Origin of the sequence: Nocardia sp. NPDC005746, from assembly GCF_040630785.1 — a bacterium.
Lineage (GTDB): Bacteria > Actinomycetota > Actinomycetes > Mycobacteriales > Mycobacteriaceae > Nocardia.
Genome location: NZ_JBEXYE010000002.1, coordinates 115344 through 570286 on the forward strand (window position 1 = coordinate 115344; position 454943 = coordinate 570286).

Annotated in this window: 424 protein-coding genes, 2 tRNA genes, 12 pseudogenes and 2 riboswitches (2 of these 440 cut by a window edge); of the genes and pseudogenes, 217 read left to right on the forward strand and 221 right to left on the reverse strand. The window is 68.6% G+C overall.

Going from position 1 to position 454943, the window contains the following annotated elements; translation table 11 throughout:
* Window positions 1-310, forward strand: partial view of a peptidylprolyl isomerase gene (locus tag ABZ412_RS04320; protein ID WP_357085817.1) — the 3' portion only. Its footprint begins 182 nt before the window's first position; only the last 310 of its 492 coding nucleotides appear in the window; its start codon lies off the left edge, out of view; it ends in the stop codon at window positions 308-310.
* 78 nt (window positions 311-388) lie between these two features.
* Here ABZ412_RS04320 and ABZ412_RS04325 read toward each other — a convergent pair whose 3' ends face one another.
* Entirely contained in the window at window positions 389-883 is a 495-nt protein-coding gene (locus ABZ412_RS04325; protein WP_357276190.1) for a phosphoribosyltransferase, read from the reverse strand.
* A gap of 53 nt (window positions 884-936) precedes the next feature.
* Window positions 937-1647 carry a metal-dependent hydrolase gene (locus ABZ412_RS04330; RefSeq protein ID WP_357276193.1) on the reverse strand — a complete coding sequence of 237 codons (711 nt, stop codon included), beginning with the start codon at window positions 1645-1647 and terminating at the stop codon, window positions 937-939.
* Window positions 1648-1806: 159 nt separating this feature from the next.
* On the opposite strand from ABZ412_RS04330, the gene ABZ412_RS04335 reads away from it, so the two are divergent.
* Entirely contained in the window at window positions 1807-2553 is a 747-nt protein-coding gene (locus ABZ412_RS04335; protein ID WP_357276195.1) for a hypothetical protein, read from the forward strand.
* Window positions 2554-2597: 44 nt separating this feature from the next.
* Here ABZ412_RS04335 and ABZ412_RS04340 read toward each other — a convergent pair whose 3' ends face one another.
* Complete coding sequence (locus ABZ412_RS04340) at window positions 2598-3449, reverse strand: alpha/beta hydrolase (protein ID WP_357276197.1); 852 nt, start codon at window positions 3447-3449, stop codon at window positions 2598-2600.
* Window positions 3450-3626: 177 nt separating this feature from the next.
* Here ABZ412_RS04340 and ABZ412_RS04345 point away from each other — a divergent pair, with 177 nt between their 5' ends.
* Window positions 3627-4106 (forward strand): hypothetical protein, encoded by a 480-nt coding sequence (locus tag ABZ412_RS04345; protein ID WP_357276200.1) that lies wholly within the window; start codon window positions 3627-3629, stop codon window positions 4104-4106.
* Between the two features lie 81 nt (window positions 4107-4187).
* On the opposite strand, the gene katG is transcribed toward ABZ412_RS04345, so the two are convergent.
* Window positions 4188-6395, reverse strand: a complete 2208-nt coding sequence (gene katG, locus ABZ412_RS04350) for a catalase/peroxidase HPI (RefSeq protein WP_357276202.1) — start codon at window positions 6393-6395, stop codon at window positions 4188-4190.
* 53 nt (window positions 6396-6448) lie between these two features.
* Window positions 6449-6889 (reverse strand): Fur family transcriptional regulator, encoded by a 441-nt coding sequence (locus ABZ412_RS04355; RefSeq protein ID WP_357085830.1) that lies wholly within the window; start codon window positions 6887-6889, stop codon window positions 6449-6451.
* Between the two features lie 443 nt (window positions 6890-7332).
* On the opposite strand from ABZ412_RS04355, the gene ABZ412_RS04360 reads away from it, so the two are divergent.
* Together ABZ412_RS04360 and ABZ412_RS04365 are read left to right on the forward strand one after the other, a co-directional pair.
* Entirely contained in the window at window positions 7333-8019 is a 687-nt protein-coding gene (locus tag ABZ412_RS04360) for a DUF4232 domain-containing protein (protein ID WP_357276205.1), read from the forward strand.
* A gap of 87 nt (window positions 8020-8106) precedes the next feature.
* Window positions 8107-9078, forward strand: a complete 972-nt coding sequence (locus tag ABZ412_RS04365; protein WP_357276207.1) for a DUF1353 domain-containing protein — start codon at window positions 8107-8109, stop codon at window positions 9076-9078.
* A 412-nt stretch (window positions 9079-9490) separates the two neighbouring features.
* Here ABZ412_RS04365 and ABZ412_RS04370 read toward each other — a convergent pair whose 3' ends face one another.
* From ABZ412_RS04370 to ABZ412_RS04380, 3 genes are all read right to left on the reverse strand, one after another.
* Window positions 9491-11584 (reverse strand): acyltransferase family protein, encoded by a 2094-nt coding sequence (locus tag ABZ412_RS04370; RefSeq protein ID WP_357276209.1) that lies wholly within the window; start codon window positions 11582-11584, stop codon window positions 9491-9493.
* 248 nt (window positions 11585-11832) lie between these two features.
* Entirely contained in the window at window positions 11833-12186 is a 354-nt protein-coding gene (locus ABZ412_RS04375; RefSeq protein ID WP_357277165.1) for a hypothetical protein, read from the reverse strand.
* A gap of 118 nt (window positions 12187-12304) precedes the next feature.
* Window positions 12305-13090: an FkbM family methyltransferase gene (locus ABZ412_RS04380; protein ID WP_357276211.1), complete on the reverse strand. Its 786-nt coding sequence runs from the start codon at window positions 13088-13090 to the stop codon at window positions 12305-12307.
* A gap of 907 nt (window positions 13091-13997) precedes the next feature.
* On the opposite strand from ABZ412_RS04380, the gene ABZ412_RS04385 reads away from it, so the two are divergent.
* Window positions 13998-14408, forward strand: a complete 411-nt coding sequence (locus tag ABZ412_RS04385; RefSeq protein ID WP_357276213.1) for a hypothetical protein — start codon at window positions 13998-14000, stop codon at window positions 14406-14408.
* Between the two features lie 1166 nt (window positions 14409-15574).
* On the opposite strand, the gene ABZ412_RS04390 is transcribed toward ABZ412_RS04385, so the two are convergent.
* The 3 genes from ABZ412_RS04390 to ABZ412_RS04400 form a co-directional block, all read right to left on the reverse strand.
* Window positions 15575-16465, reverse strand: coding sequence for a pentapeptide repeat-containing protein (locus tag ABZ412_RS04390; RefSeq protein WP_357276216.1), 891 nt, complete (start codon window positions 16463-16465; stop codon window positions 15575-15577).
* Window positions 16466-16710: 245 nt separating this feature from the next.
* Window positions 16711-17784, reverse strand: coding sequence for a dihydrodipicolinate reductase (locus ABZ412_RS04395; protein WP_357276218.1), 1074 nt, complete (start codon window positions 17782-17784; stop codon window positions 16711-16713).
* 14 nt (window positions 17785-17798) lie between these two features.
* The gene (locus tag ABZ412_RS04400; protein WP_357276221.1) at window positions 17799-18617 is read right to left on the reverse strand and encodes an SDR family oxidoreductase; all 819 of its coding nucleotides are present in this window, start codon (window positions 18615-18617) and stop codon (window positions 17799-17801) included.
* 94 nt (window positions 18618-18711) lie between these two features.
* Here ABZ412_RS04400 and ABZ412_RS04405 point away from each other — a divergent pair, with 94 nt between their 5' ends.
* The 5 genes from ABZ412_RS04405 to ABZ412_RS04425 all read left to right on the forward strand — a co-directional run bounded on the left by ABZ412_RS04405 (window position 18712) and on the right by ABZ412_RS04425 (window position 24229).
* Window positions 18712-19290: a TetR/AcrR family transcriptional regulator gene (locus tag ABZ412_RS04405; protein ID WP_357276223.1), complete on the forward strand. Its 579-nt coding sequence runs from the start codon at window positions 18712-18714 to the stop codon at window positions 19288-19290.
* A 307-nt stretch (window positions 19291-19597) separates the two neighbouring features.
* Window positions 19598-20974, forward strand: coding sequence for an SPFH domain-containing protein (locus ABZ412_RS04410; RefSeq protein WP_357276226.1), 1377 nt, complete (start codon window positions 19598-19600; stop codon window positions 20972-20974).
* Between the two features lie 86 nt (window positions 20975-21060).
* Complete coding sequence (gene fadD11, locus ABZ412_RS04415) at window positions 21061-22866, forward strand: fatty acid--CoA ligase FadD11 (protein WP_357276228.1); 1806 nt, start codon at window positions 21061-21063, stop codon at window positions 22864-22866.
* Between the two features lie 91 nt (window positions 22867-22957).
* Window positions 22958-23554, forward strand: coding sequence for a helix-turn-helix domain-containing protein (locus tag ABZ412_RS04420; RefSeq protein ID WP_357276231.1), 597 nt, complete (start codon window positions 22958-22960; stop codon window positions 23552-23554).
* Between the two features lie 21 nt (window positions 23555-23575).
* Entirely contained in the window at window positions 23576-24229 is a 654-nt protein-coding gene (locus ABZ412_RS04425; protein ID WP_357276233.1) for an enoyl-CoA hydratase-related protein, read from the forward strand.
* A 7-nt stretch (window positions 24230-24236) separates the two neighbouring features.
* Here ABZ412_RS04425 and ABZ412_RS04430 read toward each other — a convergent pair whose 3' ends face one another.
* The 11 genes from ABZ412_RS04430 to ABZ412_RS04480 form a co-directional block, all read right to left on the reverse strand.
* A complete protein-coding gene (locus tag ABZ412_RS04430) occupies window positions 24237-24401 on the reverse strand; it encodes a LuxR C-terminal-related transcriptional regulator (protein ID WP_357276236.1) in 165 nt (54 codons plus the stop codon).
* A complete protein-coding gene (locus tag ABZ412_RS04435; protein WP_357276239.1) occupies window positions 24379-24540 on the reverse strand; it encodes a hypothetical protein in 162 nt (53 codons plus the stop codon). The genes ABZ412_RS04430 and ABZ412_RS04435 overlap by 23 nt, the downstream gene beginning before the upstream one ends.
* 79 nt (window positions 24541-24619) lie before the next feature.
* Window positions 24620-27709, reverse strand: coding sequence for a crotonase/enoyl-CoA hydratase family protein (locus tag ABZ412_RS04440; RefSeq protein ID WP_357276241.1), 3090 nt, complete (start codon window positions 27707-27709; stop codon window positions 24620-24622).
* Between the two features lie 200 nt (window positions 27710-27909).
* Window positions 27910-28581, reverse strand: a complete 672-nt coding sequence (locus tag ABZ412_RS04445) for a sterol desaturase family protein (RefSeq protein WP_357276244.1) — start codon at window positions 28579-28581, stop codon at window positions 27910-27912.
* A 20-nt stretch (window positions 28582-28601) separates the two neighbouring features.
* Window positions 28602-29336: a GntR family transcriptional regulator gene (locus ABZ412_RS04450; RefSeq protein ID WP_357276246.1), complete on the reverse strand. Its 735-nt coding sequence runs from the start codon at window positions 29334-29336 to the stop codon at window positions 28602-28604.
* 84 nt (window positions 29337-29420) lie between these two features.
* Window positions 29421-30308 carry a GNAT family N-acetyltransferase gene (locus tag ABZ412_RS04455; protein WP_357276248.1) on the reverse strand — a complete coding sequence of 296 codons (888 nt, stop codon included), beginning with the start codon at window positions 30306-30308 and terminating at the stop codon, window positions 29421-29423.
* Between the two features lie 150 nt (window positions 30309-30458).
* Window positions 30459-31697, reverse strand: coding sequence for a cysteine--1-D-myo-inosityl 2-amino-2-deoxy-alpha-D-glucopyranoside ligase (gene mshC, locus ABZ412_RS04460; RefSeq protein WP_357276251.1), 1239 nt, complete (start codon window positions 31695-31697; stop codon window positions 30459-30461).
* A 166-nt stretch (window positions 31698-31863) separates the two neighbouring features.
* Window positions 31864-32691: an SCO1664 family protein gene (locus ABZ412_RS04465; RefSeq protein ID WP_357276253.1), complete on the reverse strand. Its 828-nt coding sequence runs from the start codon at window positions 32689-32691 to the stop codon at window positions 31864-31866.
* Window positions 32666-33268: a DUF3090 domain-containing protein gene (locus ABZ412_RS04470; protein WP_357276256.1), complete on the reverse strand. Its 603-nt coding sequence runs from the start codon at window positions 33266-33268 to the stop codon at window positions 32666-32668. Before ABZ412_RS04470 ends, ABZ412_RS04465 begins: the two co-directional genes overlap by 26 nt.
* Before the next feature lie 20 nt (window positions 33269-33288).
* Complete coding sequence (locus ABZ412_RS04475) at window positions 33289-34029, reverse strand: histidine phosphatase family protein (RefSeq protein ID WP_357276258.1); 741 nt, start codon at window positions 34027-34029, stop codon at window positions 33289-33291.
* Window positions 34030-34045: 16 nt separating this feature from the next.
* Window positions 34046-34996 (reverse strand): undecaprenyl-diphosphate phosphatase, encoded by a 951-nt coding sequence (locus ABZ412_RS04480; protein WP_357276260.1) that lies wholly within the window; start codon window positions 34994-34996, stop codon window positions 34046-34048.
* A 263-nt stretch (window positions 34997-35259) separates the two neighbouring features.
* Between ABZ412_RS04480 and ABZ412_RS04485 the strand changes: the two genes are divergently transcribed.
* From ABZ412_RS04485 to ABZ412_RS04500, 4 genes are all read left to right on the forward strand, one after another.
* Window positions 35260-36219 (forward strand): aldo/keto reductase, encoded by a 960-nt coding sequence (locus tag ABZ412_RS04485; protein ID WP_357277124.1) that lies wholly within the window; start codon window positions 35260-35262, stop codon window positions 36217-36219.
* Window positions 36220-36239: 20 nt separating this feature from the next.
* Window positions 36240-37274, forward strand: coding sequence for an ABC transporter substrate-binding protein (locus ABZ412_RS04490; protein WP_357276262.1), 1035 nt, complete (start codon window positions 36240-36242; stop codon window positions 37272-37274).
* 401 nt (window positions 37275-37675) lie between these two features.
* Window positions 37676-38692: an iron ABC transporter permease gene (locus ABZ412_RS04495; protein WP_357277126.1), complete on the forward strand. Its 1017-nt coding sequence runs from the start codon at window positions 37676-37678 to the stop codon at window positions 38690-38692.
* Window positions 38689-39531 carry a heme ABC transporter ATP-binding protein gene (locus ABZ412_RS04500; RefSeq protein ID WP_357276264.1) on the forward strand — a complete coding sequence of 281 codons (843 nt, stop codon included), beginning with the start codon at window positions 38689-38691 and terminating at the stop codon, window positions 39529-39531. The genes ABZ412_RS04495 and ABZ412_RS04500 overlap by 4 nt, the downstream gene beginning before the upstream one ends.
* A gap of 16 nt (window positions 39532-39547) precedes the next feature.
* On the opposite strand, the gene ABZ412_RS04505 is transcribed toward ABZ412_RS04500, so the two are convergent.
* The 4 genes from ABZ412_RS04505 to ABZ412_RS04520 all read right to left on the reverse strand — a co-directional run bounded on the left by ABZ412_RS04505 (window position 39548) and on the right by ABZ412_RS04520 (window position 42991).
* Window positions 39548-39898: a YrdB family protein gene (locus ABZ412_RS04505; RefSeq protein ID WP_357276266.1), complete on the reverse strand. Its 351-nt coding sequence runs from the start codon at window positions 39896-39898 to the stop codon at window positions 39548-39550.
* Window positions 39895-42045, reverse strand: coding sequence for an MMPL family transporter (locus ABZ412_RS04510; protein WP_357276269.1), 2151 nt, complete (start codon window positions 42043-42045; stop codon window positions 39895-39897). Before ABZ412_RS04510 ends, ABZ412_RS04505 begins: the two co-directional genes overlap by 4 nt.
* Window positions 41997-42533, reverse strand: coding sequence for a hypothetical protein (locus ABZ412_RS04515; RefSeq protein ID WP_357276271.1), 537 nt, complete (start codon window positions 42531-42533; stop codon window positions 41997-41999). Before ABZ412_RS04515 ends, ABZ412_RS04510 begins: the two co-directional genes overlap by 49 nt.
* Before the next feature lie 101 nt (window positions 42534-42634).
* Window positions 42635-42991, reverse strand: a complete 357-nt coding sequence (locus ABZ412_RS04520) for a hypothetical protein (RefSeq protein WP_357098536.1) — start codon at window positions 42989-42991, stop codon at window positions 42635-42637.
* A 217-nt stretch (window positions 42992-43208) separates the two neighbouring features.
* Here ABZ412_RS04520 and ABZ412_RS04525 point away from each other — a divergent pair, with 217 nt between their 5' ends.
* The 3 genes from ABZ412_RS04525 to ABZ412_RS04535 are packed head-to-tail and all read left to right on the forward strand — an operon-like array spanning window position 43209 to window position 45580.
* Window positions 43209-44216, forward strand: coding sequence for a hypothetical protein (locus tag ABZ412_RS04525; protein WP_357276274.1), 1008 nt, complete (start codon window positions 43209-43211; stop codon window positions 44214-44216).
* Window positions 44216-44482 (forward strand): DUF5703 family protein, encoded by a 267-nt coding sequence (locus ABZ412_RS04530; protein ID WP_357276276.1) that lies wholly within the window; start codon window positions 44216-44218, stop codon window positions 44480-44482. The genes ABZ412_RS04525 and ABZ412_RS04530 overlap by 1 nt, the downstream gene beginning before the upstream one ends.
* An 18-nt stretch (window positions 44483-44500) precedes the next feature.
* Window positions 44501-45580, forward strand: a complete 1080-nt coding sequence (locus ABZ412_RS04535; RefSeq protein ID WP_357277128.1) for a quinone-dependent dihydroorotate dehydrogenase — start codon at window positions 44501-44503, stop codon at window positions 45578-45580.
* A gap of 62 nt (window positions 45581-45642) precedes the next feature.
* Here ABZ412_RS04535 and ABZ412_RS04540 read toward each other — a convergent pair whose 3' ends face one another.
* The 3 genes from ABZ412_RS04540 to ABZ412_RS04550 all read right to left on the reverse strand — a co-directional run bounded on the left by ABZ412_RS04540 (window position 45643) and on the right by ABZ412_RS04550 (window position 46764).
* Entirely contained in the window at window positions 45643-46047 is a 405-nt protein-coding gene (locus ABZ412_RS04540) for a hypothetical protein (RefSeq protein WP_357276278.1), read from the reverse strand.
* 142 nt (window positions 46048-46189) lie between these two features.
* The gene (locus ABZ412_RS04545) at window positions 46190-46477 is read right to left on the reverse strand and encodes a hypothetical protein (RefSeq protein ID WP_357276281.1); all 288 of its coding nucleotides are present in this window, start codon (window positions 46475-46477) and stop codon (window positions 46190-46192) included.
* Complete coding sequence (locus ABZ412_RS04550; RefSeq protein WP_357276283.1) at window positions 46474-46764, reverse strand: hypothetical protein; 291 nt, start codon at window positions 46762-46764, stop codon at window positions 46474-46476. Before ABZ412_RS04550 ends, ABZ412_RS04545 begins: the two co-directional genes overlap by 4 nt.
* Window positions 46765-47101: 337 nt before the next feature.
* On the opposite strand from ABZ412_RS04550, the gene ABZ412_RS04555 reads away from it, so the two are divergent.
* Entirely contained in the window at window positions 47102-48598 is a 1497-nt protein-coding gene (locus ABZ412_RS04555) for a PfkB family carbohydrate kinase (RefSeq protein ID WP_357276284.1), read from the forward strand.
* Here the strand turns inward: ABZ412_RS04555 and ribA are convergent.
* Window positions 48595-49248: a GTP cyclohydrolase II RibA gene (ribA, locus tag ABZ412_RS04560; protein WP_357276287.1), complete on the reverse strand. Its 654-nt coding sequence runs from the start codon at window positions 49246-49248 to the stop codon at window positions 48595-48597. The two genes, ABZ412_RS04555 and ribA, sit on opposite strands and share 4 nt — an antisense overlap.
* A gap of 276 nt (window positions 49249-49524) precedes the next feature.
* Here ribA and ABZ412_RS04565 point away from each other — a divergent pair, with 276 nt between their 5' ends.
* Window positions 49525-50397, forward strand: coding sequence for a GTP cyclohydrolase II (locus ABZ412_RS04565; protein WP_357276289.1), 873 nt, complete (start codon window positions 49525-49527; stop codon window positions 50395-50397).
* Window positions 50398-50611: 214 nt separating this feature from the next.
* Complete coding sequence (locus ABZ412_RS04570; RefSeq protein ID WP_357276291.1) at window positions 50612-52441, forward strand: long-chain fatty acid--CoA ligase; 1830 nt, start codon at window positions 50612-50614, stop codon at window positions 52439-52441.
* Window positions 52442-52527: 86 nt separating this feature from the next.
* On the opposite strand, the gene ABZ412_RS04575 is transcribed toward ABZ412_RS04570, so the two are convergent.
* The gene (locus ABZ412_RS04575; RefSeq protein ID WP_357276292.1) at window positions 52528-53829 is read right to left on the reverse strand and encodes a hypothetical protein; all 1302 of its coding nucleotides are present in this window, start codon (window positions 53827-53829) and stop codon (window positions 52528-52530) included.
* A 131-nt stretch (window positions 53830-53960) separates the two neighbouring features.
* Here ABZ412_RS04575 and ABZ412_RS04580 point away from each other — a divergent pair, with 131 nt between their 5' ends.
* Window positions 53961-54512, forward strand: a complete 552-nt coding sequence (locus ABZ412_RS04580) for a TetR/AcrR family transcriptional regulator (RefSeq protein WP_357276294.1) — start codon at window positions 53961-53963, stop codon at window positions 54510-54512.
* 153 nt (window positions 54513-54665) lie between these two features.
* Here the strand turns inward: ABZ412_RS04580 and ABZ412_RS04585 are convergent, their stop codons facing one another.
* The 3 genes from ABZ412_RS04585 to ABZ412_RS04595 form a co-directional block, all read right to left on the reverse strand.
* The gene (locus ABZ412_RS04585; protein WP_357276296.1) at window positions 54666-55202 is read right to left on the reverse strand and encodes a YbhB/YbcL family Raf kinase inhibitor-like protein; all 537 of its coding nucleotides are present in this window, start codon (window positions 55200-55202) and stop codon (window positions 54666-54668) included.
* A 19-nt stretch (window positions 55203-55221) separates the two neighbouring features.
* Complete coding sequence (locus ABZ412_RS04590; RefSeq protein ID WP_357276299.1) at window positions 55222-56571, reverse strand: M20/M25/M40 family metallo-hydrolase; 1350 nt, start codon at window positions 56569-56571, stop codon at window positions 55222-55224.
* 120 nt (window positions 56572-56691) lie between these two features.
* Window positions 56692-57909 (reverse strand): hypothetical protein, encoded by a 1218-nt coding sequence (locus ABZ412_RS04595; RefSeq protein ID WP_357276301.1) that lies wholly within the window; start codon window positions 57907-57909, stop codon window positions 56692-56694.
* Window positions 57910-58089: 180 nt separating this feature from the next.
* On the opposite strand from ABZ412_RS04595, the gene ABZ412_RS04600 reads away from it, so the two are divergent.
* The 4 genes from ABZ412_RS04600 to ABZ412_RS04615 all read left to right on the forward strand — a co-directional run bounded on the left by ABZ412_RS04600 (window position 58090) and on the right by ABZ412_RS04615 (window position 63725).
* Window positions 58090-59160, forward strand: a complete 1071-nt coding sequence (locus ABZ412_RS04600; protein WP_357276303.1) for a phospholipid scramblase-related protein — start codon at window positions 58090-58092, stop codon at window positions 59158-59160.
* A gap of 84 nt (window positions 59161-59244) precedes the next feature.
* Window positions 59245-60765 (forward strand): FAD-dependent monooxygenase, encoded by a 1521-nt coding sequence (locus ABZ412_RS04605; RefSeq protein WP_357276306.1) that lies wholly within the window; start codon window positions 59245-59247, stop codon window positions 60763-60765.
* Window positions 60766-61155: 390 nt separating this feature from the next.
* Entirely contained in the window at window positions 61156-62610 is a 1455-nt protein-coding gene (locus ABZ412_RS04610) for an FAD-dependent oxidoreductase (protein WP_357276308.1), read from the forward strand.
* 224 nt (window positions 62611-62834) lie between these two features.
* Window positions 62835-63725 carry an NAD(P)-binding domain-containing protein gene (locus tag ABZ412_RS04615; RefSeq protein WP_357276311.1) on the forward strand — a complete coding sequence of 297 codons (891 nt, stop codon included), beginning with the start codon at window positions 62835-62837 and terminating at the stop codon, window positions 63723-63725.
* A 44-nt stretch (window positions 63726-63769) separates the two neighbouring features.
* On the opposite strand, the gene ABZ412_RS04620 is transcribed toward ABZ412_RS04615, so the two are convergent.
* Both ABZ412_RS04620 and ABZ412_RS04625 read right to left on the reverse strand, forming a co-directional pair.
* The gene (locus ABZ412_RS04620) at window positions 63770-64846 is read right to left on the reverse strand and encodes a hypothetical protein (protein ID WP_357276313.1); all 1077 of its coding nucleotides are present in this window, start codon (window positions 64844-64846) and stop codon (window positions 63770-63772) included.
* Window positions 64847-64850: 4 nt separating this feature from the next.
* Entirely contained in the window at window positions 64851-65072 is a 222-nt protein-coding gene (locus ABZ412_RS04625) for a hypothetical protein (RefSeq protein WP_357276316.1), read from the reverse strand.
* 301 nt (window positions 65073-65373) lie between these two features.
* On the opposite strand from ABZ412_RS04625, the gene ABZ412_RS04630 reads away from it, so the two are divergent.
* Complete coding sequence (locus ABZ412_RS04630) at window positions 65374-66504, forward strand: glycosyltransferase (protein WP_357276318.1); 1131 nt, start codon at window positions 65374-65376, stop codon at window positions 66502-66504.
* Window positions 66505-66628: 124 nt separating this feature from the next.
* Here ABZ412_RS04630 and ABZ412_RS04635 read toward each other — a convergent pair whose 3' ends face one another.
* Window positions 66629-67765, reverse strand: a complete 1137-nt coding sequence (locus ABZ412_RS04635; protein WP_357276321.1) for a hypothetical protein — start codon at window positions 67763-67765, stop codon at window positions 66629-66631.
* Between the two features lie 217 nt (window positions 67766-67982).
* On the opposite strand from ABZ412_RS04635, the gene ABZ412_RS04640 reads away from it, so the two are divergent.
* Complete coding sequence (locus ABZ412_RS04640; RefSeq protein ID WP_357276323.1) at window positions 67983-69014, forward strand: zinc-binding dehydrogenase; 1032 nt, start codon at window positions 67983-67985, stop codon at window positions 69012-69014.
* A 107-nt stretch (window positions 69015-69121) separates the two neighbouring features.
* On the forward strand, window positions 69122-70117 hold the full coding sequence (locus ABZ412_RS04645) for an RNA polymerase subunit sigma-70 (protein ID WP_357276325.1): 996 nt from the start codon (window positions 69122-69124) through the stop codon (window positions 70115-70117).
* Between the two features lie 10 nt (window positions 70118-70127).
* On the opposite strand, the gene ABZ412_RS04650 is transcribed toward ABZ412_RS04645, so the two are convergent.
* Both ABZ412_RS04650 and ABZ412_RS04655 read right to left on the reverse strand, forming a co-directional pair.
* A complete protein-coding gene (locus tag ABZ412_RS04650; protein ID WP_357276327.1) occupies window positions 70128-71102 on the reverse strand; it encodes an alpha/beta hydrolase family protein in 975 nt (324 codons plus the stop codon).
* 166 nt (window positions 71103-71268) lie between these two features.
* Window positions 71269-72465 carry a lipase family protein gene (locus ABZ412_RS04655; protein WP_357276332.1) on the reverse strand — a complete coding sequence of 399 codons (1197 nt, stop codon included), beginning with the start codon at window positions 72463-72465 and terminating at the stop codon, window positions 71269-71271.
* Between the two features lie 157 nt (window positions 72466-72622).
* Between ABZ412_RS04655 and ABZ412_RS04660 the strand changes: the two genes are divergently transcribed.
* From ABZ412_RS04660 to ABZ412_RS04670, 3 genes are all read left to right on the forward strand, one after another.
* Complete coding sequence (locus tag ABZ412_RS04660; protein ID WP_357276335.1) at window positions 72623-73699, forward strand: hypothetical protein; 1077 nt, start codon at window positions 72623-72625, stop codon at window positions 73697-73699.
* Between the two features lie 347 nt (window positions 73700-74046).
* Window positions 74047-75165 carry a glycosyltransferase family 4 protein gene (locus ABZ412_RS04665; RefSeq protein WP_357276337.1) on the forward strand — a complete coding sequence of 373 codons (1119 nt, stop codon included), beginning with the start codon at window positions 74047-74049 and terminating at the stop codon, window positions 75163-75165.
* Entirely contained in the window at window positions 75162-77261 is a 2100-nt protein-coding gene (locus ABZ412_RS04670; protein ID WP_357276339.1) for a glycogen debranching N-terminal domain-containing protein, read from the forward strand. Before ABZ412_RS04665 ends, ABZ412_RS04670 begins: the two co-directional genes overlap by 4 nt.
* A 58-nt stretch (window positions 77262-77319) precedes the next feature.
* Here ABZ412_RS04670 and ABZ412_RS04675 read toward each other — a convergent pair.
* Window positions 77320-77404: transfer RNA gene (locus ABZ412_RS04675), tRNA-Leu, on the reverse strand.
* 140 nt (window positions 77405-77544) lie between these two features.
* Entirely contained in the window at window positions 77545-77859 is a 315-nt protein-coding gene (gene mihF / locus ABZ412_RS04680; protein ID WP_357081650.1) for an integration host factor, actinobacterial type, read from the reverse strand.
* Window positions 77860-78133: 274 nt separating this feature from the next.
* Here mihF and ABZ412_RS04685 point away from each other — a divergent pair, with 274 nt between their 5' ends.
* The 3 genes from ABZ412_RS04685 (at window position 78134) to ABZ412_RS04695 (ending at window position 79602) form a co-directional block, all read left to right on the forward strand.
* A complete protein-coding gene (locus ABZ412_RS04685) occupies window positions 78134-78961 on the forward strand; it encodes a hypothetical protein (protein WP_357276342.1) in 828 nt (275 codons plus the stop codon).
* Window positions 78962-79111: 150 nt separating this feature from the next.
* The gene (locus ABZ412_RS04690; RefSeq protein WP_357276344.1) at window positions 79112-79420 is read left to right on the forward strand and encodes a hypothetical protein; all 309 of its coding nucleotides are present in this window, start codon (window positions 79112-79114) and stop codon (window positions 79418-79420) included.
* 94 nt (window positions 79421-79514) lie between these two features.
* Window positions 79515-79602 (forward strand) — tRNA-Leu (locus tag ABZ412_RS04695).
* A 219-nt stretch (window positions 79603-79821) separates the two neighbouring features.
* On the opposite strand, the gene ABZ412_RS04700 is transcribed toward ABZ412_RS04695, so the two are convergent.
* Window positions 79822-80487 (reverse strand): hypothetical protein, encoded by a 666-nt coding sequence (locus tag ABZ412_RS04700; RefSeq protein WP_357276346.1) that lies wholly within the window; start codon window positions 80485-80487, stop codon window positions 79822-79824.
* 258 nt (window positions 80488-80745) lie between these two features.
* Here ABZ412_RS04700 and ABZ412_RS04705 point away from each other — a divergent pair, with 258 nt between their 5' ends.
* From ABZ412_RS04705 to ABZ412_RS04725, 5 genes are all read left to right on the forward strand, one after another.
* Complete coding sequence (locus ABZ412_RS04705; protein WP_357276349.1) at window positions 80746-81156, forward strand: hypothetical protein; 411 nt, start codon at window positions 80746-80748, stop codon at window positions 81154-81156.
* A 658-nt stretch (window positions 81157-81814) separates the two neighbouring features.
* Window positions 81815-82864 carry a DUF2235 domain-containing protein gene (locus tag ABZ412_RS04710; RefSeq protein ID WP_357276352.1) on the forward strand — a complete coding sequence of 350 codons (1050 nt, stop codon included), beginning with the start codon at window positions 81815-81817 and terminating at the stop codon, window positions 82862-82864.
* Window positions 82843-84723: a hypothetical protein gene (locus ABZ412_RS04715; protein ID WP_357276354.1), complete on the forward strand. Its 1881-nt coding sequence runs from the start codon at window positions 82843-82845 to the stop codon at window positions 84721-84723. Before ABZ412_RS04710 ends, ABZ412_RS04715 begins: the two co-directional genes overlap by 22 nt.
* Window positions 84724-84730: 7 nt before the next feature.
* Complete coding sequence (locus tag ABZ412_RS04720) at window positions 84731-86002, forward strand: hypothetical protein (RefSeq protein WP_357276356.1); 1272 nt, start codon at window positions 84731-84733, stop codon at window positions 86000-86002.
* 5 nt (window positions 86003-86007) lie between these two features.
* Window positions 86008-86838 (forward strand): M12 family metallopeptidase, encoded by an 831-nt coding sequence (locus tag ABZ412_RS04725; protein ID WP_357276358.1) that lies wholly within the window; start codon window positions 86008-86010, stop codon window positions 86836-86838.
* A gap of 79 nt (window positions 86839-86917) precedes the next feature.
* Here ABZ412_RS04725 and ABZ412_RS04730 read toward each other — a convergent pair whose 3' ends face one another.
* The 4 genes from ABZ412_RS04730 to ABZ412_RS04745 are packed head-to-tail and all read right to left on the reverse strand — an operon-like array spanning window position 86918 to window position 91208.
* A complete protein-coding gene (locus ABZ412_RS04730; RefSeq protein ID WP_357276361.1) occupies window positions 86918-87364 on the reverse strand; it encodes an SRPBCC family protein in 447 nt (148 codons plus the stop codon).
* Between the two features lie 34 nt (window positions 87365-87398).
* Entirely contained in the window at window positions 87399-90242 is a 2844-nt protein-coding gene (locus ABZ412_RS04735; RefSeq protein WP_357276363.1) for a BTAD domain-containing putative transcriptional regulator, read from the reverse strand.
* Between the two features lie 32 nt (window positions 90243-90274).
* Entirely contained in the window at window positions 90275-90631 is a 357-nt protein-coding gene (locus ABZ412_RS04740) for a DUF1330 domain-containing protein (RefSeq protein WP_357276365.1), read from the reverse strand.
* A gap of 22 nt (window positions 90632-90653) precedes the next feature.
* Complete coding sequence (locus tag ABZ412_RS04745; RefSeq protein WP_357276368.1) at window positions 90654-91208, reverse strand: helix-turn-helix domain-containing protein; 555 nt, start codon at window positions 91206-91208, stop codon at window positions 90654-90656.
* A gap of 68 nt (window positions 91209-91276) precedes the next feature.
* On the opposite strand from ABZ412_RS04745, the gene ABZ412_RS04750 reads away from it, so the two are divergent.
* Genes ABZ412_RS04750 through ABZ412_RS04765 form a run of 4 tightly spaced genes read left to right on the forward strand, consistent with a single transcriptional unit; the run spans window position 91277 to window position 96680 of the window.
* Window positions 91277-92215, forward strand: coding sequence for a haloalkane dehalogenase (locus ABZ412_RS04750; RefSeq protein WP_357276370.1), 939 nt, complete (start codon window positions 91277-91279; stop codon window positions 92213-92215).
* A complete protein-coding gene (locus ABZ412_RS04755; protein WP_357276373.1) occupies window positions 92212-93858 on the forward strand; it encodes a sulfatase-like hydrolase/transferase in 1647 nt (548 codons plus the stop codon). The genes ABZ412_RS04750 and ABZ412_RS04755 overlap by 4 nt, the downstream gene beginning before the upstream one ends.
* On the forward strand, window positions 93848-95329 hold the full coding sequence (locus tag ABZ412_RS04760) for a hypothetical protein (RefSeq protein WP_357276375.1): 1482 nt from the start codon (window positions 93848-93850) through the stop codon (window positions 95327-95329). The genes ABZ412_RS04755 and ABZ412_RS04760 overlap by 11 nt, the downstream gene beginning before the upstream one ends.
* A 55-nt stretch (window positions 95330-95384) precedes the next feature.
* Entirely contained in the window at window positions 95385-96680 is a 1296-nt protein-coding gene (locus tag ABZ412_RS04765) for a glycosyltransferase 87 family protein (RefSeq protein ID WP_357276377.1), read from the forward strand.
* On the opposite strand, the gene ABZ412_RS04770 is transcribed toward ABZ412_RS04765, so the two are convergent.
* From ABZ412_RS04770 to ABZ412_RS04785, 4 genes are all read right to left on the reverse strand, one after another.
* Window positions 96668-97402 carry a glutamine amidotransferase gene (locus ABZ412_RS04770; RefSeq protein ID WP_357276380.1) on the reverse strand — a complete coding sequence of 245 codons (735 nt, stop codon included), beginning with the start codon at window positions 97400-97402 and terminating at the stop codon, window positions 96668-96670. The genes ABZ412_RS04765 and ABZ412_RS04770 overlap by 13 nt on opposite strands.
* Window positions 97403-97534: 132 nt before the next feature.
* On the reverse strand, window positions 97535-98518 hold the full coding sequence (locus ABZ412_RS04775; protein ID WP_357276382.1) for a polyprenyl synthetase family protein: 984 nt from the start codon (window positions 98516-98518) through the stop codon (window positions 97535-97537).
* 331 nt (window positions 98519-98849) lie between these two features.
* The gene (locus ABZ412_RS04780) at window positions 98850-99830 is read right to left on the reverse strand and encodes a terpene synthase family protein (RefSeq protein ID WP_357276384.1); all 981 of its coding nucleotides are present in this window, start codon (window positions 99828-99830) and stop codon (window positions 98850-98852) included.
* 145 nt (window positions 99831-99975) lie between these two features.
* Window positions 99976-100104, reverse strand: a complete 129-nt coding sequence (locus ABZ412_RS04785) for a hypothetical protein (RefSeq protein ID WP_357276387.1) — start codon at window positions 100102-100104, stop codon at window positions 99976-99978.
* Between the two features lie 629 nt (window positions 100105-100733).
* Between ABZ412_RS04785 and ABZ412_RS04790 the strand changes: the two genes are divergently transcribed.
* Window positions 100734-101183 carry a nuclear transport factor 2 family protein gene (locus ABZ412_RS04790; protein ID WP_357276389.1) on the forward strand — a complete coding sequence of 150 codons (450 nt, stop codon included), beginning with the start codon at window positions 100734-100736 and terminating at the stop codon, window positions 101181-101183.
* Here the strand turns inward: ABZ412_RS04790 and ABZ412_RS04795 are convergent.
* Both ABZ412_RS04795 and ABZ412_RS04800 read right to left on the reverse strand, forming a co-directional pair.
* Window positions 101141-101482, reverse strand: coding sequence for a hypothetical protein (locus ABZ412_RS04795; RefSeq protein WP_357276392.1), 342 nt, complete (start codon window positions 101480-101482; stop codon window positions 101141-101143). The genes ABZ412_RS04790 and ABZ412_RS04795 overlap by 43 nt on opposite strands.
* 15 nt (window positions 101483-101497) lie before the next feature.
* Window positions 101498-102070: a hypothetical protein gene (locus ABZ412_RS04800; protein WP_357276394.1), complete on the reverse strand. Its 573-nt coding sequence runs from the start codon at window positions 102068-102070 to the stop codon at window positions 101498-101500.
* 206 nt (window positions 102071-102276) lie between these two features.
* Between ABZ412_RS04800 and ABZ412_RS04805 the strand changes: the two genes are divergently transcribed.
* The 3 genes from ABZ412_RS04805 (at window position 102277) to ABZ412_RS04815 (ending at window position 105612) form a co-directional block, all read left to right on the forward strand.
* The gene (locus ABZ412_RS04805; RefSeq protein ID WP_357276396.1) at window positions 102277-103494 is read left to right on the forward strand and encodes a transcriptional regulator; all 1218 of its coding nucleotides are present in this window, start codon (window positions 102277-102279) and stop codon (window positions 103492-103494) included.
* A 179-nt stretch (window positions 103495-103673) separates the two neighbouring features.
* Entirely contained in the window at window positions 103674-105191 is a 1518-nt protein-coding gene (locus ABZ412_RS04810) for an aldehyde dehydrogenase family protein (RefSeq protein ID WP_357276398.1), read from the forward strand.
* 13 nt (window positions 105192-105204) lie between these two features.
* Window positions 105205-105612: a DUF779 domain-containing protein gene (locus tag ABZ412_RS04815; RefSeq protein WP_357276401.1), complete on the forward strand. Its 408-nt coding sequence runs from the start codon at window positions 105205-105207 to the stop codon at window positions 105610-105612.
* Between the two features lie 76 nt (window positions 105613-105688).
* Here the strand turns inward: ABZ412_RS04815 and ABZ412_RS04820 are convergent, their stop codons facing one another.
* Window positions 105689-107242, reverse strand: a complete 1554-nt coding sequence (locus ABZ412_RS04820; RefSeq protein ID WP_357276403.1) for a succinic semialdehyde dehydrogenase — start codon at window positions 107240-107242, stop codon at window positions 105689-105691.
* A 167-nt stretch (window positions 107243-107409) separates the two neighbouring features.
* On the opposite strand from ABZ412_RS04820, the gene ABZ412_RS04825 reads away from it, so the two are divergent.
* Window positions 107410-108084: a cupin domain-containing protein gene (locus tag ABZ412_RS04825; RefSeq protein WP_357276406.1), complete on the forward strand. Its 675-nt coding sequence runs from the start codon at window positions 107410-107412 to the stop codon at window positions 108082-108084.
* Window positions 108085-108354: 270 nt separating this feature from the next.
* Here ABZ412_RS04825 and ABZ412_RS04830 read toward each other — a convergent pair whose 3' ends face one another.
* Both ABZ412_RS04830 and ABZ412_RS04835 read right to left on the reverse strand, forming a co-directional pair.
* Window positions 108355-108843, reverse strand: a complete 489-nt coding sequence (locus ABZ412_RS04830) for a hypothetical protein (RefSeq protein WP_357276408.1) — start codon at window positions 108841-108843, stop codon at window positions 108355-108357.
* Window positions 108840-110339, reverse strand: coding sequence for an alkaline phosphatase (locus ABZ412_RS04835; RefSeq protein WP_357276410.1), 1500 nt, complete (start codon window positions 110337-110339; stop codon window positions 108840-108842). The genes ABZ412_RS04830 and ABZ412_RS04835 overlap by 4 nt, the downstream gene beginning before the upstream one ends.
* A 240-nt stretch (window positions 110340-110579) precedes the next feature.
* Between ABZ412_RS04835 and ABZ412_RS04840 the strand changes: the two genes are divergently transcribed.
* From ABZ412_RS04840 to ABZ412_RS04860, 5 genes are all read left to right on the forward strand, one after another.
* The gene (locus ABZ412_RS04840; RefSeq protein WP_357276413.1) at window positions 110580-112559 is read left to right on the forward strand and encodes a nitrate- and nitrite sensing domain-containing protein; all 1980 of its coding nucleotides are present in this window, start codon (window positions 110580-110582) and stop codon (window positions 112557-112559) included.
* A gap of 166 nt (window positions 112560-112725) precedes the next feature.
* Window positions 112726-115428: a nitrate- and nitrite sensing domain-containing protein gene (locus tag ABZ412_RS04845; protein WP_357276415.1), complete on the forward strand. Its 2703-nt coding sequence runs from the start codon at window positions 112726-112728 to the stop codon at window positions 115426-115428.
* Window positions 115406-115831: a roadblock/LC7 domain-containing protein gene (locus ABZ412_RS04850; protein WP_040857697.1), complete on the forward strand. Its 426-nt coding sequence runs from the start codon at window positions 115406-115408 to the stop codon at window positions 115829-115831. Before ABZ412_RS04845 ends, ABZ412_RS04850 begins: the two co-directional genes overlap by 23 nt.
* Window positions 115828-116205 carry a DUF742 domain-containing protein gene (locus ABZ412_RS04855; protein ID WP_357081734.1) on the forward strand — a complete coding sequence of 126 codons (378 nt, stop codon included), beginning with the start codon at window positions 115828-115830 and terminating at the stop codon, window positions 116203-116205. The genes ABZ412_RS04850 and ABZ412_RS04855 overlap by 4 nt, the downstream gene beginning before the upstream one ends.
* The gene (locus ABZ412_RS04860) at window positions 116186-116776 is read left to right on the forward strand and encodes an ATP/GTP-binding protein (protein WP_357081736.1); all 591 of its coding nucleotides are present in this window, start codon (window positions 116186-116188) and stop codon (window positions 116774-116776) included. Before ABZ412_RS04855 ends, ABZ412_RS04860 begins: the two co-directional genes overlap by 20 nt.
* Before the next feature lie 95 nt (window positions 116777-116871).
* On the opposite strand, the gene mtnC is transcribed toward ABZ412_RS04860, so the two are convergent.
* The 3 genes from mtnC to mtnA are packed head-to-tail and all read right to left on the reverse strand — an operon-like array spanning window position 116872 to window position 119831.
* Window positions 116872-117555 (reverse strand): acireductone synthase, encoded by a 684-nt coding sequence (gene mtnC, locus ABZ412_RS04865; protein WP_357276418.1) that lies wholly within the window; start codon window positions 117553-117555, stop codon window positions 116872-116874.
* Window positions 117552-118130: a cupin gene (locus ABZ412_RS04870; protein ID WP_357276421.1), complete on the reverse strand. Its 579-nt coding sequence runs from the start codon at window positions 118128-118130 to the stop codon at window positions 117552-117554. Before ABZ412_RS04870 ends, mtnC begins: the two co-directional genes overlap by 4 nt.
* Before the next feature lie 33 nt (window positions 118131-118163).
* Window positions 118164-119831, reverse strand: coding sequence for an S-methyl-5-thioribose-1-phosphate isomerase (gene mtnA, locus ABZ412_RS04875; protein WP_357276423.1), 1668 nt, complete (start codon window positions 119829-119831; stop codon window positions 118164-118166).
* Between the two features lie 213 nt (window positions 119832-120044).
* On the opposite strand from mtnA, the gene ABZ412_RS04880 reads away from it, so the two are divergent.
* Complete coding sequence (locus ABZ412_RS04880; RefSeq protein ID WP_357276426.1) at window positions 120045-120329, forward strand: hypothetical protein; 285 nt, start codon at window positions 120045-120047, stop codon at window positions 120327-120329.
* A complete protein-coding gene (locus ABZ412_RS04885) occupies window positions 120326-120739 on the forward strand; it encodes a hypothetical protein (protein ID WP_357081746.1) in 414 nt (137 codons plus the stop codon). The genes ABZ412_RS04880 and ABZ412_RS04885 overlap by 4 nt, the downstream gene beginning before the upstream one ends.
* A gap of 36 nt (window positions 120740-120775) precedes the next feature.
* Here the strand turns inward: ABZ412_RS04885 and ABZ412_RS04890 are convergent, their stop codons facing one another.
* Window positions 120776-122020, reverse strand: coding sequence for a KasA/KasB family beta-ketoacyl-ACP synthase (locus ABZ412_RS04890; RefSeq protein ID WP_357276428.1), 1245 nt, complete (start codon window positions 122018-122020; stop codon window positions 120776-120778).
* Between the two features lie 39 nt (window positions 122021-122059).
* Between ABZ412_RS04890 and ABZ412_RS04895 the strand changes: the two genes are divergently transcribed.
* Complete coding sequence (locus ABZ412_RS04895; protein WP_357276431.1) at window positions 122060-122629, forward strand: TetR/AcrR family transcriptional regulator; 570 nt, start codon at window positions 122060-122062, stop codon at window positions 122627-122629.
* A 24-nt stretch (window positions 122630-122653) separates the two neighbouring features.
* On the opposite strand, the gene ABZ412_RS04900 is transcribed toward ABZ412_RS04895, so the two are convergent.
* From ABZ412_RS04900 to ABZ412_RS04920, 5 genes and pseudogenes are all read right to left on the reverse strand, one after another.
* Complete coding sequence (locus ABZ412_RS04900; RefSeq protein ID WP_357276433.1) at window positions 122654-123880, reverse strand: sigma-70 family RNA polymerase sigma factor; 1227 nt, start codon at window positions 123878-123880, stop codon at window positions 122654-122656.
* A pseudogene (locus tag ABZ412_RS04905) lies at window positions 123877-124217 on the reverse strand (YciI family protein). Before ABZ412_RS04905 ends, ABZ412_RS04900 begins: the two are co-directional and overlap by 4 nt.
* An 11-nt stretch (window positions 124218-124228) precedes the next feature.
* A complete protein-coding gene (locus ABZ412_RS04910; protein ID WP_357276435.1) occupies window positions 124229-124813 on the reverse strand; it encodes a dihydrofolate reductase family protein in 585 nt (194 codons plus the stop codon).
* A gap of 126 nt (window positions 124814-124939) precedes the next feature.
* Window positions 124940-125473 carry an NUDIX domain-containing protein gene (locus ABZ412_RS04915; protein WP_357276437.1) on the reverse strand — a complete coding sequence of 178 codons (534 nt, stop codon included), beginning with the start codon at window positions 125471-125473 and terminating at the stop codon, window positions 124940-124942.
* Window positions 125470-126600 carry a DUF418 domain-containing protein gene (locus ABZ412_RS04920; protein ID WP_357276440.1) on the reverse strand — a complete coding sequence of 377 codons (1131 nt, stop codon included), beginning with the start codon at window positions 126598-126600 and terminating at the stop codon, window positions 125470-125472. Before ABZ412_RS04920 ends, ABZ412_RS04915 begins: the two co-directional genes overlap by 4 nt.
* 118 nt (window positions 126601-126718) lie before the next feature.
* Between ABZ412_RS04920 and ABZ412_RS04925 the strand changes: the two genes are divergently transcribed.
* Entirely contained in the window at window positions 126719-127168 is a 450-nt protein-coding gene (locus ABZ412_RS04925; protein WP_357276443.1) for an SRPBCC domain-containing protein, read from the forward strand.
* 3 nt (window positions 127169-127171) lie between these two features.
* On the opposite strand, the gene ABZ412_RS04930 is transcribed toward ABZ412_RS04925, so the two are convergent.
* The 6 genes and pseudogenes from ABZ412_RS04930 to ABZ412_RS04955 form a co-directional block, all read right to left on the reverse strand.
* Window positions 127172-127396: a hypothetical protein gene (locus tag ABZ412_RS04930; RefSeq protein WP_357276444.1), complete on the reverse strand. Its 225-nt coding sequence runs from the start codon at window positions 127394-127396 to the stop codon at window positions 127172-127174.
* A gap of 35 nt (window positions 127397-127431) precedes the next feature.
* The gene (locus ABZ412_RS04935) at window positions 127432-128253 is read right to left on the reverse strand and encodes an HNH endonuclease family protein (RefSeq protein WP_357276446.1); all 822 of its coding nucleotides are present in this window, start codon (window positions 128251-128253) and stop codon (window positions 127432-127434) included.
* Between the two features lie 147 nt (window positions 128254-128400).
* A pseudogene (locus ABZ412_RS04940) lies at window positions 128401-129533 on the reverse strand (RNA-guided endonuclease TnpB family protein).
* Between the two features lie 264 nt (window positions 129534-129797).
* A complete protein-coding gene (locus ABZ412_RS04945; RefSeq protein ID WP_357276449.1) occupies window positions 129798-130919 on the reverse strand; it encodes a nitronate monooxygenase family protein in 1122 nt (373 codons plus the stop codon).
* A 139-nt stretch (window positions 130920-131058) separates the two neighbouring features.
* Window positions 131059-131469: an NUDIX domain-containing protein gene (locus tag ABZ412_RS04950; protein WP_357276451.1), complete on the reverse strand. Its 411-nt coding sequence runs from the start codon at window positions 131467-131469 to the stop codon at window positions 131059-131061.
* A 19-nt stretch (window positions 131470-131488) separates the two neighbouring features.
* Window positions 131489-132439 (reverse strand): LysR family transcriptional regulator, encoded by a 951-nt coding sequence (locus ABZ412_RS04955; protein WP_357276453.1) that lies wholly within the window; start codon window positions 132437-132439, stop codon window positions 131489-131491.
* A 126-nt stretch (window positions 132440-132565) separates the two neighbouring features.
* On the opposite strand from ABZ412_RS04955, the gene ABZ412_RS04960 reads away from it, so the two are divergent.
* The gene (locus ABZ412_RS04960) at window positions 132566-133819 is read left to right on the forward strand and encodes an MFS transporter (protein ID WP_357277131.1); all 1254 of its coding nucleotides are present in this window, start codon (window positions 132566-132568) and stop codon (window positions 133817-133819) included.
* On the opposite strand, the gene ABZ412_RS04965 is transcribed toward ABZ412_RS04960, so the two are convergent.
* The gene (locus ABZ412_RS04965; RefSeq protein ID WP_357276456.1) at window positions 133816-135219 is read right to left on the reverse strand and encodes an MFS transporter; all 1404 of its coding nucleotides are present in this window, start codon (window positions 135217-135219) and stop codon (window positions 133816-133818) included. The two genes, ABZ412_RS04960 and ABZ412_RS04965, sit on opposite strands and share 4 nt — an antisense overlap.
* A 100-nt stretch (window positions 135220-135319) precedes the next feature.
* Between ABZ412_RS04965 and ABZ412_RS04970 the strand changes: the two genes are divergently transcribed.
* The gene (locus ABZ412_RS04970; RefSeq protein WP_357276458.1) at window positions 135320-135793 is read left to right on the forward strand and encodes a helix-turn-helix domain-containing protein; all 474 of its coding nucleotides are present in this window, start codon (window positions 135320-135322) and stop codon (window positions 135791-135793) included.
* A 327-nt stretch (window positions 135794-136120) separates the two neighbouring features.
* The gene (locus ABZ412_RS04975; protein WP_357276461.1) at window positions 136121-136540 is read left to right on the forward strand and encodes a hypothetical protein; all 420 of its coding nucleotides are present in this window, start codon (window positions 136121-136123) and stop codon (window positions 136538-136540) included.
* Window positions 136541-136558: 18 nt separating this feature from the next.
* On the opposite strand, the gene ABZ412_RS04980 is transcribed toward ABZ412_RS04975, so the two are convergent.
* Together ABZ412_RS04980 and ABZ412_RS04985 are read right to left on the reverse strand one after the other, a co-directional pair.
* Window positions 136559-137671, reverse strand: coding sequence for a crosslink repair DNA glycosylase YcaQ family protein (locus tag ABZ412_RS04980; protein ID WP_357276463.1), 1113 nt, complete (start codon window positions 137669-137671; stop codon window positions 136559-136561).
* A 363-nt stretch (window positions 137672-138034) separates the two neighbouring features.
* On the reverse strand, window positions 138035-139201 hold the full coding sequence (locus tag ABZ412_RS04985; RefSeq protein WP_357276465.1) for a thiolase family protein: 1167 nt from the start codon (window positions 139199-139201) through the stop codon (window positions 138035-138037).
* 139 nt (window positions 139202-139340) lie between these two features.
* Between ABZ412_RS04985 and ABZ412_RS04990 the strand changes: the two genes are divergently transcribed.
* Window positions 139341-140060 carry a YoaK family protein gene (locus tag ABZ412_RS04990; protein ID WP_357276468.1) on the forward strand — a complete coding sequence of 240 codons (720 nt, stop codon included), beginning with the start codon at window positions 139341-139343 and terminating at the stop codon, window positions 140058-140060.
* Window positions 140061-140144: 84 nt separating this feature from the next.
* Window positions 140145-140732 carry an HdeD family acid-resistance protein gene (locus ABZ412_RS04995; protein WP_357276470.1) on the forward strand — a complete coding sequence of 196 codons (588 nt, stop codon included), beginning with the start codon at window positions 140145-140147 and terminating at the stop codon, window positions 140730-140732.
* Between the two features lie 72 nt (window positions 140733-140804).
* Here ABZ412_RS04995 and ABZ412_RS05000 read toward each other — a convergent pair whose 3' ends face one another.
* From ABZ412_RS05000 to ABZ412_RS05020, 5 genes are read right to left on the reverse strand one after another with little or no spacing between them, the layout of a single operon-like run.
* Window positions 140805-141686: a phosphoribulokinase gene (locus tag ABZ412_RS05000; protein WP_357276472.1), complete on the reverse strand. Its 882-nt coding sequence runs from the start codon at window positions 141684-141686 to the stop codon at window positions 140805-140807.
* Between the two features lie 46 nt (window positions 141687-141732).
* Window positions 141733-142809, reverse strand: a complete 1077-nt coding sequence (locus ABZ412_RS05005; protein WP_357276474.1) for a class 1 fructose-bisphosphatase — start codon at window positions 142807-142809, stop codon at window positions 141733-141735.
* A gap of 16 nt (window positions 142810-142825) precedes the next feature.
* The gene (locus tag ABZ412_RS05010) at window positions 142826-143902 is read right to left on the reverse strand and encodes an AAA family ATPase (protein WP_357276476.1); all 1077 of its coding nucleotides are present in this window, start codon (window positions 143900-143902) and stop codon (window positions 142826-142828) included.
* A gap of 25 nt (window positions 143903-143927) precedes the next feature.
* Window positions 143928-144350 carry a ribulose bisphosphate carboxylase small subunit gene (locus ABZ412_RS05015; protein WP_357081801.1) on the reverse strand — a complete coding sequence of 141 codons (423 nt, stop codon included), beginning with the start codon at window positions 144348-144350 and terminating at the stop codon, window positions 143928-143930.
* 14 nt (window positions 144351-144364) lie between these two features.
* Window positions 144365-145813 (reverse strand): form I ribulose bisphosphate carboxylase large subunit, encoded by a 1449-nt coding sequence (locus tag ABZ412_RS05020; RefSeq protein WP_357276479.1) that lies wholly within the window; start codon window positions 145811-145813, stop codon window positions 144365-144367.
* A 123-nt stretch (window positions 145814-145936) separates the two neighbouring features.
* Here ABZ412_RS05020 and ABZ412_RS05025 point away from each other — a divergent pair, with 123 nt between their 5' ends.
* The gene (locus tag ABZ412_RS05025; RefSeq protein ID WP_357276481.1) at window positions 145937-146812 is read left to right on the forward strand and encodes a LysR substrate-binding domain-containing protein; all 876 of its coding nucleotides are present in this window, start codon (window positions 145937-145939) and stop codon (window positions 146810-146812) included.
* Between the two features lie 116 nt (window positions 146813-146928).
* On the opposite strand, the gene ABZ412_RS05030 is transcribed toward ABZ412_RS05025, so the two are convergent.
* Window positions 146929-148065 (reverse strand): phosphoribosylaminoimidazolecarboxamide formyltransferase, encoded by a 1137-nt coding sequence (locus tag ABZ412_RS05030; protein WP_357276484.1) that lies wholly within the window; start codon window positions 148063-148065, stop codon window positions 146929-146931.
* A 28-nt stretch (window positions 148066-148093) separates the two neighbouring features.
* A riboswitch (ZMP/ZTP riboswitch) is annotated at window positions 148094-148173 on the reverse strand.
* 78 nt (window positions 148174-148251) lie between these two features.
* On the opposite strand from ABZ412_RS05030, the gene ABZ412_RS05035 reads away from it, so the two are divergent.
* Window positions 148252-148737, forward strand: coding sequence for a polyketide cyclase (locus ABZ412_RS05035; protein ID WP_357276486.1), 486 nt, complete (start codon window positions 148252-148254; stop codon window positions 148735-148737).
* A gap of 24 nt (window positions 148738-148761) precedes the next feature.
* On the opposite strand, the gene ABZ412_RS05040 is transcribed toward ABZ412_RS05035, so the two are convergent.
* A complete protein-coding gene (locus ABZ412_RS05040) occupies window positions 148762-149532 on the reverse strand; it encodes an MspA family porin (protein ID WP_357276489.1) in 771 nt (256 codons plus the stop codon).
* Between the two features lie 554 nt (window positions 149533-150086).
* Between ABZ412_RS05040 and ABZ412_RS05045 the strand changes: the two genes are divergently transcribed.
* Window positions 150087-151853, forward strand: coding sequence for an MFS transporter (locus ABZ412_RS05045; protein WP_357276491.1), 1767 nt, complete (start codon window positions 150087-150089; stop codon window positions 151851-151853).
* Window positions 151854-151879: 26 nt separating this feature from the next.
* Window positions 151880-152314 (forward strand): MarR family transcriptional regulator, encoded by a 435-nt coding sequence (locus ABZ412_RS05050; RefSeq protein WP_357276494.1) that lies wholly within the window; start codon window positions 151880-151882, stop codon window positions 152312-152314.
* A gap of 30 nt (window positions 152315-152344) precedes the next feature.
* Here ABZ412_RS05050 and ABZ412_RS05055 read toward each other — a convergent pair whose 3' ends face one another.
* The 3 genes from ABZ412_RS05055 to ABZ412_RS05065 all read right to left on the reverse strand — a co-directional run bounded on the left by ABZ412_RS05055 (window position 152345) and on the right by ABZ412_RS05065 (window position 155637).
* Window positions 152345-153850: an FAD-binding oxidoreductase gene (locus tag ABZ412_RS05055; protein ID WP_357276496.1), complete on the reverse strand. Its 1506-nt coding sequence runs from the start codon at window positions 153848-153850 to the stop codon at window positions 152345-152347.
* A gap of 166 nt (window positions 153851-154016) precedes the next feature.
* Entirely contained in the window at window positions 154017-154166 is a 150-nt protein-coding gene (locus ABZ412_RS05060) for a hypothetical protein (RefSeq protein WP_357276498.1), read from the reverse strand.
* A 310-nt stretch (window positions 154167-154476) separates the two neighbouring features.
* A complete protein-coding gene (locus tag ABZ412_RS05065) occupies window positions 154477-155637 on the reverse strand; it encodes a helix-turn-helix transcriptional regulator (RefSeq protein WP_357276501.1) in 1161 nt (386 codons plus the stop codon).
* A 180-nt stretch (window positions 155638-155817) separates the two neighbouring features.
* Here ABZ412_RS05065 and ABZ412_RS05070 point away from each other — a divergent pair, with 180 nt between their 5' ends.
* Both ABZ412_RS05070 and ABZ412_RS05075 read left to right on the forward strand, forming a co-directional pair.
* On the forward strand, window positions 155818-156066 hold the full coding sequence (locus ABZ412_RS05070) for a hypothetical protein (RefSeq protein ID WP_357276503.1): 249 nt from the start codon (window positions 155818-155820) through the stop codon (window positions 156064-156066).
* Window positions 156067-156169: 103 nt separating this feature from the next.
* The gene (locus ABZ412_RS05075; protein WP_357276505.1) at window positions 156170-156571 is read left to right on the forward strand and encodes a nuclear transport factor 2 family protein; all 402 of its coding nucleotides are present in this window, start codon (window positions 156170-156172) and stop codon (window positions 156569-156571) included.
* Window positions 156572-156618: 47 nt separating this feature from the next.
* Here the strand turns inward: ABZ412_RS05075 and ABZ412_RS05080 are convergent, their stop codons facing one another.
* The 6 genes from ABZ412_RS05080 to ABZ412_RS05105 form a co-directional block, all read right to left on the reverse strand.
* Window positions 156619-157530 carry an LLM class flavin-dependent oxidoreductase gene (locus ABZ412_RS05080; protein WP_357276508.1) on the reverse strand — a complete coding sequence of 304 codons (912 nt, stop codon included), beginning with the start codon at window positions 157528-157530 and terminating at the stop codon, window positions 156619-156621.
* A gap of 70 nt (window positions 157531-157600) precedes the next feature.
* A complete protein-coding gene (locus ABZ412_RS05085; RefSeq protein ID WP_357276510.1) occupies window positions 157601-158029 on the reverse strand; it encodes a CBS domain-containing protein in 429 nt (142 codons plus the stop codon).
* Between the two features lie 90 nt (window positions 158030-158119).
* Window positions 158120-159496, reverse strand: coding sequence for an NAD(P)/FAD-dependent oxidoreductase (locus ABZ412_RS05090; RefSeq protein WP_357276511.1), 1377 nt, complete (start codon window positions 159494-159496; stop codon window positions 158120-158122).
* Between the two features lie 72 nt (window positions 159497-159568).
* Window positions 159569-160678, reverse strand: coding sequence for an FHA domain-containing protein (locus ABZ412_RS05095; RefSeq protein WP_357276512.1), 1110 nt, complete (start codon window positions 160676-160678; stop codon window positions 159569-159571).
* A complete protein-coding gene (locus ABZ412_RS05100) occupies window positions 160675-161118 on the reverse strand; it encodes a hypothetical protein (protein WP_357276515.1) in 444 nt (147 codons plus the stop codon). The genes ABZ412_RS05095 and ABZ412_RS05100 overlap by 4 nt, the downstream gene beginning before the upstream one ends.
* Entirely contained in the window at window positions 161115-162662 is a 1548-nt protein-coding gene (locus ABZ412_RS05105) for a hypothetical protein (RefSeq protein ID WP_357276517.1), read from the reverse strand. Before ABZ412_RS05105 ends, ABZ412_RS05100 begins: the two co-directional genes overlap by 4 nt.
* Window positions 162663-162789: 127 nt before the next feature.
* Here ABZ412_RS05105 and ABZ412_RS05110 point away from each other — a divergent pair, with 127 nt between their 5' ends.
* The 16 genes and pseudogenes from ABZ412_RS05110 to ABZ412_RS05185 all read left to right on the forward strand — a co-directional run bounded on the left by ABZ412_RS05110 (window position 162790) and on the right by ABZ412_RS05185 (window position 179985).
* The gene (locus ABZ412_RS05110; protein ID WP_357276520.1) at window positions 162790-163209 is read left to right on the forward strand and encodes a hypothetical protein; all 420 of its coding nucleotides are present in this window, start codon (window positions 162790-162792) and stop codon (window positions 163207-163209) included.
* 261 nt (window positions 163210-163470) lie between these two features.
* Window positions 163471-163851, forward strand: a complete 381-nt coding sequence (locus ABZ412_RS05115) for an NADH-quinone oxidoreductase subunit A (RefSeq protein WP_357276523.1) — start codon at window positions 163471-163473, stop codon at window positions 163849-163851.
* Between the two features lie 74 nt (window positions 163852-163925).
* The gene (locus tag ABZ412_RS05120) at window positions 163926-164480 is read left to right on the forward strand and encodes an NADH-quinone oxidoreductase subunit B (protein WP_040808330.1); all 555 of its coding nucleotides are present in this window, start codon (window positions 163926-163928) and stop codon (window positions 164478-164480) included.
* Window positions 164477-165256 (forward strand): NADH-quinone oxidoreductase subunit C, encoded by a 780-nt coding sequence (locus ABZ412_RS05125; RefSeq protein WP_357276525.1) that lies wholly within the window; start codon window positions 164477-164479, stop codon window positions 165254-165256. The genes ABZ412_RS05120 and ABZ412_RS05125 overlap by 4 nt, the downstream gene beginning before the upstream one ends.
* A complete protein-coding gene (gene nuoD, locus ABZ412_RS05130) occupies window positions 165256-166587 on the forward strand; it encodes an NADH dehydrogenase (quinone) subunit D (protein WP_357276528.1) in 1332 nt (443 codons plus the stop codon). Before ABZ412_RS05125 ends, nuoD begins: the two co-directional genes overlap by 1 nt.
* A complete protein-coding gene (gene nuoE, locus ABZ412_RS05135) occupies window positions 166584-167279 on the forward strand; it encodes an NADH-quinone oxidoreductase subunit NuoE (protein ID WP_357276530.1) in 696 nt (231 codons plus the stop codon). Before nuoD ends, nuoE begins: the two co-directional genes overlap by 4 nt.
* On the forward strand, window positions 167276-168598 hold the full coding sequence (gene nuoF, locus ABZ412_RS05140) for an NADH-quinone oxidoreductase subunit NuoF (RefSeq protein ID WP_357276533.1): 1323 nt from the start codon (window positions 167276-167278) through the stop codon (window positions 168596-168598). Before nuoE ends, nuoF begins: the two co-directional genes overlap by 4 nt.
* The gene (locus ABZ412_RS05145; RefSeq protein WP_357276534.1) at window positions 168595-171063 is read left to right on the forward strand and encodes an NADH-quinone oxidoreductase subunit G; all 2469 of its coding nucleotides are present in this window, start codon (window positions 168595-168597) and stop codon (window positions 171061-171063) included. Before nuoF ends, ABZ412_RS05145 begins: the two co-directional genes overlap by 4 nt.
* 82 nt (window positions 171064-171145) lie before the next feature.
* Window positions 171146-172345, forward strand: a pseudogene (gene nuoH / locus ABZ412_RS05150) (NADH-quinone oxidoreductase subunit NuoH); the annotation flags it as partial.
* Window positions 172346-172909 carry an NADH-quinone oxidoreductase subunit NuoI gene (gene nuoI / locus ABZ412_RS05155; RefSeq protein WP_357277133.1) on the forward strand — a complete coding sequence of 188 codons (564 nt, stop codon included), beginning with the start codon at window positions 172346-172348 and terminating at the stop codon, window positions 172907-172909.
* Window positions 172906-173736 carry an NADH-quinone oxidoreductase subunit J gene (locus ABZ412_RS05160; RefSeq protein WP_357276537.1) on the forward strand — a complete coding sequence of 277 codons (831 nt, stop codon included), beginning with the start codon at window positions 172906-172908 and terminating at the stop codon, window positions 173734-173736. The genes nuoI and ABZ412_RS05160 overlap by 4 nt, the downstream gene beginning before the upstream one ends.
* Window positions 173733-174032, forward strand: a complete 300-nt coding sequence (gene nuoK / locus ABZ412_RS05165; RefSeq protein ID WP_357010729.1) for an NADH-quinone oxidoreductase subunit NuoK — start codon at window positions 173733-173735, stop codon at window positions 174030-174032. The genes ABZ412_RS05160 and nuoK overlap by 4 nt, the downstream gene beginning before the upstream one ends.
* A 16-nt stretch (window positions 174033-174048) precedes the next feature.
* On the forward strand, window positions 174049-175920 hold the full coding sequence (gene nuoL, locus ABZ412_RS05170) for an NADH-quinone oxidoreductase subunit L (RefSeq protein ID WP_357277136.1): 1872 nt from the start codon (window positions 174049-174051) through the stop codon (window positions 175918-175920).
* Window positions 175921-175940: 20 nt separating this feature from the next.
* Window positions 175941-177566, forward strand: a complete 1626-nt coding sequence (locus ABZ412_RS05175) for an NADH-quinone oxidoreductase subunit M (protein WP_357276539.1) — start codon at window positions 175941-175943, stop codon at window positions 177564-177566.
* On the forward strand, window positions 177563-179179 hold the full coding sequence (gene nuoN, locus ABZ412_RS05180) for an NADH-quinone oxidoreductase subunit NuoN (protein ID WP_357276541.1): 1617 nt from the start codon (window positions 177563-177565) through the stop codon (window positions 179177-179179). Before ABZ412_RS05175 ends, nuoN begins: the two co-directional genes overlap by 4 nt.
* 95 nt (window positions 179180-179274) lie before the next feature.
* On the forward strand, window positions 179275-179985 hold the full coding sequence (locus ABZ412_RS05185; RefSeq protein WP_357276544.1) for an SDR family NAD(P)-dependent oxidoreductase: 711 nt from the start codon (window positions 179275-179277) through the stop codon (window positions 179983-179985).
* Between the two features lie 9 nt (window positions 179986-179994).
* Here ABZ412_RS05185 and ABZ412_RS05190 read toward each other — a convergent pair.
* Window positions 179995-180710 (reverse strand): annotated as a pseudogene (locus tag ABZ412_RS05190) (VIT family protein).
* A 249-nt stretch (window positions 180711-180959) separates the two neighbouring features.
* Between ABZ412_RS05190 and ABZ412_RS05195 the strand changes: the two are divergent.
* Window positions 180960-181283: a hypothetical protein gene (locus ABZ412_RS05195; RefSeq protein ID WP_357276546.1), complete on the forward strand. Its 324-nt coding sequence runs from the start codon at window positions 180960-180962 to the stop codon at window positions 181281-181283.
* A gap of 35 nt (window positions 181284-181318) precedes the next feature.
* Here the strand turns inward: ABZ412_RS05195 and ABZ412_RS05200 are convergent, their stop codons facing one another.
* From ABZ412_RS05200 to ABZ412_RS05215, 4 genes are all read right to left on the reverse strand, one after another.
* On the reverse strand, window positions 181319-182161 hold the full coding sequence (locus tag ABZ412_RS05200; protein ID WP_357276548.1) for an SDR family NAD(P)-dependent oxidoreductase: 843 nt from the start codon (window positions 182159-182161) through the stop codon (window positions 181319-181321).
* Between the two features lie 162 nt (window positions 182162-182323).
* Window positions 182324-183151 carry an alpha/beta hydrolase gene (locus tag ABZ412_RS05205; RefSeq protein WP_357276551.1) on the reverse strand — a complete coding sequence of 276 codons (828 nt, stop codon included), beginning with the start codon at window positions 183149-183151 and terminating at the stop codon, window positions 182324-182326.
* A gap of 85 nt (window positions 183152-183236) precedes the next feature.
* Window positions 183237-183791: a carboxymuconolactone decarboxylase family protein gene (locus ABZ412_RS05210; RefSeq protein ID WP_357276553.1), complete on the reverse strand. Its 555-nt coding sequence runs from the start codon at window positions 183789-183791 to the stop codon at window positions 183237-183239.
* Window positions 183792-183894: 103 nt separating this feature from the next.
* The gene (locus ABZ412_RS05215) at window positions 183895-184122 is read right to left on the reverse strand and encodes a hypothetical protein (protein WP_357276556.1); all 228 of its coding nucleotides are present in this window, start codon (window positions 184120-184122) and stop codon (window positions 183895-183897) included.
* 115 nt (window positions 184123-184237) lie between these two features.
* Between ABZ412_RS05215 and ABZ412_RS05220 the strand changes: the two genes are divergently transcribed.
* Both ABZ412_RS05220 and ABZ412_RS05225 read left to right on the forward strand, forming a co-directional pair.
* Window positions 184238-184882, forward strand: a complete 645-nt coding sequence (locus tag ABZ412_RS05220) for a hypothetical protein (protein WP_357276558.1) — start codon at window positions 184238-184240, stop codon at window positions 184880-184882.
* A gap of 95 nt (window positions 184883-184977) precedes the next feature.
* A complete protein-coding gene (locus ABZ412_RS05225; protein ID WP_357276561.1) occupies window positions 184978-186012 on the forward strand; it encodes a fused (3R)-hydroxyacyl-ACP dehydratase subunits HadA/HadB in 1035 nt (344 codons plus the stop codon).
* Between the two features lie 131 nt (window positions 186013-186143).
* Here ABZ412_RS05225 and ABZ412_RS05230 read toward each other — a convergent pair whose 3' ends face one another.
* Genes ABZ412_RS05230 through ABZ412_RS05245 form a run of 4 tightly spaced genes read right to left on the reverse strand, consistent with a single transcriptional unit; the run spans window position 186144 to window position 190097 of the window.
* Window positions 186144-187106: an ABC transporter substrate-binding protein gene (locus tag ABZ412_RS05230; RefSeq protein WP_357276563.1), complete on the reverse strand. Its 963-nt coding sequence runs from the start codon at window positions 187104-187106 to the stop codon at window positions 186144-186146.
* 19 nt (window positions 187107-187125) lie between these two features.
* The gene (locus tag ABZ412_RS05235) at window positions 187126-187881 is read right to left on the reverse strand and encodes an ABC transporter ATP-binding protein (protein WP_357276566.1); all 756 of its coding nucleotides are present in this window, start codon (window positions 187879-187881) and stop codon (window positions 187126-187128) included.
* Window positions 187882-187883: 2 nt separating this feature from the next.
* The gene (locus tag ABZ412_RS05240) at window positions 187884-188747 is read right to left on the reverse strand and encodes an ABC transporter permease (protein ID WP_357276568.1); all 864 of its coding nucleotides are present in this window, start codon (window positions 188745-188747) and stop codon (window positions 187884-187886) included.
* 24 nt (window positions 188748-188771) lie between these two features.
* Window positions 188772-190097, reverse strand: coding sequence for an aryl-sulfate sulfotransferase (locus tag ABZ412_RS05245; protein ID WP_357276571.1), 1326 nt, complete (start codon window positions 190095-190097; stop codon window positions 188772-188774).
* A gap of 155 nt (window positions 190098-190252) precedes the next feature.
* Between ABZ412_RS05245 and ABZ412_RS05250 the strand changes: the two genes are divergently transcribed.
* Complete coding sequence (locus tag ABZ412_RS05250) at window positions 190253-191305, forward strand: LacI family DNA-binding transcriptional regulator (RefSeq protein ID WP_357276574.1); 1053 nt, start codon at window positions 190253-190255, stop codon at window positions 191303-191305.
* A 131-nt stretch (window positions 191306-191436) separates the two neighbouring features.
* On the opposite strand, the gene ABZ412_RS05255 is transcribed toward ABZ412_RS05250, so the two are convergent.
* Together ABZ412_RS05255 and ABZ412_RS05260 are read right to left on the reverse strand one after the other, a co-directional pair.
* Complete coding sequence (locus tag ABZ412_RS05255; protein ID WP_357276576.1) at window positions 191437-191670, reverse strand: hypothetical protein; 234 nt, start codon at window positions 191668-191670, stop codon at window positions 191437-191439.
* Between the two features lie 95 nt (window positions 191671-191765).
* Window positions 191766-192128 (reverse strand): annotated as a pseudogene (locus tag ABZ412_RS05260) (fumarylacetoacetate hydrolase family protein); the annotation flags it as partial.
* A gap of 71 nt (window positions 192129-192199) precedes the next feature.
* Here ABZ412_RS05260 and ABZ412_RS05265 point away from each other — a divergent pair.
* Genes ABZ412_RS05265 through ABZ412_RS05275 form a run of 3 tightly spaced genes read left to right on the forward strand, consistent with a single transcriptional unit; the run spans window position 192200 to window position 194004 of the window.
* Window positions 192200-192790, forward strand: a complete 591-nt coding sequence (locus ABZ412_RS05265) for a WHG domain-containing protein (protein ID WP_357276579.1) — start codon at window positions 192200-192202, stop codon at window positions 192788-192790.
* Window positions 192787-193635 (forward strand): alpha/beta hydrolase, encoded by an 849-nt coding sequence (locus tag ABZ412_RS05270; RefSeq protein WP_357276581.1) that lies wholly within the window; start codon window positions 192787-192789, stop codon window positions 193633-193635. The genes ABZ412_RS05265 and ABZ412_RS05270 overlap by 4 nt, the downstream gene beginning before the upstream one ends.
* Window positions 193636-193644: 9 nt before the next feature.
* Window positions 193645-194004: a VOC family protein gene (locus ABZ412_RS05275; protein ID WP_357276583.1), complete on the forward strand. Its 360-nt coding sequence runs from the start codon at window positions 193645-193647 to the stop codon at window positions 194002-194004.
* A 9-nt stretch (window positions 194005-194013) separates the two neighbouring features.
* On the opposite strand, the gene ABZ412_RS05280 is transcribed toward ABZ412_RS05275, so the two are convergent.
* The 3 genes from ABZ412_RS05280 to ABZ412_RS05290 form a co-directional block, all read right to left on the reverse strand.
* Window positions 194014-195210, reverse strand: coding sequence for a DUF418 domain-containing protein (locus ABZ412_RS05280; protein ID WP_357276585.1), 1197 nt, complete (start codon window positions 195208-195210; stop codon window positions 194014-194016).
* A 91-nt stretch (window positions 195211-195301) separates the two neighbouring features.
* The gene (locus ABZ412_RS05285; protein ID WP_357276588.1) at window positions 195302-196186 is read right to left on the reverse strand and encodes an NAD(P)-dependent oxidoreductase; all 885 of its coding nucleotides are present in this window, start codon (window positions 196184-196186) and stop codon (window positions 195302-195304) included.
* Between the two features lie 10 nt (window positions 196187-196196).
* The gene (locus ABZ412_RS05290) at window positions 196197-197816 is read right to left on the reverse strand and encodes an FAD-dependent monooxygenase (protein ID WP_357276590.1); all 1620 of its coding nucleotides are present in this window, start codon (window positions 197814-197816) and stop codon (window positions 196197-196199) included.
* 109 nt (window positions 197817-197925) lie between these two features.
* Here ABZ412_RS05290 and ABZ412_RS05295 point away from each other — a divergent pair, with 109 nt between their 5' ends.
* On the forward strand, window positions 197926-198639 hold the full coding sequence (locus tag ABZ412_RS05295) for a TetR/AcrR family transcriptional regulator (protein WP_357276593.1): 714 nt from the start codon (window positions 197926-197928) through the stop codon (window positions 198637-198639).
* On the opposite strand, the pseudogene ABZ412_RS05300 reads toward ABZ412_RS05295, so the two are convergent.
* The 4 genes and pseudogenes from ABZ412_RS05300 to ABZ412_RS05315 form a co-directional block, all read right to left on the reverse strand.
* A pseudogene (locus ABZ412_RS05300) lies at window positions 198636-198959 on the reverse strand (respiratory nitrate reductase subunit gamma); the annotation flags it as partial. The gene ABZ412_RS05295 and the pseudogene ABZ412_RS05300 overlap by 4 nt on opposite strands.
* 68 nt (window positions 198960-199027) lie before the next feature.
* The gene (locus ABZ412_RS05305; protein WP_357276595.1) at window positions 199028-199594 is read right to left on the reverse strand and encodes a DUF308 domain-containing protein; all 567 of its coding nucleotides are present in this window, start codon (window positions 199592-199594) and stop codon (window positions 199028-199030) included.
* A gap of 76 nt (window positions 199595-199670) precedes the next feature.
* On the reverse strand, window positions 199671-200324 hold the full coding sequence (locus ABZ412_RS05310; protein ID WP_357276597.1) for a 1,4-alpha-glucan branching protein: 654 nt from the start codon (window positions 200322-200324) through the stop codon (window positions 199671-199673).
* Window positions 200325-200393: 69 nt separating this feature from the next.
* Window positions 200394-201530 carry an epoxide hydrolase family protein gene (locus ABZ412_RS05315; RefSeq protein WP_357276599.1) on the reverse strand — a complete coding sequence of 379 codons (1137 nt, stop codon included), beginning with the start codon at window positions 201528-201530 and terminating at the stop codon, window positions 200394-200396.
* A 137-nt stretch (window positions 201531-201667) separates the two neighbouring features.
* Between ABZ412_RS05315 and ABZ412_RS05320 the strand changes: the two genes are divergently transcribed.
* On the forward strand, window positions 201668-202984 hold the full coding sequence (locus tag ABZ412_RS05320; protein WP_357276601.1) for a cytochrome P450: 1317 nt from the start codon (window positions 201668-201670) through the stop codon (window positions 202982-202984).
* Here ABZ412_RS05320 and ABZ412_RS05325 read toward each other — a convergent pair.
* Complete coding sequence (locus ABZ412_RS05325; RefSeq protein WP_357276603.1) at window positions 202981-203403, reverse strand: MerR family transcriptional regulator; 423 nt, start codon at window positions 203401-203403, stop codon at window positions 202981-202983. The genes ABZ412_RS05320 and ABZ412_RS05325 overlap by 4 nt on opposite strands.
* Before the next feature lie 47 nt (window positions 203404-203450).
* On the opposite strand from ABZ412_RS05325, the gene ABZ412_RS05330 reads away from it, so the two are divergent.
* Window positions 203451-204407: an MBL fold metallo-hydrolase gene (locus ABZ412_RS05330; RefSeq protein WP_357276605.1), complete on the forward strand. Its 957-nt coding sequence runs from the start codon at window positions 203451-203453 to the stop codon at window positions 204405-204407.
* A gap of 4 nt (window positions 204408-204411) precedes the next feature.
* Window positions 204412-205020 (forward strand): GNAT family N-acetyltransferase, encoded by a 609-nt coding sequence (locus ABZ412_RS05335; protein ID WP_357276608.1) that lies wholly within the window; start codon window positions 204412-204414, stop codon window positions 205018-205020.
* 89 nt (window positions 205021-205109) lie between these two features.
* On the opposite strand, the gene ABZ412_RS05340 is transcribed toward ABZ412_RS05335, so the two are convergent.
* The 3 genes from ABZ412_RS05340 to ABZ412_RS05350 form a co-directional block, all read right to left on the reverse strand.
* Window positions 205110-205895, reverse strand: coding sequence for an SAM-dependent methyltransferase (locus tag ABZ412_RS05340; RefSeq protein ID WP_357276610.1), 786 nt, complete (start codon window positions 205893-205895; stop codon window positions 205110-205112).
* A gap of 116 nt (window positions 205896-206011) precedes the next feature.
* Window positions 206012-206497 (reverse strand): hypothetical protein, encoded by a 486-nt coding sequence (locus ABZ412_RS05345; RefSeq protein WP_357276612.1) that lies wholly within the window; start codon window positions 206495-206497, stop codon window positions 206012-206014.
* Between the two features lie 332 nt (window positions 206498-206829).
* On the reverse strand, window positions 206830-207657 hold the full coding sequence (locus ABZ412_RS05350; RefSeq protein WP_357276615.1) for a hypothetical protein: 828 nt from the start codon (window positions 207655-207657) through the stop codon (window positions 206830-206832).
* A gap of 622 nt (window positions 207658-208279) precedes the next feature.
* On the opposite strand from ABZ412_RS05350, the gene ABZ412_RS05355 reads away from it, so the two are divergent.
* Window positions 208280-208666, forward strand: coding sequence for a hypothetical protein (locus ABZ412_RS05355; protein WP_357276617.1), 387 nt, complete (start codon window positions 208280-208282; stop codon window positions 208664-208666).
* An 18-nt stretch (window positions 208667-208684) separates the two neighbouring features.
* Here the strand turns inward: ABZ412_RS05355 and ABZ412_RS05360 are convergent, their stop codons facing one another.
* The 3 genes from ABZ412_RS05360 to ABZ412_RS05370 all read right to left on the reverse strand — a co-directional run bounded on the left by ABZ412_RS05360 (window position 208685) and on the right by ABZ412_RS05370 (window position 211717).
* On the reverse strand, window positions 208685-209962 hold the full coding sequence (locus tag ABZ412_RS05360) for a VWA domain-containing protein (RefSeq protein ID WP_357276620.1): 1278 nt from the start codon (window positions 209960-209962) through the stop codon (window positions 208685-208687).
* Between the two features lie 139 nt (window positions 209963-210101).
* Window positions 210102-210626 (reverse strand): HAD domain-containing protein, encoded by a 525-nt coding sequence (locus ABZ412_RS05365; protein ID WP_357276623.1) that lies wholly within the window; start codon window positions 210624-210626, stop codon window positions 210102-210104.
* A gap of 68 nt (window positions 210627-210694) precedes the next feature.
* Window positions 210695-211717: a hypothetical protein gene (locus ABZ412_RS05370; RefSeq protein WP_357276625.1), complete on the reverse strand. Its 1023-nt coding sequence runs from the start codon at window positions 211715-211717 to the stop codon at window positions 210695-210697.
* A 108-nt stretch (window positions 211718-211825) separates the two neighbouring features.
* On the opposite strand from ABZ412_RS05370, the gene ABZ412_RS05375 reads away from it, so the two are divergent.
* Window positions 211826-212509 carry a TetR/AcrR family transcriptional regulator gene (locus ABZ412_RS05375; RefSeq protein WP_357276627.1) on the forward strand — a complete coding sequence of 228 codons (684 nt, stop codon included), beginning with the start codon at window positions 211826-211828 and terminating at the stop codon, window positions 212507-212509.
* 246 nt (window positions 212510-212755) lie between these two features.
* On the opposite strand, the gene ABZ412_RS05380 is transcribed toward ABZ412_RS05375, so the two are convergent.
* Together ABZ412_RS05380 and ABZ412_RS05385 are read right to left on the reverse strand one after the other, a co-directional pair.
* Window positions 212756-214225, reverse strand: a complete 1470-nt coding sequence (locus ABZ412_RS05380) for a potassium transporter (RefSeq protein ID WP_357276630.1) — start codon at window positions 214223-214225, stop codon at window positions 212756-212758.
* A 69-nt stretch (window positions 214226-214294) separates the two neighbouring features.
* The gene (locus ABZ412_RS05385) at window positions 214295-214735 is read right to left on the reverse strand and encodes a DUF6194 family protein (protein ID WP_357276633.1); all 441 of its coding nucleotides are present in this window, start codon (window positions 214733-214735) and stop codon (window positions 214295-214297) included.
* A gap of 59 nt (window positions 214736-214794) precedes the next feature.
* On the opposite strand from ABZ412_RS05385, the gene ABZ412_RS05390 reads away from it, so the two are divergent.
* The gene (locus ABZ412_RS05390) at window positions 214795-215511 is read left to right on the forward strand and encodes a MerR family transcriptional regulator (protein WP_357276635.1); all 717 of its coding nucleotides are present in this window, start codon (window positions 214795-214797) and stop codon (window positions 215509-215511) included.
* On the opposite strand, the gene ABZ412_RS05395 is transcribed toward ABZ412_RS05390, so the two are convergent.
* Both ABZ412_RS05395 and ABZ412_RS05400 read right to left on the reverse strand, forming a co-directional pair.
* Window positions 215508-215837, reverse strand: a complete 330-nt coding sequence (locus tag ABZ412_RS05395; protein WP_357276638.1) for a thioredoxin domain-containing protein — start codon at window positions 215835-215837, stop codon at window positions 215508-215510. The two genes, ABZ412_RS05390 and ABZ412_RS05395, sit on opposite strands and share 4 nt — an antisense overlap.
* 2 nt (window positions 215838-215839) lie before the next feature.
* Entirely contained in the window at window positions 215840-216784 is a 945-nt protein-coding gene (locus ABZ412_RS05400) for a MerR family transcriptional regulator (protein ID WP_357276640.1), read from the reverse strand.
* A 113-nt stretch (window positions 216785-216897) separates the two neighbouring features.
* Between ABZ412_RS05400 and ABZ412_RS05405 the strand changes: the two genes are divergently transcribed.
* The 3 genes and pseudogenes from ABZ412_RS05405 to ABZ412_RS05415 all read left to right on the forward strand — a co-directional run.
* The gene (locus ABZ412_RS05405) at window positions 216898-217410 is read left to right on the forward strand and encodes a dethiobiotin synthetase (RefSeq protein ID WP_357276642.1); all 513 of its coding nucleotides are present in this window, start codon (window positions 216898-216900) and stop codon (window positions 217408-217410) included.
* A 70-nt stretch (window positions 217411-217480) separates the two neighbouring features.
* The gene (locus ABZ412_RS05410) at window positions 217481-217831 is read left to right on the forward strand and encodes a hypothetical protein (RefSeq protein WP_357276644.1); all 351 of its coding nucleotides are present in this window, start codon (window positions 217481-217483) and stop codon (window positions 217829-217831) included.
* A 43-nt stretch (window positions 217832-217874) separates the two neighbouring features.
* Window positions 217875-218201, forward strand: a pseudogene (locus ABZ412_RS05415) (PaaX family transcriptional regulator C-terminal domain-containing protein); the annotation flags it as partial.
* A gap of 2 nt (window positions 218202-218203) precedes the next feature.
* On the opposite strand, the gene ABZ412_RS05420 reads toward ABZ412_RS05415, so the two are convergent.
* Together ABZ412_RS05420 and ABZ412_RS05425 are read right to left on the reverse strand one after the other, a co-directional pair.
* A complete protein-coding gene (locus tag ABZ412_RS05420) occupies window positions 218204-218686 on the reverse strand; it encodes a hypothetical protein (RefSeq protein ID WP_357276646.1) in 483 nt (160 codons plus the stop codon).
* A gap of 15 nt (window positions 218687-218701) precedes the next feature.
* Window positions 218702-219886 (reverse strand): FAD-binding oxidoreductase, encoded by a 1185-nt coding sequence (locus tag ABZ412_RS05425; RefSeq protein ID WP_357276648.1) that lies wholly within the window; start codon window positions 219884-219886, stop codon window positions 218702-218704.
* A 442-nt stretch (window positions 219887-220328) separates the two neighbouring features.
* Between ABZ412_RS05425 and ABZ412_RS05430 the strand changes: the two genes are divergently transcribed.
* Complete coding sequence (locus ABZ412_RS05430) at window positions 220329-221558, forward strand: saccharopine dehydrogenase NADP-binding domain-containing protein (RefSeq protein WP_357276650.1); 1230 nt, start codon at window positions 220329-220331, stop codon at window positions 221556-221558.
* Between the two features lie 83 nt (window positions 221559-221641).
* A pseudogene (locus tag ABZ412_RS05435) lies at window positions 221642-221784 on the forward strand (XRE family transcriptional regulator); the annotation flags it as partial.
* A 25-nt stretch (window positions 221785-221809) separates the two neighbouring features.
* Here the strand turns inward: ABZ412_RS05435 and ABZ412_RS05440 are convergent.
* Both ABZ412_RS05440 and ABZ412_RS05445 read right to left on the reverse strand, forming a co-directional pair.
* Window positions 221810-222451 carry a GNAT family N-acetyltransferase gene (locus ABZ412_RS05440; RefSeq protein WP_357276652.1) on the reverse strand — a complete coding sequence of 214 codons (642 nt, stop codon included), beginning with the start codon at window positions 222449-222451 and terminating at the stop codon, window positions 221810-221812.
* An 8-nt stretch (window positions 222452-222459) separates the two neighbouring features.
* On the reverse strand, window positions 222460-223689 hold the full coding sequence (locus ABZ412_RS05445) for a serine hydrolase domain-containing protein (RefSeq protein ID WP_357276654.1): 1230 nt from the start codon (window positions 223687-223689) through the stop codon (window positions 222460-222462).
* Window positions 223690-223775: 86 nt separating this feature from the next.
* Here ABZ412_RS05445 and ABZ412_RS05450 point away from each other — a divergent pair, with 86 nt between their 5' ends.
* The 6 genes from ABZ412_RS05450 (at window position 223776) to ABZ412_RS05475 (ending at window position 229585) form a co-directional block, all read left to right on the forward strand.
* Window positions 223776-225803 carry a glycosyltransferase family 39 protein gene (locus ABZ412_RS05450; RefSeq protein ID WP_357276657.1) on the forward strand — a complete coding sequence of 676 codons (2028 nt, stop codon included), beginning with the start codon at window positions 223776-223778 and terminating at the stop codon, window positions 225801-225803.
* Between the two features lie 61 nt (window positions 225804-225864).
* Window positions 225865-227076 carry a DNA polymerase IV gene (gene dinB, locus ABZ412_RS05455; RefSeq protein ID WP_357276659.1) on the forward strand — a complete coding sequence of 404 codons (1212 nt, stop codon included), beginning with the start codon at window positions 225865-225867 and terminating at the stop codon, window positions 227074-227076.
* 36 nt (window positions 227077-227112) lie between these two features.
* Window positions 227113-227913 (forward strand): DUF2470 domain-containing protein, encoded by an 801-nt coding sequence (locus ABZ412_RS05460; protein WP_357276662.1) that lies wholly within the window; start codon window positions 227113-227115, stop codon window positions 227911-227913.
* On the forward strand, window positions 227910-228050 hold the full coding sequence (locus tag ABZ412_RS05465) for a hypothetical protein (protein WP_357276664.1): 141 nt from the start codon (window positions 227910-227912) through the stop codon (window positions 228048-228050). Before ABZ412_RS05460 ends, ABZ412_RS05465 begins: the two co-directional genes overlap by 4 nt.
* Before the next feature lie 43 nt (window positions 228051-228093).
* A complete protein-coding gene (locus tag ABZ412_RS05470) occupies window positions 228094-228288 on the forward strand; it encodes a hypothetical protein (RefSeq protein ID WP_357276666.1) in 195 nt (64 codons plus the stop codon).
* Between the two features lie 67 nt (window positions 228289-228355).
* Window positions 228356-229585, forward strand: coding sequence for a site-specific integrase (locus ABZ412_RS05475; protein ID WP_357276668.1), 1230 nt, complete (start codon window positions 228356-228358; stop codon window positions 229583-229585).
* A gap of 16 nt (window positions 229586-229601) precedes the next feature.
* Here the strand turns inward: ABZ412_RS05475 and ABZ412_RS05480 are convergent, their stop codons facing one another.
* On the reverse strand, window positions 229602-229994 hold the full coding sequence (locus ABZ412_RS05480) for a nuclear transport factor 2 family protein (RefSeq protein WP_357276671.1): 393 nt from the start codon (window positions 229992-229994) through the stop codon (window positions 229602-229604).
* A 170-nt stretch (window positions 229995-230164) separates the two neighbouring features.
* On the opposite strand from ABZ412_RS05480, the gene ABZ412_RS05485 reads away from it, so the two are divergent.
* The 6 genes from ABZ412_RS05485 (at window position 230165) to ABZ412_RS05510 (ending at window position 236206) form a co-directional block, all read left to right on the forward strand.
* Window positions 230165-232627 carry a patatin-like protein gene (locus ABZ412_RS05485; RefSeq protein ID WP_357276672.1) on the forward strand — a complete coding sequence of 821 codons (2463 nt, stop codon included), beginning with the start codon at window positions 230165-230167 and terminating at the stop codon, window positions 232625-232627.
* Window positions 232628-232870: 243 nt separating this feature from the next.
* A complete protein-coding gene (locus tag ABZ412_RS05490; protein WP_357276675.1) occupies window positions 232871-233821 on the forward strand; it encodes a hypothetical protein in 951 nt (316 codons plus the stop codon).
* 107 nt (window positions 233822-233928) lie between these two features.
* Window positions 233929-234540, forward strand: a complete 612-nt coding sequence (locus ABZ412_RS05495; RefSeq protein ID WP_357276677.1) for a helix-turn-helix domain-containing protein — start codon at window positions 233929-233931, stop codon at window positions 234538-234540.
* A 2-nt stretch (window positions 234541-234542) separates the two neighbouring features.
* Entirely contained in the window at window positions 234543-235277 is a 735-nt protein-coding gene (locus ABZ412_RS05500; protein ID WP_357276679.1) for an SRPBCC domain-containing protein, read from the forward strand.
* A gap of 47 nt (window positions 235278-235324) precedes the next feature.
* Window positions 235325-235897 (forward strand): dihydrofolate reductase family protein, encoded by a 573-nt coding sequence (locus tag ABZ412_RS05505; protein WP_357276682.1) that lies wholly within the window; start codon window positions 235325-235327, stop codon window positions 235895-235897.
* Between the two features lie 99 nt (window positions 235898-235996).
* Complete coding sequence (locus ABZ412_RS05510) at window positions 235997-236206, forward strand: hypothetical protein (protein ID WP_357276684.1); 210 nt, start codon at window positions 235997-235999, stop codon at window positions 236204-236206.
* A gap of 51 nt (window positions 236207-236257) precedes the next feature.
* On the opposite strand, the gene ABZ412_RS05515 is transcribed toward ABZ412_RS05510, so the two are convergent.
* Window positions 236258-237421 carry an ROK family transcriptional regulator gene (locus ABZ412_RS05515; RefSeq protein ID WP_357276686.1) on the reverse strand — a complete coding sequence of 388 codons (1164 nt, stop codon included), beginning with the start codon at window positions 237419-237421 and terminating at the stop codon, window positions 236258-236260.
* 175 nt (window positions 237422-237596) lie between these two features.
* On the opposite strand from ABZ412_RS05515, the gene glk reads away from it, so the two are divergent.
* Entirely contained in the window at window positions 237597-238628 is a 1032-nt protein-coding gene (gene glk / locus ABZ412_RS05520) for a glucokinase (protein ID WP_357276688.1), read from the forward strand.
* A 7-nt stretch (window positions 238629-238635) separates the two neighbouring features.
* On the opposite strand, the gene ABZ412_RS05525 is transcribed toward glk, so the two are convergent.
* Window positions 238636-239178, reverse strand: a complete 543-nt coding sequence (locus tag ABZ412_RS05525; RefSeq protein ID WP_357276691.1) for a hypothetical protein — start codon at window positions 239176-239178, stop codon at window positions 238636-238638.
* 98 nt (window positions 239179-239276) lie between these two features.
* Here ABZ412_RS05525 and ABZ412_RS05530 point away from each other — a divergent pair, with 98 nt between their 5' ends.
* Together ABZ412_RS05530 and ABZ412_RS05535 are read left to right on the forward strand one after the other, a co-directional pair.
* Window positions 239277-240572: a family 1 glycosylhydrolase gene (locus ABZ412_RS05530; protein ID WP_357276692.1), complete on the forward strand. Its 1296-nt coding sequence runs from the start codon at window positions 239277-239279 to the stop codon at window positions 240570-240572.
* A gap of 152 nt (window positions 240573-240724) precedes the next feature.
* Window positions 240725-241333, forward strand: coding sequence for a helix-turn-helix domain-containing protein (locus ABZ412_RS05535; RefSeq protein WP_357276694.1), 609 nt, complete (start codon window positions 240725-240727; stop codon window positions 241331-241333).
* Window positions 241334-241348: 15 nt separating this feature from the next.
* Here the strand turns inward: ABZ412_RS05535 and ABZ412_RS05540 are convergent, their stop codons facing one another.
* The 3 genes from ABZ412_RS05540 to ABZ412_RS05550 form a co-directional block, all read right to left on the reverse strand.
* Window positions 241349-242563: a lipase family protein gene (locus ABZ412_RS05540; RefSeq protein ID WP_357276697.1), complete on the reverse strand. Its 1215-nt coding sequence runs from the start codon at window positions 242561-242563 to the stop codon at window positions 241349-241351.
* A 65-nt stretch (window positions 242564-242628) separates the two neighbouring features.
* Window positions 242629-243357: a hypothetical protein gene (locus ABZ412_RS05545; protein WP_357276699.1), complete on the reverse strand. Its 729-nt coding sequence runs from the start codon at window positions 243355-243357 to the stop codon at window positions 242629-242631.
* A 26-nt stretch (window positions 243358-243383) separates the two neighbouring features.
* Window positions 243384-244121 (reverse strand): hypothetical protein, encoded by a 738-nt coding sequence (locus ABZ412_RS05550; RefSeq protein WP_357276702.1) that lies wholly within the window; start codon window positions 244119-244121, stop codon window positions 243384-243386.
* Window positions 244122-244268: 147 nt separating this feature from the next.
* On the opposite strand from ABZ412_RS05550, the gene ABZ412_RS05555 reads away from it, so the two are divergent.
* Both ABZ412_RS05555 and ABZ412_RS05560 read left to right on the forward strand, forming a co-directional pair.
* Window positions 244269-245483, forward strand: a complete 1215-nt coding sequence (locus ABZ412_RS05555; protein ID WP_357276705.1) for a family 1 glycosylhydrolase — start codon at window positions 244269-244271, stop codon at window positions 245481-245483.
* A complete protein-coding gene (locus ABZ412_RS05560; RefSeq protein ID WP_357276707.1) occupies window positions 245483-246088 on the forward strand; it encodes a GDSL-type esterase/lipase family protein in 606 nt (201 codons plus the stop codon). Before ABZ412_RS05555 ends, ABZ412_RS05560 begins: the two co-directional genes overlap by 1 nt.
* Window positions 246089-246157: 69 nt before the next feature.
* Here the strand turns inward: ABZ412_RS05560 and ABZ412_RS05565 are convergent, their stop codons facing one another.
* Genes ABZ412_RS05565 through ABZ412_RS05575 form a run of 3 tightly spaced genes read right to left on the reverse strand, consistent with a single transcriptional unit; the run spans window position 246158 to window position 249881 of the window.
* A complete protein-coding gene (locus ABZ412_RS05565) occupies window positions 246158-247696 on the reverse strand; it encodes an MFS transporter (protein ID WP_357276710.1) in 1539 nt (512 codons plus the stop codon).
* 52 nt (window positions 247697-247748) lie between these two features.
* Window positions 247749-249017: an MFS transporter gene (locus tag ABZ412_RS05570; protein ID WP_357276712.1), complete on the reverse strand. Its 1269-nt coding sequence runs from the start codon at window positions 249015-249017 to the stop codon at window positions 247749-247751.
* A gap of 12 nt (window positions 249018-249029) precedes the next feature.
* The gene (locus ABZ412_RS05575) at window positions 249030-249881 is read right to left on the reverse strand and encodes an SDR family NAD(P)-dependent oxidoreductase (RefSeq protein WP_357276715.1); all 852 of its coding nucleotides are present in this window, start codon (window positions 249879-249881) and stop codon (window positions 249030-249032) included.
* Window positions 249882-250091: 210 nt separating this feature from the next.
* Here ABZ412_RS05575 and ABZ412_RS05580 point away from each other — a divergent pair, with 210 nt between their 5' ends.
* Both ABZ412_RS05580 and ABZ412_RS05585 read left to right on the forward strand, forming a co-directional pair.
* On the forward strand, window positions 250092-250961 hold the full coding sequence (locus tag ABZ412_RS05580) for a TIGR03619 family F420-dependent LLM class oxidoreductase (RefSeq protein WP_357277138.1): 870 nt from the start codon (window positions 250092-250094) through the stop codon (window positions 250959-250961).
* Window positions 250962-250978: 17 nt separating this feature from the next.
* Window positions 250979-251419 carry a nuclear transport factor 2 family protein gene (locus tag ABZ412_RS05585; protein WP_357276717.1) on the forward strand — a complete coding sequence of 147 codons (441 nt, stop codon included), beginning with the start codon at window positions 250979-250981 and terminating at the stop codon, window positions 251417-251419.
* A 27-nt stretch (window positions 251420-251446) separates the two neighbouring features.
* Here the strand turns inward: ABZ412_RS05585 and ABZ412_RS05590 are convergent, their stop codons facing one another.
* Window positions 251447-252364 (reverse strand): LysR family transcriptional regulator, encoded by a 918-nt coding sequence (locus tag ABZ412_RS05590; RefSeq protein WP_357276720.1) that lies wholly within the window; start codon window positions 252362-252364, stop codon window positions 251447-251449.
* Between the two features lie 27 nt (window positions 252365-252391).
* On the opposite strand from ABZ412_RS05590, the gene ABZ412_RS05595 reads away from it, so the two are divergent.
* Window positions 252392-253117, forward strand: coding sequence for an SDR family oxidoreductase (locus tag ABZ412_RS05595; protein WP_357276722.1), 726 nt, complete (start codon window positions 252392-252394; stop codon window positions 253115-253117).
* Window positions 253118-253357: 240 nt separating this feature from the next.
* Here ABZ412_RS05595 and ABZ412_RS05600 read toward each other — a convergent pair whose 3' ends face one another.
* The 5 genes from ABZ412_RS05600 to ABZ412_RS05620 all read right to left on the reverse strand — a co-directional run bounded on the left by ABZ412_RS05600 (window position 253358) and on the right by ABZ412_RS05620 (window position 260306).
* On the reverse strand, window positions 253358-254665 hold the full coding sequence (locus ABZ412_RS05600; RefSeq protein WP_357276725.1) for an FAD-binding oxidoreductase: 1308 nt from the start codon (window positions 254663-254665) through the stop codon (window positions 253358-253360).
* A gap of 24 nt (window positions 254666-254689) precedes the next feature.
* Window positions 254690-256150, reverse strand: coding sequence for an amidase family protein (locus tag ABZ412_RS05605; protein ID WP_357276727.1), 1461 nt, complete (start codon window positions 256148-256150; stop codon window positions 254690-254692).
* Window positions 256147-256599, reverse strand: coding sequence for a DUF2871 domain-containing protein (locus ABZ412_RS05610; protein ID WP_357276728.1), 453 nt, complete (start codon window positions 256597-256599; stop codon window positions 256147-256149). Before ABZ412_RS05610 ends, ABZ412_RS05605 begins: the two co-directional genes overlap by 4 nt.
* Before the next feature lie 7 nt (window positions 256600-256606).
* Window positions 256607-257044, reverse strand: coding sequence for a DUF4267 domain-containing protein (locus tag ABZ412_RS05615; RefSeq protein WP_357276731.1), 438 nt, complete (start codon window positions 257042-257044; stop codon window positions 256607-256609).
* A gap of 73 nt (window positions 257045-257117) precedes the next feature.
* Window positions 257118-260306, reverse strand: a complete 3189-nt coding sequence (locus tag ABZ412_RS05620) for a BTAD domain-containing putative transcriptional regulator (protein WP_357276734.1) — start codon at window positions 260304-260306, stop codon at window positions 257118-257120.
* 382 nt (window positions 260307-260688) lie between these two features.
* Between ABZ412_RS05620 and ABZ412_RS05625 the strand changes: the two genes are divergently transcribed.
* Entirely contained in the window at window positions 260689-261222 is a 534-nt protein-coding gene (locus ABZ412_RS05625; protein WP_357276736.1) for a class I SAM-dependent methyltransferase, read from the forward strand.
* Window positions 261223-261374: 152 nt separating this feature from the next.
* Here the strand turns inward: ABZ412_RS05625 and ABZ412_RS05630 are convergent, their stop codons facing one another.
* Window positions 261375-262100 carry a TetR/AcrR family transcriptional regulator gene (locus ABZ412_RS05630; protein WP_357276738.1) on the reverse strand — a complete coding sequence of 242 codons (726 nt, stop codon included), beginning with the start codon at window positions 262098-262100 and terminating at the stop codon, window positions 261375-261377.
* Window positions 262101-262207: 107 nt separating this feature from the next.
* On the opposite strand from ABZ412_RS05630, the gene ABZ412_RS05635 reads away from it, so the two are divergent.
* Window positions 262208-263332 carry an FAD-dependent monooxygenase gene (locus ABZ412_RS05635; RefSeq protein ID WP_357276741.1) on the forward strand — a complete coding sequence of 375 codons (1125 nt, stop codon included), beginning with the start codon at window positions 262208-262210 and terminating at the stop codon, window positions 263330-263332.
* Window positions 263333-263373: 41 nt separating this feature from the next.
* On the opposite strand, the gene ABZ412_RS05640 is transcribed toward ABZ412_RS05635, so the two are convergent.
* On the reverse strand, window positions 263374-264186 hold the full coding sequence (locus ABZ412_RS05640; RefSeq protein WP_357276744.1) for a dienelactone hydrolase family protein: 813 nt from the start codon (window positions 264184-264186) through the stop codon (window positions 263374-263376).
* A 91-nt stretch (window positions 264187-264277) separates the two neighbouring features.
* On the opposite strand from ABZ412_RS05640, the gene ABZ412_RS05645 reads away from it, so the two are divergent.
* A complete protein-coding gene (locus ABZ412_RS05645; protein WP_357276746.1) occupies window positions 264278-265270 on the forward strand; it encodes a helix-turn-helix domain-containing protein in 993 nt (330 codons plus the stop codon).
* Here the strand turns inward: ABZ412_RS05645 and ABZ412_RS05650 are convergent.
* The 4 genes from ABZ412_RS05650 to ABZ412_RS05665 are packed head-to-tail and all read right to left on the reverse strand — an operon-like array spanning window position 265245 to window position 270119.
* Window positions 265245-266423, reverse strand: a complete 1179-nt coding sequence (locus tag ABZ412_RS05650; RefSeq protein ID WP_357276749.1) for a cytochrome P450 — start codon at window positions 266421-266423, stop codon at window positions 265245-265247. The genes ABZ412_RS05645 and ABZ412_RS05650 overlap by 26 nt on opposite strands.
* Window positions 266424-266444: 21 nt before the next feature.
* On the reverse strand, window positions 266445-267650 hold the full coding sequence (locus ABZ412_RS05655; RefSeq protein ID WP_357276751.1) for a GNAT family N-acetyltransferase: 1206 nt from the start codon (window positions 267648-267650) through the stop codon (window positions 266445-266447).
* Window positions 267647-268930 carry a DegT/DnrJ/EryC1/StrS family aminotransferase gene (locus tag ABZ412_RS05660; protein WP_357276753.1) on the reverse strand — a complete coding sequence of 428 codons (1284 nt, stop codon included), beginning with the start codon at window positions 268928-268930 and terminating at the stop codon, window positions 267647-267649. The genes ABZ412_RS05655 and ABZ412_RS05660 overlap by 4 nt, the downstream gene beginning before the upstream one ends.
* Before the next feature lie 7 nt (window positions 268931-268937).
* On the reverse strand, window positions 268938-270119 hold the full coding sequence (locus ABZ412_RS05665; RefSeq protein ID WP_357276754.1) for a 2-deoxy-scyllo-inosose synthase: 1182 nt from the start codon (window positions 270117-270119) through the stop codon (window positions 268938-268940).
* Between the two features lie 268 nt (window positions 270120-270387).
* Here ABZ412_RS05665 and ABZ412_RS05670 point away from each other — a divergent pair, with 268 nt between their 5' ends.
* Complete coding sequence (locus tag ABZ412_RS05670; RefSeq protein WP_357276757.1) at window positions 270388-271200, forward strand: helix-turn-helix transcriptional regulator; 813 nt, start codon at window positions 270388-270390, stop codon at window positions 271198-271200.
* Here the strand turns inward: ABZ412_RS05670 and ABZ412_RS05675 are convergent, their stop codons facing one another.
* The 8 genes from ABZ412_RS05675 to ABZ412_RS05710 form a co-directional block, all read right to left on the reverse strand.
* Window positions 271201-271992 carry an alpha/beta hydrolase gene (locus ABZ412_RS05675; protein WP_357276759.1) on the reverse strand — a complete coding sequence of 264 codons (792 nt, stop codon included), beginning with the start codon at window positions 271990-271992 and terminating at the stop codon, window positions 271201-271203.
* 145 nt (window positions 271993-272137) lie between these two features.
* A complete protein-coding gene (locus ABZ412_RS05680) occupies window positions 272138-272734 on the reverse strand; it encodes an ATP/GTP-binding protein (protein ID WP_357276762.1) in 597 nt (198 codons plus the stop codon).
* Window positions 272709-273056 (reverse strand): DUF742 domain-containing protein, encoded by a 348-nt coding sequence (locus ABZ412_RS05685; protein WP_357082077.1) that lies wholly within the window; start codon window positions 273054-273056, stop codon window positions 272709-272711. The genes ABZ412_RS05680 and ABZ412_RS05685 overlap by 26 nt, the downstream gene beginning before the upstream one ends.
* Entirely contained in the window at window positions 273053-273487 is a 435-nt protein-coding gene (locus ABZ412_RS05690; RefSeq protein ID WP_357276764.1) for a roadblock/LC7 domain-containing protein, read from the reverse strand. Before ABZ412_RS05690 ends, ABZ412_RS05685 begins: the two co-directional genes overlap by 4 nt.
* Complete coding sequence (locus ABZ412_RS05695) at window positions 273484-275058, reverse strand: sensor histidine kinase (protein WP_357276766.1); 1575 nt, start codon at window positions 275056-275058, stop codon at window positions 273484-273486. The genes ABZ412_RS05690 and ABZ412_RS05695 overlap by 4 nt, the downstream gene beginning before the upstream one ends.
* A 438-nt stretch (window positions 275059-275496) precedes the next feature.
* Entirely contained in the window at window positions 275497-276240 is a 744-nt protein-coding gene (locus ABZ412_RS05700) for an aquaporin (protein WP_357276768.1), read from the reverse strand.
* A gap of 74 nt (window positions 276241-276314) precedes the next feature.
* Entirely contained in the window at window positions 276315-276689 is a 375-nt protein-coding gene (locus ABZ412_RS05705; RefSeq protein WP_357277141.1) for a helix-turn-helix transcriptional regulator, read from the reverse strand.
* A 191-nt stretch (window positions 276690-276880) separates the two neighbouring features.
* On the reverse strand, window positions 276881-277594 hold the full coding sequence (locus ABZ412_RS05710) for a hypothetical protein (RefSeq protein WP_357276771.1): 714 nt from the start codon (window positions 277592-277594) through the stop codon (window positions 276881-276883).
* Between the two features lie 153 nt (window positions 277595-277747).
* On the opposite strand from ABZ412_RS05710, the gene ABZ412_RS05715 reads away from it, so the two are divergent.
* From ABZ412_RS05715 to ABZ412_RS05725, 3 genes are all read left to right on the forward strand, one after another.
* Complete coding sequence (locus ABZ412_RS05715) at window positions 277748-278314, forward strand: hypothetical protein (protein ID WP_357276773.1); 567 nt, start codon at window positions 277748-277750, stop codon at window positions 278312-278314.
* Window positions 278311-278943, forward strand: a complete 633-nt coding sequence (locus tag ABZ412_RS05720; RefSeq protein WP_357276776.1) for a class I SAM-dependent methyltransferase — start codon at window positions 278311-278313, stop codon at window positions 278941-278943. Before ABZ412_RS05715 ends, ABZ412_RS05720 begins: the two co-directional genes overlap by 4 nt.
* Before the next feature lie 359 nt (window positions 278944-279302).
* A complete protein-coding gene (locus ABZ412_RS05725) occupies window positions 279303-280661 on the forward strand; it encodes a family 1 glycosylhydrolase (protein ID WP_357276778.1) in 1359 nt (452 codons plus the stop codon).
* Window positions 280662-280678: 17 nt separating this feature from the next.
* On the opposite strand, the gene ABZ412_RS05730 is transcribed toward ABZ412_RS05725, so the two are convergent.
* Window positions 280679-281350, reverse strand: coding sequence for a MerR family transcriptional regulator (locus tag ABZ412_RS05730; RefSeq protein ID WP_357276781.1), 672 nt, complete (start codon window positions 281348-281350; stop codon window positions 280679-280681).
* A 102-nt stretch (window positions 281351-281452) separates the two neighbouring features.
* Between ABZ412_RS05730 and ABZ412_RS05735 the strand changes: the two genes are divergently transcribed.
* Window positions 281453-283183 (forward strand): GMC family oxidoreductase, encoded by a 1731-nt coding sequence (locus ABZ412_RS05735; protein ID WP_357276784.1) that lies wholly within the window; start codon window positions 281453-281455, stop codon window positions 283181-283183.
* Window positions 283184-283243: 60 nt separating this feature from the next.
* Here ABZ412_RS05735 and ABZ412_RS05740 read toward each other — a convergent pair whose 3' ends face one another.
* Together ABZ412_RS05740 and ABZ412_RS05745 are read right to left on the reverse strand one after the other, a co-directional pair.
* Window positions 283244-283555 carry an EthD family reductase gene (locus ABZ412_RS05740; protein ID WP_357276786.1) on the reverse strand — a complete coding sequence of 104 codons (312 nt, stop codon included), beginning with the start codon at window positions 283553-283555 and terminating at the stop codon, window positions 283244-283246.
* A 27-nt stretch (window positions 283556-283582) separates the two neighbouring features.
* The gene (locus ABZ412_RS05745; protein WP_357276788.1) at window positions 283583-284047 is read right to left on the reverse strand and encodes a hypothetical protein; all 465 of its coding nucleotides are present in this window, start codon (window positions 284045-284047) and stop codon (window positions 283583-283585) included.
* A gap of 238 nt (window positions 284048-284285) precedes the next feature.
* Between ABZ412_RS05745 and ABZ412_RS05750 the strand changes: the two genes are divergently transcribed.
* From ABZ412_RS05750 to ABZ412_RS05795, 10 genes are all read left to right on the forward strand, one after another.
* A complete protein-coding gene (locus ABZ412_RS05750; RefSeq protein ID WP_357276790.1) occupies window positions 284286-284828 on the forward strand; it encodes a DUF2599 domain-containing protein in 543 nt (180 codons plus the stop codon).
* A gap of 111 nt (window positions 284829-284939) precedes the next feature.
* A complete protein-coding gene (locus ABZ412_RS05755; protein ID WP_357276792.1) occupies window positions 284940-286223 on the forward strand; it encodes an aminotransferase class V-fold PLP-dependent enzyme in 1284 nt (427 codons plus the stop codon).
* Window positions 286220-287476 (forward strand): heavy-metal-associated domain-containing protein, encoded by a 1257-nt coding sequence (locus ABZ412_RS05760; protein ID WP_357276794.1) that lies wholly within the window; start codon window positions 286220-286222, stop codon window positions 287474-287476. Before ABZ412_RS05755 ends, ABZ412_RS05760 begins: the two co-directional genes overlap by 4 nt.
* Before the next feature lie 32 nt (window positions 287477-287508).
* On the forward strand, window positions 287509-288918 hold the full coding sequence (locus tag ABZ412_RS05765) for a decarboxylase (RefSeq protein WP_357276796.1): 1410 nt from the start codon (window positions 287509-287511) through the stop codon (window positions 288916-288918).
* On the forward strand, window positions 288918-290252 hold the full coding sequence (locus ABZ412_RS05770) for a pyridoxal-phosphate dependent enzyme (protein ID WP_357276798.1): 1335 nt from the start codon (window positions 288918-288920) through the stop codon (window positions 290250-290252). The genes ABZ412_RS05765 and ABZ412_RS05770 overlap by 1 nt, the downstream gene beginning before the upstream one ends.
* 100 nt (window positions 290253-290352) lie before the next feature.
* Window positions 290353-290961: a hypothetical protein gene (locus tag ABZ412_RS05775; protein WP_357276800.1), complete on the forward strand. Its 609-nt coding sequence runs from the start codon at window positions 290353-290355 to the stop codon at window positions 290959-290961.
* A gap of 107 nt (window positions 290962-291068) precedes the next feature.
* Window positions 291069-291344 (forward strand): hypothetical protein, encoded by a 276-nt coding sequence (locus ABZ412_RS05780; protein ID WP_357276802.1) that lies wholly within the window; start codon window positions 291069-291071, stop codon window positions 291342-291344.
* A 54-nt stretch (window positions 291345-291398) separates the two neighbouring features.
* Window positions 291399-293267, forward strand: coding sequence for a Na+/H+ antiporter (locus ABZ412_RS05785; protein WP_357276803.1), 1869 nt, complete (start codon window positions 291399-291401; stop codon window positions 293265-293267).
* Between the two features lie 66 nt (window positions 293268-293333).
* Window positions 293334-293798 carry a hypothetical protein gene (locus tag ABZ412_RS05790; protein ID WP_357276805.1) on the forward strand — a complete coding sequence of 155 codons (465 nt, stop codon included), beginning with the start codon at window positions 293334-293336 and terminating at the stop codon, window positions 293796-293798.
* A complete protein-coding gene (locus tag ABZ412_RS05795; RefSeq protein ID WP_357276806.1) occupies window positions 293795-294109 on the forward strand; it encodes a transcriptional regulator in 315 nt (104 codons plus the stop codon). The genes ABZ412_RS05790 and ABZ412_RS05795 overlap by 4 nt, the downstream gene beginning before the upstream one ends.
* Window positions 294110-294137: 28 nt before the next feature.
* Here ABZ412_RS05795 and ABZ412_RS05800 read toward each other — a convergent pair whose 3' ends face one another.
* The gene (locus ABZ412_RS05800; RefSeq protein ID WP_357276808.1) at window positions 294138-294767 is read right to left on the reverse strand and encodes a hypothetical protein; all 630 of its coding nucleotides are present in this window, start codon (window positions 294765-294767) and stop codon (window positions 294138-294140) included.
* 568 nt (window positions 294768-295335) lie between these two features.
* On the opposite strand from ABZ412_RS05800, the gene ABZ412_RS05805 reads away from it, so the two are divergent.
* From ABZ412_RS05805 to ABZ412_RS05815, 3 genes are all read left to right on the forward strand, one after another.
* Window positions 295336-295734 (forward strand): hypothetical protein, encoded by a 399-nt coding sequence (locus tag ABZ412_RS05805; protein ID WP_357276810.1) that lies wholly within the window; start codon window positions 295336-295338, stop codon window positions 295732-295734.
* Window positions 295735-295791: 57 nt separating this feature from the next.
* On the forward strand, window positions 295792-296412 hold the full coding sequence (locus ABZ412_RS05810) for a TetR/AcrR family transcriptional regulator (RefSeq protein WP_357276812.1): 621 nt from the start codon (window positions 295792-295794) through the stop codon (window positions 296410-296412).
* Window positions 296413-296505: 93 nt separating this feature from the next.
* Window positions 296506-296679, forward strand: a riboswitch (M-box (ykoK) riboswitch).
* A gap of 221 nt (window positions 296680-296900) precedes the next feature.
* A complete protein-coding gene (locus ABZ412_RS05815; RefSeq protein ID WP_357276814.1) occupies window positions 296901-297614 on the forward strand; it encodes an MgtC/SapB family protein in 714 nt (237 codons plus the stop codon).
* 6 nt (window positions 297615-297620) lie between these two features.
* On the opposite strand, the gene ABZ412_RS05820 is transcribed toward ABZ412_RS05815, so the two are convergent.
* Together ABZ412_RS05820 and ABZ412_RS05825 are read right to left on the reverse strand one after the other, a co-directional pair.
* Complete coding sequence (locus ABZ412_RS05820; RefSeq protein ID WP_357276816.1) at window positions 297621-298385, reverse strand: glucose 1-dehydrogenase; 765 nt, start codon at window positions 298383-298385, stop codon at window positions 297621-297623.
* Between the two features lie 87 nt (window positions 298386-298472).
* Window positions 298473-299312: a helix-turn-helix transcriptional regulator gene (locus ABZ412_RS05825; protein ID WP_357276818.1), complete on the reverse strand. Its 840-nt coding sequence runs from the start codon at window positions 299310-299312 to the stop codon at window positions 298473-298475.
* 83 nt (window positions 299313-299395) lie between these two features.
* Between ABZ412_RS05825 and mraY the strand changes: the two genes are divergently transcribed.
* Window positions 299396-300481: a phospho-N-acetylmuramoyl-pentapeptide-transferase gene (mraY, locus tag ABZ412_RS05830; protein ID WP_357276820.1), complete on the forward strand. Its 1086-nt coding sequence runs from the start codon at window positions 299396-299398 to the stop codon at window positions 300479-300481.
* A 58-nt stretch (window positions 300482-300539) separates the two neighbouring features.
* Here the strand turns inward: mraY and ABZ412_RS05835 are convergent, their stop codons facing one another.
* Window positions 300540-302069 (reverse strand): DHA2 family efflux MFS transporter permease subunit, encoded by a 1530-nt coding sequence (locus tag ABZ412_RS05835; protein WP_357277143.1) that lies wholly within the window; start codon window positions 302067-302069, stop codon window positions 300540-300542.
* Window positions 302070-302301: 232 nt separating this feature from the next.
* Here ABZ412_RS05835 and ABZ412_RS05840 point away from each other — a divergent pair, with 232 nt between their 5' ends.
* From ABZ412_RS05840 to ABZ412_RS05860, 5 genes are read left to right on the forward strand one after another with little or no spacing between them, the layout of a single operon-like run.
* The gene (locus ABZ412_RS05840; RefSeq protein ID WP_357276822.1) at window positions 302302-302520 is read left to right on the forward strand and encodes a hypothetical protein; all 219 of its coding nucleotides are present in this window, start codon (window positions 302302-302304) and stop codon (window positions 302518-302520) included.
* 44 nt (window positions 302521-302564) lie between these two features.
* Complete coding sequence (locus tag ABZ412_RS05845; protein WP_357276824.1) at window positions 302565-303671, forward strand: SPFH domain-containing protein; 1107 nt, start codon at window positions 302565-302567, stop codon at window positions 303669-303671.
* Between the two features lie 43 nt (window positions 303672-303714).
* Window positions 303715-304110: a cold shock domain-containing protein gene (locus ABZ412_RS05850; RefSeq protein WP_357276826.1), complete on the forward strand. Its 396-nt coding sequence runs from the start codon at window positions 303715-303717 to the stop codon at window positions 304108-304110.
* A gap of 51 nt (window positions 304111-304161) precedes the next feature.
* Window positions 304162-305262 carry an ATP-dependent DNA ligase gene (locus tag ABZ412_RS05855; protein WP_357276828.1) on the forward strand — a complete coding sequence of 367 codons (1101 nt, stop codon included), beginning with the start codon at window positions 304162-304164 and terminating at the stop codon, window positions 305260-305262.
* Window positions 305259-306320, forward strand: a complete 1062-nt coding sequence (locus tag ABZ412_RS05860; RefSeq protein WP_357276830.1) for an ATP-dependent DNA ligase — start codon at window positions 305259-305261, stop codon at window positions 306318-306320. The genes ABZ412_RS05855 and ABZ412_RS05860 overlap by 4 nt, the downstream gene beginning before the upstream one ends.
* Before the next feature lie 218 nt (window positions 306321-306538).
* Here the strand turns inward: ABZ412_RS05860 and ABZ412_RS05865 are convergent, their stop codons facing one another.
* Together ABZ412_RS05865 and ABZ412_RS05870 are read right to left on the reverse strand one after the other, a co-directional pair.
* Window positions 306539-307084, reverse strand: coding sequence for a hypothetical protein (locus ABZ412_RS05865; RefSeq protein WP_357276832.1), 546 nt, complete (start codon window positions 307082-307084; stop codon window positions 306539-306541).
* A 190-nt stretch (window positions 307085-307274) separates the two neighbouring features.
* Window positions 307275-308234 carry an AraC family transcriptional regulator gene (locus ABZ412_RS05870; RefSeq protein WP_357276834.1) on the reverse strand — a complete coding sequence of 320 codons (960 nt, stop codon included), beginning with the start codon at window positions 308232-308234 and terminating at the stop codon, window positions 307275-307277.
* A 346-nt stretch (window positions 308235-308580) separates the two neighbouring features.
* Between ABZ412_RS05870 and ABZ412_RS05875 the strand changes: the two genes are divergently transcribed.
* From ABZ412_RS05875 to ABZ412_RS05885, 3 genes are all read left to right on the forward strand, one after another.
* Window positions 308581-308781 (forward strand): hypothetical protein, encoded by a 201-nt coding sequence (locus ABZ412_RS05875; RefSeq protein ID WP_357276836.1) that lies wholly within the window; start codon window positions 308581-308583, stop codon window positions 308779-308781.
* Window positions 308782-308942: 161 nt separating this feature from the next.
* Complete coding sequence (locus tag ABZ412_RS05880; protein ID WP_357276838.1) at window positions 308943-310145, forward strand: cytochrome P450; 1203 nt, start codon at window positions 308943-308945, stop codon at window positions 310143-310145.
* A 145-nt stretch (window positions 310146-310290) separates the two neighbouring features.
* On the forward strand, window positions 310291-311514 hold the full coding sequence (locus tag ABZ412_RS05885; protein ID WP_357276840.1) for a cytochrome P450: 1224 nt from the start codon (window positions 310291-310293) through the stop codon (window positions 311512-311514).
* A 98-nt stretch (window positions 311515-311612) separates the two neighbouring features.
* Here ABZ412_RS05885 and ABZ412_RS05890 read toward each other — a convergent pair whose 3' ends face one another.
* From ABZ412_RS05890 to ABZ412_RS05905, 4 genes are all read right to left on the reverse strand, one after another.
* Window positions 311613-312860, reverse strand: a complete 1248-nt coding sequence (locus ABZ412_RS05890) for a cytochrome P450 (protein ID WP_357276842.1) — start codon at window positions 312858-312860, stop codon at window positions 311613-311615.
* 379 nt (window positions 312861-313239) lie between these two features.
* Window positions 313240-314328 (reverse strand): amidohydrolase family protein, encoded by a 1089-nt coding sequence (locus ABZ412_RS05895; protein WP_357276844.1) that lies wholly within the window; start codon window positions 314326-314328, stop codon window positions 313240-313242.
* A 43-nt stretch (window positions 314329-314371) separates the two neighbouring features.
* Entirely contained in the window at window positions 314372-315610 is a 1239-nt protein-coding gene (locus tag ABZ412_RS05900) for a serine hydrolase domain-containing protein (RefSeq protein ID WP_357276846.1), read from the reverse strand.
* Between the two features lie 110 nt (window positions 315611-315720).
* Window positions 315721-316617, reverse strand: a complete 897-nt coding sequence (locus tag ABZ412_RS05905) for a LysR family transcriptional regulator (protein WP_357276848.1) — start codon at window positions 316615-316617, stop codon at window positions 315721-315723.
* Between the two features lie 159 nt (window positions 316618-316776).
* On the opposite strand from ABZ412_RS05905, the gene ABZ412_RS05910 reads away from it, so the two are divergent.
* Complete coding sequence (locus ABZ412_RS05910; protein WP_357276850.1) at window positions 316777-318183, forward strand: MFS transporter; 1407 nt, start codon at window positions 316777-316779, stop codon at window positions 318181-318183.
* A gap of 45 nt (window positions 318184-318228) precedes the next feature.
* Window positions 318229-318777, forward strand: coding sequence for a YdeI/OmpD-associated family protein (locus ABZ412_RS05915; protein WP_357276851.1), 549 nt, complete (start codon window positions 318229-318231; stop codon window positions 318775-318777).
* Between the two features lie 51 nt (window positions 318778-318828).
* Here the strand turns inward: ABZ412_RS05915 and ABZ412_RS05920 are convergent, their stop codons facing one another.
* Window positions 318829-319665, reverse strand: a complete 837-nt coding sequence (locus ABZ412_RS05920; protein ID WP_357276853.1) for an LLM class F420-dependent oxidoreductase — start codon at window positions 319663-319665, stop codon at window positions 318829-318831.
* A gap of 57 nt (window positions 319666-319722) precedes the next feature.
* Entirely contained in the window at window positions 319723-320592 is an 870-nt protein-coding gene (locus ABZ412_RS05925) for an AraC family transcriptional regulator (RefSeq protein WP_357276855.1), read from the reverse strand.
* 150 nt (window positions 320593-320742) lie between these two features.
* Here ABZ412_RS05925 and ABZ412_RS05930 point away from each other — a divergent pair, with 150 nt between their 5' ends.
* Window positions 320743-321780: a saccharopine dehydrogenase NADP-binding domain-containing protein gene (locus tag ABZ412_RS05930; RefSeq protein ID WP_357276857.1), complete on the forward strand. Its 1038-nt coding sequence runs from the start codon at window positions 320743-320745 to the stop codon at window positions 321778-321780.
* Here ABZ412_RS05930 and ABZ412_RS05935 read toward each other — a convergent pair.
* The 3 genes from ABZ412_RS05935 to ABZ412_RS05945 all read right to left on the reverse strand — a co-directional run bounded on the left by ABZ412_RS05935 (window position 321777) and on the right by ABZ412_RS05945 (window position 324438).
* Window positions 321777-322337: a helix-turn-helix domain-containing protein gene (locus ABZ412_RS05935; RefSeq protein ID WP_357277145.1), complete on the reverse strand. Its 561-nt coding sequence runs from the start codon at window positions 322335-322337 to the stop codon at window positions 321777-321779. The two genes, ABZ412_RS05930 and ABZ412_RS05935, sit on opposite strands and share 4 nt — an antisense overlap.
* 172 nt (window positions 322338-322509) lie before the next feature.
* Entirely contained in the window at window positions 322510-323655 is a 1146-nt protein-coding gene (locus ABZ412_RS05940; protein ID WP_357276859.1) for an acyl-CoA dehydrogenase family protein, read from the reverse strand.
* Window positions 323656-323742: 87 nt separating this feature from the next.
* Window positions 323743-324438 (reverse strand): TetR/AcrR family transcriptional regulator, encoded by a 696-nt coding sequence (locus tag ABZ412_RS05945; RefSeq protein WP_357276861.1) that lies wholly within the window; start codon window positions 324436-324438, stop codon window positions 323743-323745.
* Between the two features lie 123 nt (window positions 324439-324561).
* Between ABZ412_RS05945 and ABZ412_RS05950 the strand changes: the two genes are divergently transcribed.
* The 6 genes from ABZ412_RS05950 to ABZ412_RS05975 all read left to right on the forward strand — a co-directional run bounded on the left by ABZ412_RS05950 (window position 324562) and on the right by ABZ412_RS05975 (window position 329752).
* Window positions 324562-324777: a hypothetical protein gene (locus ABZ412_RS05950; RefSeq protein WP_357276863.1), complete on the forward strand. Its 216-nt coding sequence runs from the start codon at window positions 324562-324564 to the stop codon at window positions 324775-324777.
* The gene (locus tag ABZ412_RS05955; RefSeq protein WP_357276865.1) at window positions 324774-325847 is read left to right on the forward strand and encodes a hypothetical protein; all 1074 of its coding nucleotides are present in this window, start codon (window positions 324774-324776) and stop codon (window positions 325845-325847) included. The genes ABZ412_RS05950 and ABZ412_RS05955 overlap by 4 nt, the downstream gene beginning before the upstream one ends.
* A gap of 117 nt (window positions 325848-325964) precedes the next feature.
* Window positions 325965-327416, forward strand: a complete 1452-nt coding sequence (locus tag ABZ412_RS05960; RefSeq protein ID WP_357276867.1) for an SDR family NAD(P)-dependent oxidoreductase — start codon at window positions 325965-325967, stop codon at window positions 327414-327416.
* A 305-nt stretch (window positions 327417-327721) separates the two neighbouring features.
* Window positions 327722-328498, forward strand: a complete 777-nt coding sequence (locus ABZ412_RS05965; RefSeq protein ID WP_357276869.1) for an O-methyltransferase — start codon at window positions 327722-327724, stop codon at window positions 328496-328498.
* Between the two features lie 20 nt (window positions 328499-328518).
* Window positions 328519-328890, forward strand: coding sequence for a DUF2784 domain-containing protein (locus ABZ412_RS05970; RefSeq protein ID WP_357276871.1), 372 nt, complete (start codon window positions 328519-328521; stop codon window positions 328888-328890).
* Between the two features lie 85 nt (window positions 328891-328975).
* Complete coding sequence (locus tag ABZ412_RS05975) at window positions 328976-329752, forward strand: O-methyltransferase (protein WP_357276873.1); 777 nt, start codon at window positions 328976-328978, stop codon at window positions 329750-329752.
* Between the two features lie 51 nt (window positions 329753-329803).
* On the opposite strand, the gene ABZ412_RS05980 is transcribed toward ABZ412_RS05975, so the two are convergent.
* Window positions 329804-330592, reverse strand: coding sequence for an alpha/beta fold hydrolase (locus ABZ412_RS05980; protein WP_357276875.1), 789 nt, complete (start codon window positions 330590-330592; stop codon window positions 329804-329806).
* Between the two features lie 65 nt (window positions 330593-330657).
* On the opposite strand from ABZ412_RS05980, the gene ABZ412_RS05985 reads away from it, so the two are divergent.
* Entirely contained in the window at window positions 330658-332028 is a 1371-nt protein-coding gene (locus ABZ412_RS05985; RefSeq protein ID WP_357276877.1) for a CoA transferase, read from the forward strand.
* Window positions 332029-332218: 190 nt separating this feature from the next.
* Window positions 332219-333766 (forward strand): MFS transporter, encoded by a 1548-nt coding sequence (locus ABZ412_RS05990; RefSeq protein ID WP_357276879.1) that lies wholly within the window; start codon window positions 332219-332221, stop codon window positions 333764-333766.
* Between the two features lie 2 nt (window positions 333767-333768).
* Here ABZ412_RS05990 and ABZ412_RS05995 read toward each other — a convergent pair whose 3' ends face one another.
* Window positions 333769-334341, reverse strand: coding sequence for a helix-turn-helix domain-containing protein (locus ABZ412_RS05995; RefSeq protein WP_357276881.1), 573 nt, complete (start codon window positions 334339-334341; stop codon window positions 333769-333771).
* A 122-nt stretch (window positions 334342-334463) separates the two neighbouring features.
* Here ABZ412_RS05995 and ABZ412_RS06000 point away from each other — a divergent pair, with 122 nt between their 5' ends.
* The 3 genes from ABZ412_RS06000 to ABZ412_RS06010 are packed head-to-tail and all read left to right on the forward strand — an operon-like array spanning window position 334464 to window position 336782.
* Complete coding sequence (locus tag ABZ412_RS06000; RefSeq protein WP_357277148.1) at window positions 334464-335495, forward strand: nucleoside hydrolase; 1032 nt, start codon at window positions 334464-334466, stop codon at window positions 335493-335495.
* Window positions 335492-336379: an amidohydrolase family protein gene (locus ABZ412_RS06005; protein ID WP_357276883.1), complete on the forward strand. Its 888-nt coding sequence runs from the start codon at window positions 335492-335494 to the stop codon at window positions 336377-336379. Before ABZ412_RS06000 ends, ABZ412_RS06005 begins: the two co-directional genes overlap by 4 nt.
* Before the next feature lie 40 nt (window positions 336380-336419).
* Window positions 336420-336782, forward strand: a complete 363-nt coding sequence (locus tag ABZ412_RS06010) for a DUF1304 domain-containing protein (protein WP_357276885.1) — start codon at window positions 336420-336422, stop codon at window positions 336780-336782.
* A 3-nt stretch (window positions 336783-336785) separates the two neighbouring features.
* On the opposite strand, the gene ABZ412_RS06015 is transcribed toward ABZ412_RS06010, so the two are convergent.
* Entirely contained in the window at window positions 336786-337784 is a 999-nt protein-coding gene (locus tag ABZ412_RS06015; RefSeq protein ID WP_357276887.1) for a zinc-binding dehydrogenase, read from the reverse strand.
* Window positions 337781-338236, reverse strand: a complete 456-nt coding sequence (locus ABZ412_RS06020) for a MarR family transcriptional regulator (protein WP_357276889.1) — start codon at window positions 338234-338236, stop codon at window positions 337781-337783. The genes ABZ412_RS06015 and ABZ412_RS06020 overlap by 4 nt, the downstream gene beginning before the upstream one ends.
* Window positions 338237-338421: 185 nt before the next feature.
* On the opposite strand from ABZ412_RS06020, the gene ABZ412_RS06025 reads away from it, so the two are divergent.
* Both ABZ412_RS06025 and ABZ412_RS06030 read left to right on the forward strand, forming a co-directional pair.
* Window positions 338422-339606 carry an acyl-CoA dehydrogenase family protein gene (locus tag ABZ412_RS06025; protein WP_357276891.1) on the forward strand — a complete coding sequence of 395 codons (1185 nt, stop codon included), beginning with the start codon at window positions 338422-338424 and terminating at the stop codon, window positions 339604-339606.
* A gap of 146 nt (window positions 339607-339752) precedes the next feature.
* Entirely contained in the window at window positions 339753-340730 is a 978-nt protein-coding gene (locus ABZ412_RS06030) for an alpha/beta hydrolase family protein (protein ID WP_357276893.1), read from the forward strand.
* Here the strand turns inward: ABZ412_RS06030 and ABZ412_RS06035 are convergent.
* The 4 genes from ABZ412_RS06035 to ABZ412_RS06050 all read right to left on the reverse strand — a co-directional run bounded on the left by ABZ412_RS06035 (window position 340727) and on the right by ABZ412_RS06050 (window position 346447).
* On the reverse strand, window positions 340727-341242 hold the full coding sequence (locus ABZ412_RS06035) for a GNAT family N-acetyltransferase (protein ID WP_357276895.1): 516 nt from the start codon (window positions 341240-341242) through the stop codon (window positions 340727-340729). The genes ABZ412_RS06030 and ABZ412_RS06035 overlap by 4 nt on opposite strands.
* A gap of 5 nt (window positions 341243-341247) precedes the next feature.
* Window positions 341248-342246 carry a methylmalonyl Co-A mutase-associated GTPase MeaB gene (gene meaB, locus ABZ412_RS06040; protein ID WP_357277150.1) on the reverse strand — a complete coding sequence of 333 codons (999 nt, stop codon included), beginning with the start codon at window positions 342244-342246 and terminating at the stop codon, window positions 341248-341250.
* 107 nt (window positions 342247-342353) lie between these two features.
* The gene (scpA, locus tag ABZ412_RS06045; RefSeq protein ID WP_357276897.1) at window positions 342354-344612 is read right to left on the reverse strand and encodes a methylmalonyl-CoA mutase; all 2259 of its coding nucleotides are present in this window, start codon (window positions 344610-344612) and stop codon (window positions 342354-342356) included.
* A gap of 2 nt (window positions 344613-344614) precedes the next feature.
* Window positions 344615-346447: a methylmalonyl-CoA mutase family protein gene (locus tag ABZ412_RS06050; protein ID WP_357276899.1), complete on the reverse strand. Its 1833-nt coding sequence runs from the start codon at window positions 346445-346447 to the stop codon at window positions 344615-344617.
* Between the two features lie 211 nt (window positions 346448-346658).
* On the opposite strand from ABZ412_RS06050, the gene ABZ412_RS06055 reads away from it, so the two are divergent.
* On the forward strand, window positions 346659-347327 hold the full coding sequence (locus tag ABZ412_RS06055; RefSeq protein WP_357277153.1) for a TVP38/TMEM64 family protein: 669 nt from the start codon (window positions 346659-346661) through the stop codon (window positions 347325-347327).
* Between the two features lie 12 nt (window positions 347328-347339).
* Here the strand turns inward: ABZ412_RS06055 and ABZ412_RS06060 are convergent, their stop codons facing one another.
* Window positions 347340-347969 carry a TetR/AcrR family transcriptional regulator gene (locus ABZ412_RS06060; RefSeq protein WP_357276901.1) on the reverse strand — a complete coding sequence of 210 codons (630 nt, stop codon included), beginning with the start codon at window positions 347967-347969 and terminating at the stop codon, window positions 347340-347342.
* Between the two features lie 406 nt (window positions 347970-348375).
* On the opposite strand from ABZ412_RS06060, the gene ABZ412_RS06065 reads away from it, so the two are divergent.
* From ABZ412_RS06065 to ABZ412_RS06075, 3 genes and pseudogenes are all read left to right on the forward strand, one after another.
* Entirely contained in the window at window positions 348376-349140 is a 765-nt protein-coding gene (locus ABZ412_RS06065; RefSeq protein WP_357276902.1) for an ABC transporter permease, read from the forward strand.
* Window positions 349137-349259, forward strand: coding sequence for a hypothetical protein (locus ABZ412_RS06070; RefSeq protein ID WP_357276904.1), 123 nt, complete (start codon window positions 349137-349139; stop codon window positions 349257-349259). Before ABZ412_RS06065 ends, ABZ412_RS06070 begins: the two co-directional genes overlap by 4 nt.
* A pseudogene (locus ABZ412_RS06075) lies at window positions 349256-349927 on the forward strand (ABC transporter ATP-binding protein). The gene ABZ412_RS06070 and the pseudogene ABZ412_RS06075 overlap by 4 nt, the downstream one beginning before the upstream one ends.
* Before the next feature lie 79 nt (window positions 349928-350006).
* On the opposite strand, the gene ABZ412_RS06080 reads toward ABZ412_RS06075, so the two are convergent.
* Entirely contained in the window at window positions 350007-350348 is a 342-nt protein-coding gene (locus ABZ412_RS06080; RefSeq protein ID WP_357276906.1) for a transglycosylase family protein, read from the reverse strand.
* Between the two features lie 468 nt (window positions 350349-350816).
* On the opposite strand from ABZ412_RS06080, the gene ABZ412_RS06085 reads away from it, so the two are divergent.
* From ABZ412_RS06085 to ABZ412_RS06110, 6 genes are all read left to right on the forward strand, one after another.
* Complete coding sequence (locus ABZ412_RS06085) at window positions 350817-351563, forward strand: helix-turn-helix domain-containing protein (protein WP_357276908.1); 747 nt, start codon at window positions 350817-350819, stop codon at window positions 351561-351563.
* A gap of 166 nt (window positions 351564-351729) precedes the next feature.
* Window positions 351730-352809 (forward strand): ABC transporter substrate-binding protein, encoded by a 1080-nt coding sequence (locus ABZ412_RS06090; protein ID WP_357276910.1) that lies wholly within the window; start codon window positions 351730-351732, stop codon window positions 352807-352809.
* Complete coding sequence (locus ABZ412_RS06095; protein WP_357276911.1) at window positions 352806-353642, forward strand: ABC transporter ATP-binding protein; 837 nt, start codon at window positions 352806-352808, stop codon at window positions 353640-353642. The genes ABZ412_RS06090 and ABZ412_RS06095 overlap by 4 nt, the downstream gene beginning before the upstream one ends.
* Window positions 353635-354504 (forward strand): ABC transporter permease, encoded by an 870-nt coding sequence (locus tag ABZ412_RS06100; RefSeq protein ID WP_357276913.1) that lies wholly within the window; start codon window positions 353635-353637, stop codon window positions 354502-354504. Before ABZ412_RS06095 ends, ABZ412_RS06100 begins: the two co-directional genes overlap by 8 nt.
* Before the next feature lie 39 nt (window positions 354505-354543).
* A complete protein-coding gene (locus ABZ412_RS06105) occupies window positions 354544-355890 on the forward strand; it encodes an LLM class flavin-dependent oxidoreductase (RefSeq protein ID WP_357276915.1) in 1347 nt (448 codons plus the stop codon).
* A 33-nt stretch (window positions 355891-355923) separates the two neighbouring features.
* Window positions 355924-356862, forward strand: a complete 939-nt coding sequence (locus ABZ412_RS06110) for a TauD/TfdA family dioxygenase (RefSeq protein WP_357276917.1) — start codon at window positions 355924-355926, stop codon at window positions 356860-356862.
* A 70-nt stretch (window positions 356863-356932) separates the two neighbouring features.
* Here the strand turns inward: ABZ412_RS06110 and ABZ412_RS06115 are convergent, their stop codons facing one another.
* Together ABZ412_RS06115 and ABZ412_RS06120 are read right to left on the reverse strand one after the other, a co-directional pair.
* A complete protein-coding gene (locus ABZ412_RS06115; RefSeq protein ID WP_357276919.1) occupies window positions 356933-358171 on the reverse strand; it encodes an SPFH domain-containing protein in 1239 nt (412 codons plus the stop codon).
* The gene (locus tag ABZ412_RS06120) at window positions 358171-358602 is read right to left on the reverse strand and encodes an NfeD family protein (RefSeq protein ID WP_357276921.1); all 432 of its coding nucleotides are present in this window, start codon (window positions 358600-358602) and stop codon (window positions 358171-358173) included. The genes ABZ412_RS06115 and ABZ412_RS06120 overlap by 1 nt, the downstream gene beginning before the upstream one ends.
* Before the next feature lie 182 nt (window positions 358603-358784).
* Between ABZ412_RS06120 and ABZ412_RS06125 the strand changes: the two genes are divergently transcribed.
* Genes ABZ412_RS06125 through ABZ412_RS06135 form a run of 3 tightly spaced genes read left to right on the forward strand, consistent with a single transcriptional unit; the run spans window position 358785 to window position 360885 of the window.
* Entirely contained in the window at window positions 358785-359609 is an 825-nt protein-coding gene (locus ABZ412_RS06125; protein ID WP_357277156.1) for a DUF3097 domain-containing protein, read from the forward strand.
* A gap of 22 nt (window positions 359610-359631) precedes the next feature.
* Window positions 359632-360441: a hypothetical protein gene (locus tag ABZ412_RS06130; RefSeq protein WP_357276923.1), complete on the forward strand. Its 810-nt coding sequence runs from the start codon at window positions 359632-359634 to the stop codon at window positions 360439-360441.
* Between the two features lie 51 nt (window positions 360442-360492).
* A complete protein-coding gene (locus ABZ412_RS06135) occupies window positions 360493-360885 on the forward strand; it encodes a VOC family protein (RefSeq protein WP_357276924.1) in 393 nt (130 codons plus the stop codon).
* A gap of 310 nt (window positions 360886-361195) precedes the next feature.
* Here the strand turns inward: ABZ412_RS06135 and ABZ412_RS06140 are convergent, their stop codons facing one another.
* From ABZ412_RS06140 to ABZ412_RS06155, 4 genes are all read right to left on the reverse strand, one after another.
* A complete protein-coding gene (locus tag ABZ412_RS06140; protein ID WP_357276926.1) occupies window positions 361196-361486 on the reverse strand; it encodes an HNH endonuclease signature motif containing protein in 291 nt (96 codons plus the stop codon).
* Entirely contained in the window at window positions 361423-362646 is a 1224-nt protein-coding gene (locus ABZ412_RS06145; protein ID WP_357276928.1) for a DUF222 domain-containing protein, read from the reverse strand. The genes ABZ412_RS06140 and ABZ412_RS06145 overlap by 64 nt, the downstream gene beginning before the upstream one ends.
* Window positions 362647-362708: 62 nt before the next feature.
* The gene (locus ABZ412_RS06150) at window positions 362709-363440 is read right to left on the reverse strand and encodes a helix-turn-helix transcriptional regulator (protein WP_357276930.1); all 732 of its coding nucleotides are present in this window, start codon (window positions 363438-363440) and stop codon (window positions 362709-362711) included.
* 114 nt (window positions 363441-363554) lie between these two features.
* A complete protein-coding gene (locus ABZ412_RS06155; protein WP_357276932.1) occupies window positions 363555-364070 on the reverse strand; it encodes a pyridoxamine 5'-phosphate oxidase family protein in 516 nt (171 codons plus the stop codon).
* Between the two features lie 72 nt (window positions 364071-364142).
* On the opposite strand from ABZ412_RS06155, the gene ABZ412_RS06160 reads away from it, so the two are divergent.
* The 3 genes from ABZ412_RS06160 to ABZ412_RS06170 all read left to right on the forward strand — a co-directional run bounded on the left by ABZ412_RS06160 (window position 364143) and on the right by ABZ412_RS06170 (window position 368618).
* A complete protein-coding gene (locus ABZ412_RS06160) occupies window positions 364143-364883 on the forward strand; it encodes a serine protease (RefSeq protein WP_357276934.1) in 741 nt (246 codons plus the stop codon).
* A gap of 91 nt (window positions 364884-364974) precedes the next feature.
* Window positions 364975-367164 carry a hypothetical protein gene (locus ABZ412_RS06165; RefSeq protein ID WP_357276936.1) on the forward strand — a complete coding sequence of 730 codons (2190 nt, stop codon included), beginning with the start codon at window positions 364975-364977 and terminating at the stop codon, window positions 367162-367164.
* A 191-nt stretch (window positions 367165-367355) separates the two neighbouring features.
* A complete protein-coding gene (locus ABZ412_RS06170; RefSeq protein ID WP_357276938.1) occupies window positions 367356-368618 on the forward strand; it encodes an alpha/beta hydrolase in 1263 nt (420 codons plus the stop codon).
* A gap of 3 nt (window positions 368619-368621) precedes the next feature.
* On the opposite strand, the gene ABZ412_RS06175 is transcribed toward ABZ412_RS06170, so the two are convergent.
* Both ABZ412_RS06175 and ABZ412_RS06180 read right to left on the reverse strand, forming a co-directional pair.
* Window positions 368622-370112, reverse strand: a complete 1491-nt coding sequence (locus ABZ412_RS06175) for an FAD-dependent oxidoreductase (RefSeq protein ID WP_357276940.1) — start codon at window positions 370110-370112, stop codon at window positions 368622-368624.
* Between the two features lie 92 nt (window positions 370113-370204).
* Window positions 370205-370801 (reverse strand): TetR family transcriptional regulator, encoded by a 597-nt coding sequence (locus ABZ412_RS06180; RefSeq protein WP_357276942.1) that lies wholly within the window; start codon window positions 370799-370801, stop codon window positions 370205-370207.
* A gap of 74 nt (window positions 370802-370875) precedes the next feature.
* Here ABZ412_RS06180 and ABZ412_RS06185 point away from each other — a divergent pair, with 74 nt between their 5' ends.
* Window positions 370876-372018: an acyl-CoA dehydrogenase family protein gene (locus ABZ412_RS06185; RefSeq protein WP_357276944.1), complete on the forward strand. Its 1143-nt coding sequence runs from the start codon at window positions 370876-370878 to the stop codon at window positions 372016-372018.
* Between the two features lie 295 nt (window positions 372019-372313).
* Here the strand turns inward: ABZ412_RS06185 and msrA are convergent, their stop codons facing one another.
* Together msrA and msrB are read right to left on the reverse strand one after the other, a co-directional pair.
* Window positions 372314-372826, reverse strand: coding sequence for a peptide-methionine (S)-S-oxide reductase MsrA (gene msrA / locus ABZ412_RS06190; RefSeq protein WP_357276946.1), 513 nt, complete (start codon window positions 372824-372826; stop codon window positions 372314-372316).
* Entirely contained in the window at window positions 372823-373278 is a 456-nt protein-coding gene (msrB, locus tag ABZ412_RS06195) for a peptide-methionine (R)-S-oxide reductase MsrB (protein WP_357276948.1), read from the reverse strand. The genes msrA and msrB overlap by 4 nt, the downstream gene beginning before the upstream one ends.
* Window positions 373279-373388: 110 nt before the next feature.
* Here msrB and ABZ412_RS06200 point away from each other — a divergent pair, with 110 nt between their 5' ends.
* On the forward strand, window positions 373389-374081 hold the full coding sequence (locus ABZ412_RS06200; RefSeq protein ID WP_357276949.1) for a hypothetical protein: 693 nt from the start codon (window positions 373389-373391) through the stop codon (window positions 374079-374081).
* Between the two features lie 12 nt (window positions 374082-374093).
* Here the strand turns inward: ABZ412_RS06200 and ABZ412_RS06205 are convergent, their stop codons facing one another.
* From ABZ412_RS06205 to ABZ412_RS06240, 8 genes are all read right to left on the reverse strand, one after another.
* Window positions 374094-374330, reverse strand: coding sequence for a hypothetical protein (locus tag ABZ412_RS06205; protein WP_357276951.1), 237 nt, complete (start codon window positions 374328-374330; stop codon window positions 374094-374096).
* Between the two features lie 10 nt (window positions 374331-374340).
* Window positions 374341-375429, reverse strand: a complete 1089-nt coding sequence (locus ABZ412_RS06210; RefSeq protein ID WP_357276953.1) for a ferrochelatase — start codon at window positions 375427-375429, stop codon at window positions 374341-374343.
* Between the two features lie 34 nt (window positions 375430-375463).
* Window positions 375464-376303: an NADH-dependent enoyl-ACP reductase InhA gene (gene inhA / locus ABZ412_RS06215; RefSeq protein WP_357276955.1), complete on the reverse strand. Its 840-nt coding sequence runs from the start codon at window positions 376301-376303 to the stop codon at window positions 375464-375466.
* Window positions 376304-376370: 67 nt separating this feature from the next.
* Window positions 376371-377087 carry a 3-oxoacyl-ACP reductase FabG1 gene (gene fabG1 / locus ABZ412_RS06220; RefSeq protein WP_357276957.1) on the reverse strand — a complete coding sequence of 239 codons (717 nt, stop codon included), beginning with the start codon at window positions 377085-377087 and terminating at the stop codon, window positions 376371-376373.
* A gap of 49 nt (window positions 377088-377136) precedes the next feature.
* Window positions 377137-378162, reverse strand: a complete 1026-nt coding sequence (locus ABZ412_RS06225) for a VWA domain-containing protein (RefSeq protein ID WP_357276959.1) — start codon at window positions 378160-378162, stop codon at window positions 377137-377139.
* Window positions 378159-379127, reverse strand: coding sequence for a DUF58 domain-containing protein (locus tag ABZ412_RS06230; RefSeq protein WP_357277158.1), 969 nt, complete (start codon window positions 379125-379127; stop codon window positions 378159-378161). The genes ABZ412_RS06225 and ABZ412_RS06230 overlap by 4 nt, the downstream gene beginning before the upstream one ends.
* Window positions 379128-379157: 30 nt before the next feature.
* Complete coding sequence (locus tag ABZ412_RS06235) at window positions 379158-380369, reverse strand: MoxR family ATPase (protein ID WP_357082395.1); 1212 nt, start codon at window positions 380367-380369, stop codon at window positions 379158-379160.
* A gap of 116 nt (window positions 380370-380485) precedes the next feature.
* The gene (locus ABZ412_RS06240; RefSeq protein ID WP_357276961.1) at window positions 380486-381157 is read right to left on the reverse strand and encodes an NAD(P)H-binding protein; all 672 of its coding nucleotides are present in this window, start codon (window positions 381155-381157) and stop codon (window positions 380486-380488) included.
* A gap of 220 nt (window positions 381158-381377) precedes the next feature.
* Between ABZ412_RS06240 and ABZ412_RS06245 the strand changes: the two genes are divergently transcribed.
* Window positions 381378-381842: an NUDIX hydrolase gene (locus ABZ412_RS06245; RefSeq protein ID WP_357276963.1), complete on the forward strand. Its 465-nt coding sequence runs from the start codon at window positions 381378-381380 to the stop codon at window positions 381840-381842.
* Here ABZ412_RS06245 and ABZ412_RS06250 read toward each other — a convergent pair.
* On the reverse strand, window positions 381823-382758 hold the full coding sequence (locus tag ABZ412_RS06250; protein WP_357276965.1) for a LysR family transcriptional regulator: 936 nt from the start codon (window positions 382756-382758) through the stop codon (window positions 381823-381825). The two genes, ABZ412_RS06245 and ABZ412_RS06250, sit on opposite strands and share 20 nt — an antisense overlap.
* A 93-nt stretch (window positions 382759-382851) precedes the next feature.
* On the opposite strand from ABZ412_RS06250, the gene mqo reads away from it, so the two are divergent.
* Window positions 382852-384324, forward strand: coding sequence for a malate dehydrogenase (quinone) (mqo, locus tag ABZ412_RS06255; protein ID WP_357276967.1), 1473 nt, complete (start codon window positions 382852-382854; stop codon window positions 384322-384324).
* Here the strand turns inward: mqo and ABZ412_RS06260 are convergent.
* On the reverse strand, window positions 384261-385265 hold the full coding sequence (locus tag ABZ412_RS06260) for a YncE family protein (protein WP_357276969.1): 1005 nt from the start codon (window positions 385263-385265) through the stop codon (window positions 384261-384263). The genes mqo and ABZ412_RS06260 overlap by 64 nt on opposite strands.
* 19 nt (window positions 385266-385284) lie before the next feature.
* Window positions 385285-386154 carry an alpha/beta fold hydrolase gene (locus ABZ412_RS06265; protein WP_357276971.1) on the reverse strand — a complete coding sequence of 290 codons (870 nt, stop codon included), beginning with the start codon at window positions 386152-386154 and terminating at the stop codon, window positions 385285-385287.
* Between the two features lie 110 nt (window positions 386155-386264).
* On the opposite strand from ABZ412_RS06265, the gene ABZ412_RS06270 reads away from it, so the two are divergent.
* Window positions 386265-386591, forward strand: coding sequence for a helix-turn-helix domain-containing protein (locus ABZ412_RS06270; protein WP_357276973.1), 327 nt, complete (start codon window positions 386265-386267; stop codon window positions 386589-386591).
* Window positions 386592-386624: 33 nt separating this feature from the next.
* On the opposite strand, the gene ABZ412_RS06275 is transcribed toward ABZ412_RS06270, so the two are convergent.
* Window positions 386625-387779, reverse strand: coding sequence for a hemerythrin domain-containing protein (locus ABZ412_RS06275; protein WP_357276975.1), 1155 nt, complete (start codon window positions 387777-387779; stop codon window positions 386625-386627).
* Between the two features lie 7 nt (window positions 387780-387786).
* Window positions 387787-388413 (reverse strand): TetR/AcrR family transcriptional regulator, encoded by a 627-nt coding sequence (locus ABZ412_RS06280; RefSeq protein ID WP_357276977.1) that lies wholly within the window; start codon window positions 388411-388413, stop codon window positions 387787-387789.
* 667 nt (window positions 388414-389080) lie between these two features.
* Here ABZ412_RS06280 and ABZ412_RS06285 point away from each other — a divergent pair.
* Window positions 389081-407200, forward strand: a complete 18120-nt coding sequence (locus ABZ412_RS06285; protein ID WP_357276979.1) for an amino acid adenylation domain-containing protein — start codon at window positions 389081-389083, stop codon at window positions 407198-407200.
* Window positions 407201-407221: 21 nt separating this feature from the next.
* On the opposite strand, the gene ABZ412_RS06290 is transcribed toward ABZ412_RS06285, so the two are convergent.
* From ABZ412_RS06290 to ABZ412_RS06315, 6 genes are all read right to left on the reverse strand, one after another.
* Window positions 407222-408115 carry a PaaX family transcriptional regulator C-terminal domain-containing protein gene (locus ABZ412_RS06290; protein ID WP_357276981.1) on the reverse strand — a complete coding sequence of 298 codons (894 nt, stop codon included), beginning with the start codon at window positions 408113-408115 and terminating at the stop codon, window positions 407222-407224.
* A 23-nt stretch (window positions 408116-408138) separates the two neighbouring features.
* Window positions 408139-409044, reverse strand: a complete 906-nt coding sequence (locus tag ABZ412_RS06295) for an acyl-CoA thioesterase domain-containing protein (RefSeq protein WP_357276983.1) — start codon at window positions 409042-409044, stop codon at window positions 408139-408141.
* A 74-nt stretch (window positions 409045-409118) separates the two neighbouring features.
* Window positions 409119-410363 (reverse strand): dienelactone hydrolase family protein, encoded by a 1245-nt coding sequence (locus ABZ412_RS06300; RefSeq protein ID WP_357276985.1) that lies wholly within the window; start codon window positions 410361-410363, stop codon window positions 409119-409121.
* Between the two features lie 44 nt (window positions 410364-410407).
* Window positions 410408-412126, reverse strand: a complete 1719-nt coding sequence (locus ABZ412_RS06305; RefSeq protein WP_357276987.1) for a flavin reductase — start codon at window positions 412124-412126, stop codon at window positions 410408-410410.
* Window positions 412123-413352, reverse strand: a complete 1230-nt coding sequence (locus tag ABZ412_RS06310; protein ID WP_357276989.1) for a styrene monooxygenase/indole monooxygenase family protein — start codon at window positions 413350-413352, stop codon at window positions 412123-412125. Before ABZ412_RS06310 ends, ABZ412_RS06305 begins: the two co-directional genes overlap by 4 nt.
* A 27-nt stretch (window positions 413353-413379) precedes the next feature.
* Complete coding sequence (locus ABZ412_RS06315) at window positions 413380-414186, reverse strand: SDR family oxidoreductase (protein WP_357276991.1); 807 nt, start codon at window positions 414184-414186, stop codon at window positions 413380-413382.
* A gap of 211 nt (window positions 414187-414397) precedes the next feature.
* Here ABZ412_RS06315 and ABZ412_RS06320 point away from each other — a divergent pair, with 211 nt between their 5' ends.
* Window positions 414398-415396: an AraC family transcriptional regulator gene (locus ABZ412_RS06320; RefSeq protein ID WP_357276993.1), complete on the forward strand. Its 999-nt coding sequence runs from the start codon at window positions 414398-414400 to the stop codon at window positions 415394-415396.
* Between the two features lie 102 nt (window positions 415397-415498).
* Here the strand turns inward: ABZ412_RS06320 and ABZ412_RS06325 are convergent, their stop codons facing one another.
* Genes ABZ412_RS06325 through ABZ412_RS06340 form a run of 4 tightly spaced genes read right to left on the reverse strand, consistent with a single transcriptional unit; the run spans window position 415499 to window position 420395 of the window.
* Entirely contained in the window at window positions 415499-417886 is a 2388-nt protein-coding gene (locus ABZ412_RS06325) for a bifunctional salicylyl-CoA 5-hydroxylase/oxidoreductase (protein WP_357276995.1), read from the reverse strand.
* Window positions 417887-417893: 7 nt separating this feature from the next.
* A complete protein-coding gene (locus ABZ412_RS06330) occupies window positions 417894-418349 on the reverse strand; it encodes a thioesterase family protein (protein ID WP_357276997.1) in 456 nt (151 codons plus the stop codon).
* A complete protein-coding gene (locus ABZ412_RS06335) occupies window positions 418346-419956 on the reverse strand; it encodes an AMP-binding protein (protein ID WP_357276999.1) in 1611 nt (536 codons plus the stop codon). The genes ABZ412_RS06330 and ABZ412_RS06335 overlap by 4 nt, the downstream gene beginning before the upstream one ends.
* A 34-nt stretch (window positions 419957-419990) precedes the next feature.
* Window positions 419991-420395, reverse strand: a complete 405-nt coding sequence (locus ABZ412_RS06340) for a RidA family protein (RefSeq protein WP_357277001.1) — start codon at window positions 420393-420395, stop codon at window positions 419991-419993.
* 175 nt (window positions 420396-420570) lie between these two features.
* Between ABZ412_RS06340 and ABZ412_RS06345 the strand changes: the two genes are divergently transcribed.
* The 6 genes from ABZ412_RS06345 to ABZ412_RS06370 all read left to right on the forward strand — a co-directional run bounded on the left by ABZ412_RS06345 (window position 420571) and on the right by ABZ412_RS06370 (window position 428273).
* Entirely contained in the window at window positions 420571-421440 is an 870-nt protein-coding gene (locus ABZ412_RS06345; RefSeq protein WP_357277003.1) for a fumarylacetoacetate hydrolase family protein, read from the forward strand.
* Complete coding sequence (locus ABZ412_RS06350) at window positions 421437-421874, forward strand: cupin domain-containing protein (protein WP_357277005.1); 438 nt, start codon at window positions 421437-421439, stop codon at window positions 421872-421874. Before ABZ412_RS06345 ends, ABZ412_RS06350 begins: the two co-directional genes overlap by 4 nt.
* A 133-nt stretch (window positions 421875-422007) precedes the next feature.
* On the forward strand, window positions 422008-423621 hold the full coding sequence (locus ABZ412_RS06355; protein WP_357277007.1) for an NAD(P)/FAD-dependent oxidoreductase: 1614 nt from the start codon (window positions 422008-422010) through the stop codon (window positions 423619-423621).
* A 93-nt stretch (window positions 423622-423714) separates the two neighbouring features.
* Window positions 423715-424482: a cyclase family protein gene (locus ABZ412_RS06360; protein ID WP_357277009.1), complete on the forward strand. Its 768-nt coding sequence runs from the start codon at window positions 423715-423717 to the stop codon at window positions 424480-424482.
* Between the two features lie 12 nt (window positions 424483-424494).
* Window positions 424495-426660: an indolepyruvate ferredoxin oxidoreductase subunit alpha gene (locus tag ABZ412_RS06365; protein WP_357277011.1), complete on the forward strand. Its 2166-nt coding sequence runs from the start codon at window positions 424495-424497 to the stop codon at window positions 426658-426660.
* A complete protein-coding gene (locus ABZ412_RS06370; protein ID WP_357277012.1) occupies window positions 426657-428273 on the forward strand; it encodes an indolepyruvate oxidoreductase subunit beta family protein in 1617 nt (538 codons plus the stop codon). Before ABZ412_RS06365 ends, ABZ412_RS06370 begins: the two co-directional genes overlap by 4 nt.
* Window positions 428274-428281: 8 nt before the next feature.
* Here ABZ412_RS06370 and ABZ412_RS06375 read toward each other — a convergent pair whose 3' ends face one another.
* Window positions 428282-428860 (reverse strand): hypothetical protein, encoded by a 579-nt coding sequence (locus ABZ412_RS06375; protein WP_357277014.1) that lies wholly within the window; start codon window positions 428858-428860, stop codon window positions 428282-428284.
* Between the two features lie 293 nt (window positions 428861-429153).
* Here ABZ412_RS06375 and ABZ412_RS06380 point away from each other — a divergent pair, with 293 nt between their 5' ends.
* From ABZ412_RS06380 to ABZ412_RS06390, 3 genes and pseudogenes are all read left to right on the forward strand, one after another.
* The gene (locus ABZ412_RS06380; protein ID WP_357277016.1) at window positions 429154-429933 is read left to right on the forward strand and encodes an alpha/beta fold hydrolase; all 780 of its coding nucleotides are present in this window, start codon (window positions 429154-429156) and stop codon (window positions 429931-429933) included.
* A gap of 79 nt (window positions 429934-430012) precedes the next feature.
* Window positions 430013-430937: pseudogene (locus ABZ412_RS06385) on the forward strand (acetoacetate decarboxylase family protein).
* Window positions 430934-432541, forward strand: coding sequence for a succinic semialdehyde dehydrogenase (locus ABZ412_RS06390; protein WP_357277018.1), 1608 nt, complete (start codon window positions 430934-430936; stop codon window positions 432539-432541). Before ABZ412_RS06385 ends, ABZ412_RS06390 begins: the two are co-directional and overlap by 4 nt.
* A gap of 18 nt (window positions 432542-432559) precedes the next feature.
* Here the strand turns inward: ABZ412_RS06390 and ABZ412_RS06395 are convergent, their stop codons facing one another.
* Window positions 432560-433000, reverse strand: coding sequence for a nitroreductase family deazaflavin-dependent oxidoreductase (locus ABZ412_RS06395; RefSeq protein ID WP_357277019.1), 441 nt, complete (start codon window positions 432998-433000; stop codon window positions 432560-432562).
* A 102-nt stretch (window positions 433001-433102) separates the two neighbouring features.
* Complete coding sequence (locus ABZ412_RS06400; protein WP_357277021.1) at window positions 433103-433711, reverse strand: TetR/AcrR family transcriptional regulator; 609 nt, start codon at window positions 433709-433711, stop codon at window positions 433103-433105.
* 218 nt (window positions 433712-433929) lie between these two features.
* On the opposite strand from ABZ412_RS06400, the gene ABZ412_RS06405 reads away from it, so the two are divergent.
* The 5 genes from ABZ412_RS06405 (at window position 433930) to ABZ412_RS06425 (ending at window position 439076) form a co-directional block, all read left to right on the forward strand.
* On the forward strand, window positions 433930-434937 hold the full coding sequence (locus ABZ412_RS06405) for an AraC family transcriptional regulator ligand-binding domain-containing protein (RefSeq protein ID WP_357277023.1): 1008 nt from the start codon (window positions 433930-433932) through the stop codon (window positions 434935-434937).
* A 57-nt stretch (window positions 434938-434994) separates the two neighbouring features.
* Window positions 434995-438123 carry a LuxR C-terminal-related transcriptional regulator gene (locus ABZ412_RS06410; RefSeq protein ID WP_357277025.1) on the forward strand — a complete coding sequence of 1043 codons (3129 nt, stop codon included), beginning with the start codon at window positions 434995-434997 and terminating at the stop codon, window positions 438121-438123.
* 97 nt (window positions 438124-438220) lie between these two features.
* Entirely contained in the window at window positions 438221-438619 is a 399-nt protein-coding gene (locus ABZ412_RS06415; RefSeq protein WP_357277027.1) for an OB-fold domain-containing protein, read from the forward strand.
* Window positions 438616-438939 (forward strand): hypothetical protein, encoded by a 324-nt coding sequence (locus ABZ412_RS06420; RefSeq protein ID WP_357277029.1) that lies wholly within the window; start codon window positions 438616-438618, stop codon window positions 438937-438939. The genes ABZ412_RS06415 and ABZ412_RS06420 overlap by 4 nt, the downstream gene beginning before the upstream one ends.
* The gene (locus ABZ412_RS06425) at window positions 438936-439076 is read left to right on the forward strand and encodes a hypothetical protein (RefSeq protein WP_357277031.1); all 141 of its coding nucleotides are present in this window, start codon (window positions 438936-438938) and stop codon (window positions 439074-439076) included. Before ABZ412_RS06420 ends, ABZ412_RS06425 begins: the two co-directional genes overlap by 4 nt.
* Here ABZ412_RS06425 and ABZ412_RS06430 read toward each other — a convergent pair.
* Together ABZ412_RS06430 and ABZ412_RS06435 are read right to left on the reverse strand one after the other, a co-directional pair.
* Complete coding sequence (locus ABZ412_RS06430; protein ID WP_357277033.1) at window positions 439050-439574, reverse strand: Gfo/Idh/MocA family oxidoreductase; 525 nt, start codon at window positions 439572-439574, stop codon at window positions 439050-439052. The two genes, ABZ412_RS06425 and ABZ412_RS06430, sit on opposite strands and share 27 nt — an antisense overlap.
* Window positions 439575-439601: 27 nt before the next feature.
* On the reverse strand, window positions 439602-440030 hold the full coding sequence (locus tag ABZ412_RS06435; RefSeq protein WP_357277035.1) for a response regulator: 429 nt from the start codon (window positions 440028-440030) through the stop codon (window positions 439602-439604).
* A gap of 340 nt (window positions 440031-440370) precedes the next feature.
* Between ABZ412_RS06435 and ABZ412_RS06440 the strand changes: the two genes are divergently transcribed.
* From ABZ412_RS06440 to ABZ412_RS06450, 3 genes are all read left to right on the forward strand, one after another.
* Window positions 440371-441015, forward strand: a complete 645-nt coding sequence (locus ABZ412_RS06440) for a VOC family protein (protein ID WP_357277037.1) — start codon at window positions 440371-440373, stop codon at window positions 441013-441015.
* Between the two features lie 14 nt (window positions 441016-441029).
* Window positions 441030-441482 carry a hypothetical protein gene (locus tag ABZ412_RS06445; RefSeq protein ID WP_357277039.1) on the forward strand — a complete coding sequence of 151 codons (453 nt, stop codon included), beginning with the start codon at window positions 441030-441032 and terminating at the stop codon, window positions 441480-441482.
* Between the two features lie 274 nt (window positions 441483-441756).
* Window positions 441757-441957 carry a three-helix bundle dimerization domain-containing protein gene (locus ABZ412_RS06450; RefSeq protein ID WP_357277040.1) on the forward strand — a complete coding sequence of 67 codons (201 nt, stop codon included), beginning with the start codon at window positions 441757-441759 and terminating at the stop codon, window positions 441955-441957.
* A 153-nt stretch (window positions 441958-442110) separates the two neighbouring features.
* Here ABZ412_RS06450 and ABZ412_RS06455 read toward each other — a convergent pair whose 3' ends face one another.
* The gene (locus tag ABZ412_RS06455; protein WP_357277042.1) at window positions 442111-442629 is read right to left on the reverse strand and encodes a hypothetical protein; all 519 of its coding nucleotides are present in this window, start codon (window positions 442627-442629) and stop codon (window positions 442111-442113) included.
* Window positions 442630-442894: 265 nt separating this feature from the next.
* Here ABZ412_RS06455 and ABZ412_RS06460 point away from each other — a divergent pair, with 265 nt between their 5' ends.
* The 4 genes from ABZ412_RS06460 (at window position 442895) to ABZ412_RS06475 (ending at window position 448689) form a co-directional block, all read left to right on the forward strand.
* Window positions 442895-443557 (forward strand): TetR/AcrR family transcriptional regulator, encoded by a 663-nt coding sequence (locus tag ABZ412_RS06460; RefSeq protein WP_357277044.1) that lies wholly within the window; start codon window positions 442895-442897, stop codon window positions 443555-443557.
* A 443-nt stretch (window positions 443558-444000) separates the two neighbouring features.
* On the forward strand, window positions 444001-446277 hold the full coding sequence (locus ABZ412_RS06465) for a LuxR C-terminal-related transcriptional regulator (RefSeq protein ID WP_357277046.1): 2277 nt from the start codon (window positions 444001-444003) through the stop codon (window positions 446275-446277).
* Window positions 446278-447225: 948 nt separating this feature from the next.
* Window positions 447226-447669, forward strand: coding sequence for an OB-fold domain-containing protein (locus ABZ412_RS06470; RefSeq protein WP_357277048.1), 444 nt, complete (start codon window positions 447226-447228; stop codon window positions 447667-447669).
* Between the two features lie 9 nt (window positions 447670-447678).
* Complete coding sequence (locus ABZ412_RS06475; RefSeq protein ID WP_357277050.1) at window positions 447679-448689, forward strand: LysR substrate-binding domain-containing protein; 1011 nt, start codon at window positions 447679-447681, stop codon at window positions 448687-448689.
* A 6-nt stretch (window positions 448690-448695) separates the two neighbouring features.
* Here the strand turns inward: ABZ412_RS06475 and ABZ412_RS06480 are convergent, their stop codons facing one another.
* Window positions 448696-449178 carry an adenosine-specific kinase gene (locus tag ABZ412_RS06480; protein WP_357277052.1) on the reverse strand — a complete coding sequence of 161 codons (483 nt, stop codon included), beginning with the start codon at window positions 449176-449178 and terminating at the stop codon, window positions 448696-448698.
* Window positions 449179-449429: 251 nt separating this feature from the next.
* Here ABZ412_RS06480 and ABZ412_RS06485 point away from each other — a divergent pair, with 251 nt between their 5' ends.
* The 3 genes and pseudogenes from ABZ412_RS06485 to ABZ412_RS06495 all read left to right on the forward strand — a co-directional run.
* Window positions 449430-449837 carry a hypothetical protein gene (locus tag ABZ412_RS06485; protein ID WP_357277054.1) on the forward strand — a complete coding sequence of 136 codons (408 nt, stop codon included), beginning with the start codon at window positions 449430-449432 and terminating at the stop codon, window positions 449835-449837.
* A 263-nt stretch (window positions 449838-450100) separates the two neighbouring features.
* Window positions 450101-450610, forward strand: a pseudogene (locus tag ABZ412_RS06490) (transposase family protein); the annotation flags it as partial.
* A 71-nt stretch (window positions 450611-450681) separates the two neighbouring features.
* Window positions 450682-452909, forward strand: a pseudogene (locus tag ABZ412_RS06495) (type I polyketide synthase); the annotation flags it as partial.
* Between the two features lie 442 nt (window positions 452910-453351).
* On the opposite strand, the gene ABZ412_RS06500 reads toward ABZ412_RS06495, so the two are convergent.
* Window positions 453352-454263 (reverse strand): Rieske 2Fe-2S domain-containing protein, encoded by a 912-nt coding sequence (locus ABZ412_RS06500; RefSeq protein ID WP_357277056.1) that lies wholly within the window; start codon window positions 454261-454263, stop codon window positions 453352-453354.
* A gap of 100 nt (window positions 454264-454363) precedes the next feature.
* Window positions 454364-454943: the 3' portion of a hypothetical protein gene (locus ABZ412_RS06505; RefSeq protein WP_357277058.1), read on the reverse strand. Its footprint extends 374 nt past the window's final position; only the last 580 of its 954 coding nucleotides appear in the window; the start codon falls outside the window, past its right edge — the gene reads right to left on this strand; it ends in the stop codon at window positions 454364-454366.

Consider the following 454943-nt stretch of genomic DNA (forward strand, 5'->3'; position numbering starts at 1 on the left):
GCAGCAGAAGCCGGCCCCGCAGACGGTCGAGAACGAGGCCGCGAACGGTCTCAAGAACGACAAGTACACCGTCGCCATGGCGCGCACCTCGGCCCCGCATTCGGCCAGCGCGCAGTTCTTCATCAACACCAGCAACAACGGTTTCCTGAACTACCCGGGCCAGGACGGCTTCGGGTACGCGGTGTTCGGCAAGGTCGTCGACGGCGAGGCTGTCGTGGACGCCATCGAGGGTGTGCAGACCGGCAACAAGTCCGGCCACCAGGATGTGCCGGTCGAGGCCATCACCATCCTGTCCGCCGAGCTGGTCTGACCTACTCGCGACAATTGAACGAACGGCCCGGAACCGTCTGGTTCCGGGCCGTTGTCATTGCCGCGTACAAGTTTTGGCTCAGGCGTCCAGGACGCGCGGTTTGCGTTCCACCACCGGCGGCTGCACCGACCAGGGGAAGTTGATCCATTTGTCGGTGCGTTTCCACACGTATTCGCAGTCCACCTCGGAATGCGGCTTCTGGTAGATGACCGCGCAGCGGACCTCGGCGACGTGGTCGGAGCAGAAGTCGCGCACCAGTTTCAGCGTCTTGCCGGTGTCGGCGACGTCGTCGGCGACGAGCACGGTGGCGCCGGTCAGGTCGACGGCGCTGGGCACGGGCGGCAGCATGACCGGCAGGTCGAGGCGCTGGTCGACGCCGGTGTAGAACTCGACGTTCATGACGTGCAGGTTCTTGACGTCGAGGGCGTAGCCGAGGGAGCCGGCGACGAAGAGTCCGCCGCGGGCGATGGACAGGATGAGGTCGGGTTCGAAGCCGTCGTCGGCGATGATCTGGGCCAGTTCCCGGCCGGCGTTTCCGAACAGTTCCCAGCTCAGTTCTTCGCGGTCGCTCATGCCCGACTCCGTTCTGGCCGCTGCGGTGGTCTTCGTGATCATACGAGCCGGGGTCAGGGCTGGTGGGTGATCGTGTACCAGAGCAGGGCGAGGGTGGCCAGGGCGAACAGCGGCACCAGCACCATGGTTTCGACCTTGTTGCCGGTGCGGTCGATGATCGGGACGCGGGTGCGGAGTTTGAGCGGCCACAGCAGTCGGCAGCCTCGGTCGGTGAGGCAGTCGCCGATGAGGTGGGCGAGGGCCCCGAGGCCGACGGAGAACGGCAGCCAGGCCGGTTTGTCGCTGATCCAGTGGTCGATGGCGAAGGTGCCGCAGACGGCGAGGATGATGACGGTGCCCCAGGATTTGAGGCCGTCGCCGCTGGGGGCCAGGCCCAGCGCCTTGACCGCGAGGGCGAGCAGGAAGAACACGAGGGCGAGGGTGAAGTTGCGGCCGAGCAGGTGTTCCCCGGCCCAGGTGCCGTAGGTGACGGCGGCGACGAAGGCGAAGGAGTGGGTGCCGTGGCGGTGGCCGCCGGAGATCCACGAGATGAACTTGCACGCGTAGTGCGAGATCGGCCCGAGCACATGGGAAATGGTTCCCGAGGGGTGGTCGGCGTCGGGGAGCAGGGCGGCGCCCGCGGTGAGGAAGGTGCCCATCACCAGATCGACGGAGCCGATGGCCCCGGATTGCACTGCGGGATAGGTCAAGACGGTGAGCGGCAGCGCCGCGGCAGCCGCCGACCAGGCAAGCGCGCCGCTGGTCGCATGTGAATGTCCTAGCACCACTTGAAGGTTAACGTACGGGTTCGAAACCCTTTTGAGGGCAGCCGGTTTGGTTTTCGGGGTGTGTTCCGGATCGCTTTCGGGTGACCCGGGTGCATGGGGTGGAGGGCCTCCAATAGTCTCGGATCGATTGCGCTTTCCGTTCAGAGAGGATCGGACATGTCGGTAGCGTCCGCGGTGAAGGATCAGATTCAGCAGATCGGCGGGGGATTCATGTTCTCCCGGGAGGCCCGATCCTTCGCCGAGAGCACCGGTGTCCCCGGTTTCCTGCCGGGCTATACGCGTGGCCGTGGCGGCGTGCTGGGTGACGTGGACGCGGATGTGGTGACCGCGGCGTTCGGGTTCTTCCGTCCCGAGGCCATCCGGCAGGCGTGGGAGTCGACCGCGGCGATGTCGGCGGAGGCAGGCGCCGCGGGCTATCTGAAGGCCTGCCAGGACTTCGGCCGCCGCAAGCTGGCGGACTTCGATGATTCGGGCCGGTTGGCGGAGCTGCTGCTGCCGGTGGTGGCCGCGGCGAATCCGGTCGGTGTGCCGTTGTTCGCGGGGTGGCGGGCGCTGCCGCTGGCGGAGGACGCGCCGGGCCTGGTGCTGCAGCTGATCCACATTCTGCGGGAGCTGCGCGGCGGGCTGCATCTGATCGGTGTGCTGGGCAGCGGTCTGACGCCGTTGCAGGCGGTGCTGATCGCGGGGTCGCCGTTGAAGCCGGGTCCGGATCAGGCGCGTAATTTCGGCTGGCCGGAGCCGTTCGACGAGATCACCGCGGAGTTGAAGGGCCGCTGGATGCAGGCCGAGCAGATCACCGAGGATCTGATCGCGCCCGCGTTCGCGGTGCTGGACGACAAGCAGGGCGATGAGCTGGTGGCGCTGCTCACCTCGTGTCACGCGACGGTGTTCGGCGGTCGCTGAGCGTGATCCGGGTGGGCTGGTCGCGGCCCACCCGGTGGTCCTGTTCAGCGATGCAGGAATTCGAGGGTGACGCGTTCGAAGGCTTCCTTGGCCTCGTACATCACCCAGTGCCCGCATTTGGGGAAGACGTGCAGTTCGGCGTTGGGGATCTGCCGTAGCGGGATGAGGGCCATGTCGGTGGGACATTGGCGGTCGTCGCCGCCCCAGGTCATGAGCACCGGGCTCTTGATCGTGTGCAGCATGGACCAGTAGGGCGGGGTGGGGGAGTTCTCCAGGAACTGCTGTTGCAGCGCAAGCGCTTCCGACCCGTACATGGCTTTGAGGCTGGCCTGCGCGGCGGGATCGGTGGCGGCGGCCCAGCGTTCCTCGACGAGGTCGTCGGTGATCATCGTGGGGTCGTAGATCATGCAGCGCAGCCACCGCATGAGGCCTTCGTGCGAGGGCGCGTCGGCGAATTCGGACAGCAGTCGGGTGCCTTCGCTGGGGGTCATGGCGAGCAGGCTCTGCCCGACGCCGCCGATGGCGATGATCTTCTCGACCCGCTGCGGGTGTGCCATGGCGACATTGAAGGCGACGACGCCGCCCATGGAGTTGCCGATCATGGCCGCGGAGTCGAGGTCGAGGGCGTCCATGAACCGGATGACGGAGTCGACGGCGGTGAGCACGGGGTGTCCGGGAACCGGGTCGCTGACGCCGAATCCGGGGAATTCCAGGACGTAGCAATGGAAGTGGTCGGCGTAGAAGCCCAGGTTGTTGCGGAAGTTCCGCCACCCGTTGACGCCGATCCCGGATCCGTGGAGCAGCAGTAGGGGAGGGCCGTCCCCGGCTTCGTGGTAGCGCAGAACGCCTTTGTCCGTGGCGATTTCGCGTCGGGTGTTCTCGTATGTGACATCCACTCCACCACGATAGAACAGGTTTCACTTTTATGTCACCGATATGTCGGCGAAAGATCTATAGTCGCATGCAGACATGCGTATGCATCACTTTCCGCTCAAAAGGTCGTAGCCGGCAACCCCGGCCACGACAGGACAGGGCGCTGGCATGATCGAGGTGCCACGGCGGAAGGGGAAGGCATGCCCACGGGAACGATCGGCCGAATCCAGCGGCTGCGCAGTCTGATCGAGCATCCGCGCACCGGGGTCGCGGAACGCGCGGCCGCGCAACGCATGCTGGATCGGATACTGGCCAAGACCAGTCGGCCCGCCGCGCGCCCGGGGGAGCGCAGTTACGGTGCGCGCCACGCGCGTCCGGGTCGGCACGCGAGCCTGTCGCGCATCGCGGAGATGATCACCGAGGACATCGCCGTGCTGAGTGCGGTGCATGATGCACCGGACCTGCTCACCTACTCGGTGGAAGCCCCTGCCGAGGCGGGCATTCTGATCACGGTCGGCGCCGTTCCCCGCGAGTGGGCCACCGACGCCGACGGTGTCGACTCCCCGGCCTTGCGGGCACTGGTCGATGAACTCACCGATCTGATGAACGCCTACAACCACGAGGGCGCGGACATCGCGCGCCGGTTCATCGGCCGTGTCCGCACCCAGATCGTCGACTGACCGATCCCCGGGACGCGCGATGCCCCCGAACCCTTCGGTTCGGGGGCATCGTGTCAACCGGTCACACCGGCCGGATCAACCTCAGGCGAGGTCGAAGCGGTCCAGTTCCATGACCTTCGTCCAGGCCGCGACGAAGTCCTTGACGAACTTCTCCTTGGAGTCGTCCTCGGCGTACACCTCGGCCAGGGCCCGCAGCTGCGAGTTGGAGCCGAAGGCGAGGTCGACGCGGGAGGCGGTCCACACGGCCTTGCCGGTGGCGCGGTCGGTGCCGACGTAGCTGCTGTCCTCGGAGTCGGCCGGAGCCCACTTGGTGGACATGTCGAGCAGGTTCACGAAGAAGTCGGTGCTCAGCACACCGGGCTTGTCGGTGAACACACCCAGCTGCGAACCCTGGTAGTTGGCGCCGAGCACGCGCAGGCCGCCGACGAGGACGGTCATCTCGGGCGCGGACAGGGTCAGCAGGTTGGCCTTGTCGAGCAGCAGGTACTCCGCGGGGACGCGGGTGCCCTTGCCGACGTAGTTGCGGAAGCCGTCGGCGGCGGTCTCGAGCATCGCGAACGACTCCACGTCGGTCTGCTCCTGGGTGGCGTCGGTGCGGCCCGCGTGGAACGGCACCTCGACGGCGAAACCGCCTGCCTCGGCGGCCTTCTCGACGCCGGCGTTACCGGCCAGCACGACCAGGTCGGCGAAGGAGACCGGCTTGCCGAAGTCGGCCTGGATGCCTTCGAGGACCCGGATCACCTGGGCGAGCTCGTCGGGCTGGTTGACCTCCCAGCCGGCCTGCGGCTGCAGGCGGATGCGGCCGCCGTTGACGCCACCGCGCATGTCCGAGCCGCGGTAGGACGAGGCCGCGGCCCACGCGGTGGAGACCAGCTGCGCCACGGTCAGACCCGAGTCGAGGATCTTGGCCTTGAGGGCCTTGGCGTCGGCGTCGGAGATGAGCTCGTGGTCGACGGCCGGGATCGGGTCCTGCCACAGCAGGGTCTCCGCGGGCACCTCGGGTCCGAGGTAGCGGACCTTGGGGCCCATGTCGCGGTGGGTGAGCTTGTACCAGGCCTTGGCGAAGGCTTCGGCCAGCTCTTCGGGGTGGTCGAGCCAGCGGCGGGTGATCCGCTCGTAGATCGGGTCCAGCCGCATGGACAGGTCGGTGGTCAGCATGGTGGGCAGCCACCGCTTGGTGTTGTCGAACGCGTCGGGGATGATCGCCTGACCGTCCTTGGCGACCCACTGGTGGGCGCCGGCGGGGGACTTGGTGAGTTCCCACTCGTTGCCGTAGAGGGTCTCGAGGAAGGTGTTGTCCCACTTGGTCGGGGTGGGGGTCCAGGTGACCTCGAGGCCGGAGGTGATGGCGTAGCGGCCGACGCCGGTGCCGAAGTCGGAGCGCCAGCCCAGGCCCTGCTCCTCGAGCGGGGCGGCTTCGGGCTCGGGACCGACGTGATCGGCCGGGCCCGCGCCGTGGGTCTTGCCGAAGGTGTGGCCGCCGACGATCAGGGCGGCGGTCTCCTCGTCGTTCATCGCCATGCGCGCGAAGGTCTCACGGATGTCGATGGCGGCGAGGACCGGGTCGGGGTTGGCGTTGGGGCCTTCGGGGTTGACGTAGATCAGACCCATCTGGACCGCGGCCAGCGGGTTGTCGAGGTCGCGCTTGCCGGTGTAGCGGGCGTCGCCGAGCCATTCGGTCTCGGGACCCCAGTACACGTCCTCCTCGGGCTCCCACTGGTCGACGCGGCCGCCGCCGAAGCCGAAGGTGTCGAAGCCCATGTCCTCGAGGGCGACGTTGCCGGCGTAGACGATGAGGTCGGCCCACGACAGCTTCTTGCCGTACTTCTTCTTGACCGGCCACAGCAGGCGGCGGGCCTTGTCGAGGGAGGCGTTGTCGGGCCAGGAGTTCAGGGGCGCGAAGCGCTGCATGCCGGCTCCGGCGCCGCCGCGGCCGTCCTGGACGCGGTAGGTGCCGGCGGCATGCCAGGACATGCGGATGAAGAAGGGGCCGTAGTGACCGAAGTCGGCGGGCCACCAGTCCTGGGAGGTGTGCATGACCTCGACGATGTCGGCCTTGACGGCGGCCAGGTCGAGGGTCTTGAACTCGGCGGCGTAGTCGAAGCCCTCGTCCATGGGGTTGGCGACGGCCGGGTTCTTCTGCAGGATCTTCAGGTTGAGCTGGTTGGGCCACCACTGACGGTTGGCGTTACCGCCCTCGGCCGGGTCGGAATTCCGGTCGTGCAAGACGGGGCAGCCACCGGCGGCGGGTTCGGTATTGGCTTCACCGATGGGCGGGTGTTCAGGCACGGTGTGTCGTCCTTCCATGGATGTGATCTTGTTGTCGACCACGAGTGTGGCCGCTACTTGTTTTGTGTGGCAGCGGTTTTGGAGCATTCGGGGCACAAACCCCAATAGATGACCTCGGCTTCGTCGAGGGCGAAGCCGTTGGTGTCGGAGGCGGTGAGGCAGGGGGCCTCACCGACGGCGCAGTCCACGTCGGCGATGACGCCGCAGGTGCGGCACACGACGTGGTGGTGGTTGTCACCGACGCGTGTTTCGTAGAGCGCGACCGATCCCATGGGTTGGATTCGGCGGATCAGCCCCGCGGTGGTCAGGGCTTTGAGTACGTCGTACACGGCCTGGTGGGACACGCCGCCCAGGGTTTCGCGGACGAAGCCGAGGATCGTGTCGGTGTCGGAGTGGGGGTGGTCGTGCACAGCGGTCAGTACCGCGAGCCGCGGTGCGGTCACGCGCAGAGCGGCCCCGCGCAACATGCGCTCGAAATCGGTAGGCGTGGGCACAGCACGAAGTCTGCCCCTTTTTCTGGAATCAATCAAGTATTGGTTCGGCGTGTGGGGAGAATTCCCGGGGGAGAGGCCGGCCAGGCGACCTGCTCCCGACAGTAGGCGATGTTCTCGCCCGGGAGGGTGAACGACGTCCACGCGTCGCTCGGGCCAGGGCGGTCCATCGGGCCCGCCGATCGGTGATCCGGGCGCTGACCTTGCGGCGGGGGAGCAGCGCCTCGTTCGGCCCCATCTTTTGGGGGCACAAAAAGATCGGGTACCTGTTAACGGTTTCGCCAAGCGCACCCGGATCAGGGGTTTTCGCGGCAGTCTACGACGAACTGCATTGACCCACAGGCGATTCCACGGATTTCTCGCCTGCAGCGCCGTAACAGCCGCTTCGACCCCACTGATGTGCACCATGCATGTCTTTGGTCGGGTTTCGCATCTGGAGGTTTCTCATGGGAATCAAGTCACTGGTTGTCGCCGCACTCGCCGCGGGGGTCGTTCTCGGCACCACCGCCTGCGACCCGTCCGACACACCCAAGCCACTGCCCACCACGGCCCCCGCCGGCCAGACAACCCAGCCCACTCAACCGGGCGAGCCCACCCAGCCGGGGCAGCCCACCCAGCCTGGCGGCGGCACCCCCGGAACCCCCGGAACCACCGACGCCCCGGTCCCGACGACCGGAGCCCCGGCGGGCGACCCCACCACCAAGGCTCCCGCCGGCACCGCGAAATGCACCACGTCCCAACTGATCCTGGACAAGGGCCACGGCGGCCAGATCGGCGGAACCTGGTTCCTGAAGTTCATCAACAAGAGCTCCACCGCCTGCACCCTCGAAGGCTTCCCGGGCGTCTCCCAAACCAACGGCCCCCAGGGCGACCCGGTCGGCGAGCCCGCCGAACGAGACAAGGGTCCCCAAGCCCCGCAGGCCACCACGGTCACCCTGTCCGCCAACGGCGGCGCCGCCCAATTCGAATTCATCAGCTACCCCAAGCAGGTGAACGACTGCGCCGCCCTGCGCACCAGCACCCTGCGCGTCTACCCGCCCGACAACACCGAATCCCTGTCCCTGCCCTGGGACAACCTGATCTGCCCGAGCCCCCAGCGCATGCTGGTCGTCCGCGCCATCACGTCTATGTAGAGCGGCGTCGGCACCCCGAGGGCTCGGTTCGGTCGCGGGCTGCGGTGTCTTGGATCGTATTCGGGCCGTGAGTGCCACGCTGATGGCATGAATTTCGACGTGGAGCAGGCGGGCGCACCGTTCTACGACGCGGGCAAGGCGCCGGCCGAGGTCGCCGCCGCGGATCTGGGGCCGGGGGCGGTGGTGGTCAGCAATACCGCCGCCCCGGCAACGGCCGCTACCGAAGCCCTGCCCGACCTGACCATCTCCCTCGACCGAGTCGTCGACCCGCGCAGCGGCCGTGAGGAGTTCCGGCTACTGCACCGGATCGGATACGACGATGATGTACCCGGTGGCGTCGGCCCTATCCGCGTCCCCGCCGATCTGGAGCGCTGGACCACCGACCTCACTTCGGTGCCGTCGTTCCTGACCTGGCTGGTTCCGAAGACCGGCGCGCACCTGCCCGCGGCGATCCTGCACGACGGGCTGGTGCTCGACAAGGACGAGACGGTCAGCTATATCGCCGGCCGGACGGTCCACCGTGACGAGGCCGACCGCATCTTCCGGGACGCCATGGCCAGAACCGGCACCGGGGTGGTCCGCCGCTGGATGATCTGGGCCGCGGTCACCTGTGCCACCATGCATCACTGCCGTCAGGTCGATTGGAGCCCGATCCGCAAGTGGCACTATCGCTCAGCGTTGTGGGGGACCGGCCTGGTCATCGTCCTGATCGGTCTGTGGTGCACTCTCGACCTGATCGGCATTCCCGGTGTCCCGGGCGTGCCGTGGATCGGGGAGGGGCCGTGGTGGGCGCTGGCCGGTGGGGTCGCCGGAGCGGTCGTGATCCCGCTCGCGTTGGGCGTCACGTGGGGCAAGTTCCGGATGGCGGGCTGGATCGTGGGCCCGTTGGTCGCGCTGATCGTGCCCGCCGTCGTGCCGATCGTGTTGGTCGGTGCACTGTTCGTCGGTATCGATACCGTCCAGAGGTGGCGGCCCGATATCGCGAAGGCGATGGCGATCACCGGCGTCGCCGTGGCATGCGGCGTGTTCGTCGCGGCGCTGTGGCACACATTGCGGTAGGGGGCACGACCTCAGCGCAACTTGACATAATGTTGATTATCGGCGCGCTTACGGCAACGGTGTTGATCTTGAAAGATGTTGTGTGCGTTGCGTGTTCGTGTGCATGTGGCGCTGCCTGCTCGGCTGGCGGCGCCTGGTGTGCGTGTACTTCCCTGCATGAAAACGCTGGCGCGCGCAGGGCGCAAATCGGCTCGGATGAATATTTCTGGCCTACATGCCATTTGGTGGAAAATTTCCTGTTCGGCATGGATTGGCTGGATGTGGCCCCGGGTTTGGCATCGGTGACCTCCCTTGGGTCGCTCCCCTAGGCTCGCGGGATCACCTCAATACGTCACTGTGACGTATTGAGGTGGGCTGGCTGGGTGGTGGAAGTTGTTGGTGTTCGGGCGAATTGGAGCCACCGGTAGGCCGGTCACCACCATCCCAGGATCGGCTGGAGTTCTCGGCCGAGCGCGGGGGCCAGAGACCTGGAATAGCTGGCGGTGAAGTGATGCTCGTCGTGGTAGATGAGGATGTTGCCCTCGACCACGGGGCAGATATCAGGTTCGCAGACAGCATCGGTGAGGTCGATCGGGAATACGTTGGGGTAGGCCGCCGCGGGCTCGAGAGCCGGGTCGACGGGATTGAGGGCATCGTCGCGTTTCATGCCGCAGCTGAGCCGGTCGCCACCTTTGCTCAAACAGTCGATCCCGCTGTAGCGAATACCATTGCGCCGCAACCACGGGGTGTCGCGGACGGCGATGACATTGAGATTGCGGGCGGACAGTTGGGACCACACATCCAGGTAGTCCTGGGGCGTTTCGTCACCACCGTCGTCCACGGGCCGGGTGCCAGTGGTGAACACCCAGTCTGGGCGGTCGGCACCGAGACGGTCGATCACCTCACGGGACCAGTCTCGGCAGTCCGGATTGGGCTGGCCTTTGTACATGGGGTCCGCGGCGACGGTGAGCGGACAGCCCATCTTCAAGTAGACGACAATCCGGAAGTCGTTCTCGGCGGCGAGAATCTGCAGAGCGGGCAGCCAGTGCTCGGCGTGTGAACTACCCACCACCGCCAGCGTGCGCTCCGCGGTGGTGTCTCCGTAGACACAAGTCACAACGTCACGGGTGTTCCAGTCGGCGATACAGCCATCGAGGGTGGGCGGCGGCAATTCCGAGGGCGCTTCCAACACCGTGGGCCGCATCTTGGCGAGGGGTGCGGATGCACCGCTGACCAATGCCTCAGCGCCGGGGTAGATCGCAGGATCCAAGGCAAATGCACTGACGGCCGATGTGGATTGGGTGCGTATGACGAAATGCCAGGCCGAGGTCACGCCGATCACCGATACGCCGAGCACCGCGATCATCGACCACGCGGCCCGCCGATATCCGGTGGGCAGGGCCGGGGTCCGTGTCCCCGAACGCAGCGGCTGCTCGATCCATCGGTGGGTCATCCAGGCGAGTACGAGCGAAGCGCCGATGATCAACACACCGTCGGTGAATCCCGCCCGCGGGCGGCCGGTTTCGACGAGAAGGAAGATCAGGAGCGGCCAATGCCACAGATACAGCGCGTAGGCCAGTTCTCCCAGCCGAACCGCCGGCGGAGTGCCGAGCAGTCTGTTGGGCAGGGGCCGCGACGCGGGATCGGTGTTGGCGCCGCTGGCGATCAACGCGATGGTCGCTCCGACCGGAAGCAAGGCGGCCGGGCCCGGGAACAGATCGGCGCCGTCGAGGACCACTCCACATGCCAGCACCCCGGCCACACCGGCTATCGCCAGTAGCCACCGCATCGGCCGCGGCGGCGAGATCATCGGGGCCACGATCACGCATGCCGCACCGGCCAGCAGCTCCCACAATCGCGCGAAACTGTCGTAGTAGTTCCAGCCCTGATGCGTGGCCGCGCCGTGCGTGGCATACGCGAAAGATGCCACACCAACAGAGCTGATGACAGTCAGCAGCACGGGGCGCAGCAAACGGGCGGTGCCCGCGCGACGGGACAGCACCCAGGCGACGCCGGCCACGACGGTGATGGCGAGCAGGTAGTACTGGCCTTGCACCGACATCGACCACAAATGTTGCAGTGGACTCACACTCGGGTCTGCGGCCAGGTAGTTCGACCACGACAGCGCTAACTGCCAATTCTGGTAGTAGAACATCGAAGCCACCGTCTGGGTGGCGATGTCGGACCACCGCGTGTACGGGCTGATGTAGAACGCCGCGACAACCACCGCGGCCAGCACCGCGACTATTGCCGGGACCAGTCGCGCGAGCGTACGTCGCACCATGGCGACCACGTCGACCGACCCGGTCGACTCGGCTCGGCGTATCAGCATCCCGGTGAAGAAGAAGCCCGACAGCGCCAGGAAGACATCGACGCCGCCGGACACGCGGCCCATCCAGATGTGGAACATCACGACCAGCGCGACAGCCAGTCCACGTAATCCGTCCAGGTCCAGCCGGTATTCCGAGCCCACCGTTCGACGTGGCGCATCCTGGTTCTCCTCGCGGACGCGAGTCGACAACCTCATCGGCTACCCCTGACAGCAAAGATCCTGCACTGCGCCGAACGCGTCGGCTGATGCAGGGCGGGCGGAAAGTGGACAGCGGACTGTTTACCACGATCGGTAGCAGTGCAAACGAACGCACCCGTCACTCACACCACACTCACAGCTCCCGCCTCGGGCGTATTCCGGCGAACGGGTGGACCGTGCCACCAGGTCGCGGCGACGGGTGGGCCGAGCTCGCCACCCCCCCGTGGGCTGAGCTCGACCCACCCTCACGCTCGCGGATCTGCGGGAAACACTCCAGCGGTGATCGCCGGTGCGAGCCCGTTGTCAGGCCGCGCGTGCCCGTAGCCGATCGACGCTATGGAGAATTCACCGCGGGCACGAGCGCGGATCCAGCGCGAGCACGTCTGTAGCGGGACGCCCCGGCCCGCCCGGCAGCCCCGCCAGCCGGCGATCTTGGTGGACGCCGTGACCACCGCCAGCAGCACTGCCCAGCCCAGCACCGGCGGAATGCTCGCCGGATCGGTACTCGGCCCGAACAGCAGGATGACACCGATCTCGCTGGCGAGTTCGATGAATTCGTCGACATGATGAAGTTCGATGAGACCGCCGGTGCCGAACACCAGGTGGAGCGGGAATCGACAGTGGTCAGGACTCGTCGATGCTCAGGAAGATCCATTGCAGAGCAAAGGGTTCCGAGTATGCGCGGCCAACGGCAGACCCGGACAGCTCGTCACTCCGTCACCAGGTTGGTGGCCGAAAGGCGAAGACCTCGTAGAGCGCCGTTCCGCGCAGGAACGCGTCCTGACGCACCTCCGTAGCCAAACCATGGGAGCGCAACAGCGCGCAGAACTGTGCCAGGCGATCGCCACAGTCGTGGACTTCGGCGACGACGGTTCGCATCCGAGCCCAGTCCGATTCGGCTATGCCGCGGACGACATCCAGTTCCGCTCGCTCGACATCGATCTTGACCAAACCAATTTCGCCTGCCGGTGCCTGGTTCGCCAGTAATTCCGACACCGTGGTGACCTCCACGTCGATCTGTTCGCCGTCCTGGAGGTCGTTCGTGACGAGAGCGATCGCCTCCTGATCGAGGCCGCAGTTCTGCAGGAAGATCGTCGTCGTCTGGTTGTCACGCTGACGGTCCGCGTACAGGCTGTAGTTCGCTGACGCTCGTGGGTACCAAGTGAACTGTGCGGTGCCCTTCGCTGCGCCTACCCCGATTTCGAGCGCGATGCCGTCGGGGACGTGCGCAACCATGTTGCGGCGCAAGCACTCGAATGTCAGCGGAGCGGGCTCGACGGCGATGACGCGCACGCCGGGACAGGCATCTGCGAAGGCTATTGCGCTGAGACCGATGTTCGCACCGATATCGAGCACGATGTCGTCCGGGCGCAGTTGGGCGGCCGCCCGTCGGTAGTACCCTTGCGTCGACATCTCGTCCCAGAGCATCCGGGCCTCGGCGGGGCTCGTGCAGGACAGCGATCTGCCGTCCTCGAGAGTGAGTCGTTTGACGGAAGTCAGCATTCGTCAAGCACCTTTCCGGAACAGGGCCAATCGCGGCCGGCATTGTGGGGTGTATCAATTCGGGTGACGCGTATCGACGATGGTGTGGCAGATGGCCGCTGATGAAGAGCCGCCACGCGTTCACGACTGCTGCGTCGAAAACCCATCAACGTGATGAACCGGGCCAACAGGGCTGTGTCAGCCATGCGAAAACTGTTGAGCCCATGGAAGAGTCGGTCGCCGCCCCACCGCAGCGAGTTACCCGGCGGTCGCCACCCCGACCCCGGACCTTCGTCGTATCGAAGCTCGATGAGCCCGCTCGAACGGTGCCGCGCCGGGACCGCCTTCGGTCCCGTGCGCGATGGCACGTATCGGATCCACCGCGCCGATACACCTAACCACAACCAGATTTCGAATCGCCGGAACCCCGCAGCCCGGCGTCGACGGTCGTCGTACACCTAGCGGGTCACTCTAGCCCTCACGACGACTCGCGTCCTGTATTTACCGGAAGGGGTCGCATTAAATCTGAGCAAGTATGTCCGTTTGGTCTGGACTTCAGTCGCTCTGAACGGCACCGCCAGGCGGCCTGTGACGCCGCGATAGCCTTGTTAGCGAACACTTTGCCGCCGAATCGGTCTCGCTTGACTGTCGAGAGGATGTCGCGCTGACGCTCCGTGGATTCGCATCTGAGGCGGTGCGAACAGCGTGTGTGTCCCGTGAGATTTGGAGGATCCAGATCATGTCAAATTGCGAGACAGTTGCCACACACTGTGCCTATCATCTATCGGCGGCTGCTGGCCCGCCGCGTCGTGCCGCTGTACCGATCGAGTGTCTCGAGACTCTGCGGGCGCCTGTGAAGCCGGCGGCAGCCGCGCGAGGAGCCTCACGAGAATTCCGAGAAACATGTGAGCAGATTTGGGACGGATTGATGACTTCACCGGAAGTGGCCGAGCACCTCGCAACCCTGGTATCCCCCACAGGGATAGACGTGGAGTTGGGCGGAGTCGCCCGTATTCTCTCGTCGGCCCCTGCTGGTCGGACGACGACGCTGTCCGGCGACGAGCGCGAACAGCTTCTGATGGAGTGCCTCGGGAGTCTGACTCGGAGCAGTCCCGCCGCTGTTGTGTTGCGCGGCACCACAACAGCGTTCGTCGCGATTCCATCGAAGCGACCGTTCCGCCTGATCGGCCGCCGGGCGACGAACGACGTCGGCGGGTCCTCGCCGACGTTCGCCGCGCCCGCCCGTCAGTTGATCAAGGTCAAAGTCGGCGCTCTGGGCGAGGTCACTGCCCGCCTGGTCGACCCCGACAAGCCGAACAGGCCGAAACTGTTGCACTGATGTAGCACTCGGTCAGCGCCTGCCTGAGCCCCGGGCCGCAGGACCAATTCCATCGCCGTGCAGGGGATTTGGGTCCCTGCCGAACGGAGTACTTTCGGCGGCCTACCGCGGAGAATGAAGACCTTCTCGAGTTCGGCGAAGGGCTGGTCGCCTCTTGCTCGGAGCTTCCCTGGGTGATCTCACGCAGTGCGTCATTCTCAGAATTGTCGATACCACTGCCCGGTCGTGATGATCTCTCTTCCCTCCAGGATCTGATCGCGGCCGACGGGACGCCGATGCCGTTCGGTCCCACTCGCTGGACACCACTACCACGAATGTGGCTATTTTGTGGCAATAGAATCGAACCGCTGACCCTGCGCCGTACGCGATGCCGGCCCTCGGGTTCAACTGCGGAAATATAGCTCCAAAGCATCCATTTTGTCCGTTATGGGCCGGTCATTAAATGGACAAATCGGAATTTCTTTCGGTTAATGTTTAAAGATGAGCTCTCTAGCGGTAATCTGGCGAATGATCCGCAATCCCTCAATACGGATCCCGATTGGGACGTGCCCACCCACGTCCCCAATGTTGCACGGTGGTGCCGCCGAGCCCAGCGGCACCACCGTCCGGGTTTCCGCACCGTGCGATACGAAGCGAACAGGAAGAGGAAATGGTCGTTACGCCATCGACGGCGCCGTCCTCCGCGGGCGCCGCCCGGCAAGCCTTGCGTCGCCATCCACGAGTTTTATTTCGGCAAGTCCCCTTCCGTCGCTCTTCCGCAACATCGAATCGCGAGTCAAGTAAGACAACACGATGACGTCGGGGAGCGTAACGTTCGGCAATGTCCGGGTCGTATGGAGCAGCGAGAGATCTCTCTTCATAGCCTTCAGTGCGGACTTCCCGGGGCTGTACGCCAAAGACCGGTGGTCCGCCGTGCGTGCTCGCCGGCTCATGGAAGAGCGTGTACGAAGTCTTTTGATCGCCAACGAGCTGTGAGGTTCGAATGGCAACACGCAAAGTAATTGTTCCCTTGGCGGAGGTCAGTGGTTGGCAACTGCAGCACTTGTCGTCCTTTTTGTTGTCATTTGGACGATCCTGTCATTCATTATCGGGTGGGCCTTGATGGGGCGCCGGCGCTGACTTCGACCCGAGGAGGAAAACCTGTGTGTCCGCGCAAGTCAGCGGAATCAGCACTGTTGGCTGGACTGGAAATTGGGCGCGGAGTCACTGGGCGGGGGTGTGTACCCCTCGGGCCACACCGTCTTGTCGTCGTAGGCCAGATGGTCGGTGCTCCGGAGCTGGTGGAGATCGGCATCCGCAAGGTTCGCTCCTTCCAGATGAGCGTAACTGAGGTCCGCCATGAAGAAATTGGCGCGCGAGAGGTTCGCGCCCCGCAACGACGTCGCGTGCAGATCTGCGTGCGCCAAGTCCGCACCTCTGCCGTCCAACGCCGATAAGTTCACACGGTCCAACCTCGAGTAGGACAGATTCGCAAATTCGAGGTTGGCGCCGGACAGATCTGCACCCTCCAGGTTTGCGAAGTCCACTCGCCCGCCCTGCAAGTTGGCGCCATCCAGTTTGGTCGCGCAGAGCTTGGACCATGTCAACCACGCATGCATGAAGACCGTATGGCTGAAACGCTTGCCGGACAGATCGATCATGACCAGGCAGGTCTTCCGGAGATCGAGCTGGTGGTCCCGGAACGGCGTGTACATGTGACTGATGGCCGCCGCGGCGGCCCACAGGTCTGCCGGTGCCGGCTCCGCAACCGGAGAAGTGTCCACCGGCAGCTCGACATTCGGGCAATTGGTCAATTCTCGCGACCGCAGAAACGCACTGAGTACCTCGACCACCGTTTGCGAGTCGGCCGCGGAATCTCGCGCAATGCGCTCCAACGCGTAGACCCCGCCTACTCGTACAGTCTGCTGGTCGGAACCCAGATGCTCGACGGACTTACCGAAACGATCAGTGACTTCCACTTGCTGAGACAGACCGTACTGGTGCCGCGTCTCGCGCAGATTCAGACCCGTGAAGACCAGCGCCCCGACCGCCGCCGACGCGGTGGTGATGGCTGCCATTGCGGTCCACAAGTCCTTGTTGGCCCAGCCGCGCACAGCACCCGCCGCAGTCCGCGGCGGCCGCTGTCCTCCCGGTGCTTTCGGCGCTTCTGACGACGTCGGCTCACTCGAGGTCACCACGGCATCATGACGCTGGACCTGAGCTAGCGAAGGGCACCACGCCGTAGGTGACCAGCATCGACGCATTGTGCTGCTGCTGGGACGAAGTGAGAGATTTCGCCCCGGCAGCAGCAGTGTTCGTCAGTTCAGCGGATAGTGCCGAAGCCGGGGATCAGTGGGAGGTCCAGGGGGGTGACCCAGCCCGGCGGGAGGGCGTTGACGGCGGGGACGGCGTTGAGGGCGCGCATGCCGGTGGACAAGCAGCCCGCTACCGCCGGGGTGCGGCCGGAGCCGTCGGTGAAGCGGAACGAGGTTTCCTGGGCGATGGAAGGGCTGCCGAGGATGTCGACGCGGTAGACGTCGTCCTTGGTGCCGGCGGGCCAATCGGGGGCGGCGTCGAGGCCGATGCGGTTGACGTGTTCGAGGGTGATGACCTCGCGGCCGTTGTAGACGCCATTGATGGTGAAGCGGATGGCGGCGACGGTGCCTGCTTTGACGCCGCCCTTGGCGGAAGGACGGTCGGTCGGGGTGACCCACTTGTCCCAGGTGGTGGTGATGGCGTCGAGTTCGATGCCCGCGGCCGCGGCGATCATGGGAACGGTTGCGCCCCACGCCATGATGAGCATGTCGGGGTGTTCGAGCAGGGCTTTGAATTCGGGCGGGTGGCCGATGCCCATCTCGAATTCGTAGTCGCCCTCGTAATCGGTGTAGTCGAGCAGTTCGGAGGCGCGCACCGACTGCACCTCACCGCACAGGCCCATGAGGGTCAGCGGGAACAGGTCGTTGGCGAAGCCGGGGTCGATGCCGGTGGTGAAGCACGACGCTCCCCCGGCCTGGCAGGCTTCGGTGATCGGGTCGCGCCACACCGCGGGCAGCTGCTTCATCTGCGGCCACACCCACGGGGTCATGGCGGTCGAGCAGACGTCGATGCCGGCGCGCAGGAATGCGCCGATGACGCGCATGTTCTCGTCGGCGAAGGCGGCGGTGGGCCCGTAGTGGACGACGGCGTCGGGGCGCAGCGCGATGAGTTCGTCGACCGAATCGGTGGCCAGGACACCGGTTTTCGCGGCCCCGCACAGGTCTCCGGCGTCGCGGCCGACCTTGTCGGGGTTGCTGACGCCGACGCCGACGAGCTCGAAGGCGGGGTGGCGCAGGATTTCGGCCAGCACCATGGAGCCGACGACGCCGGTCCCCCACAGCACGATGCGTTTGGTGGTCATGCTGACTCCTGGATTCATCGGTGGAATTCGCCGCAGTCGACGGTGAGCATCTGGCCGGTGACGGCGGTGGCGAGGTCGCTGGCCAGGAACAGGGCGGCGCGGGCGACCTCTTCGGGTCCGGCGAGGCGGCCCAGGTCGGTGGGTGCGGCCTTCTGCCGGTAGATGTCGTCGTGGGTGACCCCGGCTTGGCTTGCCAGCCAGTCGAAGTAGGCCTTGTTGATGTCCTCGTACACATACGAGGGGGCGACGGAGTTGACGCGGATGCCGCGCGGACCCAGTTCGGTGGCCAGTGAGGACGCCAGGTGGGCGAGGGCGCCCTTGGACAGTTTGTAGCCGGAGTATTCGGGCTGCGAGCTGTAGGACACGCACGAGTTGAGCATGATGATCGACCCGCGGGACGCGGCGAGCGCGTCGGCGAACAGGGCCGAGAGCCGCAGCGGCGCGAACACATTGGTTTCGTTGGCGTCGCGCAGCGCTTCGACGTCGATCTGGGTGATCGGGTACATGGGCGGGATGGCGAAGGCGTTGTTGATCAGGCAGTCGACGCGCCCGGCCGCGGCGACCGCGCGTTCGGCGAGTGCGCGGCGCTGATCTTCCTCGGTGATGTCGGCGCGCACGACGTGGGCGGTGGCGCCGAGGGTGCGGGCTTCGTCGGCGTATTCGTGCAGGCGTTTCTCGGTGCGTCCGGCCAGTACGAGGGTGGCGCCCATGTGGGCGGCTTCGATGGCCAGGGAGTGGCCCAGTCCGGGGCCGACGCCGGAGATGACGACGACCTTGCCGGCCAGCAGCGGTACCGGGCGATAGGTGTCGGGGATGTGCGGGGCGGCTGACACGACTCCTCCTCGAGTCCTCAGCCGTTACAGAGCGTAACGACTTAGTTGTGACAGACTGTAACGACTCGTGCCCGCAGCGACAAGGACGAAATCCGTGACCACACGCCACCGGCTCGGCCCGCACCGCGATCCGGCGGTGGACACCGCGGTCCTCGACGCCGCCCGCGCCCTGGTCGTCGAACAGGGTTATGCCGCAACATCGATCGACGCCATCGCCGCCCGCGCCGGAGTGTCCCGCCCGGCCATCTACCGCCGCTGGCCGTCCAAAGCGCACCTGATCGCGCAGGCGGTGTTCCCCGACGTCGGGTCCGCGGTGGTGGCGCCGGATCTGCTCGGGGAGATCCGCAAGGTCATCCGCGGCACCATCCAGCTGTTCGGGTCCGCCGAGACCCGCGCCGCCATGCCCGGTCTCATGGCCGAGATGCGGGAGGACTCCGGGCTCTACGAGAAGCTGTCCGCCCGCCTGGACTCCCCCACCCGCGACGAGCTCGGCGACTACCTGCCCGGCCGGGACACCCGCCCGGGACTGGACCCGAACACGGTGCTCGACACCATCGCCGGGGCGGCGTTGTTCGCCATGTGCATTCGCGATATCGACGACCTCGACGGCTTCGCCGCCTCTCTCGAGGACCTGCTCCTCTACGGCATTCTCGGCCGCCCGGCCGCCGGGTAGCCCCAGAAGCGTGTTCAGGTATCGGCGGGCCCGACGCCCGGACCGAGGGTGAGCGCATCGAACAGCGGCCGGAATTCGACGACCACTCTCAGCGACCCGCTGCATTTCCGTCTCGGACAGTTCGATCATGGGGCCGGTTGGCGGTGCGCACCGGGATTCACCGATGTGCATCCCGCGCAGGCGCGATCACGCCCACCCCGGCGACTCGGATCCTGCGCCACTCCCCCACGCCCGGACGTCGATCGCTGGTGGTTCGCTGCGCGAATATCTGTGGGCCGAACGGTCTTTCGCCGGTAGCCTGCCCGCCATGGCGGCGAAGAACAACAGCTATCTCGATCAGGTCGTGGCACAACAGGCCGAACTGGAGGAGGACCTGCGGCCCGCGTTCGCGCGGTCCGCGCCCGCCCCCGCGGCGATGCCGATCCCGCCGGGCGCCCCGGGTCCGCGTGGCGCGCTGGCCAAACGGGCCGGGCGCGTGGGGTCGGTGCGCGAGAGCACCCCGCAGGGTCCGGTGGAGGTGCGGGTCAGCGGCTGGTGGCGGTGGCGCACGGTGCTGGTGCCGCCCAACGCGTTCGTGGTGCACACCCGCCGCGGCGCGGCCGAGCCCCTGCACATCGGTCTGGGTGTGTCGTTCCGGTTCGATCCGACCAAGGACTCCTACCTGGTGGTGCCCGGCGCGATCCAGACGATCCTGATCAACGCCTACTGCATCTGCAGTGAACTGCAGGGCGTGCTGGTGCAGGGGTATGTGCAGTGGATCATCGACGATTTCGCCACCGCCTACCGCAAACTCGACTTCTCCGATCCGGAGGATCCGATGCGGCTGGTCAACGTGCAGCTGCGGGAGCAGGCCGAGGCCGCGATCAAGGACAAGGTGTCCACGATGGCGGTCCGTGATGTGCTCTCGGACAAGCAGCCCATCATCGAGGAGCTCACCGCGCGGCTGCGCACGGTCGCCGAGGGCGCGGGTGACGGTGCGCGCGGGCTGGGCTTGTCGATCGTGACCGTGCAGATCAAGGAGGCCGTCGTCTCCTCGAACACGTTGTGGGAGAACCTGCAGAAGCCCTACCGCAGCGAACAGAACCGGGTCGCGCGCCTGGCCGAACTCGACGCGCAGGAAGCGGTGTCGGTGCGGGAGGCCGCCGCGGGGCGGGCCGCCGAGCAGCGGCGCATCGAGAACGAGCGGGAGCTGGCCGAACTGCGCGCCCGCAACGATGCCGCGTCCTTCGATCGCGAATCCGCCGAACGACTGCGCCGCACCGAACGCGAGCACGAGGTGAACCGGGAGGTAGCCGACCTGGCGCAGCAGTCGGCGTTGCACGCGCTGCGGCTGGAACGCGAACAGCACGCCGAGAAGCTCGACAATGCCCGCCGCGAGGCCGAGCGGGTCGCGCAGCGTCAGGAAGCCGATCTGGCGTTGGCGCAGGCCAAAACCCGGGTCGCGCACGAGGCCGCGTTGCTGGAGCTGGATCGGCAGCGGGTCGGTATCGATATTGCCAACAGTCGCAATGCCGCCACCATGCAGGCGGAGCTGATCGAGGCGCTGCCCGCGATCGTGGACAACCTGCCCACTCCGACGGAGTTGCGGACGGTGCAGATCGGCGGTGACACCACCGGTTTGGCGAGCGTGGTGGCGCAGTTGTCGGACATCATCACCGCCATCCGCAAAACCGGGCAATCCTGACGCGTCGGGTGTCGTCATTCGGCCCCGCCACGCCCACGCGCCGTCTTACCGTCTGAGAAGGCTTCGACGGTGGGAGTGGATCGAGAATGGTGATGAGCGAACCGAATACGACACCCGCAGTGTTCCAGGCGACCGCCGCGATCGACCCCGACGCGATCGCGGTCCGTTCGATCGGCGGCGCCGTGACCCTCACCTGGCGCGACTACGCCGCCCAGGTTCGCGAGATCGCCGCGGGCCTGGCCGCTTTGGGCGTGGGCCGTGGGGACACGGTGGCGTTCATGATGGCCAACCGCGTCGAGTTCTACCCCCTCGAGGTCGGCGCCCAGCACACCGGCGCCACCTCGTTCTCGGTGTACAACACCCTGTCCGCCGAGCAACTGCACTACGTGTTCAGCAATGCCGGCAACCGGGTCGTGGTGTGCGAGGCGCAGTACGTGGACCGGATCCGCGCGTGCGGGGTGCCCATGCAGACCATCGTGTGCGTGGACACCCCCGCGCCCGGCACCCTGAGCGTGGCGCAGCTCAAACAGCTGGGGCGCAGCGACTTCGACTTCGACGCCACCTGGCAGGCGGTGACCGGCGAGGACATCGTGACCCTCTGCTACACCTCCGGCACCACCGGCAATCCGAAAGGCGTGGAGATCTCCCACGCTGCTCTGGCGTTCGAATGCCGCGCCTACGCCTCGGTCATGCCGGTGGAGTTCGGTGACCGCATCACCTCGTTCCTGCCGACCGCGCACATGGCCGACCGTGTCACCGGCCTGTACCTGCACGAGTATTTCGGCACCCAGATCACCGTCGTCCCCGACCGCACCCAGCTCGGTGCCGCGCTGGCCGACGTGCACCCCACGATCTGGGGGGCGGTGCCGCGGGTGTGGGAGAAACTCAAAGCGGCCGTGGAGTATTCGGTCGCCGCAGAAACCGATCCCACCCGGAAGGCGGCGCTGGTGTGGGCGCTGGAGGTGGCCGCGCGCAAGGCCGCGGCCCACCTGGCCGGGCAGCCGCTCGCTGACGGGGCGGCGCAGGAATGGGCGCGCGCCGACGCCGCCGTGCTGGGGGCGTTGCGCGCCAAACTGGGCCTGGATCAACTCAAATGGGCGCTCTCGGGTGCCGCGCCGATCCCGGCGGAAACCCTCGGCTTCTTCTTCGGGCTCGGCATTCCGATCTCGGAGGTGTGGGGCATGTCGGAGTTGACCTGCATCGTCAGTGTCGCGCCACCGGCGCAGGCGCGGCTGGGCACCGTGGGGCGGCTGCTACCCGGCCTGGAATCCAGGATCGCCGAGGACGGTGAGTTCCTGGTGCGGGGGCCGCTGGTCATGCGCGAATACCGCAAGGAGCCGCAGAAGACCGCCGACACCCTCGACGCGGACGGGTGGCTGGCCACCGGTGACATCATCACCTGCGACGCCGACGGGTATCTGCGGGTGGTGGACCGCAAGAAGGAACTCATCATCAACTCCGCGGGAAAGAACATGTCCCCGGCCAATATCGAGAACACCATCAAAGCCGCCGCCCCGCTCATCGGGGCGCTGGCCACCATCGGCGACAACCGCGCCTACAACACCGCCCTCATCGTCCTCGACGCCGAATCCGCGCCCCCCTACGCCGCCCAGCGCGACCTACCCGACGCCTCGGCGGCGGCACTGGCGACCGACAAGACGGTGATCGCCGAGATCGCGCGCGGCATCGCCGCGGGGAACGCGAAACTCTCGCGCGTGGAACAGATCAAGCGATTCACGATCCTGCCCACCTTCTGGGAGCCCGGCGGCGACGAGATCACCCTCACCATGAAGCTGCGGCGCAGACCGATCGCCGAGAAGTACGCCGCTGATATCGACCGCATGTACGCACCCGACCTGGCCGAAGGCGTCCACGAACCCGGTCCCGCCTGACCTCTTGCCGTGACACCGGGACCCCGGCGACAGCGCTGGGGTCCGAATTCACCCCTTCATAACAGAGCAAGTGCTCTGTTATGGTCGGTGCATGCCCCGCCCCCGCACCCACGACCCCGACCGGGTGCTCGACGCCGCCGAAGCGCTCGCCGTGCGCTCCGGACCCGCCGCGGTCACCATCCGCGCCGTGGCCACCGCCACCGGCGTCTCCAACGGTGCGCTCTACCACACCTTCGGTTCCCGCGCGGAACTGCTGGGCCGCACCTGGATTCGCGCCGCCCACCGCTTCCTCGCCCTGCAAGCCGACCTGGTCGCCGCCGCCGGCGACGGCATCGACGCGGTCATCGCCGCCGCCGAAGCCCCCGCCGAATTCGCCGCCCGCCACCCGATGTCGACCCAGCTGTTCTTCACCGTCCGCCGCGACGACCTGCTCGGCGACGACCTGCCCGACACCGTCCGCACCGAACTCGCGGCCACCCAGAAAACCCTGGTCGAGCTGATGAAAACCCTCGCCCACCGGCTCTGGCGGCGCCGCGACGCCCACGCCGTGGACACCCTCACCATCTGCCTGGTCGACCTGCCGACAGCGATCCTGCTCGACCGCGACCGGCTCGATAATCCCGTGGCCCGACAGCAGTTGCGGGCCGCCGTCCGCGCGGTCCTCGACATCGGGCCCGCACCCGCCTGACCCACATCGCGAAGGAACCCCATGCCCACTGTGAGCTACCGCGACAAGATCGCCGTCCTCGACCTCGACGGCGACGAGAACCGCTTCTCACCCGAATTCCTGACCTCCGTCGGCGAACACCTCGACACCGTCCTCGCCGACGGCGCCCACGCGCTGGTCACCACCGCGTCGGGCAAGTTCTACTCCAACGGCCTCGACCTGGACTGGCTGTCCAGCAATGGCGAGCGGGCCGAATGGTATGTCGCGCAAGTCCAGTCGCTGCTGGCGCGCGTGCTCACCTTCCCGCTGCCCACCGCCGCCGCCCTGCCCGGACACGCCTTCGGGGCCGGCGCCATGCTCGCTCTGGCCCACGACTACCGGGTGATGCGCGAGGACCGCGGCTACTTCTGCTTCCCCGAAGCCGACATCCGCATCCCGTTCACCCGCGGCATGTCCGCGCTCATCCAAGCCAAACTCACGCCCAAATCGGCGATCGCGTCCATGACGACCGGCCGCCGTTTCGGTGGACCCGACGCCCTGGCCTACGACCTCGTCGACGCTATCGGCGACCTCGACACCCTCACCGACACCGCACTGGCCATGCTCGGCCCGATCGGCGCCAAAGACCACGACACCCTCGGCGCGATCAAGGCCACCATGTTCGCCGACGCCGTCTGCGCCCTCCACAACGCCTGACCCCGGGTCACCGGGTGCGGCGCACCGCGAACACCGCCAGCCGCACCCGGTTGTCACACCCGGTCCTGTCCATCAACCGCACCAGGTGCTTCTTCACCGTCGTCACCCCCAGATGCAGACGCGCCGCGATCTCGTCATTGCTGACACCCTCACCGACCAAAGCCCAGCACATCCCGCTTGCGTGGCGTCAGATCCACGGGGGCAGAGACGGTTTCGGCGGGCGTGTCGAGGGCGCGCCGGATCAGGCGCTGCAACAGGGACGGGGAGAACAGCAGTTCCGCGTCCATCACCCCGCCACCGATGAGCGACATGCCCAGAGCGACAGGCGAATCCGGCTCCCACGGCGGTCACCGACCGCCGGTCGCCGAACCGCCCACGTCGGGCTCGAAGTCAGCGGCCCTGCCAGACCGGGGGACGCTTCTCGACGAACGCGCGCATCCCCTCACCCGCGTCCATCGACGACAGCGCCGCCGCGGCCACCTGACCCTGCTTGCCGAACGCCTCGGCGACCGACCAATCCGGGGCCTGCTCGATGATCTGCTTGCTCGCATCGATACTCAACGGCGCGTTCACCGCCACCCGCGCCGCCAACTCCAGCGCGGCATCGAGAGCCTTGCCCGGTTCGGCGACCTGATTGATCAACCCGATCTCCGCCGCCCGCGCCGCCGAGATCGGATCACCGGTCAACGACAGCTCCATCGCGATCGCGCGGGGCAGGCGCTGCGACAGGCGCAGGACCCCACCGCCGACCGCGACCAGACCACGCTTGACCTCCGGGATGCCGAAGGTCGAATCACTCGCGGCGACAATGAGATCCGCGGCCAACGCCAGTTCGCAGCCGCCCGCCAGCGCCGGGCCCTCCACCGCGGCGATGAGCGGTTTGCGTGGCGGCTGGGACACGATGCCCAGGATGCCGCGCTTCTCGGTCACCGGCACCTCACCGCGCGCGGCCGCCTTGAGATCCATGCCGGCACTGAAATAGCCGCCCGCACCGGTCAGAATCGCGATCCGGGCGTTCGGATCGGCCTCGTAGGCGTCGATCGCCCGCTCCAAACCCAGCGCCGCCGCCAGATTGATCGCGTTGCGGACGTGGGGGCGATTGATCGTGATGATCATGATGTGGCCGCGGCGCTCGATCAGCACCGGCGCGGGCGGCGGAGGCGGCAACGGCACCCGCGCCACCCCCGCGGTACTCGACACCGGCTCCGCGCCCGATTCCCCCGTGCCCGATTCCTCAGCGCCCGATTCCTCAGCGCCCGAACCCGACTCGGGACGCTGCGCGGCCACCGGGGTGATCGTGTCACCGGCCACGGTCACCGGCAGACCCAGCCAGTCGTCCTCGGCCAACGCGGTCACCAGCGTGGAATCGGTGGAACGCAACAGCACTCGATCACCGGTGGGGGTCAGCAGGCTCACGATCGCGGCCTCGGGCAGACCGTCACGACCGTAGGGCAGGGTGTAGGCCTCCACCACGGCCTCGCCGTCGTAGCCGGTGCGCGCCGGGCGGGCCGGGGGATGCTCGATCACCGGAGTCAGATGCCGGTAGGGCTGTGCGGGCGGGGTCGCCGAATACACGCCCATCGCGTGCTTGGTCAGATACCAGCCCAGAGACGTGGCCAGACCGAAGGATTCGGGTTCGGCGCGCAACCGGCCCACCAGCGACGCCACCGCGTGCCCGCCGTAATTGTTGCCCGGACCGCCGCCGAAGGTCAGCCCACCGGTCACCGACAGCGGCCGCTTCGGGTCGTCGACCGGCAAACCCAGCTCGCGCGCCGCGATCTGCACCGCCACCGGGAAACACGCGTACAGGTCCACCGGGCCCAGATCCTCGGCCGTGATCCCGGCATGCTCGAATACCGCCGCACCCAGCGCCCCGATCGCCGGAGACGCCGCCAATTCGGCACGCTCGCTGACGAACCACTCATCGGTGCCCGACGCGCCCGCGTGCAGGAACACCCACTTGTCCTGCGGGATACCCGCCGCCTCGGCCGCGGAGGCGGAGGCCACGATGATGCCCGAGGCCATATCCACCGTCAGATTCGCGCACTCGAGCTTCGTGTACGGGGCCGAGATCATCCGATTGGTCTCGGTCACCGCCGCGATCTGGGTCGCGGTGAACTCCTGCGGCTGCCAGGCCTGCGGATTGGCCGCCGCCACCGCCGAGAACCGCGACCACAACTCCGCCACCGCGGCCGCGTGCTCGGCCGGCGTGCGACCCAACCGGTGCCGGAGGGCCGACTCGAGCAGCGCGTACATATTGATCGGGGCCTGCAACCCGGCCGCGGACTCCGCGGCATTGTTGGCCGCCTTGTCGATCCCCACCGTCCGCGTCGGCGACACCGAGACGTCCTGCACCGGCCACGCCACCTCGACCCCGGCCCGCTGTGCCGCCGCCTGCGTCGCCCCGGCCTCCGCGCCGGTCACCAACACCAGGTCGTAGTCGCCCGCCGCGATCGCCGCGGCCGCCTCGTTGATCACCAACTGGCCGCCGTCACCACCGAACGGACTCGACTGCACCGTGTCCACCCCGTCCGCGCCGACCGCGGCCGCCACCAGCGCCCCCAGATCCCGGTACTGCCACGACGTCGGCGACACCGCGAACACCGCGTCCGCGCGCGCCAGCAACCCGTCCCCGAGCCCGGTGTCGGCGGCCGCGGCCCGCAACGCCCGCACCGCCAACCGCGACGGATCGGCCCAGGACGCGTCGGGGGTGCGCTGCACGATCTGGCCCACCCCCACCAGCACCGGCGTCGTCGGCGCCAACACCACCCCGGAAGCCCGGTGCCGCACCGCCTTCCGCTCCGCCCGCCCCGACCCCGGCGCGGCCGCCGCCAGCACCGCCGGCAATCCCGCCAGGGACTCGGTCAACGCGTCACCGAGCGCGCGGGCCACCGTGCCGCCGAGCGGGCCCTCGATCGGCTGCCCCGACAACCCCGCGTCGATGTACACGCTCGACCCGGAACCGTTGGGCACCACCGTGATCCACAACCCCAGGCCCAAACCCTGCGGGCCGTGCCCGCGCAACCCGACCCGCGAGTCGCTCACCTCGGTCACCAGCCACTGCACATCGGCGGGAATGCCCATGAACTTGGCCACCTGCGTGTACTCCACGCCCATGGCCGCCGGCCCCGGCGCCTGCCCACGCCAGCCCGCGTGGAAACTCACCCACTCCGGAAGCCGCTGCAACTGCGCCAGATACGCCAGCGTCGCCGCCGCGCCGGTCTCGAGATCGTGATGCGCGTGCGCGGTGCGCAGATAGTCCGACAGGCCCTCGGGCAGGGTGTGCTCGACCGGCGCGGCCTCCACGGGCACCCCTTGGCCGGTCACGCCCGCGATGAACTCCGCCACGATCCGCGGATCGCGGCGCACCGTGTCCAGTAACCGGCCCCCGGCACGCACCTGTTCGCGCAGCGACGCGCCCTTACCCAGTCCCTGCTCCAGCACCGCACGCACACGATCGAAACCCGGCACCGTACTCACGGCCCACCTCCTCGCTGAGGGTCCACACCATCCGGCCCTCACGGTATCGGCCGTTCACCTGCCACGGGAAGAGTCGGCGCAACTTCGCACCCCACCAGATTTCGGGCGCGAATGTCGGTTCACAATTCGGGCGCGGTCACGGCCCGGCCACCACGGGTGGCGCCACGACCGATGCTCGTGGTTCGCCGCCCGTGAGCGGGTCAGTAGCCGTGCAGATGGCGGGCGGTGGGTGAGGTCGCGACGGTGGCCGGGTCGGGGGCGGTGCCGAACAGGCGGTCGGCGGTGTTGGCGGTGGTCACGGTGAACCAGTAGTGCTCGTTCTTGTAGTGGTGGTGGCGGTGGTGACGCCAGACCGACCGGTAGGCGGCGTGTTTGGGCTTGTAGTCGGTGTGGATGAGGTAATGGGTCCACTCATAGATCAGTCCGACGATGGTGATGGTGAGCACGAACGTCAGACCCGCCTCGATCCGGGGGAACACCAGCAGGGCCACCGCGACCACAGCGGCGATGACCACCGCGAGCGACCGGGTCGGGATGAAGATGAGCGGGATCGCGCGAGGATCGGCGTGATGCTTGCGGTGTTCGCGGGCCAGTTCGCTGTCGAGGGTGAACCGGCCCAGCGCGCGCGGCCGCCAGTGCAGGATCGTCACGTGGATCACCCACTCGTACACCGGGAACAGCGCCACGATCGCCAGCGGGATGATCGCGTCGACGAGGTGCCAGTCGCCCAGCAGAATTCGTGTCGTGAGGGCGGCCACCAGGGTGACCCCGATCATCCACGGCGAGGGGTGCCGGGCGAATTCGCGGGCCGCCGCCGCCACGGTGAGGTCGCGGCGCAGTGCGCGTCCGGCAGTGGTCTTGGGATCGGTCATGGTCGTACCTCGTGGTCGGGTCACGCCTGGTCGAGAGCGTGGAGCAGGGTGGTGGTCGCGGGGGTGAGCAGGGCGCGCGCCCGGTCCGCGGCCCGCTCCGGCTCGCCCGCGCCGATGGCGGCGGCCAGATCGCGGTAGGCGTCGATATTGCCCACCTCGGCCGACATCACCGGAGCCAGCGCCCCCAGCGCGGGCTCGTAGGCCGCGCGCAGCATGGAATACATGAGCCGGAAGGCGATCGAATCCGCCAGATCCAGGATGTGATCCCAGAACTCCAGCGCGATGAGCTGCTGGTCCAGCGGATCAGCGGACGCGGCCAGCCGCTCGGTCGTCGCGTCCAGCGCCCGCAACGCCTCGGTGACGTCGCGGCGGTCCGGTCGCGCGCCCACACGCGCGGCCGCCAGCTCGGCGATCTTGGGCCCATTGTGCAGGCGCGCCTCGAGCACGCTGCGAGCCACGGCCACATCGATGGTCGCGCCCCGCAGCAGCAGCCGCGGCAGCACCTCGAGTCCAGCGCTGCGACGGTAGTCCAGGACCGTAGTCGCCTCGCCCTGGCGCACCGAGACCAGTCCGGCCGCCGAGAGTCGTTGCAGCGCTTCCCGCACCGCCGGTCGTGACACGCCCAGCGCTTCGGCCAGTTGCCGTTCGCTGGGCAGGGTGCTGCCGGCCGCCAGTTCGCCGCTGAGCACCTCCGCGGTGATCTGTTCGAACACATCACCGGCGACGGAGCGTTTCACCACGGGGGTCCATGCCATGCCGATCAGTGTGCGCCGCCACGGACTGGTGGTCAAGTGGTAAGACCAGTTGGCCGGTGAGGGGGCCGGAGACCCCAATACGACTCACAACTCGCGGGCGAACCAGACCTGATCCAACATCCGGATCCCATCGACCATCGCCAGCTCCGAATACCCGGCCGCCGCGGTGAACACATCCGGCACGATCCGCGTCATCCGGAACCCACACCGCTGGTAGAAGCGCAGATTCCCGGCATCGGCGGTCGCGGTCGCCACCTCCAGCCGCCGCACTCCCGCCGCCGTCGCGGCCGCCACCACCGTGTCGATCATCCGCCGCCCCACCCCGGCCCCGCGCAACGGGCGCACCACCGCGGTATTGACGATCTCCCACGTCGACTCATCCGCCTCCGGCGCCGCCTGGATATGGCCGACCGCCTCCCCGCGCGCGTTGCGCGCCACCCACACCCGCCCGCGCCCGATATACCCGGCCAGCAGCGGCTCGGAGTCCTCGGCCATCCGGAACGACCACGCGATCTCGTCGCGATCACCGGTGAACTCCTCGATCCGCACCGCGTCCGCATCGTCCTCGGGCGGCACCACGATCAGCATCCAGCCCTCGGGGTCCAGCACCGCGAACGCGCCCGCCGCCACCCAATACGGATTGTCCGGAATCACCTCGGCCACACCATGATCGGCCAGCCGTTCACGCAACGCCTCGAACCCGCCGCGCAGATACAGCACCACCGCGTCCTCGGGATCCACCGGCGGCGGGGCGGGCGCGTCGTCACGGCGCACCAGCTCGAGCTGCGCGCGCGACCCCGGCAACCCGAACACGAACCCGCTGTAGCCCGCGTGATCGGAGAACGCGAAAAGCTGTGTCAGACTGACGATCTCCCGATAGAACGCCGCGCACTCGTCGAGCCGGGCCGTCGCTCGCGCGAACCGCGCCGCGCCCACCGCCAACCCGTCCACACCGGACTCCGCCGCACCCACCGAACAGCCCTCCTCACGACCGACGACACACCGCTCCCCAGGATGCGCCGTCCGCCACCGCCCGGTCGACTCATTAACACGCCCACCGCAGACAAGAACGCGCGAGCCCGGACATCCGGGCTCGCGTGTCGGTTCGTCGCGGCAGTGCGGCTACAGGGCGATGCCCAGCAGCGCGTCGACGGTGTCGGTGATCAACGCCGGAGCCGTCGTGTCGGGGCCGCCGTAGGCCAGCGCCTGCTGTGCCCACGCGTCCAGCGCCGCCAGCGCCTTGGGGGTGTCCAGGTCATCGGCCAGGTGCCGACGCACCCGCGCCACCGTGTCGGTCGCATCGGGAGCCGAGTCCAGCGCCACCGCCGAACGCCACCGCGCGAGCCGCGAAACCGCTTCGGCCAGTACCGCATCCGACCACTCGCGGTCACTGCGGTAGTGCCCGGAGAACACGCCCAGCCGGATCGCGCCCGGATCGGTGCCCGCCGCGCGCAGCTTGGACACGAACACCAGATTGCCGCGCGACTTCGACATCTTCTCGCCGTCGAGCCCGATCAGGCCCGCGTGCACGTAATGCCGGGCGAAGCGGCGGCCCTTCACCAGCGCCTCGGCGTGCGCGGCGGAGTACTCGTGGTGGGGGTAGATCAGGTCGCTGCCCCCGCCCTGCACATCGAACTCGCTGCCCAGACGGTTGAGCGCGATCGCCGCACACTCGATGTGCCAGCCCGGGCGGCCCGCCCCGAACGGCGCCGGCCACGACGGCTCACCCGGCCGTTCGGCCCGCCACAACAGCGCGTCGATCGGATCGCGCTTGCCCGGCCGCTGCGGATCCCCGCCGCGCTCGGCGAACAACCGGTCCATCGTGTCGCGGTCATAGCCCGACTCGTAGCCGAACTGCTCGGTCGCGTCGTGGCGGAAGTAGATGTCGGGATACTGCGGGTCCTCGACCACGTACGCCGCGCCCGAGGCCAGCAGCTTGTCGACCAGGTCCACGACCTCCTGCACCGACTCGATCGCGCCGATGTAGTCGCGCGGCGGGATCACCCGCAACGCCGCCATGTCCTCGCGGAACAGGTTGATCTCGCGGGTGCCCAGCTCGCGCCAGTCGATGCCGTCGCGTTCGGCCCGCTCGAACAGCGGATCATCCACATCGGTGGTGTTCTGCACGTAGTGCACCGCGTGGCCGGCGTCGCGCCACAACCGGTTGACCAGGTCGAAGGTCAGGTAGGTGGCGGCGTGGCCGAGGTGGGTGGCGTCATAGGGGGTGATGCCGCAGACGTACATCGTCGCGGTCGCGCCGGGGGTCACCGGGCGCACCTGCTTGTCGGCGGTGTCGAACAAACGCAACGCTGGTCCGGATCCGGGGACGGTCGGGACAGCGGTATCGGACCAGGACTGCATGATTCGAGGTTATCCCTGGGATCGGGCCGCGACGTCGCCGCCCCCGCACCGGTGTGCCCCACGACACGCGCCCGACCGGGCCGACCTGCACCCTAGTCGCCGACCCGGCGGTGTCAATGATTGCAATCAGCGCGACGAGAACGCCGGGGTGTCCGCGACGCAGGGGTCAGAACGCGGGCCAGGGAATCGGCCGCTGACTGGCGGGCAGCGGCATCACCGGCTCGTCGAGCAACGCCCGCCCCCGCGCCTCGAGCGCGTCGATCTCGGCGTCGGTGATCAACGCCGCCAGCCGCTCACCCAGCTCCCCGGGCAGCGCCTTCACCAAAACCGTGATGTCGGTGAGCAATTCGTCCGCCACCGGCTCACCGGCCCACCCCCACAACACCGTGCGCAGCTTCGGCTCGGTATGCAGGCAGATCCCGTGATCCACCCCGTACACGCGCCCGTCCAGACCCAGCAGGGCGTGCCCGCCCTTGCGGTCGGCATTGTTGATCAGCACATCGAGCACCGCCATACGCTGCAGCCGCTCGTCGTCGGCGTGCACCAGCGACACCGGATGCCCGCCCGGATCCAACGCCCGCAACACCTCCCGATACCCGTCGGGGATCGCGCCCACCGGGCACAGATCCACCAGACCCGGACTCGGTTCGTCCTCGGCGGTGTCGATCCAGCGCTGCACCATGCCGGGCCCGAAAGGGCCCTCCCGCAACACCGTTTCCGGGATCACGCCCCATCCCAGCGCCTGCGACACCAGATACGAGGCCACCTCCCGCCCGGCCAGGGTGCCGTCGGGGAAGTCCCACAACGGCCGCTCCCCACGCTCGGGCTTGTACACCACCCGCTGCCCGCCCGCACCCGCCTCGCACACCAGGGTGACGTTGCTGGCGGTGGTGACCTGGCCGATCACCGTCAACTCGGCGGTCTGCCACGGCCGGTCTACCGCGGGGCTGTCAGAGGCCGACACCGGATCAGTCCTCGTCGTCGGAGTCGTCATCGGATTCGGTGGCGCCGAAGATGTCGCCGCGCTTGTAGCCGTTGGTGCGCACACACATGTGCCCGGCCGTGGACAGCGGCTCCCCGCACAGCGGGCACGGCGGGCGGCCCGCCGCGATCACCCGCGCCGACCGCAACGCGAACTCCCGCGCCTGCACCGGGGTCAGGAACACCCGCACCGCGTCGGGACCCTCCTCGGTGTCGTCGAGAACCACCGATTCGTCGACCTCGGTCTCGGTGATCGCCAACAGCTCCACCACCACCGCGCCCGCGTCGGCGTCCCAGCCCAAACCCATGGTGCCGACCCGGAATTCGGCGTCGATCGGCGTCACCAGCGGCGCGGTGTCGGCCACGTCGGCGGCCTGCGGGGGCACCGAGGTCCCGAAGCGCCGTTGCACCTCGTCGAGCAGCAGACCCATCCGATCGGCCAGCACCTTCACCTGCTGCTTCTCGAGCAGCACGCTGATCACCCGCGGCTCCTGCACCGCCTGCAGGTAGAACGCGCGGTCGCCCGGCTCGCCGACGGTGCCGGCGACGAAACGATCGGGGGTGCGGAAGATATGGATTGCCCGGCCCATTGCACCTCCATTCGGTTCACTCACACTGATGAATCGGGGCGTTCGCCAGCCCCATTATCCGTACTGTCGGTGGTACCCGTTTCTCCGCCGGGAACCGGCCCCGAGCGCGATTCGCCGCCTGTTCGCGGTGAAATCGCCGCCAACCCGGACAGATCGGTACCCGTGTCATTGAGCCGCCACACATAGGGGGCGTTCGGGGTGTAGCGGACGACGCTGATCGACGCCGGTTCCACCACGATCCGCTGGAAGCCGTCGAGGTGAAGGCCGAACGCGTCGGCCAGCACCGACTTGATGACATCGCCGTGCGTGCACGCAATCCACAACACATCGCTACCATGCCGCTCGGCGAACTGCCGATCCCGTTCGCGCACAGCGGACACGGCACGGAACTGCACCTCCGCCAGCGACTCACCCGAGGGGAAGCGCGCCGCCGACGCCTGCCGCTGCACCACCTTCCACAACGGCTCGGCGACCAGGTCGGCCAGGGCCTTGCCCGTCCAGTCGCCGTAGTCGACCTCGAGCAGCCGCTCATCCGGGTCGGCCTCGAGGCCCAGCTTGTCGGCGAGGGGGGCGACGGTGCGCTGGCAGCGCAGCAGCGGCGAGCACACGATGTGCTCGATCGGCAGCGATCCCAGCCGCTCGACCAGGCTCGCGGCCTGCTCACGGCCACGGTCGGTCAGATCGACGCCGGCGCTGCGCCCGGCCAGGGTGCGGGCAATGTTCGACGTGGACACGCCGTGCCGCAACAGGATCACCGTCACCGGGACAGCCTACCGACTAGGTCGCCGACACGACGCCGGTCGCCAGCAGCGCGATCACCGTCAACCCCAGCACGATGCGGTAGCCCACGAACCAGTCCAGGGAATGGCGCGCCACGAACTTCAACAGCCACGCCACCGACGCGTAACCGACCGCGAACGACAGCACGGTGGCCACCAGCAGCTGCGGGCCCGACGCGTTGAGGCCCTCACCAGCGGGTTCGAAGGCATCGGGGAGGCTGAACAGGCCCGAGGCCAGCACCGCGGGGATGGCCAGCAGGAACGAGAACCGCACCGCCGCCTCACGAGTCAGACCGCAGAACAGGCCCGCCGAGCTCGTCGCGCCCGAACGCGACACGCCCGGGATGAGGGCCAGGCACTGGGCCAGGCCCATGATCAGGCCGTCGCGGGTGGTGAGCAGTTCGATCGGTCGGCGCGCCCGCCCGTAGGTCTTGCCCGAGTAGTACTCCGCCGCCGCGATCACCAGCGCGAACACGATCAGCATGATCGAGATCAGCCACAGATTCCGTGCGCCGGTACGGATCTGGTCCTTGAAGAGCAGACCCAGCACCCCGATCGGGATGGTGGCGATGATCACATACCAGCCGATGCGGTAGTCCAGTTCGCGCTGGGTGTCGGGATCGGGGCCGTAGGTGAAGGAGCCGTCCTCGGTCAGCACCGGCAGCTGGGTGGTGGCGCGCTCGTGCAGCGGCACCGAATCGCGTTGGCGCCCAGCGACCTTCATCCACACCGTGGTGCACCAGGCCACCAGGATCCGCCAGATGTCCTTGGCGAAGTACACCAGCACCGCCGCCTCGGTGCCCAGCTGGGTGACCGCGGTGAACGACGCGCCCGCGTCATCGCCGAAGAACACCGCCGAGACGATCCGCAGATGCGCCGAGGAAGAGATCGGCAGAAATTCCGTCAGACCCTGCACCAGGCCCAGCACCAGTGCCTGCACCCACGTCATCGACTCGCCCACGCAGCCTCCAGTCCCGAATCATCAGCTCCCGGTGAGCATTTCGATGCCCCGGGCCGCCGGCGGCGCGGCGTTCGCGCCCCGCCGCAACGCTGCGACCCTACCGGGCGGCGATGGCGGGCCCGATACCCCCGGGTGAAATCGGGTTCCGGCTCGCACGCGCCGGAATTCGCCGCGCTCGGCGCGGGCCGTAGCCGGGCGCGGGACGCCGGTGCGCCTAGGCTGACGCGTGTGACGAAAGGGCAAGCGCGGTGATGCAACAACGGACGGTCGGCCGCAGCGGACTGCGGGTGTCGAGGCTCGGGCTGGCCACCCACACCTGGGGCAGGGAGACCGACGCCGAGGACGCCGCGGCCCAGCTGCTGGCCTTCGTCGAAGCCGGCGGCAACCTCGTCGACACCTCCCCGGCCTACGGTGACGGCGCCGCCCAGCACATCCTCGGCGAGCTGATCGCCGAAGTCGGCCGCGAGGACCTGGTGCTGTCCGGAAGTGCCGGATACACACCGATACTCAGCGACGCCGCCGCCGACGCGCCCGCCGCGGTGCGCTGGACCGTGGACGCCTCCCGGCGCACCATGCGCCGCCAGCTCGATCACACCCTGACCCAGCTCGGCACCGACCACCTCGACCTGTGGACCGTCGCCGCCTGGGACCCGCACACCCCGCTCGAGGAGATCGCCGACACCCTGTCGTGGGCGGTGCGCTCGGGACGCGTGCGCTACGCCGGAGCGCGCGGCTACGACGGCTGGCAGCTGGCCACCCTCGCCGCCGCCGCGCCGCTGACCGCCGCGAAGACCCCCTACTCGCTGCTGGCGCGCGGCGTGGAACACGAATTCGTGCCCGCCGCACAGCATCACGGCATCGGTGTCATCGCCACCGCGCCGCTGGCCGGGGGAATCCTCACCGGCAAATACCGCGACGGGGTGCCCGCCGATTCGCGCGGCGCCGACGAGTCGACCGCCGCCGAGATCACCGCGCATCTCGACGACCGGGCGGTGCGGGTGGTCGACGCGGTCGTCACCGCCGCCGACGGGCTGGGGACCTCGCCGCTGGCGGTGGCGCTGGCCTGGATCCGCGATCAGCCCGCGGTCGCCTCGATGCTGGTCGGAGCCCGCGATATCGGGCAGCTCACCGGCATCCTGGCCGCCGAGACCCTCGAACTTCCCCGCGCCATCGCCGCGGCCCTCGGAGACGTGAGCGCACGCACAGAATGAGCCAGGCTAGCCTTGCCTGCATGAGGTGTCTCGTGAATGCCCACACCGCCGCCCGCACGCTGGTGATCCTGCTGCTCGGTGTCGGTCTCGTCGCCGGGGTCACCGCCTGCGGCTCGGGCACCACGAGCACCGGCGGCCGCGGACCGGTCACCGCCGAGATCGGCGACCTCGACCCCGTCACGCTGGGTCCCGAACCGGTTGCCACGCTGCCGGTCACCGTCACCTCCTTCGACGGCACCCCGGTCACCGTCACCGACACCTCCCGCATCATCGCCGCCGACCGCTACGGCACCCTCGCCCAGACCGTCGTCGCCCTCGGACTGCGCTCGAAACTGATCGGGCGCTCCAACTCCGCGGCGTTCCCCGCCGTGCGCGAGCTGCCCACCGTGTCCTCGGGCAGCGGCACCCTGAGCGTGGAAGCCGTTGCGGCACTGCGGCCCACGGTGTTCCTCACCGACACCACCACCGTCACCCCCGCCCTGCGCGACCAGCTGCGCGCCCTGGGCATCACCGTCGTCTACTTCGACACCGAACGCACCATCGCCGGAGTCGTCCCGCAGATCGAGGCCGTCGGCGCCGCGCTCGGCGTGCCCGACGCGGGCAAGGCGCTGGGGCAGCGCACCCGCGCCGAGATCGACGCCGCCATCGCCTCGGTGCCGCATCAGGACGCCAAACCCAAGATCGCGTTCCTGTACCTGCGCAGCGCCGCCATCACCATGATCGCCGGACCCGGCTCGGGCGCCGACTCGCTGATCACCGCCATCGGCGGTATCGACGCCGGAACCGCGTCGGGCATCACCAAGGACTTCCTGCCCATCACCAGCGAGGCCATGATCGCCGCCGCCCCCGACGCGCTGCTGCTGATGAGCGACGGTCTGGCGTCGGTTGGTGGGGTCGACGGCCTCGAGAAGGTCCCCGGCATCGCCCAGACCCCCGCCGGACGGGACCGGCGCGTCATCGACATGTCCGATGCCGTCCTGCTGTCCTTCGGCCCCAACACCGGCCGCGTGCTGTCGGCCCTCGTGAAGGCCGTCTACGGCCCCGCCGCCGCATGAGCGAGCGCCCCGGAGCGGCCGACAACCAAGGCCCCCACATGGATTCACCGAACAACACACCCGACGACCGCACCGCGGCGCGCAACGGCGCTGCCACCGCGCTCGGCCCCGGCGATTCACACGATGGTGCGGCCGACTCGGCACACCATGTGTCCGCCGACGCGGGCCATGACGGTCCCGCCGATGCGGAGCCCGACGGCCCGGCGCCCCGCGCCCAGGACGGCCCGGCCGAGCGCTCGACCGGCGGGACTGGCGAGCAGACACCGGCGGGTGCGGCGAAGACGCAGGCCGGGTCCGGCCACGAGGCAGCTCCCCCCGGTGAGGAGCCGGTGACCGCGGAGGAGCCGGCGACCACGGTCGCGGTGGTCCCGAGCGCTCGCCGCACGTGGTCGCGCAACACGGTGATCTTCGCCGGTGCGCTGGCCGCGCTGGTGGCGCTGGCGCTGATCTCGGCGGCCATCGGCCAGGTGCCGACCAGCCCCGCCGAGGTCGCGGGCGCGTTCCTGCACCGCATCGGCCTGGACTGGGGTCCCATGCCCGCCCACCCGGCCGGGTACGTGACCCTGTGGGAGGTGCGGTTCCCGCGCGTCGTGCTCGGCATGCTCGTCGGCGCGGCCCTGGCCACCGCGGGCGCCCTGTTGCAGGGTGTGTTCGCCAATCCGCTCGCCGAACCCGGCGTGATCGGCGTGTCCGCGGGCGCTGCGGTCGGTGCGGGCACCGTCATCGTGGCCGGGGGCGCGTTCGTGGCCGCTTGGTCGGTCGCGGCGGGCGCGTTCGCCGCCGGACTGGCCACGACACTGCTGGTGTATCTGCTGGCCCGCTCCAACGGCCGCACCGAAGTGGTGACCCTGGTGCTGACCGGTGTCGCCATCAACGCCTTCGCCGGCGGCCTGATCTCGTTCCTGCTGTTCTCCGCGTCGCCCGCGGCGCGCGACCAGATCGTGTTCTGGCAGATGGGCAGCCTCAACGGCGCCACCTGGCAGTCGGTGAACGTGGTGTGGCCGCTGACGCTGCTCGGGCTGGCCGCCGCGATCTGGATGGCCCCACGCCTGGACCTGCTCGCCCTGGGCGAGTCCGCGGCCCGGCATCTGGGCGTGGACGTGGAACGGCTGCGGCGCAACGTGATCGTCGTGGTCGCGGTGCTGGCCACCGCCGGTGTCGCGTTCACCGGCATCATCTTGTTCGTCGGGTTGATCGTGCCGCACCTGGTGCGCATGCTGGTCGGGCCCGGCCACCGGGTGCTGATCCCGCTGTCGGCCATCGTCGGCGCGGTCGTGCTGGTGGCCGCCGACATCGGCGCGCGCGCCCTGGTCCACAACGCGGACCTGCCGCTGGGCATGATCACCTCACTGGTCGGCGGGCCGTTCTTCTTCTGGCTGCTGCGCCGCACCCGCTCACGATCGGGAGGCTGGGCATGAGCGGCCTACGCGAGCTCACAACGATCTTCGGGCGCACCCCCGCCCTGCCGGAGACACCCGAACCGGGTGCGGCGACCCTGCGCGCCCGCAAGGTCAGCGCCAAACGCGGCGACCGGACCGTGCTCGACGGCATCGACTTCGATGTCGTCGCCGGGCAGATCGTGGCTTTGGTCGGTCCGAACGGTGCGGGCAAGTCGACGCTGCTGGCCGCGCTGGCCGGGGAGCTCGAATTGAGTGGCGGCAGCGTCGAACTCGACGGGCACGCCCTCACGCACTGGACGCATCTGGACATGGCCCGCCGCCGCGCGGTGCTGCCCCAGTCGCACACCGTCGGGTTCCCGTTCAGCGCCCGCGACGTCGTCGCTATGGGTCGTTCCCCGTGGGCGCGGACCGCGCGTCAGGAGGACGACCAGCGGGCCATCGCCGCGGCCATGGCGGCCACCGACGTCGAACGTTTCGCCGCGCGCCCGTTCCCGGCGCTGTCCGGCGGTGAACGCGCCCGCGTCGCCCTGGCCCGCGTGCTGGCCCAGGACACCGCGACGCTGCTGCTCGACGAACCCACCGCCGCGCTCGATCTCGGTCATCAGGAACAGGTCCTGCGCCTGGCCCGCGACCGCGCCAGCGCGGGCGCGGCGGTCGTGGTCGTGCTGCACGACCTCGGTGTCGCCGCGGCCTACGCCGACCGCGTCGCCGTGCTCGATGCCGGCCGCATCGCCGCCGACGGCCCGCCACGGCAGATCCTCACCGCCGAACTGCTCACCCGCGTCTACCAGCATCCGGTCGACGTGTTCGACCACCCGGTCACCGGCGCGCAGTTGGTGCTGCCCGTCCGGGGCTGAGCGCCCGAGGGCGGGGTCAGAGCTGCTGCTGACCCCACACCAGCCGCAGGACGCCGTTGGCCACCCAGATCGCGAAGAACACGATCCCGGCCACCGGGGTCCACGCCAGGCCCAGCAGCACCGCCGCCGCGCCGAACCACACGACTTCCAGGGCGATCCGCCGCCACCCGGTCTGCGGGAACCGTGCGTCCTTGGCCGCGCCGAACAGCGCCCACACCACGATGAACACCGCCGGGACCGCCAGCCCCGCCACGACGCGCACCGCCGGTGGCGCGGACACGGTGAACCCCCACCACGCGCCCGCGGCCAGCACCCCCAGTTCCAGCAGGAACATCAACAGCAGGTTCGCGCCCTTGAGCACGCTCATCGCCAGACCAACCTCAACACCGCAGGAGTCAACAGCATGCGAATCACGGTGGCGTCCAACACCAATGCCGCGATCATGCCGTAGGCAATGTATTTCATCAGCACCAGATCCGAGAACCCGAACGCACCGGTCACCACGATCAGGATCGCGGCCGCCGAGGTGATCACGCCACCGGTGTGGGCGATGCCGTAGCGGATCGCCTCGGGCGCATCCGCGCCGGAGGCGCGTGCCTCGGCCATGCGGGATTGCAGGAACACCTCGTAGTCGGTCGACAGGCCGAACAGCACCGTCACGATCAGCACCAGTACCGCGAACATCAGGGGGCCGGGGGTGAAGTCGAACAGTCGCGCCCCGTGCCCCTCGACGAAGATCCAGGTCAGCACGCCCAGTGTCGCGCCCAGGCTGAGCGCGCTCATCACCACCGCCTTGATCGCCAGCACCAGCGACCGGAACGCCGCGTACATCAACGCGATCGCCGCGGCGACCAGGATCAGCACCAGCAGCGGCAGGCCCTTGATCAACCCCTGGATGCTGTCGCGTTCCAGCGCGGGCACGCCCGCCACCATCACCACGACCCCGTCCGGTGCCGGGATCGAGCGCAGTGCCGCGATCACCGAGTCGGCGTCGCGTTTGTCGGACAGGCCGCTGGCCAGCACCGTCACCTGATCCTTGGTCGGCGCGGCCGGATCGAACGGACCCGTCATCCGCGGACCGACCAGCTGGTTGGCCTCATAGCGGAGATCGGAGAGCTGCTGCGCATTCGCGCCCACCACCACCAGTTTCAGCGGCTCGGTGCGGAAATGCGGGAACAGCCGGTCGAAGTCCTGCTGCGCCACCCGCGCCGGATTGTCCGCGGCCAGATACCGCTCACTCAACCCACCGAACTCGATACTGCGGAACGGCAGGATCAACGCCAGCAGCATCAACACCACCGGCACGATCACCAGCCACGGCTTGCGCATCGCGAAAACCGCCAGCCGCGAGAAGAATCCGCGATCGATCTGCTCGGCGGTGCGGATACTGGCCAGCCGATGCCAGCCCCACAGATCGATGCGCGGCCCCACGATCGACAACACCGCCGGCAACGCCGTCACCGACAGCACCGCCGCCAGGAGCACCGAGGAGATACCGCCCAACGGCACCGACCGCAGCACCCCGTTCGGGTAGATGAACAACGCCCCCAGGCTCACCGCGATGATCGCCGCCGAGAACAACACCGTGCGCCCGGCCGTGGCGATGGTCCGCGCGGTGGCCTCCTCCACGCTGCGTCCCGCCGCCAGCTCCTCGCGGAACCGGGTCACCGCGAACAGCCCGTAGTCGATGGCCAGGCCCAGGCTCACCAGCGTCACCACCGCCGAGGCGAACACATTGACCTGCAGATGGTTGGTGAGCAGCCGCATGATGCCCTGGCTGCCCAGGATCGTCATGCCGCCGATCAGCACCGGCAGCAGCGCCCCCACCACGCCGCCGAACACGAAATACAGCAGGATCGCCACCAGTGGCAGCGCGATCAGCTCCGCACGCTCGATATCGCGCTGCATGCCGGTGTTGATGCCCTCCACCACCGGCTGCAGCCCGGCCAGTTGCACCGTGGTGCCGCCCGGCCCGGAACCGGTTGTCCCGGCCTGGAATTCGTTCTTGATGGCCAGATAGTTGTCGACGGTGTCGGTGCCGCCGTCACCGCGCAGCCCGATACTGGCGAAGGCGTGGGTGCGGGAGGCGTCGGCGAACTGTCCCATCAGCGCGCCGTCCCAATACGAATCGATCTTGAGGATGCGGTCGGCGTGCTCGGTGCGCAACCGCGTCAACTCCGCCGCCACCGCCGACCGCACCGGCTCGTCGTCGACGGTCATCCCCGCCGGGGCGGTGTAGATCGCGATCAGGTCGGCGTCGGTGTCGCGGCCGAAGGTGGAGTCGGCCAGCTTCGACGCCGCCACCGACTGACTGGATTCGTCGAACCAGCCCTCCTGGGTCAGATGATCGCCCAGGTCGCGCCCATAGAACCCGGACACCAGCACGGCCAGGCCGAACACGGCGAACACCAGGAACCGGAAGCGGTGGATCAGACGCCCCCACCGCAGGGATCCGGCCTCGAGCATCAGCCGCAGGCCGCGGTCTTGTAGTCGGCCGACCGCAGGATCCCGCACAGATCCGTGCGCGAGATCTTCCAGTGCCCGTCCTTGGCCACGAAATGCACGACCGTGGTGCGCACGTTCGTGCCGGTGCCGTCCTTGTCCAGGCTCAGCGTCGCGGTCAGGGTGCCGTCATGGTTGTCGAACACCGGGTCCTTGACCCCGTACACCGCGCGCGGATTGTCGGCCAGCGCCTTGTACATGTCGGGGATCGCGTCCTTGAACGCCTCGCCGTCCTCGATCAGCGCGGTGCGCTCGCTGTCGGGCAGGTTCGGGTCCAGCGCCCGCTTGATCTGCGAGTCCAGCTCCGCGGCGCTCGGGATCCCGGGCCGGTTGGAGCTGCTCTGCGCGGCGGCGGCCTGCGAGGACGAACTCAACGCCGCATACGCCGAAGAGCGTGCCTGGGCGACCTTCGATTCGTCGTCGGAGCCGCCGCACGCGGCGAGCGATGCGCCCAGCACGGTCAGCAGCAGCGCGGTGGCGGCCGGTCGTCGAAGTCGCATCAACATCCTCGGGAGTTCGAACTGCGGTTGTGTGCCGCTAGTTTGGCACGCCCCGCGCCCGGAAGTGCTCTCTGTGTCACAGACAGCGCCGCCCGTGGGCGTCAGCGTCCCTCGATCACCGCGCCCAACCGGCCCAGCAGTGCGCGCACCGTGGTCGCCTCGCGCGGCTGGGCCGCCGGGACCGGTACGGCCTGCGGGATCAGGTCGCGCACCAGGGCCACCACGCTGCGTTCGTCGTCGAGATCGATGTCGGTGACCGGGGCCACCGCGATCGCCTCGACGTCCTCCGGGGCCGGGACCGCGGTGGTCACGCCGGGGCGGTAGATCTCCACGGTGAGGGTGGATCGATGGGTTCGGAAGGCGAAGGACCGCCCGTCCCCGGTGACGCCGAAGCCGTGCGCGTAGCGCCCGACGGTCACGTCCTCGACGGTGAACCCCGCGCTCTGGTCGGCAACCAACAGATCTCCCTGATACAGACCGCTTTTGCACTCCACGGTAACCGCATGCCCCGACACCGCCACCGAAACCCCATGTCACATCATGCAAGTCGGCGCCGGATGCGTGCGCGAGATCGGCACGCGGACCCCCGGTCACACGGCTGGAACCCGGGACATGGTCAGATTGGAGAGCACGCATGATTTCGTCGGTCAGTTCGGTCAGTAAGGAGTTCGCTGCATGCGCCGTCGCGGCTGGATCGGTTCAGTCCTCGCGGGTGTGACCGTGGTGACCCTGCTGACCGGATGTTCGGACCAGCCGGACAACGCGAACAACGCCACCCGCGACCCGGCCACCCCGGCCGCCGCGCCCACCGCCACCCCGGCCCCCGTCGGGCAGGTGACCGCGAGCGCGCCCATCGCGCTGCTGCTCGACGAACCGGCCACCGGCATCCTGGCCGCGGTGGTGGACTCCGGCACCACCGTGAACCTGATCGACAAGGGCGTCACCCGCCCGGTCACCCTGCCCGGCAAGGCCGCCGCCCTCGTCGCGGGCAAGCCCGGCGAGGTGCTGATCGCGGTGCCCAACAAGATCGTTCGCGTCGACGTCGCCAGCGGCGCGCTCACCACCGTCGCCGTCGACGGCGACCTGCACTCGGTGGGCCTGCGCGCCGACGGGTCGCTGGTGGCGGGGCTGGCCGACGGCCGGGTGCTGCTGCTCGACGCGGACGGCACTGTGCGCCACACCATTACGGGCCTGTCGGCCGCCGACGCGATCGACACCGGCGACGGCTCGGTGGTCGTGGTGGACCGCCGCCAGTCCGCGATCGTGGAGCTCGACCTCGACGCCCACAAGCTCGGCCTGGCGCTGCGCGCCGGTGACGGGGTGACCAACATGATCGGCGACCACTTCGGCCGACGCCTGGTCACCGATACCGCCGGAGCCGAACTGCTGGTCTACACCACCGATCCTTTGGTCCTGCACCAGCGTTTCCCGGTAGGCTCTTCGCCCTACGCGCTCGCCTACGATCAGCGGTCGGAGACCGTGTGGGTGACGCTGACAGGCAGCAACGAAGTCGTCGGCTACGAGCTGTCGACGGGTATACCGGTAGAGGTGGGGCGTTACCCGACGGTGCGCCAGCCCAACTCGGTGACCGTCGATGCCCGCACCGGTGACCTGTTCGTGGGATCCGCGACCGGCGACGGTCTGCAGCGGATCGGCGCGGACCAGCGGAAGAGAGGGCAGTGATGGCTCGGGCCTCACGATCGGCGCACCAATCGCGCACATTACCCGAAGGCTGGGAGGAATCCAGCGACGAATGGGAGTACGTGCCCCTGCGGCTGCCACCCGGCGTCACCAGGGTCACCGCCACCATGCGACTGTCCATTCACGCCGAATTCGGTGGCTGGGAACTCTCGCGGGTGCGCGCCTACACCGACGGCAGCCGCCGCGTGTTACTGCGCCGCCGCAAGACCACTCCCCTGCTATCCCCGACACCCGAGGCGGTGATGTAACCCCCTATGTATGAGCGCCTGTACGCCCTGCTGCTGAAGCTGATGTTCCTGCTTCCGCCGGAACGCATCCACCATCTGGCCTTCGCCGCGATGAAGCTGGCGACCCGGTTCACCCCGGGCCGCGCCCTCACCGGCAAGGTCCTGGTGGCCGACGATCCGATCCTGCGCACCCGCGTGTTCGGCGTGGACTTCCCCGCGCCGCTGGGTCTGGCCGCCGGCTTCGACAAGAACGCCGACGGCGTCGACGCGTGGGGCCCGCTCGGTTTCGGCTACGCCGAGATCGGCACCGTCACCGCTCAGGCTCAGCCCGGCAATCCCGCGCCGCGGCTGTTCCGCCTGCCCGCGGACCGGGCGCTCATCAACCGCATGGGGTTCAACAACTTCGGCGCCGCCGCCGCGGCCGAGCATCTCGCGCACCGGCTGCCCGGCGGCGTCCCCATCGGCGCCAATATCGGCAAGACCAAGGTCGTCGAACCCGAGGACGCCGCCACCGATTACGCGATCTCGGCGAAACTGCTGGGCCCGCTGGCCGACTTCATGGTCGTCAACGTCAGCTCCCCCAACACCCCCGGCCTGCGTGACCTGCAGGCCGTCGCCTCGCTGCGCCCGATCCTGCAGGCCGTGCTCGACTCGGTGTCGGTCCCGGTGCTGGTCAAGATCGCCCCCGACCTGTCCGACGACGACATCGACGCCGTCGCCGACCTCGCCGTCGAACTCGGTCTGGCGGGCATCGTGGCCACCAACACCACCATCCGCCGCGACGGCCTGGCCACCCCCGCCGCCACCGTCGAACCCATCGGTGCCGGCGGCCTGTCCGGCCCCCCGGTCGCCGACCGCTCCCTCGAGGTGCTGCGCCGCCTCTACACCCGCGTCGGCGACAAACTGGTCCTCATCTCCGTCGGCGGCATCGAAACCCCCGACCAGGCCTGGGCCCGCATCCTCGCCGGCGCCTCGCTGCTGCAGGGCTACACCGGCTTCATCTACGGCGGACCGCTGTGGGCCAAGCACATTCACCGCGGCCTGGCCGCCAAGCTCCGCGAACACGGCTACGCCAACCTCTCCGAAGCCGTCGGCGCCGAACACCGCGCCCGGGCCTGACCCGTTCGCGGGCAACACCTTTCGATTCGCCCGGAAGACCGCACGGCCGGTTGGTCGTGCGGTCAGCCCCACAGATGCCGGGACCGGGCCCCCGTCGACGCCGCCCCGTGCGCGGCGGTGCCCCAGCCCCACAGCATCGCCGCCGGCGACTCGGGCTCCTCGTCGAGCAGCTCGCGGTGCAGACGTTCGGCCAATCGCTGTGCCAGCAGAATCACCGCGCGCTCGACCCCGATCCCCAGCCGGGTGGCCAGATCGGCGGCCCACCGGTGCGCGGCCTCGTCGTAGACGACCTCCGGATCGGAGAGCACCTCGTCGAGTTCCATCCCCGCCCGGGCCTGATCGTGGGTGAGGTGCTGTGCCGGAAGCCAACTCAACCGCCACACCACCTCACCGCGGCGGTACTCGCGCAGCGCGTACTCGGGGCTGATGTCACTGGTCATCGCCCGCGTCGTGATATCGATCGTCATCAGGACCTCCCAAGGCCATCGGCGCACGCCACGGGATCTCCGTGCGTCCACCGTCTTCGGCCCGCCGCGACCGGTCGCCGCGCGGGCCCTGCCATCCCCTCATCGACTCTGCCCCACCCCTCGGATCGGATCGGTCGGTAGGTCAAGCCGTCCGGCGCCGCAGCAGCAGAAACACCGCCTGCTCCAACGGAATCCCCACTTCGCCCGCCGCGGCGACAATCCGCCCCTGCGCGGCCTCCGCGCGCGGAGACGGGTCGACGGCCACCGCCTCGGCCGGCACCATCGCCGCCAGCGCCTGCGCACAGGTCAGCAATCGATCCGGCATCCAGCTGCACCGCCACGCCAGCGTCCAGCGGCCGGCCACCCGCACCGCGCTCTCATCGGTCAGATCGCTGGTCATCGTCCAGTCGTCGGTGGTGTAGATGGTCATGACTCTCCCCGTTCCCTGCGACGCTCGCGCAAGACGATGCGGGCATCCTCGACATCGATGCCCAGCGCGGCGCCGAGGGCGCACGCGCGTGTCCAGGCCGGGCCGCTGCCACTGGGTTCGCGCCGCAGGAGCTCGGTCAGCTCCATGGCCGCCAGCGCTTCCTCCCGCGTCAGCAGCGGCGACTGCCGCCAGCTGAGCCGCCAGACCGGTTCGGGGTGGCGGGGCAGCCGTTCGGCGCACTCGCCGGTGACGCTGCTGGTGATCGAGCTGGCGCTCGGGTAGATCATGATGGCCTCCGATGAGACGAGGAGGCGTCACCGCCGGATCGAATGTGACGCGGAGCTGGGCCGAGGCGACGTGGACGGGCGAATTCGCCTATCGCAGCGCGATGTTCGCCCCGAGATCGGTATCCGCCGCACCACACGCGCGGGGCGCGCGCCGCTGGATCCGCCGGATCGTGAGTAGTCCGGTCATCGGGAACCTCCCGGTACATCTGGTCGGGCGGCGCTCATTTGCCAATTCCAGGATGGCATTTGGCACTTCCGAATCGCAGTTTGACGCTGTCACAATTGGATTGCCGTTTCCGCCGACGTTCAAACGTGGACGGTCTTATGGTTGGGGCGAATGATGATGCAGCCGAACCTGGGAAGCAGTGGCGCCGACACGGCCGCGCAGGACAACGACGTGCGCGCCGTGCGTGACACCCTGCTGCAACTGCGCAAGCGCTGGGCCATGGGCGGCGACCGCGACCGCTCGGTCGACCTCGGCGCGTTGCTCGGCCTGGTCATCGTCCGCAGGGTCGCTCACCTCACCGGCCGCGACCCGAAAGCGGCGCTCCCCGAAGCGTTGCGCTACATCGCGGGCACCCTCGACCCGGCCGACCGCTTGATCGTCGACGCGGAACTGAACCTGTCCATGCTGGCCGATCAGCTGCCGGCATCGATCGCCGAAGAGCTCTACGGCCCCGAGCTGGGGCAGCGACGAGACAGTCTCGCGCTGCACTGGGTGACGCTGCACGAACATCTGGGCGTGCCGGTCGCTCAGGTGCCGCGCAATAATCGCGCCTTGCGTGGCCGGCGGGAGGAGGACGCGTTCACCGCGCTGGCACGGGTGCTCACCCTCGAGTCCGTTGCCGCCGACGGCCTTCCCGGTGCGACTACACGGCCGAGCGCCGTGGTGATCGGCGACGCCGCGTGGGACCGCATCTGTACCGTCGATGTCCTGCCGCGGGCCGGGGACTCGCTGTACGGGGAATTCTCCGAGCACGCCGGAGGTAAAGGACTGAACCGGGCAGTCGCTCTGGCCAGGCTCGGAGTGGACGCGCGTCTGTTCGCGGCCGTCGGCGACGACGACAAGGCCGGGCTGATCGTCGACTATCTCCGCGCGCGCGGTGTGGACACCAGTCTGCTGCGTGCGCGGCGCGGGCCCACCCCGACCGCGGCGGTGACCGTTGCCCGCGACGGCGGGAACTACTCGGTGGCGGGCAAGGACGACCGGATCCGCTTCGACGCCAGGGATATCGCCGACATCCCGATCACGCGTGCGCTCGTCCACGCCGATGCCGTGCTGCTGACCTTCGAGCAGAACGTCGAGGTGCTCGCGGCGGTAGCGGACGCGATCGCCGACCGGGAGTCGCGGCCGTGGCTGTTCGTCAGCGCCACGCCGCCGCCGAAACGATTCCCCGCTCAGTTGCCCGGCTATCTCCGGACGGTCGACTACCTGATCGCCTCGGTCGGTGAACTGGCCGCGCTGCGTCCAGGGGCCGAAACCGCCGATATCGCAGCGCAATTGGTGACGCACGGGGTCGGGTCGGTCGTGGTCCTGCACGGCGACAGCTGCGCGATGTACTCGGCCGGGGACCCGGCCGCGGAGCCGGTGTGGGCCGACATCCAAACCGACCGGCCGGGAGCGCCCGGAGCCTCGTCGGCGTTCGCTTCCGCGTTCATCGCCCGATTGATGACCCAACCCCGGTCCCCCGACCCCGACCACCGCCGACAGGCCGGGCACGCCAACCTGGTGTGGGCCGCCGCGGCGATTCCCGCGCGTGCCAGCAAGGAGACGAGCATCCCCGACTCCATGCCCACCCGCGAGGCGATCGACGCGACCCTGGACGCGTTCTAGAGGTCGGGCGACCACGGTGGGTCGGCGGTCGGAATCCAGTGCCCGTGGCGGCGTTTGGCCTGCTGGTAGTCGGCTTCCCGGCGAGTCCGCGGCGCGGTGCGCAGCGGGATGACGGTGGCGTGGATCTCGGCGTCGCGCACGGCCTGCAGTTTGTGCGGATTATTGGTCATCAACCGCACCCGGGTCAGCCCGAGAGCGACCAGCGCCTGTGCGGCGTGGGTGTAGTCGCGCTTGTCCTCGCTGTACCCCAACGTCCGATAGCTGTCGTAGGTGTCGAGGCGGTTGCGCTCGCTGATCTCGTAGCCGCGAGCCTTCGCCAGCAGCCCGTACCCGCGGCCCTCCTGTTCGAGGTAGACCAGGATGCCCGATCCGGCGGCCTGGATCAGGTCGAGGGAGCGTTCGAGTTGGGGTCCGCAGTCGCAGTCCTGGAACGACAGCGATTCACCGTAGAGGCACTGCGAGTGGATGCGGACCAGGCAGTTGTCGTCGATGGATCCGAAGGCCAGAATGTGCCCGGTCTCCGCGTCGGTGGGCAGGTCGGTGACCCGGACGCGGAGCTCTTGGCCCTTGCGGGAGATCCAGTGGCTGGCGTGGTCGAGGCTGGCCCATATCGCTTGTCGGCTAACGTCTTTCGCCGGCCGAGAACCCATCAGTGAATGGTATGTCCCGATGCCGTCCTGATTGTCCGGATCGCTGAACAGGGCGTAACGGCGCGCGCCGGAATCGGTGGCCGATGATTCTCTCCGGATACGCTCGGTGATCGCCGGGAAAGGGTAGGCTTCGGCACCGTCTGCGTGTGCCGCCTGGCAACTCCGCAGCAACGGTCGGATCGCTGCCGCTGCGCACCTTCCTGACCGGCGGTTACCACACACCAACGGACACTGTCGGGCGGCGGATCGCGGCTCGCGGGGATACGAGGCGGTCACGTGAGCGTTGCGGACGAGTCGATTGCTGTTGCGGATCTGGTGAATTCACAGAAACTCGCCTGCACCAGTCATCTTCTCACCCGCAAGGGTGCCGAGATCCGCGTGCGGGTCCACTCGATACCGGGACGCGACGGCGGCCAGGCCCTCATCTTCGGCGATATCGACCGCCTCCGGGCCCCGCTGGTGCGCATTCACTCCCGTTGCCTCTACGGCGACGCCCTGCACTCCGACGACTGCGACTGCGGCCCCGAACTCGACCAGGCCATGGACATGATCCAGCGCGCCGACGCCGGCGTGCTGCTCTACCTCGAACAGGAAGGCCGCGGCGCGGGCCTCGAAGTGAAAGCGAAAGGCCTGCGCGTCACACAAACCGAGGGACGCAACACCTTCGACGCCTATCGGGCCCTCGGCTTCGAGCCCGACTCTCGCGAGTTCGACACCGCCGCCCGCTTCCTCACCGAACAGCTCGGCCTGCACGCGGTCAGCCTGCTGACCAACAACCCCGACAAGGTGCACGCCCTGCAACGAGGCGACATCACCGTCACCCCGGTGCCCCTGATCACCGAACCCCGCAGCCACTGGGCGCGGGAGTACATGGAAGCCAAGCGAATCCACCGCGGGCATCGCCTGCCGCCCTACTCGTTCCGCCGAATCGGCCGGAGGATCGAACAAACCTGCTTCGCCCTCGGCGTGGTGGCCACCACCGCCGCGATCTACTGGGCCCCACGCGAACTCGCGGTCCTCGCCTTCATGGCATTGGCCGCGACCGCCGTAACCTGGCACCCCGCCCGCACCTCGGTGCGCCTCCGTCTGCGGGCCTGGCGTCGTCAACTCGCCCAACGCCCGCGGCACCACCCCACCCCCGCCGGCTGAACCGTCGCCGAGGCTCAATTGACAATTCCGGCCACCCCGCTGACCGCTGTTGCACGCGACACAGTCGCGAAAGTCTGGTTACGATGAGTGAGCCGCGCCACAGGTGACGCGTGGCCATCGCGTGACGGGTTGGTCGTGGTCTCGGACTTCGAAGGTTCGCGCTGGTGGACGCGCGGGTGGACGGCGAAGCGAGAGGCTATCGGGAAAAGGGCTTATGACGACTGACATCGGGTACGCGCACGCATCGGGCAAGACCGTCCACACGATTCCGGAGGCGTTCCAGGAAACCTTGACGCTGCGGCCGGGGCAGGTGGCATTGCGGACCGTGGGGGGCACACGGCAATTCACCTGGCGCGAGTACGGCGAGCGGGTGCGCGCGATCGCCGCCGGGCTGGCGGCGCTCGGGGTGGGGCGCGGGGACGCGGTGGGCATCATGCTCACCAACCGGCCCGAGTTCAATCTGGTCGACACCGCGGCGCTGCACCTGGGTGCGACGCCGTTCTCGATCTACAACACCAGCTCCCCCGAACAGATCGCGCACCTGTTCACCAATGCCGAGAACCGCGTGGTCATCACCGAACCCGCGTTCCTGGACGTGGTCCGCGGCGCCGGCGTGGAGATGGAACACATTGTGCTGGTCGAGGGTTCGGCCGCGGGCACACTGACGCTGGCCGAGGTGGAGGCCGCCCCGCAACCCGACTTCGACTTCGACGCCGCCTGGCGGGCCGTGCAGCCCGACGACGTGGCGACGCTGATCTACACCTCCGGCACCACCGGCCCGTCCAAGGGCGTGGAGCTGACCCACCGCAATGTGGTCGCCCAGATCGTGGGCCTGGTCGATGGCCCGCTGACCGTCGGCCTCGACGACCGCTCGGTGTCCTACCTGCCCGCCGCCCATGTGGCCGACCGGATCTCGGGACACTGCGCCAACCTGTTCACCGGCGTCCAGATGACGTGCGTGCCCGACCCGCGCGAAATCGCCGCCGCCCTGCCCGACGCCCGCCCGACCGCGTTCTTCGGCGTGCCGCGCGTGTGGCAGAAGATCAAGGCCGGTATCGACGCCAAGCTGGCCACCGAGGCCAGCCCGGTGAAGAAAGCCCTCGCGAACTGGGCGCTGGGCGTCGGCGCACAGGCCGCGCGCGCCGATCTGGCCGGCACCGGCCGCGGCGCCCTGCTGGATGTGCAGCACAAGCTGGCCGACGCGCTGGTGCTGTCGAAGCTGCGCCACGCCCTGGGCTTCGACGAGCTGCGCGTGGCCGCCTCCGGCGCGGCCGCCATCCCGCCGGAGACCCTGGAATACCTGCTGGGCCTGGGCTTCACGGTGACCGAGGTGTGGGGCATGTCCGAGACCAGCGGTGTCGGCACCTACACCCCGCTGGCCAAGCCGAAGCCGGGCACCGTCGGCATCCCGCTGCGCGGGGTCGAGGTGCGCCTGGCCGAGGACGGGGAGCTGCTGCTGCGCGGCGGCATCGTCACCCACGGCTACCGCAAGATGCCCGACAAGACCGCCGAGGCCATCGACGCCGACGGCTGGCTGCACACCGGCGACGTAGCCACCATCGACGGCGAGGGCTACATCTCCATCGTCGACCGCAAGAAGGAACTCATCATCACCGAGGCGGGTAAGAACCTGTCTCCCACCAATATCGAGAACACCGTGAAGGCGGCGTCCTCGCTGGTCGGTCAGGTGGTGGCGATCGGCGACGCCAAGCCCTACATCTCCGCGCTGATCGTGCTCGACCCCGATATCGCGGTGGTGCGGGCCAAGGCGCTGGGCATGCCCGACGCCGACCTGAAAACCCTTGCCGCGCACCCGGAGATCATCACCGAGATCAAGGCCGCCATCTCGGCCGCCAACGCCAAGCTGAACCGGGTCGAGTCGATCAAGCGGTTCACCATCCTGGATCTGGGCTGGGAGCCCGGTGGTGACGAACTCACCCCGACCCTCAAGCTCAAGCGCAACCCGATCGCGGCCAAGTACGCCACCGAGATCGCCGCGCTGTACCTGACCCCCGCACCCGAGGGCGTCATCAACCTGAGCTGATCCCGGGGCGCTGCACCCCCGGAATCGATGTGGGCCCGGACGTGATGTCCGGGCCCACAGCCGTTCTCAGCCCCGCACCGCCACTGTCAACCGCGCACGGCCACCCGGGTGACGCGTGCGAGCCGATCGCTCATCGCCTCGGCCACCCGGCCCATGCGGGTATGACTGTGCTCGGCGGTGTCGTACTCCACCTGCACCGTCAACCGCCCGCCGACGGTGAAGATCGTCATCTTCGGCGGCATGCCCGCCGCCATCGCGAACACCTCGTCGCGCACGAACTCCAGCCCGGCGGGCATCGGATGGGCGGGCAGCCGGCCCATATTCGACAAGGCGATCGCCGGCGGCTGCGACAGCATCGCGGCCACGTGCGGCGCGAGCGGGCGCTGCGCGGCGCGCAGGAACAACGCCGGGAACCGGCTCTCGCGCAGGACCCGCATGCCGGCGTCGACGACCGCGCCCACCGCCAGCGGATCGGCGTCGCGATCCACCAGCGCCGGTGTCCCCGCGCCCGAGGCGCAGTTGAGGACCGTCGACACCGGCACCTGTGGCGACAGATCGGGCCGCAGATCCGCGGCATGCCCGCACATCAACGGAATCGGCCCGGCCCCCGCGAGTTCCCCGCGCACCGCCGCCAGCGCCGCCCCGGCCAGCACACTGTTGACCGAGATCCCCCGCCCCCGAGCCACGTCGACCAGTTCCGCGGTCTGGCCCGGCGACAACTCGATGCGCCGCAACGCCAATCGCCCACCGGCATCCCCGACCCCGTCCCCGTCGTGCGGCATCGTGCGCGGCGCATCCGCCGGTGCGGCCGCGGCGATCTCCTGCCCGAGGTGCGCCAGGAACCCGTCCACCTCCGCCTCGCCGACCACCGCGGCCAGCAGGTCGTCGACCCCGCCGATCAGCGCGTCGTCCGAATCATGCAGCGGCAGTTCGACACCCGCCGCGTGCGCGGCATAGCGCCGCCACATCTCCTCGAGCAGCGCGAATGCCGAACGCCCGTCACTGATCCCGTGATGGATGACCAGTACGATCCGGCTCTCGCGGACCCCGCGCAGCAGCACCGCCCGGAACAGTCCCGCCTCCCAGTCCTGCGGACTGTTCACCAGCTCCCAGTACTCGTCCACGCCGCCCTCACGCACGGTCAGCGTCGGTGTGACCGGATCCCCGGCCACGAACCGCGCGACCCCGTCGACGGTGACCACGCGACTGCGCAGCAGCACATGCCCGGCGGCGAGCTCGCCCAGCACCCGTCTGAGGATGCGTTCGTCGACCCCGCCGCGTACGGCCGAGCCGATGAACAGCGGCATCCCGCCGACGGGCACGCTGCCCAGCCGGGCGTCCGCGGCGAAATATCCGGATTCGAAGGGAGACAACGGTCGTGCGGTCATATCGGACTCGTCTTCCGTGCGATGGGTTCGTGCCACCACCGACCATACACATGTTTCATACAAACGTTCAAAACAAATGTTTGAAACACGCGTTACAAACAACCGTTCACCCCGCTGTTAGGCTGACCCGCGTGGGAACCCGAGAAGACCTGCTGGCCGCTGCCAAGCACTGCCTGGCCGAACGCGGCTACGCCCGCACCACCGTGCGCGACATCGTCGCCGCGTCCGGGGCCAACCTGGCCGCCATCAACTACCACTTCGGCACCCGCGACCGGCTGCTCAACCAGGCCATGCTCGAGGCGACCGCGGCGGCGGTATCGCACATCCTCGACTCCCTGCCCGCCGACGACGCCGGAGATCCCACCGCGCGCCTGAACACCTTCTGGCAGCGGCTGATCGACTCCTTCACCAGCGACCGGGTGATCTGGGCCGCCAATGTCGAATCCATGGCCCAGGCCATGCACTCCCCCGGCCTGCGCGCGGAAATCGGTGCCGCGCAGGAACAAGCGCGCGCGGGCCTGTCACAGGACCTGGGCGGCGGCGACCCCGCGGTCGGCGCGGTGCTGCAAACCCTCATCGCGGGCCTGCTGGTCCAGTACCTCATCGACCCCGAGCACGCGCCCGCGGCGCAGGACCTCGCGGCGGGACTGCGCGGTCTGGCCGAGCAGTCGGCCGCCGATTAGCGCTCGATCACGACCCGGTCGTCGATCGTCCGTCCTCGGCCGGGGTCCTCGATCGCGGCGCGGCCGACTCGGCCCGCCGGCCGGGACGCCCCCGGGACATGACTGTGGCCCCGAGCGAATCGCCCAGGGCCACAGTCGGTTCGGCGTGAACGACTACTTCTGCTCGTGCGTTCCGATCAGGGTGGCGCGCCCGATCGCGTTCATGAACAAGTTGAACCCCAGGTAGGCGGGCGAGGCGTTCTCATCGACCTCGAGCCGCTCCACCCCGACCGCGTGCACCACGACGAAATAGCGGTGCGGACCGTGTCCGGCGGGCGGGAACGCACCCGTGTACTCGTGCAGGCCCGCGTCGTTGCGCAGGTGCAGAGCCCCGGCGGGCAGCGAGCCACCCTTGCTCGCCTGCCCCGTCTCGAGGCTGGTGGTGGTGACCGGCACATTGGCCAGCACCCAGTGCCAGAATCCGGAGGCCGTCGGCGCGTCCGGGTCGTACATGGTGACGGCGAAACTCTTGGTCTCGGCGGGGAATCCGGACCAGCTCAGCTGCGGGGAGATGTCGGATCCACCCGCACCGGCCAGCGCGCTGACCTGATCCAGCGCCAGTGGCTTGCCCTCACTGATATCGGTGGAGGTCAGGGTGAATTCCGGCAGCTGCGGCAGCGCGGCGTACGGGTCGTACGAATAGTCGGGCACGAGCAGTCCTTTCGAATCGTCAGCTGTGCAACAGGAAGTGTTCCAGCACGCGGGCGCCGAATTCGAGCGACTCCACCGGAACCCGCTCGTCGACCCCGTGGAACAGCGCCGAGAAATCCAGTTCGGGCGGCAGCCGCAGCGGCGCGAACCCGAAGCAGCGAATCCCGAGCTTGGCGAACGCTTTCGCGTCGGTGCCGCCCGAGAGCATGTAGGGCACGGTGCGCCCGGCCGGATCGTGGGCCAGGATGGCGTCGTTCATGGCGTCGACCAGATGCCCGTCGAAGGTGGTCTCGTAGGAGTCGAGCTTGGTGATCCACTCCCGTTCCACATCCGGGCCGATGAGCGCGTCCACCTCCCGCTCGAACTCGGCCTGACGCCCCGGCACCACCCGGCAGTCGACGACGGCCTCGGCGGTCTGGGGAATCACATTGGCCTTGTACCCGGCGCGCAGCATGGTCGGATTGGCGGTGTCGCGCAGCGTCGCGCCGATGATCCGCGAGATGGTGCCCAGCTTGGCCAGCTGATCCTCGATACCCGGTGCGGCGGGATCGAATTCGAGCCCCGACTCCTCCGACACCGCGGCCAGGAACTCGGCCACCGAATCCGACACCACCAGCGGGAAGGTGTGGGTGCCCAACCGGGCCACCGCCTGCGCCAGGATCGTCACCGCGTTGTCGTCGTGCAGGAACGAGCCGTGCCCGGCGCGCGCCTTGGCGCGCAGCCGCATCCAGCCCAGCCCCTTCTCCGCGGTCTCGACCAGGTACAACCGCCGCTCACCGCCGTCGGGCCGCGGCACGGTCAGCGAGAACCCGCCGACCTCCCCGACCGCCTCGGTGACGCCCTCGAACAGGTCGGGCCGGTTCTCGACCAGCCACTGGCAGCCCCAGCGGCCGCCGTTCTCCTCGTCGGCCACGAACGCCCACACGATGTCGCGCGGCGGTACCGTGCCCTCGATCTTGAACTGGCGGGCCACGGCCAGCATCATGCCGACCATGTCCTTCATGTCGATGGCCCCGCGCCCCCACACGTAGCCGTCGCGGACCGCGCCGGAGAACGGGTGCACACTCCAGTCGGCGGCCTCGGCGGGCACCACGTCCAGGTGCCCGTGCATCATCAGCGCACCGCGCGAGGAGTCCGCGCCCTTCAGGCGTGCGAACACATTGCCGCGCCCCGGCGCGCCGGACTCGACGTACTCGGTCTCGTACCCGGCGGCCTCGAGTTGCTCGGCCACCCACTGCGCGCATTCACGCTCGCCCTTGGTGGTCTCCAGTTCGCCGGTATTGGAGGTATCGAACTGGATCAGCCTGCTGACCAGGTTCACCACTTCCGACACGGCACGGGGGGTGTGGGTTTCGGCGGTTTCGGGCACGTCACTTTCCTACCACCTTCGCGCGCCCGGGTGTCGGCCCGCCGCCCTCGGCACCGCGGCGCGCCGCAGGTCGGGCCGCCACGGACGGTTGAAATCAGTGATCGCGCAAGGATTCCCGGGTCAGCGCAACACCCGGATGGTGGTGGTGAGGGTGGCGAGCGTCGACTCCAGGCGCTGGTCTGCGATGCGGCGTTCGAGAACGTCGAGGTCCAGCCGGGTCGCGGTGGCCCACAGTTCCCCGATGCGCGACTGCACATCGACATCGGTGGCGGCCAGCACCCACAGCAGCGGCGGCCACAACCGTGCGGCCTGGGCCAGGGCGGGCAGGGTGAGCAGGGTGGCCGCGTCGAGGCGGGCCAGCCGCATCCCGGCGCGGCGGCGCACCTCGTCGGGGGTGCGCGCCAGCGGTTCCAGCAGCCCGCGCCACACCCCGACATCGCTGCTGCCGTCGACGGCGTCGACGAGCGCGTCGGCGATCTCGGGCAGCACCGGATTCAGCGCCAGCCGGGTCAGCGCATGCGGGCTGAGCCTGCCCACGAAACGCAGCATGTCCTCGGTGGCGTCGGCGGCGATGAAGGTGGTCAGCAGATCGGCCACCGCGGAGGGCGGGGCCACCTCGAAGAGGATGTCGCCGACCGCGCCGATCACATCGGGCGCACAACGCGCGAACACCGACAGCGCCTCGAGTCGTAACTCCTTGGAGCCGTTGATGACCGTGCCCAGCATCCGCGGCAGCCGCCGGCCCTCGCCGGTGAGCAGCCGGCGCATCACCGCGCTGATCGCTTCGGAGGAGTAGGCGTAGGCGGCCGAGCGGATCAGGCCCTCGTCATCGGGCACGCCCTGCTCGACCGCGCTGATCAATTCCGGTGTCGCGTAGGCCAGGAACGGTCCGGCGGTGATGTAGTCGCGGCGCGCGAGCAGTTCGTTGAGAATCGCCACCACCGGGGCGGGCGGGGCGTCGTCGGTGAGCTGGCCGACAGTCCGTGGATCCAGGTACGGGCCGCAGTCCGCGGCATAGCCGACATCCAGGCGCAGCAGGGCCTCGACCGCCTTGGCCGGATACTTCACGCCGATCGCCCCGGCGGCGCGGCCGGTCATCGACGGCGGCACCAGCCGCTGCACGATGGGCAGCGAGATCGCCAGCGGAATGATCGGGACCAGCGTGGCCATGCGCTCGAAGACCGGGGTGTGCTGGTCGAAAAGGTTGGCCGCCATGCGCTGCTGGAGTTCGTGCAGCCGGTGCGGGCCGAGGTGTTCGAGGTGGGCGAGCCGTTCTACCGGCACGTGCAGGGTCCGGGCCAGCAGGACGAGCTGGGCTCGCGTCACCAGGTCGGTCATAATCGCGGCCGCTCCGTGTCCGCCTGGCAACCCGCGAATTCGACTGTGGCGGACATGTTTTCCCCGTTTCCTCGAGCGCGTGGACCCGGCTTCCCGATGTCGAGGGCCCATCATAGAGGTGACTACCCGGCAAAAAGTGCAAAAAGTGCAGAGTCCCTGTACGACGTTAGGATTCGGGCCATGAGTCAACCCGCGGGGTGGTACCCCGAGCGTCCCGGATCCCCAGTTCTGCGCTGGTGGGACGGCAGCCAATGGACCAATCACACGCAGCCCCAACAGCAACCCGCCCCGGCCCAGCAACCCGGCCTGCCGCAGCAGCCGCAGCAGCACGCCCAGCAGCAGCACGCTCCCCAGCATCACCAGCAGGGCTCCGGCCAGCAGCAATACGCGCAACAGGGCACGGGCCCGCAGCATTTCGCGCAGCAGAGCGCACCGCAACAGCAGTACGCGCCTCACCAGCAGTTCGCGCAGCAAGGCGCGCCCCAGCAGCCCCACGCCCAGCAGGGGTACGCCCCGCAGCAGCCCCAGCAGTTCGCACCCCGCAGTGAGGCCAGCCCCTGGGAGATCGAGGTCGGCAGCGCGAACAACCCCGGCGACATCCAGCGTCAGGTACAGCAGCAGGCCGGAGTCGCGCCGACCCAGAACGGCGGCGGGACCGTGTTCACCGAGCCCGTGCTGGTGGTGAACCAGAAGGTCAAGTTGATCGAAATGGTCAACGAGTACAGCGTCTTCGACCAGCACGGCCGCCAGATCGGAGCGGTCGCCGAGGTCGGGCAGTCGGCGCTGAAGAAGGCCGTGCGCTTCCTGTCCAGCTACGACCAGTTCATGACCCACAAGCTGGAGATCCGCGACGCCCACGGCCAGTGCCTGATGCGGATCACCCGGCCCGCCAAGGTATTCAAGTCGAGGTTCCTGCTCGAGCACGGCAATGGCGCGCCGATCGGTGAGATCATCCAGGAGAACATGATCGGCAAGATCAACTTCGCCTTCATGGTCAACGGCCAGCAGATCGGCGGCATTCGCGCCGAGAACTGGCGGGCCTGGAACTTCGCCATCCACGACCACACCGGTCAGGAGGTCGCCCGCATCACCAAGACGTGGGAGGGCCTGCTCAAGACCATGTTCACCTCCGCCGACAACTACGTCGTGCAGATCCACCACCGGCTGCCCCAGCCGCTGGTGTCGATGGTGGTCGCGTCCGGACTGGCCATCGACACCGCCCTCAAGCAGGACCAGCGCGGCTGGAACTGACGGGATGAACCGCGCCTCGCGCGTGTAAGCCGCACGCAAGCCGACGCAAGACTCCGGCAATCGGCCACCACCACAGTGATTCCCATGAACGAGACACGAGATGTGGTGGTGGTCGGGGCCGGACCGGTCGGACTCATGCTGGCGTGCGAACTGCGGCTGGCGGGCGTGGACGTCCTGGTCGTCGAACGGCTGGCCGCACCGGATATGACCATCAAGGCGGGCGGGATCAACGTGCCCACCGCCCAAGCCCTGGACCGGCGGGGCCTGCTGCCACGGATGCGCGAGGTCCAGGAGGCGGCCCTGGCGCGCATGGGCCAGATCTTCGGTGGCCGCGACCAGAGCCACATCGCACCGGTGCGGCGGCCCGCGGGCGCGCACTTCGCCGGAATCATGCTCTGGCAGGACAATATCGACGGCGAGGACCCGGCCTTCGCCGATGTCGGCCCGGCCGGAGAGTTCCGCTTCATCGCCCAGCAGTCCATCGAGGCCATGCTCGCCGAGCGGGCCGCCGAACTCGGTGTGCCGGTGCGCCGCGGCGTCGAGGTGACCGGTGTCGCCGACGACGGGATCGGCGTCACCGTCGTCTGCGGCGGTCACGCCATCCGCGCGGGCTGGCTGGTCGGCTGCGACGGCGGCCGCAGCACGGTGCGCAAGCTCACCGGATTCGAATTCCCCGGTCTCGACCCGGAAATCACCGGCCGCCAGGCCATGGTCGAGATGACCGGCGCGGAGGACGTGCCGCTGGGCTGGCACACCACCCCCACCGGCATCTTCGTCAACGGCCCGGTACCCGGACGCTTCCTCACCGTCGAACTGGACGGCCCGCCCGCCGACCGCGACGCCCCGATCACCGCCCGCGAACTCGAGGACAGCTTCGAACGCGTCACCGGCGTGACAGTGTCCATCGCGAAAGTCATCTCGGCGACCCGCTTCACCGACAACACCCGCCAGGTCCCCGACTACCGCCAGGGCCGGGTGCTGCTCGCCGGCGACGCCGCCCACGTGCACTCCCCTTTCGGCGGCCAAGGCCTCAACCTGGGAGTGGGCGACGCGGTCAACCTCGGCTGGAAACTGGCCGCCGTCATCCGCGGCCGCTCCCCGGAATCATTGCTGGACACCTACTCTCGCGAACGCCACCCGATCGGCGCCTGGGTGCTGGACTGGACCCGCGCGCAGATCGCGCTCATGCGCACCGATCCGCGCAGCCGCGCTCTGCGCGCGGTCACCGCCGAACTGCTCGACACCCGCGCCGCCACCACCCAGGTCCTGGCCAAGATCGCTGGCGTCCTGCACCGCTACGACCTGGGCAGCGCCGATCCCCTCGTTGGTAGAGCCACCCCCGATTTCGAGCTGGCCGACGGCACCCGGGTCGCCGACCACTTCGCCGACGGCCGCGGCGTTCTCCTGGACCTGACCGACTCCACGACCCTGCGAGACGAGCTGGCGCCCTGGTCGGATCGCGTCACCATCGTCACCGCCAAACCGGCCCAGCCGCGCGATACCACAGCTCTGCTGATTCGCCCCGACGGCATCGTGTGCTGGACCGCGGCCGAACCCCACGACCTGGTCGAGGCGCTCACCACCTGGTTCGGCGCACCCGCCTGACCGGTCGGGTACGTCGGACCGACACGCCTTCCAGTCCGACAAGACGATGCGCGTCATCCCGTACGGCGACGACGAGGTCACCCCGCTCGAGGCACTCGCCTCGAGCGGGTCAAGGCCACCCGTCGGGATCTCGCCAACGGCCTCGGCCTGCTAGGTGTCAGTGCTCCGGAGCGTCTGTAGATGCGATCGGGCTGCGCGGAGAGCGATCGGGTTGCGCGGTGGGAGGAGGATCGGGGTGCGACTGTGTCGGTGGGCGTCCGGTTCGCCGACCGCACCTGGGGCGCGGCATCCGGTCCCCGCGTCGGCACCCGGTGAGTGGGACAGGCGTTTTTGGTCCGCGCGCGGTGCTGGGACCGTTCGCGATGGACGAGACGAGAGGACGGTGCGGTCGTGGTCGACGCGGGAATGTCGTGGGATGTCGAGACCGATGTGGTGGTCGTGGGCTTCGGCGGGGCCGGTTGTGCGGCCGCCATCAGCGCCCACGACGCCGGGGCCCGAGTGCTGGTGCTGGACAAGGAGTCCGGCGCCCGCGCCGGCGGCAGCACCCGGGTCTCGGGCGCGGTGTGGTTCGACAACCAGGACCCCGAGCGGGCCGCGGTCTACCTGCGCAGTCTCAGCGCCGGACGGCCGATCCCCGAACCGGTGATCGAGGTGTGGGCGCGCGAGACCGCCCGTAACAGCGCCTGGATGGAAAGCCTCGGTATCCCGATCGGTCTGGCGGTCGCGCCGCCCGCGGAGTTCCCCGATCTCGAGGGCAGCGACGTCATGCGCGGCTGGATCGGCGTCGAAGGCCGCATGGGCGACGGGCTGCTGTGGGCGGCCCTGTCCGACGCGGTCCGCGCCCGCGATATCGAGGTCCGTCTGGGCGCTGCGGCCCGCGAGCTCGTCACCGACGACGGGACGGTCCTCGGCGTGCTCGCCGAAACCGCCGACGGCAGCCCGCTGCGGATCCGTGCCAGGCGCGGAGTCGTCCTGGCCACCGGTGGTTTCGAGGCCGACCCCGATCTGGTCCGTGACCACCTGCGCCTGACCGACCCGGTCGTGTGGGGCACCCCCGCCGCCACCGGCGACGGCCTGCGCATGGCCGTCAAGGCCGGAGCCGACCTGTGGCACATGTCCAACATGATGACCCTGCCCGGCCTGCGCGCCCCCGGCTACGAAGCCGGCTTCTACACCGCCTTCCCCGCCACCAACGCCTTCGTCTACCTCGGCTTCGACGGCCGCCGCCTCTGCAACGAGCGCGTCGCCCTGGGCCACGGCCACGCCCGCATCAACGGCAGCTACCAGCTGTTCCCCACCACCCCCATGCACATCGTCTTCGACGAGTCCGCCCGTCGCGCAGGCCCGATCGTTCCCGGGCGCGAACGCCTCGCCGTCGGCTGGGCCAGCCTCATCGAAGGCTACGAGTGGAGCTCCGACAACAGCGCCGAGATCGGCAAGGGCTGGATCCACCGCGCCGACACCGTCGAGGAACTGGCCGAGCTGATCGACGTCGACCCGGAGGTCCTGCGCGCCACCCTGGACCGCTACAACGCGGCCTGCGCGGCCGGATCCGACGACCAGTTCGGCCGCCCCGCAAAGACCCTGGCCCCGATCACGGAGCCGCCCTACTACGCCTTCACCAGCGCCCCCATTCTGGCCTGGAGCAATGGCGGACCCCGCCGCAACGAGCACGCCGAAGTCCTCGACCCGTTCGGTGCGACCATTCGCGGCCTCTACGCCGCCGGCAATGTCAGCTCCACCTACTCCTGGTGCAAGGACGGCGGCTTCCACATCGCCGACGCTCTCGCCTTCGGCCGTGTCGCCGGATCCCAGGCCGCCGCTCGCACCACCGACGGGCAGTAGCCCACGCCGCGATCGCCTCGCCCGCACAGGATTCGGCGACCGAACCGAATTCTGCACTCGGTGCACACCTGCGTGTGGTGCCGTTCGTGCCCGAGAGCTGGACACATACCTTCCGGTCAGTGTCTGAGGAATTAGTGCGTACTTGTCGCCCGGCCCGGAGCCCGGCAACCTCGGTACAGCGCGCGCCGAAAGTCCTCGACCCTGCCAGAAGGAGTTGTCCCGCAATGACGAACACCCAGCACAGCCCGGTCACCGTACTCGGGCTCGGGGCGATGGGCCGCGCGCTGGCCACCCGCTTCGTGGGCACCGGAATCCCGGCCACGGTGTGGAACCGCACACCGGGCCGGCACACCGACGTGGTCGCCGCGGGTGCGGTGGCGGCCGCGACCGCCGGTGCCGCTGTGCGCGGCGGCGAACTGATCATCACGGTCCTGCTCGACCACGCCTCGGTGCACGAGATCCTCGACCCGATCGCCGCCGACCTGACCGGCAAGCAGTGGCTCAATCTGACCAGCACCACACCCGAGCAGTCCCGCGAGCTGGCTGCGTGGGCGGCCGTGCACGGGATCGACTTCCTCGACGGCGGCATCATGGCGGTACCCGACATGATCGGCGGCCCCGGCGCGAGCATCCTCTACAGCGGCTCGGCCACGGTCTTCCAGGCGTGGCGCCCGACCCTCGAATCGCTGGGCGCCGCCGACTATCTCGGAGCCGAACCGGGCGTGGCCGCGTTGTGGGACTTCGCGCTGCTGTCCGCCATGTACGCCATGTTCGGCGGCTTCTTCCAGGGTGCGGCGCTGATGGGTTCGGCCGGAGTGACGGCCTCGGAGTTCGCGACCCGCGCCGCCGGATGGTTGACCGCCATGACCAACACCCTGCCCGCCTACGCGAAGATCATCGACGGCGGCGACTACACCGCCGACGTCTTCCAGGACCTGCTGTTCACCAAATCGGCTCTCGACGCCCTGCGTGGCGCGGCGGCCGATGCCGGAATCACCGACGAACCCCTCAGTGGTCTGGCCACTCTCGTGGACCGGCAGATCGACGCCGGCCACGGCACGGCGGCGTTCGAGCGGACCATCGAGGAGCTGCGAGGCGCGCCCACCCGGCGATAACCGTTGGTGCGGGCCGGAATCCCGGCCCGCACCGCCGCGGTGCGCTACTTCGTCGACTGCGCGGTGAGCGCGGTCAACTCCTCGCCCAATCCCAGCTCGGCGACCCGCTCCAGCGTGGCCGCATCGAATCGCGCGATCGCCGCGGCGAATTCGCCGGCCACGGCCGGTTCAGTGCGGTTGGCCAGGGTCAGCAGGCCCCGCCACGCCGTGGGATCGGTGGAACCGTCCACCGCGTCGGTGAGCGCGGCGAGGGTGGTGGGATCGGCCACAACGGGATTGGCGGCCAGCCGGTTCAAGGCCTCGGGGCTCAGTCCGGCGACGAACCGCAGCGTCTCCGGGATGGCTCCCGCGTCGCGGAAAGTGCGGATCAGATCGGCGATCTGCTCGGGCGAACCCTGATCGAACAGGATGTCGCCGATCGCCGGGATCACATCGTCGTCGCAGCGCGCGAAGACCGACAGCGCGGCCAGCCGCAGCTCCTCGGAGCCGGTGAGGATGGTGTCCACCAGTTTCGGGATGCGCTTGCCCTCGCCGACGAGCAGGTGGCGCAGGATGACGCTGATGTTCTCCCCGGAGTACGCGAACGACGCCGACCGGATCATGCCTTCGTCGTCGTGCACGTCCTCCTCGACCGCGCGCACCAATGTCGGTGTGGCATAGGCCAGGAACGGTCCCGCGGTGATGTAGTCCCCGCGCCGCAGCAGCTCGTTGATGATTCGCATGACCGGCTTGACCGGGGCGATATCGGCGAGTTGGCCCACGCTGTGCGGATCCATGTACGGCGCGGCCTGCGCGGCGTAGGACGGATCCAGCAGCGCCACCGCCTCGGCGGCCTTCTTCGGATGGTCGACCCCGATCGCGCCCGCCGCGCGCCCGGCCATCACCGGCGGCACCATGCGCTGGATCAGCGGGATCGAGATGGACAGCGGGATGACGGGCACCAGCAGCGACAGCCGCGAGAACGTCGCGTTGTGCTCCGCGAACATCACCTTCGCCATGCGTTCCTGCAGTTCGTGCAAGTGGGCGGCGCCCAGCTTCTCGAGGTGGGCCAGCGTCGCCTCGGGCACGTGCAGGGTCCGCGACAGCAGGGCGATCTGCGCGCGGGTGATCAGATCACTCATCGCGTCATCCGAGCCGGTTGCCGAACATGATCTTCTTGGCGGCCGTGCGCAGCGGCCACGGCAGCGCGCCGACGGTCTTGTCGACGGCCTCCACCATGGCGAGGTTCTCGGTGCGCTGCGCCTGCTGGAAGACCGCCAGCAGGTCGGCTGTCTCGGCCTCGTTCAGCAGATCGAGCGCGGGCAGCGGCCCGCCCAGTTCGCGCTCCAGTTCGTCTCTGGCACCCATTGATTCATCCCCATCCCCCGGAATGATCCGGATCACCCCGTGTGTACGTGTACCAATCTCTACCAAGATCGTCGGCGGTGCGCCAGACCGGTGTGGCGACGAATTCGGCCAATTGAGGTCGGCCGCATGCAGTTCGACGCCCGCTGAGCGGCCGCGATGCGGTTCCTCGGCCCGCGAGACCCGGTCCGGGGCGGACGCACGATGCCGACCACACCCGGTTGGCCGGGTCTTTCGCGGGTGTTCACGTGATGTTGGCGCCGGAGGTGCCGAAGGTAACCCGGTACCCTGCACGATCGGCCTCGTGCGCATCGTTCAGCTGGCGAACTTCTACGGTCCGCGCTCGGGTGGGTTGCGAACCGCACTGCATCACCTCGGCGCGGGCTACGCCGCCGCCGGACACGAGGTGGCGCTGGTGGTGCCCGGCACCCGGCGCGCCGAGGAGGTGCTCGCCACCGGAGTCCTGCGAATCACCCTGCCCGCACCGGAGATTCCGTGGACCGGCGGCTACCGCGCGGCAGATCCCCGCCGCGTCGCCGACACCCTCACCGGATTGCGGCCCGACGTGCTGGAAGTGTCGGACCGGTTGACGCTGCGCGGCTTCGGCCGCTGGGCGCGCCGCCGCGATATCGCGGGCGTCATGATCTCCCATGAGCGCCTCGACCGTCTGCTGGGTCAGGTGCTGCCCGGCCCGCTGGCGCGCCGCGCCGCCGACGCCGCCAACCGGCGCACCGCGCAGACCTACGACGTCGTCGTCTGCACGACCGAGTTCGCACGCGAGGAGTTCCAGCGCATCGACGCCGCCAATGTCGAACTGGTCCCGCTCGGCGTGGATCTGGACATGTTCCGGCCCGATCGCCACGACCACCGCCTGCGCACCGACCTCGGCGCGGACGGCTACCCGCTGCTGGTCCACTGCGGTCGTCTCTCGGTCGAGAAGCGCGTCGACCGCAGCATCGCCGCGGTCGGGGCCCTGCGCCGCGGCGGCCTGGACGCGCGCCTGGTGGTGGCCGGCGACGGACCGCGCCGCGACGCCCTGGAACGCCGCGCCCGCATGATCCCGCCGCTGCCCGACGGCCGGCCCACCGTCCACTTCACCGGATTCATCGACGACCGAACCACTCTGGCGACCCTGCTGGCCACCGCGGACGTCTCCCTGGCCCCGGGCCCGCACGAGACCTTCGGCCTGGCCGCGCTCGAGGCCCTGGCCGCGGGCACCCCGGTGGTGGCGAGCCGCTCCTCGGCCCTGGCCGACATCGTGACCGCCGAGGCGGGCGCGGTGGCCGCCGATCACCCGCGCGCCTTCGCCACCGCCGTCACCGACGTCCTGGCCCGTCCCCGCGCCGAGCGTCGCCGCGCCGCCCGCAGCCGCGCCGAGCAATTCACCTGGCCCGCAGCGGTTTCGGGAATGCTCGACCTGCTGGGCCCGAGCTGACCGCGTCCTACGGACAGCCGGCGCGACGGACCGATCCGAACCCGACCTGATCCGTCGGCTCAGCGGACCGATCCGTACTGCCTGTCGGGCAGGTCGAGCGGCCCGAAGCGCGGCGTCGGACCAGTCAGTCGCGGGTCGGATCCGGTTGCCAGGGCAGGTACTCCCGCCCGTCCGCCGCGGCCGCGTTCTTCGACGAATTCAGCTGATACGGCGTGATTCCGCCGGGCTGCCACGGCCCCGCCGAGCCCGCCGCCACCGCCGACCCGTCCTTGGCGACCAGGCCGATCTCCTCGCGCACCACCGTGATCGGGCGGTCGGCGAGGCCGAACCAGTCCAGGTCGAGGAAGTCGTGGCTGCCGCGGGTGAGCGCGCCCCGGCGCATGGCGTCACCGAGCCGGGTGGCCATGCCCGAGGTGCTCAGGTGCCCGGCGTCGGCCTCGAACAGGCCCGCGCCCGCCCGCAGGTAACCCGTCTCGAACAGCGAGATCACCATGGCCAGCAGGCTGAAAGCGCGCGGATCGTCATTGGCGCGGGCCATGAACGCGAACACCTCGATCTCGTTCTCGAGGGTGGTGCCGTACCCGGCGAGCACGTGCACCCAATCGTGCTGGGCCAGCAGCGGCGGCGCGGACCCGGGCAGTCCCGGGGTGACGAAGCCGCGGTCCCGGTAGAAGTCGGCGACACCGCGCCCCAGGGTCCCGATCGGCAGCTCCCACAACTCGGCCCAGCGCCCGGCCAGTCCCGCGTCATCGGTGACCGCGCTCCACGAACTGTCCAGTCCCGCGGTGTGCAGGGCATCCAGCCGCAGCGTGTCCGTATTGCCCAGATATCCATTGCGGGTGAAATCGACCGCGGCCAGATCCACCGCGCCGTCGGCATAGCGCTGGGCCACCGCGATCATGTCGTCGTCGACGCCGAGCGCGTCGGCGAACTCCCGCAACCGGTTTCCGGTCGCCGCGGGCAGCGGCCGCACCACCAGCGCAGACAGCAGCATCGTCTGCACGATCCGCTCCCGGAAGATCCGATTGCGCCGCGCCATCCCCGCCGCGAACTCCGCGGCCCCGATCGGCGTCACCTCGGCCAACTCCACCGGATGCCCCGTCATCGACAGGAACAGCGCCGGAATCAGCAACTCCTGCAAGGGCGTGAGCCCTCGATCGCAGGTCGCCGCACTCACCACACCCCGCGCCAGGAACCGCACCTCGGCGGCATCCGGCGGCGTGAGCAGCACCTCTTCCATCTCCCACAGCCTCCACAGCATCAGGGGACCGAACGGCCCGCGACCCATTGTCATCGCGAAAAACGGGGTTGTCATCGCGAAAAACCGCGCGTGCGTGCTCATTTCACTCTCGGCGTAGCCCTCGGCGGGAGGGCTCGGCCGCACCCGACCGATTCCTTTGCTCCGTGCCCGAGGTCTACCCGAACAACCGGATGCTCCCCATGCGGGAGCCGTCGAGAACCGCGGAAGGACCCCAGCGATGACCATTCCCGCCACGATGCGCGCGTTGCGCCAGCGCTCCCTGCACGGCCCGCAGGACATGTTCCTGATCACCGACGCGCCGGTGCCGCGACCGGGCCCGGGTCAGGTACTCATCCGCGTGGCGGCCGCCGGAATCAACTTCGCGGATCTGTCGAAATCGCACGGAACGTTCCGCGACGGTCCGCAGCCGCCCTACATCGCAGGCTTCGAAGCAGCCGGAGAGATCGTCGCACTGGGCGATTCGGTGACCGGTCCCGCACTGGGCGCACCGGTGGTCGGGGTCGGCGACGGCGCGTTCGCCGACTACATGCTGCTACCCGCTGCCGCGGCGGTGCCGGTCCCCGACGGCTGGACCTGCCAACACGCACTGGGTCTCCTGGTGAACCTGCCAACCGCGCTCGCCGCGCTGAAACTCGGCGGCCTCGACGCCGGACAGACCGTGCTGATCCACGCCGCCGCGGGCGCGACCGGGCAGGCCGCGACGATCCTGGCCAAGCATCACGGCGCGACGGTCATCGGCACGGCCTCACCGGGCAAGCACGAGACCGTGCTCGGGTTGGGCGCGGACCACGTACTCGATTCGCGCGCAACCGATCTAGCCGTCCGAGTCAAGCAGCTGACCGGGGATACGGGTGTGGATCTGGTGCTGGAGTCTGCGGGCGGATCCACCTTCGAGCACAGCCTGGCCGCAGCCAAGCGGGTCACCGGCCGCGTGGTGGTCTTCGGCCTGGCAGGCGGGCAAGCGCCGGTCACCAACTGGGACTTGGTCTACAAGCATCAGATCCAGCTGATCGGACTCAATATCGGCGTTCTCATCCACGCGGCCCCGCAGCTGTTCGGCGAGATCATGGGCGAACTGCTCGCGCTCATCGCCGCCGGGGTGCTGAAGCCGGGCGTGAGCACCGCCTACGACCTGGCCGACGGCTCCGCGGCGCTCGCCGAACTGGAAGCCCGGGCCACCGTCGGCAAGCTGGCCCTGCTCCCCCGGGTCGGATGTCCTCTGACCAGGCATTCGATTCCTTTGCCATAGCCCGGCGGTCGTCAATGGGTGAGGGTCCCGACACGCGGGACCGGCCCGTGTGAGGAGCAGCCCATGACCGATCGATCGACGACACGCCCGCGCCCTACACTCACGGCATGACGGCGCAGCTGCGGAAGGCGGCCGACCGGGACCGCTTCGCCGCCGATACCGAGCGGTTCCGCCGCGAGCTGCTCGCGCACTGCTACCGGCTGGTCGGTTCCTCGCACGATGCCGAGGACCTGGTGCAGGACACCTACCTGCGAGCCTGGCGCGCCTACCCGTCCTTCGAGGGCCGCTCCTCCATCCGCTCCTGGCTCTACACCATCGCCACCAACGTCTGCCTGACCACCTTGCGGCAACGCAGGATCCGGGTCCTACCCTCAGGACTGGACGGTCCAGCGCCCGGTCCCGGGCATGGGTCGAATCCGGTTGCTCCGGGTGAGGCCTCGTGGCTGGAGCCGTTCCCCGACGAATGGATCGCCCCGGACGCCGACGACCCGGCGACGGTGGTGGTGGCCCGAGAATCCCTCCGGCTGGCGCTCATCGCGAGCCTTCAGCACCTGCCCGCCCGCCAGCGCGCGATCCTGCTACTGCGTGACGTGCTGGCCTTCTCCGCACCGGAGACCGCCGCCATCCTCGGCACCACGACGGCCGCGGTCAAGAGCGGCCTGCAACGAGCCCGCGCTCGCCTGCACGAACTCGAACCCGAACCCGCGCAACTGCTCGAACCCGCCGATCCACGGGCTCGCGCGCTGCTCGACGGCTACATCGCGGCCTTCGAACGCGCCGATGCGAGCCTGCTCGAACAGGTGCTGCGCACCGACGCCACATTGGAGGCGACCCCGTTCCGCGACTGGCAGTCGGGGCTGGCGAACTGTCTTCGAATGCTCGACGCGCAGGTTCTGGACGCGCCCGGCGAGTGGCGCCTCACCGCCACCACCGCCAACGGACAACCCGCCGCGGTCCTCTACCGACGCGATGCGGACGGAGTCCTCCGGGCGGGCGGGGTGGTCGTGTTGTCACCCACCGCTTCCGGCGTCTCGCGCGTGGTCGCGTTCCACGACCCGACGCTGGTAGCCCTGTTCGGCTGCGCGGACCGTCTCCCCGACTGACCACACCGCCCTACTCCGCGAGCGCCGCCTCCAGCAGCGGCCACGAATCGTGCAGATCCTGCTGCCAATACGGCCAGGAATGCGTGCCGCGCGGATGGAAGACGAAGGTCGCCGGAATATCGATCTCGGCGAGCCGCCGCTGGAACGACTCGGTGCACCCGCGCACCAGATACTCCAGCACCGCACCGAAAGTCACCGCCTGCGGCATCAGCGGATCGGTCAGCGATTCCGGTCCCGGCGTCCCGCTACCGGTCGACACATACACCGCTTTACCGCGCAACGCGGCAGCGTTGGTGAGCGGATCGTGGGCCGCCCAGTCGGGGTCGCCGTCGGGCCCCCACATGTTCTCCGGATTGCCGCCGACCCAGCTCACCGAATTCCGGATGGCAAGTTTGGCATTGGTGCTCATGGTGTCCAGACAGCCGCTGAACGCCGCGAATCCGCGATACAGCGCCGGATAGCGGGTGGTGAGCGCCGCCGCCGAGAGCGCGCCCATCGACAGCCCCGCGATCGCGTTGCTCCCGCTGCCGTGGAACCGTTGGTCGATCAATGGCGGTAGTTCCTGGGTCAGGAACGTCTCCCACATCTGCACCCCGCCGAGTACGGGATCGGGCCGCTCCCAGTCGGAATAGAAACTCCCCTTACCGCCCACCGGGAGCACCACATTGACCCGTTTGTCGGCGAAGAACGACACGACATCGGTCTTCTGCGTCCAATTCGTCTCCATCGCACCGGAATCGACACCGTCGAGCAGGTAGTACGAGGGTCGCGGCTGGTCATCGGCGGGATGCAGCACGTCGACGGTCACCGCGCGGTCCATGGCCGCGGAGTACACCGAGATCCTGGTGCGCGAGGGGTCGGAGCCGGTGGCGCTCAGAATGGTCGATTCCCCGGACGGTTCGGCGTGGGCCGCACCGGTCCCGGAGATCAGAATCGCGACGAGGGTGATGATCGCGGCCGCGGCGGCACGAAAATCGGCATTCATCGATGTCCATTCATCAGGCGCGGCATTGAATCGGAAACGATGGGAGCTCTCGGGGCGGGCTACTCAAATGCTAAGTGAAACGTAGGTGATCCCGCGGTAGCGACGCCGCACCGATCTCGCCGGCTGTCGGACAGACCACGAAATCACCGCTGCCCCGCATCGTTTCTCAGTAGCCCGGCCCGGTGCATCCCTGCGGCACCAGCTCTCCGGTGAGCAACTCGTCGACCCATTTCGTGGTCAACGGAATCGAGAGCGCGCCCGCGACGAAGTGCTCACCGGGAAACGGTTGCAACCGAACCCGCGCGCCGAGCCCGCACCAATCGTCGAAAAGCTTCTTCGCGCCCGCGTACGGCACGAAGATCTCGTTGACGCCGTGGAACAGGTAGACCGGCGCGGCAGGCGCTATTCTCCCGGGCCGGTTCTCATTCAGAATCTGCTGCACCATGGGCAGTTTCAGCGGATCCGGGACCACGGTCAGGTCCTCGACCCGCAGCGGCGCGATGACCCCGAGCATGGTCTCCTGCGAAATGCAGATGTCGCGGAACGTGTGGGCGATCCGCCAGCCGTTGTCGTTCAGAATGCTCAGTAGTTCGGGGTATTCCCGGGCCAGCCCGAGCGCGGCCGCCAGCATCACCCCCGAACCCCAGTTGCCGTTCATGACCGGCATCAGCATTTCGTAATCCGCGGGTTCGCCCCCGATGATGATGCCCGCCAATCGAATCTCGGGCGCGTAGCTCGACGCGAGCTGCGCGGCCCAGCTGGTCGCGATGGAACCGCCGGAGTAGCCCGTCATCACCACCGGCGTGTCCGGGCCGAGCTCCAGCGACGTCGAGTGGGTCACCGCGCGAATGGAATCGAGCACCGCGTGCCCACCCATCAGCCCGGCCGCATACGCCTGCTTCGGCCCCTGATGATCGGGAACGACCACCGCGAAATTCTTGGCCAGCAGCAGCGAGATGGCGACGATGTCGGCGGAAACCCCCTTCTTCAGCTCCGTCGAGGGCGCGCACGAATACCCCATCGACGAGATCGGAATGTTGTAGGAGACCAGCGGCCTGGGCCCCGGCCCGGGCCATGGGTTGCGCGGCATCAGCAGGGTCGTGGTGATGGCGACCGGACCATTGTGGGAGTCGGTGGACCGCACGAGCAGCTCGGAGGCGTCGGCGGGGAAGAGCATGCCGCCGGTCGGGCGCGCGCTCAGCACGGTGCCCGGCGGCGTGTTCTCGAAGCCGGGTCGGGGCGTGAAGAACGGGTCGGCGGGCGGGGTCGGCAGCACGCTCGCGAGGTCATGGCTCGGGGTGATCAACTCCGAGAACGGATCGGCGTGCGCGTGTAGCGGCAGCAGGGTCGTAACCAGCGCCACCAGTGTCAGGATCTGTGTTGACCGGCGAGTTGCCACGGCCAGGAATCCTCACACGGGAACGGCCCGGACCACCGGATTTGGCTCGGTGCGGCGGGTCCCGCGTGGGCCGTAATCCCGGAACCGCACCGCGACCGGCGGGTTCTGGCACCCTGTCCCCATGAGGTGGTCAATCGTCCTGGTGGCGGTGCTGACCCTCGTGATCGGCTGCGTCGACCAAACCCCGGACTCACCGTGGCGGGAACTGCCGCTCCCGCAGCCCGGCGCGCGGATCCTCGCCTTCGCTCCCACGCCCGGCGGTGTGCTGGCCCTCGGCTCGATCCCCGCCGCCGACGTCCGAGCCCCCGCGGCCTGGTCGACCACCGACGGCACCCACTGGACCACGGTCCCCGTCCACCCGGAAACCCCGTACGGCGCACGGGCGGAGTTGATTTCGGCGGGCACGGGCGATCGCACCGTCGTTCTCGGAAGGGCTTTCGGTGGCGCGCACAGCAATCCGCGGATGAGCATCTGGAGCGGCGACGCCCACGGCCTGACCGAACACGAGCAGGCCTTCGAGATGTTCGGCGGCCCGCACGCCATCGCCGTCAGCGCCGCGGCCGCACTCGGCGGCGCCGACCTGCTGGTGGGCGACTGGGACGGCCCGACCGGCCGGTACGGTGCCGCCTATTGGGCATCGGCCGACGGCGCGAACTGGCAGCGTCACGCCGACGACCCCGCGCTGTCGTCCGCACCCGGCGAACAAACCGGCGCGGCCGCCGTCGGCACCGGTCCCCGAGGCTTCGCGATCGCCGGTGAAACGCTGCGGGACAGCATCATTCGTCCACTGGAATGGACCTCTCCCGATGGCGGCCGATGGCAGCGCCTCGAACTGCCCGGCGCGAATGCCCTCGCCAGTGGTATCGGCTGCGCGACCACCTGCACGGTCTTCGGGCAATCCGTCGGTGCCGACCCGCACGTCCTGTGCTGGCCCACGCCTGATACCGGGGCCCTACCGGGGCCTGCCGCGCGGAACGTCGATGTCCAGCAGGTGGTTCCGACGCCTTCGCGAATGCTGGCCCTCATCGCGTTGGACCACCGCGTCAGCCTGATCTCGGTCTCCTCGAATTGCACCGACTGGCAACAGTTCTCGCTCCCCGCGCCCGCCGATGCCGCGCGCATGACCACCCTGCCGGCGGGCCTGCTGGTGGCCGGAACCGACGCCCAACACACCAGGCTATGGCTGCGCACCCGATGAAAACGCCTCCGACCTGGGCGAATAATTGCCGACCTGGGCGAATAAGTAAAGATTCGAATATGTTTCATTGACGGCGGACCGCTCGGAATACTCGTAAGTCCGGTTGACAGAACATTGCCGTAACTTTTGAATTGCGACACCCTGAACTTCTTGCCGACCAGCGGAGTTCGTGGCACCGTATACGACGGTTTGACTCAGTTCAACTCACAACGAGGAGTTTGGAAATGAGGAACAACCTTTCTTACGATGCGCCGCTCGGGAACGCTTTCGACTTTCTGCAGGTTCAGACCGACAATTCCGCCGTACACGGTGCGAAGAATTCGCGGAACCGATCGCTGCATATCGTTATGGTCGCTCCCCCCTATTTCGACATTCCGCCGGTCGGCTACGGCGGCATCGAGGCGGTCGTCGCGAGCCTGGCCGACGAGCTGGTCGATCAGGGCCACCGCGTCACCCTGCTCGGCGCGGGCCGGGCCGGGACGAAGGCGGACTTCGTGCGGGTCTGGGACGAGGTCCAGACCAAGCGCTTGGGTGAGCCGTACCCCGAGATCGTCAACGCCATGAAGGCCTGGCAGATCATCGAGTCGCTGCACGCATCGGACCCGATCGACATCATTCACGACCACACCTTCGCCGGTCCGGGGAACGCGCCCGCGTACAAGATGCTCGGGATCCCCACCGTCGTCACCGTGCACGGCCCGGTCGACGCCCAGATGGACGAGTACTACCGATCCCTGGACCGCTGTGTGAAGCTGGTGGCGATCAGCGACCGGCAACGTGAGCTGGCGCCGGACCTGAACTGGATCGGGCGTGTGCACAATGCGATTCGCCCCTCGGAGTGGCCGTTCCGCACCGAGAAGCTCGACTACGCGCTGTTCCTGGGCCGCTATGCCCCGTACAAGGGGCCGCAACTCGCGCTCGACGCCGCGCACGCCGCGGGCGTGCGGCTGGTGCTGGCGGGCAAGTTGAACGAGCCGCCCGAGCACGAGTTCTTCGCCGAGTACATCACGCCGCGGCTCACCGAGTCCGACGATGTCTTCGGCGAGGCGGACGCCACCGCGAAACGCCAGCTGCTGGCCGGGGCGCGCTGCCTTTTGTTCCCGATTCGGTGGGAAGAACCCTTCGGGATTGTCATGATCGAAGCCATGGTCTGTGGCACCCCGGTGATCGCACTGCGCGGCGGCGCGGTGGAAGAGGTCGTCGAACACGGCGTGACCGGATTCGTCCTCGACGATCCGGACGAACTGCCCGGCGCGATCGCACGCGCCCACGAGATCGATCCGTACGCCTGCCGGGAACGGGTCGAGAGACTGTTCTCCACCGGGCTGTTCGCGCAAGGCTACGAAGCGGCCTACCGCAAGGCGATCGAACTGGCGAAGTCCCGCACGATCGCCGGCTCGGTCCGGGTGCGGCTGCCCGGTGACTCGCGGATCCTCAGCACCCAGGTGCCGGGTGGTCGCGCGTGAGTGTTTTCAATGCCGGTCCGCCGGTGCTCATCGAGGGTGGCGCGGGCGTCGTCACCCTCGTCGAGGCCGGCACCTTCAGCCTGTCCGACCAGCTCGGCGATATCCACCCGGGCACCGCGCACGGCTTGTACTACCGGGACACGCGCATCCTCACCCGCTGGGAGCTGCGCGTGGACGGTCTTCCACCGGAACAGCTTTCGGTGGTCGTGCGCGAGCCGTTCCAGGCCCGATTCGTGGCGCGCAAACCGCCACCGCACGGGGTGGCCGATGCGACGGTGCTGATCCAGCGCCGTCGCATCGTCGGCGAGGGCATGCAGGAGATCATCAGCGTGCTCAACCTCGGCGACGAGGACACCGCGCTGACGATCGTCCTCGACGCCGAGGCCGATTTCGCCGACCTGTTCGCGGTCAAGGAGGGCCGCGTCGGCGGTGGCGGCGGTGAAACCACAGCCACCGACCACGCCCTGCGCATCACCGACCGCGGTCAGCAGGGCCGCGGCGTGGTCATCACCGCGACCGAGGAGCCCGAGATCCAATCCGGGTCGATGACCTGGCGGATCCTGATCCCCGCGCACAGCAACTGGCAGACGGTGGTGCACTGCCAGCCCATCGATGACCATCGAGCCGTCCCGATGAACTTCGACGACGGCGACGAGGACGGTCCCGAACACAAGATCCGACGCTGGCGCGCCAGCACCACCACGCTCACCGCCAGCGGCGCGGGCCTCAACACCATCCTGCAGCGCACCGAGACCGACCTGGGCGCGCTGCGCCTGGACGACCCCGCCGACGGCACCTCCTATGTGGCCGCCGGCGCGCCCTGGTTCATGGCGTTGTTCGGCCGCGACAGCCTGCTCACCTCTTGGATGGCGCTGCTGCTGGATTCGGACCTGGCCGTGGGCACGCTGCGCCAGCTGGCGAAACTGCAAGGCACCGAGACCAATCCGATCACCGAGGAGGAACCCGGCCGCATCATGCACGAGCGGCGGTACGGGCCCGGCAGTGATCGGGTGCTCGGCGGAACCGTCTACTACGGCACCGCCGACGCCAGCCCGCTGTTCGTGATGCTGCTGGCCGAATGCCATCGCTGGGGCGTCGGTGACGCGGCCGTGCGCGAACTGATCCCGGCCGCCGACGCGGCGCTGGGGTGGATCGACACCGACGCCGACCTCGACGGCGACGGATTCGTCGAGTACCGGCGCAAGACCGACCGCGGTCTGGCCAATCAGGGGTGGAAGGACAGCTGGGACGCCATCAGCTTCGCCGACGGCCGCCTCGCCGACCCGCCCATCGCGCTGTGCGAGGTGCAGGGCTACGTCTACGCCGCCCGCATCGGCCGCGCGGAACTGGCCGACGAGTCCGGCGACCACCCCCTCGCCGAACGACTGCGCGCGCAGGCCGCCGACCTGAAAGCCCGGTTCGACGAAGCCTTCTGGATGCCGAAGAGCGGCTGCTACGCGATGGCCCTCGACGGCGCGAAGCAGCCGGTCGACGTCGGATCCAGCAACCCCGGTCACTGCCTGTGGACCGGCATCGTGCCCGACGAGCGCGCCGCCGAACTGATCGAGCGGCTCGGCGCGGCCGACCTGAACAGCGGATTCGGTTTGCGCACACTGTCTTCCACCGCGCGCCGGTTCAACCCCATGGGCTACCACACCGGTTCGGTGTGGCCGCACGATACGGCCATCGCGGTGGCCGGTCTCATGCGCTACGGCCACATCCCCGGCGCGGTCGACCTGAGCGTGAAACTGGCGAGCGGGCTGCTCGAGGCCATCCAGGAGTTCGGCGCCCGCCCGCCGGAGCTGTTCTGCGGCTTCGCGCGCGACGAATTCCGTTCCCCGGTGCCCTATCCCACCTCCTGCTCGCCGCAGGCGTGGGCGAGCGCGGCGCCGCTGCTGCTCATGCGCTCGTTCCTGGGCCTCGCGCCCGACGTCCCGAACCGCAGCCTGACCATCGCGCCCCGCCTGCCCGATCGAGCGGGCACGGTCCGGCTGACGGATCTGCGGCTGGGACCGGCCACGATCACCATCGAGGCCTGCGGCATGGACGCGCGCGTCGAGGGCCTGCCGGCGGACTGGCAGCTGAACCGGAAGTAGCACTGGCAAATAGCAGAAGGCGGTCCCGGCTCAGAGCCGGGACCGCCTTCTCGTGCTGTGTCCGGAGGGGGACTTGAACCCCCACGCCCTAATACGGGCACTAGCACCTCAAGCTAGCGCGTCTGCCATTCCGCCACCCGGACCGGTGGTGCTCAGCAAGGTTATCGGATCGGGCCGCGCGGACCAAATCGGTCGATGTAGTGCGTGTTTGCCGAGCGAGCGGAGGCGGTGGGAGTGGTTGCCGCCGGGCCGGATGCCGGCCCGGCAGGCCACCCCCCCGATCTCAAGCCTTCAGCGCCTCCAGCAGCGCGGCGCGCTGCCGGGAGCCCAGGCCGCCGATGCGGCGGTCGGCGGGGATCTCGGCCTCGTCCATGAGCTTGGCCGCCTTGACGGGGCCGATACCCGGCAGCGCCTTGATGACAGCCGCCACCTTCGTCTTCTTGACCAAGTCCTCCGCGTCGGCGCGCTTGAGCACCTCGGCGAGACTGACAGACCCCTTCTTGACCTGCGCGATGAGTTCCGAGCGGGCCTTACGAACCGCCGCGGCCTTCGCCAGCGCCTCGGAGCGTTGTTCGGGGGTCATGGTGGGCAGAGCCATATGTCCTTACCTTTCACTCGTTCGCTGGTATTTCGCCGACGATTCAACAGGACAGTGGGCCCTCCGCAAGTACGACACACCGCGTGGACGTGGCCGACACGTCGACCGACCGGCGAAATTTCGACACGGGAGGCCCGTCTCGAGCCTCCCACGACACCGGTCGACTGACCAGAAGTTTGCTGGCAGACGTAGCTGGCAAATACCCGACCCCACGCTGGGCATCGGTACTACGGTGGGCGCGAACATCACCGGGCACCGGCGAAGGGCGGGGCAGATGCAGGGGTCGTATCCGTACGCCGAACCGGCCACGACCGTGTCGTCCCTGGCCGATCGATACGCCAGCGCGGACCCCGTGACCTGGAACGGAGCACAGGTCTACCCGCTGCACTCGGAGGCTCTCGGGGACTCCTCCGCCACCGTCCGGCTGACCCTGCGCACGGCTGTCGCGCGGGCAGGGGTGCGCAGCCTCGGCATCGGGCTGGCCGTGGACCGGGGGAATGTGTTGCTGGGCGGCCGCCAGATCAGGGGGGTTGACGTCTGGAGCGACGCGATGGACGGCGGGATCGACCTCGAGGTGTGCCCCACCGGCATCGACGCCGCGATCACCGTGACCCCCGTCTGGGTCGACGACACCGGCGCGACCGTCTCCTGGGTCGGCAATTACGGGATGCTCATCACCCGCGAACGAACCGTGACCGTCCTGCACTGCTCGACCGGCGTCGGACCGCCCGATTTCGGAGAACTCGTCGTCGAGCTCACCACTGCCAGGAATCCGCCGCGTCCCGACCTGCCCGCGGAGGCCGGCCGTTACCAGAACGCGCTCTACGAGCTGGGTGTCGCGATGCAGAGCCGCGGCGATGAGGAGCAGGCCTGCCAACTATGGGCGCAGGCAGCCGAATTCGGGCACGTGGGCGCGGCCTATGACCTGGGCGTGTTCCGCTACCGGCGCGGCGACTATCCCGCGGCCGAACATTGGTGGCGCATGGCCGCCACCCACGGCGACACGCGTGCGATGGCGGGCCTGGCCGAGTTGCTCGGTCGCCGCGCCAGCCCCGGTGAGGCGCAGGTCTGGCGCACGGCCGGCGCCACCGAGTCCCGCTGACGACCTCCGACGCGTGCTGTGACGCGATTCACGCGACCCGGAGTTGAATCTCCGGGTCCGCCCCCGATTGCGGGGCGGTCGCGCCCATCTACAGTGGCGGTCGATCGCGCGGCCGCCTCGGCCCCGCGCACGACCCACGAGGAACGCATGATGAACACCGCGCGATGGACGGCCGTGGCGGCCGCCGCACTGGCCGTAACCCTGCTCTCGGGTTGCTCGGATGTCGAGAAGGCGCTCAACCAGGGTGGCGACACCAAGTGCAGCGACTACCTGATCCAGAACGTCGACACCCAGCGCATCACCATCACCAAGTTCATCAAGCAGCAGGGCAGCACCCAGAACGAACCCTCCGGCACCCAGGTCGACCTCTCCATGGCGGCAGTCCAGAGCCTCTGCCAGATCCAGGCCAACAAGGACACCCCCATCAAGAACGCCAACCTCCTCGGCATCCTCCACTAGCCCCAATCCCTCCCCCGCGCACCCCATTTCGCCTGGCCCAGCCCCGATTTCCGTTTCCGCCAACCCCTCCGCTAATCTTGTCCCGCACCACCGAGTCCGGGTGGCGGAATGGCAGACGCGCTAGCTTGAGGTGCTAGTGCCCGTATTAGGGCGTGGGGGTTCAAGTCCCCCTCCGGACACCACGAACACCCGAATGCTGTGCACCACACAGCATTCGGGTGTTCCTTGTTTCAGCCGCCGCGCTTGCCGGGAGTCGGGTCGCGCGCAGGGCGGTGGCGATCCGAGGCGGCGAGTCCGGTGGACGGGCAACCACACCGGCGAAACCCCCAGGCGTTCACCGATATTGGCCGACATCGCGTCGAACAGCAGCGCGGCCGACACGATCCCGCATCGACCGGGCGCTACGCCTCGATCGGGGCGTACCAGTCGGCGTTCTCGAGCAGCACCCTCGTGCCCAGGTCGCGGTCCCATTCCGGCGCGATGCCGTGGCGCCGGAAGATCGGAAACACCACGTCGTCGAGCAGCCGGGTCACATCGGCCGTGTAGAGGTCTGCCTTCGCGTCATCGCTGAGCGCGTCGTAGGCGGCCTCGTCGAAGTCCTCGGGCGGGAACGCGCCGTAGCCGATGTACGTCGCGCCGTCCTCGACGAGACGGCCGGTGTCCTGCTGATGGAAGTAGACGTAGCCCTTCCAGTGCCGGCTGTCGTCGCGTTCGTCCCAGATCTCGCCGGACGCGCAGGTGCCGCAGCAGGAGAAGTCCGCTCGCGCGACCACGCCGTTGGCATTGAGCTCCTCGAACGCGGCGATCGTGCGAGAGGTGTACGCGCCGATCTCGGCCTGCTGGAGCAGCCGCGCGGCACGGAGCGCGGCGAAAGCCGCCTCGAGCTGCTCGTCGGTGAGGTCGTAGTCCTCGCCGTAGCTGTCCACGAAATCGTCGGCGTCGCCTCGGCCGGTGATCAGCTGATCCCAGATCTGCCGGGCCAGCTCTTCGCGATCGGCCGCATCGAGAGGCAGATCGGGCAGTGTGGCATAGGGCGGCAACGTGTTCGGGTTCGACAACGCGCTCACGGCGTAACCTCCAGACGACGAGCGAAACCGTGCGAATCACCCGCGCTGGCGATGCTAGCCTCCGTCGATCCGTCTCACCCATGGACGTCGGACTGTCCGGTGTCGGCATCGCCTGCGAACTGCGCCCCCCGGTGAAGCCGCTTGCATGGTCGAGGATTTCGACCAGCCCCTTCACTCCCGCACCGCCACGAAGGGCTGGACACAACACCCTCCGCCTAGGTTATGGTTAGCCTAACCTAGCCTGAAGGAGATCTGCTCATGATTCGCAAGTTCGTCGTCGCCTCGATGCTGTCCGCCAGCTTGTTGGCGCCGGCCGTCGCCGTCGTCGCGACCGCCCCGGCCGCGGTGGCCACGCCGGCCACGCCGTCTACGGGTGAGCTGCAGGGCAAGCTGCAGGCGGCGCTGAACGGGTCCGCCGCCGAGCTGGAGTCCGGCGATGCGAGCCAGATCGTCAACGTGGCTCAGGTGATTCAGCGGATTCCGGGGTACAGCTGGGACGTGTCGGGGCCGGTCTCGGTCGACGGCGACGTCCTGTCGGCCACGCTGAACAGCCGGCTGGGATCCTATGCCTTCCCGTTCTCGGTGACCTGGAAGAACGTCGGCGAAACCTGGAAGCTCTCGCGCGAGAGCCAGGACATGCTCGTCAGCTACGCGAACATGGCCTGGTGATAGCGCACAGCCTCTACTGAGGAAAGACGGGAACTAGTACGCGCGTAGCGGCGTTCGGGTTTCCGATCTGCCGAGACCATCGACCTGGTCGAGCGCGCCGAGCCCGGCCCGCCGCGCTCGAAGAAGCACCCGATTTGCTGGACATCGTCGGCGTTCGGGCAGTGCACGCCTCACGCACGAGCGCGCATGTGGTGCCGCCGCCCCGGCGGCGGCACCGGTGTAGCGCATGGCGGGCAACTCGATCGTGGGTTCGCCGACCGCGCGATGCACTCGCGCGAGAAATTCGTCCAACTTCTCCGCGAGTGATGCCGACGTCGCGGCCACGAGGAAAGCCGCTGCGGCGCAGCGGCTTTCTCGGCCGGGGGCGGGCGGTCAGGCGGGTGGGGTGGTGGTGTTGCGGGCGCAGCGAAACCGGTTGGCTTGCAACGGAACTCGCGATCGAGAACGGAGCGGCCTCGTCGCTTTCGGGCGCCTGATCCCGGACGCCGGGAAATTAGGCAAGCGTACGATCGAAGCCGATGTCGGCGCAGGATTTGTCCAGCCGGTAAGAAATCGCTGACCTGGGGTACCAGAATTCGGTAGTCGACGCCTCCGTTTACCGAAATTCGAGTACAGCACTACTCGATACCTGACGATTGTCCGGCGCGACACTCGATGGGTGTTTACAGGATCAGCGGCGAAGAACATCGTCATCTGTCTCGACGGGACCGGCAATCAACTCCGAGCCACCGGCAGCACCAATGTCGTCCGCCTTTTCGAGATGCTCGATCTGATCGATTCCACCGAACAGATCGCGTTCTACGATCCGGGCGTCGGCACCTTCAGCGCCCGGGGCGCGTGGTCGCCGCCGGCGCGCTGGGTGTCGCGCATGCTCGGGCTGGCGGTGGGCAGCGGTCTGCGCTCCAATCTCGCGGAGGCCTATACCTATCTGATCGAACATTGGCGGCCGGGCGACCGGGTGTTCGTCTTCGGTTTCAGCCGCGGCGCCTACACCGCGCGCGCCCTGGCGGGGCTGCTGCACGAGCCCGGGCTGCTGCGGCCGGGCAGCGAGAATCTCGTCCAATATGTCGTCAGCGCCTACACCCGCAAGACGACGGATTGGCCGGAACTGCGCCGCTATGCCCGCGCGTTCTGTTCCAAGACCCCGGAGGGTGAATTCTCGATTCCCATCGAGTATCTGGGGGTCTGGGACACGGTGAAGGCGGCCGGGTTGTTCCGCTGGAATCTGAAATGGCCGTTCACCCGTCAGATCCCGAATGTCGAACGCGTCCGGCACGCCGTTTCCATCGACGAGAAGCGACGCCCGTACGAGCAATACCTGGTCGTCCCGAAGGGCGAGCGGCCCGTACTCACCGAGGCGTGGTTCGCCGGTGTCCATTCCGATGTCGGCGGCACCTTCGAGGACGATCCGCGCCTGGCCGAAGTCGCGCTGAAATGGATAGTCGACGGCGCGATCGAGGCCGGACTGAACGTGAAGCCCAGGGCCTACCGCGATGTCTGCGCCCTGACCGAGAACCACGCGAGCGGCCGGGTGCACCGCATGGGCTGGATCTGGGCGCTGCTCACCTACCGGCACCGCCGCGTCCCCGCGGATGCCCTGCTGCACGCGAGCGTGCGGACCCGGTGCCAGACGGATACGAACTACGGCAAGCGAATCCCGCGAGCGGTCCGGTGGGAGGACGAGCAATGGACCAAACCACACCTGTAGTCGCCTACAGCATGGGCGGCATCTGCCCGCCCGCCCGCCGCCGGCTGCGGACCTTCGCCTTCGACCCCATGTCGACGCGCCTGACCGGACGCTTCCTCACCCTCGACATCCCGTTCGAGAAGTTCAAGGGTCCCGGCCCGGACGGCGGACTCGTGCAGGTCGTCGACTACGACGCCAGCCGCGAGAAGTGGTACGCCCCGATCGACCTCGACGACCCGTATCTGCTGGCGCAAGACGGAATTCGCCCGACCGAGAGCGATCCCCGCGCCCACCAGCAGGTCGTCTACGCCGTCGCGATGAGCGTCCTGGAACGCTTCGAACGTTTCATGGGCCGCCGTTTCCGCTGGCATCGTGAGCAGGTTCTGCGCCTGGTTCCGCACGCCTTCGAGGGCCAGAACGCCTACTTCGATCCGAAGCGCCGCGCGGTCCTGTTCGGCTACTACCGGGCCGACGCCGAGAATCCGGGCGCGAATCTGCCCAGCCAGATCATCTTCACCTGCCTGTCGAGCGATATCGTCGCCCATGAGGTGACCCATGCGATCGTGCACCGAATCCGCCGCCTCTACAGCGAATCCACGCACCGGGACGTCTTCGCCTGGCACGAGGCCGTCGCCGATCTGATGGCGCTGTTCCAGCATTTCACCCACCGCGACGTCGTGGTCGACGCGATCACGAAGACCTCGGGCGAGCTCGGCAAGAGCGGCGGACTCCTGGACCTGGCACGCGAATTCGGCGAATCCACCGGCCGCGGCGCGGCTCTGCGCTCGGCGATCCGCAGCCCGGACCGCACCCCGAATCAGTTTCTGGCCGCGCAGGAGCCGCACGAACTGGGCGCGTGCTTCGTGGCCGCGGTCTTCGACGCGTACCTCGACTCCTATCAGAGCGCCATCGCGGACCTGATGCGTATCGCGACCGGCGGCACCGGCGTGCTGCCCCCCGGCCACCTGCACCCGGATCTGGTGTCCCGCATCGCCGACGAGGCGGTCAAGACCGCGGACCGCTTGCTTGGAATGGTGGTGCGCGCCTTCGACTATCTGCCGGTGGTGGATGTCCGCTTCGGTGATGTGGTGCGCGCGATCGTCACCGCCGACCGCGGCCTCTACCCCGAGGACCGCCGGCATCTGCGCGCCACCCTGGTGGAGGCGCTGCGCCGGCGCGGCATCTGGCCGACCAGCGTCACCTCCTTGACCGATGAGGCGCTGGTCTGGCATCAGCCCGATACCGGCCTGAACCTGAGCCGGGGCAAGCACGCGGTCGACCTGTCCAAGGTGATCCTGTCGGCCTCGCGGGATCTCGATCCGGTCGGCGCCGCAGGCGATTTGCGCACACCGCCGGTCCCCGACGGCAATGGCAGTCCCCGCGCCCTGGAGCTCCCGACGACGAGTACGGTCTTCCGCGAGGTCGCCGTCGGCATCACCGCCTGGGCCCGCGTGAACGCCCTGCAAATCGGGCTCGATCCGAAGCTGCCGATCAGCTGCGACGGCATCCACGTGTCCTACCGGCAGGCGGGCGATCGGCTGCCGCGCCCGGAACTGGCCATCCAGCTGCTGCAGCGGCGCACCGACCTCGAGGACCCGAAGCAGTACAAGCCCCCGGCGATCCGCGCGGGCACCGCCCTGGTCGTCCGGGCGGACGGCAGCGTCGAATACATCATCGCGAAGCCACTGCCCCTGAGCGATCTGGCGGTGGCGACCGACGACAGCGCCAGACAGTTCCATGAAGCCGGTCAGCAGCGGCTCGCCGAAATGACCCAATGGTTCGAGGACCTGGAGGCCGCGGACCCGTTGAGCGCCTTCACGGCCGAGCACGCGATCCACCGTCTCGGCTTCGCCACGATCCATTCCGACACCGGGGAGTAGGTGCGAGATGGCCACCCGGACAACGATTTCGGTCCGCATGTACAACGTGGGCTTCGGCGACGCGTTCACGGTGACCGTCCGCCGCGGCGAGGACACCTGGCGGATGCTGGTCGACTGCGGTGTCCACAGTCAGGGCCGGGCCCGCCCGATCCGCGAGTCGGTGCGCGCCATCATCGCCGATCTCACCGAGTCCGCGCCCGATCACCGTCCGCACCTCGATGTCGTGGTCGCCACCCACCACCACGCCGACCACATCACCGGATTCGCCTGCGAGGAATGGGAACAGGTGCTGGTGGACGAGGTGTGGGTGCCGTTCGTCGAGGACCCCGACGACGCGGACGCGCGCCGCATCCGCGGCGGTCAGGCCGAGGCCGCGAACGGCCTGCTGGCGCTGAGCGAGCGGCGGGTCGCCGAACTCGACGGCCGCCTGCCCGCCGGTGTCGCACAGGCCCGGATGTTCGCGCTCAACGCGCAGGGCAATGCCGCCGCGACCGATCGTCTGCTGGGCCGCAATCAGCGCGGGTTCGCCGCCCCGCACCGGGTTCGGTTCCTGCCCAGCCGGGCCGAGGCCGAGAACCGGATCGCCGTGGACCGCGTCGGCGTTGTCGCCCACATTCTCGGGCCCTCCCGCGACATCAAGTTCCTCAAACGCATGGATCCGCCCGCCCAGCAGTCGTGGCCGCTGGTCCGGGCGGGCGCCGGCGCCGACTCCGCCGCGCCGCTCACGCCGCTGTTCCACGCGCGGTACATCACCTCCGGTCAGCTGCCGGGCCGGCTTCCGGAGGCGAAAACGGATCTGGCGCTGGAGAATCTGGTGCACGATGACGACCGATTGCTGCGCGCCGCGGCGATTCTGGAGAACGCCGTGAACAACACCAGTGTCTTCTTCGTCCTCGATGTGTCCGGAACGCGGCTGCTGTTCCCCGGGGACGCGCAGCAGGGTGCGTGGGAGTACGTGTTCTCCGACGCCCGCAATATCGACCTGCTGACCGACCTGGCGCTGTACAAGGTCGGCCATCACGGATCGCACAATGCCACTCCTCGCCGATTCGTCGAAAAGGACTGGCAGACATCGGGATACGCGATGGTTCCATTCGGGCCGGTGCAGCGATGGGTGAAGACCATACCCAAGAAGTCGCTGGTCGAGTCGCTCGAACAGCACCATCACACGGTGGTCCGAGCGGACCAGCCGCCCGCAGCCGTACCCGGTCACCTGGCCGTGCACGGCGACCTCTGGACCGAGGTCACCCTCACCGCAACGAATCACCATCAGGAGTGAAAGACATGTCCACCGGAGACGCCATCATCGTGTGCACGCCGCGCAGCCTGCCCGGCGACACCCTGTTCGCGGCCGCCAAGACGGCCGTGGAGATCAATCCCGCGAACCGCCCGTACCTGCGTCCGGTCACCGGATTGGTCGCCCCGGGCACGGTGAACAAGGAGTTCATCTCCGCCCTCACCACCAAATACTGGCGCAGCGGCGGCGTCCACCTGGCCGTCCGGTTCCTCGATACCGACGACTCCGACCTCAAGAAGCGCATCGTCAGCCACATGAACGCGTGGTCGCCGGGCGCGAACATCAAGTTCTCCGAAAGCCGCGGCAAGGACGCGGAAGTGCGGATCGCCCGCACTCCCGGCGACGGCTACTGGTCGTATCTGGGCACCGACATCCTGCACATCGCCGCCGACCAGCCGACCATGAACCTGGACTCCTTCTCCATGGACACCCCCGAGAGCGAGTACAAGCGGGTCGTGCGCCACGAAACCGGCCACACCCTGGGCTTCCCGCACGAGCACATGCGCCGCGAAGTCGTCGAGAACATCGACCCCAAGAAGGCGATCCGGTACTTCCAGGAGACCGACGGCTGGAGCCCGGACACCACCCGCGCCCAGGTGCTGACCCCGCTCGAGGACGTCAGCCTCATCGCCACGCCGGCCGACACCGTGTCGATCATGTGCTACCAGCTGCCGGGCTCGATCATGCGCGACGGCAAGCCCGTCCCCGGCGGGCTGGACATCGACGCCCAGGACCGCAAGTTCGCTCAGACGCTCTACCCGGCGGCCCTGGTGGGCACACCCCACCCGGCCGCGAAGGCCACCGCGCACGCCCGGTGACCGCTTCGATACGAGGGGACGGCCGAAGCCGCTGCATCGCAACGGCTTCGGCCGATCGAAGTTGGTGAGTATCGGCGCGTCACGCGCCCGTGCGCTCGATCAGCGTCCGCAGTGCGGCGATATCGCGGTCGAGATTGCGCTGCAGCATGCGGGCCAGCAGCGCGCCGAACGGTCGCTGCATGCCGTGCGGAGTGACCCGCAGTTCCAAGCGAATCCGGGATCGATCGGTGCCGATCGGGGTCACGGTGCGGGCGCCCTCGGCATCGGCTCCCGAGGTGGTGCGCCAGGTCATCCGGGTGCCGGGGTCGACCGTGCGGACTTCGCCGCCATTGCGCCAGGTGCGTCCGGCGAATCGGAGTTCCTCGGCGGTGCGGGTACCGGGTGAGGCGAGGCCGGGCGGGTGCGCGGCCATGGCGACGACGCCGGTGCGCCAGGCGGTGTCGTTGGCGTAGTCGGCCAGGATCGCCCAGACTTTCGAGGCCGGGCAATCGACGGTGGTCTCGGTGGACAAGTCGAAGGTGGTCACCGGTTCACCGTCGCCGAAGGGTGTTTCAAATCCGCTACAACGGCTTGCCGGCGGCGTCGTGGACGAGATCGACCATGTCCGTCCAGCTCATCCGCTTCCCGGCCTGTTCGGCGGCCGCCGCGTCCGCATCGGGCAGCAGCCGATTCATCCGCTCGATCAACGCCGGATGCGCGAACTGCGCGTAGCGGCGCGGGTCGGCTCCGACACGCTCGGAGTGGTGTAGCGCGGCCGCCCGCAGCTGAAGTGCCGTCCGGGGTTCGGAGGTGAGCATGAGCGCGTGCGCCGCCGCGTAGATCGCGCCGAGGGCGTCGGAGATGTTCGACTGTTCGGCGAACACGCCCAAGGCCCGGTCGAGCGCGGTCAGTGCCTCCGCGGCGGCGTTCCTGTCGTCACCCGGGGAGAGCACCGACCAGGCGACCACCACATCGGCCATGCCCTGGCACCAGAGGTGACCGCAGTCGGCGCTGAGCTCCCGCGCACTGCGCAGCCATCGGAGGGCCTCGATCCCGTCGCCCTCCAGCAGCAAGGTGATGCCGTGACCGAACTGCGCGCAGCCGCGGATCCAATCGGGTGTGGGCAGGCGGTCGACCTCCACGATCAGGCGGTCGACGGCCTCCCGGGTGGACTTCGCGTCACCGAGGGCGGTCAGCGCCAATGCGCGAAACATCAACGCGTGCAACACTGGATCGCGCTCGGACTCCGGGGCGGTCAGGAGATCCAGGGCGGTGTCCGCGTGCGCGAGTGCTTCGGCGGGATCCCCGGCGTGGAAGGAGACGATGGACAGGGCGGCCAGCCCGCGCGCCCGATCCGTGCTGTCCGCCGGTGCGGCGCGGTCCAATGCGGTCCGCAGTAGACGGCGACCGTCCGCCAGCACCCCGAGTGTCGTCCACGCGAATTGCAGAGCGGCCGCCGTCCTCAGCGCGCGCACGGGATCGTGATCGAGGTCGTGGTCGATGCCGGTGCGAATGTTGGGCAGCTCCCCCGCCAGGGCGCGGTAGGCGGGCCCGGCCCCATGCCCGGTCAGCAGAGCGGTCTGCGCCGTCACGAAATCGTGCACCCACGCGGCGTGCGCGGTGCGACTGGCCTGCGGATCGGGATCGATGTCGCGACAGTAGCGGCGAATGGTCTCGAGCATCCGATAGCTGGTCGGTGCGGTCGTGGTGTCCGCGCTGATGACCGACCGATCCAGCAGCGCCGCCAAGGTGGCGAGCACCGCGGTTCCGGCGGCCGCGGGCCGGACCGCCTCGGCGGCCTGCCAGGTGAATCCGCCCTCGAACGGCCACAACCGCAACAGCATCGCGCGATCGGCGTCCGTCAGATGCTCGACGCTCCATCCGATGGCGGCATCGAGTCCCGCGTGCGGTGACAGCGATCCCCGTGGCGTCGGTCCGAGCACGTCGAGCCGATCGCGAATGTGGGAGGCGATGTCGCGCAGCCCGAACGCCCGCTCCCGGGCCGCCGCCAATTCGATCGCCAGCGGCAGGCCGTCCAGGGTGGCGCAGATGTCCCGCGCGAACGCCCGATCGTCCTCGGCCGGTTGCCAATTCGATCGGCCGGCCCGCACCCGATCGATCAGCAGCCGCACCGCGCTGCCATCGGTGCCGTCCGGGCCGGTCACGGGCAGGGGTTCGACCGCCAGCACATGCTCGCCGTCGATACCCAGAGGCTGGCGGCTGGTCGCGAGAATCCGCAAACCAGGACAGCCGGCGAGCAGCAGCACGCTCAGCTCGGCGACGGGCTCGATCAGATGCTCGCAGTTGTCGAGTACCAGCAGCCCCGGCCGTACCGCGAGCGCGCGCCGCACCACGGCGGCGGGGTCGCCGCTGTGGTGGATGAGCCCGAGCGCGGACGCGACCGCCATCGCGACCGCGTCGCCGCGGCGGACTTCACCCAGCCGCACAACCCAGCGGTCGACCGTATCCTCCTGCGTCGCACAGTATTCGACCGCCAGCCTGGTCTTGCCGACCCCGGCGGGCCCTACGAGACCGACCATTCGCTGCTCGGTCAGCAGCTCGGTCAGCAGTCGTAGTTCCCGGTCGCGACCGACAAAGGAGGTGAGCAGCCTCGAAACGGGCTGCGGCACAGCGCGAACCGCGCCGTCGGCCGGTGGCCGAGGACGGGCCGTGGTCAGCAGCCCGGGATCGTGTTCGAGCATCCGCTGCTCGAGCAGGCGCAGCGCGGGTCCGGGCTCGACGCCGAGCTCCTCGACCAGCAGCTCCCGCACCCGCCGCAGCTCGGCCAGCGCCTGCGCCTGCCGCCCGCCGCGATACAGCCCCAGTGCCAGCAGCTCCCAGCGCCGCTCCCGGAACGGGGCCTGCGCCACCGCCTCGCTCAATGCCGCGACCGCCGCTGCGGTCTGCCCGCAGGCCAGTCGCGCCGCCTGCAACTCTTCGACCGCGACATCGCGCAGCTCGGCCAGCCGCGTCCGTTCGGCGGGCAACGCGGGCGCGTGATCCAGCTCCGGCCACGGTTCCCCGCGCCACAGCGCCAGCCCATCCGCCAGGAGCCGCTCCGCGCGCGCCGCCTCCCCGGCCGCCAGCGCCCGAATTCCTTCGGTGACCGATGCCGCGAAGCGCCCACTGTCGGACCACTCCGGCGGCACCTCCAGCCGATATCCGGATACGCCGCGCTGCAAGAGGTCCCGGGCTGCGGGGCCGAACGCCGACCGCAGCCGCGAAGCCACCACCCGCAGCGTGCCGCCCACCTGCTGCGGCCGATCGGCGCCCCAGATCAGCTCACCGAGCGCCTCGTCGGAAACCGCGGAGCCGAGCGTGGTCGACAGGGCCGCGAGGAACCGCCGGGGAACGGGCCCGCCGATGTCGACGAGCCGACCGTCCACCTCGACCTCGATCGGGCCGAGCACCCGGAGGAACAGCACCCGGAAAGCCTAGTCGCGCCCCGGGGGCGTGGTCACGGGGTCGGGAACGGCCGGCATGCGATCAAGGTCGTGTAGTCGATGCCGGACTCCCGGTGCTGGTGGATCTGCTCGTATTCGGGTGCCGTCACCATGTCCAGAAATGCTTGGCGACTGGGGTATTCGACGAGGGCGACGTAGTCCCAGTCCTCGTCGCCGATCAGCGTCTGCTGGGGTTCGCCGTGCCAGAGCAGGCGGCCCCGCTGCTTCTCGACCATGGCCAGCACGGCTGCCCCGTAGCTCGCGTATTCGGCGCGATCCCGGAATTTGATGAGATTGAGCATTGCGATCGGCCCCTCGCCGGCGGTTTCGGCGAAGCGGGTGAACTGATCGGCGTCGGGCACGATGGCCATGGGGATGTTCCTTTTCGGCGGCTCAGGTGAGCATGCGGGTCAGGACCGCGGTCACGGCCGCGCGGGCGGCGTCGACCGGGAGGGCTTGATGGCGGCGCAGGACGTCCCAGGTCTCCCAGGAACACATCGCGAAGACGGCTTCGCGGGAGGCCGGTTCCAGCGCGTCGAGTTCGGGCAGATTGGTGCGCAGGTGGGCACGTAGCGCCGCGCGGCTCTCGTTCAAACGTTCGGAGAGGACCACGGATTCGTGTTCGCGCAGCAGCGCGGCTCGGCGGGTGCTGGTGACGTTCTCGAACAGGTCGGAGCGCAGGGCCACGAGGGTGTCCATGCGTTGGTTCAGGTCGCCGGTCACCGGTTCCAGGAGTGCGATCCAATGCCGGGCGATCTGGGTCTGCGCCGCGTCGAGATACAGCGTCTCCAGATCCTGGAAATGGTGGTACACCGACCGCGTGGCGACGCCCGCCCGCTCGGCGACCGCCTGCGCGGTCGGTTGCAGATTGCCCTCGTCGATGAGCGCCAGGGCGGCCTCCAAGACCGCCTGGCGGTTCTTCGCCGCTCGTGCGGTACGTCCGTCCATCACGGTCAACCCTACACAGGAAAATTGATTGTTGCACTCCACGTGCAAATAGTTTTAGGGTCGGCAGCATGCACGCACTGCGGACACCGGACGACCGGTTCGCCGATCTGCCGGACTTCGACTTCGAACCCCACTACATCGACGTCGCCGCCGGAGACGGGAGCGCGACCCGGCTGCGACTGCACTACCTCGACGAGGGCCCCCGCGACGGGGACGTCGTCCTGCTGCTACACGGCGAACCGTCCTGGAGCTTCCTGTATCGGACCATGATTCCCGTGCTGGTGAAGGCCGGATTGCGCTGCATCGCACCGGATCTCATCGGCTTCGGCCGCAGCGACAAACCCGCCGATCGCGCCGACTACACCTACGCGCGCCACGTCGAGTGGATGCGCGAGGCCCTGTTCGACCACCTGAACCTGACCGGCATCACGCTGGTCTGTCAGGACTGGGGCGGCCTGATCGGGCTGCGGCTGGTCGCCGAACACCCCCGCCGGTTCGCCCGCGTGGTGGTCGCCAACACCGGATTGCCCACGGGCGACGCGAAACTCACCGACGCCTTCGCCGCCTGGCAGCGGTTCTCCCAGGAGACGCCGGCCTTTCCGGTCGGCGGCATCATCGCGGGCGGCTGCCGCACCACCCTGTCCCCCGAGGTGGTGGCCGCCTACGACGCGCCCTTCCCGGACGAGACCTTCAAGGCGGGTGCGCGAGCGTTCCCGCTCCTGGTCCCCACCCGCCCCGACGATCCGGCCGCACCGGCCAACCGGGCGGCGTGGGAACAGTTGGCGCGGTTCGAGAAACCGGTACTGACCGCCTTCTCCGACGGCGACCCGATCACCGCGGGCGGTCACCGACCCTTTCAGGAGAAGGTGCCCGGCGCCGCCGGTCGGGCCCACACCACCATCACCGACGCCGGTCACTTCCTCCAGGAAGACCGTGGACCCGAACTCGCCGCCGTGGTGAGCGCGTTCATCGCCGCCACCGGCACGACCACAGGAGCGATCGAATGATCAGCAGGAGAGGGTTTTTCGGCACCGGCGCGATGGCCGGCGCCACCGCGGCCGCGGTCGCGGCAGCGGGCCCGGCCGCCGCGGAACCCGACCGCCGGGACAACGATCCGGGCAAACCGAACATCCTGGTCGTCATCGTCGACGAGATGCGGGCCCCGATCTGGTTCCCCGAGCAATCCGTCCTCGACACGATCCTGCCGAATATCGCCGCGCTGCGGAACAAGTCGGTCTCCTTCGAACAGCACTACACCGCCGCCAACGACTGCACCCCCTCTCGCGGCGCCCTGGTGACGGGCCTGTACGCCCACCAGACCGGCTGCCTGTCGACCTCCCAGTCGGAACTGGCGGCGGGCTTCCCCACCTGGGGGTCGATGCTGCGCGAACAGGGCTACCGCACCGCCTGGTGGGGCAAATGGCATCTGGGCCACTACGCCGACACCACCCCGGGCGGCCTGGACCGCTACGGCTTCGACGGCGGCACCTACCCCTCCCCCAACGGCGCGCCCGAACAGGGCCTGCAGATGGACGGCCGCATCGTCGACGAATTCGTCCAGTGGCTCGACAGCGATGCGGCGCAAGGCCCGTGGTGCACGACGGTGTCGCTGGTCAACCCGCACGACATCCAATGGTGGCCGCGCTGGACGCGACGCACCCTGGCCAACAACAACATTCCACGCTGGATCAACGACCTGCCCGGCAATTTCGAAACCCTCGACCAGCTCTCCCGGAAGCCGCGGCTACAGATGGCGCTGGTGGAAGTGTCGGCGGCGACCTTCGGCCTGGCCCCCTACGGCACGCCGGGCGCCGACCAGGAGTGGATCGACCTGCGCAACCTCTACCTGTGGTTCCAGCAGCAGGTGGACATCCAGATCGGCCGCGTCATCGCCGCGGTCGAGTCCCGGCCCGAGGTCGCCGCGAACACGGTCGTGGTCTTCACCTCCGACCACGGTGACTACGCGGGCTCGCACGGCCTGCACGGCAAGGGCGGCGGCGCGTATGACGAGGCCCTGCGGGTACCGCTCTACATCCACGACCCGCGCGGGCTGCTCACCCCGTCCCCCGGCGTGCGCGACCAGCTCACCTCCAGCGTCGACCTGGCGGCCCTGCTGCTGACCATCGGCACCGGCGGCGCCGGGTGGCGCGCCGACGACCGCTACGCGCACCTGGCCGGGCGGCACGACATCGCCGCGGTGGCCCGCGACCCGCGCGCCCCCGGACGGCCGTGGATCCTGCACACCACCGACGAGCACTCCATCGAGGAGGCCGCGGTCCGATTCAACGGTGACGCACCGGGACACGTGATCGCGCTGCGCACCGCCGACGCCAAATTCGTCCGCTACTCGCACTGGGCCGCGGGCACGTCACGCATCGACCCGGCGCAGCAGGAGGAGTACGAGCTCTACGACTACTCCACCCCCGACGGCCGGCTCGAACTCGACAACACCGCCGCCATCGGCGGCGCCTTGCGCGACACCATGAGCCGACTTCACGACGAGGCCGTGCGGACCGAACTGCAGCAGCCGCTACCCTCCTCCCTGCAACAGGCCCAGCAGGACGGATGGAACGATTACTTCACCCAGACCGCGAAACCCTTCGGGGAGCAGCTCGCCGACTTCCTCCGGGACGGCATCGGTGCGAAATAGCTCCCGCGGCGGCGTCATCGGCGCCGCCGCCACCGTGTTCGCCGCGGTCGCCGGAACCGCGGCGGCGCTGCCCATCCCGGCCGTGCCCGGCGCACCACCGGTCTTCCTCGGCAATCCGGCCGTCGCGCAACCGATCACCGGTCTGCCGCCGGTTCCGCAGCACCCCTACCTCGCGCCCAACGGCAGCTCCGGCATCCACGACGACGGCTGGATGAGCAACACCACCACCCGCCCCGGACCGCTCGGCCACGATATTCGCGTGGTGTCGGCGGTCATCGGCGGCGAGTGCGGATCGCTCACCTTCGACCGCGCCGGCCGGATCATCACGACCTGCATCGGGCCGTCGCCCGCGCTGTACCTGCTCGACCCGGTCACCCTGAATGTGCTGGGCCGCAGCGCACTTCCCGGCGATCCGGGCGCCTTCCTGCGGCCGGGCGCGTTCGGCAACTTCACCGGCGGCGCGTACTTCTACCTCGACGACCAGGATCGCGCCGTGGTCGCCTCCCGCGACGGCCACATCCGCGTCTTCGCGGTGAACAGCGCCGGTGACGGGTTCACGGTCGTGCACGACCACGACCTGACCGGACTGCTGCGGCCCGGCGAGACCTTCAACTCGGCGCTGCCCGACAGCAATGGGCTGCTGTGGTTCGTCGCCCGCACCGACGGCGTGGTCGGCACCCTGGACCTGAACTCCGGTGCGGCACAGGTCATCCGGCTCGGCGACGGCGCGAACGGTGAGATCGAGAACTCGTTCGCGGTGGGCAACGACGGAGACGTCTACATCGCGACCAACCGCGAACTGCTCCGCTTCGACGCGGGACCCGACGGTGCGCCCGCCATCACCTGGCGCACCACCTACGCCAATAGTGGACAGCGCAAGCCGGGCCAGGTCGACGACGGCACCGGCACCACACCGACCATCCTGTCGGGCGGTTACGTCGCCATCACCGACAACGCCGATCCGATGAACGTCGTCGTCTACCGCACCGCACCCGGCGCGGCACAGCGACAGGTGTGCGCCGTCCCCGTGTTCGGCGCAGGTGCCGGTGACACCGAGAATTCGTTGATCAGCGCGGGCAATTCGCTGGTCGTCGAGAACAACTACGGGTACACCGGTCCCGAGGCCACCCTGCTCGGAAAGACCACCACCCCGGGATTCGCCCGCATCGATATCGACCCCGACGGCGCGGGCTGCCACCAGGTCTGGGCCAACACCACCGAGGCCGCCCCCACGGTCGTCCCCAAGCTCTCGCTGGCGACCGGCCTGATCTACAGCTACACCAAGGGCTCCGAACCCAGCGATCCCTGGTATCTCACCGCGCTGGACTTCCGCACCGGGGCCACGGTCTGGAAGCACCTCGCCGGCACCGGTCCCGGCTTCAACAACAACTACGCCGGAATCAGCATCGGCCCTGATGGCACCGCCTATCTGGGGGTCATCCCGGGGTTGATCGCCCTGCGCGACAACTGAATCGCCACTACGGTGGTTCGGGCACACGCCAGCCCGAACCACCGTGGGAGTCCGCATGCCCGTTCCGACGAGGGGCGCCGCGGCCTCCGTGAATCCCGCCGCACCACCCGGGCGGTCGATACCGGCGCCCATGGTGTGGCTGATCGGAGCGCTGGGCGTCCTGGCCGCCTGCTGGTACCTGCGCCAAGCGCTACTGCCGCCGCGCGCGATGTTCCCGCTGGACGATCTCGATGTCTACCGGGTCGCGGCCGACCGTGTGGTGCACGGGGTTTCGGTCTACGACAGTCCTTTGCGCGGGCACACGCGCGGCGAATGGGAATTCGTCTACACGCCGTTCGCGGCTCTGCTGTTCGTGCCGCTGGTGGTGCTGCACGGTGCGTCGTTCACCGTGGCCGGTGCGCTGGGCAATATGGCACTGCTCGCCGGGTCGGTGTGGGCCGCCTTGTCGCTGCTGGGTTTCCGGCGCGACCGGCGACTCCTGATCGTCATCCCCGCCGCCACCGCGGTGCTGCTGTGGTGTGAGCCGACGCGCCAAACCATCGGCCTCGGCCAGGTCAATCTGCTACTCCTACTGCTGGTCCTGGCCGATATGACCCTGCCCGACTCGTCCCGCTGGAAGGGCGCGCTGACCGGTATCGCCGCCGGAATCAAACTGACGCCCGCCTTCTTCATCCTCTACCTGCTGGTGACCGGCCGCTTCCGGGCGGCCGCTGCGGCGGCGAGCGCCTGCGCCGCCACCCTGGTGATCGGTCTGGCCGTCATGCCGAAGGACTCCCTCACCTTCTGGAGCGGCGCCTTCGCCGATCCGGCCCGTGTCGGCGTCCCCGGCAACCCCGACAACGAATCACTGCGCGGGCTGCTCGCCCGCTCCCTCGGCTCCGGCGGCCTCGCCCAATTGCTCTGGCCCGCGGCCGCTCTCGCCACCGCCCTGGCCTGTCTCGTCGTGGCCCGCCGCCTGTCGGCGACCGGCCAGGAACTCGCCGCTCTGACCCTGTGCGGCATGACCGCCGCCGCCATCTCCCCCTACACCTGGATTCACCACTGGGTCTGGCTCGCGCCCCTGCTGATCTGCGCGGCCGACCTCACGCTCCTGCGCCACCGTTCGGTTCTGACGGCCTCGGCCCTGATCGCGGTATTCCTCCTCTGCTCGGGCGGCATCTTCCCTTTCCTCGGCCTGCCGTCCGATAGCGTTCTGCGCCTTGCCGATCCGGGCCCGTTCGCCATCGTCGCCCACAACGCCTACATCTGGCTCACCTGGACGCTCCTGGTCGCCGCCGCGATCGCGAGCCGCCGACGCGCATCACCGCGTCCGGCCACGAGCTCACCGTTGATCGGAGCTCACTCCCGGTAGCGGGCGACGAAGCGGCGCAGGATCTGCTGGGGCACGGTGATGTGCTCGCGGTGGCCGAGTTCGGTGAGGTAGTCGGCCTCGGCGGGATCGAAATAGCCGTCGTGGCGATAGATTTCGATGCGCAGGGCCAGGCCTCGGCCGTCGAGCTCGGGGTGGAACTGGGTGGCGTAGACGTGTTCGCCGACGCGGACCGCTTGGACCGGGCAGCCGGAGGAGCGGGCCAGCAGCGTCGCGCCGGGTGGGACGTCCTGACAGGACTCCTTGTGGCCGACGAAGGCGCGGAAGGCGTCCGGGAGGCCGTGGAGCAGCGGGTCGGCGGCGGCGTCGCCGGTCAGTTCTATGGTGGTCGCTCCCGGCGGTTCGGAGAAGCGCTCGGTACCCACGGTCCCGCCCAGGGCCTCGGCCAGCACGCCCAGGCCGTAGCAGGCGCCCAGGTAGGGGAAGTCCCGGCGGACCACCTCAATGAGCAGCTTCCTCAGTTCAGGTTCGAAGACGCGCTGGTAGTCGTACTTGCGGTCCTCGGGGTAGCTGATATTGCTGGGCCCGCCGCCGACGATGACGGCCCAATAGTCGTCGAGGTCGAGATCGGGCATGCCGCGATTCATCTCGACCCGTGTCACCTCCTCCGGCGCGAGACCACCCGCGTCGAGGATCGCTTCATACTCCTGGTCGGAGGCCGCTTGCTCGGGCCGCAGCTGCAACAGCAGACAAGGCTTCGCCATCACCACATTGTCGATGAGCTCTGGTACAGTCGGCGTACCTCATCAGATATTTCCCAAAAAACAAAGTACGTGTAACCGCCGGTTACACGTACTTTGTTTTTTTGCCCTGCCCGCACGGTCGTCTCCCCGCGATCAGCGATCGCGATGAGCGACCAGCTGAGCCAATGCGCTCAGATCATCCGACACCAGATCATCGGGCAACGCAGCGAAGGCCGCTTCCAACGCCGTCGACGCCCGCCGCAGCGTGCGCTGCTTGCCGCCCGCCCGCTCGACCAGCTCCGCGGCGCGCGCCGCGCGTGCCGCGGTCAACGGATGCCGGGTGCGGTAGAGCCGAGCCAGCTCGTGACCCGCGGCCGTGCCCGATTCCAGTGCGCACACCACCGGGAACGACTGCTTGCGATGGATGAGATCGCTGTGCGCGGGCTTCCCGGTGACCTCCGGATCACCCCAGATGTCGATGTAGTCGTCGACCAGCTGGAACACCAGGCCGAGTTCCGCGCCGAAGGTGTGCATCGCCGACACCACGCGCTCGTCGGCCCCGGCGCACAGTGCGCCCAGCGCGCAGGCGCAGCCGAGCAACGCGCCGGTCTTGCCCGCGGCCATGCCCAGGTACTCGTCGACGGTGACGGCGGCCCGGGTCTCGAAGTCGCAGTCCGCGTACTGCCCGTGGCACAGGTCGACCGTGGCCCGGGTCAACCGGATGACCGCCTCGGCGGTGACCGTCTCCGGCACGCCGTCGCACAACGCGCCGAGCGCCACCGCCTGCAGCGCGTCGCCGAGCAGGGTCGCGGTGGTCTCACCCCACACCCGCCACACCGTGGGACGGCCGTGGCGGAAGGCGTCGCAGTCCATCACGTCGTCGTGTACCAGCGAGAAGTTGTGCAGCAGTTCGACCGCCGCCGCCGCGTGCACCGACGTGCCCGGATCCCCGCCGCACGCGGTCGCGGCCGCGAAGGTGAGCGCCGGGCGCAGCGCCTTGCCCTGCACGCCGGTAACGGCCGCTCCCTCGGGATCGCACCAGCCGAAGTGGTACCCGGCCATCAGGTCCAGCGGCTCGGTCAGGCCACTGACCGCGGTCCGCAACACCGGGTCTATGGCCGCTCTGGCCTCGCTCAATTGTCTACGGGCTCTTCGCTCCGCGGTCGAGTCGAGGGGGCGCGTTATGGATTCGGCTGCCCGCGCACGGGATTCGTCATGCCCGGCGTGGACGGCCACGGCGAGGCGGGACAGGCCCCACCGCCGCTTGCCCTCCCCCTGCGCTCCCACGGTGAAACGGATCGGTTTCGACGCTCGCATAATCGGCCCCGCTCTCTCGGACACGGATACCGCAGCCACCCGGTGGCAGCTGGGTAGCAATGCTCAGAAGAACCCCATAGTCCCATCGGAAACTGAAACCCGGGGGTTGCCTGCGAATTTCAGTTCGGCAACGGTGCGTTGTCGGGCGTGGTCAGGTCAGTGGCAGCCCGTGTTCGAGCGCCTCGGCGGGCGCGCTCGTGTAGCGGGCGGCCTGATAGTGGTAGTCGTGGTTGGCGCGCACGTAGACGGTGTAATTCGCGGCGGTGGCGAGGGCGTCGGCGCGTTCGCGGCCTGTGATGCCGGCGTCGTCGAGTTCGGTGGGCAGACGCTCGACCGCGTCGGTCATGCGCGCCACGCACTCGGATAGCATGCCGTTCACCAGTTGCCGGGCTCGAGCTCGATCGTGGCCGTGGTGATACTGCGCCAGCAACACCGAGTTGTACAGGTAGCCGGACGCCTCGTCGGAAGCGACCGACAGCACGTCGTTGAACAGGCCCATGTGCTCGACGGCCGCGGCGCGCAGACTGCGCATGGCGGGCAGGTGCCGGGTCGCCGGGCTCAGGTCGACGCCGTCGGCGCGCTCGCTGATGTCGAGGAACACGAACAGCGCCACGCCGTCTCGCCGATGCGCGCGGTAGTCCTCGAGGTCGGGCAGATTGCCGGAGAGCCGTCCCACGCTCTCGGCGTAGTAGGTCCACAACCAGTCCCGGATCTCGCCGCGCACACTCTCGCGCCATGCCGGGGACCGACCCTGGCACAAGCGTTTCCACAGGTCGGCGAACGCGATCGCGAGCACGCCGGACGGCTTGGCGATACCGTCCAGTACGGCTTCGATGGCGAGGATCGCCGCCAAACACCGCTGCGGCTCGGGGATTTCGATATCGAACTGGTCGTCCACGATGAAGGCCCACGCGGTGTACTGGCTCAGCAGGGTGAGCTCCTCGGCGTTCGCGCGCGGGCACCACAGCGCGTACATACGGGCCGGTCGGGTCCGTTCCATGCGCCGCCGAGTGGGCTCGGTCGGCACCAGCGAGTAGGCTTCCAGCCAGGCCCACATTCCCGCTTCCGCCTGCGGCTCCGCGGGATTGAGCCCCGCCGGTTCGAACGGCATGAAGACTTCGAGAGCTTCCATACGAAACTGCCTACCCCCCAACTATTTACTGAGTAGATCGTAACGATAACGGCATTTCGGACGTTTGCACTCGCATCTGGAATCCCAGTCATTAGGAATCTGCGGGCCACCCGACCCGGCGTGGCCCTCGCGCGGTCCGTTTCCGCTAGTCGGGGGTGGCGTCGCGGACCCCGGTGATCCGCCGCAGCCCCTCCGCGAGTTCGCTTCCGCTGGGCGCCCAGGTGTCATCGGTCCGCTCCGCCAACTGAGCCTGGGTCTCCGGATGCGAGAGCACGTCGAAGGTCGCGGCCCAGAGCCTGTGTGGCGATCAGGGTGTAGCGTCCCGCCTGCTGTGGGGTCCAGGTGGTTCTGTCCGTGGAACCGCAAGTGATGCTGGTCCAGAGCGGGGGTGTGTCGAGGGCGGTGCCGTTCACGGTGAAGGTGACCAGTGTCGTGGTGCCTGACGCCCTCCGGCGAGTTGTAGTCGAGAATCGTGACGGTCATCGAGGCGGATTGGGTGCCCTGCGATCGGCTGTCACCGATTCGCGAATGGAGTCCCAATGGGAGGCGAAGCGCGGTCAGACCTCGCGCCGAGACGAGACAGGTCTCGGTCCCGCGTCCAGGGTGGTGACGTCCGTCGCGGACAGGTCTAATACCGCGGCTCGGACACCGCACTGCTGTGCCGTCGCCTGGCAGGCGAGCACGTCGGGACCGCCTCCCACTGTGAGGATGACGGATTCCGTTGCGGCTGTCGCCATTCCCGTGGCGGCCTGCAGTGCCGCCGAAGCCCCCTCCACTTGGGGATCGCCCGCCATCAATCGGACTTGCCCCCAACATCTTTCGGAAATGGCAAGATCAACGCCGACCCTGGGCGTACGGTGGCCCACCGTCCCTGAAGAGTTATCGGCCATACCCGGAGGCAGCATGTTGTCCCTGCAGGAGATTTCGGATCGCATGGAAATAGAGGACCTCATGGTCCGCTATTCCCACGCCGTGGACACCCACCAGTGGGAAATGCTGGACGAGATCTTCACCCCGGACGCCCACATCGATTACACCGCCATGGGCGGTCCGGCCGGCGACGTGGAATCCACCAAGAAATTCCTCGCTACGGTCATGCCCAACTTCTCGGCGTTCCAACACATGATCAGCAATTCCTCCATCCGGGTCCAGGGTGACAACGCCACCGCGCGGACCATGTGTCACAACCCGATGATGGTCGGAGCCGCCGATGGCGAACGGCGGCTCATGCTGTGCGGCCTCTGGTACCACGACACCTTCGTGCGGGTCGACGGCGAGTGGCGGATCAAGCAGCGCGTCGAGGAAAAGAGCTACATGTTCGTCGCCTCGGACGCGGTGCCGCCCACCAGCTGATCGAACAGGTCGCGATAGCCGCGCAACGCCGTTCGCAGTACCTCGGTGTCGGCGGCTTCGCCGCGCGCCCACTCGCTTTCGAGCTGCTCACGGCGGCGCGAGCACTGATCGGTGAGCTGCTCGAGCGCATCGCCCACGAGCGCGTCCGCGCGGGTCACGGCGTCCTTGGGATCGTCGACGAACCCAGCCTGGATATCGCGCCACTGATCGCGCAGCCGCCCGGGGTCGCCGTCGCCGTGGGGGTCTTCGCGCTCGGCGGACTCGGTGGCCGGGATGTCCTCGCGCGGGTGTGGATTCATGATCATCTCGATGCCTCACTGCTGGTGGTGGGAGGTGCTGTGGTGATCGCCATGATCGACGCCGACCAGTTCGGCGAACACCTCGCGGTAGTCGACGATGGCCACGCGCATGTCCTCGGTGGACGCCTCACCGTGTCCGGCGCGCGCGGCGATCTCGTGGGCGGCGCGGAACCGGCCCAGCGGGCGTGAGTGTTCCACCGACAGGTCCGCCACTTGTTGGTCATAGTTCTCGTTCGGGTAGCCGCGGTCGGTCATCGCCTTCGTCACGAGGCGGTCGGCGGCGTCGAGTGCCCCGCCGGGGTCGTCGATGAACTGTTCCTGGATGTGGGTCCAGGCCGCGTCATAGCGCTGCTTCTCCTCGGGCGACAGATCCCGCAGATCCAGTTCTTCGTGGCGTTTTTCGCGGTCTGTCAGCTCCTGTTCGGCGTCCTTGCGGTTCGGCGCCGCTTCCACGGTCCGGTCGTATTCGGGTCCGAACCGACGCCGCAGCCGGCGGCTGCGTCTGCGCGGCCCGAGCACCGCCGCGATCACCAACACCACGATCACCGCCGCGGCGACTATCACTGCGATCCATACTCCGCTCGACATTTGATCCTCCTGGTCGAGTCCGTGTCCCTGTTGGCGTAATGCCTCGAAATCGGCACTTCAAACCCGGTGGGTCGCCACCGGCGAAGGCCGCGAAGCGACGCCGGACGATTTACTCCGCGGACTGCGGCGAATGCGGCCCGCACGGTGCGACCGCGCGCCATCATGGGATATCGCTCGGTCCGGAGGCACCGCGAGGAGTTTGCGCCATGACACAGCTGCCCGCCGCGTCGCGTCAGCGTGCGGAGTTGGAGAAGGCCTGGGAGCGGTGGACCACGTCCACCCCCGGCTGTCCGCCCGGCGCCCAGGTGGCGTTGCGCGGCGAGGTGGCCGCGTCGTGGGAGCGGTCGCTGCGCACGGTGGATCCGACCCGGGCCGTGGCCCCGGGAACCGACCGCGACGAATTGGGTTCGCGTTGGGCCGAATCGCCGCTGCGCACCCCGGTCACCGAGATGGCGGGCGAGCTGCGGGCGCTGACCGAGGACTCGGGCATGATCGCGGTGGTCACCGACGAGGCCGGGACCGTGCTCTTCAGTTGCGGCGACCGCTCGGTGCGGCGGCGGGCCGAATCGGTGAATCTCGCCCCCGGCGGCTGCTGGGACGAGCCCTACATGGGGACCAGCGGCATCGCGCTGTCCCTGCACAGCGGCCGCCCCTCCCAGGTGTGGGCCGCCGAGCATCTGGTCGAGGCGTTGCACGGCTGGGTCTGCTACTGTGCGCCGATCCGCGCCGCCGACGGCCGCCAATTGGGCGTGCTCGATCTATCGACGTACTGGGACCGCTCACATCCGCTGATCCTCACCACCGTCCGAGCCCTGGTGACCGCCATCGAATCCCGAGTGCACGCCGAACAGCAACACCCCGCTGCCACACCCCGCCTCGAAGCGCTGGGTGTCCCCCGGTTGTACCAGCAGGGCAGCCAGGTGCCGATGCGGCCGCGGCAGCTCGAGATCCTGACCCTGCTGGCGCTCGAGCCCGAGGGCTTCACCCCGGAACGCTTGCACGAGGCCGTCTATGGCGGCCGGTCGGTGTCGTCGAGCACGCTCAAATCCGATGTCTCCCGTCTGCGCGCCGCCACCGACGGCCGCATCGCCGACCGCCGGTACATGCTCACCGAACCCCTCGCCTGCGACGCCGTCGAACTGCTGGCCGCGCTCGAGGCGGGCGACCTGACCACGGCCGTGCGGCTGTATCGCGGTCCGCTGCTGCCGGATTCGGATGTCCCGGGCATCGTGCAGTGGCGCGAGCACCTCGACGTCTGCCTGCGCACGGCCGTACTGGCCGACCACAATCCCGAGCACGCCCTGCGTTTCGGCCAGCGCTGCCCCGACGATATAGAGATTCACGAGCACGCCCTGCGCCTGCTCCCCCACGGCGACAGCCGCCGCGCGCTGGCGGCCGCGCGTCTGCACACCGCGCTGCGCTAGCGGCACAGCATCGCGTGCAAGGTCGCGCAGCGTCCCAGCATCCGAATTGCCCGTTACCACAGCCGATTTCGCAGATCCTGACTCGGCAACCTTTCGCCGACCCCGCGCCAACCTCCCGCCAACCTTCGCGGTTCATAGTGGCCCCCGTCACCGCAGATAATGCGATCAGGAGCCGCGCCATGATCTACGCCAAGCCCGGCACAGAGGGCAGCATCATCAGCTTCAACCGCCGCTACGACAACTTCATCGGCGGCGAGTGGAAAGCGCCGATCGAGGGCCGATACTTCGAGAATCCCTCCCCGATCGACGGCGAGACCTTTTGTGAGGTGGCGCGTTCCAGCGCGGCGGACATCGACATGGCACTGGAGGTCGCGCATCGGGCGGCCGAAACCTGGGGTGCCACCTCGGTGACGGATCGTGCCAACATCCTCAACAAGATCGCCGACCGGATCGAGGCGAACCTGGAGCGCCTCGCCGTCGCCGAAACCTGGGAGAACGGCAAGCCGGTCCGCGAAACCCTCGCCGCCGACCTGCCTTTGACGGTCGACCACTTCCGCTACTTCGCCGGCGCGGTCCGTGCGCAGGAGGGCCACCTCTCCCAGATCGACGCCGACACCGTCGCCTATCACTTCCAGGAACCCCTCGGCGTGGTCGGGCAGATCATTCCGTGGAACTTCCCGATCCTGATGGCCGCCTGGAAGCTGGCGCCCGCGCTGGCCGCCGGCAACTGTGTCGTCATCAAGCCCGCCGAGCAGACGCCCGCCTCGCTGCTGCTGGTGATCGAGCTCATCGCGGACCTGCTGCCGCCGGGAGTCGTCAACGTGGTCAACGGTTTCGGCGTGGAGGCGGGCAAGCCACTGGCGTCGAGCCCGCGCGTGGCCAAGATCGCCTTCACCGGTGAGACCACCACCGGGCGGCTGATCATGCAGTACGCCAGCGAGAACATCATCCCGGTGACCCTCGAGTTGGGCGGCAAGAGCCCCAATATCTTCTTCCCCGACGTGCTTTCAGCCGATGACGACTTCCTGGACAAGGCCGTCGAGGGTTTCGTGATGTTCGCGCTGAACCAGGGCGAAGTGTGTACCTGCCCGTCCCGGGCGCTCATCCATTCGTCGATCTACGACGAGTTCATGGCGCGCTGCGTCGAGCGGACGAAGGCCATCAAGGGCGGCAACCCGCTCGACGACGCGACCATGATCGGCGCGCAGGCCAGTAACGACCAGTACGAAAAGATCCTCTCCTACATCGACATCGGCCGTCAGGAGGGCGCGAAAGTGCTCACCGGCGGCGAGATGCGGAAGGTGGAGGGTTTCCCCAATGGGTACTACATCGAGCCGACGATCTTCGAGGGCCGCAATGACATGCGGATATTCCAGGAGGAGATCTTCGGACCGGTGGTAGCGGTGGCCCGCTTCGACAACGAGGTCGAAGCGGTAACCATCGCCAATGACACGCTCTACGGCCTCGGCGCCGGCGTGTGGAGCCGCGACGGCGGCATCGCCTACCGGGTGGGCCGGGCGCTGAAAGCCGGTCGGGTGTGGACGAACTGCTATCACGCCTATCCCGCGCACGCGGCGTTCGGCGGCTACAAGAAGTCCGGCATCGGCCGCGAGAATCATCGCATGATGCTCGACCATTACCAGCAGACGAAAAACCTGCTCGTGTCGTACTCGCCGAAGAAACTCGGATTCTTCTGAACCGGGGGGCGATATGACGGCGGGTCCGGTATCCCGGGTGACCATCACCGAGGCCGCGGCGGCGGTGCTGCAACGGCTCATCGACCACAACGGCCCGGTGATGTTCCACCAGTCGGGCGGCTGCTGCGATGGCAGTTCCCCGATGTGCTATCCCCTGGGCGAGTTCCGGGTGGGAGCGGCCGATGTACTGCTCGGCCGCGTCTTCCCGGACACGTCGTTCTGGATGAGCGCCGACCAATTCGAATATTGGCGCCACACCCACCTCACCGTCGACGTGGTCCCCGGCCGCGGCGGCGGCTTCTCCCTCGAGGCGCCCGAGGGTGTCCGATTCGTCATCCGGTCACGCCTGTTCACCGATGCCGAGACAGCGGTGCTGGAAGCGGCTCCTGCCCCGCTCCGCGGCAACGAACTGGCCGGATGAAGGAGGGTGGCGCGGCCGGTTTCTCCGGGTCGGCCGCGCCACCGTACACACCTGTTGCGGCCCCGCGCTGACCGGCTCAGCGGCCGGGCAGGAAGCGGAGGCTGCGGGCGATGGTCATCAGGAACGGCTGCCACTTGTCCTGGGGGACGAAAGGCGGGGCGTCCAGGTTGAGGAAGCGGGTGACCACGATGGACTGGGGTTCGGTGAACTTGAGCAGTCCGTCGGGGCCGTGGCGGCGGCCGACGCCGGAGATGCCCATGCCGCCCATGGGAGCGCCCGTGGTGCCCCAGGCGGGGGCGTAGCCCTCGTCGACATTGACTGTGCCCGCGTGCAATTGCCCGGCGATGTGCTCGCCCTCGGCCTTGCTGCCCGCCCAGACGCTGGCATTGAGGCCGTACTCGGTGTCGTTCGCGCGGGTGATGGCCTCGTCGACCGAGTCCACCGGGTAGATGGAGACGAGGGGGCCGAAGGTCTCGTTGCGACCGCACTCCATCGCGTCGGTGACTTCGGACAGCACCGTCGGCTCGAAGAACAGCGGGCCCAGGTCGGGGCGGGGGTTGCCGCCCGCGAGCACCTTCGCGCCCTTGGAGACCGCGTCGGCGACGTGCTTGGTGACCGTCTCCAGCTGCGATTCGGAGATCAGGCTGCCGATGTCCTTCGAGAAGCCGTACGCCGCACCGAGTTTCGCGGACTTCACGGCGGCGGTGAACTTACCGGTGAACTGCTCGGCGACCGCGCGCTCGACGTAGATGCGCTCGATGGAGATGCACAGCTGGCCCGCGTTGGAGAAGCAGGCGCGCACCGCGGCCTTGGCGGCTTTGTCCAGGTCGGCGCCCCGCGTGATGATCATCGGGTTCTTGCCGCCCAGTTCGGCGGAGAAGCCGATGAGGCGGCGTCCGCACTGCTCGGCCAGGGTGCGGCCGGTGGCGGAGGAGCCGGTGAACATCAGATAGTCGCAGTCGTCGACGATGGCCGTGCCGACCACCGTGCCGGGACCGGTGACCACGGCGAACAGATCCGCGGGCAGCCCGGCCCGGGCGAACAGCTCGGCATTGGCCAGCGCCGAGTACGGGGTCTGGCTGTCGGGCTTGACCACCACCGCGTTTCCGGCCAGCAGCGCCGGAATCGAGTCGCCGACCGCGAGCAGCATCGGGTAGTTCCACGGCGCGATCACCCCGACCACGCCCTTGGGTACCGGGCGCACGGAGGCCCGGTTCAGGACCGGGAACGCGCCGGGCACGCTCTGGGCCGCCAGTAGTTTCGGCGCGACCCGGGAGAAGTAGCGGGCCGCGAGGAACAGGCCCATCACCTCCTCCTGTGCCGCCCAGCGCGCCTTGCCGGTCTCGGCCTGGATGACGTCCATCAGGTATTCGCGGTTCTCGATCACCAGCGCGCGGTAGCGGTCCAGCACCTCGGCCCGCTGCTTGGGCGTGCGCGCGGCCCAGTCCGCCTGGGCGGCACGGGCTTTGGCGATGGCGGTGGCGACATCGGCGGCGGTGCCGACCGGCACCTCGCCCAGCGTGCCACCGGTGAACACCTCGGTGATCGCTCTGGTCGCGTGGTCCTGCGTGGTATCCACGGCCGCGAACGAGCGCAGCCGTTCGAACACCGCGGCAGCCGGCACCGGCATCATCGCCTCCTACTTGCGAGTAACTTTGGGATACACACAATCTACCCCCTGACCTCGGCGCGGGGCCCGGACTGGGAAATCTGATGATTGCCACAAATTTGCCAATTCGCCCAGCGATCCGAGAGTAATGTTCTCGACGGGGTGCCCTTCTCGAAGGAGTGCCCACAATGACCAAGTTCGTTCAGACGATCGAGTTCACGACCACTCACATCGATGAGTTCAACGAGAAACTCGACGCGTGGCTCACCGCGACGGCGGGCAAGCGCACGGCCGTCCGCGGTCTCGAGGCCAAGGATCGCGATCACCCGAACACCTATATGCAGATGGTCGAGTTCCCCTCCTACGAAGAGGCGATGAAGAACTCCGACCTGCCCGAGACCGCCCGCTTCGCCGAGGAGATCGCCGCACTGTGCGACGGCCCGGCGGTCTTCCACAACCTGGATCTGCTGCGCGAGGACAATATGGCCGACGGCCAGGGTCGCGGTGTGGTCGTGCGCAGCCTCGACACTCCGGACGAAACCCGCCCCTTCGAGGCGGGAACGGGTCGGATGGACCTGATCGAGACGCCGTTCGGCGCGCTCGGCCGCGCGGTCTTCGAACCGGGCTGGCGCTGGTCCACCCACGTCAAGCCGATCGCCGGCACCGACACCTGCCAGGCCATGCACGTCGGCTACTGCATCTCGGGCCGGCTGCGGATCCGGATGGACGACGGGGCGGAATCCGAGATCGGCCCCGGCGACTACCTGTTCTGTCCGGCCGGTCACGACGCCTGGGTCCTCGGCGACGAGCCGTGCGTGATGCTCGATTGGGCCGGTGCGGCCCAGTACGCGAAACGCACCTGACGACAAGCGCATCGGCGACCGCCCGGCCACGGGCGATGCGGCACTCCGTCTCGGACGGGGTGCCGCATTCATTTTGTCCATATTGCCGGAATTCCAGCATTTTGCTGCGAATTGTGTAACCGATCGAGATCGGCGAGCGAAGAAACAGCCAGTACTACCCCGGGCAGGAAATCTCCCGCCTGTGAAGGCAGCGTCGACGGGTCGGGCCCTGATCCCGCGCACGTACGAGGGGTGCGTGCGCGGGATCGCCGAAAGGCTTGCGGCTCAACCTTATTCGTTCACCAGCACCGGAATCGACAGCACCGCCGCCGACACCGGAGCATCGGCCGGAGCCGACACGATGGTGAACGGAATGCCGTTCACGCTGGGTACGTGCGGCCCGCCGCCGGTGGGTTCCTCGTCGGCGTGCTGGAACATCCCTGTACCGACCAGTCGGCCATTCGCGTCGTAGAACGCCGCACTCACCTCCAGCGCCAGCACATCGCTGACATCGGAGGTGATCGCCAGAGTGCCGCGCACGGAAGACCCTTCGAGACGGGTGCCGCTGAGCCGCACCCGATCAGTGAACGGCCCGGCCGCCAGCCGCACCTCCCCCGCCGGGATCGCGAGCGTCGCGGCCGGGGGCTCGGTCGTGCGCGGGGCGGCCACCGGAGCGGCCGCGGGCGCCGGGTTCGCGGGCTGTGGCGCGGAGGAACATCCCGCGCCCAGGCCCGCCACCGCCAGCAGACCCGCGATCACCGCTCCGGCTCGCCGCGTCACGGCAGCAGCGCCTTGTGCATCTTGGTGTACAGCGAGGTGTTGTCCTGGCTGGTCGCGAACACCTGCGCACCCGGGCCGTAGGCGTAGATCTGCACGTCGGCGCCGGTGTGGTTGCCCGAGAGGTAGGTCAGCCACAGGCTCGCCTCGGGCGTGCCGTCCTTCACCTCGGCCGGGTCGTCGGGCGTGCGGAAGGTGGCGGGGGCGAAGTTGCGCGGATCCTGTTGTCCCGCACCGTTGACCAGGCCCGGCGAGCGGACCGGGTCCTTCACGTTGTCCTTGCCGTCACGGCCGGGCTTGCTGTTGTTGGCCGGGTTGGTGGCGTCCACGTTCGTCGGCGGCGCGACGGCCTCGGCGTTGGTGAAGGTGTTCTTCTCGATGATGTTGAAGCCCGCGCACTCGTGGTCGGCGGTCACGATCACCATGGTGTGGCCGTCCTTCTTGGCGAAGTCCATGGCCGCGGCGACCGCGTCGTCGAACGCCTTGACCTCGTCGAGGGTCTGGGCGGCGTCGTTGGCGTGCGAGCGCTTGTCGATGAGCGCGCCCTCGATCTGGAGCAGGAAGCCCTTGCCCTTGCGCGCCGACAGCAGGTCGATCGCCTTGGTGGTCATGTCCTTCAGCGTCGGCTCCTGCTTCTGCGGAGCCGAATCCGGCAGCGCGTTGCGGGCATTGGTGACGGTCATGTTCCCGCGATTGAACAGGCCGATCACCTTCTGCGCGGTCACCGACTTCAGGTCGGCGGCGGTGGCCACCTTCTGACTCTCGGCGGTCTGCGCCTTCAGCGCGGGATCACCCATGGAGCCGAGCACCTCATAGCCGTTGTCCAGCATGGCCTTCTGGTCATCGGGCTCGAAGCGGGCCAGGCCGCCACCGAAGATGACGTCGGCGGTGTTGTTGCGCGCGATCTGCTCGGCGATCGGGGTGACCAGTGTCTTGTCCGCCGGCTGCGCCTCGTAGCTGCCGTCGGCCTTCTTGGGCAGGCAGGTCGAGTCGCTGAAGGTGGGGCCCTGGCAGCCGCGCAGCAGCGCGTGGCTGAACATGCCCGCCGGGGTGGCGTCGGTGATCTCGGCGGTGCTGACATTGCCGGTCGCGAAGCCCGCGGCCTTGGCCTGCTCCATGAGCGTCGGCACCGACTTGCCGTAGGCGTCCACGCCGATGGCGGCGTTGTAGGTCTTCACACCCGACGACCACGCGGTGGCCGCGGACGCGGAGTCGGTCACCAGCGACGGCTTGGCGCTGTTCGGCTCCACCGCGTAGGTCGCGACCGCGCCCACGTACGGCAGCTTCTCGAGCTGCAACTGCCCGCCCGCGCCCTCGAACCGCTGGCGTGCGGCGGTGACATGGGTCCGCCCCATACCGTCACCGAGCAGGTAGATGATGTTGTGGACCTCGTTGTCGCCCTTGCTGTCCGACCCGCATCCGGCCACCAGCGTCGCGGCCGACATCGCGGCGGTCGCTGTCGCGATCGCGACCGACCACACGCGTTTCCTGTGCTGCACTTCGTCTCCTCCGTCGTCGCGTCCCCGAGGTCCGGCGGCGCGGCTCATGTCCCGGGCGCGGCTGAACGTAGTGCTGCAGGTTAGCCCGTTTCCGACTCGCAGTAATCTCCCAGTTGGCGCGCAGGTTAACGGATGCCCCACGACCAGGGCCTACGGGACGCGCCGGAGCGCTGTCAAACACCATCCCGCACAAAAGGACTCGCGCCGACCGCGCATCTGACGCCCGGCTACGTTGCGGCGATGCGTTTTCCGAAGCTCGGCGTCCGGACCCGGGTCCTGGCCATCGCGCTGGTCCCGAGCCTGGCGCTGGCGGTCAGTGGTAACAGTGCGGCCGGTGTCCTGGTGGACCGCGCATCCCGTGCTCGAACCTGGGCGGGTGAGATGCAGGCCGGGATCGCGCCCACCCGTGAGTTGATCGAGGCGGTGCAGGCCGAGCGTCAGCTGACCTTGTGGCGGCTGGCCGGGGTGGATGTCGAGGTGCGGCAGTTGACGACCGCGCGGCAGCGGCTGGATACGGCGGTGCGGCTGCTCGCGCCCGCGCAGTCGGAGTTGTCGCGGATCGGGCCCGATTCCATGGGGCAGGCCACCACGGCGATGGGGGAAACGAGTAAGCAGCTGGCGGGGATTCGGTCCGGGATCGACGCGGGCACCGTTCCCGCGGCGGAGGCCTACGCCTTCTACAACCGCATTCCGCAGTCGGTGATGGCGGGCGTGGAGGTCGCCCAGCGCTCCGCGCCGGACTCGGCCACCGCTGTGGAGCTGGCCCAGGCGGCGGACGTGTTGCACTGCCTGGAGGCGATGAGCCGCGCCAACGCGCTGGCGGTGTCGCTGCTCGACGGCAACCACCTCTCCCCCGAGCTCGGGGCCGAGTATCTCAGCCTGGTCGGCTATTACCGCACCGCGGTCGCCGCCATCGTGGCCGCGCCCGACGAACAGCAGGCCGCCGCCGCGCGCGCCCTGGTGTGGAGCGCCGCCTGGCTGCACCTGGGTCAGGTGGAACCGGTGCTGGCCCGGCGCACGCTGGCCGTGCCGGAGGGGTCGGCCAAACGGTCCGCGCCGCAACCGCTTCCGGTCCCTGTCGACCAGTGGCAGCGCAGCGCCGCGGAGGTGGCTCACGGGCTGGCCGAACTCTGGCAGGCCGAGAACGAGGAGGCCCAGCGGCTGGCGGTGGCCGCGGCCTCCGACACCACCCGCAAATCCGTGTGGGCCGGGGCGGGCATGGTCGGGCTGGGCGCGATCTCGATCCTGGTCGCGTTGGCGCTGGCCAACCAGATCATCCGCCGGCTGCGGCGACTGCGGGACCGCACCCTCGCCCTCGCCGACGACGAACTGCCCGAGACCATGCGACGCCTCGCCGCGGGCGAGCACCTCGAGATCGATGCCGCCGCACCGGTCCTCGACCGCGGGCACGACGAGATCGGGCAGGTGGCACGGGCGTTCGGGCACGCGCACGCCGCGGCCGTCGGCGCCGCGTTCACCGAGGCCCGCACCCGCGAGGGCGTGAAGTCGGTGTTCCTCAATATCGCGCACCGCAGCCAGGTCGTGGTGCACCGTCAGCTGGAGATTCTCGACGCCGCGCAGGCGCGACAGGAGGATCCGGCGCTGCTGGACATCTACTTCCGCCTCGACCACCTGGCCACCCGGGAACGCCGCAATGCCGAGAACCTGATCATCCTGGCCGGTGGCCGCCCCGGCAGACAGTGGCGCAACCCGGTCCCCCTGCTCGAACTGGTGCGTTCCTCCGCCGGCGAGACCGCCGACTATCAGCGGGTCCGGATCGGCCGTCTGCCAGCCGGTTTCCTGGTCGGCGCAGCGGTCGCCGATGTGGTGCACCTGCTGGCCGAACTGGTCGACAACGCCGCCTCCTTCTCCCCGCCGCAGTCCTGGGTGGAGATCACCGGCACGGTGGTGGCTCGTGGCGTGGTCGTGGAGATCAGCGATCAGGGCATGGGGATGCCCGCCGAGGATCTGGACCGCCGCAACGAGCTGCTGAGCGCCGCACCGGACTTCGCGGTCACCCGGCTGTCCGAGGACTCGCGACTGGGTCTGTTCGTGGTGTCGCGGCTGGCCGCCCGGCACGGCATTTCGGTGCGTTTGTCCGATTCCGATCATGGCGGCGTGCGCGCGATCGTGTTGTTGCCCACGGTCCTGATCGAGCGCGAACCGCCGGACGTCATGCCCGATTCGTCCCATGCCGTCGATTCGCGGCGACACGCCTGAGCGGTGCGAATCGTGCTGTGCCGCCACCTATTAGGGTAGCTATCAGATTGCTGTTTGACGGCTTCGAATGCGATGCACCATCATGTATGACCCAGTCTGTCAAACGCACTCCCGCCCAACGGGATCGATGCGGCATTTGTGACCTACGCCCCGTTACCTTTGCCCGATGTTCAGAGCAAGGCTCGGGGTCCGCACCCGCGTGCTTGCCATCGCACTCGTCCCGAGCTTGGCGCTGCTCGCGATCGGCGTGGGTGGCGCGGGGTACCTGGTGGTCGAGAGCAAGCAGGCGCGGGAATGGGCGGACGCGTTGTCCGCCGCCGGAGCGCCCACCGGAGAATTGATCGCCGCGGTCGAGCAGGAGCGCCAGCTCTCGCTGGCGCAGATGGCCGGTGGCGACGACGCCAACCCGAAGGCCCTCGCGCAGGCGCGAACCCGGCTCGACAACGCGTTGCTGGGGATGGCGCCGGTATCGGCCTCCATGCGCGAATCCGGTCCGGAATCGGTCACCGGCGACGTCGGCGGGTTCCTGACCCTCACCCGCCAGCTCGCCGGACTGCGCACCGGAATCGACACCAACGGCGTATCGGTGTCGGACACCTATTACTTCTACGGCAAGGTGCTCGAGTTCATCTGGATCGGCACCCGCATCGTCGCCGACCGCGCGCCCAATGCCGCGGTCGCCATGGAGATGATCAACGGCCTGCAGATCGTGCAGTCGGCCGAAATGCTCTCCCGTGAAGCCGCGGTGGCCGAGGTGCTGTTGTCAGGCGGTGCGCTCCCGCCCGAGCTGGCCATCGAATTCTCCCGTGTGGCAGGCACCTACCGCGTCAACCTCGGCGTGCTCGCCGGTGGTGACGGCGGCGCCGGCAATGCCGACATGCAGGCCCTGATGAACGACCCGGACTGGACGAAGGTCGTCATGATGGAGAACGTCCTGCTCTCGCGGGCGCTCGACCCCATGACGCTGCCTCCGGTCAAGCCCGGTACTCCCCCGGTGGTCGCGCCGCTGACCTTCACCCCGCAGGAATGGCGGGACACGGTGTCGCGCCTCAACGCTCAGGTCCTCAAGCTGTGGGACAAGAACAGCAAGCACAACGAGCGCGCCGCGGCCGACGTGGCCGACACCGACGCCCGTAACTCCGCCCTCGTCGGTGGCGCCATGGTGGCGGTGTCGGCGCTGGCCTTCCTGGTCTCGCTCATCCTCGCCAACCGGATCATCCGCCGCCTCAAGGGCTTGCGCGACGAGACGCTGGTGCTCGCCGACGAGCGGCTGCCCGAGATCATGGCCAAGCTGCGCGACGGCCGCCCGCTGGACCCGGCCGACGAGAAGGCGATCCTGGACTTCGGCCACGACGAGATCGGCCAGGTGGCCAAGGCGTTCACCCACGCCCACGCCTCCGCCGTGTCGGCCGCCATCACCGAGGCCCGCACCCGTGAGGGCGTCAAGGCGATGTTCCTCAATATCGCCCACCGCAGCCAGGTCATCGTGCACCGCCAGCTGGAGATCCTCGACGCCGCGGAGTCGCAGCAGGAGGATCCGGCGCTGCTGGACATCTACTTCCGCCTCGACCACCTCGCCACCCGCGAACGCCGCAACGCCGAGAACCTGATCATTCTCGCGGGCGGTCAGCCCGGCCGGCAGTGGCGAAACCCGGTGCAGCTGCTCGAGATCGTGCGCTCCAGCGTCGGCGAGACCGCCGACTACACCCGCGTCAAGATCGCCCGCCTGCCGGAGGTGTCGATCGTCGGCAGCGCCGTGGCCGACCTCGTGCACCTGCTCGCCGAGCTCGTCGACAACGCCGCCCACTTCTCGCCGCCGCAGTCGCAGGTCGAGGTGCGCGGCAACGTGGTCGGCAAGGGTGTCGCCATCGAGATCATCGACCAGGGCATGGGTATGCCCGAGGAAGAGCTCGCGCGGATCAACGAGGTGCTGCGCGAGGCCCCGGATTTCGGTGTCGCCATGCTGCCCGACGACTTCCGCCTCGGCCGCTTCGTGGTCGCCCAGCTGGCCTCGCGCCACGGAATCACGGTGCGGCTCACCGAATCCGACTACGGCGGCGTGCGCGCTATCGTGCTCGTACCCACCGTTCTGACCGTGCAGGCCTCCGGCCGCACCGGTGAGATCCCGGTGGCGCCGCGTCAGCTCGAGACGGGCGGGCTGTCCGCCGCCTCGGCCGCGGTAGCCGCGCTGCCGCAGCTGCCTGCCGCCCCGGCGGTCCCGCCGTCGATGACCTCGAGCTATGATCTGCCGCTGCTGAACTACGATGCGCCGCTGACGACTCCGCCCGAGCCGCCGGTCACCCCGGCCGAGCCCGAGCCGGAGCCCTTCGGTCCGTCGACGGGTTCGTTCGCCCCGCAGACCGGCTCCTTCGCCCCGCCCACGACGTCCTTCGCGCCGCCCACCAGCACCTTGGGCCCGACGACCGACTCGGCCGTGCCGCCGGTCATGTCCTTCGGGGCGGCGACGCCGTTCGACCCGCCCACCTCGCCGCCGCGGCCCGAACCGCCGCAGCAGCCGCGACTGGACCTGCAGAACGGCGCGGTCCCGCCGTCCGAAAACGGCTTCCGTGCTCGCGAACACGATCGGTCCCATTACACTGGCTCCGACACCCGGCCCGCGCTTCCGCGACGGCACCGGCAGGCAAGTCTCGCACCGGAATTGGCGAAGGAGCAGTCGACCCCCGAGTCGGCGGTCCAGGCCACCCGCACGGCCGAGCAGGCCCGAGACCTTTTCTCCGCCATCGAAAACGGAACCAGGCAGGGCCGCCAGGCCGATCCCGGTTCGTTCGGGCCTGAGTCCCAGGCCTTTTTCGAAGGCACCCAGCAGGAACGACAGGAAGGCGACGGTGACCACCTCAAACGCTGGTGATCTCAACTGGCTACTCGATGATCTGGTCGACCGGCTAGCGGGCGTCCGTCACGCGGTGGTGCACTCCACCGACGGACTGCTGCTGGGCCGCTCATCCGCCATGAGCCGTGAGGACGCGGAGCACTTCGGTGCCATGTCCTCCACCCTCTACGGGCTGGCGCGCAGCGCGGGTGGCCGCTTCGACGGCGGCGGCGTCCGCCAGGCGGTCATCGAACTCGAGCGCGCGGTGCTGTTCGTGACCGCCGCCGGCAGCCACGCCTGCCTCGCACTGCAGGCCACCGAACAGGCCAACCTCGGCATGGTCGCCTACGAGATGAACCTGACCGTGCAGCGGGTCGGCAACTACCTGTCCACCACGCCGCGCCACAACCTGGCCGGACAAGGCAACCCGCGGCTGTCATGAGCGCGGGGCCGGGGGAACAGTGGTTCGATGACGCGGCTGGTCCGCTCGTGCGCCCCTACGCACGGACCGGTGGCCGAACCATGGGTGCGGGGCACGATCTGGACATGCTGACAGTGGTGGTGGTGCCGAACGCCGCCCCACCGCTGCGGCGTGCCGAGCCGGAATACACGGAAATCGTGCGGTTGTGCCGGCTTCCGCTGACGGTGGCCGAGGTCTCGGCCGCCCTGCGGTTGCCCTTGGCGGTAACGAAGATCCTGGTGGGGGACCTGATTTCCGACAACATCCTCAAGTTCCGGGCCCCGGCCTCCCCCGAAGCCGCGCCCGGTGACCTCAACATTCTGCGAGCGGTACTCGATGGCATCCGAAAACTTTGATTCCGCCGCGCCCATGGCCGCCTCGGTGAAGATTCTCATCGCGGGCGGTTTCGGCGTGGGCAAGACAACCATGGTCGGGGCGATCAGTGAGATCACTCCGCTGCGTACCGAAGAACTCATCACCGAGTTGTCCGCCGGCGTAGACGATCTGCGTGGGGTGGAAGGCAAGACCACCACCACGGTCGCGCTGGACTTCGGCCGCATCACCATCGACCAGAACCTGGTCCTCTACCTGTTCGGCACCCCCGGACAGGATCGCTTCTGGTTCCTGTGGGACGAGCTGGCCCGCGGCGCCCTGGGCGCGGTCGTGCTGGCCGATACCCGCCGGCTCGAGGGGTCGTTCGCGGCGATCGACTTCTTCGAGCGTCGCGGCGTCGCCTTCACGGTGGCCGTGAACTGCTTCGAGGGCGCACCGCTCTACACCCCGGCCGAGGTGCGCGACGCACTCGACCTGGACGAGCGAATCCCGGTGCTGCTCTGCGACGCTCGTGATCGCGGCTCGGCCAAGAACGTGCTGATGACGCTCGTCGAGTACCTCATCGAGCGGGCCGCCACCGCCGGGGTGCGGTGAGCGGTTCTTCGGCGAAGACGATTCGAGCCCGTCCGGCGTGTGCCGGGCGGGCTCGATCTCTATGGTCGTTTCGACCAGCGCCGTTGCGGCGCCGGTCAGTTGGGGACGACGTCCGCGAAATCGCTGATCCAGCGGTGCGGGCCGCGCGGGCTGTTCGGCTCGCCCGGGCGGGTCACGCCGATGGCCTGCCAGCCCGCGGCCGCCGCGGCGTCCACCTCGCCCGGGTGGTCGGACAGGAACAGGATCTGTTCGGCCGGAACGCCGATGGTGCTCGCGATCTTCTCGTAGGACGCGGCCTCGCGTTTGGGGCCCGCGGTCGACAGGTCGAAATGCCCGCTGATGAGCGGGGACAGATCACCGCCGCGCGCGAATTCGAACCAATCCTTCTGATTGCGCACCGAACCCGACGAATAGATGTAGAGCTCCAGCCCCGCGTCACGCCAGGCCCGTAGGACGGGGGCGACATCGGGGAAGAACTCGCCGTGCAGCGCGCCGTTGCGGAACCCCTCGGCGCAGATGATGCCCTGGGCGGCCTTGAGCGGCTCGGACTTCACATCGGTGTTGAGCCACTCGATGAGAATCCGGGCCACCTCGGCAGCGTCGGCGTCCGGGCGAACCGCCTGGGCGCGGGTGGCCTCGATGACGGGATCGGCGTCGCCACCTACGTTCTCGGCCAGCCAGCCCGGGAGCCGTTCCCGGGTGTAGCCGTAGAGCTCCTCCCGCACCGAACTGGTCGGGCTGGTGGTCCCCTCGATATCGAGCACGACCACCTTGATCATGCCGGGGCCAGCAATTCGTCCAGGGTCGGGAAGCCCGCGGAGATCTTGTCGCCGCTGAAATCGCCGATCCAGCCGTCCTCTTCCTCGAAGAAGCGCACGGCCACGAACTCCGGGCGGGTGCCCATGTCGAACCAGTGCAGCGTGCCCGCGGGCACCGACACCAGATCGCCCGCGGTGCACACGGTCGCCAGCACCTCATTGCCCAGGTGCAGGTAGAAGCAGCCCGCGCCGGCGGCGAAGAAACGGACCTCGTCCTCGGCGTGCCGGTGCTCGTCGAGGAACTTGGTGCGCGCGGCGACCGCCTTGGCAGGCCACTCCGGGTCGGCGTCGTCGGGGTGGATGCGGGCCACGTCGATGAACTTGTAGCGGCCGTCGACGTTCAATTCGTCGATGCGGCCCTGGTATTCGGCCAGCAGCTGCTCGGTCGTGGTGGCGGCGCTGAAGCCCTCCAGCAGCGGCCAGCGCTCGAAGGTGATGCCGCGCTTGCCCAGCTCGGCGGCGATCACCGCGTCGTCATCGGTGCGCAGGACGACCTCACCGGCGTCGGTGTCGGACATGATCTGCAACAGGGTCATCGGAGGTTCCCTTCTCGGAACGCGGTATTCGTTTCACACATGGTCGCGCACCGGGAGCTCCTGGTGCCCGGTCAGAGTGGTCAGTTCACACATCGCCTCGAGGCATTCGGCGCGGTCGCGGGCCTGCGCCAGCGACGCGCCCCAGGTGGTGATGCCGTGCCCGGCGATGAACAGCACCGGCGGGGCCTCCGGGTGCTCGGTCAGATACTTCTCGATGTCCGCGCCGATCAGTGGGACATCGGCGTGGTTCGGGAACACCGGGATGTCGATGAGGTCCGGGCGGGTCGAGCCCAGGCCCTTGATCAGCTCGTATCCGGCGAAACGTGCGGTGGTGATTCCGTTTCCGCCGGTCCGGATCGACACGGCCGTGGCGTGCGGCGGGTGCACGTGCACCACGGCGTCCGCGCCGCGGGTGCGGTAGACGGCGGTGTGGATGGTGGTCTCCGCCGACGGCTCCCGGCCGGAGTCGTCCACGGGCCGGGAGTCGACCACGGCGACCGTGACCATGTCCGAGGCGGTGAGCTCGCCCTTGGACAGCCCGCTCGCGGTGATGACGGCCGTATCGCCCTGGCGCACAGAGATATTGCCCGCCGTGCCCGGCATCCAGCCGCTCGCGTACAGGCCGCGCGCGATGTCGGCGATCTCGGCGCCGACGGCCGCGGCCGATCCGGGCGCGGTCGCCGCACCGGCGGCGGTGCGGGCGGCGGACGGGTCCTCGAGCACGCCGAACTCGGTGACCACGGCGGTGACCAGCTCGGCCGGGGTGACGTCGAAGGCCGGATTGAAGGTGGCCGTGCCTTCGGGAGCCGTTGCGACGCCGCCGAATCCGGTCACCTCGACGGCCGCGCGCTGCTCCACCACGATGTCGGAGCCGCGCGCGGTGGAGATGTCGCGCGTCGATTCCGGCGCGACCACGATGAACGGAATGCCGTGGTGCGCGGCCGCGATGGCCAGCATGTAGGTGCCGATCTTGTTGGCCACGGCCCCGTCGGCGGTGATCCGGTCCGCGCCCACGACCACCGCGTCCACACCCTCGGTGGCCATGGCCCACGCCGCCGCCGAATCGATGGTGAGCCGGTGCGGGATCCCGGCCTCGGCCATCTCCCACGCGGTCAGGCGCGCGCCCTGCAACAGCGGGCGGGTCTCGTCGACGATCACCTCGGCCAGCGCGCCACGTTGATGCAGCACCCGCAGCGCGCCGATGGCGGTCCCCCACGCGGTGGTGGCCAGGCGGCCGGTATTGCAGTGGGTGAGCAGCCGCAGCGGGCGGTCCCCGCACAGCCGCTGGATCAGATCGGCGGCCTCGGTGGCGGCGGCCAGGTTCACCCGGCCGTCCTCGGCCAGCAGCTCCAGCGCTTCGGCCTCGAGCGCCTCGACGCCCTCGGCCAGCTTGGTCAGCGTCCGCTGCACACCCCACGCCAGGTTCACCGCGGTCGGGCGCGCGTCCGCGATGCGGGCGGCCTCGTCCTCGACCCGGGCGGTGTCGAGGACGCCGTCGGTGGTGGCGGCCCGGGCCGCGATCACCACACCGAACGCACCGCACACGCCGATGGCGGGCGCGCCGCGCACGGCCAGCGTCTTGATGGCGTCGATGACCTCGTCGACCGTCGTGATCCGCAGCTCCCGCACCTGGTGCGGCAGGGCTCGCTGGTCGATGGTGACTATGGCACCGTCGGCCCACACGATCGAACTCTGATCCATCGAGTTATGTCCTCTTGACTGGAGATTTGCGGCGATGCCCACGGCGGTGGGCACACTCCACCGTATCGAACCCGCCCCCGTGCCTGACCGGCAGGTTTCCGATCACGCCGATCCGAATAGCCCGATTTCGTGCGGGATTGCGCCCCTGCGGTTCCGGCGCTCGGCGCGGGTGTCAGCTTTTGTCCACCGCACATACCGCTTTACTATCGCGGTATGGCGAGACCGCGTCGCACCCGCAAGATAACCGTGACGATGCCCGAGGACATCGCCGCCACTCTCGACGACTGGCGCAGCTCCGGACGCATCGCCTCGATCTCCGCGTTCGTCGCCGAGTCCGTGAAGGCGCGCGTCGACCGCGCCGACTCGCTGGCCCGCCTGGAGAACGCGCTCGGCGGCCGACCGCCGCTGGATCTGATCAATCGCGCCCGGGCGGTGCAGGGCCTGCCACCTTTATCCGATGACGAGGAGGCTCCCGGCGATCACGCCGGCGCGGCATGAGCCCCGCTGCCCCGACCCTGGGCGGCGTCGTCTTCGACACCGCCGCGCTGACCGCCTGGGCCCATCGCGTGGCCTACGTGCAATCGGTGGTGTGGGCGACCGCGGACGCCGGGCACACCATCATCGTCCCGGCCACCGCGCTGGCCGCGGCCCGCGCCCTGATCCCGCCTGGGCGCTGGGACATCCTCACGGTACTGCTGGACCTGCCCAACACCGTCATCCAGCCGCTGGACCGCCCCGCCAGTGATCAGCTGGGCGACACCCTGGCCGACCGGCCCGACGCCGACGCCCTCATTCCCGCCGGGCACGCCACACTCGAAGCGGTGAGCCGGGATTGGCCCTGCTTGACCGACCGGCCCGACACCCTGCGCAAACTGGATCCGCGTGTCCAGACCGACAAACTGCCCTGACCTGCCTGAATCGCGTTGTGCCGAGCCAATTTCCGCTCAGGCGGGCGCGAGCGCCAGCGTGACGTTGTGGCCGCCGAAGCCGAACGAATTGCTCAGGGCGTACCGCAGCCGCTGCTCGCGCGGCTTGTCGGCGACCACATCGAGCTCGATCCCCGGGTCCGGATTCTCGAAATTCAGTGTGGGCGGCACGATCTGCTCCGCCAGGGTGCGCAGCGTGAGGATCGCCTCCAGCGCGCCTACCGCGCCGATCGAATGTCCTAGCGCCGATTTGGGCGCGTACACCGACGCGTGCGGCGTCACCGCCATGAGGGCCTTCGCCTCCGACGCGTCACCGACCGGCGTGCCGGTGGCGTGCGCGTTGACATGGTCGACATCCGCGCCTGTCAGCCCCGCCGCCGCGAGCGCCTTGCGCATGGCGCGGGCCGCGCCGTCGCCATCGGGCGAGGTGCCGGTGATGTGATAGCCGTCCGAGGTGATGCCCGCGCCCAGCACCCGGCCGAGCACCCGCGCACCCCGCGCCCGCGCGTGCTCGGCCGACTCCAGCACCAGCAGCGCCCCCGCCTCGCCGAAGACGAAGCCGTCCCGGTCCCGGTCGAAAGGCCGTGAGGCGCGCTCTGGTTCGTCATTGCGGGTGCTCATGGCCCGCATCATGGCGAAACTGGCGATCGGGACCGCGTCGATATGACCCTCCACGCCGCCCGCGATTGCCACGTCCGCCTCACCGGTGGCGATCAGCCGCCACGCGTGGGCGATGGCCTCCGCGCCCGACGCACAGGCCGAAACAGGCGCGTACACACCGCCTTTCGCGCCGATCTCCAGGCCGACCGTGGCGGCCGGGCCGTTCGGCATGACCATCGGCACCGTCATGGGCGGCACCTTCCGGTAGCCCCCGGCCTTCATCAGGTCCACGGCATTGATGAGTGCGTCCCCGCCGCCGAGCCCGGTGCCCACCGCGACCGCCAGCCGTTCCGCCTCGACCCGCGGCGCCCCCGCGTCCTGCCACACCTGCCGTCCCAGCACCAGCGCGAGCTGCTGCACGAACGACATCCGCCGCTGCTCGATCCGGGTCAGTCGCTCCCCCGGTTGTGTCACCAGCCGTCCGCCGATCCGCACCGGCAGCTGATTCGCGGTGACGAAATCGTCGGTGAGCGTGCCGATCCCACTGTCCCCCACGAGCAGCCGTGACCAGGTGGTGTCGAGGCCGGCCCCCAGGCAGGTGGTCGCCGCCATCGCCGTCACCACCACGTCCCGTCTAGTTTCTGTACCAATCGCTACACTCATGGAGACATGAATACCTGTAGCACCCGCTACAGTCAACCGGTGCCCCGCCCACTCGACCACGCCCGCCGCGCGCAGCTCCTCGAAGGCGTCATCGCCTACATCGCCGACCACGGCCTCACCGAACTCTCACTGCGCCCCCTGGCCGAATACCTGGGCACCAGCTCCCGCATGCTGATCCATTACTTCGGCACCAAGGAGGCGATGCTGGTCGCCGCCTTGGAATCCCACCGCCCCGACATCGGCGCGATGTTCTCCGGCATCGACGACACCGCCACCCTCGCCACCCGCCTGACCCGCTCCTTCGACCGCAATACCGCCGGAGACAGCGCGGTGAGCCTGCGCGCCCTGCTCCAAGTCCTCGGCGCCGCAACCGTTCCCGGCAGTCCCTTCCGGCCCTACGCGACCGACGCGATCACCGCGGTGGTCACCCCGATGGCCGAGTCCCTGCACCGCATCGACCCGAGCCTGCCCGACCCCGAAGCCTCGGCGACGCTGCTCGTCTCCGGCATCCGCGGCCTCATCATGGACTGGTGGATCACCGGCGACACCGACCGCGTCGAACGCGCTGTCGCCCTCCTCGTAGCGGGGGTAGTCACGCAGCCGACCTGAAGCCGGATGCTGAGAAGTTGTCTGTCAGTCGTTGCGGGAGCGGTCGGTTCGACCCAGTCGGTCGCGCCGGGCGAGCAGGAAAGTGCGCTCCGACTGGTTCCTGGTGAGCTGCGCCGCGGCGTCGAAGGCCTGACCGGCTTCTGCTGGTCGCCCGAGGCGGGCGAGGAGGTCACCGCGGATCGCGTGAAATAGGTAGTAGTTCTCGAGATTCAGATCCTCCACCACCGGCAGTGCGGCTGCCGGGCCCTCAACCTCGGCGAGCGCGACAGCGCGGTGGAGCGCGACCACCGGGCCGGTGTCGAAGTGCGCGAGTTGGTCGTAGAGCGCGAGGATCTGCGTCCAGTCGGTGACGGGGTCGGTGTGCACGGCATTGATCGCGGCCAGAATCTGGTACCGGCCCGGCCGATTACGGCGCAGGCAGGCGCGGGTAATCGCGCGACCCTCGGTCACCAGGTCGGCGTTCCAGCGGGAGCGGTCCTGGTCGGCGAGTCGGACCAGGCAGCCGTCGAGGTCGGTGCGGGCGTCGCGCCGGGCCTCGATCAACAGCATCAGCGCGAGCAACCCCGCGGTCTCCGGCTCGTCGGGCATGAGCTCGACCAGTAGCCGGGCCAGGCGGATCGCCTCGGCACAGAGTTCGGCGCGAGCGAGTTCGGTGCCGGAGGTGGCGACGTAGCCCTCATTGAAGATCAGGTAGAGCACCGCGAGTACCGCGCCGAGCCGGTCGGGCAGATCGGCGTCGCGGGGCACCCGGTAGGGGATCTTGGCGTCACGGATCTTGGCCTTGGCTCGGACGAGGCGCTGCGCCATCGTTGGTTCGGGCACGAGGAACGCGTGGGCGATCTCGGCCGTGGTGAGCCCGCCGAGGAGCCGCAGTGTGAGCGCCACCTGCGCGGGGAGAGCCAGGGCCGGGTGGCAGCAGGTGAAGATCAGCCGCAGACGGTCGTCGCGCACCGGGCCCTCCTCGTCGGGTTCCTCCGGGCCGTGGAGGCGCTGAGCCTCGGCGTGTTTGTGCGCGCGGACCGATTCGCGGCGCAATTCGTCGACGGCCCGGTTGCGGGCGGTGGTGATGATCCAGCCGGCCGGGCTGGGGGGCATGCCATCGACCGGCCAGCGTTGCAGGGCCGTGGTGAACGCGTGGGCGACGGCGTCCTCGGCCGTGCTGATATCGCCGAGTCCGCGCACGAGCACGGCGACGGCTCTGCCGTACTCGGCGCGGAACACGGCCGCGATCTCCTCCGGTGCCGGACTCAATACGGTTCGACGTCCTGGAACGGGCGGACTTCGATCGGCAGCGTGGTCGCGGCGGCCGCCTTGCGGCCCCACTCCAGTGCGACGTCCAGATCGGGTGCGGTGATCACCCAGATCCCGCCGACGTGTTCTTTGCCCTCGATATACGGACCGTCGGTGAGCATGCCGTCAGCGCGCACGACGGTTGCCGTGCCGGGCGCGTGCAGGCCGCCGGTGAACACCCACGAGCCGCTCTCCCGCAGTTCCTCGTTGACCGGTGCAGATCGGCCACGATCCGGACCATGGCCGCGGGATCCGCCTCGCCCTCGGGCTGGTAGATCGACAGCAGGTACTTCTGCATGGATTCCTACCTCACAGACGGGTGTAGTGGGCGATGATCACGCCCTTGGTGGTGGTGACGCTGCCGGTGAGCTCGAATTCGGTGAGCGGGGCGCCGCCCTCGAACAGTCGCATGCCGGTGCCGAGCGTGAGCGGATGGATCAGCAGCGTGTAGCTGTCGACCAGGCCGGCGGCGTGCAGGTCGCGAACCAGCGAGGCGCTACCGATGATCGTCAGGTCCCTGCCGACTTCCGTGTCGAGTTCGGCCACCGTCTCGGCGGCATCACCCGACAACAGGATCGAGTTCTGCCAGGCGTCCGCGTTATCCAGAGTCCTCGAACAGACGTACTTGGTGGCCGCGTTCATGTGCGTGGTGAACGGGTTGTCGTCGATGCGGGTGGCCCAGGCGGTGATGAAGTCCGCCCAGGTCCGGCGTCCGAACAGCATGTCCGTGGGGTTCGACATGCTCTTGCCCATCTCCGCGGCCATGACGTCGTCGTTGTACTCGCCGCCCCAGCCCCCGTGGGTGAAGCCACCGCGGGTGTCCTCGTCCGGACGGCCGAGGCCCTGGACGACTCCGTCGAGAGTGATGGACAAAGTGGCGTTGACCTTGCGCATGGGATGCTCCTTCGCTCAGGCGGACCGCTCTTCCGCGACCGTTCACCTCCTACACGAAAAGCCACAGGCGAAATCGACACCGGCGCCGAACTTTATCCCAGTAAGGGTATTCGGCTGTGGTGCCGTTCAGGCGTTCGGACGGGTGAGTTCCACTGCCAGCTTCAGGAGTTCGGGGAGGTGGTGGCCGTCCGAGGGTGCTCGGCGCAGGGCTTCCGGGAGAGTGAACAGTCCGACTTCCTGGATCTGTTCGGCGTCCTCGGGATTGGTCGGTGCGCCCGTCAGCCGCACCTCGGCGGTGCACCACAGCCAAGCCTTGTGCGGATGGGGCTGCCAGGGGCGATACGGCGCGGGCCGGTCCGTCGTCGCGTAGTGCGCACCGAATTGCCGGATGGGTCCGGCCAGTTCGGCGCCCGCCTCCTCCGCGAGTTCCCGGATGACGCAGGACTCGATGGATTCTCCGGCCTCGCGGGTGCCGCCGGGCAGGATCCAGACATCGCGGTCATCGCGGCACAGGACGATGCGGTCGCCGACGAAACAGACGACGTGGATATTGGTGACGAGGTCGCCGGGTGGCAGCTCGGTCGAGAACTGGACGTCGAGCCCGCCCCACTCCCAGCGGGCGGGGGCGTGCAGGAGTGGGTAGCGCTCGGCGAGAGTCATGAGTCGACGGTACGGGGGCTGGGGCGTAAGTGGCCGGGGCCGTAGGTGATTGCGCGGAGCAGGTATTCGATCGGGCCGTAGCGGTGCCGCCGGGTCCAGCTGGATGCGAGGGCCAGCTGCGCCGTGTACAGGACGACCGCTATCGCCAGGACCGTCCAGTCCGTCATGCGGCCCGCCAGGGCCAACCCATAGCCGGTGAAGATCAGTGACGTGATCAACGATTGGCCGATATAGATGGTGGCGGTGGTCCGGCCCGCGGGTGCGAAGAATTCGGCCACCCGGGGATGGTTGTGGCTGATCCGCAGCAGCGTGGCCCCGTACGCCGCGGCCACCAGCGGACCGGCGACCATGGCGGGACCCGCGAGGGGCGGCCACTGCGTTATTGCATTCGATGCCGAAATCGGCAGTCCGGCACCGAAACCTACCCATTGCACGCGAGGCAGCCACGGCAGATATCGCTCGGGTGATTCGAGCCGTCGCGCTGTGCCCGCGGCGAGACCGACCAGAAACAGCGGCAGGACGTTGAACAGTCCGAACAGCAAGAAGGTCGGCAGCCGCCCCGCGAACAGCTCCCACCGCCACGCGGCGGCCGTCCCCCAGCCGGCCCGTGCGATATCGAGCAGCCGGTCGCGCTCCGCGAGCGAGACCACGTCCTCTCGGCCTGCGGCCGTCATCACCGCGATGACCAGCGTGCCGATCCCGTACAGCGCGGCCGCGACCCAGAGCGCTGCCCGTGGTCGCAGCCGCCGGCCGATCACCAGCAACACCAGCCCGATCGCCCCATAGCCGAACAGCACGTCCCCGGTGAAGAAGAACACCGCGTGCACCACCCCGATTGCCATCAGCGCCAGGCATCTTCGCACCGTGCGACCGCGCCCGCTCGCCCCGGCTCGTTCGGCGGATCGGAACTGCATGGTCAGCGAGTAACCGAAGAGGAACGAGAACAGCACATAGAACTTGTTGTGGAACAGCGCCTCTGACAGGGTTCTCGCGGCGCCGGGCGCGAATCCGCTCGGGTCCGACATGATCTCGATATTGACCAGAAGGACTCCGCCGAGGGCGAATCCGCGCAGCGCGTCGAGTTCCCGCAGTCTGGGCACCACCGGAGGGGCCTGCTCAACCGTCATGCCCGGACGGTAGGAGTGCCTCCCGGTCACCGGGATCCCCCGCCGGAGCGAGATGCGGGTGCCTCCACGGAGTGAGACCCACCCCGCCATCTAGAACTGGTGTCAGTATTGTTCCCCCATGGCCTTCGTCATCGACAAAAGCGTGGAGATCGACGCACCCGCCGAGCTGGTCTGGCAGGTGCTCACCGATGTGGACGCGTACGGGGAATGGAATCCCTTCGTCCTGGAGTGCAAGACCACCCTGGAACCCGGCTCCCCCATCGACATGCGCGTGCAGCTGGTCGGCCCGCCCAAGCAGCAGCGCGAGTTCATCCGCTCCTGCACCCCGGGGCGCGAGTTCAGCTACAACATGAAGCCCGCGCCGCTCGGCGTGCTCAGCAGCGAACGCTCGCACCTGATCACCGATCTCGGCGACGGCCGCACCCGCTACGACTCGCACTTCCAGCTCAACGGCCCGCTGTCCGTGGTGGTCGGCGGTCTGCTCGGCGGCGCGCTGCGCAAGGGCTTCACCGGCATGACCGAAGCCGTCAAGACCCGCGCCGAGGCCCTGAAAGCCGCGCGCGACTAGCGTTCACGCCTCGAACGGCACCACATTGCCGGCGGCGTCGCGGCCACCGCTCTCGCTCGCGATAGCGGTGGCCAGGTCCTGCACGCTGGTCCAGCTGCGCGGCTCCTCGTCCTCCAGATTTCCGATGGTGTACCAGGTGGCGGTACCGCGATAGCGCACGAGCCCGTGGCCCGAGTAGTCCAGCGTCACATCGAGATCCCCGGAGACCGTTCCCTCTTCCCGGGTCATGACGGCTGCCTCGCTCTGGATTTCGACGATGGCGACTATGTGAACTCTCCCTTGCTGATGCAGTCCTTCACCGCTGTCTGCAATGCGGACTGTTCCTTGGTGTCGACGTTCAATCCGTACTTTAGTTTCACCTGGATGTAGTGCCCGATATAGGCGCACCGGAAGTTTCCGGGCGGCAGGTAACTGGACGGATCCTGGTCGCCCTTGGAACGGTTGGCGGTGGGATCGGAAATCACCAGGTTCACCGCGTCATTGGCGATATGACGGCGGGTATCGTCATCGAGTTTCGCCGCGCCCGATCGCCACGCCTCGGCCAGCGCCACGATGTGGTCGATGTCCAGGCCCGACGAATCGGTGGTCCACTTGTAAGGCTTGAGGGCATTGGTCTTCTTGTCCATGACCCCGTACTGATCGCGCCAGCCCGCATCGGCGCCGAGAGTCAGTTTGCAGCTGCTCGGATCCAGTTTCACCGGTCCGGTCCCGTCGCGTAGCAGCACCACCTCGCGGGTGGTGCAGCGGCTGTATTGCGCGAAGCTGTCACCGAATCCGTGCTCGGGCTTCTCGGTGTCCCAGTGCGGGAAACGCTCGCGCGAGTAACCGGTCATCGGCAGTTCGTCGGCCACCTTGAGTTTGCCCAGCAGCGCGTTGATCTCCTTGGCCGATCCGGCCGGTTGCGCGCCGCGATCGGGAATCGGCGGGCCACTCGATTCCGGTTTGTCTGTGCCGCCGCGTTTTTCGAGGACGGTGATCGCGACGGCCAGTGCGACCACGATCAATAGCGATACGACCGCTTGCAGCAGGCGGCGTTGGGCCGGGGACAGGCGGTCCGACAGGCGTAATGGATTTGTGCGCAACATATCCCGCAAATCTTCGCAATCAGCGACCCGAATCGGCAAGTCGCACGAGGTTCGGAGACCTGTTTGACATCCTCCCCGCCCTGACGGGCGGGGATTCCCTGCCTCGCGGCAGAGTGTTCCTGTTTCATCGACGGTTGCCTTCCCGCATCAGCTGCGGGGCGGTCTCACACCATCTCCGCAGGCGAGCGCCGCAAGCCCTGCGGCACGTATGTTCTTGGCGGCGTTCACATCCCGGTCGTGGACCGCGCCACACAGGCACGTCCACTCTCGGATGTGAAGGGGCAACGAGTCCGCGATACGCCCGCATGTCGAGCACGTCTTGGACGACGGATAGAACCGGTCCACCGCAACCACGGTGCGGCCGTACCAGTCGGCCTTGTACTCCACCATGGACCGGAACTGCGACCAGCTCGCGTCCGAGATCGCTCGCGCCAGCGAACGATTCCGGACCATGTTGCGCACACTCAAATCCTCGATGGCGATCACTTGGTTTTCGCGCACCAGCCGAGTGGAGAGTTTGTGCAGATGGTCCCTGCGGCGGTCGGAGATCCGAGCGTGGATACGCGCGACCCGCAGACGTGCTTTGGCCCGGTTGTTCGAGCCCTTCTGTTTCCGGGACAGGGCACGCTGAGCCTTCGCCAGCGTGGCCCGGTCCTGTTTCTCGTGTCGGGGGTTGGAAACCTTCGAGAGCGTGTACAGCGAGGTGATGCCCGCATCCACACCCAGGGTGGTTTCGGTTGGGTGTGCTCGCTGATCGTCTCCTCGATCAAGATCGAGATGTGGTAGCGGCCCGCACTGTCGCGTGACACCGTTACCTGCGATGGCTGTACACCCTCGGGCAGCGGGCGAGACCAGCGAATATCCAGTGGCTCGGAGTGTTTCGCGAGCTTGATCCGGCCGTTGCGGTAGGTGAAGCAGTTCGAGAAGTAGGTGGCCGAGTCCTTCGACCGGCCTTTCTTCTTGAACTGCGGGTACCTGGTCTGCTTGCGCCAGAACTTGTCGAACGCGCCCTGAAGATTCCGCAGTGCCGCTTGCAGCGGTCCTTTCGACGGCTCCGTGAGCCACGCGGTTTCGGGATCGCGTTTCCATCCGGTGAGCATCTTGTCGGACTCGGCGTAGGAGATCCGCCGCTGGTCCTGCGTCCACGCACGAGACCGTTCGGCGAGGGCGCGGTTGTAGACGTAACGAACGCAACCGAAAGTTGGCGAAAGCTGCTGTACCTGTTCGGGAGTCGGATAAGAGCGGTACTCGTATGCCCGCTTCACCATCTTCACTCCCATAAGTGACTTGGTAGCGCGCTGGTGTGTCACCGCGTTGATGCGCCAACCTGGCCCTGAAGGACCAGGTCTGCGCGCTACGTTTCGCGGTCACACCCAGCGTTCATTCCATGGTGGGTCGCGCGAAGTTCGAAACAATGGCGGCGCAGCCCTTCCCGTGCTGCTACCTGCGGATATGCGACGGCGCGCCGGGTAGTGGCTACCCGGCGCGCCGAATTGTCCTGAGAATCAGGCCATGTGGTTGTCCTGAGGATCAGGCGGTGTGGATCAGGCGTTGTTGAGCTTGTTCAGCCGCTCGCATGCCTCGAGGTACTCGTTGATGAGGCGCTGCATCACGTCCGCGGAGCGCTCCATCTTGTTCATCATGCCGACGACCTGGCCGACCGGATTGAAGTTCACGTCCTTGGCCTGCTCGGGGTAGCGGTGGCCACGCTTGACGCCGTCGAGGGCGACCATCATCTGCAGCGGCATGCCGAGCGGGTTCGGGGTGTCCTCGGCCTCCCAGGCCTCGGTCCAGTCGTTCTTGAGCATGCGGCACGGCTTGCCGGTCCACGAGCGCGAACGCACGGTGTCGGAGCTGGTGGCGTCGATGTAGGTCTGCATCTGCGCGGGCGGCACATTGGCCTCCTCGACGGTCAGCCACAGCGAGCCGGTCCACGCGCCCGCAGCGCCCATGGCCAGCGCCGCCGCGACCTGACGGCCGTCGCCGATACCGCCGGCCGCGAGCGCCGGCATGTCGCCGATCGCGTCGATGACCTGAGGCCACAACACCATCGACGAGATCTCGCCGCAGTGGCCGCCGCCCTCGGTGCCCTGCATGACCACGAAGTCCAGTCCGGCGTTCTTGTGGTTCATGGCGTGCTTGACCGAACCGCACAGCGCGCCGATCAGGCGGCCGGAGTCCTGGATCTGCTTGATCACGTCGTCGGGCGGGGTGCCCAGCGCGTTGGCGACCAGCTTGGCCTTGGGGTGGTTGAGGATGACCTCGATCTGCGGGGCGACCGTGGTGGCGGTCCAGCCCAGCAGCTGGTTGTGCTTCTCCTCCGGCGGCAGGTGCGGCACGCCGTGGTCGTTGAGGATCTTCTCCGCGAAGTCGCGGTGACCCTGCGGAACCAGCTTGGCAAGCTGGGCTTCCAGCTCCTCGGGGCTCAGGCCCTCGACGCCCTTGCCCTCGTACTTGGACGGGATGACCAGGTCGACGCCGTAGACGCCCTGCACGTGCTCGTCCAGCCACTGCAGCTCGACCTCGAGCTGCTCGGCGGTGAACCCGACCGCGCCGAGCACACCGAGACCACCCGCGTTGCTGACCGCGGCGGCCACGTCCCGGCAGTGGGTGAAGGCGAAGATGGGCACGTCGATGCCGAGGCGATCGCAGATCTCGGTACGCATGGTGTGGTGGGCTCCTCTGAACTTTCCGACACTGGAAATGTTGTGCCCACCACACTAGAACATGTTCTACATTCGGACCAGTCTCTCGATGCCCACCTATAGGTCACTGTCAACAACATGTTCTAGTTGCCGGGAATGGTCAGCCGTGCGCGAGCAGCCCGTCGGCATGCAGGTCATCGAAAAGGAGCTGGTCCACGGGCGGCACGTGCGGCCGGTCCGCGTAGCTGAACCAGGCGATCTCCTCGATCTCGCTGCTGACCGCGATATCGCCGGAGTATTCGGCCGTATAGCAGGCCATGCGCACGACCGCGTCGGGAATCAATGCCTCGTAGGTGCCCACGTGAGCGACCGTCTCCGGGGCGATCTCCACGGTCAGCTCCTCGCGGATCTCGCGCACGAGAGTCTGCAGATCGGTCTCGTCCCCCTCGCGTTTACCGCCCGGGATGTAGAAGACGTCCTTGCCGCTCGGCCGCGCGCACAGAATCCTCCCGCCCTCGATCCGCACCCACGCCACCGTGTCGATCAGCCGCTGCTCCCGCTCCGTCCGCATTCGCGCAGCCTAGCGGGCGTCAGTCCGTGGGCCGTGGGATGCGTTGCGCCCATGTCGGCAGCCAGATCTCGTGGTCGGGCCGGACAGTGCGCCGCGCGTCGAGGTGGCTGCGGAGTTCGGTGAGGGCGGGGTGCGGATTGTCGGTGCGCCAAATGATCGACAGCGGGTAGACGAGCGCCGGGCCGCGAATCGGTACGCGCCGCAGGTCGTAGCTGTCCGGCCACAGGTACCGGGTGCCAGCGCCGACCAGGGTCGCCAGGTTCGGGGAATCGGCGATCTCCTCCAGCAGCGCCTCTTTCGAGAAGACCGGGCCGAGCCCGTCGATCGTGAACCCGAAGGTGTCGGTGAGTTCGGCGAAGTAGTCGGCCACCTCCCCGTGCGTGGGCAGGCCGGGCATCCAGATGCGATGCCCGGCCAGTTGCGTGGGCGTCACCGCCCGCGCGTCGGCGAAGGGGTGGCCGGGGCCGACCAAGAGCTCGTGCGGTTCGTCGATCACCCGGGCCGCGCCGATCCCGTGGGGCAGTTGCTGTCGTGTGCGGACAGCGTGGAAGGTGGCGTCGATGGTGCCCGCTTCGACGGCGGCGATCGCGGTCTCCGCGTCGCCTTCGAGGGTGACGATGTCCAGCGCGATGGTCGGATGCGCGCGATGGAAGTTCTGCAGCAGTGTCGCCATGACGACCCGGCGGGCCACGACGTCGACGCGGAGCGCGCGCCGGCCGGGTCGCACCGAGGCGTCGGCGCGCTCGGCGACCCGCAGCAGTTCCCGCGCGTGCGGCAGGAAGGCCCGGCCGTCGATGGTGAGTTCGGCGCCGCGGGCTGTCCGGGCGAACAGGCGCACGTCCAGGTATTTCTCCAGTGCGGCAATGCGTTTGGAGACCGCCTGCTGGGTGATCGACAACTCGGCGGCGGCGTCCTGGAACCGGCCCGTGTCGGCGGCCGTGACGAAGGTGCGCACGCCATTGAGATCCACGGCGACACCGTACCCGCACAACGATCGGTTGTGGCTCGCCGAGGGATCGGTTGTTTGATCTCGATGTTTCTGGCTTGGTTGGATCGCTGCTGTCAACGGCGGGTTGTTCGGAGGTGCGGGAGCGTGATGGGCAGGCGGGCGCTGGGCCGGGAGTTCGGGTGGCTCTGGGCGTCGTACGCGGTCAGCGCTTACGGGTCGGGGCTGGGGTTCGGAGCGTTGCCGTTGATCGCCGTCGTGGTCTTGCGGGCCAGTCCGGTTCAGGTGTCCACGCTGGCGGCGGTCGGTCCGGCGGTCGGCGCGTTGATCGCCTTGCCGCTCGGGCCGTGGGTGGAGTTCCAGCGCAAGCGGCCGGTGATGATCGGGATGGATCTGCTGCGGTTCGCGGTCATGCTGAGCATTCCCGTCGCGTATGCGCTCGGCGGATTGAGTTTCGGTCAACTGATGGTGGTGTCGGCGGTGGTGGCTGCGGCCAAGATCGCGTTCGGGGCGGCCAGTGGCGCGTATCTGAAGTCGTTGGTGCGGGCGGACGATCTGCTCGTGGCCAATGCGCGATTCGAGTCGACGAACTGGAGTTCCATCGCTGTCGGGCCACCGCTGGGTGGTGCGGCGATCGGATTGCTCGGACCGGTGGTCACGGTGGTGGCCGATGCGGTGAGCTATCTGCTGTCGGCTTCGGCGTTGGGGGCCATTCATGATCGGGAAGAGCGCCCGGTGCGCGGTGGGGCGCCAACCCCGCGTATGGATGAACTCCTCGACGGGTGGCGGCATCTGCTGCGCCATCCCGGATTGCGCGGTTTGTATCTCAATCAGCTGCTGGTGAGCGGTCTGATCATGGCCACCGAGCCGTTGCTGGCCGTGCTGCTGCTCCGTGAACTCGGCTTCTCCCCTTGGCAATACGGCCTGGCCTTCGCCGCGCCCTGCCTCGGCGGGCTCCTCGGATCACGCCTGGCCAGTCGAGTCGTCGCACGGCACGGCCAGTTTCGGATCCTGCGTGTGGTCGGCGCGCTGCGCGCGATCTGGCTGATCGGGCTCGTGTTCGTCCAGCCCGGGGTGATCGGTCTCGTGACGGTGATCGTGGTCGAGCTCGCGATCATCGTCAATATGAGCCTGTACACGCCGGTACTGGCCACCTATCGACTCGAACACACGCCGAAAGACCTTGTCGCCCGAACTCTTTCGGCGTGGTCCATCGGCAGTGGCCTCGCGATCGCCGGGCTCAGCGCGCTGGGCGGGCTCCTCGCGAGCGTGACGAGCCCGCGCGCGGCCATCGCGGTGGCGGGCCTGGTGATCCTGCTCAGCCCGCTCCTGCTCCCCCGCGAGGAGCGCCCGGGCGGTGCCACCGGCCCGGGCGTCTCGGAAACCGCGCGGACTCGGGTCTAGCCGGGCGCGCCGGCGGCCTTCGGCATTCGGACCGCCAGGCCCAGTGCTCCCGCGGCGACGGACACGGCCGCGACGACGTACCACCCGTGCTGGAACGCGGTGAGCGTCGCCGGTCCGCCGTGCGGCGAACCCAGCACCGCCACCAGAATCGCCACGCCGACCGCCATGCCGAGCTGGCGGGCCATGGTCAACACCGCGGAGCCTGTCGCGAACTGCTGCGGCGGCAGGCCCGAGGTACCCGCGGCGGTCCCGGTGGGCAGGGTCAACCCGACGCCGAGACCGGTCAGCAGCATGCCGCCGAGGAATCCGCTCGCGTAGTTGGCGTGCAGCGCCACACCTTGCGCCCACCACGCGATGCCGGCCGCGAACGCCACACCGCCGAGCGCGAGCACCCGGCCCACGCCGACCCGGGCGATGAAACGCCCCGCCGAGATCGCCACGATCGGCACGACCAGCGGGCCGGGCGCGATGCCCAGTCCGGTCTTCAACGCCGACCAGCCCCAGACGTTCTGCATCCAGAGCACCGCCGACAGCAGCATCGCCGCGAACGCCGTATTGAACAGCAGCGAATTGGCGAGTACGACACCGAAATTCGGAGCCTTCAGCAGGCCCGGGTCCACGACCGGGCTGTGATGCCGACGTGAGGAGGCGACGAAGACCGCCGCGAACACGACCGCCGCCGCGACAGCACCGAGCACGCCGGTGGAGGCCCAGCCCCAGTCATCGCCCTTCACCACCGCGAGGATCAGCGAGGCCACCGAGGCGATCAGCGCGAGCGCGCCCACCCCGTCCGGCAGCGGGCCGCCGGTGCCCGCGGGCCGGGGCAGCAGCCGGGCGCCGACGATCAGGGCGATGATCCCCAGCGGCACGTTCACCAGAAACACCCAGCGCCAGTGCAGTTCGACGAGCAGTCCGCCCGCCACCGGACCCAGTGCCGCGCCCAGCCCGCCGAACGCGACCCACAGCCGCACCGCCGTCGCCCGCTTCTCCGCCGGTGTCGCGGCCAGTAGCAGGCCGAGCGAGGACGGGGTGAGCAGCGCGGCACCCGCCGCCTGCACCACCCGGAACGCGACCAGCGCCGCGCTGTTCGGGGCGACCGCGCACAGCGCGGACCCGAGTACGAAGACGCCGAGCCCGGTCAGGAAGGCGGTCTTGTGCCCGTTCCGGTCGCCGAGCCGCCCGGCGGGCACCAGCAGCGCCGCGTAGACGATGGCGTAGGCGTTGAGCACCCAGGACAGCCCCGAGATCCGCGCGGCGGAGAAATCCTCCGCGATCCGCGGCAACGCCACATTGACGATGAACAGATCCAGGCTGGACAGCAGCACCGCCACGGCGACGACGCCGAGCACCATCCGTGGATCGGTCGCCCGCCGATCCTCCTGCACAACAGCGGTATTCATCGGGTCTCCCCCTGTGCCTCGCGGACGGTCCTAGTGAGTTGCTTCATAAGACGGACCATAGGGCAGTGAGTTCTTTGAAGCAACCGACTATGCTGGAGTCATGCGGCGAACCAGCTTCGAGGACATGAACTGCTCCATCGCCCAATGCCTGGAGGTGGTCGGCGAGTGGTGGACGTTGCTGATCGTGCGGGACGCCCTGTTCGGGGTGACCCGCTTCGACGACTTCCGCTCCCGCCTCGGCATCGCCCGCAATGTGCTCACCCAGCGCTTGGAACACCTGGTCGAGCAGGGAGTCCTGGAAAAGACGCCCTACCAGGACAATCCGGTCCGCTACGACTATCTGCTGACCGACAAGGGACGCTCGCTGTGGACGATCCTGGCTGCCATGCGGCAGTGGGGCGACGAATGGGCCGCCCCCGACGGCCCGCCGATCGAGGCCGTCCACAAGCAGTGCGGGCATGTCACGACCGTGCACCCGGTGTGCTCGGAGTGCGGCGGGCATCTCGCCTCCCGGGACCTGCGTCTCCAGCTCGGCCCAGGCGCGCACGATCCGGCGTTGCTCCCGGGTCGCTGACGGTCGCCCGATGGAAGTCGCGGACGGAAAACCTCCAGGCCGCGAAACGGTGCGTGCCCTGGACTCCGAGAGGTCGGCGATCGAAGTGGGTCGCGCACAGCGGATTCGGAGGGATCCCGATATGTTCGACGTGCGCCGGACACGGTGGACCCGGAAGTTCCTGGTCGCTGACCATCTCGGCGGGCTCGGTGCTCGCCAGTGGGGCCGGCTTGATCAGGAATCTCGGCCACCCGGGCAATTCGACCAGGTAACCTCGCGCAGGCGGTCCTCGCCTGCACCGCGGTTTCCTCAGCTGGTTGCCGCGGCAGCGGAAGAAAGGTGGTGGCGGTGCGTCCCGCTGAACCGAGTGAGTCCACCCGGCCTAGCCCGGAGACCGTCCTGTCGGTCGGCGGCTGGCATCCGCGACATTCGCGCGTGCTGGCGCTGGCGAGCAACGGCGAGTTCGCGTTCGCGCTCGTCGACACCAATGGCGACGGTTCCGAGATCGACCTCGACGAGCTGATCCTCGACGACGGCGAATGGCGGCCCGGGATGAGCGTCGGCGCGGGCGAATTCATCGCCGTGGGCAGTCGCGGCTCGGTCTACGTGCTCGGCTACGGCTCGAACGTGAGCGGCGTGCGATGGGCCTATGGTCGTGCCGACCGCCCCGGCGCCGCCGAGGTCGAGGTGGACGGACGCGCGATCACCGTCACCGTCGCCGACACCGGGTGGTGGGTATGGGTCGATCCGGTCGTCGAATCGAACTGAACCACACCACTGTCGGAGTCATGCGGCCCGGACGCCGGTGATCTGCCGGCCGGTGGCCTCGGCGACCGTCGGCAGCTGAGCGGTGATCTCGGCGGTCGGCACCGGCGCGCCGTCGAACATGGACACGACCAGCGCGCCGTCCTCGGCCTCCCACGTACCGGCGATCCGGCCTCCGACCAGCACCAGCGGCGAGATCCAGCCCGCGGTGCGGCTGACCTTGGCGCGATGGTCGCCCGGCAGCAGCACGGTGTCGCCGGTGCCGGGGCCCAGCACGTACTGGTCGAACTGACCGAGTAGATGAACCGCGGAGGTCGGCTTCGTCTGCGCCAGCTCGTCGAGGTGCTCGGTCAGGAAGTACCCGCGGCGGCCCTCGACGTCGATCTCCGTCAGCTCGTTCCCGAGTGCCGAGAACCAGCGGCGCACAGTCGTCTTGCCGAGGAATCCGCGGGTCAGCCAGGTGTTGAAGATCTCCGGCGACGCCGGGCCGTACGCGCCGAGATAGGCGCGGACGATCGTGGGCGCGGCGTCATCGGGTTCCGGAAGCCCGGCCCACCCGGGGACGACGTGCGCCGGATTGGTGAAGGTGACCGAGGTGCCACGCGCCGGGCCGTAGCAGAGCGCCCCCTGCCAGGCCAGCGGCTTGAGCATCGACCCCCACCCCGAGCGCAGGTGCTGCTCCAGCGGCTGGAAGCGCGGTTCGGCGGTCAGGGCCGACACCAGCTCGTCCCGCGTGAGCACCTGCCCGTCGAGAATCCCGCCGACCGCTTCCACCAGTGCGGCCACATCCTCGGGCGTCGCCCCGGAGGCCTTGGTCCACGCCGGTTTCTCCCAGGTCCGCGCCGAGGCCATGAGCGAGAGCGCGGCCGCGCCCTGCTCCGGCGTCATGGCGTGCAGCGTCCCGCGCATGGCCCAGGTCTTGAGCAGCGTCCCCTCCCCCAGCGCGTCGACGACCGCGCCGGGCTGCCGCGCTGAACGCCGCAGCGCCACAGCCGTTTCCGCGGCCGAGGTGACCTGCGCCTGCACCCCGCACAGCCGTTCGGCCACGGCCACCGCGTCCGCTGTGGTCCGCCGATCCACGAACTGCCGTCGCACTCGCCAGGCGAACACCTGATCCCACGAAACCCGCACCACGCCTCCAGAACCCGCTCGACCGCAACGGGCCAGAGCATACGACCGAGGACCGACGCGGTCCGTGATCCAGTGGGTGCGCCGACCCCGCCCGCCGACGTGGCCGAGATGTCCAGTCCCCACACAAGGAAGACACGCGGTCGGATCGCAGGCACGACAGTGGCTGCCGTCAGGGCGTTTCCGAAGAAGCCCTGCTCGCTTCGGCTGCTGGCTCCTGCCTGGGCGGGATCCAGACCCTCGTGGTCCGACATGTCGTGGAGGTCGGGTCAGGACCTGTCCGCCCGGGACTCCCGCGCAGGGGTCACGATCGGGGCGGCAGTGCCGTCCATCGCGTCCGGCGCGGGTTCCCGTGTCAGGCACGCATTTTCAGAGGCGTTCGATGATGGTGGCGTTGGCCAGACCACCGGCCTCGCACATGGTCATCAGGCCGTAGCGACCGCCGGTCTGCTCGAGGTGGTTGAGCATGGTGGCCAGGATGCGGCCGCCGGACGCGCCGAGCGGGTGGCCCAGGGCGATCGCGCCGCCGCGCGGGTTGAGCTTGGCCGGGTCGGCGCCGAGCTCCCGCGCCCACACCAGCGGCACCGGCGCGAAGGCCTCGTTCACCTCGTAGACGTCGATATCGTCGATGGACAGCCCGGCGCGAGCCAGTACCTTGCGGGTGGCGGGGATGACGGCGGTGAGCATGAGCAGCGGGTCGTCGGCGGTGACGGCGAAGGAGTGGAAGCGGGCGCGCGGCGTCAGGCCGAGCTGGGCGGCCTTCTCCTCGCTCATGATGAGCGCGGCGGAGGCGCCGTCGCTCAGCGGCGAGGAGTTGCCCGGGGTGATCGACCATTCGATCTCCGGGAAACGGGCCTTGAACTCGGCGTCGGTGAAGGCGGGCCGCAGTCCGGCCAGGCCCTCGACGGTGGTGCCGGCCCGAACGGTCTCGTCGGCGCTGATGGTGCCCGCGGGCACCAGTTCGTTGTCGAAGCCCCCGGCCGCGGCGGTGGCGGCGGCCGATCGGTGCGAACGGGCGGCGAACTCGTCCAGGGCGGTCCGGTCCAGCTTCCAGCGCGCGGCCAGCACCTCGGCCGCGATGCCCTGCTGCACCAGGCCGTCCGGGTAGCGGTGCGCGATCGGACCGCGGTTGGCGTCCCGGCCCTGCGCGTTGGAGAACATGGGCACCCGCGACATGGATTCCACACCGCACGCGATGGCGATGTCGTAGGCCCCGGCCATGACGCCCTGGGCGGCGAAATGGGCGGCCTGCTGTGAGGATCCGCACTGCCGGTCCACCGTCGTGGCGGGCACCGCTTCCGGGAAGCCGGCCGCGAGCACCGCGGTGCGGGAGATATTGAACGCCTGCTCACCACTCTGGGTGACGCAACCGCCGATCACATCGTCGACTAGCGCGGGGTCGATTCCGGTGCGCTCGATCAGGCTGCCCAGCACTCCCGCGAGCAGCGTGGCCGGATGGACTTCCGACAGGCCGCCACCGGCTTTTCCCTTTCCGGACGGGGTGCGAATGGCGTCGACGATGACGGCGGAAGTCATGACTTCTCCCTGTTCCCAGCGTATGATCCGGATGCGAATTCCGGTTAACATACGGACTGTACCTCACGACCGGTGGCGCCGTCAGTACCCGGATTTTCACCCTCCCTGGCACTGCGATTCCGATTGCTAACCTGTTGCTGTGACCGCCACCAGCAATCGAACCCGTGCCCCCTTCTGGGACCTCGAGATGCGGCTGTCCGCTGTGTTGTCGGTGCTCGCCGGATTCATCGGCGCGGCCGCCTACGCCCACTCCGAGGGCTATTTCGTCACCTTCATGACCGGCAATACCGAACGCGCCATCCTCGGAAACTTCGCCGGCGACTACACCCTGGCCGTGGGTGCGGCCTCGATCATCGTCTGCTTCCTGGCCGGTGTCTTCGTCGCGTCGATCTGCCGGCGGTACTGGTGGACCAATCACCCGCACGGCGCGACCATGCTCACCTCCGTCGCGTTGGCGTGCGCGGCCATCGTCGACAACATCCTCGACGACCGCGGCATCGGCCTGGTCCCCATTCTTTTCGTCGCCTTCGGCATGGGCGCGCTGAACACCTCGTTCGTGAAGAACGGCGAGGTGTCGATCCCGGTCAGTTACGTCACCGGCACGATGGTGAAACTCGCACAGGGCATCGAGCGGCACGCCTTCGGCGGCGGCAGCGTCCGTGACTGGCTGGGCTATGCGACGCAATACTTTTCGTTCGGCACGGGCGCGCTCATCGGCGGCCTGGTGGCGGTGGTGGTGGACGGCGCCTACATGCTCAACGCCGCGGTCGCAGGGTCGCTGCTGGTGGCCTCCTACACCTGGCGAGCCGACATCCGCTGGGTGCGCCGCACGGCCCGCCGGGCAATGGACGAAAGCTGAACCACGCGACACGGGCAGGTCACAGCCAGGCAACACATGGCTAATTGACCGCAAATGCGGCGAACTGGTCATATTCTGCAAAACATGACAACCAGCAAAGAGGGAGTTTTCGAGGGGCCGGTTCAAACACTGGCCCGCAGCGCGTGGCAGTCGATCCTGGTCACCGGCATTCTCTCGGTGGTGCTGGGCATCCTGATCCTGGTGTGGCCCGGACCGACCCTGGTGGTCGCGGGCGTCCTGTTCGGTATCTACCTGCTCGTCTCCGGCGTCTTCCAGCTGATCGCGGCGTTCGGTCTGCATGTCAGCGCCTGGATGCGGGTGCTGTCGTTCATCACCGCCATCCTGTCGTTCATCCTGGGCTTCTTCTGCTTCCGCAACGAGTTCCAGGCGATCGGCCTGCTGGCGTTGTGGATCGGTATCACCTGGATCTTCCGCGGCACCGCGGTGCTGGTGGCCGCGATGTCGGACTCCGCGGTTCCGGGCCGGGGCTGGCAGATCCTGTTCGGCATCCTGCTGATCGTCGGCGGCGGCCTGCTGATCGTGGAGCCGTTCCGCTCCATCACCACCCTGGTCGTCGTGGTCGGCTGCTGGCTGATCGTGATCGGCATCTTCGAGGTCGTCACGGCGTTCCAGGTCAAGCGCACGGCCAAGCACGTCGCCGCGAACCTATAACCCTTCGACAGCGAGAATGGCGGTCGCCCCGGAGCCGGGGCGGCCGCCATTCTCGTTGCCGGGTAGATCGTTTCAGCGCAGCAGCCGCTTGGGCCGCTTGTCCATGAGCCGCAGGATCAGCGGCGTGAAGATGAGCTGCATCGCCAGATCCATCTTCCCGCCCGGCACCACGATGCTGTTGGGCCGCGACATGAACGAGTCGTGCAGCATGGACAGCAGATACGGGAAGTCGATCACCTTCGGGTCGGCGAAGCGGATCACCACGAAACTCTCGTCCGCGGTCGGAATCGTCCGGGCGGTGAAGGGATTCGAGGTGTCGACCGTCGGCACCCGCTGGAAGTTCACGTAGGTCCGCGAGAACTGCGGGCAGATGTGCTTCACGTAGTCGGGCATGCGCCGCAGAATGGTGTCGATGATGGCCTCGCTGGAGTAGCCGCGTTCGGTCTTGTCGCGGTGCACCTTCTGGATCCACTCCAGATTGATGATCGGCACCACGCCCACCAGCAGGTCGGTGTACCGCCCGACATCGACGTCCTCGCCGACCGCGGCCCCGTGCAGGCCCTCGTAGAACAACAGGTCGCTGCCCGGCGCCAGCTCCACCCACGGCGTGAAGGTGCCCGCGGGCTGCCCGTAGGGTTTGGCTTCCTCGTCGTCGTGCAGGTAGCGGCGTACCGCCCCGACGCCGGTTTCCCCGTAATCGCGGAACAGCGTCTCGAGCTCGGGAAGCAGATTCGCCTCCGGCCCGAAATGCGAGAACGTGAGATTGCGCTGCTGTTCGGCCTCGGCCATGGCCAGTTTCATCTCGTTGCGGTCGTAGCGATGGAACGAATCCCCTTCCACGATGGCCGCGTTGATTCCCTCGCGGCGGAATATCTCCTGGAAGGTCCGCGTGACGCTGGTCGTCCCCGCACCGGACGACCCGGTGATCGCGACCACGGGATGTTTGACCGACATGGCACCTCCTCGATTGCCGGACAGCAGGTTTCGCGCGCCCGGCCGTTCAATGACGGGCCGCGCGGAACAGTGAGCGGGAACCGAAGAGCGAGGCGTCGAAGCTGGGCCCCTCCTCCGGTTCGCGGTGATAGCGCTCGATCCGCTCGACCTCGTTGCGGGAACCGAAGATGAACGGGACTCGCTGATGCAGTTCCTCGGGCCGTACGTCCAGCACGCGTTCGTGCCCGGTGGAGGCCGCTCCCCCGGCCTGCTCGACGACGAAGGCGATCGGATTGGCCCCGTACAGCAGCGAGACCCGGCCCGGCCGTTCGGGATTGCGGGTGTCGCGCGGATACATGTAGAGCCCGCCGCGGGTGAGGATGTGGAAGGTGTCAGCCACCAGGGAGGCGACCCAGCGCATATTGAAGTCGCGCCCGCGCGGCCCGTCCACGCCTTCGAGGCATTCGTGGACGTAGCGGCGCACCGGGCGCTCCCAGAACCGCTCGTTGGCGGCGTTGATCGCGAATCCGGAGGTGTCGTCGGGGATGCGCATGCGTGGGTGGGTGAGCACGAACGCGCCGACCTCGCGGTCGAGGGTGAACCCGTCCACGCCGTTGCCGGTGGTCAGTACCAGCATGGTCGCGGGCCCGTACAGCGTGAAGCCCGCGCAGACCTGCTGCACGCCCGGCTGCAGGAAGTCGTGCCCGGCCGGGACGCGCCCGTCCTCGGGTGCGCGCAGCACGCTGAAGATCGTGCCGACCGGCAGGTTCACGTCGATATTGCTCGACCCGTCGAGCGGATCGAAGGCGAGCAGGTACTTGCCGCGCCGGATCTCGGTGGGCACCTGATGGCATTCGCGCATCTGCTCCGACACCAGGGCGGCCAGCGGTCCGGTCCACTGGCTTTCCGACACCATGATGTCGTTGGCGATGGCATCCATCTTGCGGTGCACCGTGACCGGCAGGTGGCCGGCATCGGAGGCGCCCAGGGAGCCGACGATCGCGCCCCGGGTCACCTGATTCGCGATGATCTTGGTGGCGGTGGCGAGCACGTTCAGCAGCGCCGAGAACTCCCCGGAGGAGCCGGGATGCTTGTGCTCCTGTTCGATGGTGTACCGGGTCAGGGTCTTCAATCCTTCGGGCACAGTCCCTCTCATTCCCTCATGGAGATGCCCCCTCGTCGGCGAGGGCGTCCGTGAACACACTGCTGCCGAGGACGTCGCTGTCCGTCAGGGTGATCAGATCGGTGCGGCCGACCGGCCGATGCAGTTCGACCAGGCGTTTGGCCTGCCGCAGCCGGCAGCGGTCGAGGGCATTGCGCACGCTGCGGGCATTGGCGAAGCGGGGGCGGGCCATGCGCAGCTCCAGATAGCGTGAGAAGGATTGCGCGGCTTCGGGGTCGAAGCGGAAGTTCTCCTGGCGCACCATGAGCTCGCCGATGGCCATCAGCTCGTCGTGGGTGTAGTCGGGGAACTCGATGTGGTGGGCCACCCGCGAGGACAGGCCGGGGTTGGCGGAGAAGAAGGTGTCCATCCGGTCCGGATAGCCGGCGAAGATGACCACCAGGCTGGTGCGCTCGTTCTCCATCTCCTGCAGCAGGATCTCGATGACCTCCTGCCCGTAGTCGCGCTCGTTCTCGGGGCGGAACAGGTAGTAGGCCTCGTCGATGAACAGCACTCCCCCGGCGGCCTTGGCCAGCGCCTCCTTGGTCTTGGGCGCGGTGTGGCCGATGAACTGGCCGACCAGGTCGTCGCGGGTGACGGTGTGCACCTTGGGTTTCCGGATGTATCCGAGGGCGTGCAGCATCTCGGCCATGCGCAGCGCCACGGTGGTCTTGCCGGTGCCGGGGCCGCCGGTGAAGCTCATATGCATGGTCGGGCGGGTGGCCTGCAGGCCGAAACGCTGGCGGGCGCGATCGATGAGCAGCAGGGCCGCGATCTCGCGCACCCGGCGTTTGACATTGGCCAGGCCCACCAGTTCGGCGTCCAGGCGGGTGAGGGTGTCCGCGACGTCCTTGCCCGCGACGTCGGTCGACAGATCCAGGACGGCGTCGTCGGCCAGCGGTTCCAGTAGGTGGCCGGCCGCCACGGTGTCCTCTGGTCGGGGAGACGCGTCGGCGGCCGTGCCGCGCAGCGGGCCGGGGCTCGTGGCCCCGGGCCGATGCATCTGGAACCCGCCCGCCGGGCGGCCGGCTGCAGGCTGCCGGCCGTCCGATGCCGCGGGGTGTTCCGAGCTCACGATAACCTCCAGATCCGAAAGATGTTCAGCCGCCGTATCTTTGGCCGGATCGCTGATCCGACGAGTAGGCGTGGAAGCCGTAGCGCTGGCTGCGGTCCGCGCCCTCGGTGCGGTCGAGGCGGAAACCGGGTTCGTCGGCCGGGCGCTGCACGATGAAGCTCAGCGCCGTGGTCTGGCGGCCGTAGGAGGCGTCGTAGGCGTTGACGCGAATGTAGTGGCGCGGGAACGTGGCCCGGCAGGCGTTGATCTCGGCGAGCACGCCGTCGGGCTCGTCCAGATCGAACAGGGGCAGGCCCCACATCTCCCAGTAGTTGTTGCGCGGGTGCGGATCGTCGGTGTACTCGATCGACACCGGCCAGTTGTTGAGCAGGGCGTAGCGGACCTGGGCGGCGATCTCGGTGTCGTCGAAGTCCGGCAGGTGCGAGAAGGTGCCTTGGCGCAGATGCATGGGTGGCTCGACTTTCAGCGGGAGGCCGTGGGGACGGCGTCGGGGGCGTCGGTGGAGGTGTAGTCGAAGGTGACGTCGCCCCAGGTCTGCAGGGCGACCTCGAGCGGGCGGCAGCGCTCGGCGGAGCGGCGCAGCACGTCCGGGCCCTCCTTGAGCAGATCGCGACCCTCGTTGCGTGCCTTGACCACCGCTTCGAGCGCGACCCGGTTGGCCTCCGCGCCCGCGGCGATGCCCATCGGGTGGCCGATGGTGCCGCCGCCGAACTGCAGGATGGCGTCGTCGCCGAACAGGTCCAGCAGCTGGTGCATCTGGCCGGCGTGGATGCCGCCGGAGGCGACCGGCATGACGCCGGGCAGGCTGGCCCAGTCCTGGTCGAAGAAGATGCCGTTGACCGGGTTCGTGGGGATGTGGTTGTCGCGCAGGGTGTCGTAGAAGCCGCGCACGGTGTGCGGGTCGCCTTCGAGCTTGCCGATGACCGTGCCCGCGTGCAGGTGGTCGACGCCGATCAGCCGGCACCATTTGGCCAGGACCCGGAAGCTGACGCCGTGCGTCTTCTGGCGGGTGAAGGTGGAGTGCCCGGCCCGGTGCAGATGCAACAGCATGCCGTTGGTGCGCGCCCACTTCGAGATGGACTGCATGGCGGTGTAGCCGACCGTCAGGTCGATCATGATGATGCAGCTGCCGAGCGATTTCGCGAACTCCGCGCGCTCGTACATGTCCTCCATGGTGGCGGCGGTGACATTGAGGTAATGGCCCTTCAATTCACCGGTTTCGGCGATGGCGCGGTTGACGCCCTCCATGGCGAACAGGTAGCGGTCACGCCAGCGCATGAACGGCTGCGAGTTGATGTTCTCGTCGTCCTTGGTGAAATCGAGTCCGCCCTTGCAGGCCTCGTACACCACACGGCCGTAGTTGCGCGCGGAGAGCCCGAGTTTCGGTTTCACCGTCGCGCCCAACAGGGGACGGCCGTATTTGTTGAGATACTCGCGCTCCATGACGATTCCGTGCGGCGGACCCTGGAAGGTCTTGACATACGCCACGGGAATACGCATATCCTCCAGCCGCAATGCCTTCAGCGGTTTGAAACCGAATACATTGCCGATCACCGAGGACGTGAGGTTCGTGATGGAACCCTCCTCGAAGAGGTCCAGATCGTAGGCGACGTAGGCGAAATACTCGCCCGGCCGGCCCGGCACCTCCTCGACGCGGTAGCACTTGGCTTGGTACCGGTTGTGCGCGGTGAGACGGTCGGTCCAGACGACTGTCCAAGTGGCGGTGGAGGATTCACCGGCGACGGCCGCCGACGCCTCGATCGGGTCGACGCCGTCCTGGGGCGTCACCCGGAAGACCGCGAGGACGTCGGTGTCCTTCGGCTCGTAGTCCGGGTTGTAGTATCCCATCGACGCATACGACTGCACGCCCGGATCCCACCGGCTGCGCTGATCATCGTCAGATCCGGCCATCTTTCCTCCTGCGAACCGGGTTGGGTCACTTGCGATTCCCAGGATGACGGGCCCGTTAACGACAAACAATTCGATTGTTTCTGTTCTCGCTCAACCTTTTCGTCGGGTTTGCTACCGTTGAGTATGGGTACGGTGAGCGCGGTGCGCATGGAAACCTTTCTCGCCGTTGCCAAGCACTCCAGCATTCGCCGGGCCGCCGCCCAGTTGCACATCACCGAGGCCGCCGCCTCCGCCGCCGTAGCACACATCGAGAAACAACTCGGCGCGAAACTCGTGACCAAATCCGGGCGCGGCATCGCGCTCACCGAAGCCGGGCGGGTGTACGCGGACTACTGCCGCAGCATCCTCGGTCTGATGAAGGAGGCGCACGCCGCCGTCCGGGAAGCCGAGACCGGCCGGCTGCGTATCGGCGTCGTCGCCACCGCGGGCGAATACGTCCTGCTCCACCTGCTGGCGTCGTTCCGGACCCGGTATCCCGACATCGAATTGGGTCTGTCGATCCACCCCCGCGACGTCCTCTTCCTCGAACTCACCCACCACGAAACCGACCTCGTGGTCGCCGGTCGCCCGCCGCGCGACACCGGCCTCATCACCCGTGCCCGCCGCCCCTGCCAACTGGTCGTCGTCGGCGCGCCCTCGCGGTGGCCCGACCCCTGTGACGCCACCTGGCTCCTGCGCGGCAAAGGTTCGGGCACCCGAGACACCACCCTCGCCCTCTTCGACCGCCTCCAAATCCACCCGCCCACACTGACTCTCGGCACCCACGGCGCCGCCCTGGCCGCCGCGCGCGAGGGTCTCGGCATCACCCTCATCCACTCCGACGCCGTCGCCGCCGATCTCGCCACCGGCCGCCTGGAGATCCTCCCCGTCGAGGGAACCCCCCTCACCCGCCCGTGGCATGCGGTCACCACCCGCACCCCCACCCCCGCCGCGCGCCTGTTCCTCTCCCATATCACGGATCCGGATCGTGTCGGCGACAAAGCATTTCGTGGTGTCTGAGGTCGTCGGCGATCCCCCGACAGGTCACCGTGGCCGCTGTACTCTGCTGCCGACCCGGCCACGCTGACCGCGGCATCGGTTGCGACGCGGTCAGGTGCCGGTGGCCGGGGAAGGTGTCAGTGGTGGAACATGCGGAGGTTGGTGCGTGCGAGGGTGATCCGGTGTTCGTGGCAGGCGGCGATGATGGCGTCGGCGCGCAGGGCTCCGGCGGGTTCGATGATCGCGGTGACGCCGTGAGCGGCGGCGACGTCGACATTGTCGCGGAAGGGCAGATAGCCGTCGGACACGAGCGTGAGACCCGAGAGCCGAGGCGTCCACGCGGTGAGGTCCGGGTCGGAGGTCGGCTCGGTCAGCAGGTCCGCCAATTCGCGGTGCTGCGTGGCGGTGAGTGTGCCTGCGGCGAGGGCGATCCGCCAGTTCAGGCGCTCCTGCCGGGGTAGGGACGCGGGCAGCGGCAGGGCGCGGACACCGGGGTGGCGGCGGTGCCACCAGGTGCGGGCCTTGGCTCCGGCCAACAGGGTGCAGTCCACCCGGGACTGCTGGCCCGCCCCGACGCCGACGGTCATGCCGTCGCGCACCAGGACCACCGTGTTCGACTGCGTATAGCGGGCGGTGATCATGCCGAGCAGTGCGTCCGAGACCGCCGCTTCGGCGAGCGCGGGCCCGCCGGCCACGCGGATCAGCTCCGGGGTGATCGGCCGGCGGTCGCGGTCCTGCTCGAGGGTGACACCGAAGACGGTGCGGCGCTCGGTCTCCGGCGGCCGGTACGCGGGATCGACCTCGACGACCAGGAACCGGCCGCCCTTCTTGCGGGCCAGCTTCGCCACGGTCCCGGGCGCGTAGCCCGGCGCGATGATGCCGTCGGACACCACACCGCCCAGCAGGTCGGCCAACTCGTCGTCCACGGGCGCGGACACCGCGATCATATCGCCGTACGAGGAGCGCGGATCGGCGTCTCGAGCCCGAATGTAGGCGGCGGCAACCGCTCCCAGGCCGGTGTCACCCAAACCCCAGGACTCGTTCAGGGTTTCGTCGAGCTCCCCGTCGAGCGCCGCCCCGGCGGGTGAGACGTGCTTGAACGAGGCGGCCGCCACCCGGCCGGTCGCGGCCTGCGCCTCGGCGACCAGCTGCCAGGCATTGAGCAGGTCGAGGTAGTTGATCAGCGACGCGGAACCGTGCAGCACGCGAATGTGTTCGGCGCTGTCGACCACACGGGCTCGCTGGTGGGGATTCATGCCGTATCGAAGATCCATGATGGCGCCTACTTCCCGAACTCGAGTTCGGGAGCACCCAGGCGGACGACGCTCCGATACGCGCTTCCTCGTGGTCCGATCCACGTCACGCCAGTCGCGACACCACTGTAGCCCGCGTCTCCGCGGTGTCAGGATCGGGCCGGTAACGGGTCGCGCCGTCTCGGTACGCGTGCGTAGAATCCTGTTGTGTCAGAACAATTTCGAGTGCAGCGGGCCGTTGCCGCATCGGCGGCCGACATCTTCGCCATCCTGAGCGATCCCCCGGGTCACGTCTCCATCGACAGCTCCGGCATGCTGATGGCGGCCAGCGGAGACCCCGTCACCGCCGCCGGCGACACGTTCGTCGTCCACATGGACCGCGAGGCCCTCAACGACTACCCGCTCGGTCTGTACGACGTGACCGTCGAAATCGTCGCATTCGAGCGGGACAAGCAGATCGCCTGGACCGTTCGCGGCCGGGTCGAACCGGGCCACGTCTACGGCTACCTCCTCGAACCCATCGAAGCGGGCACCCTCGTGACGTCCTATTACGACTGGTCCGCGGTCCCCCAGGAATTCAAGGACGCCGATATCTTCCCGGTCATCCCCGAAAGCGCCCTCCGCGCCACCCTCGGCATCCTCGCCCGCACCGTCGCCCCGGGAAAGCCCCGGCCGGAACTGCCTTCGCCGTAGGGCGGCCCGGGCGACCGGCCGGGTTCAGAAGGTGAACTGGTCGCCGTAGGCGGTGGTCTGCACCACACCCCTCGGGGTGGCCACCGTGGTGGTGACGAAGGGGACCGCCGACACCGGCGAAGCGCATTGGGCGACGTTCAACGCGGCGTTGTTGAACGCGATCTGGTAAGGCCACTCAGTGGCGCTGTCCAGGGCCGCGGTCGCCGTGGTCGCGGTGGTGACCTGGCCGGGCCCCATAGTGGCCGTCAAGACTTCCGTCACGCCCAGCGCCCCGCCCACGCTGGGTCCGAGACTGATGTCGGGCGGGGTGACCGAGGCGCTGGGCGTGACCGTCCCACTCGGCGGGCTGACGGAGGTGCTCCCGGGGGTCACCTCCGTCCCACTCGGCGGGCTGACGGAGGTGCTCCCGGGGGTCACCGACGGGGCGATGGCGGCGGCCAAACCTTGGTTGGGCTCGATACCGACGGTGACGCCGCCGGCCACGCTGATCCCGCAGCCGAGGATGAACCCCGCGACAGCCTGACCGGACGTGATCGGGCCACCGTCCACGGTGACCGAGTAGCTGCCCGACATCTGTGCGGCATGTGAGAACGTCATCAGGAAGTTCGGCGTCCGGTTGCCGGGCGGATTCACCTGGACGGAGTCGACCGACGCCATGACATGCACGTCCGCGGCGGACATGTCCCCGCCGGGTGCCTGAGCCCGGACCGTATCGGCACCCCAGGCCCATAGGCTCGCCAGGGTCACACCGGCCACGGCTGTTCCTGCCGCGGCGGCCATGAGCGCATGTCGCATAACCGGATCCTGTTCTCGTTCTCGAAAAGGTGTACGAGCTCGATACCGTTGGCGCAGGTCCTGAATAGCAGCGTAACTGCAAATCGCGCCGAACATGTGCGCTGCGGCACGCGTGTCGACCGGCCCGAATCGGTGGTGTCGAATCTGGGGCAGGGCTGGGAATTCTTGCCGCACAGGAGGAGTCGGCCGGATCTGTAATCCGTTTGCCCCCTGCAGCGTCCGAGGCTCGACGGATCGGGTACAAGGTTGCTTCCGCGCGGCGACAAGGCCGATCAGTTGCCCGGTGGACAGGTGCCGTCGGAGTAGGCCGGGTCGACGGCCCTTTTCGATCAGATGGCCGACGATGGAAGGTCACCCTGGTCGAAAGTGTTTGCGAGGCACAGTAATTCCCCTCGGCGAAACCGGCGCTCGTCGCGGCGGCCGTTCGCGAAAACCGTACAACGCCCTGTTTTCGGCCGCTAGGCATTCCGCTGAGTGAGTCATACCCGATTTCATTAGTTAGCAACATGCAACTATATTGGGGACGTTCGTTCGTAGACTCGCGGGAGGCTCTGATGGCTGCGGCCCCTACCACCGGATTGGATGCCGGTGACGTCCAGACCATTCGGAGACGACTCCGGATCGAGCACGATCACCCCAGGTACAAGTGGGTGGCCCTGTCGAATACGACGCTGGGCATGCTCATGGTCACCATCAACTCCTCGATCGTGACGATCTCGCTGCCCGACATCTTCCGCGGCATCGGGCTCAACCCCCTGGAACCGGCCAATGTCAGCTACCTGCTGTGGCTGATGATGGGCTTCCTGCTGTCCTCGGCCGTGCTGGTGGTCATGTTCGGGCGGCTCGGCGACATGGTCGGGCGGGTGAAGATCTACAACTACGGGTTCGTGGTGTTCAGCCTCGCGGCCGTGGCGTTGTCATTCGATCCGTTCACACACGGCGGCGGCGCGGTGTGGCTGATCGCCTGGCGTGTGATCCAGGGCGTCGGCGGCGCGATGCTGATGGCCAATGCGAGCGCGATCCTCACCGACGCCTTCCCGGCCGACGAGCGCGGGTTCGCGCTCGGGATCAATCAGGTCGCGGCGGTGGCCGGTTCCTTCCTCGGTCTGCTCATGGGTGGCGTACTGGCGCAGTGGGATTGGAAGGCCATCTTCTGGGTGAGCGTGCCGTTCGGCATCATCGGCACCATCTGGTCGTACCGCTCGCTGCACGACAATGGCCAGCGCAATCCGGGATCACTGGACCTGCCGGGCACCGTCACGTTCGCGCTGGGCTTGACCGCGTTGCTGACCGGCATCACCTACGGCATTCAGCCGCACGGGGATTCGAAGACCGGCTGGACCAACCCGTGGGTGCTGGGCGCGGTGATCGGCGGCATCGTTCTGCTGGCCGTGTTCTGCGTCATCGAATCCAAGGTCGCGCAGCCGATGTTCAATATGTCGCTGTTCAAGAACCGGGCGTTCGCACTGGGCAATATCGCCGGGCTGATGTCCTCGCTGGGCCGCGGCGGTCTGCAGTTCATGCTGATCATCTGGCTGCAGGGCATCTGGCTGCCGCTGCACGGGTTCTCCTTCGAGCAGACGCCGCTGTGGGCGGGTATCTACCTGCTGCCGCTGACCGTCGGATTCCTCATCGCCGGCCCGGTTTCGGGCAAGCTGTCGGACCGGTACGGCGCGCGGTTGTTCGCCACCGTCGGCATGCTGATCACCGCTCTGACCTTCGTGCTGCTCGTCGTGCTGCCCGTCGACTTCGACTACTGGGTGTTCGCGCTCGTCATCGCCCTCAACGGCCTCGGGTCGGGCATGTTCGCGTCGCCGAACACCGCCGAGGTGATGTCATCGGTGCCCGCGGCACAGCGCGGTGTGGCCTCCGGCATGCGCGGCACACTGTTCAACGGCGGTATGGCGTTGTCGATCGGCCTGTTCTTCTCGCTGATGATCATCGGCCTGTCGAATACGCTGCCCGACGCCATGAATTCGGGCCTGCAGGAGCAGGGTGTGCCCGCGCCGGCCGCCGAGGCGATCTCGGACATGCCGCCGGTGGGCAGCCTGTTCGCGGCCTTCCTCGGCTACAACCCGATCAAGGAATTGCTCGGCCCCACCGGCACTCTCGACCACCCGGGCGTGCACGGCGATGTGCTCACCGGTCAGGAGTTCTTCCCGCACTTGATCTCCGGCCCGTTCCACTCGGGTCTGGTCGTGGTCTTCCTGGGAGCCGCGATTATGATGCTGATCGGCGCGGCGGCCTCCTGGTTCGCCGGTAGCCCGACTGTCACGGACGAGGCGGCCGAATTGCGTGAAGCCGCCCGCGAGGGAATCTGACGGAGGAGATCACGCTGTCCGAGCCTATGGGTGTCGCCGACCCCGACCAGCTCACCGAGGCCGCCGAGCTGTACCACTCGATCGGCCGCCTGCTGCGCTTGTTGCGTACCTCCGGCGACCTCGGGGCGCTGAGCCCCGGCGCGGCGTCCGCCCTCGCGACGGTCGCCCGCTCGGGCCCGCTCCGCCTGGGCGACCTGGCCTCGATCGAGCGGGTCAGCGCCCCCACGATGTCCCGCATCGTGACGGGCCTGGAAAAGGGCGGCTACCTCACCCGCGACGCCGACCCCGAGGACGGCCGGGCCCAGCTGCTGACCGCCACCGAGGCGGCCCACAACCTGGTCACCGGTCTCACCTCGGCCCGCATCCAGCGTTTCGCTCTCGCCCTGGAATCCCTCACTCCTGCCCAGCGCGAATCCGTCAGCTCCGGCCTCGACACCCTCATCCAGGCCCTCGACCAGTAGGCGGGGCTCCCCCGCCCTCGAGGGGCGGGGTCAGGCGGTCAGGACCGAGCGGATGCGGTTGTCGGGGTCCACCAGGCTGCGCAGTGTGGCCAGACGGGGGTAGTTTGCGCCGTAGTAGCGAGACAGTGGATCGCCCGGCTCGAGGTAGTTGATGTACGCGCCGACCGAGTCGGGGGTCAGGGTGGCGTGCGCGTCGGCGATCCAGGCCAGCGCCGATTCGTGCGGGATGGGTTCGTACGCACCCCATTCCACCAGGGCGGCGTGGCTGCGCCAAGGGAACGCGGTGGCGTCGGGGGCCAAGTCCCGGATCGCGCCGTCGAGGGCATTGATCTGGACCCAGCCGGTACCGCCGACGCTGGAGTAGCGCGCCACCGCCTCGAGGATGCGACCAATCGTGTCGGGGGTGAGGTCCGCGACGATGTCGGAGCCGTTGGTGAAGGCGGCGCGCGGCTGATCGGCGGTGCCGCCCGCCAGATAGAGGACCGCGTCCATGTGGGACAGGCTGCGCGGTTCGACGATGCCGGGAGCGACGCCGATGGCGTCGACGAGTTCGGCGGTGGCGGTTTCGCCGGCGCCCGCGGGACAGACCAACTGCATCCAGCAGTGCATGCCGCCCTCGCCGTCGGCATCGATGCTGACGTCGGCCCACTGCTCGCGCGGGGCCGAGCGCAGCCACTGCTGCCAGCCCGCGATCACGGTCGCGGCTTCCTCGCCCTGGAAGGTCAGGCGCACTACGTCTTTCGGTGTCGCCGGGATGGTCTCGAAGGTGAACGAGGTGACGACGCCGAAGTGCGGTCCGCCGCCGCGCACGGCCCAGAACAGATCCGGGCGGGTGGTGGCGGAGACCTCGGTGATGGTGCCGTCGGGCAGGACCATGGTGGCGGCGGTGAGCCGGTCGCCGGTGAGGCCGTGGGCGCGGGACTCGTTGCCCAGTCCGCCGCCCAGGGTGAGACCCGCGATGCCGACGCCGGGGCACATGCCGGAGGGCAGGCTCAGCCCGCCGCGATCCAGTTCGCGATAGATGTCGTAGAGGGTGTGGCCGGGCGCGATGACCGCTGTGCCGCCCTCAGCGCGAATGCCCTGCATGCGCCGCACGTCGATGACGAGTGTGCCTGTCGCCGTAGACATTCCCGCATACGAGTGGCCGCCGGCGCGGGCCGCCACCTGGAGGTTGTTCGCGGCCGCGAACTCGAAGGTGGCGGCGGCGTCCTGGGCGTCCGCGATCTGCACGATCGCCGCGGGCATCTCGTTGTCGAAGCGAGTGTTGAAAACCTCCTTCACGCCCGGATACCCGTAGTCCCCCGGCAGGACGACCCGGCCGCGCAGCTTCCCTTTGAGCTCACGCCATTTCGGGTCGGCGCTCCCGCTGCTCGATCCGGAAGCACTGCCCAGGTCCCCGGCGTTCGCGCCGGAGGACCCGGTGTCCGGTGTCGCATCCGACGTCGGCAGCCGGGTGGCTCCCGCGAAACCCACACCGGCGACCGCGATTCCGAGCGCTCCGCGCAGAAACACGCTGCGCGAGAATTGGGGTCTCACACCAGCCCCTTCGGGCTACCGGAGATCCGCTGTGCCGTCAAGTTATTCGCTTTCGACATCAAAGTTCGCGACCCACCAATTCCCATCGAACGACACGGCACCAATTGATCATGGTTCACCCACCGTTCATTCGTCGAAACGGGTGCTGGTGTCCATCGGGCGCCGCCTACCGGGACCCGATGTCGGCCGCGGCATCCGGCGGAACGATCCACCGCGCGAACGTCTCCTCCGGACTGACGGTGATCACATCCGCCCGCCGCACCAGCTCCCCCGGCACCTGCCCATCCTCGAAATGCTCCAGACTCGTAACGATCACCGCATCCACCCCCAAATTCCCGACCAGCACCCCCAACCGATGCACCGGCCGATCAGTATGCGGCCCGAACACCGCCGTCCGCCGAAGGTCATACCCCAACCGTTCCGCCAACGCCCGAATCCGCCGCTCATCCCACTGTCGTCGTGAGCCGGACACGTCTTCGCGGAGAAGTCCCAGAGCCCCGGGGTTCATTGCTCGCCCTCTCGATCGTCGAGTCTGCTACCAGCGGATTCCGAATCAGGATCGGGCCGCGAAGATTCTGCGGCAATGGCACTTTCCGGGGTCCGCCAGCGGAAGTGCCACGAGGCGATCAGTATTCGAGGTGAATGAGGTCGGCGAGGGCGCGCATCTCCGGGGTGAGGGTTCGGCGTCTGCCGATCAGCCTGGCCAGGAGATCCTTGGCCAACCGCTGCTCGATCAACCAGGGGCGGGCCTCGCCGGAGAGCCGAACCAGGATGTCCAGGGCCGGATCCGGCCGGGCGAGGTCGAGATGGGCTCGAGCGACGTCGAGCAGGTGCCGATTGCGGTTATCGGAGGTGGGCCGCAGGCCGGGCGGCACGTCATGGGCCAACCGCAGTGCCAGGTCGGGCCGGTCATCGATGACCGCGTTCTCGACGCGCTTCATGGCCACGGTGGCGGGTCCGAAAACCGTCCAATAGTCCTGGTAGCCGCGCGGTTCGCGTTTGACGGCCACCGCGGCGGCCTGCGCGAGCCGCATCATGTCATCGGCGTCGTCGGGCCGGTTGTCGCGGATCGCCGCCGCAGACCCACGCAACAGCAGCCAGCCCCACGTGGAGAGCTCGCGATCGGTAGCGGTCGAGATCCGTGGCTCGATTCGGTCGGCCCAGTCGATCGCGAGGTCATCGACCTGCTGAAATCGCCGCTCCACCAAGAGCAGCCAGCACAGCGTGACGACAACGGACGCGGCATCGAGTAGATCATCGCTCGCCTGCGCCGCCGCCAGCGCGTGATCGAGAACTCTGCGCGCCGTTCCCAATTGCCGCGTCTGCACCATGACCGAGCCGGTCAGCTGGAGAATTCGCGCTCGCAGCACGGGCGAGACACTCTCACTCGCGTCCACCAGATCGGGCAGAACTCGCGCCAGCGGCTCATACCGGTTGTCGTGGTAGAGCCGCACGGCCGCCGCAAGGGATTCGGCCACAGCCTCTTCCGCGTGCGGCTCCACCGCCACGTCCGGCCGAGGTGCATCGATCGCTCGCCTGGTGGCGGCCCACAACTCGCCGTCCCCGCTCTCCGGAGCGCGGGGCGCGGCACCGATGAGCGCAGTCAGCGGGCACCCCAGGGCCACGGCCAACCGCCGCAGCGTCTCGATCCGGGTGTCGTCCCGCTCCCCCTGCTCGATCTTCCGGATCAGCGACACGGAGACAGCCGAATTCGCGGCCAGCTCCCGCTGCGTTAGCCCCCGCCGCTTCCGAACCGCTTGCAGCCGCTGACCAAGGTCGCCGCTCATCGCTCCAGATTAGGTCGGCCACCCAGGCATGCGCAGCTGGTAGCGGAACGTCCTGAGCGCCAAGCGGTCCGACCGCCGCCGGATTTGTCGGACCCCCGTGCTGAAGTATCGTGTGGCGGCCCGGCCAGTCGGTCTTACCTGAGACTCTCGACCGGGCTCTTTCGTGAAAAGGAACAACATATGAAGAAGCTCGCAATGACCTCCCTGGTCGCCCTCGGCCTGATCGCCGCGATGGGCACCGCCCACGCCGGCAAGGACACCGAGTGGCAGGTGGACGGCAACTACCCCACCGAGGCCGCCTGCGACGCCGACGGCGAAACCGGCACCTTCACCCGCCCCGACGGCACCCAGCTCGTCCCCGGCGACGACATCTACGAATGCACCCTCGGCGACGACGGCCTCTGGTACCTCTCCATCTGGACCGACTGACCCCACCGGCGACAGCCCGAGCCATCGGCCCGGGCTCGACCCGCCCGCCGAACGCGGCGAAAAATCCGTGGCCGACCGCGCTGGTTCGTGATCTGGTGTGGTGATGACGGATTCGGTTGCGGACAGACTGGCGATCCACGAAGTGGTCGCCCTGCACGGACATCTGAGCGATTCGGGCGAGTTCGATCGATGGACCGAGGTGTTCACCGAGGACGTCGCCTACGACCTGACCGCTTTCGGCGCGGGCACCGTGCCGGGAGTGGAAGCCCTCCGCGACATGGCACGCGAACTGGGCGACGCCAACCCCCTCGCCCACCACGTCACCAATGTGGTGGTCACAGCCCTGGACGGCGATACGGCCCATGCGATCTCCAAGGGCCTGGCAGTCAACACCGACGCCACGACCACCAGCGTCACCTACGAGGACGCCCTCCACCGCACTCCCCACGGCTGGCGCATCACCCACCGCCGCGTGATCCCCCGCCGAAAGCCCTTGACCCCGTAGGTGGCCCGCCCGGATGGCCACCACTCGGGTAGGGCCTTATCCGCAGGTCAGCGGAGTGTGGAACGCACCTGCGCCAGCAACTCGCATTGCCCCCGCCAGTCGCCTCCGGCAATACCGATGACGAAATGGTGGGCGCCGGCGGCCCGGTAGACGGCTATGCGTTCGGCGGCTTGCTCGATGGAACCGGTGATCGGAATCGGCAAGGTCTCCTCGATTGACTTCCCGTAGTTTTGGCTGATTCCAGCAGCGATCTCGGCGCGGGTAGGCAGGTCCGCGCCGGTGCCGAGAACTCCGGTCGCGCCGATGGTGACCGTGGGCGCTGGTCGCTGATGCTGCGCGGCGAGTTCGGTGATCTCGGAGAGCCCGGCCGCCACCCGGGCCGGTGGGATCAGCGACGGAAACCAGCCGTCACCCAGCTCCGCGACCCGTCGCCGGGCGGGAGCCGAGTCGTTTCCGACCAACACCGGCGGAACCGGGACGGGTGGAGCCAGCTCGATATCGATCGGCTCGGCCGTATCGGGGAGCGCGGCTCGCTTGCCCGCCAGCAGCTCGGGCAACACACGCAGCGCGGTGTCGGTGCGAGTTCCACGCTGCCCGTACGGAATCCCTGCCGCCGCCCACTGGGCCGGACCGCCCCCGGATCCGACACCGAGTTGCAGCCGGCCACCACTGACGTGCTGCAAGCTCGCTATCTGCTTGGCCGCCCAGGCCAGTGGGCGCAGCGCCGGAACGTAGACACTGGTGCCGATCTGGATCCGCTCGGTCGCGGCGGCCGCGACCGCCAGGGCAATTGCGCAATCCAGCACAGGCACACCGATCGACAGGTGATCCCCGTGCCAAACTCCGTCCAGCCCGATCTCCTCGGCGTGACGAGCAGCGGTGGCTATATCGAGTTTCTGAGTCCGTTGTGTCGCCACCGAAGGCAGGATGACACCGATCTCCACAGGGAATGTCTGCACAGTCCCTACCCTGCAACCTCAACTCGAGTCGAGGTCAAGGTCCTGACGTCACGACAGTGCCGGGTGCCGGTCAGCTGTGGAGGTAGCGGACCAGGGCTTCGCGTTCGGTTTCGAGTTCGGAGATTTGGCTTTTGACTACGTCGCCGATGCTGACTATGCCGATCATCTGGCCGTCCTCGAGGACGGGGAGGTGGCGGATTCGGTGTTCGGTCATGATCGCGTTGAGGGTTTCGACGTTGTCGTCCGGGGAGCAGGTGTGGAGGGCCGCGGTCATGATGGTGGAGACCGGGGAGTCCAGGAGGGGTGCGCCGTCGCGGTAGAGGCGGCGGACGATGTCTCGTTCGGAGACGATGCCGGCCATGGCGGTGCCGTCCGGGGAGACGATGACCGCGCCGACGTTGTGTGCCGCCAGGATTCTGAGCAGTTCACGCACGGTTGCATCGGGTGCAATCGTGACGACTTCGCCGCCCTTCCGGCGCAGGATTTCCGAGATTCGCATGTGCCCACCGCCCAACCAGCTAGGACTATCGATGGTTACCAGGATGCCGCTGTTACGCGGGTGTGAACAGCAACGATTGCGATTCGATGCCTAAACGGACGCGAGGGCATCGAGCGCGGATTCGATGGCGCGGTGGAAGGTCGGGTAGGCGAGGATCATCTCCCGCAGGGTCGCGGTCGGGACCTGGGCGTGGACGGCCACCGACAGGGCGCTGAGGACTTCGCCGCCCTGCGGCCCGGCCGAGCACGCGCCGACGAGCACCCCGCGGTCGGCGTCCTCGACCAGTTTGATGAACCCGGCGTTGCCCGCTTTGTGGATCCAACCCCGCGTGGACGCAGGTACTTCGGTGATTCCGACCCGGACGGTCAGCCCTGCGGCCCGGGCCTGTTCCTCGGTCATACCGACCGCCCCGACCTCGGGATCGGTGAACGTCACCCGCGGTACGGCGTGATACCGCGCTACCTCGTCCCCGCTACCGAGAATGTCCTGTGCCACGATCCGCGCCTGATACATGGACACGTGAGTGAAAGCCCCCCGCCCGGTGACGTCACCGAGCGCCCACACCCCTTCGGCCGCCCGCAGCCGGTTGTCCACCGGTATTGACCTCGCCGACTCGTCCAAGCCGACCGCCCCGATTCCCAAGCCCGCCAGTTCGGTTCGCCGCCCCGCCGCGACGAGCAAGCGCTCGGCACGCAGCACCTCGCCATTATCGAGAGTCAGTGCGAACTCGCGCCCGTCGTACCGCACCGCAGTCCCCCGAACCCCGCCCCGGACCTCGATCCCCTCCTCCGCGAACACCTTCGCCAGCAGCTGCCCCGCCTCCGGCTCGTCCTGCGGCACCAGCCGCCGCGGCACGACCACGGTCACCCGCGCCCCGAACCGCGCGAAGATCTGCGCGAACTCCGCCCCCACCGGGCCTCCGCCCAGCACGATGAGCGACTCCGGCACCTCGGTAGCCGGCACCGCCTCCCGGTTCGTCCAGAACGGCGTTCCCGCCAGCCCGTCGAGCGGCGGAACAGCCGGTTCCGTCCCCGGATTCAGCACGATCCCCCGCCGCGCTCGAAACACCCGCTCTCCGCTCTCGGTCGCCACGGTCACCTCCCCCGGCGCACTGATCCGCCCCCACCCGCGCACGAACCGCCCACCCGCCTTCTCGAACCGGTCCACCGCCGCCCGGTCGTCCCAATCGTCGGTGGCCTCCTCCCGGATCCGCGCAGCGACCGGCCGCCAATCCGCCTGTGCCGTGGCCGACCCCGCGAGCCCCTCCACCCGCCGAGCCTCGGCCAGCACCCCCGCCGCCCGAACCATCATCTTGGTCGGCACACACGCGTAATACGGGCACTCCCCGCCCACCAACCGCCCCTCGACCCCGACCACGGCGAGCCCGCCCCGCGCCACCCGCGTGGCCACGTCTTCCCCTCCGGGCCCCATCCCGATCACCACGACATCAACGGATTCGGCAGTCACGCGTGCTCCTTCGCTCGGCAGCTTTCTGTGACGCTATCCCCACATCCGGCTGGATCGATCCAAGCTCCGCCGTCAACGTCCGTGCGGCGAGTCGAAGGTGAACACCCGGCCACCGAGCAGCAATTGGCTGCCGGGCGCCAGGACGGTGGGGTGGCCGGGTGCGGCCCGGATCCAGTCGGGGCGGCCGGGCGGGCGGATGTGCGTGCCATTGGCGGACCCGCGATCCATGACCAGGACGTCCCAATCCACGAGGCGGATCTCGGCGTGGACACGGGACATGCCGCCGGTGGCGTCGGGGATGCGGATCGCTTGGGCGCCCCGCCGCACCTGCGGTGAGCGGGCGGGCGCACGGCCGATCACGAGATCGCTGTCGAGGACATAGGAGGTGCCGTCGTCGAGCAGCAGAACGCCCAGCGGCGGGCGGATGCCGGGGGCGAGGACGCAGGTCAGCTGCTCCATGCGAATGCCGCACACGACGCAGAAGGACACACGGGGGTCGTTGAGATGTCCTCGAGCGCAGGTGAACCCGTGCACGACGACACCGGTGGGAGCGGTCTCGATTCCCGCGGGAATGGCAGTGGGTGCGATGGTGCGCCCGCTGCCGGAATCGCGCGGGACCGGGTCCCGACCTCCGGCTGCGATCTCGGGCTCGGGTGTATTCGCCTTCTCCCCCAACCACATCACCGCTCCCGAACCCGGCACCCGACCGTCGCGCAGCGACCACACGCTTTCCCGGGGAAGGCTCTTCCGCGGTGCGCCGTCGTCGACGAAGACCGCCGCCGCTCGCCCCGGCGCCGGACTCACCACCCGATCGACGCTGAATCCGGCATCGCGGCCGTGCAGCACCTCCCGGTCATCGGTCCCCTCGAGCATCGCGGTGACCCGCCCGTGCAGAAAGACCGCCAGCCCCCGCTTTCCCGGTGTGAGCACCCCGAATTCGATCCGCTCCTCGTCCGTGCGACCCATGAGCCACGTGCTCGCCAGCCGTGCGAAGGTGCGTCCGGTGCGCCGAGTCTCCCGCGACGACGCCTCCGCCACCATCTCCAACACCTTGTCCAGCACGGCAATAGCCTCGGACGCCGCGGTGATCACACTCGAATCCCGGTGCGCGACAACCACGACCACCCCGTCGACACAGGCCACCAGGTGGCGGCCCGGCACCACCTCGACCCGCGCCGTCATAGCACCCGGCCCCCGGTATATCGCCAGCGTGGCAGCACCACCCGGATCGGACCGTTGACGAATCCCCAGTACGCAAGCCAGGTCAGCGTGAAATCGATGCCGAACGCCGGCGCGGACGGCCGCAGGTCCCGGGGCACGACCGCTGACGTGTACCGCGTCAGCAGCCACAGCAGCAGTCCCTCGTTCGCGATGGTCACCAGCCCGAAGACTGTCGGCCAGTCCTTGTCCCACCGGAATTGCTGCAGGCCGTGATACGCCAGCTCCCACCCGACTCCGAGCAGGATGACCGCCACCAACATGGTCAGCGTGACCCGGTACCCCTGCTCCAGTGACAGCCTCTCCATCGGCAGCAGCGGCGTGATCAGTAGCGTGATCACCGCCCCGATCACCCCGAGTACGATCACGCGAGTCTGAATCCGCCCCCACAGCGTCGGCGTCATGCCGGAATCTTCCGGTCGGTGATCCACAACCACCACTGCCGTAGCGACCGCAGCGCATCGAGTCGTCGGCAGAACCCGTTCGCCGCCAGGTCATCGGCGATCTCCAAGGCCGCGTACTGCAATCCGGCGAACGAGTCCACGGGAGCGAAATACCCGCCCAGCGTCGCGCTACCCGAGGCGTACACCCGCCCGGGCCCGCTGCGGGTTCCGAACAGCTCGAAGGTCCGATCCACATCGAGCCGCCCGAGCGGATTGGCCCGCGCCCCGGTGTGATCGAGCAGATCGGCGAGCAGCCGATGCTCCCGGATGTCGGCTTCGAGCCCGGTGCAGTCGATGACGTAATCGGCATGCACGTCAACCGGCCGGTCGGTCGACGCGAAGCCGCTCGGCCCGTCCGCCTCCGGCGCGACCGTCGTCACCACCCCGGGCCGGGTGCGATCGGGCCGCAGATTCCGCGCCGACCCCACCAGGATCTGATACCAGCCCTGCGCCCGCCCCCGCGTCAGCTGTTCCTCCCACCGCTTGCGCCGCGGCGTCGTGGTCCCGCCCAGCGTCTTCAGCGCCTCCGCCCGCTCCCGCCCTTCGAGCTTCAGCAGCCGCTGCTTGATCTGCCCACCGAAGCTCGCCTTGGGAAAGTTGAAGGCTTGATATGCCCACCCGTTCGCTCCCGCCCGCCGCCCGAACACGCTCTCCCCCTGTGGTCCCGCCACATAAGTCCGGAACAGATGCAGGATCTGGGTGTTGAGCCGCAGCCGATCCCGGTCGTCGATCAGCCGTTGCAGCACACGACTGGCTACTATCCCGCTGCCGCGCACCATGACCGTCCCGGGCCGCCGCTGCAATGCCTCGTACACGTGCTCGTGCGGCTCGTAGGCGTTCACCACCCGCGTCGGATCGCGATACCGCTCGCGGTACTCCTGCAGATCCGGCAGCAGCCGCAGCCCGGGGTACCCGACCGCGATGTGAACATGACTGCTGCGAAACGCGATTCGCTTGGTCGCCGCTGCCCCTTCCGGTGGCGTGAGGATCGTGAAGTACCCGCCGCCGACCCGTTTGCGCACCATGCGGACCTGCCCTTTGCGCAAGGATCGTGCGTATTCGACCCGCTCGAATTCGCGCTCCAGCGCTACCAAGACCTGCCCTGCCCGAGGCGTGTGGTGCTCGGCGAGAACAGGCTCCACCAAGACATTCCACACAGCTGACAGCGACTTTTCAGCTATTGCCTCACGCAGGGCATAGGACGGAAATCCCCAGATATTGTCCGGCGTCCCGCCCGAATCGCTGCGCAGCCGTTCCCCGCGCGGAATCTGCGACACCCGAGTCAGGTATTCGTAGGACCCCCATGGCACGTCCTGTGGCCCGAGCACCGCCATCGCCGCCCCGGGCACTCCGTAGATCCGCAAGGTGTCGAACAGAGTGAACGATCCCAGCCCGCTGCCGACGCTCACCAGCGGCACATCGAAGACCGGAATCCCGGCTCGCCCCACCAACTCGTCGGTCCACACGTCGGTTTCGATGAGGCGTTGCGTGACATCTCCCCTCATTCGCGGGATCGTACCGGTCTCGGATTACGAACAACCGGCCATCGACACATTGCGCGACAGGCGATTCCGCGACGCGTACGCGGACTTCTCGCGAAGCTGCCCCGCGCCGCCCCATCTGCGACGTAGCATGCGGAACGTGGCCGATGCCAAACGTCCCGCCGCCGTGCGAGTCCTCGTTTACAGCAGTGATGCCGACACCCGGAGCCAGATCATGCTGGCGCTGGGCAGACGGCCGCACCCCGATCTGCCGCCCATCGACTACGTCGAGGTGGCCACGGGCCCGGTGGTCCTCGAGCGCATGGACGCCGGTGGATTGGATCTGCTGATCCTCGATGGCGAGTCGGCCCCGGAGGGCGGTCTCGGCCTGGCCAAGCAGCTCAAGGACGAAATCGCCGACTGCCCACCGATTGTCGTGCTGACCGGTCGGCCCGATGATGCCTGGCTGGCGAATTGGTCGCGCGCGGAAGCGGCGGTGCCGCACCCCATCGACCCCATCCGGTTGACCGACGCTGTCCTGGGTGTGCTCGGTAATAGCTTCGCGGTCTGATCTTCCTCTGCCCTCACGATCAGGGCAAACCCGTGTCACGTGACAAACGGGATTGCGTCCAATCGGTCATAAAAGACCGTTCCGAATTCGATCAAACGCGATCGCGAATCGTCATGTATCTTCTCGTCCGAGTTGTAATCTGTGCCGTAGCTCACAGGAGCGCGGGGAGATGCATGACTGCCATGCACCACTGACATCATCCCGCCGCGCCCGCTGCCGTCCGTAGTGCGTCGTCCAGCTCGCAGGAGGGGTAGTGCTGAAGTGAATATCGAGGTACCGACCCTGGTTCTCGGCGCGGTCGCCGCCGCGTTCGGGGTGTTCTCCATCTTCCTGGCGGCCCTGATCGGCCCCAGGCGCTACAACCGGGCCAAGCTCGAGGCCTACGAATGCGGTATCGAGCCGACCCCGCACGCGGTCGCGGGCGGTCCGGGAAACGCTGCGGGCCAACGCTTTCCGGTGAAGTACTACCTCACCGCCATGCTGTTCATCATCTTCGACATCGAGATCGTCTTCCTCTACCCGTGGGCCGTGCACTTCGACGCACTCGGAGTGTTCGGGCTGGCCGCCATGGCGTTGTTCATCTTCAACGTCTCGGTCGCCTACGCCTACGAGTGGCGGCGCGGCGGTCTCAGCTGGGATTGATCGGCGCACAGGGGATTTCCATTCACACATCCCGTGCGAGGCGGGATGTCCCGATCCGGGAGAAGTAGTCCGACATGGGTCTCGAGGAGAAACTGCCCAGCGGGTTCCTGCTGAGCACGGTGGAAGATTTGGCCGGCTATCTGCGCAAGAGTTCGCTGTGGCCGGCGACGTTCGGCTTGGCGTGCTGCGCGATCGAGATGATGGCCACCGGCGGCGGGCGATTCGATATCGCCCGCTTCGGCATGGAGGCGTTCCGCGCCTCGCCGCGCCAGGCCGATCTGATGATCGTGGCGGGCCGGGTGAGCCAGAAGATGGCCCCGGTGCTGCGCCAGGTCTACGACCAGATGACCGAACCGAAATGGGTGCTGGCCATGGGTGTCTGCGCATCCTCGGGCGGCATGTTCAACAACTACGCCATCGTGCAGGGCGTCGACCACATCGTGCCGGTCGACATCTACCTGCCCGGCTGCCCGCCGCGGCCGGAGATGTTGTTGAACGCGATCCTGAAGCTGCACGAGAAGATTCAGGAGATGCCGCTCGGCGTCAATCGCGAAGAGGCCGTGCGCGCGGCCGAAGCCGCCGCGCTCGCCAGCACCCCGACCATTCAGCTGAAGGGGCTGCTGCGATGAGCTTCGATGCACCTGTCGGCACGGAGAGCCCCCCGGAGGCGGCCGTGGAACCCACTGAGAAGACCCCGGACACAACGGAATCCGCCGCCGCCGAGTCTCCGGCCGCCGAGCCCGCGCCGCCGGCCGACGATGTGATCGGCGTGCGCCAGGGCATGTTCGGCGTCTCCGGCACCGGCGACACCTCCGGCTACGGCCGCCTGGTCCAGACCGTCTCCATGCCCGGCGGTACCCCCGCCCCCTACGGCCCGGTCTTCGACGAGGTCATCGCGCATCTGCGCCTGGCGCTGGCCAAGACCTTCGACGAGGCGGTGGAGAAGATCGTCGTGTTCCGCGGCGAGCTCACCCTGCACATCCGCCGCGATCACCTGGTGCTGGTCGCGAAGACGTTGCGCGACAACGAAGCCCTGCGCTTCGAGTTGTGCCTGGGCGCCAGCGGCGCGCACTACCCGGAGGACACCGGGCGCGAGCTGCACGCGCTCTACCACCTGAACTCGATCACCCACAACCGCCGCCTGCGGCTGGAAGTCTCTGTGCCGGACAGTGATCCGCACCTGCCCTCCCTGTACTCGGTCTACCCGACGGTGGACTGGCACGAGCGGGAGACCTACGACTTCTTCGGGATCCTGTTCGACGGTCACCCGTCGCTGACCCGCATCGCCATGCCCGACGACTGGCGTGGCCACCCGCAGCGCAAGGACTATCCGCTCGGCGGAATCCCGGTCGAATACAAGGGCGCGCGCATCCCGCCGCCCGACGAGCGGAGGACGTACTCCTGATGAACAACACCGGCACCAAGTCCCGTCGTGACACCCAGGACCGGCCCGAACGCTCGGTCACCGTGGTGGGAAACGACTGGGACGAGATCTCCGCGAGTCTGGACGGCATCGCCGAGGAACGCATCGTCGTGAACATGGGCCCGCAGCACCCCTCCACGCACGGGGTGCTGCGGCTCATTCTCGAAATCGAGGGTGAGACCGTCACCGAGGCGCGCTGCGGCATCGGCTACCTGCACACCGGCATCGAGAAGAATCTCGAATACCGCAGCTGGGTGCAGGGCACCACCTTCGTCACCCGCATGGACTACCTGTCGCCGTTCTTCAACGAGACGGCGTACTGCCTGGCGGTGGAGAAGCTGCTCGACATCACCGATCAGATCCCCGAGCGCGTCAATGTCATCCGCGTGATGCTCATGGAGCTGAACCGCATCTCCTCGCACCTGGTGGCGCTGGCCACCGGCGGCATGGAACTGGGCGCGCTGACCCCGATGCTGTTCGGTTTCCGCGAACGCGAACTGATCCTCGACGTGTTCGAGACCATCACCGGTCTGCGCATGAACCACGCCTACATCCGCCCGGGCGGCCTGGCCCAGGACCTCCCGGACGACGGCGTGCAGAAGGTCCGCGAACTGCTGGACCTGCTGCCGACCCGCCTGCGGGACATGGAGATGCTGCTCAACGAGAACCCCATCTGGAAGGCCCGCACCCGCAATGTCGGCTACCTGGATCTGACGGGCTGCATGGCGCTCGGCATCACCGGACCGGTGCTGCGTTCCACAGGTTTGCCGCACGATCTGCGCAAGTCCCAGCCGTACTGCGGCTACGAGAACTACGAGTTCGAGGTGCAGACCGACACCGGCTGCGACTGCTACGGCCGCTACCTGATTCGCGTCAACGAGATGAAGGAATCGGTCAAGATCGTCGAGCAGTGCCTCGACAAGCTGCGGCCGGGCCCGGTCATGGTGGAGGACAAGAAGATCGCCTGGCCTGCCGACTTGCAGCTCGGGCCGGACGGCCTCGGCAACTCGCCGAAGTACATCGGCCAGATCATGGGCACCTCCATGGAATCGCTGATCCACCACTTCAAACTGGTGACCGAAGGTCTGCGGGTCCCGCCCGGCCAGGTGTACGTGGCGGTCGAGTCCCCGCGCGGCGAACTGGGCGTGCACATGGTGAGCGACGGCGGCACCCGCCCGTACCGGGTCCACTACCGCGACCCCTCGTTCACGAATCTGCAAGCGGTGGCGGCGATGTGCGAGGGCGGCCTGGTCGCCGACGTGATCGCCTCCGTCGCCTCCATCGACCCGGTAATGGGAGGCGTGGACCGATGACCGAGATCCTGCTGAACCTGACCACGCGGCCGATCCCGTTCCCGCCGGAGGCGCACGACCGGCTGCAGGTGGAGGCCCGGGAGATCATCGCCCGGTACCCGCATCCGCGTTCGGCACTGCTTCCCCTGTTGCACTTGATGCAATCGGTCGAGGGCTACGTGTCCGGTACCGGCATCGAATTCTGTGCCGAGCAGCTGGGATTGACCGATGCCGAGGTCACCGCGGTGGCCACCTTCTACTCCATGTACCGGCGCACCCCGACCGGCGACTACCACGTCGGCGTCTGCACGAACACGCTGTGCGCGGTCATGGGCGGCGACGAGATCCTCGCGGACCTGAAGCGGCACTTGGGACTCGGGAACGGCGAGACGACCCCGGACGGCATGGTCACCCTCGAGCACATCGAGTGCAATGCCGCCTGCGACTACGCGCCCGTCATCATGGTCAACTGGGAGTTCTTCGACAACCAGACCCCGGAATCGGCCAAGGAACTGGTCGATTCGCTGCGCCGCGACCAGCCGCCGACCGCCTCGCGCAGCGGCATCCCGCCCTGCACGTTCCGCGAGACCGCTCGTATCCTCGCGGGCTACCCGGACCAGCGACCCGGCGCCACCGACGGTGTGGCCGGGCCCGCGTCGCTGGCCGGTCTGCGTGCCGCGGAAGAGAACCCGACCGACGGAGGCGCTCGGTGACGACTGCTCTGACTCCCGTCTTCACCAAGCACTGGGCGGACCCGGACAGCTGGACCCTGGCGTCCTACCGCAGTCAGGGCGGCTATCGGGCGCTGCCCAAGGCGCTGCGGATGCAGCCGGACGAGGTTATCGCCACCATCAAGGATTCCGGTCTGCGCGGCCGCGGCGGCGCGGGCTTCCCGACCGGCATGAAGTGGGGCTTCATCCCGCAGGGTCCCGGCCCTGACGGCGTCACCAAGCCGCACTACCTGGTGGTCAACGCCGACGAGTCGGAACCTGGCACCTGCAAGGACATTCCGCTCATGCTGGCCACGCCGCACACCCTCATCGAGGGCGTGATCATCGCGGCGTACGCCATTCGCGCCTCGCACGCGTTCATCTACGTGCGCGGCGAGGTGGTATCGGTGCTGCGCCGATTGCAGGCCGCCGTGCAGCAGGCGTACGAGGCCGGCTATCTCGGCCGCAATATCCAGGGCTCGGGTTTCGACCTGGAGATCGTGGTGCACGCCGGGGCGGGCGCCTACATCTGCGGTGAGGAGACCGCGCTGCTGGATTCGCTCGAGGGCCGCCGCGGTCAGCCGCGCCTGCGTCCCCCGTTCCCGGCTGTCGCCGGCCTCTACGCCTGCCCGACCGTGGTCAACAACGTGGAATCCATTGCGTCCGTGCCACTCATCCTCGCGAATGGCGTGGAGTGGTTCCGGTCGTTCGGCACGGAGAAGTCGCCGGGGTTCACCCTCTACTCGCTCTCCGGTCACGTGACGCGACCGGGCCAGTACGAAGCGGCTCTCGGAATCACGTTGCGCGAGTTGCTGACCTACGCCGGAGGCATCCGCGAGGGGCACACCCTGAAGTTCTGGACTCCGGGCGGTTCGTCGACCCCGCTGTTCACCGCCGAGCACATCGACGTCCCCCTCGACTACGAGGGTGTTTCGGCCGCGGGCTCCATGCTCGGCACCAAGGCGCTGCAGATCTTCGACGACACCACTTGCGTAGTGCGGGCGGTGCTGCGCTGGACCGAGTTCTACGCCCACGAATCCTGCGGCAAGTGCACCCCCTGCCGCGAGGGCACCTACTGGCTGGTCCAGCTGCTGCAACGCTTGGAGAGCGGACGGGGCCACGAGACCGACCTGGACAAGCTGGCCGACATCGCCGACAACATCAACGGCAAATCCTTCTGCGCCCTCGGTGACGGCGCGGCCAGCCCGATCTTCTCCTCCCTGAAGTACTTCCGCGACGAGTACGCCGAGCACATCCGCCTCGGCGCCTGCCCGTTCGACCCGGCCCGCACCACGGCCTGGGCCACCCAAGGAGCACGATGACCTCGACAGTGAGCTCCACAACCGGTGGCGGGGTGACCCCCACCGACATGGTGACCGTGACCATCGACGGCACTCCGGTTTCGGTGCCCGCCGGAACCCTGGTGATCCGGGCCGCCGAACTCATCGGCGTCCAGATCCCACGCTTCTGCGACCATCCGCTGCTCGACCCGGTCGGCGCGTGCCGGCAGTGCCTGGTGGAGGTCGAGGGGCAGCGCAAGCCCGTCGCCTCCTGCACCCAGACCGTGGCCGAGGGGATGGTGATCAGCACCCAGGTCTCCTCGCCCGTGGCCGCCAAGGCGCAGGAGGGCGTGATGGAGCTGCTGCTCATCAATCACCCCCTCGACTGCCCGGTGTGCGACAAGGGCGGCGAATGCCCGCTGCAGAACCAGGCCATGTCGGCGGGGCGCGCCGAATCCCGTTTCGACGGTGAGAAGCGCACCTATCCCAAGCCGATTCCGCTGTCCTCGGCGATCCTGCTGGACCGGGAGCGCTGCGTGCTGTGCGCGCGCTGCACCCGGTTCTCGCAGCAGGTGGCCGGTGACCCGTTCATCGAACTGATGGAACGCGGTGCGCTGCAACAGGTCGGCACGGCCGCCGGGGAGCCGCTGGACTCCTATTTCTCCGGCAACACCGTGCAGATCTGCCCGGTCGGCGCGCTCACCGGCAGCACCTACCGGTTCCGCGCCCGGCCCTTCGACCTGGTGTCGAGCCCGGCGGTGTGCGAGCACTGCGCGAGCGGCTGCGCTCAGCGCACCGATCACCGGCGTGGCAAGGTGATGCGCCGCCTGGCCGGTGACGATCCGCAGGTCAACGAGGAATGGAACTGCGACAAAGGCCGATTCGCGTTCACTTATCTGACCGAGAAGGACCGGCTCACCACACCGCTGGTGCGCGGCTGGGATGGCAGCCTCCAACCCGCGTCGTGGTCGGAGGCCATCGGTGCGGCGGCGCGCGGACTGGCCGCGGCGCGCGGCAAGGCGGGCGTCCTGGTCGGCGGCCGGGTGACCCTGGAGGACGCCTACGCGTACTCCAAGTTCGCGCGAGTCGCGTTGAACACCAACGACATCGACTTCCGGGCCCGCGAGCACTCCGTCGAGGAGGCCGACTTCCTGGCCGCCCGGGTGGCCGGGCAGGGCATCACCGTCGACTACGCCGCCCTCGAACGCGCGCCGTTCGTGCTGCTGGTGGGGTTCGAGGCGGAAGAGGAATCGCCGATCGTCCACCTGCGGCTGCGCAAGGCCACACGCCGCAACGGCACACCGATCTACTCGCTCGCGCCGTATGCGACCCGCGGCCTGCAGAAGCTGTCCGGCACCCTGCTGCCGGCGGCGCCGGGTGCCGAACCGCATGTGCTGGAAGCGATTCGGACCGGTGAAACCGACGATCTGACCGCCGGATACAGCGGTCTGCGCGAGGTCGCGGACCTGCTGCGCGAGCCCGGCGCCCTCATCCTCGCCGGTGAACGCCTCGGAGGCATTCCCGGTGGCCTGTCCGCGGTGGCGCGGCTGGCCGACGACACCGGCGCGACGCTGGCCTGGATCCCCCGCCGCGCCGGTGAGCGCGGCGCGCTCGAAGCCGGGGCGCTGCCGGTGCTGCTGCCCGGCGGACGGCCGGTCGCCGATCCCGCCGCGCGCAAACAGGTTCGCGAAGCCTGGAACGTGAACGAACTGCCGGGCACTCCCGGCCGCGACACCGCCGCCATCCTGGCCGCCGCGCCCAGCTTGGGCGCGCTGCTCATCGGCGGCGTCGAGGTCGGCGACATGCCCAACTCGCATGCCGCCTTGCAGGCCATCGACGCGGCGGGCTTCGTGGTGTCGATGGAGTTGCGCCGCAGCGACATCAGCGCCCGCGCCGATGTCGTGTTCCCGGTCGCCTCCGCCATGGAGAAGGCGGGCACCTTCCTCACCTGGGAGGGCCGCCACCGCCAATTCGAAGCCGCCCTGCGTGATTCCGCCGTCCGCCGCGAGGCCGCGCCGCTGCCCGAATACCGGGTCCTCGACGCCATCGCCAATGAGATGGGGGTGCGGCTGGGCCTGCGCGACGCCGCCGGAGCCCGCGCGGAACTGGCCGACCTCGGAGTCTGGGACGGCGCGCCCGCCCCTACGCCGGTGCACCGCCCGCATCCGCCGGCCCAACCCCATTCGGGTACAGCGGTTCTCGCGTCCTGGCGGATGCTCATCGACCGCGGCCGGCTCCAGGACGGCGAACCCAACCTGGCGGGTACCGCCCGCACCCCCGTGGTGCGGCTGTCGGCCCGGACCGCCGCCGGGATCGGCGCCACCACCGGCGATCCGGTGACCGCCGCGACCGACCACGGCCACATCACCCTGCCCCTGGTCATTACCGAGATGCCCGACGGCGTGGTGTGGCTGCCCATGAATTCCCCCGGCTCCGACGTGCTGGTGCAGCTCGGCACCACACCCGGCCACCTCGTGCGTATCCGACGGGAGGACCACCGTGAGTGAGCTCGATCTGATCAGGGTGCTCGCGGGGCCCTCCGTGGTTACGCAGGCTTCCTCCTCCGGGCCTGACGCGAACACCCTCGGCATGTTCGGCCACGATCCGTGGTGGCTGGTGCTGGTGAAATCCATCGGGATCTTCGTGTTCCTGCTGCTCATCCCGATGCTGGCGGTGTACGCGGAACGAAAGATCGTGGCGTTCATGCAGATGCGCGTCGGACCCAACCGGGTCGGGCCGCGCGGCTCGCTGCAGTCCATCGCCGACGGCGTGAAGATGCTCCTCAAGGAGGACATCATCCCGGCCATCGTGGACAAGCCGATCTTCATTCTCGCGCCGGTGATCTCGCTGATCCCCGCCGTGATGGCGTTCGCGGTGATCCCGTTCGGGCCGCAGGTCAGCATGTTCGGGCACCAGACCATGCTGCAGCTGACCGATATGCCGGTGGGCGTGCTCTACATCCTGGCCATGGCCTCGGTCGGCGTGTACGGCATCGTGCTGGCGGGCTGGGCGTCCGGGTCCACCTATCCGCTGCTGGGCGGGCTGCGCTCCACCGCGCAGGTCATCTCCTACGAGATCGCCATGGCGCTGTGCTTCGCCGCGGTGTTCCTGCTCTCGGGCACCATGGCCACCTCGGGAATCGTCAAGGCGCAGGAGGGAACCTGGTACGTCTTCCTGCTGCTGCCGTCGTTCCTGATCTACGCGGTGTCCATGGTCGGCGAGACCAACCGCGCGCCCTTCGACCTCCCCGAGGCGGAGGGCGAGCTGGTCGGCGGCTTCCACACCGAGTACTCCTCGCTCAAGTTCGCCATGTTCATGATGGCCGAGTACATCAATATGGCGACCGTGTCCGCGCTGGCCACCACGCTGTTCTTCGGCGGCTGGCACGCGCCGTTCCCGATCAGTCTGTGGGCGGGCGCGAACAGCGGCTGGTGGCCCATGCTGTGGTTCACCGCCAAGGTGTGGACGTTCCTGTTCGTGTTCATCTGGCTGCGTGGCACGCTCCCCCGGCTGCGCTACGACCAGTTCATGAACCTGGGCTGGAAGCTCCTGATCCCGGTGTCGCTGGCCTGGGTCATGTTCGTCGCGACCCTGAAGGTGTTGCAGAACAACGGCACCCACATCCAGACCGCGGGCATGGTGATCGGCGGGCTGGTGGTCGCGGCCGTGCTGCTGGCGCTGGTGATCCGGGCCGGGCACGCGGGCTACGACCGCGCCAACGCCTCCCCGGACCCGGATTCGACGCGGGCGTACTCGGACTTCCCCGTGCCGCCGATGCCCGCGACACCGATGGCGTCCACGCCGAAGCCGGATCTGCTGGCCCCACTGGGCGGATTCGTGGTCACCGCATCCACGATGTTCAAGAAGCCCAACACCGAGCTCTACCCCGAGGTCAAGACCCCGACCGCGCCGCGCTATCACGGCCGGCACCAGCTCAACCGGCATCCGGACGGGTTGGAGAAGTGCATCGGCTGCGAGCTGTGCGCCTGGGCCTGTCCCGCCGACGCCATCTACGTGGAGGGCGCCGACAACACCGAGGACGAACGCTTCTCTCCCGGTGAGCGTTACGGCCGCGTCTACCAGATCAACTACCTGCGCTGCATCGGGTGCGGTCTGTGCATCGAGGCCTGCCCGACCCGGGCGCTCACCATGACCAACGAGTACGAGCTGGCCGACGACAACCGCGCCGGGCTGATCTACGAGAAGCAGGATCTGCTCGCCCCGATGCAGCCGGGCATGGTCGCCCCGCCGCACGCCATGTACCCCGGCGCGGACGAGGGCTCCTACTACCGCGGCGAAGTCCCCGGCGCGGCAGATGAACTCGCCGGAGCGGAAGGGACCAAGCAATCATGATCACCGACCGGATCGCCCAGCCCGCCCAGCAGATCGTCACGCACACCTCCACCGGCGAGGCCGTCCAGTTCTGGATCCTCGCCGTGGTGGCCGTGCTCGGCGCGCTCGGCATGGTCTGCGCGCGCAAGGCCGTGCACTCGGCACTGTGCCTGGCCGCCACCATGATCACGCTGTCGGCGTTCTACATCGCGCAGAGCGCGCTGTTCCTGGGCATCGTGCAGATCGTCGTCTACACCGGCGCGGTCATGATGCTGTTCCTGTTCGTGCTCATGCTCGTCGGCGTGGATTCCGCGGAGTCGCTGCGGGAGACGCTGCGCGGGCAGCGGCTCGCGGTCGTGGTGGTGGGCACCGGCTTCGGCATGCTGCTCATCAGCGGCATCGCCCGCGGCATGGCCGACCGGAGCGTCGCCGAGACCGGTCCCGGCCTGGGCGGCAACTACAGCGTCGGGGCGCTGGCCGAACTCATCTTCGTGCGCTACGTGTGGGCGTTCGAGCTCACCGGTGCCCTGCTCATCACCGCGACCATCGGCGCCATGGTGCTCGCGCACCGCGAACGGTTCGGGCCGCCTACCGATCAGCGCACCCTGTCCAAGGAACGCTTCCGCGCGGGGACCCGGGTGACGCCGCTGCCCACGCCCGGCGTGTACGCCCGCCACAATGCCGTCGACGCGCCCGCGCGGCTGCCGGACGGCTCCTTCGAGGAGCTGTCGGTCAGCACCATCCTGCGGCACCGCCGCAATCGCGCCCACACCGAAGCGGTCGTGCTGACCGTCGGCGACGGCAGCGACGTTCCCGGCGACGACACTCACGAGGAAGGCCAGCGGTGAATCCGGACAACTATCTGTACCTCTCGGCCCTGCTGTTCACCATCGGCGCCGCCGGAGTCCTGGTGCGGCGCAACGCCATCGTGGTGTTCATGTGCATCGAGCTCATGCTCAACGCCGTGAACCTGGCCTTCGTCACCTTCGCGCGCACACACGGCAATCTCGACGGTCAGGTCTTCGCCTTCTTCACCATGGTGGTGGCCGCCGCCGAGGTCGTGGTCGGCCTGGCCATCATCATGAGCATCTTCCGTGCCCGCCGCTCGACCTCGGTCGACGACGCGAACCTGCTGCGGTACTGACATGGATACCGCACAGATGCTGTGGCTGATGCCCGCGCTCCCGCTCGCGGGGGCCGTATTCCTGCTGCTGATCGGCCGGATCGGCGACACCTGGGGCCATATTCCGGGCACCGCGCTGGCGCTCGCCTCGTTCGGGGTCGCGGCGTGGGCGTTCTCCGACATGCTGGACCGGCCGAATTCCGAACGGGCCGTGCACTACACGCTGTTCGAGTGGGTGCCGGTCGCCGGGTTGAAGGTCGACTTCGCGCTGCAACTCGACCAGCTGTCGATGTGCTTCGCGCTGCTGATCACCGGCGTCGGATCGCTGATCCACATCTACTCGATCGGGTACATGAACGGCGACGAGGGACGGCGGCGATTCTTCGCCTACCTCAACCTGTTCCTGGCCGCCATGCTGGTGCTGGTCCTCGCGGGCAACTACCTGGTGCTGTACCTCGGCTGGGAAGGCGTCGGCCTGGCGTCCTACCTGCTGATCGGATTCTGGTATCACAAGCCCTCCGCCGCGACGGCGGCGAAAAAGGCGTTCGTGGTCAACCGGGTCGGCGACATGGGGCTGGCCATCGCGCTCATGGTCATGTTCGCGACCTTCGGGAGCATCGACTTCCAGACCGTGTTCGGGTCGGCGAGCCACGCGGGCACCGGAACCCTCACCGCCATCGGGCTTCTGCTGCTGCTCGGGGCCTGCGGCAAGTCCGCGCAGGTGCCGCTGCAGTCCTGGCTCGGGGACGCCATGGAGGGTCCGACACCGGTGTCGGCGCTGATCCACGCCGCCACCATGGTCACCGCGGGTGTCTATCTGATCGCCCGCTCGAACCCGATCTTCGATCTCGCGCCGGGCGCGCAGGCGGCCGTCATGGCCGTCGGCGCGGTCACTCTGGTGTTCGGCGCGATCATCGGTTGCGCCAAGGACGACATCAAGAAGGCGCTCGCCGCCTCGACCATGAGCCAGATCGGCTACATGGTGCTGGCTGCCGGGCTCGGCCCGGTCGGGTACGCGGCCGCGATCATGCACCTGCTGACCCACGGCTTCTTCAAGGCCGGACTGTTCCTCGGCGCGGGCTCGGTCATGCACGCCATGAACGACGAGACCGATATGCGGCGCTACGGCGGACTGCGCAAGCTGCTGCCGGTCACCTACGTCACCTTCGGGCTCGGATACCTTGCGATCCTGGGTGTTCCGCCGTTCGCGGGATTCTGGTCCAAGGACCGGATCATCGAGGCGGCCTTCGCGTACGGCGGGGTCGGCGGCGTCGTCACCGGTCTGGCCGCGCTGTGCGGCGCGGGCATCACGGCGTTCTACATGACCCGCGTCATGATCTTCACCTTCTTCGGTGAGCGCCGCTGGAAGGAAGGCACGCATCCGCACGAGGCGCCCGCCTCGATGACCGGGCCGATGATCCTGCTGGCCTTCGGATCCGTCTTCTCCGGCATGCTGTTCGCCTACGGGTCCTCGCTCACCAACTGGCTGGCCCCGGTGGTCGGCGAACATCACGGCGAACCGGTGATTCCCGCCTGGGCCATCACCTTCTTCGCGCTCGCGGTGGTCGCGGCCGGCGTCTGGGTGGCCTACGACCAGTACGCGAAGTCCCCGATCGCCGAGACCGCGCCCGCCGGCAACCCGCTCGTCGAGGCCGCGCGCCGCGACCTGTACGGCGACGCCGCCAACGAGGCCGCGTTCATGCGTCCCGGCCGGCACCTGACCCGGTCGCTGGTGTTCGTCGACAACCGCGGCATCGACGGTCTGGTCAACTCCACCGCCGCGGTGATCGGCGGACTGTCGGCCCGGATCCGGCGCGTGCAAACCGGTTTCGTGCGCTCCTACGCCCTGTCCATGTTCACCGGCGCGGCCCTCGTGGTCGCCGCCCTGCTGGCGGTGAGGTTCCTGTGAATGAGCTTGCGAACGCACCGATGAACTCCGTGAGCGACTTTCCCTGGCTCACCCTGCTGTGGGCGGTGCCGCTCGGCGGGGCGGCGCTCGCGCTGCTGTTCCCGGCGGGACAGCGGACCGCGGTGCGGGCCTTCGCGCTGATCGTCTCGCTGGGCACGCTCGGGATCGGAATCTGGCTGGCCACCCGGTTCGAAACCGGTGGGGCGCAATACCAGTTCGTGGAGGACCGGCAGTGGATCCCGGCCTTCGGGGCGGGCTACACGGTCGGCCTCGACGGGATCGCTCTGGTTCTGGTCCTGCTCACCGCCGGACTGGTGCCGCTGCTGCTGATCGCGGGCTGGCAGGACGAGCGGGAGGTCGGCACCGGGCCGCGGGTCGCGCACTACTACGTGGCGCTCACCCTGGTCGTGGAATCCATGGTGCTGGTCTCGTTCACCGCCTTGGACATTCTGCTGTTCTACGTGTTCTTCGAGGTCATGCTGATCCCGATGTACTTCCTCATCGGCGGCTTCGGCCCCCGCGCCGGAGATATGGCGCTGCGTCAGCAGCGGGCGCGGGCCGCGGTGAAGTTCCTGCTGTACAACCTGTTCGGCGGACTCATCATGCTGGCCGCGGTGATCGGGCTCTATGTGATCACCGCGCGCGAGAAGCTGGGCAGCCACGGTGGCGGCACCTTCGACTTCCGGACCGTCATGGAGGCCGCCAACTCCGGGCAGCTCGGGTCGACGCCCGCGGTGCTCAACGCGCTGTTCCTCGGATTCATGTTCGCGTTCGCGGTGAAAGCGCCGCTATGGCCGCTGCACACCTGGCTGCCGGACGCCGCGGCGGCGGCCACCCCGGCCAGCGCGGTGCTCATGATGGCGGTGGTCGACAAGGTCGGGACCTTCGGCATGCTGCGCTACTGCCTGCTGCTGTTCCCCTCGGCCACATCGACATACGCGCCGCTGATCAGCGTGCTCGCGGTGATCGGAATCCTGTACGGGGCGCTGCTGGCCATCGGGCAGACCGATGTGATGCGGCTGATCGCCTACACCTCGATCTCGCACTTCGGGTTCATCATCCTGGGCATCTTCGCGCTCACCACCCAGGGCGGCACCGGGGCGACGCTGTACATGATCAACCACGGCATCTCCACCGCCGCGCTGTTCCTCATCGCCGGATTCCTGGTGTCGCGGCGCGGATCTCGGTTCATCGCCGACTTCGGCGGCGTCCAGAAGGTCGCGCCGATCCTGGCGGGCACCTTCTTGATCTCCGGCCTGGCCACGCTGTCGCTGCCCGGGCTCGCCCCGTTCATCAGCGAATTCCTGGTGCTGATCGGCACATTCACGCGCTACCCGGTGGCGGCCGTGATCGCGGCCTCCGCGCTGGTGCTGGCCGCGGTGTACGTGCTGTGGATGTACCAGCGGATGATGACCGGCCCGGTGAAGGAGGGCAATGAGCGGCTCTACGACCTGCTGCCCCGCGAAATGGTGGTCGTGGTCCCGCTGATCATCGCCCTGCTGTTCCTGGGCGCGTACCCCAAGCCGGTGCTCGACCGGATCGATCCGGCCGTCGCCCGCACCCTCACCACCATCGGACAGCACAATCCGGCCCCGGCGGTGCAGCCGGAAGCCGCCCAGACGAACACCGGAGGTGCCCACAAATGAGTGGAGGTCTGCTGCTCGCCGCCGCGACGGTCCCGGCACCGAGCATCGAATACCGGTACCTGTCACCGATGCTGATCGTGTTCGGTGTCGCGGTCGCCGGGGTGCTGGTGGAGGCGTTCGCGCCGCGCGCGTCGCGCTATGTGATCCACCTGGTGCTCGGGCTCGGCGGTATGGCGGTCGCGCTGGGCGCGGTCATCGGACTGCGCGATGTCCGGGCGACCGCCGTGGTGGGAGCCGTTGCCATCGACGGGGTTTCCCTGTTCCTGCAGGGCACCATCCTGGTGGTCGGCATTCTCGGACTGCTCTTCATCGCCGAGCGGCGGGCCGACCGGATGCCGGTGCGCCGCGAAGGACCCGGCACCTGGAGTCTCACGGCTTCCCGCGGCGGGGTCGACGCCTTCACCCCGCAGGCCGCCTCCACGCCCGGCAGCCTCGACGAGATCGCCGCCACCAAAGCGGGAATCGCGACCACCGAGGTCTTCCCGCTCACGATGTTCGCGCTCGGCGGGCTGATGCTCTTCCCCGCCTCGAACGATCTGCTCACCATGTTCGTGGCATTGGAAGTGCTGTCGCTGCCGCTGTACCTGCTGTGCGGCCTGGCCCGCCGTCGCCGTCTCCTCTCCCAGGAGGCCGCGTTGAAATACTTCCTGCTGGGCGCGTTCTCGTCGGCCTTCTTCCTCTACGGAATGGCACTGCTCTACGGCTACGCGGGAACGATCCGGCTGGCGGGCATCGCCGAGGCGGTGGCCCGCGACGACAGCAAGTCGCACACCCTGGCCGTCATCGGCGTCGCCATGCTGGCCGTCGGCCTGCTCTTCAAGATCGGCGCGGTGCCGTTCCAGTCCTGGGTCCCCGACGTCTACCAGGGCGCGCCGACCCCGGTCACCGCGTTCATGGCCGCCGCCACCAAGATCGCCGCGGTCGGTGCACTGCTGCGGGTGCTGTACGTCGCGGTCCCCAACCTGCGCAACGACTGGCGTCCGGTCTTCGCCGCGGTCGCCATCGCCACCATGGTCGTCGGCGCGATCCTCGCCGTCACCCAAACCGACATGAAGCGCATGCTCGCGTATTCCTCTGTCGCCCACGCCGGTTTCATCCTGACGGCCCTGGTCTCCGCCACCACCGCCGGCGTCTCCTCCATCCTCTTCTACCTCGCCGTCTACGGCCTCGGCACCGTCGGCGCCTTCGCCGTGGTCAGCCTGGTCCGCGACGAGAACGGCGACGAGGCAACCGCACTCCCCGCCTGGGCAGGCATGGGCCGCCGCTCCCCCTGGCTCGCCACCACCTACTCCCTGTTCCTCCTCTCCTTCGCCGGCATTCCCCTGACCTCCGGATTCATCGCCAAGTTCGGCGTCTTCGCCGCCGCCACCGGCGGCGAGGCCGCGACCCTCGTCATCGTCGGTGTCATCTCCAGCGCCATCGCCGCCTTCTTCTACATCCGAGTCATCGTCCTCATGTTCTTCACCGACGCCCCGGCAACCCCGCCCACCGTCGTCCACCCCACCCTCACCAGCACCATCATCGCCCTCACCGCCGCAGCCACCCTGGTCCTCGGCATCTTCCCCCAACCCCTCCTCGACCTCGCCAAGAACGCCGCCACCCTCACCCACTGAACCCACCGGATCGAATGAATCGGGCTCGCCGCGAATTTCGCGGCGAGCCCGATTGGTATTGACTTGGAGTGTGCTCCAGATTCTAGGTTCGGGGCATGAGCAGAATTCTGATTACGGGTGCCAATAAGGGAATCGGGTTCGAGGCTGCGCGGCGGCTCGTGGCGGAGGGGCACACGGTGTATCTCGGGAGTCGGGATGCCGGGCGGGGGCTGGCGGCCGCGGAAGCGGTGGGGGCGAGGGCTGTTCGGATCGATATCACCGATGACGAGTCCGTGCGCGCGGCGGTCGCGGCGATCGAGGCCGAGGGTGGGCTGGACGTGTTGATCAACAATGCGGGGATTCAGGCGGAGATGAGTGCGGACGGGAGCGTGTTGGGGGCCGGGGAGATGACTGCCGAGATCATGCGGGAGACGTTCGAGACCAACGTTTTCGGGACTGTGCGGGTGCTGGAGGCCTTTCTGCCGTTGCTGCGGAAGGCGGACGCACCGGTTGTGGTGAACGTGAGTAGTGGGCTGGCGTCGTTGAACAGGCTCGCAACGGATGGGGACACCGCCGGTCGGTATCCGGGGGTGGCGTATCCGGCGTCGAAGACCGCGGTGAATGTGCTGACGATTCAGTACGCCAAGGCTTTTCCGGGTATTCGGATCAATTCGGTGGAACCGGGTTACACCGGTACCGATCTCAACCACAACCTCGGGCATCAGACGGTGCGGGAGGCGGCGGAGATCATCGTGCGGATGGCGCAGATCGGGGCGGACGGGCCGACGGGTGGGTTCTTCGACGCGAAGGGACCGCTGGCCTGGTGATCGGGTGGGTCAGATGGTGATTCCGACGAGGTGGCCGATGGCGTAGGTGGTGATCATCGCCAACGCGCCGCCGGCGAGGACGCGGATGGTCGCGCGGGCGACGGGAGCTTGCCCGAGGCGCGCGCCGACCGCGCCGGTCAGGGCCAAGGCGGCCAGCACCGCGCCCATGGTGAGGGGAACCCGGATCGCCTGGGGCGTCAGGATTGCCAGGAGCGGGAGCAGTGCGCCGAGGGTGAAGGACAGGGCCGAGGAGAGGGCCGCGTGGAGGGGGTTGGTGAGGTCGTCTGGGTCGATACCGAGTTCGGCCTCGGCATGGGCGGCGAATGCGTCCGCGGCGGTGAGTTCTTCGGCCACAGCCTGAGCGGTGGCCGCGGACAGGCCCTTGGCGCGGTAGATGGCGGCCAGTTCGGCGAGCTCGGCTTCGGGTGTTCTGCCAATTCACGGCGTTCGGTTTCCAGCAGGGCGCGTTCGCTGTCGCGTTGAGTGCTGACGGAGACGTACTCGCCGAGGGCCATCGACACCGCGCCCGCGGCGAGTCCGGCCACGCCCGCGGTCAGGATCGCGGTGCTGTTGCTCGTCGCGGCCGCGACACCGACGACAATCCCCGCGACGGAGACGATCCCGTCGTTCGCGCCCAGAACGCCCGCACGCAGCCAATTCAGGCGAGTCGCCATTCCTGTCGCATGGGGTTCGGCGGGATGCGCGAGCGCCACCGAACCGGTCATTTCGTCCCTCACCGGGGGAACGGTAGTAGTTCACAACATTTGCCGCCAGCAAAGAAAGGCTCACCGAAATTAGGTAATGCATTGCATATCAAGGGGTTTCGGCGCGGTACACACCCCGGGTGATCCGCGACACGGCGATCGCGACACGTTTGCGACAAGCAGATTCTCGGTGGATTCGGGCCCTGCGCGGCACGGGTTGGCCGTAGCGTTGTCTTCGGCGCCAAGCGGATCGGGTAAGAGAGCGGCAGGATGCGGCCACAACCGTCAGCGATCGGATACCTCCGGCACGATGTGTCGGGGGCACAGCAGCAGTGGGACGAGGCTCAGATCCAGCATCTGGCTCGCCGGCTCGGCTATGACCTGTGCAAGACGGTGGTCTTCGGTCCCGAGACCGATCGGCCGTTGGTCCGGGTCCGCACCCTGGTCTCCCGTATGGAGGCCGACGCGGTGATCATCCCCAGCCTCGCGCACTTCGGCGGGCACATCCCCGATGACATCGTGCAGGTCGCCGACATCATCACGGTGAGCCCCGAAAACACCTACGCGCGCTGGGCGATTCCGCCGCTGGAATGACCCCGGCCACGCCGGACATCGCGTGACCGCACCGGTCAGATGCCCGCCGCACGCACCAGGCTGTCCGCCAGCCGCGGCGACACCGTCGACAGCAACCGCAAGGCCGCCGCATACGTGGGATACAGCTCGACCGGACGGTCGCGCACCGCGGTGAGCACCCAGCCCGCGGCCTGCTCCGGCGTCAGCGCGGCCTGGGTGTCGTAGTCACTGGTCGGGCTGATCATCGGCGTACGCACGAGCGGGAATCCGATTGTGGTGACCGCGATTCCGGTGTCATGGCACTCCGCGCCGAGACTGCGCCCGAATGCGGCCAGCGCGGCCTTCGAGGCGTGATACGCGCTGAACTTGGGCATGACACCGGCGGTGGTGCCCCAGGTGCCGATATTGATGATGTGGCCGCTGTTGGCCGCCCGCAGCGCGGGCAGCAGGGCCAGGGTCAGGCGGACAGGCCCGAAGTAGTTCACGGCCATGGTGCGCTCGTAGTCGTGGGCCCGGTCGGTGGCGTCGAAGGCGTTGCGGCGGATGGACCGCCCCGCATTGTTGACCACGATGTCGGGAGTGCCGAAATGTTCGAGCACGGTGGCCGCCAGCTCGCCGACCTGTTCGGGATCGGTGAGATCGCAGGGCATCGGGTGGGCGACGCCGCTGTCGGCGGTGATGGCCCCGCAGGTCTGCTCGAGCCGTTCCCGGTCCCGGGCCACCGCGAGGATCCGCGCTCCGCGGTCGGCGAGCAGATGCGCGGTCGCTTCGCCGATGCCCGAGGACGCGCCGGTCAGAATCACGGTGCGGCCGTGCAGATCGGGTGTGCTGGTCGCGCCGACGATCGATCGGATCGAGGGCGTCGGCTGCAGCAGCGCGGTGGCCAGATAGTTCTTCATATCGGTACCCGTCGTCGGTGGCGAGGTCGGCGGATGCGGGTAGCTGGATCTTGACCCACACGAATTGACTAATCGGTAAATTACGACGGGGGCAGTTCGCTGTCAATCGTCGACGGCCATGCGCCGGCGCTCCGGCTCGACACATGGCCGTCGACGAACCGGCTAGTCGGCCTCGATGACTTCGCGGACCCGCTCGGCGAACGCGTCGGGCTGTTCCATGAACCCGGCGTGGCCACCCGGGAAGAGGGTCGGTTCGATGTCCAGCTCACCGCCCAAGGCACGCGAGGTGCGGTCGCAGAACAGCCCCGCGGACTCGTCGCCGATGCCGATGACAATCGTCGTCGGGGTGGCGCGCAGCGCGTCCAGGGAGGGCTGCCAGCCGGAAGTGGTGTGCAGTTCGTGGCGGTAGAAGAAGTCGTCGGAGGCGATCGCCCGGGGGTCCCGCTCGTCGCCGAACATCTGCTGCAGCATCTCTTCCGGCATGTACAGACCGGACATCTCACCGAATTTGCGCATCGCGCCGATGACGTCACCGGTGTTGTACACGTCCACGATCTCGTCGGTCCGAGCCCGCAGTTCTTCGCGGTTGTCGAGCAGTTCGCGCAGCGGCGGCTCGTGCGCGATGAGCGTGGACACCAGCTCGGGCCGATCGATGGCGAGCGCCAGGCCGGTGATCGCGCCGCCGCTGGAGCCGAGCACCACGGCCGGACCCTGACCGATGTGGGTGATCACGCGGGCCAGGTCGTCGGCGCGCAGTTCCGGCGTCGAGTCCTTGTCGGCGTCGGTCACGGTGCTGCGCCCGTGGCCGCGCGGGTCGGGGCACAGGACGGTGTGGTCGGAGGCGAGCAGTTCGGCCAGCGCGCCGAAGGGGCCGGAATCCATCGGGGCGCCGACCAGTGCGATCAGCGGGCCGCTGCCGCGGACTTCGTAGTAGATGGTGCCGTCGGGCACCGCGACGGTTCCGGACGTGACGGGTGCGGTCGAGGTCATGGGTGGCTCCAAGTGGCTCGGAAGAGGGACACCTGGATTGACGGTCCGACCGCGCCGAATTCATCGCCGCGGGAACGGAACAGCCTCAGCCGACCTGACGGCGGGATTCGGGCAGCGCGCAGGCGACTCCCTCGGCCGAGCCGAGCGGACGCACGCCGAGCGCTTGGTTCAGCCGCGCCCGCTGGTTCTCCCACGCGATGGCGGCGGTCAGTTCGGTCAACTGGGACTTGTTCATCCGGTTCAGCAGCTGGGTGCGCAAGTCATCGAGGTCCAGTGCGGTCGGCGTGACCGTCATGGCCTCGGCGAAGGCGATCACCAGCTTCTCGGTGTCGCTGTAGGCATCGCTGTCCTGATACGTCGGCAGGTCGGTGACCTGCGCTGCCGTGACCCCGCCGAAGTGGGCCAGCGTGGAGCCGATGTCGAGACAGAACTGGCAGTTGACCAGGGCCGCGGTCTTGAGCTCGGCCAGTTCCTTGAGGGTCGGGTCGAGTTTGTTGGAGAACAGCAGCATCGTCTCGTGGAGCAGGGTGCCGATCAGCAGCTGCGGCCGCCGGATGAGCCAGCCGAACAGATCGGTCTGATTCTTACGAGCCCGACCGAAGGCCTTGACGTAATGAATGATTCGGGCAATTGCGCGCATGATGCCTCCCCATGGCGTTTCACGGGATCTTCCCTGCGTATCAGCCTAGGCCGAACCTGCGACGGCTTAGTAGCAATGCGTGTCCGATTTCAGTGATCTGCGTCTACCGCCCGCAACACCGGACCCGAGGCATTCCACGACCCCAGAATCCGCAACTTCTCATAGCTGTCCGACCCTCCGGCGCGGTATAGGTGACCAGCGCCTGATCCTTGGCCGTGAGCACCTGCAGCACGTGCCAATCCAGTTCCACGTCCCCCACCGCGGGCAACCCCACCTGGTCCGGAGATACCGCCGCCCGCTTGGCCTTCAGAAATTCCCCGTGCTCGCTCACGCACCCCAGTCTGGCACCGGCACCCGCCCGGTTCCTGGGGGTGACGCCCCCGGGAACGGTGGATTGCCGTTCCCGGCAGGCAATTTCGTCGGACCGTCCTGTTAGCTTGCGCGCCATGACTGAAGAAGCGCAGCACGGGGCCGGCTTGACGCGGCGGGTGATCGAGTCGGTGCGGAGTGAGCCCGGCCGGGCGATGTTCGAGCCTGTTGCGTGGGTCGGTTACACACCGTGGGTGGCGGGTGAACCACGGCCCATGGACGAGGAAGCGTTGGCCGGGGCGGTGTTTCCATCGGGGCGGCCGCTCTCGCCGAGCCTTCGAGAGTGGCTCGCGTTCGATACCGGTTTGTTCGAGCGTTGCGGATGGTTCGCGGAGGACGGCGGATTCGCGCCGCGGCCATTGGACGAGCTGGTCGGCGATGAGCTGGGGCAGCCCTGGGGTGAGACCTTCGAGGGGCTGGCCGAGCGGTTCCCGGAGTGTTTCCTGCTGCCGGGCGGGTCGGACTCGCGGCGGGTGCTGGCGGTGGGGGCGGCCGATTCGCTGGGCGAGTACCCCGTGCTCGCTCTGGATGTCGACGACATGCCGTACGCGGGGCTGATGTACCCGGGCTTCGATGTATATGTGGCGGAGGTGGCAGGATTCGTCCGGTGCGAGTTCGAGACCTATACGGATCTGGGCTCGGATGCGGTGTACGGGTGGCGGATGCGGGAGCATGCCGTTCGTAGTTTCTCAGGGCGACTGTGTGCGGAGTATCCCTTCTGATGTTTTCCGCCACGGCTGCCGAATCGTGTGAGAAGGTGTCGTTTCACTCATGATGTCGGTGGGCCACCACCGGTTACCGTGTGGAAGGAATCCGGATGGAGGAGGGCTTGGTGGAGGCGACGTTCGACGTAGCGGGGCTGGTAGGGCATCACTACCGCCTGGACGACTACTACGAGGTGGGCAGGGAGAAGATCCGGGAGTACGCGCGAGCGGTCCAGGACTTCCACCCCGCGCACTGGAGTGAGGACGCCGCCCAGGGGCTCGGATACGTCGGGCTGATCGCGCCGACCACGTTCATCTCCACCGCGGCGATGCTGGCCAATCGCAAGCTGCTGCAGACCGTGCTCGAAGGCTACGACGTGATCGTGCAGACCGATCAGGTCTTCGAGATGTACAAGCCGGTGGTGACCGGCGAGCGGTTGGTCAGTGATGTCGAGTTGTCCTCGGTGCGCCGGATCGGCGGCAAGGATCTGCTCACCATCACGAACACGTTCAGCGACATGGCCGGTGACATCATGCAGGTCATGCACACCACCGTCGTGGGGCTGACCGGCGAGGACGTCAACGCCGATATCAGCGCCACGATCGACCGGGTCATGATGACCGGGCTCGAATCGACGCCCGCCGCTGGCGCCGACGCGGCCCGGGTGCCCGAGCCGGGCGACGCCGCACGGCATTCTCCGGTGTCGCGGTTGCGGACCCCGCTCACGTCGGTGCGATTCGAGGACCTGGCCGTCGGTGACGAGCTTCCCCCTCGGACCGTGACCTTGACCCGCGGCGACCTGGTCAACTACGCCGGGGTCTCCGGCGACGTCAACCCGATCCACTGGCATGCCGAGATCGCCACGCTCGCTGGCCTTCCGGACGTGATCGCGCACGGCATGCTCACGATGGGCTTGGGCGCGGGATTCGTGACCGGCTGGCTCGGCGACCCGGGCGCCATGCTCCGCTACGGAGTCCGGCTGTCGAATTACACGGTGATCGAAGCCGCCTCGGCGGGCGTCGTCGAATTCACCGGCCGCATCAAGTCGCTCGATCCCGAGACCCGGACGGCCGTGGTCGTCATCGTCGCGAAGGCAGCGGGGCGCAAGATCTTCGGTCTCGCCACCGCGGACGTCCGACTCGCCTAGCCACGACGTTCCAGGTGGTGTCATCCCCGGCCACGACACCACCTGGATGCCGCCGGCGATCACGGCGAATCTGATCGCCATGACAACACTTTCGCTCGACACCGCCGCCCGCCTCGCCACCCTCTGACCGATCAGTTGCCGTGGGGGACGAATCCGGCGTCGAGCAGGGTCTTGTAGTCCGGCAGCGGCGTCGAACGGTCGACCTTCCCTTGGTCTTTGGCCCAGGTCCCGAGCTCGGCGAGGGTATCGGCGAGCTCCGGCCGCAACTGCAGGGTGTAGTCGAACTCGGGCAGGATCTTCGCGAGCAACGGCGGGCTCAGCTGGGTGGCGGTGGCGACCGCGGACACCGCCACGCCGGAGCGCGCGGTGAGCTGGGTCCCGGCCTCCCCCAACGCGGCGAAGAACGCCGTCAGCGCCGCCGATTTCGACGCGATGGCGGTATCGGTCGCCAGGTACAGGCTGTGCTGGTTGTAGGTGCCGCCGGTGAGCTCGACGGCATCGTCACCCAGCGATTCGGCCACCTGGGCCTGGTAGGGCTGGAAGATCGAGACGGCATCGACATTGTGCTGGGCCGCCGCGGTCAGCGTCGCGGACGGCGCGACCTGCACGAGATTCGCCGAAATACCGTGGTGCGAGAGCACATTCGACGCGAAGTAGGCGGCGCTGGTGCCCAGCGGCGTGCCGATCGAATGCCCGGCCAGGTTCGCGACCGAGGTGATTCCGGCGCTGCGCCGGGCGATGATTCGTGAACCCTGCCACCGCGATCCGTCCCCGACCACCCGCAGCGCGGGCGACCGGGGCAGGGTGGCCGAGGTCGGCACGTCGGCGGCGGTGGCGATATCGACCTGGTGGGCGGCGAGCGCCTGCAACGCCTCCACGCCGGTCGAGAAATTGACGACCTTCACTTTCACGTCGTGCTCGGTGAACAATCCGGCCTGCTGGGCGACGGGAATCTGCGCCCACGACGGGTCGACCACGAATCCGACGGTGAGGGTCTTGGGGTCGGAATCATCGGAGGACCCGCACGCTGTCAGCGGAAGTGCCAGGGCGAGTACGGCCAGGGCGGCGGTCAGGGGGCGGAGGAGCTTCTTCACAACTGTTCTCTTCTTCTCTTCATATCGCGTGCTGGATACCGAGTTCGTGGTGGAGCAGCCGGCGCAGTTCGCTGTAGCCGGGCTGGTCGGCCAGGGCGTCCGCGGGCCGGGGCCGGGACAGCGGATTGGGGATCTGATTGGTGATCCGCCCGCCCGCGAGCACGCTGATGGTGTCGGACAACCGGATCGCCTCGTCGACGTCATGGGTGACGAAGACGATCGTGCGTTGCAGCCGGGTCCACAGATCGATGAGCAGGTCCTGCATATTGAGCCGGGTCAGCGCGTCCAAGGCCGCGAACGGCTCGTCCATCAGCATGATCTCGGGTTCACCGGCGAGCATGCGTGCGATCCCGACGCGTTGACGCATGCCGCCCGACAACTGGGCGGGCCGCTTGCGCCGCACCTCGGCGGGCAGCCCGACCACGTCGAGCAGCTCGTCGATCCGATTGCCGCGCAAGCGAACCGGCACCCGATGGGCACGCAGCGCGAAGTCGATATTGCCCGCCACGCTCAGCCACGGGAACAACACGTCCCGCTGGAACGCGACGCCGCGCCGCGGATGGGGGGCGAGCACCGGCACGCCATTGTCGGTGACGGCGCCCGAGGTGGGTGTGATGAGCCCGGCCAGGCAGTGCAGCAGTGTCGATTTGCCGCTGCCCGACGCGCCCACCAGCACCGTGAACGAGCCGTCCGGAACGGTCAGATCGATGCCGTGCAGGGTGGGCTGCGGGGTGTTCGGGAAACGGACCGTCAGGTCGCGGGTGGCGATCGCCATGACTAGCTCACCTCCCGCGCCCAGCGCTGAACCGGGGCGCTGATCGCCGCGATCACGGCGTCACCGATCGCACCCAGGACCCCGAGCACCAGCAGGCAGAAGATCAGCCGGTCGGCCTGGGAGAACAGCTGCGCCTGATAGATCCGATACCCGAGACCCGCCGTGGTGCCGGTCATCTCGGCGACCACGATGAGCACGAACGCCATGGCCGCGCCGACCCGCACACCGGCCACCACATCGGGCAGCCCTTCGGCGATGACGACGCGGGTCAGCGTCTGCCAGCGCCCCGCGCCGAGGCAGCGTGCGGCTTGCAGGTAGTCGGCCGGGGTTCCGGAGAATCCGGAATGGCTGTTGATCCAGACCGGAACGAACACACCCAGGGCGATCACCAAAATCTTGCTGTTCTCACCGATCCCGAACCAGAGAATCGCCAAGGGCACCAAACCGATCGTCGGCACCGGCGACAACAGGCGCAGCACCGGCTGCAACAAGGCCCGCCCGGCCCCGGTGCTCGCGGTGAGGACGGCCGCGAACACGCCGGCGGCCACACCGAGCAGCAGACCGAACACCGCGCGGCGCAGGCTCGCCGTCAGATCGGGGATCAGCAGACCCTCGGTCCACAGCGTGTGCCCGGCGGTCAGGATCTGGGGGACGGTCGGAAACAGCTGGCGGGGAAAGGGTTCGGCGGCGGCGACCAGGGACCAGGCCAGCACGGCCAATCCGATCCCGGCCGCCGTGCCGCCGATCGTTCGCCATCGCGGTGACCAGCGCGGGTACGGCCGCCGCGTCCGGCGCGGTTCGTCCGCCACCGCGGCGGGCGGTCGCGACGCGGTGCGGCCCGACGTGGTTTGCACGCTCGATGTCATGGGATTCACCTGAATTCGGCGGAGCTAGGTGGTGGGACGGACCGTCGTCCGCAGATCGACGGCGGCCAGATCGGGATGCGGCTCGAGCGGCACCCATTCGGCGGGGACGGCCTGCGCGCGGTACACCAGCGGGGTGTCGCTGAGCCGGTCCACGCCCGGCACGCGCGGCTCGTGCACCTCGGGTTCACCGGCGACCCCTCGACCCTCATAGGGCGACACGTACTCCCACACCACATCGCCCTGCGGGGTGACCTGGAACAGGCGGCCGGTCATGCCCTCGGTGATGAGGGTGTTGCCGTTCGTCAGTCGCTGGGCATTGCTGACGAACGAGCTGAAGAATGTCCACGACGGCAGCCCGGAATCCTCCGCGGTGTACTGCCACACGATCTGCCGGGTCGTCGGATCGATCTCGAGCACCCGGGATCCGGCGTAGATGCCCAGGGCCGCCGGCGGATACCCCGCGCCGCCCTGATTGTCGAAGACGAGGATATTGCCCGCGCCCGGCAGGCCGTCGGCGATGAGATGCGGATTGTGTTGTCCGGAGATCTGATCGAGCGGCCGCGGCACCTTGTGCGCATTGATCCGCTGATGCTGCGCCCCGGCCTCGGCGTCGAAGTACGGGCCCAGCTTCCAGACGATCGAACCCGAAGCCTTGTCGATCAGCGCCACCACATTGGCCTTGCGGCTGCTGATCAGGATGTTGTCGGGCTGGAACACGCTGTCGGGGTCGGCGCGATGCCAGCGGTTGGGTCCCAGCGTCTTCGCACTGTTGATCTCCAGATAGCCCCAGGCATCGTCGGGGTCGCGAGCGACGGTCTCGCGCAGGGCATCCCACCCGGCCTCGGAGAATCCGAGTTCGTCGAGATGGTCACCGGCCCGCCACTCCCACACGATCGACCCGTCCGGAGCGACCTCGTACAGCCCCTGGTCGCCCACCACGGTCGAGCCCAGCTGCGGAACCACGCGGGGAATGGTGACCAGCAGCAGGTGGTTGCCATTGGCCAGCAGTTCCCAGTCGTGGTTCTGCCGGGCCGCGCCGCCCGGAGCCTGCGTGCCCCACTCCCACACCCGCTCGCCGTCCCAGGTCAGTTGTCCCACAGTGCCATTGGCGTAGATCCCGCCACGCGGATCGCCACTGAGCGAGAGCTGCACTCCGATGTCACCCAGCCGTCCGGTCAGTGCCGGATCCAGGATGCGCGGCGGCACACCGGCACAGGACCATTCGTGGTGCACCGCGCCGTGCATGTCGATGAGCCGGGTGACGGAGTCCGCGCCGGTGAACACGATGTAGCTGTCATGGGCTGATTCCGGTTCGTAATAGGTGACACCGGTGAGTCGTACGAAGGCCATGCATTCACTCCATCAGTCGGCTGTTAAGCGGTCGGGTCGCGGATGTAACGAATCTAATCGATTTGCGCGGGACGGAACCGGTGCGGAGACTGTAAGAATCAGAACGATTTCAAGCCTGGGCAACCGGCCCGCGAGCGACGAGAGTTGGGACCAACGTGACCGCCAAACGCGCCACCCTCGCCGATGTGGCCCGGCGAGCCGGTACCTCCACCGCCGTCGTCAGTTATGTTCTCAATGACGGTCCCCGTCCGGTCTCGGACGCCTTGCGCGCCAGAGTGACCGCCGCCCTCGACGAACTCAACTACCGCCCCGATCGCGTCGCGCGCGCCCTGCGGCGCCCGCGACGCTGGCGGCACCTCGGCCTGCTCGTCCCCGACGTCCGCCTCCCCCTCTTCGGCACCCTGGTCGGCCACATCGAGATCGAGGCCCGCCACCGCGACCACCTCACTCTGATCGGCAATACCGCCTACGACCCCGAACGCGAGATCGAATTCGCCGCCGCCTTCGTCGACTCCGGCATCGAGGGGCTGATCGTGGTCGGCGGGGCCAACGGTCCCGCGACGGCCGAATTGTGCAGGCAGGCCCGCATTCCCATCGTCTGGGTGCACAATAACCGCGACCACGTCGACGCCGGCATGGTCGGCGCGGACCATGCGCAGGCGGGACGGCTGGCCGCGAACCATCTGGCCCGGGATCATCGGCGCCGATCCATCGTCTTCGTCGGCGGATTCACCCCCGACGAGGTCGCGCACGGCGACCGCGAAACCGTCGCCCAGCGCTACGAGGGCTATGTCTCCGTCGTCGGACCTGCGGCCGCACAACGGATTCCCACGGACCTCACGCCGGCGGGCGCGTACGACGCCGTACGGCGCTACCTCGCCGACCATCCCACTCCGGACGGGCTCGTGGTCGGCACCTACGCCCAGGCCGCCGCGACCCTGCGGGCCGTGGCTGATGCCGGACTGCGCATCCCCGAGGACGTCGCCGTCGTCGGCTACGACGCCGACGCCGCGAACACATACGCCCCGTTGATCCTCACCACCGTCCAGCAGCCGATCGACGACATCGCCCGCACGGCCCTGTCCCGCGTCCTCGACGCAGCCGGAAACACGAACTCCCCCAGCGCTCCCCCGTCGCCCTTCGGCGTCCACCTCAGCCTCGGCGAAACCTGTGGCTGCACGGTCCGGCGGACTCACTCCACGCCGTGACGCGGCGGCGGTATCGGTCGCCAGGTACAGGCTGGCATATCGAGAGCTGTAGGAAACCGGCGGCGGATCAACCGGCGCCTACCCCGTCCCCGAGCGGGGAAGAGCGCCGGTTGGCATGACGGAGAATTCGACTACTTGGGCTGCCCGCCGTTAGCCGAACCGGTGGACAGTCCGCCGAGGAGGCCGAGGATCGCGGCAGCCAGCGGCGAACTGCACGTCTGAGGCATGCTCGAGGTGCATCCGCCGGATCCGGTATCCGCTACCGTGGTGGGCGCATTCGCCGCGGAGGCCGTGGCTGCGGAGACCAGTTGGCCGGGAATGAGCAAACCCGCGGCGACGACGACTCCGGCAATAGAACGCTTCATCAAGTCCTTCTCTTCTGTGTACCCCGGCGGATGCCTCCTCCGGTTCGGACGCTACAGACCGGAATCGGCCGCGTTGCAGCCCTCGATTCCAGGGGCTAACGCTGCGCGGCAGGCAAGATGCGACCCCGGACCTCGCCGAGCCCGAGGCGAGCGCCCGCTGGTCCTGGAGCGGTCGCGGTGATGACCACCTCGTCGCCGTCTTCCAGGAAGGTGCGCAGTTGTCCGTTGATCGACACCGGTTCGGTACCGCCCCAGGACTATTCGATGAACGAGCCGCGTTGTTGCCGTGCTGGTCCGGAAATGGTCCCCGACGCGTAGAGGTCGCCGGTGCCGGGTGGCCGCGCCGTTCGCCGTGAGATGGGCCGGCATCTGTGTGCCGGGGGCCGGTACATGCGGCTGTAGGGCGGGTAGGAGGCCGGCGTGCCGTTCCAGGTGACGGTGAGCTCGATATCGAGGCCCCGAGCTTTGTCCGCCACCAAACCTATGTATATTAGGTTTTTACCTAACTGACCTAGGAAGGAATTGGCTCATGTCGCCGCGGGTGGGTCTGAACGCCGAACGCATCACGCAGGCGGCCGCCGAGATGGCCGATGCCGTCGGGTTCGACAACGTGACGCTGGCCGCGGTCGCCAAGCATTTCGGGGTGAAGGATCCGAGCCTCTACTCCCACGTCCGGAATCTGCAGGATCTGCGTACTCGCATCGCCTTGCAGGCGGCGGTCGAGATGACCGACCGGATCGGCGTGGCGGTCCAGGGGCGCGCCGGCCGCGACGCGCTGATCGCCTTCGCGAACGCCTACCGCGACTACGCCCGCGAACACCCCGGCCGCTACGACGCGACCCAGCGCAAGCTCGACATCGAGGCCATCGCCGACGCTCCCGGGGCCGTCCGCAGCGTGCAACTCACCGAGGCTTTGCTGCGCGGCTACGACCTCGACGGCGCCGAGCTCATCGACGCGGGCCGGCTGCTGCGCAGCACCTTCCACGGATTCGCGACGCTCGAGACCGTCGGCGGCTTCAACCACTCCCGTGAGACCGACGGGTCCTGGGCGCGCATCCTCGATGCCCTGCATCTGCTGCTGACCCAGTGGCCGACATCGAAACAGGAGACCCCGCAATGAGATCCGAGACGCTACCGGTACCGGGCGCGACCATCTACTACGAGGTACGCGGCAGCGGCCCGCTCGTGCTGTTCCTGCCCGGCGGCGGTGGCGACGCGGCCTCGGTGGACCCGATCGCCGAGCTGCTCGAGGACCGGTTCACGGTGGCTTCGCTGGACCAGCGCGGCTATTCGCGCAGTGTGCTCGACGGTCCGCCGCAGACGCAGCGGGTCGGCGTGCAGAGCGACGACGTCCACCGGCTGCTGACCCACCTCACCGCTGAGCCCGCGCTCGTCGTCGGCGCCAGCAATGGCGCGATCGTCGGACTCGATCTGCTGGCCCGGCATCCGGAGCAGGTGTCGCTGCTGATCGCGCACGAACCACCATGCTTCGCCGTTCTTCCCGACGCCGCCGAACAGCGCGCCATGATCGAGGAGGTCTACACGCTGTTCCGCACCGAAGGCCCCGGCCCGGCGTCGGTGCGCTTCCTGGCGGGCATCGGCAATGCGATGAAGCCGTCCCCGCTGCCCGACGAACTGGCGCCGCGCGCCGCCGAGATGTGGGCGCGACTGGCCGCCAACGGCCCGCTGATGCTCGAACACGAGCTGCGGGAATTCACCTCGTACCTGCCCGATTTCGCGGCGCTCACCCCCGTGGCGGATCGACTGGTCATGGCCGCCGGGCGTGAGACGAAGGGCTGCCTGCCGTACCGTCCCGCCGTCGAGATCGCCCGCCGACTGGGGGCCGAGGTCACCGAGTTCCCCGGCGCCCACAATGGGATGCGCACCGAGGCCGTCGAATTCGCCGCGCAACTGGGCGACATCCTGACGGCGCACCTGCGCGCTGGAGCGGCCGGGCGCTGTTAGCGTCGGCACATGATCACCGGTGCGCACACCATCCTCTACGCCGAGGACGCCGACGCGGCACGGGCCTTCTTCCGTGACGTCCTCGGCCTGGCCCATGTCGACGCGAACAACGGGTGGCTCATCTTCAAGTCGCCGCCCGCCGAACTCGCCGTGCATCCCGCGCAGGTCCCCGACAGCGGCAAGGCGGAGCTGTACCTCATGTGCGACGACCTGAACGCCACCGTGGCCGACCTGCGGTCGAAGGGCGTCGAATTCACCCCGGACGTCACCGATGCCGGGTGGGGCCTGCTCACCATGCTGAAGGTGCCGGGCGCGGGCCAGATCGGCCTGTACCAGCCGCGACACGCCACGGCCTACGACCTGCCCTGAACAGCGCGCCTACGCTGTCGGTTTCCGCCAGACGGGGATCGACAGGTAGGTCGCCGTGCGCAGCAGCCACTCCACCGGGCCGTACGGATGAGCCCGCAACCACCAGGCGCTCAGCCGGATCTGCGCCAGATACGTGGCAACCGCGATCACGACGACCACGACCGGAGGCACGCGATCGGCCAGTGCCAGGCCGTATCCGGTGTAGATGAGCATCAGGACCACCGACTGCCCGATGTAGTTGGTCGCCGCCATCCGCCCGGCGGGTGCGAGCCAGCCCACCGCGCCGGCCCACCGGTAGCGGGCCAGCCACACGATGCCCGCCGCGTATCCGAGTGTCAGCAACGGATTCGCGAGTTCCTGCACCCCGTACCAGAACGACGGCAGTTCCCCGTGGAGCGTCATCAACGTCACTGTGACGGCGGAAACGGGCAGTCCCACACCGCATCCCACCGCCAGCGCCCGGGGCAGCCACCGGGTCGTCCAGTCCGCGTCCTCGAACACGCGGCGCTTGCCGGCCGCCAAGCCGACGAGGAACATCCCCAGCGCCGGCAGGCCCTGACCGATCCAGGTGAAGATCATGAACTTCGGGCCGAACTCCAGCTGAGCGCGCAGCGTGTCACCGACATTGCCGGTGTAGCCATCATGCATCCGCTGCAAGTCGAACACCTCGCCCAGCCCGGCCAGTCCCCCGTTGCCCGGGAGGAACGCCAGCGACGCGAACGCGAAATACAGCACCAGGCCCGTGATCAGGGCCGGGCGCGGCCGAATCCAGCGCAGCGCCACCAGGATCAGGCACAGGGCGGCGTACAGGGTGAGGATGTCGCCGATCCACAACATCAGCAGATGCGCCAGACCGATCAGGAACAGCGCGAGGCAGCGTCGCAACAGCCGGGGCGTGGCCGCGACGCCCGCACGCCCGGCGGCCGCGATCTGCAAGGTGAACGAGTACCCGAACAGGAACGCGAACAGCAGATAGAACTTGCCGAGGAAGAACCCGTCGATCAGCCCGTAGACGAACCGGTCCAGCGTGCCGTCGAACATCGGCTGCGGATCGGCGCCTGCGCCCGGCGACGACCAGAGCATGGTCGCCACCACGGTATTGGTGACCAGAATCCCGAACAGCGCGAACCCGCGCAGGCTGTCGACCACCCCGATGCGCTGCCTTTGCGTCACACCGGCTACCTGGGTTTCGAGCTGTTCGGACATGCCCTCACGCTATTTCCGGCAGCGCCTCCGACACATCCACCGCGGCCCCGGATTCCCTATCCGACCTCCGAGGTATTGACAGGCCCGGAAGTCATCCCATGGCAGGACCTCTGAGCAGGTCGATGAGTTTGGTTTCGGACAGATCGCCATGTCCCGCCGCGACCAGACGCTCGAAGATCCGCTCGGCGGTCTGCCCCAGGGCCGCGGGAGTGCCGACCGCATCGGCCAGTTCGACCCCGATCCGGGTGTCCTTCAGCCGCAGCGCCGCGGTGAAGGCGATGTCGCGGTCGTGCACGCCGCCGACCATCTCCGCGCACATACGGATCACCGTCGGACTGGCCGCACCGCCACGCGAGAGGGTGTCGGCGACGACCGCCAGGTCCAAACCCGCGAGCTCCGCGGTGCGCAGCGCCTCGGCGGTGGCGGCGATCTGAATCGAACCGAGCAGGTTCTGGATCAGTTTGTAGCTCGTGCCCGAACCGACATCACCGAAGTGCACGATGTCGGTACACAGTGGTCGCAGCAGTGGGCGCGCCGCGTCGAGGTGGGCGGCGGCCGCGCCGACGAACAGGGTCAGTCGTCCGGCGGCCGCGGCATCGGGGAGCCCCGTAACCGGGGAGTCGAGATACCGAAGACCGTGGGCGGCGGCATGTTTCGCCAGCTCCAGCGCCCAGGGCCGGGAGATGGTCGAGAACTCCACCGCGAACGCGCCCGGCGCATACTCCCCCGCCAGCGCACCGTCCGCCCCCAACCACGTTGCCCGCGACGCCTTGTCATCGGCCACCATGACGAAGATCGCCTCGGCGTTCCAGGAGGCCTCGCGGGGCGTGGCCGCGAACGCAGCGCCCTGGGCGACGAGTTCGTCGGCCTTGGCGGCGGTCCTGTTGTAGACCACCACCTCATGCCCGGCGGCGATCATGCGCCCCGCCATCCCCGCACCCATCCGGCCCAACCCCAGAAACGCGATCCTCGCCACGAGCCGAACCCTACCCAGCCCCGGTGACCGGCTGCATCGCTCGGCCGTCGAGCGACAGGATTTCACTCAGTGCATCGATCAGGGCGGTCCGCGGGTCGAGGGGCCGCTCGATCATGCGCCAGGCGATCACGTGGTCGGGGCGCACCAGAACCACGCCGTCCGGGCGCGAGCCGATGCCATCGGTCCAATCGCCGTCCGTCACAGGAATTCGATGCACGGCCAAGGGAATCGACAGTGCATCCGCCGCGGCGTGCGCGGCATCGGCCCAATCCTCGTCGGCGGTCAGGACGGTGAGATCCCTGCCGACCAGATCGAGTGTCGACGCCCTGCCTCCGTCGTGCGGCACCCATCGATGCGGCAGGCGCGAGCCGGGCGTGCCGTCCAGGACCAGCGAAATGTCCTCGGTGGAAGGCAATGTGGGGTTCGATCCGATGACAGCGGTGGATTCGTAGCGGTAGCCCACGTGTACGACCGGCGCATTGAGCACCCCGGCTCGCCGGCGCGCCGTGATGATCTCCGGCGTGTTCTCCCAGTGCAGCCGGGGATCAGGCAGCCGCAGCACGGCTTGTTCGAGCGTGGTCGCGGCGACCGGCCGCCGTTCGGCCTCGTAGCTGTCCAGAAGTCCAGGGTCGGCCCACCCGTGGTGGACGGCGGCGATCTTCCACGCGAGGTTGTGGGCATCCGCCACACCGGTATTCAGTCCGAAAGCGCCCAGCGGAGGCACCGTGTGGGCGGCATCGCCCACGAGGAAGACCCGACCGGACCGGAACCGCTCGGCCAGCTGTCCACGCGGCCGCCAGGGCAGCACGCTGATCACCTCGACATCGAGGGCAGGGTCACCGATCGCCGCACGGATCAGCCCCACACACCGGGCATCGGGGAAACCCCCGTCCGAATCATCGGCGGGCACATGGAGAATCCACTCGCCGGTACCGTCCACGGTGACCAGCAGGCCCGAGACGTCCGGGTTTTCGATGGTGCAGGTCGCGAACGAACGGCCGCCGACATACGGCGTGAGGTCAGCGCGAAACAGCATGCTGATCATGGGCGTTCCCAAGGGCCCGGGCCCCTCGACCGCGATATCGAGCAGGCCACGGACATCGCTACGCGCCCCGTCCGCGCCGATCAGATAGTCGGCCCGCACGACGGAGCCGTCGGACAACACCGCGCGCACACCGTCGTCGTCCTGCGTGAACGATTCCAGCCGCGTCGAATACCGCACCACCGCACTGCGTTCCCGCGCCGCGGGCAGCAGCACCGAGTCCAGCCGATGCTGCGGGCACAGACCCCGCACCAGCGCGGGGCTCGAATCGTCCGTGCGCGAGGTGGCAACCGCCGCGCCCGCGGGGTCGGTCGCGGTGAATTCGGCCTCGGCCAGCGTGCGCGCATAGATCTTGCCGAGTCCGGCGCGCATATCGATGCTCACCGCATCGACCGCGTCTTCGAGCCCTTCGGCGCGCAGCATCTCCATGGTTCGCCGCGACAGCCCGGTGGCGCGCGGATGCGGTGACGGGCCGGGCTGTGCTTCGACCACCAGCGTCGGAACATGGTGCCCGGACAGGAAGACGGCGGCGGCCAGGCCGACCGTGCCTCCTCCGGCGATCAGGACGGGAACTAGGTCTTCGGTCATGTGCGGGACTCCTTATGGATACGCCGTAGCCGTAGTGGATACACCGTAGCCACAGTGTTAGGCTGGGCGCAATGCCGCAGTGAGGCGCGAGAACCCGGACAGGAGCGCGATGACGAACGAGAATCCGATGCTGGTCTGGAGCAAGCAGCGCCCGGAGCCCGCTCGGCGCGCACCGAGCGTCGACCGCATCGTCGCCACCGCCCTGACCCTGGCCGACGCCGAGGGACTCGACGCGGTATCCATGCGCCGCATCGCCACCGAACTCGGCTCCGGCACCGCCTCGCTCTACCGCTACATCACCGACCGCGGCGAACTACTGGACCTCATGATCGACGCCGCCCAGGCCGAAATCCCCCCACCCGCGCTCACCGGCGACACCCGCGCCGACCTCGCGGCGGTCGCCCACCACTTCCGGGATCTCCTGCTCCGCCATCACTGGCTGGGCCGCGTCCTGTCCGGCCGTCCCGCCCTGGGTCCGAATGCCCTGCGCCGCTTCGATATCGCCATGGCCGCGGCCTTGGAGCTCACCGACGACATCACTCTCGCCGCCAATATCGTCGATACGGTGCTGTCCTACGTCGCCGGTGCCGCCATCCAGGAACTGTCCGAGATTCGCGCGCAACGGCGCACCGGACTCACCGAGAACCAGTGGCGGGAGGCGGTCGGCCCCTACCTCCGGACCGCCATCGCCACCGGCGACTATCCCCACTTCGCCCGCCGCATCCGCGACGCCGAAGACCACACTCCCGACCGGACATTCGCCTTCGGCCTGTCCTGCGTCCTCGAAGGCGTGCTGGCAATCGCGCGAGCTGCCTCGGACTAGTGCCCGACCGGCTCCCAGCCGCGCTTGGGCTTCGACTCACCCGGGGTCCGGACATCGCGGCTGCGGTAGACGATGTAGGGGCGGGCCAGGTAGCCGTACATTGTCGCGCCGAGGCCCAGCGCCAGGGTCAGGCCCAGCAGCACGTACATGACCTTGTCGTTGCGGGTGGTGGCCGAGAAGACCGGGCCCACGGTGCGACGTCGGTAGATCAGGATGATCGGGCCGACGACCGTCGCGACGCCCGCGATCGCGCCGAGGCCGAACGAGGCTGCGTGATAGACGCTTTCACTGATCCCGACCGCCTCGGTCCACGATTCCGGCGTCTCATGTGCGATGCCTTCCCTCCTGCTGGGGCATGACCCCATACGAAGGTCACGCGGAGGATTTGTCAGACAGTTCCGACGGTCACCGGCTGCACCCGCAGGCCGATCGCGATCTCCGAGACGCCGAGCGCGACCGTCAGCAGCCCCACGGTGATCGAGAGCGGCGGCAGCGTCGTGAACGGCGCGACCGCGACGCCCACCCCCGCGGCCACGGTCGCCAGCCCGATCAGCTCCAATCCGCCCGCGCCCGCGTACTCCTCGGACCACACTCCGACGATCGCCTGCACGATTCCCCGCAGCACCCAGCCGATCCCGATCCACAAGGACAGCAAGGCAACCCACTCGCCACCGTCGAGGGTCCACAGCGCCAGCACGAGGGAGACGACCGCGCTGAACACCTCGAGCCATTTGAGGGCCGTGTGGATCCGGGCGCCGAACGCCATCACCAATTGGAAGGCCGCCGTCGCCAGCAGCACCAGCCCGAAGAGGATTCCCGCCACCTGCCACGATTTGTCCGGCCAGACCGCCAGGACCACCCCCAGCACCACAGAGCAGCCGCCGGTGACGACCAGCGACTGCCAAGCCCAATCGGCGAAGACCTCGCTTCGCCCCTCTATCCGGTTGGCGGGCACCTATTCATGATATGACCGATTCATCCAGGTAACTGGACGTTTGCATGTGCGCTCGGCGCGTCGGACCCATCCGCAGTCAGGGAGCGCTGAGGAAAATCCCGCGCGGCGTGGTGCCGTCGGGGGCCGACCACGGCGCGTCCAGATGGCTCCGGTCACGGCCCAGCGACCGGCCCGTGGCGAGGCGCCGGTGCACGCGGATCAGCTCCGCGCCCGCATTGGTGGAGCGGTCGGAGTCGAAGGCGATGTCGGTGTGGGCGTCGGTGTCGATCACCGTGGGCCGGAATCCCGGTGCGGGCGTGAGGATGTCGCCCGGCACTACGTGCACTGTCAGGTCCGGGGTGTCACTGGTGTTCTGGTCCTGCGGGGTGGCTTTGCCGGTCAGCAGCAGGGCGGCCTGTTCGATGAACACCGGGTCGTGGGCGGCGTCGTAGAGCCAGCGCATGCCGAGCACACCGTGTTCGGAGGTGCCGATCAGCGCGTGGTCCAGACCCTCGATGCGGGCGCCGCGGTAGGTCATCGGAACCAGATACGCGACCGGCACCGGACCCGCGAGGTCGGTGACGACCATGAGTTCGATGCCGACCTCACCGTCGGGGTCGTCGAGCCGGAATCCGCCCGACTTGACCAGGGCGGGCGTCCCGGCGCCGACATGCCAGTGCCGGGTGGGTAGCCACGCCGTCAGCAATTCCAGCTTCGCGGGCTGCATGGTCGTCTTGTGGATCTCGGCCATAGAGCCATCCTGCCAGAGTCCGGCGGGATCGCGGCCGAACCCCTTGCGGCGGACCGATATTCGCCAATGTCAGCGCAGCTTTCGGAAGAAGTCACGCAGATCCCGGGTCAGCAGATCGGGGGTCTCCATCGACGCGAAGTGGCCGCCGCGGTCGAACTCCGACCAGTGCGCGACGGTGTTCTGCCGCTCGGCCAAGCCGCGAATCGTGCCGTTACCTGGGAAGACCGCCACTCCGGTCGGAACTCCGGAATTGGGCAGCTCGGCGCCCCAGTGCCGGGATTCCTTGTACAGACGCATGGACGAACCCGCGGTGTTGGTGAACCACAGCACCGAGAGGTTGGTCAGCAACAGATCGCGGTCGATCGCCGCGTCCGGGGTCTCGCGGGCCGGATCGGTGAAGGTGTTCACCACGTCGAGCACCCACGCGAGCAGGCCCGCCGGGGAGTCGGCGACGGCCGGGGCAAGGGTCTGCGGACGGGTCGAATGCATGCCCGCGTACCCGGAGGTCTCGCTGCTGCTCCAATCCTTCAGCCGCGCCAGCTTCCGCTGATCGGCCTCGCTGTAGCCGGAACCGTCGTCGTTCCAGGCCGGGATCGTGATGGGATCGTTGAGGTGCACACCCGCCACCCGATCGGGCACGAGCCGGCCGATGCCGGGAGCGATGAACGATCCGGCGTCCCCGCCGTGCGTGCCGTAGCGGGTGTAGCCCAAGGCGGCCATGAGCTTCACGATCAGCTCCGCGGACCGCTCGGTCGCGGCATCCCCCGCGTGCCGCGTCGGTCCGGAGAAACCGAACCCCGGCAGCGTCGGAATGACCACGTCGAAGGCATCGGCCGGATCGCCGCCGTGCCCGCCCGGATCGGTGAGCGGTCCGATCATGTCGGTGAAGTCCTCGAACGGCCAGCCGTGCACCAGCACCAGCGGCAGGGCGTCCGGCTCGGGCGAGCGGACGTGCGTGAAATGCAGTCGCTGATCGTCGATTTCGGTGACGAACTGGGGATGGCGGTTGCGTTCGGCCTCGTGGACGCGCCAGTCGTAGCCGCTGCTCCAGTACTCGCACAGCTCGCGCACGTACACGGTCGGAATGCCGTAGGACCAGCCCACCTCGGGCAGGTCGGCGGGCCAGCGGGTGCGGGCCAGGCGAGTCCGCAGATCGTCGATGTCGGAGTCCGGAATGTCGATTCGGAAGGGCTCGAAAACCGTCATGTCTCCACGGTAGGAAGCAACTAGGTCAGGGGCAGTCCTAATCTGTTCGCCGATTCCGCTGCGGCGGCCCGCGTTCTAGGCTGGTACGCAAGCGTTTCAGCCGCGGCGAGGCGGCGCGACTGGAGGGAACCGGCTACGTGACCACCACCTTTCCACCCGGACCGGCCCTGCCGCCCATCGTGCAGACCGCCATCTACACCAAATGGCGCGGACCGCTGGTCCGGTCGGCCGTCCGCCGGCACGGGGACACCTTCACCCTGCATCTGGCCGCGCCGTACGCCGAGAACCTGGTCGTGTTCACTCGACCCGAGCACATCCGCGAGATCTTCGCCGGCGACCCCGCGGACCTGCATGCCGGAGAGGGCAATCGGCTGCTGGCCGAGATCCTGGGCGAGCACTCGCTGCTGATCACCGACGAGGACGAGCACGCCCGCGCGCGGCGACTGCTCATGCCCGCCTTCGTCGGCTCCTCGCTGCGCGGCTACCGGGCGCTGGTCGACGATATCGCGAAAACCCATGTCGACCGGTGGGTTCCGGGCACGACCGTGCACGCCCTGGACCGCATGAACGATCTGACACTCGATGTCATCATGCAGGTGGTGTTCGGGATGGCCGACGAAGCCCGCCGGGCCGCCCTGGTGCCACGATTGCGCGAGGTCGTGAACGTCAGTCCGATCATCATGTTCGGCTGGAAGTACCCGTTCCTGGCACGGCGCGGCATGTGGAAACGGTTCCGCGCCACCCAATCCGCCATCGACGAGCTGCTCTACCGCGAGATCGCGGAGCGTCGAGCGCAGCCGAACCTGGACGCTCGCGACGATGTGCTGTCGCGGCTGCTGGCCGCCGGATCCGGCGAGAACCCCGACGACGCGCCCCTGACCGACGCCGAACTGCGCGACCAGCTGATCACCCTGCTGCTGGCCGGGCACGAGACGACCGCGTCCGCGCTGTCCTGGACCTGCCACGAGCTGGCCGCCAATCCCGAGATCCAGACCCAGGCCCGCCGCGCGGCCCACGACGGGGACGAGAAGTACCTCGAAGCGGTGCTGAAGGAGTCGATGCGCCTGCACACGGTCATCGCGGGCACCGGCCGCAAGCTCACCCGTGACCTGACCATCGGCGGATACGACCTGCCTCGGGGCACGGTCATCGCAACCTCGATCATCCTGGCGCACGAACGCGCCGAAGCCTTCCCGGACGCCTTCGCGTTCCGGCCCGAACGATTCCTCGACGGGTCGGTCGCGCCCAACACCTGGTTGCCGTTCGGCGGCGGGGTGCGGCGGTGCATCGGTGCCGGGTTCTCACTGATGGAGGGAACGGCGGTGCTGCGGGAGATTCTCACCCGCTACCGGCTTTCGCTGCCGCAGGGCAAGACCGCCGAGCCCGTGCGGATCCGGAACATCACGCACGTTCCGGCCCACGGCGCACCGGTCGTGGTCTCCCCGCTCCCTTAACCGCGGTCCGGGAAGTCGGGCGCGCGTCGCACGTGGGCCTGTGCCACGTACGCCGAGCACTCGTCGCATTCGCTGATGATGGCGTGACGGCAGGCGAGCAGATGCTCGAGGAAGTGATCCGTGGCCTCGAGCAATGCGATGCGCTCGCGCACTTCGGCGCGTCGGTCGTTGATGATGGCCCGGCGATCGGTGTGCTCGCTGAGTCCGAGCTGCCGGATCTGGTTCAGCGACAGGCCGGTTCGCTGCAGCGTCAGGATCGCGCGGGCGTAGTCGAGGATGTCCTCGTTGTAGCTGCGATGCCCCGATGGGCTGCGCGGCGGTGCCAGCAGGCCCACCGATTCCCAATGCCGCAGCACGTGCGTCTCCACACCGAGTGCGGCGGCGGCGTCACCGATTCTCATGTCCTGCGCTGTGGTCACGATTCTCCCCTTTACTTCATGTCGACCTTAAGTATTAGCGTTCCTTCATGTCCGATCCAGTACGCAAGCCCACGCTCGTGCAATGCTGCACCGCCGCAATCGGTTCCCTCCACGGCGCGGTCCGGCCGCGGCCCGCCGACGAACGGTTCCTGCGCTCGATCACCGATGCGGGACTCCCCCGCGCCGAGCGCACCGTCACCGTGACGGCTCTGACCAACTTCCCCCGCCCGGTTCCGACCCAGGTCGTCGTGGAAGGCGTCTCCACGCCGCGCCGCATCACCAGCGCGCTGAGCTCCTTCGTCATCCAGCACCCGCAGGCCACCTTCATCGTGGACCCGGGCTTCTGCATCGACGCCGAGCACCGCGCCATCGCGCAACTGCCCGCCGTGATCCGCCCGGTCGCGCGTCCGCCGGCCGAGACCATTGCGACGGTCACGGCCCTGGAAGCCCAACCGGGCCTGCCCGCACTGGACTTCGCGCTGCCCACGCACGCCCACTGGGACCACGTGTGCGGTCTGCTCGACCTGCCGGGCCTGCCCGTCCACCTGCACAGCGTCGAGCGGGACTGGGTCATGACCGGTCCCGTCGCGCCCGTGGGCGGCGTCCGCGACTCCCTCGTCGACCGTCCCCACCAGGAGTACGACCTCGACGGTCCCCCGATCCTCACCTTCACCCGCAGCCACGACCTCTTCGGAGACGGCAGCGTCGTCCTGGTCGACCTCGGCGGACACACCCCCGGCAGCATCGGCGTTCTCGCCCATACGACGCACGGCTGGAAACTCCTCGCCGGCGACGCCGCGTGGCACACCCTGCAAATCGCCCGAATCCGCCAGAAGGCCACGTATCCGGGCGTCTTCATGGACCACGACCGCGACGCCACCTTCAAAACCCTGCACCGGCTCCACCTGGCGCAACGCCTCGTTCCGGTGATCCCCACCCACGATCACGAGGCTGCCCTCCTGCTGGCAGCGCCCGATGCGGAGGTCGCCGAGCCGCTACCGTGAACCCATGGGGATCACCGTACGTCCGGCTCAGCTATCCGACATTCCGGAATTGGCGCGAGTGCTCGGCATCGCCTTCTCCGACGATCCGATCACCGCATGGCTCATCCGCGACGACGCCACCCGCGCTCGCCGCGCCGCCGCATTGTTCACCGCGATGGCCCGCCACCACTTCATCCCCCTGGGCGGCGTGGAGGTGGCGTGCAACGACGCCGATTCCATCGTGGGCGCGGCACTCTGGGCACCGCCCGGGCACTGGCACGCCCAGGAGAGCGCGACCAAACGTCAGCTGCCCGGGCTGCTGTACGCCTTCCGGCACCGGCTGCTGACCGCCGGCCGACTCTCGGAGACGATGGCGCGGGCGCACCCCCGCGAACCGCACTGGTACCTGGCCGTCCTCGGAACCCTGCCCGGCGTTCGCGGACAGGGATTCGGGCGGGCCCTGCTCGATTCGCGTCTGGAGCGGTGCGACGCGGACGGGCTGCCCGCCTACCTGGAATCCAGCAAACCCGACAACGTGCCGTACTACGAGCGATTCGGCTTCGAGGTCACCGGCACCTTGGACGCCACCCGGGGCGGTCCCCCGCTGTGGCCGATGTGGCGCACACCCCGCTGACTACGCCGGTCGGCGGGCATCGGTGGCGGACCTGGAAAACCACGATGCACCGGTAGCGATCGCTACCGGTGCATCGTCGTGTGCGGCGATCAGGGCTTGCGGGCCATGCCACCGACCACCAGTTGCTCCCAGACCGTCAATTCGGGCTGGTCCCCTTCGGCGTCTTCCCCACGCCACTGGACGCATGGGCGCAGATCGTCCTCGTCGAGCGCGAGCGTTCCGAAACAGGCGCGGATCTCGTCGTCGGTGCGGAAGCGTCCGCGGCCGAAGGCTTCCAGGATCTTGCTCGCGGTCGCTATCGCCTCGCGCGAGGTTCCGGTTCGGAAGTGCGAGAGGTAGATCCGGCTGCCGGAAGCGATCCGATCTGCCCAGTACTGGACCACCGAGGTCGGATTCTCTTCGTCATTGACGAAACTCAGCGTCATGGCGAACAGCAGGCCGACCGGCTCGTCGAAGTTGATGAGCCGCTGCACCTCGGCGGTGTTCTCGATGCCCGCCGGATCGCGAACATCGGCTTCCAGCACCACGATTCCGTTATCGACGGCGAGCAGCGCCCGGCCGTGAGCCACCACGAACGGGTCGTCGTCGACGTACACGATGTGGGCCTCCGGGTAGACCTGCCGCACCACCTCGTGCACGTTCACGGCCGCCGGGAGTCCGCAGCCCATATCGATGATCTGCCGGATTCCCGCGTCCGCCATGGCCTTCGCGGCGCGCAGCACTGCGTCGCGATTGGTGATGGCCAACTTTTCCGACCCGGGTAGGTCCTCGATGAAGTAGTCCCCGAGATCCTTGTCGACACCGTAATTGTCGCGCCCGCCGAGGACGTAGCTGTATACGCGTGCCACGCTCGGCCGGGACTGCCGTGCTCGCATGGCGTTGATGTTCAAGTGTCACACCCCTCTTTCCCCCACCGACGATACCGCTATCCACCAGGAAATCTTGCGTCATATTCGCAAACGGCACCAGGTGTCACAAGGGTCGGCCCGAGCTATTTCTGGACGGTCGCGGCGGCCGGTGTGGTCGCCGGGTCGGCGGTGGGAGTCGCTGCGGCCGTGCTGGTTTGCGGAGAAGTCGTCTCCGCTGCCGTGGTGGTCGGAGCAACCGTGGTTGACGTGACGGTGGGTGCCGGATCGGTGGAGGTCGTCGCCGGTGGAGTTGTCGTCGCGGTTGCGGTGGCGGTAATCGGAACCGGGCAGTCGCCACCGTGTTGCTCACCGAGCAGGTTGATTTCGGCGTTGCTGCGCGGGTCCCCGGCATAGTTGATCTTGTCGGTGCACTTCACGTAGTGGTCGACGCCGCCGGGCGCCGGTGCGGGCGCGGGCGGCGGCGCGTCACCGGGTGCCACGTCCTGCGGCTGCTGCGGCGAGTTCGCTACCGGGTTACCACCGCCCGGATTGCCTCCGCCCGGGTTCCCGCCACCCGGACTCGCCACCGGCGCACCGGAACTCGTCGGCACCACACTGGTGGCCGTCACACTGGTGGACGGTTTGGTCGTCGTCGCCGACGAGGTTTTCGAATCGTCCGAGGAACACCCTGCCGCCAGCGTCAACACGGCCGCCAACATCAACACCGCCGCCGCGCCGGCACCCTTCCCCGCACGCACCCGGCCACACCGATCCGCAATCGCGGACATTCTTCCTCCCGAATTCACCGCAGCCCCAGCCCCGACACATCCGCTGCGCGACAAGACAACTCGGGGGCGGAGGCCCCCGCTCCGACCTTAGGAGGCGAATCTCCGGTCCACCATCGGAGCGGGTGCCCTCAATTTCTCTGTCCCCCGCAACGGGGCTGCATGGTGTAAGGGGGTTACTTGGAGGGCTCGGGCTGTTCGTTTCGGGTTGCGAGGAGGGCGTCGAGTTGTTGCTCGGCGCGGGCGGCCCGCGCCAGGGTCTGGGCCCGCGCGTCGTCGAGCGCCGCGATGCGGGCCGCGGACTCCTGATGCGCCTGCTCCAGTGCCGCTTTGGCTTCGGTGCGGACAGTGCCGATATCGGCGGCGGCTTGTCGGCGGACATCGGCGAGTTCGGTCCTGGTGCGGTCGAGATCGGTGCGCGTCTGGTCCAGCACCGACCGCGTTTCGGCGACCACCTGACTGCGTTCCGCCACCGCGGCTTCTGCGCGTTCGATGGTGCGCTCGGCATCGGCGGCGCGCTGCACGGCCAGATCCCGCTCCGCGCCCGCCGCGGTGATCCGCTGCGCCGAATCCCGCCGCACCTGCTCGATCTCGGCCGCCGCCTTGGTCCGCGCCAGCTCGATGTCCTCGCTCGCCTGCTGCCGGGCCCGCTCGACATCCGCGCTGGATTCCCGGCGGATGGTGCGGATCTCGGCCTCCGCCTCGGCCCGCGCCGCGAACACATCATCGGCAGCCTGCTTGGTCACCCGCGCGACTTCCCGCAACGCGTCATCCCGCGCCGCCAGCGCCTCCGCGATCCGCCCCTCGGCTTCCTCCGCCGCGAGTGCCGCATCCTCGGCCGCCGATTCCGCCGCAGCCCTGGCCCCTTCGCTCTCCCGCCGCGCCTGCTCGGCCGCCACGGTCGCCATCTCCGCCTCGGCAATCCGCCGCGCCGCATCCGCCTGCACGGCCTGGACCTGCGCCTCCGCCACCGCCGGGTCGGCCAGGGTGGAAAGCTCCGCCACCGCCGTATTCAACGTCGTACCCAGCTGTTCGGCGATCGCCCGAAACTGTCCGAGCAGCTCATCCGCCCGTAGCCGAGCCACGGTTACCGGCCCCTGTTGCGTCACAGTGACATTGGCGACCGACCCTTCCCCCGCCCCCGTCTGCTGCCGCTGCCGTTCCCGCCAAGCCCGCCACCGCGTGTGCTCGGGGTGCTCACAGTATTCCGACGGCCGCCCCGGCCCTCCGCCGCGCGTGATCGGTTTCGTACACCCCGGGTAGTTGCAAGTACTCGCCACGCCGCAAATCGTAGCGTTGGTTTCGTCATTTCCAACGGAACAACACGAAACGAAACCCGAACTGCCTCAAACCAATCGATCCGAGCCTGACCTCCGATAAGTGAACCTTATCGGAGGTCAGGATTCCCCACTTCCCAAATTGACGTTGCGAACAATACGTTTACGTTTGGTCGCAGCAAACGTTACGAAACCCCAACGTATCCCTCGAAAAACTGTGCTCGCATGTACGCCTGTACCAATTCCGCGATCCGCTGGTGTCGCAGCCGTCCACGCTGCTGCGTAGCCGCGACCGACGGACCGTAGATTCTCGTCGTAGGACCACATCGCATCGACGGATAGGACCTGGATGCTCCACCTCAACCACGACGATGCCCCCGCCCTCCTGCGCGAACGCTTCGCCGTTGAAATCGGCATTCGGCAAGCCTGGCCGTACGTGACATTCGCCGATCATCGTGACGGAGCATCTCCGCTGGAAGTCCGCCTCTACATCGACAGCGGTTTCACCGTGATATCGGGCCCCGCTGTCCTGGTTCCAGCGGACGAGGACGACGAGAAGCTCAGGCTGCTACGGCTGGCCGAAGTGCTCAACCGGACCGTTCACGACGTCACCGTCGATGACGACGGGAGCTTGATGGTCAGCTTTGACGACAACGTCTGCTTGCGTGTGTCCGGGCACAGCCAATCCTGGACTACACACGATGTCTGGTGGCTCGGCTCGTGCCCTGCCGGATAACAGCCGAAGCGGTATCGATCAGCGCAGCACGCCGGCCTGGCGTGCGGCCCGCAACCAGGAGGGGAACTCGCTGAGCAGCAAGCGGTACAGCTCGGCGTCGGAGAGCTGATCGATGTCGCGCACGGCGAAGAAGCCCGCGTTGTCGACCACCCGGCCATCGAGATCGTCGAGTTTTGTCAGCATCCCGAAGTTGTTGGGCCCCAGCCCGATGAACTGCCAGAAGGCGGGCGCCCGCGACGCGGCTCGCATGAGTTGCGTGATCTCGCGGCGTTTGCTGAACCCGCCGTCGGTGAAGAACAGCACCAGTGTCGGCTGGCCGGTGTTCTGCAGCGACCCGAGAATCGCCTGCATGATCGGGATCTCGTCATTGACCGCGCCGATGTGCCGGTAGTCGATACCCGCGTGCACGCCGTTCAGGTGCAGGAAGGTCGCGCACCATCGCTCGGCGTCCTCGACGGTGATATCGGGCAGCTTCGCGTACTTCTGGCCGTAGAGGAACGGCTCGAGCGCACCGTTGTCATCGAGCTGAATGGCGACCGGGATCATCCGCTCCACCACCTGGTGCACGACCTTGCGCTTATAGAGTCCGGCCATGCTCCCGGTCTTGTCGATCACCAGGATCACCCTCGCCCGCACGCCTTGTGCGCCCTTGGTCAGCAATACCTTGGCCACTTCACGTTTGCGCAGATCCAGCACCTGCCGCTTCTCGAGCGACAACTTCGCCTCACCCGGCATCGACCGCACCGACTCGATCAGCTCGGGTGCGGACGCAGGTGCCGGCGCGGCGGAGTCGATCGCCGGTTGATCGACGACCACGCCGTGATCGGTGATCAGATCCGCGAAGCCGCCCGCATAGCCCTGCCCGACAGCACGCACCTTCCAGCCCGAACCGCGACGGTACAGTTCGATCGCTACGATCACGGATTCCCTGCCGAGGCCGTCGATCCGGTAGGCGTACAACGGCTTTCCGCCCGCATCCGCGAGGGTTGCCGTGGGCGGCGGATAGGCGCCGAAGGACGCGTGCTGATCATCGAGGGTGACCACCGCCCGGATCTGCGCGATCTCGGGCGGTACTCGACTCAGATCCACCCGCAGGGTTCCCGCCGACAGGTGGACACCGGGCGCATCAGGCTGGTTGTAGAACACGAAGTCGGCGTCCGAGCGGACCTTCCCCGCCGCGGTGACCAGCAAGGCCGAAATGTCCACCGGGGCCGAGATGCTCACGGCGATCACCACCGCGGCAGTAGCTAATTCGGCGTTCTGCCCCTTGGTCAGCATCAGTGGAGACTCGGTCATCAGGTCGGCTCTCGATCCAGGTAGACGGTTCCCGTTCACCGTAACCACTGACGCATACAGATGCGCTCCTCACCGAGAAATAGCAGTGTCGGTTGACCTTCGCGGCGCAGATCCCACCGCTGACCGGCACACGCGCGACTCAATGACCTGCCCCGGAGGCATCGATCCACTCGGCGAGGGCGGCGAAATCACTGCGCCGCAGTCCGATCCGAGGGTCGACGCGATGCAGAAGGGCTCGACCATCGTGATGCGCTGCCACCCATTGCCGGTCGCCGTCGCCGATCTCGTCGTCGATCCAGATGAACGATCGTCCCGCTGCCCATTCGATCAATGTTCGGGTCTTCCAGTGGAGCCCGAACCAATCGTCGACGCGATCGTCCGGCCGCTCCGCCCAATCCACCACCGGCAGCGTCGGCAGACCCAGTACCGGACCTACCGCATGGTTGGCCTCATCCATCCAGGTCGTTGCCCAGATCAGATCACAGGAGAGGGCCGCCAGCAGCGGCCCGTGTTCGGGATCGAGCCGCGCCAGAAGCGGATTGGACCCGGCCTGAGGCGTGGAACCGGGCGATGATTCGGATCCGTGTCCAGGAGCGCCGCCGAATGGGATCAGCGGTCCATCGACGTCGAGGAAGAGAAGTGGACGACGCGGCGTATCCGTCATCGTCGCACGCTATACCGGGAGCGTCGTCGGTGCGTGATCGGATGAGAATCGGCAACCGGTTCGGGCTTTCAGGCGCTGTAGGACCGGGCGACGGCGGCGAAGGCCTCCTTCGGTTCCCATGGCATGTCCGGGTAGGTGTCGCCGTGGGTGTGCTCCAGGACTTTGACGATGCCGAGGCTGGCCAGGTCCAAGTCGTCGCGGGGATCGCCGTCGGGGCGGTGCGGGTGGCTGTGCAGGGCGAAGAGGAATACGAAGGCGCTGTCGACGGCTTCGCTGTCGAAGATCTCGAGCAGTTCGGAAAGGTAGGCGGCTTGTTCGGTCTCGTCCCGGATGAAGCTGCCCGTCAATCGGATCGGGGCGCCGCTGGCGTCGTATTCGACGATTTCGTTGCTGCGCGGCGCGATATCGGCCGCGCCTTGCCACGTGGCGGTGCCGAAACCGGTGATCGCCAGCGGCTTTCCCTGGGCGACCAGGTCGCGCACCCCGGCCCGGAATCGGTCGGCCACCTCGGCGGAGCGAATGAGCTCGATCGACATGATGTCGAAGGGGCTCCAGTCGATCCGTTCGAACGGGATGGCGCAATAAGTGAGCTTGCCTCCGAAGTGCTCACGCACCACCGCCACGGCCTCCCCCAGGAACCTGTCGAGACGACCGATCACCTCGGCCAGGCGCTCATTGCGGGTCTCGGGGTTGCCGAGCAGGAATTCGAGCCTCTCCCAGACGGTGTCGCCGGGCAGGAACTCCCGATTCATCAGGCTCAGTTCGACTCCGGTGACGAATACGACCTCGGCTCCGGTCGCCCGCAGCCGCTCGGCCCGGCGCGCACAATCCGCGAACAGGGCCAGGATCTCCGCGGCCGTCCGTTCCAGCGGGTATGGGGAGAACCACACCTCGAGGCCCAGTTCCGCAGCATGCCGCGCGGCCACTTCGAGCCGGTCGGCATCGCCTCCGACAATCTGAACGGCCGTGCAGTGCAGGTCGTCTCGGATGATCGCCAACTCCCGCCGGACAACCTCGGGGTCGAAGTCCTGCCGTGACGTGTGGCCGTTCGCGATGAACCCGGTGTCATAGGTCATTCCCTTGGCTCGCATGTGCGATCCCTTCTGTCGGTCCGGAGGTTCCGTCGACGCCAGGCTAGCCGCAAAACATGCGTGCACGCAATATTTCGTGCACGCACCTTTGTGTGGCAGGATCGGGGCGTGACACCGCGTCCGGCAGGATTGCGCGAGCGCAAGAAGCAGGCCACCCGCGAGGCCCTCCGGGAAGCCGCACTCCGACTGGCCCTCGAACAGGGGCCGGACAATGTGCGCGTCGAGGACATCGCCGAGGCGGCCGGCGTCTCGCCGCGCACCTACAACAACTACTTCTCCAGCCGCGACCAGGCGATCGTCGCGGCCGTCACCGGCGATCGGGACGCCCGGGTCGCCGCGGCCGTCACCGCTCGAGCCACCGGGGTGCGTCTCGCGGACGCGATCATCGACGCGGTTCTGGCGGAGTACACCGACCCGGGTGAAACCCGCCGCGACGCATTGCTATTGATCACCACGCATCCGGCGCTCCGCGACGTGTTCCTCGGAACCACGGGCGCGATCTCGAAACCTCTCGCCGCCGCGATCACCGAACGCCTGGGCGCCATCGACGAATTCACCGCCCCGGTACTCGCCGCCGGGGTGGCCGCCGCCATTCGGGTCGCGCTCGAACAATGGCTACAGCCCGCCTCCGACACCGCCATCGCAGGGTTCGTCGTGGTGTCCGGCTCGCTGTCCGATCTGCTGCGCGCCGCGCTCGCCCCGCTGGTGCCCGCGCTCGACGCCGCGGACGCCAGGGCAGGTTCCGCGGCGCGCACTCCGCCCAGTCACGGTCCCGATCACGCTCGCTCCTAGCTGGGTTGTGAGAGCTTTTGCCCTGGTGGATGATTCGTCACTGACGGCATATTCGTCGGTGTTCGGGTATGGCATGCCCTCATTGGGCAGCGGGACTCCCGAATATTGGCGGGCAAGAGCGGTGGCGTGGTCGTAGAGCGTGATGTCGGGCTCGGCCCGGTGGACGCGCACACCGCGCGGTGGACAACTCGATTCTCTCGATCGACAGGCGTTGAATGCCCGCGCAACAGGATCGGCTGGGCAGGTTCAGACGATCGGGCCGCAGCGGGCGTCGAATCGGTCGCGGAGAGTGTCGAGGGTTCGGCGGTTGTGGTCCTGGTCGTGGTGGTGGGTGCGGACGAAGTGTGCGGTGTCGCCGAGGCGGCGGTGCATGGGATACCAGCGGTCGAAGTCGAGTCCGCAGCGGAGGAACACCGATGGTCCGAGCGCGTCGTAGATGAGGCTCAGGTTGTAGAGGTGCAGGGTCAGGGCGCCGTAGGTGACGGCGGCGGCGGTGGCGGTCTTCGTTCGCAGGTCGTCGCCGTCGACGGCGTACAGCGGCAGCTCTCGGAGCTTGTCGCGGAACATCAGGTGGGTGAGGAAGTAGCCGGCGAACGACAGGAATCCGAATGTCGCCGAACGGGTCTGGATCGACAGCACCGACCCGCTGGGCGAGACGTACGGCTCATAGGGGGTGCTCGTGTGCAGTAGATAGCCGGTGCAGTTCACGAGCCAGCTGCCGGCGGTGGTCTCGGTGGAATTGCCGCTGCGGAACCGCAATTCAACCGAACCGTTGCGGTCGACGGCGTCCTCGAGGTGATCCATGACCACCGTGTTCAGACCCTCGCGAATGGTCCGCTGCTCCGACTCCGACAACAGGCCAGCGAAGAAGTTGTTCGGGTGCGGGGTCACCGCCAGCCCGGCGGTGCGCAGCAGCCAATCCTGGACCTCGGGCTCGTTGGTTCCGTCGAAATGGCGTGCGATGTCGATGAACAACCGGTTCGGCATGCCGCCGCCCCACCAGCGGCGCGCCCCGCGCGGCAGGATCCGGTCGCGATTGATGAAGACGGTTCCCGGCCCGGCGACCAGGTTGACCTCCCGTCCGGGGGAGGCGGTGATCAGTGCCGCCGCGGTGTCCATGGCGGTCTTGCCGCCGCCGATGATCCACACCGGCGCATCGCTGGCGGCCATGTCATCGGCCCGCACGTCGCAGTAGTTGGGCGATACCGACCGCAGCCGGTTGCTCGACACCTGAAGTGGTTCCAGCGGAACCACATTGGTGCCGAACGCTTTGATCAGTTTGGTCGCGGTGATCACGAGTGGCGTGCCGTCGGGACCGGCGCAGGTGATCCGCACGCCGCCGCTGGTCTCCTCGTGCGACCGATAGTCGAAGCCGAAGTACTCCTCGACCCGGACGCGTTGTCCGATCACCCGCATGCAGTGCTGGAAATGCTCCAGTATCTCGCTCTTCGTCGCGAGGTAGGAGCGTTCCTTGTCGATCGTCCATTTGATGTCGCCCGCGGTGAACAGTGGATGAGGCTGATGCAACCGTACGTAGGGATAGGCGTCGACCCACATCCCGCCGGCTCGTGGATGCCGGTCCACGAGAATGACTTTCTGATCGGAACTCAGGTAGCGACTCGCGACGTAGAGGGCGTTCAGCCCGACGATCCCCGCCCCGACGATGCATACATCGCAGGTCTCGCCACGCCCTGGATTCATCTCGGATGTACTCATCGAAAACCCCCAGTTACCTCTGATGAGACCACCGCGGGCCGCGCATGTCAACGAATAGTCGACCGCCTATCACGTCCGCGCGCGGTCGTGGGCGAGGGCAAGCAAATCCTTGGCCACCGCAGCCGTGGTGTCCGGGTTGATGACCGACAGCCAGGCGGCGCCGGCATAGACCGGATGGGGGAACAGGGAGTCGACTTCGGCGGGGTCGCGCGGGTGGTCGGCGCCCTCACGCGGCGTATGCCCCAACCGGGCGATGAAGGCGTCCCGCCCGACGCTGATATTGAGGCGGAAGATCCCCGGGCGGTTCAACTGCGAGGTCGCGTCGTCGGGGTAGTCCTTGGTGATGATCGTGGCGAACGGCTGGGTTCGGGCGGGGACCTGGCCGTCGGGGGCGTAGTAGAAGAACCTGTCGCCCCAGGCGATCTCGGGGAAGGCGCTGTCCGGGCCCGGCGCGAGAGTCAGGACGCCGTCCAGGGACTCGATGTACCGGGTGATCTCCTCGATATCCATGAGTTCTATCGTGGACCCGAAGTGCGTGTGGAGACTTGGGTGCGGAAAGCCGAGGTGAGGTGGTCGAAAGTCGCAACTCCGCTGTTCTGCGGACTGCCGATGTGGCGCGCCGGGCGGGGTACTCGGTTCAGCAGATCCGCAATCTCGAACGCGATGGCGTCCTGCCGCCCGCGACACGGACGCCGGCCGGGTACCGGGTCTACGACCACCGTCATGTCGTGGCGGCTCGGGCCTACCGCGCGCTCGCGGCCGGAACCGGGCCCGTGGTGGCCAAGGACATCGTCCGCGCCGCCCAGCTCGACTCCCCCGCACGCATGCTCGCCCTGCTCGATGCCACGCACGCGGGCCTCGACACCGAACGCCGTGATCTCGAGGCGACCCGGGCAGCCGTCCGCCACATCAGCGACGAACCCATCGCCGAGGTCCGTGCTGCGGACTCGATGAGCGTCTCCGAGCTCGCCGATGCTCTCGGCATCCGTCCCTCGACCCTGCGGCATTGGGACACAACAGGATTGGTGACTCCGGGCCGCGCCACTCCTCGAGATGCCCGCGTCTACGCGCCCGCCGACGTCCGTGACGCGCGCATCGTGCACCAGCTCCGCCGCGCCGGGTACGGCATCCCGGCCCTGGGCATCCTCATGGCCGAATTCCGGGGCGCTCGCCGCTGGAACGAGGTGCTGGAGCGGCTGGCGGTTCGGGACGCGAGTATCGAATCCCGGTCACTGGCCTTGCTCGACGGAGCCGCCGAGCTGCGGGCCCTGCGGTCTCGAACCTAGCTGTGCAGGGCGGCATCGAGTTCGGCGAGAAGCTTGGTCTTGGATCGTGCGCCGACGAGGGTGCGGAGCAGGTGACCGTCGCGGAAGAGCAACAGGGTCGGCTGCGACATGATTCTGTAATCCCGCACGGCCGTGGGGTTTTCGTCGGTGTCGAGCGTGTAGATGGTCAAGGTGTCGGACCGCTCGTCGGCGATCTGCGCGAGCACCGGTTTGATCATGTGGCAAGGCGGGCACCACTCGGCCGTGAAATCAACCAGGACGGTTCCCTTGCGGGCCAGTACCTGTCGCTCGAAGCTCTCGTCGGTGATGCGGGTTATCTCGGTCATGGTCAGGATTCCTTCTCGTGTAGCCAGCGCAGGAGTTCGGCCGCGTGTCGGTCGGGTGGGAAAACCGGGTAGAAGACGTGCTCGATCACGCCGTCGCGGATGACCAGGGTCAGCCGCTTGTAGAGCCGGGTGCCATCGAAATCGAAGGTCGGCAGCGACAGTGCGTCGGCCACGCGGAAGTCCGGATCGGACAGCATCGTGAACGGCAGCCGCAATCGAGTGACAACCTCGTGCTGGTAGCGCGTGGTCTGGCTGGACAGGCCGAAGAGCCGGTCGACGCCCGCGGCGCGCAGCTCGGCGTAGTGGTCTCGGAAGCCGCAGGACTGGGGCGTGCAGCCGCGGGCCCCCGGGATGTCATTCCATCCGGCGGGAATGTCGGCATCGGGTCGGCCGGTCAACGGGTAGAGGTAGATGACGGTGCGTCCAGGACCGAGCGCGGCGAGATCGATTCGCTCGCCGCCGGAATCGTCGATCGACACCGCGGGCACCCGCACTCCGGGCAGATGCACGGCCGCGCCGTCGTCGATCGGCGCCACCAGATCAGCGGGTAGCTTCATCAGATCGTCCAGGCCCGGAGCAGGAACGGCGTCGCTGCGCCGATACGCGGCCTCCCGCAGTCGCTGGATCAGACCGTCCCTGCGGGCGGTCAGCACCTCGATTTGTGCGGTCAGATCGTCGATGGCTCGGTGATACTCGGCCAGCGACTCCGGGCAGTCGTCACCGTGCTCGCTACCCGCCACCAGGCACTCCAGGAACGGGCGGGTCTCCTCCACCGGAATCCCGAGCCGGTTGAGCACACGGATCTCGCGCACCAGCCGAATCGTGTCGTCGTCGTACTCGCGATACCCGTTCGCCTGCCGGGCCGGAGCCACCAATCCCAGCGCCTCGTACCGCCGAATCGCTTTCGGACTGACTTCCGCCAGCCGAGCGACTTCACCAATCCGCATGACGCCGAATCTAAATGCTGCCCCTAGGGGCAAGGTCAACCCGCCACCGGTGAATGCCGGGACCGGCCTAGTCTGATCACGAGATGCGCCGCCGAGACGAGCAGGAGCGACCCATGGCCGTACCGCCTATCCAGGTAGCGGTCTGCGGACCGCGCGACGCCACCGACGCCGACACCACCCATGCCCGCGAGATCGGCCGCCTGCTGGCCGAGGCCGGTGCCACCGTGCTGTGCGGCGGCGGCACCGGCGTGATGGCCGCGGTCGCCGAAGGCGCCTCGGCTGCGGGCGGTTTGGTGATCGCGGTGCGCCCCGACACCGACCCGGCCGGCGTCTGCGCGGGCGTATCCGCGGTTCTGTACACCAACCTGGGCGCGGCCCGAAACGCCGTCCTTGTCGGGTCCGCGGACGCGGTCATCGTGGTCGGCGGCTCCTGGGGCACCCTGTCCGAATACGCGCTGGCGAACGGCCGTGGTGTGCCCGTCGTCATGATCGGTGGCTGGCAAGTCCTCGACGCCGCCGGTGAACCCATCGAGGGCGGGGCCGTCGCCACCACGCCGGCGGAAACCGTCGACCTGGCGCTCACCGCCGCCACCGAGTTCCGGCGCCGACTCACCGGCGCACTCTGACGCGGCCGGGCTCGACCGGCGACCACCGCCGTGGCGCGGAGCGCGCACCCCACGATGCGACAATGGGCGAATGGCCGACGCAGAACGGATCAACTGGGACCACCTCACATCGCGGCAGCCAACCGACGCGGACCGCGCGGCTTTGAAGGCGACCCTGGTCGAACGTGCCCTCGCCGTCAAGCAGCACGGTTGGGACGACTACCGAGAGGCGTGGTCCCCCACCGAACTCGCCGACGTCGCCTACCTTCTCGGGGACGCCGCCGTCCTCGAGGAACTCGAAGAGCACGAGGGCTCCGTACTCACCCGCTACGCCGGCAACCTCTACGGCTTCAACGGCGCCCGCAAGGACATCGCCGCCGGCTTGGTCGGCACCCAGGAATGGTTCGCCGACGCCCGCGTGGCCCTGGCGGCCAAGGCCTAGACCCGGCCGACCGCTCTTGTTTCCGATGTCGACGGGCCACTGACTGTGGCCGCTCGACCGCATCGCAGACGGTCATCGGCGGCTGCTCGTGGCCGCCGAACAATACCTGCAGGAACTGCGAGGCTCCTCGGGCGTTCGACATCTGACGATCGCCGTCGCCCTGGCCGCGGAATTCACGAACGCTATGGAGCCTGATCCGCTGCTGCCACCTCAGTTGCTTCCTCAGCCGTGGATCGGCGCAGCTGCGCGCGCGTCGGTGGCGGCCTGCTGGGCACAAGTGCTCAAATCCGATCCCGCGCAACCTGTTCGATTGTTCCGCTGGTACTCGAATGTCATCAGCGGGGCCTCCGACCGCGCTTACACGTCGTAGTTTCAGTCCCCGCCGTTGGTGCCACACACCTCGGCGCGCCACATTCGCCACAGCGACGCCGCGGTCAGCACTGTGGTCAGCAAGGTGAGGGTGAACCAGAGCCATCGCCACGACGGGGGTAGCGGTACCAGGAGGCAGATCGCGGCCACGTACACGATGGTCGCTATCCGGAGCCGTCGCTCGTCCAGGATGAACTGGCGCAGCTGCTGTCCGCCGGAGAGTGCCGCCCGGTGATAGCGCAACCTCACACCGGTGGCGACGACCCGATGCCACACACGCAGGTTCGCGCCGAGGTTGGCCAGCAGGAATGACAGGCCGAGCAGTTGTGCCCACATCGCCGACTCCCCGTCCGACGGGTAGGACTGCGGCAGTGTCGCCACCCCCACAAGCAACCCGACGGCGGACTCGACGAGGACGAGACGCCGAGCGGGGCGCAGTTGATGTAGTCCGCGCAGGTATGAGCGCACAGTGCCGTTGTACTCCATCGACAACCTCGTGATTCAGATCGCAGCGAGCTCGGCGGCGCCGGTAATGTGATGGAGTACCCGGCGGGCAGCGGCAGGTGCCAAGGTGATTCCAGCATCCATGCAGGCGACGAGCACCTGAGGTGCGCTGAGGAGGGCGCCCAGGTAGGGCCGCCCGGCCGTAGGCATCGGTTTGAAGCTGACGCGAAAGTCCATCAGTTGCAGGGGATTTCGCAGGCCGAAATCGCGGCGGATCACGTCGAGTGCGCGGTGCACGCGAGTTACGGGGCGATGCGGTCCTTCGGATGTTACGTAGTCCGCCGCACCCAGATACGTTCCTCGATGCCAGGGCCTGATCTCGTAGTCCGGGCCTGACAGGACTCGCCGTGACAGTGGCGCGGCGGCCCGGAAGGTGTATCGGATCGCCGGTGCGGACTCGACTTCGAGCACAGTGCCCACCTGTGCTGCCAGACGTGGGGCACCAAGCTCGTTCGCCAACACCACGTATCGCGCGTTGAAGACGCCGGCATCGGAGAAGACCTGTGCCCCACCGTCGATCCCGACCGCAATCTCGGAGACGGGCGCCTCCACGACCCGGACCCCATGGTCTCGGGCGGCGGCGAGAAGGGTTCGTCGCATTCGCCCTGGCGCGACCGCACCTTCCTGCGGTGCGTACGCCGCAATTTCCGGTCGGCGACGCAAGGAGGGTTCCAGACGTCGGAAGCCGTCGGCATCAACGGCTTCGGTCGGCAAGGCCAGCCCCTGTTGCCTCCTCACATACGATTCGGTGTGTTCCGGTGCCCGAAACCAGGTCAGCGACCCGGCCCATGAGATCGATAGCGCACCTCCGAGATCCGCTTCCAGAGCGCGGAAGTCAGCGATCGCGTCGCGATGCAGTTCCGAGCCGATACTGGTGTGAGTTGGGCGGATCCACCCGAACGCGCTATCGGTCACTCCAGCACCGCGCACATCGAGATCGATACAGATTACGCGGATGCCGTTGTGCGCCAGGACATAAGCGATGGTGGCCCCCGTCGCACCCGATCCGATGACGATGACGTCGGTCGCCGTCTGTTCGAGATCTCGCTTGCGGAGGAAATCACATCCCTGCTGCCGAACTGTGCCAGCTCTGTGGCGGCGGCCGCTGCCGTTGAGGCCCGGTTGTCGAGTCGATGTCGATCGCATGCCCGGCGCGGTGCCCCCGGCTGCGGACTCGCACATATCTCGCCCTCCAATAGATCATAAGTTCAACTATCGTTCTTGATACGATCGTATGACATATGAACGAAAGAGTGATGGTGAAGCTTCTGACCCGCAGTTCAGCCCTCCTGCTCCTGGCAGCGGCGATCACAACCGGAACGGTCCTGGCGCCAGCAGTCGCGGCCGCGGAGCACCGCCCGCACGTCGCGCAGCCGAGCAGCACCGAGCAGCACCGAGCAGCACCGAGCAGCACCGAGCATGGTCACTTCAGCGACTTATCACGGCCGGGGTTGTCGTATGGGATTGGGGGGCAACGGTGTGGAGGCAAGTTCCAACGCCCTCTCTCACGAGTCCCACGCCCGGACGGCGCGGGCACGGCGCTCTGCCGACCACGCGCAAAGTGGTGCACGGCACCGTGCGCGTGAACCCGGCAACCCACGATCTTGGAAGTTAGGAGCACCCGATGAAGGTTCTTGCACTGGGAGGGTCGGGTGCTATGGGCACCGTGGCCGCGCAAACAGCGGTCAATGTCCCAGGGGTGACGGAAATCGTTGTCGCAGATAGAGATCTGGGCGCAGCCGAACGATTGACGCGTCTCTTGGCAGAGGCGCCCGTGGCCGTGCGGGCGATCCAGGTGGACGTCACCGACGAAGCACAGTTGCGAGCTGCGCTCGCGCCGGCAGACATAGTGCTCAACACAGTCGGGCCCTACTACCGCTTCGGGCTGGCGGTATTGCAAGCGGCGATCGACACACAGACGCACTACCTCGATATCTGCGACGACTGGGAACCCACGCTGCAGATGCTCGAGCTCGACGCGGCGGCTCGTGCCCGGGAGGTGTGCGCGATCATCGGCATGGGTGCCAGCCCTGGCATCAGCAATTTGCTGGCGGCAATCGCTGCCGCGGAACTCGACTCGATACGCGATGCCTACACAGCGTGGCCGGTCGACGTCGACGACTCGGGCGACACGACCCGAGACGACGCGCAACTGCTAGGGCCCGACGGTCGCCCCTCGGCCGCGGCGGTGCACTGGATGCAGCAGAGCAGCGGCACGATCAAGGGTGTGACCGCCGGTCAGCTCAGCGAGCAACGCCCCCTTCGCCCGGTGTCGTTGAAACTTCCCGGTGGACGCTGTGGAACCGCGTATTCCATCGGCCATCCGGAGCCGATCACCCTGCAACGCACCCTGAAACCCACCGGCGATGCGATCAACCTGATGGTGATGAGTACGTGGACTATGGCCTACCTCGATACCCTCCGACGCGATATCGACAGGGGCAAACTCACCAATGAAGACGCCGTGGCCGCCCTCGCCGATCCGAATTTGCTGCGCATCATCCGGTCGGCGCCGACCGCGCTGCGCGCCAAGGGACCCGAGAATCTCCCGCCGTTCTTCGCAGCGGTATCGGGCATCAAGCGGGGGCGCCCGCACATGGTATTGGCGCACCTGAACCTGTCCGGCTCACCGGAGGACCCGGCCCGCGCCTTGCTCGGTGACATGGCGCGGGCAACCGGAATCCCGCTGGCAATCGGCATGTCTCAGGTCATCGATGGCTCGGCCCGCCGACCGGGCGTCCACCCGCCCGAGGCCGTTATCGACCCCGAACGGTTCTTCGAGGCTCTCGATGTGGTGTTGGGGCGCAAGGCAGACACCCCCGTCTATCTGGTCGAGCAGGAACCGATCGAATAGTCGATACCGAGACTCCCGGTGGCCTGGCCGATTCCGGGCCACCGGGTGGTCGCCAGAGCCTGATTAGTGGTTGTACGTGCTGTGACATCGTGCTCGGTCACGGTGAGGCCGCAGAATTCGACACCCGGGTGCCGCATTGGTTTGGCAGCACCGGCCGGGGACCGGTCGAGGCCTCTTCGGTCCCCGAGGGCAGCGCATGCACATGCGCGCGAAGCCGACCGGGTGAGAAGTGGTCGGCTCGAACGACGTCCTCACCGATCTCCGTGGGCGTCGCCGGTCGCGATAGCCAAGCACATCTCGACCGAATCGAGTCCGGGCGCGAAGCCGTCACGGACGGACGCGATGGCCACGAAACCGAAGCGCTCGAAGAACGGCTGCGAGTGCTGGCTCGTTACGAGGACGACCCGGGACGCCCTGCCCTGCTCGCGAATCAGGCGGAGGCGCTCCCGGGTGAGTAGGGTGCCGATGCCCCCGTGGTGATCCGCGCGTCGCACCATGCCCCAGCACAGCGCGGCCGTGCCGTCTGGGCGCAGGCGCCACCCGCCGCATGCGACGATGGCGCCCTGATCCTCGACGACGAAGTATGGGTCGCTCAGATTGTCGAGATACTCCTCGAACTCCGAAACTTCGTGCCGTGCAAAGAATTCAGGGGTGTTGCTCGCCATGATCTTCAAACACGCCTGCTTGTCCGTAGGCTGGTACTTCCTGATTTCGATGGTTCGCTCCCGTTCATCGTGTGCGGCCGCGCGATGGATGGTGTGTAATGCGTCCCCGGTGAACCCATGTGGGACGTAGATCTCGCTCGCGTAGAGAAGGTCTCGCCGCCGAGGTCGCTGGGTTTCGTTGAGCCACACCACCGTCCGCGCGCTGACCGGGTTGACCCACCACGACACGACCTGAGTCAGCTCTCGGGGCGGATTGCCGTCGAGATTTGCGCGACCAACCGCGACGGCCGGTCCATGTCGGCTTGGGCCTTGCCGCTGGTCAGGATCGCGCCCGCGAGACTGCGCGCGGGGTCGGCCCAGCCGTACTGGGTGGTGAGTCCGCTGCGGCCGAAATGGGAGCCGGTGTCGGGGCCGAATTTGGAACGGCGCGCACCCAATTCGTAGCCCGCCACCGATACCCGGCCGGCGACGCCCGGCAGCCGGCGGGCCGGACGAGTCGCCGCGGCCAGGGTGTCGGGCCGCATGATCCGGACACCGTCGAGTTCGCCGCCGCGGGCCAGGATTTCGTAGAAGCGCGACAGCTCGGTGGCGGTGGTGACGAGGTTGCCGGAGGGGAGTTCCGCGGTCAGGAAGGCGCGGGCGGCGGATTCGTCGGTCGGGCCGGACAGGCCGCCGCCGAGCGCGCGCCCGGCGAGGTGCCGCCACACCTTGGACGGGCCGGGGCCGACCCGCACGCTGGGGACCACGCTGTCGACGTCCTCGGGCCGGACACCGAAGTTGTTCCAGCGGAAGCCGAGCGGTTCGAGGACCTGCTCGCGCAGGTGGTCGCGCATGGCCCGCCCGGTGGCGCGCTGGACCAGGAGTCGCTGGATCAGGCCGCCGGTCATGGCGTGGTAGACGCGGAAGCGGTTGGGCCGCCAGCTCGGCACGAGATCGGCGAGGCCGCGCACGGCGAGTTCTTCGTCGAGGACGAGTTCGGAGCCCCGGTAGGGCGGGGTGATGAACGGGACCCCCGCGGAGTGCGACATGACGTCGCCGATGGTGATGCGATCCTTGCCGTGGCTGCTGAACTCGGGCACGTAATCGCACACCCGGTCGTCCAAGGCGAACGCGCCTTGTTCGATGAGCATGAACATCACGGCGGCGGCTACGCCTTTGGCCGTGGAGAAGCCGCAGAACGGCGAGTCGGGCGTCACCAGCCGCTTGTCGGCATCCGGTGCGTCCTTCGGCGCGTTGCCCCAGCCGTAGCCGATGGCCCGGTTCAGGACGATGTGCCCGCGGTGGCGCAGGCACACCTGGATGGCGGGCGTGGTGCCCATCCGATACCAGTCCTGCACGGACCGCCAGATCGCGTCGATGTCGCCGCCCGGGAGGCCGGCGTCGACGGGGTCGGATTCGGGACCGATCGTGGTCACGGCGTCGAGGTCGGGGTCGATCCGCACCAGCGCCGTCATCGGAGGGGTCATGCGACCAGCATAGGGAGATCTTGGTTCCCAGGAAGCTCCCAGCTCGGAGCCAGGGTGTTCACCGGCTGGCCGGACACACTCCCGCGGTGAGCGTGACCACCGCCGAGCTGGCCCCGTCCGAACCGACCACCCCGCCGACCGCGCAACCGGACGGCCTCGCCCCCGCCCGACGCTGGGAACGGATCGCGCCGGCGGTGCTGCTCCTCGGCACCGCGGCCGCCTACCTGTGGAACATCGGCGTCAACGCGATGGGCAACAGCTTCTACGCGGCAGCCGTCTGGTCCGGATCGCGGGATTGGAAGGCGCTGCTGTTCGGGTCGCTGGATCCGGGCAACTTCATCACGGTCGACAAGCCGCCGGTCTCGCAGTGGGTGATGGGCCTGTCCGGGCAGGTGTTCGGATTCAGCAGCGCGAGCATGCTTGCACCGCAAGCAATCATGGCGGTCGGCGCGGTGGCGCTGATGTACTCGGCCGTGGTTCGCGCGACCGGCAACCGCGGCGCGGGGCTGCTGGCCGGCGTCGCGCTCGCGGTGACGCCCGTGGTGGCGTTGATGTTCCGTTTCAACAACCCCGACGCGGTCATGGTCCTGCTCATGACCGCCGCCGCGTACTGCACGGTGCGCGCGCTGCCGCGGGCGGGTCTGCGCTGGATCGTGCTGGCCGGTGTCGCATTGGGATTCGCGTTCCTGGCCAAGATGCTCGAAGGGCTGATGGTGCTGCCCGCGCTGGGGCTGACGTACGTGATCGTCGCCCCGGCGACCATCCGCGCCCGCGTGCTGCACTCGCTCGCCGCGCTGGGCGCGCTGATCGTGTCGTCGGGATGGTTCGTGCTGCTCACCATCGTGTGGCCCGCGGATTCTCGTCCGTATCTGGCCGGGTCCAAGGACAACACGTTCATGGATCTGGTGCTGGGCTACAACGGCTTCGCCCGCTACCTCGGCAAGAACCACATGGGCGGCAACAACAAGAACCCCTTCGAACTGCCCGAGGGCTATCAGATTCCGGAGGCGCTGAAGCAGGGTGGCTTCGGCGGCGGTTTCGGTTCCGGCCCGGACCGCATGTTCACCGGTGAGATCGGCTTCGAGATCTCCTGGCTGCTGCCCGCGGCGTTGGTCGCGTTCGCCCTGGTGCTGTGGTCGCGAGGCCGGCGCCCGCGCACCGACCTGGTCCGTGGTTCCGCGCTGGTGTTCGGCCTATGGCTGGTGATCGACAGCGCGCTGTTCTCCGGCATGAAGGCGGGAATGCACGCCTACTACACGCTGGCCGTCGCACCCGCCATCGCGGGCTGTATCGCGATCGGCGCGTACGAGGTGTGGCGTCGCCGCACCGAAGGGTTCGGGCGGGTCGGGGCCGCCGCGTTGATCCTGTCCGCGGGCATCTGGAGTTTCGTCCTGCTGCAACGCAATTCCGACTGGCAGCCGTGGCTGCGCTGGACCGTCCTCGCGGCCTCGGTGATCGTCGCCCTGGCCCTGCTGGTCCTGTCGCTTCCGCCCGCGGCCCGCTGGGACCGGCGACGTACTCGCGCGACGACCGCCCTACTCATCGCCGGAGTCCTCGCGTCCCTGGCCGGTTCCACCGCCTACGCCGCCGCCACACTGCCGCAGGCCCACACCGGTGGCAGTCCCACCGTGGGCCCGGCCCGTCCGAAGCAGTCCGGTCCGGCCGACCAGTTCCGCCGCCAGCTCTCGACCCTGATGGGCGGGCAAGCGGATACCCGGCTGGTGGCCTTGCTGCAGCAGACGAACACGAAGTGGTCGGCCGCCATCGACCGTTCCTCCCCGGCGGCGGGCCTCGAATTGGCCAGCCGCACACCCGTCCTCGCGATCGGCGGCTTCACCTCGGAGGATCCGGTTCCCACCCTCCCACGGTTCCAGCAGATGGTCCGTGACCACGACATCACCTACTACCTGATCCCCGAGGTCAAGCTCCCCGACTCCTGGCGCGTGGACCCCAAGCCGGCGGACCCCTCCAGCACCATGCAACCGAATGCACCCCAAGGCATCTGGCGCCCGGCCGGCAACACGGAAATCCTCGCCTGGGTGACCGCTCACTACACCGCCACCCACCACTTCGGCGACATGGCCGTCTACGACCTGACCGCGCCACCGCACTGATTCGGCCGCCCCGCACACATCAGACCGATGGGTATGCGAACATATGTTCGTGTCCGGATCGATGTCGAGCAGGCAGGAGCGCCCCGAGGGGGCGGCGATCCTGCACGCCGACCTGGACTCGTTCTACGCATCGGTGGAGCAGCGGGACAATCCGCGACTGCGCGGCCGACCCGTCCTGGTGGGTGGCGGGGTGGTGCTGGCCGCCAGCTATGAGGCGAAAGCGTTCGGAGTGCGGACGCCGATGAATCTGCGTCAGGCGGTGAGCCTTTGCCCGAACGCGATCGTGGTGCCGCCGCGGATGTCGGCGTATTCGGAGGCCAGCAAGGCGGTGTTCGAGATCTTCAGGGACACCACCCCGGAGGTCGAGGGCATCTCCATCGATGAGGCGTTCCTCGATGTGGCGGGCCTGTGGCGGATCGCGGGAAGCCCGGTGGATATCGCGCGCGGACTACGGGAGCGGGTGCGGGCCGAGGTCGGGCTGCCGATCTCGGTGGGGGTGGCTCGGACCAAGTTCCTCGCCAAGGTGGCCAGCGCGGTGTCCAAACCGGATGGGCTGCTGGAGGTTCCGCCGGACAAGGAGCTGGAGTTCCTGCATCCGCTGCCGGTGGAACGACTGTGGGGCGTGGGCGCCGTGACGGCCCGCGAACTGCACGAGCGCGGGATCACCAAGGTCGGCCAGCTCGCCGACATGGGTGAGGGACCGCTGGCCGCGGTACTGGGCCCGGGTGTCGGCCGGCACCTGCACGCTTTGTCGTGGGCGCGTGATCCCCGGCGCGTGGACACCGGTCGGAGGCGTCGGTCGATCGGCGCGCAACGGGCCATGGGGCGGCGGTACCGCAGCGACGAGGAGCTCGAAGCGTATCTGCACGGACTGGCCGATCGGCTCGGGCACCGGCTGCGCAGAGCGGGACGGGTGTGCCGAACGGTGGTGTTGCGCATGCGCTTCGACGACTTCACCCGCGCCACCCGCTCGCACACCCTTGCGGAGGCCACCGACAGTGGCACGGTGATCCTGCGTGCGGCGCGCACGCTGCTGGAGACGGCGTTGCCCCTGATCAAGGAGCGCGGTGGGCTCACGCTCATCGGCCTGACCCTGACCAATCTCGATCGGGCCGACAGTATGCAGTTGTCGCTGCCGTTCGAGGCGCGCGCGGAATCGACCCTGGATTCGACGCTGGACGCGCTGCGGGATCGATTCGGTGCGGGCACGGTCACCCGCGCGGCGCTGCTGCGCAAGGGTGAAGGGCTGTCGGTGCCGATCCTTCCGGACTGATCAGTCGTGTTCGGTGGCGCGGGTAGCCTGTGACGCATGGCTCTCGACCACGGTGACCCCGGCGACGCTCCCTCGACTCCGCCGCCGCTGACCCCGATCGTGAACACCACGCGGCCGTCCGCGGCCGATGAGGCCAGAACGGTTGCCGCGGCGACGAATACGGCGACCTTGGCGACGCTGTCCGCCGACGGCGGACCCTGGGCCAGTTTCGTCACGTACGGGCTACTCGCGGGTCAGCCGGTGCTGTGCGTGTCCCGCATGGCCGAGCACGGCCGCAATCTGGCCGGCGATCCACGGGCCAGCGTCTCGATCGTCACCCCGGATCTGCCCGAGGATCCGCTGGCCGGAACGCGATTGACGCTGGCCGGTGTCGCCGAGCGGCCCGAGGGCGCGGAGGCGGTCGCCGCTCGTGAGGCGCACCTGGCGGCGGTCCCGGCCGCCAAGACCTACATCGACTTCAGCGATTTCACGGTGTGGGTGCTGCGCGTGCAGCGGGCCCGGTGGGTTGGTGGCTACGGCCGGATGGACTCGGCGACGGGCGAGGAATACGCGGCGGCTCAGGCCGATCCGATCATTCCCGCCGCGGGGCGGGCGATCGCGCATCTCAACGATGATCATGCTGATGCCTTGCTCGACATGGCGCACGCGCGCGGCGGGTACCCGGATGCGACGGCCGCGGTCTGCGAACGTGCCGACCGGTTCGGACTGGATCTGCGGGTCACCACCCCCCGCGGCATCGCCGTGACGCGGATCGGCTACCTCGAGGCCATCGACACCATCGCCGAATTGCGTGCGGCGACAGTCGAATTGGCACGAGCCTCGAAGGATGCGCCATGACCCACGGCGCCGCCGGTCAGGCGCTCGAACAGGGTCGCGTCGCGAACGGCGATCAACACCTCCATGGACAGCGGATGCCCTTCCGGCGCTGCGAAGACGCGCAGACCGCACGACAGCCCGCCACCTTTGAGGGATGATTGGGCCATGTCGGACACGCCGTCTGTGCTCAAGCATCATCGGATGCCAGAGCATGACGCCATGCGCTTGTCCGGCACGGTCGAAGCCATGCTCTGGACACACCGCAATTGCGTCCAAGGCGACGGCGGCACCGAGCAATCCTGTGGACGACGGCAGCAACTGCTCGAACTGCGCGCCCGGCACGGCTGGAGCTGGCCGCTCCCCAAACCTGACGCGGCCTGGCGGCTACAGCCCTGACCCGGTGCCGGACACGCGAAACGGGGTCTGCCGCAACGGGAACGCCCGCTCGATCTAGGGTCGAGACATGCCGGAACCGACCGAGATCAGCGAACGCCCGCCCGGGGATCAGTCCGCGGTGATCGCGGTACCCGACGAGGTGCGCGGCGAACTGCGGCGCGGGGTGCGCAGCGTGCTGGTCGACGCGGCGGCCTTGCGGCTGGTGCGAGACCGGTTCGACGAGGTCCAGGCGGAATCGTTGCGCCGCTATCTCGAAGCGTCGCAGTCGGCGAACACGCTGCGCGCCTACCGGACCGATTGGATCGCGTGGGCGGCGTGGTGCTCGGCCGAATCTCGGCAGGCGCTGCCGGCGGACGCCCTGGACGTCGCGGTCTATCTGGCCGCCGCAGCCGACGCGCGTCGGGAGAACGGCGAATGGGCGTTCAGCGCGGCCACTTTGGAACGCAAGGCCGCCGCGATCGCCGCGGTCCACGCTGCCAATGGGCTGCCCTCGCCGACCCGCTCGGACGTGGTGCGGCTGACCCTGCGCGGTATGCGCCGCACCCGCCGCAGCCGCCCGAAACGCAAACGGCCGGTCCTGCTGCATACGCTCGACCAACTGCTGGGCGAACTTCCGCCCGCCGGGTGGCCCACCGAACCAGCGCGCCGCCGCGACACACTGCTGCTGCTGGTCGGCTTCGCGGGAGCGCTGCGACGCAGCGAGATCGCCGCCCTGCGGGTCACCGATGTCAGTGTGGCCACCGACCACACCACCGGCGAGCCGCTGCTGCTGATTCAATTGCCCGCCACCAAGACCGACGCCACCGGCGTGAACGAGCAGCGGGTGGCCCTCCCCCGCGGTCAACGCCCGCACACCTGCCCGGTATGCGCCTATGCCGACTGGACCCGGCTGCGCGAAGCGCACGCCGACGGCGACCTCCGCACCTGGATCGACGCCGGCCCCGCCCCCGACCCGCGTCTGCACCGCTGCCACGGCTTCACCGGCACCACGCTCACCGACCCGGATCTTCCACTGTTTCCGTCGATCTCACGCCACGGCGGGCTCGCGGCAACCGCCATGTCCGGCCGGGCGGTCGCAGAACTGGTCAAGCGCTACGCGGCCCGCGCCGGTCTCGATCCCGTGCTCTTCTCCGGCCACTCGCTGCGCGCCGGCTTCGCCACCCAGGCCGCCCTGGGCGGCGCCAGCGACCGCGAGATCATGCGCCAGGGCCGCTGGTCCAATCCGCGTACGGTGCACGGCTACATTCGGACGGCGAACCCCCTGGAGGACAATGCCGTAACCAAGCTGGGTCTCTAGGGCGCGATACCTCCGGTCAGGCGATCTCGGCGGGCACGGACAGTGCGGCCTGCATCGCCACGCCGTCGACGTAGGTGTGCTTCTCGCGCACCAGTCCGCCGTCGACCAGCACCAGGTCCGCGATGTCGACGTGCACGGCGGCGCCGGTGATGGAGGTACCGGTCAGGACCCATTGGACGACCCAGAAGTCCTCGCCCACACGCAGATTCACCATCGTGAAGGTCAGGTCCGGGACGAGAGCGAAGTTCTCGGCGGCGGCGGCGCGGATCGCGTCGCGCCCGCGTGCGGGTTCGCGACCGGAGTGCAAGTGGAAAATGGCGTCGGGCGTGTGCAATTCGGCGATGCGGTCGGGGTCGTGCGCGGCCCAGCAGGCGTGATAGCGCTCGAAGAGATCCTTGGTATCAGACATGAGAAGAATCCTTCTGAGATACAAACAGGATGACTGCATGTTCCCGGAAGGCGGGTAACCGGGTCAAGGGGTGTTCCGCCAGCTATCGAGTAGCTCAATACGCAGGTCGCGGCGGTCGTGGGGGCTTAGGCTGATGGAATCGCCGTGTGGTGTCTCTCCAAGGGGGCCCGATGTCTCAGAACGCCGAACTGCGAATCGCGCTCGTCTGCTATGGGGGCGTATCTCTCGCCATTTATATGCATGGCATAACTAAGGAATTACACAAACTCGTCCGCGCCTCCCGCGCTTTCGATGATCGGTTCGGCACCGAGGCGGAGAACGTGAATCCCTTCGTCGACGCCGACGGCAAGCCGGTCGATACGGAAAGCGTCTATTTCGACGCCCTTTCGCGGATGAATGCGCGAGGGCGGCCGCTGTCGGTCGGCATCGACATCATCGCGGGCACCTCCGCCGGGGGCATCAACGGTGTCGTGCTGGCCAAGGCGATCGCCCAGAATGCAGATCAGGGACAGCTGAAGCAGTTGTGGATCGACCAAGCCGATCTCCACCTGCTGCTGCGGGGCCGGCGGATCGGCACGCTGCCGCTGCGCTTCGCGCTGGCCTTCGCGGTCAAGCTCGGGACGTTCTGGACCGGGCGCTCCGTCCTCCGGGGTGATCTCATGTCGCGCCTGCTGTACGGCGCCCTGTCGAGCATGGACGATCGAGGAACGGTCCCCTGGTCCGCGACCACGGCGGGTCCCGTGCCCGCGACGTTGATTCCGCGGGAGGGTGAGCTGTCGCTGTTCGTGACCACGACGGATCTGAACGGTTTCGATGTGGCGGTCGCGTCGAGCGGCGGCGGGGTCGGGCAGCGTGACCGGCAGCACGCGCAGGTACTCCAGTTCCTGCGCGACGACGACGATCCGGCGGCCTTCGGTCCGCACGCCACCCCGACACTGTCCTTCGCCGCGCGGGCGACCTCCGCGTTCCCCGGTGCTTTCGAACCGGTCAATCCCACAACCTTCCCGGCCGAGGCCGGGTTCCCGCGCGATACGCGGGTCGATGCCGATCGATTCCGGTACAGCTATCAGGAGATCGGGCGGGACGCGGGCACCGCCTGGTTCGTCGATGGCGGCGTGCTGGACAACGCGCCCTTCGACCTGGTCATCGAGGCGATCGGACGCAGACGGGCGGCGACCCAGGTGTATCGCCGGCTCGTCTATATCGAACCGGATCCCGCGTGCGGCCTCTCGGCCGCGGCCGCCGACACCAACGCGGGCAAATCCTCGAAGCGCCGGTGGGCAGCCGATGTCCGCAAGGTGCTCATCGGCATCCGCGGTAGTCGGTCATTGATCCCGGACCTCCTCCGGTTGCGCGACCTGAACGAGAAGATCGCCGAAGTGGGCGCCATCTCCATGCAGCAGGAGGCCGAGGTCCTCGACCACGTCGCCAGTGCTCTCGCCACGCTCCCCGGCATCCAGCGATCCGCGCCGCAGCCCGGCTCGCAGGGCTTGTGCGCGGCGATCGAGTCCATGCCGCCGCTGGACTTCCTCCTGGATCAGGCAGACTTCCAAAAGCTGTCGGACCGCCTGTACGCGGATGCGGTGACGGCACTCGGGTCGACCTGGAACACCTATCAGCGGCTCAAGGCCGACGCGGCCGCCCGGTGCCTGGCCGATGCGATCGTGGCGCATTTCGCCTTGCCCGGCGAATCGGGGACCGCGGTCTTCATCCGGTGCGCTATCGCTTCCTGGCTGCGCAGCCAACCCTGCTGGACCGCATCGGATTCCAGCGAACTCTCGCCGCTGCTGAAAGACATGGACGCCCCCTACCGGCAGCGCCGGATGCTGTTCATCGTGGCCGGACTCAATCGGCTCTACACCGTCGGGGACGGGCCGCCACGCGCGGACGTCAACAACCTCAAACGCCAGGCCTGGGCGCAGCTCGAGACGATATCCCAGGCGCCGCGCACGGCGATCCAGGCGCTGTCCGAACAGCAGGTACTCGACTTCCTGGACCCGGTTCACCTGCAGGCCGGGGACTTCCAGGGGGTGCGGTTCGGGACGCCGGAGGATTTCGCGAGCCGCGCGACGAAGAATTTCGACCGGCTGTTCACGGAGTATCGCGCCGTGATCCGGGGGCTCATCGGAAGCGACGGGCAGACGCTCTGGGAGGCGTTCGCACGAACGACATCGCCGTGGAACAAGCGCGACCGGATTCTCCTGGCCAGTCGCTACTTGGGATTCGGCCTCTGGGACGGGCTGTTGTTCCCCACGATCTCGCTGTCGGAGCTCCCGCAATTCACCCCTATTCCGGTGGTGCAATTCAGTCCCTTGCGCGCGACCGCGCTGACACCACTCGGGCAGCGCAAACTCAAAGGCGTTGCCCTGCACCACTTCGGCGCGTTCGCCCACGCACCCGACCGAGAGAACGATTACCTGTGGGGGCGGCTGGACGCGGTCGAGTTGATATTGCGGACGCTCGACGAGACATTCCAGAACGACGGCGACGTGGGACGGACCCTCCTTCCCCGGGCGCTGTCGGCGGTGCTCGCGACCGAGGCCGATCTACGGCGCATCCCTTCGAAATTGATGGAATCCTTGCGTGCGCAGATTGCCGCGCTCGAAGCCTCAGATATTGGTTATAACCGCTGAATCCAACCCTTTCCGGGCGCTATGAAGTGCATCACATTGGCCGAGAAAACAGCCGTATTCACGGTGAGTGGAGTCACCGCGGGTGGACTGTCCACCCGATCGACTGCTTTCCTATATGACGAAGATTCATTTCAGATTATCTGGGTTCTGGATCGCGGTCCGGGGCCGCTGCCTTCCGCCGCCGTGGTGTGAAAGATCCGCCAACGGCCAAAAAAGCAACAGGAATCCACAGTCATGCGTCTGATGTCCGCACCGTCGGAGGAAACAATTCGTGCCGCGCTGGAAATGGCACGGGAAGCGCCCCTCGCCAATGGCACGCTGCCGTGGATGTGGTGGCTCGACGGCGCGGCCCTGCATATCCGCATGGACGAGCCGCACGTGCCGCTGATCGCGGATCCGGCAGTGGAGCGTGCTCGAATGATCGGCAACGGCGCCGCCCTGCATCACCTGCGGACCGCGCTGACCGCCTTCGGCTGGGCCGTGGTGACCGTACCGCTACCCGACCCGCGCGATCCGAATCATCTTGCGGTGCTCCATTTCGCGCCGAGCACGGCCACCGGCGATCAGATCGGTCTGGCGGGTGCGATCTTTCAGCGGCAATTCCAGCACAACCGTTTCCGGCCCTGGGATATGCCGGCCACCATGATCCGCTCGATCAGCGGCAGCACCGCCGGGACCCGGGCGGCGGCACGGCATGTCCCGGATCAGCTGCGGCGCAGTCTGTCGACCGTGTATCGCGCGGCCGCCGACCGCGACGGCGACTACGGCGAATTCCTGACCGGTGTCGCGGGACGAATCGACCAGCGTGACCTCGCGGCCAGGCCCGCACCGCCGAGCTGGAGTTCGAACCGGTCCGCGATCGAGCCGATCCCGGCCACCGGCAGCCCCTACGACGACAATGACCCGGACTCGGCCGAACTGCTCATCCTCTGCACGCCCACCGACGATCGACTCGGCCATCTCAACGCCGGTGTGGCCGCCAGCTCCATCCTGCTGACCGCCGCCCGCAACGGTCTGGCCAGCTCGCTGCTGACCCAGACCATGAAGGTTCCGGCAGTGCGGGAAGGCGTGCGCAGCGCACTGCTGCACGAGTGCGCCTATCCGCACGCCCTCATTCGGCTCGGCCGCCCCGACCAGTCCGATGCCGGGGCGGGCTATGTCCAGCCCCTGCCGGGCACCAGGAAGGCGGCCTGAACAGGTCTGGCCCTGGTTCGGTGGCCGCTCGGCCACGACGGCGCAACCCACGCACCGACAACATGGATTGTCTTGACAAAAATATTTGTCGGTGGGAAGGTTGAGCCATGCTCGACGTCGCAGTGATCGAAGAACCCGCAGCGGCAGAGGCGTCCCTGGACCCGATCCGGTCTCGGATCCTCGCCGCGCTCGCCGAACCCGGGTCGGCGGCCATGCTGGCCGGACGGCTGGGGCTGCCGCGGCAGAAGATCAACTACCACCTCAAGGAGCTGGCCCGGCACGGGCTGGTGGAGTTGGTGGAGGAACGTCGCAAGGGGAACGTCACCGAGCGCGTGTATCGCGCTACCGCAGCGTCTTACGTGATTTCGCCCAGTGCGATGGGGGCGGTCAGTCCCGATCCGGCGCGGTCGCCCGATCAGCTGTCGGCGCGGTGGCTGCTGGCGCTGGGGTCGCGGCTCGTGCAGGAGGTCGGGACGCTGCTGAGCGGGGCCGCGCGGGCACAGCGGCGGGTCGCGACGTTCGGGATCGACGCGCAGGTGCGGTTCGCTTCCGCCGCCGACCGAGCCGCGTTCGCCGAGGAACTGGCCGATGCGGTCACCTCGCTGGTGAGCCGCTATCACGACGAGTCCGCATCGGCGGGCCGCAATCACCGGGTGGTGGTCGGGATGCATCAGATTCCCGACGCCGCCACCGAAACCGCAGCAGGACAGGGGAACTGACCATGGGACATCCGTTCGAGATCGAACTGGAGGAGCACCTGCCCGCCACCCCGGAGCAGGTGTGGGACGCGATCGCGACCGGGCCGGGGGTCGACTCCTGGTTCATGGGGCGCAATGAGATCGAGGCGCGCGAGGGCGGGATCTCGGCCATGGAGACCGGCGGGCAGCGGGAGGAAGCCGTGATCACCGCCTACGAACCGGGTAAGCGGCTCGCGACCCGCACCGGGACCGACGAGGACGGGCGGTTCATGGCCTTCGAGTATCTGATCGAAGGGCGCGAGGGCGGCAGCACCGTGCTGCGGGTCGTGCACAGCGGCGTGCTGGGCGACGACTGGCAGGACGAATACGACGCGCTGCGCCGGGGCTGGCCGTTCCATCTCAATACGTTGCGCGAATACCTCCGCTACTTCCCGGGGCGAATCGCGGTGCCCGTATTCGGTGTCGCGACAGGCGCTTCCGGCCGCGCGGTGCGGGACGCGCTCATCGCGGCGTTGTCCCTGCCGACGCCGCTCGTCGCGGGCGCCCAGGTGCACGCCTCCCCCGCCGGCCTGCCGCCGATCGATGGTGAGGTGGTGTGGGCCGACGACGAACGGTTCGAGATCCGGACCGCCGACGGCCTCTACACCTTCCACCAGGCCCCCACCGGTCTGGCCCTGATGTTCCACCACCTGTTCGGACCCGACACCGACGGTGCCGAAACCGCTTGGCAGCACTGGCTCACCGCCCTGGTGAGCTGAACCCGACTCGATCACCACCCCGCACCCCAGATATCAAGGAGAACAGCATGCGCACCCTGATCAGCACCGCCTTCGTGTCCCTCGACGGTGTCGTGGAAGGTCCCGGCGGCGAACCCGGCTACCGGAACTCCGGATGGACCTTCAAGGACATCGACTTCGTTCCCGAGGCCTACGAGATCAAGGGCCGCGAGCAGGACGAGTCGGCGGCGATCCTGCTGGGCCGCACCAGCTATGAGGCGTTCAGCCCCGTGTGGCCGGACATGGAGGACTTCGCCGGCTACAAGGTGATGCCGAAGTACGTCGTCTCCACCACCCTGAAAGAGGACAACCTGGTGTCCAACTGGGGCGAGACCACCATCCTGCGTTCCCTCGACGAGGTCGCCAAGCTCAAGGAGACCGAGGGTGGCCCGATCATCGTCCACGGCAGCGCCACCCTCAACCGCGGCCTGTCCGACGCGGGCCTCATCGATCGCTACCACCTGCTCGTCTTCCCGCTGCTGCTGGGCGCGGGCAAGCGACTGTTCTCCGACACCGACAAGGATGTCCAGAAGCTGAAGCTGGTCGAGTCCGAGACCTACGCCAACGGCATCCAGAAGAATGTCTTCGACGTCGTGCGCTGAACGCTCCCGGCTGCTCCGAATTCTGGCCCGGCGGATCGAATCCGCCGGGCCAGAATGTTCCTGCCGGTACTGGTGGTCATCCGCGACTACGCTGACCCCGTGGGCTCAATTGATTACGGACCGGGTGACGTCGTCTACTTCCCATCCGGACCCTTCTCCGGAATCTGCGGCGTAGTCCGCACCGTCTACCCCCACCGCGAAGAACTCCGCATCGACTTCGCCGAAGGCATCGTCCACCGCGAGGGCGGTGTGCTTCGCGAACGCCGACACACCTTCACCGTCCGCTTCGACGAAGTAGAACTCGTCTGACCGGCTACTGCCTGACCATCGGGTGGTACGAGTGCCGAATCGTGTAGCTGGTCAGCATGCGAGCCGTGCGTTGATGGCGGCGGGCGCCAGCGAGTCGTCCAGAATCATCGCGGCACACGCCTGGACGCCGGTCGGGGCGTCCGGGGCGGCGGGCTCGATACGCAGGGCCCGGGTGTTGAGGGCCGAGGAGCGGCGGTAGATCTGTTCGCGCAGTCCGGCGGCCAGTGGGTCGAAGGCGCGCGACAGGTCGCCGCGAACGACGATGACCGCGGGGTTGAGCAGATTGACCGCGGCGGCCATCACCTCGCCGATACTGCGGCCCGCCTGCCGCACCAGGCGCAGAGCGTCGGGGTCGCCGGCGGCGGCGAGGTCGGCCAGTGCGGGCAGATCCGATGCCGTGCGGCCGAGGGCGGTGAACTGCTCGAGCAGGGCCCACCCGCCGGCGACAGTCTCCAGGCACTCGGTGTCGCCGCAGCGGCATGGACGCCCGATGCCGCCGTTCACCTTGATGTGCCCGATTTCGCCTGCCGCGCCCCAAGCTCCGCGCTGCTGACTCCCCCCGGCGATGATTCCCAAGCCGATACCGGTCGACGCTTTCAGCAGCAGTAGATCATTCACGCCCGGGCGACGCGCGTGCTCGGCCAGGGCCAGCACGTTCACGTCGGTGTCGACGCGCACGGGAGCGGAGAACCGGGTCCGGAACAGGTCGGAGACGGCGATCTCGTCGAGATCGGCCGGGCTCAGCGCGTGCCCGGACGCGACGTCGACCACGGTGGGCACGCCGACCCCCACGCCGTACACCGGCGCCGCGGATCTATCTGTCAGGAGCCGGTCGAGGTGATCGGCGGCGGCGCCGAGCGCTGCGCGCGCTTCGTGGGCGGCCGGAGCCGTGAATTCGTTCTGCGCCAGCACTTCTCCGGCGAGGTCGCACACCGCGACCTGGGCCCGGCTCGCGCCGATCGACGCGGCCAGCACCACCCCTGCGTCCGGGGCGAAGCGCAGGCGGCTCGGTGGGCGGCCACCGGTCGACGGGCCTTCGGAGCGCTCGGTCACCAACCCCTGCGCGAGAAGCTGGTCGACGCGGAGGGTGACCGCGGTTCGTGACAGGCCGGTCAGCCGGGCGATATCCGAACGCGTCTCGACGGCGTTCGCACGGATCAGCGCAAGTACGTCCCCCACCGAGACGCCGGGTGTCGTCATGGGTCGACCGGTCACCATTTCCTCCTTGTCGACGAGATCCCGACGCGCGCTCGCACACACTATCGGCGTCTGCCGAACGCTCGAACCACTCAGTAATGTACTTCCAGTACTTAAGTTTCCTTGCAAACGAACATAAGTATCTCTAGCGTGGCGCAGGTTCGCTCATCACGCACGACTCGAGGAGCCCGCCGTGCCGGCCCGCATGCCCCATCCCGCCCGTGACATCGCCGACTATCTCGGCACCGGAGACCTCGCGCTGTCGAAGACCGAAAGCCTGTGTCTGGTAGCCGATATCGGCGGCACCAATGCCCGCTTCGGCCTGGTGTCCGACAGCCGCGACGAACCGCGGGAGGTCCGGAACCTGCGCTGCGCCGACTATTCCGATCTGGTCGCCGCGATCGAGGACTTCCTGGGCCGGATTCCTGGATGTCCCCGTCCGGAGGCCGCCTGCGTGGCTGTCGCCGGACCGGTGCTCGGCGACCGCATTCGGCTCACCAACGCGGCGTGGGACTTCTCCGTGGCCGACAGTCGCCGTCGCCTCGGCCTGGCCCGGCTGGAAGTCATCAACGACTTCAGTGCGCTCGCCCTGGCGGTGCCGCAGCTTCCGAACGAAGGATTTGTGCGTATCGGCACGGGCATTCGCCGGTACGACGAGCCGATGGCCGTGATCGGCCCGGGCACCGGCCTCGGCGTCGCGGGTCTGATGAGGTCTCGGCATGGCTGGATTCCGATCGCGGGCGAGGGCGGCCATGCGGACCTGCCGGTCCGCACCGAACACGAGGCCGAGATCGCCCGGTTGCTGCGGGCCGACCACGGGGCGGTCTGCGCGGAGACCGCATTGTCCGGCCCCGGACTCGTTCGGCTGTACCGGGCGGTATGCGCGGTCGACGGTGTCGCGCCGACTTACGGTCGGCCCGAAAAGATCTGCGCCGCCGCCCGGGAGCATCGCGATCCTCTCGCCAGTCGGACAATGGGGGTGTTCTTCGGCTTGCTCGGCACTTTCGCCGGTGGCGTGGCGCTGACCTTCGGCGCTCGCGGCGGGGTATTGCTGGGCGGCGGCATTCTTCCCGGCATCGCGGACCTGCTGGCGGCCAGTGACTTCCGACGTCGCTTTGTCGAATCCAGCGCCCTGCCTGGCTATCTGGAGGACGTGGCCACCGAGATCATCGTGGCGGCCACCCCCGCGCTGCGCGGGGCCGCGTACCGGCTCGCGCAGCGTTGAGGCGCGATCAGCCGCAAGCCGGGGATGTTTGATTCACCAGCGACAGCGTGGTGCAGGTCCAGTCCTTCTGGACCTTCCACTTGCCGTCCTCGGCGACGACCGGCACCACGACCGGGTTGGGCGCTCCACCGTCGATCGACACCTGAGCCTCGGCCATGACCGAGCCGTTGCCCGAGTCGGTCACCTTGGTGACGGTGATGGTGACATTGCTCTGCTTGAAGGCGTCGGCCAGGCGTTGCGGCAGTATCGGATCAGCCTGGATGCCCTGGACCAGGTCCAGCTTCTGCCCGTTGGGGACGGTGGGATCCATGAGCTTGTGCAGCTCGGAATTCAGCTCCGTCGTCGAGGGGACCGGCGGGTAGTTCCCCTGGGCGGCGGCAACTTTCGAGGGGGTCGCCGGAGCTGGCGCGGCTTCGTCCTTGCCGCCGCAGGCGGACACCCCTAGTGCGGTCATCGCCGTGACGACGGCGATCGCGATGCGAGCGGTGGCGGGAATCATCAACGTGCTCTCCTTCAGGTTCGTGCTGGCGTTCTGGTCGGCGGACGCCACGCCGGAGCGTACCGACTGAACAGTCAGTGTGTTATATATTCGTCGGAATTCTCGCTCCCGCCGCTCACCGTGAGCGGCCGCCGACGAAGGAGGACAACATGCGCCGGAAGATCGGAATCGCCGCGGTCGCCATGGGGCTCACGATGCTGTCGATCACGTCCGCGACCGCCGAGCCCGGCGGCGACCAGCGCGAAGGGAGACTGCCGGCGGGATTCCTGTGGGGTGTAGCGGGTTCCGGGTTCCAGTCCGAGGGATATTCACCGGACAGCAACTGGTCGCGCTATGCCGCGTCGGGCAAGACCCACGATCCCGTCGGAACCTCGGCCGACTTCCTGCACCGCTACCGCGAGGACATCGCGCGCGCTTGCGATCTGGGCGTCCGGGTGTTCCGCTTCGGGGTGGAGTGGGCGCGCCTGGAACCCGCTCCCGGACAATACGATCCGGCGGCATGGGCGTTCTACGACGATGTCGTGGCCACGATCCGAGCCGCCGGCCTGCGGCCGATGATCACCTTGGACCACTGGGTCTATCCCGGTTGGGAGTTCGACCGCGGCGGCTGGCGGCACGAGGACATGCTGACCGATTGGCTGGCCAACGCCCGGCAGGTCGTGGACCGCTACGCCCGGTTCGATCCGATCTGGATCACGTTCAACGAACCTTCGGCGTACGCGTTCCAGGAATTACAGGTCGGCGGGCTCGCCCCGGCCGATCTACCCGGAGCGCTCGATCGCTGGGCGCGGGCCCACCGCACCATCTACGACTACATCCACTCGGTACAGCCGGACGCGCAGATCTCGTCCAATGTCGCCTACTTCCCCCTCGGTGAGACCGCCGTCGACACCACCTTCCTCGAACAGGTCGCCGATACACTCGACTTCATCGGGCTCGACTATTACAACTCGATGTCCCCGACGGATTTCAGCTTCTTCAACGCCTTCGCCGAGCCCTGGAAGGCCAACCCAGCTCCCGATGGCATCTATTACGCGTTGCGGCATTACGCCGAGCGCTACCCGGCCCGGCCACTGTATGTCGTCGAGAACGGAATGCCGACCGACAACGGTGAGCTTCGTCCGGATTACGAGCGCTCCGATCACCTGTCCGACGTCGTCTACTGGGTGCAGCGCGCCGTGCAGCACGGGATGAATGTCATCGGCTACAACTACTGGAGCCTCACCGACAACTATGAATGGGGCAGCTACGAGCCACGTTTCGGACTCTATACCGTCGACGTGCGCACCGATCCCGGCCTCGAACGGGTGCCCACCAAAGCCGTCGACACCTACCGGTCGATCATCGCGAACGACGGTGTCCCCACCGGCTACCGGCCGGTGTATCCGCAAACCCTCTGCTCGCTGGTCGATGCCCTGGAAAGTTGCCTGCGTCCCATTCGCTGACCCGGCCCGGCGCGGCAATTGCCCGTCCGCGCCAACGACATCCATGGGCGAGTCGCGCCGAACCCCGGCGGTCCAGCAGTATGACTGGACAGTAGGCTGGCTACGACGGAGCGATCCAGCGAAACCCGTTCAGCGAGTGAAAGGTCGGATGAATGGCGCGAACACGCGACGCCGAACAGTCGGGCGCGGCACGTCGTGGCCAGATCCTCGCCGCGGCAATGACCTTGTTCGCCGAGAACGGCTACCGGGGCACGTCGCTGGCGGCTGTCGCCACCGCGGCCGGCATCACCCGGTCCGGGGTGCTGCACCACTTCTCCAGCAAGGAAGCGCTGTTGTCGGCGGTGCTGGCCGAACGTGATCAGCAGGCGTTCGACGCGGTCGAGGTCGATCGGGAGTACGAGGGCCCGGCCGTGATGCGAGCCCTCGACATCGTGGAGGATCTGGCCGAGCGCAATCGCGCGGATCGGGAATTGACCCGGATGAGTCACCTTGCGCTCTTCGGCTCGGCTGACGCGCCGGATGTGGCGCACGAGTGGTCGAATGAGCGGATCCGAACCTACCGCGACAACCTGGCGAGCGTGATAGCGCAGAGCGCCGCCGCGGGTGAGATCCGCTCCGACGTGGATGCCGAGGCCGCCGCGCTGCTGCTGGTGGGCGCGCTCACCGGCCTGACCGAGCTCTGGCTGCGCGACGAGTCGTTGGACATGGTGGCCGCGGTCCGAATGCTCACCGGCCTACTGCGCCGGGACCTGGCGAAGTAGGCCGCGAGCTGCTTTCTACCGCCCCACGGGGCGATTCAGATCGGCATCGGCGACCGGGTCACCGACGGTGAGCCGTTCCCGGAGGAACTGCTGGGCCGTGGACTGCCGCAGCGACGCCTCCAGACCGTGTTCGCCCTGAGGGTCTCGGATGGTGACGACCGTCGCTCCCCCGCGCCGCCAGGCCGCGACCAAGTCGTCCGCCTGCGCTACGGGCACCACCTCGTCCGAGTCGGACTGGTAGTTGAGGATCGGCATGATCGGCGTGCTACCGCCGAGCGAATTCCGTTGCAGCGCTTCGGTCAGCCGGCTGTCGTCGTGGTACCCGTCGGCGGTGGCCGCGGCGAGCCGCCAGAACGGGTAGCGGATCAGCAGTTCGATCACGCACAGATCGGCGGCCGCCGCGGTGTCCGCCCGGCCCCGCTCGTTGAGCAGCTCGTCGATGCGGGCTTCGGGGAACTCGCGCTGATAGGACACCAGCACGCCGACCAGGAAGCCGGAGAACACTCCGCCCTCGACGTTGTTCATGACCGCGGGCAGGCTCGCGGGCACTCCGCCGATGGCAGCCCCGGCGAAAGCCAGCTCGGGTGCGTAGGTGGGTTGCAGCTCCGCGGCCCAGCCGGTCGCCGCCGCTCCCCCGGAATATCCGTCCAACGCCCAGCGGGTGTCGGGACCGAGTCCCGCGGGAGTGAATCCACCGGCGGCCCGCACCCCGTCCAGGATGGCGTGACCGGATTGCGGGCCGGTGAGGAAGGCCGACTTCGGCCCTTCGAAGTCGGGTACCGCCACCGCCCAGCCCTCGGCCAGCATCGCCGCGATCTGATCCCCGGATTGCAGTGTGCCCGTGGCGATTCCATAGGACGGCGCGCACCGGGTACTGGTGGCGTCCTCGGGAATCTGCTCGGAGACCGCCGGCCGGGAACCGGGACCGGTCCATGGCGCGGTCGGCACCAGCAGCGTGGTGATGCCCAGTTCCGCGTTCCCGTGTGAATCGTTGGTGCGGTAGGACACCTGCCAGGCTCGCACCGGAACCGGCAGCGTGGTGCGGATTTCCCGTCCCGCCACCACCTGCCCGTTGCCCAGCGAGCCGATATCGGTTGGCGCGGCGTAGAACGGATCCTGATCGGGCACCGCCGAAACGGTGACGACCGGGGGTTGTTGGGCGGACACCGGGCCGGCGGCGGCCGCCGCGGCGACGGCCAGCGCGGAGGCCACCGCTAGACGCGAAATCATGAAATAGGTTCTCTCGGTTGATTGTCGAATCGGCGGCTCGCCCCCGGCCGGCCGTCGCTGGTCGGTCAGCTGCCGGATCCGCTGCTGCTGCCCGACCCGAGCGAGGGGGGCATGCGCAGCACGGCGTCCGGCACTCCGGTGCCGTTGGGATCGAGGACGCCGCCCTGATGGGCGTACATGCTCTCGCCGGGCGAGGCGTTCACCGTGGACAGGTAGCGCCACACGCCGTCGACGACCGCCGCGCCTCCGGCGGTGAGCGTCCCCAGCAGTCCGCCCATCCCCGCGAACGTGCCGATGGCGGCGGGCGCGGTCGCCAGGCATGCGGGCCCGACAACCAGGCACGAGCCCAGGCCGATCACCGCCCCGACCGCCGCGCCCAGGAACGCTCCGGCAATGGAACCGAGCGGGATCTTGCTCATGTTCGCGGCGAAATCGTTGACCGCCAGCTGTTCTTCCATCGGCGAGGCGACCGGCTTCAGGCCGGTGTCGGGGGTCAGCGTGAGGGCGCGTCCGGAATCCTGGATCCGGTAGCGCATGGGATGCGCGACGCCGTCGAGCAGAAACCCGGTCGGCAGGCTCAGGATCGGCTGCCCGTCGAGGGTGCGGATTTCCACGCCCTGCCCATCCGCGGTGGCGGCGAACAGCGCGTGATCGAGCACGGCCAGCACGGAGTCGCCGACCACGCGGGCCGCGACGGTCGGCTCCACCGCCGGGGGTTCGGCGATGGCGGCGCCGGACCCGGCAACCGTGCAGGCCGTCAGGGTGGCGACGGAAAGCGTTGTGCGAAGGTTCATCTCGGTGTTCCTCGGACCTTTCCGGCTCAGTTGGCCTCGGCGGGCACGGCCGGAACGCCGGGGCGGCCCTGCAGGTCCTTGGCGTAGATGCTCTGCCCCGGAGCCGCATTGAGCGCGGTCACGTACTGATAGACGGCATAGGCGGCCGCGGGTCCGCCGCCGATGACCAGACCGGCCAGACCGCCGACCCCGCCCACCATGGTCACGATGGGCATCACCGCGATGACACAGCCCAGGCTCAGCACCAGGCAGGACGCGCCCGCCAGCGTGAACCCGACGCCGATGCCGATCACCGCGCCGACGGCGGTGCCGATCAGGCTGCCCACCGAGGTGCCGATGCTGACGGAGTTGATCATGTCGTTCATGGCCAGCTGGTTCTCCAGCGGCGAGGCGACGGAGGTCAGCGGCGCGGCGATGGGGCGCAGCGCCGCGTGGTCCAGCGCCGCCACATCGGGTGTCAGGCGCAGCGTGCGGCCGTCGCCGGACAGCTGTTCCCGGATCGAGAGGCGTTGGCCGTCGATGGTGTAGATCAGTGGGAGCGAGTCCAGCACGGCGCCCGCCTCATCGCGGATGCCGACCGCGTCCCCGGCGGCCGGCGCGAAGGTGCCGTGGTCGAGGCTGACCACGACGGTTCCCTGCTCGAGCGTGGCGTGATAGCCAACGGGTGAAGCGGTTTGTTCGGGAGCGGCGTTCGCGGTGGCAGCGGTGGCGGCCATGCCGGCGACGGCGCACGCCGCGATCAGATTCGCGCGACGATTCTTCATCGATACCTCGGTTGTCGGTGGTGCGTTACCGCGGCAGAGCCTACCGACTGAATAGTCAGTCTGCTATAGATTCGGGGAACAAAACATCGGCGCACTTCGTGCGGAAAGGAATCCCCCAATGCATCGACGCTATGAGGTGGCGGCCGAATGAACCCGACGCTGCCCGCCGAATTCCTGTGGGGCGCGGCCACTTCTCCGCATCAAACCGAGGGAAACAACATCGCCAGCGATTGGTGGGCGCTGGAGAACGGCGAACATCCGGTCGTTCCCGAGCGCAGCGGCGACGGGGTCGACAGCTACCACCGCTATCCCGAGGACATGGCGCTGCTCGCGGGCGCGGGTTTGAACGCCTACCGCTTCGGTGTCGAATGGGCGCGCATCGAGCCCGAACCCGGACGGATCTCGCGGGCGGCCCTCGCGCACTACCGGCGCATGATCGACACCGCGCTGGAATCCGGTCTGACGCCGGTGCTCACGCTGCACCACTTCACCGGTCCGCGCTGGTTCGCCGAACTCGGCGGCTGGACCAACCCGCACGCGGTGGGACACTTCGCGCGGTACGTGACCAGCGTGGTTCCGATCCTGGGCGACGTGCGCTGGGTGTGCACCATCAACGAACCGAACATGGTCGCCACCATGGCGGGCGCACAACGGGCGGTCCCGGACGCGGAGGCCGTGCGCGCCTTCACCTCCGGTGCGCTGCCGGACCCGGATCCGGAGGCCGCGCGCATCCTCATCGAGTCGCATCACATCGCCACCGAGATCCTGAAATCCGAGACAGACGCCGCGGTCGGGTGGAGCGTCGCCCAGCAGGCGTTCGTGGCGGCCCCCGGCTGCGAAACCCAACTGACCGAGGCGAATCGTCTGTGGGAGGACCCGTACCTGGAGGCCGCCCGCGACGACGACTTCGTCGGCACGCAGGCCTACACCAGCCGGTTGGTCGGACCGGATGGCCCCATCCCCCACGCCGAGGATCCCGACAACACCCTCACGGGCTGGGCCTATCGTCCCGACGCGCTCGGCCTCGCCATCCGCCACGCCTGGCAGGTCACCGATGGCACGCCGATCCTGGTGACCGAGAACGGCATTGCCACCGGCGACGACACCCGCCGGATCGCCTACACCGGCGAGGCGCTCGAGCACCTCGGTCGGGCGGTGGCCGAGGGCATCGATGTGCGGGGTTACCTGCACTGGTCGGCTCTGGACAACTACGAATGGGGCCATTGGCGGCCCACTTTCGGGCTGATCGGGGTGGACCGCGCGACCTTCGCCCGCTCCCCCAAACCCAGCCTGGCGTGGCTGGGCTCGATCGCCCGCGCCAATGCCCTGCCGACCGCACACCGGGAGGCGCAGCCGTGCTGATGATCTATCGAGCAGGCCGCCGGTACATGCTGCGGACCTCCATCGCCATGCGGGCCTCCCAGTTCGCGCAGTTGCCGGCGCCGACCGGGCGGGTGGTGTTCTTCGGCGACAGCATCACCGAGGGCGGCCTCTGGGACGAGTGGTTCCCGCAGGCGCGGCCGGTCAACCGCGGGATCGGCGGCAATACCGTCGATGACCTGCGGGCCCGGCTGGACACCGCGATCGACGCGCCCGCGGCGATCTTCCTGCTCATCGGCACCAACGACCTCGGGCTGGGACAGAAGCCCAGGCAGGTCGGCGAGAACCTTCGCCGGCTCGTCGAAGAGATTCGGGAGCGGGCTCCGCACACGCCGCTGCACGTGCAGAGTGTCATGCCGCGGCGGGCGAAGTTCGCGGAGCGGATTCGCGAATTGAATTCCGCCACTTGGCAGATCGCCGCCGAAGCCGATGCCTGGTACATCGATCTGTGGCCCGCTCTCGCCGACTCCAACGGTGCGCTGCGGCCCGAATTCACCCGCGACGGATTGCATCTGTCGGGCGCTGGATATGCCGCCTGGGTCGAGGTGCTGCGGCCGCACGTCGCCGCACTGTCCATCGACCACTGAGGCGATACCCGCGAATGGCGCTGGCCGGAACGGAATTCCGTTCCGGCCAGGGCCTTCATGGGTGCATGCTCACTCGGTTGGCGGCGTGGCCGCGTGGTCGGGCGGCACCGCCTCGATGCTCACCGTCACGATGGTTCGCGGCAGAAGCAGCGCGAACACCAGCCCCACGACGGCGATGGCGGCGGCGATGAGCAACCCGATCTCCAAGCCCCGCTCGGTGTAGACGATCGCACCGTTGAGCATCCGGGTGATGAAGGGAGGCAACTCGGCGATGTGGGAGCCGTTCATGATCGAGAAGGCGATGATCGGCGCGATCGCCGGGATCACGGTCTGCGACACGCTCACCAGTGCGGCCGTGGACGCCTGCACCCCTGGCGGTACTGCCGCCATGAGCAGGTTCGGCGTGGCCGCGTAGGCGAGCCCGGCGCCGAGTCCGACCAGACCGGCGAACAGCAAGACGAGTTGCTCGCTGCCGTGGGCGTACGCGGTGAGCGCCGAACCCAGCGCGGTCGACAGCATTCCGAGCGCCAGCAGCCACCCGGGGCGCAGCAGGCCGCGGCCCACGAGCACACCGACCGCGATGCCGCCGACCACACTCGCCAGCCCGATCGGCGCGAGATACCGCGCGACGCCGGTCGGGCTGACCCCGAATCCGTAGCCCAGGTTCAGCATGGCGGGCGTCCGGATCAGCATCGGCAGCACGATGCTGTACAAACCCGTTGCGGCATAGACGCATCCGGCCGCGACGGTGGTGCAGAGCACGGCGCGGCCGCGCCACAGCCGGAGGTCGAGCAACGCGTCCCCGGTCCTGGCCGCGGTCACGCGCCAGATCACGAGCAGGCCGATGCCACTGCCCAGCCAGGCGAGGGTGGCCGGCGCGGCCCAACCCCACGCCGGCCCCTGCGATACCCCGATGAGCACGGCGGCCAGGCCGCCACCCAACAGGACAGCGCCTCGCACGCCCACCCGAACCGGGAGCCGCACAGGCGATTCCCGGGTGGTGAGCGCCACCGCCACCGCCGAACCGGCCGTGGCGAGGCAGAGGAATCCGAAGACGGTGCGGTAGCCGTGGTCCTCGAGCAGCCGTTCGGTCAGGTACGGCGCGGGTATGGCGGCCAGACCCACCGCCGAGGCGACCATCGACACCGCGAGTGCGACGGTCCTCCCCGGGAAGACATCCCGGGCCAGCGAGTAGCTCAGGAACAGGCATGGCACCAGCAATCCCGACAGGCAGCGCCCGGCCAGCAGCGTGCCGATATTCGGCGCGAGCGCCGAAAGGAGCGCACCCGCCGCGGATAAGGCGAGGAAGCTCAACAAGATTCGCCGCTTGCCGTACAGATCGGCCAACTTGCCGGCCACTGGCGCGGTGGCCGCACCGACGATCAGGAACGCCATCATGACCCACCCGGAGGCGGTGGTGCGGAAGTGCGACGCGATGGCGGGCTCGGTCATCGGAGCCAGCGGATAGCTGAGCGCGAGCGTCTCGACAACGGCGACAAGGGCGGCCAGCGAGCAGGCCGACCCCCAGGTCCAGACCGGTCGCGGCGGGCCCGGCGGTTCGACCTGCGCGGCGGGTTCTGTGGCGTCGAAGGAGGCGTGGGAAGCCATGGCGGATCCGTTCGGGAGTTGCGGTGGAGAGGGTCGATTGGTGCCCGGCGTCTCAGCGGACGCTCTTGATCGGCAGCACGGCGAGCGCGCCGAGGGCGGAGACCGCGGCGGCGGTCGGATACACCGCGCCGTAGCTGCCGCTGAATTGCACGATGCCCGCGGCGATCGCCGGGGCCAGCACGCTGGGCAGCGTGGTGGCGATATTGAGAATGCCCAGGTCCTTGGCGAAATCGTCCTTGGCGGGCAGGACTTCGGAGACCAGTGCGATATCGACCGCGGTGAAGATGCCGAAGCCGATGGTGGTGACCGCGCCGGAGGCGAACAACCCCGCCACACTCGGGGCGGCCAGCGGGATCAGCGTCGACGCCGCGACGATCAGTCCGCCGGCCAGCACCAGAGGTTTGCGGCGGCCGATGCGATCGGAGTAGGGCCCGGCCACCGTGATGGCCACCAGGAATCCGGGCAGGCCCACCACGCCGATCAGCGGGACCACCTTGGCGGCCTCGGAGGTACTGAGCCCGATATAGCCCTGCGCCAGATAGAGCTGATAGGTCAGGACCATGAAGTAGCCGCCGAAGATGAACAGCCGCCCGAGGAAGGCCCAGCCGAAATCGGGATGCTGGCGCGGATCCACCCACAGTGCGGTGAAGAAGTCCCGCACCGAGAATCCGGGTCGTGGGAGGCCGCGATTATCGGGTTCCGGATTCAAGACGAGAAACGCCACGACGATCACCATGATCACACCGGTCGCGCTGAGATATCCCAGCGGAATTCGGTCGGCGAACAAGGAGGCGACCACCGGTCCGAGGATGGCCGACGCGATCGAACCCAAGCCCGACAGCGTCGAGTATCGGCCGCGCAGCGGAATCGGAATCCGGTCGGGCAGGATCGCCGACAATGGACCGGCCAGGGCGTTGAATCCGAATTGAATCGTCATGGCCGCCACCATGAGCAGCGCGATGGTGGTCGACTGTCCCGCGGTGATCAGCCCGACCGAACCGATCAGCGCGCCGAGCAGAATCCATGGTGGGCGGGCGCCCGCCCGGGTGCGGGTGCGGTCGGACAGCACGCCGATCAGCGGCTGGGCGACCATGGCGGCCACCGCCCCGGCCGCCTGCACCAGGGCCAGATTGGCCACCTTGGCATCGGCGTCCACGGCCTGGACCTGAAGTGCGAGAAAGTATCCCGATACCGCGAACCCCAATCCCGAGGTGGCGCTGGCGAACGGCACGGAGGCCAGCAGTCGTTTCACCGCGCGGTCGGGTGTGGCGGTGTGATCGGAGGTGGTCATCGTGGCGGCCGGGGCGAGCTGGTCATCCATCAGGTGCTCGTCCTAATCGCCCACAGGGCAGGGCGTTTCGTCCCGATCGGCGAGCGCGTCGTCGGCCAGCCGCCACATCTCCTCGACCTGCCCGCGGAAGGTCTCGCGGCTGAATTCGGGAAGTGCGAAAACCAGCGGATCACTGCGCAGGATCCCCTCGACGGCGAGGCGCGCCACGTCACGCGGTTCGATGGCCAGCGGAATCACACCGGTGCCGAACGGTTCCCGCGCCCGACGGCCGAATCCGTCCGGCCGGTTGCGCTGCGCGTCGAGAATGCGGGTCGCCGCCTGCCCCGGGCACAGCAGGGTGACGCCGATCCCGTCGTCGGCCAGCTCGGAACGCAATCCGAGGGTGAGGCCGACGACCGCGTGCTTGGTGGCGCTGTAGAGCGCGCTGGTGGCGGTGTCGGGCAGGAAGGCGTGCGTGGAGGCCGTGTTCATCACATGCCGCCACCCGCTGGTCTGCCGCATCCGGGGCAGGAAGGCGTGCAGGCAGTTCAGCATGCCTTCGACGTTCACCGACGACAGCCACCGCCAGTCGCCGATCGTCGAGTCGGCCACCTCCCCGAACAACAGCACTCCCGCGTTGTTGCACAGCAACTCGACCGACCCGAACTCCTCGTAACTGGCCGCCGCCAGCTCCGCCACCGATCCCGGGTCCGACACGTCCACCCCGTAACCGAGCGCGCGAACTCCCCGCGCGCACAGCTCCGCGGCGGTCCGGCGCACCCCGATCTCATCGATATCCGCCAGCACGAGCGACATCCCCCGCGCGCCGAGCTCGGCCGCGAGGGCCGCGCCGATCCCTCCCGCCGCGCCGGTGACGACGGCGGTACGGCCGGTGAAAGGGTCTGGTTCAGACATGGGGGTCCTTCCTCGAACAGGCCCGTCCTCATTGGCGAGACAGGCCGACTGACTCATAAGTCGGTCAGCTTAACCTGTTACCCCGCTCACGTCGAGGGGCCTCATCGGCAGGGTCGCCTTCCCGGAGATCGAGACTGCGCGGTGAGGAAGTTCGGGCGGCAGGTGATGGTGGTGGCATCTGTCACATGTCACCCAGGAGGTATGGCCGTCGTGCGATTCCACTTCGCTGAGGCTGCGGGCGACCCTGCCCATTGGCTCCCGCTGGCGCGATCGCTCGAGGAGGCCGGGTTCACCGGCATCTGTTTGGCGGACAGCCTTGCCTATCCGACGGAGTCCGACGCGCGGTATCCGTATACCGAGGATGGGACGCGGGAGTTCTTACGGGGGAAGCCGTTTATCGAGCCGTTGGTGTTGGCCGCCGCGGTGACCGCGGCAACCAGCAGGCTGGAGGTGACTCCATTCGTGTTGAAGTTGCCGGTGCGGCCGCCTGTTCTGGTTGCCAAACAGGCGGCATCGGTCGCGGCTTTGAGTGGAGGCCGGTTGTCACTGGGCGTTGGGATCAGTCCCTGGCCGCAGGACTTCACGATGATGGGCGTGGACTTCGAGAAGCGGGGCAAGCGGCTCGACGAGTGCATCGATATCATTCGCGGGCTGTGCGCGGGCGGGGCGTTCCAATTCCACGGGGAGTTCTATGACATTCCCGAGATCGAGATGAATCCGGTTCCCGCGCGGCCGTTGCCGATTCTGATCGGTGGGCACAGCGAGGCGGCGTTGCGGCGGTCGGTGGTGCGGGGCGACGGCTGGATGAGCGCGGGTGGGAGCACCGAGGAACTCGACCGGATACTCGAGCGACTGGGTGAACTGCGGCGAGAATTGGCTCCGGAGAAGGAGTTCCGGACCTTTGCGGCGTCCCGTGAGGCATTCACGGTCGAAGGGGTTCGACGCCTGGCGGATTCGGGGGTCACCGATGTGGTGGTCGGGTTCCGCGGGGTTCACGAGAGCGGTCCCGACGAACGCACCCTCGATCAGCGGATCGAACAGATCGAAAAGTACGCCGCCGCGGTCATCGCGCCGTTCTGAAATCCCGAGGAGAAACCATGGATACAGTCGAATCGATTCGCCGGCTGAAGTACCGCTACCTGCGGGCACTGGACCTGAAGAACTGGGACGAATTCGCCGACACCCTCACCCCCGATGTCACCGCCGAATACGGTCACCGCCTCTCCTTCTCCGATCGCGACGCGCTGGTCGGTCACATGCGCAACAGCCTGACCCCCGCGATCATCACCGTCCACAACTGCCATCACCCGGAAATCGACATCGACGGCGAAACCGCCACCGGCACCTGGTATCTCATCGATCAGGTCATCTTCACCGAGCAACGCCAGATCATCTCCGGCGCCGCCTTCTACTCCGACGAATACCGCCGCTGCGACGACGGCGCCTGGCGAATCAGCAAGACCGGCTACACCCGCAGCTACGAAGCCATGGAATCGGTCAGCGACACCTGGCAACTGCTGGAGAACCGCTGGCGCTGAGCGCGCGGCACGCGCGGATGGCATCGGCTAGAGGCGTATCGCCGTACGGACGAGGTCGGCGACGGCTCGGGATCTGCTGTGTGGCGGCCAGGCGATGACGGTCGTGACGGCCGGTGCGTCCGGCACCGGCACAATGGCGTGATCGTCGCGGAGTTGGGCTCGCAGCGACTCGGGCATGAGCGCGCAGGCCCGTCCGAGCGTGATCAGTTGCGTCAACTGGGTATGGTCGCGAACCTGCGGGCCGGGGCCGTCCGGATAGCTCCCATCCGGTCGAGGCCAGCGCGGCAGGGGCAGGTCCGTCAGGGTCTTGACCTCGGCCATCGACAGGTGGGATCGGTTGGCGAGGGGATGCCCCGCCGGCAGGACCACGACCTGCTGTTCGGTGTGCAGGTCTTCGGTGTCGAGTCCGGCTGTCGTGTCGTAGGGCCGGTGCAGCAGGGCAACGTCGGCACACCCGTTGCGTAGCAGTCTTTCCGGCTCGCGGGGCCCGCACAGCATCACCTCGACCGCGACCGCGCCGGGTTCCGCGGCGTAAGCGTCCAGCAACTTCGACAGCAGTTCCCTGGACGCTCCCGCCTTGGTGGCCAGCACCAGACCGGGCCGGTCGGCCGCCGCGCGCCGGGTGCGGCGCTCGGCGGCTTCGACCGCTTCGAGGGCGAGCCGGGCCTCCCGCAGCAGCACCGACCCGGCCTCGGTCAATGTGATCGTGCGCGAACCGCGGTGCAGCAGAACGACTCCGAGCCGCCGTTCCAGCTGCTGGATCGCCCGCGACAGCGGTGGTTGCGCCATCGCGAGCCGGTGTGCCGCCCGCCCGAAGTGCAACTCCTCGGCGACGGCGACGAAATAGCGCATCTCCCGCGTCTCCACCACGTCATCGTATCCGGCGCTCACCAGGACGAATACCGGTGAGGTATCGTCGCCCACCCGATCGGTCTTGGACGCCACACCCGAGTCGGCAGCACGATCGGCGGTGTGAGTGAACGAACGATTGCGCTGGTGACCGGCGCGAACAAGGGAATCGGATACGAGATCGCCGCGGGCCTGGGCGCCCTCGGCTGGCGAATCGGTGTGGGCGCGCGTGATCGGCAACGCCGCGAGACCGCGGTGGAGAAGCTGTGCGCGGCGGGGACCGATGCGTTCGGCGTGCCGCTGGACGTGACCGACGACGCGAGTGTGGCCGCGGCGGCCGAGTTGATCGCCGAGCAAGCAGGAGGGCTCGACGTCCTGATCAACAACGCCGCGATCACCGGCGGTATGCCGCAGACGCCCACCACGGTCGATCCCTCAACCGTGCGAATCGTCGTGGAAACCAACGTCATCGGGGTCGTCCGGGTGACCAACGCGATGCTGCCGATGCTGCGGGCCTCGGCCTCGCCGCGAATCGTGAACATGTCCAGCAGCGTCGGTTCGCTGAGCCTGCAAACCACACCGAGCATCGATATGGGCCCGGTTCCCGTTGCGTACTTGGCGTCGAAGTCCTTCCTCAACGCCATCACCATCCAATACGCCAAGGAACTGAGCGGCACCGGCATCCTGATCAACTGCGGCTGCCCCGGTTTCACCGCCACCGACCTCAACGGCTTCAGCGGCGTCCGCACACCACAACAGGGCGCGGCCGTCGCGATTCACCTCGCCACCCTGCCCGACGACGGCCCGACCGGCGAATTCATCGACGACGCCGGAGCCGTGCCCTGGTGACAGGCACACCGGTGCCTCACCACATCCCGCTCGAGTGATCAGCGACGAGGTGATCGGGTTCTCCGAGAAGCGGTCCGCCCAGGCCGAGTTGGTCGTAGTCGACGTCGACAACCTCACACACAAGCCGCGCAACGTCTCGTGGGCAGTGGCGGGCGGCCGGGTCGGTCGTCGGTGTGGCCGCGCTGTGCCCCGCGGTTCACGATCGTCGGGGCACAGCGCGGCGGGTTCGACACCGCAGGGTCAGTGGAGGATCGGGAAATTGGCGCGGAATACGCCGTGTGGGTCGCGGGCGTGCTTGAGCTTTCGCAGCCGGTCCAAGGCGTTCGTGTCGAAAACCTCTGTGGCGCTGCCGCCCGCGGACAGAACGGTGAACGGTTTGCGACCGCCGACTCGCCCACCCAGATCGGCGACGATGCGCTTCTGGGTGGCCTGTACCGCGGCGACGATGTCCGGGGCCGAGCCGACGGCCTGCAGGGACAGTGTGTAGGGCTCCTCGAACGACGGGACCGCGCCGTCGGTGGGCTCGGCGAGCGCACCTCCCAACTGCCGGAGCTGGATACCCATCAGCGGATCGATCGGTGTGTGGAACAGGATCTCGGCGGCGGTCTCGTCCAGTGTGGTCAGCAACTCGGTGCGCAGCAGTCCGGGGCCGGGGGCGGTGGGCTCGTTGACGATCGTGCCCAGCTCGGCCGGGGACAGTTCCCGGCGCGTGTCCGCGAGGGCACCATCGATCGTGTCCAGCGGTCGCAGCAGTTCGCGTCCGTGGGCCGGCTCGCCGAGGTAAGTGGCGGCGATGGCGATGACCGGCGGAGCTTGCGGCAGTTCCAACCGGTTGAGCCAGACCGTCAGCTCGGCCGGGGCGTTGTCGGTGATCTCCCGGAAGGCGGCGCGGACGGCATCGGTCCGCGCGGCCGGCCAGGCGATCAGTCCGCCGAACAGGGCCGGAGCCGGGAACAGGTCGAGCTCCATTGCCGTCACCAGCGCGAAATCGCCTCCGCCGCCACGCAATCCCCAGAACAGTTCCGGGTCGGACTCCGCGGTGACCCGGGCCGCACGGCCTTCGGCGTCGACGATGTCGAAGGCCCGGACGCTGTCGGCCGCCCACCCGTGTTTGCGGCCGAACCACGACAATCCGCCGCCGAGGGTGTAGCCGACCACGCTGACCACCGGGGAGCTTCCGGCGAGCCCGGTCAAGCCGTGCGGCGCGGCCGCCGACTGCACCTGGCCCCAGTTGGCTCCCGCGCCGACACGGGCACGCCGCCGCACCGGATCCACCTCGACCCGATCGAGTCGTCCGGTGCGAACCAGGATGCTGCCCGCGGTATTGCCGGAAGCGCCGTGGCCGTTGGGCTGTGCGGTCACCGACAGTCCCGCGCCGCGGGCGTACTCGACCACGGCGGCCATATCGCCGGCATCCTCGACCTCCACGACCGCCGCGACGGGCTGGTCGATGTTCAGATTCCACGGGGTCCGCGCGATGTCGAACTCCGCGTCGCCCGGCAGCAGTACGCGTCCGCGCACGGCGGATCGCAATGTGTTGTGTGACATCAGGATTCCTTCGTTCGAAAATGTTCAGAGGGCGTCCGAGCCGCCGGCCGGGGCCCGGCTCGAGGCGGGACACCGCATGGTCGGGTCGGTTGCCGGGGAGATGGGTGTGGGCATCGGGAAGGCCGCCTCGATATGGGCGGCGGCCCTGAGCGCGCGACGCTCGGCGAACGGGGCGGTGATCAACTGGACCCCGATGGGAAGACCTTCGACCGAGACGCCCGCCGGGACCGTCACCGCGGGCAGGGCCAGGTAGTTCGCGGCGATCGTGAGGCGGTGCGCCGCATACATGGTCGCGACCTGTGCGGTGCCGCCGAGGTCGTAGTCGACCGGCCAGGGCAGTTCGGTCGAGACCGGGCCGAGCACGATCGGATGTTCCGCGAGGAACTGGGACCAGGCCGCGCGTTGGGTGAGGCGCTCACCCAACGCGGTCATGTAGCCCGCCAGGTCCAGCGGCGGGAACAGGTTGATCGCCGCGTCCACGAAGGTATTGAGTCCGGCGCCGCCGAAACGCCGCATGGCGTCGCGGCGCTGCACCACCACCTCGGTGGACACCAGCCGACCGTAGTCGGCCGCCACGTCCCCCAGGTGCGGCGGATCCAGTTCGGCCACCGGATATCCCGCGCGTTCGAGGGCATCGGCGCAGCCGAGCACAGCGGCCCGCACCTGCGGATCGATATCGTCACCGAGCGTGACGGCGACCGCCGGCGGGGTGGCGTCCGGCGCGTCCGGCACCGGGAGCCACCCCGGATCGCGCGAGTCGGCACTGTCCCTCAGCACCTCGAACACAATCGAGAGATCACGCACGGTCCGCGCCAAGGGACCAGGCGCCGCGAACAATTGGTTCGTCGGCGCGGGTGCGGGCCCGGGCAGGCTCGACGCCACCGCCACCCGGCCGGGCGTGGTGCGCAGCGAGGCGACCCCGCAGAACGCGGCGGGCACCCGCAGCGAACCACCGAAGTCGGTGCCCAGACCCAGAGGCGTCATGCCCGTCGCCACCGCGGCCGCGTCACCGCCACTGGAACCGCCCGGGCTGCGTGTCGGGTACCACGGATTCACCGTCGGGCCCGCCGCGTCATTGTCGGTGTGCCAGCGAGTGGCGAAGTCCGGCATATTGGTTCGCCCGATGACGATCGCCCCGGCTCGCCGCAGTACGGCCACCGCGGGTGCGTCCGCGGTCGCGATGGCCTGCCCGCACCCCGCTACACCCCAGGTGGTCGGGCTGCCCGCGACATCGAGGTTGTTCTTGACGGTCACCGGCACCCCGTGCAGTGGCCCGGTCGGGGCCCCACGGTCGGCCGCGGCGGCCTCCGCGCGCGCGGTTTCGGCGAATACCGTAGTGAGCGCGCCGATTTCGGAATCGACCCGCGCGATGCGCTCGAGGTGCGCCTCGACGACCTGGGCGGCGGTGACGGCGCCCGCGGCGATCAGCGCCGCGAGCGAGACCGCGTCCCGCGTCCACAGCGCGTTGTGCCCGCCGGAGTTCACGATGCCTCCTGTTCGGCGAATGCCGCTGCGGTGCGCACGGTTCGGCTGCCGTCGACGGCCTTTCCGAGGGTGATGAAGAAGACGATCAGCCCGGCGGTCAGCAAGATGTGGCCCAGACCGGCGACCAGCGCGATGGCCTCGTTGCTCTTCTTGCCGAGCACGGTCAGGGTTCCGTGCAGCGTCATGACCGCGACGGTGAGGGCCAGGCCGGCGTTGTACAGCCAGAAGAACCAGGCGAACAGGTTCTTCCAGGCGCTGAGCGTGAAGTGCTTCTCCACGGCCAGCACGATGAGGAAGAACAGCATCCCCAGGGCCAGCACATGGGTGTGCACGACACCGAGCTGCGTCTGCCCCGTGAAATGTTCGATCTTGGTGATCTCGCGGTAGTACAGCCCCGAGAGCACGCCGATGATCATGTAGATGTGGGCGGTGTTGACCAGCGTCTTCATCGAGCGCTCACCGGTTCTCGCGGCGCAGCACCAGCACGCCGCTGGTGGCCACCATCGCGGCGGTGAGACCGTGCACCGACAGGGCGGTCGCGGTCGAGCCGCGGCGCGCCAGAATTGTCAGCATGTCGCCGGTCGGAATGAGGGCGAGGGTGAGCACCGTGACGCCGAGGGCGCGGCGCTGCCCGGCCGCGAGCAGAGCGAGCGGAATCAAGCCGGTGACCACATCGCGGACGCCCTTGACGTTCAGAAAGCTGTCGGCTTCGACGTGCGGGCGCTCGGTGAATCCGAAACCCGCGGCCATCCGTTGCGGGGCGAGCAGATAGCCGCCGCCCACGGACATGATGAACCCGGCGCCCAGCACGGCGCCCGCCGTGCCGAGACGTCCGCCGAGTCGGCGGGAACCACGCACGGAAACAACGGGTTCCGTGTTCGAGGGAACGGACATGTGCACTCCTGGATCGGTGGGATACGCGTCCCGAGCATCCAGTGCGGCCCGTACCGTCCGCTGACAGTCGTTGTCAGCGAACGGTACGCAGCAGTTCGAGCACCGCCTCGTCCGGAAGCCGTGCGCCCGCCAGGAACTCCGCGCCCAGGCGCGCCGGCCCGAGCGCCGCCTCCGCTTGCCCGAGCGCCCGCCGCCGGAACGGGCCGATGCGGCTCACCCCGGCACGCCGGTTGATCCGGTCGGTGGCGCCGAGGATCCGCACCGCGCTGCCCGGAGCGCCCTTCGCGAGCGCGACCAGGGCGTAACCGATTCCGATCTCGGCCAGCAGCGCTGCCGACGACTGGGCGGCCAGATCTCGGGGCACGGCCAGCTCGCGCAGCGCGTCGTCCGGCCGACCGGCCGCGACCAGGGCCGCCGCGTGCGCGGTGCACACGAAGACCAGGTTCACGAAGCGGACGGTGTCGTGGCGGCCAGCGGGCGGCGGGCCGATGGGCAGCGGATACTCGGCCATCCGCCGGTACAGCTCCATCGCGCCGTCGTCGTCGCCGCGCAGATGCGCCAGGTGCGCCCTCATCGCGGTCAGGAATCGCCCGGGCGCGGGAATGATGTGCGGGGTGATCAAGGCTTCGGCCCGATCGATATAGACCTCCGCGGCATCCGCGTCGCCACCGACCAGGTACATGTCCGCGGTGAACAGCAGCACGCCCATGCGCTCGCCGGCGCCCAGATCGGGGCTGAGCAGTTCCAGCGCGCTCGCGATCAGCGGGCGAGCGCTGTCCAGGCCCAGCATCCGGGTCCGGTAGCTGGCCAGCGAGATCAGGGCTCGGCTGTGCGACCGGGAGTCGCCGTGCGCGCTCAGGCAGGCCAGCGCCGCCTCCAGGGTCGGGAGGGCGCGGGCCGGATGATCGCCGCCGAGTTCATCGAAACCCTTGGCGATCAGCGCGTTTCCACGCAGCCACGGATCGTCGGAGGTGGCGCACGCGGTCAGCAGGCGGTCATCGTCGCCGAGCAGGTCGCGCAGCGCCAGGATCAATACGAACATCGGGTGCGGGGGCCGATCCTCGGTGAGGGCCGCGCGGGTCAACCGCTCGAATTCCCCGGTGTTCTCCCGGATCTGCCCCCACCAGATATTGGTGAAGTACGCCGGCACATCCTCGGCGTACCGGCAGGCCAGGTAGGCCCCGGTGCACCCTGGCGGTGGTGTGTCGCCGAGCAGGGCGAGGACCTCGCGGCGGCGTTCGGCGATGTCGCCGTGCAATCCGCGCAGCAGCCAGTACCAGACGAGATTCGCGAACAGGCGAACCGCGCGCTCGCCGTCACCGACCTCCAGCGCCCAGCGCAGCGCGGCCTCACCATTGCCGTGTTCGGCGATCAGGCGCGCGAGCCAATCCGGTTGTGCGGCCGTGCGCAATCCGTGCGCGGCGGCGTCCGTGAATTCCAGGAAGTAGTCGGCATGGGTGCGGGCGACCGCGTCCGCCTCACCGCCGGCGGTCAGTTCCGCGGCCGCATAGGCTCGGATGGTCTCGGCCATTCGATAGCGCTGCCCATCGAAGTCCACCAGCGACTTCGTCACCAGCGAGGAGACCGTGTCGATGGCGTCCGGACCGCACACGCCGATGACGGCGTCCAAGGTCGCGCCGCCCGCGAAGAGGGAGAAGCACCGGGCCGCGGCGGCTTCCGCATCGGTGAGCAGTTCCCAGCTCCAGGCGACGGCCGCGTGCAAGGTGCGATGGCGTGCGACCGCGTGACGAGTGCTGTTGGTGAGCAGCCGGAATCGATCGGTGAGTCGCGCCTCGAGCTCCGGCAGCGGCAGGCTCCGAAGGCGGGCGGCGGCCAGTTCGATGGCCAGCGGCATGCCGTCGAGTCCGCGCACGATGGCCCGAATGTCGGCCGCATTGCTGTCGGACAGAACGAAATCCGGAAGTGCCGCGGTGGCGCGGTCGATGAACAATCGGACCGCGGGCGATGCGCCGGCCGCAGGTAGATCGGCGTCGGCTTCAGGCAGATCCAGGGTCCGGACCGGATACAGTCGCTCGCCGTCCACGCCGATCGGCTCCCGGCTCGTGGCGAGCACCCGCAGCAGGGGCAGCCGCTGCAGAAGATCGTCGATCAGACGCGCGGCGGCCTCCACGACATGCTCGCAGTTGTCGAGTACCAGCAGCATGCGACGGCCGGACAGCGTCCGTTCCAGGACGTCGGCCCACTCGGTGGACAGTTCGTCGGGTCGCTCGAACTGGGTGAGGGCATTCGCTATCGCCACGCCGACCGCGGTCACAGCCGACCGGTCGGCTCGTTCACGCTCGAGCGCAGCCAGTTCGACGAAGGCGTAACCATCCGCCCAGTCCACGGTGTGCGCCCCGACCGTCTCCGCGGCCAGCCGGGTCTTCCCCACGCCGCCGGAACCCGACAAGGTCACCAGCCGGGCCTCGCGCAGCGCCAGCCGCACCCCCTCCACATCACGGCCGCGTCCGACGAAACTGGTGTGCCGCTTGGGAAGCGGCGGCGCGGGGATCTTCGATGTACCGCTGACCCGGGACGCTGCCGCGACTCCCGCTGGACCCGAGCCGGACATCGTCGCGATCGCAGGTTCGCCTACCTCGCGATCCCGAGGTCCAATCGTGTGAATCTCGGCCAACGCCGAGCGCAGCACCTCGGCGGGCGCCGTGCCGAGTTCTTCCCGCAGCAAGGCCTCGATTCGCTGAAACTCCTGTATCGCCTCGGATGTTCGTCCCGCCGACGCCAGTGCCCGCACCAGCCGCTCGGCCAGCGTCTCACGGAAAGGATGCGCCACAACTTCCGCGCGGAGCTCACGCAGCGCCTCGCCGCCTCGCCCCGAGGCTCGCAAGGCGTCCGCCCACAGTTCAATGGCGTCCAGCCGCTGTTCGGTCAATCGCAGTGCCGCGGCCCGCAATACCTCCGACTCCCCCACATCGATGAACGGTTCCCCACGCCACAACGCGAGCGCGGCATCGAAGCGCGCGACCGCTGCTTCGGTCTCCCCGGCCGCGAGCAATGCCCGCCCCGCCTCGACCTCACGAGCGAACCGATGCGCGTCCACATCCTCGGGAGCGAGCTCGAGCACATACCCGCCCCCATCACTCCGCACCACCCCCGGCGCGGCCGCACGCAACCGACTCGCCAAGGTCTGCAACGCATTTCCCGTCCCCGCGGGCGGATCCTCCCCCCACACCCCATCGACCAGTCGCGCCGCCGGCACCACTCGCCCGGCCTCCAGCGCCAGCAACCCCAGCAACGCCCGCACCCGAGGCCCCCCGACCGACGCACGCGTCCCGTCCGCGGCCTCCACCATTATCGGACCCAATAGCCCTACCAGCATGAATCGCCCATCTCACGATCGATCCTGCGTGGCATCGAGCCGCTCGTCAAACTGCGCCAGGTTGGGCATCGCGAACCGCACGCCCCGCAGTACATGCAGACAGTGGGATCGCCTGTGGCGCAACCGACCAGCCCTGAACTGAGGGCGGGTCCCGATCGGGTTCTCCGGATAGTGTTCGACTGTGGGAACGGGACTGAACGCTGACGGCTGGCTCGAAGCCACGCAGAGGTCGTACGACACGGTCGCCACTGCGTATGCAGACCTCACCCGTCACCTCTTGGACGAAACACCCGAAGAACGTTCAGCGTTGGCGTCGTTCGCCGAACGAGTGCGAGTCCAGGGTGGCGGCCTGGTCGCGGATGTGGGCTGCGGAGCGGGGCGGATCACCGCCCACCTGCATCAACTGGATGTCGAGGCATTCGGAATCGACCTCTCGCCCGGGATGATCGAAGTCGCCCGCCGTGATCACCCCGACCTCCGGTTCGACGTCGGCTCCATGACCGACCTCGCCCTCCCGGACGCCTCGCTGGCCGGCCTGGTCGCATGGTATTCGCTGATCCACATCCCCGATGACGAACTCGGGTCCGTCATCGACCAATTCCAGCGAGTGCTTCGCCCAGGCGGACCACTGCTACTCGGCTTCCACGTCGGAGACGAGTCGATTGTGAAGACCCACGGCTACGGCGGACACCCCATGCATCTCCAGGTCCATCGCCGTCGGCACAGCCGAATGCGCACGTGGCTCGACGATGCGGGCTTCGTCATCGAGACCGAGAAGACTCTGACTTCGGCCGAGAGTCCGCTCGGCGGGATCATCCTCGCGCGCCGCAAGACCGCGTAGAAGCGCAGCAACGAAGCCATGGAATCGGCCGGCGACACCTGGCCCTATCCGGCCCTCGGAAACTTGCTGTGGCCGAAGTTGTCTCGTGAACGCCCGCCTCTGGTGCGGATCGGTGATTGTCTCGGCAACATGTGGCCGTTGCGCGCCGCGGGTCACCTGGCTGCGGGTTGCAGATCGTTCATGAGCAGGCGGAGGGTGAACTCGAAGCGCTCGTGTCCGCTGCCGGAGATCAACTCGGAGGCATGGCGTCGAGTCAGAGGGAATTTCTCCGCGGGCAGTGCGGTGAAGCGGTCCAGCAACTCCTCGTGGCTGAGCACCCATTCCTGATCCTGGTGCTTGCGTCGTTGTTGGACCAGTGACTTTTCCAGTGCATAGGCGCTGACGTAGAGAGACATCGCGTCGCGGGCCCATCCGGCGGCCTTGGGTTCGATGTCGCCCGCGAGCAGGATCGCCAGGATTCCTTCGCCGACCCGCAGCGTTTCCAGGTTGGTCGGCACCATGGCCAGCGCGGCCCGCGAGACTCCGGGGTATTTCAGGTACAGGTCGCGGATCTGCGTGTACACCCCGAGCAACTGCTCACGCCAGGCGTCCGAATTCGGTTCGGGGAGAGCGACTTCGGCGTAGAGCCTGCCGATCAGCAAATCGTCGATGTCGTCCTTGTTGACGATGTGTGCGTAGAGCGACGACGGACCGGTGCCCAGCGCGGCGGCGACCCGGCGGATGGTCAGCGCGTCATACCCCTCGGTGGCGACGACTTCCAGGGCGGCGTCGGTGATCCGTTCGACGGTGATGGGTTTCTTGCGTGGCGCCGACACGGCAGCTTCGGTTGCGGGTTGGGCGTGGCGGGCTGCGCGGCGTTGGCGGGGATCAGCGGGCATACCGGCAACTATAGCTTGACACGAACTAAGTTCGTTGCATAGAACATAGTTCGGTAGAAGCGAACTTAGTTCGCATTGCTGTCCAGTTGCTGTCCAGGAGGTGCGTGATGCGAGTTTCCGTCGTCGGAGCCGGTCTGGGAGGTCTGGCTCTCGCGCAGGGTCTGCGTGGTGCCGGGATCGAGGTCGACGTGTTCGAGCGCGACCCGGGGATCGTCGCGCGGTTCCAGGGCTACCGGCTCGTGCTGAATCCCACCGGCTTCCAGGCGGTGCGCGGCTGCCTGCCGACGCGATGGCACCCGCTGCTCGACGAGATCGTCATGGACGCCTCCGCCGAACAGCTGATCCTGGATCCGCAACTGAACGAGATCGGCAGGCTCGGCGCGAGCCGGGCCGGCATCGTCGTCGACCGGCAGGTGCTGCGACACCTGTTGCTGACCGGTCTCACCGTGCACACCGATGCCGCGCTGACCGGTTACGACGTGCTGGCCGGCGGCAAGGTCCGAGCCCGGTTCGCCCGCCGCGACCCGGCCACCGCCGACCTGCTCGTCGGCGCGGACGGAGTCACTTCCGCGGTCCGGGGGGTGTTGTCGCCACAGACCACCCCGACCGACACCGGCGTCCGGTTCGTCATCGGCCGCACCCCGCTGAATGACGAATTCGCCGGTCTGGCCAAGGCATTCGGCTCTAAGGTCACGGGCGACGGCGTCAGCCTGCTGCTCGGCGCAATGCGCTTCCGAACCCCGCCGAAGCAGGCCGCCGAACACCTGGCCCCCGAAGTCACACTGCCCGACATCGGCGACTACGTGCGCTGGGCGATGATCCTGCCGCCGAACGGCTCGCTGGAGGACCTCACCGCCCAGGACGCCGTGCTGTCCAGGATGGAAGGTTGGCACCCGCAGCTGTGTGCGCTGATCGAGCAGGCCGACCCGGACAACAGCACGCTCCTGTCCATCCGGGTGGTCAAGCCCGGTGAGCGCTGGGCCTCCGGCCCGGTCACGCTGCTCGGCGACGCGATCCACGCCACCTCCCCGACCGGCGGCAACGGCGCGAACACCGCGCTGCGCGACGCGGACCTGTTGCGCCGCCGCTTGATCGAGGCCAACGAAGGCCGCCAGGATCTGCTCAGCGCGGTCGACGACTACGAGCGACAGATGTTCGAGTACGCCACCGAAGCCGTGCGCAGCAGCCTCGACAAGCTGCCCGCCTTCGCCCCCGAAGCCAAACTATCCTGAGGACGTTCACCTTCCGCCGCTGCGGATCCCGCTTTCGCGGGCTACTGCGGAGGGGTGGTCAGGCGGGTGGTCAGGAAGGCGAGGATTTCGTCTCGGGCTTCGAGGGTGGGGTGGCCGGGTTTGTCCACGAGGTGGGCGGTTACGACGCTGTGGGGGGTTTGGACTGTCTGGGCGAAGAAGGGGGGTGGGGTTGGATTTGCTTGGGCGGCGGGGAGGACTCGGGCGTCGAAGCGGTCGCCCAGGATGGAGTGGTAGGCGGCGAATCGGGCTGCTGTGCACCATTTGTCACCCTCGAAGCGGTAGCCGAGGGCTCGGAGATCTTCGCGTTCGAAGCGGGCGGCGATCGCGGAGGCGTCCGCTGGGGAGAGTTCGAGGGCGCAGGGGTCGTCGAAGGGTAGGGAGGGGTGGTTGATCACGGGAGCTATTACGGCGGGGTCGAGGGTCATTGTGAGGGCGAAGTTTCCGGTCAGGCAGAGGCCGATCGCGCCTACTCCGGGGCCGCCGCATTCCGCGTGGGCTCGGCGCGCCAGGCCGCGGAGCCAGCTGACGACGGGGCTGGTGCCGGTGCCGGCGAGCACTCGGAATTCGGCGCTCACGCAGATGTGGTTGTAGACGCGCTTGCCCAGTTCGACGGTGGGGTAGGCGCCGTCCACGCCGAAGAGGGAGGGCATGTGAACGGTGAAGCCGGCGTCTCGGATCCAGCGGGCGAAGCGGGCTACGTCTGGGCTGATGCCAGGCATTTCGGGCATGAGGATGACAGCGGGGCCGGATCCGGAGACGTGGACGATCTTGGTGATGTCGTCGACGGTGACAGCGCGTGGGGTGAAGTCGTCGAGGGGGTCGTCATGGTCCATGCCGAGGAAGGTAGGGCGTGGGCGCGGCCTGTCACATAGGCTGGATCGCCATGTATGAGGGTGATCTGGCCATCGGCGCAGGAGGTGTGATGTGACGCGATTGCGGGTGGGGGTGCTGGCGTATGACGGGTGCTTCGCGTCGCAGGTGTACTCGGTGCCGGATCTGCTGACGATCGCGGCGCAGGTTGCGCCGGCGGGGCAGGCGCCGGAGATCGTTGTGATGTCGCCGCGGCGGCACGTGGTGGCGGCGGGTGGGCTGCGGGTCGCGGTGTCGGCGCTGCGCGAGGTGGATGTGCTGATCGTGCCGGGGTTCGAGACGGGTTCCGGCGCGACGTTCGCGGGTGTGCGGTCGCGGTTGGGGCCGGAGATCGCCGCGATTCAGAGGCTTCGCGCGCAGGGCACGAAGGTGGTGTCGATCTGTGTCGGGGCGTTTCTGCTGGCCGAGGCCGGGTTGCTCGGTGGGCGCGAGGCGACCACCTCGTGGCTGTACGCGCATGATCTGGCGGAGACGTACCCGGAGGTCAGTGTCGTGGCCGAGCGCACGGTGGTGGTCGCCGACGCGGAGGTGATCACCACAGCGGCGTTCAGTGCGATGTACGACCTGGCGCTGACGCTGGTGCGTGAACACCACGGAGATCGGGTGGCACGGACAACCGCGAGACTGACGCTGCTGGATGACACTCGGACTCGGCAAACTCCGTATGTCGACCCGGCACTCGTTCCGGCCCGCCGCGGTGGTCAGCTGTCGCGAGAGGTGACGCGGTACCTGGATCGAAACCTCGACCAGCGCTACGACCTGGATGCCCTGGCCGCGGTCATCGGGGTCAGCCCGAGGACGTTGCTGCGCCGTTTCACCGGCGAAACGCAGCAGACGCCTTTGGAATACCTCCAGCGGGCCAGGGTGCGGCGGGCCGGCCTGCTCTTGGAGGAAACCGATCATTCGGTGGCGAGGATCAGTCACCTCGTCGGATATCGCGACGCCGCGACCTTCGCCAAACTCTTCCGACGGCACACCGGGTGCGCGCCCGGCGAGTACAGAACCGCCTTCAAGCGCTCGGCTACCAGCGCACCGGCAACGCCGTGAGTCCGCCGGTGAAAATATCGTCACGTTCGGTGAGAGTGGCGGGATCCACGGCGAAGGCCAGGGTCGGGAAACGAGTCACCAACTGCGAGAACGCTATTTGGAGCTCGAGCCGGGCCAGCGGAGCGCCGAGGCAGTAGCGGGGGCCGTAGCCGAACATGAAATGGGCCGATTCCTGGCGGGTGATGTCGACCCGGTCCGGGTGGGTGAAGGTGGTGCGGTCGTGGTTGGCGGAGGCCACGCCGAGCAGGACGAGGTCGCCGGGGGCGATGTCGGTGTCGCCGACGGTCAGGGCGTCGCGGGCATAGCGGGGCAGGCTGCTGGCGTTGCAGGCGCGCAGGAGTTCCTCGGCGGCGGAGGCGACCAGGTCGGGGCGCTCGTGCAGGAGCTGGAACTGTGCGGGGTTCTCGAGCAGCATGCGGATGCCGACGCCGATCTGGACGGCGGAGGTTTCGTGGCCGGCGAACAGGAGAACCATGGCGTGCGTGGCGATTTCGTCGTCGGTGACGCCGTCGACGGCGCACAGGCGTGACACCACGTCGTCGCCGGGGTCGCGGCGTTTGCGGCCGACCAGGTGCAGGCAGTAGGCGAACAGTTCGGCGACGCCCTGTTCGACCTTGGCGCGGTCGGCGACATTGCCGACGGCGTCGACCCAGTCGCGGAAGCGGTTGCGGTCCTCGTAGGGGACGCCGAGCAGTTCGCAGATCACCAGCAGTGGCAGCGGAAGCGCCAGGGCGGCTTGCAGGTCGGCGGGCGGGCCCTGGTCCTCCATGGCGTCGAGCAGTTCGGTGGTGAGTTGTTCCACGCGCGGGCGCAGTTCACGCATGCGTTTGGGTGAGAAGTGCGGTTGCAGCAGGGTGCGCATGCGGGCGTGGTCTTCGAGTTCGGTGTCGAAGTTGCCGATCGGGCCGCCGGAGAAGGCCGACTCCCCCAGGCGGGCCGCGTTTTCCGGGGTGCGGTGCGAGCGGCCCAGGCGCGGGTCGGTGAACAGGTCACGAACCAGGTCGTAGCCGGTGGCCAGCCAGGCGGAGTCGCCGGTGGGGGTGGTGGTGCGGGTGATGCCGGAGCCGACGACGCCGGTGACCGGGCAGACCGACGGGGTCGTGTCGCGCGCGGCGCCGGCCGCGGGCAGGGGTTCGGCGGGGGTGGTTGTCATCGGTGGTGTCCTCGGGTGCGTTCAGAAGGGTGTGGTGTTGAAGGGTTTCCGCGTCGTGGCGAAGGCGCGGTCGAGTGCGTCGGCGGCGCCGGCGGTGAGTGAGTACACGCGGCCCGCGCGCTCGAACTCGCTGATCGAGTGCGTGCCGAAGTAGGCGGTCGTGAGTTCGAGCGGCCCGATGCGGACGTCGGCGGCCGCCCCGTCGGCGGGCGTCCACGTGCCGTGGCCGCCGGTGATGTCGAGCCGGTAGGCGCCGGCGCTCAACCCCCACGGATCGGCCACCTCGATGACACCGTGGAAGTCGGCCCGGAACTCTCGTGCCGCGATGGCCTTGGGCAGGTTCAGGATCCACGTCGACAACCCGGCATCGACGCCGGTCACCGCCGCGGCGCGAGCATCCTCGAGCAACAGCGGGGTGGGATCGTCGATGGCGGTGTCGAGGAGGATCCGGACGTATTCGCCCTGGCCGAGCAGGCAGCGCAGCAGCTCCCGGTGGGCGGGCACGGTGAGCGCGCAGAAGTCGCGCACATGCACGGTGTCTCCGGCGAGTTCGTAGACGACATAGCCGTCGGCGTGCGTCAAGACGAACGCCCGCGGATGCAACGCACTGGGCCACCAGGACTCCGCGCGATCCAGCGCCCCGGGCGTGCCCTGCTGCCAGCGGGCGTAGAGCCTGCGCAGCTCCCCCATCGACTCGGCGTACGAAGACTCCCGCACTCGGCCCGAATCCGGTTCGGCCGCTCGAAGTTTCGCCCGCGCGCGGTCGATCCGCAGATGCCGGGTGTGGGTGGTGACGCCGACATAGGCGTAACTGCCGCCGGGCCCGGGCATGGCGGCGAACACGTCGGCTTCGGTCTCCAGGGCGATGGCCATCAGCTCGGCCTGCACCTTGGCGTAGATTCCGCGCTTCTGATGGGTGGTGGCGACCATCCCCTGCGCGCAGGCCGCGACGGTCAGCTGGGCCCCGCCCGGCGCGGTCACCGTGGTGCGAATGATGGCCGCGGTCCCCACGATGCGTGGTTCCCCGGCCTCGGTGACGTCCTCCACCACCGCGATGTCCTCGAGCCGGAACTGCCGTTTCCACGCCTCGAAATCGTGGGTCTTCACGCCCCCGAACGCGCGGTCGTAGCGCCCGCGCAGCGCCTCCCAGTCGGATTCGACGGCGCGGCGGGTGCGGATCCCGTCGATGGTGCGGCTCTGCCAGTCGGCCATGAGTTCCGAGTTCATGCCAGGCCTTTCGGGTCGAGGGCGGCGGCGTGGGTGCGCACCTTGTCCAGCGCGGTGAGGATGTCGTCGATGTCGGCGCGCTCGCCCAGCAGCACGCTGTGGTGCATGAGCAGGGTGTGATCGCGGTAGTGGTCGGCGCCGGTGAAGTCGCGCCCGGTGGCGCGTTCGACGGCCTCGGCCCAGCGCCGCGCGAAGCGAGGCTTGGTCTGCGGGCGCAGCAGAGCGCTGCGGTGCAGCGGATCGCGGGGCGGGTAGACCTTGGTTCCGAGTTCGGCCGTGAGCGCCGCCGCCACCTGATCGACGCTTGCGAGACCGAAAGCACCAGGTTGCAGACGGATCCCGTATTCGTAGACGGCACGCCGGTCCACCGCCGCGGGGACGGGAATGCGTTCCAGGCCGGGAATGTCGGGCAGCCCGGCTTCCAGATCCTTCGCTCTGGCCTCACGCAGCGCGTGCTGGTCGTCGAGGCGCGGCAACTGGTCGAGCAGGAGCCCCGCGGTGAGTTCGGACATGCAGTAGTTCGCGCCCATGACCGTGGCCTGTTCGACGAGCTCGAACTCCCCGGCAGCGGGTGCGCCCTCCGTGTACGCGCGAGAGTCCGCGCGCAGCATGAGCATCCGCTCGTACAGGTCGCGGCGGTCGGTGATCGCGGCCCCGGCCTCCCCCGCGGCCAGCGACTTGGCCGCACCGAGGCTGAACACCCCGATCGCGCCGAACGTCCCGACCGCGCGCCCGGCCCACCGAGTGCCGTGTGCTTGCGAGCAATCCTCGATCAAGGCGAGCCCCTCGTCACCGGTGACCGCCACGATGTCGTCGAGTTCGGCCGCGGTGCACGCCAGATGCACCACGATGACCGCCCGCGTGCGCGGCGAGACGACCGCGCGCAGTTCATCACCGGCCAGGCAGCCGGTATCGGGATCGACATCGGCGAGCACCGGGACCGCGCCCACCCGCAGCACCGCCGTCGCCGGAGCGACCCAGGTCATGGCGGGCACCACCACCTCGTCCCCGGGCCCGATCCCCAGCGCCTCCAACGCGATCACCAGCGCACTGGACCCGTGGTCCACGCTGATCCCGTAGGCCGCGTCGTTGTAGCGGGCGAACGCCTCGCCGAACAACCGCTCGCGGGACTTGCCGCCGCGCGGGCTGTACCAGGTCACCGACCAGCGCGAGGAGTGCAGCGCGGCAAGCAGTTCCGCCGCGGTCCGATTGTCGTATTGCGGCCAGCGCGGCCAGGCCCGTCCCCCGCGGACCGACGCACCCCCGTGCAGTGCGAGCATGGCGCGCCTACCCGACCACGACCGGCGCGGACGTCCGCGCGACGACATCGAGCGCGGCCCGGATCTCCGACACCTGCACCGGCACCAGCGGAAGGTCCCCCGTATTCGCCGGACGCCCCAGCGACCGCAGCAGCACGAACGGCACCGTGTCCGGCCGCGGCGGCAGGTACCCCTTCTTGTTGTCGTCGGCGATCACCGCGAGCACATCGTCGACGCTCACCGACGCGGGCAGCGCCGGCTCCACACCCAGCCCGGTGACGATCTCGTAGTGGACGCTCACCTCGTCATCGGACAGCCATCCCCGTGCGTGCGAGATATGCGCGGCCACCAGCATTCCCAGCGCAATCGCCGCGCCGTGCGGAAGTCCCGCGACCCCGCGCACCCGGTGATCGCAGATCTCGATGGCGTGCCCGGTGGTGTGCCCGTATTCGAGGACCAGCCCGGTGCGGCGCTCGAAGGTGTCCGACCGGGTGACCGCGGATTTCGCGGCGATGCTCGCGTCCAGCAACCACAGCAGCGAATGCGGGCTGCTCAATTCGCCCGCCGCGATGACCCTCCGCAATCCGTCCAGCGCCGACGGTTGGATCGCGAGGCAATTCTTCGCCATTTCACACAATCCCGAAAGCAATTCACGCTCCGGCAGGGTGGTGAACAGTTCGACGTCGGTGAATACCGCCTCGGGCGCGTAATAGGTGCCCAGATGATTCTTCCCGACCCCGGAGTTGATCGCCTGCTTGAGCGACAGCACCGAATCCATGGCGGCGATCGTGGTGGTCGGCACGTGCACCAGCCGTACCCCTCGGAACAGCAGGTTCGCCATCAGCCCGGCCAGATTCCCGGGCACCCCGCCACCGAAGGACACCACGACCGAACGCCGCGTGACGCCGGCCCGCAAGGCGGTCTCCAGATGGCTCGACAGGCAGGTCAGCGTCTTCATGGATTCGCCGGAGGGATGCGAGAGGATCAGTGCGGGAATGGATCCGGCCAGGGTGTCGAGGTGGTGACGGTAGCGGGTGCGGACGTCGTCGTCGGTGACGATCACGAGTTTGTCGGGTCCCAGGGCGGTGATCGCCGCACCGATCTCGGCTACGCAGTCGCGGCCGAAATAGTAGGGAAACGATTGTTCGCCGATCACTATCGTGCGCGACCGCAGACCCGATTCGTCGCGCGACAATGAAGTATTGGCCATTTCCGGTGCCGCTCCTCGCTATTGGCCGATCCCCCATCGACTCCCCTGCCGGCGCCATTGCCGACCCTCGCAGGGCAAATATCGAATGCGCGCTCCCCACTTGGCAACCGCTGGGATTCCCCAGTCAGGTGCAGGCGAATTCGCGAGTACCACTGTGCGAAACACGGTGTTGCGCCGCCACCACCGCCGGTGGTACCGCCGCCTCCGGCCGCCCCGGGTCGTCGTTCCGTGCGGCCCCGCCCGGTGCCGCCCCCTAGGCTGGGGGCAGATGACCGTGTGCGAAGGGATGCTGTTGGCCGACAACGAATTCGGGCTGCCGACCGTCGAGGTGCTGCGCGCGCCCACGCTGGCGGAGTTCGTGCGCGAACGCCGGGCGCGGGCCAGTACGCGCTATCCGGCGGGGCTGACCCGTAAGCAGCTGGCCGAGGCCACCCACGCCAGTCTGGGCTACATCGCCAAGATCGAGCAGGGTGAGGCGCTCAATCCCGGTCCGGCCATTCTGGATTCGCTCGCCGTGGTGCTCGAGCTCGACCCGGCCGAACGCGTGCACCTGTACCACCTGGCCCAGCAGCGTCCGGCGGCGTCGTCGGCGCGGGCGTTGCGTCACGGTGACTCGGCGGCCTCCGCGGTGCGCACCACGCTCGACGCCCTGCTGCCGCATCTGGCCGCCGCGATCGACGATGCCTGGAATGTGGTGGCCTGCAACAGCGCCTTCGACGAGGCGCTGCCGGGACTGTCGTGCCGGGGACACGTGCTGCGCTGGATGTTCACCGATCCGCGGGCGCGCATCGTGCTCGAGGAGTGGGAGCGTGAGGCGCGGTTGATGGTCGGGCGCTTCCGCGCCTACGCCGCCGGCGTTCCGGAAAGCGGCGACCTCGACGGTCTGCTGCGGGAACTGGGTCAGCAGCACGACTTCCGGCGGCTGTGGAACGAGGGCCATGTGCACATCGGCCGCCTGGACCCCACCTTCACGTTGCGAAACCCCCGCACCGCCACCGTGTTCGACGTGCGGGTGCAGCGCTATCGCGCGACCGCCCCCGGCCCGGCGCACCAGTTGTTCATCGGACTGCTCGAGCCGTGATCAGCGGGGCATGCCCGCGAGGAACCCCCGCAGCAGCGCGTTGACCTCTCCGGGATGGGTGAGTGAGGGGGTCATGGCGGCGCCGGCGATGGTGTGCACCGGCACCGGATTGCCCAGGGCCGAGGCCAGTTCCTCGACCTGCTCGGCGCTGATCGCCTGATCGGCCAGCCCGCGCAGCACCAGCGCCGGACACCGGATCTCGCCGAGCAGTTCGAGCACGGTGTCCCGGTTGACCAGGCACTCCCCGGCCAGCCGGATCCGTTCGCGATCAGCGGCGCCCCATTTGTCGCGCCAGGGCTGCTGCTCCTCGACCGTGCCGCCGACCATGAGTGAGCCCACCATCCTGATGGTCGGGCTCGGGGTGGCGCTGCTCGTCCACTGCGCGAGCACCTCCTGGTACCCGGCGCGGCGTTGCGCGGTCATGGCGGTGGCGCTGCAACCGACCACGATCAGCCCGTCGACCCGCGGCTGCGCCAGCAGCGCCATGCGCAGCGCCGTGAACCCGCCGTGCCCGACCCCGCCCACCACGACCCGGTCCAGGCCCAGTTCGTCCACCACCGCCCAGGCGTCGCGGGCGAGATCCCAATAGCTGAACGGGGTGTCGTCGTCCTCTGTCTCGCCGTGCCCGCGCGAATCGATGGCGATGATCCGGTAGTCGGGCGCGAGCGCCTCGATCTGGGGTGCGAACATCGCCTGATCCATGAACAGCCCGTGCCCGAGCACCACCGCCGGACCCGGCCCGCCGGTGTCGGTGTAGTGGATCTTCACCGATCCTCTGCTCGCAAACGGCATTCCGAAACTCCTTCAGTTCACCCTGCAGGAATCGCTCACCGTACAGCAGATTCCACACCGGGTGACCGTCCTTGCGAGATCCGTCACGCGGCCCGTTCCGCCAGGCCTCTCGCCACGAATGATGTTCTGCCCGTAGAAAATACGGCTAGACGCGGGGCTCCAGCAGATACTCGACCAGAGTGATCAGCGCCTGCAGGCAGGGGTTGCGGTCGCGGGCGTCCAGACGCAGCAGCGGGGTGTCCGGATCCAGGTCGAGGGCCTCCCGGATCTCCTCGAGCGGGTGGCGGGGCGCTCCGTCGAAGTCGTTGACGGCCACCGCGTACGGCACGCCGCGCTCCTCCAGAATCGACAGCGCCTCGTCGGCCTTGTCCAGGCGGCGGGTGTCCACCAACACCAGCGCGCCGAGCGCGCCGACGGCCAGATCCTCCCAGATGGGCACGAACCGGCGCTGGCCGGGCGTGCCGAAGAGATACAGGGCCAGGCGGGGATTGAGGGTGATGCGGCCGAAGTCCATGGCCACCGTGGTGGTGGTCTTGCCCGGCAACCCGGCCATGTCGTCGACGCCGACGCTGGCCTCGGTGATCGTCTCCTCGGTGCGCAGCGGCCGGATCTCGGACACACTGCCTACGAACGTGGTCTTCCCGACGCCGAAGTTCCCCGCCACCAGCAACTTCACGGTGCGGGTGACGGTCTCCGGCACATAGTCGACGACGCGCTCATGCGGAGAGAGCGCGGAGTCCATGGAGTACCTCCTCCAAGAGGGCTTGTCCCGGCAGCGCTTCCACCGGGGCAGGGTGGGCCAGATGGCCACTGTCGAGCAGATCGGCTACCAGGATCTTCACCACCGATGGCGGCAGGTCCAGGTAGGCCGCCAGCTCGGCGGGGGTCAGCACCCCGCGCCGAGCGATCTGCAGGATGCGGCGAGCGTCCGGGGACGCACCGGGTGGCGGATCGGACACCGCGACAACCAGACTGACCAGATCCAGCGCCCGACTCGGACGCGAGCGGCCGCCGGTGCGCACGTAGGCCCGGACCAGGTCGGGATCGCGCCGGGGCCGGCTCATGACCGCGGCAGATCCACTCTGGTCCGCGACGTACTGCCGAGCTCACGCCCGACCCGCCCGGCCAGTTCGTTCATCCGGTGCGCGACCAGGCTGACGTCGACGTCCTGGGTGGTCGAGACTCCCAGCAGCGCACCGGCTCCGGCGGCGGTGATGAAGATCATCCCGTCGGCGTACTCGGTCATGTTCTGGCGCACCGAGTTCCCGGGCGAACCGCCGCAGAATTCGGCGAGCGCCTTGCCCAGGGCCCGCAGACCCGACGCCGCGGCGGCGAACCGCTCGGCATCGTCGATGCTGACGCCGCCGGTGTGGGCGATGCGCAGGCCGTCCTCGGACAACAGCACGGCGAACCGGACACCGGGGGCCTCGAGATCCTCGAGCAGCCAGGCCAGCCGGTTGGTATCACTCACTGCCGTCGCGGGCGTACCGGTCACGATGTCATCCCTTCGGAGTGCTCGTACGCGGCCGCACGGCCGCGCTGGGAGCCGCTGTGCCAGGCAGCGGCGATATCGGGACGCGCGGAGGCGGTGGCGTCCGCGGCGTCCGGGCCGGCGGTGGCCAGGGCCACCGTCGCGGAGCGGCGGCGCCGTCGAGGCAGGCCGCCGGAGGTCAGTTCCTGGGGTGCGACCGAATCCATGGCCACCACGGTAGGTTCGGGATCGGGCGAGGGCAGCCGGGTGGGCGCGGGCACCGGGGCGGGGGCCGCCACGGTCATCGGCACCGGGGCGGGCGTCGGCACCGCGGCAGGGGCGGTCGGCTGCGCGGCGGCCGGTGCGGCCAGCAGGGTTTCGGGGATGAACACCATGGCACGCATACCGCCGTACATGTTCGGGCCGTCGATGTAGACCGAGAACCCGTAGCGGCGCGCCAGCGCGGCCACACCGGGGAAGCCGACGCGGGGCGTCGGGCCCAGCGCGTGGATGTCGACGACCTGGTCGCCGGCCAGCACGCGGCGGGTCTCCTCGAGCTGTTCGGGGTTCATCCGGACACCGGCGTCATCGACGATGACGGTGACGCCGTGGTGGCCCTCCTGGAAACCGATGTCCACGAACGAGGTCGGCGGCGAGTAGCGCAGGGCGTTGTCCAGCAGCGTCGCGATGGTGTGCACCAGCGGCTCGACCACGCGGCTCACCACCGGGCGGTCCAGTTCGCCCGAACGCACCCGGGTGTAGTCGCGCACGCGGCCGGTGGCCCCGCCCACGACGTCGGTGAGGGACTGCTGCGGCCAGCGGCGGCCGGGCAGACCACCACAGACGATCACGTAGGACTGCGCCTGACGGATCATCTGCTGCACGGAATGGTCGATGCGGGTGAGCGTCTCGAAGGTCTCGTCATTGCGGTGGCGACGCAGCGCGGCGCTCACCACCTGGCTGACATCGGCGCCCAGGCTCACCACGGACGCGCCGAACGCGCGCACGGCCGCGGAGGTGGCGTCGCGCGCCGCGCCCTCCACCTGCGCACGAGCGCTGTCGGCGGCGTCGGCGACCGCGGCGCGGGCATTCTCGTTCGATTGCGCGACCGAGACGCGGGCGGCCTCCTCGGCCTGGGCGATGGCCAGCTGCGCCATCTCCTCGATCTGGGCGATCGCGCTCTCGCGGGAGGATTCGGCCTCGGCGAGGGCGAGCTGGGTCTCGTTGGCGCGTTCGCGCGCGACCCGCTCGGCGGTCTCGGTGGCGACCTTCTGCAGTTCTTCGCCGCAGCGGGCGGTCCACTGCCACACCAGTTCCGCGATGCGCGACTGTTCGAGGACGACCGGCAGGTTCACGGTCGGGTTGTCGGGGTCCGAGCGGCGCACCGCCGCACCGATGGCGGGCACGACATTCTCGGTCAGGTTCGCGATCATGGCCTCGACCGCGGCCTCGCGGTCCAGCTGTTCCTCGCGCACAGCCGCGACACGCCCACGTTCGGCGCGCAGGGCGCGCCACAGGAATACCACCCCTACCACCGCGAGCACGAGAGCGGCGGCGAGGACCCAGGAAAGCAGCACGGCGTTGTCTTGATTCATCAATTCTCTTGTCGTCCGGCCGATCCTGAAATCGGCGGAGCCACCATAGCAGAATCGTCTGTGTCCCCGAACCTTTCGGTATCTCCGAGCAAACCGCCGACCGGAGTCCATGCAGCTCATCGCATTTCAGCGCACTCTTGCAGGCCGAGGGCTCGCTGCGTTGGACCTGCCCGCCGAGCGGGTTCGAACCCGAGGTCCGAGCGCCACAATATGGACGTTCGACCATTACTTCCGAGGTCGTGGCCCGAGGTGCCGTCACCGGGCCTGGATCACCGGTCGCGCTGCCCTGAGAACGGTCCAGCGGCCCAGCTACTCCCCCGCGCCCGCAGCGGGGACGCCTGGCCCTACAAGCCCGCTGGGTCGCGGCCCGCTCACCGCCGCACTCGATGCCGGCACGGCCGCCGACGCCGACTTCCGCCGTCACGACCCCCGCGCGGCTTAGACGCCGCGGACGGCCGGACGGTACAGCAGGGTGATCAGGCTGGAACCGGCCAGGCCGCCGAGGATCTGGGCCGCGGTGAACGCGGGCACCGAGGACGGGGCGATGCCGGTGAACGAATCCGACAGCACGCGCCCCAGGGTGAGCGCGGGATTCGCGAACGACCCCGAGCTGGTGAACCAGATGGCCGACCCGAGGTAGGCGGCCACCGCCGCGGCGCCGGCTCCGCGTCCGAGCCGGGCGGCGGCGAAGCCGATCGCGACCAGTCCCGCGGCGGCGAGCATCTCGCCGAGCAGGTGGCCGCCGGTGACGCGCTGCTGGGTCGCCAGTTGCAGCGGAGGCCGGTCGAACATGGCGTTGGCCAGCAGCGCACCGACGATAGCACCGGAGCATTGGGCGGCGAGGTAGACGCCGAACGCCCGCGTGGACAGTCCCCGACGATCGCGCCGACCGCCCAGCCAATCCGCCAGCGACACCACCGGATTGAGGTGCGCGCCCGAGATCGGGCCGAAGATCAGAATGAGCACGGCCAGCCCCAGCGCGCTGGCGGTCGAGTTCTCGAGCAGTCGCAGGCCGGGGTCTGCGGGTGAGAGCTGGTCGGCCGCGATGCCCGAACCGATCACGACGGCGGCGAGGGCGGCGGTACCGGAGAACTCGGCCACCGCTCGACGCCCGAGCGGCAGCGGGCCCGCATCGGGGACGGCGCGGTACGCGGCGAGGACGGGCGGTTCGGGGTTCGGCACCCGGTCACAGTGCCAGACCAGGGGTTTCCGAAGCCGGGCTCGGCACAAGATATTTCGTATATACCGCCGCCGGGCTATTCGAGGCCGCCCGCGCCCACCTCCGGCAGGCCCTCGGTGAGGCGCAGCCGCTCGGCCATGGTAACGAGCAGGTGCTGGGATTCCTCGCTCAGATCGACGGCCGCGATGGCGAGTCCGCGCAGGCCGGGGAATTGCAGGCGGGCGAGCAGGTCCAGGTCGTGGCCGCGCGGGACCGGATGGGCGGCGGTGGCGAAATGGTCGGGGCGGACACGGAAGTAGCGCGCCAGGGCGGCGATGGTCTCGCGGGAGGGGTTGGTGCGCGCACCCGAGCGCAACTGGCTCAGATAGGGCTTGGAGATCGGGTGACCCCAGGCGGTGAGCTGGGCGGCGACCGCGGAGTTGGTGTGCGGGCGTCCGCCGGGCGTGGGCATGGCGTCGAAGAGCTCGTTGAGCCGGGCCGCGAACCCGGTGACGGCCGACGGGATCGGGGCGGGCGTGCTGCGCCGCGTCGGGGTGCGATGCGGGATGCGGGCGTAGAGGCGGCGCAGGGCGGGGTCATTGAGTGAGGAGCGTTCGATCAGGTCTGCGATGCGCAGCACCGGGTCGGGGGCGTGATCGGGGCTCATTCGGCCACCTCCTGGCCGTCGAGGCCGGTCATCCAATCATGGTCGCTGCGCAGTCCGGCCCAGCGCACTTCGACGGCCGGGACCGACGGGAACGCGAAGAGCTGCGCGATCTCGTGGGCGCTCAATCCCATCGCCTTACCCCAGGCGAGCGCGCGGTCACGCTCGCTCAGGCCCTCCAGACGGCTGCGGAACGCCAGGCGGGAGACGACGGATCCGGCGATGTCCTCGGCGGCGGCCAAGACCTCGGACAGCTCGGGGCCGTCCTCGCTCACCACCGCCACCGTCGACGCGGGCTGGTACTGGTAGAGATCTCCGCCGCGGCGGCTGCGGCGGAAGTGCTCGACGAACGCGCGGACACACGCACCGAGGAAGTAGCCGCTCAGACTCTGTCCGCCGTCGGCGGCCCAGCCGTCGCCGTCACGGGCGGCGCGGCGAAAGCGTTCGAGGGCGCGGGTGATGGTCTCGCGCACGAAGTCCTCGGCGAAGCGGGTCTCCACCAGCAACCGCTCCTGCGCGGTCGGACGCAAGGGCATCCCCTCGCGTTCGGCGACCGCGAAAATCCAGCCGCTGCGTACCCACGGCCCCAGGACGGCCAATGCGTGGCGAACCAGACTGTCCGCCAACAGCTTCCAGGATGATCCCTCGAATCCGGCCTTCCGAACCAGCTCGAACAGCTCGTGTTCGGCCGCGCATCTCTCTGGGTGGGTCATGTTTCAGGTGTCCTCCGCCCTGCACCTCCAGATCGCTGACGAACACGTTATAGGGGCGGCAAACAAAGCGCATTTCTTTCAGCTAATGCTCAGTAAGCGGAGTGTGTAAATCGTTCCTTGACAGCCGAATTCGCGTCAAGGCAGCATTTACATATGAGTGATTCCCCGCACCGGGATCCCGCCGACGAGCGAGCGATCCTGGCGAAGCTGTTGTCCACCAATGCCGATGTCGTGGCCGAGGTGTTGCGCCCCGGCCAGGGCGTTCCGCCGCCCTCGGTCATGGCCGCGCTGCGGGCCGCGCGCAGTCTCGACGGTGTCGTCGACGATGTGCTGCGGTCGCTGGTGCGGCAGGCCCGCGACGAAGGGCGGACCTGGGCCGAGATCGGCGAAATCTTCGGCACCTCACGTCAAGCCGCGTTTCAGCGCTTCGGCGGAGCCGGCGCCGGAATCCCGATCCCCCCGCTGCACTCCACGCCGCCGATTCCGCCGGTTCCTACCATTCCACCGATGCCGGGCATTCCACCCATGCCCTCGATACCCCAGATGCCTTCCCTGCCAGGCATGCCCGAATGGCCCAAGGGTCCCGGCATGCCGCCCGCACCGGGACGCCCGTTCGCCGGACCCGGGCACCACGGACCGCACGGTCATCGCGGCCCCGGTCCGCACGGTCCGGGCAACGCGCCGGGACCCGAGCCGCGCGACGACGAGCCGGGCGCATGAGAGCCGCCGCCGCGGGCCGCGAGGTACCGCACCCACCCGGTGGCCGGAGCCGCCGACTGCTCGCGGCGGCCCGGCAGCGCTATGCCGAGGACCGGCTCGCCGACGCGGTGTCGGCGGGGACACGTCAGGTCCTCGTTTTCGGTACTGCCCTGGACACTTTCATCGCGCACAATCCGTACCGTGACGTGCGGGTCATCCGGGTCACCGACCGGGAGGGCGGAATAGCGCAGCCACCAGGGGATTCCGAGCCTGTCGGCCGAGCCACGGCGAGGCAACTTGCGGAATTCGTCCGATTCGCACCCGGATTCGAGCCCCGGGACCCGGTGTTCGCCGTTCGACTCGACGACCCGGGCCGCCATGGTTCGGCCGGTGCCGCCACCGGCCCCGCGTGTCCCAGAACGACCATGACGGCGTTGCAGTTGCTAGCCAGTTGCCTCGGCGGCGCGGAGATCGTGCTCGAGGTGCCTCGCACCGGCGTCACCAGCGTCGCCCGTGCGGTGCGCGAGACGGGGTGGGTGGTGCAGGAGGACCTGAGCGCCGACACGCTGGCCTCCCGCTATCTCGATGCCACCGCCGGACAGGACTATTCGGTCGAACCCCGCATTGTTCGAGCGCGGGTCGCGCACTGACGCCGGTCGATGTCCGCGCCGGCCACGCCGACCCGGCGACGCCGCCGCGCTGAAGATACGCCGGGTGGTTGCACCGGACTGTGACTCCCCCTCCTGGAACCGCTTGGGCCACAGGCCGGTACATCACGAACGGTAGGCGGCATGGGTTCGGCTCGACACCGAGATCATTAACGGGACCACCATCGCGGCAGGTGAGGGCCGCGCGAGGGTTTTCCGGTCCGGAAATCCGGCGCTGATCGGCGGGTGAGCCGAGCGCAGCGGGCCCCGCGACACGCCCCTCACTGCCCCGGAATTCAGCTAATAGGCAGCTACGCTCCGAATGGGACATTCCGACCAGGCGTCCCGGAGAAGGAGCCCCGATGCGCCGTCGCCTGCACCGACTAGTCCTAGCTGGGCTCGCCGCCGCCGCGACGCTGCTGCCGGTGGCCACAGCCGCCCACGCGACTCCCGCACTGCCGCCCGCCACTCCGGGCACCCACGGCGGACTGGGCCCCGACTTCCTGTGGGGCGTGGCCGCGTCCGGCTTCCAGTCCGAGGGGCACGCCCCCGACAGCAACTGGATGCACTACATCGACGCCAATCCCGACTGGGACCGCTATCGCAACTCCATCGACTTCCGCTCCCGCTACCAGACCGACATCGCACTGGCCGCGGGACTGGGCTCGAAGGTGTTCCGCATCGGCATCGAATGGGCGCGCCTACAGCCCGAACCCGGGGTATGGGACGAGGAGGGCTTCGCCTTCTACGACCGCGTCATCGACGACATCGTGGCCAACGGCATGGAACCCATGCTCACGCTGGACCATTGGGTGTACCCGGGCTGGGCCGCCGAACGCGGCGGCTGGAACGACGACGCCATGGTGGGCGACTGGCTGGCCAATGCCCGCAAGGTGGTCGACCGCTACACCTCCCGCAGTCCGGTCTGGGTCACGGTCAACGAGCCGGTCGCCTACATCATGCACGAGGTGCGCCAGAACGACACCGACGCCGACCAGATGCTCGACCGGGTCGCCCAGGCACACAACGAGATCTACGACTACATCCACCAGGTGCAGCCCAAGGCGCTGGTCACCAGCAATGTCGGCTATGTGGCCGGGGCCGAGGCGCAGGTCAACGGGCCGCTCATGGAACGCATCGGCGACAAGCTCGACTTCATCGGCGTGGACTACTACTTCGGCTACGAGCCGCCCGAGGCCAACACGGTCAATATGCCGGACGGGTCGGTCGCGCCGCCCGCCGGGATGTGGGATCTGCCGATCCGCCCCGAGGGCATCTACTATGCGCTGCAACACTATTCGCGGATGTTCCCCGGCAAGCCCTTGTGGGTTGTCGAGAACGGCATGCCCACCGAGAACGGCAAGCCGCGCGCCGACGGCTACACCCGCTCCGATCATCTGCGCGACACCGTGTACTGGTTGCAGCGCGCCAAGGCCGACGGCATGAACCTGGTCGGCTACAACTACTGGAGCCTCACCGACAACTACGAGTGGGGTTCGTTCGCGCCGCGTTTCGGCCTCTACACCGTGAACGTGCAGACCGATCCGAGCCTGACCCGCAAGCCCACCGACGCGGTCGACACCTACCGGCAGATCATCACCGCCGGCGGGGTGCCCTCGGGCTACGAGCCGGTGCGGTTCCCGTCCGACTGCAAGCTGGTCGATCCCCCGGCCAGCTGCGAGAACCCCGTCACCGTCCCCGCCGCGGTCCCCGCGCCGTGATGCGGGCGCGGCGCGGGTCAGCGCCGGCGGACCGCGCGTTCGATCTCCTCGGCCAGGGTGGCCCCGCCGACCTCGCGGGCCGTGGCCAGGAACCGGTCCCGGAATCGATCCAGGTCCAGATCGATGCCCTCGCCGGTGTACTCCCGGCCTGAGGCCTCGCGCACCACCCGGATCATCTCGTCGGCCAAGGTGGCGATGTGGGTGCGGATCAGCTTGCGCAGCACGCCCGACAACGCGATATCGGTGCCCACGTCGTAGAGGATCAGCGCGCCGGTGAGCATGGCCGGTTCGGGCACCCGCCAGCGGGTGCCGAGCGGTTGGAGGTAGCCCTCGGACAGCAGGTCGTCAAGGATCTCGGGGCGGCGATCGCCGAGCAACTCGGTCAGGGCATCGTCGTCGAGGACCGTGCCGGTGTCGATGTCACCGCTGTAGCGCGGATCGAAGACCTCCCGCCAGTCGCCGTCGCCGGGAACCTCGGCCTCGAACACCTCGCGGATGGCGTCCAGGCGCAACCCGCGCGCCTGCATCGCGGTGATGGCCCGCAGTCGTTCCAGGTGGTCGGGACCGTAGACCGCTTCCTTGCCCGCGCGCCCGGGCTTGGGCAGCACTCCGACCGAGTGGTAATAGCGGATGGTGCGGGCGGCGACACCGCTGAGTTCGGCGAGTTGCAGGCGGCTGTATCGGTCCACGCGAACAGCATAGATACCGCAACCCGGCCCTACGTTGACAGCCACAACTGTCCGCATTAGCGTAACCGCCGCCACACTGTCGACGACGACAAGGGAGTCCTCATGACCCAACGCGACACCGATTTCGACGTGCTCATCGTCGGGTCCGGCTTCGGCGGCAGTGTCAGCGCACTGCGCCTCACCGAGAAGGGCTACTCGGTCGGCGTACTCGAGGCCGGTCAGCGCTTCACCGACGACCAGCTCCCCGACACCAGCTGGGACCTGCGCAAGTTCCTGTGGGCCCCGAAGCTGGGCTGCTTCGGCATCCAGCGCATCCACCCGCTGCGCGATGTGCTGATCCTGGCCGGCGCGGGCGTGGGCGGCGGCTCACTCAACTACGCCAACACCCTCTACGTGCCCCCGGCCCCGTTCTTCGCCGACCCGCAGTGGCGCGAGATCACCGATTGGCGCGACGAGCTGATGCCCTACTACGAGCAGGCCCGCAAGATGCTCGGCGTCGTCACCAACCCGCACATGACTCCCGCGGACGAGGTGTTCAAGCAGGTCGCCGAGGACATGGGCGTGGGCGACACCTTCGTGCAGACCCCCGTCGGGGTGTTCTTCGGCGAGGCCGGCAAGACCGTGCCCGACCCGTACTTCGGCGGCGCGGGCCCCGAGCGCACCGGCTGTATCGAATGCGGCGAGTGCATGACCGGCTGCCGCCACAACGCCAAGAACACCCTGGTCAAGAACTACCTGTACCTGGCGGAAAAGGGTGGCACACAGGTGTTCCCGATGACCACGGTCACCACCGTGCGTCCGCTGCCCGACGGCACCTGGGACGTGGAGACCGAACGCACCGGCGCCTGGTTCCGCAAGCAGCCCAAGACCTACACGGCCAAGCACGTGGTGCTGGCCGCCGGCACCCGCGGCACCCAGCAGCTGCTGTTCGCCATGCGCGACAAGGGCGTCCTGCCGCAGCTGTCGTCGCGGCTGGGCCTGCTGACCCGCACCAACTCCGAATCCATCCTCGGCGCGGCCACCCGCAAGGTGAACCCCGACGTCGACTACACCCGCGGCGTGGCCATCACCTCCTCCATCCACCCGACCCCCGACACGCACATCGAGCCGGTCCGCTACGGCAAGGGCTCCAATTCGATGGGCCTGCTGCAGACGCTCATGGTCGACGGCGGCGGCAGCATCCCGCGCTGGCTGCGCTTCCTGGGCATCGTGCTGCGCCACCCGCTGATGCTGCTGCAGTTCATGTCGGTGAAGAACTGGAGTGAGCGCACCATCATCTCGCTGGTCATGCAGCATCTGGACAACTCCATCACCACCTACACCAAGCGCGGGCTGTTCGGGCGCAAGCTCACCTCCAAGCAGGGTCACGGCGAACCGAATCCGACCTGGATCCCCGCGGGCAACGAGGTCACCCGCAAGGTCGCCGACACCATCGGCGGTGTCGCGGGCGGCACCTGGGGCGAAGTCTTCAATATCCCGCTGACCGCCCACTTCCTGGGCGGCGCGGCCATCGGCGCGGACGCCGACCACGGTGTCATCGACGCCTACCATCGCGTCTACGGCTACCCCACACTCTCGGTCGTCGACGGCGCCGCGGTCTCGGCCAACCTGGGCGTGAACCCCTCGCTGACCATCACCGCCCAGGCCGAGCGCGCCGCGGCCATGTGGCCCAACAAGGGCCAGGTCGACACCCGCCCCGACCAGTCCGAGGGCTATGCCCGCATCGCACCCGTCGCACCCTTGCAGCCGATGGTTCCCGCCTCGGCCCCCGCGGCCCTGGTGCTGCCGATCGTCGAAATCCGTGGCGGCAGCTCCGAATCCACGCCCGCCTGACCACCCGCACCTGAGTAGGGCCCCGGCCGATCGACGGCCGGGGCCCTACTCAGGTCGACATCAGATCAGGTCCCGCTCGTGGCTGTAGACGAAAGTGACACCGCCAGTGGCGAAGTTGGGGACATCGGCGACCGCCGCCTGCCCCTGCGGGCTGGCGAGGACCGCCTCGAGCTCGGCGCGCGAATCGGCGTAGAGGCCCACGACCAGGTAGTAGGGCGAAGGTTGGCTGGGATCGGCGCTCTCACCGTGGCCGATGGTCCACTTCTTCAGGCCGGTCATCTCCCGAGCGATCGGGATGTGGGTGTTCCAGTAGTACTCGTCGAAAGCCGCCGGATCCTGCGGATGTCCGTAGAGGATCGAGAGTCGGTACATCGCACCGAGGCTACGGGGCGGTCCGGCTCAGTGGGCGTGGATGTGCGAGATGCCCATCGGGGAGGTCGGGGGTGGGACGTCGCCGAGGGGGGCGCGAAATTCCTGGAGGGCGGCGAGGACGTCGACGTGGCGGGCGGCGTAGCAGCGGACCTGGGGCAGGGCGTGGGCGACCTCGCTGCGCTCGAGGGGTTCGGCGTCGATGTAGCCGACCTGGCCCAGGCCCACGCCGAGGGTTTCGGCGATGCGGGCGATGGCGGCGGACTTGCGGCCCCAGCCGACCTCGACGGCGGCGAAGCGGTCAGCGACGCCGTGGCGGCGCAGTTGCTCGACCGTCCAGGCCCATTCACCGCGGGAGGCGACCGCGTGCATGACGCCGCGCTCGCTGAGGATGCGCAGTGAGCGCGCGGCCTCGGCGCGCAGCGCTCCGGCGGTGGAGTCGCACACCACCCCATCCCAGAGCGTGTTGTCGCACTCCCACACAAGCAGTTTCACGTTCGCGGCATTCATCGTTCCCCTACCAGTCAGCAACCATCCGGTACCAAGGGTGCCGGACGGTCCCCTCTTTCACGAACCGCCCCGCGCGTGACATCGTAGGGGCTGTCTGGGCCAATACACCAGCGCGGGCAAAACCGGAGCACCGAACTCCGGGGCTGCCCTGCGTGTTCCGCGTGTGCGCGATTGTCGCTGGTAGTTTCGGATCCCGGCCGGACGAATCGAACGAAAGGGGCGTATGCCCATGCGGCGGCGCTGGAAACTCGCGGGTGGCCCGCCCGTGCTCGCGCTGGCACTGGTACTGACCGGTTGCGGCGCGGCCGAGGACTCGCCGCCGGTGGTGGTCAGTTCGCTGGGGCCGATCTCGGCGACCGTCGCACCCGTGCAGCCGGTTCCCACCGCAAATGCGTCGGCTCCCACGACCGCCACCGCGATCTCGAGCGCGGCGACGCCGACGGTGGACCCGATGGCCGATCAGGCGCTCATCGATCACACCGAGTGGACCGACGAGATCGACGGACGCCGATTGAAGGTCTTCCCGACCCGCGCCGGGCGCATCGACCTGTTCCCGACGGCCGGGGATCGCGCCTGGGGCGAGGTGCTGGCGCTGGCTCCCGACGCGGACTCCCCCGGCATGTTCGACCAGTTCCGATGCCACTGGGAGTGGGCGCGCGCGGTCGCGCCGGACAAGGCCAGCTGGAACCTCGAGCCGTGGCGGCCCGCGGTCGGGTACGACGCGACGGTGTCGGCGCTGTGCAACCCGGGCGGTCCCGAACGCTGAGCGGTTGTTCGATGCGGTAACGAAACCGGTTGCCCGCCATAACCTTCGAGCCGATCGCCAAATGTGCGTATCGTGGGTGACGTCCAGCGCTCACTCCTGGGAGGGAGGGCAATGGTGCGCGCCTCGGCACCCGAGACCTCTACGCCCACGCCGCCCGCAGCCGCCCGGGGACCGGCGCACCCCGGCGTGCGCGCGCTGTTCCCGGCGCTGACCGAGGCCGCCGAGGTCTACCTCGATTCCGCCTCCACCACCCAGAAACCGCGACCGGTGATCGACGCGGTGCACCGCTATCACCGCGAACGCACCGCCAATGCCGGGCGCGGCACCTATCCGTGGGCCGGCGCGCTGACCAGCGAGGTGGTCGCCGTGCGCGCGGCGATGGCCGAATTCATCGGGGCCGCACCGGATGAGGTGGTCTTCACCGGCGGCGCCACGGCCGGGCTGAACGCGGTGGCGCTGTCATGGGGGCTGGCGAATCTGCGCGACGGCGACGAGATCCTCTACAGCCCACGCGATCACGCCTCCAATGTGTATCCGTGGCAGCATCTGCGCGGCCTGCTGGCCCGGTTCGGACGGCGCATCGAGCTGATGCCCTACCGGGTGAACGAGCTCGGCGAGGCCGATATCGAGGATGTGGCGGCGCGGATCACCCCGCGCACGCGGATGATCACCGTGGCGCATCTGCACCATGTCTTCGGCGGACTCACCACCCTGGAAGAGTTGCGCGGGCGTATCGATCCGCGAATCGCGCTGTGCTTCGACTGCAGTCAGTCCGGCGGACATGTGCCGGTACGGATGGCGGAGCTGAACGCCGATTTCGCGGTGTTCGCCGCGCACAAGATGTTCGGAGCCCCGGGGACGGGCGTGCTCTATTGCCACCGCCGCCGTCACAGTGAACTGCTGCCGTTTCTGCCGGGCGGCAATTCGGGAGTGTCACTGGACGATTCGGGCCTGGTGGGCGGCGCAATGCCGCAGCTGCTGGAGGGCGGCACCCACAACCTGCCCGGGATCCTCGCCCTCGGAGCGGCCCTCGAGGTACTGGGCGAGCTGGGCCTCGACGCGATCACCGCCCACAATCGGGCTCTCACGCGGCGGTTGATCGCGGGTCTACGCCCGATCACCGGGGTCGAGTTCACGCCCGGCCCCGCGTACGCGCCGTGCGAAACCGGGTATGGGATCGTGTCTTTCACCGTCGCCGGGATCAGCGCCACCGACCTGGGATTCGTGCTCAGCGAGCTGGGCTTCCTGGTCCGCACCGGAGCGCACTGCGTTCCCGCCGGCGGCCCGGCGGCCGACGAGGATTCGGTGCGGGTGAGCACGCACATCTACACGACCGTCGACGAGATCGACCGGTTCACCCAGTGTGTCGCCACGATTGCCGAGGAGGTCTCGTGACCAAGTCAGGCCCCGAACCCCGCTACGACCGCCGCGCCGCCTCCCGGGTGCTGGCCGGACTGGCCCGGCCCGGACTGGGCGCGGCCCCGGTGCCGCCGCCTCCGCGCCGCGTCGAATACACCTGCACGCCGCTGGCTTCGGAGTCCGGCTCGCATCTGACGCTGTCGCAGCGGCTGTATCTGGAACGGTTCATGCGCCCGTGCCGCGCCGACCAGGTGACCAGCGCGACCCACCGCATCACCTGGACAGACAGCGACGGCATCCCCAATACCGGGCATTTCCGTACCGGCGGGCTGGGCCCGGTCGTGCCGATCGCCATGCGCGAGACGGTGCTGGCGCTGTGGCACGCCCTTGACGCCGATCCCGCACTGGGCCAGCGGATGACCAAGCTCGGCCCGCGCGAACAGGCGGTACTCGACGGCACCACCACCGATCACGCGCCGCACGAGATCTTCCGGGTGGGCATCGAGGCGGCGGGGCGGGCGCTGGCCCAGCACGCGCTGCTGGCGCGGGAGACGCCGTATCGCACCCCGGCCGAATTCGCGGTCGGCATGCGCGATTCGGGCATCTACGCGGCGGTCGCGACGCGCTGGTTCTGGGAGTTACAGGCCTCGAGCTACCGGCGCGGCATGATCGCGGTCACCCTGACCACCCAACCCGATGGGACCGTACGGTATTCGGCGGAGACGGTGGCGACACTGCGCGCCATGAAGGACATGACCATCGAGGACGCGCACCGGGTCATGCGCCGCGCCACCAACGCCGAGGGGTTGAGCGTGACCGAGGCGATCGCCAAGTATCACGACGAGCTGGATCTGATCTCGCGCCAGTACGCGCTGCTGCCGCCGGGCACCCGCCCGGCCTGCCTGGCCGCCATGCCGCATCAACTCAACGGCGCGCACTACAGCATCTTGCCGCTGGTCGTCGACCGGTTCACCGAAGTGTTCACCCATATCGTCGACCGGATCACGGTGACCGAGGTGGCGGCCGAAACGGGGTCGGAGACCGGTGAACTCGCGACCGAGGACCAGGTGTTCTATGTCCCGGACATGACGTGCAAACACTGCGTGCGCACCATCGGCGGGGTGCTGGACGCGATGGGCATCGGGGTCGGCGATATCGATCTGGTCAGCAAGCGGGTGGTCGCGGAGTTCCGTAGTCCCCGCAACCGGCATCGCGCCTTCGAGGCGCTGCGCGACAGCGGCTACAACCCGACCCTGGTCACGCCCGCGACCAGCGAAACCGCCGTATGACGGCTGCGGCGCCGCCGGGGTTGCCGGCGAAGATGCATGCGCTGGTGTCGGAATTCCTGGCCACGCCGGGCGCGGTCCGGGACGCGGTCGCCGAGTTCGGATCACCCGCGCATCTGGTGTTTCCGCAGGTCTTCGCGGAGAATGTGGAGCGGTTGCGGGCTGTGCCGGCGGCACGCGCGCCAGGGTTCCGGATCTGCTACGCGCACAAGGTGAATCAGTCGCGCGCGTTCGTGGCGACCGCGCACGCGGCGGGCATCAGCATCGATGTGGCCTCGGAGGCCGAGCTGCGAGGGGCGTTGAAGGCGGGATTCGAGCCCGAGCGCATCGAAGTCACCGGTCCCAAGGGTGAGGGGTTGTTGGGCGCGCTGGTCGGCACCGGGGTGACCATCAATGTCGACAATCTGTGGGAACTGGAACGCATTGCGGCACTGGCAGATATCCCCGTGCCGGTTTTGGTGCGAATATGCGGATTCCCCGGGACGCCGGTGAGCCGATTCGGGGTGCCGTTGACCGACAGCGAGCAACTCCTGGCGATGCTGTCGTCCCAGCGCGATCGGATCGAGTTCCGCGGGTTCGCCTTTCACCTGGATTCGGGCGAACCGGCCGAACGGGTCCGGGCGGTGGAGAGCTGCCTGGAGTTGACCGAACGGGCCTACGGGTACGGATTGACGCCGACGGTGCTGAATATCGGGGGCGGCTTCCGGCAGGTGTTCACCGCGGACGCGGGCGCATTCGATGCATACGTGCACGCGCTGCGCGAATCACTCGTGGGCCGTGGCGAGCAGATGGCGTGGGGCGCCAACACTTTCGGATTCCACGTCGAGGACGGCGCGGTCCATGGGACACCAGTTTTTCACAAATACGCCAACATTGTGGATGCCGACCGCATGCTCGCCGATCTCCTGGATACGGGCCTGGAATCGCAGGGCGGCCGCAGTTTTGCACAGGTGGCTGGGGAGAACCTCCTCGACATCTGGCTGGAGCCGGGCAAGGCGCTGGTCGACCACGCCGGAATCACCGTGGCGCGGGTGGAATTCGTGAAGCGGACCGCCGACGGGTCGACCCTGGTCAATCTGGATCTGAGCCGCGACACCGTCACCCCGGCCGATCAGGAGGTGATGGTCGACCCGATCCTCCTCCCCGCTCGAACCGGCGCTGACGAGCCGGTTTCCGTCCCGGGCGACCCGAATCCCGATGCGGCGGGCGTGTTCCTGGCCGGGCGGCTGTGCCTGGAACGGGATCTGATCACCAACCACAAAGTGTGGCTACCGCGGTATCCACAATCGGGGGATTTCGTGGTGTTCCCCAATACCGCCGCCTACCACATGGATCTGTCGGCCGCACGGGCCTCGATGCATCCGGTGCCGCCGAAATTGGCGGTGTCGCGCGAATCCGGGATGTTCCGGGTGTGCCGCGACGTCGATTGGCACGAGGTGCACTGATGCGGTACGACCACATCACCGAACTGATCGGCAATACCCCCTTGCTGCGGCTGGATCCGGCCGTGCACGGGCTCGCGCGGGTGGAGCTCTACGCGAAGCTCGAGTTCTACAACCCGTTCGGGTCGGTGAAGGATCGGGTGGCGTGGGGCATGATCCGCGACGACCTCGACGAGATCATCGCCGGGAAGCAGACTTTGATCGAGGCGTCGAGCGGCAATACCGCGAAGGCATTGCGGGTGCTGGCGGCCTTGCACGGGATCGGGTTGCGCGCGGTCACCAATCGGATCAAGGTCGCCGAGGTGCGAGACCTGTTGCAGCTGTTGGGGACCGATATCGAAGAATTGCCTGGTTTGTCGGAATGCCCGGATCCGACGGCCCCCAATGACGTGTACTCGATCATCGAATCGACCATGGCCCGCGCACCCGGCGCCTGGTACCACCCCTCGCAGTACACCAGCGAGAAGAACATCGAGGCCCACCATCACGGGACCGGGCGCGAGATCCACGAGGACCTGGCGCGCGACGGCATCACCCGTGTCGACTATCTGATCGGCGGGCTGGGCACCACCGGGTCCACCCGCGGCACGGCGACCTTTCTGCGCAAACACAATCCGGAGTTGAAGACCGTCGCGGTGGTCGCCGAACGCGGCGACTTCATCCCCGGTATCCGCTCGGAGACCGAGATGTGGGACGTGGGCCTGTTCCAGCCCGACTTCTACGACCGCATCATGGCGGTGGACGCCGGGCGCGCGGTCGACGCCACGCTGACCCTGGCCACCGGCCACGGGGTGCTCGCCGGGCCGACGAGCGGGGCGACCTATGCCGCGGCGCTGGAGTTCCTGGGGTCGGTGGAAACGCCCTCGGCGCAGGCGGATCCGCTGGTCGCGGTGATCATCGTGTGCGATCGGCTCGAGCCGTACCTGTCCTACATCCGCAAGCGCCGCCCGGAACTGTTCGGCAAGCCCGGGCGGGCCCCGGCTCCGGACGCGGCCGAACTCGCCGCCACCCCCGCCCTGTCCCCCGACGAGCTCGAGCAGCTCGATCGCGCCGCGCGCCCGACCATCGTCGACACCCGTGGGGCGATGGCCTACCGGATCGCCCATGTGCCGGGCGCGTTGAACATCCGCGACGATCAGCTCGACGACATGCTCGTCCAGGGAGTCCCGTTCTCGCGGTCGCGGCCGGTGGTCTTCGTCTGCCCGGTCGGTGAGGTGTCCTTGCGGTTCGCGGCGCTGGCTCGCCGGGCCGGGTACGACGCGCACAGTCTGGCGGGTGGGATCACGGCCTGGCGCGACGCGGGCAAACCGATGGAATCCGCGCCCCGGCACAGTTGACGCCAATGTGCCGCAGCCCCAGCGATTTCGGCTGTGGCGACCCCTACCCGGGCGATAGGATTGCGGTGCTGCCGCACACGCATGGAACAAGGGGCCGCTCGTGCTCGAACAGTTCTCGCAGTTCTTCTCCCCACTGTGGACCCCATTCTCCCAACGGGTGCTCGCACCGTTGCTGAGGCGCGTACCGGCGTGGGCGCTGGCCGTGATCGTGGTGGCGGTGGCCGCCGCGGTGATCGTCACCCCGTTGATCGTCAATGTCGTCGCTGATCGCACCCAGTCCTCGACCGCGCCGAGCGCGCCCGCGTCCACCTCGATCGGCGGGCTGGATCTGGCGCAGTACTGCGTCTCCTACGGGTACGGCCAGGTCGACGGCCAGTCGTGCGAGGCGGTCATCGATTTGGGCAAGGCGTGCGACTGGCAGTACAAGCAGACCGGTCTGCACCTGTCCTTCTCCATGAACGACCCCTACAGCGGTATGTGCTTCACCCCCGAACAGGTGGCCAAGGGCGGTATCCGGGATATGCCCGGCTACTGCAAGGCGACGTACCCGACCAGCAACGAGGTGCGTCCGGCCGTGATCGACAAGACCATCTGGGTGTGCCAGGCCCCGATCGACATGCAGATCGCGTGCATTTGGCAATACCAGTCGCCGAAGGTGGAGGCCCGCAAGGACGGCGAAACCTGGATCTGCGTCAAGCAGACCCCCTGATCCGAATCGCGAATTCCGTTGAGCAACACCGCCACCGCGCCCCGCCCGCGAACACGGCGGGAACGGTGAGCTGCTGGACTCTGCACTTCCGGCTTCGGGAGGCTATGGTGCCTGGGGTCGAATTCAACAGTGTTGCCAGGAGTTTCACCATCAGTATCGAGCGCGCCGCGGGTCCGGACACCGACCTGCGCATCACCCTCACCGTCTGTCATGCCGCCACCGTGCTGTGTTTCTCGGCGGGTGTCGTCTCCATCCTGGTCGGCTCCTACACCGGCGCCGGTCCGATGCTCAATATGGTCGGCGTGGTGCTGTGGGTGGTGGCGCTGGCCGCGCGCATCGGGGTCTTCGCGATCACCCGGTCACGTTCGGGCCACGCCGACTGACCCGTCCGCGGTGCCGCTGCCGGAAACGGACACCGCGACTGGCACGATGATCACGTGGAGTGGGCGTTCGGACTCGTGGTGCTGGTGTCGGTCGCGGTCGCACTGGCGGCCGGTGCGCGCCGGCTGGGGTTGGGTGAGCCGTTCGTGCTCACCGTGGCCGGGGTAATCGCGTCGTATCTGCCGTTCGTGCCCGAGTTCGACATCGAGCCCGAACTGGTGTTGCTGGGGTTGCTGCCGCCGCTGCTGTACACGACGGCGATCCGCACCTCGCTGGTGGACTTCCGGCCGAAGAAGACCTCGATCACGCTGCTGTCGGTGGGGTTGGTGTTGTTCACCGCGTTCGCGGTGGGCGCGGTGGTGTATTGGCTGCTGCCGGTGCCGTTCTCCGCGGCGGTGGCGATCGGCGCGATCGTGGCCCCGCCGGACGCGGTCGCGGCGACCGCGGTGGCGCGGCGGGTCGGGATGCCGCGCCGGATCGTGACCCTGCTCGAAGGCGAGTCGCTGTTCAACGACGCGACCGCGCTGGTGACCCTGCGGACCGCGATCGCGGCCATGGCGGGCAGTGTGACGCTGTGGCAGGCGGGGGCCAGTTTCATCGGCGCGGCCGGCGGCGGCGCGCTGATCGGGGTGGCCGCGGCGATGATGCTGGCGTTCCTGCGCCGCCGGATCACCGATCCGGTGCTGGACACCAGCGTGTCGCTGCTGGCGCCGTGGATCGCGTATCTGCCCGCGGAGTCGGTGCACGCCTCGGGCGTGATCGCGGTGGTGACGTGCGGGCTGATCCTGGGTCACGGTGCGCCGCACTGGCAGAGCGCGGCCTCGCGCATCGCCGAGCACACCAATTGGCGGACCATCGCGTTCATTCTCGAGTCCGCGGTGTTCCTGCTGATCGGGTTGCAGGTGCGCCACATCGTGGAGGCCGCCTGGCACAGCGACCTGCCGCATTCGACGCTGCTGTGGACGTGCGCGGCGGTGCTGGTGACGGTGATCGTGGTGCGGCCGGTGTGGGTGTTCCCGGCGACGTACGCGGCCTGGCAGATCGAGGGGCGGCGGCAGGGGAAACCCAAGCCGGAGTGGACCGGACCGGCGGTGGTGGCGTGGGCCGGTATGCGCGGAGTCGTGACGCTGGCGGCGGCGCTGCTGCTGCCCGGCGATACCCCGGAACTGGACACATTGCGGCTGCTGGCGGTCGTGGTGGTGGGCGGAACGCTGCTGCTGCAAGGACTCTCGCTGCCGTGGCTCGTGCGGATGCTGCGCCTGCGCGGGCCCAGCCGGGCCGAAGACCTGTTGCAGGAGGCGAATCTGCTGCAACAGGCGACGACGGCGGGGTTGAAGGCGCTCGAGGAGAACATCGCGCCCGAGACGCCGCCGGATGTGGTGGACTCGCTGCGCAACCGGGTGGTGGTGCGGGCGCAGTCGGCGTGGGAGCTGTTGGGGCGCTCGGAATCCCAGCGGGTCACCCCCAGCGGCGAGTACCGGCGGCTGCGGCTGGCGATGCTGGCGGCCGAGCGGGAGACGGTGCTGCAGATCCGCGACGCGGGGCAGGTCGATCAGGAGGTGCTGCAGGCGGTGATGGCCGCCCTCGACATCGAGGAGTCCACCATCGACCGGGTCGCCGAGGCCGAGGACGACGACGGGCTGGGCTTGCGGGCGCCGATGCCGCCGGGCGCGTGCGAGCACCTGCGCGAGGCGCCGTGCGTGCGAGTGCCCGATACCCCGGACGCCTGCGAGGAATGCCTCGACGAGGGTCTGGTGTGGGTGCATCTGCGGATGTGCCTGGAGTGCGGGCATGTGGCGTGCTGCGATTCCTCGCCGGGCAATCACGCGACCAAGCATTTCAACGGCACCGGTCATCCGGTGATCCGCAGCGTGGAGCCGGGTGAGTCGTGGCGCTGGTGCTATCTGGACGAGCTGCTGGGCTGACCGCCCTTGACTTTCCCATCGGGAAAGTGGAGTCTTACTTTCCAAGTAGGAAAGTGAGGAGTCATCATGGACGGCATCACTCCGGAGCAGGCGCGTTCGGCACTCGACGCGGCCGGGCGGGCGCGGCAGCGAATGGCCGCCGAAGTCGGATTGCCCCGCGGTTATTGGTGGGGAATGGCCTGCGGCTGGCTGGCTTTGGGAGTCCTGGGCGATCTGGGCCCGGACTGGTTGGTCGCGGTCGCGACCTTGGCGTTCGGGGCCGGGCACGCGACGGTGGCGTCGCGGCTGCTCGACGGCCGCCGCCGCACCGGCGGGGTCCAGGTCAGCGCCGAGGTGGCCGGGCGACGCACGCCGCTGGTCGTGATCGGCATGCTGGTGGGCCTGGTCGCGCTGACCGTGGCCGCGGCGATCGCCCTCGACGCCGACGGGGCAGGGCATCCGCGGATCTGGTCGGCGCTGCTGGTGGCCGCGGTCATCGGTTTCGGCGGGCCCGAGCTGCTGGCGGCGGGGCGGCGGTGGGTGCGCGCGTGAGCGAGGCCCGTTTCGACGAACTGATCCACCCGAGCACGCGCCTGACGCTGGTGGCCACGCTCGCCGCGGCCGACTGGGCGGAGTTCGCGTTCCTCAAAGAGCGCCTGGGACTGTCGGATTCGGCGCTGTCCAAGCAGTTGGCGACCCTCGAGGAAGCCGGGTACGTCAGTACCGAGCGCCGTCTCGAGGGCAGTCGCCGCAAGGTGCGGGCCCGCTTGACCGACGCCGGGCGCACCGCCTTCGACGGGCACATCGCGGCGTTGCGCGAGATCGTCGCGGGCGCCACCGCACCCGGCGAGCCGCTCGGATAGGCGGCCCCGATGGGCCGGGAGCGGTTGGTCAGGTGCGGGCCGGACGGCGGGCGGGCTGTTCACCGCGCGCGGGGCGGCGCTGCTGGGGCGGCTCGGGTCGCGGCTGGCGGCGCTGGGGCTCCTCGGCGCGGGCCGGCCGGCGCGGCGGTTCCTCGGTCCGCGGCTGGCGGCGCGTCGGCTGCTCGGCCGCGCGCCACTGGTGATGCTCGGCGACTTCGTAGTGCTCGGCCTCGTGATGCTCGGGCCCGTCGTTGCGGTCGGCCATGGCGCGCGCCGACCACCGGATGGCGTAGGCGACCCAGAAGCACGGCAACGACGCGGCCAGGAAGATCGCTCCCGCGGCGAGCAATCCGGAGCCGACCCCGAGCACCAGCAACTCCCAGCGCGGATAGCAGGTGGCGGTGCCCGTGCAGTCGCCGTAGGTCCGCTGGCCGTACTCCCAGGCGAACAGGCCCACGCCCGAGCCGAGGGTCGACGCGAGCAGGAAGTTGGCGATGTACCAGCAGCGCACCAGTTTTCGGGCGAAGATGAGCGCGCCGAGCTGTCCGGAACCGAGACTGTCCGCGATGTCGTCCCCGACGCCCAGATGTCGGCCCCAGCCCGACGGCTCGGCGGGATCGGCTACGTCGGAGTTACTGACATACCGGCTTGCGGTCATCCTGCGCGATCCTTCTGCTCCTCGAACAGTCCACCGGCACAGGGTGATTCGCAATGCCTACCCGAACTGAATCCGAACTGGGTCGATCATTGCAGCGTCACGGCATTCGCGCCGTCCTTGTGGCGGAATCGGCGCTTATGAGACGGCGTCGCCGGGCCGGGATCGGGGTCGGCCCGGCGACGCCGGGGTTCGCGGCGCCCGCTGCGCGGCGGGGACGCGGGAGACGAGTCTCGGGGAAGAGGACTCGCGCGGTGTCCGATCACCGGTAGGTGTCTGCGCTTCGTCACCCAGGCGATTCGGACAATCGGAACGTTAGCGATGCAATAGCTGAATTGCACTGCGAGCACGGGAATTAGGGGTCGATTAGGGGAACCCCCAGCTTTCGGCGTCGGCCCTGGACAGCCGACTGATTGCCGGAGATCGCGAATTGCGTTGGCGGGGTGGCCGGTTCGCACCGAGTAGTCCGATACTCGTGTGTCGGGTGTGCCGACCACCGACACTTGCCTACATGCGCCAATGGCGTCGCAATGTTCTCATTCATCCCGTTCATCTGGGGAGATGATCGACAATGATCCGCTCACGCACCTCGGCCGTGTCCGTGTTCGCCACCTGTAGCGCCGCGGCCGCGGCGCTCGTGCTCGCCGCGCCCGACGCGTCGGCTTACGTCAGCAGCGTGACCATCGCGACCGGCACCAGCACCGGCGGCGGCTACGGCACCAACTGCGCCTACACGGTCACCGTCAACGGCAGCCCCAACGAGTACGTGTGGCTCTACGACAGCGCCTCGGCGACGTTCAGTCCGCAGCAGTTCAGCCTGGGCAGCGGCGGCACCACCACCTCGAGCTGGACGCCGACCTCCACGGGCACCCATTACGTGCAGGCCTGGACCTACAACGGCTCGCAGTGGGCGACGGTCACGGTCGGCACCGGCATCAACCTCGGCAGCGCGTGCGTGGTCACCAAGTGAGCCGGTCCGGGGCCGGGTGTGCGCTCACACCCGGGCCCGGGCATTACTCTTGACCCGGTGCAGACCGAGCAGCCTCCCGCCGAGGAGCCCCGCATCTGGGGCGGAACCACCCTCACCGAACGCCGTGAGGCGCGCCGCACCGCGCTGCTCGAGGCCGCACTGGACCTGATCGGCGAATCCGGGGCGGGCGCGGTCACCATGCGCGCGGTGTGCCGGCGCGCCACGCTGACCGACCGGTATTTCTACGAATCCTTCGCCAGCCGCGACGAACTGCTCGACGTGCTCTACCGCCAGATCGCCGACGAGTTCCTGGATCCGATGACGGCGTTCGCGGTCGCCGATGATCCCGATCGGGATCGCGCGCTGTCGGAAGCGCTGGTGGACAAGGTGCTGCAGGATCCGCGCAAGTCACGACTGTTCCTGGTGGAGCCGTATTCGTCGACCGGGCTGGGCCAGACCACGATCGCGGTCATGCCCGCGTTCACCCGCCTGATCCAGGATCACCTGTTCGCCCACATCGATGATCCGGTGCGACGGCGGCTGGCCGCGGTCACCATGGCCAGCGGCAATGCGGGCATGTTCTCGGCGTGGCTCAATGGCACGCTGCGCGCCACGCGCGATCAGATCGTGGACCATCTGGTGGCGACCATCGACGCCTATCGCGGCATGTATCGCTGACCCTTCCACCGGCGCGGTTGCGGCGTGGATGCGGGCGACCGCGGTCACATCGGGTTGCGAGGCGCGACGCGGGGGTGTTTACTCGCTGACGCAAGGTGCCGTCGTTAGCTGAGGCTCCTTCACGGATACAGGCCGGCGATCCCGAACGTCGAGAGACGCCCCGGATCAGGACAGGCTTCCCCGAGCTAAGGGGATGCCCCGACCGGCTCCCGCCCTGGTGGCGGGTTACGCCGTGGAGTGCTGAAGGTCTTACGAGGGGTGGTACCCGTGCCGGCGATTCCCCGCCGGTCCCACTCCCCCGGCATGTACGCGACCTGGCGGTCGCTTTGTGCGCGTGTGTCGAGGAGGTGGTGGTCGTGCCCGATGGACCGGACCGAGTTCCGTTAGCCAATCGTTCACCAGGCGACACTCCATCAATCCTCAGGCCGCTGCCGCGCACCCGGTAGCGTCCACTTTCCGAGTGCGCCGTCATCCGCTGGGAGATCGAGATGACCACCTGGGAAATGCTGCTCCGCCTGGCCACCGGTGTCGGGTTGGGCGCGATCATCGGATTCGAGCGCCAGTTCCGGGCCCGCATGGCCGGGCTGCGCACCAACGCACTGGTCGCCGCCGGTGCGACCCTGTTCGTGCTGCTGTCCGCGCACGGCTTCAACGGCGCCACCGCCGACCCGACCCGCGTTGCGGCGCAGATCGTTTCGGGTATCGGCTTCCTGGGCGCGGGCGTGATCCTGCGCGACGGGTTCAATATCCGCGGCCTCAATACCGCTGCCACGCTGTGGTGTTCGGCCGCGGTCGGCGCGCTGGCGGGTGCGGGCATGTACTCGACGGCCGCGGCGGGCACGGTCGCGGTGGTGGTGGTCAATACCGCGTTGCGCACGGTCGCCCGGTCGGTGGACCGCCCGATCGCCGACGGCACCGACGCCCAGGACGCGCTGTACGCCTTCCACGCCGACACCGACGACGCGCACGAGGCGCAGGTGCGGGCGTTGCTGGTGCAGTCGTTGACGCGCACCGACTTGCGGCTGGTGTCCATCTCGAGTCATGACACGTCCCCGGGGTGGGTGCAGGTGCGGGCCGAGCTCACCGGTGATCGTCGCGACGATCGCCAGATGGAGTCCGCGGTGAGCCGTCTGAGCCTGGAGCCGTCGGTGACCAGCGTCGGCTGGCGCACGGTGCCGCGGCCGGTGGAAACCGAGCAGTGAGCCGCTTCAGACCATGGCCGAGGGGATGACAGTGGTGAGCCCGCCGTCGACGAGCAGGTCCTGGCCGGTGATGTAGGAGGCGTCGGCGGAGGCCAGGAACGCGACCGCCGCGGCCACATCGTCGGAGGTGCCGATGCGAGCGAGCGCTACCCGCGAGGCCGCCTCGGCCTGGGTCTCGGGTGTGGTCTCGGCGCGGAAGGCCGGGGTGTCGGTGTAGCCGGGGCTGATGGAATTCACCCGAATCCCCTTGGGTGCCAGCTCCGCCGCGAGGGTCCGCGCCAGGGAATCGACAGCGGCCTTGGTGGCGGTGTACAGGGCGGTACCGGGGGCACCCCGGTAGGTGGCGAACGAGGCGTTGATGACGATCGCGCCACCCGCCGACACCAGCGGCAGGACCTGCTGGACGGTGAAGAACACCGACTTGAAGTTGAGGCCCACGATCCGGTCGAACTCCTCGGTGGTCACAGCGGCGAACGGCTGGAACGCCCCGACCCCCGCATTCACGAACACCACATCCAGCCGCCCGAACCGCTCGCCGACCGCACGGCCCAGCACAGCAAGATCCTCGGCGTCGGTGACGTCGCCGGCAATCGCGGTCGCGCGCTCCCCCAGCTCGGCGACGGCAGCGTCGAGCCGACCCTTGTCCCGCCCGGTGATGATCACCTCCGCGCCTTCGGCAATGAGGCGCTGCGCCGTGGCCAGCCCCATGCCGCTGCTGCCACCGGTAATGAGGGCGATCTTGTTCTCGAAGCGGATCCCGTTGTGCGTCATGACTTCAGCGTGCCGGGATGCGCAGCGGGCAAACAGTGCGTGTCTATCGTGGGTGTGACACCACCACCCTGCGCGGCCTCCACCGTTTCAGGCGGGTGGTGCGAGGCGGAGGCGGTGGAGGCGGTCGAGGGCTTCGGCGGTGTCGGTGTCGGGGCGCGGGTTGTAGAGGACGACGTGTTGGTCGGGGCGGTCGGCGAGAGTCAATGTGGTGGTGTCGAAGTGGAGTTCGCCGACTTCTGGGTGGTGGAGGGCGTTGACGGCTTGAGTCGGGGTGCCGACGTCGTGGCGGGACCACAGGTCTGCGAATTCGCGGCTGCGGCCGGCGAGTTCGGTGATGACGGCGTCGAAGCCGGGGTCGTCGGGGCAGGGGGCGGAGTCGGCGCGGTAGGCGGCGACGACGGCGGGGGCGGCTCGGGTCCAGTGGTGGGGCATGGCCAGGTAGCGGGGGTTGGTGAAGTAGGTGATCAGGCAGTTGTGGCCGGGGGCTTCGTAGCCGAAGACAGCGCGGGCGGCGTCGTTGTAGGCCAGCACGGTCCAGTAGCGGTTGCGGAGGACGGCGGGGCGGGGGCCCCAGGCGTCGAGGAGGTTTCGGGTTTCGGGGGTGATGTCGGCGGTGGCGGTGCCGGAGCGGCAGGGCGGGTTGAGGCCGGCGAGGACATACAGGTGGATGCGTTCGGGGGCGTCGAGGAGCAGGGCGGCGGCGATGGCGTCGAGGACGTCGGTGGAGACGGTGATGTCGCGGCCCTGTTCGAGCCAGGTGTACCAGGAGACGCCGACTCCGGCGAGGACGGCGACTTCCTCGCGGCGCAGGCCGGGGGTGCGGCGGCGGCCGGCGGTGGGGAGTCCGACCTGGTCGGGGGTGATGCGGGCGCGTCTGTCGCGCAGGAACTCTCGGAGTTGGTCGCGGCGCGCACCCGGGGTGTTCATATCTCACGCTAACAATCACGGGAGCCCCTTTCGTTCCGGCGGCGGTTAGCATGTGACCGGATTTCGGGTTTCGAGGGGGTGCGATGCGGCAGATTCTGGTGGCGGCGCTGGTGGCACTGGTGGTCTCGATCACGGTGACGCCGTTGCTGATTCGGCTGTTCACGCGGCAGCGGTGGGGGCAGGCGATCCGCTCGGACGGCCCGGCGAGTCATTTGTCCAAGCGGGGCACGCCGACCATGGGCGGGTTGGCGATCCTGGTCGCGATCTGGTGCGGGTACGGGGCGGCGGCGCTGGTGGGGCGGCATTTCGACGGGCGGGGCGCGTCGGCGTCGGGGCTGCTGGTGCTGGGGTTGGCGACGGCGTTGGGGGCGGTGGGGTTCGCCGATGACGCGATCAAGTTGTCGCAGCGGCGCTCGCTGGGGTTGACGGCGTCGGGCAAGATCGTCGGGCAGTTGTGCGCGGCGGTGGTGTTCGGGGTGCTGGCGTTGCGGTTCCGCGGCGGGTCGGGGCTGACGCCGGGCAGCAAGCAGATCTCGATCGTGCGCGACATCTCCACGGTGTCGCTGGCGGTGGCGGGTTTTCTGGTGGTGGCGTGCATCATCGTGGTGGCCTGGTCGAACGCGGTCAATATCACCGACGGCCTCGATGGTTTGGCGGCGGGTTCGGTGGGGTTGGCGCTGGGTTCGTATGTGCTGATCACGTTCTGGCAGTACGCGCACGCGTGCGCGACCAGGGCGGTGCCGGGCTGCTACACGGTGCGCGATCCGCTGGATCTGTCGGTGGTGTGCGCGGCGGGCGCGGCGGCGTGCGTGGGATTCCTGTGGTGGAACGCGGCTCCGGCGAAGATCTTCATGGGCGACACGGGGTCGCTGGCGTTGGGCGGGCTGCTGGCGGGGCTGTCGATCACCACGCGCACCGAACTGCTGATGATCGCGGTCGGCGCGCTGTTCGTGGCCGAGATCTCCTCGGTGGCCTTGCAGATCGTCATGTTCCGCACCACGCGCACCCGGGTATTCAAGATGGCCCCGTTCCATCACCATTTCGAGCTGATCGGCTGGCCGGAGACCACGGTGATCATCCGATTCTGGCTGTTGGCGGCGATCTCGGCGGCGACGGGCTTGCTGTTCTTCTACGCCGAGCACCTCGCCTCGTCGGGGCCGCGGCGCTGAGAAACGCGAAAGCCCACCCGGGACAACGGTTTCCGGGTGGGCTTTCGACGGTGCTAGCTCAGTGCACGACCGCGGGCGCGTCGGCCGCGGCCGGGGTCGCCGGTTTGGTGCGCGGCAGGAAGAACGCCGGGATCAGCGTCGCCAGCAGCAGCACGGTGGCCACCACGAAGGTGTGGGCGAACGCCTGGGCGGCTTGATCGAAGCCGTCGGCGAGGACCTGCGGCGGAACCTGCTGGGAGATGCGCGGATCGTAATGCGATCCGATGGCCATCTTGGCTTCGGGCCGGTGGTTGAGCAGGGTGGTCAGCACCACGGAAATGGTTGCGGTACCGATGGATCCCGCGGTCTGGTTCACGATGTTCATCAGGGTGGAACCACGCGCGACCTCACCGTGGGTGAGGGTCTGGATGGCGGCGGTCATGGTCGGCATCATGGTGCAGCCCATGCCCAGACCCATGACGAACAGCACCCCGCACAGCAGCGGGTAGGGGGTGTCGGCCTTGACCTGGGTCAACGCGGCCATCGACAGCGTCATGATGGAGATACCGGTGAGCACGATCTTGCCGGGCCCGATCTTGTCGACCAGGCGGCCCGCGATCGGCATGGTCAGCATCGCGCCCAAACCCTGCGGTGCGATGAGCAGGCCGGCGGCCAGGGTGGATTCACCGCGCACCTGCTGCAGATACGAGGGCAGCAGCAGACCGGAGCCGAAGAACGCCATGGCGAACAGGGTCATGGTCATGACGGCGTAGCGCAGCGACTTGTTCTTGAACAGCCGCAGGTCGATGAGCGGGTGTTCGGTGCGCAGGGCGTGGAAGACGAACGCGATCAGCAGGCCCGCGCCGATGATGGCGGGGATGAGCACCTTGGCCGATTTGATGGTGCCCTCACCGGGGATGGAGGACACACCGAACAGGAAGGCGGCCAGGCCGGGCGAGGCGAGCAGCATGCCCAGGAAGTCGAAGCTCTGCGACGGCTCGGGATTGTCACGCGGGAAGATCGTGTAGGCCAGGACCAGCGCGATGATGCCGATGGGCAGGTTGATCAGGAAGATCCAGTGCCAGCTGAAGGAGTCGATGAGCCAGCCGCCCAGGATGGGGCCGCCGATGGGGCCCAGCAGCATGGGCACGCCGAGCACGGCCATGACGCGGCCGATGCGGGTGGGGCCCGCGGCGTGGGTCATGATCGTCATACCCAGCGGCATGAGCATGCCGCCGCCGAGACCCTGGATGACGCGGAAGGCGATGAGGGACTCGATGTTCCAGGCCGTCGAGCACAGCACCGAGCCGATCACGAAGAACACCAGCGCCATCATGTAGAGGCGTTTGGTGCCGAATCGGTCGGCGGCCCAGCCCGTGAGGGGGATGACGGTGGCCAGCGCGAGGGTGTAGCCGGTCATGGACCAGGCGGCGATGGCGTAGGTGGTGTCGAAGTCGTGCTGGAAGGTGGGGATGGCGACGGTCACGACCGTGACGTCGAGGATCGACATGATGGCGCCGAGCACCACGACACCGGCGATTTTGAAGACGCCGATGTCCAGCTTGTCGTCGGCGGAGTCGGCCGCCTTGGTATCCGGAGGGGTGGTCACCGCTTCAGCCTGCCAGCCGGTCGGTGCGGACACCAGCACATTTTTCTCTCGGCGTGGATCGGAATGCTCACCAGCGGGTCCTTCCTGCCGCGCGACTGTCGCTCCGAGGTGGGACAGTCGAATCATACCGAGCGGTAGCAAACGTTAGGCGACCGCGCAGCGGCCCGAGCAGCGCACTCCGCGCGCGTACGCTGGCGTTTTCAGCAAACCCCCCGGCGAGGAGAACATCGCGATGACCGACCCGGTAGTGGGCCTGACCGGTACGCTGACCTCGCCGATCCGGGGCGCGGGAGCCCTCGGTGAGGTACTGGTCGCCATCCGAGGGGGAACCGAGCTCTACATCGCGCGCGCGGACGAGCCGCTGCCCGCCGGTGCGCCGGTACTGGTGGTCGCCACTCATCCGGGCCGTCTCGTCGATGTTGTTGCGTGGGTGCCGCTTCCGGGCGATTGATTCAACGGAAATGCTCGGGAACCACGTTCGAGGGGAAATACACGATGCTGGGTTATCACGTACCCGATCCCGATGAGGCGATGCTGGTCAGCGGTGGCCGTCACGGCAAGGACGGCGGCGCGCCGTTCCGGGTGATCATCGGTCACGGCGCCTGGGTGGTGCCGTTGTTCCGCAAGGTGCGGTATCTGTCGCTGGCGATGTTCGAGGCCGAGATCGGTGAACGCTGCGTCACCAAACAGGCCATCCAGCTCGACGTGCGGGCGGTGATCGCGTTCAAGGTCGCCAATGACGAGCAGTCGATCGTCAATGCCGCGCAACGGTTCCTGTCCGAGCAGGAGAAGGAGATGAGCGTGCTGACCGGGCGCATCTTCTCCGGTCATCTGCGGTCGATCGTGGGGTCGATGACGGTCGAGGAGATCATTCGCGAGCGCCAGAAGCTGGCCGACGAGGTGCTGGTGGCCTCGAAGGTGGAGATGAGCAATATCGGGTTGTGGGTGGACTCGTTCCAGATCCAGCACATCGACGACGGCAATCTGGGCTACATCTCGGCCCTGGCCGCCCCGCACAATGCCGCGGTGCAGCGTGACGCGCAGATCGCGCAGGCCGCGGCCGCCCAGCTGGCCGCCCAGGCCGAGCAGGAGTCCCAGCGCAAGCAGGCCGAGTATCAGCGCGAGACCGCGATCCTGCGGGCGCAGTATCAGCGCGATATCGACAAGGCCAATGCCGAAGCCGCGCAGGCGGGTCCGCTCGCGCAGGCCACCGCCATGCAGGAGGTGCTGGCCGCCCAGGCCGAGCAGGCGCGCAAGCAGGCGGAGTTGCGTGAGCAGCAGTTGCAGGCCGAGGTGGTCAAACCCGCTCTGGCAGAAGCGGATCGGGTGCGCATTCTCGCCGAGGCCGAAGCCGATCGGACCCGGATCCAGGCCGAGGCGGCGGCGTCGAACAATCGGATCGCGCTCGATCAGCTGCTGATCGAACAGTTGCCCGAGATCGTGAAGCAGGCCGCGGGCGGGCTGTCGAAGGCGAATCTGACGGTGCTCAATGGTCCCGACGGGGTGTCGGAGATCGTCAACGGCATGGTGGGCCAGGGGTTGACGGTCTTCAATTCGTTGCAAAAGGCACTTTCCTCCAACAATGATCAGCCCGCGGACTAGAGTGACCGCCAGAGGGACGCGGCGACGAGGAGCGGGTGTTTAGGTGTCCATCGGGAAATTGGTGTCGTTCGACAGCTCTCGGGGTTTCGGGTTCATCCGTCCGGAGGACGGCGGCCCGGATGTGTTCGTGCATGTCAACGACATCGGGTTGGATGAGGACGAGCTGCGCCAGGGGCGGGTTTTCGAATTCGATGTGACCGAGGGTGATCGGGGTCCGAAGGCGATCAATCTGGCGGTGGTGCCGGGTCAGCCGGCGGCGCCGGCGCGGCACAAGGGTAAGGAGCATCGTGCCGCGGGGCAGATGACCGCGGCCGAGCATCGCCGGTTGATCACCGAACTGCTGTTGGATGCCTCGCCGCAGTTGACGGCGGCGGAGATCATCACGATTCGGGATCGGCTCACCTCGTTCGCCGATGCCCACGGGTGGCTCGAAAACTGACCGGTTCGCATTACGATCGGTCTCGGATCCGCCGCGAACCGAGGAGGCCGTGTGCTGTTGCCCGTCATGCCGCCGGTGAAACCGATGCTGGCCAAATCGGTGTCGGAGCTGCCCCGGGATCCGGGGTTGCGGTTCGAACCGAAATGGGACGGTTTCCGCTGCATCGTGTTCCGCGATGGACCCGAGATCGAGCTGGGTTCCCGCAATGATCGGCCCCTGACCCGGTATTTCCCCGAACTGGTGGAACTACTGGGTCAGGCGCTGCCGCCGCGGTGCGTGGTGGACGGGGAGATCGTGGTCGTCACCGAGAACGGCCTGGATTTCGACACGCTGCAGCAGCGGCTGCATCCGGCGGCGTCACGGGTGAAGAAGCTGGCCGCGGAGACCCCCGCGAGTTTCGTGGGCTTCGACCTGCTGGCCTTGGGTGACGAGGATCTGACCGAGCGGCCCTTCGCCGAGCGGCGCGCACTGCTCGAAACGGTGCTGGACGGCTCGCATCCGGGTACGCATCTGACGCCGATCACCGAGGATCCCGATGTCGCCGCGGACTGGTTCACCCGGTTCGAGGGCGCGGGGTTCGACGGGGTGATGGCCAAGGCATCGGATCTGGCGTATCTGCAGGACAAGCGGGTGATGCTCAAGATCAAGCATGAGCGGACCGCCGATTGCGTGGTGGCCGGGTTCCGTTGGCACAAGGACGGCCAAGGGGTCGGGTCGCTGCTGCTGGGCCTGTTCGACGACGACGGCAATCTGCATCATGTCGGGGTGGCGTCGTCGTTCACCGCGGCCCGGCGCAAGGAACTGGTCGACGAGCTGGCCCCGTTGCGCGAGCATGCCCTGGACAACCATCCGTGGCGCTCGTGGGCCGATGCCGCCGCCCAGGCCAAGGCCGACGGGAAGATGCCGGGCGGGGTGAGCCGCTGGACCGGAGGCAAGGATCTGTCGTGGGAGGCGTTGCGGCCGGAGCTGGTGGCGGAGGTGCGCTACGAGCATGTGATGGCCGGGCGGTTCCGCCACGGCGGCCGGCTGGTGCGGTTCCGCTCCGACCGCACCCCCGACTCGTGTACCTACGCTCAGCTCGACGAGGTCGCGCCCGCCGAGCTGGCCGATATCTTCGCCGAGGCCAGAAATTCGAAAGGGGCCGCGCGGTGAGTGATTCGGTGCGGATCGAGGTGGCCGGGCGCACGGTGCCAGTGTCGAATCCGGGCAAGGTGTACTTCTCCAAGCGCGGGGACACCAAGCTGGATCTGGTGAATTACTATCTGGCCGTCGCCGATCCGATCATGCGGACCATCGGAGGGCGGCCGGTGCTGCTGGAGCGCTACCCGGACGGGGCGTCGGGCAAGTCGTGGTTCCAGAAGCGTGTCCCGTCCTCGGCGCCGGACTGGTTGCAGACCACGGTCGTGTCCACCCCGAACGGCACCACCAGCGACGCGCTGGTCGCGGTCGATATGGCGCATATCGTGTGGGCGGTCAATCTGGGCTGCTTGGGTTTCCACGTCTGGCCCACCCATGCCGGGGCCGAGGCGGCGTCCACGTTCCCGCCGGTGCTCGACGCGGCGGGGAACGTGCTGCCGCCGACCGGGGTCACCGATGAGCTGCGCATCGATCTGGATCCCTCCCCCGGCATCGGTTTCGACGATCTGCGCGCCGCGGCGTTCGCGACCCGCGAGTTGTGCACGGAACTGGGTATCGATGTGCGGGTCAAGACGTCCGGCTCGCGGGGGCTGCACCTGTACGCGATGCTGGAACCGAACTGGGACGGCTACCAGGTCCGTGCCGCCGCGGTCGCGCTGGCTCGTGAACTCGAACGCCGCCACCCCGACGACATCACCGCGGCGTGGTGGAAGGAGGAGCGCGGCTCGCGGGTGTTCGTCGATTTCAACCAGAATGCCCCGCACAAAACGGTTTTCGGCGCGTGGTGCGCCCGCCCGAAGGTCGGCGGGCAGGTCTCGACCCCGATCTCCTGGGACGAGCTGGCGACCATCATCGCCGACGACCTGACCATCGCCACCGTCCCCGCCCGCGTCGCCGAACTGGGCGACCCATGGGCCGACCGCACCCCGCAGTCACTGATTCCCCTGCTGGAGATGTCGGACAAGGACATGGCCGCGGGCTTGATGGACGCCCCGTGGCCGCCGGTGTATCCGAAGATGCCCAACGAGCCGCCGCGCGTGCAGCCCAGCAAGGCCCGCAAGGACGCCGACTAGCTTTCACCCACCTCGTTCACAGCAGGGCACGCCACCGTCGCCGAAACCACCGAACTCGCTCGCGTCCTGTGCCTCGACGACCGCCGCGGGCGTCGAGGACGTATCGAGCGCAACCTTGTTGAAGTGGAGCCCTCCTCGGCTGAGCCGACGTAGCGTCGACGGTGGCGCCGATTCACGATTCGGCATGCGCGCCAACAAGACCCAGGCCCCGCGGGGCGTCAGTGGCGGTGGTCGCGGGTCAAGCCCAAGCGCAGTCCACCGAACTCCGCCGCCGGGGGCAGCACCAAGCCGTCGTAGTTCAGCTCGCTGGGATGGGCGATTCCGCCGTCCCGCAAGGCTTGCAGGGTGTCGGTGGCTATGTGTTCTCCGCAGTCCGGACGGTGGGGGTAGTCGATGTACCGAATGTGCTCACCCCTGTCTCCGTGCTGTATCTCGAGGCGGTGGTCCTGGCCACTGGCGAACCAGCCTTGGACGAGGAACCCCGTTGCGCCGGCACGATTCAAGCTCCACACGACGGTCTGCACGTGCGGTGTCAGTCTGACCACATCGACTGCGAGGGAGGCGAACACACGCCGCAGCCTCTTCTCGAAATCGTTCCAGTCGGCGACGGGACGGTCAGGGACGTAGCGCATTCCCCGCAGCGGCGAGCGGGCCGCATCGAAGTCAGGTGCCATCTGCCACGCGTTCACACCATCCATGTCCGAGCGCGACCACGTGCTCGGATCCGGTTGGGCCACAAACGATACGACCTCATCCCCCCTCATCGTGGAACCGTAGCCGAACCGAATCGGTGCCGGCCTCGAGATTCGAGGCGTGGAATGGTGGCGCCGGTCTGCTGGTCGATCGCACCGATCACCCGACCACGGCCCTGTGGTGCAGTGCCGCCTTCACCGCCGCGGCGGTGGGTGTCGGGGCGATCGGCCGGCGTCCGCGCGCCACCAGCCCGGTCGAGGATCAGCGGTGTGCCCGATCTCGTATCTGGCTGGGGGTGACCCCGTATTTGTCCCGGTAGGCGCGGTTGAAAGTCGACAGCGTGGAAAACCCACTCGCGTAGGCGATGTCGGCGATCGAGCGGCGGCACAGGATGGGGTCGCGCAGTCGCTTTTCCGCCCGCTCCAGACGGGTGGTGAGCAGAAAACTGTAGGGCGTGGTGCCGGAGAGCTTCAGCGCCCGTTCGAGCTGACGCCGGGTGATGCCGAAATGCGCGGCGATGGATTCCACCGTCATTCGGTGGTCGTCGGAGTTCCTCTGGATGTAGTGGCGAGCATCCTGACCGATGGCGGCCAGCGTCTCGGACTCCGGCGCCCATCGCTCGTCGAGGCCGGCCGAGAGCAAGGTCGCGATTGTTGCGCAGATCGTCAGGAAATGCCTCGAAGTCACCGCATCGGCGCGCCGCCACAGCTGTTCTGCCAGGCCGAGCACACTCCCGAACAACGCGTTGCTGGTATCCAACGACAGATGTGGCGGTGCGCCGGGGGCAATCCGGAGTACGTCGGAGGGAATGGTGACAGCCCAGCCGATGACCGGCTTCTGGTGGCTGAGCTCCATGTCTCGGCTCCAATCGATGACACCGATCTGGCCAGGACGCAGCAGCACAGACATCCCGCCCTGCTTCAGCCGCACATTTCCGCGGCGGGGGATGACGAGCCTGGTGCTTCGATCCCCGTCGGAGTCGATATCGGACGCTGTGCGCCGGTACGAAATCGGAGTCGACGCGAACTGCATGTTCTGCCAGTTGCCCAGTGTGTAGCCAGGCAAGCGCTGGACCCGCAACGAACCCGAGAACGTCGGGTGATCCTCGAACCGAATCTGTGCACCACCATGATTGCTCCGGAATTGCTCCTGCCAGAACCCTGGACGGTCCGATGTGGGCAACTCCCCGGTGGTGGTAGCTATCGATTCCAGCTCGGCCACAGCTTCGTTCTTCCTTGTCGCACATCCGGAAAGAACCCCTCGCCAATCCGGTCGTTCCGAATCTATACAGGTACTCGGCCGTGAGTGAAATGTCAGGTTGATCTATCACCGACATCCGTTGTCGCACAATCGATTACGTGGCGACCGCGGCACGCCATCGGTGATTCCACGACCGGGCCGGACCGTATGGCAGGCGCAACGATTCCGACGGGGCTCGTGCCTTCTTCGCCGCAAATCCGGGAGGTGTTGTCGCAGATCCGGTAGCCCCGATTCCGTCAGCGCACTTAGCCTTCCCCCACCAGCCACACTCGGGACAACCCGACGGCTGGAAAGGGAGGACGACGCAATGACCACCGGCACCGCCATCGCATCCAGCGAGGACGCCGCCGCTCGCACCGCAGGTCAGATCGACGAGGCTGCCGAGCTTCTCGACAACGGTGACGTCTTCGCCGCGGAAGCTCTGATCATGGCCACGTCGCCCGGCGACATGACCAATGCCATCACAGTCGCCGCAGGAGCTGCCGAGAATCCGCGTGGAAGACGCTGATCCGGGCTGAGCTCGATTGCCTGGCGCCGGCCGCGAACTGGCCTGTCGCAACTTGAAGACGTCGACATTGGGGGATCATTATGGCGATTTCGCAGCCGCCGAGGACAGCGCAGCAGACTGCAGCCGGGCCCATCGTCGGTGGCGAGCAATCCCGCCGATCGATGTACTCGGCTGCATTCGCCGAGGCTCCGCACTCACTCTATGAGCAGTGGCGTGCCGAATGCGGGTCGCTGGTGCCCGTCGAGCTGTCCCCGGGCGTGCCCGCCACCCTGGTCATCGGGTACGCGACCGCGTTGCGGATCTTGAACGACCCCGATCGTTTTCCCGCCGATCCGCGCCGCTGGCAGGCTTCCGTGCCGTCCGGGTGTCCAGTTCTGCCCATGATGGAATGGCGGCCGAACGCGCTGCGCAGCACCGGGTACGAGCACAAACGCTATCGCCACGTCAATGTCACCGCGCTCGACACCGTCGATCTGCACGGCTTGCACGCGGTCGTCGAGCAGGTCGCGGTCCCGCTGATCAACACGCTGTGCGGCGAACCCGGCGGCCGCGGCCAACGCTCCGCGATCGTCCACGCGGAGCTGCTCGGGCAATACATCCGTCCGCTGGTCCATCGGGTGCTCGCGTACGTGCTGGGTCTTGATCCCGATACGAATGACTTGGTGAGTGCGGGTATGGCGGCCATGTTCGAAGCCGCCGAGGATGCCAACGCCGGTGGTGAGCTGCTGGTCGCGGCTCTCGATGAACACATCGAGCGAAAGCGGGCCCGGCCGGGCGACGACGTCACATCCCATCTGATCAAGGCCGGCGACATGAGTGCCGAAGAGCTCATCCATCAGCTGGTGACGCTGCACGCGGCGGGCAGTGAGCCCTTGGCGCACCTGATTTCGAACACGCTGTTGTTGATGATGACAGACGAGCGGTTCGCCGGTGGGCTGCTCAGCGGCAGCCTGTCCACGCGGGACGCACTCGATGACGTGCTGTTCACGAATCCGCCACTGGCGAACTACTGCATCAGCTACCCCCCACAGTCGGCGCTGATCGACGGAGTGTGGCTGCCCGCCCATCAACCGGTGGTGATCAGCATGGCCGGCTGCAACAACGACCCCGCCATTCGATCCGGTCTCCATGACCGGTCCGGCAACCGGTCGCATCTGGCGTGGGGCGCGGGACCACACCAATGCCCGGCCCGGCAATTGAGCTACCAGGTCGCCGCGGACGCGATCGACTACCTGCTCGATGTTCTCCCTGAGATCGACATCGCGGTGGCCCCTGGCGATCTGGTGTGGCGGCGGGGTCCGTTTCACCGTGCCCTGGAATCGCTACCCGTCCGGTTTCGCGAAGCTGTGCCGTTGCCGGTGTAGTTCACCCAGTGCGGGAGAGTTACCTCGCAACTCTCCCGTAAAACGTTGAGAATCAACAACATCGGCTACTTTTGTGAAGGCCCGGAAGCCGAAGGGCGCTACACCAGCCCCTGTAGGCAGGGTTCACGGTCAGATTGGAGTTCACATGAAGAGCCACACCGACCCCATCGTCCTCGATCCCGAAGGTCCGGACATTCAGGGTGAAATTGCCCGCATCCGCGAGCGGGGACCGGTCACCAAGGTGGTGCTCCCGGGCGGAGTGCTCGCATGGTCGGTGACCGACACGGCGATGCTCAAGGAGATTCTCTCCAGCCATGCGGTTTCCAAGGACCCGCGCCAGCACTGGCCGGCCTTCCGGGAAGGCCGGATCGGCACGGAATTCCCGCTGCTCAACTGGGTGAACACATGGTCCATGTTCACCGCCTACGGACCAGATCATCGTCGGCTCCGCGCCCCTCTCGTGCCGGTCTTCACCGACAGGCGGACCGCGGCGCTGGAGCCTCGGATCCAGGCGATCGCCGATGATCTGGTGACGGGTCTCGAGGCCAGGACGGGGGGTGAGCCCGTCGACATCCGCGAGCATTTCGCCTATCCACTGCCATTGCGGGTGATCAACGAGTTGATGGGGGTTCCCCAGCAGCTGATCGAGCCACTGCGGAAGTGTGTGGACGGGATCTTCGACGTCGCCTTGAGCGAAGCGGAAGCCGTAGCCAACTACCACGCGATGATCGGGCTGCTGCAGGAGCTCGTCACGTATCGTCGCGATAATCCCGCCGAGGACATGACCAGCACCCTCATCGCCCACGCCGACGATCCCGCAACGGTTTTCAGCATTGAGGAGCTCATCGGGACGCTCTATCTGACGATCAACGCCGGGCACGAGACGACAGTGGACCTCCTCGACCAAGCCGTCTTCCTGTTGCTCACCCACCCGGACCACCTGGCCGCCGCACTCGACGGCACGCTGTCCTGGTCCGATGTGATCGAGGAAACGCTGCGGTTCGAACCATCGATCGCGCATGCCCCGCTGCGCTACGCGGTGACCGATTTCGTTCTCGGCGACGTCGCGATCACCGCAGGCGATCCGATCCTCTCGTGCCCCGCCGGCGCCAACCGGGACCCGAAGGTATACGGCGACAGCGCCGGTACGTTCGATCCCACTCGGACGAACAAGGGCCACATGGCGTTCGGGCACGGCCCCCATCGCTGTCCGGGCGCACCGCTGGCCCGGCTCGAGGCCCTCGTGGGTCTTCCCGCGCTGTTCCAGGCGTTCCCGCAGATGAAGCTCGCCGTCTCGCCCGACGAGCTCGGCGCGGTGCCCGGTTTCATCGCCAACGGTCATGACCGTCTGCCGGTTTTCCTGCGATAGACGCGGCTGATCGCTGACCCGCCGTGGGGCCTGCCCGGAAAGCCGAGGCCCCGCGGCGAGGCCGTCTCGCCGGTCATCGCGCCGTGGGCGACTACCCCTTACGGGACTGGAAATGGCGTCGACGGCGGAAACACGGCGGGCAGCGCTGTCAGAGCGCGGTGAAACGGACCCGGCCGCCACACCAAATCGTCGACAGGCACCGCCAGCCTTATTTCGGGTAGGTAGTCCAGGAGTTGATCGATGGCCTCCTGCGCGAGCAGGACCCCGAAGGGCCGGGCGTGCGCGGGGCAGGCGTGCGGGCCCGAAGAGAATGCCAAGTTCCAGCCGTTATCCAGGGGACTGCCCGGCTCCAGCTCCGGGTCGGTGTTGCAGGCAGCCATGCTGATGATGACCGGTTGATGCGCCGGCAGCCACACCTTGTCCAGCATGACCGGCTGCTGCGGGTAGGTCACGCAGTAGTTCGCCATCGGCGGGTCGGACGTCAACCGCTCGTCGATCGCGATGCGCGTGGGCAGCGGGATCCCTTGAACGATGCTGCTGGTGAATCGGGGGTCGGTCATCATCAGCAACAGCGTGTTGGCGATGAGGTTCGCTGCCGGCTCGACGCCCGCGGCGAACAGCAGGACCAGCTGATGCACCATCTCCTCGTCGGTGAGCCCAGCCGGATGTTGGACCAGTCGCGTGGTGACGTCATGGGCAGGCTGGGCTCGTTTGAGCGCGGTGAGGTCGAGCAGCGCTTCGGCCATGAGCCGGTTCACTTCCGCGGTGTCCACGCCATCGAACATGGCGGCGTTGACCGCCGCGATACGCTCACCGATTTCCGGTGGACAGCCCACTGCCTGGCAGAAGGCCGAGAAGACGAGCGGGAAGGCGTATTGACCGAGTACGTCAGCCGTGCCGTCCGCGCAGAAACTGTTGACCAGGGGAACAGCGGTGCGCTCCACCATCGCCCGCACGGCGTGGAGGTCGATTCCAGCGAGCGCGTCGTTGATCGTCTGACGGTATCGGGCATGGGCGTTCCCGTCCGTGCGGATGGCGTTGGGCCGGGCTTCGACCATGGGCATGATCGGGATATCGGAGGGCACGCTCTGTTGCCAGATGCTCGGATCGGACGGAAAGCGGACAGGATCGTTGAGGATCCGCACCGCGGTCGCGTACTTGATCACCAGGGTCGCAGGCACTCCGGGCCATATCTCGACCGGCACCAGCGGCCCGTAGGTGGCGCGCATCCACCGGTAATGCCCGTGGGGATCAGCGGCGAACTCGGGACCGTAGATCGAGACTCGCGCGTGATCGGGCGACCTCACGCCGAGGGTCGCGCCCTGATGCGCGTACTGCGGATCCACATATGCTCCAAGATTCCATCAAACCGGTTGCGGGAAAATATAACCCACGCTGGCAGCGGTCTCATCTTCAACTCTCCTCGACGTGGCTGCTCATCGACCGCGGAGCCGTCCGCGTCGGTGCGCCGATCAGCTCGCCGGGGGAGGCCATTTTCAGGCGACCCCGCACCACCGGCCTGCAGTATCGAGGGTCAGTGGCACCGTGGGCGGACGTGAAGCCTTCTGCTGCACAGGATCCCGCCGATGCGAGCCCGCCCCGCACCACGATCGACATCCCGCCGGCCTCAGGGGCAGCCCGGCCTCACGACCATCAGACCCGCGGCCAGGACCGTCGCCGCTCCCCCGGGGATGAATGCCCCGGTCCGGAGGCGGCGGGTATGGGTCAGACCGTGGCGGGAGCGTGTTCGGTACCGGCGCACCAGATCTTGCGGATGGCGCGGGTGGCGGTGATGTCGGCCAGCGGGTCGGCGTCGAGCAGGATCAGGTCGGCGCGCAGGCCGGGGGTGATGGCGCCGCGGTCGGTGAGGCCGAAGTGGCGGGCGGGCAGGGTGGTGGCGGCGTTGAGGGCATCGGCGGGGGTGAGACCGGCTCGGACGAGGAGTTCGAGTTCGTGGTGCAGGCTCGCGCCGTGGGGCGGGTGGAAGGGGATGCCGGGCATCTGATTGGCGTCGGTGCCCGCGAGGATGGGGACGCCCGCGGTGTGGAGGGCGCCGACGGTTTTCACAGAGGCGGGGAAATGCTGTGCGACGCCGTGGATTTCGGCGACGCCTTCCATCATGACGAGGGTGGGGATCACCACGTGGGCGCCGGTGGCCAGGCGGTCGATGTCGGCGGCGGGCAGGCGGGCTCCGAGGGGGACGTGAGTGAGGGCGTCGACACCGGCGTCGATGGCCATGGCGTACGCGCCGGGGGTGGAGGTGTGGGCGACGACGGTCAGGCCGCGGGCGTGGGCGGCGGTGACGACGGCCTTGGCGGTGTCGGCGTCGGGTCCGCCTTCGCCGGGGGCTTCCAGGACCAGTTTGATGTAGTCGCTGCCGGTCGAGACACGCTGCGCGACCATGGTTTCGGCGTCGCCGGGGTGGCGGATGACGCCGACCTCGGCGATGCCGGGGACGTGGGCGTGCACGCCGGCGGAACCGATGATCGGCGCTCCGGCGCAGCGCACGGTGGTCGTGGCGGTGCGGGCGCGCGCCTGCTCGATCAGGGCGGTGTCGACCGATCCCATGTCCAGGGCGGTCGTGACGCCGTGGGCGGCACAGGCATCCAGCGTTTGCGGGCTGTCGAGGTGGACGTGGGCGTCGATGAGGCCCGGGATGAGGATGGCCCCGTCGGCGTCGAGGGTCTCGGCGCCGACGGGGTCGGTTCCCAGGACGGTGCCGTCGATGACGACGGTGGTCGGTGCGGTGATGGTGTGGCCGTCGAAGATTCGGACGTTGCGGATGGCCAGCTTGTGGTTCGACTCCCCCTGCATGCAGCCAATCTAGAACCCGTTGCAGCAGTGGGCAAGATCGACGTCAGGCGGCTCCGGCGGTGCGCTGTTCGGCGAGGGCGGCGGGTTGGCGGGCGCCGCGCAGGATCAGGTGCAGCAGGGCCACGAACAGGGTTTGGTCGATCGGACTCCAGCCCGCGGACATGCGATTGTGCACGAATCCCACGGCGACACCGGAGTCGGGGTCGGCCCAGCCCATCGACCCGAACAGGCCCATGTGCCCGTAGCCGCGCGGGGCGTGCGGGGACGGGAAGCTGTGGTAGCCGACGTGCCAGAACGGGATGACCAGGGCGCGGTCGAGTTGGTAGGTGCGGATGCGTTGCAGGCCCCGAACGGTTTCCGGCGACAGGTAGGTGCGGCCGTCGACAGTGCCGCCGCCGGCCAGGGCGCTGTACATCTTGGCCAGGGCGGGCGCGGTGCAGACCGCGTTGCCCGCGGGCAGGGCGGTGTCGAGGATGGCGGGACGGTCGCCGCGGAAGATCGATTCCAGGCCGGGGACGTAGATGGAGGAGATCGGGGATCGCAGCAGGCGCGGCAGTTGCGGGACGGCGGTGGCGACCGGGCCCGGAATGGTGCGCTCGGCCCAGTTTTTCAGCGATCCGACCAGGTCGGCGGGGCGGGTGCGGGATCCGGCGGGTGGGCGGCCCAGGTGGATGCCGTCGACGCCGAGGGGTTCGGCGACCTCGCTGCGGTAGAGGCGGGTCATGTCGTGGCCGGTGATGGCGCGGGCGAGGCCGGCCATGAGCCAGCCGATGGTGAGCGCGTGGTAGATCGGTTTGCCCAGCAGGTGATCGGGTTTCGCGGCCGCGAGGCGTTGTTCCATGAGTTCGTGGTCGAGGACTTCGTCGGCGGTGACGGCGGGCAGGCCCGAGAGCCCGGCGCGGTGGCTGAGCAGTTCGGTGACGGTGATGCGGGCTTTGCCGTTGGCGGCGAATGCGGGCCAGTATTCGGCGACGGGGGCGTCGTAGTCGAGCAGGCCGCGATCGGCCAGACGCGCGAGCACGGTGGCCGAGACACCTTTGGACGCGGAGTACACCATGGCGCCGGTGTCGGCGGTCCAGGGTGTGCCGTGCGCGTCGGCGGCGCCGGCGTGGATGTCGACGACCGGTTCGCCGTCCTGATACACCGCGAGTGCGCCGCCGTTGCCGCGGCGTCCGGCCAGGATGCGGGCGAATGTCCGTATGGCGGAATCGAATCGGGGATCCGCGGTGCCGTGCACTCCGGCGGGCAGTCCGGCGGCGGTGGCGGAGCTGTGGGTCGTCATCGATCCACGGTAGCGGCGGCACCACCACCCCGGCAAGATGTGTCTGGGACAATTTTGGGGCGGGGTGGGAGGTTTCGAAACCGGTGATGTGGGAACGGTTATGCGCCCGGTCAACCCAGCGCGGTGCGCAGCGTCTCGCGCAGCCAGCGTTGGGCGGGGTCGGCGTCGAGGCGGGCGTGCCAGCGCAACCGGATCTCGACTTCGGGGAGGGGCGCGGGGATGTCGAACCAGCGCAGGCCCAAGGTGTCGCCGTAGTGTTCGGCGAGTCGGTGCGGGACCAGCCCGACGTAGGGGGTTTGTGAAACCAGCAGGGCGGCAAGGGCGGAGGTGGGCACGACCGCGGCGACGTGGCGGTGCAGGCCCGCGGCGGTGAGCGCGTCGTCGAGGGGGCCGCGGGCACGGCCACGCCGCGACGCCGACACGTGCGGGTGTGCGCAGAGTTGGGCCAGGGTGGGGCGGCGGTGTCGGCCCAGCGGATGCTCGGCGCGGACGATGCCGACGAGGTGTTCGTGGTAGAGCTCGGCGGTGTGGATGTCGGGTGCGGCGGCGGTGTCGGCGCCGATGTCGAGGTCGACGGTGCCGTCACGTAACGCTTCGAGGCTTTCGTCGCCTTCGGGCACGAAGCGCAGGACCACGCCGGGTGCGGCGGCCGCGGTGGCCGCGACGGCGGCGGTGACCAGGGTCGCGGCGACACCGTCGTTGATGCGGATGGCGAAGGTGCGCTTCAGTGCCGCGAGGTCGATGGTGCGGTCGGCGCTGATGAGGGCGGCGGCCTCTTCGAGCAGGGACCGCACGCGGGGTGCGGTGCGCAGCGCGAACGGGGTGGGCGCCATGGCGCGCCCGGCTCGCACCAGGATGGGGTCGCCCATGGCGCGGCGCAGCCTACCCAGGGCGCGGCTGGTCGCGGGGATCGACAGGTGCAGGCGTTCGGCGGCCGCGGTGACACTGGCGTCCTGGAGCAGGGCGTCGAAGACGCGCAACAGGTTCAGGTCGAGCTGCTCGGTCATTGTTGCATCTTATGCAACTCTGGGTTGCTGAACTTGCGTCGCGCGAATACTCACCTGATCCATAGCGTGCACCGCATGCAAACAAACCTTCTCCCCCAGGCTGCGGCCGCGCCGAATGCGGTTGTCCGGCGGGGGCTCGTCTCGTTGATGTGCGCGTGTGTGGTGTTGGTCGTGGGGATGGTGGCCGCGATCAATCTGGCTGTTCCGATGCTGGCGGCCAGTCCGCTGCGACCCTCGGCGTCGGCGCTGGTATGGATCGTGGACACCTATGTGATCGTGTTCGCGTGCCTGGTGATTCCCGGCGGCGCGGCCGGTGACCGGTTCGGGCGCAAGGGGGTGCTGCTGGCCGGGCTGGGGTTGTTCGCGGTCGGCGCGCTGGTCTCGGCGCTGGCGCCGTCGGTGGGCGTGTTGCTGGCGGGTCGAGCGATCACGGGGGCGGGCGCGGCGGCGGTGTTGCCCAATACCTTGGCGGTGCTGCTGCACGCGGTGCCCGTCGATCGCAAGGCCGCGACGATCGCGACGTGGGCGTCGATGACCGGGATCGGCGGGGTGCTGGGCAATGTCGGTGGCGGCGCGGTGCTTTCGGGCGGGTCGTGGCGGTGGCTGTTCGTGGCGGCGGCGCCGTTGGCGGGGGCGCTGGCCGTGTTGGTGGCCTGGGTCGCGCCGGTGTCGGGCCGTCACGATCGGCGGTTGGATCCGATGGGGACGGTGTTGCTGGTCGCGGCGTCGGTGGCACTGCTGGTCGGGATCGTGGAGGGTCCGGTGGCGGGGTGGGGCAGTGCCGTGGTGGTCGCCGGGTTCGGGTGTGCGGCGGTGCTGTTCGCGGTGTGGACGGCGGTCGAGTTGCGGGTGCGGCATCCGTTGCTGGATCCGCGGCTGTTCGCGTCGCCGGGTCTGCGCGGCGCCTGTCTGGGGATGACGGCGGTGTTCTTCGGGATGTTCGCACTGTTCTACGTGAACGCCTCGTTCCTGCAGTACGCCAAGGGTTTCGGGGTCCTGCGCACGGGGCTCGGGATCATTCCGTTGACGGTTCCGGTCATCGTGGGCGCACGCCACGTCGCACGCCTGTCGGGGCGGATCGGGGTGGACGCCACGATCGCGATCGCGTTCGGTTTCGTCGGCGGCGGACTGCTGGGCCTGTCCACCACCGGCCTCCACACCTCCTACCTGGTGTACGCGGTGTGGCTGGTGGTCACCGGAATCGGTGTGACGCTGGCTCTTCCGACCTTGTCGGCGGCGATCACCGGCGCATTGCCGCAATCGCTGGCCGGGGTCGGCGCGGGATTGCAGGCCACGACCCGCGAATTCGGCAGCGCGTTGGGTGTCGCGGTGATCGGCACCGTCCTGACCTCCCGTTTCGTCGCCACTCTCCCAGCGGAGGTCCGCGCGGGCGGCGCGCACACCGTGGCGCAGGCTCGAGACTTCGCACCCGAGCGTTCCGATGCGATCGTCGCGGCGTTCGTCTCGGGCGCGGATGCCGGATTCCGAGTGGTCGGGGTGGCGGTGCTGGTCCTGGGTGCGCTCGTGCTCGGGCAGGCGTTGATGTCGCGTCGCGTCGCCCGGTAGCGGCGATCAGCGGTGGTGTCGGTGCGGTCTGCGACAGTGGCGGGTATGGATGCGGTGGCGTTCGGTGATGCGGAGGCGTTCGATGCCTGGCTCGAGGTCAATCACGGGCACGCGGAGGGGGTGTGGATTCGGATGGCGAAGAAGGGATCCGGGATCGCGTCGCTGACCGAGGACGAGGCGGTGGATGTGGGGTTGTGCTGGGGCTGGATCTCCGGGCAGCGCAAGGGCCTCGATGCCGAGTTCTATCTGCAGAAGTATGTGCCGCGGCGGCCCGGGAGTTTCTGGTCGCAGGTGAATGTCGACAAGGTGGCGGCGTTGACGGCGGCGGGGCGGATGCGCGGGCCGGGGCTGGCGGAGGTGGCGGCGGCGCGCGCGGACGGGCGGTGGGCGGCGGCGTATCCGTCGCAGGCGAACTTCACGGTGCCCGAGGATTTGGCGGAGGCGTTGGCGGCGCGGCCACGGGCCCGGGCCGCGTTCGCGGCGCTCGACCGGACCGCCCAGTATCTGATCGTGTTGGACGTGGTGCGCACGAGAACGGCGAAGACACGGGCTTCCCGGCTGGAGAAGGCCGTGAGCGGGCTCGAAAACCAGTGAAACCGGCTGATTCCGGGCGACACGCGTGAAGCGTGTCGCCCGGAATCGGTGTCAGTCCTGGTTCGTGGTGAGGACGCGGGCGAAGGCGCGCAGCGCCGCAGCAGCGTCGTCGCCGAGGACTTGGATGGCGACGTGGTCGGCTCCGGCGCGCAGGTGCTCGTTCAACCGGTCGGCGACCTGATCGGCGGTGCCGTGGGCGACGACAGCGTCGACGTAGCGGTCGCTGCCGGGGGCGGCGAGGTCGGTGTCGTCGAATCCGAAGCGGCGCAGGTTGTTGGTGTAGTTGCTCAACCCCAGGTAGAAGCCGGCGCGGTCGCGGCCCTGGGTGCGGGCGCGGGCCGGGTCGTCGTCGAGGACCACTTTGTGTTCGACCGCGAGCAGGGAATCGGGGCCGAGGATGCCGCGCAGTTCGGCGGTGTGTTCGGGCACTGTCAGGTAGGGCAGGGCGCCGGCGGTGCGGTCGCGGGCCAGGCGTGCCACGCGCGGGCCGAGTGCCGCGAGGGCGCGCCCGTGCCGGGGGACGCCGCGGGCGTCGAGGACATCGAGGTAGTCGACCAGCGCGTCATAGGGTTTGGCGTAGTCCGCGGTGTGTTCACGGTGGCCCGCGCCAATGCCGAGCAGGAAGCGGCCGGGGAACTTCTCGTCCAGACGCAGGTAGGTGTCGGCGGCGGCGTCGGGCGCCGAGGCCCACACATTGACGATGCTGGTGGCGACCACCAGTGATTCGGTGGCGGCGAGCAGTTGCTCGTAGCCGTCGAAGTCGGCGGGCGGGGAGCTGCCCAGCCAGATCGTGCCGTAGCCGAGTTCCTCTATTTCCCGCGCGGATTCCGGGGTGAACTGCGGATAGGGCTGCCACACGCCGAATGTTCCCAAGCCGTCGAATGCCATACCGGGCACCAACCGTCGATGATCGGGTTGCATTCCCCGGCGCGGTATCGAATTCGCTCAGGCGGCGTCGGGGCGGCCCTGGGCGCGGAATCGTCCCGGTGCGACCCCGAATTCGCGTTTGAACGCTTTGGCGAACGCGTATTCGGAGGTGTATCCGGACTTTTCGGCCACGACGCGCAGCAGCAGATCGGTGTCACGCAGCAATCGGGCCGCGCCGGTCATGCGCCACCAGGTCAAGTAGGTGAGCGGGCCGATGCCCAGCGTGGCGGTGAACCGTTGCGCGAACACCGATCGTGAGACGCCCGCGCGGTCGGCCAGTGATTGCACGGTCCAGGCCTGGCCGGGGTCGGCGTGGATGGCTTGCAGGGCGGTGTGCACGGCCGGGTCGCGTAGCGCGCCGACCCATCCGGTGTCGGAGGGGTGGGCCTGGTGCCAGGCGCGCAGCAGGAACAGCAGCAGCACTTCGAGCAGTGGCGCGATGGCTCCGGAGCCGCCAGCGGTGTCGAGTTCGTGGCCGAGCAGGTCGATCGCGGCGCGCAGCGGGCTGTGGTGGCCGACGCGGGCGGGCAGATGGATCACATCGGGCAGTTCGGCCAAGGCGGGGTGAGGACGCGCGTCGTCGAGCGAGTATGCGCCACACAGCAATACGGTGTCCGATGCCGCCGCGGCGGGACCGGAGTCGCCGTCGGGGCGGTCGGCGATGGCGTGGCCTCGACTGCGGGGCATGAACGCGACGTCACCGACGTGGAGGTGGATCGGGTCGCCGTCGTCGGGCAGCAGCCAGCACGAACCTTGCAGCACCACATGGAAACCGGCGCTGTTGCCCGCGGCGGGAAAGTGGGTATGCCAGCTGCCGCGCCGGACGGTGCGGTTGGAATGCGGTGTGCCCAGCCGCATCGCGGCGACCGCGTCACTGAGGATGTCCACGAATCCCACCGTACCGGCGGTGCCCGCGACACCGGACGATCGGACATCGGGACCGGACCTTCGAGCATGGATCGTCCGATCGGGGGTGCCTAGCGTGGGTTGCGAGCCGATTCCCGGCCGTATCCCCTTCACCCGATGGAGTTGTCCCTCATGCGTATTGCCGTGCACGGCGCGAGCGGTTTCACCGGTTCGCTCATCGTCGCCGAACTCGCGCGCCGCGACCTGTCCCCCATCCTGGTGGGCCGCGACGAGACCCGATTGCGGGCCGTCGCCGCCCGCGCCGGGATCCCCGACGCCGAGATCCGGGTGGCCGCCCTCGATGACACCGCCGCCCTGGCCGCCGCGTTCGCCGACAGCGAGGCCGTCGTCAATGCCGCCGGACCGTTCACCCTGTGGGGCGAGCCGGTGGTGCGGGCCGCGATCGCCGCCCGCCGCCATTACATCGACACCACCGGCGAACCCGGCTACCTGCACAAGATCCTGTCCACCTATGACGAGCCCGCGAAACAGGCCGGGGTCGCGGTCGTTCCGGCGGTCACCGATGACGGTGTGCCCGGTGATCTGATCGCCGCGCTCACCGCGGCCCGCCTCGGCGCGCCGCTGCGGGAGGTCCGGGTCGCCGACCTGCGTCGCCCGGGCGCGGCCTCGCGTGGCACGGCCCGTTCGATGGCCGCCATCGCCGTGCTCGATCAGGTCGAATACCGCGACCGGACATGGCAATCGGCGAACGAGTCGGCCACCACCCTGATCGAACCCGGCGAACCGGAACCGGTGTCGGTGACGCCGCTGGCCTTGCCGGGCGTTTACACCATTCCCCGCCACCTCGACACCCCGATCGTGCGCGGGGTGATCCGCACCGAGATGGGTGAGATCTTCGCGGGCCTGGGTGGTGAAGTCGCCGAGACGATTCCGGAGATCCCCGACGCCGACGCCTTGGCCGCCTCACGCTGGCTGATCCTGGCCGAGACCACCGCCGTCGACGGCAGCCGGGCGCGGGGCTGGGTGACCGGGTTCGACCCGTACGCGGCCACCGCGGTCATCGCCGCCGAGGCCGCGCGCCGCCTGGCGCTCGACGGCGCCGCGGCCGGAACCCTCACGCCCGCGCAGGCTTTCGACGCCACGAGCTTCCTCGACCATCTCGCCACCACGGGCGTGCACTGGCAGGTCGAGGAGCTCGCGAGCGTCTAGGGGTTCGCGTCGACCTTCGGGAACGTCTCGGCCACCAGCGTGGTGAGGGCGTCGGCGAGCAGGTGGTGCACCTGCTCGCGGGTCAGGCTGCCGCGCACGATCCATTCGCGCCCGGCGGCCTTGACCAGACCGCCGTAACAGCGCACCAGCGCCCGCAATTCGGCCGAATGCAGCGAATCGTCGAGACCCATCATCGCCACCATGCGGTCGGCGGCGGCGTAGTCGGCCTCGTCGAGGATGCGCTGCACCTCCGGATCGTCGCCGACGCCTTCGTGGCCGGTGACCTTGACCCAGGTGCTGCCGTGCTCGCCGATGGTGTCGAGCAGCCACGCCACGCTGGCGTCCACTCGCTCCCGCAGCGACCCGGCGGGCACCGCCATCTTCTCCGGCCGCGGCAGCGTGACCATGCGGCGCACCACCGCCAGGTACAGGTCGCGCTTGTTGCCGAAGTAGTGGTTGATCAACCCGCGCGCCACCCCGGCCCGCTGGGCCAGCTCGGCGGTGGACACCGCCGCGTAGGGTCGCTCGCCGAACATGTCGATCGCGCAGGACAGGATCTGCGCGCGACGTTCGTCGGGTTCGAGGCGACGACGGCGCGTGGCGCCGTCGTCCGCCGAAGGGTCGGGGTTACCGCCGGGCCTTGGCGGCGCGGTGGGTTCGGAGTTACCGCCGGGCCTTGGCGGCGCGGTGGGTTCGGAGTTACCGCCGGGCCTAGGCGGCGCGGTGGGTTCAGAGTGAGCGGGCAATGAGATCCTTCATCACCTCGTTGGCTCCCGCGAGGATTCGCAGGACCCGAGCGCCGGTGTACAACTGCGAGATCGGGTATTCGGTCATGTATCCGTAGCCGCCGAAGAACTGCAGGCAGCGATCCACCACATTACCGAGTTGATCGGTCAACCAGTATTTCGACATGGCCGCGGTGGGGATATCGAGTTCCCCGCGCAGGTGCTTGCTGATGCAGTCGTCGAGGAACACGCGTCCGACCTTGGCGATCGTCGCGCACTCGGCGAGTTCGAACCGGGTGTTCTGCATGGCGTAGAGCGGCTTGCCGAACGCCTCGCGGCCCTTGGTGTAGTCGACGGTCAGCTGCACGGCCTTCTCGGTCATGGCGACCGCGAGGATGGCGGTGACCAGGCGTTCCTGGGCCAGCATCTGCATCATCTGATAGAAGCCCTGGCCCTCGGCCTGCCCGAGCAGGTTCGACGCGGGCACCCGCAGGCCGTCGAAGAACAGCTCGGCGGTGTCCTGGGCCTTGCCGCCGATCTTGGACAGGATGCGGCCGCGCTTGAAGCCGGGGGTCTCGTCGGAGACCTCGGCGAAGATCAGCGAGACGCCGGCCGCGCCCTGGGTGGGGTCGGTCTTGCAGGCGATGATGATGCCGTCGCACAGCCAGCCGTTGGAGATGAAGATCTTCGAGCCGGTGATGACGTACTCGTCGCCCTCGCGCACCGCGCGGGTCTTGATGTTCTGCAGATCCGAGCCGGTGCCGGGTTCGGTCATGCCGATGGAGAGCACCATCTCGCCGCTGGCCGCCTTGGGCAGCACGCGCTGTTTGAGTTCCTCGGAGCCGAACTCGTGGATGTAGGGCGCGATGATCGAGGAGTGCACCGACATGCCCAGGGAGCCGTCTCCGGCGTGGGTCTGGGCCTCGATGATGGCCGCCTCGTGGGCGAAAGTGCCGCCGCCACCGCCGTATTCGGTGGGGATGGCCGCGCACAGCAGGCCCAGTTCGCCGGCCCGGTTGTAGAGGGCGCGGTCGGGGTGGCCCTGTTCGATGAACTTCTCGGTATGCGGGATCACCTCCTTCTCGAAGAAGGTGGTCGCCAGAGTCCGTACCGCTTCGACCTCGTCGTCGCTCCATGCGGGGCGTGCCATCGCAGATCCTTCGCTTGCCTGAACGGGGGTGCGCATATGCGCCTCGCCCCTAGGGTGCACGGCTATTGGCGTGGTGTCAACAACGTGTCAACACTCGGTCGACCGGGCCTGATTCACCTCGGCGAACGTCGTGAAGATCGGCACGTCCGGATCCGCGGCGATCCCCTGACGCCGCAGAAAGCCATCGATCAACCCCCACGCCAATTCCGTGGCCTGCGCCACGAACTCCGCGGTCTGCGCCGCCGACGGCGTATCCGAATCCGACAGCCACAGATCGGTGATCGACACCACCGCACCGGTCAGCGCGCGCGACAGATAGTCCAGCCCCGCCGTGTCCAGGGGCACAGCCTCGGCCACCGACCGCGCCAGCTTCTCCAACCGCAGCGCCGCCTCGCGCCCCAGATCCAGCTGTAGCACCCCCGAGCCCGACTGCTGGATCACCGGGGCCTGACCCAGATACCGGAAGACGTTGGGATGCTCCAGGATTCCGCGCGCGTACTCACCGAACACCCGCGTCAACGCCCGCCGCGGCGGCTGCAGCATCAATGTCATGTCCGCGCCCGCGGCCGCGAACGCCCGCCGCGACATCCGCGCCGCGATCTCGGTGAACAAATCCCCCTTGTCCGCGAACTGCCGGTACAACCGCGGCTTGGTGATCCCCGCCTCACGCGCGATGTCATCCATGCTCGGGCGCGGACCCGCCCGATCGATCACCCGGATCGCGGCGTCCACAATGTCCTGACGCGACACCAGCCGAGTCCCGCCGGCACTGCTACGAACCACCCGCGCAGCATACATGTACCGCCGGTGCGGCAGGTCCACACGATAATCCCGCTTGATTTCGGACCGATCGTACTGCCAGTATCGAATCCCGTACCGGCAGTACGCACAACCGGAAAGACGACGATGTCCGACCCAGCCCGCCAACTCGGCGACACCCTGCGCGCACCCCTGCCCGCAGCCTTCGACCAGCTCCCCGACAGCGACCTGGCCGAACTCCACCGCCTCCTCGAAGCCGCCAAGACCCACCGCCGCGACACCCTCGACGCCGCCCTCGGCTCCTCCCTCGACTTCGTCCCGCGCCTGCTGCGCTCCGCCGTCAAGAAAGCACTGGGTCTATGAGCGACCACCTCGCCGCCGTCGCCGAAACCACCAAACTCGCCCGCGTCCTGGGCCTCGACGACCCCACCGACCTCGACTTCCTCGTCGACCTCCCACCCGCCGCCCTGCGCGAATACCGCGAACGCGTCACCGACCTGCTCTTCGACCGCGACGCCCAACGCATGAAGGCCATCGCCACCGCCAGCGCCATCGTCCCCGTCGCCATCGGCTCCAAGATCGCCGAACGCGCCTTCGGACCCATCCTGTGCGCCGCCGTCGCCGGCGCCATCGAACCCCGCCGCGCGGTCGACATCGCCAAGAACCTCACCCCGGCCTTCCTCGCCGAAGCCGCCGTCCAGCTCGACCCCCGCCGCACCGCCGCCATCATCGCCGCCGTACCCGCCACCATGGTCGCCGATGTCGCCCGCCAACTACTGTCCCGCGGCGACCACATCACCATGGGCCGCTTCGTCCACGTCATCCCCGAACCCGCCCTGCGCGCCGCCGCCCCCGTCATGAGCGACCCCGACCTGCTGCGCATCGGCTTCCTACTCGAGGATAAAACCGCCCTCGACCGCGTCCTGCACATCGTCGCCGACCGCGTCCCCGGCATCATCCGCGCCGCCCACGACCAGCGGATGTGGGCCGAAGGCATCGACCTGCTCGACAACATCGCACCCCACAACCGCGCCTGGATCGGCGACATCACCGCCGGCCTCGGCGACGACGTCCTCGACGGCCTCATCACCGCCGTCGCCGAACTCGACGCCTGGACCACCCTGCTGCCCATCACCAGCGCCATGAGCCCCGACAGCCTGCGCCTGTTCGCGCAACGCCCCGCCATCCACGACGAACGCATCCTCACGGCCATCATCGACGCCACCGCCGCCCACGACCTGTGGCCCCAAGCCGTGCCGCTCGTCGACGCCGCCCTCACCCCCGACACCCCGGACACGGTGTGGCACACCCTCATTCACCTCCGCGACCACATCCCCGCCGACCTGCTCACCCGGCTCGCCGACCACGCCCGCGAACTCGGCCACGACCACCACGCCGCCCGACTCGAACCCCTCCGCACCGCCACCACCTGACCCGACCCCCACCCACCGCGCCCGGCCCCAGGTCACGGCCGGACGACCCGCACCTACGGCGCTCTGGGAGAATGGCTCGGTCCACCGCCCCGCACACGAAGGATCACCGCAGCTCCGATGGCCGAGCAGACCACCCCGACCGACGCCCCGGCCATCGACCCCGCAGATCTGGCGACCTGCCTGCGCGTCCTCGAACAAGCCGGACAGCTCGACAAGGACCACCCGGACTCCGTCACCGTGCAGCGCGCCGTCGGGCACATGTTCAAGAAATTCAAGCGCAACAAGCGCATCGCCACCCGCGACGCCATCTCCGCCGCCGACAAGGAAGTCGTGGCCGCCACCGCCACCGGCTCTCCCAACCGCATCGACGACGAAACCGCCGGGATCCCGATCAGCTCCGCCACCGAAGGCGGCAGCGCCGGAACCCTGCTGCGGGCGCGCCCCTGCTACATATGCAAACAGCGCTATACCCGCGTGGACGCCTTCTACCACCAGCTCTGCCCGGACTGTGCCGCCAAGAGCCACGCCAAGCGTGACGCGGGCACCGACCTCACCGGCAAGCGCGCCCTGCTCACCGGCGGCCGCGCCAAGATCGGCATGTACATCGCGCTGCGCCTGCTGCGCGACGGCGCCCACACCACCATCACCACCCGCTTCCCCAACGACGCCATCCGCCGCTTCGCCGCCCAGCCCGATAGCGCCGACTGGCTACACCGGCTCCGCATCATCGGCATCGACCTGCGCGACCCCGCCCAGGTCGTCGCCCTCGCCGACGACGTCGCCGCCCAGGGCCCGCTCGACATCCTCATCAACAACGCCGCACAGACCGTGCGCCGCTCGGTCGGCGCCTACAGCGCCCTCGTCGAAGCCGAGAACGGACCGCTGCCCGCCGGCGAACTGCCCGACGTGATCAGCTTCGGCAAGACCATGCAGGCCCACCCCACCGCGCTGACCGCGAGCCTCACCCCCAACCTCACCGCCGCCGACATCACCGACCTCGCCCTGATCGCGGGATCGGCCACCCCCGAACGCATTTCGCAGGGCGTCGCCATCGACGCGGGCGGCCTGGTGCCCGATCTCGCCCACACCAACAGCTGGGTGCAGAACGTCGGCGAGGTCGATGCCACCGAACTGCTCGAGGTGCAGCTGTGCAACTCGGTCGCGCCGTTCATCCTCATCTCCCGACTACGCCCGGCCATGGCCGCGGCCCCCGCCCGCCGCAAATACGTCGTCAACGTCTCCGCCATGGAAGGCGTCTTCGCCCGCGGCTACAAGGGCGCGGGCCACCCGCACACCAATATGGCCAAGGCCGCGCTGAACATGCTGACCCGCACCAGCGCCCGCGAGATGTTCGAGTCCGACAAGATCCTCATGACCGCCGTCGACACCGGCTGGATCACCGACGAGCGACCGCACTACACCAAGATCCGGCTCGCCGAGGAGGGCTTCCACGCACCCCTCGACCTGGTCGACGGCGCGGCGCGCGTGTACGACCCGATCGTCCGCGGCGAATCCGGTGACGACCTGTACGGCTGCTTCCTCAAGGACTACGAACCTTCCAACTGGTAGCCGGTAGCCGACTCCCTTACCGACCCAGCTCCCTCCCCTCTTTGCTGTTTTTGAAGGTGAGGGGGCTGTTTCTCGACCATTTTCGAGAATGTGGGGATTCATGTTTAGATGCGCATATGTACGTACTCATATGACTTCATTGTCGAAATCGGCTCCGCCGAGCGTCGGGCGGCCGTCAGAATTGGACGAGAAACTCCCCTACCCTGCGGGTTTCCCGAATTCGATCCACGTGCACTCCCCCACCCCGCGTTCCGACCGCGGCCCATGATCGACACACGCACTCCCCCACCAGGACAGGTGATCTCATGAGCGCTAAGTCTGTGGCTGATGCATTGCGGGAGCGGTTGCCGTTCCTGCGCTGGTCGGTGATCCGTTTCGCCTTGGGCGGGCCGACTTTCGTACGTACGGGTCAGGTCGGCGACGGCCGGGAGGAGGCGGCGCGGGCATACGTGCTGGCCCACGGGACGGCCGGCGATCCGGACAGTGTGCTCGCCGCGTACGACGGCTTCGCGCGGACCCGCAGCATGCTGGTGAACGTCGGCGACGAGAAGGGCCTCATCCTGGACGCGGCGGTGCGCCGAGCCAGTCCCGCGTCGGCCCTCGAATTGGGTGGTTACTGCGGGTACAGCGCGGTCCGGATCGGGCGGGTGCTGGCGCCGGGCGCACGGCTGGTGTCGGTGGAGCTCAATGCCGACAACGCGTCGATCGCGCGCACGCTGCTGGAGCACGCCGGACTCTCGGATCGGGTGACCGTTGTCGTCGGCACCATCGGCGACGGCGGCGACACTGTGAAGCGTCTGGTATCCGAGCACGGATTCGGTGCCGGCACACTCGATTTCGTCTTCCTCGACCACGACAAGAAGGCTTATCTGCCGGACCTGAAGACGATCCTGGAGGCCGGCTGGCTGCACCCGGGCAGCCTCGCCGTCGCCGACAATGTGCGCATTCCGGGAGCACCGGACTACCTGCGGTACATGCGCGAGTCCGAGGGCACCACATGGCGCACCGTCGAGCACCACACCCACGTCGAATACCAGTCGCTCCTGAAAGATCTCGTACTGGAGTCGGAGTACCTGGGCTGACCCACACCTATCCTGGGGGCATGGTCTACCGGCTGCTGGCCGACGCGACCGCGGTCGTGCACTTCGCGTTCGTGGCCTATGTCGTGGTGGGCGGGTTCATCGCCTGGCGCTGGCCCCGCACGATCTGGCTGCACCTGCTCGCCTTCGGATGGGGATTCAGCACCGTGCTGTTCACGGTCGAGTGCCCGCTGACGAACCTGGAGAACTGGGCGCGCCACCGCGCGGGCGAGGCGGGCCTGCCGCCGAGCGGATTCATCGACCACTACATCACCGGTGTGCTCTACCCCCGCAGCGCGCTGGAAGAGGTCCGAGTGGTCGTGGTGGTGTGCGTCGTCGTTTCCTGGGTGGGCCTGTACCTGCTGTCGCGGCGGCGGGCCGCCACACCGTCGTGATCACCGACGATCCGGGCGCCGTGGGCGAATCCGCTTCGGGGCGTGCATAATCGCGCTGGTTGTCGAAGTGACTTAAGGGGTTTTCATGGGTGGCTCATCGATCGCGTCGGTGTTCCTGGAGCGGGTGGTGTATCCGGTGCGCACGGCGGTCAGCACCGTCTGGGGAATCGGGACCTTCACCCGCACGGGCCAATTCGGTGACGGGCGTGAGGCCGCGGTGCGCGATCACGTGCTGGCCAATGCCGAGCAGGGCAACCCGGACAGCGTGCTGGACGCGATCGACCGGTTCGCACGTACGCGCAGCAATCTGGTGAACGTCGGCGACGAGAAGGGCCTGCTGCTGGATGCCGCGGTACGCCGGGCGAATCCGACACTGGCCCTGGAGCTGGGCACCTACGTCGGCTACAGCGCGGTCCGCACGGCACGGGTGCTGCCCGAGGACGCGCGGCTGATCTCGGTCGAGTTCAGCGCCGCCAATGCCGAGGTGGCGCGGGCCATCATCGCGCACGCCGGATTCGCGGATCGGGTGACGGTGGTGGTCGGCACCATCGGCGACGGCGGGGACACCATCCGCACGCTCGCCGAGGAGCACGGGATCACCGAGGGCGCGGTCGATTTCGTCTTCGTCGACCACGACAAGTCGGCGTACCTCGCCGATCTGAAGCGCATTCTCGATGCGGGCTGGCTGCACCCGGGCACCATCGTGGTGGCCGACAATATGCGCATTCCCGGCGCGCCGGACTACCTGGCCTACATGCGGGAGGCCGAGGGCACGTCCTGGCGCACCGTGGAGCACGACACCCACATCGAGTACCAGTCCCTGCTCAAGGACCGGGTGCTCGAGTCCGAATACCTGGGCTGACGGCGGACTCGCCGCGGCGGCCCAGGCGCTGTCCGCGGTAGTCCGGCCGACTCACTTCGAGGGGCCGGGCGTCGCCGTGGCGAGCGCGCGGGTGATCGAGTCCGCCAGGGCCTTGATGTTCTCGGGCAGGTCCAGATAGAAGTGGCCGCCTTCGAAGGTGGCGAGATCGAAATCGGCGGTGGTGAAGTCGCGCCACTGCCCGGCCTGGACGGCCGAGGTGGTCGGGTCCGAGGAGCTGATCAGCGCGGTGATCGGCGTGCGCAGCGGAGCGCCGATCTGATGGCGGTAGGTCTCGACCGCGCGATAGTCGGTGCGGACCGCCGGGAGGACCAGATCGGCCAGCCCCGGTTCGTCGCGCAGGATGCGCACCGAGGCCGGATCGTTCGACAGGCGTTCGAGTTCGGCGATGAGACCCTCGTCCGGGCCCTCGTGCAGGCGTCCGGACTCCTCGTGCACCGGTGCGGGACGGCCGGAGACGAACAGGTGCGTCACCTCGCGTCCGCCCGCCTCGACTCGGCGGGCGGTCTCGTAGGCCACGGTCGCGCCCATGCTGTGCCCGAAGATGGCCAGCCGCACGTCTTTCGGCCAGGCCAGCAGGTCGGTGGCGGCGTGCCCGGCCAGTTCGGTGAGCGCGGGGACGGGCGGGTCGCCGAGGCGGTCCTGCCGCCCGGGGTACTGCACGCCGAAGACCGCGGTGCCCGCGCCGAAGCGCTGGGCCAACTGCCGGTAGGCGCCGACGGAGCCGCCGCCGGGCGGGAAGCACACCAGTACGGTCTCGGGGGCGGGATCGGGCTTCAGTTCGCGCAGCCAGGTGGTTCCGGGGAGTCGATGGGCGCTCATCCGATCGAGTATGCCCCGAGATCTCGCGTCGGGCTCGCACCTGGGCCCGGCGTTAGAGTCGGCTCGTGGCCACCTATGACGCATTGGTTCGCGACTACGAGACCGGAATCGGGGTTGCCGGGACGCCGGTGCCGACCCTCGATGCGGGCGCGAATCTGGCTGCGACGCTGCCGGTCTGGGCGCTGGCGGGTGGCGCGGTCGCGGCCTTCGCCGGTGCCGCCGACCGGTGGCGCGAAGTCTGCGGGGTGACGCCGCTGCGCGGTGTCGTCGATCCCGGCCGTGTCGCGGCGGCCTTTCAGAGCGACAAGCTGCTGCGGATCGATGGGCGGCAACCGCGAATGTTCGCGGAGTTGTCGGGCTTCTTCCGGAGCGCGGACGGCTGGGTGCGGACGCACGCCAACTACCCGCACCATCGGACGCGTCTGCTGGCGGCGCTCGATCTGTCCGCCGGGGCCGGGCCCGAGGATTTCACCCGGCGGGTCGCGACGCTCACGGCCGCCGATATCGAACGGCGCGCCGCCGAGCACGCGGCCATCGCGTTCCGGGTGCGCACCGAGCGGGAGTGGGCTGACAGCCCGCAGGGCACAGCGGCCGCGTCCGGCCCGCTGGTCGCGCTCGACGCCCGCGACGATCGGGGCGCGCTCGACTCACTCTGCGCCGCAACGGCAATGCTCCCGTTGCGCGGGATCCGGGTGCTGGATCTGACCCGGGTGATCGCCGGTCCGGTGGCGACGCGGGCATTGGCCCTGCTGGGAGCCGATGTGTTGCGGATCGACCCGCCGGAGCTGCCGGAGATCGACTGGCAGTTCCTGGACACCTGTCAGGGGAAGCGTTCCACTGTAGTCGATTTGCGCACCGAACTTCCGGTCTTTCGCGAATTGATCAGCAATGCGGACATAATCATCTCGGGTTACCGACCGGGCAGCTTGGAACGGTTCGGAGTGCGGCCCGGTGATATTCGACCGGGAATTGTGCACGGCCGAGTTTCGGCGTGGGGCGAACAGGGTCCGTGGGGAGATCGCCGCGGTTTCGACAGCATCGTGCAGGCCACATCCGGAATTTCTCTGATCGAAGGCACACGCGATAATTCTCGTAACGAACCTGTCGTGGGCGCCCTCCCGGCCCAGGCCCTCGACCACGCCAGCGGGTACCTGCTCGCAGCGGGCGTGCTGGACGCGCTGTGCGCGCGCCGCGCCGACGGTCGCGGCCGCGACGTCCGGGTCGCGCTGGCTCGCACCGCATCCTGGCTGATCACCGCACCGGGCCGGACGCCCGGGCACGCGCCGGCGCAGGTCCCGGATCCGCGCTACGCGGTGACGCACGCGGCGGTGAGCACCGCGGGCCCGGCGTTGAGCGAGTATCCGGACTTTCCGTGGCCCGCTCCGGCCTACGGATCGAGCGCTCCCGAATGGAAAGCCCGACCGGACGGTTCGTAACTTCGGCGAATGTATACAAGCTGCTGCACGCACACCCGTAAGCACATCCGAGAAATGGTCGAATTGCCTTGCAATGCAGCACTTTCGACACGCCTCCACTTATCCCACGTACGGCGTTAATAAATGAGACCCTGAAACCGACATCAAAATTGTCGACCCGTATGTCGACATGCGGATGGAGGACGTCACCGTGGACACACCTGCTCCCTTGCTCACCGCCGCCAGCGACACCGGCGCCACCAAGGTAGGGAGACGGGAATGGGCCGGACTGTCGGTGCTCGCACTGGCGTGCCTGGTCTACTCGATGGACCTGACGGTCCTGCACCTGGCGGTGCCGCAGATCAGCGAGGTCCTGCGGCCGACCAGTTCCCAATTGCTGTGGATCATCGACGTTTACGGATTTCTCGTCGCGGGTTTGCTGCTCACCATGGGCACCATCGGCGACCGCATCGGCCGTCGCCGGTTGCTGATGGTCGGAGCGGCCGCGTTCGCGGCGATCTCGGTGATCGCGGCGTTCGCGCCGTCCGCGCCGGTGCTCATCGCCTGCCGGGCACTGCTCGGCGTCGCCGGGGCCACCCTCGCGCCCTCCACACTCTCGTTGATCTTCACCATGTTTCGTGACGCGGGGCAACGGTCGGTCGCGGTCGGGGTCTGGGTGGGCTCCTACTCGGTCGGCGGCTCCATCGGGCCGCTGGCGGGCGGGCTGATGCTCGAACACTTCTGGTGGGGGTCGGTATTCCTGCTCGCGGTGCCGGTCATGGTGCTACTGATCGTGCTCGCGCCCCGGGTGCTGCCCGAGTTCCGGGATCCCGACGCGGGCCGCCTCGATCCGGTCAGCGCCGCGCTGTGCACGGCGGCGGTGCTGCTGGTGGTGTTCGGCATGAAGAAGGCCGCCCAGGACGGGCCCGGCCCGATCGCGGTGGCCGCCCTGGCCACCGGCATCGGGATCGGGGTGATCTTCGTTCGGCGGCAGCTCAATACGCCCGAGCCGATGCTGGACCTACGCCTGTTCCGACTAGGCAGCTTCCGGACCGCGCTGACCATCAATATGGTCGCCATCTTCGTCGCCTTCGGATACGCCCTGTTCGTGGGCCAGTACTTCCAGCTGGTGCTGGGCATGTCGCCGCTGCGCGCCGGCCTGGCCACCATTCCAGCGGGCCTGGGCTTCATGGTCGGCTCGCAGCTCGGCCCGCGCATCATGAAGGTGGTACGGCCCGCCTACATGATCGGCGCGGGCATGGCCATGGCCGCCGCCGGACTGCTGCTGCTCACCCAGATCACCACCTCCGGCGGGGTGGAGCTCACCATCGTGGCGTCGCTGCTGGTGTCGTTCGGCCTGGCACCGGTTTTCGGGGTGACCACCGAGCTCATCGTCGGCACCGCTCCGCCGGAGCAGGCGGGGGCCGCCTCCGGACTCTCGGAGACCGGGGCCGAATTCGGTGGCGCGCTCGGGATCTCCATCCTCGGCAGCATCAGCATCGCCATCTACCGCAGCCAGCTCAATGCCGGCCTGCCCTACGGCATGCCGGAACCCGACGCGCGCGCGGCGCGGGACACGCTCGGCGCGGCATTGGAAGTCGCGCGCACCATGCCCGGCAGGCTGGGCACCACGGTGGCCGACGCCGCCAAGCAGGCCTTCCTCACCGGCATGCACCTGACGGCGGCCATCGCGGCGGGGGCCGCACTGCTGCTGGCCGTCATCGCCGTGACCCGGCTGCGGCACGTGCCGCCCAGCTGAGATCACTCGCCTCGGATCGCCTCGATGGCGGTGGTGAGCGAATCACCGTCCAGCAGTTCCGCGCTCGGGGCGATGACCATCTGGATGGCGAGCCCCTGGAACACCAGGAACAGCAGCTTCCCGACCGCGACGGCCTGATCCTGGCTCAGATCCGGATGGGTGGATTTGACGATGGCGACGATATCGCGGTGCGCCACCTCGGTGGCCTCGGCCATGAAGATCTGCTGCGCGGGATCGCGCGCGATCTGCAAGCCGTTCTCCATGCTCAGCAGCAGGCCGTCGCGATTGCGCTGCACGACGTCCACGAATCCGTTCCAGGTCGCGGCGAGCGACTCCCAGAGCGTGCGGCCCTCCCCCGCGTCGCGGATGGCGGCCTCCATGCCGTCGCCGATCTGGGTGCCGACCCCGATGGTGATGGCCTCGGTGATCAATTGGTCCTTGGACCCGAAGTGATAGCCGATGGCGGCGAGGCTGACACCGGCGGCGCTCGCGATGTCCCGGGCGGTGACCTTGGCCAGTCCGCGCTCGAGGACGGCCTTGCGTGCACCTTCCAGCAGGTCTTCTCGATTTCCCATGACCTCACCCTAGCAGTGTCTTAGACATTCGTTCCAGACACCCGTATCAAACGCCCGGTCGGGCCTCGGTTCCATCCGGCATCGTCCCCGCTACCCTCGAACCCGTGCGGCAGAAGATCCTCATGGACAACGACACCGGCATCGATGACGCCCTCGGTCTGCTCTACCTGCTCGCCTCCCCCGAGGCCGAGATCATCGGAATCGCCTCCACCGCGGGCAATGTGCCCGCACCGCAGGTCGCGGCCAATAATCTGGCGCTGCTCGATCTCGCGCGAGCCCCGGAAATCGAAGTGGCACAAGGAGCATTGACACCCCTGGCGGTGCCGCTGCGCACCACCGAGGACACCCACGGGCCGCAGGGGGTCGGGTACGCGGAGCTGCCGCCGAGCAAGCGGACACTGTCGAACCGGCCGGCCGCGCAGCTGTGGGTCGACCTGGCCCGCGAGCACCCCGGCGAGATCGTCGGCCTGTGCACCGGCCCGCTCACCAACCTGGCGTTGGCACTGCGCGTCGAACCGGAACTGCCGCAGCTGCTCCGGCGGCTGGTCATCATGGGCGGGGCGTTCAACCACCCGGGCAACACCACCCCCACCAACGAGTGGAACGTGCACGTGGATCCGGAGGCGGCCAAGGAGGTCTTCGACGCCTTCTCCGCCGTGCCCGCCGACCGCCGGCCGATCGTGTGCGCGCTCGACATCACCGAGACCATCGAGATGAAGCCCCCGCACCTGGCGCTGCTGGCCGAACGGGCGGGCAGCACGCCGGTGGAACTGGTCACCGAGGACGATCCGCCACACGCCCGCTCGAAGGCGAGCAATCCGCTGGTGCGGTTCCTCACCAACGCGGTGCGCTTCTACTTCGACTTCCACAAGCTCTACGACCAGGGCTATCTGGCGCACATGCACGACCCGTTCGCGGCGGCGGTGGCACTGGACCCGAGCCTGGCCGTCACCAAGCCCGCGACGGTCGACGTGGAGTTGACCGGCACCCTCACCCGCGCCACCACCGTGGCCGACTGGGCCGGGATGTGGGGCCGGGAACCCAACGCGGACATCGTGGTCGCGACCGGGCCCGAGGAATTCTTCGAGCGGCTGATCGGCCGCGTCGGCGACTACGCGCGGACGGTGTTCGCGGAAGGAGACACCGACCGGTGACCGCCGGAACAGACCTCGACTACGTCACCGGATTCCGCGAGCGCCTCGGACTGCCCGGAATCATCGACGTGCACACGCATTTCATGCCCGAGCAGGTGCTGCGCAAGGTGTGGACCTACTTCGACACGGCCGGACCGCTGGTGGGTCATCGCGAATGGCCGATCACCTACCGCGACGAGGAGCAGGTGCGGCTGAAGACGCTGCGCGGGTTCGGGGTCAGCGCCTTCACCTCGATGATCTATCCACACAAACCCGACATGGCGGCCTGGCTCAACAGCTGGTCCGCCGACTTCGCCGCCCGCACGCCGGACTGCCTGCACACCTCGACCTTCTATCCGGAGCCGGGCGCGCCCGAGTACGTGCGCGCGGCACTGGAGTCCGGGACTCGAATCTTCAAGCTGCACATCCAGGTCGGCCACTACCACCCGGCCGATCCGCTGCTGGACGAAGTGTGGGGCCTGATCCAGGACGCGGGCACGCCGGTGGTCATCCACTGCGGATCCGGGCCCGCCGCCGGGGAATTCACCGGTCCCGAACCGATCACGGCCCTGCTGCGGCGTTTCCCGCGACTACGGCTGATCATCGCGCACATGGGGGCTCCCGAGTACCGCGAATTCCTCGACATCGCCCACGCTCACGCCGGCGTCCTGCTCGACACCACGATGAACTTCACCGATTTCTTCGAGGCCGCGGACCCCTTCCCCACCGCCGAACTCCCCCGCGTCCGCGATCTCGGCGACCGGATCCTGTTCGGCAGCGACTTCCCGAACATCCCCTACCCGTACGGGCACGCGCTGTTCGCGCTGGAACGCCTGGACCTCGGCGACGACTGGCTGCGCGCGGTCTGCCACGATAACGCGGCACGCGTGTTCACTCTCGGATAGCACCTCACGTCCTGGCGATATCGAGAAAGGCGGGCCGGTCATGCGGTTGGTCGCGGAAATCCTCGTCGGATTGCTCGCCGCGTTGCACGTCTACATCCTGGTCATGGAGATGTTCCTGTGGACCACGCCCCGGGTTCGCGCGAGCTTCGGCACCACCGCCGAGTTCGCCGAGGAGACCAAGGTGCTGGCCGCCAATCAGGGCCTCTACAACGGTTTCCTGGCCGCGGGCCTGATCTGGGGCCTGGTCACGTCCGATCCGGTCGGGCAGGCCGCGAAGATCTTCTTCGCGGTGTGCGTGGTGGTGGCTGGACTGTACGGCGCGGCCACCGCGAGCCGGCGGATCCTGTTCGCCCAGGCGGTGCCGGGCGCGATCACGCTGGCCGCGGTGCTGCTGGCCGGATAGTCACTAGCTGCCGGAGACGTTGAGCGCGATCTTGGCGTTGCGGCCCGGCCGTTCGCTGGCCGCGGCCGCCTCGGCGGCCTGTTCGAGCGGGTAGGCGGTTTCGACGGACAGATCCAGCACGCCCTGGGCGGCCAGGGTGACCAGTTCGGTGATGAGCCGGCGGCGCTCCTCGCCGCCGATCTCCTCGGCCCGCTTCGAGCCCCAGAAGCCCTTCACCACGGCCTGTTTGAAGATGATCGGGCCGGGATCGAGCACCAGCGGCTGACCCGAAAGGGCACCGAAGGTGATGAGCTCGCCGCGCGGCGCCAGCACGGTGAGCAGGTCGTTGGCGGCCTTGCCGCTGACCTGGTCGACGGCGCGCACGATCGGCTCACCGCCGGTGACCTCGGCGGCCCGCTCGACCCAGTCCGCGGACTCGGTGTCGAGCACCGGCTCGAAACCCAGCTCCCGCAACGACTTCGCGGCGGACTCACTGCGCACCAGATTGAGCACATTCACGCCGCGGGCGCGGGCCAGCAGGTTCAGCAGCCGCCCGACCGCGCCGTTGGCGGCATTGATCGTGATCCATTGCCCGGGTTCGACCTTCAGGTCCTCCAGCAGCATGAGCGCGCTCAGCGGCATGGCCAGCAGCTGGCTCGCGGTCGCGTCGGACACCGAGTCCGGCACCGGCACCACGCCGCCCGCCTTGGCGACGAAGTACTCCGCCCACGCACCCTGCACACCCGAGACCGTCACGCGCTGACCGACTTCCAGGCCGGTGACTCCCGCGCCGAGCGCGTCGACGCGGCCGACGGCCTCGGTGCCGGGGACGGCGGGCAACTCCGGCCGATAGCCATAGATGCCGCGAATGATGGCCAGGTCGTGATTGTGGATCGGGGCCAGGGTGGTCGCGACGCGCACCTCGCCCGGGCCGGGTTCGGGCACCGGCCGTTCGGACGTGGTCAGCACGTCCTTCGGCTCGCCGAATGCTTCGATGACCACCGCGCGCATGGGAGCGTTCATGAGCGGTTCTCCTTCGATCGAGGGTGGGCGGCCAGGGCCGCGGTGAGCCGGTGCAGGGTCGTCCGCAGGTCGGCCAGTTCGGTGGTGGACATGCCGGAGATCTCCTCGGCCCGTCCGGGGATGTGGCAGGCGGCCGCGCGCAGGTCGCGGCCGCGGTCGGTCAGGCTGATGTCGACGCGACGTTCGTCGGTCGTGGAGCGGCGGCGGGTCACGAAGCCCGCCGTTTCGAGGCGCTTGAGCAGGGGTGAGAGCGTGCCCGAGTCCAGGTCCAGCGCCGCGCACAGATCGCTGACAGTTCGCTCGTCGCGCTGCCAGAGCGCGGCCAGAACCAGATATTGCGGATAGGTGATGCCGAGCGCGTCGAGCTTGGACCGGTACAACCCGGTCATCGCCCGCGACGCCGCGTACAGCGCGAAGCACAGCTGGTTCTCCAGTGCCTGCTCATCGGTCACGGACGATACGGTAGCCACCAGTTAGATTGTGCACAATCTATCTGCCGGTCTGCTCCGTCACACCGGCAGCGCGGAGACGATGCATGGTGATAGCGATCGGGTTTATCCGGCAAACCGCGGACATTCGGGATACGTTGCCCTGGAACGCGTTCCAATCGAGGAATGCCGAGCAGCGGGGAGTTGCAATGACGCATGAGGTAGTGAGCCGTATCGAGGAGCTGTCCGGACAGCTCGCGGCGACTGCCCCGGAGACCGAGCGGCTGGGGAAGCTCTCCGACGAGAGCGTGAAGCTGCTCCGCCAGACCGGCATCATGCGGATGCTGCAGCCGACCGAGTACGGCGGCCTGGCCGCGCACCCGCGCGACTACGCCGAGGCGGTCATGGCCGTGTCCAGGAACTGCGGCTCCACCGGATGGGTGACCGGCGTGGTCGGTGCGCACCCGTGGGAAATGGCGCTGATGGACCGCCGGCTCCAGGACGAGGTGTGGGGCGAGAACCCCGAAGCCTGGATCGCCTCGCCGTACGCGGTGATGGGCGTCGCGAAGCAGACCGACGGCGGGTACACGCTGAACGGGCGCTGGGCGTTCTCCTCCGGCACCGACCACTGCGACTGGATCTTCCTGGGCGCGCTGCTCGCCGACACCGAGGGCAACCCGGTGATGCCCCCGACCGTGCTGCACGTGGTGCTGCCGCGCGAGGACTACACCATCGTCGACGACTCCTGGGACGTCATCGGGCTGCAGGGCACCGGGTCCAAGGACATCATCGTCGACGGCGCGTTCATTCCGGCGTACCGGACCATCGAGATGGAGGCGGTCGCCGAAGGCGAGCTGGCCGCCGAGCGCGCGGGCCGCACCGACACCGTCTACAAGCTGCCGTTCTGGTCGATGTTCCCGCTCGGCATCACCGCCGCGGTCATCGGCATCGCCGAGGGCGCGCTCGCGGCCCACCTCGACTACCAGCGCAATCGCGTCACCGCCACGGGCACCATGATCAAGGACGACCCGATCGTGCTGTCGGCCATCTCCGAGGCCGCCGCCGACATCGCCGCCTCCCGCAGCCAGCTGCTCGACGGCATCAGCCGCCTCTACGATCTCGCCGACGCGGGCAAGCCCATCTCCTTCGAGGACCGGGCCGTGGTGCGCCGCAATCAGATTCGCTGTGCGTGGCGGGCGGTGGCGGCGGTGGACCAGATCTTCGCGCGGTCCGGCGGCAACGCGGCGCGGCGGCAGAACCTCATGCAGCGGTTCTGGCGCGACGCGCACGTGGGATTGCAGCACGCCATCCACACGCCCGGTTCGATCTACCACTCGACGGCGTTGACCACCATGGGCCTGGAACCCGAGGGCCCGCTGCGCATGATGATCTGACATCCTCGGCGCGGTCCGATAGCTGCCGGGATGCTGCTGTCGGACCGCGCCCCTATACCCGTTTTCGCCCACCGCGAAACCCATCGGCGGCGAACACGCGCGCTGATGTCAAAGGAATCGACATCAGCAGCGGGATACTCACTGTCATGCATCGGCTGACGCGCTCCCTCGTTGCCCTGATCGCCATATTTGCCGCCCTGGTGCCAGCATCCGCGCACGCCGACCCCGGCGGCGGTTCCGGCATCGTGGACGTGCGGCCGCTCGGCGGACGCCAGTACGAGGTGACCGTCTACTCCGCGGCCATGGGACGCAACATCCCGGTCTGGGTGTCACACCCCGACGGCCCGGCCCCCGCGCTGTACCTGCTGAACACGGTCGACGGCGGTGAATCCGGCGGACCCTGGTCCAATCGCACCGATGTCGCCCAGTTCTTCGCCGACAAGCCGGTCAACGTCGTCACCCCGATCGGCGGGCGCGCCAGTTTCTACACCGACTGGCTCTCCGACGACCCGGCGCTGGGCCGCAACAAGTGGTCCACCTTCCTGATCCGCGAACTGCCGCCGCTGTTGGAATCCCACTTCCAGATGACCGGGCGCAACGCGATCGCGGGCGCGTCCATGTCCGCGACCTCGGCGCTGAATCTCGCCATCGAAGCGCCCGGCATGTACCAGGCGGTCGGGGCCTACAGCGGCTGCCCGCGCACCACCGACGCGGTGGCCCGCAGTTTCGTGCACTCCGAGCTCGGCCTGTTCCGGGCGAACGCCGCCAATATGTGGGGGCCCGACGACAATCCGGCCTGGGACGCCCACGATCCCGTGATCAACGCGGACCGGCTGCGCGGAGTGGCACTCTACATCTCGGCGGGCAATGGCGCGCCGGGCGCGCACGATTCCCTCGCGGACCCGAGCATCGGCGGGAATGTGGCCACGCTGACCGATCGCATGGCGGTGGGCGGGGTCATGGAGACGGTGGTCCGCAGCTGTACGGACTCCCTGGTCACCCGGCTCGGGGAGCTGGGGATTCCAGCGCAGGTCGCCTACCGGGACGGCACGCACGCCTGGCCGTATTGGCAGGATGACGTGCACGATTCCTGGCCGCTGATCGCCGACGCCCTGGGGGTTTAGCCGGCGGGCGGGACAGGCCAGGTGATTTCGAGATCCTGAACCTCGAAGCCCTGCGGGAAGCGATAGGTTCGAGGCACACCGGCCCGGCCGCCATGGCGTTCGTAGAACGCGATGGCGGCCGTATTGTCTTCCAGCACTTCCAGATACACCAGGTGGCCGGGGAATTCGGCGGCGGCCCACTCGAATCCGTGACGCAGCAGCCGCGTCCCGATGCCGCCGCGCTTGAGGGCCGGGCTGACGTGCAGATTGTCGATCAGAACGCGACCGTCCGGTTGCAGCGCCAGATAGATGAATCCCAGCAGATCCGAGCCGGATTCGGCGACGAAGAGGCTGCCGGGCGCGACCTCAGCGGTCAGCCGGGACAGCCACATGGCTCTGTGGTCATCGGCCAGCGCCCCGTCCAGATACGCCCCGGGCATGATCCCGACGTACGCGGTGCGCCAGCTGGCGGTGTGCAGCGCGGCGACCGCGTCCGCGTCGGAGGCGAGACCGGGGCGTATCCGGATGGTCATGGCGGTCAGGGCCGTTCGTCGAAGGCCCGCAGGATCTCCTCGGCGGCCAGTGCCGGGGTGAGGGAGCCGTCGCGGATCTGCTTCTCCACCCGGGCCTTCAGGGCCTTGACGGCCGGGTTCTCGGACAGGCGGCGCAACAGGTTGTCGTGCACCATGGTCCAGGTCCAGTCGACCTGCTGGCGGCGGCGCTTCTCGGCGAACTCGCCCGCCTCGGTCAGCACCCGGCGGTGAGTGAGCACCGCGTCCCAGAACGTGTCCAGGCCGGTGCCGTTGAGGCCGGACATGGTGAGAACCGGTGGCCGCCACAGCGATTCGCGCGGGTGCACGAGCCGCATGGCGCCCTGGAGTTCGCGGGCGGCGGCCTTGGCCTCGAGTTCGTGACGGCCGTCGGCCTTGTTCACGGCCACCAGGTCGGCGAGTTCGAGCACACCCTTCTTGATGCCCTGCAGCTGGTCGCCGGTGCGGGCCAGGGTGAGGAAGCAGAAGACGTCGACCATATTGGCGACGGTGACCTCGGACTGGCCGACACCGACGGTCTCCACCAGGATCACGTCGTAGCCCGCGGCCTCGAGCAGCACGATGGTCTCGCGGGTCGCCTTGGCGACTCCGCCCAGGGTGCCCGCGGTCGGCGAGGGCCGGATGAACGCGTCGCGCTGCACCGACAGCCGTTCCATGCGGGTCTTGTCGCCCAGGATCGAGCCGCCGGTCAGGGTCGAGGACGGGTCGACGGCCAGCACCGCCACCCGATGGCCCTGGCCGATCAGGTACATGCCGAGCGCGTCGATGAATGTCGACTTGCCGACGCCCGGCACGCCGGTGATGCCCACGCGATTGGACAGCGCCTTGCCCGCGTCGGGGGTCAGCTTCAGCAGCAGCCGCTGCGCCAGTTCCCGATGGTCGCCGCGGGTGGATTCGACGAGGGTGATGGCGCGGGCCAGTCCGGCCCGCTCCCCCGCTCGCACCTGCGCGGCCAGCTGGTCGACATCGATCACCCGGCGCGCCACGGGGGTGGCGGGCCGGACGCCGGGGCCGGGTCCGGGGACCCCGACACCGGCGGTGGTGCCGAGCCGGGGGTGGTTCTCGCCACCCCCGGTCGCGCGTGCGGCGTCGCTCATTCCGTTGCGCCGCTGCCGATCTCGTGGCCCAGCTGTGCGGCCAGCTTCCCGATCAGGTCGATCGCGGCGTCGGCGATGATGGTGCCGGGGCCGAAGATGCCCGCGGCGCCGGCGGCGTACAGCTCGTCGTAGTCACCGGGCGGGATGACGCCGCCGACGGTGACCATGATGTCGGGGCGACCGACATCGGCCAGCGCCTGCCGCAGGGCGGGCACCAGCGTGAGGTGGCCTGCGGCCAGCGACGAGACGCCGACGACGTGCACGTCGTTGTCGGCCGCCTGCTGCGCCACCTCTTCGGGGGTCTGGAACAGCGGGCCCACGTCGACGTCCATGCCGAGGTCGGCGAAGGCGGTCGCGATCACCTTCTGGCCGCGGTCGTGGCCGTCCTGACCCATCTTGGCGATCAGGATCCGGGGGCGACGGCCCTCGGCTTCGGCGAACTCCTCGACCAGTTCGATGGCCTTGCTGATATTGGTCACCTTGCCCGCCTCCTCCCGGTAGACGCCGGAGAGCGTACGGATTTCGGCCTGATGGCGGCCGTAGACCTGCTCCAGGGCATCGGAGATCTCACCGACGGTGGCCTTGGCGCGGGCCGCCGCGATGGCCAGGGCCATCAGGTTGTTCTCCATGCCGCCCTCGGTCGAGGCGGCCGCGCGGGTGAGCTCGGCCAGCGCCTGCTCGACCGCGGCCGAATCACGTTCGGCGCGCAGCTTTTCCAGCTTGGCGTTCTGCTCGGCGCGCACGCGCGAGTTCTCGACCTTGAGGACCTCGATCGGGGTGTCTTCCTCGACCAGGTACTTGTTGACGCCGATCACCGGCTGCTGGCCGGTGTCGATGCGGGCCTGGGTACGAGCCGCGGCCTCCTCGATGCGCAGCTTCGGGATGCCCTCCGAAATCGCCTGCGCCATACCACCGTGCGCCTCGATCTCGGCGATGTGGGCGCGGGCGCGCTCGGCCAGCTGGTGGGTCAGCCACTCCACGTAGTACGAGCCGCCCCACGGGTCGGCCGGACGGGTGGTGTTGGACTCCTGCTGGATCAGCAGCTGGGTGTTGCGGGCGATGCGGGCGGAGAAGTCCGTCGGCAGGGCCAGCGCCTCGTCGAGCGCGTTGGTGTGCAGCGACTGGGTGTGGCCCTGGGTGGCGGCCATGGCCTCCACGCAGGTGCGCGCGACGTTGTTGAACACGTCCTGCGCGGTCAGCGACCAGCCCGAGGTCTGCGAGTGGGTGCGCAGCGCGAGCGACTTGGAGTTCTTCGGCTCGAACTTGGCGACCAGCTCGTTCCAGAGCAGGCGGCCCGCACGGAGTTTCGCGACCTCCATGAAGAAGTTCATGCCGATGGCCCAGAAGAACGACAGTCGCGGCGCGAACTTGTCGACCTCCATGCCCGCGTCCAGACCGGCCTTGATGTACTCCACGCCGTCGGCGAGGGTGTAGGCCAGCTCCAGGTCGGCGGTCGCACCGGCTTCCTGGATGTGGTAGCCGGAGATGGAGATCGAGTTGAACTTCGGCATCTTCGCGGAGGTGTAGGCGAAGATGTCGGAGATGATCCGCATCGAGGGCTTGGGCGGGTAGATGTAGGTGTTGCGGACCATGAACTCCTTCAGAATGTCGTTCTGAATGGTTCCGGCCAGCTGCTCGGGCGCGACGCCCTGCTCCTCGGCGGCGACGACGTAGAGCGCCAGGATCGGCAACACCGCGCCGTTCATGGTCATCGACACCGAAACCTGGTCCAGCGGAATCTGATCGAACAGTTCCCGCATGTCGAGGATGGAGTCGATGGCGACACCGGCCATACCCACGTCGCCGGTGACGCGCGGGTGGTCGGAATCGTAGCCACGGTGCGTCGCCAGGTCGAAGGCGACCGACAGGCCCTTCTGACCCGACTGCAGGTTGCGGCGGTAGAAGGCGTTGGAGTCCGCGGCGGTGGAGAAGCCCGCGTACTGGCGGATGGTCCACGGCTGGTTCACGTACATGGTCGGGTAGGGACCGCGCACGAACGGCGCGATACCCGGCACGCTGTCGAGGGGGTAGCCCTCGGCCACGATGGCGTCGCGGTCGGCTTTGGTGAACACCGGCGGCACGTCGATGCCCTCGGGGGTCGACCAGGTGAGCTGTTCGGGCGCATAGTGATTGGCGGTCGCGGCGGTCTTGACGAACTCCTCGACCTGCGCGGCGCTGACCTCGGCGGGGGCGGTGTCGCCCTCGGTCAGCGGTACTTCGGCGAAATTGCCGATCCGGTGCTTGATATCGCTCATCTCTACGCTCCCAGCTTCTCCAGCAGACCGGACAGAGCCGCCACCGCATCCATGCGCGCGGTCACGAAACCGTCGGGGCGCTGGGCGCCGGTCAGGTCCGCGACCGCCTTCTCGGGTCCGGCCAGCAACACGGTGGTGACACCGGCCGCCCGCAATTCCTCCACCGCCGCGGCGGCGTCGGTGCCGTACCGCTTGTCCGAACCGCACAGCACCGCGATCGACGGACCGGCCTCGGTGACCGCCTCGATGCCGCCGGAGGCCAGCAGGTTGGTGGAGAAGGTGACACGAACATTGTTCTCCGACACCGGGCCCAGCGGAACCAGGCGCACCCGCGGGCGCGCGCCGTTGGCGGCCAGGTAGGCGTCGGAGCGGTTGCGCAGCGCCTCGAAGGCGGCGCCGTAGCGGGCGGCGTCGTCGGCGCGCGCGGCCTCCGACAGCGGCTTCTCGCCCAGGTTCGGGAACTCGTTGACACCGGTGACGGCCGTCTTGCGATGCGCCACATCGGAATCGCGCTTCGCCTTGGTCTCGCCGATGCGCTCGGCGAGCAGACCGGCCTGCAGCGCGGCCAGGTAGCCGCCCGCGGCCTCGATCTCCTGCATGAACTCCCACGCCTTGGCGGCGAGCTCATCGGTGAGCGACTCCACGTACCAGGAGCCCGCGCCCGGGTCCTGCACGTGACCGAGGTGGGATTCCTCGAGCAGCAGCAGCTGGGTGTTGCGGGCCATGCGCTCGGAGAACGCCTGCGACACCTCGAGTTCCCCGGCGGGCAGGGCGGCGTCGAAGGGCAGCACGGTGACGATGTCGGCGCCGCCGACGCCCGCGCCGAACGCGGCGAGCGTGGTGCGCAGCATGTTCACCCACGGGTCGCGCTGGCTCATCATGGCCGCCGAGGTCACGGCCTGCTGCGGCGCGTTGCCGGCGAACGGAGCGCCGCACACGTGGGCCACGCGGGCCCAGAGCTTGCGGGCGGCACGGAACTTCGCGACCATCTCGAACTGGTCGTCGGTGGCGGCGAAGCGGAACTCCAGCTGCCCCAGCGCATCCACGATGTCGGCGCCCGCGTCGGTGAGCGAGCGCAGGTACTCCAGGCCCGCGGCCACGGCCGCACCCAGCTCCTGCGCGTCGGAGGCGCCCGCGTTGTGGAAGGCCACGCCGCACACGGTGATCGCGCGGATGGTCTCCGGCCGGGCCACCGCCTGCTGGGCCAGCGCGACCGCGCCGTCCAGGTCGATGGCGGAGGTGCCCGCGAACAGGCTCGTCAGCGGGGTCGCGCCCAGCGAGACGCGGATGTCGGCACGGTTCGGCACCGTCGTCGCGTTGGCCGCGGCATAAGCGTCGAGCACCGAGAACAGCTGGGCGGCGGCCTCATTGGCGGCCGGACCGGCGTCCAGGGTGAGCGGGGCCAGCTCGAACAGCAGGCCCTTCAGCGCGGTGGCCAGGCCCTCGACCGGGACGCCACGCTCGGCGACGCCCAGCTGCACGGCGCTCACGCCGTTGTCCAGCGCGAAGAGGATGTCGGCGTTGACGGCCTTCGCGTCCTCACCGGCGAACTTCTGGCTCACGAACCAGCCGCGGTGCACGTCACGGGTGGCGTCGCCACCGCGCACGTAGGGGAACTGCCCGGGCAGCGGCTGCTCGGGCAGTTCGTCGCGGCGCGTGTAGAGCGGGCTGACCGTGAGACCGTCATAGGTCGTGACCGCGAGCAGCTTCTCCGGCTCGTCCGGCAGTTCGCTCGCATCCACCCTGCGGGCCTTCGCCAGCACCCCGGCGACACCCTTGCGCCAGGCGGCATACTCGGGCACCGGATCGGTGTCCGAGTCGGAAGCAATCGGCATAGCTGCTGTTCCTTCTTCCACTCCCTGACCGCGGTGCCCGTTGGGCCGGCATTCGCGCAGATCAACGGTCACTTTGGTTAACGAGCATTCCTCGTCTTTCCCCTGATGCTAGCGGCACCCCCGTGATTGCCGTCTCCGGAGTCTCGCTACCAGCGGGTAACCTGGCGCGGTGCCAACAACCGTGAGCTCCCCGCTCGAGCGCGCATCCGGGCTGCTCAACCGCCTGCGCCAACCCCGCACCCTGGCCTTGCTGATCGGCTGCGGACTACTCTTCGCGCTCGCGGCCTTCGCGCCGCATCCGGCACCCCAGCAGATCCGGCAGTGGGCCGACTCGGTCGGGCCCATGCTGCCGCTGGTGTTCTTCGCGGTGCACACACTCGTGTGCGTCGCCCCGTTCCCTCGAACGATTTTCACGCTCAGCGCGGGGATGCTGTTCGGGTCGGCCGAGGGGCTGACTCTCGCCATCACCGCCACCACCCTGAGCGCGGTGCTGGCATTGTGGCTGGTGCGCGCGCTCGATCACGAGCGAGTTCGCGCCCGGCTCACCCATCCGACGGTGCAGGCGGTGGACACCCGGCTCGCGCGGCGGGGCTGGCTGGCGATCGGATCGTTGCGGCTCATCGCCTTCGCGCCGTTCTCCATCGTGAACTATTGCGCGGCACTGTCTTCCATCCGGTTCACGCCCTACCTCGCCGCCACCTTCCTCGGCATCATCCCGGGCACCGTGGGGACCGTGCTGCTCGGCGACGCCCTCACCAACCGAACCTCCCCCGCCCAGATCATCGTGACCGTCGCCTGCCTGGCGGTGGGCGTGATCGGCCTGGTCGTGGACGCTCGCATGACGGTCGGCCAGGCGGACCCGACCGGCGCGGGCCGCTGACCCGAGGATCGGTCAGTCTCGCGCTGGGGCCCGGTCGGATACGAGGTGGGTGTCGAGGTACTGCCGGACCATGGTGGTCAGGGCGGCCAGCCGTACGGCATCCAGTTCCGGCTGCGGGAAAGTGCCGGTGTGGATGGCGAAGCCGTCGAAACAGAACACCACGATCGAGCCCAGGGCCAGGTTCTGTTCGGAGGTGAGTCCGCGGGGGGCGGGCAGGCCGCCACCGGAGAGCAGGGCCGCGGCGTACTCGTCGCGGACCACCGAGAGGTGTTCGCGCAGTTGCTCATCGGTGCGGGCCGCGATGGTCAGCTCCAGCCACACCGTATTGATGGGGTCGCGGGCGGCGTCGAGCCAGATCGCCAGCACCGCGTCGACATCGCGTGGATCGGGCAGCTCGGCGACATTCGCGCCGAAACGCTCGATCTGGCGGCGGCCGACCTCGCCCGCGGCCGCGGCCACCAGGTCGAACAACGAGTCGAACCGGCCGAACAGTCCGCCGTGCGAGACGCCGGCGCGGCGGCATATCTCGTTGACCGTGAGCTTGGAGTAGCCCTTCTCGACGATCGCCCGAATGGTGGCCTCGATCAGCGCCTCTCGCGTCTCGGCGCGCCGCTGGGCCTGAGTCCGACGTACGGCCGTCACGACACTCTCCTCCAGGCTCAGCTCATATCCGATCAACCGATCGTTTTCCTGCGACCACGCTACCAACCTGCCCCCACCTGCTCACAGTCCACGGGCTACCGGCGTGATCCGCGCGAGGACGGTGGGGTCCCCGCCTCCCCACCGTCCTCGCCCCCTCCATGGTCGGCCGCCGCGCCTGCCTCGGGCCGCCTGCCGATACCACTGATCAACGTGATACCTGCACCCCCTCCAGGGCAAGGGGCACACCAGGATTGGCGCATCCGGATCCTCGGCGGCGTGATCGGGTAGCCCGGTACCCGTGCCCGGAGGCCACGTGCCCGGTACACCCGCATGATCAGTATCGGCGCGACCCGATCCACGACCACCCCCGCCGACCGGGCCCGAATCACCCTGCCCGCCGGACCGATTGGCGGCCTCGCCGTGCGCGCGGCATCGCTGGCCGGATTCCTGGCGCTGTGGTGGGCCGTCGCCGCCGCGAAGCTCGTCGACCCGCAATTCCTGCCGGGCCCGCACGCCGTGTGGGACGCCTTCGTACGCGCCAACAGCTGGCATCCGCTCGCGCCCGGCGTCCCCCGCGAAGTGCCCGGGCGAGCAGAACTACTTCCTGTGGGAGCACCTGCTGGCCAGCCTGCAACGCATCGCCGCGGGAGCGGGCGCGGCCGTGATCCTCGGTCCGATAGCCGGATTCGCGCTCGGCACCTCCCGGACGGCGGCCACCGTCGTCGGCCCCTACCTCAACTTCGTGCGGACCCTGCCGCCGCTGGGCTATATCGGGCTGCTCATCGTCTGGTTCGGCATCGGCGACACCTCCAAGATCTGGCTGTTGTTCGTGGCCGCCTTCCCGCCCATCGTGATCGCGACCATGGCGGGCGTGCACCAGGTTTCGGCCGACCGGTTGCAGGTCGTCACCCGGGTGCTGTTGCCCGCCACCCTGCCCGAGGTCATCGGCGGGATCCGGGTCGCGGTCGGATTCGCCTGGACCTCCATGGTCGCGGCGGAGCTGAACAACGGCATCCCCGGAATCGGCGGGCTCGCCTTCCTGGCCGGTCAGCAGCTCAATACTGCGCTGACCATGGCCTGCATCATCATCATCGGTCTCACCGCGCTCACGCTCGACGCGGTCATCAGTCGGATCGGCGCGCTGGTCGTGCCGTGGAAAGGCCGAGCATGAAACGCGTTGTCGCGGCCCTGGCGGTCGCCGGACTGCTCGCCGTCTCCCTGACCGCGTGCGTCCAGTCCGGACGCACCGATCAGTCGCGCGGCGGCGGGGAGAGCCCGGCGAGTTCGTGAGCATCGTCGGGCCGTCCGGTTGCGGCAAGACCACGCTGCTGCGACTGCTCGGCGGGTTCCTCGAACCCAGCACCGGCACCCTGCTGGTCGGCCAGGACCGCGTCGATGGGCCGAGCCCAAAACGCGGTGTCGTCTTCCAGTCGCCCACGCTGTACCCGTGGCTCAGCGTCCGCGGCAATGTCTAGTTCGGGCCGAAGTGTCGTGGCGTGGACAAGAAGGCGCGCCGGGTCGCGGCGGACCGGCTGCTCGAGCTGGTCGGGCTCGGTGACGTCGGCGGAAAGCTGCCCTATGAGCTGTCCGGCGGGATGCAGCAGCGTGCGCAGATCGCGCGGGTGCTGGCCAACGATCCGCGCATCATCCTCATGGACGAGCCGTTCGGCGCGCTGGATCAACTGACCCGTGAGCGGTTGCAGGTGGAGTTGCTGCGACTGTGGTGCGAAGCCGGGAAAACCATTATGTTCGTGACCCATTCGGTGGAGGAAGCGGTATTTCTGCCCACCTGGGTCCTGGTCATGAGCGCCCGGCCGAGACGGGTCGTCGTGGACCGCGCCATCACCCTGCCCGGCGACGACGAGAACGGTGTCCGGGAGTTAGCTGTCACCGCTACACCCGAATTACAGGCTCTCAAGATCGAATTGGCGCAGTCGATCTACGAAGCCCACGCGTGATTCCATGAAATACGACAATGGTCCGTGCCGCATCGTTGCGGCACGGACCATTGCGAATTCCGACTGAGCGGAACGCCTATTACAGGTAGGCGCCGCACACGGGCCAGGCGCCCCGGCCCTGGCCGGCGAGCACGTTCTCCGCGACGCGGATCTGCTCCTCACGGCTGGCGTTGGCGGCACTGCCCGCGCCGCCGTAGGCGTTCCAGGTGCTCTGGGTGAACTGCAGGCCGCCGTAGAAGCCGTTGCCGGTGTTGGCGGCCCAGTTGCCACTGCTCTCGCACTGCGCGACAGCATCCCAGTTGCCCGAGGCGGCCGAGGCGGTCGCCGTCGACAGCGCGAACGGGACGGACACGAGCGCGCCCACGGCCGCGGTGGCGGCGGCGATACGAGTGCGGGTGGTGAGCTTCCGGTTGCGATGCATAAGTTTGTTTCCTCGCCCCGCTCCCACCGGCCCGTGCTGCTCGCTGCGGGTCCCCGTCCCCAGGGGTATCGGTTGCTCTCGAATCGTGGGACGGAGTTGCCGGTGTTCGTCGATTCGAGCTGGAGCCCGGGTTTCTCCGAGCCGCTAGCGACGGTAACGGAAAGATCTCCGCAAATCACGTATCGATCACGAGCAGTTGACGAAACGATTGCGACCGCACTTTATGTGGTTTACGCAGTTCGACGCGGAGAGTCGGAGAATGACATTTCTGGAATTCAGCCGCGAATTTGTGAGCGAGGTCACGCATAAAAGGTGACCCCCATCGCGTAATACAAACGCGAGACAGAACGATGCGCGCGCGAAAACGCGCCGCGACCGGCTCGGATCGCGGTGCGCACAACCGTTGCCCCAGGTCAGAGCACTCGGGATAGTGCCTGGAACGTCGTTTCGGGTCCCCCAGGAGGAACCATGGCCGCCATCGATGAACCCCGGTCCGGAGCCCGCGCGGTCGACCGCGCGATCCACGTCCTGAACTGCCTCGAGGGCGACGATCCCGAGCTGTCGCTGAGCGAACTCGCCCACCGGGCCGCGCTGCCGGTCAGCACGACGCACCGGCTGGCCCAGGCGCTGGTCCGAGGCGGGCTGCTCGAGCAGGACCCGGCCACCGACCGGTATCGCGTCGGACAGGGGCTGGCCACACTGGCCCGGCCCGCGCTGGCTCGGCTGGGTCTGGACTCGGTCGCGCCGCACCTGTACGCGCTGGCGGCGGGCATCCGCATCACGGTGAGCGTGAGCGTGCCCGAGGCCGACGACGCGGTCACGGTGTTCCAGGCCCGCCCGCCCGTCCACTTCTGCCACCATCAGGTGCCGCGGGCCCGGCAGTCGCTGCACGCCAGCGCGACGGGCCACGCGTTGCTCGCCTACTCCGCCGGCCGGGCCGCGGCCGATGTCGACCTCGACCGGGTCCGGCACCGAGGGTTCGCCAGCGAGCTCATCGAGACCGACGATCCGATTCGCGCGCTCGCGGTGCCGATCGTCGGACCGCACCGGCAGGTGCGGGGCGCGCTGGCGGTGCAGGCACGCTCGGCGCGGCTGGATGGCGAGCTGATCCGCGCCGTCGTCCCGGCCATGCGCATCGCGGCGGGCCGGATCGCGCCGCTGTTCCAAAACACCGGCGACGCAACGCTTTCCACCGCCGAATTTCGCTCACGCTGATTTCCACATCGTGAAATGGCGGTTGCCGGGGCCTCCCGGCCATCGCAGCATGTGAGCACTCCGATCGACCGTCCCCGCCCCCGAAGAGGAATCCCCATGCGGCTCTGTTGTCGTCCCCGCCACGAAACCCATTCCGCGACGGACACACTCACCGAAAGACATCCCCATGGCCTTCTCCCTCCGCCCCGCGCGGGTGCGACACGCGGTCGCCGCCGCGATCGCGGTCACCAGCGCGGCGGTCCTGCTCACCGGCTGCGCCAAGACCGATGCGGGCACGACCGCCGACGGTAAGACCGTCGTCCGCTACCAGGGCAGCACCGGCCAGGTCACGGCCTTCGAACTCGCGGCCGACCTCGGTTACTTCACCAAGATCGACCTGCACTGGGAGGGCGACACCACCTCCGGCCCGGCCAATATCCAGGCCGCCGCCACCAAACAGGTCGAATTCGGCAGCGCCTTCAACGGCGCGGTCATCAAGCTCATCGCGGGCGGCGCGCCCGTGACCTCCGTGCTCAGCTCCTACGGCGCGGACGAACTGAACTTCACCGGCTACTTCGTGCGCGACGACTCCCGCATCACCTCGGCGCGCGACCTCATCGGCAAGAAGGTCGGCGTCAACACCCTGGGCGCGCACCACGAGTTCATCACCCGCCAATGGCTGCACAATCAAGGGCTCAGCGACGCCGAGATCAAGCAGGTGCAGCTCGTCGTGCTGCCGCCCGCCAATACCGAGGACGCGCTGCGCAACGGGCAGATCGACGTGGCCGCGCTCGGCGGCGTCTTCCGCGACACCGCCATCGGGCGCGGCGGGATCCATCCGCTCTACACCGACAAGGATCTGTTCGGCCAATTCGATTACGGCACCTACGTCTTCCGCAACGACTATCTGAAGTCGCACGCCGACGCGGTGGCCGACTTCGTGCAGGGCACCGCGCGCGCCACCCGCTGGCTGCAGGTGACCCCACGAGACGAGGTGGTGGCCCGGTTCGCCGACATCATCCACAAGCGCGGGCGCAACGAGAACACCTCGCTGCTGCAGTACTACAAGAGCTCCGGCGTCCCGGTCCCCGGCGGCGTGGTCGCCGAACGGGAGCTGCAGATCTGGATCGACTGGCTGGTCCGCAATGGCGAACTGCCCGCGGGCAAGCTCGCCGCCAAGGACCTCTACACCAACAAGGACAATCCGTACGCCAACGGGAAGTACCCGGCGACCGGCGGCCCGAGCGGCGAGGCGGTGTCCAAATGAGCACCGCCGCGGTGAAACTCGCGCTCTCGGGCGTCCGTAAGGAATTCCCCGTGCGGGGTGAGCGGGAACCTCTGACCGCGCTCTCCGACATCTCCGTCGATGTTCGCGACGGTGAGTTCCTGGTCCTGGTCGGGCCCAGCGGTTCGGGCAAATCCACGCTGCTGGATCTGCTCGGCGGGCTGGACCGGCCGACCGCCGGGCAGATCCTGCTCGACGGCGCGCCCGTCACCGGGCCCGGACTCGATCGCGGCATCGTGTTCCAGCAGTACGCGCTGCTGCCGTGGCGCACAGCTCGGGCCAATATCGAATTCGGGTTGGAGGCCAAGGGCATTCCCCGTCGCGCCCGCAAGGGAATCGCCGAGCACTACCTGGAACTGGTCGGACTGGCCGGCTTCGGCAACCGGTACCCGCACGAACTGTCCGGCGGCATGAAACAGCGCGTCGCCATCGCCCGCAGCCTGGCCTTCGATCCGGAAGTACTGCTGATGGACGAGCCGTTCGCCGCGCTCGACGCCCAGACCCGGGAGTCGTTGCAGGACGAGCTGTTACGGATCTGGCGGGCCACCGGCAAGACGGTGCTGTTCATCACCCACGGCATCGACGAGGCCGTCTACCTGGGGCAGCGCGTCGCCGTGCTGACCTCGCGGCCCGGGCGGATCAAGGCCGTGGTCGACATCGACCTGGACCGGGCCGCCGACCCGGATGTCCGGTCCAGTGAACGGTTCCGCGAACTGCGCCACCACGTGTGGTCGCTGCTGCACGACGAGGTCGCGCGGGCCCAGGACCTCGAGCAGGCCGCGCTCACCGCCGATCGGAGGAATTCCCATGTCTAGCGCTGTGCACCTGATCGACGCACCCGTCGAGATCCCGTCCCGCGCCGCCGCCGATCGCGCGGCGCCGCGACCGAGCGGGGCCGCCTCGGTCCTGCCCACGCTCGCCCGCATCGGCTGGCGGATCGGCAAACCGGCCGTGGTGATCGCGGCATTCCTCGCGGTGTGGGAGGCCGCGCCGCGACTGGGTCTCGTCGACGAGGTCTTCCTGCCGCCGTTCTCCACGGTGGTCAGCGCCGGGCTCGAGCTGATCCGCAACGGTCAGCTCTGGGAACACGTGTCCACCAGCCTGACCCGCTCGCTCATCGGTTTCGCCATCGCGCTGGTGGCCGCGATTCCGGTCGGTGTGGCGATCGCCTGGTACCGGCCGGTCGCGGAATTCCTGAACCCGGTGCTGGAACTGTTCCGCAATACCGCCGCCCTCGCCTTGCTGCCGGTGTTCATCCTGATCCTCGGCATCGGCGAGACCTCGAAGATCGCGCTGGTGGTGTACGCCGGATTCTTCCCGATCCTGCTCAACACCATCAGCGGCGTGCGGACCGTGGACCCGCTGCTCGTGAAATCGGCCGTCTCACTCGGCTTCTCACCGTTACGACTGTTCCAGAAGGTGATCCTGCCCGCGGCCGTGCCGTCCATCTTCACCGGTATCCGGATGGCGGCCTCGGGCTCGATCCTGGTGCTCATCGCCGCGGAGATGTTCGGGGCGCGCGCCGGGCTCGGGTACCTGATCACCGCCGCGCAGCAGAACTTCCAGATTCCGGACATGTACGCCGGGATCGTCGCCATCGCCGTCGTCGGGCTCACCTACAACGGCGTGCTCGTGGCCATCGAGCGACGGCTCTCCCGCTGGCGCGCGCACCGCTAGCCGCCACCACCCCTGAAACCATCGAAGGAACACTCCCCTATGCCCAGCCCCCGCAAGACCTTCCATCTCAACGCCTTCCTCATGGGCGTCGGCCACCACGAGGCCGCCTGGCGGCACCCGCGCACCCGCGAACACCAGGTGCTCGAGGTCGGGCACTTCCAGGAGCTCGGCCGCATCGCCGAACGCGGCAAGCTCGACTCGGTGTTCTTCGCCGACGGGCTCGCGGTCGGGCCGCGCATCGAACGCAACGCCCTCGCCGTCTTCGAACCGGTCACCCTGCTCGCGGCCATCGCCACCGCCACCGAACATGTGGGCCTCATCGCCACCGCCTCGACCAGCTACAACGAACCCTTCAATCTGGCCCGCAAATTCGCCTCCCTGGACCACATCAGCGGCGGACGCGCCGGGTGGAACATCGTCACCTCCGGCAGCGAGGACGAGGCGTTCAACTTCGGCTTCGACGCCATCCCCGAACACGCCCGCCGCTACGAGCGGGCCGAGGAGTTCGTCGATCTGACCGTACGGCTGTGGGACAGCTGGGAATCCGACGCCGTCGTGCTCGACCCGGAGACCGGCGTCTTCGCCGACCCGGACAAGGTGCACACCCTCGACTACCGCGGCGAACGATTCCGGGTCCGCGGGCCGCTGAACTCCCCGCGCAGCCCACAGGGGCGGCCGCTGCTCGTACAGGCCGGATCCTCGGAGAGCGGAAAGGAATTCGCGGCCCGCCACGCCGAGGCCGTGTTCACCGCCCAGCGCACCCTCGCCGAAGGGCAGGCGTTCTACCGGGATTTGAAGGCCCGGCTGCCCAAATACGGGCGGTTCGCCGACGACCTGAAGGTGCTGCCCGGTCTGGTGCCGTTCATCGCCGGCACCGAAGCCGAAGCCCGTGCGCTGGAACAGGAATTCACCGACCTCATCTCCCCCGACTACGCGCTGCGGCAGCTGTCGACGCTGCTCGGCGTCGACCTCACCGAGCACGCCCTGGACGCGCCGCTCCCGCCGCTGCCCCCGGAAAGCGAGATCGAAGGCGGCAAGAGCAGATTCACCCTCGTCAAGGAACTTGCCGAGAAGGAGGAGCTGACCGTGCGCCAGCTCATCGGCAAGCTCGGCGGCGGCCGTGGCCACCGCACCCTCGCCGGCACTCCCGAACAGATCGCCGACGATCTGCAGACCTGGTTCGAGCAGGGCGCCGCCGACGGCTTCAACATCATGCCGCCGTACCTGCCCGGCGGGCTCGAGGACTTCGTCGACCAGGTCGTGCCGATCCTGCAGCAGCGCGGCCTGTTCCGCACCGAATACACCGCCACCACGCTGCGCGGCCACTACGGCCTCGACCCGGTGGAAAGCCAGTTCACTCCCGTCCGCACCCAGGCCACCGCCTGAGCACCGAAGCCTGAGCACCGAAAGGAAACCCTCATGACCACCGTCACCGAGAACCCCGTCGCCACCTTCCAGATCACTCCCGTCGCCGGGCACATCGGCGCCGAGATCAGCGGCATCGACCTGCGCGGCGACTTCACCGACGAGCAGATCGCGGTCCTCACCGCGGCACTGCACGAATACAAGGTGCTGTTCTTCCGCGATCAGCGTATCGGGCACGCCGAGCAGATCGCCTTCTCCCGCCGCTTCGGCGCGGTCACACCCTCGCACCCCTATGACGACGACGCCCCCACCGAGCACCCCGAGATCCTGGCCGTCGACAGCCGGCTCTACGAAAAGCGTTTCGGGAAGAAGAAATTCAGCTACACCAATCAATGGCACACCGATATCTCGCCGCTGATCAATCCGCCCGCCGCCTCCCTGCTGCGGGCCGAGATCGCGCCCGAGCGCGGCGGCGACACCCAGTGGACCAATCTGGCGGCCGCCTATGCGGGACTGCCGGATTCGCTCAAAACGCTGCTCGACGGGCTGCGCGCCGAGCACCGGTTCGGCGGCAAGCTGCCCGTATGGGACGCCGACAGCGACTACGCCAAACGCGTCGCGGCGGCGCCGCTGGTCACCGAGCATCCGGTGGTCCGCGTGCACCCGGTGACCGGGGAACGCGTGCTGTTCGTGAACCCCGGCTTCACCACCCGCATCATCGGACTGAGCCCGCGGCAGAGCGACGCGCTGCTCGAGCTGCTGTACGCCGAGATCGCCGACCCCGCGTACACGGTCCGATTCCGGTGGGAGAAGGACAGTGTCGCGTTCTGGGACAACCGCGCCACCGCGCACCTCGCGCCCAGCGACCTCGACCATCTCGACGTGACCCGGGTGCTGTACCGCACGACCCTCGAAGGTGAGGTCCCCGTGGGCGTCGACGGCGAGCCGTCGCGGTCGATCTCCGGGGAACGGTTCGACGGTTCCGCGAACTGACCTCTCCGACGACGAGGCCCTCCCGGCACCACCGGGAGGGCCTCGTTCGATGTCGCGACCGGGAAATCCGTCAGTGCCCCTGCGGGCGCGGCGGCTGCGGCGGGTTCTGCCAGCGCTGGTCCGGCGGTTCCGGCCGGTACTGCGGCTGCACGGGCGGAGCCGGGCGCTGGGTGTGCGGCAGCTGCTGCGGCGCGACCGTCGGCGGCAGGCTCATCGGCTCTACCGGGGTCCGGGCGTCGGCCTCCGCCGCGCGCACGGCCTGCTGGGTGGCCGGGTCGGTGGCGGTGTCGAACCAGTCGGCGACCTCGTCGGAGTCGTCCTCGGTCGCGGATTCCGCGCCGTCGGGGGCCGGCTCGTAGCGGAATACGCCGTCTTCGCCCTGCTTGCCGAAACCGCGCGCGAACCCTTCGAGGGCCTTGCCGAAGTCGCTCGGCACCAGCCACACCTTGTTGGCGTCACCCTTGGCGACCTGCGGCAGCGTTTGCATGTACTGGTAAGCCAGCAGCTCGGGGGTGGGCTTGCCGTTCTTGATGGCGGCGAACACCTTCTCGATGGCCTTGGCCTGGCCCTGCGCCTGGAGATACGCGGCCGCCCGCTCACCCTGAGCGCGCAGGATGCGGGACTGCCGCTCGCCCTCGGCGGACAGGATCATCGACTGCTTGGAGCCCTCGGCCGCGAGGATCTGCGCCTGCTTCTGGCCCTCGGCCGTCTTGATCGACGCCTCGCGCTGGCCTTCGGCGGTGAGGATGATGGCCCGCTTCTCACGGTCTGCCTTCATCTGCTTCTCCATCGATTCCTGAATCGACGGCGGCGGATCGATCGCCTTCAGTTCCACGCGCGCCACTCGCAGGCCCCAGCGCCCGGTCGCCTCGTCGAGGACGCCGCGCAGTTCACCGTTGATCTGGTCGCGGGAGGTGAGGGTTTCCTCGAGGGTCATGCCGCCGACCACGTTGCGCAGCGTGGTGATCGTCAACTGTTCAACGGCGGCAATGTAATTGGAGATCTCGTAGACGGCGGCCTGCGGGCTGGTGACCTGGAAATACACCACCGAGTCGATCTGCACGGTCAGGTTGTCCTTGGTGATGACCGGCTGCGGTGGGAAGGACACCACCCGCTCGCGTAGGTCCACCTTGGCGCGCACCCGGTCGGCGAACGGGACCAGGAAGGTCAGCTGCCCGGACACGGTCCGCGAATAGCGGCCCAGCCGCTCGATCACGGCGGCCTCCGCCTGCGGCACCAGCGCCACCGACTTGAAGACCACCACGACGACCAGAAGTATGAGTACGACGGCGACTATCAGTACACCCATCACTGCCCTTTCATGACGACGGCGTGCGCACCGTCGATCCTCATGACGTATACGGTCGAACCGATGGGATAGGTCTCCGAGGCGTCGTACGGGCGCGCACTCCACACCTCTCCGCCGAGCTTCACGCGACCACCGTGCTCGTCGACCGTTTCGAGCACCTTGGCGGTCTTACCCGGCAAAGCGTCCACCCCCGTCTGATGCGGCGGCGGAGTCGCGTAGCGCCGCAACAGGAATGGGCGCACCAGCACCAGCAGCGCGATCGAGGTGCCACCGAACACGACCGCGTCCACCAGCACCGGGGCCCCCGTGAGCGCGTTCACGCCCGCCGTGATCAGCGCGGCGACCCCCAGCATGATCAGCACAAGAGTGCCCGTGAGCATCTCGGCCGCCGCGAGCAGGATGCCCGCGACCAGCCAAACTATTGCGGCCACGCCACAACAGTAACTGCATTTGCGGGGCCTGGCTGATATTCGTGATCACTCCGAGCCCCGCGACCGGGCACATCGGACACCGATCACCGGAAACCGTGCACAACCTGCCCAGCAGCCGCCCGACCGCCGGAATGGGCGCGGCGCGAGCGGGATTCCCGTCCGCCGCCGGTAACCTCGACGTGGTGAGTGGGCACCAGAAGTACGGCGACATCTTCACCGGGCACGCACGGAAACAGAAGCGGGAAGTGCCCCGCGTGGTCGCCGAACGCGACCTCGTCGCCGAGGACGCGGCCACCGGATTCTGCGGCGCCGTAGTCGGTTTCGACCGCAGCTACGACGGAGAGTTCGTCAAACTCGAGGACCGCGCCGGACGCGTGCGACTGTTCGCGATGCGAGAAGCCGCCTTCCTCATCGACGGCCAAGCGGTCACCCTGGTCAAGCCGACCGCCACCGCACCCGCGAAATCCACCCGATCCGCCTCCGGGTCCACCCGCGTCGAAGGCCTCACAGCGCGCGTCGCCCGCGCCAGCCGCATCTGGGTCGAAGGCATCCACGACGCCGCCCTCGTCGAACGCGTGTGGGGCCACGACCTCCGAGTCGAAGGCGTCGTCGTCGAACAACTCGAGGGCCTCGATCACCTCGGCGCGAAACTCGCCGAATTCCAGCCCGGCCCGAACCACCGCGTCGGCGTCCTCGTCGACCATCTGGTCACCGGCTCCAAGGAATCCGGCCTCACCCAGGGCCTCGGCGCGCACGTCCTTGTCACCGGCCACCCCTACATCGACGTGTGGCAGGCCGTCCGACCTACAGCCGTTGGCATCCGCGCCTGGCCGGACGTACCCCGCGGCGAAGACTGGAAGACCGGCATCTGCCAACGCCTCGGCTGGGGCACCCCGCAGGACGGGTGGCGGCGCGTCTACAACGCGGTCAACTCCTACCGCGACCTGGAAACCCCCCTCATCGGGGCGGTCGAACGACTGATCGATTTCGTCACCGAGCAGGAGTAGCCCGCCAGTTATCCTCGAATACATGAGTTCCCCAAGCGCCTCGCTCACGGTCTGGGCCGGTTCCTGGCTGGCAGGCTGTAGCGCCCCCGACGATGTGCTCGACGAACTGCGCGCTTGGGCTTCGCGGCAGACCGTGGCCGCTGGAGACCCTGTCACCGGCGGGCACACGGGGCTGCCGTGGGCGTCCGACGAAGACCCCGCGGCGGTCGCCGGGGCGGGAATCATGGTGCTGCTCAAGATTATTCGCGAGGCGTACACCGGGCCCGAAGCGCAGGTTCGGCTGGTGCTGCCGATCCCCGGAGACGTGCGGGGCATACCAGTCGGCACCGAGTTCGCGGCCGCCGCAACCGAAGCCGAGGAAGGCATCCTCGTCGGAGCGCCCGGAACCCCCGGGACCGGACTCGTACCGGTGTGGACCGATGAGGACGCCCTGCAGTGGCGGGTGTACTCCACGCCCATTCCGCTGACCCTCGCGCCGGAAATGCCGTTGGGTGAGGCCGAATACACGATGCGGGAAGCCGTGCGGGATGCGGCGGACGCGTTGCAGCAGATGCACACCACGCGGCTCGGGTCGGGTGGGGTCGCGCCACGGGATCTGGTGGAGGCCGAACTGGCCGGGCATTCGCGGCACAAGTATCCGGATTCGATGCCGCTGCGGGCGCGGCGAATTCTCGACACCGCCGATCAGGTCGCGGCGATCCTGACCGTCGCCGAGCGGGAGCCGGCTTCGGCGCCGACCTCTGCCACCGCGGTGGCTGCTCAGGAAGCGTTGTTGCGGCCGTTGTGGAATGCGATTCGCGCGGCTCGGCTGGCGGCTGTCCACGCTCGCTGAGTGTCCGATTCGTTCAAGAGAATCGGTGTGGCCCGCGCTTAGGGTTCGGGCATGGGTATTCGACTGAATGTGATCGGGATCGTGGTGGCGGACATGGGGGCTTCGCTGGAGTTCTATCGGCGGCTCGGGGTGGAGTTCGCGGATGGGGCCGAGGACGCACCGCATGTCGACGCCGACTTGGGTGGGGGCGTCAAACTGATGCTCGATACCGAGGACACGGTTCGGTCGTTCCGGCCGGACTGGGTGGCTGGGCCGGGGGCTGGGCGGATCGGGCTGGCGTGTGACTGTGGGTCGCCGGGTGGGGTGGATGCGAAGTTCGAGGAGCTGGTGGGGGCGGGGTATCGGGGGGAGTTGAAGCCGTTCGATGCGTTCTGGGGGCAGAGATATGCGACTGTGCTCGATCCGGATGGGCATGGGGTGGATCTCTACGCCGCGTTGGGCTGAGGGACGACGAGCCAAAGACTCGAAGACAAGAGAGATCAAAAGACAAAAGACGCCTGGAGAAGGAAGAGAGGTGGCCGAGCTTGCGAGGACCCTCACCTACCAGCCCCCTCACGGCTCGGCCGCGCAGCATCCCGGAGCAAAAGGGGTGAGAGGTTGGGGTTCGGGCTCGAGAAGGTGATGCGTGCGGTCCGTGGGCTGGGATCGGCGGGAAGCGGCTCCCAGCCCGGCGTCAGCCCCAGTCCGGCAGGGCAGGCGGCGCAACCCACACTGCCTGTAGCAGTGCGCACGCCAGCAGCAGACGAGCCGGGATTCACGCTGCCCGTGAGCGCCACATTCGGCAACTGGAATCGACGGCAGCGGCAATCGCCTGCCCCACATGATGACGATCGTTGACACGTGGCGTGCCGGTGGGATCCAGACTCTTCGGCGCAATCCACCCCGTCCGGCCGGGGAACGGCGAATCTTTACCCATCACAACGGTTTTCCAACCATCGGGCCCATCGTTGACCAGCGCGTGGCAGTGGTCGCACGCCAACGTCAGGTTGGTGATGTCGGTGGGTCCGCCCTTGGCCCAATCATTGATGTGGTGGGCGGCGCACATGTTGGCGGGTTGTTCACAACCCGGGCGAGTACACCCCTTGTCCCGGGCCAGGAGCGCCAACGTTGGGCACGGTTGGCGGTGCGGCGCGAACGCCGCAGGTAGAGCGGCATCCCGTCACCGTCGAGGACCACGATCACCGGGCGGGTTCCCTCGGCCATCTTCAGGGCCTCGTTGATCGAGATCTGGGTGCCCGACGCGGTGGTCGCAACCCCGGTCCCGTTCTCCAGGTCGGTCAGGCTCATGGTCAGCACGACCTCGACCGGCAGCCCGCGGTGCATGCCCAGGGTCCGCATGTTCACACCCGGCTGCACCAACGCCAGCAACGCGTCGTGAGTCCGCTGCCCCGCGTCACGACGATCCCGACGCGCGGCGGCATCGAGGATGCTGTCGGCGATGAACCCACCCGTGGCCGAAGGGCTTTCCGGGTCTTCGACATTGCACATGCCGGGGCGGGCGAGCTTGGCGAACACCGCATCCAGGCAGGCACGCAGTTCCGGGGTGATCCAGCCCTCGATGCGCGTCATACCGTCCACGCCGGGGCGGCACAGGGTGATCCCGCGACGGCGACGACGGTCCGCGTCGGAGACGACCTTCCCATCGGGGTCGAGGCGGGCGAGGATGTCGCGCCCGATCTTCAACAGATCATCCGGCCACCCATGACGCGAGTAGTCGACGAGGATCTGTTCAGCCTCGGCCCGTGCCTCGGCAGGGACGTCGACGGGCAGGTGGTTCATCACGTCCATGATGTGACGCACGTGATCCCGCGAGATCTCCCCCGCAGCAAACGCTTCAGCGGCCACAGGCAGCACCGGCGGCGCGACATGGCCCGTCTGCTGCACGAACTCCCCACAGTGGTGAGTGATCTTCACCCGCACCGACGCGTCATACCGCGACAAACCGAGGGTGTGGCGCAGGAACGGCACCATCTTCCCCGCCCCGCTACGCGAGTGCAGCGACCGCTCCCCCGCTTCGATGATCAGGCGGGTATCCAGAGAGGCCAGCTGGCGCTTGCAGGTTTCAATCTTCTGCATCAACGTCACAATGTCTTCATCGGAAAACGCCGACATCTTCCCGTTCTGCATAGATTCCGAAAGGGTCGAGACCGCGGCCGCCAGTTCGGCGATACCGCAGTCATCGAGTGTCACCCCCATCGAATTCATGCATCAATTCTATCGTCAATTCACCGCACACACCCTCGAATTACGAAGTGATATAACAGTATTCAGAATGACGGCGGTTCCAAATTCAATCCCAGCAACTTCATCGGCGACATGCCCGAGAACTCTCGGACATCCCGTGTCAAATGTGCCTGATCCGCATATCCAGAAGCGACCGCTACGTCCGCAAGCCCCATTCCGCCGCGCGCCAATGCCAATGCACGCTGCATCCTCAGGACCCTCCCCAGAGTCTTGGGCCCATATCCGAACGCCGCAAGCGATATTCGATGCAGCCTGCGCGGTCCCGTCTCCAGCTCATCGGCGATGGCCGCGACCGAGCTGCCCGATCTCAGCGACGCCACAAGGAATCGCACCACGGGATCGACGGCATCAGTTCGGCCCGCACGCCAGCGAGCGATCGCTTCCAACCCGGCGACCGGACTCGATGCTCGTGCGATCAACTCCGAAGCGGTGCGCAGATCGGCGGGCGACCATAGATCGGCGAGATCAGCCCTGGCGTCCCGGAGTTCGTGCGCGGGCACACCGAGCAGTGCCGGCGCCGTTCCCGGGTAGAAGCGGATACCCGCGATCCGGTCCGCGAAGCCGGGCTCCGGACGGTAGGCCCGGGTGTCCGGGCCCGCCACCGATAATCGTCCATCGACCCACAGCAGATCCATGCAGCCATCCGGCAGCACCGGCGAGTCGGTGGTTGAGATGCCGTCGCGACACCAGATCACCGCGTCGCCGACGCTCGACGGTCGCTCCCGATAGCCTTGTGGGGCACGGACAGTCGTCACGACGCACGCACCCGATCGCGCGTTGACCTCGAAATGTGCTGAAAATCAGCAATATTCGGCACCTCGTGCACTGTTGCATGAAATGCCTTCTTGCACTGCGTGCAATATTGCACGTTATGCAGTCGCCGGGTCGGCGCTGTCGGAGACTTCGACGACGTGCTCATCCTGCCCCGGCTTCCACACCGTCACTTCCATGCGCCCGTCGACGATCTCCACCGACGAGGCCCCGGTCAGTTCCACCGCGTAGAACGGCTCGAACGTGCGGCCGCGCAGGTCGAATCCGCTCTCGGCGAAGAGGTCTTCGGCCCAACGGCGCTGCAGCTCGGGATCCTGCACATCACGCACGCTGCCGAAGATCTTCACGTCGCCGTCGCTGACCTGGGTGTCGACGGTCGCCGTGTGCAGGCAGAAGCGCGGGTCGCGGGCCAGGTCGGCGAACTTGGTGGTGCCCGGCATGCCCACCAGCCAGAGATCACCCTCGAAGATGCGCGGTTCCAGGGGGCTGATGCGCGGTGAGCCGTCTTTGCGCAGGGTGGCGAGCATGCAGAGGTTGCCGGTGGCGGCGTGACGACGGGTGAAGATTCCCGAGATGCGAGGTGCGGCCGCTGCGAACTCGTTCCAAGACGTCATGACCGCGACCGTACGCCGAGGGTCCGACATGTCCGGCCACCGAAACCCGGTTCCCTCTGTTTGAATGGCCCGATGTCGTACTCCCGCCGCCTCGCCGTCCTCCTCGCGGCGCTCATCGGCTGCGCAGTGCCCGCCCCCGCCCATGCCGTGGTCGGCGGCACCCAGGCCGATGCCGCCGACCATCCCTGGCTGGCCGCGGTCGGCAGCCCACTGTTCATCCCGCGCGCCTCGGGTCAGTTCTGCGGCGGCGCGCTCATCGCACCGGACCGGGTGCTCACGAATGCGCACTGCGTGCAATTCGCACAACTGCTGCCGCAAGCGCTCACCGTCACCTTCGACCGCAGCGATCTGACCTCACGTGACGGAACTACCGTGAGCGTCACGGATATCCGCTTGCACCCCGACTTTCGCACCGACACCGTCGACGGCGTCGACGTCTATCACCATGACCTCGCGATCCTGACGCTCGCGCACCCGCAGTCCCGCCCGACCATCCCGATCGCCGCACCCGACGGTGGCACCGGCATCGTGCTCGGTTGGGGCGCTACCAGCGACGGCGACATCTCCAACACCGTTTTGCGGCAGGCCACCGTCCCGATGGTGTCCGACGCCGAGTGCGCCGCCGCCTACCCCGGCGCCTTCGACGCCGCCGACATGGTGTGCGCCGGCTCGACCGACGCCGACACCGGCGAGTTCGACAGTGGCGGACCGCTGCTCATCGCCGGGAAACTGGTCGCGATCACGTCCTGGGCACGCGGAACCGCGCTGCCCGGGTACCCGGGCGTCTACGCGCGGATACCCGCGGCATTCTGAGTTTCCGCCCTCGACACCGGCTACCGGCCGCGAAGCCGAGCACCGACACCGCACCTCCGCCGGGGCTGCGCGTTCCACGACAAGGAGATCCATGAACGGCGTGCACCCACGCTCCCGCACCGGCGAAATCGACTGGACCGCGTTGGAACACGCGTACGGTGACGCGAGCGACGTGCCCGGCTGGATCGAGGGGCTGGAGGATTCGGCGACGGTCGAGCAGTCGTTGCACGAGTTGTGGGGCGCGGTATTGCACCAGGGCACCCTGTACGACTCCACCGCGCCGGCGATGACACAGATCGCCGCTGCCCTCGGCGCGCGGCGCACCGCGGACGCGGAGAGCACCGCGTGGCTGCTGCTGATGTTCGCCGACGCGGTCAACGACTACGAGCAGGTCGACAACGACGCCGAGACCGCCGCCCTGGTCCGGTCCGCCCGGGCCGCGCTGACCGGGATCGCCGCGCTGGTGGGGCCACTGATCTGCGACGACGGCCCCGAGGCCGCGGCCGCGGCATTGCTGCAATCCGCCGCACTCCCGGCCGATTCCGGCAAGTCCGCAGTCGATTCCACGGTTCTCGACACCCTCGTGGCCCGGGCGGCATCCCGACCGGCGGGTCAGGTCGAGCAGGCATGCGTCGCCGCGCTGACCACGCTCGGGGCCGACGCGACTTCGGCGCTCGCGGACCGGGATCCCGGTCTGGTCATGGCGGGCACGCTCGCGCGGGTCGCGTCCCGGCGCGATGAGCCTTCCGATCTCGACGCACTGATCGCAGGGTGGGAGCTGGCCGTCGAGGTCGCACCTAACATCGCTTTCGGCGTCGACAATCTCCCGGAGTGGCTGAGCGCGGTCAACCCGGACGCCGCGGCTCATGTCCTCGCGGCCTTGCCGGTGCCGGACGAGACGACGATCGCCGGACTCGTCGATGTCGTGCTCGGATCCCGCAGCAATGCGCCGGCGGCGGTCCGCCGATTGCTGGCCATCGCGGCCCTGCCCGAGTCCGGGCCCGAGACGATGATCGCCGCACTGCGCCAATGCCCGCCGATGCCCGAGGTCCGCGACGCGCTCGTCACGCTGGCCGCGCAGGTCACCTCCGGCGGCACCGCCACCCTCGGGTCGAGCAGCTTCGAGACCGATGCTCGCGTGGATGCCGCCTTCGCACTACTGCGGGCCGGGGATGGGCGGTGGTCACGCCCGCTGACCGATGCCCTGCTCACCAACCCGGCCGCGCGCGGCCTCATGGTCGCCACGTCGGCATCGGCGCGATCCGCACTCGGCTACGCGCTCGTGCGCGCGCAGGCACCGGCCGGCACCCTGCTCACCGTCGCAATCCTGCACGCACTGCGGCAAACACCGCCCGCCGATCCGTCCCGCGACGGCGCGGGTCAGCTCATCGCGCTCCTCGGCTCCTGGCCCGCCGCGGCCACAGCCGACGCGATCTCGGCGGTCCGGGAGCTGCTGGCGTCCGCACCGAAGCAGGCGGCCGACGCGCTCGCGGGCTGGAACGACACGGCGAGCATCGGCCACGTCCGGGAAGCCGCGCGCGGCGGCGACGCGACAGTGTTGCTGGCGCTCGCGCGATTGACCAAGGACCCGAACGACTTCCACCGCGTCCTCGACGCCGACCTGCGGTACACCGAATCAGAGGTGATCGCGCACTGGGACGATCGCTCCGACCCGCGCTTCCTCGACTGGTGCCGCGGCCTCGTCGGCACTGAGCCCGCGACCAGCATCCCCGAGCGAGGCAACCAGCTGGCCGCGCTGCGTGTTCTCGCCGACAGTGACGCTCGCGAGGCCGCACACGGCTGGCCCATCCTGCGCGGCATCATCGACGCCGGGACCGAGCCGATCGAGGACGCCGTCCGCCTCGCGCTCGATTGGCGTGCCGGGCAACTCCTTCCGCCCGAGGCGGTGGCCGACTCGAGCGCACTGCTGGCCGACCTCGTGATCACCGACCGCAAGAACTACAACGGCCCGCTCATCAAGGCCGGCGTCATCGCGGCCATCGCTCTGCTCGACTCGGAACTGCCGCTGCCGGGAACTCCGGCCCGCATCGCGAAGATCGTGGCGCGAGCGGTGACCGACAGGTGGGCGCGCGACCTCGGGCTCCGACTCACCGAACGACTCACGAGCGCACCGGCGGCGGTCCGCGGCGCGGTGGTGAAGAAGCTCCGCCCCCTGGTCGAGCGCGACGAGCGCTTCGACTCCACCGACGACATCGCTGTCGAGGACGAGTGGGCCCTCACCCGCCTCCGCCCGATCCTGCACGCTGTCGAATCCGCTTGAGACGCCGCATAACTGGGCAACCGTCCGACAGGCCGCGCTGAATCGCTCGACAACGCCGCGGACCCGTTTACATTGGGGACCTCGATCGCGACGAAACGACGATTTCACGAGGCAGGTCCGAGATAGCAGCGAGAGCGGAAGAATCGGCGACCCCGGCGAACGCACGTCGCCGGTGGCGAGTCGTCCTGGGAGTGGCGGTCATCGCCGTCGGCACCGTGGTGGCGATCGTGGCCGGAGCGCTCGCGGCGGGCGTGGCGGCCTACGCGGTGGACACCCCGGCGCTGTTCCTCGGCATCGGTCTCGTTGTGGCGGTAAGCGTGTGCTTCCTGATCAGCCACTGGGGCTTCCGTGTGGCAGGGGTGCGCCGCGCGGCCGCGGCCGCGGCCGGATCGAGCGTGGTGGTCGGCGCGGCGATCGTCGCGCTGGCGGCTGCGACGATTCTCCACCCCTTCCCGCCGCAGCCGAACGCCGAAGCGCCCGCGGCTGTCCGATATTGGGAACTCCCCACCGGGTCGCGGATCGCCTATGTCCATGTGCCGGCCGCCGATCTCCCATCCCGGAAGCCGCCGGTGATCTTCCTCCACGGCGGGCCGGGAACCCCGGGAGAAGGAATACCGATCGGCGGGGCCGAACTCGCGGCCCGCGGATACGACGTCTACGCGTACGACCAAGTGGGCGGCGGCCGGTCGACGCGACTCGGTGACGTCACCGAATACACCGTGCGGCGTCAGGTCGACGACCTCGAAGCGATCCGGCGCCGGCTCGGCGCCGACCAGCTCATCCTCATCGGACGATCCTGGGGCGGATCGCTGACGGCGCAGTACATCGCGGCTCACCCTGACCATGTCGCGAAGGCGGTCTTCGTCGCGCCCGGCGCGATCTGGCCGGAGGCCTTCCCCGACGGCGTCGGCGAGCCGTGGAATGCGATGAGTCCAGCCCAGCAGGCCCGCTACGACGAACTGATGAGCAACCCGCGCATCCTCGCCCTGTCCTTGCTGATGGGCGTGAACCCCCAGGCCGCGCACGCGTTGGTCCCCGACGCCGAGGCCGACTCGTGGATGCATGAGGTCGCGCTCACCGGGCGCGACGGGGCGTCGTGCTCACGCGAGGTCACCACGCCGCCACACGACAACCTGCAGGGCTTCTACGTGAATCAGCGAACCACAGCCGATTTCGCCACCATCCCCGATCCCCGGCCCGCCTTGCGGAACGCACGCGTTCCCGCGCTGGTCATGGCCGCGCAGTGTGACTTCCTCCGCTGGCCCGTCTCCCGTGAATACCGTGACATCCTCCCCCTCTCGACCCTCGTCGATGTTCAGGGTGCGGGCCACGCGGTCTCGACCGATCAGCCCGAACTGTTCACCCGACTGCTCGAGACCTTTCTCGACGATCAGCCGCTGCCGCTGCCCGCCTACACCTCGATGGACCCGCCGCCCGGACGCTGGACCCGCTGAATCTCAAGCCCTCGACGCCGATTGGTCGAAGGTGAAGACACCGGCGGGGTCGTAGTGTTTCGCGATCCCGCGCAGCCGGGACGCATTGTCGCCGTAATAGGCGGTCGCCCAGTTGGATAGGCCGGGATCGATGTAATTGACGAAGGCCGTATTGCCGGTCAACGCACCGAGACCATCCCGCACGTCGTTCACCGCCGTCCGCGCCTCCGGGGTGGTCGCACCTACGTAAATCTGTGCCGTCGCCAACGCGCCGCGATAGGGAAATGCCGTGTCCTTCGAACCGATTCGCGCCGGTGCGCCGGACATGCTGTCGAGCAAGACATCCATTCCGCTGCGCCCGGTCAGCAATGCGGTCAATCGGCTCGGGTCCGCCAGTGGTTTCGTCAGCACTCGCGAGGATGCCGTGAACGACTCCCGCCCGAGCGCTCCCCCGCCATTCCAGTCCGGCCGGCACTGCTCGACCGAGTAATTCGCGCAGCCGCCGAAATACATCATCGCCGAGAGGTAATCCTTGGACAGCGAATACCGGTTGGACGGTTGCGTCCTCGTGGCCGCGACCAGTTTGTCGAGCAGGGCATTCATAGTGCTCTCCGGCCCGACATAACATCCGTTGATCCGGCACGTCGGCGGGCTCCCGGCGGAAATGCCGAGGGTGGACCAGAATTCGTCGGGCGCGGAGGCCGTGAACGTCTGCCAGGCTCCGAGGACCTCCGTCAGCGATCCGGCCGGGAACCGGACCTGGAAGACCGCCAGTTGCGGCGCCGCGACGGTCTTGAAGGTAAAGGAGGTGACGATGCCGAAGTTGCCACCGCCGCCACCGCGCAGCGCCCAGAACAGGTCGGGTTCGGAGGTCGCCGAGGCCGTGCGGACGGTTCCGTCGGCGGTGACCACCTGCGCCGAAATCAGGTTGTCGCAGGTCAATCCGTACTTGCCGGTCAAGACGCCGAGGCCGCCGCCCAGGGTCAGACCCGCGATGCCCACCGTCGGGCACGAGCCCGCGGGCAGGCAGCGACCGGCCTTCGCCAGCGCCGAATACACGTCCATCAGCCGGGCGCCCGCACCGATGACCGCGGTGCCGTCCGGCTTCACCTCCACACCGCTCATGGATCCCAGGTCGACGACCAGGCCATTGTCAGGCGTCGAGTACCCGCCATAGCTGTGGCCACCGCTGCGTGCGGCCACCGGGATCCTCGCGCTCGCCGCGGCGTTCACACACGCCTGCACATCGGATGCGTTGGTCACCTGAGCGACCGCCGCCGGACGTCGACTGTCGAACACCGGATTGAAGGCCAATTTGGCTGTCCCGTAACCGGAATCGGAAGGCAGGTTCAGCGTCCCGGTCAGACGCTGGCGGAGCCCTTCCCAGTCCACCTGCCCAGCAGGTGTTTCCGCACGCGGCAGACCGTCCGGCCCGCAGCCGGTCACCGAACTCAATCCGGCCAGCCCGACGCCGAGCGCGGTCGCCCGCAACAGGTTTCGACGATCGATCGCCATGACGGCGCACCTCCCCCGAGGTCACGCCCGATTGCCCGGGCGCGATAACGAACCACTCAACGGTTCGTTATCGCGCCCCGAGACCGATGCGTTTACGCCAGCATGCCGTCGGCGAGCCGTGCCCAATCGGAGAGAACCTGTTTGCGTCGCAGTCGATCTCGACCGACCATCTCGTCCAGGGTCGCACCGCGCACCAAATTGATGGTGAGCCAGAACGCGGCTTCCAGTCGCTCCCGCGGGACGTCCACGAAGCGGCCGCAGGCGTCGAGCAGTTCGGCGGTCAGGTCGTGCTGCACACGCAGCATGTTGCGGCGCAGTTCCTTGTCATTGGCGATGCCGACATACAGCTCCACCGCCGCCTTGCCCAGTTTGCCCGCGAAGGGTGCGGTCACCAGCTCGACGAGCACCTCCCCCGGCGACGACGCCCCCGGCAGCGTCCGCTCCCGCCGCCGCAGCGCCTCGCCCTGGCGCTGCGTCAGGTGCTCGATGGTCTGGGCGAACAATTCCTGCCGAGTGTGGAAGTGGTGCAGCTGCGCGCCCCGGGTCACCCCGGCCCGCGCGGTGATATCCGCGATGGAGGCGCTCGCGTACCCGACCTCGGCCAGGCTGTCGATGGCGGCGTCGAGCAGCAGGGCTCGGGTGCGGAGGCTCTTCTCCTGGTGCTTGTTCGGGGGTAGACCGGATACCACCTGGTCAGTCTAGCCGCCTTACGAAATTGCGTGCTGCCTTGCACGCAATTGGGTGTCAGTCGTACTGTAACCTCATGCCCGTCGATCGTTTGCTGCCCACGTCCGAAGCCCGCGACCTCATCGAGCTCACCCGCGATATCGCGGACAAGGTGCTCGAGCCGATCGCGGCCGAGTACGAGAAGCAGGAGCGCTATCCGGACGAGGCGTTCCGGGCGCTCGGCGCGGCGGGGCTGCTGAGCCTGCCGTATCCGGAGGAGTTCGGCGGGGGCGGCCAGCCCTACGAGGTGTACCTCCAGGTGCTCGAAGAACTGGGCGCACGGTGGGCGGCGGTCGCGGTGGCGGTCAGTGTGCACAGCCTGTCGTGCCACCCGCTGTTCGCCTACGGCACCGACGAGCAGAAGCAGCGCTGGCTGCCGGACATGCTGTCGGGCAATCTCATCGGCGCGTACAGCCTCTCCGAGTCGCATGCCGGTTCCGATGCCGCGGCGCTGCGCTGCCGGGCCGTCGAGGCCGAGGGCGGCTACCGGATCACCGGCACCAAGGCGTGGATCACCAACGGCGGCAAGGCCGATTACTACACCCTGTTCGCCCGCACCGGCGAGGGCTCGCGCGGCATCTCCTGCTTCCTCGTGCCCGCCGGCACCGAGGGCCTGACCTTCGGCAAGCCCGAGGAGAAGATGGGGCTGCGCGCGGTCCCCACCACCAGCGCCGCCTACGACGACGCGTTCGTGCCCACCGAGCGCCTCCTCGGCGCACCGGGCCAGGGTCTCCCGATCGCGTTCAGTGCCTTGGACTCCGGCCGCCTGGGCATCGCCGCCGTCGCCACCGGCATCGCGCAGCGCGCCCTCGACGACGCCGTCGCCTACGCCAAGCAGCGCGAAGCGTTCGGCCGCGCCATCATCGACCACCAGGGCCTGGGCTTCGTCCTCGCCGACATGGCCGCCGCCGTCGACTCCGCCCGCGCCACCTATCTCGACGCCGCCCGCCGCCGCGACGCCGGACTCCCCTACTCCCGCCAGGCCAGCGTCGCCAAACTCGTCGCCACCGACGCCGCCATGAAGGTCACCACCGACGCCGTCCAGGTCCTCGGCGGCTACGGCTACACCCAGGACTTCCCCGTCGAGCGCTACATGCGCGAAGCCAAGATCACCCAGATCTTCGAGGGCACCAACCAGATCCAGCGGCTGGTTATCGCGCGGTCGCTGGCCGGCGACTGAGCGGCGGCCGAACGGCGGGGTTCAGCCGTCCCGCGTGGGCACGCGGGACGGCGGTGGAATACGGTCAGCAGCTGCCGAATTGGCACCACAACGGCGACTGCTGGTAGCTACCGCGGTTCTGGCCCCCAGTAGAGCGCAGTGTGCGCGGATTCGTGACCGTGGCACAGGATCCGGGGCCGCCGGTCACAGCCCACGGAAGATCGATGCTCGGTCCGGCCTCAGTCGGATCCCGGCGCCGGGCGAAAAGAAGGGCCTCACCGGGGCGAATGCCGCGGTGAGGCCCTCGTTTTCACTGCTACGCCGTGGTCTCGCGCCGGGGCAGCTTCCAGCCCGGACGCGGGAAGTGGCAGGTGTAGCCGTTCGGGTAGCGGACCAGGTAGTCCTGGTGCTCCGGCTCGGCGTCCCAGAACGCGCTCGCCGGGGTCACCTCGGTGACCACCTTGCCCGGCCACAGGCCCGAGGCGTCCACATCGGCGATGGTGTCCTCGGCGACCCGCTTCTGCTCGTCATCCAGGTAGAAGATGGCGGAGCGGTAGCTCGAGCCGATGTCGTTGCCCTGCCGATCCTTGGTGCTCGGATCGTGGATCTGGAAGAAGAACTCCAGCAGCGCACGGTAATCGGTCTGGGCCGGGTCGTAGACGATCTCCACGGCCTCCGCGTGCCCGGGATGATTGCGATACGTGGGGTTGTCGTTGCGGCCGCCGGTGTATCCGACCCGGGTGTCGATGACACCGGGCTGACGCCGGATCAGATCCTGCATGCCCCAGAAACAGCCACCGGCCAGAATCGCCTTGCGTGTGTCGCTCACGCTTCCTCCTTCGTGAACAGCGTCTTGTACTGTCCATAGCCTTCGGATTCCAGATCGTCGAGATGCACGAACCGCAGCGACGCCGAGTTGATGCAGTAGCGCAGCCCGCCCGCGTCGCGCGGGCCATCGGGGAACACATGGCCCAGATGGCTGTCACCGTGCACCGACCGCACCTCGGTGCGCACCATGAAATGGCTGACGTCGCGCTTCTCGGCCACATTCGTCGCGTCGATCGGCTTGGTGAAACTCGGCCACCCCGATCCACTCTCGAACTTGTCCGTCGACGCGAACAACGGCTCCCCGGACACCACGTCCACGTAGATACCGGGCTCGTGATTGTCCCAGTACTCGCCGGTGAACGCCCGCTCGGTGCCGTTCTCCTGGGTGACGTGATACTGCTCGGGCGACAGCGCCGCCACCGCCGCCGGATTCCGGTTGTACTCCCGTGCCACATGACCTCCTTGGTAGGCCCCAGCTACAACCCACCCTGCCCGACGGAAAGTCCGTTCGCGAGCCCGCGTCATACTTCTGTCACCTTTACCCGCCGGGCATACTCACGATCGTGAGCGCAGCCAGGAACGACGCCGACGACGATCAGGTGCCCGCGTGGGCGCGGCGTACGGCCGGGGAATCGCGCTGGGCGGCCACCGCTGCCGTCGTCGGGATCCTGCTGGTGCAGTACCTCCTGCCGCCCGAATACTCGGCCGGGCCCAACTGGGTCGTGCCGATCGTCGGGTTCGCGCTGCTGCTCATCCTGGTGATCGCCAACCCGGTACGGCTCGACCGCGAGGACGAACGACTGCGGCGATTCAGCCTGCTGTTGATGGGGCTGCTCGGCTTCGGCATGGTGTGGTCGGTATCCCACCTGGTGAAATCGCTGATCAACGGTACCGCCGCGAACAACGCCGCCGGACTGCTCGGCTCGGGCGCCGCGGTCTGGCTGTCCAACGTGCTGGTGTTCGCGCTCTGGTACTGGGATTTCGACCGGGGCGGTCCCGCGGCGCGAGCCCACGCCCGCAAGCCGTATCCGGATTTCCTGTGGGTCCAGATGCAGAATCCGGAACTCGCCGATCCCGAGTGGGAGCCGCAATTTCCGGATTATCTGTATCTGTCGTTCACCAACGCGACCGCCTTCAGCCCCACCGACGTGATGCCCATGACCCGCTGGGCCAAGCTTCTCATGATGGTGCAGTCCGCGGTCTCCCTCGTCACCGTGAGCCTGGTCGTCGCCCGCGCGGTGAACGTCCTGCACTGACAGGCGAATCGTTCAGCGGTTGAAGAACATGTCGGCCACCAGCATAACCACCGCGATCGCGACGAACGCGGCGGCGAACATGATGGACTGGCCGATGGTGCCGACGATGCCGGCGGCCAGGAACAGGGTCAGCACGGGTGCCCAGACGAACATGTCCGGCGGCCCGAAGGTGCGCTGCGGCTTGCGGGCGGCGGTGCCGCCCGAGGCGGGCTGACGGCGTTGCGGAGTTCCGCGTCCGGGTGTAGTCACCTGGGCGAGACTACAATTCGGCGGCCGCCGGTGCCACCGCGGGCCTGCGGGGCGGCAGGGCGCAGCAGCCGACCACGCACGGCGCGCCGTCGACGGTGCAGCCCAGGCCGGTGATGTCGCTCAGACGCGCCGGGGCGGCGGCGGTCAGGTACTCCTGTACCAGATCGGCGACCATGCGCGCGAAACGCGGGTCAGGGCCGGGGGTGGCGGCGCGGGCGAAGGCCATACCCAGTTCGGTGGCCCGCTCTTTCGCCTCGTTGTCCAGGTCCCAGACGACCTCGAGGTGGTCGGAGACGAAACCCACCGGGCACACCACGACGGAGTCCACACCCTGGTCGGCGAGCGCGTCGAGATGATCGACGATGTCGGGGTCCAGCCACGGCACCTGCGGCGGGCCCGAGCGCGACTGCCACACCAGATCGTAGGCGTCGAATCCGGTTGCCGCCGCGCACAATCGGGCCGCCTCGGCGACCTGACGGCTGTAGAGACGCTGTTCGTCGGGCGGACCGGAGGCGATATCGGCGGAGACCGGCACGGAATGCGCGGTGAAGACCAGGCGGGCCGAATCCCGCTTGTCCTGCGGCAATTCCGCGACCGCCGCACGAATCGCGTCCGCGAACGCCTCCACGAACAACGGATGATCGAAATATTGGCGCAACTTCACCAATTCGGGGGCATCGGCGACCGCGGCGCGGGCACGCGTGATGTCCTCCTGGTATTGCAGGCAGCCCGAATACCCTCCCCACGCGGACGTCGGGAACACCAGCGCCGATCGAACACCGTCGGCACGCATGCCCTCGACGGTCGCCTCGACCAGGGGATGCCAGTTGCGATTGCCGAAATACACCGGCAGATCGATACCGCGCGAGCCGAATTCGGCCTCGATCGCCTTGATGATGTCGAGGTTCAGCGCATTGATCGGGGACACCCCGCCGAAGTGCAGATAATGCTGCGCGACCTCGGCCAGGCGTTCCGGCGGCACGCCCCGGCCCCGAGTGACGTTCTCCAGGAACGGCATCACGTCCTCGGGGCGCTCGGGACCGCCGAAGGACAGCAGTAGCAGGGCGTCCACTTCACGAGCCGCGGGCTCCGCCTGCACTGCTCTCCTCCTCAGAAAATCGAACCGCTGACGATCAGTTGGAGCCGAAACCGGCTTCCGGGAACCAGGTGTTGTGGCTGGCGCCGCCATCGACGTAGATAATCGAACCGGTGGTGCCCGGCAGCCAATCCGACAGCAGGGCCACGACGGACTTGGCGACCACCGACGGGTCGTCGACGTTCCAGCCGATCGGCGACGCGCCGTCCCAGTACTCGTTGAGCATGTTCAGCTGCTTGGCGTCGTCGGTGGCGGTGCCCGCGATGGCCTTGGCCGCGAGGGTCTTGATCGGACCGGCCGCGATCAGGTTGGAGCGAACCTTCTTGGCGGTGCCGACTTCCCGCGCCACGTAGCGGTTCACCGACTCCAGCGCCGCCTTGGCGACACCCATCCAGTTGTAGTACGGCATCGCGGTGCGCGGATCGAAGTCCATGCCCACGATCGAGCCGCCCTCGTTCATGGCGGGGAGCACGGCGCGCGCCAGCGAGGCGTACGACCACGCCGAGATCTCGAACGCCTTGGCCGCGTCCGGGCCGGGGGCGTCGAGGAAGTTCACCGCGTCCGGGCCCATCAGGGTCTTGGGCGCGAAGGCGATCGAGTGCAGCACGCCGTCGATGCCCTCCGGAGCCAGCTCACGCAGCTTCTCCGGCAGCTCGGCCAGGTTCTCCTCGCTGGTGACGTCCAGACCGATGGCCGGGGGCACCTCCTGCGGCAGGCGCTTGGCGATGCGGTCGATGAGGCGCAGCCGCTCCGGGATGCCGGTGATGATCACCTTCGCGCCCTGCTCCTGCGCGACCGCGGCCGCGTGGAAGGCGATGGAGGAGTCGGTGATGATGCCGGTGATGAGTACGGTCTTGCCTGCGAGCAATCCAGCCATGGGGTGGTGGGTTCTCCTCGTTAGAAATGCTGGGGGTGAGGGTTCGGGTCGGGCCTGAGCGGAAGGCTCAGTGGCCCATGCCCATTCCGCCGTCGACGGGGATGATCGCGCCGGAGACGTAGCGAGAATCCTCGGAGGCCAGGAAGCTGACGACCGCGGCGACGTCCTCGGCCTGGCCGAGACGCTGCAGCGGAATGAACTTCTTGGCGGTCTCCTTCAGGTCCTCGGGCAGCTCGGCGGTCATATCGGTCTCGATGAAGCCGGGAGCGACCACATTGGCGGTGATGTTGCGCGAACCCAGCTCGCGGGTCACCGAGCGGGCCAGGCCGATGACACCGGCCTTGGAGGAGGCGTAGTTGATCTGACCGGGGCCACCGCCCAGACCGACCACCGAGCCCAGGAAGATCATGCGGCCCCAGCGGGCGCGCAGCATGGCCCGGTTGGCGCGCTTGGCACAACGGAAGGCGCCGGTCAGGTTGGCGTCGATGACCCGGGTGAACTGCTCCTCGGTCATACGCATCAGCAGGGTGTCATCGGTGATGCCTGCGTTCGCGACCAGCACCTCGACCGGACCCTGGTGCGCCTCCACCTCGGAGAACGCCCGATCGACCGATTCGCTATCGGTCACATCGCATTTCACGCCGAAGAGACCCTCGGGAACGCCGGACCCGCGGTGGGTGACGGCGACCTTGTGTCCGTCGGCGAGCAGGCGCTGGGCGACCGCGAGCCCGATGCCGCGATTACCGCCGGTCACCAGGACCGACCGGGATGTGATGTTCGACATAGACGCAAACCTATCTGTTCGTGTTCGGGACTCGGCGCGCGGTACCGATTTACGGCAGACGCTGACGATAGAGCAACGCGGCCACCAACCCGGCGGCAGTCACCACCAAACCCAGCAGCAACCACGGGCGGCTGGCGTCGGCGACGGTCGTCTCGAAGCCGATCTGCTCTTCCAAGTGCGCGTAGACGTTCTTGAGTTCTTCCAGCGTGGAGGCGGTGAAGAACTCGCCGCCGGACAGTTTCGCGATCTCGCGCAGCGAATCGTCGTCCACCGGGACACGGACCCGCTGGGAGCCCTTGCCGTCCTGGTCGGGGATCTCCACGGTGCCCCACGTGGTGCCGAACGAAATCGTCGACACCGGAATGCCTTTCTCCTTCGCCAGACGCGCGGCGGTGAAGCCGTGGCGGGGATTCTCGACATCCTTGTCGTCCGGGACGGTCTGCTTACCGTCGGACATGAGCACCACCTGGGCCGGCGGCGGCTTCTCCGCACCCGGCAGCACCGAGGCCAGAGTGTCGATGGACTGCAACGCGGTCAGGATGCCCTCACCGGTCGCGGTGCGCTCGGCCAGCTTCATGGTGTCGATGGCGGCCTTGACCGCCTCCCGATTCGTGGTCGGCGACACCTGCACCGACGCGGTACCCGCGAAGGTGACCAGACCCAGGTTGATGCCCGGGGTCAGATTGTCCGCGAATTCCTTGGCGGCCTTCTTGGCCACCTGGATCCGGCTGGGCGGCACGTCGGTGGCCTCCATCGACAGCGACACGTCGATCACCAGGATCACCGTGGCGCGGTTGCGGGGCACCTTCTTCGCCGCGGTCGGACCGGCCGCGGCGAAGGTGAGGAACATGAGGCCGACCAGGGTCACCGCGACGGGAATGTGCCGCCACGGCTTGGGCTGGCGGGGCGCCACCTTCTCCAGCATCTCCATATTGGAGAAGCGCAGCATCTGTTTGCGACGCCGCTGCTGCATCAGGATGTAGATCAGCGCCGCCAGCGCGATCACGGCCAGGAAGGCCAGCCAATACTGGTAGGCGAAATGCGAAAGGCTGAAGGTCAGCTCGCCGATAGTCACTGGCGCGGCACCCGTCCGGCGTTCGGGGCGCCAAAGGTGTGGCGCCGGGTGGACACGAATCGAACCACGTCCGCGATCCAGTCGCCGTCGGTGCGCAGGGTCATCACCGGCGCACCACAACTGCGCAACGCCTGCTCGACCTGATCCCGATGGCCTTGCGCGGCGCGCGCGAAATCGGCGCGGAGCGTGGGGGTCACACTGAATTCCCGGGTCCGTCCGGTCTCCGGGTCGTGCAGGACCACATCGCCCAGATCCGGAAGCTCCAGATCGCGCGGGTCCAGCACCTCGACACCGAGCAGGTCGTGGCGGCCGGAGATGGCGCGCAGCGACCGCTGCCAGTCGATATCGCCCAGGAAGTCGGAAATGACCACGGCCAGACCGCGTTTGCGCTGCGGTCTGCGCAGCGCCTCGATCGCGTCGCGCAGGTCACCGCGGACACCGTCCGGGGCGTGCGGGGTGGTTGCGATCTTGCGCAGCAACGACTGCTCGTGCACCCGGCCACTGCGGGCCGGAATGCGGATCAGCTCATTGCCATTGGTCACCACCGCACCGATCCGGTTGCCACCGCCGCTGGTCAGATGCGTGACCGCGGCCGCCGCGGCGACCACCAGATCCCGCTTCTCGCACAGCGCGGTACCGAAATCGAGGCTGGCCGACAGGTCGACCACCAGCCAGGTCTCCAGCTCACGGTCAGCGATCATCTGCCGCACGTGCGGGTGGGTGGTGCGGGCGGTGACCGACCAATCCATCTGCCGCACATCGTCGCCCGGCTGATACATGCGGGCATCGCCGGGCTCGGAGCCGGGACCCGGGATCAGGCCCAGGTGGTCACCGTGCAGGACGCCGTCGAGGCGCCGGCGCACGGTGAGTTCGAGCGTCCGCAGCGCCGCCGACAACCGCGGGTCGGTGAGCTGACCCTGCCGGAACGAGGGCGGGGCGTGCGGGGAGTCGCTGGGAGTTGAGATCGTCACGGGCGCAGTCGATTCCGTGGCCACCTACTTCGGCTGCGGCTGACCGGGGACGCCGGGCATCTGACCGTTCGGAGGCTGCGGGATGCCCTGCTGCGGCGGCTGCGGAATGCCCTGCGCGGGCACACCCGGCTGCTGCGGAATGCCGGGCTGCGGCACGGCGGCGGGCATCGGGGCGGGCGCGCCGGCCGGGGCGTTGGCCTGGGCGGCGACCTGCGGCAGGCCGACGGTCTGCAGCACGCGCTTGATCACGTCGTCCGGGCTGACCTCGTCGGCCAGCGCGTCGTAGGACAGCACCAGGCGGTGACGCAGCACGTCCGGAATCACCTCGACCACGTCCTGCGGCACCACGTAGTCGCGGCCGCGGATCAGGGCCACCGCGCGGGCGGCGGCGATGATGCCCAGCGAGGCTCGCGGGGACGCGCCGTAGGAGATCCAGCCGGCGACATCCTGCATACCGAAGTCGGCGGGCTTGCGGGTCGCGGCGATCACCCGGACGACATAGTCGACCAAGGCGTGGTGCACGAAGGTGTTGGCGGCGACGTTCTGCAGCCGCACCAGCTCGGCCGGGTCGAGGACCCGCTTGGGCTCCGGCGGGGTGACACCCATCCGGTAGATGATCTCGCGCTCCTCCTCGACCGAGGGGTAGTCGACGACGACCTTGAACAGGAAGCGGTCGCGCTGCGCCTCGGGCAGCGGGTACACGCCCTCGGACTCGATCGGGTTCTGAGTCGCCATGACCAGGAACGGATTCGGCATCGGGTAGGTCTTGCCGCCGATGGACACGTGCCGCTCGGCCATCACCTCGAGCAGCGCGGACTGCACCTTGGCGGGCGCGCGGTTGATCTCGTCGGCGAGCACGAAGTTGGCGACCACCGGGCCCAGCTCGGTGTCGAACTCCTCGCGGCCCTGCCGGTAGATGCGGGTACCGACGAGGTCGGTGGGCACCAGGTCCGGGGTGAACTGCACGCGCGAGAAGCTGCCGCCCACCACGGTCGCGAAGGTCTCCACGGCCAGGGTCTTGGCGATACCCGGCACACCTTCGAGCAGCACGTGCCCCTTGGCGAGAACACCGACCAACAGCCGCTCGACCAGCCGATCCTGACCGACGATCACACGTTTGACTTCGTAGATCGCCTTTTCCAGGGTCTGGACATCGCGCTCGAGGGTGCTCGGAGCCGAAGGTGCGTCCTTCACCGTGCTTACCCCGCTCACACCGTCAGTCGAAGTCACCAACATCCCCGCTTTCGCCTTGGTCCTGTGCGTTCCGCCCCAACTATTCCAGGTATCTCGCGCGATTGCCGCACCCGCCCGCGATCGGGGCGCGAATTTCGGCCGCGAAATCCGGGATTCGGCTATTTCCTGGCCGTGGTCGAGCGCTCCAGCACCAGCTCCACGGCCTCGGCGACCGCCGTGTGACCGGCCGTCAGTTCCAGGATCACCCGGTTCAGCGCCGGGCGGTGCAGGGCCACGTCGATGAAGGCGGCCACGTCGTCGCGGCGCACATCGCCGTATTCGATCGCGAGTCCGGCTGCGACCAGGCCGGTTCCGGGCTCGTCGCGCAGCGTGCCGGGGCGGACGATCAGCCAGTCCAGATCGGTGCCGACCAGATAGGCGTCGGCGGTCTTCTTCACCCGCATGTAGTGCTCGAAACCGGGGCTGGTCTCGTGGTCGCGGCCCGCGTCGGGAAATACCGAGACCAGGATGAAGCGGGCCACTCCGGCGAAGCGGGCGGCGTCGGCGGCCTTCTCCAGGCCGCGGCCGTCGATGAGGCTGGTCTGGTCCACGCCGGTGCCGTGTGCGCCCGCGGAGAAGACGATGGCGTCGTGGCCGTGGAACTTGGCGGCCAGCTCGTCGACCGAATCGGCGATCAGGTCGCCGTGCAGCGGGGTCGCGCCGGTCGCGGCGATGATCTCGGCCTGCGCGGGGCCGCGGTGCATGCCGGTGACCTCGTCACCGCGAGCGGTGAGCAGGGTCGCCAGGCGGCGGCCGATACCGCCGGCCGCGCCGATCTGGAACACCTTCACGATGACTCCTCTCGTAGGCGGTACCGGTCCAGCTTCCCACCCCCGCCGCGGTGATGGCACGCAGGCATTTCCGGCCGGTGTCGAGAAAGTTTCCGGACCCTGGATCGCTGGGACGGAAGTGCGCCTATTCTTGCGAATGTCTCTGCCGCCGACCGTTTCTCCGCCGGTAGCGTTATCCGTATCGGTCGACGGTGTCCGGTGATACGGGATGTGGTGTGCAGTGTGGGATTTCGAAGTTTCGCCCGGGCAGTCCATCGGCGAAACAGTGTTGCAGGAACTGCGGGAGCGGGCCGCCGCGGAGGGAGTCGCGCTACGGGTGGGGGTGGTCGTCGAGCACAACGACTCGGTACTGATGCTCGAGCACGAGGAGCACGTCGAAGGGCGCAGTCCGCTGCACCTACCGGGCACCGTGGTGCGCCCGGGCGAGTCGCTGGCCAGCGCTGTGGTACGGGCCGTGCGCGAGGAGACCGGTCTGGCGGTCACGGATATCGTGCGCCACCTCGGCAGCTTCGACTACCTGTCCAGCGCCGGGAAACCGGTGCGCCGGGAGCATTTCGCCGCGGTGGTGGCCAGCGCCGGACCGGTGCGGGTGACCAACTACGCCGAATACCGGTGGGTGCCGCTGACCGGGGACCTGCCGGTCACCTCGTCGATCCGGCGCATCCTCACGACCTACCAGGAGTAGCCGGGTCCGCGCCGCGCCCGAGATAGGACAGGGCCTGCGCGGCAACATGATCACGCAGGCGTGCCACCGCGGGAGTCGGGCGGTGGCTGCCCGAGACCAGGCCGATGCTGCGGTCCCGCGCACCGGCCAGGCTCACGCGTGACAGGCCCGGGTGGGCGACCTCCGGGGCGGGCAACACCGCGATGCCGAGATTCTGGGCGACCAAGGCGCGCAGAGTCTCGAACTCGGTGATCTCGAAGCCGACACGCGGGGTGAATCCGGCCTGGGCGCACCAGGAGTCGACCAGGCGACGCAGGTGGTAGGTCGGCGGGTTCGCGATGAACGGCTCGTCGGCCAGTTCGGCGAGCTCGACCTCGGCGCGGGTTGCCAGCGGGTGGGCGTCGGCTACGTACAGATGCAGGCGCTGGTGGCCCAGGATGATCGCGGGCAGGTCGTCGGGGGCCGGGATGGTGACGGCCAGATCCAGGCGGCCGTCGCGGACCATGTCGGTCAGGGCGCTGCCGTGAGCCTGCACGAGGTGCAGACGGATACGGGGTGCGCCCGCGTGGAAGTCGGCCAGGAGTGACGGGATGCTGACCGGGCCGAGGGTGAACGGGAAACCGAAGCGGACCAGGCCGCTGTCGGGGTCGGCGTCGCTGCGGACCACGTCGACGGCATCGGTGAGGGCCTGAACCAGGCCGCGGGTGCGTTCGTGGAGTTCCTGGCCGGCGGCGGTGAGGGCGATACGGCGACCGACCGGTTGGAAGAGTTTCACGCCGACCGCCTGCTCGACCGCCTTCAATCGGCGGCTCACCGACGACTGCGGCACGCCCAGCCGCTGCGCCGCCCGGGTGACGTGCCCCTCCCCCGCGGCCGCATCGAACGCCGCGAGCAATGGGATCAGGGCCTCCACCTGGGACGTCGGCAATTCATCCATATTCGGATCATAACCTCGTGGAATGAACATTGGACGGATGGATGTGCACGGCGTGACGATGACGGAGTACCCGCCGATCAAGAGGTCACGCAGATGGACGATCACGCCACACCCACCGAAACCCCGACGGACACAGAGATTCTCGACGTCGTACTGATCGGCGGCGGCATCATGTCGGCCACCCTCGGCGCGATGATCGCGGCGCTGCAACCGGATTGGTCGATGGCCTTGCTGGAGCGGCTCGACCGGGTCGCGGCCGAGAGCTCGGATCCGTGGAACAACGCGGGCACCGGGCACTCGGGCCTGTGCGAACTCAACTACATGCCCGATCCGGGCGATGCGGGCAAGGCGGCCGAGATCGCGTCGATGTTCGCACTGTCGCGGCAGTTCTGGGCAGGACTGGCCGAGCGGGGCGCGCTGGCCGACACCGGATTCGTCACAGCGACACCGCATATGGATGTGGTGTTCGGCGAGCGGGATGTCGACTACCTGCGCCGGCGATTCGAGACCCTGCGTGCGCTGCCCGCGTTCGCGGCCATGGAGTACAGCGAGGATCCCGCCGTCATCGCGAACTGGGCTCCCCTGCTCATGGCGGGCCGGAAACCGGGGCAACCGGTGGCCGCCACCCGGTTCGAGGCGGGCACCGACGTCGATTTCGGAGCGCTGACCGGGTCGCTCGTGCGGGCCATGACCGACGCGGGCGCGCGGGTGCGCACCGGTCACGAGGTGAAGGGGCTGCGGCGCGACGCTGACGGGATCTGGACGGTGACGGGTCGGGATCGGAACGGTAAGCGGCGCTTCACCGTCCGTGCCCGTTTCGTGTTCGTGGGAGCGGGCGGCTACGCGCTGAAGCTGCTCCAGCGGGCCCGCATCCCCGAGGTGCGCGGCTACGGCGTCTTTCCGGTCGGCGCACAGTTCCTGCGGACCGACAACCCCGAGGTCGTGGCCCGGCACGAGGCGAAGGTCTACAGCCAGGCGCTGCTGGGCGCTCCCCCGATGTCGGTGCCGCACTTGGACAAGCGGAACGTCGGAGGCGAGTCCTCGCTACTGTTCGGCCCGTACGCGACGTTCAGTACGCGGCTGCTCAGGCACGGCAGGCTGATCGACCTGTTCGCCACGCTGCGGCTGACGAACATCGTGGTGCTGGTGGCGGCGGGACTGCAGAATCTGCCGCTGGTCCGCTATCTGATCGGCGAGTTGCTCGCGACCCGGCGGCGCAAGTTCGCTCAGCTGCAGCGCTTCTACCCGGAGGCCGATCCGGCCGACTGGTATCTCGTCCAGGCCGGACAGCGCGCGCAACTGGTGAAGCCCGACCTCGACCGGGTGGGTGTGCTGACCATGGGCACCGAACTGGTCACCGGCGCCGACGGCACGATCGCGGGCTTGCTGGGCGCGTCCCCCGGCGCGTCGACCGCGCCCGCGATCATGATCGAACTCCTGGAACGGTGCTTCCCGCAGCAGCGTTCGGGCTGGGAGGCGGGTCTGCGGCAGCTGGTGCCGGGCTACGCCGAGGGCTCGAACTCCCACAGCACGGGCCCCGACGCCGCGGCGGGGACCGGGAAATAGACGTGATGATCGGCCGGATCGACCACGACGACGTGCGCGCCGTCGGCCAGGTGCTCGGCTCCCATGGGCGCCGGGTGCCCGGTGCGGGTGTCGAACGCGCTCACCCAGCCGCTCTCGGCGGCCACGTAGATGCGCTGCGCGCCGGGATCGTAGGCGAGTACGTCGGGGGTCCGGCCGACGCTGTTCCGGTCGGTGACAGCGTGTTTCGCCAGATCGACCGTGGCCAGCGCGGCATTGTCCTCGCAGCCGACGTACATCCGCTGCCGGGCCGCGTCCAGCGCCTGACCGTGCGGTCCCGAGCAGCCGGGCGTCGGAATCCGGTCGATGACCGACAGCGCGCCGGGGTCGATGACCGCCAGATCGCCTCGGCCCTGCACCGCCACGATCATGCGGTCAGGTCCCGGGTCGTAGACGACATTGCCGACCTCGCCGCCCAGAGTGACCGTGCCGCGGCCATTTCCGGTGTCGGCGTCGACGACCGACTCGCTGCCCGCGCGCTCATTGGTGGTCCAGACCGCGTCGCGCACCGGATCGTAGGCCAACCCGTCCGGATACGTGCCGGTCGGCGCGGTGAACAGCACCGACCCGCTGTCCTCGTCCAGGGCGACGAGCTGATCACGCCCGGTCACGGTCGCGTACACCCGGTGTTTCTCCGGAACGACCAGCACACCGTGGACATCCGGAGTATCGGCGATCGTGCGCACCACGCGGTGCGCGCGGACGTCGACCTCGACGATCTCACCGGCTCCCATGTGTGCCAGGAACAGCAGTCCACGACCGGAATCCAAGGTCGCGTAATCGAATCGGGCGGAGCCGCCCGGCAGGGCCACCTGGGCGACCTTCCGCAGCGGCAGCGGGCCGCCGGTGGTGGCCGGGCCGGATGAGCAGCCCGCGACCAGTGCGATCGCGGTCAGCGCCCATCCGGTCCGTCTCGGCCACATCCGGCTCACCTCACGCGGGTCAGCAGACGCCGCGGAACAGGTCGGCGGCCGCGTCGGCGGCGGGCTCGATCAGCCGGGGATCGTCGTAGAAGTCGATCTGGCCGACCGAGTCCAGCCACAGCTCCGATTTCGGGGATGCCACCCCAGCGTAGAACTTGTGCGCCCACGGCGGGACCAGGGCGTTCTCCGAGTGCACCAGCAGGAACGGCACCGACAGCCGGGCCGCCGCCTCCTGGGCGTCGAAACCCGCGGTGTGCTCGAAGGATTCGACTGCGAAACCGTTCGTGTAGTTGGGGACCACGCCGCGCGGGGTGCCGTAGTACTCGAACGCCTCGGTCAGGGGCATGGCCACGTCGCCGTTGTCGGCGGCCACCGCCGGGATGGACTCGATCTCGCCGGTGGCGAGACGACGCTCCCGAGCCAGGCGGCCGCGCTCGACCACCGCCGGATCGGCCGGGTTGGCGGCCGCGTCGGCATACACGCCCGCGACACCGGCGAACGCCCGCAAGCGCGGGTCGTCGGCGACCGCGCGGGCCATGTAGCCGCCACCGGCGCAGACGCCCAGCGCGACAACGGTCTTGCCGGTGAAACGCTCGTCCGCTTCCAGCGCCGAGACGGCGGCGCTGATGTCGGCGGCCTTGCCCAGCGGGTCCTCCAATTGCCGCGCCTCCCCGGCGCTCTCGCCGAAGGTCCGGTGATCGAAGGCCAGGGCGGCGAACCCGCGGCGCGCCAACGCTTCGGCGTAGACGCCCGCCGCCTGCTCCTTGACGGAGGTCAGCGGGCCGGTCGTGACCACCACGCCGGTGGGCTCGCCCTCCGGCACATACAGCGTGCCGACCAGTCGGTCTCCGGCACGGGTGAAAGTGAACGGAACTGTGCTGACAGTCATCTGGTGCTCTCGTCCTCGAAGTCGTCGCATTACGGTGAAACAAGACGGTAGGCGCGGACCCCCGCCACCGATAGAAGGCACTTCGAAGTGCCCTTCCGAACGGAGGCGCGATGGACCTGGTGATCCCCGACGTACTCGAGGAATCCTGCACCACCCGCCAGGCCCTCGAACGCCTGGCCGCCAAATGGCGCATCCTGCTGATCTACGCGTTGCTCGACGGCGCCCAACGCCCGGCCGCGCTGCGCCGCCGCCTGCCCGGCATCACCCAGAAGGTGCTCACCGAAACCTTGCGCGGCATGGAATCCGACGGGCTCGTCGAACGCCACGTCTTCAAGGAGACCGCCCCGCAGCACATCGAGTACTCCCTCACCGAACTCGGCAAGTCGCTGCAGACCCCGCTCGCCGCCATCTGCGCCTGGGCCGCCGACCACCCGTGACCGAACGGTCGGCGGACCACACGACTCCGGCCCTCACCCCTCCCGAGGGCCCGAGCGTTCGGCGATCCCGGCCAATCTGGCCAGATCGGACTGCAGCGCCGACCGGCGGTCATGATGGGCCGGGGTCGCGACCCACACGATGCGGTCGAACCACATCGGCATGGACAGCACCCGGTAGGTCTGCACGATGCGCGTGCCGCCCTCGGAAGGTTCGAGGGTGTAGCGCCATTCGGTGTTGTCACCGCAGACGCCGCCGTGGGTGACCCAGCCCAGTTCGCGCGGGGCGTCGAGCACGGTGATGGTGCAGGCGCGGCTCCAGCGCATGACACCGGATCGGCTGTTCCCGACGAATCGGGCGCCCGGGGCCGCCGCGGCCGCGCCGTCGAGCCAGCGCGCGGAACGGCACTCGTGACTCCACTCGCCGACGCGGGTGACGTCGGCGAGAATCTCCCAGATCTGTTGCGGTGACGCGGAAGTCGCGAATTCCTGACGGCCGACGAGTGTGGTCTTCAAGGAACTGAACTCGCTGGTGCGCCACCGCTGGAACGCGCCGTGCCGGTACCGGTGGATCATCAGGTGGAGAATGATCCAGCGCGGCACCGCCGGGACCAGTTCGGTGATGGCGGTCCGATCCCGGCCTTGCAGGCCGTCGAGGATGAACAGGCCCTGATCCGATAAATCGATGGGCCCCAACGGTTTCACGTTGTATTCGAGATCCCAGTGCCGCCACTCGGCGTCGGTGAGGGTCTGCGAGACGATCGGCATCATCTCCGCCTCCTCGCGCGCGAGATGCGGAAGCAGGACGCCGGTCAGCCCATCGAGAGCGTCGACCACGTCCGGGCGATGCTCGGCCGAGTCACGGTAGGTCCGGGCGGCGGCGCCGAGGTCGTCCATGGCGGGCGCGATGCTCCGATGATCGGCGTTCATGGTGTCGAGCAGGGTCCACGCGCTCGAATTGCGCGCGCGGACCAGCGGATACAGGTGCTCGTCCTCGGATTCGTGATGATGGTGCAGGAAGTCCATCATCCAGAGCAGATGGCCGGCCAGCGCCCGGCGTTGTTCGTCGAAGGGATAGGGCCATTCGGTGAGCGCGCGGCGGGCGCGTTCGAAGTCGCGCCGCAGGGCCGAATGAACGATTCGCATGACTCGGGTATCCGCGGGTCCGGCCAGGCCGGTGTCGGCGGTCATGGCATTGCTACTCCTCGTGAAGGTCGAGCAGCCGCACGATCGCGCCGGCCGCCCACTGTTGATACTGCGCATGACTCCACCCGCTGACCGTGGTGAGGAGCCGGTAGATCTCATTGCTGAACACCGACTGGACCGCATCGGCTTCCAGCTCGGTCAACGGCCGTCCGGCCGCCGCGGACACCAGCGCGGTGCGCGAGATGCGTTCCTGTGCACGGCTTCCGGCGTCCAGCTCGGCGAGATCGGCGTTGCCCTGAGCCGCGCTGTCGAGGACCCGGCGCAGTTCGGCGGTGCGCCGGTAGATCCCGGCGCTGACCTCCGCCAGCGCGGCGACCCGGGCCGCGAGGGGACCTTCTCCCACGCCGAACCACGGGCGATCGTCGAGCGCGATCTGCGCGGCGTCGCCGACCACCGCGATGTCGAGGACGGTCTTCAGCAGGGCGGTCTTGTTCCCGACGCTCGCGTACACGGTCTCCACGGAGCATCCCGCTTCGCGGGCGACATCGCGCATGGAGGCGCCCTCCCAGCCCCGCTCGACGAACAGCCGCGTGGCGACCTCGACGACCCGCCGGCGGGTCCGCGCCGCCGTCTCCTGACGGAGCGGCGACTCGTAGCGACGGGGCTTGGCGGGTGGCACAGAAAAAGTATGGAACGACCACGTATTCAACACAAGACTGTTCCAGCGATTTACCGCGGAGGCCTCGATTGACAGGTTGCGCCATATTCGCCAGCGACTCTCTCGTTGAGGGTTCGAGGGCTTGCGAGAGGCCAGCTTTCGATCTGATCTCGGCTCACACCACTGTAATTTTCACGATGAAACTGCGTTAATATCGCAGGTCAAACCCCATAAATCAACGTTCACCCATGCGGATCTCGCGCTGTGAGGCACAACCTTTTCCAACATTTTGATCAATAAACCGACTGGTTGCGGCGGCGGGGCGCAGAATCGTCATGGACAGTCGCTTTTCAAGTTAGGGACGTTCGACATGGTCTCAGTCGACACGGCGATCGAAGGCATACTGGACGGTTTTCCAGGAGGTTGGAGGGTGATTCGGGGGTCGGGGTGGATGCGATGTAGCGAACGAAGGCCGGGGATCGAGCGCCGAGGTCGGCGCATACGAACCGGTTGGTACTCGCTGTAATGATCTCAGTGGCGGACCCGACGTACACAGCGATGCGGGTGTCGGAGTCACACCTTGCCGCCATATTCCATGGTCCCCGGACCGGGCACGCGTGAGCGTATCGACAGCCGGCCCTCGGGCGTTTTGAGTTCCTGACATGAACGTTGTTTGCTGGAGGTCGAAATGCGCCAACTGCACGATGGCATCGAAGGCAATCCTGACCAGCCAGAATCGTTGCCAAGCGGCACATTTCATTCATCACACGAGGTCTTTCCGCTGACATCCGCGCAGCGGGGAATCTGGTTCGCCCAGCATCTCGCGGTCTCCACACCCATATCCGTCGCCCAATACGTCGAGATCGTTGGCGAATTGGACGCCGAACTCCTGGCCGAAGCCTGCCGAACGGCCGGTCGGGAGTTCGGATCGGGACATACTCGCCTGGTCGAGATCGACGGCGAGCCATTCCAGTACGTCGACCCCGACAACGGCGCCTCGGTACGGGTCGAGGACTTGCGACAGGATGCCGATCCGGTGGCGACGGCGCATCGCAAAATGACCGAGGACTATTCCGCCCCCCTGGATCTATTGCGCGACCCCCTGGTCACCGCCATTGTCTTCCAGGTCGGCGACGAGCATTACTTCTGGTACCAGCGCGCGCACCACATCGCGCTCGACGGATTCGCCGCTGTGACCATGCTGCACCGCATGACCGAGCTGTACAACGCGTGGCTCGAGTCCGAGGAGCCCCCGGCGTGCGTGGCCCAGGACCTGCGGCTGGTCGCCGAACAAGATCTGGCGTACCGCGATTCGACGCGGATGGAGAACGATCGCGACCACTGGATGGAGCATCTGGCGGGCGCACCGGCGGGCGCCAGTCTGGCGGCCCATGTCAACAAGCCCACCATCCATCCGGCGCTCGTCAGCACCGAACTCGCCGAAGACACCGCACACTTGCTCGATTCCGTCGCGCTCGACCACGACAAGAGCGTGACCCCGATCATCGTCGCCGCATTCGCGGCCTTTCTGGCGAGAATGACCGGCAGCGACGAAGTCCTCCTGAGCCTGCCCGTATCGGGCCGGCATTCCGCGGTATTGCGACGTTCGGGCGGCATGGTAGCCAATGTGGTCCCGTTACGCATTCGGGTCGCGGATCGCACCGTCGGCGAACTGATCGCGGCGGTGAAAAGCGAATTGACGAGCGCGCTGCGGCGGCAGCGGTATCGCCAGGAGGACATATTCCACGATATGGGCATCGCGCGCGACGAGGCCGCCTCATTCGGCCCCGCCGTGAATCTCATGATGGTGGAGAACGAAGTCGTGCTGGGCGAGACGACGGGCCGTTTGCACGTGCTCACCTCGGGCCCCACCTCCGACCTTTTCGTCAACATCTACCCGGGCGCGGGCAAAGAGAGCACGCATATCGACTTCCAGGGGAATCCGAATTCCTACAGCCATGACGAACTCGCCGGTCACCATCGGCGATTCCAAATGTTCCTGCACGAATTCCTGGCGGGCGGATCCGACGGCCGGATCGGCGGTCTGCCGCTGCTCGACGTCCAGGAACGCGATGAGCTGCTGCCCGTACGCGGGCCCAGCGCCGTCGACACCCGCCTGCTGCCCGACATGCTGGCCGAGAGCGCCCGCCGGAACGCCGCCGCCTGCGCGATCACCTCCAATGGCCGGAGCATGACCTACGCAGAACTGGACTCCGAGTCCTCGCGGCTGGCCCGGCAGCTGATCGCGCTGGGTTGTGGCCCGGACACGGCGGTGGCGATCATGCTGCGCCGGTCGACCGACTCGGTGGTGGCGACCTGGGCGGTCGCCAAGAGCGGCGCGGCCTTCGTCCAGATGGCCCCCGACTACCCGGCCAAGCGAATCGAACACATGGTCGCCGACAGCGGTGCGACCGTGGCGATCACGGTGAACGCGCTACGCGAGACCCTCCCGGCGGACCTGCGTCAAGTAGTGCTCGACGACCCCTCGACCCTGGCTCTGTCCGACGCCGCGGACGGGCCGATCTCCGACCTCGACCGCAGCCATCCGCTGCGGCCGTCCAATGTCGCGTACATGACCTACACCTCGGGTTCCACCGGAACCCCGAAGGGCGTGCAGGTCACGCACACCGGTCTGGCGAATCTGGTCGCCGATCGCGCGGCCACCTTCGGCATCGACACGACTTCCCGTGTGTCGTACGCCCTCTCCCCCAGTTTCGACGCCTCCCTCGAACAGTTCCTGACCTGCTTCGCGTCCGGGTCCACGCTGGTGGTCGTGCCGCCCGAGGTGGTCGGCGGAGACTCGCTGACCCAGCTGCTGGCCGACGAGCACGTGACCCACCTGACGCTGACGCCGACCATGCTGGCGACGGTGGATCCGGAGCTGCCGACCGATGTGCGAGTGGTCGTGGTGGGCGGCGATGTCTGCCCGCCGCATCTGGTCGAGCGCTGGACGCTGTCGGCGGCCATGTTCAACGAGTACGGGCCCACCGAATCGACCGTCACCGCCGCGGGAGCGATGCTCGAGCCCGGGCAGGTGCACACGATCGGCGGCCCGATCCGCGGCGTCGAGGCCATGGTCCTGGACCGTGCGTTGCAGCCCGTGCCGCGTGGCACCGTCGGCGAGTTGTATCTGGCCGGACCGGGATTGGCCCGCGGCTACAGCCACCGATTCGTCGAGACCGCCGCCCGTTTCGTCGCCGACCCGTACGGCGGCACCGGTGCGCGCATGTACCGCACCGGCGATATCGCGCGCTGGACCGGCGAGAACGGCGATACCGCGCTCGAACTGATGGGCCGCAGCGATTTCCAGGTCAAGATCCGCGGCTATCGGATCGAACCGGGCGAGGTCGACGCCGCGCTCACCACCCACGAGGACGTGGATCTGTGCGTCACCGTGCCCGCGCAGAACAATGTCGGCACCACCGTGCTGGCGTCGTATGTCGTGCCGGTCGAGGGCCGCGGTATCGATCCGGTCGAGATCCTCCGCTTCGCCCGCGAAACCCTGCCGCCGCACCTGGTTCCGGCAATCGTGCTGCCCCTGGACGGCCTGCCGATGAACGCCTTCGGCAAGGTGGATCGCGGCGCCTTGCCGAAGCCCGAGTTCGGGACCGCACCCGCCGGGCGGGCCCCGGCGACCGAGCGGGAGAAGACCATCGCCGGGCTATTCGAGGAGGTGCTCGCGGTGCCCCGGGTCGGGGCCGACGACAGCTTCTTCGTCCTGGGCGGCGACAGCATCCTGTCGATCCGCCTCGTGGCGCGCGCCAAGGCCGAGGGGCTGGGCTTCTCGACCCAGGACGTCTTCGTGCACAAGACGGTCGCCGGGCTGGCGGCCGTGGCCACCGACGTCGGCGATGCGCCCGGGCTGGCCGAGCTGCCGGGTGGCGGCGTCGGGCCGATGCCGTTGTCGCCGATCATGCACGCCATGCTCGATCGCGGTCATTACGACCGGTTCGCGCAGGCCGCGCTCGTGGAACTCCCGGACGGCGTCGATCGAGCGGGTCTGGTGCGCGCACTGGGTTCGGTGATGGACCGCCACGACATGCTGCGCGCGGTCTTGCGCGACGTCGGAGCGGAGAGCTACGTCGAGGTCCTCGAGCGGGACGCGGTCGACCCGGATTCCTCGCTGCACGAGGTGCGCCTCGGCCGACGCGACGCCGACGAGATCGACCGTCATCTCCAGGACGCCGCAGATCGATTGGACCCCGGCAACGGCGTACTCGTTCAGGCCGTGTGGCTGCGGGACGACCACGATTCCGGACCCGACCTGCTCTGGCTGGTGATCCACCATCTCGCCGTGGACGCGGTGTCGTGGCGCACCGTGCTCACCGATCTCGCACAGGCCTGGACGCAGGACGGTGAGCCGCAATGGGGTCCGGCCACCACCTCGGTGCGGCGGTGGCTCCACGGTTTGGCCGAGGGCGCGCAGAGTAGGCGCGCGACCGAACTCGAGCACTGGAAAGACGTTCTCGCGCACGAGGATCGACTACTCGGCTCGCGTCGCCTGGACCCGGACGTCGACACCGGCGCCACCGCGGGCCGGATCCACGAACGGATTCCGGCGGCGGTGACCGAGGCGGTCCTCACCACCATCCCGGACCGATTCCATTGCGGCGCCAACGATCCGCTGGTCGCGGCCCTGGTGCTGGCCCTGGCGGAGTGGCGGCGCCGGCGCGGCGTGACCTCGGCCGGGGAGTCGATCCTATTGGAAGGCCACGGCCGCGAGGAGCAGGCCGTGCCGGGCGCGGATCTGGGCGCCACCGTCGGCTGGTTCACCACCCGATTCCCGATCCGCATCGAGTGGGACGACCTCGACCTCGACGACGCCCTGGCCGGCGGCCCGAGCGCGGGACGGGCGATCAAGCTGGTCAAGGAGCAGCTGCGCGCGGTGCCGGACAACGGCATCGGCTTCCCGGTGCTGCGGCATCTCGATCCCGTGGGCCGCGCCGAGCTCACGCCCCTGACCAAACCGCAGATCAGCTTCAACTACCTCGGGCGCGTGGGCTCGGGTGAGCGGTCCGGGCCGTGGGCCCCGACCACCGAGTTCACCGCGCTCACCGGCACCAGCGATCCGGCCATGGCGCTGGCCGCTCTGCTCGATGTCAATGCCATCGCCGAAGCGGGCACAGACGGGCTGGAGCTCGCTGTGACATGGGAATTCGCGTCGCAGGCGCTGGCGGCCGAGGACGTCGAGGAACTCGCCGGACTGTGGACCCGCGCCCTGGAGGCGCTGGCCGATCACGTCCGGTCCGCGACCGGATACAGCTACACGCCCTCCGACTTCCCGCTCGCCACCGTCGCCCAGGACCAGATCGACCGGTGGCTGCGCGACTACCCGTCGATGACCGAGGTGTGGCCGCTGACCGCCCTGCAGTCCGGGCTGCTGTTCCACACCGTCTACGACCGGGGCGGCGAGGACGGCTATATCGTGCAGGCCGCGCTGACGTTCGACGGCCAGGTGGACGGCGAGCGGATGCGGCGGGCCGCCCAGGTGCTGCTGGATCGGCACGACAGCTTGCGGACCGCGTTCGTCGAAACCGAAGCCGGGCCGCGTCAGATCGTGTTGCGCGACACCACGGTCGAGTGGGCCACGTCGGATGTCAGCCTGGTCGACCAGCAGGACGAAGCGCTGCGGGACATCGCGCGTCTCGCCGCCGCGCCCTTCGATCCGGCGCGGCCGCCGCTGGTGCGTTTCCACCTCGTGCGCACCGGTGTCGAGCAGTTCCGGCTGCTGGTGACCAATCACCATCTGGTGCTGGACGGCTGGTCGATGCCGCTGCTCATCCACGAGTTGCTGACGCTGTACATCTCCGACGGCGACACCGCCGGCCTCGCGCCCGCGCGGTCGTTCCGCGAATACCTGCGCTGGCTGAAGGAGCAGGACAGCGACGCCACGGCGGCCGCGTGGCGGGACATGCTCGCCGGGATCGACCGGCCGACGCGGATCACGAACGGCCCGGAGCGGACGGTCACCGCCGACGCGGGCGAGGTCGGCCTGAACCTCGATACCGCCACCTCCGCCGCGATTCTCGACCTCGGCCGCTCACACGGCGTCACTCCCAATACCGCCCTGCACGTGGCCTGGGCGCTGCTGGTGTCCATGCTGGCCGGGCGGCCGGACGTGGTGTTCGGCAATACGGTCTCGAACCGTCCGCCGCGGATTCCGGATGTCGAGCGCATGGTCGGGCTGATGGTGAACACGCTGCCCGTGCGGATCCGGCTCGAGCCCGGCGAGACCGTCGGAGATCTGCTGGTGCGGGTGCAGTCCGAGCAGGCCGCGATGCTGGATCACCAGCACATCGGCTTGGCGGAATTGCAGCGGGTATCCGGGATCACCGACATGTTCGACACCGCGACGGTGCTCGAGTCCTACCCCTTCGATCGGGAGCTGCTGGCCCACGACCTCTCGGCCGCCGGTTTGCGGCTGGTCGAGATCGACGCGCACGACGCGACGCCGTTCCCGTTGAGCCTGCAGGTGACCCCACCGCGCCCGCGTGGCGACGGCGGAGCGGACACCGGAACCTATTCGGTGACACTGAAATTCGCCACCGACCGCTTCGACGACAACGCTGCCCACCAGCTGCTCGGCCGCTTCGAGCTGCTGCTCACGCAGCTCGTCGACGATCCGGCCGCCACGGTCGCGTCGATCTCGTCCTGCTGGGATTCCGAACGCGCCAAACTGCTCTCGGTCAGCGGCGGCGAGCCCGCCCCCGAACGGGTGCTCCGCGACATCCTGTCCGCGACCGCTCGCCGACACCCCGACGCCGCGGCCATCCGGTACGGGGACACCACGTGGACCTATCGCGAGCTGGACGAGCGCGCCGACGCGTTCGCCCGCCGGCTGATCGCCCACGGCGCACGGCCCGAGTCGACCGTGGCTCTGGTCCTGCCCCGCTCGGCCGAACTCATCGTCGCGATCTGGGCCATCGCCAAGACCGGCGCCGCATTCCTGCCCCTGGATCCCGGCAATCCGGCCGCGCGGATCGGCGAGCTGCTGTCCAGCTCGCACACCAGACTGGGCGTCACGACAAGTACTGTCGCACAGCAGATCCCGGCGGCCGTCGACTGGCTGACGCTGGACGCTTCGACGTCCGACACCGATGAGCTGCTCCCACACCCGCCCGAGGCAGACCTGTCGGCCGACCACGCGGCGTACGTGATCTACACGTCCGGCTCGACCGGCACGCCGAAGGCGGTCCACCTCAGCCACCGGGGTCTGGCCGATCTGGTCGCGGCGCAGGCCGACGCGTTCCGGCCCACCCCGGAATCACTGGTGTTGCAGGTCGCCTCGCCCGGATTCGACGCCTGCGTCTCGGAGATGCTGCTGGCGCACAGTAGCGGGGCGTGCCTCGTGGTCGCGCCGCCCGAGGTGTACGCGGGCATCGACCTGGAGGAACTGCTTCGGTCGCAGCGGGTTTCGCACGCGATCATCACCCCGTCGGTGCTGAACACCATGGACCCGTCCCACCTGCCGGCGTTGACCACCCTGGCCGTGGTCGGTGAGGCGGTCGGTCCCGACACCGTGAACCGGTGGGCCCCCGGCCGGCGGCTCATGAACCACTACGGTCCGACCGAATGCACCATCTGGGCAACGGGATCCGACGATCTCGCCGCCGGTGATCCCGTCACGATCGGCGGCCCTGTCATCGGCGCGTCCGCGCTGGTGCTGGACCCGTGGCTGCGACCGGTGCCGGTCGGCGTCGCGGGTGAGCTGTACGTCGGCGGCCCGGGCCTGGCCCGCGGTTACCTCGACCGCCCGGAGGTGTCGGCGGCGCGGTTCGTCGCCGATCCGCGATCCACCCGCGGCGAACGGCTCTACCGCACCGGCGATTCCGTGCGATGGGTGCGCGCGAACGGCCGTCTCGCACTGGAGTACCTGGGCCGCATCGATCAGCAGGTCAAGATTCACGGCCTGCGCATCGAGCCCGGTGAGATCGACGCCCACATCGCGCGCCACCCCGCCGTGTCCAGCGTCGCCACGGTGACCGTCGACGGGCCCACCGGCGAACCGTTGCTGGTGTCCTATGTCGTGGCCGCACCCGGCGAATCGGTCGACGTGACCGCCATCGAGGGCGCTCTCGCGGGCAGCCTGCCGCGCTACATGAACCCCGCCGCGATCGTGCGGCTCGAGGAGATGCCGCGCACGCCCACGGGCAAGGTCGACCGAAGAGCCTTGCAGAAGCGCGCCTTCGAGGTGGGCGCGAGCGGCGGGCGAGCACCGTCGACCCCCGCCGAGCAGGTGATGGCGCGGCTCTTCGCCGAGGTGCTGCACCTGGAGTCGGTGTCCGCCGACAGCAACTTCTTCGCCCTCGGCGGCGACAGCATCGTGTCCATGCGGCTGGTGGCGCTGGCGCGGAACGCGGGGTTGACGCTCACTCCGCGAGATGTCTTCGAAGGCAAGACCGTTGCCGCGCTGGCCGCGATGGCCGACGGCGGGGCGACCCCGGCGACCGTCGAGGAGCCCCCGCAGCCCGCCACCGCGCATCACGCGTATCGCGCGGTGGGCACCCAACTCGTCAAGCTCACCCGCCAGGACATCGATCAGCTCGAGCGGAAGTACCCCCGGCTCTCCGATGTCTGGCCGTTGTCGCCCATGCAGTCCGGCATGCACTTCCACACGATGTTCGACCCGGACGTGGACGACGGCTACACCGTCCAGACCATGATCGGCTTCTCCGGCGACGTCGACGCCGAGCGGCTGCGGAGGGCCGCGCAGGCGCTGGTGGACCGGCACGACATCCTGCGGGCCGCGTTCGCGGACACCGCCGCCGGACCGTGCCAGGTCGTGGTCGATCACGCCGAGATCCCGTTCCGGGTGGTCGATCCGGCCGCTGACGGCGACGCGGACGGCCCGGCCGACCCCGCGGCGATCGCCGCGGCGGACGCGGCCGAGAGCTTCGATCTGGCCGCCCCGCCGTTGCTGCGCCTGACCCTGATCCGGCTCGGCGCGCGGTCCTACCGGCTGCTCGTCACCAATCACCATGTGATCCTGGACGGCTGGTCGATGCCGCTGCTCATGGCCGAACTACTCGACTACTACGGCTCGCCCGAGCACATCGACGCCGCCGGACCGGCCCCCACCTATCGCGACTACCTGACCTGGCTGGGCCGGCAGGACAGCGCCGAGTCCAAAGCGGCCTGGGCGCGGGAATTCTCGGATGTCGACGCCCCCACCCGGGTGTCCCGTGACGCCGACGCGGGCCCGACGTCCTCCGGCGAGGTCGGAGCCGAGCTGACCGAGGACCGCTTCGGCGCGCTGCGCCGGGTGGCCGCGGACGCGGCCGTCACCCTCAATACCGCCGTCAACGCGGCGTGGGCTCTGAATCTGCGCGTGCTGACCGGTGAGACCGACGTGATCTTCGGCGCCTCGGTCGCGGGCCGGCCCCCGGAATTGCCGAGGGTCGACCAGACGCTCGGCATGTTCCTGAACACGATTCCGGTGCGTGTCCCGCTCGATCCGGCCATGACGGTGCACGAGTTGCTGATCGATATGCAGTCGCGGCAGGCCCGCATGCTCGAGCACCACCACATCGGCCTGCCCGAGATCCACCGCAGCGCGGGCTTGTCGGAGCTGTTCGACACCGCCATCACCTACCAGTCGTTCCCCGTCGACCGCTCGGCTCTGCAACACCTCGTCGATTCGGCGGGCCTGCGGGTCACCGACCTCGACGGCGTGGACGCGGCGCCGTACCCGTTGAGCATGGTCGTGGAACCGATGCAGTCCGAGCACGGTGAGGCGAACGGCCTGAAGATCATCCTCCGATTCCACGAACGGGTCTTCGACCACGACTCCGCGCGGCGCATCCTCGACCGCTTCATCGACCTGCTGGGCCGGATCGGGGCGCATGCCGGCACCCGGCTGGGCGAACTGCCCCTGGACCGGGAACCGCTGCCCGCGTGGCCGGAATCGGCTGCCGAGGTGGCGATCCCGGAGACCCTGGATCGCATCCTCGCGGCCTCGGTGATCGCCGATCCGGATACGGTCGCGGTCCGCTGCGGCGCGGATTCGCTGACCTACCGGCAGCTCGACGACCGATCCACCCGGCTGGCTCGAATCCTGCTGCGGCGCGGGGCCCGACGCGGCCAGGTGGTCGCCTCGGTGCTGCCCCGCTCGCTGGCGGCCACGGTCACCCTGTGGGCGGTGGCGAAGACGGGTGCGGCGATCCTGCCGATCGATCCGACGCTGCCCGCCGAACGGATCGAATTCCTGCTGTCGGACTCGGGCACCGTGCTCGGGCTGACCGACGGATCCGTCCGCAAGCGCCCGCCGGACGGCGTCGACTGGCTGCTGCTGGACGGGGCGCAGGCGTTGCACGCCCTGGACTCGGTGTCGGGCGCGCCGATCACCGATGCCGAACGCGGCGCGCCGATCCGGCGCGAGCAGATCGCGTACGTCAGCTACACCTCCGGCTCGACCGGAACCCCCAAGGGCGTGCTGGTGAGCCATCGCGGCCTGGCCGACATCGTCACGGCGCAGCGGCGGCGGTTCGGGGTGGACCCGATGTCGGTGGTGCTGCAGGTCGCCTCGCCCAGCTTCGACGCCTCGGTGTTCGAGCTGCTCATGGCGCACGGGTCGGGCGGCCGCCTGGTCGTCTCCCCCGGCGAGATCTACGCCGGGCCCGACCTCGCGGAACTGATCGCGCGCGAACGGGTTTCGCACGCCGTGGTGACACCCTCGGCGCTGGCGACGGTCCCGACCGCAGGCCTGGACGGGCTGCGGCTGCTGGCGACCGCCGGTGAACCCCTCGGACCCGAACTGGTCGAACGGTGGGCTCCCGGGCGCACCATGGTCAATCTGTACGGGCCCAGCGAGACCACCATCTGGGCGACGGCCACCGACGCGCTGACGCCGGGTGCGGCCATCACGATCGGCCGACCGGTCGGTCCCGTCGCGGCCGTAGTCCTGGACACCTGGTTGCGGCCGGTGCCGCACGGTGTCGCGGGTGAGCTGTACCTGTTCGGCGCGGGCCTGGCCGAAGGCTACGTCGCCAGGACCGGCTTGACCGCGACGCGCTTCGTGGCCTGCCCGTTCGGCGAGCCCGGCCGCCCGATGTACCGCACCGGGGACGTGGTGCGCCGCACCGCCCTCGGCGAGTTCGAGTTCCTGGGCCGCAACGACTTCCAGGTGAAGGTGCACGGCACCCGCATCGAACTCGGCGAAATCGACGCCGCGCTGGGCGCGTGGCCCGAGGTCGCGTACGCGGTCACCGTGCCACGCCACGATCCCGGTCGGCCGGTCCGGCTGGTGTCCTATGTCGTGCCCGCGGCCGGGGTCCAGCTGTCGGGTGCGGAATTGCGTGCGGCACTGGCCGAGTCGCTGCCCCGGATCATGGTGCCGTCCGCGGTGATCGTGCTCGACGAGGTGCCGCTGACCGCCAACGGCAAACTCGATCGCGAACGACTACCCGAACCCGTCGCCGTCACCCGCGAATTCCGGGCCCCGACACCGGGTGCGGAAGAACTGGTGGCACGGATCTACGAGCGGGTCCTCGATGTGGCCGGTGTCGGCGCGGACGACGACTTCTTCGAACTGGGCGGCGATTCGCTCAGCGCCTCGCTGGTCGCGGGACGGCTGGGCGCGGCCCTGCAGGTGCAGGTGCCGGTGCGGTCCATCTTCGAAGCGCCGACGGTCGCCGAATTGGCCGCCCGCACCTGGACATTCAGTGACTCGGACCGGCTGCCGCTGCTGCCCGGGACCCATCCCGACCCGGTGCCGCTGTCGCTGGCCCAGCAGCGGATGTGGTTCCTCAACCGCTTCGAGCCCGAGTCCCCGGCCTACAACATCCCGGTCATGCTGCGGTTGTCGGGATCGCTGGACACCGACGCCCTCGCGGCCGCGCTCGCCGACGTGGTCGGCCGCCACGAGGTGCTGCGGACGGTCTATCCCGAATTCTCGGGTGAGCCGCGGCAGGTCGTGCTCGACGAGCCCGCGACCGCGGTCGAGCCGAAGCGCGTACCCGAGGAAGCCGTCGCCGAGGTGGTCGGCGAATTCGTGCGGCGCGGATTCGACGTCACCGCGGACGTTCCGATGCGGGTGGGTCTGTTCGAACTCGCCGAACACGACGATGGCACCGGCGAATTCCTGCTGGTGCTGGTGGTCCATCACATCGCCGGTGACGGCCAGTCGATGGGACCGCTGGCCCACGACGTGATGACGGCCTACGCCGCGCGAACGGCGGGGCACGCGCCCGAATGGAAGCCGCTCACCGTGCAGTACGCCGATTTCGCGTGGTGGCAGCGGGAGATGCTCGGCGCCGCGGACGATCCGGCCTCCCTGATGTCCGCCCAGCTGGAGTACTGGCGCACCACCCTCGACGGCGCGCCGGACCGGTTGGACCTGCCCGCCGACCGCCCGCGCCCCGCCGTCGCCTCCCTGGCGGGCGGCCGGGTGCCGGTGCAGATCGACGCGGACCTGCACCGGCAACTGGTCACCCTCGCGCGGTCGCGTGGAGCATCGCTGTTCATGGTGATGCACGCCGCGCTGGCAACGGTTCTGGGACGGCTCGGCGGCACCGACGACGTCGTGATCGGCACCCCCGTCGCCGGGCGCGGCGAACCCGGCCTGGAACAACTGGTCGGCATGTTCGTGAACACGCTGGCCCTGCGCACCCGGGTCGACACCACCGAGCGGTTCGCCGAACTCCTGATGCGCGCCCGCGACACCGACCTGCTGGCCTTCGAGCACGCCGACGTGCCGTTCGAGCGGGTCGTGGAGGAGCTGAACCCGGAGCGATCCGCGGCCCGGCATCCGCTGTTCCAGGTGGCCCTCGCGTTCGAGAACCTGGCGGCGGTCGAGGTGGCGCTGCCCGGCGTCCGCATCGCCCGCGCCGAGGTCGATACCGGGGCGACCCAGTTCGACCTGCAACTCGTACTCTCCGAAGCGCCCCCCGAGGCCGGTGTCGCACAGGGCATCTCGGGCATGCTGACCTTCGCCCGGGACCTGTTCGACGAGTCGACCGCGGCGGCGATCGTGCGCCGGTTGGTACGGGTGCTCGAAGCCGTCGCCGCCGATCCGGCCATGGTGGTCGGCGATATCGACTGGCTCGACGCCGACGAGCGCGCGGCGCTCACCACCCGGGCCGGAGCGCGCACCGGCACCAGGCCGGAGCCGTCCGGACTGCTGCCGGAGGTGTTCGACACCGCCGTCCGGAACAACCCGCACGGCATCGCCGTGGTCGCCGGCGACACCGCGTTGACGTACACGCAACTCGATGAACGCTCGAACCGGTTGGCGCGGTTGCTGATCGGCCGTGGCGCCGGACCGGAGACCCCCGTGCTGGTGGCGGCCGCGCGCTCGCTGGAGACCGTGGTCGCGTGGTGGGCCGTGGTGAAGTCGGGCGCGGCTTTCGTCCCGGTGGACGCCGGATACCCGGAGAGCCGGATCGCGCAGATGGTGTCGGATTCGGCTGCGACGCTGGGTGTCACGGTGTCCGCCGTCTCCGGCCGGCTGCCCGAGTCGGTGGACTGGATCGTGCTCGACGACGCCGCTGTCGCCGAGCGCCTCGACGGGTTGGCGAGCGGGCCGGTCGGCGATCCCGACCGGCTCCACCCGATGCGCGCCGAGAACGTGGCGTACGTGGTCTTCACCTCCGGGTCGACCGGAACGCCGAAGGGCGTGGCAGTCACCCACACCGGCGTCGCCGACTTCCTCGCCTCGTTCCGCGCCGACTTCGACCTCGGGCCGACCTCCCGGGTGCTTCGTTTCGCATCGCCGTCGTTCGACGCCGCCCTGCTGGAGACCCTGATGGCGGTCAGCGGCGCCGGTGCGCTGATCATCGCGCCGACCGGCATCTACGGTGGCGCCGAGATGACGGAATTCCTGCGCGAGGAGCGCGTCACCCACGCGTTCATGACCCCCGCCGCGCTGGCATCGGTGGATCCGGCCGGGCTCGACGACCTGCGGGTGGTCATGTCCGGTGGTGACGAGGTGTCGGCGGAGCTGGTGAACCGCTGGGCCGGAACCGATCTCGCGGGCACCCGGATGTTCCGGGAGCTGTACGGTCCGACCGAGGCCACGATGGTGACCACGGCCACCGGACCCCTGTGGCCCGGCGACCGGCCGACGATCGGCGTTCCGTTGCAGGCCGTGCGGGCGCTGGTCCTCGATGCCCGGCTACGGCCGGTGCCCGTCGGGGTGGCCGGTGAACTGTATCTGGCGGGCCCGTCCCTGGCGCGCGCCTATCTGGACAAGCCCGCCGCCAGCGGGTCCCGCTTCGTGGCGCACCCGTTCGGGGAACCCGGCAGCCGCATGTACCGCACCGGAGACGTGGTGCGGTGGAACACCGAGGGCAATCTGGAATTCCTGGGACGCAACGACTTCCAGGTCAAGATCCGCGGCTACCGGGTCGAGATGGGCGAGATCGACGCGGTCCTCGACGCGCGGCCGGATGTCGCCTACGCGATCACCACACCGTGGCGCATCGACACCGGGGCCACCCAGCTGGTGACCTACGCGGTCCCCGAGGCCGGGGCGAGCCTGTCGAGCGAGGAGCTGCGGGCGGCGCTGGCCGAGGCGCTGCCGTCGTACCTGGTCCCCGCCGCGGTGATGACCCTCGACACCATCCCGCTCTCGCCCAACGGCAAGCTCGACCGCTCGGCGCTGCCCGCTCCCGTGGTGCAGGCCAAGCGATTCCGGGCCCCGGCCTCCACCGCGGAGGAGATCGTCGCGGGCATCTTCGCCGACGTCCTCGGTATCGACACCCCCATCGGCGCCGACGACGACTTCTTCGAACTGGGCGGCAACAGCCTGGTCGCCACCCGTGTCGCCGCCCGCATCGGCGCCGCGCTCGACGAGACCGTCCCGGTGTCGACCATCTTCGAAGCGCCGACGGTGGCACGGCTCGCCGCGCGCGCCGAATCGCGGGCCAACACCGGCCGGATCGGCTTGACCGCACAGCAGCGTCCGCAGCGGATTCCGCTGTCCTACGCCCAGCAGCGCATGTGGTTCCTGAACCGGCTCGAGCCCGACTCGGCCGCCTACAGCATCCCGATCGTGTTGCGGCTCACCGGAGAACTGAACCTCGACGCGCTGCGCGCGGCCGTCACCGAGGTGGTCGACCGGCACGAGGTGCTGCGGACCGTCTACCCGTACGCCGAGGGCGAACCATCGCAGGTGGTGCTGCCCACGGCACAGGCCGTGACGCCGATCACGCCGACCCCGGTCACGGAATCGGAACTGGCCGACGCGATGTCGGCGTTCGTCGCGACGACCTTCGACGTCACGGTCGACGCGCCCGTGCGGGTCCGGCTGTTCGAACTCGGGCAGCACGAATGGGTCCTCGCCGTGGTCGCGCACCACATCTCCTGCGACGGCTCCTCACTGGGCCCGCTCGCCCGGGACACCATGACCGCCTATGCCGCCCACCTGACCGGGGAGACCCCGAAGCTGCCCGAACTGCCGGTGCAGTACGCGGACTACGCGATCTGGGAACGCGCGGTGCTGGGCACCGAGGACGATCCCGACTCGCTGATCCGGGCCCAGATCGACTACTGGACCCTCGAATTGGCGGAACTCCCGCCGCTGCTGGAACTCCCGACCGACCGGCCGCGGCCGCCCGTGCAGACCTACGCGGGCGCGACCGTACCGATCAGCATCGACGCCGACCTGCACACCGGACTGCAACAGGTCGCGCGGGAACACAATACGACGCTGTTCATGGTGGTCCACGCCGCGCTGGCCGCCACCCTGGCCCGGCTCGCGGATATGGACGACATCGCGATCGGCACCCCGTACGCGGGACGCGGCGAACCCGAACTCGACGACCTGGTCGGCATGTTCGTCAACACCCTGGTGTTGCGGACCCGGCTGGCACCGGAGATGACCCTCACCCAGCTGCTCGAGCATGTGCGCGGCACCGACCTCGCCGCCTTCGGGCACGCCGACGTGCCGTTCGAGCGGCTGGTGCAGGAGCTGAATCCGATGCGGTCGCACGCGCATCACCCGCTGTTCCAGGTGATGCTGGCGTTCCAGAACGTCGACAAGGCCGAATTCGAACTGCCGGGCCTGTCGGTCTCGGGCGTCACACCCGACGCCGACACCGCGCTGTTCGATCTGCTGGTGTCCGTACAGGATTCCTACGACGCCACCGGTGAACCGGCCGGCATCACCGGCGCGGTCACCTACGCGAGCGACCTGTTCGACGCGGCCACGGCGAACACCATCGCCGACCGGCTGCTGCGGCTGCTCGGCGCCCTGGCGACCGACGCGACCCAGCAGGTGTACGACGTGGATCTGCTCGGAGCCGAGGAACGCGACACCGTGCTGCGGCACTGGAATTCGACCGACCGCGACCTCCCCACCGACGAGACACTCGCCTCGCTGTTCACCGACTCGGTGCGGGCCTACCCGGACCGGACCGCGATCGTGACCGCCGACGAGTCGCTGACCTACGCGGAATTCGCGACCCGCGTCAACCGGCTGGCGCGCTGGCTGATCGCACGTGGTGTAGGCCCGGAATCCCTGGTGGCGCTGCGGATGCGGCGGTCTCTGGACCAGGTGACCGCCATGTACGCGGTGCACGCCGCGGGCGCGGGCTACGTACCGGTCGATCCGGACCTGCCGGACGATCGCGTCGAGTACATGCTGTCGATCGCGGCGCCCGCGCTGGAACTGTCGACCCTCGACGGCCTGGACCTGTCCGGATTCGACGACGGTCCGGTGACCGACGCCGACCGGATCGTGCCGCTGCGACCGCACAACCTCGCCTACGTCCTGTTCACCTCCGGGTCGACCGGTCGGCCGAAGGGCGTGGCGGTGACCCATGGTTCGGTGGTGCACCAGGTGCGGTGGCTCGGCGGCACCTACGCGTGGTCACCCGACGACGTGGTGCTGCACAAGTCCCCCGCCACCTTCGACATGTCGGTGTGGGAACTGTTCGCGACCCTGGCCATGGGGGCGCGCATGGTGATCGCGCGCGCCGACGGGCACTCGGACCCGCTCTATCTCGCGGAAACCATTGCCGCCCAGCGGGTCACCATCACCGCGCTGGTGCCGTCGATGCTGGCGGTGTTCGCCGACGCGGTGCCCGCCGGATCCCTGGCATCGGTGCGGACGCTGCTGGTCGGTGGTGAGGCGTTCGGTCCCGATGTCATCGCCGAGGCGCGGCGCACCATGCCCGGGGTCGAACTGCACAACCTGTACGGGCCGACCGAATTCACCGTGTGCGCGACCTCGCATCCGGTCACCGACACCGACAGCGGGAACATGCCGATCGGCGCACCCGCCTGGAACACCCGGGCCTACGTGCTCGACAACCGGTTGCACCCGGTGCCGCCGGGCGTCGCGGGCGAGCTGTACCTCGCGGGCGTCCAGCTCTCGCGCGGGTACCAGTCGCGGCCCGGCCTCACCGCGGAACGGTTCGTGCCCGACCCGTTCGGTGACGGCGGACGCCTCTACCGCACCGGCGACCTGGTGCGCTGGAACAGCGACGGCGAACTGGAATACCTGGGCCGCACCGACTTCCAGGTGAAGCTGCGCGGCCTGCGGATCGAACTCGGGGAGATCGAGGCGGTGCTCGCCGAGCACCCGAGCGTCGCCCGCGCGATCGCGCTGGTGCACAACACGGGCGCGGCCGAACACCTCGTCGGATACGTGGTGCCCGCCGCGGGCGCGACCATCGACACCGCCGCGATCCTGGCGCACGCGGCGGGCGCGCTGACCGACTACATGGTGCCCACCACCGTGATGGCCCTGGACAGCATGCCGCTCACCGTGTCCGGCAAGCTGGACCGGAAGCTGCTCCCCGAACCGGTGCTCCCGGTCGGCGAGTTCCGCGAACCCTCGTCGTGGCTCGAGGAAGAGGTCGCACGAGCCTTCGGCGCGGTGCTCGGGGTGGACCGGGTCGGCGCGGACGACGACTTCTACGCCCTCGGCGGCAACTCGCTGAAGTCGGTGCAGGTGGTCACCCACCTGCGCAAGGAGATCGACTACGAGGTGCCGATCCGGTGGATGCTGTCCGATCCCTGCCCGGCAGACCTGGCCAAGCGGATCGAATCCGGCATGCGCTCGGGCAGCACGGTCGACGGCACCGCCCTCGGCTTCGACGTTCTGCTGCCCATCCGGACCGGCGGCGACCAGCCTCCGCTGTTCTGCATCCACCCGGCCCTGGGCCTGTCGTGGTGCTACCACTCCTTCGACCGGTACCTCGCCGGCGATCGGCCGATCTACGGCATCCAGGCCCCGCAGATCACCGGCGAGGACCCGGGACCGACCACGATCGTGGAGATGGCGCAACGCTACTTCGCGGAGATCCGCGCCGTGCAACCCCACGGCCCGTACCATCTGCTCGGCTGGTCGCTGGGCGGCGCGATCGCTCACCAGATCGCCGTCGAAATGCGTTCCGCCGGTGAGGAAGTCGCGCTGCTGGCGCTACTGGACGCCGAGGCGAGCGGGGTCGACGAATCCACGCTGCGCACCGTCACCGCGGGTGAGCTGATCAGCAACCTGGGTCCGGTCATGGGCGTCGACTACGTGAGCCCCGAGGCGACCGCTCAGGAGGCCGCCGACCTGATCGAACAGCACCTCGGGGCCGGACTCGGCATCGATGCCGCCATGATCGAGCGCCTCACCGACGCCTACAACCTGGCGATCCGGGCGGCCGCCGCCCACCGCCCCGAGGTCCTCGACACCGACATGCTCTATTTCACCGCGACACGGGATCGACGCTCCGACGCCGAGGGCCACAACGGCTGGACACCGGTTGTGCGCGGCCGCATTTCGGCCTTCGACATCGACACCGCCCACCTGGCGATGACCGACCCGGACTCGGTCGCCCAGATCGCCCGGATCCTCAACACCCGGCTGGAGGGCTGAATCCGCTCGACGAATGCCTGTTCAGGCCCGTTGCGACGCGGGCGACGCCTTCTCCCGCTTCACGCGCTGCCCGTGGATCACCGACAACGCGTGCTTGCGGGCGAGGGGCCCGAGGGCGTCGTCCAGTTCCCCGAACAGCGTGCCTGCCGCCTCCCCGTTCCATGCCGGGGGCAGCACCGACAGCGGCAGCCCCGGGTCGCGGTAGGGCAGCCGCCGCCATTCGGTGAGCATCGGGACATACAGTGCGAATGCCTCCTGCGTGGTCATGCCGCCGGAGGTCACCTGGTACAGCACAGGCCGATACCGCTGCAGGAAGTCCGCGTACAACTGGGTGAGTTCGGCCAGATCCCACCACTCGCGCACCTTCGACCGCATGTCGCCGAATCCGAGATGAGTGCCCGCGAACATGTCCACGTATCCCGACAGGCCGCGCCGCTCGAGCGTCTGGCGCGTTTCACGGGCGAGCGTCCCGGGTCCGATCCAGACCCCCGGCGCGGCGGTGCCGAAGCCGAGCCGGGTCAGGCTCGAACGCAGCGCGTGGCGCTGCTCGCGTTCGGACTCCGGCACCGAGAAGACCACCAGGATCCAGCCGTCTTCTTCGGATGCCCTGGCGCGCTGGAAGATTCGCACATCGCCTTCGGCGAGAACCTCGAGCGTCGACTCGGACAGCGAATATCCGGCCGCACCGGCGTTTCGCTCGCTGACCAGCACACCGCGCCGCTTGAGCCGGGAAATCGAGGAGCGCACCGCCTGGGCGTCGAGACCCACGTCCCCCATCAGCGCGATCACCGACGCGGTGGACAGCCAGTTGCCTTCGGCGCGGGCGCACAGACCGAAGATGGTGATGATCACCTGGGCGAGGCGGGCGTCACGGCCGCGACCGTTCCCGAGTGCCGCCTCCGACTCTGTCGTCATATCTGCACCATACGGTCCCCGGTTCACTGCGCGCGAATCATTCCTTCCTGCAGAACCGTGGCGACGTGCCGGCCTTCCCGGTCGTAGAACCGGCCGTAGCCCAGCCCGCGGCCATCATCGGCGGCGACCGCCTCCTGGACGTACAGCAGCCAGTCCCCTACTGGAGCGGGACGGTGGAACCACATGGCGTGATCGAGACTGGCCGTGGTCAGGCCCGGACGCGCCCACGGCAGATCCAGCACCCGCAGCACGGGTTCGAGAATGGTGTAGTCGCAGACGTAGGCGAGCGCCGCGACATCACGCTGCGCGTCGGTGAGCCCGGTCACCGGCCGCAGCGGATCGAACGGTTTCACCCACACCGCCTGATGGGGCGCGCGCTCTCCGTCGACGGTCAGATAGACCGGGCCGGGTACATGCCGCATGTCGAAGCTGCGCCCCGCCGACCAGTACTCCTTGGATTCGGCGGTCATGGTTCCGCCACTGCGCGCGGCCAGATAATCGGCTGAGCTGGGCAGGTTTTCGGGGCCGCGGACGTCCGCGGTGAGCTCGGCGGCGAAGGCGCCGCCCGGCTCGCCCGCGGCGAAGTTCGCCAGGCACACGTACACGGGCTTGCCGTTCTGGTAGCCGCGGACCTGGCGGGTGCTGTAGCCGCGGCCGTCGCGCAGCAGTTCCACCTCGTAGCGCACCACCGCGCCGATGTCGGCGGGCCGCAGGAAGTAGCTGTGCATCGAGTGCAGCGTCTTGCCGTCGCCCACCGAGCGCATCGCCGCGGCGGCGGCCTGGGCGACCACATCGCCGCCGTACGCCTTCGGCCAGGGGCAGGGCTGCGTGGTGGCGTCGAACGCCACGTCGAAGTGCTGCGGCTCGGCCGGGTTCAGCGTGACGGCCGCGGTGAAGATCGCGGATGTGGGCAGGGTGCGGGTGGGCATCGATTCTTCCCATCGAGCGGGCCGGTGGCCACCGGCGGAGGATTCCAACAATTATCGCGCTAACTTTTCGTTCGTCACAGTAACTCTATATTCTTGTTCGCGCTGGTGCTCCATCTGGCCATCAGTTCGTTGGACGGCAGGCTCTTGTCGAGCAACTTGCGGGCCTGCGCGACGCCCGAGACCGGCAACCCGGCTGGATCCAGCAGTCCGATCTGCACCAGGACGCTCGCTTGGTCCCAATAGATGTGCTCGTTGTCGAGTTTGTCGTCGCGGAAGGTGACGATGGCGACCAGCGGCACCTCCACGTAGCGGCCCGTGGGCGCGATGCCCGGCAGCATCCAGTCGATCTCCCGGTCGTGGGTGAAGCAGAACAGCTGCTCTTCCACGATGCGGTCGGCCCCGATGGTGCGCGAGATCGGAATCGACTTGGTGTCAGCGGGATTCGCGTGCACGAAGTGATGGGCGTAGAACCGCGACAGATCCCGCTGCCCGACACCGCCGGTGAGGGTGGGGATGTGATTGACGTACGGCTCGGCGACCATGGTGGCCATGGTCGCGGGAACGTCTCGGGCCTCGAACTCGTAGTAGATGTGGCCATCCCACAACGCCGACAGGTCGTAGCGTGGACCGATCGACTGCCGGATCACCTCCAGCGTGCGGGAGTACGCCATCGCGGTGCTCAACGGTTCGTAGGTGTCTCGCCCGAAGGTCGCGAACGCGTGGTCCACGCCGGCGTAGTCGTGGACGCGGACGCGATCGTTGTCCGCGAAGGCCGCGCGAATCGCGGCGCGGGCCGGTTCCGGGCAGTAGGGGTCGAGTTCGGCGAGATGGAAGGTCATCGGGACCGCCAGTTCGCCCGCCGCGTCGAGGTGTTCGTGCACGCCGACGCCGTAATAGCTGACCGCGCAGTCGATGGGCAGTCGCAACGCCGCCAGATAGGCGAGCAGTCCACCGAGGCAGTAGCCGAGCGCGCCGACGCCGCCGGCGTGCTCGTCCCGCGACCGCAGCGCCGCCACGGTGTCGCCGATGTCCTCGACCGCGCGGTCGAGGTCGAGTTCATCGCGCAATCGCAGCCCGCGGGCGAAACCCGCCTCGTCGTATCCGAGTTCGACGCGGTGTTCCGACCGCCAGAACAGGTCGGGCACCAGCACGACATAGCCCTCGGCGGCGTAACGGTCGGCCATCTCGCGCATGTAGTCGTTGATCCCGAAGATCTCTTGCAGCAGTACCAGTCCGGGACCCGAGCCCCGTTCCGGCACGGCCAGGTAAGCGGCGAAGCGCTCGCCGGACTTCTTGATGACGTCGATGTACTCGCCCATAGGGTTGGTTCCTTCGTAGCGGCGCCCGGTCGGCGGGCGCCCGTTCACACGAAATCGGGATGGTCGGCGGCTACGCGGTAACCGCCGGAATGAAAGACCAGCGGCTGGCCCGCACTGGTGTCGAAATGCTCCACCTCACCGATGAAGATGACGTGGTCGCCCGCCTCCACGCGCTGCACGGTCCGGCACTGGAAGCGCGCGATGCTGTTGTCCAGCAGCGGGACTCCCGCGATGCCGTCGTGGTGGGCCACTCCCGCGAACTTGTCGGGTGCGGGGGTGGCGAACTGCCGCGACAGCTCGTGCTGATCCGCGGCGAGCACATTGACCGCGAAATGCGTGGCCGCGACCAGATCCGGCAGGCTCGGCGCCTTCTTGGCCGGGCACCAGGCGACCAGCGGCGGATCCAGCGAGACCGAGGTGAACGAGTTGGCGGTCACCCCGAGCTTGCGGCCGTCGGGAGCACGCGAGGTCACCACCGTCACACCGGTCGCGTACTGGCCGAAGGCGTTGCGCAGCGCGCGCGGATCGACCCCGCGGGTGTCGGCGAGCACCGCCGCGAGCATGCGCTCGGCGTCGGTGCGGTCGAACCACCAGTCGTGCAGGGTGCTGGGGTCGTCGAAGCCGGTAGCGAACAACCCCGCCACCGCCGGCTCGTCAGCCCCGGCCCGAACCAGGTCCAGGACGTGTTCGGGGGTCTCGGTGAGCATGCGGTTGGTCCATGCCACCGACCACCGGCCCCAACTGCGCCAGAACGATTCGAACACCTCGTGCATCCAGTCGGTGTCGAAGGCCCGCGTGCCGCGCTGCAGGATCGCGTCGAGGTAGATGCCTGCGGCGTGCACGGCATTGTTGGCGCCCTGCGCGGTCAGCGGGTCGTTGAGCACGACCGCGTCGGCCAGTCCCAGCACCGGATGTCCCGCGGCGGTGAACGCCACCGGCCGGCGCACCGTGGGTGTCAGGCGGCCACGCAGCACGCCGCCGTCGTCGGTGAGCTCGACCTCGCTCGCCCGGGCCGCGACCTTCGGGAACGCGTCGCCGAGCACCTCGAGGCAGCGGGTCAGATGATCCTGCGGGTTCTGGACGTCGTCGAAGCGGTCCATGGGACCACCGGGGACAGCCTCGAGGACCAGGATCGAGCACGGGCCCGAGGTGGTCAGCGCGGGCAGCGTGATCACCTCCCCCACGCCCGGCATCACCGACACGGTGAGATCGGCGCCGCTGTCGTCGGGCAACAGGCCACGGACGTAGGCCACGGCCAGCGCACGGCGTGGCCGATCGTGCGGCGAGCGCGCGCGGTCGCGCACGAACATCCGGCCCAGGTCACCCGCCCCGGTCGCCACGATGGTCAGATCGTGCTGGGCGGCAAGGGAATCCAGACGTTCCGGGGTCACGTCCTCGACCTGGAAATCACCGCCTTCGGTACGGAATGCCTCGATCAGGGCGGCGCACGCCACCCGCTGGTCGATCGAACGCGCCGGGCTCTGGAGCGCCGACACGACCGTGCCGACTCCATCAACGCTCAGCGCCAGCCGGTCGATGGCGGGCGCGTCACTGTCGTCGGCGTCGACGATCCGGTTCATGACGCGCAGCGCGGAGCCGAACAGGCATTGGCTCGACAGCACCGGTCCGGTGCGGACCTGCTCGGAGGTACGGTCCCCGATCAGTGTCACCGTGACGCCGTGACGCCGAAGTCCCAGCGCCAGCAACGCTCCGGCCTGGCCCGCGCCGATGATGGCAACGCGGCGGGGTGGGCGGGTGTTCATGCCACCGGGGTGAGGTCGCCGAGATACGCACGCGCACCCTCGGGGTCCATGAACCAGTGGAAGAAGTCGCGAGGATCGTCGAATCCGTTGGCGAAGCGGCGGGCGATCCGGGTCTGCTCACCGGCCGCGCCGAGCAGCGCCATCGCGTGTTCAGGCGGGGGCATCAGCATGCCGTTGGTCCAGTTCACCACGTATTGGGCGTAGTCCCAATACCTTTCGAAGGTGTCGTGCATGAACTGTCGATCGAAGGGCCGATCGCCGTGCTCGAGGATGCTCGACAGGTAGGACGACGCGCATTTGGCGGCGTTGTTGGAACCCTGTCCGGTGATGGGGTCGTTCAGCACGACCACGTCGGCCATGCCGAGCACGGGCGCACCCGAGGGCAGCACGCCGACGGGACGGCGCACGGTGGGCGGAAACCGGCCCGCGAGCACGCCCAGATCGTCGGTGAGGGCAAGATCGCGGCACCGTTCGGCTTCCCACGGCAGGTAGGTGTCGACGATCTTCTTCGCGATCTCGAGGTGCTGCCCGGGATCGGTGACACCGCCGAAGCAATCCATCGGGCCGCCGGGCACGCCCTCCATGACCATGATCTCGCAGGGGCCGGAGGTGGTCAGGGCAGGGAACACGAAGTACTCGCCGATGCCCGGAATCAGATTGAACGACACCGCCGAATACGGTTCGCGCGGCGTCATGCCGGTCACGTAGGTCAGTGCCAGGGCGCGCTGCGGACGGTCGAATGCCGAACGGTCCGAGTCGCGTTCGAACATCTTCGCGATGTCACCCTTGCCCGCGGCGACCAGGACCAGATCGGACTCGCGCGCGTAGTCCTCGAGGTCGTCGAGGCCGGCGTCGTGGATGTCGAGACGTCCGCCCCGGTCGGTGAATTCGCGCATCCAGCGCGGCATCTTCACTCGCTGGTCGACCGACTGCGCGGGCAGGTCCAGGCGGGCGGCCCAGGAGATGGCCTGGCCGCCGTTGCCGTCGGGCACGGTGAAGCCGATGCCCTCGACATCCGGGCACTCCGCGGTCCAGAAGTCCAGTCCGAGTGCGCGTTCGCGAGCGAGCGCGCCGCCGAACATGCACTGGCTGGAGCTGACGCGGCCCGTGAGAATCTCGTCCGCTGTGCGGTTGGAGACGATCCGGACGTCGTAGCCCGCGTCCAGCAGTCCGATGCCGAGCTGCAGACCGGATTGCCCAGCCCCGATGATGGTTATGGTACGCATTGTGTTCCTTCGGTTTTCGATGTCGGGTCAGGACGCCGGGACGGGCGCGAGGCGCGGGATGGCGCTCTCGGCGCGCTCGGGACCCAGCGCGGAGTAGCCGCCATCCACCGCCCACTCCGCGCCGGTGACGAACGAGGCGGCGTCCGAGACCAGGAAGGCGATGACGCGGCCCACCTCGGCCGGATCGCCGACCCTGGCGAGCAGGTGGAAGGGCGCGGCGACGGAATCGGTGTGCGCGCGGTCGCCGCCTGAAAGTTCGTCCATGATCTTGGACCAGGTCCAGCCCGGGCTCACCGCGTTGACCCGGATCCCGTCGGCCGCGTAGTCCATGGCCATGCTGCGGGTGAGCTGCGCGATGGCGGCCTTGCTGGCCGGATAGGTCCACCGCCCCGTCTGCGCGACCTTGGCCGAGATCGAACTCAGGTTGACGATCGTGCCGCGCGTGCGGGCCAGTTCGGGGCGGGCGGCGCCGGCGAACAGCGCGGCGCCGACGAGGTTGACATCGAGCGTGCGCAGCCAGGTCGCGCGGTCGGTGTCGGCCCCGTCGTCGCCGTACGAGCACGCCAGATTGACCAGGATGTCGAGTGCGCCGAAGCGTTCGACCGCGCCCGCGACGCACTGTTCGATGGACTCGTCACTGGTGATGTCGGTGCGGACGAACACGGCCCGGTCGAAGCGATCGGCTACCGCCGTACCGCCGTCCTCGTCGATGTCCGCGACGACGACCTGCGCCCCGGCCGCGATCAGTTCACCGACCACGCTCGCCCCGAACAGGGTCGCGCCACCTGTGACGATGGCGGTCTTCCCCGCCAGCGAGATGGGGGGATTTGGCATCTTGCCCTCCGATTACACTCGGTGCTGTGACCCGAGTCACGGTAGGGAGCAGCCGGTCGCGCAGCTATCCCGCAAACGCGGAACCTGTCCGCCCACCGCGTATTCGACCGATTTCCGAGACGCGCGGCGGCAGCATGGAACAAACTCATAATGCGCATTCATGACGATAGTTGTGAATGCGATATGAGAATGCGAAGTACCTGGAGGCCGGATGACCGTTGACGAGCGCCCGCTCGCCGCACACTGCCTGGCCGCGTCCGGCGACCCCGATCTCGTGCGCGCCGCCGTCGGCGAGGCGTTCTGCGATCACCGGCTGTCGCCACTGAGCGGCGGCACCGGCCTCGACGCCCACTTCCACGGCCTGCGCTGGAGCGGTTCGGGCGTGTACTACCTGGAGTACGGCGCCGACGTCCGCATCGACCCGCGCGACATCGACGACTTCTATCTCATCCAGGTGCCGCTCGTCGGCCGCGCCACGATCACCGTCGGCGCCGAGAGTTTCACCTCCACCCCCGAGGTCGCCTCGGTGCTGGAACCCGGGCCCCGGGTCTCCATGTCGTGGGAGGGCGCGAACCGGCAGCTGCTACTGCGCCTGGATCGCTGCGCCGTACAGGACACGCTGCGCAAGAAGCTCGGCCGAGAGCCGGTCGCGCCCTTGGCATTCCAACCGCGTATGGATCTCACGACGCCCGCCGGGCGCACCTGGCGCGGGATCCTCGAGCTCCTGGCCGAGGCCGTCGGCGGGTCCGCGGCGCCGGACTCGATTCCGGTCCGCGAATTCGAGGGTCTGCTGGTCAGCCAGTTGCTGCTCGGCCAGCCGAACAACTATCGCGATGAGCTCGAGGGCCACCCAGGGCCCGTGGTGGCCCGGCCCATCGCCCGGGCCGCGGAGCTGATCGACGCGCACGCCCACGAACCGTTGACCATCGACGACATCGCCGACGCGGTCGGCGTGGGCACTCGGACGCTGCAGGACGGCTTCCGCCGCTACTACGACACCACCCCGATGGCATACCTGCGCGATGTCCGGCTGCGCCGGGTGCGAACCGATCTGTTGCAGGCCGATCCGGCCACCGCGACGGTCACCGATATCGCGATCCGATGGGGATTCCTGCACGCGGGCCGGTTCTCGGTGCTGTATCGCAGCCGCTACGGCGAATCACCCTCACAGACGCTTCGCCTGGAGCACGATCGCGCGGCCCGCGCCTAGGCACACGCGTTCTCGCCGAACGCTCCCTTCGGACGGAACGAGAACGTCACCACGACAAGGATCCCCCGCCCGATGTCCGGACGGGGGGATCGTGCGATCCACTCAGTGTTGCGAGACCGGCTGCCAGCGCCGCCCGACATCGGCGGAGCCTTCGGCCGCGCGGATCAACTGCAGACGCGGCGGCGGTCCGTCGGTGCGGCCACTGGGCGGCTTCCGGTTGCCCGCCCGGAAGGGCGCGGGCCATTCGGCCCCCGCACCGCGGTAGCCCTGATCCACCGCGGCGTGCAGGGTCCACTGCGGATCCCACAGGTGCGCACGTCCGATGGCGACCAGGTCGGCTCGCCCGGCCAACAGCACCGAGTTCACGTCGTCGTAGGACGAGATGGCCCCGACGGCCACCACGGCGACCCCGTAGGGCACCCCGATCTCCTGCCGGATCCGGTCGGCGAACGGTGTCTGGTAGCTGCGCCCGAACGCGGGCTTCTCGTGCTTGACCACCTGGCCCGACGATACGTGCAGCACGTCCGCGCCGTGTTCGGCGAAGGCGCGCGCGATCTCGACCGCGTCGTCGACGGTGGTGCCGCCCTCGGCCCAGTCGGTGGCCGAAATACGCACCGACAGCGGCAGATCCGCGGGCCACTCCTTCCGGACCGCGTCGAGGACACGCAGCGGGAACCGCAGCCGGTTGGCGAGGGACCCACCGAATTCGTCCGTGCGGCGATTCGCCAGCGGTGACAGGAACGACGACAGCAGATACCCATGGGCGCAGTGCAATTCGAGCAGGTCGAACCCGGCGCGGGCGGCCGCGTGCGCGGATTCGGCGAACTGCGCGGTGATCTCGTCCATCTCCGCGAGCGTGATCTCACGTGGCGCGCGACTGTCCGGACCGTACGGCAGCGCGGAAGGGCCGACGACGTCCCAACCGCCGGTCGCCAGCGGATCGTCGATGCCCTCCCACATCACCTTCGTGGACCCCTTGCGACCCGAATGGCCCAGCTGCACACCGATCTTCGCGTTGGACCTGGTGTGCACGAAGTCCGTGACGCGCGCCCAGGCCAGCTCCTGTTCCGGTGTGTACAGGCCCGCGCATCCGGGCGTGATGCGCCCTTGTGGGGAGACGCAGACCATCTCGGTCATCACCAGGCCGGCGCCGCCGAGCGCCTTGCCGCCCAGGTGGACCAGGTGGAAATCGTTCGGCACCCCGTCCACGGCGGAGTACATGTCCATCGGCGAGACCAGGATTCGGTTGGGCAGCTCGATGCCGCGCAGCCGCAGCGGGTAGAACATGGGCGGGCGGGCCTCACCGACCCCGTCCCGCGCCGATTCGTCCTGGCTCGACAAGTACCACCCGTCGATCCGGTCGACGAATCCGTTGTCGCGCAGCCGCAGGTTGTCGTAGGTGATGCGGCGACTGCGGGTGAGCAGGTTGAACGCGAACTGGTCGGGCGCCTGCTCAGCGTACTGCCCGATAGATTCGAACCATTCCAGGCTGGCCTGCGCCGCTCGCTGGATGGACTCCACGACGGGCTTGCGCTCGATCTCGTAGGCGGCGAGTCCGGTGGCGACGGAGTCGTTCTCGTGCAGGCAGGCGGCCAGTGCGAGCGCGTCCTCCATGGCGAGTTTGGTGCCCGAGCCGATGGAGAAATGCGCGGTGTGGGCGGCGTCGCCGATCAGGACGATATTGCCGTGCCGCCAGGTCCGGTTACGGACGGTGGTGAAGTCGATCCACCGGGAATTGTTGGCCTGCAGCCCGTGACCGTCGAGCTCGTCCGCGAAGATCTCCGACAACAGCGCGATGGACTTCTCGTCGTTCTCGCCGGGCTGGAATTCACGGTCGGCGAAGGCGTCGAAACCGGCATCGCGCCAGACCGACTCGTGCATCTCGACGATGAAGGTGCTCTGCTCGGCACTGAACGGATAGCCGTGCACCTGCATCACGCCGTGGGGCGTGTGCGCGATGAAGAACTCGAACGCCTCGAACACCCGGTCGGTGCCCAGCCACATGTACTTGTTGTGGCGGCGGTCCAGGTCGGGTCCGAAGACGTCCGCGAAACGCGTGCGCACCGCCGAGTTCAAGCCGTCGGCCGCCAGTACCAGATCGTGAGTCGCCGCGAGTTCTTCGACATCGGGTGCGACCGAACGGAAGTGGATGGTGACGCCGAGGTCGGCGCAGCGCCGCTGCAGGATGCCGAGCAGTTCCTTGCGGCTCATGGCCGCGAAGCCCTGGCCGCCGGAGGTGCGGACCTCGCCCCGATAGTTGATGTCGATATCGCTCCAGCGGGCGAAGCCTTCGCTCATCGCGCGGTAGATGTGCTCGTCGGCGTGTTCGATGCCACCGAGCGTCTCGTCGGAGAAGACCACACCGAAGCCGAAGGTGTCGTCGGGAGCATTGCGCTCCCAGATGGTGATGTCGTGGGTCGGGTCGAGTTGTTTCATCAGGGCGGAGAAGTACAGCCCTGCGGGCCCACCGCCGATCACTGCGATACGCATGGAAGCCTCACATTAACTGGGTCGAAGTCGGTTCGGAATCGATTGGCACGCCGGCGCGCAACGCGGCGGCGAGGGAAGCGGGCCACGGCCGGGAGCCGCCGGTGGCGTCGGGTGCGTGCACGGCGGTGAGCGAGCCGCGGGCGGCGATGGCGGGCGGTTCCGCCGTGTGCGTACGGGTCTCGGCCGGAATCCGGCGGATGACGAAGTCGTAGCGGACCGAGGAACGGCCGACGGCGGCGACGGTCAAATCGATGGCCGCGGTGTCACCGAACCACAGACGCTCCAGGTAGTCCACCTCGTACCGGACCCGCGGAATGCCGCCGAACAGCCCACGCAGCCCCAAGGATTCGAGCAGCGCCGCTTCGGCCGCCTCGACCCACCGCACCACCGTGCCGTGGTGGTAGTGGCCCGCCGCGTCGGTGTCCTGCCAGTCGACGACGCGGTGCACGACGATGCCGGTCATCGCACGGCCCACCGTTCCCGCAGGCGATAGCGCAGCAGCTTGCCGCTGGGATTGCGGGGCAGCTCGTCGGCGAATTCGACACTGCGGGGGTATTTGTACGGCGCCGCGGTGTTCTTCGCGAAGAGCTGCAGTTCGCGAATCTTCGCGTCGTCTCCGGGGACTCCGGGGCGCAGCACCACCACCGCGTGCACGATCATGCCGCGGTCCTCGTCCGGTATCCCGATCACCGCACTCTCCACGACGTCGGGGTGCTGATCGAGGACCGCCTCGACCTCGGGGGCTCCGATGTTGTAGCCGGCGGAGACGATCATGTCGTCGTTGCGCGCGTGGTACCAGAAGTAGCCGTCGGCATCGCGGGTGTAGGTGTCGCCGGTCAGGTTCCAGCCATTGCGGACGAACTCCCGCTGGCGGCTGTCGGCCAGATAGCGGCAGCCGGTCGGGCCGCGCACGGCGAGCCGGCCGGGGGTGCCGTCGGGCACCGGATGACCATCATCGTCCTGGATCTCGGCGTGGAATCCGGGGACGACGCGCCCGGTGGAACCAGGCCGGATCTCGTCGGCGGCGGCGATGAACACGTGCAGCATCTCGGTGCCGCCGATGCCGTTGATGATCGCGAGCCCGGTCCGGTCCCGGAACCGCTCGAAGACGTCCAGGGGCAGATGCTCACCCGCCGACACACAGCGCCGTAGCGATCGAAGGCGGTCGGTGTCGTCGCGTTTGAGCAGCGCCTTGTAGGCGGTCGGTGCGGTGAAGAGCACCGTGACCGAGTACTTCTCGATCGCCGCCACCAGCGCGTCGGGCTCGGGCTTTTCCAACAGAGCCACCGACGCGCCCACCGCGATCGGGAAGATCACCAGCCCACCGAGGCCGAAGGTGAAGGCCACCGGCGGCGTTCCGGCGAAGACGTCGTCACGGTGCGGGCGCACGACCCGCGCGGAGAAGGTGTCGGCGATGGCCAGCACGTCGCGGTGGAAGTGCATGGTCGCCTTGGGGATTCCTGTCGTGCCCGAGGTTGGGGCGAGCAGGACGACGTCGTCAGCGGCGGTCTGTACGTCGGCGTAGCCCACGGGTTTCGTTGCGGCCCTATGGATCAGGTCGTCCGCGCCCGGACCACCGAACGCGCAGATCGGCAGTCCGGGATCTGCCGCGGCCAGTTCGCCCAGCAGCCGGTGGTCGCACAGCGCCAGCGCGGGACGGGTCAGCTCGATCAGTTTGGCCAGTTCGGGTGCGCGCAGCAGCGGCATGGTGGTCACCACCACGCCACCGGCCTTGACCACACCGAACCAGCAGGCGACCAGCCATGCGGTATTGGGTGCGCGCAGCAGGACGCGGTTGCCGGGGACCAGGCCGTAGTCGTCGGCCAGCAGGTGCGCGATCTGATTCGCGCGGTCGAGAAGGTCTCCGTAGGTCCAGGTTTCGGTGTCGGCGTGCAGGCACGCCCGGTCTCGGCCGTGGGTGGTGACCGCCGCGTCGAGCAGGGCGGTCGCGCAATTGAGCCGGTCCGAGTCCCGTGGGCCGCTCGGATCGAGGATCAGGTCGGGCCACTCGGCGGCGGGCGGGAGGCGGTCCCGGCAGAAGGTGTCGTCGTGTGCGGAGGGTGTGAGCATCGGACTCGGCCCCTTTCGAACTGCTGAGCCGAGCTCAGGACCGGTCGGAACCCAGGGCGGCCACCGCTTGGATCTCCACCAGCGCCTCGGGCTGCCAGAGCGCGGTGACGCCGACACCGGCCATGGCCGGGTACGCCTCCCCCACCAGCTCCCGCCAGATGCGGCCGATCTCCCTGCCGACGGCCTGATAGCCGGGGATGTCGAGCAGGTAGATGGTCACCGAGAGCAGATCCTGCGGCGTGCCGCCGGCGGCCTCGAGCGCGGTGAGCACGTTGGTCAGCGCCTGCCGGAACTGGGCGAGGATGCCGCCCTCGACGATCGTGCCGTCCAGCGTCAGGGCGGTCTGCCCGGCCAGGTGAACGATGTCGCCGCAGCGGGTGGCGTGGGAGAAGCCGGACGGTTTCACCAGTTCGGGCGGATTGATGTGGTCGACGAACATTTCGCCTCTTTCTCGCTGAGACCCACCGGGCGGCGAGCCGATTCGATTGGGGGTGGCTCGCACCACAATATGGTGTTACGGTTACTACCGTCAATAGAACGCTACATAGCCCAACGCCGGCGAGCGTTCGCACCAGCCGCGGACAATCCCGGCCGAATCCCTGGAGTCTCCAGCGATGCGTTTGCGCACAGTTCTCAGCGACGACGGCGGCAGCCGCGCCGATATCCGACTGGACGGGCAGTGGTACGCGACCTCTGCCGCCGACGTCGGCGCCCTGCTCCGCGAGCCGGTTCCCCCGAGCCGACTGCCCCTGTCCACCCGGCCCGCAGCGCCGGGCCGCGCGGCTCCCGTCGTGCTCGCGCCGTCGAAGATCGTCTGCTGCGGCCACAACTACCGCGCCCACATCGCCGAGCTCGGCCACCGGGAACCCGAATTCCCCACGCTCTTCGCGAAATTCGCCGACACCCTCACTGCCTGGGACGCCGATATCGCGGTGCCCGGCACGGCCGAGGAGATGCTCGTCGACTGGGAGGCCGAGCTGGCGATCGTCGTCGGAGCCACGCTGCGTCACGCCGACCCCGAGACCGCGCTCGCGGCCGTCGCGGGATACACCGTCGCGAACGACTTCTCGGTCCGCTCCTGGCAACGGCGGACGCCACAGTGGTTGCAGGGCAAGGCCTTCGACGCCACCACGCCCCTGGGGCCGGAGCTGGTGACGCCCGACGAAGCCGATCCCCGTGACGGCCTGCGCATCACCTGCCGGGTCAACGGCGTCGAGGAGCAGACCGGGCGCACCGACGATCTGGTCTTCGACCCGGCGACGCTGCTGTCCTACATCTCGGCCTTCACCGTGCTGCGCCCGGGCGACGTGGTGCTGACCGGCACCCCCGGCGGCGTCGGCATCGCGGCGGATCCGCCGCGCTATCTGCGGCCCGGCGATGTCGTCGAGACCGAGATCGAGGGAATCGGCCTGCTCCGCAACCGAATCACCTTTTCCCCCACCGAAATCGTGCCCGCGACGCGGGACGGAAAGGAATCACGATGACCAGCGAAATCACCACCGGGACCGCCCCGATCCTCACCCGGGCCGGCGAAGAGTTCACCGGAACGGCGCAATCCGGTGGCGCGGTCCGGGTCTCGGGCGTCAGTCCGCAACACACCCCGGCTACCAAGATCTGGTACGGCAAGGTGACCAACGAGCCCGGCTATCGCTCGCTGCCGCACCACCACGGCGAGGCCGAGACGGGCGGTTACGTGCTCAGCGGCACCGCCCGCATCTACTACGGCGAGAACTACCAGGAATACGTCGAGATGTACGCGGGCGACTTCGTGTTCGTGCCGCCGTTCATGCCGCACGTCGAGGTCAATATGAGCACCACCGAGCAGCTGGTCTGGCTGACCTGCCGCACCCCGGACAATATCGTCGTCAACCTGCCCGACGTCGACGATTCCATCCTGGCGGGCTACCGCCGGGCGTGACCTGCGGGCCCGCGCCGCGGTACCGGCCCGGGCCGCACAGCGCCACAGCCGATCCCGCGCGAAGCACGGAATCCGGATAGCGTCCGCGCGGACCGTATAGCCCCGCGGGCGCACCGCTCCTACCGTGCGAGCTATGACCGCCATCACAACCGATGCCGACGCGATAGTCATCGGCTCCGGGATCAACGGCCTGGTGGCCGCGGCCGAATTGGCTCGCGCCGGCTGGTCGGTGCTGCTCCTCGAAGGCAACAGCGAGATCGGCGGTTTCATCGCCACCGAGGAACGCACACTGCCCGGCTATCGGCACGACACCTACTCGTCGTGGCATCCGATGTTCGTGTCCGGGCCCGCCTACGCCGAACTCGGCGCGGACCTGCACAAGCACGGACTCGAGTACCGCAACAGCGACGGGTGGGTGACCGCCAGCGTCGCCGACGACGGCCGGGTCTCGATCGCGCACCGCGATCCGGAACGCACCGCCGCGCTGTTCACACATGACGGAGACGGCGACGCCTATCTGGCGATGCTGAACCAGCTCGCCGCCAGCGCGGCTCCGATCGGCGGACTGATGAACGCCGAACTGCGCTCGCCCGCCGCACTCGGCCCGCTGGCCGGACTGCTACGCGGCAACGGGCGTCGCGGTGCCGAGGCCTGGTTGCGCACGGCTGCCAGCAGCGGTCGCGGCTACCTGCGCCGTGAATTCCACGGCCCCGAGGTCGATCACTTGTTCACGCCGTGGCTCCTGCACGCCGGATTGTCCCCGGACCATGCCTCCGGCGGGGTGATGATCCCGTTGTTCGCGGCCACTCTGCACGGCGCTGGACTGCCTGTCGTGGCAGGCGGCTCGGGCGGGCTGCTCACCGCCTTCGAATCGCTGCTCGGATCACTCGGTGTGCAGGTGAGCACGTCGACGCCGGTCGAGCGCATTCTCGTGGAGCATGGCCGCGCGACCGGCGTGGTGAGCCGTGGTCGCACACTGCGTGCGCGTCGCGCCGTGCTCGCCTCGGTGACCCCGACCGCGTTGTACGGCAACCTCCTACCGCCCGGCGCGGTGCCCGCTCCCCTCTGCGCCGAGGCCGCGGTGTTCCGTTACGGCCGCGCGGAAATGCAGATCCACGTGGCACTATCGGCGCCGCTGGACTGGCACGACGCCCGTTTGCCGGACACTCCGCTGATCCATCTGTCCGACGGTTCCGGCAGCACCGGAATCGCCTGCGCCGAAGCCGAAGCCGGGCTGCTCCCCCGCCGTCCGACCGTCGTGGTCGGCCAGCAGTACGTGCTCGATCCGACCCGGGTGCCCGAGAGCGCGGCGGCGTTGTGGCTACAACTACAAGAACTCCCGTTCGCCCCGCGCGGAGACGCTGCCGGGGAACTCGACACCACCGACGGGTGGACCCCGTCGCTCGCCCGCGGATTCGCCGATCGGGTGCTCGCGCGGATCGCCGCCCACGCCCCCGACCTACACCGGAAGGTGCTCGCGGTCGACGTGATCACGCCCGCCGATCTGGCCGCCCACAATCCGAATGCTGTCGGCGGAGATCCGTACGGGGGCTCGTGCGAGGTGGACCAGAGCTATCTGTGGCGTCCGCTGCCCTCGGCTGGACGCCACGCCACCCCCGTGCGAGGCCTGTGGCAGATCGGCGCTTCCACGCATCCGGGGCCCGGATTGGGCGGCGGCTCAGGACATCTGGTCGCGCACGCGCTCACCCGGCCGCGGGGGCTGTTCGGCGCTCGTGGCCGGCGATAGCGCGCGCTGGACAACCGCCGCGTCCTGCGGATAGCCGCGCACTGTCGGCCGAATCACACTCATCCCATCAGTCTTTCACTCTCAGGAGTCGCGATGTCCCTGCTCAACGCCGTTGTCGAGGCGACCCGCTCCGGTGCTGTCGACATCATCGATCTGACCACGCCGCTGCAGGAGTCCACGCCGATCCTCGAGCTGCCGCCTCCACTGGCCAACACCATCCCGTTCCGGCTCGAGGAGATCAGCCGCTACGACGATCGTGGTCCCGCGTGGTACTGGAACAACATTCACACCGGCGAGCACACCGGCACCCACCTGGACGCGCCCGTGCACTGGGTCAGCGGTCGCGACCGGCACGACGTCTCGCAGGCTCCGCTGCGCACGCTGGTCGCACCCGCCGCGGTCATCGACATGACCGCCGAGGCCGCCGCAGATCCGGACTTTCTGTTGGAAATCGACCACATTCGACGCTGGGAGGCCGAGCACGGCCCGCTGCCCGCGAGTGGCTGGCTGCTGTACCGGACCGGGTGGGAAGCGCGCGGCGAGGACGCCGTCGCATTCGCGAACGGCGGCCACACACCCGGCGTGTCCGTCGAATGCGCCACGTGGCTGGCCGAGGAGTCCACCCTGACCGGATTCGGGGTGGAGACCGTCGGCACCGACGCCGGCGCGGCGGCGGGCTTCGAGACCGCCTTCCCCTGCCACAGCATGCTGCTGGGCGCGGGCAAATGGGGTCTGACCAGCCTGCGCAATCTCGGCCGGCTGCCCGCGGTCGGCGCCCTGTTGATCGTCTGCCCGCTGCCGATCGTCGGCGGTTCCGGCAGCCCCGCGCGGGTGCTGGCGCTGGTCGAGCGCGGCGAATAGGAGGAGAAGCCAATGGCGGAACGATCATTCGCGAACGAGGTCGGCAAACTCCGGCAGGGCGAAGGCACCACCCTGCACGTGGAAGGCATCCTGGCCGTGACCAAGGCGCTGCTGCAGTCCGGCGTCGCCTATGTCGGCGGCTATCAGGGCGCGCCGATCTCACATCTGATGGACGTCCTCGGCGACTCCAAGGAGGTACTCGACGAGCTGGGCGTCTATTTCGAGAACAGTGCCTCCGAGGCCACCGCGGCGGCGATGCTGGCCGCCTCGGTGCACTACCCGCTGCGTGGCGCGGTGACATGGAAGTCGACCGTGGGCACCAACGTTGCTGCCGACGCCCTGGCCAATCTGGCCAGTGGCGGCGTCACCGGCGGAGCACTAGTCATTCTGGGCGAGGATTACGGCGAGGGCTCCAGCATCATGCAGGAGCGCTCGCACGCGTTCGCGATGAAATCGCAGATGTGGCTGCTGGATCCGCGGCCCGACATCCCCGCGATCGTGAACGCGGTCGAATCCGGATTCCAGCTGTCGGAGGCCAGTAACACCCCGGTGTTCCTGCTGTTGCGGCTGCGCTCGTGTCACCTGCACGGGACCTTCACGGCCTCGGACAACCGCCGCCCGCCGGTGACCGTGACCGAAGCGACCCAGCGGCCGACCCGGGACGTGAGCCGAATCGTGCTGCCGCCCGCCAGCTTCCACCATGAGCAGGAGAAGATCCAAGACCGCTGGCCCGCGGCGGTGAACTATATCCGCGAGCACCGGCTCAACGAGGTATTCGGCGAGGACCTCGCCGATGTGGGCATCATCGTCCAGGGCGGGCTGTACAACACCCTCAACCGGTCGATGGAACTGCTCGGATGCTCGGATGCCTTCGGCGACACCAAGGTTCCGCTATACGTCATGAACGTCGCCTATCCGGTGATCGACGAGGAAGTCATCGAATTCTGCGCGGGCAAGCGCGCGGTGCTGCTGGTCGAAGAGGGCCAGCCGGATTTCATCGAGCAGAACATCAACACGGTTCTGCGCCGCGCCGGGATACCGACCGCCTTGCACGGCAAGGACATGTTCACCATGGCGGGCGAGTACACCTCGTTGGTGCTCACCCGGGGCCTGCACCGGTTCCTGACCGACTATCAACCGGACGCGATCGCCTCCGAACCCGCGCTGCTGCGCCCGGCCGAGGATCCCGCGAGCCCGTTCGCCACCCGGGTCGAGCCGGAGCTGGTGCGCCCGCGCCCGCCCGGGCTGTGCACCGGCTGCCCGGAGCGGCCCATCTTCAGCGGGTTGAAGCTCGCCGAGCGGGAGACCGGGCAGCATCACGTCAGCGCCGATATCGGCTGCCATCTGTTCTCGGTCAACGCGCCGTTCGATCTCGGTGCCACGACCATGGGCTACGGCCTGGGATCGGCCGCGGCATCGGCGTTGAATTCGAAGGATTCCGATCGACGCACCATCGCGATCATGGGTGACGGCGGTTTCTGGCACAACGGCCTGACCAGCGGCGTCGGCAATGCGGTGTTCAACCGCAATGACCAGTTGCTGGTGGTTGTCGACAACGATTACGCCGCCGCCACCGGAGGACAGGACGTGCTGTCCTCCCACGCCGAGACGCCCGCGCGCTCGACCAAGCATCCGATCGAGCAAGCCGTACGCGGCATCGGAGTCGGCTGGGCCCGCACGATCGACGACACCTACGACGTAACGACCGTGCGCGACACCTTCATCGAAGGGCTCACCACTCCCGAGCAGGGACCGAAAGTCCTTGTCATGCAGAGCGAATGCCAGCTCAACCGGCAGCGGCGCGAGAAACCCCGGCGGGCACAGGCGTTGAAGGCGGGCGAGCGGGTGGTGCGGCAGCGTTTCGGGGTCGACCCCGAAACCTGCACCGGCGATCACGCCTGCATCCGCATCTCGGGCTGTCCGTCACTGACCATCGCCGACAACCCGGATCCGATGCGCACCGACCCCATCGCCACCGTGCTCGACAGCTGTGTCGGCTGCGGGGTGTGCGGCGCGAACGCGCACGCGGCGGTGCTGTGCCCGTCGTTCTATCGCACCGACGTCGTCTACAACCCCACCCGCCGCGACCGCCTGCTGTCGAGGATGCGCGTGTGGTGGATCAGCATGCTATCCCGTGGCGTCGAACGCCGCGCGGCCGGATTGGAGGCGGTGTCATGACCGGCTGGTACAACGGGCAGCGCCCGATCACCATCGCGATTCTGGCCATGGGCGGCGAGGGCGGTGGCGTGCTCGCGGACTGGATCGTCGAAGTCGCCGAGAGTGCCGACCACTACGCGCAGTCCACCTCGGTGCCCGGTGTGGCCCAACGCACCGGGGCCACCGTCTATTACGTGGAACTGTTCCCTCGCACCGCGCACGCCACCACCGGATCCGGCCGGGCGGCACCGGTTCTGAGCGTCTTCCCCACGCCCGGCGAGGTCGACATCGTCATCGCCTCCGAACTGATGGAGGCCGCTCGCGCCGTGCAGCGCGGCTTCTCGACCCCGGACCGGACCACACTGGTCGCCTCCACACACCGGGTCTACTCGATCGACGAGAAGATGGCGCTCGGCGACGGCCGCGTCGACGGCACGGCGCTGCTCGACACCGCCCGGCGCGGCGCGAAGCGACTGATCGCGACCGATTTCATGGCGGTGGCCGAGCAGCACCGCAGCGTGATCAGCGCGGCCTTGTTCGGCGCGGTCGCCGGATCCGGCCTGCTGCCCTTCACCCGGGAGCAGTGCGAAGCGCCGATCCGTGCGTTCGGCAAGGGCGTCGAGCAGTCGCTGGCGGCGTTCGCCGACGGTTTCGACGCGGCCGCGGCGACCGGCGAACCGGCGAGCCCGCCCCCCACCGCGCAGCCGGTGGAGCTGACGCTCATCCCCAAACCTCTGACCGCCGCCGAACGCAAGGAGCGAGAGGAACAGCGGCGCAACGAGATCGCGGCCACCGATCCCGGCGAGCTGGCCGGCCCACGACTTCGCGAGCTCGCGCGCACGGTCAGCGGTATGCCGCCGGCCGCGCGATCGATGATCCTGCACGGACTGGTCCGCACCGCCGTGTACCAGAACCCGGGATACGCGCGGCTCTATCTACGGCGTGTCGCCACAGTCGCCGATATCGACCCCGACCGCGACGGCGCGGCGCGGCTCACCGTGGAGGCAGCGCGGCAGCTGGCCTTGTGGATGTGCTACCAGGACACGATTCAGGTTGCACTGCAGAAGATCCGGCGCCAACGCACCGACCGCATCCGGGCCGAGGCCGGCGCCGAACCGGACCAGCTCATTCACGTCCACGAGTACCTACACCCGCAGGTCGACGAGATCACCGACACCATGCCGGTGCGCCTGGGCTCGATGCTTCACCGGTCCAGTGCCTTTCGCCGCCTCATCGGCAGGCTCACTCACCGGGGCATGATGGTCAACACCAGTTCGATCACCGGGTTCACCGCGCTATCGGTGACGGCCCGGCTGCGCCCGCTGCGCCCGCACTCTCTGCGATACGCCCGTGAGCAGCAGGCCATCGACCAATGGTTGCGCACGGCCGTGGCCGCCGCGGCCTTCGACGCCGAGTTCGCCCGCGAAATCCTGGCCTGCCAGGGCGTGCTGAAGGGCTACGGCGCCACCTACGAGCATGGCGCCGAGAGCTTCGCCGAACTCATGGGGGCGGCGCACGACCTGGCCGGCCGGGCCGACGCCGCCGGACACCTGGCCGCCTTGCGGGCGGCCGCACTCGCCGACGAATCCGGCGACACCCTCAGCGCCGAACTCGTCCGCGTCGTTCCGGAATAGGGCGCCCGCTACTCCAGCGCAGTGGACACGCCGGTCTCGTCGATCGGCGCGTCCACCGGCAGCGGCGTCGTGAGGCCCACGATCGCCCCGACCGACGCCCCCAACGCCGCGCCCAGCAAGGCTGCGGGCCCGGCGACGAGAGCCACACCGACGGCCGCCCCGACCAGCGGTCCGACCACCAAACCGGTGGGCAGGAACGGGATCCCGGCCACGAATCCGAGCCCGGCGCCGACCAGTCCGGTGGCGATCGCCAGCGGCGCGGACACGCCCGCCCCGATCCCCGCGCCGATGGCCGCGCCGACACCGGCGTCGACCACGGTGACGCCGCACCGCTGCGCATCGACCGGAATGGACGCGCACAGCGAGTCCACCGCTTGTGGATCCACACCAGGCAGCGGGTCGGCCGCATCGATGGAAGGTAGTTGGCCGTTCAATAGCCAATCCGGTGGCGCCGGTAGCGCGGCGGGCGGGGGCGCATAGTCCTCCGGCGCCGCCGAGGCGACTCCGGTGCCGAGCAGCACAGCGAACGGCAAAGCACCCGCAATCAACAGTGGCCTCGACCGGATCCACCAATCGGCTTCCAGCATTCCGCACCTCCTGAGCGAAAAACTGCTCTACATCGAGCAATTGCCTGATGCCCTAGAGATCTTAAGCGGAGCACGTGGCGAAATAAGGACGAAACTCCAATATCAATTCATGGTCGGCAAATCCACCGTCACACCCCGTATTCCACGCCCTCCCCTACCTCCCGCGAGTCGCCGGCCACCCGCCCGAAGGCCCGTGCCGACAATTAGCCGCCCCCGCCCGATCCAGCAGCGCGGGCGGCGAATTCGACTGTCCACCAGCCGATGTGGCGTCAGGTATCTGCCACTATGGATATATGTCGCAATACAGAGAAGCCGTGGAATCGGCGGACGGCACCCGCATCGTCTTTCACTCCCGAGGTGACGGCCCGGCCCTGGTTATCGTCCCCGGCGCGCTGGTCACCCTCGACCTCTATTTCCAGCTCGCAGAATTACTGGCCCCGGACTACCGGGTCCTCGTGGTCGAACGGCGAGAATACGGCGAGAGCGGAAACGGCCCCCGGCCCGCCGAATTCACCGAACAGGCCGCCGACCTGGCGGCGGTGCTCGCGACCCTGGACGACCCCGCCTTCGTCTTCGGGCATTCCGCGGGCGGCCTGGTCGCCCTGCACGCACTCCACCGGGATCAGTCGATAGTCCGACGCCTCGCGCTGTACGAGCCCCCGGTGACCCTCGCCGGTTCCCCGCTGACATCGACCCTCGAAACGATCCGCCAGCACATGGCCGCCGCGCGCCCCGCGGACGCGATCATCGAATTCTTCACCGCCATTGTCGAACCCACCCCGCCCCGCGCGGCCTTGCAGCCCCTCGCCGACGGCCTGGCCTTCCGAGCCTCCGGCCTGGTGGCCGACCTCGAATGCCTGACCGCCATGAACTCCGACATCACCCCGTGGTCCGGCATCGACGTCCCCACCCTCCTGCTCGCGGGCGAGCTCACCGACCCTTACGGCACCGCGAGCGTCGAACGTCTCCGGGCGACGCTGCCCGACGCGCGCACCATCACCCTGCCGGGGCAGTTCCACCACCCCCACGACGCCGCCGCGGTGGCCGCGGCACTGCGGGATTTCTTCGTCTGAGCAGACGTGTTGACACCGCTTACATTCGATCCTAGCCTGATGTTAACACCGCATACATTAGAGCGAGGAATCGGGAAACATGCCAACGACCTCTCAGAACACAGTCAAGGTCTCCCTCGACGGCCGCGTCGTCACCGTCCCCGAAGGCGGCCTGTACGACACGTACCGCATGCGGCCCGACCTCGACGCCATCGCTGCGGATCCACGGGTGAGCAGCGTGGACTTCTTCCGCCGGATGCCCAAGACCGAGGTCGGCTCCCGCATCGGCAAGACGTTCACCCCGAACTTCTACTACCGCATCTCGACCGCCCGGCTGGTGATGCTCGCCCGCACCCGCACCATCCGCGGCCGGCTCCCCCGCGAGCTCGCACCGCTCGAGGTCGTGCCCGGCATCGGGATCGTCTCACTGATGCTGTTCCGCTACGACGTGTGCGATATCGACTTCTACACCGAGGCGGCGGTCGGCATCGCGGTCCGCCCGGCACGGCACGGACGCCTCGGCACCGTGGACCTGCTCGCCGGACTCACCGACGATCATCTCCACTCGTACGTGCTGTCGCTCCCGGTCAGCAGCGAGATCGCCCAGGTACGCGGCCACGACGGCTACGGATTCCCCAAGTGGGTCACCGACATCGACATCGACATCCGGGCCGACCGGACCACCGCCCGGGTGGCGAACGACGACGGCGGCACCGATATCGCGCTGTCGGTGCCGACACCCACGCAGACCACCACACGCACCGGCGCACAGGTCTCGTCGCTCACCTCCTACACCCGGATCGACGGGGCGTGGCACTCGACGCTGAGCCAGACCAACACTCTGACGGCCGGAAGCTCCCTGCTGCCGCGGTATCGACCTCGAACTCGGGACCGGCCGCATGGCAGCGGACCTGCGCTCGCTCGCACCGTTCCGGACCATCCGGCTCGATATCATGACCGAAGGCCAACTCGCCCTCCACATGCCGGTCCCGACCTCGGTCCCCACCCTCGGAGCAGCGTCATGACCATCGAGTACGCCTCGCGCACCCCCGCAGCCGGTGGCGACGGCCACCGGCCCCCCGCCGCGGCGTCGACCGCCGGGCTCATCTCCCGACTGGCCACCCGGGTCACCGCAGCGCCCGGCGCGACCGCGGTCACCAAGACGATTCCGTACACGGGCGCCCCCTTGACCGATCTGCCGGTGTCGACGAGCACCGATGTCGACGCCGCGTTCGCCCGCGCGCAGGCCGCGCAGAAGCGTTGGGCAGCAACGTCTTTCCGTGACCGCAAGGCGATCATGCTGCGCTTCCACGATCTACTGCTCGATCGTCAGCACGAAGTGCTGGATCTGATGCAGGCCGAGAGCGGCAAGACTCGGCGCGACGCCTTCCTCGAAGTCGTCGACGTCGCGATCGTCGCCCGCTACTACGCGCGGCGCGCCGCGGGGCTGCTCGCCCCCACCCGCCGCCGCGGCGCGATCCCGCTGCTGACCCACACCACCGAACTGCGCCACCCCAAAGGCGTTGTCGCCGTGATCTCCCCGTGGAACTACCCGCTCAGCATGGCGGCGAGCGATGCGATCCCGGCGCTGCTGGCGGGCAACGCGGTGGTCCAGAAACCCGACACCCAGACCGCGCTCACCGCGCTGTGGGCGCTGGACCTGATGCGCGAGGCCGGTCTGCCCGACGACGTGTGGCAGATGGTGGTCGGGCGGGGCAGCGATATCGGCGACGCACTGATGGACAACGCCGACTACATCATGTTCACCGGCTCGACGGCCAGCGGCCGCCGCATCGCGCGCGACGCCGGTGAGCGGCTCATCGGAGCCTCCCTGGAACTGGGCGGCAAGAACGCCATGCTGGTCCTCGACGACGCCGATATCGATCGGGCCGCCGCCGGCGCGGTCGATGCCTGCTTCCCGTCGGCGGGTCAGCTCTGCGTCTCGATCGAGCGTCTCTACGTCGCCGAATCGATCCGAACGGAATTCGTCGCGGCCTTCGTCGCCCGCACACGCGCGCTGAGCACCGGCGCGGCATACGACTTCAGCCGCGATGTCGGGTCGCTCACGACGGTCTCCCAACTGGAGACCGTCACCGCGCACGTCGACGACGCGGTGACCAAGGGCGCAACCGTGCTGGCGGGCGGACGGGCGCGACCCGATCTGGGTCCGCTGTTCTTCGAGCCGACCATCCTCACCGATGTCACGCCCGAGATGACGCTCTGCACGCACGAGACCTTCGGCCCGGTCGTGTCGATCTACGCGTTCGACAGTCTCGACGATGCGGTCGAGCGGGCCAACGCCACTCCCTACGGTCTCAATGCCGGCGTGTGGACTCGCGATGGCGCAAAGGGCCGGGCCGTCGCGGCCCGCCTGCACGCGGGGACTGTCAACGTCAATGATGCGTTCGCCGCCGCCTGGGGCAGCATCGACGCTCCGATGGGCGGGGTGGGCGACTCCGGGCTCGGGCGCCGCCACAGGGCGGAGGGCATTCTCAAATACACCGAAGCACAAACCGTCGCCCACCAGCGCGTCATGGGATTCACCCCGCCCGCCGCCGTGCCGTACCGGGCGTGGGCGGGCATTCTCACCACGTGGCTGAGGGTGATGAAGCGCTTCGGCGTCCGGTGAATCGACCGCCCACCCGTCTCAGTCCCGGAACTCGCAGACCACTACCGGAATCTCGCGGGCGGTCCGCTTCTGATAGCTCGCATAGCCCTGGTACGCCGAGGTGATCTGCGGCCAGAGGACCGCCCGCTCCTCAGCGCCGGCGGTGTGCACGCGCACTTTTCGCCGTCGCCCGTAGATCACGACCTCGGCGTCGGGGCTGGCTTGCAGGTTGCGGTACCAGTCGGGGTTTCGGTCGTCACCGCCTTTCGAGGCGACCAGGACGATTCGGTTCGGATCGTGCATCGGGGCCGTCAGATAGCACGACCGCGGTTGCCCCGATTTCCTTCCGATCGTGTGCAATTCGACCACCGGCATTCCGAACGGATTGGCCAGCAGCTTGTTTCCGCTGACGGCGAGGACGATCCGGTGTGCGAAGTTCATCAGCTTGGCTCCGCGGTCTGCCACCGTGTTCTTGTTCATAGCGCACCCCTTGTATCGAGTTAGCGGCGCTAACATTACCAAAGGTGTGAGCAGCGTCAACATTCATTGTCGCCGGTCGGCGACCCCGACCGCGTGGGTACGTCAGTCGGCGCGAGGCGTGTTCGCGACCTGGCTCGACGCGCCGAGCACCGCGAAGACCGCGGCGCGAACACGTTCGGCGACAGCCGCGTCGGAGACCGCCTCGAACTTGCCGTCCAGGTGCAGGAACGCCAAGCCGTGGACCAGCGCCCACACCGCGGTGGCCATGGCCTCCGGATCCGACGCCGGAAACGCCTGCCGCACAATGTTCTCGACGTACTCGTGGATCGCCTCGGTGGCCGCCACCCGCTCCGGACTCGTCGGATCACACGGATCGGCGAACATCACCCGGAACAACCCCGGCCGGTCCAAGGCGAACCGCACGTACGCGATGGCGATCAGGGCCAGATCCTCGGGGGTGACCGGCGCGGGATGGACGGCGGCCAAACGGCTTGTCAGATCGCGGTATCCGACGGCGGCGACCGCGGACAGCAGGGCTTCGCGGTCCGCGAAATGGCGGTAGGGCGCCGCGGTCGACACACCGGCACGTCGGGCCACGGCACGCAAGGACAGGTCGGCGGCGCCGTTCTCCTCCAGCAGTTCGACCGCCGCGCGCAACAGCGCCGAGGGCAGGTCGCCGTGATGATACGGCTGAGTGGTCGACGACGTCACGCGATCGAATCTATCAAGCGGCGACGCCACGCCGGACCGCCCACCGGCCGATCTTCCGCTGGAAGACCGCCCTAACGCGGCCCCGCCCGCCACCGATAGCGGGGTGTGGCCGCCGACCGTCGCGCCCGGTTCGCGGCCCCACCCGGTGCTGGTTCCGGATCGCCGCCGCGTCTACGATCCACCCATCGACCGGGGGACGACGATGCGTAGGAGGGGCATTGCGCACTGATCTGACTCTGCTGCACCAGTTTGTGCTCTCCCAGCTGACCTCCATGGGACTGGACCGCACGCGGCTGATCCAGGAATCCGGTGTGCCGGAGTGGACATTGGCCGGCGGTGGCGTCCACGTTCCCAGCGAAACCTTCTGGCGACTGTGGGAGACCGGGGCGAGGATGCTCGACGATCCGGACGTGGCGTTGCGTGTCGCGAGCCGGTACCAGCTCCGGGCAACGGGGCTCTACGACTATTTGTTCACCAGCGCACCGACGTTGGGCGCCGGATTGGCGACCTGCGGTCCCTATGTCAGCGCCGTCACCACCAATCACAATTTCGACCTCGTCGACGACGATCGCGGACCGACGCTGCGCCTGGACATGGTCGACGGGGCCGACGCGACCCGTGACCACACCCAGCTGTGGGGTTTGGCCGCCGTGCTGACCCGGGCCCGCCGCGTCGTCGACGCCCCCTTGGACCCGGTGCGAGTCACCGTGCGCCGCAACGCACCTCGGCGGCTCGATGCTTACAAGGATGTATTCGGCGACGCCACAATCGAATTCGGCGCGGACACCGACGCGATGACCTTCCGCCCGTCCGACCTGGCCCTGCCGCTCACCACCGCCGACCCGGTCCTCGCCGCCGTCCTGCAACCCCTGGCGGACGCGCTCCCACCGCCCCCGCCGCTGATCTCCGCGTGGCCCGAACGGGTCGCCGTGGCGGCCGCCGCCGCCCTCGACGAGGGAGACGCGTCCTTGGAACGGGTCGCACGGCGACTCACCACCAGCCCGCGCACCCTCCAACGCCGGCTCGCCGAAGCCGGGACGACATGGCGACGTGAGCTGGACCGGGCGCGCTCGGCCCGCCTCGGCGCGGCGCAGGCGACCGGACCGCTGAGCCGCGGCAAACAGGCACAACTCCTCGGGTACGCCGACGAATCCTCCATGCGCCGGGCCGCGCTGCGCTGGGCGGTCGCCAACAGTACGCACCGCCGCCCATCCTCCACCGAATAGCTGCATGTCTGCCTGTCATCGGCGATAGGCTGAACAGCGTCGAAAGGTGAGTCGATCATGGCCCGTGTTCGCAGCCATACCGTGAAGATTGCGCGGCCGATGATCGACGACGCTACGAACCGCACCGCCCGCGACGTGAGCATGACGGTAGCGGAGGAATTGCGTGAGCTCGGCTTCGAGAACGCCGAAGAGATCGGTCGCGGCGATTTCGGTGTGGTCTACCGCTGCCGGCAAGCGGGATTGGATCGCACTGTCACGGTGAAGGTCATGACCGGGGACCTGGACGAGGAGAGCCAGGCGCGGTTCGTGTCGGAGCAGCAGGCTCTGGGCCGGCTGACCGGGCACCCCAATCTCGTCACCGTGCTGGCGGCCGGTGTCATCAGCGGCGGGCGGCCTTATCTCGCCCAGCCGTATCACCCCGTGGACTCGCTGGACGCGCGGATCCGGCAGCGGGGTCCGCTTCCGGTCGATGACGTGCTGAAGCTCGGAGCCGGAATCGCCCGGGCACTCGAAAGCGCGCACCGACTCGGCATCGTGCACGGCGATGTGCGGCCCGGCACTATTCTGTTCCCCGAATACGGTGAGCCCGCCCTGACCGACTTCGGAATCGCGCCCGTTCCCGGCGGCTCCGAGACTTCCGCCGAGGGACGCGCTCCGGCTCTCGCCGCCGATATCCACGGGCTCGGCGCCACCTTGTTCTGGGCGCTGACCGGGCATGCGGCCTCGGAGCCGCAGGCACCGGACCTGCGCGATCGCGGCTTCCCCGCCGAGGTGTGCACCGTGGTGGACGCGGCGATGCACCGGGATCCCGAACAACGGCCCTCCGCGGCGGAGCTCGGCGCGACCATCCGGCAGATACAGCAACGCGGTGCCGCGGCGCGAACCACACGACACCACCGCACTCTGCTGCCCGAGTTGACCAGCTTCATCAACAGGCGCGCCGAGTTGACCGCACTCAAGCACCAGCTCACCGTGTCGAGGCTGGTGACACTGGCCGGGATGGGCGGCGTCGGCAAGACCCGGCTGGCGCTGCGGGCGGCCTCGGCCGCTCAACGCGATTTCGCCGACGGGGTCTGGGCGATCGACCTGGCCGATGTGCGCGACCCATCGCTGGTGGCTCCCATCGTCGCGGCCGCTCTGGGTGTGCGGGCCGATTCGGTCCGGCCGGTCCACGACACGCTCGTCGAGTATCTGCGATCCCGGGAGACCCTGCTGGTCGTCGACAACTGCGAGCAGGTCGCCAAGCCGATGGCCAACCTGGCCGAGACATTGTTGTCGGCGTGCCCGGACTTGCGGATGCTGGTCACCAGCCGCGAACCGCTGGACATCGGCGGCGAAGCGGTGCAGCGACTACTGCCGTTGAGCGTCCCCGCCGCCGACCGCGAACCGACGCTGCGACAGCTACGCAAGTACGACGCCGTGACACTGTTCGCCGACCGCGCGGGCACGGTCGTGCCCGGCTTCGAGGTGACCGAGGAGAACAAGGCCGCGGTGGCCGGGATCTGCGCCCGATTGGACGGTCTGCCCCTGGCGATCGAACTCGCGGCGGCTCGAATGCGCACGATGTCGCCGGACCAGATTCTGCAACGGCTCACCGACCGGTTCGCCCTGCTCACCCGGGGCCACCGCACCGCGCCGACACGGCAGCAGGCCCTGCGGTGGTGCATCGACTGGAGCTATGAGCTGTGCACCCCGGCCGAGCAGCGGCTGTGGGCCCGTTTGTCGGTGTTCACCGGTGGTTTCGAACTCGAAGCCGTCGAGTCGGTATGCGGCGCCGAGGCCGAGGCGGCGGAGCTGCTAGACGTGCTGTCCTCACTGGTGGACAAATCGGTGGTGATCAGGGAGGAACCGGAGGGCGCGGTCCGCTTCCGGATGCTCGACACCGTCCGGGAATACGGGCAGGACAAGCTGCGGGAGGCCGGTGCGGACGAGGAATTCCGGCGCCGGCACCGCGACTGGTACCGACAGCTGGTGCTCGACGCCGAGGACGACTGGATCAGCGACCGGCAATGCGACTGGATGGCCCGGCTCGACCGCGAGCAGGGCAACATCCGTGCGGCGCTCGAATTCTGCATGTCCGACCCGACCGAGCAGTCGGCCGAAGCGGGGCTGCGCATCAGCGCCGCGTCCCTCACGTTCTGGAGCTTCCGCGGCCTGTTCGGTGAAGGCCGCCGCTGGCTCGAGCGCGCCCTGGCCCATCCGTGCGCACATTCGACGACCGACCAGGTCCGGGCGCTGCACGCCAGCATATTCATGGCCACACGGCAATGGGACCTCGAGACGGCGGCCGCCCTGCTCGAGCACGGGCGGGTGCTCGCCGAGCGCGATCCCACACCCCTGAATCAAGCCTTGATCGCCTACGCGGAGGGAGATCTGGCGCTCTATCGCGACGAGCCCCCGCGCGCGGTGTCGTGTATCAATCGAGCCATCGAGGTGCTGAGCTCCGACCCGCGCGGATGCCTGCACGTCTCCGCACTGCTGTTGCTCGGTGTGGCGTACGCGCAGCAGGGCGACGCCGCGCGCGCCGCCGAGTGCCATCAGCGGATCCTCTCCATCACCGAGGAGTGCGGCGAGTCGCTGTTCCGGTCGACCGCCCTGGGAATGACCGCGATCGCGGCCTACCGCCAGGGTGAGCGCTCCCGCGCACAGGAGCTGCTGCGGGAATCGCTGCGGCTCAACCGGCGCGTGCGCAGCCTGCTCGTCGCGGCGCTCGATCTCGAAGTGCTGGCCTGGATCGCCGCCGGCGCCGACGATCAGCGAGCTGCCGTGCTGATGGGCGCGGCGGCGAACATGATGCGGACCGCCCCCGGCGTGGCGATCTACTTCCCCCAGATGGTCGAAGCCCACCTCGAGTGCGAGCGGGTGGTGCGTGGTGCGCTCGGCACCGCGCGCTTCGACACGATATGGCGACGCGGGCGCGCGATGCGCGTCAACGCGGCGGTCGCCTACGCCCTGAACGAAGAGCGCCCCGACGATACGCCACGCGCCGGCGCGACGACTCTGACCAAACGGGAACGCCAGGTGGCGGGCCTCGTCGCCGAGGGGCTCACCAACAAGCAGATCGCGGCCCAGCTGGTGATCGCACAGCGCACCGTGGACGCGCACGTCGAGCACATTCTGGCCAAGCTCGGGTTCAACTCTCGCGCCCAGATCGCGGCGTGGATCGTGGACGCGACCCAAAAATAGGTATACCCAGTGGCCATTCCACCGTCGTGCGAGCCGTCCGGACCGACGATGCTGAAAACCGAAATCCACCAGCACCGGTCCACGGAGGTTCGGTTCCATGTCCCTACCGATTGCCCAGCACACAGCGGGTGTCAGCGACGACGAAGACATGTTCGCGATCCGGCGATGCGCGGCCTGCGACAAGCTGTTCGGGCCGATGATCGGCGCCTGTTCGGCGTGCGCGTCCGATGATCTCGAGTGGGTGCCCTCGTCGGGGTCCGGTTCGATCGTGTCGTCGCGGAGGGTGCACCGCTCGGGTGATCCGCATGGGATGTCGACGCCGTTGACCATCGCCATCGTCGAGCTCGACGAGGGCCCGTGGGTTTATACCTCTCTCGAAGGTGACGTTCCGCTGGTCTCCATCGGGCCGGTCCGGGTGCGCTTCCAGCAGAGTCGCCGCGAGGACGGATTTCCGGTCGTCACCGTCGCCGACCGCCCGACCCAGTTGCTTCGATGACCGCTCTGCTGCCGCTCGCCTACGGCTACGTGCGCGACGATCTGTTGAGCAACCGCGACCCGAGTTTCAGCGACAAGCTGCTGCGAGCCGCCGCGCGATCACTCGGGTACGCGCTCGGCACGGTGTTCCACGAGCCGGGACCGCAGGGCGCGACCCTGCCCCCGGTGTTCGTCGACCTCGTCCACGAATGCCGGCGGGCCCGAGCCTGCACCGTGCTGACGCTCCCCGGACACCTGTCGGGCACGTCCGTGTGCCGCAAGGTCCTGCTCGCGATCCTCGAGGCTCGAGCCGAGGCCGCGGTACAGGAGATCCGCCCATGAGCCTCGTCTCCGCGCCGCTGACGCCGGTGGCGATGCTGTTCATCCTCGGGTATCGGATCCTTCAGATCGCCGAAGCGACCTACTACCGGTGGGGTACCCGACGCCGCTGCTCATCCGCCGGTGCCGCGCGGGTGTAAGCCGGCGGCTCGGTAGACATCGTCGATCAGTTCCATGGTGACGACGGAGTCCTCGGGCGGTGTGAGATTGGTGTCGGCGCCTGATACCGCGCTCGCGAAGGCGCGCAGCTGGCGGACGTAGGTGGGTTCACCCGGGATCCGCTCGCGGCGGGTGACACCGTCGACGGTGACCGTCACTCGGTGGAAGGCCTGCGGCAGTACGTGATTGAGGACCTTCATGGTTCCGCGCTCACCCTCGACCCGCAGCCCGATCCGCAACAGCGAACGCGACCACCTCGACGCGTTGATCCGGCCCACCATACCGGACGGGAAACGGAAGTCGGCGGTCATGGCCCGATCCACGCCTGGACCACGCAGCAGGGCCCGCGCGGCCGTCACCTCCGGGCGGTCGGGATCGAACAGTCGCATGCTGTGGATCGCGTAGCAGCCCGCGTCCATGGTGGCCCCGCCCGCGAGGTCCAGCCGGTAGCGGCGAGAATACCGGGCATCACGGCACACCGCTCGGCGGGCGGACGATACGCCCGGTCAGAACCCGAGACCGGCGTGGATTCGATCGAGCAGTTCGCCGGTCCGGAACGGCTTGGGCAGATACCCTGACGCGCCCGCGCTGATCGCGAGGCCCACGAGGTCGGGATCGGTTTCGGTGGTCACGATCAGGATCGGCACCGACGAGGTCGCCCGCAGCCGCAGGCAGAACTCGGGTCCGGAAAGGTCCGGCAACATCAGATCAGTCAGCACCAGATCCGGCTTCCAGCCGGCGACGGCGGTGAGCGCCTGTGCGGCCGTCGACGTGTGCACGGCGTCGAACCCGGCCGCGGCCAGGACCAGCAGAGTCATCTCGGCGGTCGCGGGATGTTGCTCGACGATCAGCACCCGGGCCGCCGGCCGCATCTCATCCCGCACATCGATCGGCGGACGGCTGGCTCGCGTTGTGGAGAGTTGATGGAGGTTCATGGACCTATCCCTTGCTGACCGGAATCCCCTACCGGGTGTGACCCGCCCCACTGTCCGGACGGAACTCGACGCTAAGCCGAACAGCAACTTTTCAGCAATAGCTGCGTGCTCTAGACCGTCCGATTCATCACGATCGTCACGTTCCCGTGATCTGGCGGACGCGAGCCGGTCGCCACCGTGACCATATCGCGATCAAACAGCCACTTGGAGTTCATCGACGCGGCGTGAAGAACGACGCCCGGGAGCCGACCGGGGACATCCACTGGTTCGACGACGCCTGCCGAAGCGCACTCTGGAACATGCGAGCAACACCGCTGCTACAGGAAACGAGGAACAGGCCATGACAACCACAGGGGTTCCCGCACTGAAGCTCGAGGCGGTCGTCATCCCGGTCGCCGACGTGGACCGGTCGAAGAAGTTCTACGACGGTGTGGGCTGGCGTCTCGACGCCGACTTCGAATTCGACAACGGCTTCCGGGTCGTGCAGTTCACGCCCCCGGGCTCGCCGACGTCGATCCAATTCGGCACCAGCATCACCACCGCGAAGGCGGGCTCGGCGGAAGGCATCTACCTGGTGGTGTCCGATGTCCAGCAGGCACGCGACGCGCTCGCGGCCCAGGGCGCCGACATCAGCGAGGTCTTCCACCCCGGCGCGCCCGGAGCCCAGTTCCAGCCCCTGTCGGGCGACGGACGCGTGGCGGGAGCCGCCGACGAGCGCGCGAGCTACGGATCGTTCGCGACCTTCCGGGACCCCGACGGCAACACCTTCCTGCTGCAAGAGGTCACCGCCCGGATCCCGGGCCGCGTCGAAACCACCGAGACGTCCTACGCCACCACGAGCGACCTGGTCGACGCGCTCGTGCGCGCGGCGACCGCCCACGGCGAGCACGAGGCCCGCAACGGCGGGCGGTACGACACCGAGTGGCCCACGTGGTACGCGGCCTACATGGTCGCCGAAGCCCACGGCGATCAGCTACCCGAGTAAAGGAGAACAGACCCATGACCACCATCCATATGCACGCGAACGCACATGTGACGCCCGAACAGTTCGTCGCGGCCCTCACCGACTTCGGCCCGGACCGTTCGGAACTGTTCGGCAACAGCGCCGGGTCGTACCTCGCGGTGCACGCTCAGGATGCTCATCACGCGGACGTCACCGAAGGATCCACCGGAATCTGGGAGCGGCTCGAATACGACTGGACCAACCCGGACCACGTCGTATTGACCACCACCGATTCCAACGCGTGGGGTCACCACTCCGGGCACACCTACGATCTGACCCCGCGCCCCGACGGCACCACCGATATCGACTACGTCGTGGTACGCGAGGGCAAGAATGCGCGCGGCTGGTTCCTCGGCGCGGTGCTCGCCACCGTCGGCAGGGGCGTGCTGACCAAGGCGTTCAAGAACTCCGTGACCGCGATCGAGGCTCGAACCGGGACCAGCACGTAGATGAGGCCCGATCTCGACGAATTCCTCTCGGGCACAGCCGAATAGCAGCACTGTGACGCGACGGCGGTGGCCTGGCGAGCGGAATGGCCGCACAGACCACCGCTCGTCGTGGTCCGACGGAGGAAGATCCTCGGCAAGCCCGGGATCAGCTCTCGACGTGAATTACGTACCGTCACCATGAATTGCGCACCGTGACCAGATAGAGAGCAAACAGCCATGTGGATTTCATCGCGGTTCCGGAACGGCACTCGACCACGACGCGCGACCATGAAGTATGGCAGCGAATGATGAAGATCAGCAGATCAAGGAACTCGTTCGTCGACTCACCACCAAGTTTCCGGCCGTCGGCGCCGGGACGGTCGCCGATATCGTCCACGACGCCCACCGCAGCTTCGACGGACGTCCCGTCCGCGACTTCATCCCGCTGCTCGTCGAGCGGATGGCCGCCCGCAGGTTGACCACCGCCGCACAGTGATCGATGCCGTCGACGGTGTCGGGCCGATCGATGGCGCAGGCGATCCCGCGGGCGATACCCTCGGGCCGCAGGCCGATACGAACGCCGGCCTGCTTGATCGCCACGCGCACATCGGGTTTCGTGGCCGCCCCGGCGGACCGGTCGCGTCGGCCCTCAGCCCGCCGGCTGCGTCTGCCGGATGCCTCGCCAGCCGAGTGGAAGTTGGACGCGCTCCGCGCGGATATCGCTGATGAGGTGGGCGTAGCCGTCGCGAACTTCGCCGAGGTGTACCCAGGCCGAGTGTCGAAGGTCTTCGCAGTCACTGTGCAGCACCGTCCACCACGCTTCGGCGTAGGTCTTGGCCACGTGACTGATCACCTCGCCGAAGGTGTGGGTGTGGCGACGGGCGCAACGGCTGTGGCGTACCGCGGACGCGGCCCAAGAATTGATCTTGTCGATGACCTTCGCGATATCGGCACACAGAGCCGCCTCGGTGGCCTCCGGCGCGTTCCGCCGCGGATTCAGCACCGCGGCGATCAACGCGGCGTGCAGATCGCCGAGTTCTCTCGCCCACGTGACCAGTGGGAACGGTTCGGCGAGCCGCCCGGCGATCGCGGCCAAGAGTTGCTCCGGCGACAACAGCGATTCGGAATCCGTCGCCGGATCCTCGTATGCCGCTACGCCCGCATTCATGCGCGCCCGCCCGTGAGGCTATCGAACGAGCCGGTCATGCGATGCATTCGAGGGCTCGTCGCTCATCGACGGTTTCGGTGAGATAAGCGTGCTGATACATGGGCGGTAGGTCAACTTTTCGAGATGAATGGTTGATGATAGAGAACGCGCCGCTGCGACTCGGGGCATTATGCTAATACTGACTGCGCACTCAGTCAACGACAGTTCGCGCGGTCGATCGGTTCTCAGGGGCGTCGGAGAATACGGACGAAGAGGGGCGGGATCGATGAATGGACGTGCGGCGGGACCCGGCAAGTCGGGCGCGATTCTCGATACCTTCACGCGCCATGTCGCTGAAAAAGGCTACGACGGAACGAGTTTCAGCGATGTAGCCCGCGAGCTCGGTATCTCCCAGGGCTTGATCGTGCATCACTACGGCACCAAGGCGCGGCTTCTGGAAGCGCTGCATGTTTCCTATATGCGGCGCCGTGTCGACGAGGCGGAACGAATCGTGTCGACCTTCTCGACACCCCCCGAGCAGCTGGCCGGATTGTTGCACGCGGCCATGCTGTATCAGATACACGACCGGAACCGGACCGTCGCATTCCAGCGCGAGGTCGCCCGGTTCGGCCAGGAAGAAGAGGACTCCGAGGGGCGCAAGCTGCGCAGGTATTACATCGGAATCCTGCGCGGCGTGCTCGAGGCGGGCATCGCGTCCGGCGACTTCCAGCCCGTCGACACCAGCATCCGGAGCTTGCTCATCTTCGGCGCCGCGCAATGGGCATGGACGTGGTTCGAGCCGGGCGGGCGCAATTCCGCCGAACAGGTCGGTGCCGAACTGGTGGATCTCACCCTGGGATCGCTATTGCAGAACAGGGCGTCGCTACCGCGTCTGCGTGATCCCGACGGCGATCTCGTCGCAACGGTGATCAGGATTATCACCGCATAAGAGAGAGCGGCCGCACTCAGCGCTGGGGACGGGGAGGCGGCGATGCCACCCCGCGTCCCTCTGCACCGCACCGCGAAGGGCGAGCGCGAATCGGCACGCCGACCATCAGGCGGTTGCGCGGATCTCAGGACGCCTCTTGTAGCCTCAGCCTTCGTCCGAGACATCTGACCTTCGAGTTCGGCTGTCTTACGGCATATGACATCTGGCGGGCGGGAGTGGTTCTGATTTCGCGGCGATCCTGGACAGCCCGGTCGGCGGCCATCACCGGGGATGCCGACGATAGTCTGACCATGTGCCCCGGTTGCGAGCGACAGATGCCTGACGACGGCCCACACGGAAGCCGGGGCGAAGTCGGCATCGAATCCACCTCGGAAGATACTGCGGCACAACGGATCACGCAGTTCCGCAGCGACGACTTCCGGTCGGGAGCGGGAAATCTGCCCTTGGAGCTGACCAGCTTCGTCGGCCGCAGGACACCACAGTCCGAAGTCAAGAACCTGCTGGCCGGCTCGCGCCTGGTGACGCTGACCGGGATCGGGGGCGTAGGCAAGTCACGCCTCGCCTTGCGGGTCGCGCACAGCATGCGGAGGAATTTCGCGAATGGGGCATGGCTGATCGAGTTGGGCGACCTGCGTGACGGTGAGTCGCTGCCGGACGTCGTGGCCGCCGCCTTCGGCCTGTCCGACCACGGCGGCGGGTCGGCGCCCGACGCGCTGATCCAGTTACTGGCCACTCAGGACCTGCTGCTGATCGTGGACAATTGCGAACACCTGGTCGAAGCCGTCGCGGGGCTGGTCGAATCGATCCTGCGAGCCTGCCCGGACGTTCGGATTCTCGCCACCAGTCGGGAGACCCTCGATATCGAGGGCGAGGCGGCATATCCGCTGTCGCCGTTGGATGTACCAGATCCGGCCACCAACCCGTCCTTGCGGACCGTCACCCGCAATGACGCGATCGCCCTCTTCGCGGAGCGAGCAGCCGCGGCGGTGCCCGGGTTCGAGGTGAACGACGACAACAGGCTGTCCATCGCCCGGGTCTGCGCACAGCTGGACGGCCTGCCGCTGGCGATCGAACTGGCCGCGGCGCGCATCAGGACGATGTCCGTGGAACAGATACTGAATCGGCTGGACGACCGGTTCGCCTTCCTGACCCGGGGCAATCGTAGTGCGCCCAGACGGCAGCAGACGATGCACACCTGCATGGACTGGAGCTATGACCTGTGCACACCGGACGAGCGGAGGCTATGGCGTCGGCTCTCGGTGTTCACCGGCGGGTTCGAACTCGACGCGGCCCTGCACGTGTGTTCCGCCGGCGCGGCCGAGCCGGATTTGCACGACACGCTGTCGGGCCTGATGGAGAAATCGCTCCTCATCCGCAAGGAGGAATCCGGCTCGGTGCGGTTCCACATGCTCGAGACGGTCCGTGAATTCGGCGCGCAGAAGGCCGACGAGTCCGGGGAGTCCGAGCTGCTGCGTCTGCGGCATCGGGAATGGTGTGAGCAATTGGTGCACGACTGGAGCGCCAACTGGATCGGGCCGCGCCAGATGTACTGGGTCGAACGGCTGGAGCGGGAGCAGGCGAACCTGGTGAACGCACTGGAGTTCAGCCTCACCGAGTCCGAGGACAGTGGCCTGCGGATGGTGACCGACCTGTATGTGTTCTGGATGTTGCGGGGCCGGATCGGCGAGGGTCGCCGGTGGCACGAGCGGATTCTCGCGCGCCCGTCCTCGGGCCCGTCGACGGAACGGGCCGCAGCGCTTTTCGCCGCCAGCTTGATGGCGGCCCTACAAGGTGACCTGCGGACCGCCACCGACCAGGTCGAGGAACTAGCGAAGCTGGCCGAACAGACCGACGACCCGACGGTTCCCGCGCTGCTCGCGCACACACGGGCGAACTACGCGCTCACCGGGGGCGGGGGTGATCCGCACCGGTTGGTCGCCGATCTGGAGCATGCGCTGCACACCTACGAGAGCTGCGGTGCGGTCGCCCGGCAGTTGGATGCTCGGGTCTCGCTCGGTTGGTGCTATTCACTGCTGGGCGAGACCTCACGAGCCCTCGGCGTTCTGGAGGAGGCACTCCGCCTCACCGAAGCCGCGGGCGAGACGATCTACCGATCCTATGTGCTGTGGACGGCGGGATTCGCGGCCTGGCGCGGCGGTGAGACCGAGCGGGCCAGACGCTCGCTCGCGGAGGCGATTCGGTTGGCCCACAAGGTTGCTGATCCGCTCGTCGTCACGGGCTGCCTGGCGGCGCTGGCCTGGATCGCCGCCGAGGAGCTCGAGGCCCGTCGTGCGGCTGTCCTGCTGGGCGCGGCGGACGCCCTGGGGCGACTCGCCGGCAGCCCCACCATTCTGCTGATGCCCTTCCGTCACGAATGCGAGCAGAGCGGCCGCCGGACTCTCGGTGACAACGGGTTCGATGCCGCCCTCCAGCACGGCGCGTCGATGAGTCTCGAGAGCGCGGTCGCTTTCGCACTCGGGGAGCCTTCCCCGGGCGCCTCCCCAGCCGATCGTTCGCCGGACACTCTCACCGCGCGGGAACGCCAGATCGCCGACCTCGTCGCCGAAGGACTGACCAGCAAGGCGATCGCCGATCGCCTGGTCGTCTCGCCGCGCACCGTGCAGGGGCATATCCAGCACATACTCACCAAACTGGGCTTCACTTCGCGCGCGCAGATCGCCGTCTGGGCCTCGGCCCAGCCCGCGGACACGGCCGAGTAGGGGCTCTCCGCGCCGGGAGCGGGCAATTGACAGACAGCGATTGATAATCCGCAAAGAGAATTGATTTCTCGAATACCCGGACAGGAAGTAGGGTTTCGAAATCAGCCGGTCAATTTCGGCTTCGCGCACACCATCGGGCGGCGATCGATTCTTCCACGCCGCCGTGAACGGATTGAATTCGGCCACCCGCCACTGTCAGTCCTCCGCCAGCAAAAGATTCGAAACCGGAAGCGGGCCGATGAGTGCGCCGAGTCGAATTCTCCACCTTCGCCTGGAATTGGGGCCACTGGTCCTGGACTATCGGGGCCATGCCGATCAAATCGGCGAAGTGGCCTTCGAGCTGAGTGCCGCCGGCGCGGTCGCGGTCACGGTCGACGAGCTCGTGACCCCCGAGATGCCTTGTCTCCCTTGCTCCCGGCTGTGGGGCGACTAGCCGGACCGGGAGGAGGGAGGTCGGCACCGCTGGCATTCCCGCCCCTTCACGGGAATTCACCAGCGATGCCGACATCTGCCTCACTGCGCTCGGTGAGGCGGTGCGAGCCTGGAGGTGGAAGCGGGCTCGCACGTCTGGAAGTCCGCCGAGAACGGCGGCCGCATATTGGTTTTCTCGAACCGCCGCAAATGAGGGGGACTCGATTCCCCTCGCCGCGACGCATGAATCATGCTAGTGCAACCGCGCTGCGAAGAGAAACCGCTGTCAATGGATTGTCCACAAGACCAGCTTGTCAATTCGGTCGCAACGATGTCCGGCTCATCCGTGGCGATTCCGGCGCTCGTGAGCGGCATCATCCCGCAGCTTCGAACCCGGGCCCACGGCCACCGTGCTTGCCGGGTAGGCCCCCGTCCGAACAGAAACAGGTATGCCCCCACGTAATTCCACCGTCGCGGGATCCGTCGCCGACGACCATGCTCGAACGAGTCCACCAGCACCGTTCCGCAGAGGTTTCCATGATCCCATCGAAAGCCCGGCTCCCGCAGGATGGCACCGACGACAGCGCCTGCGCCACCGTAGACACATTGATGATCCGGCGTTGCACGGCATGCGACAAGATCTTCGCCCCGCTGACCACGGCCTGTTCCGTCTGCGCGGCCGATGATCTCGAGTCGGTGCCGGCGTCGGGCGCCGGTTCGATCGTGTCGTGGCGGATGATGTACCGCGCGAGCGGTCCGAGCGGCGAGACGGCTCCCTTGGCGACCGCCATCGTGGAACTCGATGAGGGCCCATGGATCCACACCGCCATCGAAGGAGACCTTCCACTGATCTCCAACGCATCGACGCGTGTGCACTTCCAGCCGAGTCCCCGGCCGGACAGGTTGCCGGTCTTCACCGTCGATGTCGATCCCCGGCATCCGGCGTTCTGGAGCGTCTCCCCCGCCCGCGTTTCCGGCTGATCGCGCGCCATGCGATCCGAGCATCCGCCGCACACCCGCCACGACGAGCCTGCGGTCGGGCCGCGCTTGATGGACGTTCATTCCCGCCAGTTGCGGAATTTCATCGTCGTCGCGGAGGAATTGAACTTCACCCGGGCCTCACAGCGCCTCGGGGTGACTCAGCAGGGGCTCAGCACCCAGATCAAGCAGCTCGAGCAGCATGTGGCCGTCGCATTGTTCGCCCGGAGCACACGTCATGTCGAGCTCACCGCGGCCGGAGCGGCGTTTCTCCAGCATGCGCGGGACGCGCTGCACCGCTTGGACTTCGGCGTCGAGCAGGCGCGGGCGGTGCACCGCGGCGAACACAACCGCCTGGTGCTCGGCTGCATCGAGGGAGCGGCGCTGACGCTCACCGCACCGATCCTGGCCGCGTTCCGGCAACGCCACCCGAACATCACCCTCGAGTCGAACTACTTCACCTACGAGACGCCCTCGGCCGGATTGGCGGACCGACAGGTGGATGTGGCGATCGTGCGGCGGCCGTTCGAGGATGACGGGCTGCGATTCGAACCCCTGTTCCGCCAGCCGCTGATGGCGATGCTGCCGGCGAACCATCGCTTGGCGAACCGTGCCGAAATCGCGGTGGCGGAACTGCTGGACGAACCCATCCTGTCCTCCGCCGCCACCGACTCGGTGTGGAATGCCTACTGGCAGTTGAACTCCTATCGCGGTGGACGACCCGCACGCGTGGCCGCGCGCACGAAGACGCTCCTGGAGGAGCTGCACCATGTGGCGACCGGGGCGGCCATCGCGATCACCGTGCCGTGCGCGGCGTGGATCAAGTTTCCCGGCGTGCGGCTGGTACCGGTGACCGGCGCGGCCCCGAACGAGGTTGCCGTGAGCTGGCGCGCCGGCAACGACAACCGCCTCGTGCGGTCCTTCGTCGATGTCGCGCGCCGCGTCCGCGACACGAATCCGGACATGCTCGCCCGGCTGCAGACACCCCGTTGCCGCAACCGGGCATCGCAACCGGCGGTGTAGCTGGACTCAGAGCTTGTAGCCGATGGCGCGCAGCAGTCGGTGCCGATCAGCCCGGTCGGTCTCGGTTTCGATCCCGAGCGGCGGCGCACCGTCGACGACGCCGATGATGCCGCGCCCGAGCGAGGTTTCGGCGATGAGGACCTCGACGGGGTTGGCGGTGGCGCAGAAGACGGTGCAGAGCTCGGGGACGTGGCGGATCGCGTTGAGCACGTTGACGGGGTAGCCGTCGCGCAGGAAGACGATGAAGGAGTGGCCGGCGGCGAGGGCTGTCGCGTTCTTGGTGGCGAGGTCGACCAGGCTGTCGTCGTTCCCCGACCAGCGGATCAGGCGGGGGCCGGAGGCTTCGCAGAAGGCCAGCCCGAAGCGGAGTTGCGGACCGGTGCCGACAAGGGCTTCGTGGAGGTCCTCGACGGTCTTGATGAAGTGGGACTGCCCGATGATGACATTGAGCTCATCGGGGTTGTCGATGGGCACCGCTGTCAGTTCCATGGAGCTATCGTCCCTCGTCACGCCGCCGGGGAACAAGCTCCGGGAGCTATCGGCGCGGCGGGCCCGAGGCCGCGCACGTGCGCGTGCACGACATCCACACCGTCATCGCGTAGACGGGTAACCATGTGCCCGCCCTCATCGATCGACGGGATGCTCAGCCCGGCCCCGGAAACTGTGGGCTCCGGCCCGCCGACGCGAAGCCCGTCCACGACGTAATGTTCGAAATCACGTACAGCGGAACGGATCACGTCATGGGCACACCACCGCCACCCGGCGATGACGACTACTGGAAGCCGCAGGCGCCCGGCGCGATTCCCCCGCCGCCACCTGAATACCTCCAGGGCAGTGGCGAATACATCCCGCACTTCGACTATCCCGAGCAGCCGGTGCGGCCTGCGCCACCGGCACCGCGCTACCAGCCCTATGCCCACATTCCCGCGAGCCCGCCACCGGAGGGCAAGGGGCTGGCGATCACGGCCCTGACCTTCGCTGTGCTGTCACTCGGGATGCCGTGCCTATTCGGCTGGGCCGGAATCTTCCTCGGTCTCACGGCCGCGAAGAAGGGACATCCGCTCGGCAAGGTGGCGATCTGGACGTCCATCATCTGCATGTTCATCGGATTCGTGCTGGCCGCCCTGGTGAAAAAGTACTGGCTGTAGCGACGGCACTTCCGGCGCTCCTGTGATGTGGCGGACGTCGGGATCACACCTGTTGCGAGTGGACATGATTCGTCGTGGGTCCGGCGTCCTACACACGACGCACAGGTGGTGGCCAGGACGGCTTCGGGTACGCGGTGTTCGGCGAGGTCGTCGACGGCGAGGCTGTCGTGGACGCCATCGAGGGTATGCAGACCGGCAACAAGTGCCCTGGCATAATCGAGGTGCCACGGCGAAAGGGTGGTTGTCAATTCCTGTTCTAAGGGATGTCCCGTAAGTCGTTGAGCGGCAACGGGTATCGTCCCACGGTGGTGATCTCGGTGACAGATCCGGTGGTGGTGGAGTTGTTCTCTGGGCTGCGGCCACGCACGTTCGCTCGCCTGATCACCGGGTTGCGGCGCGAGGGCGCCGACCGGCCGTTACGGGGCCGACCGTGGGGGTTGTATTTCGAAGACCGGGTGTTGCTGGTGGCCACCTACTGGCGGACGAACCTGACGATGCGTCAACTCGCGGCGGTGTTCGGGGTCTCGAAGTCGGCCGCGGCCCGGGTGATCGACGACCTCGGACCGGCGTTGGCGCTGCGGCCTCGGGCCCGGTTCCCGCGTGGCGCGGTGCTGATCGTGGACGGAACCCTGGTCCCGACCCAGGATCACAAGGTCGCCGCCCAGAGTAAGAACTACCGGTACTCGACCAACCATCAGGTCGTGATCGATGCCGACACCGAACTCGTCGTCGCGCTCGGAAAACCGTTGCCGGGCAACCGCAACGACTGCCGCGTTTGGTGTAGGTGGTCACCACCAGCTTCTTCGGACTCGACGAAACCGCGGGCGCGACAACCGCGCTCGATCCGGGCCAGGTCCGGGTGAGTATGCAAGCGGTGGGCCTGAACTTCCGGGATGTGCTCATGGCGTTGGGCACCTACCCGGATCCGCTCGGCCGCATCGGCGGCGAGGGCGCGGGCATCGTGCTGGAAGTCGGGGCCGACATCACCGAATTCGCCGTCGGTGATCGCGTTTCGGTTTCACCCCCGGTATGGGTTCGGCTGTCGTGGTGGACCGGCGACTGCTCGCACCGATGCCACGGGGCTGGTAGTTCGCACAGGCCGCCGCCGTTCCGATCGTGTACGCGACCGCCTACTACGGTCTGGTCGACCTCGCTGAGGCCCGGTCCGGTGAGACGCTGCTGCTGCACGCGGCGACCGGCGGCGTCGGCATGGCGGCGGTGCAACTCGCCCGGCACCCGGGGCTGCGCGTCCTGGCCACGGCGAGCAAACCCAAGTGGAACGTACTGCGCGACATGGGTTTCGACGATCCGGATATCGCCGATTCCCGAACCCTCGATTTCGAACGGAGATTCCTGGAGCGCACCGGCGGCGCGGGCGTGGACATCGTGCTCGATTCGCTGGCAGGCGACTTCGTGGACGCCTCCCTGCGCCTGCTCCCCCGAGGCGGCCGATTCGTCGAGATGGGGATGATCGACCGTCGCGACCCGGTCGAGGTCGGCGCGACGCACCCCGGCGTCCGCTACGCCAGTTTCATGCTGATGGAGGCGGGACCCGAGCGGCTGCGGGAGATTCTGGCAGCCCTCGTGGCACTGTTCGACCGCGGCGAGCTGACGCCGTATCCGATCACCGCATGGGATCTGCGGCGCGCCCCTGACGCCTTCCGCCACCTCAGCCAGGCTAGGGGTGTCGGCAAGAACGTGCTGACCGTCCCGACACCGCCGCGCACCGACGGAACCGTGCTGATCACCGGCGGCACCGGCGGTTTGGGGGTGGTGGCAGCACGCCACCTCATCACCGACCACGGTGCGCGCAGGCTCAGTGCTCGCGAGCCGACGCGGCATGGAGACGCCCGGTGCGGCGGAAGCGGTCGCCGAACTCACCGCACTCGGCGCGCACGTGGACGTCGTCGCGTGCGACGCGGCCGATCGGGCGGCGCTCGACCGGCTGCTCGCCACGATCCCCGCACGGCACCCGCTGACCATGGTCGTCCACGCGGCAGGTGTGCTGGCCGACGGCCTGCTCGCCACCATGACCAACGAGCAGATCGCACGGGTCCTGCGTCCCAAGGTCGACGCCGCGTGGAATCTGCACGAAGCCACCGCGGGTGTGGACCTCTCGGCCTTCGTGCTCTACTCCTCGATCGCGGGGGGTGCTCGGCACGGCGGGGCAGGCCAACTACGCCGCCGCCAACACCTTCCTCGACGCACTGGCGCACCAGCGGCACGCCGAGGGCCTCCCCGCGACCTCCATCGCCTGGGGGCTCTGGCAGCAGAGCAGCGGGATGACCGGCGATCTGACCGACGCCGATCTGGCGCGGCTGCGCCGAGAAGGCTTGCTACCGCTGGATGCCGACGAGGGCATGGACCTCTTCGACGCGGCGACGACCGCCGGTCGGCCCACCTCCGTGGCGGTCCGCATGGACCGCCACGCGCTCGGCGCGGGCGATCCGGCCGGTGTCCGCCCGATCATGCGAGCACTGTCCAGGCCGGCGGCCACCTCGGCGACAGTGCCGACGCGGCGCGGGCCGGTCACCGAACCGGCGACGGCGGAGGTCGCCGCCGATTCGGGACAGCTGGTCACTCGCCTGCTCGGTCGTTCGGCCGAGGAGCAGAAGCGCGTCCTGCTCGGCGTGATCGGCGTGCACGCCGCAGCCGTCCTAGGGCACGCCGGCGCCGACGCGATGGAGCCGGACAAGCCGTTCAACGCGATCGGGTTCGACTCGCTCGGGGTGATGGAATTCCGCAACAGGTTGAAATCGGATGGCGTGCCGGTACCCGGGCGGCGTGCGCTCTCCCGAGCAGCTGTGGCAGCTGACCGCGGACGGCGTCGACGCCATCGGCGGCTATCCGGCCGATCGAGGCTGGGACCTCGAGCGGCTGTTCGACCCGGACCCCGACGCGGCGGGCACCATCTACACGCGCGACGGTGGATTCCTCGACGACATCGGTGATTTCGATGCCGCCTTCTTCGGCATCGGCCCCCGCGAGGCGGCGGCGATGGATCCGCAGCAGCGGCTCATGCTGGAGGCCTCCTGGGAGGCCCTCGAGGACGCGGGTATCGACCCGGGTCGCTGCGGAATACTCCAGGCTCAAGGACATTGGCGGGGACGAGCGGGAACTCGTCAGCCGCGGTGCCACCGTTGACGGTCCTCTCGTATGGATGTTCTTCACACCTCGATGGTTGCGACGCCGTGTCGCGCAGGATTTCCCGGCACAGCTCGTAGTCGAAGGCGGCATAACCTGCGCGCGTGACCCGCACCCCACCGTCGCCCCGCAACTGATCGATCAGCGAATACGGGCCATCGTAGCCTTCATCCCCACTCATCAGCCGCGCGAACGGGTCCCTCATCCCACGCAGCGCGAGAAACCCCACCCGCGGCAACCCGTGCTCCGCGGCCCAGCTGATCGAGTACCTCGCACCCATCAAAACCCCTGTGCCGTAACGAAAACCGCAAGCCCCAACGTCTCGCCGATCTCAATATAGGCCGCCGGAGCCCACCCGCAACCGCTGAGCCTATTCCGACGTGTAGAACTGACGTGTCCAGAGCCGGAATCGGCTCAGCGTCGACTCGCCCGCTACGAGACGCGGATGCGGGTTGTAGCGTTTGTTCTCCCAGATCGGAATATCCTCGCTGAGCACCTTTGTCATTGCCTGCGACGCGAGTCGAGCGACTACGGGAGCGAGCACCCGGGACACGGCCCCGCCCGTACTCTCCCAGGCGAAAACCGAGTACACATGCGTCCGCCAGGGCGCGATCGGCGTTTGCATGGCCCACATATGCGCCACCACTCCCAGTCGCGGAATCGCGAACCGAATATGGGTGTAGCCCAAGCCTGCCATCACAATTGTCTGGCGGCTCTCGAAGATGCCGACGCGGCCCTGTCCGGTCGATCGGGTATGCACCCGGAATATCGGCCCGTCCGCCTCGCACGGCTCGGCCTCCGCCATGTGAACGTCATGCAGGACGGACAAATGCCGAAAGTCGGCGGCGTTCTCCGCCAACTCCTGAGCATGCGTCGGGATCTCTCTCGACCACCCGAAGATCGGTGCCACTCCGAAATCTGCGACCTCGGGCAGCTCCCAAGTCGGCGACTGCCCCTCCGGCCCCCGCCAGACGAACACCTGTCCGTGCTGCTCACGCAGTTCGTAATGATTCAACCCGACCGGAATGGTGGCCCCGTCGGGACTGTCCACACAACGCCCGTCGGGGGCGAATTCGAAGTGGTGGAACGGGCACACCAGATTCTCGCCCGCGACCGTGCCGCCCGCGCCCAGATGCGCACCCAGATGCGGGCAATACGGCCGCACCGCACGCACCAAGCCCGAACGGGTCCGATAGACCACGACATCGCCATCCATCAACCGCGACCGTCGCACTGTTCCCGGCTTCAGCTCTCGGGCGTCGGCAACCCAGAACCAGCCCATCGGATATCCCAGCGGGGCAGCGGATTCGGCGACACGCGGCAGTGGGTCGGCCAACTCTATCGGCAACTGGCTATTGTATTGCATTGGTCAGGCCTGTCTTTCAAACGATCTCGGAGCGGATGCCGCCGAGCATCTCTAGTAATTCGGTAAGCCGATCGAAGTCGGACGGCTGGGTGAAAAGCTCGACCGGAAACGGCTGGACGACGGGTGCGGGCAAGCCGGGGCCGACCACCAGCGCGGCCTGGCTGCCGAGATTGTCCATCTCTTCGACCAGTGGCTCGTAGCGCGCAGGTAATAGGTTGTGCCCCAACATGAATTCGCGGACTTCGTAGGCGGTGGTGAGGGACCTCGAGTTCACCGGGGAACAGATCGGCACCTTCGGGTCTCGAACAGTCATGGCGTTGATGAACGGACTCATGAAATCAGCGGCGTGCTGCTGCAACGGCGAATGGAATGCGCCGTGGTAGCCCGGGAACAAGAACATGTGAACACCGTCGGGAGCGGCCGCCTGTATCCCGTTCAACGACGAGCGGTAGCCGGAGACGACGAAGGAGCGCCGCTCGAGATCGACCGGCCCGGTGTCGACGGCGAGATACACGCCCGGATGATCGGGACCACAGTAGTTCTCCGGACGGTCCGCTACTGCCGTGCCGATCAGCATCATGCCCTGTTCCGGAACA

Excerpts from the sequence above, each read along its gene's own strand:
- ABZ412_RS04640 (WP_357276323.1), top strand. The coding sequence starts at position 67,983 with ATGACCATTCCCGCCACGATGCGCGCGTTGCGCCAGCGCTCCCTGCAC.
- ABZ412_RS05295 (WP_357276593.1), top strand. The coding sequence starts at position 197,926 with ATGACGAACGAGAATCCGATGCTGGTCTGGAGCAAGCAGCGCCCGGAG.
- ABZ412_RS06305 (WP_357276987.1), bottom strand. The coding sequence starts at position 412,126 with ATGAACACCCGCCCACCCCGCCGCGTTGCCATCATCGGCGCGGGCCAG.
- ABZ412_RS04325 (WP_357276190.1), bottom strand. The coding sequence starts at position 883 with ATGAGCGACCGCGAAGAACTGAGCTGGGAACTGTTCGGAAACGCCGGC.
- ABZ412_RS05880 (WP_357276838.1), top strand. The coding sequence starts at position 308,943 with ATGTACTCGGCTGCATTCGCCGAGGCTCCGCACTCACTCTATGAGCAG.
- ABZ412_RS05770 (WP_357276798.1), top strand. The coding sequence starts at position 288,918 with ATGCGGTACGACCACATCACCGAACTGATCGGCAATACCCCCTTGCTG.
- ABZ412_RS05105 (WP_357276517.1), bottom strand. The coding sequence starts at position 162,662 with ATGAGGGGAGATGTCACGCAACGCCTCATCGAAACCGACGTGTGGACC.
- ABZ412_RS04720 (WP_357276356.1), top strand. The coding sequence starts at position 84,731 with ATGGCCACCCGGACAACGATTTCGGTCCGCATGTACAACGTGGGCTTC.
- ABZ412_RS04860 (WP_357081736.1), top strand. The coding sequence starts at position 116,186 with ATGGCATCCGAAAACTTTGATTCCGCCGCGCCCATGGCCGCCTCGGTG.
- ABZ412_RS05030 (WP_357276484.1), bottom strand. The coding sequence starts at position 148,065 with ATGGATCTTCGATACGGCATGAATCCCCACCAGCGAGCCCGTGTGGTC.
- ABZ412_RS04740 (WP_357276365.1), bottom strand. The coding sequence starts at position 90,631 with ATGGCCATCGTGCCCGACGCCGATCAGTTCACCCGCTTCGCCGAAACC.
- ABZ412_RS05505 (WP_357276682.1), top strand. The coding sequence starts at position 235,325 with ATGCGCACCCTGATCAGCACCGCCTTCGTGTCCCTCGACGGTGTCGTG.
- ABZ412_RS05685 (WP_357082077.1), bottom strand. The coding sequence starts at position 273,056 with ATGAGCCGGCCCCGGCGCGATCCCGACCTGGTCCGGGCCTACGTGCGC.
- ABZ412_RS04485 (WP_357277124.1), top strand. The coding sequence starts at position 35,260 with ATGCAACAACGGACGGTCGGCCGCAGCGGACTGCGGGTGTCGAGGCTC.
- ABZ412_RS04650 (WP_357276327.1), bottom strand. The coding sequence starts at position 71,102 with ATGAATGCCGATTTTCGTGCCGCCGCGGCCGCGATCATCACCCTCGTC.
- ABZ412_RS06295 (WP_357276983.1), bottom strand. The coding sequence starts at position 409,044 with ATGCCCACCCGCACCCTGCCCACATCCGCGATCTTCACCGCGGCCGTC.
- ABZ412_RS05095 (WP_357276512.1), bottom strand. The coding sequence starts at position 160,678 with ATGACGGCGCGGGTCGAGGTGGTGCCGGGCCGCCACCTGGTGGCCTGT.
- ABZ412_RS05940 (WP_357276859.1), bottom strand. The coding sequence starts at position 323,655 with ATGGCACGCCCCGCATGGAGCGACGACGAGGTCGAAGCGGTACGGACT.
- ABZ412_RS06395 (WP_357277019.1), bottom strand. The coding sequence starts at position 433,000 with ATGAACAAGAACACGGTGGCAGACCGCGGAGCCAAGCTGATGAACTTC.
- ABZ412_RS05725 (WP_357276778.1), top strand. The coding sequence starts at position 279,303 with ATGCGCCGTCGCCTGCACCGACTAGTCCTAGCTGGGCTCGCCGCCGCC.
- ABZ412_RS06000 (WP_357277148.1), top strand. The coding sequence starts at position 334,464 with ATGGACAACGACACCGGCATCGATGACGCCCTCGGTCTGCTCTACCTG.
- ABZ412_RS06175 (WP_357276940.1), bottom strand. The coding sequence starts at position 370,112 with ATGGCGATCGATCGTCGAAACCTGTTGCGGGCGACCGCGCTCGGCGTC.
- ABZ412_RS05430 (WP_357276650.1), top strand. The coding sequence starts at position 220,329 with ATGAAGGTTCTTGCACTGGGAGGGTCGGGTGCTATGGGCACCGTGGCC.
- ABZ412_RS04930 (WP_357276444.1), bottom strand. The coding sequence starts at position 127,396 with ATGACCCGGGAAGAGGGAACGGTCTCCGGGGATCTCGATGTGACGCTG.
- ABZ412_RS04430 (WP_357276236.1), bottom strand. The coding sequence starts at position 24,401 with ATGTGCTGGGCTTTGGTCGGTGAGGGTGTCAGCAATGACGAGATCGCG.
- ABZ412_RS04840 (WP_357276413.1), top strand. The coding sequence starts at position 110,580 with ATGCGTTTTCCGAAGCTCGGCGTCCGGACCCGGGTCCTGGCCATCGCG.
- ABZ412_RS04450 (WP_357276246.1), bottom strand. The coding sequence starts at position 29,336 with ATGGCATGGACCCCCGTGGTGAAACGCTCCGTCGCCGGTGATGTGTTC.
- nuoL (WP_357277136.1), top strand. The coding sequence starts at position 174,049 with ATGCTGTGGCTGATGCCCGCGCTCCCGCTCGCGGGGGCCGTATTCCTG.
- ABZ412_RS05640 (WP_357276744.1), bottom strand. The coding sequence starts at position 264,186 with ATGGACCATGACGACCCCCTCGACGACTTCACCCCACGCGCTGTCACC.
- ABZ412_RS04960 (WP_357277131.1), top strand. The coding sequence starts at position 132,566 with ATGGGCAGGCGGGCGCTGGGCCGGGAGTTCGGGTGGCTCTGGGCGTCG.
- ABZ412_RS05800 (WP_357276808.1), bottom strand. The coding sequence starts at position 294,767 with ATGACCGCAAGCCGGTATGTCAGTAACTCCGACGTAGCCGATCCCGCC.
- ABZ412_RS05160 (WP_357276537.1), top strand. The coding sequence starts at position 172,906 with ATGATCACCGACCGGATCGCCCAGCCCGCCCAGCAGATCGTCACGCAC.
- ABZ412_RS06325 (WP_357276995.1), bottom strand. The coding sequence starts at position 417,886 with ATGCGTATCGCAGTGATCGGCGGTGGGCCCGCAGGGCTGTACTTCTCC.
- ABZ412_RS05540 (WP_357276697.1), bottom strand. The coding sequence starts at position 242,563 with ATGATTTCGCGTCTAGCGGTGGCCTCCGCGCTGGCCGTCGCCGCGGCG.
- dinB (WP_357276659.1), top strand. The coding sequence starts at position 225,865 with ATGTCGAGCAGGCAGGAGCGCCCCGAGGGGGCGGCGATCCTGCACGCC.
- ABZ412_RS04425 (WP_357276233.1), top strand. The coding sequence starts at position 23,576 with ATGCCCACTGTGAGCTACCGCGACAAGATCGCCGTCCTCGACCTCGAC.
- ABZ412_RS04490 (WP_357276262.1), top strand. The coding sequence starts at position 36,240 with ATGAGGTGTCTCGTGAATGCCCACACCGCCGCCCGCACGCTGGTGATC.
- ABZ412_RS05120 (WP_040808330.1), top strand. The coding sequence starts at position 163,926 with ATGGGTCTCGAGGAGAAACTGCCCAGCGGGTTCCTGCTGAGCACGGTG.
- ABZ412_RS06275 (WP_357276975.1), bottom strand. The coding sequence starts at position 387,779 with ATGACCGCCGACACCGGCCTGGCCGGACCCGCGGATACCCGAGTCATG.
- ABZ412_RS04915 (WP_357276437.1), bottom strand. The coding sequence starts at position 125,473 with ATGACTCTCGCCGAGCGCTACCCACTCCTGCACGCCCCCGCCCGCTGG.
- ABZ412_RS05275 (WP_357276583.1), top strand. The coding sequence starts at position 193,645 with ATGATCACCGGTGCGCACACCATCCTCTACGCCGAGGACGCCGACGCG.
- ABZ412_RS04805 (WP_357276396.1), top strand. The coding sequence starts at position 102,277 with ATGACACAGCTGCCCGCCGCGTCGCGTCAGCGTGCGGAGTTGGAGAAG.
- ABZ412_RS05495 (WP_357276677.1), top strand. The coding sequence starts at position 233,929 with ATGCTCGACGTCGCAGTGATCGAAGAACCCGCAGCGGCAGAGGCGTCC.
- ABZ412_RS05635 (WP_357276741.1), top strand. The coding sequence starts at position 262,208 with ATGCGAGTTTCCGTCGTCGGAGCCGGTCTGGGAGGTCTGGCTCTCGCG.
- ABZ412_RS05245 (WP_357276571.1), bottom strand. The coding sequence starts at position 190,097 with ATGGCCTTCGTACGACTCACCGGTGTCACCTATTACGAACCGGAATCA.
- ABZ412_RS06345 (WP_357277003.1), top strand. The coding sequence starts at position 420,571 with ATGCGTTTGCGCACAGTTCTCAGCGACGACGGCGGCAGCCGCGCCGAT.
- ABZ412_RS05555 (WP_357276705.1), top strand. The coding sequence starts at position 244,269 with ATGAACCCGACGCTGCCCGCCGAATTCCTGTGGGGCGCGGCCACTTCT.
- ABZ412_RS05680 (WP_357276762.1), bottom strand. The coding sequence starts at position 272,734 with ATGGACTCCGCGCTCTCTCCGCATGAGCGCGTCGTCGACTATGTGCCG.
- ABZ412_RS06035 (WP_357276895.1), bottom strand. The coding sequence starts at position 341,242 with ATGACCATCCGGATACGCCCCGGTCTCGCCTCCGACGCGGACGCGGTC.
- ABZ412_RS05420 (WP_357276646.1), bottom strand. The coding sequence starts at position 218,686 with ATGGAGTACAACGGCACTGTGCGCTCATACCTGCGCGGACTACATCAA.
- ABZ412_RS05915 (WP_357276851.1), top strand. The coding sequence starts at position 318,229 with ATGGATGCGGTGGCGTTCGGTGATGCGGAGGCGTTCGATGCCTGGCTC.
- ABZ412_RS05790 (WP_357276805.1), top strand. The coding sequence starts at position 293,334 with ATGGACGGCATCACTCCGGAGCAGGCGCGTTCGGCACTCGACGCGGCC.
- ABZ412_RS06050 (WP_357276899.1), bottom strand. The coding sequence starts at position 346,447 with ATGCCGATTGCTTCCGACTCGGACACCGATCCGGTGCCCGAGTATGCC.
- ABZ412_RS05270 (WP_357276581.1), top strand. The coding sequence starts at position 192,787 with ATGAGATCCGAGACGCTACCGGTACCGGGCGCGACCATCTACTACGAG.
- ABZ412_RS04410 (WP_357276226.1), top strand. The coding sequence starts at position 19,598 with ATGGCGGCGAAGAACAACAGCTATCTCGATCAGGTCGTGGCACAACAG.
- ABZ412_RS06365 (WP_357277011.1), top strand. The coding sequence starts at position 424,495 with ATGGCGGAACGATCATTCGCGAACGAGGTCGGCAAACTCCGGCAGGGC.
- ABZ412_RS05280 (WP_357276585.1), bottom strand. The coding sequence starts at position 195,210 with ATGTCCGAACAGCTCGAAACCCAGGTAGCCGGTGTGACGCAAAGGCAG.
- ABZ412_RS05585 (WP_357276717.1), top strand. The coding sequence starts at position 250,979 with ATGGATACAGTCGAATCGATTCGCCGGCTGAAGTACCGCTACCTGCGG.
- ABZ412_RS05865 (WP_357276832.1), bottom strand. The coding sequence starts at position 307,084 with ATGAGGGGGGATGAGGTCGTATCGTTTGTGGCCCAACCGGATCCGAGC.
- ABZ412_RS05045 (WP_357276491.1), top strand. The coding sequence starts at position 150,087 with ATGGCTGCGGCCCCTACCACCGGATTGGATGCCGGTGACGTCCAGACC.
- ABZ412_RS05000 (WP_357276472.1), bottom strand. The coding sequence starts at position 141,686 with ATGTCGGTCAAACATCCCGTGGTCGCGATCACCGGGTCGTCCGGTGCG.
- ABZ412_RS04880 (WP_357276426.1), top strand. The coding sequence starts at position 120,045 with ATGGCGAGACCGCGTCGCACCCGCAAGATAACCGTGACGATGCCCGAG.
- ABZ412_RS04395 (WP_357276218.1), bottom strand. The coding sequence starts at position 17,784 with ATGACCACCAAACGCATCGTGCTGTGGGGGACCGGCGTCGTCGGCTCC.
- ABZ412_RS06455 (WP_357277042.1), bottom strand. The coding sequence starts at position 442,629 with ATGAATGCGGGCGTAGCGGCATACGAGGATCCGGCGACGGATTCCGAA.
- ABZ412_RS05335 (WP_357276608.1), top strand. The coding sequence starts at position 204,412 with ATGGGGATCACCGTACGTCCGGCTCAGCTATCCGACATTCCGGAATTG.
- ABZ412_RS04505 (WP_357276266.1), bottom strand. The coding sequence starts at position 39,898 with ATGAGCGTGCTCAAGGGCGCGAACCTGCTGTTGATGTTCCTGCTGGAA.
- ABZ412_RS04810 (WP_357276398.1), top strand. The coding sequence starts at position 103,674 with ATGATCTACGCCAAGCCCGGCACAGAGGGCAGCATCATCAGCTTCAAC.
- ABZ412_RS05675 (WP_357276759.1), bottom strand. The coding sequence starts at position 271,992 with ATGCCGTTTGCGAGCAGAGGATCGGTGAAGATCCACTACACCGACACC.
- ABZ412_RS05565 (WP_357276710.1), bottom strand. The coding sequence starts at position 247,696 with ATGGCTTCCCACGCCTCCTTCGACGCCACAGAACCCGCCGCGCAGGTC.
- ABZ412_RS04820 (WP_357276403.1), bottom strand. The coding sequence starts at position 107,242 with ATGCCGGTGCCGGCTGCCGCGGTGTTCGAACGGCTGCGCTCGTTCGCG.
- ABZ412_RS04790 (WP_357276389.1), top strand. The coding sequence starts at position 100,734 with ATGTTGTCCCTGCAGGAGATTTCGGATCGCATGGAAATAGAGGACCTC.
- ABZ412_RS04435 (WP_357276239.1), bottom strand. The coding sequence starts at position 24,540 with ATGTCGCTCATCGGTGGCGGGGTGATGGACGCGGAACTGCTGTTCTCC.
- ABZ412_RS06425 (WP_357277031.1), top strand. The coding sequence starts at position 438,936 with ATGAGCCTCGTCTCCGCGCCGCTGACGCCGGTGGCGATGCTGTTCATC.
- ABZ412_RS05660 (WP_357276753.1), bottom strand. The coding sequence starts at position 268,930 with ATGCTCGCACTGCACGGGGGTGCGTCGGTCCGCGGGGGACGGGCCTGG.
- ABZ412_RS05255 (WP_357276576.1), bottom strand. The coding sequence starts at position 191,670 with ATGAAGCGTTCTATTGCCGGAGTCGTCGTCGCCGCGGGTTTGCTCATT.
- ABZ412_RS06090 (WP_357276910.1), top strand. The coding sequence starts at position 351,730 with ATGGCCTTCTCCCTCCGCCCCGCGCGGGTGCGACACGCGGTCGCCGCC.
- ABZ412_RS06375 (WP_357277014.1), bottom strand. The coding sequence starts at position 428,860 with ATGCTGGAAGCCGATTGGTGGATCCGGTCGAGGCCACTGTTGATTGCG.
- ABZ412_RS06415 (WP_357277027.1), top strand. The coding sequence starts at position 438,221 with ATGTCCCTACCGATTGCCCAGCACACAGCGGGTGTCAGCGACGACGAA.
- ABZ412_RS05530 (WP_357276692.1), top strand. The coding sequence starts at position 239,277 with ATGCGCCGGAAGATCGGAATCGCCGCGGTCGCCATGGGGCTCACGATG.
- ABZ412_RS04970 (WP_357276458.1), top strand. The coding sequence starts at position 135,320 with ATGCGGCGAACCAGCTTCGAGGACATGAACTGCTCCATCGCCCAATGC.
- ABZ412_RS05950 (WP_357276863.1), top strand. The coding sequence starts at position 324,562 with ATGTCCGACCCAGCCCGCCAACTCGGCGACACCCTGCGCGCACCCCTG.
- ABZ412_RS06445 (WP_357277039.1), top strand. The coding sequence starts at position 441,030 with ATGACCACCATCCATATGCACGCGAACGCACATGTGACGCCCGAACAG.
- ABZ412_RS06480 (WP_357277052.1), bottom strand. The coding sequence starts at position 449,178 with ATGGAACTGACAGCGGTGCCCATCGACAACCCCGATGAGCTCAATGTC.
- ABZ412_RS06145 (WP_357276928.1), bottom strand. The coding sequence starts at position 362,646 with ATGAATTCGATGGGGGTGACACTCGATGACTGCGGTATCGCCGAACTG.
- ABZ412_RS05025 (WP_357276481.1), top strand. The coding sequence starts at position 145,937 with ATGGGTACGGTGAGCGCGGTGCGCATGGAAACCTTTCTCGCCGTTGCC.
- ABZ412_RS04885 (WP_357081746.1), top strand. The coding sequence starts at position 120,326 with ATGAGCCCCGCTGCCCCGACCCTGGGCGGCGTCGTCTTCGACACCGCC.
- ABZ412_RS04380 (WP_357276211.1), bottom strand. The coding sequence starts at position 13,090 with ATGCTGACTTCCGTCAAACGACTCACTCTCGAGGACGGCAGATCGCTG.
- ABZ412_RS05310 (WP_357276597.1), bottom strand. The coding sequence starts at position 200,324 with ATGGCCGAGATCCACAAGACGACCATGCAGCCCGCGAAGCTGGAATTG.
- ABZ412_RS05380 (WP_357276630.1), bottom strand. The coding sequence starts at position 214,225 with ATGAGTACATCCGAGATGAATCCAGGGCGTGGCGAGACCTGCGATGTA.
- ABZ412_RS05610 (WP_357276728.1), bottom strand. The coding sequence starts at position 256,599 with ATGAAGACGCTGGTCAACACCGCCCACATCTACATGATCATCGGCGTG.
- ABZ412_RS04540 (WP_357276278.1), bottom strand. The coding sequence starts at position 46,047 with ATGACGATCGATATCACGACGCGGGCGATGACCAGTGACATCAGCCCC.
- ABZ412_RS04705 (WP_357276349.1), top strand. The coding sequence starts at position 80,746 with ATGATTCGCAAGTTCGTCGTCGCCTCGATGCTGTCCGCCAGCTTGTTG.
- ABZ412_RS04465 (WP_357276253.1), bottom strand. The coding sequence starts at position 32,691 with ATGACGACTCCGACGACGAGGACTGATCCGGTGTCGGCCTCTGACAGC.
- ABZ412_RS05895 (WP_357276844.1), bottom strand. The coding sequence starts at position 314,328 with ATGCAGGGGGAGTCGAACCACAAGCTGGCCATCCGCAACGTCCGAATC.
- ABZ412_RS05670 (WP_357276757.1), top strand. The coding sequence starts at position 270,388 with ATGACCGTGTGCGAAGGGATGCTGTTGGCCGACAACGAATTCGGGCTG.
- ABZ412_RS05395 (WP_357276638.1), bottom strand. The coding sequence starts at position 215,837 with ATGACCGAGATAACCCGCATCACCGACGAGAGCTTCGAGCGACAGGTA.
- ABZ412_RS05210 (WP_357276553.1), bottom strand. The coding sequence starts at position 183,791 with ATGCGCGCAATTGCCCGAATCATTCATTACGTCAAGGCCTTCGGTCGG.
- ABZ412_RS06420 (WP_357277029.1), top strand. The coding sequence starts at position 438,616 with ATGACCGCTCTGCTGCCGCTCGCCTACGGCTACGTGCGCGACGATCTG.
- ABZ412_RS06080 (WP_357276906.1), bottom strand. The coding sequence starts at position 350,348 with ATGCATCGCAACCGGAAGCTCACCACCCGCACTCGTATCGCCGCCGCC.
- ABZ412_RS05225 (WP_357276561.1), top strand. The coding sequence starts at position 184,978 with ATGGAGGAGGGCTTGGTGGAGGCGACGTTCGACGTAGCGGGGCTGGTA.
- ABZ412_RS06450 (WP_357277040.1), top strand. The coding sequence starts at position 441,757 with ATGGCAGCGAATGATGAAGATCAGCAGATCAAGGAACTCGTTCGTCGA.
- ABZ412_RS04825 (WP_357276406.1), top strand. The coding sequence starts at position 107,410 with ATGACCAAGTTCGTTCAGACGATCGAGTTCACGACCACTCACATCGAT.
- ABZ412_RS06130 (WP_357276923.1), top strand. The coding sequence starts at position 359,632 with ATGAGTTCCCCAAGCGCCTCGCTCACGGTCTGGGCCGGTTCCTGGCTG.
- ABZ412_RS05720 (WP_357276776.1), top strand. The coding sequence starts at position 278,311 with ATGAGAGCCGCCGCCGCGGGCCGCGAGGTACCGCACCCACCCGGTGGC.
- ABZ412_RS04660 (WP_357276335.1), top strand. The coding sequence starts at position 72,623 with ATGAGGTGGTCAATCGTCCTGGTGGCGGTGCTGACCCTCGTGATCGGC.
- ABZ412_RS06440 (WP_357277037.1), top strand. The coding sequence starts at position 440,371 with ATGACAACCACAGGGGTTCCCGCACTGAAGCTCGAGGCGGTCGTCATC.
- ABZ412_RS05410 (WP_357276644.1), top strand. The coding sequence starts at position 217,481 with ATGGCCGACGCAGAACGGATCAACTGGGACCACCTCACATCGCGGCAG.
- ABZ412_RS05875 (WP_357276836.1), top strand. The coding sequence starts at position 308,581 with ATGACCACCGGCACCGCCATCGCATCCAGCGAGGACGCCGCCGCTCGC.
- ABZ412_RS04385 (WP_357276213.1), top strand. The coding sequence starts at position 13,998 with ATGACTTCACCGGAAGTGGCCGAGCACCTCGCAACCCTGGTATCCCCC.
- ABZ412_RS04815 (WP_357276401.1), top strand. The coding sequence starts at position 105,205 with ATGACGGCGGGTCCGGTATCCCGGGTGACCATCACCGAGGCCGCGGCG.
- ABZ412_RS05240 (WP_357276568.1), bottom strand. The coding sequence starts at position 188,747 with ATGACATCGAGCGTGCAAACCACGTCGGGCCGCACCGCGTCGCGACCG.
- ABZ412_RS06340 (WP_357277001.1), bottom strand. The coding sequence starts at position 420,395 with ATGTTCGTCGACCACATCAATCCGCCCGAACTGGTGAAACCGTCCGGC.
- ABZ412_RS05065 (WP_357276501.1), bottom strand. The coding sequence starts at position 155,637 with ATGAGCGGCGACCTTGGTCAGCGGCTGCAAGCGGTTCGGAAGCGGCGG.
- ABZ412_RS04480 (WP_357276260.1), bottom strand. The coding sequence starts at position 34,996 with ATGACGTGGGTGCAGGCACTGGTGCTGGGCCTGGTGCAGGGTCTGACG.
- ABZ412_RS06285 (WP_357276979.1), top strand. The coding sequence starts at position 389,081 with ATGCGCCAACTGCACGATGGCATCGAAGGCAATCCTGACCAGCCAGAA.
- ABZ412_RS04575 (WP_357276292.1), bottom strand. The coding sequence starts at position 53,829 with ATGACCGCACGACCGTTGTCTCCCTTCGAATCCGGATATTTCGCCGCG.
- inhA (WP_357276955.1), bottom strand. The coding sequence starts at position 376,303 with ATGGCTGGATTGCTCGCAGGCAAGACCGTACTCATCACCGGCATCATC.
- ABZ412_RS04545 (WP_357276281.1), bottom strand. The coding sequence starts at position 46,477 with ATGACCATCTACACCACCGACGACTGGACGATGACCAGCGATCTGACC.
- ABZ412_RS06235 (WP_357082395.1), bottom strand. The coding sequence starts at position 380,369 with ATGTTGGTGACTTCGACTGACGGTGTGAGCGGGGTAAGCACGGTGAAG.
- ABZ412_RS04530 (WP_357276276.1), top strand. The coding sequence starts at position 44,216 with ATGGCTCGGGCCTCACGATCGGCGCACCAATCGCGCACATTACCCGAA.
- ABZ412_RS04570 (WP_357276291.1), top strand. The coding sequence starts at position 50,612 with ATGACGACTGACATCGGGTACGCGCACGCATCGGGCAAGACCGTCCAC.
- ABZ412_RS06085 (WP_357276908.1), top strand. The coding sequence starts at position 350,817 with ATGGCCGCCATCGATGAACCCCGGTCCGGAGCCCGCGCGGTCGACCGC.
- ABZ412_RS04935 (WP_357276446.1), bottom strand. The coding sequence starts at position 128,253 with ATGTTGCGCACAAATCCATTACGCCTGTCGGACCGCCTGTCCCCGGCC.
- ABZ412_RS04365 (WP_357276207.1), top strand. The coding sequence starts at position 8,107 with ATGAATTTCGACGTGGAGCAGGCGGGCGCACCGTTCTACGACGCGGGC.
- ABZ412_RS06290 (WP_357276981.1), bottom strand. The coding sequence starts at position 408,115 with ATGACGACAGAGTCGGAGGCGGCACTCGGGAACGGTCGCGGCCGTGAC.
- ABZ412_RS06355 (WP_357277007.1), top strand. The coding sequence starts at position 422,008 with ATGACCGCCATCACAACCGATGCCGACGCGATAGTCATCGGCTCCGGG.
- ABZ412_RS05360 (WP_357276620.1), bottom strand. The coding sequence starts at position 209,962 with ATGACCGAGTCTCCACTGATGCTGACCAAGGGGCAGAACGCCGAATTA.
- ABZ412_RS04390 (WP_357276216.1), bottom strand. The coding sequence starts at position 16,465 with ATGGCAGCCATCACCACCGCGTCGGCGGCGGTCGGGGCGCTGGTCTTC.
- ABZ412_RS05900 (WP_357276846.1), bottom strand. The coding sequence starts at position 315,610 with ATGACGACCCACAGCTCCGCCACCGCCGCCGGACTGCCCGCCGGAGTG.
- ABZ412_RS05630 (WP_357276738.1), bottom strand. The coding sequence starts at position 262,100 with ATGCCCGCTGATCCCCGCCAACGCCGCGCAGCCCGCCACGCCCAACCC.
- ABZ412_RS04945 (WP_357276449.1), bottom strand. The coding sequence starts at position 130,919 with ATGCGTACCGAGATCTGCGATCGCCTCGGCATCGACGTGCCCATCTTC.
- ABZ412_RS04420 (WP_357276231.1), top strand. The coding sequence starts at position 22,958 with ATGCCCCGCCCCCGCACCCACGACCCCGACCGGGTGCTCGACGCCGCC.
- ABZ412_RS04870 (WP_357276421.1), bottom strand. The coding sequence starts at position 118,130 with ATGACCCTGTTGCAGATCATGTCCGACACCGACGCCGGTGAGGTCGTC.
- ABZ412_RS04595 (WP_357276301.1), bottom strand. The coding sequence starts at position 57,909 with ATGACCGACCTGGTGACGCGAGCCCAGCTCGTCCTGCTGGCCCGGACC.
- ABZ412_RS04685 (WP_357276342.1), top strand. The coding sequence starts at position 78,134 with ATGCAGGGGTCGTATCCGTACGCCGAACCGGCCACGACCGTGTCGTCC.
- ABZ412_RS05405 (WP_357276642.1), top strand. The coding sequence starts at position 216,898 with ATGGCCGTACCGCCTATCCAGGTAGCGGTCTGCGGACCGCGCGACGCC.
- ABZ412_RS05175 (WP_357276539.1), top strand. The coding sequence starts at position 175,941 with ATGAACTCCGTGAGCGACTTTCCCTGGCTCACCCTGCTGTGGGCGGTG.
- ABZ412_RS05970 (WP_357276871.1), top strand. The coding sequence starts at position 328,519 with ATGGTCTACCGGCTGCTGGCCGACGCGACCGCGGTCGTGCACTTCGCG.
- ABZ412_RS05905 (WP_357276848.1), bottom strand. The coding sequence starts at position 316,617 with ATGACCGAGCAGCTCGACCTGAACCTGTTGCGCGTCTTCGACGCCCTG.
- ABZ412_RS04750 (WP_357276370.1), top strand. The coding sequence starts at position 91,277 with ATGCACGCACTGCGGACACCGGACGACCGGTTCGCCGATCTGCCGGAC.
- mtnA (WP_357276423.1), bottom strand. The coding sequence starts at position 119,831 with ATGGATCAGAGTTCGATCGTGTGGGCCGACGGTGCCATAGTCACCATC.
- ABZ412_RS06070 (WP_357276904.1), top strand. The coding sequence starts at position 349,137 with ATGAAACGCGTTGTCGCGGCCCTGGCGGTCGCCGGACTGCTCGCCGTC.
- ABZ412_RS06435 (WP_357277035.1), bottom strand. The coding sequence starts at position 440,030 with ATGAACCTCCATCAACTCTCCACAACGCGAGCCAGCCGTCCGCCGATC.
- ABZ412_RS05465 (WP_357276664.1), top strand. The coding sequence starts at position 227,910 with ATGACCCACGGCGCCGCCGGTCAGGCGCTCGAACAGGGTCGCGTCGCG.
- ABZ412_RS05840 (WP_357276822.1), top strand. The coding sequence starts at position 302,302 with ATGACCGACCCGGTAGTGGGCCTGACCGGTACGCTGACCTCGCCGATC.
- ABZ412_RS04845 (WP_357276415.1), top strand. The coding sequence starts at position 112,726 with ATGTTCAGAGCAAGGCTCGGGGTCCGCACCCGCGTGCTTGCCATCGCA.
- ABZ412_RS04995 (WP_357276470.1), top strand. The coding sequence starts at position 140,145 with ATGACAACCAGCAAAGAGGGAGTTTTCGAGGGGCCGGTTCAAACACTG.
- ABZ412_RS06380 (WP_357277016.1), top strand. The coding sequence starts at position 429,154 with ATGTCGCAATACAGAGAAGCCGTGGAATCGGCGGACGGCACCCGCATC.
- ABZ412_RS05425 (WP_357276648.1), bottom strand. The coding sequence starts at position 219,886 with ATGTGCGAGTCCGCAGCCGGGGGCACCGCGCCGGGCATGCGATCGACA.
- ABZ412_RS04910 (WP_357276435.1), bottom strand. The coding sequence starts at position 124,813 with ATGCGCAAGGTCAACGCCACTTTGTCCATCACTCTCGACGGAGTCGTC.
- ABZ412_RS05650 (WP_357276749.1), bottom strand. The coding sequence starts at position 266,423 with ATGACAACCACCCCCGCCGAACCCCTGCCCGCGGCCGGCGCCGCGCGC.
- ABZ412_RS05330 (WP_357276605.1), top strand. The coding sequence starts at position 203,451 with ATGTCCGATCCAGTACGCAAGCCCACGCTCGTGCAATGCTGCACCGCC.
- ABZ412_RS06095 (WP_357276911.1), top strand. The coding sequence starts at position 352,806 with ATGAGCACCGCCGCGGTGAAACTCGCGCTCTCGGGCGTCCGTAAGGAA.
- ABZ412_RS04725 (WP_357276358.1), top strand. The coding sequence starts at position 86,008 with ATGTCCACCGGAGACGCCATCATCGTGTGCACGCCGCGCAGCCTGCCC.
- ABZ412_RS05695 (WP_357276766.1), bottom strand. The coding sequence starts at position 275,058 with ATGAATCAAGACAACGCCGTGCTGCTTTCCTGGGTCCTCGCCGCCGCT.
- ABZ412_RS05500 (WP_357276679.1), top strand. The coding sequence starts at position 234,543 with ATGGGACATCCGTTCGAGATCGAACTGGAGGAGCACCTGCCCGCCACC.
- ABZ412_RS05020 (WP_357276479.1), bottom strand. The coding sequence starts at position 145,813 with ATGGCCGGATCTGACGATGATCAGCGCAGCCGGTGGGATCCGGGCGTG.
- ABZ412_RS05400 (WP_357276640.1), bottom strand. The coding sequence starts at position 216,784 with ATGCGGATTGGTGAAGTCGCTCGGCTGGCGGAAGTCAGTCCGAAAGCG.
- ABZ412_RS05040 (WP_357276489.1), bottom strand. The coding sequence starts at position 149,532 with ATGCGACATGCGCTCATGGCCGCCGCGGCAGGAACAGCCGTGGCCGGT.
- ABZ412_RS05955 (WP_357276865.1), top strand. The coding sequence starts at position 324,774 with ATGAGCGACCACCTCGCCGCCGTCGCCGAAACCACCAAACTCGCCCGC.
- ABZ412_RS05965 (WP_357276869.1), top strand. The coding sequence starts at position 327,722 with ATGAGCGCTAAGTCTGTGGCTGATGCATTGCGGGAGCGGTTGCCGTTC.
- ABZ412_RS04755 (WP_357276373.1), top strand. The coding sequence starts at position 92,212 with ATGATCAGCAGGAGAGGGTTTTTCGGCACCGGCGCGATGGCCGGCGCC.
- ABZ412_RS05340 (WP_357276610.1), bottom strand. The coding sequence starts at position 205,895 with ATGCGAGCACGGCAGTCCCGGCCGAGCGTGGCACGCGTATACAGCTAC.
- ABZ412_RS05550 (WP_357276702.1), bottom strand. The coding sequence starts at position 244,121 with ATGAAGAATCGTCGCGCGAATCTGATCGCGGCGTGCGCCGTCGCCGGC.
- ABZ412_RS05665 (WP_357276754.1), bottom strand. The coding sequence starts at position 270,119 with ATGGCCAATACTTCATTGTCGCGCGACGAATCGGGTCTGCGGTCGCGC.
- ABZ412_RS04605 (WP_357276306.1), top strand. The coding sequence starts at position 59,245 with ATGAACGAGACACGAGATGTGGTGGTGGTCGGGGCCGGACCGGTCGGA.
- ABZ412_RS05470 (WP_357276666.1), top strand. The coding sequence starts at position 228,094 with ATGCCAGAGCATGACGCCATGCGCTTGTCCGGCACGGTCGAAGCCATG.
- ABZ412_RS04345 (WP_357276200.1), top strand. The coding sequence starts at position 3,627 with ATGCCCACGGGAACGATCGGCCGAATCCAGCGGCTGCGCAGTCTGATC.
- ABZ412_RS05315 (WP_357276599.1), bottom strand. The coding sequence starts at position 201,530 with ATGACGGTTTTCGAGCCCTTCCGAATCGACATTCCGGACTCCGACATC.
- ABZ412_RS05205 (WP_357276551.1), bottom strand. The coding sequence starts at position 183,151 with ATGACCTCGACCGCACCCGTCACGTCCGGAACCGTCGCGGTGCCCGAC.
- ABZ412_RS05125 (WP_357276525.1), top strand. The coding sequence starts at position 164,477 with ATGAGCTTCGATGCACCTGTCGGCACGGAGAGCCCCCCGGAGGCGGCC.
- ABZ412_RS05575 (WP_357276715.1), bottom strand. The coding sequence starts at position 249,881 with ATGTCTGAACCAGACCCTTTCACCGGCCGTACCGCCGTCGTCACCGGC.
- ABZ412_RS04500 (WP_357276264.1), top strand. The coding sequence starts at position 38,689 with ATGAGCGGCCTACGCGAGCTCACAACGATCTTCGGGCGCACCCCCGCC.
- ABZ412_RS06265 (WP_357276971.1), bottom strand. The coding sequence starts at position 386,154 with ATGACTGTCAGCACAGTTCCGTTCACTTTCACCCGTGCCGGAGACCGA.
- ABZ412_RS06485 (WP_357277054.1), top strand. The coding sequence starts at position 449,430 with ATGGGCACACCACCGCCACCCGGCGATGACGACTACTGGAAGCCGCAG.
- ABZ412_RS05615 (WP_357276731.1), bottom strand. The coding sequence starts at position 257,044 with ATGTCCGTTCCCTCGAACACGGAACCCGTTGTTTCCGTGCGTGGTTCC.
- ABZ412_RS04715 (WP_357276354.1), top strand. The coding sequence starts at position 82,843 with ATGGACCAAACCACACCTGTAGTCGCCTACAGCATGGGCGGCATCTGC.
- ABZ412_RS05740 (WP_357276786.1), bottom strand. The coding sequence starts at position 283,555 with ATGTACCGACTCTCGATCCTCTACGGACATCCGCAGGATCCGGCGGCT.
- ABZ412_RS05265 (WP_357276579.1), top strand. The coding sequence starts at position 192,200 with ATGTCGCCGCGGGTGGGTCTGAACGCCGAACGCATCACGCAGGCGGCC.
- ABZ412_RS05765 (WP_357276796.1), top strand. The coding sequence starts at position 287,509 with ATGCATGCGCTGGTGTCGGAATTCCTGGCCACGCCGGGCGCGGTCCGG.
- ABZ412_RS05235 (WP_357276566.1), bottom strand. The coding sequence starts at position 187,881 with ATGGCGATCGCCACCCGCGACCTGACGGTCCGTTTCCCGAACACCCCG.
- nuoD (WP_357276528.1), top strand. The coding sequence starts at position 165,256 with ATGAACAACACCGGCACCAAGTCCCGTCGTGACACCCAGGACCGGCCC.
- ABZ412_RS05975 (WP_357276873.1), top strand. The coding sequence starts at position 328,976 with ATGGGTGGCTCATCGATCGCGTCGGTGTTCCTGGAGCGGGTGGTGTAT.
- ABZ412_RS05385 (WP_357276633.1), bottom strand. The coding sequence starts at position 214,735 with ATGGATATCGAGGAGATCACCCGGTACATCGAGTCCCTGGACGGCGTC.
- fabG1 (WP_357276957.1), bottom strand. The coding sequence starts at position 377,087 with ATGTCGAACATCACATCCCGGTCGGTCCTGGTGACCGGCGGTAATCGC.
- ABZ412_RS04370 (WP_357276209.1), bottom strand. The coding sequence starts at position 11,584 with ATGAGGTTGTCGACTCGCGTCCGCGAGGAGAACCAGGATGCGCCACGT.
- ABZ412_RS04555 (WP_357276284.1), top strand. The coding sequence starts at position 47,102 with ATGATGATGCAGCCGAACCTGGGAAGCAGTGGCGCCGACACGGCCGCG.
- ABZ412_RS05485 (WP_357276672.1), top strand. The coding sequence starts at position 230,165 with ATGTCTCAGAACGCCGAACTGCGAATCGCGCTCGTCTGCTATGGGGGC.
- ABZ412_RS04770 (WP_357276380.1), bottom strand. The coding sequence starts at position 97,402 with ATGGCGAAGCCTTGTCTGCTGTTGCAGCTGCGGCCCGAGCAAGCGGCC.
- fadD11 (WP_357276228.1), top strand. The coding sequence starts at position 21,061 with ATGGTGATGAGCGAACCGAATACGACACCCGCAGTGTTCCAGGCGACC.
- ABZ412_RS06330 (WP_357276997.1), bottom strand. The coding sequence starts at position 418,349 with ATGACCGGCATCGTCGTGCACCGCGTCGTCGACTGGCAGGACACCGAC.
- ABZ412_RS05220 (WP_357276558.1), top strand. The coding sequence starts at position 184,238 with ATGACTGAAGAAGCGCAGCACGGGGCCGGCTTGACGCGGCGGGTGATC.
- ABZ412_RS05750 (WP_357276790.1), top strand. The coding sequence starts at position 284,286 with ATGCCCATGCGGCGGCGCTGGAAACTCGCGGGTGGCCCGCCCGTGCTC.
- ABZ412_RS05715 (WP_357276773.1), top strand. The coding sequence starts at position 277,748 with ATGAGTGATTCCCCGCACCGGGATCCCGCCGACGAGCGAGCGATCCTG.
- ABZ412_RS06010 (WP_357276885.1), top strand. The coding sequence starts at position 336,420 with ATGCGGTTGGTCGCGGAAATCCTCGTCGGATTGCTCGCCGCGTTGCAC.
- ABZ412_RS05460 (WP_357276662.1), top strand. The coding sequence starts at position 227,113 with ATGGCTCTCGACCACGGTGACCCCGGCGACGCTCCCTCGACTCCGCCG.
- ABZ412_RS05570 (WP_357276712.1), bottom strand. The coding sequence starts at position 249,017 with ATGGATGACCAGCTCGCCCCGGCCGCCACGATGACCACCTCCGATCAC.
- ABZ412_RS04920 (WP_357276440.1), bottom strand. The coding sequence starts at position 126,600 with ATGACGGTTGAGCAGGCCCCTCCGGTGGTGCCCAGACTGCGGGAACTC.
- ABZ412_RS05600 (WP_357276725.1), bottom strand. The coding sequence starts at position 254,665 with ATGTCACACAACACATTGCGATCCGCCGTGCGCGGACGCGTACTGCTG.
- ABZ412_RS05560 (WP_357276707.1), top strand. The coding sequence starts at position 245,483 with ATGATCTATCGAGCAGGCCGCCGGTACATGCTGCGGACCTCCATCGCC.
- ABZ412_RS05995 (WP_357276881.1), bottom strand. The coding sequence starts at position 334,341 with ATGGGAAATCGAGAAGACCTGCTGGAAGGTGCACGCAAGGCCGTCCTC.
- ABZ412_RS06260 (WP_357276969.1), bottom strand. The coding sequence starts at position 385,265 with ATGTGGCCGAGACGGACCGGATGGGCGCTGACCGCGATCGCACTGGTC.
- ABZ412_RS05490 (WP_357276675.1), top strand. The coding sequence starts at position 232,871 with ATGTCCGCACCGTCGGAGGAAACAATTCGTGCCGCGCTGGAAATGGCA.
- ABZ412_RS05110 (WP_357276520.1), top strand. The coding sequence starts at position 162,790 with ATGCGGAACGTGGCCGATGCCAAACGTCCCGCCGCCGTGCGAGTCCTC.
- ABZ412_RS04965 (WP_357276456.1), bottom strand. The coding sequence starts at position 135,219 with ATGAATACCGCTGTTGTGCAGGAGGATCGGCGGGCGACCGATCCACGG.
- mraY (WP_357276820.1), top strand. The coding sequence starts at position 299,396 with ATGCGGCAGATTCTGGTGGCGGCGCTGGTGGCACTGGTGGTCTCGATC.
- ABZ412_RS05070 (WP_357276503.1), top strand. The coding sequence starts at position 155,818 with ATGAAGAAGCTCGCAATGACCTCCCTGGTCGCCCTCGGCCTGATCGCC.
- mshC (WP_357276251.1), bottom strand. The coding sequence starts at position 31,697 with ATGCAGTCCTGGTCCGATACCGCTGTCCCGACCGTCCCCGGATCCGGA.
- ABZ412_RS06470 (WP_357277048.1), top strand. The coding sequence starts at position 447,226 with ATGATCCCATCGAAAGCCCGGCTCCCGCAGGATGGCACCGACGACAGC.
- ABZ412_RS05370 (WP_357276625.1), bottom strand. The coding sequence starts at position 211,717 with ATGCGAGCCAAGGGAATGACCTATGACACCGGGTTCATCGCGAACGGC.
- ABZ412_RS04600 (WP_357276303.1), top strand. The coding sequence starts at position 58,090 with ATGAGTCAACCCGCGGGGTGGTACCCCGAGCGTCCCGGATCCCCAGTT.
- ABZ412_RS05705 (WP_357277141.1), bottom strand. The coding sequence starts at position 276,689 with ATGCCCACGCCCGGCGGACGCCCGCACACCAACTCCGCGGTCGCCGCC.
- ABZ412_RS05100 (WP_357276515.1), bottom strand. The coding sequence starts at position 161,118 with ATGACGCCGACGCTGTGGGGGCGGATTCAGACTCGCGTGATCGTACTC.
- ABZ412_RS04855 (WP_357081734.1), top strand. The coding sequence starts at position 115,828 with ATGAGCGCGGGGCCGGGGGAACAGTGGTTCGATGACGCGGCTGGTCCG.
- ABZ412_RS04780 (WP_357276384.1), bottom strand. The coding sequence starts at position 99,830 with ATGGAAGCTCTCGAAGTCTTCATGCCGTTCGAACCGGCGGGGCTCAAT.
- ABZ412_RS05050 (WP_357276494.1), top strand. The coding sequence starts at position 151,880 with ATGGGTGTCGCCGACCCCGACCAGCTCACCGAGGCCGCCGAGCTGTAC.
- mtnC (WP_357276418.1), bottom strand. The coding sequence starts at position 117,555 with ATGATCAAGGTGGTCGTGCTCGATATCGAGGGGACCACCAGCCCGACC.
- ABZ412_RS05075 (WP_357276505.1), top strand. The coding sequence starts at position 156,170 with ATGACGGATTCGGTTGCGGACAGACTGGCGATCCACGAAGTGGTCGCC.
- ABZ412_RS05820 (WP_357276816.1), bottom strand. The coding sequence starts at position 298,385 with ATGACGCACAACGGGATCCGCTTCGAGAACAAGATCGCCCTCATTACC.
- ABZ412_RS06360 (WP_357277009.1), top strand. The coding sequence starts at position 423,715 with ATGTCCCTGCTCAACGCCGTTGTCGAGGCGACCCGCTCCGGTGCTGTC.
- ABZ412_RS06135 (WP_357276924.1), top strand. The coding sequence starts at position 360,493 with ATGGGTATTCGACTGAATGTGATCGGGATCGTGGTGGCGGACATGGGG.
- ABZ412_RS04515 (WP_357276271.1), bottom strand. The coding sequence starts at position 42,533 with ATGCGACTTCGACGACCGGCCGCCACCGCGCTGCTGCTGACCGTGCTG.
- ABZ412_RS05655 (WP_357276751.1), bottom strand. The coding sequence starts at position 267,650 with ATGAACTCGGAACTCATGGCCGACTGGCAGAGCCGCACCATCGACGGG.
- ABZ412_RS04765 (WP_357276377.1), top strand. The coding sequence starts at position 95,385 with ATGCCCGTTCCGACGAGGGGCGCCGCGGCCTCCGTGAATCCCGCCGCA.
- ABZ412_RS05845 (WP_357276824.1), top strand. The coding sequence starts at position 302,565 with ATGCTGGGTTATCACGTACCCGATCCCGATGAGGCGATGCTGGTCAGC.
- mqo (WP_357276967.1), top strand. The coding sequence starts at position 382,852 with ATGGACGATCACGCCACACCCACCGAAACCCCGACGGACACAGAGATT.
- ABZ412_RS04625 (WP_357276316.1), bottom strand. The coding sequence starts at position 65,072 with ATGGGTGCCAGAGACGAACTGGAGCGCGAACTGGGCGGGCCGCTGCCC.
- ABZ412_RS06160 (WP_357276934.1), top strand. The coding sequence starts at position 364,143 with ATGTCGTACTCCCGCCGCCTCGCCGTCCTCCTCGCGGCGCTCATCGGC.
- ABZ412_RS05015 (WP_357081801.1), bottom strand. The coding sequence starts at position 144,350 with ATGCATCTGCGCCAAGGCACCTTCTCGCACCTGCCGGACTTCGACGAC.
- ABZ412_RS06500 (WP_357277056.1), bottom strand. The coding sequence starts at position 454,263 with ATGGGCTGGTTCTGGGTTGCCGACGCCCGAGAGCTGAAGCCGGGAACA.
- ABZ412_RS04690 (WP_357276344.1), top strand. The coding sequence starts at position 79,112 with ATGAACACCGCGCGATGGACGGCCGTGGCGGCCGCCGCACTGGCCGTA.
- ABZ412_RS04525 (WP_357276274.1), top strand. The coding sequence starts at position 43,209 with ATGCGCCGTCGCGGCTGGATCGGTTCAGTCCTCGCGGGTGTGACCGTG.
- ABZ412_RS04745 (WP_357276368.1), bottom strand. The coding sequence starts at position 91,208 with ATGGACGGACGTACCGCACGAGCGGCGAAGAACCGCCAGGCGGTCTTG.
- ABZ412_RS06460 (WP_357277044.1), top strand. The coding sequence starts at position 442,895 with ATGAATGGACGTGCGGCGGGACCCGGCAAGTCGGGCGCGATTCTCGAT.
- ABZ412_RS05535 (WP_357276694.1), top strand. The coding sequence starts at position 240,725 with ATGGCGCGAACACGCGACGCCGAACAGTCGGGCGCGGCACGTCGTGGC.
- ABZ412_RS04470 (WP_357276256.1), bottom strand. The coding sequence starts at position 33,268 with ATGGGCCGGGCAATCCATATCTTCCGCACCCCCGATCGTTTCGTCGCC.
- ABZ412_RS06370 (WP_357277012.1), top strand. The coding sequence starts at position 426,657 with ATGACCGGCTGGTACAACGGGCAGCGCCCGATCACCATCGCGATTCTG.
- ABZ412_RS04925 (WP_357276443.1), top strand. The coding sequence starts at position 126,719 with ATGGCCTTCGTCATCGACAAAAGCGTGGAGATCGACGCACCCGCCGAG.
- ABZ412_RS06015 (WP_357276887.1), bottom strand. The coding sequence starts at position 337,784 with ATGAACGCTCCCATGCGCGCGGTGGTCATCGAAGCATTCGGCGAGCCG.
- ABZ412_RS05085 (WP_357276510.1), bottom strand. The coding sequence starts at position 158,029 with ATGCGAATCTCGGAAATCCTGCGCCGGAAGGGCGGCGAAGTCGTCACG.
- ABZ412_RS05930 (WP_357276857.1), top strand. The coding sequence starts at position 320,743 with ATGCGTATTGCCGTGCACGGCGCGAGCGGTTTCACCGGTTCGCTCATC.
- ABZ412_RS04620 (WP_357276313.1), bottom strand. The coding sequence starts at position 64,846 with ATGAGTGATCTGATCACCCGCGCGCAGATCGCCCTGCTGTCGCGGACC.
- ABZ412_RS05355 (WP_357276617.1), top strand. The coding sequence starts at position 208,280 with ATGCTCCACCTCAACCACGACGATGCCCCCGCCCTCCTGCGCGAACGC.
- ABZ412_RS05475 (WP_357276668.1), top strand. The coding sequence starts at position 228,356 with ATGCCGGAACCGACCGAGATCAGCGAACGCCCGCCCGGGGATCAGTCC.
- ABZ412_RS06315 (WP_357276991.1), bottom strand. The coding sequence starts at position 414,186 with ATGCCAAATCCCCCCATCTCGCTGGCGGGGAAGACCGCCATCGTCACA.
- scpA (WP_357276897.1), bottom strand. The coding sequence starts at position 344,612 with ATGAGCGATATCAAGCACCGGATCGGCAATTTCGCCGAAGTACCGCTG.
- ABZ412_RS05735 (WP_357276784.1), top strand. The coding sequence starts at position 281,453 with ATGACCCAACGCGACACCGATTTCGACGTGCTCATCGTCGGGTCCGGC.
- ABZ412_RS06310 (WP_357276989.1), bottom strand. The coding sequence starts at position 413,352 with ATGCGTACCATAACCATCATCGGGGCTGGGCAATCCGGTCTGCAGCTC.
- ABZ412_RS05480 (WP_357276671.1), bottom strand. The coding sequence starts at position 229,994 with ATGTCTGATACCAAGGATCTCTTCGAGCGCTATCACGCCTGCTGGGCC.
- ABZ412_RS06030 (WP_357276893.1), top strand. The coding sequence starts at position 339,753 with ATGCATCGGCTGACGCGCTCCCTCGTTGCCCTGATCGCCATATTTGCC.
- mihF (WP_357081650.1), bottom strand. The coding sequence starts at position 77,859 with ATGGCTCTGCCCACCATGACCCCCGAACAACGCTCCGAGGCGCTGGCG.
- ABZ412_RS04445 (WP_357276244.1), bottom strand. The coding sequence starts at position 28,581 with ATGACCGATCCCAAGACCACTGCCGGACGCGCACTGCGCCGCGACCTC.
- ABZ412_RS05365 (WP_357276623.1), bottom strand. The coding sequence starts at position 210,626 with ATGACGGATACGCCGCGTCGTCCACTTCTCTTCCTCGACGTCGATGGA.
- ABZ412_RS04615 (WP_357276311.1), top strand. The coding sequence starts at position 62,835 with ATGACGAACACCCAGCACAGCCCGGTCACCGTACTCGGGCTCGGGGCG.
- ABZ412_RS04890 (WP_357276428.1), bottom strand. The coding sequence starts at position 122,020 with ATGAGTGTAGCGATTGGTACAGAAACTAGACGGGACGTGGTGGTGACG.
- ABZ412_RS05755 (WP_357276792.1), top strand. The coding sequence starts at position 284,940 with ATGGTGCGCGCCTCGGCACCCGAGACCTCTACGCCCACGCCGCCCGCA.
- ABZ412_RS05195 (WP_357276546.1), top strand. The coding sequence starts at position 180,960 with ATGCGGCCACAACCGTCAGCGATCGGATACCTCCGGCACGATGTGTCG.
- nuoI (WP_357277133.1), top strand. The coding sequence starts at position 172,346 with ATGGCGTCCACGCCGAAGCCGGATCTGCTGGCCCCACTGGGCGGATTC.
- ABZ412_RS06165 (WP_357276936.1), top strand. The coding sequence starts at position 364,975 with ATGAACGGCGTGCACCCACGCTCCCGCACCGGCGAAATCGACTGGACC.
- ABZ412_RS05710 (WP_357276771.1), bottom strand. The coding sequence starts at position 277,594 with ATGACCCACCCAGAGAGATGCGCGGCCGAACACGAGCTGTTCGAGCTG.
- ABZ412_RS05290 (WP_357276590.1), bottom strand. The coding sequence starts at position 197,816 with ATGACCGAAGACCTAGTTCCCGTCCTGATCGCCGGAGGAGGCACGGTC.
- ABZ412_RS06335 (WP_357276999.1), bottom strand. The coding sequence starts at position 419,956 with ATGCTCACACCCTCCGCACACGACGACACCTTCTGCCGGGACCGCCTC.
- ABZ412_RS05145 (WP_357276534.1), top strand. The coding sequence starts at position 168,595 with ATGACCTCGACAGTGAGCTCCACAACCGGTGGCGGGGTGACCCCCACC.
- ABZ412_RS06410 (WP_357277025.1), top strand. The coding sequence starts at position 434,995 with ATGGCCCGTGTTCGCAGCCATACCGTGAAGATTGCGCGGCCGATGATC.
- ABZ412_RS06100 (WP_357276913.1), top strand. The coding sequence starts at position 353,635 with ATGTCTAGCGCTGTGCACCTGATCGACGCACCCGTCGAGATCCCGTCC.
- ABZ412_RS05445 (WP_357276654.1), bottom strand. The coding sequence starts at position 223,689 with ATGACCCCTCCGATGACGGCGCTGGTGCGGATCGACCCCGACCTCGAC.
- ABZ412_RS06390 (WP_357277018.1), top strand. The coding sequence starts at position 430,934 with ATGACCATCGAGTACGCCTCGCGCACCCCCGCAGCCGGTGGCGACGGC.
- ABZ412_RS04950 (WP_357276451.1), bottom strand. The coding sequence starts at position 131,469 with ATGCGGACGGAGCGGGAGCAGCGGCTGATCGACACGGTGGCGTGGGTG.
- ABZ412_RS05200 (WP_357276548.1), bottom strand. The coding sequence starts at position 182,161 with ATGAAGAACTATCTGGCCACCGCGCTGCTGCAGCCGACGCCCTCGATC.
- ABZ412_RS04550 (WP_357276283.1), bottom strand. The coding sequence starts at position 46,764 with ATGATCTACCCGAGCGCCAGCTCGATCACCAGCAGCGTCACCGGCGAG.
- ribA (WP_357276287.1), bottom strand. The coding sequence starts at position 49,248 with ATGGGTTCTCGGCCGGCGAAAGACGTTAGCCGACAAGCGATATGGGCC.
- ABZ412_RS06155 (WP_357276932.1), bottom strand. The coding sequence starts at position 364,070 with ATGACGTCTTGGAACGAGTTCGCAGCGGCCGCACCTCGCATCTCGGGA.
- ABZ412_RS05960 (WP_357276867.1), top strand. The coding sequence starts at position 325,965 with ATGGCCGAGCAGACCACCCCGACCGACGCCCCGGCCATCGACCCCGCA.
- nuoN (WP_357276541.1), top strand. The coding sequence starts at position 177,563 with ATGAGTGGAGGTCTGCTGCTCGCCGCCGCGACGGTCCCGGCACCGAGC.
- ABZ412_RS04335 (WP_357276195.1), top strand. The coding sequence starts at position 1,807 with ATGTCGGTAGCGTCCGCGGTGAAGGATCAGATTCAGCAGATCGGCGGG.
- ABZ412_RS04985 (WP_357276465.1), bottom strand. The coding sequence starts at position 139,201 with ATGACTTCCGCCGTCATCGTCGACGCCATTCGCACCCCGTCCGGAAAG.
- nuoE (WP_357276530.1), top strand. The coding sequence starts at position 166,584 with ATGACCGAGATCCTGCTGAACCTGACCACGCGGCCGATCCCGTTCCCG.
- ABZ412_RS06350 (WP_357277005.1), top strand. The coding sequence starts at position 421,437 with ATGACCAGCGAAATCACCACCGGGACCGCCCCGATCCTCACCCGGGCC.
- ABZ412_RS05920 (WP_357276853.1), bottom strand. The coding sequence starts at position 319,665 with ATGGCATTCGACGGCTTGGGAACATTCGGCGTGTGGCAGCCCTATCCG.
- ABZ412_RS06250 (WP_357276965.1), bottom strand. The coding sequence starts at position 382,758 with ATGGATGAATTGCCGACGTCCCAGGTGGAGGCCCTGATCCCATTGCTC.
- ABZ412_RS05885 (WP_357276840.1), top strand. The coding sequence starts at position 310,291 with ATGAAGAGCCACACCGACCCCATCGTCCTCGATCCCGAAGGTCCGGAC.
- ABZ412_RS06110 (WP_357276917.1), top strand. The coding sequence starts at position 355,924 with ATGACCACCGTCACCGAGAACCCCGTCGCCACCTTCCAGATCACTCCC.
- ABZ412_RS05815 (WP_357276814.1), top strand. The coding sequence starts at position 296,901 with ATGACCACCTGGGAAATGCTGCTCCGCCTGGCCACCGGTGTCGGGTTG.
- ABZ412_RS04635 (WP_357276321.1), bottom strand. The coding sequence starts at position 67,765 with ATGCTGTGGAGGCTGTGGGAGATGGAAGAGGTGCTGCTCACGCCGCCG.
- ABZ412_RS04645 (WP_357276325.1), top strand. The coding sequence starts at position 69,122 with ATGACGGCGCAGCTGCGGAAGGCGGCCGACCGGGACCGCTTCGCCGCC.
- ABZ412_RS06475 (WP_357277050.1), top strand. The coding sequence starts at position 447,679 with ATGCGATCCGAGCATCCGCCGCACACCCGCCACGACGAGCCTGCGGTC.
- ABZ412_RS06105 (WP_357276915.1), top strand. The coding sequence starts at position 354,544 with ATGCCCAGCCCCCGCAAGACCTTCCATCTCAACGCCTTCCTCATGGGC.
- ABZ412_RS05825 (WP_357276818.1), bottom strand. The coding sequence starts at position 299,312 with ATGAACACCCCGGGTGCGCGCCGCGACCAACTCCGAGAGTTCCTGCGC.
- ABZ412_RS06270 (WP_357276973.1), top strand. The coding sequence starts at position 386,265 with ATGGACCTGGTGATCCCCGACGTACTCGAGGAATCCTGCACCACCCGC.
- ABZ412_RS05980 (WP_357276875.1), bottom strand. The coding sequence starts at position 330,592 with ATGAGCGCCCATCGACTCCCCGGAACCACCTGGCTGCGCGAACTGAAG.
- ABZ412_RS05185 (WP_357276544.1), top strand. The coding sequence starts at position 179,275 with ATGAGCAGAATTCTGATTACGGGTGCCAATAAGGGAATCGGGTTCGAG.
- ABZ412_RS04795 (WP_357276392.1), bottom strand. The coding sequence starts at position 101,482 with ATGAATCCACACCCGCGCGAGGACATCCCGGCCACCGAGTCCGCCGAG.
- ABZ412_RS05805 (WP_357276810.1), top strand. The coding sequence starts at position 295,336 with ATGATCCGCTCACGCACCTCGGCCGTGTCCGTGTTCGCCACCTGTAGC.
- ABZ412_RS04665 (WP_357276337.1), top strand. The coding sequence starts at position 74,047 with ATGGTCGCTCCCCCCTATTTCGACATTCCGCCGGTCGGCTACGGCGGC.
- ABZ412_RS06185 (WP_357276944.1), top strand. The coding sequence starts at position 370,876 with ATGCCCGTCGATCGTTTGCTGCCCACGTCCGAAGCCCGCGACCTCATC.
- ABZ412_RS04360 (WP_357276205.1), top strand. The coding sequence starts at position 7,333 with ATGGGAATCAAGTCACTGGTTGTCGCCGCACTCGCCGCGGGGGTCGTT.
- ABZ412_RS05545 (WP_357276699.1), bottom strand. The coding sequence starts at position 243,357 with ATGAACCTTCGCACAACGCTTTCCGTCGCCACCCTGACGGCCTGCACG.
- ABZ412_RS06025 (WP_357276891.1), top strand. The coding sequence starts at position 338,422 with ATGACGCATGAGGTAGTGAGCCGTATCGAGGAGCTGTCCGGACAGCTC.
- ABZ412_RS04800 (WP_357276394.1), bottom strand. The coding sequence starts at position 102,070 with ATGTCGAGCGGAGTATGGATCGCAGTGATAGTCGCCGCGGCGGTGATC.
- ABZ412_RS06320 (WP_357276993.1), top strand. The coding sequence starts at position 414,398 with ATGACCGTTGACGAGCGCCCGCTCGCCGCACACTGCCTGGCCGCGTCC.
- ABZ412_RS06140 (WP_357276926.1), bottom strand. The coding sequence starts at position 361,486 with ATGTGCGCCGCCCACCACATCAATGATTGGGCCAAGGGCGGACCCACC.
- ABZ412_RS06115 (WP_357276919.1), bottom strand. The coding sequence starts at position 358,171 with ATGGGTGTACTGATAGTCGCCGTCGTACTCATACTTCTGGTCGTCGTG.
- ABZ412_RS06300 (WP_357276985.1), bottom strand. The coding sequence starts at position 410,363 with ATGGGCGAGTACATCGACGTCATCAAGAAGTCCGGCGAGCGCTTCGCC.